The following is a 378121-nucleotide window of genomic DNA, read 5'->3' as shown; positions in this document are numbered from 1 at the left end:
GTCTCTCGCCAAACCATCGCCGGTCCTCCGGCGGACAAGAAAACTGTCACCCATGCTATCGGTCCATTCTGTTACCTATCTATCCGGTTCGGACACCGGACATTTCTCCCCGTATAGAGACGGGGAGAAAGGGCAGCTTCAACGCTGCCGTCAGTCCTTCTTCACTGCCGCGACACGCAGCGACAGATCACGCAACTGCTGCGGCGACGCTTCCGAAGGCGCGTTCATCAACAAATCGTAGGCCTGCTGGTTCATCGGGAACATGGTGATCTCGCGCAGGTTCTTGGCCCCGACCAGCAGCATGACCACGCGGTCGACACCGGCCGCCATGCCGCCATGCGGCGGCGCGCCATACTGGAAGGCGCGATAGAGGCCGCCGAAGCGCTCCTCGACCGTGGCGCGGTCCAGCCCGACCGTCTCGAACGCCTTGACCATGGTCTCGGGCAAATGGTTGCGGATACCGCCCGAAGCGATCTCGAAGCCGTTGCAGACCATGTCGTACTGGAAGGCCTTGATGCCGAGCAGGTCGTCGCCGTTGAGCGCGTCGATACCGCCTTGCGGCATCGAGAACGGGTTGTGGGCGAAGTCGATCTTCTTCTCCTCCTCGCTCCATTCGAAGAACGGGAAGTCGACGATCCAGCACAATTCGAAGCGCTCGCGGTCGACAAGGTTCAGTTCTTCGCCGGCACGCGTACGCGCGGCACCGGCGAAGGTGACGAACTTCTTCGGATCGCCGGCGACGAAGAAGGCGGCGTCGCCATCGGCAAGGCCGAGCTGCTGGCGGATCGCCTCGGTGCGCTCCTCGCCGATGTTCTTGGCCAGCGGACCGGCGCCTTCGAGCTTGTCGCCTTCCTTGCGCCAGAAGATGTAACCCAGTCCCGGCTGGCCCTCGCCCTGCGCCCACGAGTTCATGCGGTCGCAGAAGGCGCGGCTGCCGCCGGTCTTGGCCGGAATGCCCCACACTTCGGCCTTCGGATCGTTGGCCAGGATGTTGGCGAAGACCTTGAAGCCGGAATCGCGGAAATGGTCGGAGACGGCCTGCATCTCGATCGGGTTGCGCAGATCCGGCTTGTCGGAGCCATATTTGCGCATCGCGACATCGTAAGGAATGCGCTGGAATGTCTGCGTCACCGGCTTGCCGTTGGCGAAGGTCTCGAAGACGCCGCGCATCACCGGTTCCATGGTCGACAGCACGTCGTCCTGCTCGACGAAGCTCATTTCGAGGTCGAGCTGGTAGAATTCGCCGGGCAGACGGTCGGCGCGCGGGTCCTCGTCGCGGAAGCAGGGCGCGATCTGGAAATAGCGGTCGAAGCCCGAAACCATGATCAGCTGCTTGTACTGTTGCGGCGCCTGCGGCAGCGCGTAGAAGGTGCCGGGATGGATGCGCGACGGCACCAGGAAGTCGCGCGCGCCTTCCGGCGACGATGCCGTCAGGATCGGCGTCGAGAATTCGGTGAAGCCGACATCGGTCATGCGCTTGCGCATCTCGGCGATAATCTTGGTGCGCGACACGATGTTCCTGTGCAGCGTCTCGCGGCGCAGGTCGAGGAAGCGATACTTCAGGCGGATGTCTTCGGGATAGTCCGGCTCGCCGAACACCGGCAGCGGCAATTCCTTGGCTGCCGACAGCACCTCGATCTCGCGGGCAAAGATCTCGATCTCGCCGGTCGGCAGGTTGGCGTTGGTGGTGTCCGGCAAGCGCGCCTTGACCTCGCCGTCGACGCGGATCACCCATTCGCCACGCAGCGTCTCGGCGACCTTGAAGGCGGGCGAATCCGGATCGGCGACGATCTGGGTCAAGCCGTAATGGTCGCGCAGATCGATGAAGAGCAGGCCGCCATGGTCGCGCACGCGATGAACCCAGCCCGACAGGCGAACCGAAGAGCCGACATCGCTCTTTCTCAACTGGGCACAGGTGTGGCTGCGGTAACGATGCATTGTCATGGCAAAATTCCGGGGTGCTGGGTTGTGGCCCGAGCATCAAAGCCCGGTCCAAAATTTGCGCGAAAAGCGCATGGGAGGCCGGATTTGTCAAGGCAAGCCGGGCGATCGGGCGCCATCGCGGTAGACGGATCCGGCGAAGTTTTCCGCAGGTAGCTGCCAGGGGCCTCTAAAACTCTCGCAGGGTTGCTAATGAGTGGCTAGGCTGCCGCATGCCATATTGTCTTCTCGCGACACGCTGATTCCACTAACATTGATGCTGGCTGGCCGTGGCGGTATCGTCTTGGCGATTCATTCGAACAAATCGGCTTCATCAATGACTCACATCAACGTGGGCGTCGACTCTAACATCCTTCTCCACTTCGGGAACGTTGAAAACCTTAAGTGGAACGAGCTCTTTCCAGATTCTAGTTCAGTAACTGTGTTTATATGCGCCCAAGTTCAGAAGGAAATTGATAGTCACAAGGGAACCGTAACCGGATACATGCATAATCGGACGAGAGAGTATCAAAAAATACTTCGCTCGGCTGAAGCCAACGCCGATTATCGATATCGCTCCAATATCAACATAGGCGTTGAGTTTGTTTTTCTAGACCGCCCCCGTGATTCCGAATTAGACGACCAGGCTTTCGATCTGACGGAACCCGACTCGAGGATCGTCGCCCAGTTACTTCATGCTTCAGATTCCGGCGGCCTCGAAATGATAATGGTCGCGAATGACGCAAGGCCAATTAGGGTCGCCCGACAGCACGGAATGAAGGCCGTGAGGCCCGATGCTTGGGAACAGGTGCGAACCGAACTTGAGAGCCCAGCTACAATGCGGCTGCGGGCTGAGAATAAGGAACTACGAGAAAGGCTTTCGGCCCATCCGAACACCGTACTCGCGCGGCTGGAGGAACAGATCGAACATCGCATTTTCGCGGGCTTTGATAGCCATTTCGATCCAGATACTTTTTTTAAAAAGCTCAAGGCGAAGTTGCTGAAATGCCATGGCCTCCAGACGCCCGAGTCCGTGGCGAGGCAACATGATGTCGTTGCTGATCCTTGGGGTTTCGACATACCCAGACTCGGAAAAGTTTCTATGAAAGATATCAACAATTATGCTGAAGAAATCTCGGTTTTTACCGAAAACATAAGAGAGTTGGACGCGGCCGTTTTCTATCAATTGATCGAGAACTTGGCACTGATTGGCAGTTTCGCCATGGTGCTCGCCAACCAAGGGACAAAACCAGATGAATCCGTGTCCGTGGAACTGGCATTCGTCTCGGAAGGCAACTTCATTGATCCGGAAGCCCTCCATGACTCAATGAATCTTGGACTGGAGGTGCCATCACCCCCTGCTCCGCTTATGACAGACTTTTCTAGCTTCGCGGACCAACTTGCAACTCGCCACGGCCAAGATCATGAATTCGTCGACGTATCGAACGAGTCCGGCGGGAGGACCAAACGCTACTTATGCAAAAGATTCCAGCATGGGACAGAAAAAGAATTTTTTGATCTCTTTCTATCGGCTGATCCCAACACTCCTTCGGCCATCGAGATAACGGTTCGCGCGCATTACCTGCCGACACCGATTGTGCGGAGGGTTCATGTGTTACCAGTGCCGACTCATTTTTCCGAACCGGACGTCCTCAATCTTCTGCGAGAAGCGCATAGACTGATGCCACCCGAGCAGAGCGAACTCTTGCGCCGAGCGGTGGCGGAGTTTGAACGATAGGACGTGTTCGACCGCCAATTCGGTCGGTCATTGGCGCTAACATTGTCGACCTAGCCCGCATTCAAGCCAAATGGATCTCAGCGCCCTGGCGTTCGAAGTCGGCGAGGATCGCGGCCGGCGCGGTCTTTTCGACCACGAGGTGGCGGATCGCCTCTGGCCTGGCGACCCGGTAGGGTGCGGCTGTGGCTAGCTTGTCGTTGGTTACAGCGATGACGATGCCTGCGCTGTTCTTGGCCATGGCCCGCTTTACCTCGGCCTCAGCCGAATCGAAGGCCGTGACGCCGCGCGACGCATCGAGACCGCAGGATCCGAGAACAAACAAGTCCGCGCCAAGTTGCCCGACAGCTGCAAGCGTGTCGGCGCCGACGCAGGCGCCGAGATGGCGGTCGAACCGCCCGCCCAGCACAATCAGTTCGACCAAAGCGTGGTCTGACAGGACGGAGGCAATTTCGAGCGAATTGGTGGCGACGGTCAGATCTATGTCGCGCGGGATGGCCCCGGCGATCGCGGCATTGGTCGAGCCGCTGTCGATGAACAGGGTCTGTCCGCCCGAAAGCAATGCCACGGTCGCGCGGGCCAGCCGCGTCTTTTCTTCGACCGCATGGCCGGCGCGCAGGCCGACTGGTGTCGATGCGAAGGGTGCGGGCGCGACCGCACCGCCATAGACGCGGCGGCATTGCCCGGCCTTGGCGAGTTCCCTGAGGTCGCGGCGAACCGTGTCCTCCGAAACGCCGAAGCGGCCTGCCAGCTCGCCGGCCAGCACCCTTCCCTCGACGGCGAGGCGATCGCGAATGATTTGATGCCGCTGATCGGTCAGCATTGCATGATCCTGTTTTTTCATGCACGTTCTTGCACGATTTGCATGTTTGTGCAAGATGTAAGCATATCAATCAGTGACAACCGTCGACTCTCTTCCCCGAAAGCATCGTCATGACCTTTGGCCTCCGCCTCGCTCCGCAACACCGGGTCTACGCCGGCTTTGCGATCTATTCGTTCGCCATGGGCCAAATCTTCCCGCGGCTGCCCGACATCAAGCACGCCATGGGCATCGGGGACGGCACGCTCGGGCTAAGCCTGATCGGGACGCCAATCGGCACCTTGACCGCGCTGACGCTGACGGCGCCGATCCTGGAGCGCATCGGCTTCCGCCGCGCGCTGCTCGGGCTGGTGCCGCTCTTGTCGGTTGTCTTTGCCATTGCCGTGCATGCGCCTGGGCCGCTTGCGCTGTTCCTGATGCTGTTTCCGGTCGGCCTGATGATCGGCAGCGTCGAGATCATTCTCAATGTCGAGTCCGACAGAACCGAATTCCTGCTCAAGCGCCGGATCATGAACCGGGCGCATTCGTTCTGGAGCATCGGCTTTTTCGGCGCCGGCCTGTTCGGCGCCGCGCTTGCGCATCTCGGCATTTCGCCGCAACTGCACCTGGCGATTGTCGTACCGATGGTGGCGACAGGAATCGCGCTGTTTCTCGGCGGTTACGAACCGGCGCCGAGCCGCTTCGCCGGCAATGACGAGACGGCGCCAACGCTGGCGCGGCCGACGCTGCCGATCCTCGTCCTCGTCGCGGTGACACTGTCGGCGATGCTGATGGAAGGCGCCAGCATCGACTGGTCGGCAATCTACATGCGCACCGTGTTCGATGCGGGCCCTTTCGTCGCCGGCTTCACCGTGGCGCTGTTTGCATTCTCGCAAGCGAGCACGCGCTTCTTTGCCGACTCCTTTGTCGACCGCCACTCGCCGAGCGTCGTGGCGCGGGTGCTGCTGGCGACGATGGCGGTCGGCGTGCTGCTCGTCTTCTTCTCGCCTGCCCCGCTCGTATCGATGCTGGGCTTTGCGCTACTTGGCATCGGCAGCAGCGCGATCTTTCCGCTGGCGATCTCGGCGGCGGCCCAACGCACGGACCGCTCCGCGGCAATCAATGTCGCGGCGCTGTCGCAGATCTCCTTCGTCGCCTTCCTGCTCGGCCCGCCATTGCTCGGCTTCGTCTCCGACCATTGGGGCATTCGCTCGGCCTTCGGTATCGGCATCCCCTTCATCATCCTCAGCCTGCTGACTGCCGGCTCGCTTGGCCGAAGGGCGTCCCGGGGCAAGCCTGCGCCGGCGAGCGAAGCTTTGGCGAGGGCCGACGGAGCTTGAACGGCCGCACTTGAAGCCACACACCTGTTGGCGGCGGGACAAGCCACTGGCATTGGCCACACCGATGGTTCAGAACTGTGGAGCCACCTAAGCAACGGTTCCGTATGTCCTCCATCCGCCCGCTGATCCCGCTCCTCATCGCCGCCGGCATCCTGCTTGGCGGCAACGGGCTGCAGGGCACGCTGATCGCGTTGCGCGGCGCGCAGGAAGGGTTTTCGGCCTCCGACATCGGCCTGATGGGCACGTTCTATTTCGCCGGCTTCCTGCTTGGTTGCCTCGCAGTCACCCGCATCCTCAAGGCAGTCGGCCATGTCCGGACGTTTTCAGCGCTCGCCGCCATCGCCGCGGCCAGTACGCTGCTCCTGGTGCTGATCATCGATCCGGTGATGTGGTGCGCGGTGCGCTTTGCCGGCGGTTTCTGCTTTGCCGGCCTGTTCACCGTCATGGAAGCCTGGCTGAACTCCGGCGTCGAAAACAAGGATCGTGCGCGCGTGCTGGCCATCTACCGCATGGTCGATATCGGCTCGGTGACCGGCGCGCAGTTCCTGATCCCGATCTTCGGCCCCGGCGGCTTTGCCATCTTCGCCATCATGTCGATGATGATCACGCTGTCGCTGGTTCCGGTGTCGCTCGGCGACCGCTCCAACCCGACGCCGCCGGAAGACGTCAAGCTCGATCTCGCCCGCGTCTGGCGGATTTCGCCGCTCGGCTGCTTCGGCTGCATCTGCGTCGGCGTCACCAACAGCGCGTTCCGCACGCTGTCGCCGGTCTATGCCGAGCAGATCGGCATGTCGGTGGCCGATGTCGTCACCTTCGTCAGCGTCGGCATCTTCGGCGGCGCCCTCATCCAGTATCCGCTGGGCTACCTCTCCGACCGCTGGGATCGGCGCGCGGTGCTTTTGGCCACGACATGCGGCGCCATGTTCGCGGCGCTGGCGCTGGTCTTCGTCGCCGGCGCCGATCCGACCCTCAATTTGATCATCGTCTTCATCTTCGGCAGCTTCGCCATGCCGCTCTATTCGCTATCGGCGGCGCATTCCAACGACCGCGCCGACAAGGGCGAGTTCGTGCTGATCAACGCCGCCTTGATGCTGTTCTATTCCTTCGGCGCCATTGGTGGCCCCTTCGCGGCGTCCGCAGTGATGCAACATTTCGGACCGGGCGCCCTGTTTGTCTTCAGCGCAGTCGTCTACGCCACCCTCATCGCCGTCATTCTCTACCGCATGCAGGTGCGCGGCAGCGTGCCGGCGGGCAAGCGCAGCCGCTTCACGGCGCTGCTGCGCACATCAACCGTCTTCGCGCGGCTGGCGCGCAGAAATGGCGATTCCGACGGATCGGCCGATACTTGACCGAAGGGCGGCTTGACGAAAGCGCCCATGGCTGAAATTGAAAGAGAACCTTACCCGTTACTAAAAAGCGATTTGATGCACGTCATCACCACCCAAAATGAGCTCGAGTCCGTTCTCGCCGCTTTTGAAAAGTCGGATTTCGTCACCGTCGACACCGAATTCATCCGCGAAACGACATTCTGGCCGATTCTGTGCCTGATCCAGATGGCGGCGCCCGGCGTCACCGCGCTGATCGACCCGCTGGCGCCCGACATCAACCTCGCCCCGTTCTTCCGGCTGATGGCCAATGAGGCGGTGGTCAAGGTTTTCCATGCCGCGCGCCAGGACATTGAAATCATCGTCCATCTCGGCGATCTGGTGCCCCATCCGGTGTTCGACACCCAGGTCGCGGCCATGGTCTGCGGCTTCGGCGACAGCGTCTCCTACGATCAGCTGGTGCAGCGCATCACCGGCGCACGGCTCGACAAATCCTCGCGTTTCACCGACTGGCGCCACCGGCCGCTGTCGGACAAGCAACTCGACTATGCCTTGGCCGACGTCACCCATCTGATCGACGTCTACAAGCATCTCAGCGCCGAACTGGAGCGGGAAAACCGCGCCCATTGGCTAAACGAGGAAATGGAGGTGCTGACTTCGCGCGAGACCTACGATCCGCACCCCGAAGACGCTTGGAAGCGGCTGAAGATGCGGCTGCGCAAGCCGCAGGAGCTGGCGATCGTGCAGACGGTGGCGGCATGGCGCGAACGCGAGGCGCGCGAGCGTGACGTGCCGCGCGGCCGGGTGCTCAAGGACGACGCCATATACGAGGTCGCCCAGCAGGCGCCGCGCGATGCGGCAGCGTTGGGCAAGCTGCGCACGACGCCGAAAGGCTGGGAGCGTTCGTCGACGGCTACCGCATTGCTTGGCGCGGTCAACACGGCGCTCGCTTTGCCCCGCGAAGAGATGCCGAAGCTGCCCAAGAGCTTTCAGCCGCCCGAGGGCTCCAATGCCGCCTCCGAGCTGCTGAAGGTTCTGTTGCGGATCGTCGCCGAGAAGGAAGGCGTCGCCTCGAAAGTGCTGGCGTCCAGCGACGACATCGACCGCATCGCCGCCGAGGGCGAGGATGCCGACGTGCCGGCCCTGCAGGGCTGGCGACGCGCCGTGTTCGGCGAAGCCGCACTGAAGCTGGTGCGCGGCGAAATCGGCATCAAGTTCGACAAGCGCAAGATCGCGGTGTTCGATTTGTAGACCCCCACCCCGCTCCGCTGCGCGGAGCGACCCTCCCCACAAGGGGGAGGGTAAACAACTGCCCTACACCGCTCCGAGCAGGTGCAGCGCGAACCAGATCCATGCCAGCAAGAGAATGATCGCGCCGACGTAGAAGGCGCGGCTGCGAAACCGCAGATTGTTGCTGGTGAGGTGGACCCAGGCGTGGCCATAGCGGGAAATCACGAAAATCCACATCAAGGCCAGGGTCAGATAATTGACGCCATTGGTCGCGTGCAGCGCCAGGCACAGCACATAGAACAGCACCGGCAGTTCGAACTGGTTGATGAGATTGTTGGCAACCGTGACGCTCGACCCGGGCTCGGTCGTGCGCACCTTGTATTGACCGACCTTGGCCTCGCCCGATTTGACCGCGCCGTAGCGGCGCCGGCCCATCACGACATAGACGATATAGACGAGCAACACCTGCGCCAGCATCGGCCAGAAAATCGCGGTCTGGCTCATGGCGTTGCCCCTGCTCTGTCGTTCATGCCTGTGGACGCCGCTGGGCGGCAAGGATCAAAAACGCGATGACGATGACGGGGATCGCCAGCAGCGCGAATTTGGTGACGATCAGCGACGAGGCGAAAGACAGAGAATCCGGGTTGGCCGACAGCGCATCGGACAGAAGCCGCGCCACCGCAATGTTCTGGGCGTAGTCGGCGCATGTGTAGGGCAGCACGATGACCAGCGCGAACAGCGCCTGAAGCTGCACCGGCATGGCACGAAAATTCTTCAGCCGCCGCCCGGTTGCCAGGATCAGGCTGACCATGGTCAGCGACAGCAGCGCCGGGAAGAGAAGGTCGAAAGTCAAATAGTGCCAGACCAGGATGATCTCGCTGCCGCGTCGGCCGAGTGCCGTCAGCCAGGCCATGCCCTCGTCGGGCGTGAACCCGCCAAGGCGCACGTCGAGCGACGGCAGGCCACCGCTCAGCCGGCGGAAATAGAAGAATTCCAGCAGCGTCATGATGATGAAAACCGCCGCGGCGGCAAAGCACAGCGCGCCGGCATGGCGCGCCAGCCGCAGCACGATCGTCGCCTGATGGCGCCAGAGCATGTACCGCTCTGGCTGCCGGTCAGGCTCCGCCAGGATAGTTCGGGCTTTCGCGGGTAATCGTGACGTCATGGGCGTGGCTTTCACGAAGTCCGGCGTTGGATATGCGCACAAAGGTGGCGCGTTCGCGAAAATCGGCAAGGTCGCGGCCACCGACATAACCCATAGCGGCTTTTAGCCCGCCCGCAAGCTGGTGCAGCACGCCAGACACAGGTCCCTTGTAGGGCACCTGCCCTTCAATGCCTTCCGGAACCAGTTTCAGCGTGTCGCGCACTTCGGCCTGGAAGTAGCGATCGGCCGAGCCGCGCGCCATGGCGCCGACCGAGCCCATGCCGCGATAGGCCTTGAAGGAGCGGCCTTGGTGCAGATAGACCTCGCCCGGGCTTTCGTCGGTGCCGGCCAGCAGCGAACCGATCATGGCCGCACTGGCGCCGGCGGCAAGCGCCTTGGCCAGGTCACCCGAATATTTGATGCCGCCGTCGGCGATGACCGACACGCCTGATCTATGCGCCGTCTCGACCGCCGACATGATCGCCGAAAGCTGCGGCACGCCGACGCCGGCGACGATGCGCGTGGTGCAGATCGAGCCCGGGCCGATGCCGACCTTGACGGCATCGGCGCCGGCGTCGATCAGCGCCTGCGTGCCTTCGGCGGTGGCGACGTTGCCGGCCAGGATGCGCACGGAATTGGAAAGCTTCTTGGCCCGCGTCACCGCATCGAGCACGCGCTGCGAATGGCCATGCGCGGTGTCGATGACCAGGAGGTCGACACCGGCATCGATCAACCGCTCGGCGCGCTCGAAGCCGTCATCGCCGACGCTGGTGGCGGCCGCCGCCCGCAGGCGCCCCTGCGCATCCTTGGTGGCTTGCGGGTTGAGCTGCGACTTCTCGATGTCCTTGACGGTGATCAGGCCGACGCAATTGCCGGACTTGTCCACGACGACGAGCTTTTCGATGCGGTGCTGGTGCAGCAGCCGCTTGGCCTCGTCCTGGTCGACATTCTCCTTGACCGTGATCAGGTTCTCACGGGTCATCAATTCGTAGACTTTCTGCCCCGGATCGGAGGCGAAGCGCACGTCGCGGTTGGTCAGGATGCCGACCAGGCGGCCGATCTTCTGGCCGCCGCTGCCGCCATTCTCGACCACCGGAATGCCCGAGATGGAATAGGTGCGCATCAGCGCCAGCGCGTCGGCCAGGGTGGCGTCGGGGCCGATGGTGACCGGATTGATGACCATGCCCGATTCGAACTTCTTGACCTGACGCACCTGCTCGGCCTGTTCGGCCGGCGAGAAATTGCGGTGGATGACGCCGATGCCGCCGGCCTGCGCCATGGCGATGGCAAGCCTCGCCTCGGTGACGGTGTCCATGGCGGCCGACAGGATCGGCACGTTGAGGTCGATGTCGGTGGCGATGCGGGTGCGGATGTCGGTCTCACCGGGCATGACCTCGGAATGACCGGGCTGCAACAGCACGTCGTCAAAGGTCAGCGCCAGCGCGCCGGTGGACGTTTCGATGATTTTTGCCATGGCCAGTCCTCGGATACGAAAAGCGCCGGGAGAATACAAAAAAGCGCTGGACCGAAATGGACAGCGCCGACTCGTTTCTTCCCTTTCAGGATTGGCGCTGGCTGGTAACACGTCGCGGCGTGGTTGAAAAGCCGGTCGTGGCCTATTCGGCGGACTTGCCCAACAGGGCATCGAGCAAGACATGGCGCGGTGACGCGAAAGGATTGACGACCGTTACGCCGCCCCAGGTGAAGCCGTCCTGCAGATCTTCCGACAGCAGCAGCCGGCAACCGGTTTGCGAGGCAACAGACAGGATGGTCGCATCCCAGATGCCGAAATGGTGATCGGTCGCAAGATCAGCCGCGACCGTCATCACCTCCGGCGTCGTGCCGACAACCGGAAACGCGTCGCGCCAGCTCAACAGGGCGTCGCGCGCTTGTGCACGTGATCGTCCGGCCTTGTGTGTGAGAACGGTGAACAATTCGCCGAGCACTTGGACTGGAATGACGGCTGCCTCTTGCGCAATGTCGTGCAGCAGGCCGAAAACGATGTCGCGCTTCTCGGCTCCGTTGATCCCCTCGGCATAAACAAGGATGTTGGTATCGAGCGCGACCTTCACCGCTCGTCCTCGTAAAGCTCGTCGCGGCTCCAGCGCCCGGCTTCTACAACAGGCTGGCGTTCGAGGCGCGACAGCAGCGCTGTGCGCGAACGAGACGCCGCAGGGTCGGGCTGCCCTGCAGGCACGATCCGCGCCACGGGGCGCCCATGGCTGGTCACGACATAGCTCTGTCCTTCGCGGACACCGCGCAGGAGGAGCGAGAATTTGCGGTTGGCGTCGGCTGCGGAAACGGCTTCTTCCATGGCATTGTCCATATAGTAGTTATATTCACTACAGCATAGTGAACCCGGTCAATTTTCGCAAGTTCATTCAATGTGGCGAAACGCAGCGACGCCTCTTGTCCGCCCATGGTCGCACAAAAGTGACAGCAAATTAATGCGACATCGCGCCTGAGGCGTGATAACCGCCCGTTTGTATCGGCTTGCCCGCCTTTTCATTGTTTGGATTGGCCGGCAGGCACATTTAGACCAGTTCGGACGCGTTCGTTGAACCGCATCATTCCGCTCATTCTGGCGGTCGCCTTGTTCATGGAAAACATGGATTCGACCGTCATCGCGACATCGCTGCCGGCGATTGCCGTCGACATCCACACCAGCCCGATCGCGCTCAAGCTGGCGCTGACCGCCTATCTGGTGGCGCTGGCGATCTTCATTCCGATCAGCGGCTGGATGGCCGACCGGTTCGGCGCCAAGACCATTTTTCGCGCCGCGATCGGCGTCTTCATCGTCGGCTCGGTCTGCTGCGCCATCTCCAATTCACTGCCGGCCTTTGTCGTCTCGCGCTTCCTGCAAGGCATAGGCGGCGCCATGATGACGCCGGTCGGCAGGCTGGTCCTGGTGCGCGCGACGCCGAAGAGCGAGCTGGTCGCGGCCATGTCGTGGCTGACGGTGCCGGCGCTGGTCGGCCCGCTTGTGGGACCACCGATCGGCGGCTTCATCACCACCTATTTCACCTGGCATTGGATCTTTCTGATCAACGTGCCGATCGGCCTGGTCGGCATCTGGCTGGCGACGCGCTTCCTGCCGCGAACCGACTCGATGGAGACGCCGCCGCTCGATTTCGTCGGTTTCGTACTGAGCGGGCTGGCGGCCTCCGGCGTCATCTTCGGCCTGTCGGTGGTCAGCTTGCCCTATCTGCCGCCGGCGACCGGCCTCATCACCGTGGCGGTCGGGCTGATTTCCGGCGTGCTCTATCTCCTGCATGCGCGGCGCGCCAAGAACCCGCTGCTGGCGCTGGAACTGTTCCGCAACCCGGTGTTCCGCTCCTCGGTGCTCGGCGGCTCGCTGTTTCGCATCGGCATCGGGGCGGTGCCGTTCCTGTTGCCCCTCATGTTCCAGATCGGCTTCGGGCTGACGCCGTTCCAGTCGGGCATGATCACCTTCGTCTCGGCCATCGGCGCCATTGGCATGAAGTTCGTCACCGCGCTGATCTTCCGGCTCGCCGGCTTCCGCCGGGTGCTGATCTGGGGCTCGCTGATCGCCGCCGCATCGATCGCCATATACGGCCTGTTCACGCCGGAGACGCCTTACGCGCTGATGCTGGCGATATTGCTGGTCGGCGGCTTCATCCGCTCGATGTTCTTCACCGGCGTCAATGCGCTCTCCTACGCCGAAGTGTCGGCCGAGGACACCAGCAAGGCAACGCCGATCACGGCGGTGTTCCAGCAGTTGTCGATCGCGCTCGGCGTGGCGCTGGCCGGCGGCATCCTGGAAGTCTCGACCTCGATCCATGGCGGCCCGCTGATGCTCGGCGATTTCCACATTGCCTTCTTCATCGTGGCGGCAGTGTCAGCGGCGGCGTCGGTATCGTTCATGCGGCTGGCGCCGGATGCCGGCAACGCCGTGTCGGGTCATGGCCGGATGACGACGCCGAAGACACTGGAGCCGGTGAGCACGGCTGGGAAGTAAGGGGCGGCGCGACGAAAATCGTCGACGTCGGCGATCCTTCACACCCCCCTCTGGCCTGCCGGCCATCTCCCCCGCAAGGGGGGAGATCGGATATCACGCGGCTTTCGCCAATCTTGCAACTTTGAAGGAATGGCGAGGCGGTCGCAGCTGCCAATCTCCCCCCTTGCGGGCGAGATGTCCGGCAGGACAGAGGGACGGAACGCTACGAAGCGTCTTTCACGCCGTGCCGTCTCTGCCCTTAAAATCCTTCGCCAGCAGATACAACTCCACCGACTCATCGCGCGACGCCGGCGGCTTGACGTGATGCACTGAGCGGAAGTTCTTCTTGAGCATCGACAGCAGCTCGTTCTCGGCGCCGCCCTGAAACGTCTTGGCCAGAAAGTGCCCGCCCGGCTTCAGCACCGACAGCGCGAAATCGGCGGCCACTTCGCACAGATGCATGGTGCGGATGTGGTCGGTTCGCTTGTGGCCGGTGGTCGGCGCCGCCATGTCGGACAGCACGATATCGGGGTCGCCGCCCAGCGCTTCGGCGAGCTTTTGCGGCGCCTCGGGGTTAAGGAAGTCCATCAGCAGCACCGGCGCGCCCGGTACCGCATCCATTTCGAGATAGTCGATGCCGATGACATGTGGATTATCAGCCGTCGATTTCGTCCTCGCGGCCGCCACCTGGCACCAGCCGCCGGGGGCCGCACCGAGATCGATGACCTTCATGCCGGGTTTCAGCAGATGATGCTTGTCATCGATCTCGATCAGCTTGTAGGCCGCGCGCGAGCGATAGCCGTCGGCCTTGGAGCGCTGGACATAGGGATCATTGATGTGGCGCTGCAGCCAGCGGCGCGACGATTCCTTCAGGCCGCTCTTCTTCTTGATCCGCGTTTTGAGGACACGAATGCTGGCGGAGCCCGGCTTTTCCGGCTTCTTGGTCATGACTTTTTTTCTTGTTTGAGTTTTTGCACTCGCCGAGTTGCCGCCGTTTTTCGGCGGCTTCGCGTTTCGCGAAGGGCTTCCCCCACTCCGTCGCCGCTTCGCGGCGCCACCTCACCCCCCAACGGAGGGTGAGGAAAGGGGCGGGTCTGCATAAGTTCGCCCCCTGCCTCTACCCCGGCGTGCGGGGGTGTGTGTCGAGCGATGCTCGACGGAGTGGGGGTCGACCGTTCACCAAAGCAATGCGGATCATGCTCGGCCCCGCCCACTGTTGCGCCAGACGCCGTCATCGGCCATCAGCTCGCTCAAAATGCCTTCGCGTAAGCCCCGGTCGGCGACGCGCAGCCGCTCCGACGGCCACACCGCACGGATGGCTTCCAGGATAGCACAGCCGGCCAGCACAAGATCGGCACGGTCGGCGCCGATGCAAGGGTTGGCGCAGCGCTGCTGGAAGTCCCAGCCGACCAGTTTTTCGACCATGCGGTCGACGCTGTCGCGGTCCATCCACAGCCCATCGACGCGGCGGCGGTCGTAGCGTTCGAGATCGAGATGGACGCCGGCCAGCGTCGTCACCGTGCCGGATGTGCCCAGCAGATGGAATTTCGGACTGGCCAGCACATGGCTCAGCCGGTCGCGGCCGTCGAAGGCTTTCAGCCGCACCGCGACGTCGTCGACCATGGCGGCAAAGATCTCGCGCGTCACCGTGCGGCCGCCAAAGCGTTCGGCCAGAGAGACGACGCCGACCGGCAGCGAGGTCCACGACACGATGTGGTTGGCCAGCCGCGGCGAGCGCTGGCCGGTGAGGTCGATCAGCGCGATTTCGGACGAGCCACCGCCAATGTCGAACAGCACCACGCCTTGCGTGTCGCGCTCGATCAGCGAGCCGCAGCCGGATACAGCCAGACGCGCCTCGGTCTGGCGATCGATGATTTCCAGCTTCAACCCCGCCTCTCGTTCGACGCGCTGCAAAAATTCCACGCCATTGTCGGCGGTGCGGCAGGCCTCGGTGGCGATCAGCCGTGCCTTGCGGATCTTGCGGTTGCGCAATTTGTCGCCGCAGATCTTCAGCGCCTCGACGGCGCGGTCCATCGCCGCCTGGCTCAGGTGCCCATTCGCCGTCAGCCCCTCGCCCAGCCTGACGATGCGCGAGAAGGCGTCGATGACGCGGAACTGGCCATGGCGCTGCGGCACCGCGACCAAGAGCCGGCAATTGTTGGTGCCGAGATCGAGCGCGGCAAACACCGGCAGTTCCTGCATCGGCGGACGATGCATTGGCTGTTCCGGTCGGGATTGTGGCGCCGAGGGCAAAGGCACCGGCGCTGGAGCGGCCGGGCCGACGGAGGCCGGCGCACCAACCGCTGCGGCCGTTGCGAGAGGGCTGTCGTCGCGCGCAAAAACCTTGCGCCCACGCCGGCGCTTGCGCCGCTTTCTCGCCTTGCCTCGCTGATGCTGGGCTTCGCCGGCCTGTCCGTTACCGGACTGAGGCCCCGCCTGGCGGGGCCGCCCGGCGGATGGGCTTGGCCCGCCTGACGGCGGCGAAGCCCTGGACACGCCCACTTCCGGCGCGCCAGCGCCGGTGTCGTGGTCTTCCACTTCAGTTCCTTCCGGCGCCGCGCGAACCGTAAAACCGGACGCAGCAGGCGCTTCAATCTTTTAAGTTACCGCCAGAGTAGCAGCGCCGGACCGGATCACCAAGAGCAAGAGCTCAAATTTTGCCGGCTGCGTCCTGCCAGGTCCCCGCTGCTTTGCAGCGTCCCGGCGTTCGCTAGCCTTTCATCGTGCCACTGGCACGATGAATTCGCCGTTGGCGAACCGGCTGCTCACCCTTGCCGGTTGAATAGCCGGCTTCAATGAGGCATTTCTGAAATGAGGGGGAATATTGGTGAATCGCGGACGTTTTCACGCCCGCCCGGGCGATGGGCAGCAACACATGACGACAACTCCATGAATTGGGGGGCCACGAATTGGAAGCGCTATCTGTGGCCGGTCATCGGTGTCGCGGCGGTCATCGGGTCGCTGTTGTTGCTGTGGCACGAGTTGCGCGGCATCTCGATCGACGATGTCTGGGACGGCATATCCGCCATCCCGACGCGCGGCTGGATACTTGCGGCACTGAGCTCGGTGGTCGCCTATGCCTCGCTCGCCGGCTACGACCACATCGCGCTCTTGCATATCGGCAAAAAGGTCTCGTGGCTGTTCGTCACCTTCTGCTCCTTCACCACCTATGCGCTGTCGCACAACATTGGCGGCTCGGTGTTTTCGGGCGCCGTGATCCGCTACCGCGCCTACGGCACCAGGGGGCTCACCGGCCAGGACGTCGGCATTCTGGTGGCGATCTGCTGGATCACCTTCGTGCTCTCCAGCATTCTGGTTGGCGGACTGGTGCTGGTGTTCGAGCCTGCAATCATCGACCGCTTTTCCGGCGCCCCGCACCACGGGCTGGCGATCGCCGCCGGCATCGCTTTGCTGATCCTGGTCGGCGCCTACATCTTCGGCAGCTGGCTGCATCTGAAGCCCCTCAAGATCGCCGGCTTCCAGCTGCACTATCCGGCGCTGCCGATCGTGGCGCGGCAATTGCTGATCGGTCCGATCGAGCTTCTGGCGGCGGCGGCGATTATCTTCTTTGCCCTGCCCGTTGCCGGCAATCCCGGCTATTTCGTCATCCTCGGCGTGTTCCTGGTCTCGTTCTCGGTGGCGCAGATCTCGCATGCGCCGGGCGGGCTCGGCGTGTTCGAGGTCGTGTTCCTCGCCGGCCTGTCTGATATGGACCCGGTCGGCGTGCTGGCCGCACTTCTGGTGTTCCGGCTGTTCTACCTGATCATCCCGCTGCTGATCGCGCTTGGCGTGGTGCTGTTCTTCGAGCACTCGCAATACAGCCGGACGGACAGTTGAGGTCGCGCCGGGCGACAGCGCCCGCCTGGCGCAATTGGCTGATGAAACACCGAGATTGAAATGCAACGCAGGCTTGACTATTTTCCGGCGGCCGCTACAAGGCACGCGCGGCTGCTTCGGCGGCCCACCGGCGCGACAGCGCCTGCTGGGGAATAGGTTAACGGTAGACCCACGGACTCTGACTCCGTTAGTCCTGGTTCGAATCCAGGTTCCCCAGCCAAGGCACGTCATGCCCACTGACAGCCAGTACATCCTCGAACGCATCCGCCAGGGATGCGTGGAGTTGTCCGACGACGAGTTCGCCATCGACAGGCTGGCAAAATATGTCGGCAACGGCAGGATCCGCTGGCACGTCGAGTTCCGTGGGCACCGCATCGAGCTGACCACCGGCCAGATCAAGAAGCAGCCCACCTTCCGCAGGAAAATCCTCGAACAGGCTGGCGTGTTGCCGCCGCAGCGTGCCGGGGCCGACTACCGGCGATGGGCTCTCGATCTGAGGCGGAACGCCATCGAGCTTCCCTGGCGCGACAGGCCGGTCGACGCCGGTTTTGCCCTCGACAGGCTGACCAGCCACGGCGATGGGCGTTGGTCGGTCGAGTACCAGGGCAAGGCCATCAAGTTCACGACGACCAAACTGCGCCGTCAAGTCAGTTTCCGCAAACGCATGCTGGCCAAGGCCAAGGTGCTTCCGCCGGAATTGGCCCCGCCTGCCTATCGCAAGTGGATGGACTGGCTCATTCAAAACGCGACTGAGGCTGTGCCGCAGGCCGGCGAAGCCTCGATCACAGAGAAAAGCTGGCTTGACGACCTGCCGGAGCTGGCCGGCTGGGAAGATGAAGCGCCACCCGAGAATTGATTGGGTTCCAATGATCATGAAATCGAGCGATGCGTCTCCGGAACTGCGCGATTGGGCAGCTGTCGTTCTGGGGATACAGACCGGTATCGGAATGCTTACCAAAACTGCCCAGCGATAACCCTCCCGCCAGGCCTCATATTCCTCCGGCGGGAATTTGGTCGCCGCCCAAGTCAGCGGCCGGCGCCGCTCATCAAGAGATTGCCTGAGTAGGCGCCGGCCAGGCGGGCATTGGGGTACCCGCCGACGCTACATTAGCATTCACGCATAGATTTGGTATGGCGCGAACGCGGAAGGCCGGCTGCCTTCACAGCAGCATTACCGCAATTTTTCCCAAGACCAGGAACCCGCAACGGTGCAAGGGTTGGAACGCCCAGCGTTTCGGCGCGGCTTGCCTGGAGACAATCATCGCGACGTTTCTTACCGCTCTCGCATCCAAAGGTCCGCCAGCCGACCGGGCGAAAGACATGGACCTGTATGGATGGTTGATCGGCAGTTGGGACATGGAGACGCTCCACCACCGCAACGACGGCACAATTCAGAAATGGGATGGCGAGTGTCACTTTGGTTGGGTGCTCGAAGGCCGCGCCATTCAGGACATCTGGATCAGGCCCAGGCGCCCTGCCCCGTCCACCATGTATGGCACGACCTTGCGCGTCTTCGATCCCGGGATCGGTGGCTGGCACATTATCTGGAGCGATCCGCTCAACCAGGATTACTCGCGCCAGATCGGGCGGGCCGAAGGCAAGGACATCGTCCAGATGGGCGCCGACTCGCGCGGCCTGCAGGCGCGGTGGCGGTTCACCGAGATCACCGCCGACAGCTTTCACTGGATCGGCGAGGAGAGACGCGCGGAGAGCGACCCCTGGCGCGTGACCTATGAACATTTCGCCCGCCGGGCGGGTTTCTGAAGCACGCCTGCGCGTTCCGCCCTCGTGCCCTTGCGCAACGCTCGATCATTTTCCCAACCGGCGCGATAACCCTCGTCCCGGTCGACGCCCCCGGCGAGAGCACGAAGGCGGTGGTCCCGCCGCCTGCCCCGCCCGCGAAAGGCAACAGCGCGCATACCGGCGTTTGAGCGAAAGACGGAAGCTTACTCCGCCGCTTTCGTAGCCTGCGATGCCCCTGATCGAGAGGAAATCCTCGAGCCTGTATCCGGCGTATTCGGCCGTTGCCGGATTGCTTTGCGCCGCCCGACCGGCAGCCTGCGCCAGCCGGGATGGTTGATGCAGACATTGTGGTGCGCATGGCGGGCGAGGTACGACCATAGATTAGCGATAGCTCAATTAACACCAAACGAGTATCTCAAAACCCGCCGGTACAAGCGCGCCCAAGAACCTTCATATGTACTGAGCGCGAACAGAGGCTAGACAAGCGAAGATTCCAATAGCATTGTTGGCATTGGGACGGGGCTCGACCGGCAAGCGCAAACGATGCTTGTCGGTGGTTGGCAACTGCTAAACCGTACAGCCGTAATTGCCACGGCGCGAGACCAAGGAGTCCCAAGGATGCCGAACCCAAGCCAAACCAGCGATCAATGGTGGGTCAACGACCAGACGCCGGACAACCCGTACGGCAAAAGCGAAGATTACGGGGCCTTCCTCACCTACCTTGGAGCGCTGGACCGGTCGATAACGCCGGCGATCGCGGCGGGAACGCTGAGGATCAATGTCTCCGAGCTCAATGACCATCCCGAGTACAAGGCCGCGGCGATCGGCGCCTTGCAGATGTGGGCCAGTGTCACCCCGTTGAAGTTCGAAATCGTCGACAATGCACCCTACAACAGCGCAACGGACTGGATGCAGGTTGTCAGCCCCGAACTGGGCGAAGAGGACGATGGCAGCGCCTATTCCAACGACCGCTATGTCAGCATCGGCCAGCGTTTCCACGACACCGAGGTCAACAAGACGGATATTGGCGGCTATGTCTTCGATTCCTTCATCCATGAATTCGGTCATGAGTTCGGGCTGAACCACCCCGGGCTCTACAATTACAGCGGCCCCGGCGGCGTACAGATCAATTATCTGAACAATGCGACCTGGACCTACGACCGTCAGCAATACAGCGTCATGTCCTATTTCGACGGGATCGATGTCGGTGAAACCAGCCGCTGGTCGGCGTCAACGCCGATGATGGCCGACATCGAGGCGGTCATCCGCCGCTTTTTCTCCACCGTCGACGAGAACGGCGTGCGCACCTATCAGCATATCGATCTCAACACGGGCGACAACGTCTACGGCTTCGGCAGTGCCGTGGACGGCTACCGGCTGACCTCCTCGGGCATGCAGCACGATATCGGCTTTGTCATCCATGACACCGGCGGAACCGACACGATCGACTTCTCCGGCTCGACGGCCGGTACGATCCTCGATTTGCGCGCCGGACAGTTCTCCAGCGTCAACGGCCACAGCAACAATGTGTCGATCTTTGCCGGGCACAACGCCGATGGCACCGATTATTACATCGAGAACGGCATCGGCAGCAGCTATGACGACGTCCTGATCGGCAATGACGGAGCCAACGTGCTGGATGGCCGCGGCGGCGGCGACCGCATGGCCGGCAATGGCGGCGACGACACCTACTTCGTCGACTCCCTCGACGACATCGTGCGCGAGGAAGCGAATGGCGGGAATGACACGGTAGTTCTGCTGAACCGGAACTTGAATATCCGGAAAATCGCCAACGTCGAACACATCATCTACGCCGACGAGTCGACACTCCAGCCTGGAGACGGCGGCACCGAAACCGCACCGACCATCGGCGACAACACGATGACCAGCGTCATCTTCGGCGACAATGGCAACAATACGCTCGACGGCGGCGCCGGCGACGACACGATCTTCGGCCAGGGCGGCGATGATCTCATCATCGGCGGCCGCGACTCGCTCGCCAGCCGCGACATCAACAACACCATCGATGTCGCCGACCTTCCAGACCAGACCGAGAGCGACGACGGCAATGACACGCTCTATGGCGGCCGCGGCAACGATACGATCCTCGGCGGCCAGGGCAATGACATCCTCGACGGCGGCGACGGCGACGATACGCTGAGCGGCCAGGATGGCGTCGATATATTCAGGGGCGGCGCCGGCGTCGACACGGTAGACTTCAGCAAGGAGAGCCCCTTCCAACTGCTCGTCAATCTCGAGACGAACGTTGCCAATGGCGGCACCGCCACCGGCGACACCTTCTACAGCATCGAGAACCTGATCGGCTCCGATGACCGCATCGACCGTTTCATCGGTACGTCGGCGGCAAATCATTTCTGGGGCCGGGGCGGCGGCGACTATTTCAACGGCGGCGGCGGCAACGACATACTGGATGGCGGCAATGACGGCGACATCCTGTACGGTGAAGCCGGCAACGACACGATCATCGGCGGCGCCGGCCAGGACTATCTGGATGGCGGCGCCGGCATTGATACGGTCGTCTACGAAGGCAGTTCCGCCGGCGTGACGATCGACCTCGCCAATGGCACGGCCAATGGCGGCGACGGCGATGGCCCGGTGCAGATCGTCGGGCGCGGCACCGTTATCCGGCACGACATCCTGGTCGGATTCGAAAACGCCGTCGGGTCGTTCTTCGACGACCATCTCATCGGCAACGCCCAGGCCAACAAACTTTCCGGCGGCGCCGGCAACGACACGCTGACCGGCGGTGGCGGCGCCGATATATTGAATGGCGGCGCCGGCAGCGACACGGCGGACTACGCCGACGCGGCCAGCGGGCAAAACCTCAAACTGGGTGGCGGCAAATCCGGCGGCGACACCTATATCTCGATCGAAAATCTGGCTGGCTCGGGCTTCAACGATCACCTGACCGGCGATGGCGCGGCCAATGTGCTGACCGGCCAGGGCGGCGCCGACAAGATCGACGGCGGCGGCGGCGATGACACCCTGCTTGGCGATTTCGCTTATCAGGGCGATGCTCCGCCACGCCCGGGCATGGGCACCGGCTACGCCACGCTCGGACCGGACGCGACCAACAATTCGGTCTCGACCGCCTTCGACATCTCGAACAACTTCTCGCTGACCGCCGACCCCGACATCTTCGATTCGACGACCACCCTTCACACCACCGTCAATGCCACCGGAAACGGCTTGGGCGGATATTACAGCATCAACCTGGCGGCCGGCACGATCATCACTATCGACATCGATGGCATTGCCGACCCCAATGTCCATGACAGCATCGTCAGGGTGCTGGACAGCGATGGCAATATCGTCGCCCAGAACGACGATGGCGGCAACGACCCCGGCTCCAACAACGGCCGCGATTCGAGCACCAGCTTCATCGTTCAGGAAACCGGAACCTACTATATTGTGGAGGGCGAATGGTCGGACTCCGCTCCTGGCGATGGCTGGGTGGAATCCGTGCCGGAGGGCTCGACTTACAAGCTGAACGTATCGGTCGAATTCCCGCCGGCACCAGCTCAGCCGGGCGTTGCGGGCGCCGATACGCTCAATGGCGGCGGCGGCAGCGACCTTTTGGATGGCGGGCTGGCTGCCGATACGCTGACCGGCGGCGCCGGCGACGACTATTTCCGCTTCTCGACAGAACTCGGGAACGGCAATATCGACTGGATCAAGGACTTCAAGGTCGCCGACGATACGATCCTGCTGGACAACCTCATCTTTGCCAGCGTTGGCGGCGACGGCGCCCTCGCTTTGGGCTCATTCTACAAGAGCGCAGCCGGTGTTGCTCATGATGCCGACGACCGCATCATCTACGACACCGACAGTGGAATATTGTCTTACGACGCCGATGGTTCCGGACAGGGAGCAGCCGTTCAGTTTGCACACCTGAACACAAATCTGGATCTTTCGGCTGCAGACTTCATTGTCATCTAACGCGTTGCCGGGAGGGGTGCCGTCAGGCTCCCCTCCCGCATACCCCAGCGCAGTGAAAAGGGAGAGGACGCGATGACCGACCGCCGCACAGTGTTAATGGCCGCCGGAGTTGCGGCAGTCGCCGCGGCCACCGGGGCGGCGGCAGCGCAATCGCCAGATATTCGCGCAACCAATATTCGCGGCGCCGTCACCTTTGTGGGCGGCAAGGCTATCCCGGAAGGTCATCTCGAGATCTATCTTGAGGATCCCGCCATTCAGGACAGTGGGCGACGCCGCGCCGCCAAAACCAGCCTCAAGAGCGAGGGCGGCTCAAAGACGATAGAATTTTCCTTGCCCCTGCCCGCAAGCTCGACCGCTTCACCAACGCTGCAGGTCGTTGCGCGCCTGGAGCGTGCGGACGGCTGGCTGGTGGCGCGGGGCAGCGCGCAGTTCCAGGCCGGCCTGCCCGTCCATGTCACACTCAAGGCAGTTATCTATTGAAGGACGAGATGCCATATCCTGATTGCGAGCCTGCATGCAGCTGACGCCATCGACGCCGCTTACGCTGGTCGGAATCCTGGCGTCCTTTCGACGTGCGTTTTCGGGCATCGTCCTGATGAGCGGCGTCGTCAACGTGCTGACCCTGACCGGCTCGTTCTTCATGTTGCAAGTCTATGACCGCGTCGTTCCGGGTCGCAGCGTGCCGACGCTGGTCGGCCTGGCGGTGCTTGCGGGAACATTGTTCGTGTTTCAGGGAGTGCTGGAGCTGATCCGCTCTCGCCTCATGGTGCGGCTGGGACAGGGGCTGGACGCAAAGCTGAGCCCGTCGGTCTATTCGGCGCTGATGCGCCTGCCGCTGCGCGCCAAGCCTTCCGGCGACGGGCTGCAACCCCTACGGGATCTCGATCAGGTCCGCTCCTTTATCGGCAGTGCCGGACCGACCGCTTTGTTCGACCTGCCATGGATGCCGCTCTATATCGGCATCTGCTTCATTTTTCATTTCTGGATCGGCGTTACCGCGCTTGCCGGCGCCGTTGTCCTGTTTGCATTGACGCTTCTGGCCGAATTCCGGACCCGCGGCCCGACAAGGATCGCCGGGCAGCACGCGGCCGTCCGCAGCACGTTGGCCGAGGCGACAAGGCGCAATGCCGAAGCCATGCAGGCCATGGGTTTTGGCGGGCGTATCGCCGAGCGGTGGTCTGCCGTCAATGCCGAGTACCTGAACGCCCATGCGGCGGCCAGCGATGTCGCGGGAACGCTTGGCACGATTTCCAAGATCCTGCGGTTGATGCTGCAATCGGCAATGCTGGCGATCGGCGCTTATCTGGTCATCAAGCAAGAGGCGACCGGCGGCATCATGATCGCAAGCTCGATCATGATGGGCAGGGCGCTGGCTCCGATCGAACTGGCGATAGCGCATTGGAAGGGTTTCATTTCGGCGCGGCAAAGCTGGGCACGCCTGAAGCAGCTTCTGTCCGCGCTGCCGGAAGGCGCAACCGGCGTGACCCTGCCCGCGCCTGTCAGCGCGCTGGCGGTCGAGAATGTCAGTGTCGCGCCGCCGGGCGAACGCACGCCGGTGGTGTGGGATGCAAGTTTTTCACTGGCCAAGGGAGCAGGCCTGGGGGTCATCGGCCCGAGTGCTTCCGGCAAATCGTCGCTGGTGCGTACGCTTGCAGGTGTCTGGCTGCCGGCGCGCGGCGCCGTGCGGCTGGACGGAGCGACGCTTGACCAGTGGCCGGCCGACGAGTTGGGCAAACATATCGGCTACCTGCCGCAGGATGTGCAGTTGTTCGACGGCACGATTGCGCAGAACATCGCCCGCTTCGACCCGGATGCGTCGTCCGACATGGTGCTTGCGGCAGCCAAGGCCGCCGGCGTGCATGATCTCGTCGTGCATCTGGCCGACGGTTACGACACGAAGGTTGGCGAAGCCGGCGCCTCGCTGTCGGCGGGGCAACGGCAGCGTGTCGCCCTTGCCCGCTCTCTCTATGGCGATCCGTTCATGGTCATCCTGGACGAGCCGAATTCCAATCTCGACTCGGAGGGTGAAGTGGCCTTGTCCGCAGCGATCCAGGGCATCAGGGACCGCGGCGGCATCGTTATCGTCGTCGCGCACCGGTCCAGTGTGCTGGCCAATGTCGATACGGTGCTGGTGATGGCCAATGGCCATGTGCAGGCCTTCGGTCCGAAGGACGAGGTGCTGAACAAGGTCTTCCGATCGGCGGCACCGCTCAAGGTCGTTGCCGCCACGGAAAGAGGCGTTCCTGCATGAGCGAGGACAGAAGCGCTTTGCATCATCGGCAGGTCCGCCGCTATCTGGTGGCTGGCGTTGCTACCTGTCTGCTGCTTGTCGGAGGTGTTGGTGGCCTGGCGGCGGTGACCAAGATGTCGGGTGCGGTGATCGCAGCTGGCCGGCTGGTAGTCGATTCCAATGTAAAGAAGGTTCAGCATCCGACGGGCGGCGTGGTCGGCGAGATCAGGGTGCGTGAAGGCGACCGGGTCAAGGCGGGCGATATTCTGGTGCGGCTGGACGAGACGACAACGCGCGCCAATCTGGCGATCGTCTCAAAAGGTCTGGATGAGTTTTATGCACGGTTGGCGCGCCTGGAGGCGGAGCGTGACGGCAAGGACACGATCAGCTTTCCGGACGTTTTGACATCGCGGCGCGACGAAGCCGGTGTCGCCGCATCGATGGCCGGAGAACAATCGCTGTTCGATTTCCGGCACCAGGCGCGGTCTGGCCAGCGATCGCAATTGCGCGAACGGATCGCGCAGTTGAAGCAGGAGAGTGCCGGCCTGACCGAGCAGCTGCAGGCGAAACGCCGCGAGATCGAGCTGATCCAGATCGAGCTGGAAGGTGTGCGGTCGCTCTGGCATCGCAAGCTGATAGGAATCGACCGCATGACGTCGCTGGAACGGGACGCGGTGCGGCTCGAAGGCGAGCATGGCCAGTTGACCGCGGGAATTGCCCAGGTGAAAGGCAAGGCGTCCGAGATCGAACTGCAGATCATCCAGATCGACCAGGATCTTCGCAGCGAGGTCGCGACCGATTTACGCGATACCCAGGGAAAGATCTCCGAGTTCGTCGAACGCAAGGTAGCGGCCGAGGACCAGTTGAAGCGCATCGATCTGCGCAGCCCGCAGGATGGCGTGGTGCTGCAGTTGGCGGTGCATACGATCGGCGGGGTCATCACCCCCGGCGAACAGGTGATGCAGATCGTACCGGTGACGGACGACCTGACCGTTGAAGCGCATATCGCACCGCAGGATATCGACCAGGTGACGATGGGCCAGAATGCGATTTTGCGCCTGTCGGCGTTCAATCGGCAAACCACGCCGGAGCTGACCGGGACGCTGTCGCGGATCTCGGCGGATCTCACCATCGAAGAGCGTACCGGAGCAGCCTTCTATGTGGCGCGGGTGACGCTTCCGAAAACCGAGGTCGCCAAGCTGCGCGGGCTGGCGCTGGCGCCGGGCATGCCGGCCGAGGTGTTCTTCCCGACGGGCGACCGGACGATGCTTTCCTATCTGGTGAAGCCGCTGTCGGATCAGATCCAGAAAGCTTTCCGGGAGGAGTGAAGCCGCACCTTTGAGAGCTGAAGCCTCGGGACCGGCTGGTTGCCGGTCCCCAAGGGGTAGCCCCTACTCCGCTGCCTTATACCCCGCGATGCCCTTGATCTCGAGGAAATCCTCCAGCCCGTATTCGGCGTATTCGCGGCCGTTGCCGGATTGCTTGTAGCCGCCGAATGGCAGGCCGGCGTCCCATTGCGGATAGTTGATGTAGACATTGCCGGTGCGCATGCGGGCGGCGACTTCGCGGGCCTTCTCGATATCCTTGGCCTGGATGTAGGACGCCAGCCCATAGACAGTGTCGTTGGCGGTGCCGATCGCCTCTTCCACTGTGTCGTAAGGCATGATCGCCAGCACCGGCCCGAAGATTTCCTCGCGCGCGATGCGCATGTCTGATGTGACGTCGGCGAACACGGTGGGGCGGACATAGTAGCCGCGGTTGAGCTCGGCCGGACGCCCCGGTCCACCCGCGACCAGCGTGGCGCCTTCATCTATGCCGGCCTGGATCAGGTCCTGGATCTTGTCGAACTGGATCTGGCTGACCACCGGGCCGAGCTTGGTGCCGGCCGCATCGGCCGGGCCGACGGTCAATTTTTCGGCCGCCGTCTTGGCGTAGCCGGTCGCCTCGTCATGGCGGTCGCGCGGCACGAACATGCGGGTCGGCGCGTTGCAGGACTGGCCCGAGTTGCTGAAGCAGCCGGCGACGCCCTTGCTGACGGCCTTTTCGAGATCGACATCGGGAAACAGGATGTTGGCCGACTTGCCGCCGAGTTCCTGATGCACGCGCTTGACCGTGTCGGCGGCCGCCTTGGCGACCAGGATGCCGGCGCGGGTCGAACCGGTGAACGACATCATGTCGACATCGGGATGGCTGGACAGCGCCTGGCCGACGCCCGGGCCGTCGCCATTGACGAGGTTGAAGACGCCCTTGGGAACGCCGGCCTCGTCGATGATTTCGGCAAAGATGATGGCGTCGAGCGGCGCGATTTCCGAGGGCTTCAGCACCATGGTGCAGCCGGCGGCGAGCGCAGGACCGACCTTGCAGGTGATCTGGTTCAGCGGCCAGTTCCACGGCGTGATCAGGCCGACGACCCCGATCGGCTCCTTGACGATCAGCGACGAGACCTTGACGTGGCGGAATTCGAACGACTTCAGCACCTCGGCCATCTTCCGCAGATGTGCCAGGCCAATGCCGACCTGGCTGTCGAGTGCCATCTGGCGCGGCGCGCCCATCTCGCGCGATACGGCCAGCGCCAGATCGGCGGTGCGCTTCTTGTAGACCTCGATTATGCGGTTGAGGATATCGAGGCGCTCCTCGACCGAAGTGAAGCCGAATGTCTCGAAGGCGCGCTTGGCGGCCGCAACCGCCTTGTCGACATCGGCCTTTGAGCCGAGCGAAATCTGAGCGAAAGCATCTTCGTTTGACGGGTCGATGACGTCGAGTGTGCTGGGCACGACAGGATCGACCCACACGCCGTCGATATAGAACTGCAGATTGTGTGACATGGGCTTCTCCTCGGGGATTTCTGAATTGATGGGGGGCGATCGCCAGATCGTCGTATCGGTTCAGGGATAACGATGGGGCAAGAGCGATGTCAAACGCAAGGGCGGGCGATTAGCCGACGGCTACAGAAGCGTGTGCCCCGCCGCGACCAGAAGCCCCCTTGCCGCGGCTTCATCCTTGGCTTTGACGAGCAGATGGTCACCATCGAAGGTGGATACCAGAAAAATGCCGAGTTCGTTTTCCGACAATGGTCTTATCACCGACAGGACGATGCCTGTTTCGTCGAAGGCAAAGGGACCTTGGAGTTTCAGGGCGACCCAGTCCCTGTCATGCTTCACCCCGTCCGGCACCCGATCCTGCAGGCAGACGACCGAAAGCTCGTCCTCCGTCCTGGTGATGCTGACGAAGCCCGGCCCGTCCGCCCAGCCGGGAATGCTGTCTTTTGCTTCGAGGCGCGAAACCGCATACCGCCCCGTGAGCGGCTTCAACCGGACCCTGACTGCCATCCGATCCTCCCTGTTATCGGCCATCACCCAGTTTCTTGCTCATATAGACCGTCATGCCGTTCATGAACGGCTCCTCCCGGTTGATCGTATAGCCATGCCGTTTGTACAACAACACATTGGCCATGAAGGCGCCGTTGGTCAGCAGGCGCAGCTCGAAGCAGCTGGCCTCCAGCGCCTTCTGCTCCGCCCGTTCCAGCAACAGCCGGCCGATGCCCCTGCCCTGCGCCTGTGGCGCGACGCAGACATTCTCGATCCAGAGATGATCGTCGGCCAGGATGGTCTCGATCATGCCGACGATGCGGCCATTTTCGATGGCGAGATCGAACGGATGTTCGGCGACCGCCTTGTCATAATCGGCGCGCATCGGCAGCGGCTCGCGGCCGATCAGAGGCACCCATTTGGCATAGGCGGCACGCACAATGTCCCTGATGGCGGCAGCGTCCGCCGGTTGGGCCGGCCGAAACAGGATGGAAGAATTGGACATGGCAAAGGCTCCAGACATGAAAACCCCGCCGGCAGACGTCGCGGGCGGGGCTGGAACGAACGAACCGATTTAGTGTGCCGGTCTTTGTCGTCGCGCCTTGCCGCTCCGCACTGTGCAGAGGCGACGTCGCTGGGCGATGGCGAGCGAGAAAATGGACATGACGCCACGCTGGAGTGCAAGACGCAGAGCGTCAAGCTGCATAACCGAGCCAGTCATTATGTTTGCATGGCACAGGCAAGATTGAAGGCATTGCCGACCGTTCACAAAAATCGATCATTTCAACAAAAACAATTCGTTGGAAAGATCGATTCTGGAATGACATTCTCCTGAGGTACTTGCGTGGAGAATTGCATTGTCTTCCGCCGCCCAGCTAGCGAACGATATTCCGATCAGCATGATTTCCGCCGACCTGGCCGTGGGCCGGAAGCGGCTCGGTTCCGTGTGGAATGGCGTCATCCCCGGGATCGTGCTGGTGGCGATGATTACGGGGGTGGCCTTCTCGGCCCATAATGTCTCCGGCTTCGCGCTGTTCAGCCCGATGATCCTCGCCGTCGTCGCCGGCATGATCTATTCCAACGTGCTCGGCACGCCCGCCCACGCCAAGGCCGGCATTGCATTCTCGCAGAAGCGCCTGCTGCGCTTTGCCATCGTGCTGCTCGGCTTTCAGCTGACGCTCGGCCAGGTCGTCTCCATCGGCGCCGGCGGCGTCGGCATCGTGGCGCTGACCCTTGGAGCGACCTTCGTCTTCACCATTACGCTTGGCCGGCTGATCGGCGTCGACGCCAAGCTGGCGCAGCTGATTGCCGCCGGCACCTCGATCTGCGGCGCTTCGGCGATCGTTGCCACCAACATCGTCACCGATGCGCGCGACGAGGACGTCACTTATGCCGTCGCCTCGATCACGCTGTTCGGCACCGTCGCCATGCTCGGCTTTCCGCTGCTGGCGCCGGTGCTCGGCCTCGACCAGCACGCATTCGGCCTGTGGGCCGGCGCCTCGATCCACGAGGTGGCACAGGTCATCGGCGCCGGCTTCCAGAACGGCGCCCAGTCCGGCGAGATCGCCACCGTCGCCAAGCTGACCCGCGTCGCCCTGCTGGCGCCGATGGTCATCGCGCTCGGCCTGATGGCGCGCCGCAAGAGCAATGGCGATCGCCCAAGCGACCAATCCGGTGCGCGGCCGCCGATGCCGTGGTTCGTCGCCGCTTTCATCGCCGTCGTGGCGCTGAACAGCCTGGTTGCCGTGCCGGCCGAAGTGAAGTCGGCCATGGCGTTCGCCACCACCATCATGCTGACCATGGGGCTCGCCGCCATGGGTCTGCAGGCCAACATTTCGCAGCTGCGCTCGCGCGGCCTTCGCCCGCTGGCGCTCGCCTCCTGCGCCTTCCTGTTCATCGGCGGCTTCAGCCTGATGCTGGTGAAGTTCGCCTAGTCCTCGAACGAACTCGCCGCGACATAAATCGCGGCAAGCGCCTCGATGCCGGCCTGGTCGTCCTTGTCGAAGCGGCCGGGCGTCGGGCTGTCGAGGTCGATCAGGCCGAAGACGCCCTCATTGTCCCTCAGCAGCACGACGAGTTCCGAGCGCGAGTCGGCGTCGCAGGCGATGTGGCCGGCAAACTCGTGCACATCCTTGACCAGCATCGACATTTCGAGATCGATCGCGGTGCCGCACACGCCCTTGCCGACGGCGATGCGCACGCAGGCGGGTTTGCCCTGGAACGGTCCGAGCACCAGCTCCTCGTCGGAGGCCAGGAAATAGAAGCCGGCCCAGTTGAGATCGGGCACCATCTGGAAGATCAGCGCCGATGTGTTGGCGGCGTTGGCGACGGAGTCGCTCTCGCCTTCCAGCAGCGCCTTCAACTGGGTGGCGAGTTCGCGGTAGAAGGCTGGCTTGTCGGTGCTGTCGATGGTCTGGGCCGCAAACATGGCGTCGTCTCCATTGCCGGCGGGCCAAAAAGCCCGCTACATTTCCTGTCTGCCACCAATGACGCTCCCGGGAAATACACAATTGTGAATACCGACCGTGCCAGCCAAACACACGACCGGGCGCAACCCGCAGCGAGCGAAGGTCCCCTCACCTTCGCCGTGCTGGTCTTTCCCGGCTTTCCGATGATGGCGTTCAGTTCGGTGATCGAGCCGCTGCGCGCCGCCAATGTGCTGGCCAAACGCGATTGTTACCGCTGGGTGATCGTCGGCGCCGACCAGGGAACGGTCGAGGCGTCCAACGGGGTTGTCATACAACCGGGATTCTCAGCGTTCGGCGCGCCGAAGGTCGATCGCATCGTCGTCTGCTCGGGCGGCAATGCGGACCTCGTCGTCGCCGACGATGCGGTTGCCTGGATCCGCAGGAGCCTGCGCGCCGGCGCCCATATCGGCGCGGTGGCCGACGCCGCCTTCTTCCTCGCCAGGGCCGGCTTGCTCGACGGCCATGCTTGCACCTTGCACTGGACCAGCCAGGCGGCCTTCACGGAGGCCTTCCCGGATATCGAGCTTCGGCGCGATCTCTATGTCATCGACCGCAAACGCTTCACCTCGGCCGGTGGCGTCGGCAGCCTCGACATGATGCTGGAGATCATCACCAACGATTATGGCGGCGAGCTCGCGGCGGGCGTTGCCGAATGGTTCGTGCACAGCCCCTTGCGCTCGAGCGTCGACCGCAAGCTGATGCCGCTGCGTCTGCGCACCGGCGTCCAGAACGAACTGGTGCTGTCGGCCATCGCCATCATGGAGGATGCGGTCGAGGAGCGGCTTGGGATGACCGAGTTGGCGGCAAGGCTGGGCGTCTCCTCCGACAAGCTGGAGCGCAATTTCCGCGCCCAGCTCAGCATTTCGCCCAATGGATATTACCGGCGGCTCCGGCTGCGGCGCGCCGCCGACCTGTTGGCCCATTCGACGCTGATGGTGCGAGACGTGGCTCTGGCCTGCGGCTTCGCGTCCATGTCAAGTTTTGCCCGAGCGTTTCGCGAGGAGCATGGGCACGCGCCGAAGGCGATGCGGCGGCATTAGAGGGCGCTGCGCGCTAACGCGGTGAGATGCTGGCGGGACAGCGCCCCCCACTGTCCTGCCGGACATCTCCCCCACACGGGGGGAGATCAGATGTCGCCTCGGCTTTCGCCAATCACCAACGTTGCAGGGCGAGCGGGATGCGAAAGCTGCTAATCTCCCTCCTTGTGGGGGAGATGTCCGGCAGGACAGAGGGGGGCGCGAAGGATCGCAACATTGCCCTTTGTATCCATGCCCTTCTTGCGGCAGTTCGCACGACATCTGCGGATTCTCGCACAGACATTTTTCGGCGCATGGCTATGGTCTAGCCCTTCAGGAGGCGCACCCATGAGCATCGTCGTTTTCGACCCGGACAGCACCGAGGATGTGGATTTCAAGGACCGCATGCGCCACCCGGTCGCGGCCGACTCCGCCGGCGGCATGTGGCTGTCGGATACCGAGCCGTCCTTCATCGATGCCGACGCCTTGCGCAAAGGGCGGCTGGCGAAACTGCGCGGCTGGATGCGCGAGGCGGGCTATGGCGGCGTCGTTTTGTTCGACCCCTACAACCAGCGCTATGCCACCGGCTCGCGCAACATGTTCGGCTATTTCCTGCGCAACTCGACGCGGTATTTCTTCATCCCGACCGACGGGCCGATCGTGCTGTTCGAATACCCGCAGAGCTACCATGTCTCGATGGTGCTCGACACGATCGACGAGGCGCGGCCGTCCAAGCTGGTATGGTCTTCGGTGTCGGGCCGCGACGACGAAACCGCCGGCCCCTTCGCCGACGAGATCGCCGAGCTTTTGACGAAGCACGGCGGCGGCTCGATGAAGCTCGGGCTCGACCGCTGCAGCCATTTGCAGGCGCTGGCGCTGGAAAAGCGCGGCTGCGACGTCAGGGATTGTCAGGGCGAAATCCTGGCGGTGCGGGCGGTCAAGACGCCCGAGGAAGTCAAATGCCTGCAGGTGTCGATGGCGGGTGCGGAAGCCGCCGTCTACGCCGTGCGCGAGGCGATAAAACCCGGCGTCTCCGAAAATGAGCTGTTCGCCATCATGTATGGCGAGGTGATCCGCCAGGGCGGCGAGTTCATCGAGACGCGGCTCCTCACCTCGGGACAGCGCACCAATCCGTGGTTCAACGAGGCCAGCGGCCGCAAGATCCGGCCGGGCGAGCTTCTGGCGCTCGATACCGATACGATCGGCTGCTATGGCTATTATTCCGATTTTTCGCGCACCTTCCGCTGCGGGCCGGGCAAGCCGACCGGCTATCAGAAATCGCTCTACCGCATGGCGCACGACCAGGTTCAGCACAACATTTCGATCGTCAGGCCGGGCATGGCTTTTCGCGAGATCGCCGAAAAGGCGTGGAAAATCCCGGACCGTTTCGTCGACCAGCGCTATACCTCGGTGATGCACGGCGTCGGGATGCATGGCGAGACGCCATTCATTGCGCACGCCATGGACTATGAAACCTATGGCCGCGACGGCATTATCGTGCCCGGCATGGTGGTGAGCGTGGAAAGCTATATCGGCGAGAAGGGCGGACGCGAGGGCGTCAAGCTGGAAGACGAGATCCTGATCACCGACACCGGCACCGAGCTTCTGTCGCGCTTTCCCTACGAGGATGAGTTTCTGGAGAAGCAGGTTTGATGGTCGTTTCGCATCCCTTGGCAACCAGCGCGAACGCCAATCCCGTCGTCATCCTAGGGCGAAGCAAGGAGCGAAGCGACGCGGCGCAGACCCCTGGAGCTGCTCCGCAGCCCAAGGGATCCATGCCGGGACTCATCCGCGCCGCAACGGTGCAAGTTCTGCTCCGCCGCATTCCTTGGCCAATGTCACGGCATGGACTCCAGAGCGCCGCAACGGTGCAGATCCTGCACAGTTGCACTCCACGGTCGACGTCACGGAACGGATCCCAGGGTCTCCGCGACGCCGCTGCGCGGCTGCTTCGCCCTGGGAGGACGAAGTTCGGAGGACGCCGACCAATCTCCACCGCTTGCGCTGCCCTTGCGAGAAGAGCGGCGGCGTTGGTCGCGAACCAAGGCCTATCCGCATGAAAAGCCCCATCTCCATCAAACGCGGCACGGTCGCCGCGGCGTTCATCGACCTCCAGGAAGAGCATCGGCAGGATAAGCGCTATCTGGTCGAAGGTTTTGGCGAGGTGCTGGCCAACGTCCAGCGCCTGCAGGCGGCGGCGCGGCGCAACTTCGTGCCGCTGTATCACTGGGCCTATATCGTCGATACCGCCAAGGCGCGTCCGTTCCATCCGCTCGACGCCGACGGCAAGTCTGCCTTTTCCGACAAGACCGATCCGCTGACGGAGATTTGCCATGAGGTGGCGCCCGCGGCCGGCGAGACGATGCTGGTCAAGACGCAGGCCAGCGCCTTCGGCGCCGGGCCTGCCGCAACCGAACTCAAGGCGCGCGGCATCGAATGGCTGATCGTCGCCGGCGTCTGGACCGAGGCCTGCATCGACGCCACCGTGAAGGACGCGGTGGCATCCGGCTTTCGCGTGCTTCTGGTCAAGGATGCCTGCGGCAGCGGCAGTGCCGCCATGCACCAGACCGCCATCCTCAACCTTGCCAACCGGCTCTATGGCGGCGCCGTCACCAACACGATAGACGCGTGCCGGCTGATGGCGGGCGACACCATCGATGCATGGCAGGTCGAAGGCTCGGTACCGCTGCGCTTCACCTTTGAAAACGCCGAACGGCTCTACGGCGAGCTCTGAGAGATGGGCACGGTCCACAAGCTCAAGACCGCCAGGCGGGGGAAATACGCCACCCTGCTCGATCCGGCGCTGTGGGAGTATATCGACCTGGTCAATGACTGGTTCCCGCCAGAAATCGCCGAACTTCCGATCGCCGAGCAAAGGTCGGTCTATGATGCGATGTGCCGCGCCTTCCATCAGGGTTATCCCAAAGGGGTTTCGGCCAGCGGCGGCATCATCGCCGCCGATGCAGGGCACGCCATCCCGATCCGCTACTATCGGATGGCGGGCAAGCCCGTGCGCGCCGTCATCGTCTACTATCATGGCGGCGGCTTTGTGCTTGGCGGGCTCGACAGCCATGACGACATCTGCGCCGAGATCTGCGCCGGCACCGGTTTCGACGTTGTCTCGGCCGACTACCGGTTGGCGCCGGAACATCCCCACCCGGCCGCCTTCGACGACGCGCTGACCGTGTTCGAATGGGCGGCGGTGACAACGGACCTGCCGATCGTGCTCGTCGGCGAAAGCGCCGGCGGCACCCTTGCCGCCGCGGTCGCGCACGCGTCTCGCCGCCACCTGCGCCGGGCGGCCGGCCAGGTGCTGATCTATCCCGGCCTCGGCGGCGACGAGAGTGCCGGCTCCTATGTCGCACATGCCGACGCACCGCTGCTGACGCTGCGCGACATCGCGTTCTACCGCACCATTCGCTCTGCCCCGGCACAGTCGCCCGACGACCCGACTTTTTCGCCGCTGAGCGACAATGACTTCTCCGGCCTGCCGCCGACTGTCATCATCACCGCCCAATGCGATCCGCTGTCATCGGACGGCGAGACCTATCGCGACCGCATCGTTGCGGCAGGCGGCCGCGCCTGGTGGTATGAGGAGCCCCGCCTCGTGCACAGTTTTCTGCGCGCCCGCAAAAATGTTCCGCGCGCCGGCGAGGCGTTCGTGTGCACGCTTGCAGCCATCGCCGCCGTCGCCGTGCTCGGCAAGAACGACGAAGCGCTGATCTCCCCCCTGGTGGGGGAGATGGCCGGCAGGCCAGAGGGGGGCGCGAAGGATCGCGGCCCTTCAGTATCCTAAATCAACGCAACGATTATCTGCGATGATACTCCAGTCGGCAGACGGGATGGCGGGACAGCGCCCCCCTCTGTCCTGCCGGACATCTCCCCCACAAGAGGGGAGATTGGCCGTCTACCACTGCGGAGTGGCGCACAAGAATCGCGGAAAAGAGAACATTTCCCGGGGTCGGCCCGCTTTATCATTCACCTGCTCAGGCAACGGCGCCCGATGATCGCATCCGCCCCCAGCGGAGGCGGACCGTCGGGGCGCCCAACAAAAGAGGGAACGACGATGAAATTCATGCTGACCGACCGCAATTTGCACCCGCAGGCCAAACCCGTCGCCCAAGATTTCACAAAGGGCGGCGTCAACCGGCGCGAATATCTCGCCATCATGGCCGGCTTCGGCGTCAGCGCGGCCGGAGCACTGGCATTGGGAGGCCTCAGCGCGTCGCCCGCCCGGGCAGAGGAGCCGAAGCGCGGCGGCACCTTGCGCGTCGCCATGAACGTCAAGGGTTTCAAGGATCCGCGCACCTTCGACGGTGTCGAGATGTCCAATGTGGCGCGCCACTGCAACGAATATCTGGTGCGCTGGAACCGCGACTTCACCTTCGAGCCGTGGCTGCTCGAAAGCTGGGAAACCAGCAACGACGCCAGGACGCTGACGCTGCATGTGCGCAAGGGCATCGCCTGGTCGAATGGCGACGCCTTCAACGCCGATGACGTCATCCACAATCTCAACCGCTGGTGCGACGCTTCCGTCCCCGGCAATTCGGTCGCCGCGCGCATGGGCGCGCTGGTCAATGCCGACACCAAGAAGCCGGTCGATGGCGGCATCGAGAAGGTCGACGATTTCACCGTAAAGCTCAATCTGCCGAAACCCGACATTTCGCTGATCGCAGGGATGGCCGACTATCCCGCGCTGATCATGCACCGCTCCTATGAGGGCGGCGACGATCCGATGAAGGCGCTCGCAATCACCACCGGCCCTTGCGAACTGGTCAGCTGGAATGCCGAGACCAGTGCGGAGGTGAAGCGCAAGGACAAGCCCTGGTGGAAGGGCGACTTCTACCTCGACGGCATCAAATGGGTCGATTACGGCTCCGACCCCAACGCGATGCTGTCGGCGTTCGAATCCGGCGAGATCGACACCGACCATGAGACCGCCTCCGACGCCGTGTCGCAGACCGAGCAGATGGGCTTGTTGAATTCCGAGATCGCCACCGGCTCGACCATCGTTGCCCGCTTCAATGTCGGCAACGCGCCTTATGACGACGTCAAGGTGCGCCGCGCCGCCCAGCTTGCGGTCGACAATTCGGCCGTGCTGGCGCTCGGCCTCGGCGGCCGCGGCAAGCCTGCCGACAATCACCATGTCGGCCCGATGCACCCGGAATTTGCCGATATCGGCCCGGCCAAGCGCGACACGGAACAGGCCAAGAAATTGCTCGCCGAGGCCGGCAAGACGGACCACGAATTCGAGCTGATCTCGGTCGACGTCGAATGGCAAAAGAGCACCGGCGATGCGATCGCCGCGCAGATGCGTGAGGCCGGCCTGAAGATCAAGCGAACCGTGCTGCCCGCCGCGACCTTCTGGAACGACTGGAGCAAATACCCCTTCTCCACAACCGAATGGCTGGGCCGCCCGCTCGGCGTCCAGGTGTTGGCGCTCGCCTACAAATCGGGCGCCGCCTGGAACGAAAGCGCCTATGCCGACAAGGAATTCGACACGCTTCTCGACAAGGCGCTGGCAACGCCGGACGCCGCCCAGCGCAAGGAGATCATGGCCAGGATCGAGCAGAATCTGCGCGATGCCGGCATCATCATCCAGCCCTACTGGCGCTCGGTCTACCGCACCTATCGCAAGGGCGTGCAAGGCTGCGAACAGCACCAGTCGCTGGAGCAGCATTTTGAGAAGGTGTGGCTGGAGGGGTGATCGTTCGGGGACGCCGCATACCGGCTGGCACCTGAGCGGTATGTCGCTCAGGTAAATACCTGCAGCGCACTCCGAGCATTTACGACGGTGTCTGTCTTGACGCGGCGATCGTGGATCGGTCTGGTGTGTCGACGAGGCGCCGCTGTGGGCTCGCGTCATTCCGGAGAATACACATGCGCGCCCGTTGGGCTTTCATTCTTGCACCCATTATTCCGGCGATCCTGCCCGGCTACAATTGGCATGCGAACCACCCTGAGACGGGGCCGTTGTCGGGCTTCATCTTCGTAACCCTTGTTTTCTATGTTGTGGAGGCGGTGGTAGGAATTCCGGCCTTCTATGTCCTCACCCGACGGCGCTGGCAGTTTTTTTGGGTATACGTCGTCGTTGGCTTTCTGGCAGTTTTTGTTCCAGCGTTTGTCTTCGGCCTCATTAAGTGGAGTCCTCCATTGGGAATCGGCGGAGTTCTCTATGCATGCTCCTTCATAGGGATACTCGGTGGCGCTACAGGGCTGATCTTCTGGCTTTTGGTGCGCCCAGACAAGGACCCTGTCGAACAGATTGCTTCGCACTTTACCTAGGTCAGCACCCCAAGATTGAGTTCAAGGCCTGATACACTTTGGCCGCGATATTTTGCACGAGAACGCATGGACCACTTCGACCTTGGCACCTATCGCCGTCCAATCTCCACAGCCTCGGCCGAGACGCAGCGCTGGTTCGATATCGGGCTGAACTGGTGCTACGGCTTCAACCATGAGGAAGGCATAAAGTGCTTCGAAAAGGCGCTGGAGACCGATCCTGATTGCGCCTTCGTGTATTGGGGCATCGCCTATGCCGCCGAGCCTTTTTACAACCTCACCTGGAAGGAGCACGGCAAGGACGAGGCTAACCGCGCCGCGCGACGCTGCTTTGATCATGTCCAGCTTGCGCGGGCTGGTTCTGCGGGCGCAAGCCCCGTCGAGCAGCGGCTGATCGAGGCGCTGGCCGCACGCTTCCAGCAGCCGCATGGCGTGACGCCGGCGGAATTCGAACAATGGGACAATGCTTACGCTGCCGCCGCGATGCGGTAGGTCTATTGTGACTTTCCCGACGACCATGACGTGATGGCTCTCACCGTCGAGGCGCTGATGATGCGCACCGTGCGGCGGCTGTGGGATTTGAAAACCGGCAAGCCGGCGCCGAACTAGATGTGCTGGAGGCGCTGGAGGTCTGCGAGCGATCGATCCGGCTGTCGGACGAAGCCGGCACTGCGCCGCATCCGGCGATCCTGCACCTGCATATCCATCTGCTCGAGATGTCGACGCAGCCGGAACGCGGCATGCGCTCGGCGGACCGGCTCGGCACCATGTGCCCCGATGCCGGCCACATGAACCATATGCCGGGCCATATCCATGTGCTGTGCGGCGAGTACGAGAAGGGCAAAGCTGGCCAGCGAAAAGGCGGTGCGCGCCAACGACCTCTACCTCGCCTATGCCGGTGAGACGACCTACTATCTGCTCGGCTGCTGCCACGATTTGCATCTGATGATGTTCACCTGCATGTTCCTTGGCCAGTACCAGCCGGCACTGTGGGCGGCTGACAAGGTGCGCAGCCTGGTCACGCGCGACGTGGTCGCCATCCAGGACCGGCCAAAGCTGACGCAAACAGTGGAGGGCTATCATGCGATAAAATCGCATGTGCAGGTGCGCTTCGGCCGCTGGCAGGAGATCATCGATGAGCCGATGGTGGACGAGCCGGCACTTTATGTGCTGGCCGCCGCCATGCAGCACTACGCCAAGGGCGTCGCCCATGCGACGCTCAAGCAATTCGCGGCAGCCGAGCGTGAGCGCGAAAATTTCCGCAGGCATGTCGAGAGCATTGCGCCCGAGCGGCGCTTCCTCAGCAACCCGGCACGGGCCTCGCTAGCCGTCGGCGCCGCCTTGCTCGATGGCGAGTTGGCCTACCACCAGGGGCAGCATGACGACTCTTACGCCCATCTGCGCCAATCCGTCGAACTCGACGACAATCTGTCCTACACCGAGCCCTGGGCCTGGATGCACCGCCGCGCCATGCGCTGGCGGCACTGGTCCTCGACCAGGGCCACACTGACGAGGCCGAGCAGGTCTATCGCGACGACCTCGGCCTGAGCGGCAAGGTCCAGCGCTGCGCCCAGCACCCCGACAATGTCTGGTCGCTGCACGGGTTGGTGGAATGTCTGAAGCGGCGCGGCGAGAGCGTGGAACTGCCGGGGGTGCAGGAGAAGCTCGACGTAGCACTGGCCAAGGCTAATGTGGCGATCACGTCGTCATGCCTGTGCCGGACGAGACCGCAGGCGGACCGTAGCTGCTGTCGTTGAGAGGGCAGCCAACCGACCGAAATCGGCGACGTTCGCTCACGAGAAAATCTCAGCCAGATCGTCGATGCTGGTGCCTTCCTTGAGCTGTCGCAACTCCACATACATGACGACGATGGCGATCGATACCACCAAGCCTTGGGCTGTATCGACCAGGGCGTTGAGCAAAAAGCCCAGTGTCAGACCAAATGAGAAAAAGAAGGCGTTCGCCCAAATATCCACGGTGATTGAAGGCACGAGCACGACAAGCCAGATGCACAGCAACGGCCAGCGGCTGCCTTTGGTCAGGTCGCGGCTGCGTTGCATGCTGGCGAACACGCCACGCCCTTCACCGACAATTACCGGCGTCGTGACCGACCAGCGCGCCAGCAGCAACAGTCCGGGAACGATGATGAGTACCAGGCCCAGCCAGAAGGCGAATGTGATCAGGATCGAGGCGGCGCTTGCCGGTAGCAGAAGCGCACAGGCTGTTCTGATGCAATCGCGTGCCGACGGCCGTTCGCCGCGCAGATCCATCAGGGCCGCTCGCGTCAATGCCGCCTGCATGAAAGCCCCCAGCACAAAAAAGCCCAACATGAAGATTGCCGTGATCGTCAACCGTCGCATCGAGTATTCGGGCTCTACTGACCCAACGGATACCCAGAACCAGTAGGAAAATCCAAACTCCGGCAAGGCGTATACGAACAACGCCACTCCCAAGCACAGCACCGGATTGCGCCGGATAATCGCGAACGTATCGCGGAGAACCCTGCCGATGCGAAATTTGCCTGGCTGCTCCGGCGTCATCGACGTCACGATTGCCCTACCCCGGTCGATGTGCCGTTACGAAAAAATCTGCGCCAGTTCGTCGACGCTGGTGCCTTCCTTGACCTGGCGCAGTTCGACATAGGTGACGGCAATGGTCACCGACAGCATCGTCGAAAAGATCGTCGACACCAGAGTGCTGCCAATCGCTCCGACCAGGACACCGACACCGGTGACGCCGCCGGCGGTGGCGAGCGCCAGTCCGAAAAACAACGAGAACACCGCCTGGATGAGCATCGCCGCCACGCCAATGATCAGCAGCAGCCAGAATATCGACCAGCGGCTGCCCTTGGTCAGGGCACGGCTGCGCGATATCGAGCCGAACACGCCAAGCCGCTCCTGAACCGCAATGGGCACGGAAACCGATACGGAAATCAGCCACATGAAAGCGGGAATAAACGCCAGGGCAAGCCCGATCAGCCACCCGATAGGGGGAATGACCCAGGCGATGAAAACCATCACAAAAACAGCCACCACCAGAGTGACAATGATCAGAATGCCTATGCCCAGCGTGGGCAAGAAGCTGCGCAATGCTATCTGGATGCAGTCGCCGATGACCGGCCGCTTGCCGTTCAAATCCTCGATCGCCGCCCTGACGAGCGCCGCTTGCACCAGCAAGGCCAGCACGAAAATGGTCAAGGAAGCGATTATCGACAAGCCCGAGTAGTCTTCCATGGCTGACGTTTCGAAAGCGGCGGCGTTCCCGGCGCTGTCGACGTTCACCAATGTAGCGACCCGGGACAGGTTCCAGAGGTTGTACAGCAGTGCGGGCAGGGTTGAGAAAAGTCCGACGACCACAGCAAGGAAACCCAGATTGCGGCCGATGACCGCGAAGCTGTTGCTGAAAACCCTGCCGATGCGGAATTTTTCCGGTCGGTCCTGCGCCAGTGACGTCACGATGCCTCCTGCCCTGGCACCCGCCTTGACCTGACCGGGTCAAGGCGGTGCAAACCCGTCGGCTTACGAGAAGATCTCGGCCAGTTCGTCGACGCTGGTGCCTTCCTTGACCTGGCGCAGCTCGACATAGCTGACCGCGGCGGCGACCGACAGCAACATCGACATCACGCTCTGCACCAGTGCCGCCACGACAGTAGCGACAATGTCGTGAAACAGGTAGACAAACACGCCCACCGCGCCCTGGATGACCATGCCGATGATGATCAGGACAAGGAACAAGCCGAAGAGCGACCAGCGGCTGCCCTTGGTCAGGGCGCGGCTGCGCGACATCGAGCCGAACACGCCGAGCCGCTCCTGGATCTGAACCGGTATCGCAACCGACCAGCCCAGCCACAAGATGATGCCGGGCACCAGCAACGCAAGCGCGGCTAGGCCTGCGCCCAGGCCGACGAGCAGGCCGATCGCCAATGTCGGCAGAAAATATCGGATGGCTATCTGCAGGCAATCGCCCAAGGTCGGCCGCTTGCCGTTCAAATCCTCGATTGTGGCTCGCACGAGCGCCGACTGCAGCACCAGTACGAAAAGGGAGGCAATGAAACTGGCCGGGAGCGTCACCCAAATGTTGCTAAACACCAGGGCGGGGTCGGCCGCAGCGCCGGGATTGGCCGTCAGGAGCGCCTGCATGCGCGATTCGGTCCATAGCCGAAGAATAACTGCCGGCACCCCCGCAAACAGCACCGAAAGCCCCACGAAAAGTATGACGTTGCGGCCGATGACGGAGAAGCTGTTGTTGAAGACCCTGCCGATCTGAAATTTCTCAGGCCGTGCAAATGTTGCCGAAGTCATGATGCGCCCCCTGTTCCACCGCCGAATATTGTCCGGCAGCCGCAGTAGTAAATTTGCCAAGATTAACAACTGGCGTCTAGCCCACTTGCAAAAGTTACGCTGCATTGCCAGTGTCGGCTCGCGAACCGCAGGTTGCAGGGGGGCGAGAAGGTGACTGCTGCACAGCCGGACGCTGCGCAAGCCGAATGGCTGGCCAAACTGCACAAGCAGTTGCTGTCAGACGATTCGATCCAGTTCGACCTGCCGGTCTACAGACCACCCGAGACACCCGAGTGGCTGAGACCGCTGGGCGAGTTCCTGAAATCGCTCGGCCCGTACATGATCTACCTGTTCTGGGGCGCGGTGATCACAGGTGCCGCGATCATTCTGCTGCTGATTGTCCTTGAAGTGAAAGGCGTCGCCTGGCGCCTGCCCTGGTGGCGCAAAAAGAGCGTGACCGAGGCGGAAGCGATATGGCACCCCGACGTTGGCGCCGCGCAGATCCTGTTGTCGGAAGCCGATGCGCTCGCCGCCCGGGGCGAGTATGACGAGGCGGTGCATCTCCTGCTGCGGCGCAGCGTTGCCGACATTGCCGGCCGCCTGCCCGACTTTCTGCGCCCGTCGCTGACCGCGCGCGATATCGCGGGAGCGGCGTCGCTGCCAACGCGGGCGCGTGGCGCCTTCACCCAGATCGCGCGCATCGTCGAGGCCGCTCTGTTCGCGCGTCGGCCGGTCGGGCCCGAGGGCTGGCAGGAGGCGCGCAGCGCCTATGAGCGATTCGTCTTCAGGGATGCCTGGACGTGAGTGACGCGACAGCCGACATCGCCCAGCAGGAACCGTTCAGCCGCAGGACGCTGTTCTGCGGCATTTTCGCCAGCCTGCTCGCGGCCGCAGGCTTCTTCCTTTTGTCCACCTATGCGCCCGACTTTCGCCAGCCGAGCGTCGGTGGCGCAACGCCGCTGTCGAAGAGCGGCATCGGCTATGCCGGTCTGGCGGAATGGCTGGAGCTGACCGGCGAAGCGCCCGACATGGCGCGGTCCGACAGCGATCTCGAGACCGAAATGCTGCTGATCGTCACCATTTCACCCGACAGCGACCCGGATGCGCTTGCCAACATCATCAAGCTTCGCAAGGGCCTGGATACGCTGTTCGTTCTGCCCAAATGGGCGACCTTGCCGCTGGCCCTGCACGAAGGCTGGGAGATGAAGATCCAGCGGCTGCCGGACGTCGTGGTCAACGATTGGCTCGCCCGGATCGCCAAGGCCAAGCTCGGCGAAGGTGAGACCACGGTCAAGCAACTCGACGTCTCAGGGCAAATGGTCAGCGTTCCCGGCCAGTTGCAATGGGTGGCCGACGAACACCCGCTGATTGCCGCCGGCAACGGCAAGGCCGTGCTGACCGAGATCGAAGACGAGCGGTTCTACATTCTGACAGACCCCGATCTCATCAATAACGCTGGCTTGAAAGATCCCGACAAGGCGGCGGCGGCGCTCAAGCTGATCGAGCTCCTCCAGCCCGAAAAGGGTGCCGTCATGTTCGACCTGACGCTGCATGGCGTCGGGCGAAAATACGATCTCGCCAAGCTTCTGGTCGAGCCGCCCTTCCTGGCGCTGACGCTGACCATCCTGGCGGCGGCGGCACTTGCCTTCCTGCATGGCCTTGGCCGGTTCGGGCCGCCGCGGGCCGATCAGCGCGCCATCGCCTTCGGCAAGCGCGCGCTGGTCGATACCACGGCGATGCTGTTGCGCCGCGCTGGCCGGCTGGAGGAACTGGGCGACCGCTATGGAGCACTGGCACGCGTGCGCGCCGGCGCGCTGCTCGGCGCGCCGCACGGTTTGCAGGGCGAAGCGCTCGACCGCTGGCTAGATTCCCGCGACAAGGACGAAGCCGGCGGTTTCACGACCCGCCTGCAAGCTGCGAACGCGGCAAAGACCCTGACACAAATGCATGATGCAGCCGAAAAGCTGCACGACTGGACGGCAAGGAGGCTCGGTGAACGTCGATGATGTGAAGGCCCTGGCGACACAGATCAGGGAAGAGGTGGCCAAGGCCATCACCGGGCAACACGATACGGTCGATCTGATGCTGACGGCATTGTTCGCCGGCGGGCATATATTGCTCGAAGGACCGCCGGGCACGGCCAAGACGATGACGGCGCGCTGCTTTGCCCAGGCGCTGGGGGTCGCCTATGGCCGTATCCAGTTCACGCCCGACCTGATGCCCGGCGATATCGTCGGTTCCAACATCTACAATTTCCAGACCGGGCAATTCACGCTGACGCGCGGCCCGATCTTCTGCGACCTTTTGCTCGCCGACGAAATCAACCGCACGCCGCCCAAGACCCAGGCCGCCCTTTTGGAGGCGATGCAGGAACATGCCGTCACCTTCGACGGCACCACCCATGCGCTCGGCCAGAATTTCATGGTGGTGGCGACGCAGAACCCGATCGAGCATCAGGGCGTCTATCCCCTGCCCGAGGCCCAGCTCGACCGTTTCCTGTTCAAGCACCGGGTGAGCTACCCCGGCCCGCAAGAGGAAAAGGCGATCATCATCCATCATGGCGGCGGCACCGCCTCGCACGACATCAAACAGTACGGCATCACCGCCCAGGCCGACCGCAAGACGCTGGAAAAGGCGTTGGCGACCGTCGGCGAGGTCACGCTTGTCGACGACGTCGTGGACTATATCGCAAGGCTGGTGCGGGCCACGCGCGCCAGCCCCGATCTGGAAGTCGGCGCCAGCCCGCGTGCGGGCGCCATGCTGGCGAGAGCCGCACGCGCCCGGGCAGCGCTCGACGGGCGCGCCTATGTCATCCCCGACGACGTCAAGGCGCTTGCCGTGCCGGCACTGCGCCATCGCGTGATCCTGTCGCCGGCGGCGCAGATCGACGGCCGCCTGGTCGAGCAGATCGTCACCGACCTTGTCGACCAGACGGAAGCGCCACGTTGATCTATCCGAGCGGCCGGGCAGTCTGGGCAGGTGCGGCAGGTGCAATACCGGCCTTCCTGATCGCGCTCGCACTGCCGTCGCTGTGGTATCTCGGCCTGTTGTGGATCTGCGTGCTGCTTGCTTTCCTGGCCGTGGACGCCGCCGCCGGGCGCGGACGGGCTTCCCTGGATGCCAGCATCCATGCCCCGCCGCAAGTCAGCGTCGGCGGCCAGTTCACCGTCAATGTCACCGCCAGGCTCAGCGGACGGTCGCGCGCGGTGCAGGCGCGTCTCGGCCATGACGAGCGGCTGGAACCGCTGGGCGGCACCGGCGGCGCATGGACCGCCGAGGCCGGCAGCGCATCGCTCGATCTCAAATTTCAGGCGCTGCGGCGCGGCATCGCCAGGTTCGATCGCCTGTGGGTGCGCTGGCGCGGGCCGTTCGGGCTGGTCTGGAACCAGGTCGTGCTGCCGATGGACAGCAAGGTGGCGGTGCTGCCCGACGTCAGCAGCGCCCGCGACGAGGCGATCACGCTTTTGCAGCGACAGGCGCTGCCCGACGGCCATGCGCAGCGCCGAGCCGGCCAGGGCCGCGAATTCGAGGCGCTCAAGGATTACCAGCCCGGCATGGGCCGGCGCATGATCGACTGGAAGCGCAGCGCCCGCCACGGCAGGCTTCTGGCGCGCGAATTCCGCATCGAGGAGAACAACAACATCGTGCTGGCCATCGATAGCGGCCGCTTGATGTGCGAGCCCGTCGACGGCGTGCCGAAGGTCGACCGCGCCGTCACCGCAGCCTTGCTGTCGGCGTTCATTGCGCTGAAGGGCGGCGACATGGTCTCCCTGTTCGGCTTCGATGCGCGGCCGCGCGTCTCCAGCGGCGCCGTGCGCGGCTCCGCCAGCTTCGCCATGATCCAGAAGCGGGCGGCGGAGATCGACTATTCCACCGAAGAGACCAATTTCACCCTGGCGCTGACGACCCTTGCAGCAAAGCTCGACCGGCGTTCGCTGGTGATCATCTTCACCGACTTCGTCGATCCGATCAGCGCCGAACTGATGCTGCGCACCGTCGGCCGGCTCACCGAACGGCATCTGGTGCTGTTCATGATGATGAAGGATGTCGAACTGGAGACACTGGCCGACATGCCGCCGGACGCACCGGAGGATGTGGCGCGCTCGGTTGTCGCCGGCGGGCTGCTGCGCGAAAGGCAGGTCGTCATCGGCAGGCTCAGGCTGCTCGGCGCGCATGTCATCGAAGCCGACCATCAGAGGCTCGGGCCGGCACTGGTCGAGCGCTATCTCGAACTCAAGCGAGAGGATCTGTTGTGAACGCGCTGGTCGGCAAGGATGCGGTGCGGCAGTCGCTGGCGAGCTTCCGTTCGGAGCGCGAGGCCGACTGGAAGGCGTTCGAGGCGCTGCTTGCCCGGGTCGAGAAACGTGCGCCGCGCACGCTGTCGGAAGACGAGCTTTTGTCGCTGCCGCTGCTCTACCGCTCGGCGCTGTCCTCGCTTTCGGTGGCGCGGGCGACGTCGCTCGACAATGCGCTGGTCAGCTATCTCGAAGCGCTGTGCCTGCGCGGCTACTTCTACCTCTATGGCGCGCGTCGCGGCTTGCGGCAGCGCATCGGCGATTTCTTTCTGCATGACTGGCCGCATGCCATTCGCGATTTGTGGCGCGAGACCTTGCTGTCGGTCGTCCTGACCTTTGTCGGCGCCGGCGCCGGCTACTGGCTGGTGGCCAAAGACAAGGGCTGGTTCGACGCCATCATTCCGCCGAGCCTGGCCGGCGGGCGCAACCCGGATGCCTCAGTCGAAGTCCTGCGACAGGTGCTTTATGACGGCGCCGACAGCAATTTCCTGTCGGGCTTCGCCGCCTATCTGTTCACGCACAATGTCCAGGTGGCGATCCTTGCCTTCGCGCTCGGCTTTGCTTTCGCGGTGCCGAGCGTGCTCCTGATCCTGATGAATGGCTGCCTGCTTGGCGCGATGTTCCAGATCTACGTCGCCAAGGGGCTTGGGCTGGAGCTGGGCGGATGGCTGTCCATCCATGGCACCACCGAGATGTTCGCGATCGCCTTGGCGGGCGCCGCCGGCATGCGCATCGGCACACGCATCGCGTTCCCCGGCGAACTGACGCGGATGACGGCCGCTGCCGATGCCGGGCGCGTGGCCGCCACCACCATGGTCGGCGTGACGATCATGCTTTTGTTTGCCGGCCTGCTCGAAGGCATCGGTCGGCAGGTGATCACCAGCGACGTGACACGCTACGCCATTGGCGGCGGCATGCTGACGCTGTGGCTCTGTTATTTCTATTTGTTCAGGGTGGTGCGGCATGGCGACCGCTAGGCGTGCTACCGTCTCGACGATACGGCCGCTGATCACGCCGGAAGGGGTCGATCTCCGGATCAAGCTCGTCGATGCCGGCACTCGCGCCGCCGCCTTCCTGCTCGACTTTGTCATCATCATCGTCACGGCGATCGTGATCTCGATCGTTGCACTGTTCGGGCTGGCCGGCCTCAAAGGCGAAGGCGCGCAGCCGCTGTTCATCGTCTGGATCATCCTGATCTTCTTCCTGCGCAACGCCTACTTCATCGTCTTCGAAGCCGGCCGCCGCGCCGCCACACCCGGCAAACGGATGCTCGGCATCCGGGTGGCATCGCGCAGCGGCGCCGGCCTGTCAGTCGATCAGGTCATTGCCCGCAACCTGATGCGCGAGATCGAGATCTTCCTGCCGCTGTCGATCATCCTAGGCCGCAGCCAGATGGGGCTCGCCGACACGCTGTCGACGATCTTCGGGCTGGTGTGGACGCTGCTGTTTGCGCTCTTCCCGCTGTTCAACCGCGACCGCATGCGCATCGGCGACCTGCTGGCCGGAACCTGGGTGGTGGAGGCGCCCAAGCTGGCGCTGGTCGAAGACCTGTCGCAACGCCAGGATACCACCACCCGCGCCTTCCGCTTCACCCAGGCGCAGCTCGATGCCTATGGCATCGCCGAACTGCACAAGCTGGAAGAGGTGCTGCGCCGCGACGACTATTTCGCGCTGAAAGCCGTGGCCGAAACGATCGGGCGCAAGATCGGCATGACGATCGAGCCGGTCGATTCCAGGGCCTTCCTCACCGCCTATTATGGCGAGCTGCGGGCACAGCTTGAGCGCAAGCTTTTGCTGGGGACGCGTAAGGCGGATAAGTACCAGCGGTAGATCGGAGTTCGGGATGCCGGCTCAAGTTAGCGAAGCGGAAAAAGCCAGAATAGAACGCGCCATTCAGGCGGCAGTCTCCGGATCCTGGAAGGAATTTGCAGAACTCACCGACGAACCGTTTCCAAACGATGCATCGATGAGGGAGCAATTCGGAGATACTTCTTCCCGACTTCAGCAAGCCGACGGAAATTGGGAAATGACCTCAGGCCTAGGTATCGTGCCTGACGGCAGCGCGCGCCTGATCACAGTCTTGATCAAGGCGCCGCCCACCGTGGATATTGTCCTGACGCTGCACAGCACGAGCGATCGGGATGACAGCACGATCAGCATCTGGACGTTCTTTCAGCAGGTGAATTGGGGCGATTAGGCATCGCCTACCCCACCCACTTCTCATAGTCGGACACCAAAAGGTGCACCGGCGCGACATCCTCGTCGATGTTGGAGAAGCGGCCGATCGGCTCGCGGAAGACGTTGTCGGTGAGATCGTCATTGACGGTCGAGACCTCGCCGATCAGCACATCCTTGCCCTCGGCCCAGAAGGCGTGCCAGACGCCGGGCAGCAGCGTCACGCTCTGGCCCGGGTCGAGCTTCAGGAGCCCGCCTGCCGGCAGCCTGTGGATGGTGCCGTCGACCGGCACCGTCACTTCGGCCTTCGGATCGATGCCGCCGTCGCGATCGTGCATGAACAGTTCCAGCACGAGCTTACCGCCGCCGCGGTTGATGATGTCCTCGGCCTTGATGTTGTGGCGGTGCATCGGCGACAGCTGATCCTTGCGCGAGATCATGATCTTCTCGGCATAAAGCATGCCCATGCCCTTCTTCATGTCGGCATAGACGCCGTTGCGAACGGTGAACAGGAACAGGCCGAGTTCGTCGAATTTTTCCTGGCCGTAATCGGTGATGTCCCAACCGAGCCGCGAGGTGAAAATGGCGGCGGAGTCGGCCTTGCGCGCCTTCATCTCTTCCGGGCTCCAGTAGGCGAAGGGCGGCATGATGTAGCCGAACGAGCGGATGAAGGCGTCTGCATCGCGGATGATGTCGTTGACGGTGGAGCGTTTCATGATCGTGATCCCTTCGCGTCGCGTTCCCTGGAGTTGTCTGAAGCGCATAGCCGAACAGCGCTGCGGTGTCGACGCAAACTGCGTGCTGGCCCCATGACATCCGTGCGGATAGGGGCCATAAGTCAGCCAGATTTCCCAAGGTGATATTTCATGCAAGGCATAGACGACCTCGACACGCCGGCGATCCTCATCGACGCGGCCCGCGCCGAAGCCAACATCGCACGAGCGCAGGCGCATGCCGACCGCCACGGGCTGAAACTCAGGCCGCACATCAAGACGCACAAGCTGCCTTATTGGGCGAAGAAGCAGATGGCGGCCGGCGCGGTCGGCATCACCTGCCAGAAAATCGGCGAGGCGGAAGTGATGGCCGATGCCGGGCTCTCCGACATCTTTCTGCCCTACAACATCCTTGGCCGCGCCAAGCTGGAGCGCCTCAAGGCGCTGCATGGTCGTGTGACGCTGTCGGTGACGGCCGACAGCCGCGAAACGCTGGAGGGGCTCGCCGCTACTTTCATCGATGCCGGGCGGCCCCTGCCCGTGCTGGTCGAATGCGACACCGGCATGGGCCGCTGCGGTGTGCAGAGCGCCGCCGAGGCGTTGGCCTTGGCGAAAATGATCGACCAGGCCAAGGGGCTCACCTTCGGCGGACTGATGACCTACCCCGCGGCAGGCCGAGCCGCCGAGGCTGAATCGTGGCTGGCCGGCGCCAAACAAACGCTCGCGGCCTCGGGCCTCGCCTGTGAACGCATCTCCAGCGGCGGCACGCCTGACATGTGGCGCTCGGGCGAGGACAGCGTGGTGACCGAATACCGCCCCGGCACCTACATCTACCTCGACCGCTACCAGGTCGCCAAAGGCGTCGGCACGCTCGACGATTGTGCGCTGACGGTGCTCGCCACCGTGGTCAGCCATCCGACGCCGGCCCGCGCCATCCTGGACAGCGGCAGCAAGGCGCTGTCCAGCGACACGCTGGGGCTCGCCGATTTTGGCGAGCTGCTCGGCATGCCCGGCGCCCGCGTCACCAGCTTGAGCGAGGAACATGGCACGGTCACGCTTGGAAATGGTGCGAAGCTTCGCATTGGCGAGCGCGTGCGCTTGGTTCCGGATCATTGCTGCGTGGTGACCAACCTGTTCGACCAGGTGCATCTGATCGAGGGCGACAAGGTGCTGGAAACGCTGAAGGTGGAAGCGCGTGGACGGATGGGGTGAGGCTTTCGTTTTGGAGGCTCGCCCTATTTCGGCATTGACGAATTGTAATTTATAACTTACTAGTCCCCATGACAATCCTGAAGCAGACAGCCACCTTTCGGAGGTGGCACCAAAAGCTGAAAGACGGAAGAGCCAAGGCGGCAATTGCCGTTCGGCTGCAACGTTTGATTGTAGGAAATCCCGGCGACGTGGCCCCAGTGGGTGAAGGCATCAGTGAATTGCGCATTCACTATGGGCCCGGCTATCGCGTTTATTTCACAAGCGCGGTGAAACGGTCATCCTGCTCCTGTGCGGCGGGGATAAAAGTTCACAAGAAACCGACATACGGACAGCAAAGCGCCTGGCCGTAGAATGGAGTGACGACAATGGTTGAAAAAATCTATGATTTCGATCCCGCCGAAATGCTCGATTCCGATACGGCAATCGAGGCGTTTCTGGCAGAGGCAATGGAAACCGGAGACGCCAAATTCGTCGCGTCCGCCCTCGGTGTCGTTGCCCGCGCCAAGGGGATGAGCAACATTGCCAGAAAGACCGGCTTGGCTCGCGAGCATCTTTATACCTCGCTCAGCGAAAACGGTAATCCTACGCTGGAAACCACACTGGCGGTCATGAAAGCATTCGGCTTTCATTTGGCCCCAAAGCACGATGCAACTCAGGTCTAATCTACGCCAGCGCGCGTCGAGCGCGAGGTTGTTCGGGCCAACTGAAATCAGGACTGATAAACCGGACCCAGCGCCGCCTTCAGCGGATCCAGCGCGTCGCCATACAGCTTCCAGCGCTCGACCGAGGATGAATAGATCGGCTGGCGCACCTGCCAGCGGCTCGGCGTCCGCACGGTGCGCTCGGTTTCGTTGAAACGCAAGCAGGCATCGTCCCACTCGATGCCGAGGAATCCGATCAATCCGCGGGCGCGATTTTCGAAATCGGCGACCGTTTCTTCGTAGGGCATGTCGTGGATATCCAGCGGGATGATATTGGCCCAATGGCGCATCAGGCGCTCATACTGCCGGTAATACTGCCCAAGCTTGGTCAGATCGGCGTTGTAGCCGTGCGCCTCGGAAAAATTATGCATGAAACAGGACGCGCAATTGTCCATCGGGTCACGCCGGCAATGGATGATGCGGGCATTCGGCAAGATCAGGCTGATGAAGGCCAGCAGCTCGAAATTATGCGGCATCTTGTCGACGACAAGCCGCGCCGTGTTGTTGCGCTTTTTGAGAGCGTCGAGATATTTCGATCCAAGCTCCTTGGCCTTGGCCGCAGTGAGCGCCGCCATGGCCTCGGTGAAAATGGCTGGGTCGAGCTTGTCGAACCCAAGTTCGCCGGCAAGTGAACGAATGGTCGACAACTCGCCGGCGCCATGGATATCGCGATGGCTGGCGCATATCTGCTCGGTCAGCGTCGTTCCCGACCGTGGCATGCCGACGATGAAGACCGGGCGTCTGGATGGATTTCCCAAATTGGCTCGCGCCTCGAAGAAGCCGGCGTCGAAGGTGTTGATGAAGCTGTCGTAAAGCTGGGTGTGCCGGTCGATGTCGAAGTCATTGCCGGAAATCGCCTTGGCCCTCGCGAAATGGCGGATGGCCGGGCCATAATCGCGCTGATCATTGAGCATCTTGCCGGCGGCGTGGTGCAGCACTACCCGCTCGCGATCGGTGGTTGTCGGCAATTCCAGGCGTTTCAGCACCAAAGGCAACGTCGGATCGTCCTTGACCGCCCGGCGCGCAAGCGCCATTCCAGCCAGCGCCTCGACATGGCCCGGGTCGATGGCAAGGGCCTTGCTGAAGCATTCGACCGCCTCGGCCGGCCGGCCAATGTCGGTGAGCAAATCGCCCATACCGGCAAGTGCCATCACCGACTGGCCGTCGATAGCCAGCGCCTGGCGATAGAACCCTTCGGCAATGTCGCCCTCGAGCTGGCTGCGGTAGGAGCGGCCGAGATTGCACAGCGCTTCGATGAGCCCTCCGTCGAGCTCGATCGCCTTTCTCAGATGTCTGCGCGCCTTGTCGACGTTGCCGGTGACATTGTAGGCATTGCCGAGATTGTTGCGGAAGATGGCGTTGTCCGGTTCGAGCTTGACCGCCCTTTCCATATAGGCAATGGCGGCGTCATGATGCTCGGCCTCGATGGCGAGCGTGCCCATCAGGTTCAGCGCCATGGCATTTTTGGGCTGTGTGCGAAGCACCGTCTGGTAGCAGAACTCGGCCTCGCGAAAACGCTTGCGCCGTTGCAGGTCGATGCCGCGCTGCAATGTCTTTTCCGCCGGCTCACCGGCGGTCGGCAGCGAGGCTGGGATCATTGCCGGCAGGCCCAGGGGTTGCCGGCGTGGCAAGAGCGGCATCCGTCAAATCCCGGTCGCGGCCTGCGACGAACCAATCAGAACTTCAGGGTAACGCCAAGCTGGAGATTGTGGGAGTACAATTTGGCGTTCTCGTATGTGCCGCCGCCATCATTGTCGTCTAGATCCACGCTTGTCACGACCTTGAAGCGGTAACCGAAATCGAGGTCGACATTCTGCGTTACCGCGTAGGTAACACCGGCGCCCACCTGGCCGGCGAAACCCCAGCCGCCAGGCCCGTATCCATAGGCGTGGCCATCAAAATGAGTATCGGCGGTAACATAGGCCGCGCCGAGACCGCCGCCGACATAGAGTTTGGCATCACCAAAATGCGCAACATCGGCCCAGACGTTGGCGAGAAGATAGGTGGCCGACAGATTGCCGGAAGCTGGGCCGGAACCTTGGTCGGCAGGAGGGAAGCTGAAGCTGTACTCGCTTGCCTTGTAGCGCGCGTAGGACAGTTCGCCTTCCACGCGGAACGTGTCGTTGATCCGCCGACCGACAGCGCCGCCGATCACGAACCCACTGTCAAGATCCACGGAATACCGACCACTATCGTAGTCCGTCTTCACATTGTTGGCAAAGCTGGCGCCGCCGAAGAGCGTGACGTACCAGAGATCCTCCGCCCTCGGCACGTCGACAAGCGCGTCTGCGGCGTAGGCCGAACTCCAGCCAAGCGCCAATGCAAATGTCGAAACGCCAGCCAGCAGGCACAGTTTCATCGTCGAATCCCCTCGCAACAACTAGTGACTAATATCACTCTTGCTTGGCGGCCGAGCTGTCAAGAACGCAAACGAGATCAAGGAGCAAAGCGAGGTCGGGAACGATCTTTTGAGAATTCTTGTTGCCGCACCGCAACATAGCAGCACATGCTAATGTTTCTGGCGGCAGGCGCATGGCTGTCCCTTCCGTTTGAAATCGCGCTAGTCGGCCTGCCTTGCCGCCACCCTGCGCATGGAGATCACCCGCCGGCGGCGGATCTCGGTGCGCATCACCGTCAGGTGCAGCGCGAAGAACAGCACGGTGAAGCCGAGCGCCATCACCAGCAGCGGCCATAGCAGGCTGGGATCGATCGTCGGTCCGCCGAGCCGGAACACCGAGGCCGGCTGGTGCAGCGTGTTCCACCAGTCGACCGAGAATTTGATGATCGGGATGTTGATGAAGCCGACGAGCGTGATGATGGCGGCGGCCCAGGCGGCACGGCTGGCGTCGTCGAGCGCACGCGTCAGCGCGATGATGCCGAGATACATAAGAAAGAGGATGAAGACCGAGGTCAGACGCGCGTCCCAGACCCACCAGGTGCCCCACATCGGCTTGCCCCAGATGGAGCCGGTGACCAGCGCAAGCGCGGTGAAGGTGGCGCCGATCGGGGCTGCCGATTTCAGGGCGACATCGGCCAAGGGATGGCGCCAGACCAGCGTACCGAGCGCGGCGACCGCCATCACCGTGTAGCACATCATGGCGAGCCAGGCGAAAGGCACGTGGATATACATGATGCGCACCGTGATGCCTTGCTGGAAATCCTCAGGCGCGGCAAAGCTCATATAGAGACCGATGGCGAGCAGGATCGCGGCGATCGACGCCAGCCACGGCACCAGCCTGTCGGCCAGCCCGACAAAGCGCGTCGGGTTGGCGAGGTCGGTCCAGCCGGCGAGGCGTGAGGAGGTGTCGCTCATAAGGTCTAGATAGACCGGCGGCGCGTTCGGGGCAATCGAGCGGTTGTCGCAGTGCTTACCCTCCCCCTTGTGGGGAGGGTCGCTGCAAAGCAGCGGGGTGGGGTGGCGGGCACTACCCCACCCGGACCTTCGGTCCGACCTCCCCACAAGGGGGAGGTAAAAAAGCTTACGCAGCTTCGATATTCACCGTGCGGCTGAGACGGCGGACTTCCTCGTCGTTGAGCAGGCCGCCGGCGCGCAGCAGGCTGGCGAAACGGCCATTGCGCAGCGACAGTTCGGCGAAGCCGCCCATCTCGACCACCTTGCCCTTGTCCATGAACACGACCAGGTCGGCGTCGCGGACGGTGGTCAGGCGGTGGGCGATGATGAAGGTGGTGCGGTTGCGCCTCAGTTCGTCGATGGCTTCCTTGACGCGGTCCTCGGTCTCGACATCGAGCGCGCTCGTTGCCTCGTCGAGCACCAGGATCGGTGCGTCCTTGAGCACGGCGCGGGCAATGGCGATGCGCTGACGCTCGCCGCCTGAAAGCTGGCCGCCGCGCTCGCCAACGACGGTGTCATAGCCGGCGCTCTTGGCAAGGATGAAATCCTGCGCGGCAGCCGCATTGGCGGCGGCGTGAACCTCGTCATAAGTCGCCTCGGCACGACCGACGCGGATGTTGTCCTCGATCGAGCGGTTGAGCAGGCCGGCATCCTGGAAGACGGTGGCGATCGAATGACGCAGCGACTTGCGGGTCACCGTGCGGGTGTCGATGCCGTCGATCAGGATACGGCCATGAGACGGCGAGAAGACGCGCTGCAAGAGGTTGATCAGCGTCGTCTTGCCGGCGCCGGTCGGGCCGACGATGGCAACCGTCTGCCCGGCCTGGACTTCGAAGGAGACGTCGTCGACGCCCTGCCTCGAATTGGCAAACTCGAAGCCGACATTCTCGAAGCGGACGTGGCCGGTGACGTTGGTGAGGTCGCGCAAGCCGTCCGGCTCGGCGGAGTCGGCGGCCGAATCCTCGAGGTGATAGAAGTCCTCGAGCTTGGCGCGGGCTTCCGAAATCTGGTTGGCGAAAGCCGACATCTGGTCGAGGCGGGCAATCAGCAGCGTGGCAAAGCCGGTGAAGGCGATGACGTCGCCGATCTTGAGCTGGCCATGGGTGACCAGATAGGCGCCGATCAAAAGCACAACCATCATCGATATGGTCGACGACAGGCGGTGCAACGCATTGGCCATCGCCCACCAGTCGAGCACCGGGTTCTGCGCGTCGAGCAGGTTCTTGACATAGCGGCGCAGCGTATCGGCCTCGTGGCCGAGACGGTTGTAGCTCTGCAGCACGGCGACATTGCTGACCGAGTCGGTCACATGCGCGAAGACCTGATGGTAGTGACGCTCGACCGCGGCCTGGCCCGCCTTGGTGCGCTTCATCACAAGTCGGCCGATGCCGACATAGAGAACGCCCAGCGCCATTAGCACCAGCGACATGCGAAGATCCATGCTTATCGCGGTCGGAATCAGCAGAGCCAGCGCAACCGCCGTCGACAGATGCTGGCGCATGAATTCAAGCCACAGGCTGAACAGCGTCTCGACGGCGCGCAGCAGCGTGTGCAGCGCGTTGGAGGTGCCGCGCTGGTGGTGCCAGGCGAGCGGCATGGTGATCACGCGCTCGAACGACTGGCACAGCACCTCGCTGCGCCGCTTGTGGGCAAAACGGTCGGCGCCGCGCGCCACCAGCACGAAGGCGACGATGTTAAAGGCGCCGAGACCGGCCCACAGCGCCAGCGTCGATAACACCGAACCCTTATCGGAGATGGCGTCGATTACCCGGCCGAACATGATCGGCTCGAGGATGGCGATAATGGCGAGCGCGACATTCGCACCGCAGATAAACGCAACGCGCTTCCTGTCGGCTGCGAGATAACCCAGCGCTCTCCAGTAGATTTGCAGAAGTGACACTTCAGCTACTCCGCCCAAAACATTATTGTGCACCGCACCATTTCTTGACACGTACCGGTTAACGGGTCGCAAAACAATGCCCGTCTACCTCTTCCGTTCCCATTCTGCGAACAAAAGATGACGACGTTGCGAAATCTGCCGTGATCACCTAACGGTTTGAGATAAAAGGTGAAATGTCAGTCTTGCGGCAAAATCATGGCAGCATCTAGCGCTGCCACATTTTTAATCACTGCACGCTTGGCCCGCCGGTATCCGGGAAGGCACGCCGTACTGCGCCAGGAGCATGCCCAAGTAGAAAACGCGCGCCTCGAAAGGCGCGCGTCAACAATCTGAAGCCCTTGATTTTACGCGGGTATCTTGACGACCACCTCGGTCTTGTCGCCGGCCTTCGGCTGAAAACCGGAAGACTTTGTCTTGGTTCCATTGACTTCGAGCGAGATGGATTTGGCCTTTTTGTCGCGGATGACGCGAACCTTGATCTCCGACCCCAGCATCTTCAGCGTGGCAGAATAGCCGTCCCAATGGCTGGGCAGTTTCGGCCGGAACGTGATCTGCTTGCCCCGCCGCTCGATGCCCAGAATTCCTTCGACCGCAGCACGGTAGAGCCATCCCGCTGAGCCCGTATACCAGGTCCAGCCGCCGCGACCGCCCTTGCCCTCACCGGAATAGATGTCGGCGGCGACGACGTACGGCTCGACGCGGTAATGCTCGGCCGATGCATCGTCGAGCGCATGGTTGACCGGGTTCAGCATCGAGAAGCAGCGATAGGCATCGTCGGTGCGGCCCATTTCGGCGAGCGCGATCACGAACCAGGTCGCCGCATGGGTGTACTGGCCGCCGTTCTCGCGCACGCCCGGCGGATAACTCTTGATGTAACCAGGGTCCTTTCTCGTGTTCTGGAAGGCCGGGGTAAACAGTTTGACGATCTTGAGCTTGTCGTCGACCAGCAGGTTCGTCGCCTGCTGCATCGCCGTGGTCGAGCGCGCGGGGTCGCCCTCGCCGGAGAGCACGCTCCACGACTGCGCGATGGAGTCGATCTTGCACTCGTCCGAATTGTGCGAGCCAAGCGGCGTGCCGTCGTCGTAGCTGCCGCGGCGATACCACTGGCCGTCCCAGGCGGTGCTTTCCAGCGCCCGCTTCAGCACATCGGCGTGTTTTGTCCAGGCCTGCGCCCGCTTGGTGTCGCCCTGCCCCTTGGCCACGGTGGTAAAGTCGCCCAGCGTCTTCAAAAGGAACCAGCCGAGCCAGACACTCTCCCCCTTGCCGGCTTCGCCGACGCGGTTCATGCCGTCGTTCCAGTCGCCGCCGAGGATCAGCGGCAGCCCAGCCGGGCTGCTGCGCTTGACCGCAAGGTCGAGCGCGCGCGCGCAATGGTCGTAGAGCGAAGCGTTCGTCTTGGAGATTTCCGGCGTGAAGAAGGCGTCGTGCTCGCCTTCGCCCAGCACCTGCCCGTCGATGAAAGGCAGCTGCTCCTTCAGGATCCCTGTATCGCCGGTCACCTCGATGTAGCGATTGGTGGCATGCGCCAGCCAGACCACATCGTCGGAGATCATGGTGCGCACGCCGGCGTCGGTGCGCGGCAACCACCAATGCTGGACATCGCCTTCGGGGAACTGCCGGCGCGCCGCATTGAGGATCTGGTCGCGCGCCAGTTTCGGATCATGCGCAAGCAGGGCCAGCGTGTCCTGCAGCTGGTCGCGGAAGCCGAAGGCGCCGCTTGCCTGATAAAAGGCCGAGCGGGCGCGGATGCGGCAGGCCAGGCTCTGATAGGGCAGCCAGTGATTGACCATGGCGTCGAGCGCCTTGTCGGGCGTCTCGACCTGGATGGTGTCGAGGAAGCCGCGCCAGACGCGTTCATTGTCGGCCAGCCGCTGGTCGAAATCCTTGCCCGAATGGGTCTGCACCAACGCGCTCGCCTCGGCTGATGTGGCGGCGTCGCCAAGCAGCCAGACCAGCGTGACGTCGCCGCCGGCAGGGATATCGATTTCGCTGGCGACAGCTGCGCACGGATCGTCGCCGGCCTCGACGCGGCCCGACAGGCCGGCGCCGCTGACGACGGCGTGCGGGAAGGCGCTGGTGCCGTGCCTGCCGATGAACTCGCCGCGATCGGCTGTCACCGAATGCACCGGACCAGTGGCGGCCAGGAAGGCCACCCGGTCGCCGAAATCGAGACCGTAGGGGTTTTGCGCCAGAAGCGCGCCAGTCGCTGGATCCCTGGACGGGATGATGGTCGCAGCCGTGCTCGAGCGATGGCTGCCGAGGACCCATTCGGCATAGGCATAGACGCGCAGCCGCGCCGGCGCCGGGCCTGAGTTCTGGATGCGCAGCCGCGTGATCTTCACTGGATCGACGGGATCGACGACGTGCGTCAGATCCATCGACAGCGGGCCGCGTTTGGACCGGAAGGTCGAGAAGCCCTGGCCGTGCCATGTCTCATAGGTCATCGAGGGATCGCGGACCACGGCAGCCAGCGGCGAGAATGCCTTGCCGCTGGCCTGATCGTAGATGTAGATGCCCTCGCCCGGCCGGTTGGTGACCGGATCATTCGACCATGGCGTCAGCTGGTAATCGCGGCTGTTGCGGCTCCAGGTGAAGGCAGCGCCTTCGGCCGAGACATGGAATCCGAACGAGGCGTTCGAGACGACGTTGATCCAGGGCTGCGGCGTCGAGCGCCGCCCGGCAAGGCGGGTGACATAGTGGCGGCCGTCGCCCTCGAAACCGCCAAAGCCGTTCCATTGGCTGAGGCCGCTGCCGTCGGCGCTGCTGTCGGACGCGGCATGGTATGCAGGCGCCGCCGGCACCGGCAGAGACGGCTCGCGCAGTGACGCGGGGGGCGCCGGCTGCAGGGCATCGCGTGCTTGCAAGGCTGCCGCCTCGGCGCGTTCGATCTGGTCGAAGATGGTGCCGTTGCGGGTGTGCAGAACCACGCGGGCAACCGCCAGCAGCGTCTTGTAGGTCGCCTCGTCCATCAGGTCGCGGCGCACGGCGAAGATGTGCTGGCGCGGCCCGAGTTCCTTGCCGCGCAGGCGGCTGTTTTCGCACAGTGTTTCGACCGCGCGCTGCAGGTCCTGGACATAGGACGATGCCTGCTCGTTGACGACCACGAAGTCGATCATCATGCCGCGGGCGCGCATATACTCCTGGAAGCGCAGCGCCTGGGCGACAATTTCGAGGTCGGCCACGTCGCCGATGCGGACCAGGAAGATCGGGAAATCGCCCGAAATGCTGGTCGGCCACAGGCTGGACTGCTTGCCCAGCCCCGAAGCGATGGATTCGCCGGGCAGGCGCAGGAACGGATCGGGATAGATCAGGAAGCGCGCCAGCTTCTGCACGTTGGCGGCGTCGGTCAGGCTGAGACCAAGATGGCGGGTCTGCACCTGCGAACGCGTCCAGGCAAGCATCGCCTGGCGAGCAAAACTTTCGGGATGGTCGAGCCTGGCGATGGCCTCGTCCAGTTCGGCGCGGTTGGCGCCGACGGCGGTCCAGAAGGTCAGCGATATCTTCTTGTTGGCCGGCACCCGCACCTGGCGGCGCAGGGCCGCTACCGGATCGAGGGTGAAGCCGTGGTGACCGCCAAGCTTGGCGCCGGGATCGAAGGCCGCCGCTTCCGCGATGGTACGGCCACGGCCGATGAAGGCACGGCGGTCGGTTTCGGCCTCGGCATCGCGCGCCGACCCGGACGGATCGGTGACGAAATGCACCATGGTGACGTCAGGCTCGTTCTTCTCGCGCTTGCGCCTGGTGGCAAAGATGGCGCCGTTATTGGCAGCGATCTCGGTCTCGATAAACATTTTCGAGAACGCAGGATGGGCATTGTCGGAGGCTTCGTTGCCCAGCACCAGCTCGGCAAAGGAGGTCACCTCGATATGCCGGTCAGTGGCGCCGTCGTTGTAGAGCGTGACGCGCCGTCCCTCGCCATTGCCTTCCGAGATGACGATGCATTCGACCTCCGAACGCAGCGAGCCCACTGTTTTGACGAAGCTCGCCTTGTCGTCGGAAAACAGCGTTTGCACTCTCTCGCCGGTCGCCTGCTTCGGCTCTGCGGTGGCCGACCACCAGTCGCCGCTGCCGGCGTCGCGCAGGAAGATGTAGGAGCCGAGCCGGTCTTCGGTCGGGTCGGGCTGCCAACGGGTGACGGCGAGTTCGCCCCAGCGGCTGTAACCGGAACCGGTGGCCGAGACCATGACGGAGTAGCGGCCATTGGACATGACGCTGGTGGCGCGCAACGCCCTCAGCGGGTCGAGGATAATGCGCGAGTCCGGGCTCTCGACCTCGGTCTCGTCCTTCGAACGCTCGTCGGCTTCGGTCCTGACCGTGGCGGTCGGGATGTCGCGCGGCGCCCTCTCCTGCAGCAGGAGTTCGGCAGACTCGATCACCGGATCGCTATGGAAGCGGTCGCGCAGCCGGCCCTCGAAGATGGCGTCGGCAACGGCGGCGATCGACATGCCGGAGTGATGCGCCATGTAGTTCAGGACAACGGCATGGTCGGTGCCTTCCGGCACGCGCTGCGGCGTGAAGTCGACGGCGTCGTAAAAGCCATGCCGGCCGAGAGCGCCGATGGAGCGCAGCCTGGCCAGATTCTGGACGGATTCGCGCGGTGTGAACTGCGCCGCGAGGATCGTGGCGTAAGGCGCGATCACCGTGTTCTGGCCAAGGCCACGCTTGAGCCCAAGTCCGGGCACGCCGAAATTGGTATACTGGTAGGTCAGTTCGCGGTCGCGGGCATTGTAGGCCGCTTCCGAAATGCCCCAGGGCACGTTCTTCGAACGCGCGTACTGGATCTGACGCTTGATGATCAGCTTGCTGGTCTGGTTGAGGATCGAGCCCTGCGGTTCCTTCATCACCAGTGGCGGCATCAGATACTCGAACATCGAGCCCGACCAGGACATCAGCGCACCCTGGAAGCCGATCTCGACGATCGGCCTTCCAAGCCGGAACCAATGCTCCGTCGGCACGTCACCCTTGGCGATGGCGAACAGGCTGGTCAGCCGCGCCTCGGAGGCGAGCAGATCGTAGCAGCTCTCATCGAGCTGATGCTCCTCGACCCGGTAGCCGATCGACAGCAGTTTGCGCTCCTGACGCATCAGGAAAGAGAAATCCATCTCGAAGGCATAGCGGCGGCAGCGTTCGCGCAGCGCCAGCAGCTTGGCGCGCAAGGCTTCGACGGCGTTTTCGTCGCTGTGCGAGTCATGCACATGCGCCTCGCAGGTCGCTTCCAGCCGTGCCGCCCAGTCGGCGATAATGTCGCTGCGCTGCGATCCGGCCTCGGTGTGGATGGCGGTGGCGAGCTTGCGGATCTCGCCGGCAAGCACGGCCAGGTTAATGGTGCGGATCGAGGCCATCTCCGGCTGCGCCTTGATGGTCATGACGGCGCGCCGCATGCCATCGAGGCGATCGGCCAGACGCTGGCGCAACGGCCGCAGTTGCCGGCGGTCGTCAGGCAATTCCTCGAGGCTCTCGTCGAGGATACTCACCGTGTCGAGGACGCCTTCGAAATCGCCCTGCAGGTGAACGGACGGGGCTTCCGCCCATTCGGCGCAGGCAGCCGCCACCGCGACCAGATGTCCGGCGAGATTGCCGCTGTCGACGGCGGAGATGTAGAGCGGATAGAGCGGTTTGAGCGTCGTGGTGTCGTACCAGTTGAAGAGGTGGCCACGGTTGCGCGGCATGCTCTCGATGGTCGTCATGGTGGCGTCGATCCGGGTGATGGCGTCGGAGAGCGCAATCCAGCCGAAATCGCGTGCCGACACCACCGACAGCAGGTAGACGCCGATATTGGTCGGCGACGTCCGCGGCGCTACAACCGGCGCCGGGCTTTCCTGGAAATTGTCGGGCGGCAGATTGTGGTGCTCGGCCGTGACGAAGGTTTCGAAATAATGCCAGGTGCGGCGCGCCACGGTGCGCAGCGCGTGGATGTCGGCCTGCGATATGCGCAGGCGGTCCTCGGTCTCGGCCGAGCGGCTGATCCAGCAGGCAACCGCCGGCGAACCGATCCAGAACAGAGCGAAGAAGAAGGCGACGAAGGCACCGGTGGAATCGGCCAGCACGGGGATAGCGAGACCGACGACGCCGATGATCACGGCGCCATACATCATGCTGTAATAGGAGCCGATATCGTTGTCGCCGCCCTTGTGCGCCTGCGACGCGGTGCGCCATTCCAGCAGGTTCTGGCGGCTGACGAACAGGCGGTAGAGCGTGCGCACGATGGCGTCGCCCATCATCCAGGCATTGTGCGCCATCAACAGCACTTTCAGCGCCACAAGGGCCGTGCCGAAGACGGTGTCGTGCGCCAGTGCGGAGAAATGGCCGCGCGGCGTCTGGTCGCCGCTCTTGGGCAGGATGGCGTTGACGACATCGAAGGTCGGCGCCATGAACAGCGACAGGATCAGCAGCGCCTGCCACTGCGCGGCCTGCGTGAAGGGCAGCAGCGTCCAGCCGGCAATCGCCGCCATCACCCAGAAGATCGGGGTCAGCGAGCGGCGCAGATTGTCGACCATCTTCCAGCGCGACAGCGCCGGCACGCCGGAACGCGGCGAGACGATGAAGCGCAGCAGCTGCCAGTCGCCGCGCGCCCAGCGGTGGTGGCGCGAGGCGTCGACCGAGTAGCGGGTAGGATAGTCCTCGACCAGTTCGACATCGGTGACAAGTGCTGCGCGCGCCAACGCACCTTCGAGCAGATCGTGGCTGAGGACGGTGTTTTCCTCGATGCGGCCCTGCAGCGCCGCCTCGAAAGCGTCGACGTGATAAAGGCCCTTGCCGGTGAAAGAGCCGTCGCTGAAGACGTCCTGGTAGAGATCCGAGACGGCAAAGACGTAAGGATCGAGACCGCTGTTGGACGAAAAGACGCGCTGGAAGAAAGAAGCGTCGTCGCCGCTGGTGAGCGAGGCTGTGATGCGCGGCTGCAGAATGGTGTAGCCGGCGGTAACGACGCGCTTTGTCGCGTCGAAATGCGGGCGGTTGAGCGGATGGGCGAGCTTGCCGACCAGTGACGACACAGCGTCGCGCGTGGTGCGCGTGTCGGCGTCGAGCGTCATGACATAGACGACCTTTTCCGGCAGCGGCACGTCGAGCGGCAGGAAGGTGGTGTCGCTATCGCCGCGCAAGAGAAGGTTCAGCTCATGCAGCTTGCCGCGCTTGCGCTCCCAGCCCATCCAGGCGCCCTGCGCCTGGTTGTAGAGCCGGCGGCGATGCAGGATATAGAAACGCGGCGCGCCTTCCGAGGGATAACGGGCATTGAGCCTGGCGATCTCGTCGCGCGCATATTGCAGGATCTCGATGTCGGCGGCGTCGATCTCGGTCTTGGAATCCGGCCAGTCGGACAGCAGCGCGAAATGGATTTCTTCGGCCGTGTTGGCGAGGTGATGCACCTCGATGTTGCGGATGTTTTCCTCGACATCATCGCGCGAGCCGATCAGCGACGGCACCACGACCAAGGTGCGTGATGCCGCCGGAATGCCGTGCTTGTAGTCATAGCCGACGAGCCGCGTCGGCTTCAGGAACAGTGAAACAACGGTGTTGAAGAAGGCGAGCGCGCCTTCGCTGGCAGGCACCGCAAACAGCGCCAGCATCAGCGTGATGGATTCCACCGACAGGCCAAGATGGGCAAGCGCATTGCCGGAGACAACCAGCAGTAGCACCGTAAGCAGGAAGACCGGCACAACGATGCCGAGCCAGCCCGTGGCGGTGAAGGCTCGCTTGAAGGTCACATGGAAGGGCGGCCGGTAGCCGATCGCCTCTTCCAGATCCGGCCGGCGCGGGCCGACCAGGAAGAAGCCGACATCGGTATGCATGGCCGGATCGGCTGATGCATCCGGCACGCCGGAGGCATCGGTGACGCCGGGGACATGGCTGGCCAGCTCGATGGCCTTTTCGGCGACACGGAATTCGGACAGGTCGGAGCGGCGCGCCAGTTGCTCGATCGACGTGCGGTACTGGTCGCGCGAAAAGAAATCGAGCGCGGCGAAATCGGTGCGCTCGCGCAAGAGCGTGTCGATGCGGCTGACGCCCTCGAACCACACCGTCCAGTCGACGTCGTTGATGAGGCGCAGGCCGCGGATGATGTTGCCGGTGGTGACATTGCCGCTGGACAGCGTGCGATGCTCGGAAATGATGATTTCCTCGGCGTCGGAGCCGGTTTTCTCGAGCTCGACCTCCAGCCATTCCAGCGCCCTGCCGGCATTCTGCGAGCCGTCGCGCAGGCGGTAGAGCAACTGGGTGGCGAAGGTGGTGTCCTGCGCATGCGCGCCGTAGCCCGACAGGATCTTCCGGCGGTCTGCATTGTCGTCGGTCGCCAGCACGCGGTCGGCGACCTCGTTGGCGATATGGCGCATCTGCCTGGTGCGGTCGACGCGCACGGCGATGCGGCGCAGATTCTCGATTAAAACGAAGCGCAGCAGCGACGGCAGCGCCCACAATTCGCCGATCTTGAGCGGCTCGACCGACTGAAAACCCTCGACGATGGATTTGAACATGGTCGCCGAAACCGAACTGTCGGAATGGGCAACATAGCTCCAGGCCAAGGCCAGCGCGCGCGGCACCGCGGCGCGATCGGCAACTTCCAGGGTCGGCAACTGCCGGTAGAAACGGCGCGGCAGGTCGCGCTTCACCTGAAAAATGGTCTCCTCGACGAGATAATTGTTGTCGAGCAGCCATTGCGCGGCAGGCGTGATGGTTTCGCCCTTGGCCTGGGCGGCATTGGTCGAGCGGTAGACTTCGAGGATTTTCTTGGCGCTGTCGCGGATGCGGGCCTGGAAATCGAACGGCGTCAGGCCGAACAGGTCCTTGATGTCGCCCTTGGCGAGGCTTTCGCCCAGCGCGCGCAGCCGCTCTTCGGGCAGGAAATTGGAGCGTATCGGCTCTTCGGTGATGACCGGGAAGCCGGCGCTGGACTTTTCGATATGGGCAGGATTTGTCTGGATATTCATTGAAAATTCCGCATGGGGGACGCGATGCGGCGCCACCGCCACGGCAATGTCCCTAAAACCGATTCAAATGCAATTGGTTGCATGATTACACTGGCCGAAAGTTTTGCTTCGCACCACGCCAGAGGCGTTATCCCTTCGACATTTTAAGTGGGGCTTTCGACAACTCAAGGACGAGCACCCCTGCCCTCCCGTCCGCCTTGGAACGACGGAAGGATTCGGGCTTTTTCGTGATCCAGACAACAGCTTACGCCAGATTTCTCCGGCGTGCGATCATGTTTGGCAACAGGCGTTAATCGTTGTGCTGGCGGTGCGGCTAGCCCAGGCTGGCTATCCGGACGACGAACACGATCGTCGGCCGCACCGGTTCAAGCCGCAGTTTCGCGGCCTGCGGTCCGAGCAACAGCGTGTCGCGAGGTCCAAGGCGCGACGATGTCGCGCCGGTCACGCCGACCTCACCGTCGAACGGCAGGATCAGGGTCATAGCGCTGGTCGGCCGGATATCGGTCGGAACCGAAACTATCAGACGCTGGACCGAGTGCGTTGCCCGCCCGCGGCGGGTCATGACGTTGAGGTCGGTGATCGGACCGGAGATCAGCGCGGCCGTGGTCGGCACATCGGCCGGGAAGGACAGCGGGGCGGAAGCCGCCGTCACTTCGGCCGGCCGCCGGCCAGCAATGTCGAGGACGATGCCCTCGCCTTCCAGCACGGCCAGCGTGCGGTCGACGCCGGCAAAGCCCGAGAACGGCCCGCTATCCTCGACTCGCGCCATCGAAACGCGCCAGTCGAAATCGTCCAGGCCGGCGCCGTCCGGCGAGACGGCGATCTCGGTGGTCGTGCCGCCGCCATTCTTCCACGGCATGACGCGGTAGTCGGCGGCCCGTAGGATGCGCATCATTTAAGCCAATCAGCCTAAAATACCGGGCAGATTGAGCTGGTGCTCCTTCGCGCACTCGATGGCGATGTCGTAGCCGGCATCGGCGTGGCGCATGACGCCTGTCGCCGGATCGTTCCACAACACGCGCTGCAGGCGCCTTGCGGCGTCCGGCGTGCCGTCGGCGACGATGACCATGCCGGCATGCTGCGAGAAGCCCATGCCGACGCCACCGCCATGATGCAGCGACACCCAGGTTGCGCCCGACGCGGTGTTGAGCAACGCATTGAGCAGCGGCCAGTCGGAGACGGCGTCGGAGCCGTCCTTCATCGCTTCCGTCTCGCGGTTGGGCGAAGCCACCGAGCCGGAATCGAGGTGGTCGCGGCCGATGACGACGGGCGCCTTGAGTTCGCCCCTGGCCACCATCTCGTTGAAGGCGAGCCCCAGCCTGTGGCGGTCGCCGAGGCCGACCCAGCAGATGCGCGCCGGCAGGCCCTGAAAGGCGATGCGCTCACGTGCCATGTCCAGCCAGTTGTGCAGATGGGTGTTGCCGGGGGTGAGTTCGCGCACCTTGGCGTCCGTCTTGTAGATATCCTCGGGATCGCCCGAAAGAGCAGCCCAGCGGAACGGGCCGATGCCACGGCAGAACAGCGGCCTTATATAGGCCGGCACGAAACCCGGGAAAGCAAAGGCGTTCTCGAAGCCTTCGTCCTTGGCGACCTGGCGGATGTTGTTGCCATAGTCGAGCGTCGGCACGCCGGCATTCCAGAACGCGACCATCGCCTCGACATGCTCGCGCATTGAGGCGCGGGCGGCCTTCTGGACAGCCTTGGGATCGGAGACGCGCTTCTCGCGCCACTCAGCCATCGTCCAGCCCTTGGGCAGATAGCCGTTAATCGGGTCATGCGCCGAGGTCTGGTCGGTGACCATGTCGGGGCGGATGCCCCGCTTGAACATTTCCGGCACGATGTCGGCCGCATTGCCGAGCAGGCCGACCGACTTCGCCTCGCCGGCCTTGGTCCAGCGCTCGATCATTTCCATCGCTTCGTCGAGCGTCTCGGCCTTCTCGTCGACATAGCGGGTGCGCAGCCGGAAATCGATCGAGTCCGGATTGCATTCGATGGCGAGGCAGCAGGCGCCGGCCATGACGGCGGCAAGCGGCTGGGCGCCGCCCATGCCGCCGAGGCCGCCGGTCAGGATCCATTTGCCCGTAAGGTTGCCATTGTAGTGCTGGCGGCCGGCCTCGACGAAGGTCTCGTAGGTGCCCTGCACGATGCCTTGCGTGCCGATATAGATCCAGGAGCCGGCCGTCATCTGGCCGTACATCATCAGGCCTTTTTTATCGAGTTCGTTGAATTTGTCCCAGGTCGCCCAATGCGGCACGATGTTGGAGTTGGCGATCAGCACGCGCGGCGCATCGGTGTGCGTCCGGAAGACGCCGACCGGCTTGCCGGACTGGACCAGCAGCGTCTCGTCTTCATTGAGGGTCTTCAACGAGGCGACGATGCTGTCGAAATCGTTCCAGGTGCGCGCGGCCCGGCCGATGCCGCCATAGACGACGAGCTCATTGGGGTTTTCGGCGACATCGGGATCGAGGTTGTTCATCAGCATGCGCAGCGGCGCTTCGGTCGTCCAGTATTTGGCGTTGAGCTTGTCGCCGCGGGGCGCGCGCACTTCGCGGATGTTGTGGCGAGGATTGTTCATCATTGTCCCTTTGGAGTAAGGCGGCGTCTCAGCGCCCGGCCCAGTCAATGGCGGATTGGAGGATTTTCGTCAGTGTGGCGCGCATCGGCGCGGCGAACTCGGCATCATAAGGCACCGGCCAATTGTCCGGTTCGCCCTTGCCCTCGGGCTCGCGCAAATAGCCGCGATCGGCAAGTTCCATCTGCAGCGCATGGTAGCCGGCTTGCGGATTGCCGAAATAGCGGGTGATCCAGCCGCCCTTGAAACGACCGTTGATGACATTGCTTTCACCGCTTTCGGCCATGATCTGGCCGACCAGCGCCTGAAGCATTGGGTCCGCGGTCTGGCCGTCATTGGTGCCGAGATTGAACACCGGCAGCGTGCCATAGAACAGCCGCGGCAGCACCGAACGGATCGAGTGGCAATCGTAAATGACGACCTTCTCATGCAGGCCGCGCAGCCTGACGGCCTGGGCCGCCAGCATTTCATGGTAGGGCACGAAATACGCTATGCGGCGCTGGTCTATCTCCGACGGCGTCGGTTCCGCGCCGGGCAGATACAGCGGATCGCCGTCGAAGGTCTCGGTCGGGCATAGCGTCGTTGTCGTCTGCCCGGGATAGAGCGAGGCGCCGGAGGGATCGCGGTTGACGTCGATGACGGTGCGCGAGATCGACGTGTGCACGACAGTCGCGCCAAGGCCGGCGGCAAAATCGTAGAGATTGTCGATCCACCAGTCGCAATCGCGGCGGCCGAGCCAGGGCGAGACCAGCCGATTGTCGATGCCGGCGAGATCGATACCCGTGTGCGGGATGGACACCAACAGGGGTGCCGTGCCTTCCGTCACTGTCAGCCAGTCGGCCATGTCAGACTCCCGAAATCGAAGGCAGTGTCACCGCGCCGGCAGCCTTGATGGCAGCGCCGCTGCGCACCATGGCGATGGCCTTTTCCATATCGGGATGGAAATGTCGGTCGTTGTCGAGATGCGGCACTTCTGCGCGGACCAGTTTGCGCACGGCTTCAAGGGCCGCGCTCGACGCCAGCGGTGCATGGAAATCGCAGCCCTGCGCGGCGGCCAAGAGTTCGATGCCGATGACGGCTGTCGCATTCTCAACCATGCCGATCAGCCGGCGCGCGCCATGTGCGGCCATCGAGACGTGGTCTTCCTGGTTGGCCGAGGTCGGGATGGAATCGACGCTCGCGGGATAGGCCTTCTGCTTGTTTTCGGAAACGAGTGCCGCCGCCGTCACCTGCGGGATCATGAAGCCGGAGTTCAGGCCGGGCTTCGGCGTCAGGAAGGCCGGCATGCCGGACAGCGCGGGGTCTACCAGCATGGCGATGCGGCGCTCCGACAGCGAGCCGATCTCGCAGACGGCAAGCGCGATCATGTCGGCAGCGAAAGCCACCGGCTCTGCGTGGAAATTGCCGCCGGAGAGCGCTGTGTCGTCCTCGGCGAAAATCAGCGGATTGTCAGTGACGCCATTGGCCTCGGTGCCAAGCGTGTCGGCGGCCTGACGCAGCACACTGAGCGCGGCGCCCATCACCTGCGGCTGGCAGCGCAGGCAGTACGGATCCTGCACGCGCTCGTCGCCGACGCGGTGCGATTCACGAATGGCGCTGCCGGCCATCAGGTTGCGCAGCGCTGCCGCCGTCTCGATCTGGCCGGGATGTTTGCGCAGGAGATGGATGCGCGGATCGAAGGGCGCGTCCGAACCCTTGGCGGCGTCGGTCGACAGCGCGCCGGCGACCAGCGCCGACTGGTAAAGCACTTCGGCCTCGAAGAGAGCGGCCAACGCATAGGCGGTGGAGAACTGCGTGCCGTTGAGCAGCGCCAGACCTTCCTTGGCGCCCAGCGTCACCGGCTCCAGGCCGTGCGAGACGAAAGCGACCTTGGCCGGGAAGCGGCCATGCGGGGTAAAGCATTCGCCAACGCCGATCATCACTGCCGTCATGTGCGACAGCGGCGCGAGATCGCCGGAGGCGCCGACCGAGCCTTGCGCCGGCACCACGGGAATGACGTCGTTGGCCAGCATCGCTTCCAGCAATTCGATGGTTTGCGGCCGCACGCCCGACGCACCCTGCGCCAGGCTGGCGAGCTTCAGCGCCATCATCAACCGAACCACAGCGACCGGCATCGGCTCGCCGACGCCGGCGGCATGCGACAAAACGATGTTGCGTTGCAGGGTCTCTAGATCCTCGGCCGGAATGCGGACGCTGGCCAGTTTGCCGAAGCCGGTGTTGATGCCATAGACCGGCTCACCCTTGGCGACGATGCGGGCGACAGCCTCGGCGCTGGCCTTGATTTTTGGCCGGCAGGAGGCGTCGAGCTTCGGCATGGCGCCACGATAGATAGCGCGCCAGTCGGCCAGCGTCGCATTGCCGGGCTTCAGGTTAAGTTCGGTCATTGTCCTCTCCAGATGCGGGCATGGAGCGGGTTGAAGCCCATGCGGTAGACGAGTTCGGCCGGACGCTCGACGTCCCAGATCGCCAGGTCGGCGGATTTTCCTGCCTCCAGCGTGCCGGTCTGGCCGAGCAATCCCAGCGCGCGGGCAGCCTCGCGAGTGGTGCCGGCCAGGCATTCCTCGACGGTCAGGCCGAAAAGCGTCGCGGCCATGTTCATGGTCAGCAACAGCGAGGTCAGCGGCGACGTCCCGGGATTGTTGTCGGTGGCGACCGCCATCTTGACGCCGTGCTGGCGAAACAGGCCGATCGGCGGCTTCCTGGTTTCGCGGATGAAATAGTAGGCGCCGGGCAGGATGGTCGCCACGGTGCCGGCCTTGGCCATCGCTGCGGCGCCGGCCTCGTCGGTGTATTCGAGATGGTCGGCCGACAGCGCGCCATAGCGGGCGGCAAGTTCGGCGCCACGCAGGTTCGACAGCTGGTCGGCATGGAGCTTTACCGGCAGGCCAAGCGCCTTGGCCTTGTCGAAGACGCGGGCAATCTGTTCCGGCGAAAAGGCAATGCCCTCGCAAAAGCCGTCTACGGCGTCAGCCAGGCCCTCGGCGGCGATTGCGGGCAGGATCGTGTTGGCGACGAGATCGACAAAAGCGTCCTTGTCGCCTTTTGCTTCCGGCGGCAGCGCATGCGCGCCGAGGAAGGTGGTGCGGACCGTGACCGGGCGTTGCTTGTCCAGCTGCCGCGCGGCGCGAAGCGACTTCTGTTCATTTTCGAGATCGAGCCCGTAACCCGACTTTACCTCTACCGTGGTGACACCCTCGGCCATCAGCGCATCGAGGCGTGGCAGCGTCTGCGCAACCAGTGCGTCTTCGCTCGCGGCACGCAGGGATTTGACCGAGGAGACGATGCCGCCGCCGGCACGGGCGACTTCTTCATAGGTGGCGCCGGCCAGCCGCATCTCGAACTCGTTGGCACGGTTGCCGGCATGGATGAGATGGGTGTGGCAGTCGATCAGGCCGGGCGTGATCCAGCGGCCTTCGCAATCGGTAGTCTCGCCGCCCTGAGCCAATGCTGACGGCATGTCGGCTTCCGGACCGGCATAGACGATGACGCCGTCACGGGCGACGATCGCGCCCTTGTCGACAATGCCCAGTCCGGCGTCGCCTTCGGCCATGGTTGCCAAGCGCGCATTGCGCCAAAGGTGAAGGCCCCCTGCCCGGCTTTTGTTCTGTGCCGCCATCATCTTTTTCCGTTTGATTGGATGGCGATTATGTATATACATATTGAAAAGCACTGCAAGTGCAATTGTTCAGGGAATGCGGAGAAAAACGTGACGGCGATCTTTGCGGAACAGGCGCTGCTGCCCAATGGCTGGCACGACAAGGTGCGGATTTTGTTGAACGACGGTCGCATCACGGCAGTCGAAGCCGGCACGTCGATACAGGCTGACGACGAACGCCACGCCATTCTGGTGCCGGGCATGCCGAACCTGCACAGCCACGCCTTCCAGCGCGGCATGGCCGGGCTTGCCGAACTGCGCGGTCCCTCCGCCGACAGCTTCTGGAGCTGGCGCGAGGTGATGTACCGCTTCGCGCTGTCGATGACGCCGGACCAGGTCGAGGCGGTCGCCGCCCAGCTTTATGTCGAAATGCTGGAGGCCGGATTCTCGCGCGTCGGCGAATTTCATTATCTCCACCACGATCGCGACGGAAAACCCTATGCCAACCTTGCCGAGATGGCCGAACGTATTGCCGCGGCCGCCGGCGAAACCGGGATCGGCCTGACGCTGCTGCCGGTGTTTTATGCCCATTCCTCCTTCGGCGGCGCTGCGCCCAACGAAGGCCAGCGGCGATTCATCAACGATGTGAATCGGTTCGAACGCTTGCTTGAGAAAAGCCGCGAATCGGTTCGTGCGTTGAATCAGGCTGTCGTCGGCGTCGCCCCGCACAGCCTGCGCGCCGCGACGCCGGAGGAACTCAGCGCTGTTGCCGCCATTGCGCCGGACGGACCGATCCACATCCACGTCGCCGAGCAGGCGAAGGAGGTCGAGGATTGCCTGGCGTGGTCGGGTGCGCGACCGGTCGAATGGCTGCTCGCCAATGCCGGGATCGACAAGCGTTGGTGCCTGATCCACGCCACCCACATGACCGAGGCTGAGACAACCGGCATGGCCAGAAGCGGCGCCATTGCCGGGCTTTGCCCGATCACCGAGGCCAATCTCGGCGACGGCACCTTTTCAGCACCTCTGTTCATCGAACATGGCGGCCGCTTCGGCGTCGGCTCGGATTCCAACGTGCTGATCGGCCTGCCGGATGAATTGCGCCAGCTCGAATATTCGCAGCGCCTCGCACACCGCGCCCGCAATGTGCTGGCGGTGGCCGGCGGCTCGACCGGGCGGGCTCTGTTCGACGCCGCCCTCGATGGCGGCAGCACCGCACTCGGCGCCGGCCCGTCGCGGATCGCCGCCGGCGCCGCGGCTGATTTCGTCTCCCTCGACGAAAACCATCCTTCGCTGGCCGGAAAAAGTGGCGATGCGATCCTCGACGCCTGGATCTTTGCCAATGGCGGCAAGGTCGATTGCGTCTGGGTGCATGGGAAAAAGCAGGTCAGCGGCGGCCGGCATTCCAGGCGCGAGCCGATTGCAGAGCGCTTTCGCCAGGTGATGACGGCGCTTTCGGCATGAGCATGATTGAGACAGCGGCGTCGGAAGGCGGCGGCTCGCTGCACCAGCGCATCCTGTCCGACATCAGCGAGAAAATAATGTCCGGCGCCTGGGCGCCGGGTCACCGCATCCCGTTCGAGCACGAGTTGACGGCCGAATACAATTGCTCGCGCATGACGGTGAACAAGGCGCTGTCGCAACTGGCCAAGGCCGGGCTGATAGAGCGCCGCCGCCGTTCGGGCAGCTTTGTCCGCCAGCCGCAGTCGCAGGCCGCGGTGCTGGAAATTCACGACATCAGGATCGAGGTCGAAGCGCTTGGGCTGGCCTATCGCTATGAGCGCATGGCGCGGCAGAAAAGGCGCAGCAGCGCCGAGGATCGCGCCTTGCTGGAATTGGGAGCGGCTGGACAGGTGCTGGCGCTGGAATGCCGGCATTTTGCCGGCAAGCGGCCGTTCGCGCACGAACAGCGGCTGATCAATCTGGCCGCCGTCGCGGAAGCCGCCGAGGAGGAGTTTCTCGACATTGCCCCCGGTCCTTGGCTGATCGGCCGCGTGCCATGGAGCGAGGCCGAGCACCGTATCCGCGCGGTCGCGGCCGACAGGCATATTGCCGAAGCCCTCGACGTCGCAACCGGCGCGCCCTGCCTGGTGGTCGAGCGCCGAACCTGGAGCGCCGAGCACCCGGTGACGCAGGTGAGGTTCACCTACGCCGCGGAGAGCCACACGTTGGTGGCGAGGTTCAAGCCTTCGCAGGGGTAGCTCCTTTACCCTCCCCCTTGTGGGGAGGGTCGCTGCGAAGCAGCGGGGTGGGGGTCGGCGCCAGCCCCCCGCCCGGACCTTCGGTCCGACCTCCCCACAAGGGGGAGGTAGAAGGCTGCACTTTAAATCGCCGCCGTAACGATAATCTCGACAGTGTATTCCGGCCCTGCAAGCTTGGCCTCACCCGTGGCGCGGGCGGGCGTGTTGCCTTGCGGGACCCACTTGTCCCATTCCTTGTTCATCTCGGCGAAGGTGCCCATATCGGCCAGCCAGATGATCGCCTGCAGGATCTTGGTCTTGTCGGTGCCGGCCTTGGCCAGCAGTTCGTCGATAGATGCGAGGATCGACCTCGTCTGTTCGCCAACGCTGGCGCCGGGCGTTCCGACCTGGCCGGCGAGATAGACGGTGTTGCCGTGGATGACGATCTGGCTCATGCGCGGGCCAACATCGATGCGACGAATGCTCATGGGATGGTTCCTTCGTTTGTCGGTGCGCCTGTTTAGAGTCGCTGCCGCCTCCGGGCAAGGCCAACAGCGCGAAACCTCTTGAGCCTGGGTTGGATCTTGGGCCGCAAATGTCTATCTGCGCCGAGGGATTTCTTTCCGGCGCGGATTGCCGACCTCGTGTGAGAGTGGCAAGACTTTGCGCCAAACCAGATTGGAGGATGAGAGCCATGGAATATCGCGAAATCAGCGAGGACTATTCGGTCTCGGGCCAGATCCAGCCCGAAGATGCCGCCGCCATCAAGGAAGCCGGTTTCAAGAGCGTGATCTGCAACCGGCCGGATGACGAGCAGCCCGACCAGCCTTCGGCCGACAGCGTCAAGGCGGCGGTCGAAGCCGCGGGGCTGGCCTTCCGTTACATCCCGGTGATCAGCGGCCAGATCACAGCCGAGAATGTCGAAGATCAGGCCGAAGCGCTCGACGCGCTCGAAGGCCCGGTGTTTGCCTATTGCCGCTCCGGCGCGCGCTGCACCAATCTCTACGGGCTGATCCAGCAGTCCAAGGGGTGAGCATCCTGAGGCGCTGGCGATCCCTCACACCCCCCTCTGTCCTGCCGGACATCTCCCCCGCAAGGGGGGAGATCGGATGTCGCCTTCGCTCTTCGCCAATCGCCGACGTTGCAGGATGAGCGCTGGACAAAGCTGCTGATCTCCTCCTTGCGGGGGAGATGGCCGGCAGGCCAGAGAGGGGTGCTGTCCCGCCGACGTATCAACTGAAACTCTCTCAAACTAGATCGGCAGCGCGCCGGTCTCCTTCAGCGTCTCCAACACGATCGCCGTCTTCACATGCTGCACGGAGTCGTGCGGCAGGAGCACACCGTTGACGAATTCCGACAATGATTTCAGATCGGGCGTCACCACCTTCAAGATATAATCCATCTCACCGGTCAGCGCGTGCGCCTCCTGCACTTCCGGCAGCCGCGCCAGCAATTCGCCGAAGCGCCGCGCATTGTCGCGGTTGTGGGTGGCGAGCGTCACCGAGATGACGTTGACCAGCGAGAAGCCGAGCTTGTCGCGGTCGAGCACCGCCCGGTAGCCCTTGATATAGCCGTCCTCTTCCAACCGCTGGCGGCGGCGCGAGCATTGGGAGGCGGAGAGGTTCACCCGCTCCGACAGGTCGTTGTTGGTCAGCCGCGCATCGCCCTGCAGAAGTGCCATTATCTTGCGGTCGAACTGATCGATGCGCGTCTCATTCATGATCTTTGGCCCGTTTGTGCACAATTCACGCACGATCTGATCATTTCAAGCGTTTGAATGCAAGCACCGTGCAGCCGCTCCGCGTTATGATTGCACGTGGTCCGCTGCGGCCACCGCCAGTTTTGGAGCAATGCCATGGGTCCCTTTCCGCACGACGCCCCGCCCGCCAAGATCAGCAAGGAAAACCCCGCCGGCACCGACGGTTTCGAGTTCGTCGAGTTCGCCCATGCGGAGCCGCAGAAGCTCGCCGAGCTGTTCACCCGCATGGGCTATGTCGCGGTGGCCAAGCACCGCACGAAGGACATCACCGTCTGGCGCCAGGGCGACATCAACTATGTCGTCAATGCCGAGCCGGGTTCGCATGCGATGAAATTCGTCGACAAGCACGGCCCCTGCGCCGCCTCGATGGCCTGGCGCGTGGTCGATGCAAAGCATGCGTTCGAGCATGCGGTATCGAAAGGCGCCACGCCCTACGACGGCAACGACAAGGCGCTCGACGTGCCGGCCATTGTCGGCATTGGCGGCTCACTGCTCTATTTCATCGAAGCCTATGGCAAGAAGGGCTCGGCCTATGATGCCGAGTTCGAGTGGCTGGGCGAACGCGACCCGCGGCCCCAGGGCGTCGGCTTCTATTTCCTCGACCACCTCACCCACAATGTCTATCGCGGCCAGATGGACAAATGGTGGGACTTTTATCGCGAATTGTTCGGCTTCAAGCAGATCCATTTCTTCGACATCGACGGCAAGATCACCGGCCTCGTCAGCCGCGCCATCACCTCGCCCTGCGGCAAGATCCGTATCCCGCTGAACGAGTCCAAGGACGACACCAGCCAGATCGCCGAGTATCTGAAGAAGTACAATGGCGAAGGCATCCAGCATATCGCTGTCGGCACCGACGACATCTACGCCGCCACCGACAAGCTTGCCGACAACGGGCTGAAGTTCATGCCCGGTCCGCCGGAGACCTACTACGACATGTCGTACAACAGGGTGAACGGGCATGACGAGCCGATCGAGCGGATGAAGAAGCACGGCATCCTGATCGACGGCGAAGGCGTGGTCGACGGCGGCATGACCAAGATCCTGCTGCAGATATTCTCCAAAACCGTGATCGGCCCGATCTTCTTCGAATTCATCCAGAGGAAGGGCGACGAAGGTTTTGGCGAAGGCAATTTCCGCGCGCTGTTCGAGTCGATCGAGCAGGACCAGATCAAGCGCGGCGTGATCAAGGTCGATGGCAAGGCGGCGTGAAAACCGTAAGCTCGTTTGCGGCTCGATCGGCTTTGATCTAAGTTCCGATCACAAGAGGTCGAGCCGTGAACGTCTCCATAACCGAAGCAAAGGCCAAACTATCGGAACTCGTCGGCCGCGCGGAAGCCGGCGAGGAGATAGTCATCACTCGTCACGGCAAGATCGCGGCGCGGCTCGTGGCACCAGTTCGAGAAGACTTGTTGTCGCGCATAGGTGCCCTGAAGGGCAAGATTTGGATTTCTGACGATTTCGACAAACTCGGCCCTGAATGGAACGAGTACACCAGATAAAGGTCAGAGGCCCAGCCGCTCGACCTCTTCCTTCCTCACCTTCAAATCATAATCGAGCAAAAACTCGTCCAGCTGCGGCGGCGCGACCGAGCTGCCCGAGAGCATCGCGTGAACCTGGCCGCGATGGTGGATGTCGTGGAGGAAGACATGGGCGAGAATGTCGCCGATCTTTTCGGGGATCATGCCGTCCTCGCGCCGGTCCGTGATGACCTGACGGTCGAGATCCGCCTCCGACAGCTTCTCGCAAAAGGCGATTAGGCGTCGATCTGCTGCGACCTGGGCGGCAAACAGCGCCTGCGGCACATCGAACGGCACGTAGTCGTCATAAGCGGCCGCACCGACGCCGCCTTCTTCGAGAAAATCGAGATAGAGTTGATCGACCGCGAGGATGTGGTTGAGCGTCGCCTTGATCGACGGGAAGAAGCTTGTGCGCTCGGCTTCGAATTCGCCGGGCTTTAGCTGCAGCACGGCGCGACAGAGCCGGTCGTTCGACCAGAGATTGTTGCCGGCCATGCGGCTGAAATGCTCGAGCAGGGTCACGCGTTCATTCGTCTGATCAGGCCAATGCCTGCCGCCATCACCGCGAAGCCGGCGACAACGATCAGCAGCAGCCGGTTCATGCGCCGCCGCATCGCCTGCGTCTCCTCGTCCCGCGCCACATTGGTCTTGGTGATGGTGTGGAACATCATCGCCTTGCGCGGGTAGCCGCTGCGGTTGGTCAGATCAGGCGAGCGCGCCTCGATGCGGTAGCTCAGCCGGATCGCCTGGATGAAGACCACCAGAATGGCCAGCGCCCAGACGCCGGCCAGCAGGTAGAACGCCTCGCCCGTCATTGCATTGCCCCCTCTTATGCCTGGGACTTCTCGACCTTCTGCTCGATGGCGCCGAAGATCGAGTTTCCGCTTTTATTCTTCATCTCGATACGCACCGTATCGCCAAAGCGCAGGAACGGCGTCTTGGGCTCGCCAGACTCAATGGTCTCGATCATGCGCAGTTCAGCGATGCAGGAATAGCCGGCGCCGCCGGCCGCCACCGGTTTGCCCGGCCCGCCATCCAGCTTGTTGGAGACGGTGCCGGAACCGATGACGGTGCCGGCAACCAGCGGCCGTGTCTTTGCGGCATGGGCAATCAGCGCCGGGAAGTCGAAGGTCATGTCGACGCCGGCATTGGCACGGCCGAACGGCTTGCCGTTGACGTCGGCGAGCAGAGGCAGGTTGACCTTGCCGCCATCCCAGGCGTCGCCGAGTTCGTCCGGCGTCACCGCCACCGGCGAAAAAGCCGAGGACGGCTTCGACTGGAAGAAGCCAAACCCCTTGGCGAGTTCGGGTCCGGTGAGCGCGCGCAGCGTCACATCATTGACCAGCATGACCAGCCGGATCGCAGCGCGCGCCTGGTCGAGGCTGGCGCCCATCGGCACATCGTCGACGACGACGGCGACCTCCGCCTCCATGTCGATGCCGAAGGCTTCGTCCGCCGCGCGGATCGGCTCGCGCGGCGCGATAAAGGAATCCGAGCCACCCTGATAGATCAGCGGATCGGTCCAGAAGCTTGCCGGCATCTCGGCGCCGCGGGCTTTGCGCACCAGCTCGACATGGTTCACGTAGGCCGAACCATCGGCCCATTGATAGGCGCGTGGCAGCGGCGAATGGGCATCATGCTCATGGAAGCGTGCCGACGGCACCGCATTGTTCTCCAGCGATTCGGCGATGGTCGCCAGATGCGGCGAAATCCGTTGCCAGTCGTCGAGCGCGGCCTGCAGCGTGCGCGCCAGGAACGAGGCGTCGGTGAAGCGCGTCAGGTCGCGCGAGACGACGACGAGTTTTCCGTCGCGCGTCCCGTCCTTCAATGTGGCAAGCTTCATGCATCCTCCCAATGGTTATTCGTAATATTTGCCGGCGTAGATAATTCTCGCAGCGGCCTTCCAAGGATTTTCATCAGCCAGGAATGCCGGATCGCCACCCTGATTGTCTTCAGTCCAAGCGACAGCCCGCTCGAGAAAGGCGCTGATCGAGCCGTTTTCCCATCCATTCCAACCTGAAGAATAGGGTCCCGCCGGTTTCAATGCTTCTTTGCGGTCCGCATCCTCGCTATCTCGCCTCAGACCGTCGATGAACCCGATGAAAGACTGCAAATCCTGAACATCGTCGAGAAGCAATCGAAGGCTTTCCGAGGACCGCGCCTCTGATGCCCGCAGATCCTCCCAGTGTTGTTCATCCGTCACGTCTTTGCCTCCAGCCCCACAACAAAGCCGTCGCGGGCAATCGTCAAGTCACCTACCCACGATTTCCTGACAGCAACCTCCCAGTCGGCCCCGCCGATCTCGGGATCATCGGCCGGAATAAGGTGGTTGAGCACCAGCCTCTTCACCCCGGCATCGGTGGCGATGCGGCCGGCTTCCTCGGCAAATGAGTGGCTGGCGAGCAGATGCTCCTTCAGCCGCGCCCCGTTGCCGGTCCTGGCGACCAGCCGCTCGATGCCCTCGTCCAGCATGGCTTCATGGACGAGGATGTCGGCATTTTTGGCGAAGCCGGCGAGCGGCGGGAAGAAGGCGGTGTCGGATGAGAAGACGACGCTTTTACCGCCTTGCTCGAACCGCAGCGCGAAACAGTCGGTTACCGGTGGATGGTCGACGCGCAGTGCCGAGACCTTCGGGCCGCGTTGTGCGAAAACCTGGCCTTCGCCGAATTCAACGATCGAAACCAGTTCGCGGATGTCCGGCCTGCCTTCGTCGACGATTCGGATCTCGATGTCGAACTCCATCGCCTGGCAGAAGCGCCGCCAGTAATGCCCGGTGCCGGGCGGTCCGAACAACGTCACCGGACTGGCCAGACCGGCGGTCCAGGCGGTGTGGAGCAGCGCCCCCAGTTCCAGCACATGATCGGAATGCAGATGGGTGACGAAGATCAGGTCGAGCGCCTTCAGGCTGACGCCGGCATCGACCAGGCCACGCGTGACACCCAGCCCGCAATCGACGACGATGGTCCGCCCGCCAAGCTCCAGCAGCGACGAACTCGGCCACGGCCCGCCCGACCGCAACGCCGGGCCGCCTTTCGAGCCGAGAAGCACCAGCCGGTCGCTCATCGAGCTGATCTCAAGACCAGTCGCCCTCCGGCGTGCCGTTGAAGCGCTTCTTCAGGTCGGTCCAGCAGTCAATGTAATTGTCCTGCCTTGTTTCAAGCTCGGCGCCGTAGCGGGTCAGCATTTGCGGGAATCGGGTCTCGAACATGAAGGCCATCGTGTTGTCGAGCTTGACCGGTTTCAGCTCGGAGCGCGAGGCCTTTTCGAAGCCAGGTGCGTCGGGGCCGTGGGCCAGCATCAGATTGTGCAGGCTGATGCCGCCGGGCACGAAGCCTTCTTCCTTGGCGTCGTACTGGCCATGGATCAGGCCCATGAACTCGCTCATGATGTTGCGGTGGTACCAGGGCGGCCGGAACGTGTCTTCCGCCACCAGCCAGCGCGGCGGGAAGATGACGAAGTCGATATTGGCGGTGCCCTCCTCGCCGCTCGGCGCCGTCAGCACGGTGAAGATCGACGGATCGGGATGGTCGAACAGGATGGCGCCGACCGGCGAAAACGTCGCCAGATCATATTTGTAGGGCGCATAGTTGCCGTGCCAGGCGACGACGTCGAGCGGCGAATGGCCGATCTCGGTGACGTTGAAATTGCCGCACCATTTCACCGTCAGCCGGCACGGCGTCTCCTTCTCCTCGAACCAGGCGCTGGGCGTCTTGAAGTCGCGTGGGTTGGCCAGGCAGTTGGCGCCGATCGGGCCGCGGTCGGGCAGCGTCAGCTTGGCGCCGTAATTCTCGCAGACATAGCCGCGCACTTCCTTGTCGGCGAGCTCGACCTTGAACACCAGACCGCGCGGCAGCACGGCGATCTCGCCGGGCCGAAGCTCGATGACGCCCATCTCGGTGACAAAGCGCAAGGCGCCGACCTGGGGGACAATCAGCAACTCGCCGTCGGCGTTGAAGAAATGGTCGTCGACCATCGAGCGGTTGGCGACATAGACATGCGCCGCCATGCCGCTTTGGCCCAGCACGTCGCCGGCGGTGGTGATGGTGCGCATCCCTTGAATGAAATCGGTCGGCTCCTTCGGCATCGGCACCGGGTTCCAGCGATACTGCCCGAGCGCCAGTTCGTGGTCGCCGACATTGGGTGCTGTCTTCCACAAGGGATAGCTCGCTGCCTTGAAGCGGCCGGTGTGTTTTACGCTCGGCCGGATGCGGTAGAGCCAGGAACGCTCATTGGTGCCGCGCGGCGCGGTGAAGGGCGAGCCCGATAGCTGTTCGGCATAGAGCCCGTAAGCCGGCCGTTGCGGCGAGTTCCGCCCCTGCGGCAGCGAGCCGGGCAGCGTCTCGGTTTCGAAGTCGTTGCCGAAGCCCGGCATGTAGGAAAAGGTCATCCGATCCTCCCTGATCCCGGCCCCGCGAAGCGCTGCTTGCCGGCGATGTTGACCAAACTGGTTTCATTTGTAACCATCGAAAATGTAACTATCAACGGGCGAATGCCGCATCCATGGTGCAGATGGAAATCCTCGAACTCGAAAGCTTCCTGCCCTATCGGCTCTACCGGCTGGCCGACGCCGTCAGCCGCGAATTTTCAAAAATCTACCGCGACCGCCACGGCCTGACGCGGCCGGAATGGCGCACCCTGTCAGGGCTCGGACAGCGCGGCACCATGACGGCGACAGCGCTTGGCGAACAGTCGGCCATGCACAAGACCAAGGTGTCGCGCGCGGTGGCCGAGCTTGAGCGGCGGCGCTGGCTGATCCGCACGCCGGACGAGAACGATCGCCGCGTGGAGCATCTGACGCTGACCAAGGCCGGGCTGACCGCCTATCAAGAGATGGTGCCGCTGGCGAGGGCGTTTGAACGGGAGTTGCTGGAGAGGCTTGGTACGGAAGAGCGGGCGGCGATTGTGAATGGGGTGGCGGCGCTGGAGGCAAAACTCACCTTGGGTTGAGATCTTCCCATAAGTTCGACCGTCGCTGAAATCAGATCGCGAATGCGGCAGGCAACGCCCCTAGACCGTAATAGGCGCGTTCGGCTTCAATGAAGCCTCTGACACGGCTTCGAAATGCCGCCGGATCATCAATGTAGGCTAGAAGCGCCTGCGCTTGCGAAGCCGCGTGTCTTTGAGCGCTTTCAAACAGTCGCCTTGCCGTTTCAAAATCACCGGCCAAACCAGCCGCCACCCCGGCGTGGAAGGCCGCCCACTCGCCGTAGGCGCCCGGCTGCAATTCACTCACGAGGATTTTCGCTGTCGTTTGGACGGAAGGGAACATCGATCGGTGAACCTGATCGATTTCGACGACCTTCTTGGCCATTTGATCAACCGCGAGAAGAAACTGTGGCGGGCTCTCGAACGGAACGAACTGTCCAATGCGCTCAACGCGATCGAAGGTAATCGTTTCCGGAAGCGAACCCCAGAGCCAGTGGACTGCTACGTTAAGGTAAGTGCCCTTGGACCAGGAACTGGGCTGGAACTCGACTACACTTAGCCAGAAGCCGCGATCGGCGATCCAGATTCGGGACTGCCCTTTGCGTCGAAATCCGGCCGGCTTCAGTACGAGCTTTGCCTGCGAGGCAATGATACGACCGTGCTCATTGTCCGCCATCTTGCACCCACACGTGCCTCACCAATCCATCACCACCTTGCCCGAACTGCCGCTCCGCATCGCGTCAAACCCCGTCTGGAAATCGTCGATCCCAATGCGGTGCGTAATCAGACCCGACACATCCAGCGGCCCCTGCACCAGGGCGATCATCTTGTACCAGGTCTCGAACATTTCGCGGCCGTAGATGCCCTTCAAGTGCAGCATCTTGAAGATGACCTTGTTCCAGTCGATTTCGAAGCCGGTCGGCGCGATGCCCAGAATGGCGATCTTGCCGCCATTGTTCATGGTGTCGATCATGTCGCGAAAGGCGGGCGCGGCGCCCGACATTTCGAGGCCGACGTCAAAACCCTCGGTCATGCCCAGCGCCGGCATAACGTCGCGCAGTTTTTCCTTCGAGGCATCGACGACATGCTGGACGCCGAGCTTTTTGGCCAGCGCCAGCCGCACCGGGTTGATGTCGGTGATGACGACTTTTCGCGCCCCCACACATTGGGCAACGAGCGCGCCCATGATGCCGATCGGCCCGGCGCCGGTGACCAGAACGTCTTCACCGACCAGGTCGAAGGACAGAGCGGTGTGGACGGCATTGCCCAGGGGATCGAAGATCGCGGCGATCTCGTCGGGCACATCGTCGGGGATCGGCACGACATTGTGCTGCGGGATCGCCAGATATTCGCCGAAGGCGCCGGGGCGGTTGACGCCGACGCCGAGCGTGTTACGGCAGAGATGCCCCCTGCCGGCGCGGCAATTGCGGCAATGGCCGCAGACGATGTGACCTTCGCCGGAGACACGCTGGCCGACCTTGTATTCGGTGACCGCAGCGCCGAAATCGGCCACCGTGCCGACGAATTCATGGCCGGTCACCATCGGCACCGGCACGGTCTTCTGCGCCCACTGGTCCCAATTGTAGATGTGGACGTCGGTGCCGCAGATCGCCGTCTTCTTGACCTTGATCAGCACGTCGTTAGGGCCGATCTCCGGCACCGGCACCTCTTCCATCCAGATGCCCGGTTCAGCCTTGGCCTTCACCAGCGCCTTCATCATGTTCGACATGCTACAACTCCTTACCCTCCCCCTTGTGGGGAGGGTGGCCCGAAGGGCCGGGTGGGGGTCAAAAACTGGCGGAGGTCGTGACCCTGCAGACCCCCACCCCGCCTCCCGCCCGCTTGCTTCGCAAGCGGTCGAAAGTCGACCCTTACAAAGGGGGAGGGTAAAACTCTCAGCCAATCACGCCCAGTTCCTTGCCGACCGCCGCGAATGCTGCCACGGCGCGGTCGATGTCGGCGGTGGAATGCGCCGCCGACATCTGGGTGCGGATGCGCGCCTGGCCTTTCGGCACCACCGGGAACGAAAAGCCGATGACATAGATGCCGCGCTTCAGCATGCGCGCCGCCATTTCCTGCGCCAGGCTCGCATCGCCCAGCATCACCGGGATGATCGGGTGATCGGCGCCGGCCAACGTGAAGCCGAGTTTGCCCATCTCGGACCGGAAGCGCGCCGCATTGGCATAGAGGCGCTGGCGCAGGGCGTCGCCATTTCGGATCAGCTCGAACACCTTGATCGAGGCGCCGGCGATCGCCGGCATCAGCGTGTTGGAGAAGAGATAGGGCCGCGAGCGCTGGCGCAGCCAGTCGACCACCTGACCTTTGCCCGAGGTGTAGCCGCCCGAGGCGCCGCCCAGCGCCTTGCCGAGCGTGCCGGTGATGATGTCCACCCTGCCCTCGACGCCGCAATGTTCGGCCGAGCCGCGGCCGTTTTTGCCGACGAAGCCGACGGCATGGCTGTCGTCGACCATGACCATGGCGTCGTATTTTTCCGCGAGGTCGCAGACGCCTTTAAGATTGGCGATGATGCCATCCATGGAGAACACACCGTCGGTGGCGATCAGGCGGAAGCGGCAGTCTTTCGCCTCCTTCAGCCGGGCTTCGAGATCGGCCATGTCGTTGTTGGCGTAGCGGAAACGCTTGGCCTTCGACAGCCGCACACCGTCGATGATCGAGGCATGGTTCAGCGCATCGGAAATGATCGCATCCTCCTCGCCGAGCAGTGTCTCGAACAGGCCGCCATTGGCGTCGAAGCAGGAGCCGTAGAGGATGGTGTCGTCCATGCCGAGGAATGATGAAATCGTTGATTCAAGCTGCTTGTGCTCTTCCTGCGTGCCGCAGATGAAGCGCACCGAGGCCATGCCGTAACCGTAGCGGTCCAGCGCGCCTTTGGCTGCATCGCGCAATTCTGAGCTGTCGGCGAGGCCGAGATAGTTGTTGGCGCAGAAATTCAGCACCTTGTCGCCGCCGACTTCGATCTCAGCCGACTGGGTCGAGGTGATCACCCGCTCGGATTTGTAGAGCCCGGCGGATTTCAGCCCTTGCAGTTCGTTGTCGATATGGGAGAGGAATGCCGCGCTCATGGATCAGGTCCTGTTGAGATTGGCGCGACTGTCGCGCTACGCGCACTAAAAATCCATCGCAAAAGCGACCGTTTCGGTGGCACGGCGGGCTCAACCCTGGCGCGACCCGATCGCATGGCCCGCATGCTGGAGTAGCAGGCACGCGAATACGGCCATGCCGCGAAAGAACATGATAACCATCTCGGCAGCTTTCGTTTACTGCCGAAGCAACAGTTCCGCCGGCTTCCAGACCTGTTAACCCTTTCAAGCCAATGGTCTTCTCGCCACGAATCGGTGGCAGAATCAGTTCGACCGAGGGGTCACCTAGAATATGTCGCAGCAGCCGGCGCAAACCGTCTCGGGCAAACTCATCCTGTTGATCAAGAGCGGCTACTGGCTGGCGCTGCTGATCATCGCCGCCATGGTGATGGCCTCCTTCATCCTGCTGCAGCAGATGATGGCGGCGCAACAGCACAACCATACTCTGCTCGACATCGTCAGCACCCAGAAGGCGCTGTCGCAGCGCATCGTCTTTTTGACCAGCGCAACCGGCTCCGCCGCGCGTGACAAGCAGCCGGCCCTGGTTGCCGCGCTGAAACAGGCGACCGCCGAGTTCGAGGCGAACTACGACCTGCTCCTCAAACAGACGGGAGCCGACCCGCTGTCGCCGGCATTGTCCGACCCAAAGTCGATCGAGAGCGTCCTTTACGGCAAGCCGTTCCACCTCGACTATTTCTCGGTCGGGCTGGTCGCCAATGGCGAAAGGCTGATCTCGTCCTTCGAATCCCAGCTCTCCGGCAATGCCGCCTACAAGGGCGGCGGCGAGCGCGTCAATCTCGATGCTTCCGTCGCCAATGCGACGCTGTCGGGTTATGCCGCGCTCGGCCAACGCATCGCCGCATTCGCAGACGAGCGGTCGGAAAAGCTCCTCGATCTCCATCGCACCTTGTTCTACGCCACCATCGGCGTCATCGTGCTGGTGGCGCTTTTCATCTTCCGGCCGATGTCGAAGGCGATCCTGCGCAAGACCCATGAGCTTGTCGATGCCCGCAACTCGATGGCCTTCATCGCCGTACATGACGGGCTGACCGGCCTGCACAACCGCACCTTCCTGACCGATCACTTCGAAACGCTGATCAAGGGCGCGCATCGCCGGCGTGAGAGGCTGGCGGTGATCCAGCTCGACCTCGACCGGTTCAAGCAGATCAACGACACGCTCGGCCACGCCGCCGGCGACTATGTTCTGGTCGTCACCGCGCAGCGCATGCGCGATTCCTGCCGTGCGTCGGATCTGTGCGCTCGCCTTGGCGGCGACGAATTCGTGATGATCCTCAATGGCGCCGGCGGCCCCGAGGACATCAACATGCTGGCCCGGCGCATCCTGGAGGAGATCAACGAGCCGATTACCTTCCAGGGCACGACCATCCTTCCAGGGGCCAGCGCCGGCATTGCCGTCTATCCGATCGACGCCGACAATGCCGAGGATCTCCTCGTCCACGCCGACCTCGCGCTCTATTCCGCCAAGAAGCTCGGCGGCGGCAGCTTCTCGTTCTTCTCCGAGGAACTCAGGCGCGAGCTAGACTACCGCAAGCAGCTCGAGCACGACATCAAGGTCGCGATTTCGGAGAACGCCTTCCAGGTCTATTTCCAGCCGCAGGTGTCGCTGAGCAACGGCGCCATCAGCGGCATCGAGGCGCTGGTGCGCTGGAAGCATGCCGAGCGCGGCATGATTGCGCCGGGCGAGTTCATTCCGGTCGCCGAAAAATGCGGCTTCATGCCCGAGATCGGCCGCATCGTCTTTACCAAGGCAATCGAGCAAGCAGCCGAATGGGATCGCGCCGGCATTGCCTTCGGCCGGCTTGCCGTCAACGTGTCCGGCACCGAGCTGCGCGAACCCGACTTCGACCGCTTCCTGTTCGCGACGCTGGAAAAGGCGGGCCTTGCTCCGCAGAAACTGTCGCTGGAAATCGTCGAATCCGTCATTCTCGACGACGAGAAGACGGGCATCGCGGCGAAGCTGCGCCACATCCGCGCTGCCGGCGTCCATCTTGAGCTCGACGATTTCGGCACCGGCTACGCCTCGCTCAGCCATGTCAATCCCAACGAGATCGACCGGCTGAAGATCGACCGCCGCTTCGTCCAGAACATCAACGAGAATGGCGACAACACCAAGATCGTGCGCGCCATCACCGAGCTGGCGCGCGGTCTCGGCATTTCGATCGTCGCCGAGGGCGCGGAAACCGAAGCCGAGCTCGATTCGCTGATGGCGATCGGCTGCGATCAGGTGCAGGGCTATTCCATCGCCTTCCCGATGCCGCAGGACAAAGCGCGCGAATGGCTGCTGGCGCGCAGCCCGAAGAAAGCCAAGCTGAAGGTGCTTCAGGGCAATTTAGCCTAGACTATTGCCCACCGGTGCCGGTCATTTGGCCGGCGCGACATTCGCCCGCAATGCCGCCAGCACCTCGGCGAACTCCGCCAGCCTGTCGTCCGGCAATCCCGCGCGCAGCCGCTTGTCGAAGATGAGAGCCGCCGCCCGCAGCTTCAGGAACATCGTTTCGCCCGCCTGCGTCAGCTCGACCAGATGAACCCGGCGGTTGTCCGGATCGCGGCGGCGCGTCAGCAAGCCTTGCGCCTCCATGGCGTTGAGATGGTGGGTGAGCGTGGCGCCCTGGATGCCGATCATGCCGGCAAGTTCGCGCTGGTTGGCAAGCTCGCTCGACTTGACCGAAAGCAAGGTCAGCCACACCGGCAGCGTGCCGCCGGCCTCGACCAAAGCGGCGTCAAAGGCCTGCGCCACCAGCTTGGAGGTGCGCGCGAGATTCATGCCGATTGGCGGACGGTCAAAGGGAGTCATGCGCCGACAGTAGAACAAGGCGCCGGCCGATGGAACGCGGCATTATACATTGACATCGAACCATTTGATAGCTAACTATCATGCGTGTCGATCTACCGAGTTCGTATTATCCCGCATTCGACAGGAATCCGAGGACGGGCGGCGGGCAAGGAGGAAGCGGTCATGCAATATGTCTACATCGTCGTTATCGGCCTTCACGTCATGGCCGGTGTGTTCTGGGCCGGCACCACTATCACGCTTGCCCGCGACCCCGAGATCAGGGCGGAGCGCTTTATTGGACCGCAAATGGGCTCGGCCGGTATGGTGTTCGTGACCGGCGCCCTGCTCTGGTATTTCTTCCACGGCGCCTATTTCGGCTCGATGGAAATGGTGCTGGCGCTAGGCATCCTGGCCGCCTTCGCCGCTGCCGGCGTTCTCAGCGTCGTCGTCCGCAAGACCAGCCGGCAGCTTGCCGGCGCGGACGTCGCAACGGAAGCGGCGCTGCGCACCAAAATGGCCCGCGGCGAGCGCATCGCCGCCTGGCTGCTGGTGCTCACCGTGCTTTGCATGGCGACCGCCAGGATGATTTGAGCCCTGCCGCACGTCGCCTCCCGGTTGAAGACCATTCCGCATCGTGCGTCGCCTGGCTCTCGGCTGGTGGCGTCCGCGGCGCGCAGTTCGGACGGATGTGCAAGGTGGCTCTCCGCACAGAGGTTTGGCTGCGCGCCACCCATCACTTTGATCGATCGAGATGCGCCCGCCGGAAGGGTGAGATCGAGCTTTGGAACAAGCCGTAGGCCGGCTTGTAGGCTCAAACCCGCAAGCCGAACCTGATGCCATCATAGATGGCGGCGTGGATGTTGCGCGAGGCGACCGCATCGCCGATGCGCAACAGCACGAAGCCGCCTTCGGGGTTGCGTGAAGGAAAAATATCGCCGCCGCCGACCAGCCGCTCGTAATCGACCGCGCCACCATTCTTCGACAGCGGTTTCAGCTGGAGATAGAGATCGTCGAGCGGCGCCGTGCCGTGCTCGACCACCACCTGGTCGACCCGCCTTTCGCCACGCCAGCCATCGGCAAAGTCGGAGGCGAGTTCGGCGACCAGTTGGTTGCCCTCGCGCCGTACCGAGCGCAGCCTGGTGTTGATGGTGATGGTGACGCCCTTCTCCTGGAATACGCGCATATAGGGCACGTGGTTCATGCCGCCCATTTCGGGGGCGAAGAAGCGCTCCGGCGAAACCAGCTCCAGTTTTGACCCTGCATTGGCGATCAGCTCCGCCGCGCCCATGCCCTGGTGGCCACCATTGTCGTCGAAGAGCAGCACGTTCTCCGCCGGCTTGATGCTGCCGGCCATGATGTCCCAACTCGACGTGACGAGATTGTCGCCTGATGTCAGCGGCGGGTTCTGTGGCAGGCCGCCGGTGGCGATCACCACCACGTCGGGCGACAGCGCCAGCACTTCGTCCCGCTCGGCCCAGGTGTCGTAGCGGATCCCGACGCCGAGCCGGTCGAGTTCGGCCAGCCGCCAGTCGATGATGCCGATCAACTCCTTGCGGCGCGGGTTCTGCGTCGCCAGCCGAACCTGGCCGCCGGCCTGACCGGAGGCTTCAAGCACCGTGACATGATGGCCGCGTTCGGCCATCACGCGAGCTGCCTCGAGCCCGCCAGCGCCAGCGCCAACGACGACGACGTTCCGCCTGGGCCCTACGGTCTTCAGGATGATATGCGGAATCTCGGCCTCGCGGCCGGTCGCGGCATTGTGGACGCACAGCGCCTCGCCGCCTTCATAGATACGATCGAGGCAATAGGTGGCGCCGACGCAAGGCCGGATCTCGTGCTCGCGACCTTCCATGACCTTCTTGATGATGTGCGGGTCGGCGATATGGGCGCGGGTCATGCCGACCATATCGAGCTTGCCGGTCGCGATGGCGTGGCGCGCCGTGGCGACATCGGAAATCCGCGCCGCATGGAAGGTCGGGAATTTTGTTGCCGCCCTCACCTCGCCGGCGAAATCGAGATGCGGCGAAGAGCGCATGCCGGTCACCGGGATAACCTTGGTGAGCGCCGCGTCGCTTTCGATCGAGCCGCGGATGATGTTCAGGAAATCGACCTTGCCAGAATTGGCGAGCCGTCTCGCGATCTCGACGCCCTCGGCCTTCGACAGGCCTTTGTCAAAGTCCTCATCGGCGACCATGCGGATGCCGACGATGAACTTCTCACCGACGGCCGCTCGCACGGCATCCAGCACCATGTCGGTGAAGCGCAGCCGGTTGTCGAGCGAACCGCCGAACTCGTCGTCGCGATGGTTTGTGGCCGGCGACCAGAAGCCGTCCATCAGATGGCCGTAGGATTCGAACTCGATGCCGTCGAGGCCGGCCGCCTGGCAGCGCTGCGCAGCCGACGCATAGTCGGCGACGATGCGCTCGATGTCCCAGTCCTCGATGGTTTTGGGGAACGCGCGGTGCGCCGGCTCACGCACCGGCGAAGCCGACAGCACCGGCAGCCAGTCGGCCTTGTTCCAGCCGGTGCGGCGACCAAGATGGGTGATCTGGATCATCACCTTGCAGTCATGCTCGTGGCAGGCGTCCGCCAGTTCGGCCAGCCACGGCACGATGCGGTCGTCATAGACATGCAGATTGCCAAAGGCGGCCGGGCTGTCGCGCGAGACGATCGCCGAGCCCGCCGTCATGGTCAGCGCCATGCCGCCCTTGGCCTTTTCGGCGTGGTAGAGCCGGTAGCGCTGTTTCGGCATGCCGTCCTCGGAATAGGCCGGCTCGTGGCTGGTCGACATCACCCTGTTCTTCAGCGTCAGGTGTTTGAGCTGGTAAGGCTGGAGAAGCGGGTCGTTGCTGGTCATCATCTTCCTGCCATTCCAATTTGTGTCGGAGCAGCGCGTGCTGCTCCAGTTCTTGTCTTAAGCATCGAATTTATTCGAAAATCGCTGCACACTTTTCGGTCCGGTGCTAATGAGCGCGGAAAATCCCCAGGAAAACCGCGATGATCGATACCAAAACCCTCACCCAGCTCGGCGCCCACGTCGAGACGCCACAGAGCCCGGAGACCGCGGTCCTGGAGACCGTGCCGTTCCAGCGCGGCGACGGACCGCCGGCGATCGTGCGCTTCACCTGCCCGGAATTCACCTCGCTCTGCCCGGTAACCGGACAGCCGGATTTCGCTCATATCGTCATCGACTACGCACCCGATGCCACGCTCGTGGAATCGAAGTCGCTCAAACTGTTCATGACCTCGTTTCGCAACCATGGCGCTTTCCATGAAGACTGCACGGTGATGATCGGCCGCCGCATTGTGGCGGCAACGAAGCCGCTGTGGTTGCGCATAGGCGGCTATTGGTATCCGCGCGGCGGCATTCCGATCGATGTCTTCTGGCAGACCGGCGCTCCGCCCGAAGGCGCCTGGTTGCCCGACACCGGCGTTGCCCCCTATCGCGGAAGGGGCTGAAGCTATTTTGCGGAACTTTAGCGGGACAGCGCCCCCCTCTGTCCTGCCGGACATCTCCCGCACACGGGGGAGATTGGCCGCCACATAGGCTTTAGCTAATCTCAAATGATGCGGAGCGGGCGAGACGCTGGAACTGCTGATCTCCCCCCGTGTGGGGGAGATGTCCGGCAGGACAGAGGGGGGCGCGAAGGATCGCAGGCGCTGACCCTCAATCAACATTATTCGCACTGATACTGGCTGAGCGCCCATTCACCGGTCACCGAAAGCAGATCGGATATCTTCCAGTCGCCGTCGACTTTCCTGAATTTCCATTCAAGGCGATGCGGGTTGCCGGCGACGACGAAGGCGACAATGACCTTGGCCTGGTCGCCATTGATCGCTTCGAGTGTCTTCAGGCTCTTATCGATCTCGGTCTTGTCATAGTCGGCATTGTCGAGCGCCATGTTGGGGTCGAGACATTCTCCCTGCCCGGATGTGCGCAACGCGTCGCTCTTGTCGAGAACGGTTTTTGCCGGGTCGATGAAGTGGCTGCGCTGCGCGGGATCGATCTCCAGTCCCACCTGATCGTAAAATGGCCGCACCACCGCCGTCGGGGATCCCGGCAGAATGGGTGCGGCCGGTGGGGCGTCGGCCGGCGGCCACCCAACCGGCGGTGTCGCCGGTTCCACCGCTGTCCCGGGTGGATTTGCGGGCGGTGCTGCGCCGGCCGGTGCCGTCACGGCCGGCGCATTGGCTGGCGGCGGGCCCAACAGGCCTTGTGCTGCGGCTGCGCTCATACCCACCGACAGCACGCACATGGGCGACAGCGCCAAGGCAAGACGGCGGAGCACGGGATCACTCCGGCGCTTTGTCGGGCATGCATTCCAGCGCGCTTAGCGTCCAGTTGCTGGTCTTGGAGGTGATGTCGGCGACCTTCCATTTGCCGTCGATTTCCTTCAGCGACCACAGCATTTCGCGTTTGGAATCATCGCCTTCCGCAAAAAGGCTGAAGGTGGCGGTGACTTCGGCCGTATCGCCATTGACGGTCTCGGCCAGCTTCAATGTCTTGGCAATCGACTTCTGGTCGAAATCCTGGGCGTCGAGGCCGGGATCGAAGTCGAGGCAGGCGACTTCGTCGGGCTTGTTCTTCGTTGCCTGGTCGTTGAGATCGAACAGCTTGGTCACCGGCTCGGTGAAGCGGTCGCGGTACTTTGCATCTCCCTCGAATTTCACCTCGGGCACATAAAAGAACTTCACGGCGTTGGAAGCCGGCCCGGCCAGCACCGTCGCTGGCAAGGCAATCGAAAAGGCAGCGGCAAGCACTATCGGTTTCATGCGGGATCTCCGGACGTTTGGCGGCAAGGCGGCAATACCAGACATCCTGCATATCGGCTTTTTTGCGGCTCATGAAGCCCCGGCTTACACCATCTCAGCCATCCAGCCAGACGTTCTGCAGGTCCATCTCGAAGGTCTGGTGGACGCCGTAGTTTTTCACCTTCTTGTTCATGTGGCTGTAGAGCTTCTGCCAGAAGGGTTGAATGATGACGCCGGAATCCTGCAGGATCTGCTCGACATCCTTCATCACCTCACGCCGCTTCTCCACATCGATCAGCGACAGCGCCTGCTTCAGCTTGGCGTCGAAGTCCGGGTTGGAATAGGCCGATTCATTCCAGGCCTCGCCGGTGCGATAACCAAGCGCCAGGACCTGGACGCCAAGCGGGCGCATGTACCAGATGGTCATCGAATAGGGATATTTCGTCCAGTCGTTCCAGAAGGTCGAGCCCGGCAGCACCGTGCGCTTGACCTTGATGCCGGCGTCGCGCAGTTGGCCGGCAATCGCGTCGCCGGTGTTCTTCTGCCAATCGTCCTCGACGGTGATCAGCTCGTGCTCGAAATCGGCCTGCCCAGCGTCGGCCATCAGTTTCTTGGCGCCGGCCGCGTCGCGCGTCTTCTTGGGCAGCGCGAAATATTCAGGATGGATAGGGCTGACATGGTGGTTTTCACCGACCGTCCCTCGCCCGGCATAGCCGAGTTCCAGCACCGCATTGTTGTCGACCGCCATCTGCAGCGCGTTGCGCACCCGCTGGTCGTCATAGGGCTTGTGGGTAACGTTCGTGCGGGCAACCAGCGTGGTTGCCGTCGCAACCTCGGACTTCTCCAGCCCCATCTTATCCAGGATGTCGATGAAGTCGGCCGGAGTCTCGAAATTGAGGTCTATCTCGCCGGATTCGAAGGCGTTGATCGAAGCGTTGAAGTCGGTGCCGTAGTCGATGAACTCGACGCTGTCGAGCGGCGCTTCACCACCCCACCACTTGCCGTTTTCACGACGCTTGACCACCGCCTTCTGGCCGACATCGTAGGAGACCAGTTCGAACGGGCCCGTGCCGATCGGCTTCTTGACCGGGTCGGCGCCTTCGGCGTCGAAATTGCGGTGGACGACGAGCGCGGGATAATCGGTGAGGTTCGGAATCAGCGAAATGTCGGGCGCGCTGAGCGTCAGCTTGACCGTATTGTCGTCGACCTTGGCGATCGCGCCTTCCCTGGCCTTGCCCGACTTTTCGTCGATCAGCCCGCCGACGCGAGCGGCCATGGAGTTGCCGGCGACCTTCTTCTCGCACCAGCGGGTAACATTGAAGACCACGTCATCGGCGTTGAAGGCATCGCCATTGTTCCAGGTGATGCCCTTGCGCACATGCAACGTGTATTCAGTGGCGTCGTCATTGATGTCCCAGCTTTCGAGCAGCACTGGCTCGAAGGTGAATTCCCTGGTGTAGCGGACCAGCGGCTCCAGCCAGCAGCGCGAGATGTTGGCGAGTTCCACCCAGTCATAGGTGCGCGGATCTTTTTGGGCCTTGACCGACATCGATATGTGCAGCGTGCCGCCCTTCTTCGGCTCCTCGGCAAAAGCCTGTCCCGGCGCGGCAAGGCCGATCATGCCGTAGGCCAGCGCCGTCGATGCGCCGAACGCACTTGCCAATGCAAGAAACTCGCGCCGGTCCATACGGCCAGCACGCGTCTCTTGCGCCATCGCCTCGATGGCCGTTGGCACGCGATCGCCATTGCTTTTGAAAAGTGTCATGTCTTTCTCCCTTGCGGTTCCCATCGGGTCTTCGCCCGTTATCAACTCATTCGTCGTTCTCTTAGCTAACGCTGTCGGGCAGCCTCTCCTCGCGCTGCGCGATAAAGTCCCTGAGGCCCTCGGCAATGCCCTCATCGAGTTTCGGCTCTTCATAGTCGGCCAGCATGTTGCTGGCTTTCTCGCGGCCGCGCGTGTCGTGGTCCTTCGCCCCTCCAGCCTTCCATTGTTCGTAGGAGTTGAAATCCATGATGGTGGGCATGAAGAATGCCGACTCGTAGTGATCGAGCGTGTGCTGGGTGCCGAGGAAATGGCCCTGCGGCCCGACTTCGCGGATCGCCGCCATGGCCTCCTTGAAGTCGTCGAACGACAGGCCGCCGGCATATTTGTACCAGCCGACAAGCTGCTCGCAGTCGGTGGCGAATTTCGAATAGCCGCAGGTCAGCCCGGCCTCCAACCAGCCGGCGGAGTGCCAAATATAATTGGCGCCGGCGAGGATGGCGGCATGCATCAGCATGTTGGATTCATAGCCGGCCTGGGCGTCGTTGAGCTTGGAGCCGACATGGAAGCCGGAGGTTCGCCAGGGCAGTTTGTATTTCCGCGCCAACGCGCCCATCAGATACATCATCTGCGCAGCCTCCGGCGTGCCGCCCATCGGCGCGCCGGTCTTCATGTCGACCGTCACCATGAACTGGCCGTAGATCTGGGGCGAACCCGGGCGCAGCAGTTGGGTGAAAGCGACCCCGGCCAATGCTTCGGCATTGACCTGCGCCACCGCGCCGACGGCCGAGGCCGAAGTCGATGCGCCGCACAGCGCAAAGGGCGCCAGGATCAGCGGCTGATTGCTGCGGGCATAGACCTTCATCGCGTCCAGCATGGTGGCGTCCCACACCAGCGGCGAGTTGCAGTTGGTAATCGACACCAGCACCGGATTGTCGCGAACGAAATCTTCGCCAAAGACGATGCCCGCCATCGCCATCGTGTCTTCGGCGCGGTCTTTGGAAGTAACGATGCCCATGAACGGCTTGTCGGAATGCTTCAGCGCCGAATGGATGATGTGGAGATGCCGTTTCGGCACCGCGATCTCCATCGGCTCGCAGATGATCGAACTCGACGAATGCAGCGCCGGGGCCATGTAGGCGAGCTTGTGAAAATTGTTGAGGTCTTCAAGCGTGCCATAACGCCGGTTGTTGTCGAGGTCGCGCACGTAAGGCGCGCCATACATCGGCGCGAAGATGGAGTTCTTGCCGCCGACGCGCACGGTGCGCTCGGGATTGCGCGCATTGAGGGTGAATTCGGACGGAACCTTCGCGACCAGTTCCATCAGCAGGCCGCGGTCGATGCGGACGCGTGTCTCGGACACGTCGGCGCCCGCCGCCTTCCACATGGCGATCGCCTCGTCGTCGCGGAACTCGCAACCGACCTCTTCGAGGATGGCGAGTGACTCCTGTTGGATCAGTTCCACCGCCTCGTCCGGGACCATCTGGTAGGTGGGGATCTCGCGGACCAGCGTTGGGAACGAGGTGACGGGGGCGCTCCTCAGCGCCTTGCGTCCGAGGCGACCGCCGCCGCGGCGGTGGGTTTGCTCGGTCAGTTCAGTGGCCGGTGCGTTCATGGAGCCTCCTCATTCCGTCCAACCAAGTTAGCGAGAGGAAATATGGATGTGATGCTGGAAAATCCTGATCTCTTGTATAAGCTCAGCTTATGCGAAGCCTGCGCCACCTCCTGCCCTCGGCCGGCAGCCTGATCGTCTTCGAGGCGGCGGGCCGGCTGTCGAGCTTCACCGCTGCCGGGCGCGAGCTTGGCATGACGCAGGCCGCCGTCTCCTATGCGGTGCGCGGGTTGGAGGAACAGCTTGGCGCGCAGCTGTTCCAGCGCCGCCACCGCCAGGTCGTCCTGACAGAAGCGGGCGAACGCTTCCATGCCGACGTCTCACTCGGCCTGTCGCATATCCGCAAATCGGCGGAGGATCTGCGCCTGCAGGCGACCGGCGGTCATGTCACGCTGGCGGCGTCGACCGCCTTCGGCTCGTTCTGGATGATGCCGCGGCTGCAGCAGTTCCGCGACGAACTGCCGGGCATCGACTTGCGCATCCAGACCGCCGACCGCGATCTCGACATCATCGCCGAGGGCATCCCGCTCGCCGTGCGCGGCGGCGAGCCGCGCGACTGGGCCGACTATCATTCGCTGCCGCTGGCCGACGAGGAGATTTTTCCAGTCGTAGGCGCCAGCTATCTCGCGAAATTCGGCATGCCAAGGAGCGTCGCGGAGTTGGCGACGCATCGCCTGATCCACCTCGAGGAGCCCTACCGCGAGGCGGCTAGCTGGGACGAATGGTTCCAGTCGGCGGGCGGCAGCCTCGACAACACCGCGCGCGGCCTGCGCATCAACGATTACGGCCTCGTGATCCAGGGCGTCATGGAGGGCCAGGGCATCGCGCTCGGCTGGCGGCATCTGGCCGAACGGCTCCTGGCTTCGGGGCTGCTAGTGCCGGTGACCGACCATGTGCTGAGAACCGGCAAGGCGTTCTACGTGGTTTGGCCTAAGAACCGTGAGCTGAGCGAGAATGCGCGGAAAGTCAGGGACTGGCTGGCGGCGCAGGCTTGAAATCGGTTGCAGCGTAGTCACTATCGCGGAGTTCCTTCACACCCCCCTCTGTCCTGCCGGACATCTCCCCCGCAAGGGGGGAGATTGGCAGTTCATACGTCGCGTCACCCTTCAGGCATTGAAGATTGGCGAAAGCCGTCGTGACATCTGATCTCCCTCCTTGCGGGGGAGATGGCCGGCAGGCCAGAGGGGGGTGCTGTCCCGCTGGCGTCTCCAATGTCCGGCATTCATTGAAGCCTTCCGCACACCCTTCGAATCCGCCTATAATACCCCCATGCCCATTCGCCAGCTTTCCGAAACGATGATCAACCAGATCGCCGCCGGCGAAGTCATCGAGCGTCCGGCGAGCGTGGTGAAGGAACTGGTCGAAAACGCGCTCGACGCCGGCGCCTCCCGCGTCGAGGTCGTCACTGCCGGCGGCGGGCTGAACCTGATCCGCGTCACCGATGACGGCTCCGGTATCCCCGAACAGGAACTGGCGCTGGCCATTGCGCGCCACTGCACCTCGAAACTTGCCGACAACATTCGCGATATCCGCTCGCTCGGGTTCCGTGGCGAGGCATTGCCGTCGATTGGTTCGGTGTCGCGACTGTCGGTTCGCTCGCGCACGGCCGCAGGCGACGCTGCAGCCGAGATCGCCATCGAAGGCGGCCGCGTTTCGGCGGTCAAACCGGCGGCGGCCAACCGCGGCACCACGGTCGAGGTGCGCGACCTGTTCTTCGCCACGCCGGCCCGGCTCAAATTCATGAAGGGCGAGCGCGCCGAAAGCTCCGCCACCAGCGACGTGCTCAAGCGCATCGCTATCGCCTTCCCCGCCGTGCGCTTTACGCTCGCCGGCTCGGACCGCTCGACGCTGGAATTGCCGGCGACCGACGACACGGCGGAAGGCAGCCTGCGCCGCGTCGCGCAAGTCATGGGCGCCGAGTTTCCCGACAATTCCATCGCTATCGACGCCAGCCGGGACGGCGTGCACCTGACCGGCCACGTCTCGATCCCGTCCTTCACCCGCGCCAACGCGTTGCAGCAATATGCCTATGTCAACGGCCGGCCAGTGCGCGACAAGCTGATTGCCGGCGCCATTCGCGGCGCTTTCGCCGATGTGCTGCCGCGCGACCGGCACGCGGTGACCGTGCTGTTCCTGACGCTCGATCCGGCGACCGTCGACGTCAACGTCCACCCAGCCAAGGCCGATGTGCGCTTTCGCGACCCCGGCCTGGTGCGCGGGCTGATCGTCGGCGCCATTCGCGAGGCGCTGGCCAATGCCGGCATCCGCGCCGCCACCAGCGGGGCCGCCGGGATGGTGGCGGCGTTCCGGCCGGGAGCCGCCTCCTACGCCCATGCGGGTCCTGCCAACGGTCATCGCAGTTATGACGCGGCCTACCGGGCCTCGGGCTTTTCGGGCTTTGACCGCTCGCCACAGCGGCCGCTGGATATGGGATTTGACGGCGCCGGCTTCCGCGAAAACGACCAGGCTGCATTCGACGCCGGTCCGCTCGCCAGCGCCGATGCGCGTGCCGGCTTAGCCGAGCCGGCCGAGACGCTGCTCGGCACCGCGCTGGGCGCCGCCCGCGCGCAGGTGCACGAGAACTACATCGTCGCCCAGACCAGGGATTCGCTTGTCATCGTCGACCAGCACGCGGCGCATGAGCGGCTGGTCTACGAGGCGCTGAAGAATGCCCTGCACTCGCGCGCGGTGCCCTCGCAGATGCTGCTTCTGCCGGAGATCGTCGACCTGCCGGAGGAGGACGCCGAGCGGCTGGCCATGCATTCCGAAACGCTGGCCCGGTTCGGCCTCGCCATTGAGCGTTTCGGTCCCGGCGCGGTGGCGGTGCGCGAGACGCCGTCGATGCTCGGCGAAACCAATGTCCAGCAATTGGTGCGTGATCTTGCCGACGAGATCGCCGACAACGACACGATCGAGACGCTGAAGGAACGACTGGACAAGATCGCCGCGACTATGGCCTGCCACGGCTCGGTCCGCTCCGGCCGCCTGCTCAAGCCTGAGGAGATGAACGCGCTGCTGCGCCAGATGGAAGCAACGCCGGGCTCCGGCACCTGCAACCACGGCCGCCCGACCTATATCGAACTCAAGCTCGCCGACATAGAGCGGCTGTTTGGGCGGCGGTGAGCACAAGCCAGGTCAGGCCACACGCTCAATTCACCAACAGGCGATAATCCTTGAACCTATGAGAGAAAACGTAATCCCGTGAGTAACCGGCGCTACCGCCGCGAAAATTCACGGAGATTGTCTCGAAGCTTCTCCCAACCTGTTTTTGAACATTCATGTAGATGGGAGTCATCAGCATGCCGGCATCGCAATCGTCGTCATCGAAAGCGATCTCCTGAACGACCTTCTTTTTCTTCTTATCGATGACCCGCAGCTTATTCATGCAGACGAGAAAGCCCGCTTTCTCGTAGACCCCGGCAAATCTGTGGGTTGCTGTCTGCGCCCAGAAGGGAATCTCGACGGTGCCGTCAACCTTCGCCTCACCGGTATCGTCGAGGCTTGCGACCTTCTTCAGCGTGATCGGGAACTTGTCCGAGCCCTTGCTCCAAGTCTCTGTTGCGCCGCTTTCGCCAAGGTCGAGAGAAAACGGACATCCGGTGGTGCCAACGGGCGTTTTCGATCCCATGACCAGCACCCGGTCGTCCGCAATCTCGCAAAGGAAGACGCTGGTGCCACTGATCTTGCCGTACACCGCTATCGGGCTTTGCTTCGCGTCATGGAAATAGCTCCCCTCGACCGTAATCCCCCTGCCGAAACTGTCATATCTCTGCAGCGATAGGTGGACGGGGTTAGGTCCGATGGAGCCTTCGTAGTTTTCGACCTGATACCAGCCCGCGGCGGCTTTCCCGGTCAGCAGCAAAACGCAAAAAATTGCCGATATGAACAGTCTTCCCATTCCGTCCCCCAGTGAACGCAGCGTACCATAGCTGTCCTTCCTCTGGGTGTCTGCATTCTGATGGAAGCGGTTCTCGGTTTGAGTCCGAAAACAGCTCAAATCATTTGTTTTAACGCTTTAAATTCACCACGATCACGCCGCCCAGCGCCAGTGCGCCGCCGAGGATACCAAGTAGCGTCGGCACTTCGCCCAGCCAGAAGAAGCCGATCAGGGCTGACATGGGCGAGACCAGATAGAGGAAGTTCGAGGCGCGCGCTGCCGGAAGACGCGACAGTGCGGTTGCCCAGGCGGCATAGGCGATCAGGCTGGGCACGATGCCAAGAAAGATCACGGCGCCGATACCGGCCGTGTTGGCGACCGCGGCCTGCGCAAAGCCGCTCGGCAGAAAGGGTGCCAGGCAAAGCGCGCCAAGGATCATGTTCGAGGCCGAAATGGTCAGCGGGTGATGGCGGGCAAAGAGCGGCTTCTGGACGATCGTGTTGACGGCCGAGCACAGCGCGGAGCCAAGAACCAGCAGCGCGCCGGTGTCGAAACTCAAGCCATTGCCGTCAGCCACAGCGATGATACCGATGCCGGCGAAAGAAATCGCCGTGCCGAACCAGGCCCAGCTTGAGAAGCGCTCGCCGAGCAATGCCATTGCCATAATGGCGGTGAAGATCGGGCTGACATTGATGATGAAACCGGCGGCACCCGCCGAAACCGTCAATTCGCCGAAATTGAGCATGACAGTGTAGAGCGCGACGAAGATGGCGCCGCCAAACACCAGGCGCCACACTTCGTCGAGCCTCGGCAGCGCCGGGCGCTTGACGGCAAGAAAGATCGCCGCCGGCACCGCGGCAATGGCAAAGCGCAGCGCACCGAGTTCCAGCGGCCCGAAAGCGGCGAGGCCGGCACGGATCGCGGGAAAGGCCGAGGCCCAGCCAACCACCGTCAAGGCCACGGCGATGGCCGCCGTGGTGTCCATCCGCTGTGTCGGATTCGACGTGCTGGTCGTTGCGCTCATCTGCCTGTCCTCGGGTTCTCAGAGTGTTGAAAGGCAGAAAGCGCCTTTTCGGCGCCGTTGACAAACGATCAAATCGAGGATCACCTGTGACTATGGATCACAGCTCAGACACAATGGTGCCGCTCGAGACCCTGCGCGCCTTCGATGCGGCGGCGCGAACGGGGAGCTTTTCGGCCGCGGCCGAGAAGCTCAACATCACCCACGGCGCCGTCAGCCGGCAGATCGCCAAGCTGGAGGACTGGCTGGGCTTGAAAGTGTTCGACCGCGGCGCGCGCGGCGTCTCGCTGACCATCGAGGGCAACCGCCTGCATCTGCGCACGGCGGAAGCCTTTGCGCTGATCTCCAGCCATTCCGACCGCTGGGTCGAGCCGCGCGGCACCGCCGTGGTGCGGCTGACCTCGATACCCTCCGTCAGCGGGCTGTGGCTGATGCCACGCATGGCGGCGCTGGAGAACAATCCAACCAAGCTGCGCATCGTGCTCGACGTCGACATCCGCCAGGGCGACCTTGCCGATGAAGGCATCGACCTGTCGGTCCGCTGCGGCCGCGGGGGCATTCCGGGCCGCATCTCGGTGAAGCTGTTCGAGGAACATGTCTTTCCCGTCGCCGCGCCCGGCCTTGCCCGCGAGATCGGCCGCGGCGACCCGGCCCGGCTGCTGAGGTTTCCACTGATCAACGATTCCGACGCTTCGGGTTGGCGTGCCTGGTTTGCCGCGCAAGGGATGGACTACCGCCCGCGCCCGCAGGATCGCCGCTTCGAGGACTACAATCTGGTGCTCGACGCCGCAGCTTACGGGCTCGGCATCGCGCTGGCGCGGCCGCCGCTGACCGGACACCAGTTGGAGGCAGGCCGCATCGTCGCCGTCGACGAGCGCACGGCGCTGAACCCGGTGTCGTACTGGCTGGACCGGCCGCTGGGGCGGCCGCGTACGGCTGCCGCCGAACTTTCACGCCGTATCGCTGTCGAGGCGGGGCTGGCGATGGACAAGATGGAAGCTTTCCTCGAAGCCGAGCGATAGCGGCGATCGTTCGGTGCTCAGCCAAGCACCAGCAAGGCGAGCCCGACAATGGCGACGGCCAGAAACCCGGCTGCCAGCGCCATCAGGCCGACACGCATCTGCTGCCGGCCTTCGGGCTGGACCGTGTCATTCGACCCAGACATCGCCTGCCCCCGCTTCGCCGCCGCGTCGGTGGCGGAGGCGCGGCGCGGCGGCGAAACCCCCGGTGCGAGAAGCGCAAACCAGGGCAGTCCTGCCGGCTTTGCGGCAGCGCCATCATCGGCCCTGGCCGGCGGCACCGGCAGACCGCGCTGTGCATCGTCGTTGGCTGGCGTCGCCTTGCCTGTCGCAGCCGTTGTCGGCCCGAAATCGTCGGGCGCCGCGTCACCCGGTTCGGCAAGCGCCAGATAGGCCTGCAGGATCTCGGCTGAACCCGTCTGCTGCCCCTTTGCGACGGCTGCGGACAACAGCGCCTGCAGCGCCGGCGCCGCTGCCGGCTGCAAAGGCGCACCGGATGGCGTCGGCGGCTGCACCAGCGCCTTTATAAGTGCTGCTTTCGCCGGATCGGCCTTCGCCGACGGCACCGCTGCCAATATCATGGCCTCGCGCAGCAGCGCAGTCAGGCGGGCGGATGAAATGTCCATGCCGGTCCCATAAGAATGGTTTGGAGCCGACAATAGCGCCTCAGCATTGCGTCAAGCTTGACCTTGCCGGCAATTTATGGCGATGAAATCAGCATGAACTCTGGCACCACCCCATGATGAACCGCTTCGAAGGCCCTGGCGGCAAGGAAGCCCGGATCCGCTATCTCGACGGCGACTTCCAGGTCACCAGCCCCGGCGCATTCGTGCGCTGCGCTGTGACCGGTGAGAGCATTCCGCTGGACGAGCTCAAATATTGGAGCGTCGCCAGGCAGGAGCCCTATGTCAGCGCCGCCGCCTCGCTGCGCCGCGAGATCGAAACGCATCCGGACCTGCGCAGCCGGGGCTAGATCGGCACACCGGAAAGCAAGGCTCACCGTCGATCTGATTTTCCTGGAACGCCTGCAGGACTATGGCTTTGAGGATGCCGGCGCGTTTTCGACCGAAAAGTCGAATTTATGAACAAGCCGATCTCCGACAAGCACTTTGATGGAATACGGCCCGATCGGATCACCCTCGGCCATGCACCACCCATGCGAGATCCATCCGTCCTGCGGTTTGTAGAACATGGTGGTCTCGGAGACCCTTCGATCGCCCGATAGCTTGCTCAAGCTGTATTCGTTTCCGTCGATACCACCCCACTGCCTGGGCTCCGCGGGAAGCGCGAACACCTCGGTGACCGATACCAGTCTGTCGCCTTGCGCCAGACGTACGCGCCATTCAAAGCAGGCGCTATCGGGGATAAGCGGTACAATGTTTGAGGGCCGAACGTGGGTAGCACCGTCCGCTTCGGTGACCGAGACCAGAAATTCGCTGTCGGTCGCGGTGGGTGCCTGCGCCGAAGATGGGTTCGCCATCGCCACAAGAACAAAGCCCACAAAGAGTGCCCGCAACCTAACCATTCCACCCCCCGCGCTGAAGCCGGTCTGACTTATAATTGTGATAAGCGGCGAGAAATATCCTGTGTCAACGCGGGAGCGCCCTACCCTCGCAGCCGGCGCTGTCTCCAGGCATCCAGCGTCTCATCGATGATCCGCTCCGGCACATTGTCGAGTTCGAACGTGGCGTCTATCTCCAGCACGTCGAGTTGACCAAGGAATTCAGCCGAGGCTGCGCCATGGCGCAGCCGGGCTGCGTCCTTGGCGGTGGTCACGAGGCCCAGTCCCTCACGGCGCGCGGTTGCCGCCAGTTCGGCGAGTTCGTCGGGGGCATAAAAATGATGGTCCGGAAACGACCGGCTCAGCGCCACTTCCGCGCCCGTGCCGCGCAGCGTCTCGAAGAATTTTTCGGGATGGCCGATGCCGGCAAAGGCGAGGAACCGCCGGCCGGCGAACCGCTCCTTGCCGCCCGGTTCAGCATGCGCCTCGAAGATCGGCCGGCCGGCGCGCGCCGCCTGGCGCACGACCTGGTCGGCGGCGGTGCCCTCGCCCATCTTCAACAGCCCATCGGTGAACACCAGTTGGTCGACGACGTTGGCGCGCAGCGGCCCACCCGGAATGACGCGGCCATTGCCGATGCCGTAGCGGGCGTCGACGACGACCAGCGCATAATCAATATGGATGCGCGCGCTCTGAAAACCGTCATCCATGATCAGGAAATCGCAGCCATGGGCTTCCATGAGCAGCTTGGCGCCGGCGGCGCGGTTCGGGCTTACCGCAACCGGCGCGTGCTCGGCCAGAAGCAGCGGCTCGTCGCCGACATGCTTGGCGGCGTCGTGACTGGCATCGACGACATGCGGCTGCGCAAACGAGCCGCCATGGCCGCGCGACAGGAATCCGGGATTGAGCTGCATGCGCCTGGCCTGCTTGGCCAGCGCGATGGCGACCGGCGTCTTGCCGCTGCCGCCGACGGTGAAGTTGCCGACGCAAAGCACTGGCGCGTCGATCTTTTGACGTATCGCCCGATGCATATGGCGGCCGGCGACCATGCCATAGACCGCTGATAGCGGCGACAGCGCAAAGACCCGCCAGTCCGGCGCTTCCCACCAGAAAGGTGGTGCTTCCGACGCCACCTATCGCCCGTCGGCGCCCTTCAGGCGCGACTTGACGATCAATGGCTGGATATAAGGCTCGAGCGACTTCAGCGTGTGCGCCAGCGCACCGCGCATCTGGTCGACTGTGGCGGCACCGGCCGCCATCATCTCATGGCGCGCAACTTCATTGCTCAGCAGGAAATTGACGGCGCCGGCCAGCATGTCGCGGTCGCGCACCAGCTTGGCGCCGCCACTGTCGAGCAGGCGCTGATAGGCCTCGCGAAAATTCTGGACGTTGCGGCCGGCCAGCACAGCGGTGTCGAGCATGGCCGGCTCCAGCGGATTCTGGCCGCCTTCCGAGGTCAGCGAGCGGCCGACAAAGGCGATTTCCGTCAGCCGGAGATAAAGCCCCATCTCGCCGATCGTATCGCCAAGGAGGATATCGGTGTCGGCGGTGATCCGGTCCCCCTTGCTGCGCCGCGCCAGCTTCAGGCCCATGCCGGAAATCTGTGCTGCCAGCGCTTCGGCGCGGTCGGGATGGCGCGGGACGATGATTGTCAGCAGGCCATGGTGGCGCTTGTAGAGCGTGGCGTGGACTTCCGCCGCGACCACCTCCTCGCCGTCATGGGTCGAAATTGCCGCCCAGGTCGGGCGGCCGGCGATCTGGCGCTTCAGCGTCGCCAGCGCCCGTTCGTCGACGGGCGGCGGCAAGGTGTCGACCTTGAGGTTGCCGGACACGGTGACCGGCCGGGCGCCAAGCGCGCGAAACCGTTCGCCGTCGACATCCGACTGGGCAACGACATGTGCGAGGTTCTCGAACAGCGCCTCGGCGATGTTGGCGCGCTTCTTCCAGGATTTGAACGAACGGTCGGACAGCCGGCCGTTGACCAGCACCTGCGGCACGTGTCGGGCGCCGAGCTCGAGGATGGTCATCGGCCATATCTCGGATTCGGCGATGATCGCCAGGTCCGGCCGCCAGTGATCGAGAAAGCGGCTGACGGCCGGCTTCAGGTCGAGCGGAACATATTGGTGGATGATGCGGTCGCCCAGCCGTTCGTCGGCAACCTGCGCCGAAGTGACGGTGCCCGTCGTCAGCACGATGTTGACACCGTAGTCGAGGATGCTTTGCACCAGCGGCACGACCGCAAGGGTCTCGCCGACGCTTGCCGCATGGATCCAGATCACCGGCCCTTCAGGGCGCGGCCGCCCGGCAACGCCGTAGCGCTCACGGCTGCGGCTGCGGTCTTCCTTGCCCTGCGATGTGCGCCAGGCGACATAGGGACCCATCAGCGGATAGGCGGCGGCACCGGCAAGGCGGTACGCCGCCAGGAAGGCGCGCGCCCAGCCGACGCTCATGGCCTGCCGTCCACGAGCCGATAGGCCTCGGCGGTCGCGGCATTGAGCGCGGCCGTGACTTCCTGGCGCTTGCGCTCCATTTCGGCCTCGTCGGCATTGGCCGGCACGAAAACCGGCGTTCCGATGACGATCGAGGAGCGGCCGAACGGCAGGTTGATGGTGGTCTTGTCCCAGCTTCTTTCCAGCACCTTGCGGCGGCTGGTGGCGATGGCGGCAGGCATGATCGGCCGGCCGGAAAGGCGTGCCAGCAGAACGATACCAAGCCCCGCGTCGCGCGGCGTGCCGTGGGGAATGTCGGCGATCATGGCGACGTTCTTGCCGGCGACGAGTGACTTTTTCAGGGCGATGAGCGCCTTGGCGCCGCCCTTGTCGAGATGCTTCGTGCTTTCACGCCCGCCGGAGCCGCGCACCGCCTCGATGCCGAATTTTTCGATCATCAGCGCGTTGAGTTCGGCGTCGGCGCTGCGCGAGACCATGGCGACCAGCGGCCGTCCCTTGGGATAATAGGCTGGGGTCAGCAGATGCTGGCCATGCCAGAGCGCGATGATGCCGGGTTCGAATTCGGCGTAGTCGCCGCCTGAAAATTTAGCCGAGCCTTCGACCACGCGGTTGGTCAGGCGCACCAGGCGGACGAACTGGGCGAGCAGGCTGACGATGATGCTCTTGACGATTCGCGACTGCGCCAACGGCTCGCGGATCTTGCGCCAGAACGTCTTCGAACTGCCGCCGCGTCTTCTTCGGACCGCGGCGCCGGTGGGCTGCCCTTTCACCGCTTCATGCTCCATCACTGTCAACCGGCGGCCTTGCTTTCAGGGTCGAGCAGCCGGTGCAGATGGACGACGAAATAGCGCATATGGGCATTGTCCACGCTGGCTTGCGCCTTGGCCTTCCACGCGGTGTGCGCGGTTTGATAGTCCGGATAGACGCCAACGATGTCGAGCGCGTCGAGATCGCGGAACTCGGTGCCTCCCAGTTGCTTCAGCTCGCCGCCGAACACCAGGTGCAAAAGCTGTTTCTTTCCGTCTTCCGCGGCCATTTCGGTCCTTCACATATTGTGAGTTTGCGACAGGTCTAGCCCAAAGCTGCCGACTTTGGAACCTTCGATCACGCTTCCGTATCGGCAATGACGCCGGCAAGCACGGTCAGCAGCTGCCCGCTGCCGGCGACCAGCGCGCCGTGACGGATGATCTCCCCGGCATAAAGCGGCGCGCGGCCATGGCCGTCGAGCACGGCGCCGCCAGCCTCGCGCAAGATGAGATCGGCGGCGGCGATATCCCAGTCATGCGCGTTGGGCTTGACGAAGGTTGCGTCGAGCGTGCCGTTGGCGACCATCGCCAGCCGGTAGGCGAGAGAGGGAATGTGCGCCGCGCGCCGCACCCGGCTTTGCCATTGCGCCGGCATCAGGTCGATCAACTGCTTCAGCCCGCCGATCTCGACCGTCTTACCCAGGCCGCGCACGGCAATCGGCTTGCCGTTGCGGAAAGCTCCATGGCCAGGCAGCGCCCAATAGGTTTCGCCCTTGGCCGGACATTCGAGCACACCGGTGAGCGTGCGGCCATTCTCGACCACCGCGACGCTGACGCACCACGAGCGCAGACCTTCGAGGAAGCCGCGGGTGCCGTCTATGGGGTCGACGACAAAGGTGCGCCGCGCCAGAAGCCGTGCCGGATCGTCAGTCGTTTCCTCCGACAGCCAGCCATAGTCCGGCCGCGCCGCCAGCAGGGTCTCGCGAAGATAGGCGTCCGCCGCGTGGTCGGCTTCGCTGACCGGCGAGGTGCCGCCTTTCATCCACACTTGCGGGTTCTTGCCGAAATAGCGCATGGCGATCGCGCCCGCCTCGCGGGCGGCGTCGCGCAGCAGATCGAGGTCTTCCGAGGCCCCGGCCGATATGACCGGGTCACGCTCCGGCAAGGGTCATTCCTTCGATCAGCAGCGTCGGTGCGGCAGTGCCGAAATCGCGGTCAAGATCGCTCGCCGGAACCATATTGAGGAACATCGTCTTCAAATTGGAGGCGATGGTCACCTCGGCCACCGGATAGGCAAGCTCACCATTGTCGATCCAGAAGCCGGATGCGCCACGGCTGTATTCGCCGGTCACCATGTCGACGCCCTGGCCGAACACTTCAGTGACATAAAAGCCGGATTTCAGCGACCTGATCAGGTCTTCCGGCGTCCTGTCGCCCGGCTCGATGGCGAGATTGGTCGAAGACGGCGATACCGACGAGCCGCTGCGCGCGCCGCGTCCGTTGGTGGTCAGCCCCAATTCCCGCGCGGCGGACGTCGACAGGAACCAGTGCTTCAGCACGCCGTTCTCGACCATCAACAGCTTTTCGCCCTCGACGCCTTCGCCGTCGAACGGGCGCGAGGCCTGGCCGCGACGCCGTAGCGGCTCGTCGGTGACGGTGATGGCAGCCGACGCAACCTGCTTGCCCATCATCTCGCGCAAAAAACTCGTCTTGCGCGCCACCGAAGCGCCGTTGATGGCGCCGGCGAGATGACCGGCAATGCCGCGCGCGACGCGCGGATCGAACACCACGTTGACCGGACCGGTCGCCGCCTTGCGGGCGCCGAGGCGGCGCACGGCGCGCTCCCCGGCCTTGCGGCCGATCAATTCCGGTGCGTCCAGATCGGAAAAATGCTGGTTCGAAGAGTATTCGTAGTCGCGCTCCATGCCGGTGCCTTCGCCCGCAATCACGCTGGCCGAACGCGAAAAGCGCGACGCGACATAGTGGCCGACGAAGCCGTTCGACGTGGCAAGCACCAGCCCGCCGAGGCCTGCGCTGGCGCCGCTGCCGGCCGAATTGGTGACGCCCTTGACTGCAAGGGCCGCTTCCTCGGCGGCCAGGGCCGCTTCCTTCAACTGATCGGCCGAAACCTCGGTGGCGTCGAACAGATCGAGGTCGCGCACCTTGCCGACCAGCAAAGCCGGATCGGCGAGACCCTGATAGGGGTCCTCGGGCGAGACTTTGGCCATGGCCACGGCGCGCTCGGCCAATGCCTTGGGGTCCGATGCCGCCGTCGCCGAGACGCTCGCCACCCGGTTGCCGACGAAGACGCGCAGCGAGACATCGTCGCCCTCGGACGCCTCAGTGTTCTCGACCTTGCCCAGCCGCACCGACACGCCGATCGAGCGGCCGCGCACGGCAACCGCGTCGGCGGCGTCGGCGCCGGCCCGCTTGGCAGCCTCGACCAGTGCCGCGACGCGGTCGGTCAATTTCGCTGCCTCTGGTGTATCGGTCATGCGCATGGTCCTGGCTGAAGCCGCGCCGGGCGGTAGCGGCTGTTGCACCATCTATTGTCCCAATGCGGCTTGTGCAATGGCGCACGGGCAATTGTCCCGCTGCGGCATAGCGCCCAAGCGGCCCGCAAAGCCCATCCGCGGCGGCCGCCACAGACGCGCGGCTTGACCGGTTTGTGAGTTTAACCGAGGCCGATTTCCGTCAAGGAGTGGCGACCGGCGTCCAGATCACGTCATCGATCCTCGTCGCGCCCGTTGCCAGCATCACCAGCCGATCGAAGCCAAGCGCCGAGCCGCTGGCTTGCGGCATGATGGCGAGGGCGGCGAGAAAATCCTCATCCAGCGGATAGCGCTCGCCATAGACGCGCTCCTTCTCGTCCATCTCGGCGGCAAAGCGCCGGCGCTGCTCGGCCGGATCGGTCAGTTCGCCGAAAGCATTGGCGAGCTCGACGCCGCAGCAATAGAGCTCGAAGCGCTCGGCCACGCGCTGGTCCTCCGCGCTCGGCCGGGCCAAGGCGGCCTCGGAGATCGGATAGCCATAGAGGATTGTGGCCCGCCCCTGCCCCAGCATCGGTTCGACCTTTTCCACCATCACGCGGCTGAACAAATCGGCCCAGTTGTCATCGTCGGCCGTGCGCAGGCCGGCCTTGACCAGAGCATCATGGAGTGCGGCGCGGTCTGTGCCGCCATCGGCAGAAACGGTGGCAAGAAGATCGATGCCGGCGTAACGCGCAAAAGCTTCCGCCACGCTCACGCGTTCCGGTTCGGCGAACGGATCGGCCTCGCGGCCGCGAAAGCGGAAGGTTTTGGCGCCGGCCCGCTCGGCTGCCAGCTTCAGCAGTTCGGCGCAATCGGCCATCAGGCTGTCATAGGTTTCGCCGACCCGATACCATTCCAGCATGGTGAATTCGGGATGGTGCAAGGGGCCGCGCTCGCGGTTGCGCCAGACGGCGCCCAGGCTGAAGATGCGCCGCTCACCGGCGGCCAGCAGCTTCTTGCAGGCGAACTCCGGCGAGGTGTGGAGATAAAGCGGCCGGCGCGCGCCGTCGGCGCCGATCGCCTCGGTGGCGAAGGCTGAGAGATGCGCCTCGTTGCCGGGCGAAATCTGCAATGCCGCCGTCTCGACCTCGATGAAGTCGCGCTCGCCAAACCAGCCGCGCATGGCGGCAGCTATGGCGTTGCGGGCCATCAGCCGCGGCCGGCGGTCGGCGTGAACATCCGGCGTCCACCAGGGCGAAGCGCCAGTCATGGGTTTGCCGGGCAACGGAATTGCTGACAGGGCTGGCGGTTCGGGCCAAGATGCGCTACGGCGACGGCTCTCGCAGCCGATTTGCGCCGAACGATCGTTTCAGGCCAACGAAGTCTAGGATTGAAAACCGTGGTGAAGGTCATCGCCAGTTCGCTCCGTAAAGGCAATGTCGTCGACAAGGACGGCAAGCTTTACGTGATCCTCTTTGCCGAAAACATCCACCCTGGCAAGGGTACGCCGGTCACCCAGCTCGACATGCGCCGCATCTCCGACGGGGTGAAGGTTTCGGAGCGCTACCGCACCACCGAGCAGGTCGAGCGCGCCTATGTCGAGGAGCGCGAGCACACCTTCCTCTACGCCGACGCCGAGGGGTATCACTTCATGAACCCGGAAAGCTACGATCAGGTCGCGGTGCCGGAAAGCGTGGTCGGCGACATGGCGCCCTACCTGCTCGAAGGCATGGCGGTGCAGATTTCGCAGTTCAACGGCATCGCCATAGCCCTGGTGCTGCCGCAGCGCGCTACTTTCGAAGTGGTCGAGACGGAGCCGACGACCAAAGGCCAGACGGCGTCCTCGTCATACAAGCCGGCCGTGCTTTCCAACGGCGTGCGCACGCTGGTGCCGCCGCACATCGCGCCGGGCACCCGCGTGGTGGTGATGACGGCCGATGGCGCTTATGTGGAGCGGGCGAAGGACTGACGCGCGAGCGCCTCCGTCCTGGTTGATCCGTTGCATTGCCTTCTGCGGCCGCTGGCTCGATAGTCCTGCCGATGTGGCAGACCTTTGTGACCTACTGGCCTCTGATCCTTGTGATCATTCCGATGCTGATGGCCGCCATCGGCATCGTCCACGCAATCATGACCAAGGAAGACGTGCGCGCCGCCACCGGCTGGGTCGGCGTGATGATCTTGTCGCCGTTCCTTGGCGCGATCATCTATGCCATTGCCGGCATCAACCGCATCCGCCGCGCCACCATCAGCGCCATGCGGCCCGTCGCCGGTGAAGCCGAGACAGCCAAACACGACCACGACATTGCGCTCGAAGCACTCATTTCAGCCGAATTCGGCCAGCGCTTTGCCGGCCTGAAGACGCTAGGCGACAGGGTGGCGCGGCGCGCACTGACGTCGGCAAACGCGATCACGATCCTCAGGACCGGCGACGAAGCTTACGCAGCAATGTGCCGGGCGATAGACAGTGCACAGCGCAGCATTCTGCTCGAGACCTACATCTTCGACAATGACGAGATCGGACGACGTTTTGTCGGATCGCTGGCCGGAGCGGTCCGGCGCGGTGTGACGGTTCGCGTGCTGATCGATGCGGTGGGCGTGCGCTATTCCGTGCCCAGCATTCTTGGGACACTCCGGGAAGCCGGCGTCACCGTCGATCTGTTCAACGGCAACATCGTCATGGGCCTGAGACTTCCCTATGCGAATTTGAGGACGCACAGGAAAATCCTGATCGTCGACGGCGCGGTGGCATTCACCGGAGGCATGAACATCCGCAAGGGGTTCTCGGCTGAGTTCGCTGGCACTGCCAGCTCGGCGGATACGCATTTCCAGGTCACGGGGCCGGTCGTGGCCGACCTGTTCGCGGTTGCCGCCGAGGACTGGCGTTTTGCCGGCAACGAGGCCCTCAAGGACGAGGTTTGGCACGTAGAAAAGCCCTCGCCGCCTCCCGGTCAGCCGATCCTGGTGCGCGCGGTGGCGTCGGGGCCGGACGCCAGCATCGAAACCAACCACAAATTGCTGACGGGGGCATTTTCCGTCGCCCGCAAATCGATCCGCATCATGTCGCCCTATTTCCTGCCGGACCGGGAATTTGTCAGCGCGCTGGTCACGGCGGCCCGGCGCGGCGTCGAGATCGACATCGTCGTGCCCGCGGTCAACAATCTCTTTCTGGTCGGCCGCGCCATGACGGCGCAATACGACCAGGTGCTGAAGCACTATTGCCGCGTCTGGCGGCATGAGGGGTCGTTCGACCATTCGAAGCTGTTGTCGGTCGATGGCGTCTGGGCCTATGTCGGCTCCTCCAACCTCGACGCCCGCTCGCTGCGGCTGAATTTCGAAATCGACCTGGAGGTGCTGGATACCGGCTTTGCCGCCGAGATCGAGGGGCGCATCGGAGCGGCAATCGCTTCCGCCAAACCCGTCACACTCGCAACCCTAAGAGCGCGGCCATTTGTCATCCGGGTTTTTGACCGGTTGTTATGGCTGGGATCGCCCTATCTTTAGAATCAGGACAGATTGAACGCAGGCCTATGGATATAAACGGACGCAGCCTTCCTGAAACCGTGCTCCTGTCGATCCGCGGCAGGAAAGCGCGCAAGGCGAACGCGACGCCGCGCAAGCACATTGAAGGGGCCCAGATGGTGGTCGCCTCCTACAACGTCCACAAATGCATCGGCACCGACCGCAGGTTCGACCCCGAACGGACCGCTCGCGTCATCCGCGAGATCGGCCCCGACGTCATCGCGCTGCAGGAGGCCGACAACCGCTTCGGCGATCGCGCCGGGCTGCTCGACCTTGCCCGGATCGAACACGAAACAGGGCTTGTGCCGGTGCCGGTTTCCGGAAGCGGCAAGGGCCATGGCTGGCGCGGCAACGTGCTTTTGTTCAAGCGCGGCACCGTGCGCGACGTCCATCAGATCAAGCTTCCGGGACTGGAGCCCCGCGGCGCGCTGGTTGCCGAGATCGACCTCGACGAAACGCGCACTCTGCGCGTCATCGCCGCGCATCTCGGCCTGTTGCGCCGCTCGCGTTCGGAGCAGGCCCGCGTCGTGCTCGACATCATGAGCAACCAGGATGAAAGGCCGACCCTGCTGCTCGGCGACCTCAACGAATGGCGGCTGGGCAACCGCTCGGCGCTCAAGACGCTGCACGCCACCTTTGGTTTCACGCCGGCGGCGGTGCCGACTTTTCCCTCAGGCCTGCCGGTGCTGGCGCTCGACCGGATCATGGCCAACCGGCACGGCATGGTCTCGTCGGTGGAAGCCCATGACACGCCGCTGTCGCGGGTTGCGTCGGATCATTTGCCGCTGACGGCGTTCGTCAGCCTGTAACTCATCCGTCCCGCAGCCAGACCAGCATCTCACCAGGTTCGCGGTTGTCCCAGGCAAAGTACGGGACAGCGGTGATTTTCGTTTCGCTCACCGCCGGCGGATCGGTGCGATAGAGCCCGGTTTCCCAGTTTTCCTGCGCTTCCTTGCTGGCAAGTGCCGAAAGCGTGACGATGCCGCCGAGCAGGTTCGGCTCGGCATGCGCCTCGATTTTTGCCGTTCGCGGCAGAGCGATCCGATGCAACTGGCCGGCATTGTCGGTCTCCTCGACGCAATAGATCAGCGGACCGCGCGCAAGTGCGACGCGGCCGATGTCCTGACGCACCTCCGGATTGGCGAACAGACGGGCGATCGACATTTCGAGATCGAGTTCGACCCGGTCGCCCTGGCGCCACTCGCGCCGGATCGCGGCATAGCCGTCGCTGGTGATGTCATCCAGATCGACCGCGGCGCCGTTGACCTTGAGCGCCGCCTTGCCGCACCAGGAGGGGACGCGCAGGTGCAAGGTGAACTCGACCGGCGCTTCGGCTTCGATCCGGATCGAGACCGCGCCATCCCAGGGATAATTGCTGGTCTGAATCAGACTGACCGCCCGGTTCGATATGTCGAAGCGCGCGGTGCTGTCGCCGTAGAGATGAACGGCCAGCGCGTCGTCCGACAGGGAGTAGAAATAGCTGCCGATGGAGGCGACCATGCGGCCGATATTCGGCGGGCAACAGGGGCAGCGATGCCATTTCCAGCGATTGTGCCTGCCCCGGCTCTCCAACGGGTTCTCGTAGAAGAACAGCGAGCCGTCGAGCGACAGGCCGGAGATCGAGCCGTTGTAGAGCGCCCGCTCCATCATGTCGGCGTAGCGGGCGTTGGGGCCCATGCCGAGCATGCGGCTGGCCCAGAACACCAGGCCGACCGAGGCACAGGTCTCGGCATAGGCGGTTTCGTTGGGCAGGTCGTAGTCGCTGGTAAAGCCCTCATTGTGCGCCGACGGCCCGAGGCCGCCGGTGATATAGAGGTTTTTGGTGGTGAGATCGTTCCAGAGCCGGTCGAGCGCTACCCTGAGCGTATCGTCGCCATATTCGGTGGCGATGTCGGCCATGCCGGAATAGAGGTACATCGCCCTGACCGCATGGCCGACGACCTTGTCCTGCTCGCGCACCGGCTTGTGCGACTGGTTGTACTCATAAGTCTTGAAATGATAGGCCTTCGGGTCGGCGCCGCGCGCACGCGCCTCCTCGTCGAAATAATGCGGCTGTTGCCCGCGCTGGTCGATGAAATACCTGGCCAGGTCCATGTATTTCTGCTCGCCGGTCGCCCGCGCCAGCTTGACCAGCGCCAGCTCGATCTCCTCATGGCCGCAATAGCCCTTCTTCTTGCCCGGCTCCGGACCGAAGGTGTCGGCGATATGGTCGACATAGCGGCACATGATATCCAGCAGCTTGCGCTTGCCGGTGGCCTGGTAGTAGGCGACCGCGCCTTCGATCAGATGGCCGGCGCAATAGAGCTCGTGGCAATCGCGCAGATTGATCCAGCGCTTCCCGGGCTGGATGCGCTGGTACCAGCTGGAGAGATAACCGTCTTCCTGCTGCAGTCTGCCGTAGAGGTCGATGACGGCATCGATCTTCGTCTCGAGTGCCGCGTTCTTGCGCCGGTAGAGCGAATAGGCCGCGGTCTCGATGGTCTTGCCCCAATCGGAGTCCCAGAACATCTGCGTCGTCACCGTCGAGCCGGTGAAGCCGGGGCTGGCCGCCTCGTCGGGCGACGGCGAATGGAACGGAATGACGACGCCCGGCGAGGGCCGGTCCGGGTCGATCTGCTCCAGCATGCGCGCCTCGACGCAGCGCTCGTAGAGAATGTCGGCGGTGCGCGACGCCACGGCATCGACACGGTCGCCCCAGAAGCCGCGGACATCGACCTGCGGCACCGGCAGTGGGCGGAAGGCGAGTTTGCCGGGCTTGGCGGATGGTTGAACGGTCATCGTGTCACTCCGTTGGATATTGGTCATTTCACGGCGGGTCATTTCACCGCGCCGGCCATCAGGCCGCGGATGTAGAAGCGCTGCAGCAACAGGAAGAGCACCAGGCACGGCACCATCATCACGGTGACGCCCGCCTGCACCGCGCCCCAGTCGATGGCGCCGAAGCGGCCCGACTGAAGTGCGGTCATCATAATCGGCAGCGTGAATTTGGACTGGTCGGTCATCAGCACGAGTGCGGCCAGGAATTCGTTCCAGGCGCCGAGGAAGGCGAACAGCGCGATGGTGACGATGCCCGGCCAGACCAGCGGCAGCATCACCTTCAACAGCATGGTGACGTTGTTGGCGCCATCCATGCGCGCGGCCTCCTCGATCTCGCGCGGCACCGCGTCGAAGGCGTTGCGCATCATGAAGATCGAGAACGGCAATTGCAGCGTGGTGTAGACCAGGACCAGCCCGGTCAGCGTGTTGTGCAGGCCGACCTTGGTCAGCACCAGGAAGATCGGCGTCAGGATCGACTGGAACGGGATCATGATCGTCGACAGGATGACGATGAAGAGCACATCCTTCATCGGAAAGCGGAAGCGCGAAAAGCCGTAGCCGGCGAGCACGCTGACGACGACCGACAGGATCACCGTCATCGAGGCGACATAGAGGCTGTTTTGCGCCGGCAGCCAGAGGCCGTCGCCAAAGGTATCGAGCGTGCGGTAGTTCTCGACCGAGAAGCCTGTCGTCGGCCATGGCGGCAGCGGCGGCTGGCGCGCCTCCTGCGCCGGCTTGAAGGTCGACAGCACGGCCCAGACGATCGGCGCGATGAACAGCACTGAGGCGATCATGCCGGTCGAATGCTCGGCGATCCTGAGCCAGAGGCGGCTGCTGCGGCTTCTTGCCTGCGCCATCAGTCGATGCCCTCCGGCTTGCGCAGCAGCCACAGCTGAACCAGGCTGAGCGCCACCAGTATGGCGAGCAGGATCATCGACAGCGCCGCACCATAGCCGAGCTTGAACGAGACGAAGGACTGGTTGAAGATCCAGTAGACGGCGGTCAGCGTCTGGTTGCGGGGGCCGCCGCGCAGGATGATGTAGAACTGGTCGAAGGCGAGGATCGAACCGGCGATCGACAGGATCAGCGCCAGCGCCAGCGTGCGGCGCATCAGCGGCAGGGTGATGGCGCGAAAGCGCGCGAACGGCCCTGCCCCGTCGATCATCGCGGCTTCCTGCAGATCGGTCGGGATCGACTGCAGGCCGGTCATCAGGATGATCATGGTGAAGCCCGCCACCTTCCAGACGACCATGGCGATGATCGACCAGAAGGCCGGCTGGAACGTCGCCAGGAGGTTGAACTTTTTCGCCGTCAGGCCGAAATCGTAGGCGGCCGGGCTGAACAGGCCGGAATCGACATTGAGCAGCCACGACCACAGCAGGCTGGCCGAGGCGAAGCCGACGACCGCCGGCATGAAGAAGGATGTCCGGTAAAAGCCGGTCAGCCGCCTGGGCTTTTCGATGAACAGCGCCAGCGGAAAGGCGACGGCGAAGATCACGATGGTGACGATCACGGTGTAGTAGGCGGTGAAGCTCAGCGCGTTCCAGAAGCGATTGTCGCGCAGGATCGCCCGGTAATTGTCGAAGCCGATGTAAAAATGCTCGCCCATCAGCGGCCAGTTGTGCAGCGACATCCACGCCGTCATGCCGAGTGGGATGATGAAGAAGACGACGACCAGTGCCACTGCCGGCGCGACATAGAGCAGGCCGATCCACTGCCGGCGGCCGGCGCCGACGAGTTTTCTGGCGCGTGGCGGGGTGGTGGTGATGGCGGTCATTTACCCTCCCCCTTGTGGGGAGGGTAAGGAGCGCCGGCCGCCCGTCCAGGGAGACGGATCGGGCGGCCGGATCAGGACCTGCGACGGCAGGGGGGTCATGCGCCTCGCCGCCGGCCAGTCCTTATTTCTGCGCCTGGTCGATGATCGACTGCATGGTCTCTTGGGCATTGGCGATGGCGCCATCGACGTCGTCGCCGAAGACAACCTCGTTGATCATCTGCGTCCACGGACCGTTGGCCGAGTTGATCAGGTCGTTGAACACCACGGAATAGGGCGTGCGGCCCTTGGCCATGGCTTCGGCGGCGATCTGGTAGCGCGGATCGAGATCTTTCAGCGCCTCCTTGGCGATGTCGCCGCGCACCGGCAGGCTGCCGTATTTGGCCAGGATGGTCTGGCCTTCTAGCGAATAGGCGAAGTCGAGAAACTCCTTCACCACGGCGAGCTTCTTGGTGCCCTTGGTCACGACGAAATTGTCGCCGCCGGCAAACGAAGACCAGCCGCTGTCCTTGCCCGGCAGGAAGGTGACGCCATAGTCGATATCCGGATACTGCGTGTTGAGCGCGCCGATGGCGAAGGCGCCGGACGGCGAAATGCCGATATTGCCGGTGGCGAAGGCGGCAAAGAAGTTGGCGCCGGTGTCGGTCTGCGCGCCGGCCGGCACCAGATCCTTCTTGACCATCGAGCGGTAGAGGTCGATGGCGCCGCGCAGCTGCGGGCTGTCCAGCGTCGCCTTCGAGCCGTCCTCGGAGAGGATGTCGCCGCCCGATGCCCACACCAGCGGCGTGAAGGTGAAGATGTTGCAGCCGCCGCAATTGCCGGAGAAGTAGAAGCCCTTGATGTCGCCGCCGAGCGCGTTGACCTTTTCGGCATCGGCCTCGATCTCGGCCCAGTTGGCCGGCCCCTTGTCGGGATCGAGCCCCGCCTGCTTGAACAGTTTCTTGTTCCAGATCAGCACCGAGGCGTCGGCCGAGAACGGCAGCCCGTAAATGTGGTCCTTGTAGGTGCCGGTCTTGACATGCGCCGGCGACAGGCTGGCGAAATAAGGCAGCGATTTCGCCCAGTCGGTGATGTCCTCGAGCTGGCCGGCGGCGGCAAAGGACGGCGTGTAGATCAGGTCGAGCGACAGCGCGTCTGGCGCCGTGCCGCCGGCGGCGGCGGCACCATATTTCGGGATGATCTCGGCATTGGGAATGATGTCCAGCTTGACCTGGTTCTCATGGCCCTTGTTGAAGGCATCGACGATGCGCGGCATGAAGTTCGAGCCGTCGGCGCGAACCCAGATGTTGGCGGTGTCGGCGGCCATTGCAGGCAAGGCAATAAAAATGCTCGCGGCGAGCGCGAAACCGGTAATCATGGTCTTCATGGTTTTCCTCCTCATGGTTCTGTTCTCCTCCCTGTTGCGGCGCTCTCCCAGATCGCGCCCCGCGTTCTCCTAGCCGCCCAATGGACGGCCGCATGACTGACGCACCACCAGCCGGCACGGCAGTTTTCGAATGCCCGGCGCGGCGGGTTGGCCGCCGACGAGCGAAAGCAGTGTGAGGCCGGCCTCGCGGCCGAGCGCTGCCAGGTTCATGTCGACCGAGGTCAGCGGCGGGCGGGTCGCCTCGGCCACGATCTCCCAATTGTCGAAGCCGATGACGCCCACATCGCCGGGCACGCCTAAGCCGCGCTCGCGCAGCGCATCGATGACGCCGCGCGCGATCTGGTCGTTGCCGCAGAACACGGCGTCGGGTTTCTCTCCCTTCTTGTTGAAGAGCGTTGGGCCGTCGAACAGCTTTCCGACGGCTTCATGCCCCCAGGCTTCCGACCACGAGCCGAGCAAGGGCTCGGTGACCGGCAGGCCGTGCGCGGCCAGCACATCGCGAAAAGCCTGTGCCCGCTCATTCACCACGGCAAAACTTTCGGGACCGCTGATATGGGCGATGCGCCGCCGCCCGAGGCGGCAAAAATGCTCGACCGCCAGCCGCGCGCCGCCGGCATCGTCGGAGACGAAGGCGATGGCATCGGGATCGGGCTGGCTGAAGGCGTAGATGACGGGCACGCCGAGATTGGCGAGGTCGACCGGCAAATGGCGGTCGATGCGCTTGCCGCTGGCGATGATGCCGTCGATGCGCTTGTCCAGCATCGCCTCGACATGCAGCTGCGCCAGCCGCGGGTCGTCCTCGACATTGCACATGAACACCGACACGCCGGCATCGACCAGCGCATCGGAAATGCCGGACATGACCGGCAGGGAAAAGCGGCCATAGGTATCGTTGGTCAACAGGCCGACTGTAAAGGAGCGCCGCCGCAGCAGGCTCTGCGCCAGGCTGTTGGGGCGAAAGCCGAGCCGCTGCGCCGTCTCGCGAATGCGCTGCCGCGTCTCGGCGGTCATCCGCCCCTGCCCGTTCAGCGCCTTCGAAGCCGTGGCCACGCTGACACCAGCCATCGCCGCGACTTCACGCAGGGTGACGGGTTGTTTGGGTGGTGGTGGCGTGTCGGAGGCCATTTTGCGGGTGTCGGTCCTCGGTCTGGGAAAAGGTTTTCTCTTACTGGGCTGTAGCGTGTCGAGGTGGGTGGTCGATGTATGGTGTGGGCTTGGGAAAAGGTTTTCTCAACGGGAGACTAGGATGAGAATTTGGCGATGGCAAGGGGGTGGCGAGTTGGCGACGCGATCGACGCGGTTGTTCGTCATCACCGCTTTGCGCTAGGAGCGGTCATGGTGAGCAGACATTCTGATGGCGCCTTAGGGCCGAGTGCAGACGGTGCGCTTCTGGAACGATCCAGCCAGGAAGCTGCCATTCCCTAACGACCCGAATAGGCCGTCCACGCTCCGCCTTTGCTGCCCAAGACCGGTCGTTCGTCAGAAATACCGCAAGGTCAAGCACTTTGGCTTGAGCGGGCGAGCGGTCGGGCCTTTGCGGACAGCAAGATGCGCAGCGGATAGCGAACGGCCTGCCTGGTTAGCAGCGGCTACGGCCAGTTTATGTACCCTTGGGACAACTTCCTGAACTCAGCATTGTTTACGCAGCTTGCGGTGCCCTCAATATTAGCAATCAAGTAGTCAAGACATTCAATGAGGCGAGCATTAATCACGGTCTTTCGGACGATTTGCAGTGCCGCTTTTGCGTGCTTGCGACAAAGTTGGTTGCCGAGTTTCGCCGTGATCTCGTAGTGACCGAGCGAAGCCATGACGTACGGGGCAAATTTGTCTCCTGCTATGGCGAGGATTGCATCATAGTATCGTCGGCCACCCGGTGACACGCCTTCTAGATAGGCAACGCCGCGGCCGATCCGGCACATCAATATTACCTTGAACAATCGCATGCAAAGATTGTCAAAGATTGCCGCCTGGTCGGGCACGTACGAGTATAGCTGCGCCGCGACCGGGGCTTCGTGATGGAAATTATCCCATCCGTTATGCTTGTCGAGTAGCTCTGTTATTAGCTCATCGACGATTATGACGCGCTCGGATGGCGAACGAAATGCATTGCCGCCAACGACATCGAAGAATTGCTGGCCAAGGGCATGTTTGTCCTTGTAAAGATTGACGTTATAGCCTTCGAGTACGATCCCAAGTTTATATTTCGCCTCGTCCTGACAGGCCTTCCATATTCCGGGCGCTATCAGAGATATGTTTTTGCGGACAACCGGATCGGTGTCTGCCGAGACATAGATGCCGAACACAGTGCGAAGCAGGCTCCCACATAGGTGGCTGGGAAGTTCTGCAATACGCTTCTCAATTCCCTGGGCTGTGGCGTTGTCCAGCGCACCAGTCGTTGTCTTCAAGTTCTTGATAAACGCCTGAACCTGCAGGGCAGCTTCGGTAGGGTTGTCGTTTAGAACATCCTGAATGCAGTTCTGCAAATAACCCAGAAGTTCGTAGGCGTTAATACTGTAACTGTTCGGATGTGAAATGCCCGTGTCATTTCTCATTTCCAGTATGTGTTTGAGCTTCTTGTAGGTTGTATCGGATATGAGCTCCAACTTTCGACTCGTGTCTAAGAGCACGGAGTCCTTTAAGGAGGATAGATCCTCTTCAGTCGAGTAATATTCTCGCGCCTTGCTGCCGCCTACTGCTCCGTCAAAAAAGATGTCAAGGCCGTACATAACGGCCTTTTTGCGAAGATTGAGGACCACTTCATTCCAAACGGCATTCAGGGAATAGTCAAATAACCCGATGCCCGCCCCTATAACGAAGCGAGATAGATATCTGGCGTCCTTCTTGACCTCAGCCGGAAGTGCCGCCACGAGGCCTTGAATATTGTCACCAATGATAGCCCGTTGCGTCTGATCGGCGATAATGTTGTCGTACGGCAACCCCATCTCTTTGAGAAAATTTACAATGAGCTGTGCCTGTGGATCAATTAGCTCACTGGATTTCTTTATGACGATTTGGCTCATACCACGTCCCCTAGTAGATTAATTGCATTTTGGTCAGTTTGTCTCAGAGTTGGCGCGCGCCTAGGTCTCTTCAACCTTCTCCTCCGCTTCCCCATCCAGCTTCTTTTTCAATGCGAGGGGAATCCGTCGCATGAAGGACGGGCGGGATAAGATTATCGCATCGTTGATGCCGCGCAGCGCTAACAGGCCTCGACGCAACTCGGCATGTTCTTCTGTTCGTGCGAGATCGTCCCAAACCACGGCAATCAGGTGATCATATCCACTACCGTCTCCGAGGTATGTCGTAGCGTCCGCCGCTACTTCCTGGATGACTTTGGAGAATTGTCCTGACCCGACCCTCAGAAACTTAGCTTCCACTATCGTTCTGAGTGAGGGGATCGCCAAGTCGCCGCGTGGATGGTGCTGGCCCAAAGATTTTAGCCACTCCTCGTCATCAAGATCGGAAAAGATCGGAGCTAGTAGGGCCCAGAGCAGGTTCTGAACGTGGTACTCGTTTTCCACATCCCACCGCGCGACCTGCGACTTCGGCGTGCGTGGCTTGTCTTCCCATGTCCAGTGACGCAAAGATCGCTCTAGCCCGTGCAGAACCCGGGCAACATCAGTGACGCTTGCTTTGTCGAAACGAATAGCGGGTGCATCACGAGAAAGAAAATTGATTACGGCAACGCGCGTCGATGCTCTCGACATTCCATCTTCGTTGCCTCTCACGTCGAACGCGTGACGCCACCCTTCCTGTCTCTGATCAGCGGTCGCTTCGGCCAATCCTTTTGCTTGAAGAGCGACAAGCAGTTCTGGGAGCGGCCTGGAATTCGTTTGCAGTTTTAGCACAACGGACGCCGCGCTTATTAGAGATCCATTCCAGTCTATCGCCGCTGCATCCACCAGCGACCTCCTAACCAGGTCCGCAAGCCAGGCATGCGACTGGCCTGCGTCGCGTGTTGGCAATAACGAAACTCCAACTGCAACGCCTAAGAGGGCCAAGCCATCAGCTTCAAACGTTCGCGGGCGACCAACTACAAAATATCTTCGTTCCTGAAGCCACCTAAGTCCTTCAACAAAGGCGCCCGTGAATTTACGATCGAAGTGAGCAGCGTAGCCGAGCACTGCAACATGCGACGTACGCCTGTCAGGACCCGATGCCCTCGCGGCGGCCGTCGCCACAGCATCCAGAACGGAATCGCCAGTGAAGACATCATTTTGAATCCAGTACGAAAAGGCTCGCGCATGTTCGGGCTGATTTGGATCGTCGCTAGCTAGCTGCTGCAGTTCGACATGTATGTTTGGCTCATCAGTCATAAGAACCAACGCGTTCGTCCAACGGGACCCAACATGGTGTCCTCATCCCAACCTGGCGTGTCCTTTAGGCCTGCAAGCAGGCGCGCAATCAGCTCCGCGTAGTGGATAGTGATCGGCAGTGGAGCCGGTGTCAGCATTCTCCACGAGTGGTTCGCGAAATCGAACGCCTGACGCGCAATGTAGGTCATATCCCGGAAGGTAGAGTTCCTGTGCAGGCGCAAAAGCGTTGGTCTTGGTAGCCCGTGATGCGTCTGTTTCACTTCTCGACTGCCAGTGAAAGATAGGAGCCTTTCGTCTCTTCCAAGCGAGATGCAAAGGCCTCGTTCTGGGGCGTAAGCACCCTTCATCTCGTATCCAAATTTTACTCCGGGCATATGCTCGTCGAACAACGTGTATGGATGCGAGTCCACCACGTGCACGAATGCATACTTCACGTCGGAGAAGCCAAGGTTCTCCACGAGCTTGCCTACCGCGTCTGCCTCGTAGTCCTTAATCTGCTGGAAGACATGAAACACCAGTCTTACGGCGTCTGTGCTTCGCCAGTTGTCCTCAGTGCGAACACGCTCAATAGCACGCGTCAATGTCTCCGAAAGTGCGGCCTCGTACTCACCGTATGGCACCGCGCGTGTCCGATCGTCGAGTAGATACCGACCATCGTGCGTAAAAACGGTGGTGATGCCTACCACCCGTTGCTTTTCTCCCAAACGTGAGGATGAGACTGTCTGGGAGCCAATACCTATGACGAGTTCATGGCCAACCGTCGGGCCAGATTTTAGCAGCCACGGAATGCCGCCGATCTTGGCGTAACTCGCAAGACTGATATTGTTGAGAATATAGACAAGCTGCCGATCGGGCGTGCTCATGGTCTCCAACGTCAATTCTTGAATGGGAACACGCTGCTTCAGAAACGCAGCTTTGATTGCGAAATAGGGATTGTCTGGGCCAAGTAACTCCCTGAAGTCTTTGTCGATCTGTGCGATTGCCAGGCTCCATTCGAACCCTTGGTCATGCGCAAATTTTAAGGCAGCCCTGCAGGCATTGAGATAGTCGGGTACCGAGCTGCTTTTAGCGGTAAAGGTGTGGACCTTTGGCGCAGACAGGGCAAAGCGGCGAATGAACCCTTTCTCATACGGCTTTCGGTTCTCGCCAACAATTACGTGAGGCATTCCGTCTAGGAACTTCGCCAGAAATCCTTCGACCCGGCCCTCATCTGCTTCACGGCAAATGACCGCAATTCTCATCTCCTTAGGGGAGAAGGTGCGTTGGTCGTAGGGTCCATGCTTGTCGAGGCCGCGCTCGTTCCACGTGTCTGTTTTTACGCCACTAGGATCAAAGACGAGAGTTGGTTTTTTGATTGTTTCTTGCCGAAAAGGCCAACGTGCAGCACCCATACCGATCAGATCGCCAAGCTCAAGCTTGACATCTGGAACGAGCTCGATGCTCTGCGTTCGAAGGTAGTCGAAAGTCCGCTTGATGAGCTCAAAGCGGCCCGGTCCATTTAAGAACTTCGCGGCTTCAGCCTGACGGACATAAGGATTTGGCCAGCCTTCGCTGGATTCAGTTGCTGCACGCACCAATCAACGTTCTCTCTCCGCCGTTCCAGGTAAGCGTGAGCGATCGAGATTGAATCCGGGCCTTCACCGAAGTCGGCAAGAAGCAGTCTATCGCCTTCAATGGAAATGACTCTCCCGGCCAGTTTTAGATGTGAAGTTATTCTGGGATCATCGCTCGACACCATGCGACTGACGTAACGCCCCATCACCGATACTCCGGTCGCCATCAGCTTGTCGGTTGGGACATCTATGAAGTTTTGTGTGCGAACATCGCACAGCAACACAAGTGTAGGATCGCCATCTTGCCTCCAGATTTTTCTGGTCTCGAGGTCCAAGACAACGCGGCGTTGAAGCCAGTCAGGCAGCCCAACATTCTCAGGAAACAGATTGGCTGGCTTCTGGGATAGCAGGCGTAAAGGCCTCGATCGCAGAATGGGTCGACCTAACTCAGTGAATAATCTAGTCAGGGCTTCAACCGCGAGTGACGCAAGAAGCCAATGTGCCTCAGATAATTTTACCTCTACGACTGCATCGCTGAGTTGAGGTGCGTCGGCCAATAGCGGGACCGACATAATTTCTTGCCCGTCATCACCACCGCGCCGGATTAAATATCGGCCCGCATGTTCTTTGCGCAACTCGTCGAGAGATTCCTTGGTGTAGGGTAGTTTTGCGACGGCGACCGTTACGTCTGCTGCGCACAATATTGGAACACCATTCAGTCTTAGCGCTACCATCTACCCCCTCGAACTCTGCAACCACCAAGCCTCTGGCGAAAACCACCAAGCCTCTGGCGAAATCTTTCCGTCAGAAATAACCTACATGGAAACAAAAGTAGAATATTCGTAGACCGTGGAGCAAGGAATAACGGCTACTTACCCACGGGGTGCACAACATTTGCACTCTTTGCCGGTGAAGTGGAGGGCGCAGTCCACTCGGAGATGTCACCGGGGCGGTTGATGCCTTGAGGCGAGGTCCGCTTTGAGAAGCAGGCTCTCGGCCGTAGCGCCGATGAACGCCGATCTCTGAGCGCGCGCGCCCAGACACACTCCAGAAACAAAATTCAACAGTTCGGAAAAACCGGCGAAAAGATCGGGTGGCATAAGCTTCCCAGTCGGGATTCCGCGTTCTTCCTTTTTGGACCACCAACAAAATCGCAGCGGCGGCGCAGCGCCTGCTCCAGCGGCAGCATGAAGCCGGGCGATGCCCAGGTAGAACCTGCCATTCACCCAGCTCAGCTTCATGACCCAAACAGGGGTCAGATGCGATGGCGGAGCGCGTCGATGATCACCGCCATGGCAGGGGAGAGCTGTCGCCTGCTCGGATAATAGAGGTGATAGCCGGCAAAAGGCGGGCTCCAGTCGTCAAGCACGAGCCTGAGGCGTCCATCGGCGATGTGGTGGCTGACGAGGTTTTCCGGGACATAGGCGATCCCGAAACCGCTTGTCGCAGCCTCGATCATGGGAATGGACGAATTGAAGGTGAGTTGGCCTTCCACCCGCACACGAAGGTCGCGGCCATCCCTGGCGAATTCCCAGGCATACAATCCGCCGAACGTCGCCTGCCGCATATTGATGCAGTCATGATCGACCAGGTCCTGGGGCGCGGCCGGAACCGGGTGGCGGGAAAAGTAGTCCGGCGAAGCCACGGCCACGAGCCTCCAATCCGGCCCGATGCGCACTGCGATCATATCCCTGTCGATGCTCTCCCCAAGCCGCACGCCTGCGTCGAAGCGCTCCTCCACAATGTTCTTCATGCCGTTGTCGCTGTAGAGCTCCACGCGCACGTCGGGATTGTCGTTGAGCAAGGGCTGGAGCTTCGGCCAGACGGTCGTCTGGAGCGCATGGTCGGACAGGGTGATGCGAACCGTTCCGGAGGGCTTGTCGCGGAAGGCCACCAGGCTTGCGAGGTCGGATTCGATTTCCTCGAAGCGGGGAACGAGAGATTGGAAAAGTCGCTCGCCGGCCTCGGTCGGAGAGACGCTCCGCGTCGTACGCGTCAGCAGGCGGACGCCAAGGCGAGCTTCAAGCTCCTTGATTGTCGAACTCAGGGTCGACTGCGAGGTTCCGAGCTTTGCCGCCGCCCTGGTGAAACTGCGCTCGCGGGCGACCGCCACGAACCAGAGCAGATCCTTCATGCCATCGCGCTGCATAGGGCACCTCCCGTCGGACATTGATATCATGAGCCGATAAGTCCATGCGAATTACTTAGTCTAGTAGAATGGGTTCCGCTGCAATATCTTCTGGCATCACGACGGGGATTGGCGGCTGATCCGCCCGGTCGCCTTGCAAGGATGCCAGTCATGGAAACGACGTACGACACGAGGCTGGTCGAAGACCGCGCCGCATGGGGCGCGGTGTTGTCGATGGCGCTGTGTGTTTTCGTGCTCATCGCGTCGGAATTCATGCCGGTCAGCCTGCTGTCGCCGCTAGCGGCCGATCTCGGCATCACCGAGGGCCGGGCGGGACAGGCGATCTCGATTTCGGGCGCTTTCGCCGTCGTGACCAGCCTGCTGGTCGCCGGCCTCACGCGCCACATCGACCGCCGACTGGTCGTGACCGGCTTCACCTTCCTCCTCATCGTGTCCGGTCTGGCTGTCACCTTCGCCCCGAACTACGCGTTCCTCATGGTCGGCCGGGCGCTGCTCGGCATCGCGATCGGCGGGTTCTGGTCGATGTCGACCGCGATCGTCATGCGCCTCGTGCCGCAAGCCATGGTTCCGAAGGGCCTCGCCATGCTGAACGCCGGCAATGCCATTGCGGCCACCATCGCCGCGCCGCTGGGCAGTTTTCTTGGCGCCTATGTCGGCTGGCGCGGCGCTTTCTTCCTCGTCGTGCCGTTTGGCCTCCTGGCGCTGGCTTGGCAGTGGACAAGCCTGCCGGCGCTGCCGCCGCGCCGCAGGAATCGTGCCGGCAATCCGCTGGCGCTGCTCGGCCGTCTTCCCGTCGCCACCGGCATGGCGTCGATCATGATGCTGTTCATGGGCCAGTTCGCGCTCTTCACCTATCTGCGGCCCTTCCTCGAGAATGTCACCCGGCTCGACATCGCCGCCCTCTCGGCGGTCCTGCTGGCGATGGGGCTGGCGGGGGTGCTCGGCACATGGTGCGTCGGCCGGCTTTTGCGCACGCGTCTGTTCAGCATCCTCACCGTCATCCCGCTGGTCATGGCTGCGCTGGCCGCCGCGCTCATCGCCCTCGGTACACTCCCGGGTCCCACAGCGCTGCTGGTCGTTGCCTGGGGCTTCTTCGGCATGGCCGCGCCGGTCGGTTGGGGCACGTGGCTCAGCCGAACATTGCCGAACGACGCGGAGGCCGGCGGCGGGTTGCAGGTAGCCGTCATCCAGCTCGCCATCACCGGCGGCGCCGCCATCGGCGGCACGCTGTTCGATACGGTCGGCTGGTGGGGACCGTTCACTCTGGGCGCGGTGCTGCTCTGCGGATCGGCGCTCGCCGCCCTTGCCGCAGCGTATATGGCCCGGAGGTCTTTCCCATGACGATCGAACGTGCGCCGCTCAGCCGCCGGACATTGCTCGGCGCCGCGCTCGCGGCGGCGGCCCTGCCTCGCACAGCCGCCGGCCAGGAAGGCCAATCTCCCGTCAGCCAGGAGCCCACCGACATGAAGATCAGGATGGTTTTCAACGGCCGCACCATGACCGCCACGCTCTACGACAATCCGTCGGCGCACGACTTCTTCTCCATGCTGCCGCTCGACCTCGAAATCGAGGACTACGCCCATAACGAGAAGATCGCCTATCTGCCGCGCAAGCTGACCGAGGAGGGAAGCGGTCCGTTCGCCGACGAGCAGCCCTATGACCTGTGCTATTTCATGCCGTGGGGCAACCTGGCCATGTTCTACGCCGACTACCGCCATCCGGGGCTGATCAGGCTTGGCCGCTTCGACGAGGGCGAGCAGGCCCTGCACATTCGCGGCAAATTCCCGCTTCGCATCGAACGCATTTGAGGACGCAAAGGAGATCACCATGGACATTCTTCGCGCCGGCACCAGGCCTTCCGGCAAGGGACCGCCTGACTGGTTCACCGGAACGGTGCGGATCGATCCGCTCTTCAATCCCTTCGACGCCGAGCGGGTTCAAGGCGCACAGGTGACCTTCGAGCCCGGCGCCCGCACCGCCTGGCACACGCATCCGCTCGGCCAGACGCTGATCGTCGTCTCCGGCCTCGGTCGCGTGCAGCGCGAAGGTGGCCCGGTCGAGGAAATCCATCCGGGCGATGTCGTCTGGTTCGCTCCCGGCGAAAAGCACTGGCACGGCGCGTCGCCTCGGACCGCCATGACCCACATCGCCCTCCAGGAGGTCAAGGACGGCAAGGTCGTGGACTGGCTGGAACATGTCAGCGACGCCGACTACGGCGGCTGATCTTCTCCCCTCGGAAGGAACCAACATGCTTGCAACCGTTCTTCACAAACCGGGCGACATACGCTGCGAGGAAATCGCCGATCCGAAAATCATGCGGCCGACGGACGCCATCATCAAGCTGTCGGCAAGCTGCATCTGCGGCTCGGACCTGTGGCCCTATCGCGGGCTGCAGCCGGTCGCCGGGCTGATGCATATGGGCCACGAATATTGCGGCATCGTCGTCGAGGTCGGCGCAGAGGTGCGCACGGTCCGCCCCGGCCAGTTCGTCGTGGGGTCATTCTGCCTCTCCGACAATACCTGCCCGCATTGCCGCTTCGGCTTCCAGTCGTCTTGCGTGCAGCGCGAGTTCATGTCGGGCGCGCAGGCGCCTTACGCTCGCGTACCCCTGGCCGATGGCACACTGGTCGCCACCACCGAGGTCCCGCCGGCCGACCTCATCCCTGACCTGCTGGCTGTGTCCGATGTGCTCGGCACCGGCTGGTATGCGGCCGACGCAGCCGAGGTCCGCGAAGGATCGACGGTGGTGGTGGTCGGCGACGGTGCGGTCGGCCTGATGGGCGTGCTTGCGGCCAAGGAGATGGGCGCCGAGCGCATCATCGCCATGAGCCGGCACGCCAGCCGCCAAAAGCTCGCCCGCGAGTTCGGCGCCACCGACATCGTCGCCGAGCGCGGCGAGGAAGGCGTGGCCCGCATCAAGGAACTCACCAAGGGCGTCGGCGCGGACTCCGTGCTGGAATGCGTCGGCACGGGAGAATCCTTCGACCAGGCGCTGGCCTGCTCCCGCCCCGGCGGCACCATCGGCTATGTCGGCGTGCCGCATGGCGTGAACTTCGACGGCCAAAAACTATTCTTCGGCCAGAAACGCATGCTGGGCGGCCCGGCGCCGGTGCGCCGCTTCCTGCCCGACCTGATGGACCGTGTGCTGCAAGGTCGGATCAAGCCCGGCAAGGTCTTCGACCTCAAGCTGCCGTTGGCCGAGGTCGCTGAAGGCTATCGCGCCATGGACGAGCGTCGCGCCATCAAGGTCATGCTTTCGGTGTGAGCAAGATCGGGCGGACGGTCTGTGCGCTCCCACAACTCAGAAAAGGAACAACGACATATTACGATGAGATTGAAGATTGCCGCCCTTGCTCTTGCGCTTTCGGTCGCCACGCCGGCTTTCTCGCAAGAGTCCGCGATCATCGGCGCATGGCGGATGATTTCGCTCGAGGCCGGGGCAGAGGGAAACCTGAAGCCCGTGCCCTATTCCGGCCAGGTCATCTTCACCGAGGCCGGCACCCTCTCGGTGCAGGCGCAGAACCCAGACCCCAAGGCGCCGGACACGCCTTACACGGCGAATGGCTACGAAGCCTATTACGGGCCGGTCGCCATCAACGACCAGGACAAGACCTTCGTCATCACCATCGAGTCCTCCCTGGTCCGCAACCTTGTCGGGAAGAGCATGAAACGCAAATTCGAGGTCTCGGACAACGAACTGGTCCTCACGCCGGACAACCCGGCCGAAGGCTGGCGCGTAACCTACGAACGCTACTGATCTGAACAGTTGGGTTTCAACGTGCTACCGATGGCCAAAATGGCGGGGACTTCAGACCGAAATGGCGTGATGGCGGCACTGGCGCCGATCATGGCGGCTGTCTTCGCCGGCTTCCTGCTGATCGGCCTGGCGCTACCCGTCCTGCCGCTGCATCTTCACCAGCAGCTCGGCTTCGGCCCCTTCGCAGTGGGACTGGTGACGGGCAGCCAGTTCGTCGCCTCGATGCTGTCGCGCATCGGGGCTGGAAACTATGCCGATGGACGCGGCGGCAAGCGCGCCGTCGTCATCGGCCTCATTGCCGCTGCCCTTGCCGGGCTATTTTACCTCGGCTCGCTGGCATTGCTCGACCGGCCGGTAGCGTCCGCATCCGCGCTGTTCGCCGGACGGGCGGTACTGGGCGCGTCCGAGAGCTTCATCATCACCGGCGGCGTCGCCTGGGGCCTCTCCGTTGCGGGCGGACAGAACTCCGGAAAAGTCATAGCCTGGGTGGGCACGGCGATGTTTGCGGCGCTCGCGCTGGGAGCGCCGGCCGGATCTGCGCTTTATGCAGCGAGCGGTTTCACCGCGATCGCACTCGCGACGATCATCCTGCCGCTGGCGACGCTGCTTGCCATCCTGCCGATGCGCGGCACCAGCGCTGTCGCGAGTAGCGCGCCGCAGTCGTGGAGGAGCGTGGCGAAAGCGGTCTGGCTTCCTGGCGTCGGAGCTGCTTTCAGCAGCCTCGGCTATGGTGCTATTCTGGGCTTCGCCGCCCTGCTCTTCGCCGAGCGGGGCTGGCAGCCGGTATGGCTTCCCTTCACGGCCTATGCCGCGTCGCTGATCGTGGCAAGGCTGTGCTTCGGCCACCTGCCCGACAGGCTTGGGGGCGCACGCGTCGCTGTGATCTTCGTCGCGGTCGAGGCGGCAGGGCTGATGCTGATCTGGCTTGCGACCGGGCCTGTTGTCGCCGCGATTGGAGCTGGTCTGACTGGCCTCGGCTACTCGCTGGTCTATCCCGGCCTCGGCGCCGAGGCCGTAAGCCGTCTTCCGTCGCGCAGCCGCGGCCTGGCAATGGGACTCTATACCGTCTTCCTCGACGTGGCGCTCGGCTTCGGCAGTCCGGCGCTCGGCCTGGTCGCCGCGTCGACCGGGCTGCAATTCGTCTTCTTCGCCGTTGCGGCGGCAACGCTTCCGGCGTTGGGCATCGCTCTGCTGCTGGGTCGCCGTAACGCTCCATTGTAGACAGCTCGCCGGCGCCGTCTGCATGAGGTTCGCTCATAGTCTCTTTCCGGGTCGCCACGGAGGCTGAACCCCTCCCCGCAAGGGTCAACGAGGCCCCGGCAAATCCCCGCCCAGACACACTCCAGAAACAAAATTCAACAGTTCGGAAAAACCGGCGAAAAGATCGGGTGGCATAAGCTTCCCGGTCGGGATTCCGGGTTCTTCCTTTTTGGAAGCCCTCCATCAACAAAATCGCAGCGGCGGCGCAGTGCCTCCTCCAGCGGCGGCGGCATGAACAGCCGGGCAATGCCCGGCGAGGACGAGAAAGTATGGAAATGGACTACGATATCGCCGAACTGGACAGCGACGCGGCAACACCGATCGGCGGCCTGCCAGGCATCGATGCGCTGGCACGGATCGCTCGCGGCCCGGCAAGGAACGGCCAGGTCCTGACGGGCGCCGACTTTGCCGGGCAGCCGGGCGAGCGGCTCGATACGGTGTTCGAGCAGCTCGCCGTAACGTTTGCCGCACTGCCGGCGGTGATCTCCGACGGGCGCGTCTGGACCTATCAGGAGCTGAACAGCCGCGCCAACCGGTTCGCCCGCATGCTGATCAAGCACGGCGTGCGGCCGGGCCACCGGGTTGGGCTCATTCTCGACCGGTCGGCGGAGACCTATGTGGCGTTGCTGGCGGTGATGAAGGCGGGGGCTGCCTTCGTGCCGCTGGCCACCGCGTTTCCGCAGGAGCGGATGGCGCTGATCATCGAAGACGCCGCCGTCAGCATGATCGTCACCATCGCCGCCTATGCGTCGCGCGCCGGTCAACTGCCCGTTCCCCATGTGCTGATCGACAGCGCGGCCGCCGAAATCTCCGCACAGTCGCCCGCGCCGCTGAAGCAGCAGGCGACCGACGACATTTGCTACATCCTCTATACCTCGGGCACCACCGGCAAGCCCAAGGGCGTGGTCATCACGCACCAGAGTTTCGTCAATTTCATACACGTCGCGGCCGCCTCCTATGGCTACCGGCCGGGCGACCGGGTCTATCAGGGCATGACCATTGCCTTCGACTTTTCCTCCGAAGAGATCTGGGTGCCGTTCGTCGCCGGTGCGACGGTGGTGCCGGCACCTGGCCAGATGCCGCTGGTGGGCGAGGAACTGGCGGATTTCCTGCGCCTCCATGACATCACCTGCATGGCCTGCAGCCCGACATTGTTGTCGTCGATGGCATCGGACGTTCCCAGCCTGCGCACGCTTTTGGTGGGCGGCGAGGCCTGCCCGCACAATCTGGTGGTGCGCTGGTCGAAGCCGGGGCGCCAAATCCTCAACACCTACGGGCCGACCGAGGCGACCGTCACCGCAACGATGGGGGCGCTGACGCCGGACCGTCCCGTCACGATCGGCGCGCCGTTGCCGACTTACTCGATCGTCATTCTCGACGCTTCGCTGCCGCAACTTGCCGAGCCCGGTGAACTGGGCGAGATCGGCATTGCCGGCATCGGGCTCGCCGTCGGTTATCTGAACCGGCCGGACCTGACCGACCAGAAATTCATCGCCGATTTCGTCGGCCTGCCGAACAACCCGTCGCAGCGCATCTACCGCACCGGCGATCTTGGCCGGATCAACGATAGCGGCGAGATCGAGTATGCCGGGCGCATCGACACGCAGGTGAAGATTCGCGGATATCGCATCGAGCTCGGCGAGATCGAGGCGGTGCTGCTCGACCAGCCCGAGATCGCGCAGGCCGCCGTCACCACCTGGGAGATCGAGCCCGGCCGCGTCGAACTCGTTGCCTATTACGCGCTTAAAACCGGCGTAGCGGCGGTTTCCCGTGCGGATCTCGCCCAGACGATGAAGCGGCGGCTGCCGGACTATATGGTGCCCGCCTATCTGGAGGAGCTGCCCGCCATCCCGATGACCGTCTCCAACAAGGTAGACCTGCGCCAACTGCCGAAACCGACGAGCGTCCGGCTTTCGGCCGATCGCACGATGGTGCCGCCCGGCAATGAGGACGAGCGATTCCTGGCGGAAGCGCTGGCCACGGTGCTGAAATTCGACGCGGTGTCGGTCGAGGATCACTTCTTCGACGATCTCGGCGCCAACTCCTTGCTGATGGCGCATTTCTGCGCGCGCGTGCGCACCAGGAAGGAATGGGCGACGACGTCGATGCGCGACATCTATCTCTATCCCACAGTGGCGCGCCTGGCGCTGCATCTGGGGGTAGCGGAGGAGATGACGACGGCAACCAACGAGCCGGTCCTCACCCGCCGGGCCTCGAATTTCGCCTACTGGACCTGCGGCGCGGCGCAGCTTTCGTTCTACGGCCTCTACAGCTACGTGGCGCTCTGGGCGATCAATGACGGCCTCAACTGGATGTATGACGCGCTCGACGATCCGCTGCAGCTCTATATCCGGTGCGTGGCGCTCTCGGCCGCCGTGTTCTTCGGCATGTCGGGCTTTGCCGTCCTGGCGAAATGGGTGCTCATCGGCCGCTGGAAGGCCGAGGCGTTTCCGATCTGGGGCGTGCGCTACTTCCGCTTCTGGGTGGTCAAGACGTTGATCCGCACCGCACCCGTCGTGCTGTTCCGCGGCAGCCCGCTCTACAGCCTCTATCTGCAGCTGCTCGGCACCAAGCTGGGCAAAAACGCCGTCATCGAATCGAAGTCCGTGCCCGTCTGCACGGATCTTATTTCCATCGGCGCCAACACCATCCTGCGCAAGGAATCGATGATCCTCGGCTTCAGGGCCGAGGCCGGTTACATCCATACCGGACCGCTGACCATCGGCCGCGATGCCTTCGTCGGCGTCGGCTCCACGCTCGACATCGACACCAGGATCGGCGACGGCGCCCAGCTCGGCCATTCGTCCTCGCTGCATCGCGGCCAAAGCATCCCGGACGGCGAGCACTGGCATGGATCGCCGGCGGTGCCGACCACGGCGGACTATTGCAAGGTGCGCAATGTCAATCCTTACCAGGTCCGGCGCTTCCTCTATGAAGCGCTGCAGCTGATCGGCCTGTTTGGCCTCGTCACCCCGCTGCCGCTCCTGTTCCACAGCTACTGGGAATATGTCGGCGACGACTATCAGGAGACGATCGGCCTTGTCGCAATCGGCACCACGGTCACGCTTTTCGGCTATATCGCGGCGGCTTTCCTCGCAGCGACGCTGGTGCCGCGCCTGACGAGCCTGATCTTGAAGCCGGGCCGCACCTACACGCTTTACGGTTTCCGCTACTGGCTGCAGACCGTCGCCGAATTCGCCAGCAATTCCCGCGTGCTCGGGCTCCTGGCCGGCGACAGCTCGGCAATCGTGCACTACATGCGCGCCATCGGCTGGAACCTCAACAGAGTGGTGCAGACCGGCTCCAATTTCGGCTCCAACCAGCAGCACGAAAACCCGCTTCTGTGCGAGATCGGCACCGAGACCATGGTCTCGGACGGACTGTTCATGATCAACATGCACAAATCCGCCTCGGCCTTCAGGCTCGAGCCGACGCGCATCGGCGAACGCAACTATCTCGGCAACAACATCTACTATCCGCCGGACGGCCGCACCGGCGACAACGTGCTGCTCGGCACCAAGGTGATGATCCCCATCGATGGGCCGGTGCGCGAGAATGTCGGCCTTCTCGGTTCGCCTGCGTTTGAAATCCCGCGCATGGTGAACCGCGACAAGGAGCTTATCGCCGGCGTCGACGAGGCCGACCGGCGCCGGCGCATCCCGCACAAGAACCGCCACAACCTGGTGACCATTCTTCTGTTCCTGGCAACGCAATGGGTCATGCTGTTCGTCACGCTGGCGATCTGGGACCGGGCGCTGAACTACTATACGGAATGGGCGGAGGTCGCCCTGTTCGCCGCCGTGCTTTTGACCTCGGCGATCACCATTCCGTTCTACATTCTGGTCGAGCGGGCAAGCCTTGGCTTTGGCCGGCTGAAGCCGCAGATGACGACGATCTACGACGTCGCCTTCTGGCGCCACGAACGCCACTGGAAGCTGGCGGATTCGCCCATCGTGCGCCTGTTCGCCGGCACGCCGTTCCGGCCGATGATCCTGCGCCTGCTCGGCGTCAAGGTCGGCAGCCGGGTCTATGATGGCGGCAGCAATTTGACCGAGCGTTCGCTGGTCGAGATCGGCGACGACGTTACGCTCAACGAGGGCTGCGTGATCCAGGCCCATTCGCTGGAAGAAGGCGCGTTCAAGTCCGATTTCATCCGCATCTGCGATGGCTGCACGCTCGGGCCTTCCGCCTTTGTCCACTACGGCGTGGTGATGGGCAAAGGCTCGATGGTCGATGCGGACTCCTTCGTGATGAAGGGCGAAGAGCTGGAGCCCAACTCGATCTGGCGGGGCAACCCGGCCAAGCTGCATCGCTTCGTCACGCCGGTGCCGGAGGATGCGTCAAGGCAACGGCTTGATGAGCGCAGACATCCGCCTCGTTTCGGTGACCGGGGCCAACCGGGCCCTGGTCGCGGCTCTGGAAATGGCTGCGGATCAGATGGATTTCGTCGCCAGCAATGCGGAGTCGCTGGACGAAGCCGAAACCGACGGGGACGCTCGGCCGCGCGTCGTCATGGCAGGCGATCGCGTCGTCGGTTTCCTGATGTACGAGGCGCCGCAGGACGACGACGAGGCGCGGATCTACCGCTTCATGATCGATCGCGTCCATCAGGGCCAAGGCTACGGCAAGGCCGCTTTGCGCGAAGTGCTGGATGAAATCATGCGGCTCGGCCACATCAGCCACGTTTCGATCTGCTACGAACCTGGGAATGAAGCGGCACGCCGCCTCTATCGCGCTGCCGGTTTCGTCGAAGAGGGACTGGACGAGGACGGGGAAATGATCGCCGAACTCGCTCTGCCGGGCGGCCAGCCATGACACGGTCGCTCGATGCCGGCGCCAGCCTGTCGGCGCATCTGCTGGCGGCGATGGCCGCCATGGCACCGGCCGGCGTTCGGATCGGATGCCGCACGATCCGCGAAGGCGATGAGAACCATTTGCTGCCGCAGGAAGCACGCTCCATCCCGTCACGCCTGCCGCTGATGCGGCGGGCGAGTGGCGCGGCGCGGTGGATCGCGCACGAGCTGCTGGCGGATATGGGCTTGAACGACGTCGCTATCCTCCGCGGCTCCTCCGGCGCACCGGTATGGCCTCATGGAGTAACGGGGTCGCTGGCTCACGACGACGAGATGGCCGTGGCGGCCGTCGCGCCGCTCTCCCACGTCGCCTCGCTCGGCATCGATATCGAGCCCGCTTTGCCCCTGCCCGACGACATCTTCGCGCTGGTTGCAGTCCCCGCTGACCGGATCGACGCAACCGACCCGTATCTTGCCGGTCGCATCCTTTTTGCCGCCAAGGAAGCTGTCTACAAGGCCGCCTACCCGCTTGATGGCGAAGTGCTGGGCTATGAGGACATCACCGTCGATCTCGACGCAAGCGACGCTGTGACGAAGACGGGCCGCAGAGCGAGACTGGTTTACTGCGTTGCTCCGTGTGTGGTCGTTCTGGCGTTTGTCGATGGTGTCCGAAGCCCCCCTTTAAGCGCGAATGGACCAGCGCCCGACAACTGCTCAACAAAGCGCATTTTTTTCGCAGAGCGGTCGCAAGGAGCCTGTCTCGACCGTACAGTTCAGCAATGGCGTCGTGGCGCTGGAATATGCGGCTGGGAGGGTGTGAGACGCTGGTGGGTAATCTCCCCTTGAGGGGAGATGTCGCCGAAGGCGACAGAGGCGGTCGGTCCGTCCTGACGCAACCTCCTATCGACCGTAGGAGGTCGAGCTTCACGCGAGACGACCCCCTCTGGTCCGCCGGCCATCTCCCCCTCGAGGGGGGAGATCGGCAGCTCACCCTGCTTTCTTCCCCCGCTTGCCCTTGGCATGCGCCTCGACCACTCTTTCCACCTCGCGCTTCAGTTCGTCCTTGACCTCCTGCGTCTCGGCCAGCAGCGTGTCGATCTTCATGAAATCGAGCACGCGGTATTTTGACACTGGCGGGCGGATCAGTATGTCGGGGGGGCGCTGGTTCAGCTTGTGGGCGATGATCGACTGCATCATCAATTGCGTGGCGCCATACATCAGGTCGACCGTGGTCGGGTGCTTGCGCTCGGCCTCGCTCGGCGCGCCGACGACGTCGATGGCGATGATGATGTCGGCGGCGTTTTCGATGAGGTCGAACGGCACCGGATTGTAGATGCCGCCGTCGATCAGCACGCGGTCGTCGCGCGTCACCGGGCGGAACACCGCGGGAATGGCAGCCGAGGCGGCGAGCGCCGAATGCAGGTCGCCCTCGTCGAAGACGGCCAGCTTGTGACCGAAATAGTCCGTCGCCGTCACCTTCAGCGGGATTTTCAGCTCGGCGAAGGTTTCCGGGATGGCTTCCGGCAGGAACGCCTTCAAGATGCGCTCTATGTTGAACTGGCTCACGCGGATGCCGCCCTGCATCGCCTCGGCGATGGTGCCGGGACGCGAGCGCCACATGCGCGCCGCCACCTCGGCGCGGCGGCCGAGGATTGAGCGGGCATAGGTCTCGATGTCCTTGCCGCTCATGCCCGACGCCATGCCGGCGCCCATGATGGCGCCGATCGAGGAGCCGGCAATGGCCACCGGCTTGATTCCGAGTTCGTCGAGCGCCTCGACGATGTGGATGTGGGCGAGGCCGCGCGCGCCGCCGCCGCCAAAGGCGATGCCGAAGGTGGGGCCCGAGGTGGAGCTCGTCATTTGGCCTCCAGCTTCGGCCCGATGCTCATGATCGCGGGCGCCGGCGTCAGCAGCTTCTTCGCCGCCGCCTTGACCTGATCGAGCGTCACGCCGTTGATGAGGGCCGCGCGGCGCTGCACGTAGTCGATGCCGAGATTGTCGAGCTGCAATTCCACCAGGGTCGCGGCAATGGCGCTGGAAGAATCCAGATTGCTGATCGCATAGGAGCCGACCATGTATTTCTTGGTCGCGTCCAGCTCGGCCTCGGTCGGCCCCTCCTCGGCCATCTTCTTGACCACGTCCTTGACGATGGCGAGCGTCTCGGCGGCGCGGTCGGAACGCGTCGCCGTGGTGATGATCAGCGCGTTGGAATGCTGGTGATCGACCAGGTTGGAATCGACGGAATAGGCCAGGCCGCGCTTTTCCCGCACCTCGTCATAGAGGCGCGAGGTGAAGGTGCCGCCGCCGAGAATCTGGTTCATCAGCACCGCAGGGAAGAAATCCGGCGCATCGCGCTTCACACCGGGATAGGCAAACTGCAGCGAGGTCTGCGGCAGGTCGTAGTCGACCTCGAGCTGCTGGCCGAGCTTCAGCTCGGTATCGGCAACCGGTTGCAGCACCTGCTTTTCCGGCAGATCGCCGAAGACCTCATCGAGCTTCCGTTTCAGCGTCGCGGCATCTATGTCGCCGACCACCGCAACATGCAGGCCGCTGCGGGCGAAATTGGCCTTGTGGAAGGCAGCCAGATCCGCTGCCGTGATGGTGGCGATGCTGTCCTTGGTGCCCTGGTCGGGCCTGGAATACGGATGTTCGCCATAGATGGCGCGCAGCCATTTGGTTTGCGCGACGGTGTTGGGGTCACGCTCATTGGCGATGATGCCGGACAGGATCTGGGCGCGGATGCGGTCGATCGGCGCCTGGTCGAAGCGCGGGCTGGTGACCGCCAGCCTGAGCAGGTCGAAGGCCGCATCCTTCTGCTCGGCCAGCATCCGCATCGCGCCATAGGTGCCGTCGCGCGCCGCTTCGAAGCCCATCTCTGCGCCGGCATCGTCAAGCTTGATCTGGAAGGCCTCGCTGTCGAGGTCGCCGGCGCCCTCGTCGAACAGGCCGGTCATCAGATTGACCAAGCCTTCCCGCCCCGCCGGATCCTGCGTCGAGCCGCCATCGAAGACGAAGCGGATGGCGACGATCGGAATGGAGTGGTCCTCGACCAGCCAGGCGTTGACGCCTTTCGATGAGGTCACCGGCTGAATGTCCATCGCGTGCGCGGCAAGCGCCGGCAGGATGAGGAAGAAGATGCCGAGGAACAGTGTGGCGAAGACGTGGAGAACCGCGATGCGCCTATGAGTAATCGCATCAGGCCATTGATCGCCAAGGTCAGCTCCGCCCCTCATCGCGCTGCCGGGCACTTCTCCCCGTATAGTGACGGGGAGAAGGGGTCTCGCCGCGACGCTGGCGCTCTTCTTACGACGCTGATGGTTGGCGAAATCGGCGATGACAGCGCCCCTCTCCCCGTCACTATACGGAGAGAGGATGCCGGCAGGCAGGTGAGGGGCAGCGCCAACGCTCAATCTTGTCATCATCAATTCCCCGCCTGTTGCTGCGGCAAGAGATAGCCGGTCGTCGTACGGTCGAGCAGCAGATAGCGTGCGGCGACCGCCTTGATCTCATCGGCGGTGACCTTGCGAATGCGGTCCGGCCATTCCTCGATATCCCTGACGTTGCCGCCGGTGGCGAGCTCGGCGCCGTAGAGATTGGCCATCTCGTCCTGCTTGTCGCGGGCGAAGATCATGGCCCTGATATAGCGGGCCTTGGCCTTCTCCAGCTCGTCCGCGGTGACGCCGTCCTTGACGATGCGGGCGATCTCGGCCTCGACGGCCGCCTCGACGTCGCTCAGCTTGGCGTCGCCGCGCGGCGCGCCATAGACGGTGAAATTGGTGGCGTCGAGCATCGTACCCTGGAAGAAGGCGCCGGTCGCCGATGCGATGCCTTGCTTGACCACGAGCTGCTGGTAGAGCCGGCTGCGGCTGCCGCCGCCAAGGATCTCTCCCAGCAGGTCGAGCGCCTCGGCCTCGCCCGGTTTTGCCGTGTGGTAGGACGGAACCACCCATTGCGTCGAAAAGCTCGGCACCGAAACGCGCCCATCGGTGAGCGTCACCGTCCGCTTGGTGTTCTGCTCCGGCTCGACCGGGCGGATGCGCGGGGGCAGGTCGGGACCGCGCGCGACCTTGCCATAGGTTTTTTCGGCCAGCGCCTTCACGACCTCCGGCTCGACGTCGCCGGCCACGATCAGCACCGCATTGTTGGGCCGGTAGTATTTGTCATAGAAGGCAACCGCATCGGTGCGGTTCAACTGCTCCATCTCCTGCATCCAGCCGATCACCGGAATGCGGTAGGGCTGGTTCTGCCAGAGCGTCGCGTCGACCTCTTCGTCGAGCACCGCCTGCGGATTGCTGTCGATGCGCGCGCGGCGCTCTTCCAGGATCACGTCGCGCTCGGTCTTGATGACCTCGTCGGTCAAGATGAGGTTGCGCATGCGATCGGCCTCGAAGCTCATCATCTCACCAAGTGCCGGGGGCGCCACCGTCTCGTGGAAGGCAGTGTAGTCATAGGAGGTGAAGGCGTTGTTGGAGCCGCCGATGGCCGATATGGCGCGGTCGAACTCGCCCGCGGCGTGGTTGGTCGTGGCCTTGAACATCAGGTGTTCGAAGAAGTGCGCTATGCCGGACTTGCCTGGCGGCTCGTCGGCGCTGCCGATCTTGTACCACACCATATGGGTGACGATGGGGGCGCGATGATCGGGAACGACCACCACCTCCATTCCATTGTCGAGCAGGAAGTTGGCCACCTTGCCATCATCCGCGGCCAGGGCCGGGCCGGCCATGGTCAGCGCGGTGGCGAGCAAGGCTCTCCGCAGCCATTCAGTATGAAATGTCATTGATGGCTCCGGTTGTTATCGCGCGACGATAGGCAAGGTTAGCCGCGGAGGCAAAGTGAATTGTGCGTCATTTTGAAGGCGCCGGTCGCTCCACCCTTACGCAAGCTCGATGAACCGGACCACCGTCTCGCCGTAGTTTCGTTCATCAACCACCGAGAATTCCGGCCCAATCTCGAAGGGCGCCGAGGCGGCTTCCTCGACCACGCAGAGCGCGCCGGGCAGCAACCAGCCGCCATCCCTGGCCGAGCGCAGGGCGCGCTCGCCAAGGCCCTTGCCATAGGGCGGATCGGCGAAGACCAGGCCGAATGCCGCAAGCGTACCGGCCTCACCCAGGGCGGTCGCGTCGCGGCGGAAGATCTTGGTGCGGCCGGTAAGGCCAAAAGCTTCGACATTGGTGCGGATCAGGCCGCGTCCTTCGGCCGATTCTTCGATAAAGACGCCATAGGAAGCGCCGCGCGACAGCGCTTCGAGGCCGAGAGCGCCGGTGCCGGCGAAAAGGTCGAGCACACGCGCGCCCTCGAGCTTGTCGGCAAAGCGGTGCGCCAGCACGTTGAAGACGGCCTCGCGGGCGCGGTCGGTCGTCGGGCGGATGGCATGGTCGCGCGGCGTCGCCAGCGGACGCCCGCGAAATTGGCCGCCGACGATTCTCATTTATGCCCGGGTCTCATTTAAGGCCGGATCTCATTTAAGTCCCGGCATCATCTGGTCCTCGGGCCCTTGGGACCGTTGCGTGGCCGCTCGCCGCCCCGACCGCCATCCGGACGCTCGCCACCCGGCTTGCCGAACGGCTTGGCTCCGCCCGGCTTGCCATAGGCCGGCTTGCCATAGGACGGCTTGCCATAGGACGGCTTGAACGACGCCTTGCGCGCCTTGGCCTCGGCCGCCTTGGCGGCATCGGCTTCCGCCCTGCCCTTGCCGATCGGACGCGCGCCCGGCGCCATCCAGACATTAGCCTTGCGCTGGCCCGGCGGATCGATCGGCCGCTGCTCGCGCTCGGGCTTCTTGCCGCCGCGCGGTTTGTCACCAAAGGCGCCGCGCGGCTTGTCGCCGAAGCCTCCACGGGGCTTGTCGCCAAAATCGCCGCGCGGCTTTTCGCGAAACTCGCTGCGCGGCTTGTCCGAAAACTCGCTGCGCTCGGGTCTCGGGCCGCGTTCGCCAAAGCTCTTTTCCGGCCTCGCGCCCCTTTCGGGACTGGTCGACAGCTTGCCGAGCGCTTCGTCGCGGCTGCCTTCGCGGCGCTTGCGGTTCTTGATCAGACCGCCCTCGCCGATCGGCCGATGGTCACCCTCGCGGGTGACTTTCGGCCGTTCCGGCTCCGCGTCACGCTCTCGCCGCACCGGCTGGTTGGAAAACGGCTTGATGATCTCGGCGTCGAAATTGGCGCCGGATTCCTCGACCAGTCGCTCGCCGAGCTGGTCGCGCAAGACGCGGCCCTTGATCTCCAGCACATGGCCTTCGGCGAGATCGTCGAGCTGGAACGGTCCGTAGGAGATACGGATCAGCCGCGTCACGTCGAGGCCGAGCGATCCAAGGATGTTCTTCACTTCGCGGTTCTTGCCTTCGCGCAGGCCGATCGTCAGCCACGCGTTGGTGCCTTGTTCACGATCGAGCGTCGCTTCGATGGCGCCGTAGAAGACGCCGTCGACGGCAATGCCTTCACGCAGGCCTGCGAGCATGCTTTCCTCGACCTTGCCATGAACGCGCACGCGGTAACGGCGCAGCCAGCCAGTGGCAGGCAGTTCGAGCACGCGCGACAGACCGCCATCATTGGTGAGCAGCAGCAGGCCTTCGGTGTTGATGTCGAGGCGGCCGATGGTCATCAGCCGTGGCAATTCGGCCGGCAGCACGTCGAACACGGTCTTGCGGCCCTCGGGGTCGCGGTTGGTGGTAACGACGCCGGCAGGCTTGTGAAACAGGAACAGGCGGGTGCGCTCGATCGGCGGGATCTCCATGCCATCGAGATGGATGATGTCGCCCGGCATGACGTTGAAGGCCGGCGAGGTCAAAGCCCGGTTGTTGACCTTGACACGGCCCGCCGCGATCAGGTCTTCGGCGTCGCGGCGCGACGCCAGGCCGGCGCGGGCCAACCGCTTGGCGATACGCTCGCCGGCTTCTTCAGCCTCGGCCGGACGCGGGCGCGGCTTGAAGGCGCCGCCAGATGCTTGCGGCCGGTCACCACCGAAATCGCGCTTGGGGCGATCGCTGAAGTCACGCTCGGGACGATCTCCGGCGTCGCGCTGCGGGCGATCGCCAAAATCGCGCTTTGGACGGTCAAAACGCTTTTCGCCCTCGGCGGAAGCAAGCCGATCGCCGCGCGGTGCGTAGGGCTTGCGCGGCCCTTCACGCTTTTCGAAAGGCTTGCCTTCGGGACGCGGCCCCTTGCTGAACGGCCGATCGCCGCCCTTGAAATCGCGCTTTGGCCGCTCGCCATCGGCCGCAACCGGCCGATCGCCCCGCGGTGCATAAGGCTTGCGCGGCCCCTCGCGCTTTTCATACGGCTTGCGTTCACCCTCGGCCGCCATAGGGCGATCCCCACGCGGCGCATAGGGTTTGCGCGGCCCTTCGCGCTTTTCATAAGGCTTGCGCTCGCCTTCGGCTGCCATCGGCCGGTCACCGCGTGGTGCATATGGCTTGCGCGGTCCCTCGCGCTTTTCGAAAGGCTTGCCTTCGGGACGAGGACCCTTGCTGAATGGCCGGTCGCCACTTTTGAAATCGCGCTTGGGCCGCTCGCCCTCAGCCGCTGCCGGCCGGGCGCCGCGCGGTGAATAGGGTTTCTTGGCCCCGAAGGAGGGTTTGCCGCTTTTGCCGGCGGCGCCATCGCGGCGCGGCCCCGCGGCTCCAGGGCCGCTTTTGCCCGGGCCTTTGTGGCGCGGAGATTTCTTGTCGTTGTCGTCCATGTGGCCTTTGCCTTGTTGCGCTGCTACAGCGTGGCGCATCCTTTCGGGCGCGCAAAGGACGCTATAGCACTTTGATTTGGCGCATGATCATTTCCGAAAATCTGTTCCGATATTCGGGTTGACGCGCTCCATAACAGGATCACCGCCAAGTGGCGAGGAGATAATCGGAATGGAAACCGCGTGAAGCGGCCGGATTTCATGGCGCTGGCGCTGAAAGAGGCGCAAGCCGCCGCCTTGCGCGGAGAAGTTCCGGTTGGCGCCGTCATCGCCAGCGGCGACACGGTGGTGGCATCCGCCGGTAACCGCACCCGCGAACTTGCCGATCCGACGGCGCATGCCGAAATGCTCGCCATCCGCGCGGCCTGCCAAACGCTCTCCAGCGAGCGGCTGACCGGTCACGACCTCTATGTGACGCTGGAACCCTGCGCCATGTGCGCAGGCGCCATTTCCTTCGCCAGGCTGCGCCGGCTCTATTTCGGCGCGGCCGACGAGAAGGGCGGCGCGGTGGTCAACGGCGTGCGCTTCTTCGCTTCGCCGACCTGCCACCATAAGCCCGACATCTATCCGGGCATGGCCGAGGCCGACGCGGCGCTGCTGCTCAGGGAATTCTTTCGGGAAAGACGCGAAACGTAGAGCCTTCAGCTACCGAAGGCGACGGTTCCTACCAGGAGGGCAGCCAGTCGAAGAGCCCGCCGCTCTTGCCCTTGGCGGCCGCTTCCTTCTTGAGGCGGCGTTCCTTCTTGTATTCATCCTCGCCGAGTTCGCCCTGCGGCGCCGTGTCGGAGGCAGCCCGATAGGCCAGAGGCGGCTCGCTCAGGTATCTGCGAGTGTTGGGATCGCCCTGCTTTTGCTCTGCGGTGCGGCGCTGGATTTCGGCGGCGCGGCCCTTGTCTGAATCCTTCGGCGACCAGGCCGGGGGGTGGCTTGAGCCCGAATCCGCTAGCGCCTTCTTCACAGAAGCCGGATCGGTCTGCACGTCGTCGACGATCCCCGATTGATAGGACGGGTCGTCCTGGTGGGCAGTGGCGTCGGCACGCAGACGGGCGCGGCGCTGCTCGGGCGATTCGGGCCAATCGGTGCTCGCCGTCTCGATGCTTTCCTGAGGCGGCGGCAGCACTTCCTTCTGCCCCGGCGCCGGCTTTACCAGCTCCGGACGCGGCCTGTAGTCGATCTGTTCCTTGTGCTTGGGCGTGATCGCGAAGGCGCCGGAAAGGTCGCCCGCAAGCTGCTCGCCAGCCGTCTTGTCGGTGCCGTAGGTCGGCGAACCCATGCAGCCGGACAGAGCGAGGCCGGACGCGACAAGCGGCGCCAGCAGCGCAACGCGCACGGAAGTTCTGTCGATCATGCCAAAAAGTCCCACTCTAGACAGCCTCTCGATCGTCACCGGCCAAAGGCCCGGTCCCCATCGTCCACGCTCTTGCGACGGAATTCCGGCGACAATTTGTCTTCCGGAGTTTCGCGTGTTTATCTCAACCACTCGTTAAGGGCAACGCGCGGGCGCTTTTCACCCGCCCGCCGTGGCAATTGTGCACCGGCTTTGAGCACTCACAAACGTCCCAGAGCCTTGAGTTCATGCAGCACGGCGGCATCGCGGGCAGACACGTCGGGGAATTCCACGTCCTGCCCGACATCGGCGGTATAGCGCCACGAACGCGCGCATTTGACCAAGCCGCGGTCCTCGGCCTTTTCGACCACCACCGCGACACCTTTGACATCGTCGAGCGCAAAGGCGCCTTCCGGCGCCTTGCCGTGGGCGATGACGAGATCGCTGGTGATCGCCATTTCGGCCATGTCGACATCGGCGATCGCGGTTTCTAGCGAGGCATCGTCGAGGGTCACAACCGGCACGGCTTCCAGCGAGGCACCGATGACCTTCTGAGCGCGTGCGATCTCGAGCGCGCCGGTGACGACTCGGCGAACCTGCCGCACCTTGCGCCATTTCTCAGCCAGTGCCTCGTTCTTCCAGTCGGCCGGAATGTCGGGGAACTGGTCGAGATGCAGCGAGACAGCATCCGGATGACGGTCGAGCCAGGCTTCTTCCGTGGTGAAGGGCAGCATCGGCGCCAGCCATTTCACCAGGCAGTCGAAGAGGTGGCGCACCACTTGCACCGAGGCCATGCGCTTCACGCTGGCGGGTCCCTCGCAATAGAGCGCGTCCTTCCTGATGTCGAAATAGAAGGCCGACAGCTCGACCACCATGAAGTCGAGCAAAGTGCGGGTGATGCGTTTGAACTCGAACGCGTCGTAGCCCGAGCGCACGACCTCATCGAGCTCGGCCAGCCGATGCAGCATCAGCCGCTCCAGTTCCGGCATCTTGTCCAGCGGCACCTCCTCGCCATCGTCATGGGCGAGCGTGCCCAGCATCCAGCGGATGGTGTTGCGAAGCTTGCGGTAGGCGTCGATGTTGGTCTGCAGCACGTTCTTGCCGAGACGCTGGTCTTCCCAATAATCCGTCGTCACCACCCATAACCGCAGAATGTCGGCGCCGGACTGCTTGATGACGTCTTGCGGCACCACGGTGTTGCCGAGCGATTTCGACATCTTTCGCCCCTCCTCATCCATGGTGAAGCCATGGGTGACGACGGTGTCGTAAGGTGCCCTGCCCCTGGTGCCGCAGCTTTCGAGCAGCGAGGAGTGGAACCAGCCGCGATGCTGGTCGGAGCCTTCGAGATAGACGTCGGCCGGCCATTTCAGGTCCGGACGGTCTTCCAGCGTGAAGACATGCGTCGAGCCCGAATCGAACCAGACGTCAAGGATGTCCATCACCTGCTTCCATTTGGAGGCATCGTGATTGCCGAGGAAACGCTCCTTGGCGCCGGCAGCGAACCAGGCGTCGGCGCCTTCCTGTTCGAAAGCATCCATGATGCGCTGGTTGACGGCTTCGTCCTTCAGCACGTTGCCATCCTCATCGGCAAAGACGGCGATCGGCACGCCCCAGGCGCGCTGGCGTGACAAGACCCAATCCGGGCGTTCCTCGATCATGGCGCGGATACGGTTCTGGCCGGCCGCCGGCACGAAGCGTGTGTCGTCGATCGCCTTCAGCGCACGGCTGCGCAACGTCGTGCCGTCGCCGAGGTCCTTGTCCATATAGACGAACCATTGCGGCGTGTTGCGGAAGATGATCGGCTTCTTCGACCGCCAGGAATGCGGGTAGGAATGCTTCAGCCGGCCGCGCGCGAACAGCGCGTTGCGCTTGATCAGTTCGTCGATGACCGCCTGGTTGGCATTGCCCTTCTTGCCGTTATCGTCGATGACACGCGCGGCGCCACCTTCGCGATCCGGGCCAAAACCCGGCGCGTCCCTGGTGAAGAAGCCGGCATCATCTACAGTGAAGGGGATGGCAGGGTCGATGCCACGTGCGCGCAAATCCGATGCCGCATCCATCCAGGCATCAAAGTCCTCGCGGCCATGGCCGGGCGCGGTGTGGACGAAACCGGTACCGGCATCGTCGGTGACATGGTCCCCGGCAAGCATGGGTACGGCGAATTCGTAACCACCGCCGAGACCTTTGAAGGGATGTGAAAGTGTAAGGCTTCCAAGCTCTTCGACCGAAACGCTGCGAAGCCGATTCAAGGTGACCTTGGCCTTGGCCGAGGAGTCTTCGGCAAGCGCATCTGCAAAGATCAGCTTCTCACCGGGCTGTGGACCGAACGAATTTTCGGCTGCGGTAACTTCATAAAGGCCGTAGCCGATCCGTGACGAATAATTGACGGCACGGTTGCCGGGGATCGTCCACGGGGTTGTCGTCCAGATGACGACGTGGGCGTTGTCCAAAAGTGCAACGCTTTCCGGAACGCGCATGGACGGTGCAGCGTCTGATACAAAGTGCTCAACGCTCCAAAATCCTGACACAACTGGAAACTTCACCCAGATCGTGTCGGACTCATAGTCCTGGTATTCGATCTCGGCCTCGGCCAGTGCGGTGCGCTCGACGACGCTCCACATTACCGGCTTGGAGCCGCGATAGAGCTGGCCCGACATGGCGAACTTCAACAACTCCCCGGCGATGCGCGACTCCGAGTGGAAAGCCATTGTCGTATAGGGGTTCTTGAAATCGCCGACGACGCCGAGCCGCTGGAACTCGCCGCCCTGCACCGTGATCCAGTTCGCGGCGAAGTCGCGGCATTCCTTGCGAAACTCGTTGACCGGCACCTCGTCCTTGTTCTTGCCCTTGGCGCGGTACTGTTCCTCGATCTTCCATTCGATCGGCAGGCCATGGCAGTCCCAACCCGGCACATAATTGGCGTCATAGCCGCGCATCTGGAACGAACGGGTGATGACGTCCTTGAGGATCTTGTTCAGCGCATGGCCGATATGGATGTTGCCATTGGCGTAGGGCGGGCCGTCATGCAGCACGTATTTTTCGCGGCCGGCCGCGTCCTCGCGCAGCTTGCGGTAGAGATCCATGTCCTGCCAGCGCTTGACCAGCTGCGGTTCTTTTTCAGGCAAGCCGGCGCGCATCGGGAAATCCGTCTGCGGCAGGTAAAGCGTCTTGGAATAGTCGATCGTTTCAACAGTGTCGGTCATTGGTCTGCCATGTGCATTGCCCGGCGGGCGTAAAAGCTCGGGCGTGAACTATCATGATTGGAAAAGCGCGAGGGGGCGCGCAAAACTCCCGGCGGCTCCGGCGGCGCTCAGGCCGCCCGGAACACCGGGCCTGTAATTCGTATCGTCAGCGCGCGAAGGCGTGAAAAGCTCGTCATTGCCGGGCTTTTAGCCGAGAAAGCCGCAGGAATAAAGCGTCTCTTGTTCGATTCACTTACATCGCGAAGTCGAAGCGATAGGTGGTCGAGACGCCGACCGTGAACTGGTTACGGTCGCCGCGCTCCTTGACCAGGCTGGAATCGGCAGCCGGGCCCATCAGGCGCGCATATTCGCCGAACAGGCTGGCGGTCATCGGATCGGTCACCTTCCAGGTGATGGCGCCACCAAGGCCGGTCGATTTCAGGCCGCCGCCAGGATGGTGTTCGCTCAGGCCCGAGGCCGCAGCCTCCTTGGCGTTGACACCATAATAAGAGTCGAAATAGCCCGACGAGGCAAAGGACACGCGTGGTCCGCCCGAAATTCTGACAGTCGGCGTCACGTCGTAGAAAGCATCGGCGGCGATGTCGGCGACAAAGCCATCATGGGCACGAATGCCATGGCGCAGTTCGGCGCGGGCGCGCAGCCAGTCCGTCGGATAGATTTCGAAGAAGCCGCCGACCTCACCGCCCCAGCGCACCGGGTCGAGGCCCTTGAGCTCATCCTTGCTGTCGCGGGAAAACAGGAATTTTCCGGTCAGGCCGGCGCGGACGCCGCCATCGTCGACCAGCGCCAGCGAGATGTTGTCGTTGCGCGAGGTAAAGCGCGCGGCCGGGCCGGCCTTGCCCAGCGAGATGATCGGCGATGCGCTGAGCAGATAGCTGTTGGAGCCCTCGAATTTCGGCGCGACCATGCCGGTGGCGCCAAGCGTCAGGTACCAGTCGCCGGACATCCAGCCGAAGGCACCCTCGCCCGCATTGGCGGTGGACACAGTGAGCAGCGCCGAGGCGAGAAACAGCGGAATCGTCCAGACAATACGCATCACCACCCCATACGCGAAACAAAACGGAGAGAACACCCGGCAGCCAAAGCCATGGCGCCGGTTCGGTAAAATTTGACTTAAAATCTACAGCAGTGGCGGCAACTGCGACCCTGTTTTTTGCGCTGTGGCCCATTTGAACAGGGCGCCGCCGGGCCTGTGGCGAGTTGACAGAAATAGCGAGGTTGCCTAAATTCGCGTTAGTGCAGACTAACATGAACAGATGGACAGCGCTTGGCGACCCGACCAGGCGGACGATCTTCGAACTGCTGGTCGAACAACCCTGTTCGGTCGGGGAATTGGCTCGTGCGCTTCCTGTCACCCGGCCGGCGGTCTCGCAGCACCTGAAGGTGCTCAAGGACGCCGGCCTCGTGGCCAACACACGGCTAGGCAAGCAACGCATCTACCGGGTCGAACCGGAAGGCTTGGCCAGCCTGCGCGCCGAACTCGACCGGTTCTGGAGCAAGACCTTGGCGGCCTACAAAGTGGTCGTCGAACAGCCCTTGAAGGAGCAGGAATGAGCACACATCAACCGCCCGTGAGGCACTCCATCCTTGTCGAGGCTCCGATCGCACATGCCTTCAAGGTCTTCACCGAGGACTTCGGCAGTTTCAAACCCAAAGAGCATAACCTGCTTGCGGTGCCGATCGCGGAGACGATCTTCGAACCCCGCGTTGGCGGTCACGTCTACGACCGCGGTGTGGATGGCAGCGAGTGCCGCTGGGCACGGGTGCTGGCCTACGAGCCGCCGAACCGACTGCTTCTGAGTTGGGATATCAGCCCTCAATGGCAGATCGAGACCAATCCGGACAGGACCAGCGAGTGGGAAGTCCGGTTTACGGCGGAGACGAATAGCCGGACCCGCGTCGAGATCGAGCATCGCAATCTCGAACGTCATGGCGAAGGCTGGGAAGGCGTGCGCTTTGGGATTGACGGTGATCGAGGCTGGCCGCTGTATCTCAGGCGATTCCAAGATCTTTTTGCCAGCAAGGTGACCTGAAGGAGCACAATTATGGAACCCTATTGGCTAAGCATCCTCGGTGTACTGATCCTCTGTCTTTTGTCAGTCGCGCTGGCGGTTTACTCGGGTTCGTCCAAGGGATTTGCCGGAGCGCTTTCCGGTCCGGTGATCCCGGCCGACGACGCCAATCTCCTCTACAGGATCGACCGCGTGCATATGAACTCGGTCGAGGCGCTGGCGCCTTTTGTCGTCCCGGCGGTGCTGGCCATGATGGTTGGCGTTGGGTCGGCCACGTTGGCGACCATTGTCTGGGTTCATGTGGCGATACGCCTGCTTCACCTGGGGGTTTACCTACGCGGCGGCAATGCCGCCAAGGGTGGCAGTGTCAGAACGATCGTCTACGTCTCTGGAGCGATCGTCACGCTTGTCCTCGTCCTTGTGACTGGGTGGGCTGCCATAAATTGACACGTACGCGCGAACCTCAAGCCACCGACGCTTTGTTTGTTTGCTAGCCGTCGCCATCGGCTGGACGTCCGCTACAGCCGGGGCTAACCTCCCGGCAAGGTGCCAGGCGATTTCGAGGAGATGCAGCCATGACCCTGCACGGTGATACCCTGAAAGATGCGATCGGCCGGACACGGGACAAATGGGGGTGGTTCGTCGCGCTCGGCGTGCTGCTGCTCATCTTCGGCGGCATTGCCTTCGGCAATCTGTTCATCGCCACCGTCGCCTCGGTCTATGTCGTGGGCTGGCTGATGCTGATGGCCGGCATCATCGAGATCGTGCATGCCTTCGGCGTGAAGACCTGGAGTCGCTTCTTCTATTGGCTGCTCAGCGGCCTACTTTATGCCGTTGCCGGTTTCTTTGCCTTCGACAATCCGCTGCTGGCCTCGACGGTGCTGACCTTGCTGCTGGCGGTGGCGCTGGTCGCTTCAGGCGCGCTCAGGGCCTGGGTCGGCTATAGCCACCGACCGGAAAAGGGCTGGGGCTGGGTCGTCGCGGCGGGCCTGATCAGCGTGCTGGCGGGGCTGACCATCGCCATGGGCTGGCCGGTCAACAGCCTGTGGGTGCTCGGCCTGTTCCTGGCCATCGACCTGATCTTCCAGGGCTGGAGCTTCATCGCTCTCGGACTGGCGTTGAAGAAGTAGGGGCTTGAAGAGGTAAGCGGCCGGAAGGCTCAAAAAGCGATGGCGCCGTCCAGATCCGAAAGCGGCCTGACGCCGGCCAGCAGCGCGCGCGCCTCCGCCTCGTCGCGCTTCATTTGTGCCACCAGCCCATCGAGCCCATCGAACTTCACCTCGGGGCGCAAAAAGCCGAAGAACGATACGTCGCAGATCTCACCATAGAGATCGCCGGCAAAGTCGAAGACGAAGGTTTCGAGCAGCGGCGCGCCATTGTCGTCGACAGTCGGGCGACGCCCGAAGCTGGCGACACCATCATAGAGCGTGCCGTCGGCGCGGCGAAAGCGGACGGCATAAATCCCTTCCTTCAGAGTCGTTTCCGGCGAAAGCCTCATGTTGGCTGTCGGGAAGCCGAGCGTGCGGCCGAGCTGCTGGCCGCCGATCACTTCGCTTTCGACGGTGAAGCGGTAGCCGAGCAGGCCTGCGGCCTCGGCGACCTCTCCCTCGCAGAGCAGCTCGCGGATACGGCTCGACGACACGACCTCGGCGCCCTCGTCGCGAAAGGCGTCGACCAGGGTGACGCCGAAACCATGGCGCTCGCCTGCCGCCATCAGAAACGCAGGACCGCCCTGCCGGTCCTTGCCGAAGTGGAAATCGAAGCCGGTCACGGCATGGGTGATGCCGAGGTTCGTCTCCAGTACATCGGTCACGAAAGCCTCGGCCGACAGGCCGGCAAAGGCGCGCGTGAACGGCTGTTCGACGAGTGCGGCAAAGCCCAGATGCGACAACAGCCGCGCCTTCATCGGCGGCGGCGTCAACACGAACAGCGGCATATCCGGCCTGAACACCTTGCGCGGATGCGGCTCGAAGGTCAGCACCAGCGCCGGCACGCCGCGCCGCCCGGCTTCGGCAAGCGCGCGATCGAGCACCGCCTGGTGGCCGCGATGGACGCCGTCGAAATTGCCGATCGCCACCACGCCGCGGCGCAAATGCGGCGGCAGCGGCGCGGTTGCTGAAATGTGTTCGAAAGCTGCGCTCATGCAGCAACCCTACCGCAGTCTCGGAATGACGGCGACCGGCCGGTAGCCGTGCTTTTGCAGAAAGCCCGCGAGCCTGGCGGGGTCCGGCTGCATGGGATCGCCATAGTCGCGCGCGTGAATGCCGCCCGAGACGTAAAGCACATCGATGCCGTTGTCGGCCGCGCCCTTGACATCGGTCATCATGCCGTCGCCGATGGCCAGCACCTCGGAGCGCGCGACGTCGCGGTCGAGAAGCACGGCAACCTCCCGCAGCGCTACGTCATAGACCGGCGCATAGGGTTTTCCGGCGATCAGCGTGCGGCCGCCAAGCTGGGCATAGTCGCGCGCCAAGGCGCCGGCGCACCAGATCATGCGCTCGCCGCGTTCGACCACGATGTCGGGATTGGCGCAGATGAAAGGCAGGTTCCTGGCGCGCAGCCGGCGCAGCATATCGGCGTAGTCCTCAGGCGTTTCCACCTCGTCATCGAACAGCCCGGTGCAGACCACGCCGGAAGCCTCGAACTCCTCGACGAGCTCGACGTCGAGACCGTCATAGAGGGTGAAATCGCGGTCGGCGCCGATATGGAAGATTTTTCGTGGACCTTCGGCGATAAGGTCGCGGGTCACATCGCCTGAGGTGACGACGCGATCGTAGGCGGCGGCGGGAACGCCGATCGCATTCATCTGCGCCACCACATCGGCATTGCGGCGCGGCGAGTTGGTGATCAGGACGACCGGGACCTTCGCCGCACGCGCGGCGGCAAGCGCTTCGGCAGCCGCTGGAAAATGCCATTCGCCATTGTGGATCACGCCCCAGACATCGCACAGGATGGCCGAGTAGGCGCCCGACAAATCCGCGAGCGAGCCGATGATGTCAGGCGAATCCGCCATGCCGTTTTCCTGCTGTGACGATCATTGCGAGAGCTGCAGCCGACGGTCCGCCGCAACCGGCCCCGCATTAACCGAAGCGTTTCATCCTGTCACCAGCTTTTCGGCACTTGCGAGGCTGTTGCGCAACGGGCTGATCGAAGGTTGCAACAGGCAGGAACCACCCTTCTCCGAGCTTCGGTCGATCGAAACAATGTCGCACCGCTGATCACCAGGGCCGAGTGGTTAACGAGCCTTGAAAAGATGGCCCTATGTTGAACGCAGTTCAGCAACCTGAAATTTAACGATTTTGTGGGCATCTTCGGACCGATATTGGGGTCCTGGCAGGGGTGCTGAAGGCATGATCCGCAGATTTCTGAACGACAGACGCGGCAACTATGCCTTGATGACAGTGATCACCATGGTGCCCTTGATGGGCGCGCTGGCGCTTGCCATCGACTACACCGACCTCCTGCGTCAAAAGCAGAACATGCTGAACGCGCTGGATGCCGCTGGGATTGCCACGGCACAGCAGATCGTCACCGGGGCGACCGACACGGCAGTCAAGGCCTATGCGAAGGATTTCTTCGAAGCCAATCTCGGAAAGGTCAGCTCGGCCAATACGGCCCTGACGGTGACGCTGCCCAACAACAACGCAGGTGGCGGCACGCTGAAGCTGTGCGCCAGTTTGACGTTCCACCCCTATTTCCTGCCGGTGGCGGCCATGCTGATCGGAAGAACGTCCACCGATGCCAAAACCTCCGCGTGCTCCGAGATCCGCCTCAAGAACACGCTGGAAGTGTCTCTCGTGCTCGACAATTCCGGCTCCATGAGCATCAACGGCTCCGGCACCGGCCAGCCGCGAATAGATTTGCTCAAGAAGGCCGCTACCGAGCTTGTCAATACGATGGCGCTCCAGGCCGCACAAATGAGGCAGGTCACCAGGCCGGTGCAGTTCTCGCTGGTCCCGTTTTCCGCCTCGGTCAATGTTGGCCCAGCCAACAAGGACGCAACCTGGATGGATACGACCGGCATTTCGCCAATCCATCACGAGAACTTTGATTGGCAGTTCATGTACAAGAACGCGTCGTCTGGTTATGACTCGAATAAATACATTGAAAAGGTCGGCAGTGCTTACTGGAAGCGCGGCAGTGGCTGGGGCACCGGGCAATACGGCCAAAATACCACGGCGACGCGGTTCAGTCTCTTTGCAAACGACATGAAGGCCACGACCTGTACGAAAAAGAACTCGAACGGCAGTTGCAAGACCTCTGTGACCGCCCAATACGAAGCCTGGAAGGGCTGCGTGGAGGCGAGGCCGTATCCCTATAATGACGACGACACGTCGCCGACCACTGGCACGCCCGCCACCATGTTCGTGCCGATGTTCGCGCCGGACGAAGCTGGCAATTTCTGGACCGACACCACTCGCACCAGCACATCGACCTGGGGTTACGCCAACAATTGGTGGATCGATTATTCCGACACGCTGACTGTCACCAAACGCCAGGCGGATATGCGAAAGTATTTTCTGACAAAGCCCTGGGACGCATCGAGTACTGCGGCCGATGATGGGCCCAATTCGGCATGCACGACCGCCGCGATCACGCCGTTGCAGGACATAACCACCACCGAAGGCAAGAAAATCCTGACGGATGCCATCAATGCCATGGCCCCGACGGGCAACACCAACGTGCCGGAAGGGCTGGCCTGGGGCTGGCGGACGGTGTCGAGCAACGAGCCATTCACAGAAGGCCGGCCGAACACTGAAAGGGGCAACGACAAAGTCGTCATCGTGCTGACCGACGGGGCCAACACCTACAGCATCGGCCCCACAAACGACATGACCAGCAGCTATGCTAAGGACGGATCGACCTACGCCGCCTATGGTTATACCGGCCCGAAAACGGGGGAAACCGCGACCCGCCTTTTCGTCAACACGACCGTCCCCAAGACAACTTATACGGCGGCCAACTACACAACCGCGCTTGACCAGCAGATGCAAACGCTTTGCACCAATGCGAAGAATTCGAACATTCTCTTGATGACGGTCTCGCTTGACCTGGTTACCACCAAGCCGGCGGAAAAGACCGCCATAGACGCGCTCAAGAAATGCTCCTCGGATTCGCGCTTCCGCAAGGATCCGACCGACCCGAGCAAACCGGCGAAGCTGTATTGGAACGCGACCGGCGCCACCTTGTCGCAAAGTTTCAAGGAAATCGCCGACGAACTGTCGAACCTGCGCATCGTCAGCTGATCGGCGCGATCTTTCGAACACGGCGCTCCGCCTCGGCGGGGCGTTTTGTTGCGGCGTTGCTCACGTGTCCGTGCATTTGGTTAGCGCCTGGTGAAGCGCTATCCGCGCAATCGAGCAGTTTCCCAAACCCATCCTTCAACGTTTTGTGAAACTGTGGCGGCATTGAAGAATCCGCAGGCGGGGCCGCTTACATCACATGCGTGAACTCTGGCGCACATTCCGGCGTGACTTCTGGCGTGACCGCCGCGGCAATTACGCTTTGATGACCGTTGTGGCGATGGTGCCACTGATGGGCGGCGTGGCCATGGCCGTCGACTACACCGGCGTGGTCAGCGAGAAGCAGAGGGTGGTCAACGCGCTCGACGCCGCCAACTTCGCCACCGCGCGCCGGCTGGTGGAAGGCGCCACCGACGACCAGTTGCGGGCCTATGCGCTCGACTTCTTCAAGGCAAACCTCAACGACGTCGATCCCGCCGACACGACGCTCAGCGTTACGCTGCCCAGCAGCACGACCGGCGGCGGCATCGTCAAGCTGTGCGCCAGCCTGGTCTACAAGCCCTATTTCCTGCCGGCAGCGGCGATGCTGATCGGCAGGACGTCGGAAAACGTCACCTACTCCGTGTGTTCGCAAGTCCGGCTGAAGAACACGCTGGAAGTGGCCATGGTGCTCGACAATTCGGGGTCGATGTCGAACACGGGCACGGGTGCCGGACAAAAGCGCATCGACCTTCTCAAGCAAGCCGCCAAGCAGCTCGTCGACACGCTTGCCTTGCAGGCCGCGATGATCAAGCAGATCGACAAGCCGGTCCAGTTCAGCCTTGTGCCGTTCGCCGCCTCGGTCAATGTCGGCGCCAGCAACGACAACGCGTCGTGGATCGACGCCTACGGGCTGTCGCCCATCCACAATGAGAATTTCGCCTGGTCCACGCTTAACGCAGCCGACAAATATGCCCAGAAGATCGGCGGCATCTGGTACAAGAAAGGCACTGGCTGGGGTGAGCAGGAGGGGCAGATGCTGACCCGCTTCTCGCTCTACCGCGACATGAAGGTGGTCACCAGCCACGAGCGCATCGTCGGCAGCAAACGCGTGGTCTGCGACAAATATCGTGCCAATCATACATGCTCGGACAGCCACAACGAATACGACTACAACGACACATACGGACCGTTCGCCAGCTGGCAGGGCTGCGTCGAGGTCCGTCCCTACCCCTATAATGTCACCGACGCGCCGGCCTCCGGCGGACCGAACAACACCGGCACCGGCGTCGGCGATCCCGCCACCATGTTCGTGCCGATGTTCGCGCCAGACGAGCCGGGCAATCATTGGTACATAACGCAGGACCCCGACGAGGTGGCCCCCAAGACCTATGGCGCGGCCAACAGCTGGTGGAACGACGATCCGGCGAGCACCTCCGGCAAGACCAGGCAGTCCAACATGGCCAAGTATTTCCAGCCGCGGCCGATCAATGCTCCGGTGCTGTCGGCCGGTGCCGGTCCTAACTACAGCTGCACGACGACACCGATCACGCCGCTGACCGACGTCTCCAACACCGCCGGGCTGACCAAGATCAAGGCTGCGATCGACCTGATGGCGCCGAACGGCTTCACCAATGTGCCGGAGGGCATGGCCTGGGGCTGGCGCACCGTCTCCAGCACGGAGCCTTTCACAGGAGGACGTCCTGAGACGGAGCGCGGCAACGACAAGGTGGTCATCGTGCTCACCGACGGCGAGAACACCTACGCGGTGCCCAGCAGCGATCCCGCCGGCAACAAGTCGACCTATGCCGCCTATGGCTATACCGGCGTCGGCTACAACGGCACTGCGGTCACCCGCCTGTTCGGCGGCACGTCGAGCGCCATCGGCCAGCTCAACTATTCGTCGAGCAACTACACCGCCGCCCTCAACGAGCAGATGGCGACGCTGTGCAACAACGCCAAGGCGGCCAACATCATGGTGATGACGGTGGCGCTCGATATGTCGACGACCGACGCCGGCGACAAGAGCGCGATGGAGGCACTGAAGGTGTGCTCGTCGGACTCGCGCTTCCGCAAGGATCCGGCCGACCCGAGCAAGCCTGCAAAACTGTTCTGGAACGCGACCGGCGCCACGCTGTCCGACAATTTCAAGGAAATCGCCAACGAGCTCTCGAACCTGCGCGTGGTGAGCTGAGGGTTGAAGCTGCTGATCTTCCCCCACCTTGCGGGGGAAATTGGCGGCTTCGCCGCTTTCGCCAATTTTCGACGCTGGCGCAAAGGCTCCGGCCATCATGCTCTTGCGGTGAGGTCAAAACGCGTGGTGGGTATCGTCACCGCTTCCCGGAGATTGCCAGTGCCCGAAACCGCCAACCATCTCGCCTTCGCGCTGGTCTGCCTGGGCATGGTGCTGACGCCCGGGCCGAACATGATCTACCTGATCTCGCGCTCGCTGTCGCAAGGCCCGAAGGCCGGGCTGATCTCGCTCGGCGGCGTGGCGGCCGGCTTTCTGTTCTATGTCGTATCGGCAGCGCTGGGCATCACCGCGCTGCTGCTTGCCGTGCCGTTTGCCTATGACGCACTGCGCATTGCCGGCGCGCTCTATCTGCTATGGCTCGCCTGGCAAGCGGTGCGGCCCGGCGGGCGCTCACCATTCCAGGTGCGCGAACTGCCGAAGGACAGGCCGCGCAAGCTGTTCGCGATGGGCCTGATGACCAATCTCCTCAATCCCAAGGTGGCGGTGCTTTATCTGTCGCTGCTGCCGCAGTTCATCTCGCTGGGCAACGGCCATGTGCTGTCGCAGCTTCTGGTGCTCGGCGCCACGCAGATCTCGATCAGCCTGACCGCCAATGCCATCATCGCGGTAACGGCCGGTTCGATCGCCACCTTCCTTGCCGGACGGCCGCTATGGATGGTCATCCAGCGCTGGATGATGGGCACGGTGCTCGCCGCGCTGGCGCTTAAAATGGCGACCGACGCGCAACGCTGATCGGACGCAGCGCGCCGAGACTACATCGGCCGCCGACCTTCCCATTCGAATCGGCCGGCCGAACCTGCACGGAGGCCAGCGATTGAGATTTTCGCAGCCCTGCCCGGCAAAAGCCATGATCGCGGCTAAGTCAGGCAGGCATGACAATGATCTGCACCACCAATCATCCGCTCGCGCAAACCCGCTCTGGCGCAGCAAGTCCAAAACCAAACAGGCGCCTGCTGCTGATCGGCCTTGCAGCCATGGCCGGCCTCGCTGCTTGCAGTACGGTCTCGGTGCCGACCGGCGAAGGCGCCGGTGTGTCGTCCTCGGCCACCGCGACGCTGGCCGGCATCCGAGCTTCGGCCGGACTGCCGGCGCTGGTGCCGGACGCCCAGCTCGAGCAGGCCGCTCGGCAGCAGGCCGGCTATATGGCCTCACGCGAACGCATGAGCCACACGACGGGCTGGGGAAAGGATTTCGCGTCGCGGATGAAGGACAATGGGGTGCGGGGCGCCGCCGCCGAGAACATCGCCGAGGGCCGCTTCGACCAGCAGAAACTGTTCGACATCTGGATGCATTCGGCTGGCCACCGCCGCAACATGCTCGATCCGGATTTCAGCCGCTTCGGCCTCGCCTATGTACGCGACGGACGCGACAGCGCCATCCGCTACTGGAGCCTGGTGCTCGGAAAATAGCAGCCAGCGGTTACGGCGCGAGCCAGCCGTCAGCCTTTCGCGATCAGCTCGCCGATATCCCCAGCCGACAGGGGTTTGCTGAAATAATTGCCCTGCACCTCGTCACAATTGTTCTTGCGCAGGAAGGCGACCTGGTCTTCCGTTTCGACACCTTCGGCCAGCACCCGAAGGTTCAACTTCTGCCCCAGGGAAATCACGGCGCCAGTGACCGCTTGATCGTTCTCGTCGGTCGCGAGATCGTTGATGAAGGACTTGTCGATCTTCAGCCGCGCCACCGGAAACGTCTTGAGAGCGCTGAGACTGGAATAGCCTGTTCCGAAATCGTCGATCGATATCTGCACGCCGAGCTTTTGCAGTCCGTTCATCGTTGCGACCGCCAGCTCGAAATCCTGCATGATGAGGCTTTCCGTCACTTCGAGCTCGAGATACCTCGCCTCCAGGCCGCTTTCCTTCAATGCGTTGACGACGCGGTCGATCAGGTTCTTCTCCCGGAACTGCCGCGCCGACACGTTGACGCAGACGGTTACGGGCGACAGACCGGCGCGCTGCCAGGCTTTGTTCTGCCGGCAGGCTTCGTGCAGGATCCAGTCGCCGAGCGGCACGATCAGCCCGGTCTCCTCGGCGGTCGGGATGAACATCGCCGGCGAAACCAGGCCTCGCGTCGGGTGGTTCCAGCGCACCAGCGCTTCGACGGCGAAAACCTGCCCCGATCGCAGATCCACCTGTGGCTGATAATGCAGAGCGAATTCCGACCGGGCGAGCGCGTTTCGCAATTCCTCCTGAAGCAGGAATTTTTCATGTGCCGTTGAGTTGAACTCCGGGGCATAGAACTGGAAATTGTCGCGGCCGAATTCCTTGGCGCGATACATGGCGGCGTCGGCATTGGCCAACAGCGTATCCGGGCTGGTCCCGTCCTTCGGGTAATTTGCGATGCCGATGCTGGCCGTCGTTCTCAGCCGATGCTCTCCGACAAGAACCGGTTCCGCGATCGCATCCCTGATCGTCTGCAGGGTTTCCGAGACCACATCGACATTGGTGGTTTGGTCGAACAGGACGATGACAAATTCGTCGCCGCCAAGCCGCACGACGGTGTCGGTGGCCTTCACGCATCCAACCAAACGGCTGGCGACGGTCTTGAGGAGTTCGTCGCCGGCATTGTGGCCAAACGTATCGTTCACCAGTTTGAAATTGTCGAGATCGATGAACACTACCGTCATCCAGCGATTGTATCGCTGCGCGTAGAGGACCGCCTGGGAAAGCCGATCCTCCAGCAAAGCGCGATTGGGCAGGCCGGTCAGCGCATCATGGTTGGCCATGAAGTGGATCTGGTCTTCCGCCAGTTTGCGCTCGATCGCGATGCCGGCAATGTGTGTGGTGAACTCGATCAGGCGGGTCTCGGCATGGGTGGGTTCGCGCACGGTCATCGAATACATGGCAAAGGCGCCCAACACGACGCCCCGATGCGACAGGATCGGGGTTGACCAGCACGAACGATAGCCATGGGGTGCCGCCAGTTCGCGGTAATCGTCCCAAAGCGGATCCTGCAGAATATCGGTAACAATGACCGGTTCCCGCCGGTAGATGGCGGTTCCGCAGGATCCCACCTTGGGACCGATGGCCGCCCCATCGATGGCGCTCGTATAGGCTTTCGCCAGGCCCGGCGCCGCACCGTGACGCAAATGAATGCCGTCCTTGTCGAGCAGCAGGACGGAACCGAATATCCCCTTCAACTGAGCCTCGACGAAGCGCATGAGGCGGTCGAGCACGTCCTCCAGCGGCGCGCTCGTGGCAATCATTTCGAGGATCTGCGCCTGCCCGCTGCGAAGGACATCCGCCTGCTTGCGGGCGGTGATGTCGTGGGCAATGCCAACCAGGCCGAAGATTTCATTTTGGCGATTGCGCAACGGCACCTTCGTCGACGAAAGCCATTTGCCGTTCCCCGACGCATCGACGACAAACTCTTCCGCGTCGATCATTGGTTGTCCGCTCTTGAGCAGGCGCTGCTCGACCAGGCGAAATTTCCGCGCAACTTCCGGGGGGTGGAGATCAAAATCGGTCAAACCGATCATGTCGCTGGTCTTGTTGCGGCCGCTATCGGTCGCAAGGGCGCTGTTGACCACGACGAAACGGCTTTGCGTATCCTTGACCCAGAGGTAATCGGGCACCCAGTCGATCAGCGCCTGCAGCGAAATGCGCTCGTCGACGATCTGCCGATTGGCGAGGAGTTCAGTGATGTCCTCATGCGTGGCGATCCAACTGCCATCGGGCATGGGCTGGTTACGGATCTGGATTGTGCGACCATCGACAAGTTTGGCGGTCCAGAGCCGCGAAGCCTTGCCCGAATTGATCGAGCGAGCCGTTGCGAGATAGGTGTCGGCGGCCGTCGCCGCCGTGCCGGCGGCGACGCGGCGTTCGACGATTTCGCTCAGTGTCACGCCAGGCCGCAATTCCTCGGGCGCAATGCGGTAGATTTCCGCATAGCGCCGGTTGCTCAGGATCAGCCGTTCATCGGCATCGAAAAAGCAGATGCCTTGCGAAATATTCTCGATCGCAGTCTCGAAGCGCAGGGTCTGCCCTTCGAGACCCGCAATGGTCGTGCGAAGTTCTCCCTCGAGCGTATCGTAGGAAACGTCAGCCAGTCTTGCCAATGCGGCTACGCCCACCGGCCCGCGCGCCCCGACGGATCTTCTGGATGACTTCGTGACCAAACAGACCTCCTCCGGTTTGGCACCTGAAACAAGAAAGGGCCTCTGTCGTGCCAGACGAAAGTCGACTGACAATGTTACAGATGTGCTAATTCAAGATGAACTGTAACGGAATTGGAGGCGTCAGCAACCAGATACCAAAGGTGCAAATGTCATTTCAAATCAACTTCCAACGGCTCATTATCGATATTCTTTTGCACACGCGGGGTTTTGACGATCATCCGAGCAACAATCATCAGGGGCAACCAGCTTGCTGCCAGCGCTACCGGCGCCCGCCTCAATCCATATGCGCGGCAGGAGCGGCCGCGCCGGCCGGAGCGGTCTTCGGCTTGCGCAGCAGGAAGACAAACGGAATGGCAACCAGCGTCATCACCATCAGCAGTTTGAAGTCGTTGACGTAGGAGATCATCATCGCCTGGATGTTGACCATGCGGTCCACCTGCGAAAGTGCCGTCGGATCGCCGCCTGCTGCCGCCGGCGAGGCCGCCCACAAATTGGGGTTGAACGGGTTGATGAAAGCCGACAGTTCGGTGTGATTGACCTGCGTGTTGCGCACCATGAGAACCGTCACCACCGACACACCGATCGACGAACCGAGATTTCGAACCAGGCTGAACAGGGCCGTGGCGTCGGTGCGGAAGCGCACGTCGAGCGTGGCGAAGGCCACCGTGGACAGCGGCACGAACACCATGCCCATGCCCAGACCCTGGATGACGCCGGAGCTGAGGATCAGCCAATTGTCCATCTGCGGCGTGAAGGAGGACATGGTGTAGAGCGACTGCGCGGTGAGCAGAAAGCCGATGACGACGAGGATGCGGGCGTCGATTCTGCTCATGAGCCGTCCAACGACAAGCATCGAAATCATCGTGCCGACACCGCGCGGCCCCAGGACGACGCCGATGGTGACGGTCGGATAGCCGAAGATGGTCGACAGCATTGGCGGCAGCAGCGACATCGAGGCCAGGATCAGCACGCCCATGACGAAGATGAAAGCCAGACCGGTGACGAAATTGCGGTCGAGGAAGATCTTGGGGTCGATGAAAGGACGTTCCGCCGTCAGTGTATGGATGATGAAAACCCAGAAGCCGGTGATCGAAAGAGCAAGCTCGATCCAGATTTCGACCGAGGAAAACCAGTCGACCTCGCCGCCGCGGTCGAGCAGCAGCTGCAGCGCGCCGACGCCGAGCGAAATCATGGCGAAACCGAAGAAATCGAAGCTGCGTATCCGCCGGGCAATGATCGGCAAATAGGCTGCCATGCCGAGGAAGGCGATGATGCCGACCGGCAAATTGATGAAGAACACCCAGCGCCAGTTGAAATTCTCGGTCAGCCAACCGCCCAGCGTCGGACCCAGGATCGGCCCCAGCATGATGCCGGCGCCCCAGATGGCCATCGCCTGGCCGTGGCGTTCCCTGGGGTTGATGTCGAGCAGGAAGGTCTGCGACAGCGGCACGATGGCTGCGCCGAACACGCCCTGCATCAGCCGGAAGAACACAATGCTCTCCAGGCTCCAGGCAATGCCGCACAGCATCGAGAACACGGTGAAGCCGACAACCGCCGCCAGGAACAGTTCCTTGCGGCCGAAGCGGTCGGCCAGCCAGCCGGTCACCGGCGTCATGATCGCGGCGGCAACGATGTAGGAGGTCAACACCCAGTTGATGTTGTCGGGCGACGCGCCGAGGTCGCCGGTCATGGTCGGCAGCGCGACATTGGCGATCGTGGTGTCGAGCGCCTGCATGACCGTCGCCAGCATCAGCGCCACGGTGATCAGGCCGCGATGCGGCACTTCCTTGAAAGGTTCTGGTGTGGTCATGATGCGGAACTTCCGACAGGTAACAAAAACGTGTACATTAGGTTTCCGGGCGGCGAGGCCTTCTCTGGTGAAGAGACCCTCATCGCGGTGGGACGCGATCTATCGATGTGGGGGTTACATCGATCGAAGGTCTCGACACATCAGGCGCTTGCCGCCCGGAAATCCAAGGTCCGAAGGACGGGCGCCGAGATGGTCCAGGTTCTGGGCAGGCCGCGATGCGGCCCGGTCCAATCCACCCCTCGTTCAACCTGCCGTCGGACCGATCCTGTCATCTCAACTTCACCTCGCCTGCGGCGGGCGTTCTGCCGGGCCGTGATCCTGCTTTTCGAGATCACGGTCCATTCACAGTCTATTGTGCTTCGCCTGCGGTGGCGTGGCCGAAGATAGCGGGGAACCCGCGGGCCACGCCGGTATCCACCGTAACCGAGGCGCTCATGCCGGTGCGAAGCGCCATTTTGGCGTCGGCATCGGTCAGCTCCAGGCGCACCGGAATGCGCTGCGTGACCTTGACCCAGTTGCCGGTGGCGTTTTGAGCAGGCAGCAGCGAAAACTCCGCGCCGGTGCCGGCGCCGATCGCCTTGACGGTGGCCTCGAAAGTTCTGCCCGGATAGGTGTCGACGACGATCTCGGCCTTCTGGCCAGGCTTCATGTGGGTAAGCTGGGTTTCCTTGAAATTGGCATCGATCCAGGTGTCGCCGGTCTCGACCAACGCAAACAGCGGCGTGCCGGAACCGACATACTGGCCGATCTTGAACGAGGAGGCCTGGCTGATGACGCCGTCGGCCGGCGCCTTGACCGTGGTCTGCGCCAGATCGTAGGCGGCCTTGTCGCGCGCGGCGAGTGCGGCCATCACCGTCGGATGCTTGTCGGTCTCGATATCGGGATTGCCGGCGAGAGCCGCCTTGGCCCTGATGATGCCTTGCTCGGCAACGGCCAGTTGCTGCCTGGCCTTGTCGAGATCGTTCTTGGCCTCGTCCAGCGACGATTTGGCGTTGATGCCCTTCTGGGCAAGGTCGGCGGCGCGGTCATACTGCGACTGCGCGTAGTCGACCTGGCTGGCATCGGACTTTTCCTGCGCCAGCGCCTGGCTGTAGGCGGCGCGCAGCTGTTCGATTCCGACGCGTGCGACTGCGACCGCCGCGTCGGCCTGGGCTAACGCGATCCGGTAGGGCTCGGGGTCGATGGCAAACAGCACATCGCCCTGCTTGACCTGCTGATTGTCCGAGATGCCGACCTGAACGATGCGGCCGGCCGTGTCCGAGGCGATCGACACCTTCGCCTGCTGCAAATTGGCGTTCTCGGTTTCCTGATAGCGGCCGCCGGTCACCCAGACATAACCGCCACCAATGGCCAGCGCGGCCGGCAGGGCGACCATCAGCAGCAAGCGGCCGAGGCGGCGCTTCTTGACCGGAGCCGGAGCGGGTTGAACCGGGGGAGCCACCGCGACAGGTGCTGCGGCCGGCTGTGCAGGCGCTTCGGCGGCCGGCTTTGCCGGCGTCTCGATCTTGGTTACATTCTCGTCTAGCTTGGCTGCCGCGTTCATGCTGCTGCCCCTTCCGTACTCTTCAAGGACGACGTCTCGCCGTCCGCCAGGTTTTGCACGATGGTGTCCAGCGCCCGGATAAGGACGCGGCGGTCGTCCGGCGAAACGCCGACCAGCGATTCCTCATAAACTTCGCCAGCAAGGCTTTTGACCTCGGCATAGGCCGCGTTCGCCTTGGCTGTCGGGAAGATCATACGCACGCGCCGGTCAGTTGCGTCGGAGCGCCGCTCGATCCAGCCGCCCTCCTCCATCCGGTCGACGAGGCGTGAAACGCTGATCGGCTCGATTTCGAGAAGTTCGGCGAGGCGAGCCTGGGCGACGCCCGCCTCCTTCGCAACGCGAACCAGAAGCCGCCATTGTGCCGAGGAAAGGCCAAGTCCGCTGGCGCGCGCCTCGAAGCGCTTGCGCATAAGGCGCTGCACGTCGTGGATCAAAAAGCCCAATCTATCTATGCCGTCGGAAACCATGAGCGGTATATATTATAAGCGTGCTTACCATTCAAGGCGCCGCGTTGCACCAGAGCCGAAAAAGAGGGATGGCAGCCATGCAGATGCGGTCATGGCACAGTCAATGACGGTTGCGGATGACCTCCCGACCGTGACGTGAATTGCCGTCGAGAACGCCGCGAGGAGAAAGGTCGTCTTGCGCGTCCTCGCCACCGGCACACCTAGGCTTTCGGCGGCATTTTCGCCGGCGGCGAAGGCATCGAGCCGGCGGTGGTTCCACAGCGCATAGGCAAGGATGGTGCCCGCACCCAGCGCGCCCAGATATTGTCCCAGCGAGCCAGGCCGAGGCCGCCCAGCAACGGCTTTCCACGATGGTGACCTGCCACAGTCGACCAGCGCCCTTCGATTTTACGACAGGCGCAATTTCGATCAAACTGGCCTCGCAAAAAGCCGACAAAATGTGCCGCCAAATGCGAGGAGACTCATGAACCCGACCGAGAAAGCGCTGTGGTTTGTCGAGAGCCATTTGCCGGAAGCGATCTCGCTTGAGGATGTCGCGCAAAGCAGCGGCGTCTCGCGCTTTCATGTGACGCGCGCCTTTGGCGCCGCCACCGGCCGTTCGGTGATGGGCTATCTGCGCGCGCGCCGGCTGACCGAAGCGGCGCGCAAGCTGGCTTCCGGCGCGCCCGACATCCTCGCGGTCGCGCTCGATGCCGGCTACGCCTCGCACGAAGCCTTCACCCGCGCCTTCCGCGATCAGTTCGGCACGACGCCGGAACTGGTGCGCGCGCAGGGCAGCCTCAGCAATCTCGATCTCGTGGAGCCGATCCTGATGGACCAGTCCTTCCTCGCCTCACTGCCGCCGCCGCGCTTCGAGACCGGCCGTCCCTTCCTCATTGCCGGCCTCGGCGGGCGCTACAGCTGCGAGACCAGCGCGGCCATTCCGATGCAGTGGCAGCGCTTTGGGCCCTATATCGGCAACATTCCAGGCGAGACCGGCGACGTCGCCTATGGCGTCTGCGTCAATGGCGACGATGCCGGCAATTTCGACTATATCGCCGGCGTCGAAGTTTCGGATTTCTCGGACCTGCCGAAGGAGCTTTCCCGGGTGCGCGTGCCGACGCAGAAATACGCAGTCTTCACGCATGCGGAACACATCTCCACCATCCGCCGCACCGTCAACACGATCTGGAACAAATGGCTGCCGGCCTCGGGGCACGATATAGCCGACGGCCCCGAATTCGAGCGCTACGGCCCGGAGTTCGATCCGCGCAGCGGCAATGGCGGGCTGGAGATATGGGTCCCGGTGGCCTGAACGCCGCTACAGCTCCAGGTTCCAGTTCTGGCCGACCAGATCCTTGCCGAAGGCGTGATGGCGCTCTTCGTCCACCAGCCTGAAGCCGGCACTCTCGTAGATGTGGCGGGCGGCGGTCAGGATGTCGTTGGTCCATAGGGTCAGCGTCTTGTAGCCCTTGGCACGAGCAAAGCCGATGCACTCCTGAACCAGCCGCTTGCCGATGCCGAGGCCGCGCGCCGATGGTTCGACATAGAGCAGGCGCAGCTTCGCCACCGCGTCGGATTTGCGCACGACGAAGACCGAGCCGACCACCTCCCCTTGCCGTTCGGCAATCCAGCTGCGTTCCCATTCTGGATCGAAGGATTTTACGAAGGCGCCGAGGATTTCGGCGACCAGCGCCTCGTAGGTTTCGTCCCAGCCATATTCCTGTGCGTAGATCTGTCCTTGGCGGCGCACGACCCAGCCGATGTCACCGACCTGCAAGGGGCGCAGCACATACGGCACTTTGGGCTCGGCGTCCTCGCCCAGGAGCTGCTGCACCGTCAGCATAGCCTTGGCCAGCCGGTCCTGTTCGGCAGCGGGAAGCCGCGCCAGCAAGGCGGCGACCTGGTCGTGCGAAGCCCGGTTCAGCGGCGCGAAGGCCTGCCGCCCCGCCGGCGTTAGCGTGATCGACGATTGCCGCGCATCCGACGCCAGCGCCGCGCGCGAAATCAGCTGCAGGTGCTCGAACTTCTTCAGGAGCCGGCTGACATAACCGGCATCAAGGCCGAGATCGCGAATGAGATCGCTGGCGGTCAGGCCATCGCGATGCGCCAGTTCGTAGAGCACCCGCGCCTCGGTCAGCGAGAAGGCGCTTTTCAGCAGGCCTTCGTCGAGCAGACCTATCTGGCGGGTGTAGAAGCGGTTGAAAGCCCGCACCGCGTCGATGCGCTCCTTGCCGGGTTGATGATGGATCGTCATGGGAAGCCTCCTGCCCATCAACGATCGGTCATTTATTTGACTTAGTCAAGTATCGAGGAGATGCTCCCCCGGTCGTGTCTCAGGCGATGGCGCGGCGGCGCCGTGCGATCAGGACGAACAGGCCGAGCAGCACGACGCTGGCCGCAGCACTGGCGGCGGCAAATTCCGGCACCGGCCGAAAATCCTTGCCGTCGATCAGCAGCGATGCCGCGACCGGGCCGATCGCCAGGCCGAAAAGCTGGGCCGCCGGCACCAGAAGCACGGCCGTGCGCGTCTCGTCGGCGGTGATCGCCAGCCGGATCTGATAGGGCACGATGAACAGAAGGATGAAGCCCATGATCAAGGCCGCGACCCAGAAAACCGTCAGGCCGGGGCTGCCGGCGAGCACCACGGAACTGGCGACGGCGACCACGCCGATCGCCACGATGGCGAAGCGGTAGTCGATACGCGCCTCGAAGACGGTAGCCGTCATTGCGCCCAGCACCTGCAATGCGAGGCTGGCCGAGACGATCAGGCCGACGCTGCGGCCATCGATGCCGTATTGTGCGCCAAGCGGCTCGAGAAACGCCCAGACCGAGCCGAAGAACATAAAGTAGCAGAAGACGCACAGCAAAGCGGCAAGCGAAGGAACGGTCAGCACATTGCTGAACTGTTCCTCCTTGGGCAGGTCGGCATAGCTATCGGGGACGATGAAGGCGACCGCCACCGAAGCGATGCAGACGACGGCAAGGACGATGAAGCCGCCTGCCGATCCGGCGGCCGGGATGACGTAAAGCGCCAGCAGCAGGGCAAGGGCGCATTGCGCCAGGGTCTGAAGGGTGACGAAGAAGCCGCCGATGCGCTCGGCCCGGCGCGAACGGGCGATCAGTTCCGTGGCGACCGCCACCAGCCCACCCTCGGCGAGGCCCGCCACCGCGCGGGCGGCAATCAGCGAGGTCGAGGTCAGCGCATAGGCGGTCGCGCAGTTAGCCAGCGCCAGCAAGAGCAAAAGGCAGGCACTTTTCGAGCGCATATTGTGGGCGGACAGCATCATGGCGATGACCGCCGATCCGATGCCTATGGCGATCATCTCGACCGTGGCCACCAGCGCGAGTTCGTCACCGCTGACATGTCCTTCGGTGTAGAGCGCGCCGAGAAGCACCGGCTGCAGCCCGAGAATCAGCAGGCCGACCGAGCCGATCCACAATGCCGAGGCGAGCTGCGCCCCAGTCGGGTTGCCGACCAGCCAGTCGCCGTTCCCGGCATCGGCGTTACCAGCAGAAGTCACGGTCGCCTCCCAACGTCCTTGCCTGGCGGCAAAAAAACTGACAGTCTGTCAGCATTTAGAAACTGATACTCGATCATATTCGTTTGTCAATCAGTAGCGGGACTTGGCACCAACAAGGCTGGGGATGGTCTTGGCGATCGAATGGTCTGGGCGATCGAGAGGATGGCGGCATGAACGAAGCAGTGCAGATGACGACCGAACCGAGGCGCAGGCCCAAACAGGAGCGCAGCCGCGAGCGCATCGACGCCATCCTGTCGACGACCATGCGGCTGATCGGCGAGAAAGGCATCGACGCCGTCACCATGAAGGAAGTCGGCGCACAGGCCGGCGGGCCGATCGCCACCGTCTATCATTACTTCCCCAACAAGTCGGCGATCCTGGCGATGCTCTACGAGCGATTCTCCGAAGTGAGCCGCGCCCGGCTTGCCGCGATCGTTGCCGACGTCGGCGGGCTGAGCGACGTTATCGCTGCGGCCGACCGGCTGCTCGACGACTACTATGAGCGCGTCGCCGGCGACCCCGCCATTCAGGACCTGCAAAACGCCATCCAGGCTGACAAGGCGCTGAAGAATCTCGACATCGCCGAAACCCGGCACCAGGCGACGATGTTCTGCGACCATGTCGGCCCCTTTCTCGCGCCAGAGCGACGCAATGAGTTCGGCCGTATGGTTTTCCTGATCTTCCAGCTGGCCGGCGGCGTCGTGCGCATGGCGCTGACCCAGGACCAGGAGGAAAGCCGCCACACCATCGAGGACTACCGGTCGATCATCCATACGCAGTTGGGACTGTTTCTCTAGCGCCCGATTCGACCCCGTCCGGTCGGGTGGATGAGGTTTTCGAAGCCGTCGGCCAGGTTGGCGGCGCCGGCGGCGACGATCTTCGACAGGTTTCTGGCGCGACCCGGGGTCTTGTTGGCATCGAGCAGCACGGCCCTGCCCTCATGCACGACAAAGTCGAATTTGCCATAGTCGAAGCCCAGCTTCCGACGCAGGGCGCGCAATTCGTCGGGAACCGCAACCGGCTCCCGGCGGATGGTGTCGTCGCCCTTGACCAGGCGCTGTGGCGAGACATAGCGGGTGCAGCGCTCCCGATCGCCGCAGAATATCCAGAACCGCGCCGCAAACCCGTCGGGCTCGATTTCGGGAATGAATTTTTCCACGATCAGGTCGGCACGCCTGAAAATCTCCGGCGCCACATCGGCCAGCGAGGCATGCACCTGATAACGGTCGAAGGTCTGCGCGCCCGGGAAAGGCACTGCCTTGCCGGCGCGAACGGATTTTCGGTTGAGCTGCTCCTCGGGCGTCCCCCAATGATTGAGGTTGCTCTTGACGATGACCTGGCCGCTCCAGTTGGCACCCTCCTCGAGGATCGCACCGCTGATGCGGCGCTTGGAAATGTCGGTCGCACCAAGATTGAGACAAATCGGAAATCCGCGCGCGTAGTCGACATAGTCCGATGGCGTCACTGTCGCGTCGACATGCAGGACGGCAATATCGGCGTTATGACTTGCCGAGGGTCCACGCATGATCTGCACGGAGTGACCGCGCCGTTTCAGCTCCGCCAGGACGTCGAACAGCATGTAGGGGCTGTCCTGGCGCAGCAGGAGGCCCCGCCGGCTCTGGAAGCGGTCAAATTCATGCGTTATGACGGCAATGCGGGCCATGGCCTTTCCATGCATGAGGTAACTCGCAAGGCAACCAACAGCCTGGAAGGAAATATGTCCAGCCTTTCCCCAAACCGTTCCGCATGACTGAGCATTGGGACGCAATTCGCCGTCACTGGCGGCTTCTCGGGTCGCCGCTGTGTCCGCCCCCGGAAGCTGTCGCCGCCTATGAGCGCGAACTTAGCCTGCAATCGGTCGATGTGGTGCTGCTCGGGGTCACGCCGGAGCTTGCCGGCCTCGGAAGGACCATGCTCGCGATCGACGAGTCCACTGCCATGATATCGGGCATCTGGCCGGGCGATACCGCCTCACGCAAGGCGGTGATCGGCAACTGGCTGGAGTTGCCGCTGGGCGACGAAAGCGCCGGGGCGGTGATCGGCGACGGCTGCCTGTCGGCGCTGGACTCCTCGGTTGCACGGCAGGCGCTGCTTGCCGAGATCGCGCGTGTGCTGAAGTCCGGTGGGCGGGCTGCATTGCGCGCCTATGCAAGTCCTCAGGTACAGGATGATCTGCAGGAGGTCCGGGCGCTGACGCTTTCCGGTGGTGTCGCGACCTTCCACGAACTCAAATGGCGCATTGCCATGGCTTGTGCCGGCAGCGATCCCAACCGCGCCATTCCGGTGCGGGCGATCCTCGATGCCTTCGATGCGCTGTTTGCCGACCGGGAGGCCCTTGCCGCCACGACCGGATGGGAGATGCCGGTCATCGGCACCATCGATGTCTATGCGAATTCGCAGACTGTCTACAGTTTCGCCCCGGCGGCGACGCTGGTCGAAGAGGCGAGCCGGTTTTTTGACAGTGTCCGCCTCGCACCGACAGGGGCTTATGGGCTGGCGGAACGATGCCCGCTTCTGGTGCTTGAATCGCCGCGGCGGCGGTAGGGTCTGCCGTCGGATCGCGGCACGGCTCCAATTGGCACAATTGTGCTCACCGTTCGCCTTGACTCTCGAAAGCCACGCGCTTATTTCAGCGCGACGTTAGCACTCTCCCCAGGTGAGTGCTAACGCACATCCGGCACCGCCGGATCGAGGAACAGCTCTCACCGTTCTCATTCGAGGAAGAAAAAATGGCAAAGTCGAAGTTCCGCCCGCTTCATGACCGCGTGGTCGTACGCCGGGTCGAATCCGAATCCAAGACCGCCGGCGGGATCATCATCCCGGATACGGCAAAGGAAAAGCCGCAGGAAGGCGAGATCATCGCTGTCGGCTCCGGCGCTCGCGACGAAGCCGGCAAGCTGGTCCCGCTGGACGTCAAGGCTGGCGACCGCATCCTGTTCGGCAAGTGGTCGGGCACCGAAGTCAAGCTCAATGGCGAAGACCTTCTGATCATGAAGGAATCCGACATTATGGGCATCATCGGCTGATTATCGGCCTCACCGTCAACTAATTTCGGGCTTGATCGCAAGCCCCCTGCCAGGAGCTAAAAAATGGCTGCTAAAGACGTAAAATTCTCCCGCGACGCCCGCGAGCGCATGCTGCGCGGCGTCAACATCCTCGCCGACGCGGTGAAGGTCACGCTCGGCCCCAAGGGCCGCAACGTCGTCATCGACAAGTCGTTCGGCGCACCGCGCATCACCAAGGACGGCGTCACCGTCGCGAAGGAAATCGAGCTTGAAGACAAGTTCGAGAACATGGGCGCGCAGATGGTCCGCGAAGTTGCTTCGAAGACCAACGACATCGCCGGCGACGGCACCACGACCGCGACCGTCCTGGCGCAGTCGATCGTCCAGGAAGGCCACAAGGCGGTTGCCGCCGGCATGAACCCGATGGACCTGAAGCGCGGCATCGACCTGGCCGTGACCGAAGTCGTCGCGGCTCTCGGCAAGGCTGCCAAGAAGATCAAGACCTCCGAGGAAGTTGCCCAGGTCGGCACGATCTCGGCCAATGGCGACGAGTCGGTCGGCGCCATGATCGCCGAAGCGATGCAGAAGGTCGGCAATGAAGGCGTCATCACGGTTGAAGAAGCCAAGACCGCCGAGACCGAGCTGGAAGTCGTCGAAGGCATGCAGTTCGACCGCGGCTATCTCTCGCCGTACTTCGTCACCAACGCCGACAAGATGGTTGCCGAGCTCGAGGACGTCTACATCCTCCTGCACGAGAAGAAGCTCTCCAACCTCCAGGCCATGCTGCCGGTTCTCGAAGCCGTCGTGCAGACCTCCAAGCCGCTGCTCATCATCTCGGAAGACGTCGAAGGCGAGGCCCTGGCCACGCTGGTCGTCAACAAGCTGCGTGGCGGCCTGAAGATCGCCGCCGTCAAGGCGCCGGGCTTCGGTGATCGCCGCAAGGCCATGCTGGAAGACATCGCCATTCTCACCGGTGGCCAGGTCATCTCGGAAGACCTCGGCATCAAGCTCGAGAATGTCGGCCTCAACATGCTCGGCCGCGCCAAGAAGGTGTCGATCTCCAAGGAGAACACCACCATCGTCGACGGCGCAGGCAAGAAGGCCGAGATCCAGGGCCGCGTTGCCCAGATCAAGCAGCAGATCGAAGAGACCACGTCGGACTACGACAAGGAGAAGCTGCAGGAACGTCTGGCGAAGCTCGCCGGCGGCGTTGCGGTGATCCGTGTCGGCGGCGCGACGGAAGTCGAAGTCAAGGAAAAGAAGGACCGCGTCGATGACGCCCTCAACGCGACCCGCGCGGCCGTGGAAGAAGGCATCGTTGCAGGCGGCGGCGTCGCACTGCTGCGCGCTTCGGCCAACATCAAGGTCACCGGCGTCAATGCCGACCAGGCTGCCGGCATCAACATCGTTCGTCGTGCACTGCAGGCTCCGGCCCGTCAGATCGCTTCGAACGCAGGTGCTGAAGCTTCGATCGTTGCCGGCAAGATCCTCGACAACAAGGGCGCGACCTACGGCTACAACGCCCAGACCGGCGAGTATGGCGACATGATCGCCATGGGCATCGTCGACCCGGTCAAGGTCGTTCGCACCGCTCTCCAGGACGCGGCTTCGGTCGCCGGCCTGCTCGTCACCACCGAAGCCATGATCGCGGAGGCCCCCAAGAAGGAGTCTGCTGGCGGCGGCATGCCTGGCGGCATGGGCGGCGGCGGCATGGGCGGCATGGGCGGCATGGATTTCTAATCCAAGCTATCTGGCTTATGCATACGGAAAGGGCGCCGAGAGGCGCCCTTTTTGTTTTGGAAAGCGGATGGTTAGGCGGCGCTGTCCGCCTGCCGCGCAACCTTGCCTGCAAGCACCGCCTGCTCGACAAGCGCCGCGACCTCGTCGGCCACCACCAGCACCGGGCCACGATCGCGGGTGGCCCTCGCAATCACCATCAGCCCTTCCAGCGAGGATTCGACCAGCAGTGCCAGGGCATGCGCCCGGCGTTCGGGCACTCCTGCCCTGACAAAGGCCTGTCGCAGCAAGCCGATCCATTGCTCGAAAGCCGATCGGCAGAGTTCCGCCAGTTCCGGCACATCGGTGGGTGAATCCAGCACCACCGGCGCGATGGGGCAACCCAGCGAAAAATCATTGTCCTCCAGCATGCGCCCGACCGACTGGTAGATGTGATGGACGGCCACTGCAGGATCGCTCTCGGCTGCCAGTGCTTCGCCCAGCCTTTTCGTGACGTCGGCAACGCTGTTGCGCGTCACCTCGATGACCAGTTGGTCCTTGCCGCCTGGGAAATGAAAATAGAGCGAGCCGCGCGGCGCCCCGCTGGCGCCCAGAATGTCGTTGAGCGAGGTGCCGTGATAGCCGCGCTGCCTGAGCAACAGGCCTGTGGTCTCGAGTATGCGGGTGCGGGTGTCGTTGGCCATGTCAACCTCTGTCAGCAGTGACGCATTATAGGCCTTGCCAAGAATATGACAATCGGTCTATATAATATGTGGATCAGTCTATATACTATTAAGGAGAGTGACATGCGCAGCTACCGTCTCGAAGGGTTTGGTGGAACCGAATCCCTGGCGATGCGCGACGAGGCGCGGACGGAACCGAAACCGCATGAGATCGTGGTGCGAGTCCGCGCCGCCTCGCTCAATCGGCGCGACACGATGATCCTTGGCGGCACCTATCCCTTGCCGGCGCGGCAAGGCATCGTGCCGCTGAGCGACGGAGCCGGTGACGTCGTCGCAATCGGCGATGCCGTCACCCGTTTTGCCGTCGGCGACCGCGTCACCGGCAGCTACTTCGCCCGCTGGATCGATGGCCGCATCAATGCCGGTCTGATCGACCAGCTCGGCTGTACGCTTGACGGCATGCTGACTGAGTTTGCCGTGCTCGACGAACAATGGGCGGCGCGACTGCCCGATCATCTGAGCTGGCACGAAGCGGCGACGCTGACCTGCGCCGGCGTGACGGCCTGGAACGCGGTGACCGGGACCCGGATTCCGAAGCCTGGTCAATGGGTTCTCACCATCGGTTCGGGTGGCGTTTCGCTGTTTGCTCTGCAGTTCGCCAAGTTGCTCGGCTGCCGGGTTGTCGCCATCACATCGCGCGCGGAGAAGGCCGACAGGCTGCGGGCGCTGGGCGCCGACCTCGTTGTCTCCAGCACCGACATACCGGAATGGGGCGGCTGGGCGCGCGAGCAGACAGGCGGAGTCGACCTCGTCGTCGAAACCGGCGGCCCGGCCACCTTCGCGCAGTCGCTGATTGCCAGCACGCTTTATGGACACATCGTGCTGCTGACGCTGCAGGACGCCAGTGGCAGATCGATCGAGATGCCGGCAGCGCTTTATCAGCGCAGCCTCGCCACCATCAGCCGCCTGTTCGTCGGCAGCCGCAGCAATCTTGAGGCCATGCTGCGCGCCGTGTCGCAGCATCGCCTCAAGCCCGTTGTCGACAGGGTCTTCCCCTTTGCCGAAGCCCCCGAAGCGTACCGCCACTTCCAGCAGGGCGACGTGTTCGGGAAGGTTGTCATCGACTGCGCCTGACCCAATTGCCCGCTTTTCAACCCCGAATCAGGAGAACGACCATGACCATCCGTGAAGCTTCCGCAGAATGGCAAGGCACGCTGAAGGAAGGCGGCGGCCGTCTGCGGCTTGGCAGCGGCGTCTTCGAAGGCGCCTATTCCTTTCCGTCGCGGTTCGAGGACGGTCCGGGCACCAATCCCGAAGAGCTGATCGGGGCAGCACATGCCGGCTGCTTCTCGATGGCGCTGACCTTCATCCTCGGCCAGGAAGGCCACGTCGCCCGCACCATCCGCACCGTCGCCAAGGTGCATCTCGGCGCGACCGCCGCCGGGCCGACGATCACCCGCATCGAGCTCGAAACGGAAGCAGAGATTCCCGGCCTTCAGCCTGCCGAATTCCAGCGTATGGCGGAGACGGCGAAGACGACCTGCCTTGTCTCTCGCGCTTTGGCCGGCGTTACAACCATCACCCTCAAGGCCGAGCTGGCCGCCACCACTGCCACGGAACAATGAAAACCAGGAGGTATGAGATGAGCCAGGACAGCATCACGAGCATTCATCCGGGCGACCACTCTAGCCAGACGGCCGAGATCATGCGTCGCTTCAACGATGTGTTCCAGTTGCACGATCCGTCCGCGCTTGCCGAGTTGGTGGCGCAGGATTGCGTTATCGAAAACACCGTGCCGGCGCCGGACGGCGCCCGCCATGCCGGCAAAGAGGCATGCATTGACCTATGGTCGGCGATCGCCACCCAGCCCGGCACGCGCTTCGACCTCGAGGAAACCTTCGTCGCCGGTGAACGGGCGACGATCCGCTGGCGCTACTTCATGGCCGACGGCAACTCCCTCCGCGGCGTCAACCTGATGCGTGTCGCGGACGGGCTGATCGTCGAGGCGATGGGTTACGTCAAGGGATAGAAGCGTTGCCCGATACGGCACTCCCGTTCCCAGCCCGGAATCTCGCTCAAGTCGAGTTTCCGGGCCGGTTTTCTGGTCACTGGATGACGCGGTGCAGCTTCACCGTGGTGCTGGGACTGTTCTGGATGGTCTGGAAGATCACGCAATAGCGATCCGTGAGTTCGAGCAGTTGGTCGAGCTGACTTTGGGGAGCGTCGGTGTCGATGTCGAACCGCAAGCGGATTTCCTTGAAGCCGACTGGAACACCCGCAGTCACGCCGAGCGTGCCGCGAAGATCGACGTCACCTTCCGCGGAAACTTCGGCGGACCTGATCGGAATTTCGAGCACGGCCGCCGCCGCGCGCATCGAGACACCGGCGCATGCGATCAGCGCCTCCAGCAGCATGTCGCCGGAGCACAGTTCCTGGCCGCTGCCCCCGGCCATCGGATGAATGCCGGCAAGCGCCAGCCCGCGTCCGGTCTCGACCTTGCAGGTCACGGTGGACGCGTCGGCGACGCCCTTGGCTTTCAAGGTGAGGAACGCGGCCTTTGAATCCCTGCGATAGAGATCCTTGATCGGCTCCTGCGTGGCGCGAAATGTTGCGATTTCCATGAACAATCTCCTGTCTTGAATTGTCGTTGTCAAAAATGGCGAGCAGTGGCCGGGCCTTATTCCGGCACCGCGATGCCGGAGCCGCCGAGCTCAGCCGGAAAGTCCCTGAGCTTGGGCAGCCCGTCCTTCATCGGCAGCACGGTCTCAGCGTAGTTGACGTGAACCCCAGGCGTGAATTTCACGCCTGGTATGGTTGCCGCATAGACATCGACCAGGCCGAGCGGCGGATGAACGGTCATCAGATGACCACCGCATTTCGTGCAGAACTGGCGATCGCTCATTTCGGTCTTCTCGAACCCGGACAGGAACTCCGCGCCCCTGGTGACCTTGACGTTCTGAGGCTTCCACAGCGTGAAGGCGTTCACGGGAGACGCCGACCACGATCGACACGAACCGCAATGGCAATAGCCCATTGCCTCGGCGGCTCCGTGCACTTCGATTTCCACGGCGCCGCAAAAACACCCGCCCTTATGTACCGTCATGACTTTTGTCCCTGGTTGGTTTCGACAGCACTCAGCGCCCACTCTCGGCAGCGCTTGAGCACCGGTGCAGGTTTAGGAGTTCTGGCCGCGAACTGAATGATACGGCGTCCGCCTCGCTTGACAGCGCGTCCGGAACTCGAAAGGGATGGCTCACCGGCTAGCCGGGTGCGGGACGAAACGGAATGGCCGGGGATGCTCTGTCTGACCTGTTGAGGACGGTACGCCTTACCGGCGCGACGTTTTTTGACATTGAGGGCCACGAGCCGTGGGCCGTCTGTTCGCCGGCGCCATCGTCCATCCTGCCGAAGATCCTGCCCGGTGCGGACCATCTGATCTCCTACCATGTGGTAACGGCCGGTCGCTGCTTCGCGCGCATCATCGGCCAGGAAGCGATCGCGCTGGAAGCCGGCGAAGTCGTCGTCTTCACCAGGAGCGACCCGCACATTATGTCCAGCAATCCGGCGTTGCGCGCCGATCCGCCGACAGCCGACGTTCTCGACATCGCAACAGCCGGCCGGATGCCGTTTTACATCAACTGCGCCGGCGACGGCGCGGCCTCGGCCAGGCTGGTTTGCGGCTATCTCGCCTGTGATGCACAGCCTTTCAATCCACTGCTCGAGGCTTTGCCGCCGGTGATCAAGGCCGAAGATGCCAAAGGCGATGGCGGCTGGCTCAGCCAGTTCATCAACCTGGCTGTCACGGAGGTGGCGCAAAAGCGCGCAGGCAGTGAAACGGTGCTCACCAAACTGAGCGAACTGATGTTTGTCGACGTGTTGCGCCGTTACTTGGAATCGCTGCCGCCACAAACCACGGGATGGCTGGCTGGCCTGCGCGATCCGCACCTGGCGAGGGCGCTGGCGCTGATCCACGACCGGCCGGCGCATAACTGGACGGTGGAGGCGCTGGCGAAAGACTCCGCGCTGTCGCGCAGCGTGCTCGCGGAACGCTTCACCAGGCTGGTCGGCATGCCGCCAATGCATTATCTCGCCAAATGGCGCATGCAGATCGCCTCGGAGCTGCTCAGCGCCGGCTCCAGCAACATGGCCAGCATCGCCGCTGAAATCGGCTACGAATCCGAGGCAGCGTTCAGCCGCGCCTTCAAGAAGATGATCGGCCTTCCGCCCTCGGCCTGGCGTCTAGGCATCCGGACCGGACCCGGAACCGACGAAGAGTAGGCCGAGGCCTGGCAGCTCCTGTTCTATCGATCAGCCAGCGCCAGCTTGGCGCCGAGCATGACAAAGGCGCCGGCGAAGGTGCGGCGCATCCAGGTCAGCACCATCGGCCGCGACACGACATGGCTGCGGATCGAGGCGGCAAAGATGCCGTAAGCGACGAAGACGACGAAGGTCAGCAGCATGAAGACGCTCGAGAGTTCGAGCATCTTGGCAAATGCGTTCGGTTCGGTCGTGCTGACGAATTGCGGCAGGAAGGCAAAGAAGAAGATCGACAGCTTCGGGTTCAGGATGTTGATCAGGATACCGGAGGTGATGACCTTGGCTGCCGAGCGGGGTGCCGCGTTTTCATCGACGCTCAGGCCGCCCTTCTCGTTCAGCGTGTTCCAGGCCATGTAGAGGAGATAGGCGACGCCGAGATATTTCAGCGTCTCGAAGGCGACAGCACTTGTGTGCAGCAGCGCCGCCAGGCCGGTGATGGCGGCGGCCATATGCGGGATGATGCCAAGCGTGCAGCCGAATGCAGCAGTGATCGAGGCGCGCGCGCCTCGCGAAAGCCCGGCGCTCAGCGTGTAGAGAACGCCGGTGCCGGGCGAAGCCACGACGATCAGCGACGTCAACAGGAATTCGATGCTCATGGTTCCTCCAACGCCCTGCCCGTGGTGGAAGCTATCGGGGGATGTGGGATGAGGCAAGGTGGGCGTCGGCTAGATCGTTGGCATCCCGTGCGCCTTGCGCGCCATCAGGCAATCGTCGCCGCCAGGCATGCAGGCGTGGCAGACGTCCGGGCGGATCTCGTAGATGCCGCAGGCCGTGTGCTTGCCGATCTCGCCCGTAAGCGCCGAACAGCGCACGCCCTCGCAGCGCATCCCGGACAGGTCGGCGGACACGAACTTTTCCGGAATCCGGTCAAGTTGCGCATCGTCCTCGGTCGAGAAGCGCGGCCATTCGGCCGAGTAGGAGCAGCAGGCGCCGCAGCTCTGGCAATCGAAGATTGCGGCCGCGCCGGCGTCCTCGTCGCCAGACAAAAAGTCGGTGGCGCCAGCCAGGCCGGCAGGCGCTATGGACCGACGACCGGCATCTTGCGGCAAGGCGCTATTTCTTCTTCTTGCCCTTCGGCGCGTCCGCCGGCGACTTGAACAGGTCGGTCGCAGCCTCTGTGGCCTCGGCGGCCTTTGGCGCGGCAGCGGGCTTGGCCTGCTTTGCAGTGGCAGCAGCCGGCGCTGCCGGCTGATCCTTGGTGGAAAACTTTATGGCCATGTCAGTCCTCGTCGGAAAAGCGGGATGATGGTGCGCGCGGATTGCGCAAGCGGCCGATCAGCGCCGAGACCGCTGTGATGTTCATTTCCTCGGGCGACCAGTTCCTCGCCTCGGCAATGTGGTGCGCCGCCAGTTCGCGATGCGTGCTGCCGCTATAGGCGGCATCCTGGTAGGTCACGCGCTCCTGGGTCTTTTTGTCCTCGCGGACATATTCGACCAGATAGTTCGGGGCTTCGGCACGGCCGCGCACGCCGACGCGCACCTGGGCATCGCCATGCGCGCGCTTGCAGCGCTCGAGCTTTTCCAGCACACGGCGGACATATTCGACCGGCTTGTCCAGGCCCGGGACCATGGACGCTATGGTCGCATCGGCATCGATCGGCGTCGGCGGTACGCGCTTGGTGGCCATCAGCGTTTGCCTGCCCGCTTCGGCAGCGCCGCAAGGGCTGCGGCCGCTGCCATGTCGTCGGCTTCCTTTTCCTTGCGCAGTTCGCGCAAGCGCGCGGTCTTGGCTTCGCGCGCCTCGCTGACGGCATCACGCTCGGACAGGATGCGGTTGAGTGACATCGACTGGGTTTGCGTCTTGCTGAACAGCGAGCCGGCCTGTTCGGCGGTCTTCGATTGAGTGGTCAAAACTTTCTCCTGTCGGGAGCCTGGTGCCGATAGAGCGAGAGAGGCCTTCGATTACGACCAAAGCAATACGGCAGCGGGGCAGTATGGGCGGTTCAGATTGCTGGAGCGTCCCTTAGCACGTTCCGGCCGGCGTGCGGCGCACTTTTAGCGGCATGACGCACAAAATGAAAAAGGCCAGGCACCGCCTGACCTTCCATGAAAGCGCCGCGCATCCAGTTGGATGCGCAAGGCGCTCCTTTCAGCCTTTCATCGGTGCCAGTACATCCGTGGTCACCGGAAGGCCGAATTCCTTATCAGGCCGCCTTCAACTGGTCGGCGGACATCTTGCCCGACTTGTTGTCGCGGGTCATCTCGTAGCCGAGCTTCTGACCCTCGACGATGTCACGCATGCCGGCGCGCTCTACGGCCGAGATGTGGACGAAAACGTCGGCGGAGCCGTCGTCAGGCTGAATAAAACCAAAACCTTTGGTGGCGTTGAACCATTTCACTGTGCCGGTGGCCATGAAGAACCCTTTCCCTGGCAAATATTCGTTCACCATCGTGCGACTGCACAACAGCGTTTTGTCTCGATTTTTGATGGGGAAGTTCGTCAAAGGCGCGCATCATGCGCGGATAACAAAAGTCGGTCAAACAAATATCGACATGTTTCTTATAGACTTCTTTTAGCGCCGAGTCAATTTCTGGTTTGGCCGGAGCCCAAATTCAACCTGAGGGTGCCTGAGGCATAAGCCTCAACTGACGAGGTGGCGGAGCGCAAGGCGTTCCAAAAAATATTCCACGCCCCGGAACCAATCGCAAGCCGGCGCATTTCCGTGATGTCAGCAATTCAGAGAACAATCTCGGTAATGCTGGCAAAAGAACGCCTCCCGCACATTAAACGGTGCGAGAGGCGTTCTTGTATGTGCCGTTGTCTGACACAATTCCCAAGTGAAAACCGTTTCACATCCATAAACTTACGCTCGCCTACAGGATCGCGCTGATCAGCGGCAGGATCTCGTAGTGGAAACCGCGGCCGGAGCTCGACACCGGATCGCCGTCGGTGACCGCTCTTGCCTCGGCTTCGCTGCCGACACGCAGGATCAGCAGACCCCAAGGGCCGGCCGGGTCGGCGACCGGCCCGGCCAGGATCATGGCGCCCTCGGCAAGCTTGCCGCGCAGATAGTCGGCATGCCGGCCCATCAACTCCCTCTCCTCCTCCGTCAGGGTGAAGGCGAAGTCCGGCCGAGGCGGGATCAGCCGGCAGTGGAAGATTGTTGGCGCGGTAGTCTCACGCGGTCCATCATTGCTGGCCATCGGTCACTCACCGTGATGTCATTAGTGGTCCTATTCGTCCGGGCCGGGTTCCGGCCAAGTCTCCTTCGCTGCTTCCGCATACCAGTGCCGCATCGCCGGCGTTGCCAACACGGCGTCGACGTAGGCGCGCGTGTCGGGCGCGAGCTTGCCGCCATAGGTGTCGAAGCGGGTGACGACAGGTGCATACATGGCATCGGCCGCGGTGAAATGACCGAACAGGAAGGGGCCGCCTTTGCCGTATTGTTCCCGGCACTGGCGCCAGATCGTTTCGATGCGCGCGCGCTGCATTTCGCCTTCGGCGTCGAGCGGCTTGTGGCCCTTCGGCCGGCGCAAATTCATCGGCCAGCCATAGCGCACCTCGCGAAAGCCGGAATGCATCTCGGTCGCCACCGAGCGAGCCAAGGCGCGGGCGCCGATATCCTGCGGCCAAAGTTTTTTCTCCGGAAACAGGTCGGCCAGATATTCAAGGATGGCAAGGGTTTCCCAGACAATCCTGCCATTGTGATTCAACACTGGCACAAGGCCGGTGGGCGAGACTTTCGCCAGAGCGGCAAAGGTTTCGGGCGTGCGCAGGCGCACGAAACCTTCCTCGAACGGGATCTCCAGATGCTTCATCGCCACCCATGGCCTCAGCGACCAGGACGAAAAGCACTTGTTGGCGATGATGAGCGTAAATTCAGCCAAGGCGGTCTCCCCAAAATTTCGTCACACTAGTCACACGATACGACGCGGCAAAGCGTTTCGGCGACCATATAAGCGACCAGATGCGACGATGATCGCCGCCCAGGGAACCTAAGCCAAGCCGGCCCGTTTGCCTCCTGCGAATGAATCCCCGGAATCCCAGGAGATGTAAAGATGGTGAACAAGGATCAGGTTGCCGGCGTGGCCAAGCAGGTCAAGGGCTCGGTCAAGGAGGCCGGCGGCAAGGCGACCGGCAACAGGCAGACCCAGGCCGAAGGCACGGCCGACAAGACCGCCGGCAAGGTGCAGAAGGTCTATGGCGACGTGAAGGACAAGATCAAAAAGGCGCTCTGATTCGATCTTGGAGGCAATGAGGAAGGCGGCTCAAGGCCGCCTTTTTCTTGTCAGAGGCTGAGGCTTTTGCTGAAGGCGCTGGTGAACTTGACCTCGCCGTGGTCGCCGGCCGCCTCGCCCAGCACCACGTCCATGCTGTCCCCGGTTACCCTCACCAGCGCGAAGCCACCCAAATAGGCAGCCTTCGGCTTGAACAGGTCGAGGCCATCGCTTTTGTAGATCATCGGCACTTCGTGCTGATGGCCATGGAAGATGGCGATGACATTGTAGCCCTTCAGCGCCGCCAGCATCGCCTGGCGGTCGGCCTCGCTCCACCAATGCGGCGCGCCTGCGCCGTCATCGTCATAGGTGCGCTTGGCCGGGTCCCAGCGCTCGACCGAGAAAGTGTCCCAGCCATAGTGCTGGAACAGGATGACGGGACGGCCATCCGCCGCGTAGGTCGCCAGATCCTGCTTCAGCCACGGCAGGCTGCTCACCGCGCCGTGGCCGGTGTCGCCGGCAAACCGGTGGGTCTGGACGAGATGCAGGCCGCCCCAGTCCCAGGAATAGCAGTCGGTGTCGACATCGTATTCGGTGGCCGGCACCGGCGGCTTGAAGAACACGCCGGGGCGGTGGTTGACCTCGACATAGTCGCGCAGTTCACGCCGATACCAGTCGACATGGGGCGGCGAGCCGTTCTGGTCGAGATCGTGGTTGCCGAGCCCGACATAGACCGGCATGTGCACGCGGTCCGGGCCGACGCCTTGTTGATAGCGCTGGCTGAACTGCAACAGTTGCGTGCCTTCGCTGGGCTCGGTGATCTGGCCGCCGCCATCGTCGGTGATGTCGCCGCCGACAACGAGGCCGAGCGGCGCATCGATGCGGCTGCCGGCCGAACGCAGGCGGGTTGCAACGCCATCGATCTCGACTGGCCATTGCCGGCCGGCCAAGCCATTGAGGACAGCGACATTGCGCAACAGCGCGGCATCGGTCTTGCCTTCCTCCAGGCAGTTGGGGCTGAGGCCGCTCGACATGCGGCAGGCATGGACGTCGGCGATGAACAGAAAGGTGGCGTCGATGGGCTGGATGCGCTTGCCGGTCTGGCCAAGCGCGGCGCGCGGCAGCATGCCAGCCATGGTAAGGTTCGGCTGCCTGTGCGAGGAAATTGCGACGGGAGAGGACGAGCTTGCGATTCATGACCTGAAATTCAGCACAGCCGGCGCCCCACCGTCCAGTTGCCAGGAATGGCAGGTCGACACGGCACTGTGGCTCTGGCATTTCTTGGGTCATGCTGGCGCGCAGCAAATACAAGCAGAGGGGGAGGATTTCATGAGAGCCTTTTCGATAGGCGTGGTGCTGGCTGGGTTGCTGCCGGCGGCTGCGGTGCATGCCGCCGATTGTGTCGACGCAAAATCGGCCAAGGCCGGCTTCGTTCTGGAAATGCCCGGCGTCCGCAGCGAGTTTCGGCCGGTGGCCGGCGGCATGGTCTCCGTTGCCAACACCTACGAATCGCAATCGCCGCAGACACAGTTCCTGTTTGCCGGCCTGGTCGAAGTGTTTCGCGACAGCGATACCGGACGGGTGGCGACGATCCCGTTTTCCGATCTGCGAAAACTGTTTCCGCTGAAGACGGGAGCCAAGAGCACGATCGAATTCGTCGAGCTGTCGCCGAACAAGCAGCCGAAGAGCACCAAGACACTGAGCCTGGTCGTCAAGGGCAAGGAGACGTTCAACGTCGGCGGCTGCAAATACAACGTGCTGGCGGTCACGGAGACCTTCAAGAACGGCGCCGGCGAAACGCTGGACACATTTACCGCGCTTTATGCGCCCGATCTGCAGGCGTCCCTCGCCCGGCGCTACGACGAAGGGACCAGCGCGGAATCGGTGAACGGTTACGAGACGATCAAGCCGCTTTCCGACTAGAACAGCGCAGTTCCGGCCTCAAGCTTTTCCCGGCCGCAGCAGGATCCTGCGACGCCGCTTCGCTCTGCTCGGGAATGGCGGCGTTGAGCTGCCCTGAAGTTCGGCCAGACAATCGCGCAGCACGCTGGCATCCTGTGCCGCCTTGGCCATCGACATGGCGCCGGAATAGGCGGCGATGGCGAGTGCCGCAAAGCGCTCGGGGTCGGTGCCCTGCTCCCTCCCCGACTGCTGGTCGGCTCGCACCTTGTCGGCAACCGCCTGACGCCATCCGGCAAAGATGCCGGCCAAAGCGGCGCGGAAATGCGGGTCAGCGAGCGACAGTTCATGCGCCAGATTGTTGAGCGGACAGCCGCGCACGAAGCCTTGCTGCTCAAGCTCGGTCGCCACCGCCTCGAACACCGCGCGCACGCCTTCGCGCGCCGAGCCTGCCGCCCGTACAGGGTTGATCCAGGTTTCATCGAGGGCCGCTGCCACGCGCTCCTCGATCACCGCGAGAGCTAGCGCCTTCTTCGTCGGGAAATGATGATGCAGCGCGCCGCCGCTGACGCCTGCGGTCGTCATCAACTCGCCAAGAGCGGATGCATGATAGCCACGCGCCTGGAACGACGCTTCGGCGACATCGAGCACCTTGTTGCGCAGCCCTTCGGGATCGTTGGTGCGTTTTCGCGGCGGCCCTTTCGGAGCCCGAGCAATCTCTGCTGACATTTGCCAACGATAGCAGATTGACAAAACAGGACAACCGGTCTGTTTTATAAACCGGATGATCATCCTGTTTTTTGGAGACGACACAATGACCGTACCCCTGAATGCGCCTGCGGCGGCAAAACTGCTCGCTTCGCCTGTCGTCGAGTTGCGGCAGTACACGCTGAAGCCGGGCCGGCGCGAGACGCTGATCGACATCTTGGACAGTCGGTTCATCGAAGGCCAGGAACACGCCGGCATGACCATCATCGGACAGTTCCGTGACCTCGACCGCCCCGACATGTTCGTCTGGCTGCGCGGCTTCGATGGCATGGAAGCGCGGAAGCAGGCGCTCACCGCCTTCTATGACGGGCCGGTGTGGACGGCGCACCGCGACGCCGCCAATGCGACGATGATCGATTCCGACGATGTACTGCTCTTGAAGCCGGCATGGCCAGGCGCCGGCTTCGATCTGTCAGGCGCGCAGCGAGGCGCCATGCCGGCGGATGGAAAGTTGAGCGCAGACAACCGCTTGACCGGTGTTGTTGTCATCCAGATTCATCATCTGCGGTCTGGCGCCGAAGCCGATTTCGCCGGCAATTTCGAAACGGACGCCGTTCCGGTCCTTATCGGCGCCGGCGGACGGTTGCTTGGCGCCTTCATCACCGAGCACGCTGAAAACAGCTTTCCCCGCCTGCCGGTGCGCTTGAGCGAAAACGTCTTTATCGCGGTGACGGGTTTCGACAGTCCCGAGGCGCATGCCAGTTACGAAGCCGCAGTTGCCGCTTCGCCCCAATGGCAAGCGGCCGATGTGACGTGGCGGACCGAAACCTTGCGCCTGACGCCGACGTCGCAGTCGCTGCTGCGGTAACCGGATCGGCACACGGCCAACCGAAGTTCATACTGAGCGATAGGCCGGCGGCTTGACCGCCCTCGCCGATCGGCATTGCTTCGTGACGCGGGCAACAGCGAGAGCATTCGATGCGACTTGGCCTTCAATGAGACTTTCTGGCAAGCGAGCACTGGTGACCGGCGGCTCGGACGGCATCGGCCTGGCCATATCGGAAGCTTTCTTGCGCGAGGGCGCCGACGTGCTGATCATCGGCCGCGACACCAGCAAGCTCGAGACCGCCCGCGAGACACTTGCGGCGGCGGGCAACGTCGGCACCCAGTCGGCCGATCTCTCGACCTCGTCCGGCATCGATGCCGTGGTCGATCGCGCGAAAGCAACCGGCCCGCTCGACATCCTCGTCAACAATGCCGGCGTCGCTTATCTGGTGCCTTTCGAGACCGTCACCGAGCACCAATTCCAGCAATCCTTCGCGCTCAATGTGACGGCGGCGTTCTTCCTTACCCAGCGGCTGCTGCCGCATCTCGGCGCCAACGCCTCCGTCATCAATATCTCGTCCTACTTCGCCGACAAGATGATCCCGAAGCGGCCGTCGAGCCTGTATTCCTTGTCCAAGGGCGCGCTAAATTCGCTGACCAAGTCGCTGGCCTTCGAGCTTGGTCCGCGCGGCATCAGGGTCAATGCGATTGCGCCCGGCACGGTCGACACCGCCATGCGGCGCAAGTCGATCGACAACCTGCCGGCGGCAGCGCAAGCCGAGCTGAAAACCTATGTCGAGCGCAGCTACCCGCTCGGCCGCGTCGGCCAGACCAGCGATCTTGCCGGCATCGCCGTCTATCTGGCCAGCGACGAGGCGGCGTGGACCAGCGGCGGCATTTTCGCGATCGATGGCGGGTATACGGCGGGGTGACCGTTTGGACGGCCCTCGGCCTCGAACAAGCGGAGCACTTGACCAAACTTCCGATACCGCGTCTGTCTGCAGATTGAGCAATGCTTCAGACATTCGTGGTGCCATGCCGTCTATCGATCCACTGATCCTCTTCTACACAACGTTCTTCAGCAAACCCGTCGATATCGCGTCGATACAGTGCGAAATGCCCGGGCGGTGGACACTGGACAAACGACGGATTTCCGAGGCCGCGGCAGTCGTCTTCCATATTCCGAACTTTCGCGAAGTTGGCGATGCCTACAAATACCCTGGTCAATATTGGGTCGCCTGGTCGATGGAATGCGGCCAAAACTACAAGCGACTTGCCGACCCCAAAATCATGCGGCACTTCGATATCATCATGACGCATGAATCCCGGTCCGATGTCTGGGTACCCTACCTTCCGCGTGCGGTGTGGTGGAAAGATGCGCTGGCCAGACCAATCGTGCCGAAAACGGAAGAAGCGCCGGTCGCACTCTTCCAGTCGGCCGGCCTGAATTATAGCGGCCGTGTCGATTTGGCGAACGAACTGGCGCGCCACATCAAGATCGATTCTTATGGCCGATATCGCAACAACCGATCGGTCTCTGGCCCCGATCTGGGCTCGAAGACCAAGATCGAAACCATTGCGCGGCACAAATTCTGCCTGGCCATGGAGAACTCGATCGAGGCCGACTATGTCACCGAGAAAATCTATGACGCGTTCATGGCGGGCACGGTGCCGATCTACCTTGGCGCTCCCAATGTGGACGAGTTCGTTCCGGAGCACTCCTTTGTTGACGCCAGTGCCTTCGCCAGCGCCAGCGATCTTGCAGCCTATCTCCAGCACCTGATCGCAACGCCGCAAGACTACGAGGCTTATTTCGACTGGCGCTCAAAGCCATTGCCCGACAATCTCGTCAAACGGGTGCAATCATTGGAAACACCCGCGTTCTGCAGACTGATGAGGGTCGTGCGCCAGCGTCTGGAGGCGCGGACAAGCACGCCTTCCGGACGGCGAACACTTCCGTTCGGCTATAGATCCTATCTCAGGACAAAGCTGCGCCGTTGGAGGAAAAAGGTTCCGAGCTGACGGTCCGCGATCAGGCGCGCTTTCAGCAAAATACGGAGGACAAAGAGCGTCTCTTGCGACGTCGAGACGGCTTCGACCTTGCCGCCATGCATCTTGGAAAACTCCGAGGCTATGTGGAGGCGCTCCCAGGGTGGACTTGAAATTCTCGGCTTCGCGATCCGAAGCTCGATCCGGATGCGATGTTGGATTTTGGTCGGAAACTGAACAGAAGGACAAGTGCATAAGCTACCTCATCGCTGCTGTTGCCAGTGAGACGCCGGCACGGATGGTAGTTTGTGTGGCAGCGTCGCTCGTAGGTAGAGTAGGTAGACATGAATTGCGCATTGCTGATCCTGGGGGAAGTTTGCGTAGAGCAATCCGCCAGCTCGACATGATCTCATCGAGCTAAATCCGCAAGTTTCCGTCCACTTCATGGGATCAAGCCGCACTGAGGAGCAATTTCCTTCACAAGAAAGTGGAGGGTGCAGGATCCCGAAGGCCGGCGCTACCGCTTCAACCGATTTACTGCCTGCCGGCCGCAATCTCTGCTTGAAGGCCATTGTGCAACGCGATACGCCGTTGCCGAATTCGATCGTCGGAGAGACAAGTGACCGCTGCCAGGACCAGAACCGAAACCGACACGTTCGGCCCCATCGAGGTTGCCGCCGACCGTTACTGGGGCGCGCAGGCGCAGCGTTCCCTCGGCAATTTCAGGATAGGCTGGGAAAAGCAGCCGGCCTCGATCGTGCGTGCGCTCGGCATCGTCAAGCGAGCGGCGGCGGAAGCCAATATTGAGTTGAAGCGGCTCGATCCGGCAGTCGGCAAGGCGATCATCGAGGCGGCGCAAGAGGTGATCGACGGCAAGCTGAACGATCATTTCCCGCTGGTCGTGTGGCAGACCGGCTCGGGCACGCAGTCCAACATGAACGCCAACGAGGTGATCTCCAACCGGGCGATCGAACTTCTGGGCGGCGTCATGGGCTCGAAGAAGCCGGTGCACCCTAACGACCACGTCAATATGAGCCAGTCGTCGAACGACACCTACCCGACAGCCATGCACATCGCGTGCGCCGAGCGCATCGTGCACGATCTGCTGCCGGCGCTGAAGCATTTGCACGCTGCGCTCGAGGTCAAGACGAAGGCCTTCGCCCACATCATCAAGATCGGCCGCACCCATACGCAGGACGCGACACCCCTCACGCTGGGCCAGGAATTTTCCGGCTACGCCGCGCAGGTGGCCTCTTCGATCAAGCGCATCGAGATGACGCTGCCCGGCCTGCAGGAACTGGCGCAGGGCGGCACCGCCGTCGGCACCGGCCTCAACGCGCCGGTCGGCTTTGCGGAAAAGGTGGCGGCGCGCATCGCCGAAATCACCGGCATTGCCTTCGTCACCGCGCCGAACAAGTTCGAGGCGCTCGCCGCGCACGATTCCATGGTGTTCTCGCATGGCGCCATCAACGCGGCGGCCGCCGCCCTCTTCAAGATCGCCAACGACATCCGCTTCCTCGGCTCCGGCCCGCGCTCGGGCCTCGGCGAACTGTCGCTGCCGGAAAACGAGCCGGGTTCCTCGATCATGCCGGGCAAGGTCAACCCGACCCAATGCGAGGCTCTGACGCAGGTCTGCGTGCAGGTGTTCGGCAACAACGCCTCGCTGACCTTCGCCGGCAGCCAGGGCCATTTCGAGCTCAACGTCTACAACCCGCTGATGGCCTACAACTTCCTGCAGTCGGTGCAGCTGTTGGCCGACGCTTCGATCTCCTTCACCGACAATTGCGTCGTCGGCATCGAGGCGCGCGAAGACAACATCAAGGCCGCGCTCGACCGCTCGCTGATGCTGGTGACGGCGCTGGCGCCGACGATCGGGTACGACAATGCCGCCAAGATCGCCAAGACCGCGCACAAGAAGGGCACCACCTTGCGCGAGGAAGCACTGGCCACCGGGCTGGTCAGCGAGGCAGACTACGACCGGCTGGTGCGGCCGGAGGACATGACGCATCCGGGTTAAGCGATTCCAGGGGAAGTGCCTTCCTCGAAGCGCGCAGCCCTTCCTCTTTGGAATTGCGTCAACTAGAAATCCGAATTGTGTGGCGGGACAATTTGCTCCCGCCGCTGCTGGCCGCGACAAGAATTTCGCGTCGGTCGAACGATCCCGAAATGTACGTCCTGTGAACAATGTGTCGCCGGACTGGCGGCTTTGGTGAACAGTCGGCTTGGTCTATCTGACGGGACATCAACCCTTTTCGGAGAGCCACCATGTCCATCAACACTTCCGCTGCCGGCGCCGGCATCGCGTCCAACAGCTCCACCACCATCCTGCTCGGCCGCATCCTGCTCGCCGCCATCTTCCTGCTTTCCGGCTTCGGCAAGCTCACCGCCATTTCCGGCACCGCCGGCTATTTCGGCGCCATGGGCCTGCCGGTGCCGACCATAACGGCCATTGTCGTCGGCCTGATCGAATTGCTCGGCGGCCTTGCCGTGCTCGTTGGCTTTCAGACCCGCATCGCCGCCTGGGTGCTCGCGGTCTTCACCATCGCCTCGGCCTTTGTCGCCCATACCGGCTGGGCCGACCAGAACCAGATGATCCATTTCCTGAAGAACGTCGCCATCACCGGCGGTTTCCTGCTGCTGGCTTCCTCGGGCCCTGGCGCCTACTCGATCGACGCCAAGCGCGGCTGAGCTTTCCCTCCCAAGCCTGAAAAAAGCGGCGTGGAATTTTCCACGCCGCTTTTTCGTTGTCTGCCCAAGCGCGCGCCCGCCCCATCCCTGCTAGGATCGGTCTCGAAACAGCCTGCGGACAGACAACGGAGATGACCATGCCCCGCGATGCATTGCTTCTGATTTCCCGGCTGCTGCTCGCCGCCCTGCTCGTTCCCTCCGGCTACCACGCGCTCGCCGACATTGCCGGGACGACCGGCTATTTCGCCGGCCTCGGCATGCCATTGCCGACGCTTGCCGCCTGGGGCACCGGGCTGTTCGAGTTGATTGCCGGTCTCTTGATACTGGTCGGCTTTCAGACGCCGGTCGTTGCGATACTTCTTGCCGCTTTCTGCATCGTTGCAGGCTCCATCGGCCACTACGGCCAGGGCGGCGATGACCCGATGCTCACCTTCCTGCACCAGCAGATGCTGATGAAGGATATTGCCATCGCCGGTGGATTCCTGGCGCTAGCCATGGCCGGCGCCGGGGCCTGGTCGATCGACGGGCGCCGCGCCGCGGTCTGATATCGTCAAATATCGTCCCGGTTGAACCATCGACGCCCGTGCCAGGTCGACCCCCACTCCGTCTCGGCTTCGTCGAGCCACCTCTCCCCCGATCGACGGGGTAGAGGAAGGGCGCGAGCCTATTGCCGCCAACGCTTTCCAACGAGGCTCCCTTCCCTTTCCCTCCGGAGGGGGAGGTGGCGCTGCGAAGCAGCGACGGATTGAGGAAGCCGGTGCTCGAACGCGAGGCCGACGACGACATGGTTTTGCTGTCAGGCCGCGCCTACTTCACCGACACGCTCTGCCCACCCTCGACCGCCAGCACCAGACGGCGGTTGGTGATCCGCGCCAGTTGCGCCAACCGTCCGGCCGGGCGTTCGCCGTAAAGATCGGAAAGTGAGGCCGGCAGCACCAGCGCCAACGTGCCATTGCCGCGGTTTTCCCATTTCAGCCGCGGCATGACGCCGGGCATAGCCGCAGTCAGCAGATAGACGACGCGCAGCACCGCCGCCAGAATGCGGGCGCGCTCGAGATAGCGCGGCGTCGCCAGGCCGCGGATTTCCGGCGCCGCATCGTTGAACACGCCTTCGTGGCGGAACAGGCCGACCAGCGCCAGGAAGGCACGGCCGGGGTGATCGACGCCGATGAAGGACGCGTGGGCAATGATGTTGAGCGACTGCTTGCCGCGATATTCCGGGTGTGCGCGCCAGCCTATATCGGCCAGCAGACAGGCAGCGTGGCGATAGCGCGCCTCATCCTCCGTCTCGTCGATGCCGAAGGCGGCAAAGGTCTTGTCCGTCCATTCGACTAGCTCATGCGCATGGGTGACCGAGCGCGACCGCAGCCGCGCCAGTTCCTCCGAAGCGGAGACCAGCGGATCGGCCTTCTGCTCGGCAGGGTCGAGCAGCGAATAGAGAAACCCTTCGCGCACGCCCAATGCCGAGACGATGATCTTCGACGGCTGCATCGCCGCCATGATCTCCTGCAGCACGACCGCGCCATAGGGCAGCAGCGAACGGCGGTTCTTCGACACACCTTCGATGCCCTTGACCTTCTCGATCTCGCCTTTCGCCACCTGCTTCAGGAAATTGGCGGCGCTTTCGACACCGATCTCATAGTGGTGCATGACGCCAAGCGGGTAGTTGGTCATTTCCATGTGCAGCCGGGCAAGGTTTCGCCAGGTGCCGCCAACGGCGTAGAAGGGCCGTCCCAGCCCGCCCTTCAACAATTTGGCGCGCGCCAGTTCGTCGCGGGTGATCTTTGCCGCCTGGGCGAGCGAATTCCTGGCCATGTCCTGCAGCCGCAGGCCACCCAGCGGCAGTGTGATGCCGTCGCCGATCGCCTCGCCATTGATGTCGATAAGCTCCAGGCTGCCGCCGCCAAGATCGCCGGCAATGCCATTGGCGGGGTGGAAGCCCGAAATGACGCCAAGCGCCGAATAATGCGCCTCCTGCCGGCCAGTGAGCACGCGGATCTCGGTCTTGAGCACATCTTGGGCGCGGTGGATGAAATCGGGGCCGTTGATCGCTTCGCGGGCCGCGGCCGTTGCCAGCACAAACATGTGCTCCGCACCCGCCTGATCGGAGAGCGCGCGGAAACGGCGAAACTCCTCCATCGAGCGCGTCACCGCCTCGGGATCGAGCTTGCCGGTCGAAACGATGCCGCGGCCGAGGCCGGCCAGCATCTTTTCGTTGAACAGCAAGGTCGGCGAGCGCGCCAACCCTTCATAGACGACAAGGCGGATCGAGTTCGAGCCGATGTCGATGATGGACAGCGGCCGGCGATCCTGCAGCCGGCCTTGGGACGTTGAAATCATCAGCCGGTGTTCTTCTTGCGACGCTTGAACTGCGCGATGCGCTTGGGCGCATGCGACTTCAGCGCGTCACCCCGTCCCGACAGGCTCGGATTGGTCATGAAATATTCCTGCGCGTTGAACGGTTCCTCACCCTCCTCCAGCACGACGCGCCGGGAGGTTCCGTCAGCCAATACGTCGAAACTTTGCTGGTTGTCCATGATGTTGCCCAGCATGATCTGGCCAAGGATCTGTTCATGCACCGTTGGATTGGTGATCGGCACCATGGTCTCGACGCGGCGGTCGAGATTACGTGGCATCAAGTCGGCCGAGGCAATGTAGACGATCGCCTCGTCCGACGGCAGGCCATGGCCGTTGCCGAAGCAGTAGATGCGGCTGTGTTCGAGGAAGCGGCCGACGATCGACTTGACCCTGATGTTTTCCGACAGGCCGGGCACCTGCGGCCGCAGGCAGCAGATGCCGCGCACGACGAGATCGATCTCGACGCCGGCACGGCTGGCGTCATAGAGCGCGTCGATGATGTTGGGATCGACGAGCGCGTTCATCTTCATCCAGATGCGCGCCGGACGGCCAGCCAGCGCGTAGGCGACCTCGTCGGCAATGTGCTTGAGGATACGGCTGCGCAGCGTAAACGGCGAGATGGCGATCCGCATCTCATCGGTCGGCTCGGCATAGCCGGTGATGAAGTTGAACAGCTGGGCGACATCGCGCGCGATCGTCGGATCGGTGGTGAAGAAGGACAGGTCGGTGTAAATGCGCGCTGTCACCGGATGGTAGTTGCCGGTGCCGAGATGCACATAGTTACGCAGCTTGCCGTCCTCGCGCCGCACCACCAGCGACATTTTCGCATGGGTTTTGAGTTCGAGGAAGCCGAACACGACCTGGACGCCGGCGCGTTCGAGGTCGCGCGCCCAGCGGATGTTGGCTTCCTCGTCGAAGCGCGCCTTGAGCTCGACCAGGGCGGTTACCGACTTGCCGGCCTCGGCCGCGTCGACCAAGGCGCGCACGATCGGGCTGTCGTTGGAGGTGCGGTAGAGCGTCTGCTTGATCGCCACCACCTCCGGGTCGGCCATCGCCTGGCGCAGGAATTGGACCACCACGTCAAAGGATTCATAGGGGTGGTGGACGACGATGTCCTTCTCGCGAATGGCCGCGAAACAGTCGCCGCCATGCTCGCGGATGCGCTCGGGAAAGCGTGGATTGTAGGGGGTGAACTTCAGGTCGTCGCGCGGCACGGCGACGATCTCGGAAATCTGGCTGAGCGCCAGCGGGCCGGTCAGAACGCTGATGCGGCTCGAAGAGACGCCAAGCTCGCCGGCGACGAACTCGCGCAATTCGCCGGGCATCGACTTGTCGAATTCGATGCGGATGACCGAACCGCGGCGGCGGCGCTTCAGCGCCGTCTCGAACAGGCGCACGAGATCTTCCGACTCTTCCTCGACCTCGATATCGCTGTCCCGGATGATGCGGAAGGTGCCTGAACCCTTGACCTCATAGCCGGGGAACAGCTTGCCGATATAGAGGCCGACAGCCTCCTCCAGTGGAATGAAGCGAACGTGCTGCTTGCGGTCGGGCAGACGGATGAAGCGCTTCAGCGCCACCGGCAGGCGCAGAAGCGCGCTCATCTCCTCGCCATTCTTGCGATGGCGCAATTGCAGCGCCATCGAGAAGCCGAGATTGGGAATGAACGGAAACGGATGCGCCGGGTCGATCGACAGTGGAGTCAGGACCGGGAAGACCTGGTCCTGGAAATGGTCTTCCAGCCAGACTTTCTCATCCTTGGTTAGTGCATCGCGGGTGATGCTCTCTATGCCTTCCTTGTTGAGCAGCAGCATCAGCGCTGAAAGGCTGTTCTGCTGGTCCTCCTGCAGCCGCTCGACCTCGCGCAGCAATTGTTCCAGCTGCTGCTCCGGCGTGCGGCCGTCGGGGCTCTTGAGCGCAATGCCTTCGCGCACCTGGCCGGCAAGGCCGGCGACGCGGACCATGAAGAATTCATCGAGATTGGCGGCCGAAATCGACAGGAAACGGACGCGTTCGAGCAGCGGATGGTGCTCGTTCTGTGATTCCTCGAGCACACGCCGGTTGAACTGCAGCCAGGAGAACTCACGGTTGACGAACCGATCGGGGTTGCCGCCCTCGGGGCTCGCCACCTCGACATTGATGAATTCGCTCTGCACCGGCTTCAGTTCGTTCATGGTTCCTGCTCTTCCCCGCCAACCGTCCCTTGGAGCGCCGCTGGACGTGCCATGCCTCTAACACGCTTTTTTGACGCATGGCCCTTCGGCGAAAACCATTCCGATTTCAGGGACATGCACTTAACCGGCTCACCGTATCCTCTGACAGGCTTTTGCGACAGTTTCATTTCATCGATCTTGCAAACAGGCCTGTTATGTTCCAGATGCTTTTCGACGAGATCAAGGAGACGACGATGGCAGGCGGTTCCATTCCCCATTTCCAGAACGATGCGGGCCATCCGGCAATCGACATCGGCGTCAAGGAATTCATGTGCACCGGCGCCAACCCGCCCTTCGACCACCCGCATGTGTTCCTCGACATGGGCGACGACAATGAAAAGGTCTGCCCCTATTGCTCGACGCTCTACCGCTATTCGCCGAAGCTGAGGGCGACGGAAACGCTGCCGGCCGGTTGCCTTTATATCGACCAGGCCGCCTGATCCTTCCGCGACAAGCCCGATGGAAGACATCAGGTCCCGGCAGGTCATAATCGCCGGGGCCGGCATCGCCGGGCTGACCGCTGCCCTTGCCTTCGCCGGACGGGGTTATCCGGTAAAGCTGATCGAACAGGCACAGCACCTAGACGCGGCCGGCGCCGGCATCCAGCTTTCGCCCAACGCAACACGCATTCTTGGAAAACTCGGCGTGCTCGACCGGCTGCTGCCCGCAGCGTTGCGGCCGGAAGCGGTCGTGCTCAAGGACGCCGGGACGCTGCGCGAACTGGCGCGGGTACCGCTCGGGCAAGCCGCCGAAGCGCGCTGGCAGGCGCCTTATCTCGTCGCTCACCGCGCCGATCTGCAGGCAGCGCTGCTGGCGCAAATGGCCGAACGGCCGGAGATTGAGCTCATCACCGGCGCCCGCGTGACCGGCATCGTCAAAGACGCGCAATATGTCGCCGTGACCGCCGAAGTGGACGGCCGCGAGATCGAGGCACGCGGCAAACTGCTGGTCGGCGCCGACGGCGTCTGGTCGGCAGTCAGGGCGCAACTCGCAGGCGAGGACTTCGTCAAAAGCCGTTTTTCGGGCGAACTCGCCTGGCGAGTCACGATCGCGGCCGAGAGCGCCGCCGGCGAAGCCTTTGTCGCGATCGGCGCCGCCGACTGCGTCACCACGTTCCTGCATCCAGGCTTCCACATGGTCGCCTATCCCGTCAGCAAAGGCCGGGCCTTCAATCTCGCCGCCTTCACCAAGGGCGAGCGCATGGCGGAAGGTTGGTCAGGCCATGCCGATCCCGCGATCCTCACGGCTGCCCTGCGCGGCACCGCGCCGGGCCTGACGAAGCTTGTGGCACTGGCCGGCCCATGGACGGCCTTTCCGATCCACACCGTCGAACAGAAGCGGTGGACGAGCCCGCAGGGCATCGCGCTGATCGGCGACGCCGCGCACGCGATGACGCCGTTTGCCGCGCAGGGCGCGGCAATGGCGATCGAGGATGCCATCACGCTTGCCGACGCTATCGCCGATTTCCCTGGCGATCTGCCCAGAAGTTTTCGAATCTGGGAAAATCTTCGGCGGCCGCGTGTCGCCAAGGCCGCGCGTCGTGGGGCCGTAAACCGCCTCGCCTGGCATGCTGCCGGCCCGGTGGCGATCGCCCGCAATCTGTTCCTGGCCATGCGCTCGCCCGACAAGCTCGCCGCCGACCTCGATTGGCTCTATGGATGGCGAGCGGACACTCGGCAGTCTAGATCGTCGACGTAGCGATCCTTCCCACTCCCCTCTGTCCTGCCGGACATCTCCCACGCAAGGGGGGAGATTGGATGTCGCCGTCGCCTTCGCCAAAATCGCCGGCGTTGCAGCAGGAGCGCGGGCAAAACGGCTGATCTCCCTCTTGCGGGGGAGATGGCCGGCAGGCCAGAGGGGAGTGCTGTCCCGCTGACTTCAAAAGATCCAACACTGTCGCGGTGCGATGAAGGACTGCTAGTTATAAAACCGCATCGACAAGCCCAGCGAGGCCGGCAGCGGGTTCCACCAGCCGGTGCGCAGGCCGGCGGTGCGCAGGCCGGCGGCTGTCCAGGTGTTGCAGCCGACAAGCGCGTTGAAATGGCCGTTCGCCTCGAAGAAGCGGTCGAAGCTGGAATAGGCGGCGTTCTCGATGACGACCGGACCATGCGGCCCTTGCTGGAAACTCGCGTCGATATAGTCGAGCAGCGCTGCAAAACGTTCCTCATCGATGTCGAAACCGGTGACAGCAGGGTGCGGCTCGGCGATGGCCCCGGCGATATCGACATGCATGACCGAGGCGTCCAGTGTCAGCGCCTTGAGGACGGGCACTGCTTTCAGCTGCGACCAGCTCGGCGTCTCCAGATAGAAGGCCCGGCCGCCCCAGCCAAAGACGATGTAGCGCACTTCCGGGGCGTCGACAGGGATGCCGGCAGCGACCAGGAAATGGAAGCGCCGGCGCACCTCGTCATCGACGGGAATGGCGATGTCGGTGTGGATCGGATTCTCCAGCACCAGAATATGGCGCGTGCCCTCACCCGCCGCTGACGCCGGCCACAGCGGACGCGGCACCAGCGTGCCGAGCGTGGCAGCGAGCGCGACCACGATAATCAGCATGGCCACGAAACGCAGGGCTTTTCTCATGCGGCGGCGGCTTTGTGTTTCAATGGAGAAGATCAACCCCGACCCCAGATAGCAAAAGAGCCCGGCCGCATTACGGCAGGGCTCTTTTGCTTCGCATGAAAATGCTCAGTGCAGGATCTGCGACAGAAACAGCTTCGTGCGCTCGTGGCGCGGATGGTCGAAGAACTCGGCCGGCGTGTTCTGTTCGACGATCTGGCCCTGATCCATGAAGATCACCCGGTTGGCGACTTTGCGGGCAAAGCCCATTTCGTGAGTGACGCACAGCATGGTCATGCCTTCCTCGGCCAGGCCCACCATCGTCTCCAGCACTTCCTTGATCATTTCTGGATCGAGCGCCGAGGTCGGCTCATCGAACAGCATGATGCGCGGATTCATGCACAGGGAACGCGCGATCGCCACGCGCTGCTGCTGGCCGCCCGACAGCTGGCCCGGATATTTGTTGGCCTGTTCGGGGATCTTGACGCGCTTGAGGAAGTGCATCGCGATTTCCTCGGCCTGCTTCTTCGGCGTCTTGCGCACCCAGATCGGTGCCAATGTGCAGTTCTCCAGGATGGTCAGATGCGGGAACAGGTTGAAGTGCTGGAACACCATGCCGACCTCGCGGCGCACCTCGTCGATCTTCTTGAGATCGTTGGTGAGTTCCTTGCCGTCGACGATGATCTTGCCCTTCTGGTGCTCTTCCAGCCGGTTGATGCAGCGGATCATGGTCGATTTGCCCGAGCCCGAAGGACCGCAGATGACGATGCGCTCGCCGCGCATCACTTTGAGGTTGATGTCCTTCAGCACATGGAACTCGCCATACCATTTGTGCATGCCGATGATGTCGATTGCGACATCGGTGGTCGAGATGTGCATCTTCTTGGCATCGACCTTGATCTCTTCGGCGCTGACGGCGTTTTCTATGACCATGGCAGGTTCCCCTTTTTTGTTTTTAACGTTTGTGGCCGGTGTCGAGCCGGCGTTCCGTATACATCGAATAGCGCGACATGCCGAAGCAGAACAGCCAGAAGACGAAGGCAGCGAAAATCAGGCCGGACTTGGTGGTCTGCGGCGTCGCCCAGTTGGGATCGGAGAAGTTCTGCTTGACGACACCGAGTAGGTCGAACATCGAGATGATGATAACCAGGCTTGTGTCTTTCAACATGCCGATGAAGGTGTTGACGATGCCGGGTATGACTAGCTTCAGCGCTTGCGGCAGCACGATCAGGTTCATCTTCTGCCAGTAACCGAGACCAAGCGAATCCGCCCCCTCATACTGGCCCTTGGGGATCGCCTGCAGGCCGCCGCGCACCACCTCCGCCATGTAGGCGGCGGCAAACAACGAGAAGCCGATCAGCGCCCTGAGGAACTTGTCGAAGGAAACGCCGGGGGGCAGGAACAGCGGCAGCATGACGCTGGCAAAGAACAGAACGGTGATCAGCGGGATGCCGCGAACGAATTCGATGAAGATGACGCACAGCATCTTGACTATCGGCATCTTCGAGCGCCGACCAAGCGCCAGCACTATGCCGAACGGCAGCGACACTGCAATGCCGACAAAGGCCAGGCTGAGCGTCACCAGCAGGCCGCCCCATAGCTGCGTCTCGACATGCGGCAGGCCGAACATGCCGCCGACCAGCAGCACGAAAGCGACGATCGGCAGCACCAGGAAAAGCAGGATCGCGTTCAGCCCCTTGCGCGGCACGCGCGGGATCAGCAGCGGCACCAGCAGCGCCACGAACAGTATGGCGACCAGGATCGGCCGCCAGCGCTCCTCAATAGGATAGCGGCCGAGCATGAATTGGCCGAACTTGGCGTTGACGAACGCCCAGCAAGCGCCGGACCAGCCATCCGGCTGAACCCCGCCTTGCGCCGCCGTGGCGCATACCGAGCGATCGGACCCTACCCACTGGGCGCTGATGAAGGCCCAGTTGATGATTGGCGGCAGGATCATCACCACCAGTGCGATGCCCAGTACGGTCAGGATGGTGTCGCCCACCGAACCGATCAGGTTCTTGCGGACCCAGGCGATAGGCCCCCGCACGCCGGCCGGCGCCTGTTGCGCCAGTGCCATTTCGGTCCGCACCCAAGCGGTATCATGTTCCTGCATGGCCTTACCTCTCCACCAGCGCCATCCTGGCGTTGACCACATTCATGACCGCCGACGTCACCAGGCTGATGACGAGATAGACGACCATCATGATCAGCACGTTTTCGACCGCCTGCCCCGTCTGGTTGAGCACTGTGCCGGCGGTCGCCGTCAGGTCCGGGTAAGCAATAGCGATGGCCAGCGACGAGTTCTTGGTCAGGTTCAAATACTGGCTGGTCAGCGGCGGGATGACGATGCGCATGGCTTGCGGCACGACGACTAGCCGCAGGATCGATCCCGGCCGCAGCCCCAGAGCGCCAGCCGCTTCCGACTGGCCCTTCGAGACGCCGAGAATGCCGGCACGCACGATCTCGGCGATGAAGGAGGCTGTGTAGCAGGACAGCGCCAGATAGAGCGACAGGAATTCCGGCCCGATGTGGAAACCGCCGGCCAGGTTGAAGGTCGATTGCTTCGGAAAATCGAAGGTCAGGGGAAAGCCGCTCAGCGCATAGGCCAGAATCGGCAGGCCGACGATCAGCGCCAGGGACGTCCAGAATACGGGAAACTGCTGACCGGTCGCCATCTGCCGCTGGCGCGCCGTGCGGGCGACGAACCATGCCATGGCGATGCCGACAAGCAAGGCGACAAAGATCAGCCAGGAGCCATCACCCCAGATTGCACGAGGAAGATAGAAGCCGCGCTGGTTGAGAAACGAGCCGAATGGCAGGTTGATGCTTTCACGCACCACGGGCAAGACCGCCAGCACGCCCGAATACCAGAAGAAGATCACCAGCAGCGGCGGGATGTTGCGGAAAATCTCGACATAGACCGTGCAGATCTTGCGGATCAGCCAGTTGTGCGACAAACGGCCGATGCCGACGATGAAGCCGATGATGGTTGCGGTGATGATGCCGGCAACGGCGACGATGAGGGTGTTGATCAGCCCGACGACAATGGCTTTGCCATAGGTATCGTCCGAGTTGTAGGGGATGGCGCTGACTGAGATATCGAAGCCGGCACGGCTTTTCAGGTAGCCGAACCCGGAAGAAATGTGCAGGCGCTGCAGATTGTCGATGACGTTGTGGACAATCCACCAGACGCTCGCCACCAGCAAGACGACAACCACCGCCTGGAAGACAACTCCACGGACTTTTGGATCGTTGATGAAGGAACCGCGGCTCGGCTCCTCGCGTAGGACTTCCTGCGACGCCATTGCCCATCCCCTGCAAAGAGAAACCGGAAGGCAGACAATCTGCCTTCCGGATCGCATTTCGATCAGCGGATCGGTGGCGCGTATTGCAGGCCGCCCTTGGTCCACAGCGCATTGATGCCGCGCGCGATCTTCAGCGGGCTGCCGGTGCCGACATTGCGCTCGAACATCTCACCGTAATTGCCGACTGCCTTGACGATGTTGACGACCCAGTCATTGCTAACGCCGAGATCGGTGCCGATCTTGGTTTCGGGTTCCTGGCCGAGCACGCGCTTGATCTCCGGGTTGTCCGAGGTCTTCATCTCGTCGACATTGGCCTGGGTGATGCCCAGTTCCTCTGCCTGCAGCAGCGCGAAATAGGTCCACTTGACAATGTGGTACCACTGGTCGTCCCCCTGGCGCACGGCCGGGCCGAGCGGTTCCTTGGAGATGATCTCGGGCAACACGACATGGTCTGCCGGCGCGCTGAGCGTCAGGCGGATGCCGTAGAGACCCGACTGGTCGGTGGTGTAGACATCGCAACGGCCCGCGTCGTAGGCGGCGTTGACCTCTTCAAGCTTTTCGAAGACGACCGGGTTGTACTCCATCTTGTTCGCCTTGAAGTAGTCGGCGAGGTTGAGCTCGGTCGTGGTGCCGCTCTGCACGCAGACTGCCGCACCCGAAAGCTGCAGCGCCGAATTGACGCCCGGCAGCTTCTTGGCGTTGATCATGAAGCCCTGGCCGTCATAATAGGTGACGCCGACGAAGTTCAGGCCAAGTGCCGTATCGCGATTGATGGTCCAGGTGGTGTTGCGCGACAGGATGTCGACTTCGCCCGACTGCAGTGCGGTGAAGCGCTCCTTGGCGCTGAGCGGCGTGAACTTGACCTTGGTGCCGTCGCCGAAGACGGCGGCCGCGACCGCGCGGCAGAAATCCACATCGATGCCTTTCCATTCACCCTTGTCGTCAGGCGCAGCGAAGCCGGCAAGACCTGTGTTGGTACCGCACTGGATGAAGCCTTTCGCCTTGACGTCGTCGAGCGTGCTCGCCGACGCGGCCGAAGCCATCCATCCAAGCGCAGCGGCGCCGAGAATGCCAATTGCAATGTGTTTCATAACCCACAGACCCTTTTCTGTTTTCAGGTAAACCCTGATCCTCAGGCAAATCCTGATCTTTTCCCGCGTGAACCCGGCTCCCATCCGGCTCATTCCCGGAACCCCGCGTCGTAACCGACGCCCGGCCCCTCCCATTCACGAACTGCATCGAAGGCGATTATCTCTGTGAGGTCAAGGGAAATGACCGTTTCACGACAGCTTTGAAAACCAATTGCCGCAAATGCCTGAATTGCAGACAACATCATCAGGAAAGCAGCAAGCCCCGCAAATAAAACCGGCAAAGTCCGTCGACGCTAATCCACATCCACTCATGAAATCCGCGGCTCTGGATCGCCACGCATTCCAGACTATTCATGGGGGAATTGGCCTATGCAAAGGGCACCGTCTGGCGGGCGCCCGCTGTTGCACGGCCAATGCCGCCGCTCTATGGCTAGCGCTTTCACCACAAGGCGAAGAGCAATGGCGACTGACGGCAACGAAATGGGTATCAACACGCGGCTTGCCCATTCGGGCAACAATCCGCACGACTATTTCGGCTTCGTCAATCCGCCGATCGTGCATGCCTCGACCGTGCTCTATCCCAACGCGTCGGTGATGGCGGCGCGCAGCCAGAAATACACCTATGGCACACGCGGCACGCCGACCACCGATGCGTTGGCGCATGCGATCGACGCGCTGGAAGGCTCCGCCGGTACCATAATCGTGCCGTCGGGCCTGGCGGCGGTGACCGTCCCGTTGCTGGCGTTTCTCTCGGCAGGCGATCACATCCTGATTGTCGATTCCGTCTACCATCCGACCCGCAATTTCGCCGACACGATGCTGAAGCGGCTGGGTGTCGACGTCGAGTATTACGATCCGCATGCCGGCGCCGGCATCGCCAGCTTGATCAAGCCGAACACCAAAGTCGTGTTTACGGAATCACCGGCCTCCAACACCTTCGAGGTGCAGGACGTTCCGGCGATCGCCAAGGCGGCGCATGAAACGGGCGCCATCGTCATGATGGACAACACCTGGGCAACGCCGCTCTATTTCCGTCCGCTCGACCACGGCGTGGATATCTCGATCCATGCGGCGACGAAATATCCGGCCGGCCATTCGGATGTGCTGCTGGGCACAGTGTCTGCCAATGCCAACTGCTGGAAGCAGCTTTGCGAGACGTTCTACACGATGGGCTGCTGCGCCGGCCCCGACGACGTCTACCAAGTCCTGCGCGGCCTGCGCACGATGGGCGTTCGGCTGGATCACCATCAAAAGAGCGCGCTTGCCATTGCCGTCTGGCTTGAAGGCCAGCCCGGCGTGGCCCGCGTGCTGCACCCGGCGCTCCCCAGCCACCCCGACCACGCGGTGTGGAAGCGTGATTTTTCCGGCTCGAGCGGCATCTTTTCCATCGTGCTCAAAGGCGGCGGCCAGAGACAGCAGCACGCTTTCCTCGATGCGTTGAAAATCTTCGGTCTCGGCTATTCCTGGGGCGGCTATGAGAGCCTTGCCGTGCCGGTCTTCCTTGGCGACCGTACCGTTGCCAAGGGCCCCTATGACGGCCCGCTGATCCGGCTGCAGATCGGGCTCGAGGATGTCGAGGACCTCAAGGCCGATATCCTGCGCGGGCTGGAAGCGGCCGCTGCGGCATGACACCAGCAAACTTGCGAAGCTGATTCCGCTGGTCCGCCCAACCCGTTGAAAGAATTGGCGAGCGACTTTCGCAGGCGATCGACGTCGCAAAGCCGCTCATCGGTCAACCAAGCGCAATGTTATTTCCCCAATGCGCGCTTTTTCGGATCGGTTTGACTTTCAAAATCGTCGGTCCAACGCCATTGCAGGCGCTGCGCGCACAATTCCAGCCGGACTGAGCTTGCCATGGCCTTTCGTCTCTTTGTCCCCATTCTCGCCGGCGCGACGCTGCGCGAGCGCCTCATCGCCTGCATCGGGGCGATGATCGGCATTGCGCTGACCGGCGCGATCGGCGCGCTGGTGCTTGGCAATGGCCCGCATGTGCCGCTGCTGGTGGCGCCGATGGGGGCGTCGGCGGTGCTGCTGTTTGCGGTGCCTGCAAGCCCGCTGGCGCAGCCATGGTCGATCATCGGCGGCAATACAATATCGGCGCTGGTCGGCGTGATCGTGGCCCATTTCGTCCATCAGCCCGTTCTCGCCACGGGCATTGCCGTGGCGATGGCGATCGCCGCCATGTCGTTCTCGCGCTGCCTGCATCCGCCGGGCGGAGCCGCCGCACTGACCGCCGTGCTCGGCGGGCCGGCCGTGATCGGTGCGGGCTTCCTGTTTCCGTTCGTGCCGGTGGCGCTGAACTCCATGATGCTGGTCGCGCTCGGCTATGCTTTCCACAGGCTGTCGCGACGCAGCTACCCGCATGTGCCGGCCCCTGCCCCGAAAAGCACGCACGGAACCATCGATCCGCCGGCTCAGGAGCGCATCGGCTTCCGGGCCGAGGACATCGATGCCGCGCTGGCTGCGCTCGACGAGACCTTCGACATCGACCGCAACGATCTCGAACAGCTGCTGCGACAGGTCGAACTGCAAGCGACGATGCGCGCACACCGAACCATGTTGTGCGAGGACATCATGTCCCGCGACGTGATTTCGGTCGATGAACACGCGTCCGCCGATCGGGCGCGTCATCTGCTGCTCGACCACAATATCCGCACGCTGCCGGTTGTCGACAAGGACGCCAGGCTGGTCGGCACCGTTGGATTAAGGGAATTGGCGCGAGCCGACGAAGCCGTCGGAAGCGTTACCTCGACAGCGTCGACCGCCGCCGCCGGTACGCCCGCCATGGCCCTGCTACCGGTGCTCACCGACGGCCGCACCCATGCAGTCATCATCTTGGACGGGGACAGCCGCATCCTTGGCCTGATCACGCAGACCGACCTGCTTGCGGCCACGGCGCGAGCGCAGGCTGCTGACAAGCCGCTGGCGGAAGCAGTATTCTAGGCGCCGTCGGAGCCGGGCGAAAATGGCCGGGAACCTTTTGCCGGCGATGTCATCCAATGTCTTGATCGAGGTTTCGGACGGGGATTGGATCGAGGAACTGACCATGCCTGCTATGTCTGTACCAATGCCCACAGCTGCTTCAAGCGAGATGCTTCTCGTGCGCCGCGCGCTGGCACGCGAAGGCAACGCCTTCCGCATCATCATGAAGACCCATAATCAGCGGCTCTATCGCATCGCTCGCGGGGTGGTGCGCAACGATGCTGAAGCCGAGGACATCGTCCAGGAGGCCTATGTCAGAGCCTTTGCCCATCTCGATGCCTTTCGCGGGGAGTCCTCATTGGCCACCTGGCTGTCGCGCATCGTCATCAACGAGGCGCTCGGCCGTCTGCGCAAAAGGCGGCGGACGGTGGCGAAAAACCCGCAAGCCGAAATCATCCAGTTCCCCCTCAATCCCAGCGACGATCCGGAGCGGACGATGGCGCAGCGGCAGATCCTCGAGTTGGTCGAACGGGCGACCGACAGCCTGCCCGATGTCTACCGGACGGTGTTCGTGGCGCGGGTGATCGAGGGGCTCAGCATCGAGGAGACCGCCGAGCTACTTGGCGTGCGACCGGAAACCGTCAAGACAAGGCTACACCGCGCCCGCGCCCTGATGCGCAAGGCACTCGACGACCAGATCGGGCCGGTGCTGCTCGACGCATTCCCATTCGCCGGCCGGCGCTGCGACAGGCTGACCAGCGCCGTCATGCAGCGGCTCGGCCTGGAGAGCTGATCATCGGCTGATTGGCCGATTTCCCCGGGAACGTTTGCCGCCGCTGCGCATCCAATGACCGTCAACTGAAAAACATGGCCCGGAGCGATCCCGCGCCCGGGCGAAGGAGATGCCATGCTTACCCGACACACCGCCGCCCTCGCTGCCTTGCTGCTGCTTGGCGCTGCCCCGCTCGCACAAGCCGCCGACAAGCCGACGGACCCGCAGATCGCCCACATCGCCTACACGGCAGGCGTCATCGATGTGGAAGCCGCCAAGCAGGCGATCAAGAAATCGAAGACCAAGGAGGTCGTGGATTTCGCCAACGACATGGTGCGCGACCACGAAGCGGTCAACGCGCAGGCACTGGAACTGGTAAAGAAGCTGAAGGTGACGCCGGAAGACAACGCAACCAGCCAGGCGCTGACCAAGGCTGCGGCCGAGGAGCGGGCGAAGCTCGCCAAACTCGACGGCGCAGCCTTTGACAAAGCCTATGTCGACAACGAGATCGCCTACCACAAACAGGTCGACGGCGCGCTTGAAACCCTTTTGATCCCATCGGCCAGCAATGCCGAGTTGAAGAGCCTGCTGCAGACCGGCCTGAAGATTTTCCAGGGCCATGAACAGCACGCCGAGCATGTTGCAGGTATGCTGAAGTAAGGACCAGGCCATGTCGAAACGGCTGCTATGGATTGCACTGGCGCTGGTCTTCGGGACCTCACCCGTGCAGGCCGAAACCATCCAGGTCACCATCGACAAGCTTGTCTTTTCGCCGGCCACCGTCGAGGCGAAGGTCGGCGACACGATCAAGTGGGTGAACAAGGACGTGTTCGCACATACGGCTACCGTCAAGGGTGGCTGGGAAGTGATGATCCCGCCGAAGGCAACAGCGAGCCTGACCCTGCGGAAGGCGGAAGCGGTCGAATATTTCTGCCGCTTCCACCCCAACATGAAAGGTCATGTGGCCGTGACGGCGCCTTGATCCCGGTCCGCAAGCCCGTCCTGCTGCGTTGAGGCTCGCCTGGCTTCATCCGGCCGGGTGATGTGCGTCCACGAGCCGTGACAGCCCGGCTGGCGGCGTGCGATCCAGGCATCCAGCCCTTCGCGCAGATCAGCGGTCGGAGCCATGCGGGCGAACTGCTCGGCCTCGACAGCCAAGCCATCCGCGATGCTCTGGTTCAGGCCGCGCGCCACTGCTGTGAGGATCGAGGCAATTGCTGCAGGAGAATGCCTGGTCATGCGCCGGGCGAGATCAATTGCGGCGGGCATCAGCTCCTCATGCGGCACCACCTGATTGACGAGGCCGAGTTCGAGGGCGCGCGGCGGCGGGAACCAATCGCCGGTCAACAGCAGCTCGAGCGCCCGCTTGCGCCCTGCCAGCCTCGGAAGCCGCTGCGTGCCGCCGAAAGCAGGCGGCATTGCAAGGTTGATCTCAGGCTTGGCGAACAAGGCGCGGTCGCTGGCGATAGCGAGCGGCACGGCTTCGGTGATCTCGCAGCCGCCGCCGAAGGCGATGCCGTTGACGGCGGCGATGACGGGCTTGCGGAACGCCTCCAGCCTTGCGGTCAGGCGCTGTCCGCGCATGACGAAGTCGCGCAGGGCAACGTCGACGCCGATGTCCACGCTGCCTGAGAATTCATGGATGTCGCCGCCGGCGGAGAAGGCGCGCTCTCCTGCTCCAGTGAGGATGACGGCGCGGATGGCATCGTCGGTCTCGGCGGCATCGAGGAGCGCAAGCAGGCGATCAATCAGCGCATAGTTCAAGGCGTTGAGCTTCTCCGGCCGATTAAGTGTGAGGATGGCGATCCCGTTGCGGGCCCCGGTGAGCACAAGCTCGGTCATGTCTTTTCCTTCCCTGTGTTTGTCGACGGAGAGGATCAGGCTTTCGGTTGTATGTATATTCACTAGTCGGTATACTTGCGTATGAGCGAAGCACCAACCCCTACCCGCAAACGCATTGTCGATGCCGCAACGAAGCTGTTCTATGCCGAGGGGATCGGCCGCGTCAGCGTCGATGCAGTGGCGGAAAAAGCCGGGCTGACCAAGCGCACGCTCTACTATCATTTCAAGAGCAAGGACGATTTGATCGCGGCCTATCTCGACGGTCGCGACCAGCCGAACCTCAAGCAGATGGCCGGCTGGTTCGAGACGGCCGAAGGCGATGTCGAGCGCAAGGTCGAGGCGATTTTCACCAATCTGGCGCGCGTGGCGAAGCACCCGAAATGGAGAGGCTGCGGCTTTCTGCGCACGGCAGCCGAACTCGCTTCCATGCCCGGACACCCGGCCGTTAAAGCGGGGGCGCGGCATAAGCAGAATTTCGAGACCTGGCTGGCTGGCGAACTCACAGGCCACGGCGTCGACGAGCCGCAGACCCTGGCGCGCGAAATCGTGCTTTTAATGGACGGCGCGTTCTCGATCATGCTGATCCACCGCAACCCCGACTATGTCGAGGCCGCCGGACATGCCGCTGCAACGCTGGTTCGAGCAAGGTCAGGATCGGCGACTATCCGCTAGAGCGTTCACCGTTTAATGGAGACGGCGAAACACGCTATCTCTTTGACGCAATTCCGGACGGAGAACCACTTCACACTTTTCGTGGAGTTGCTCTAGAATCCAGCCGCCAGCCATGCCGTGCCGACGGCAAGGGTCAGCAGCGTCAGTGGCAGGCCGACCTTGAAGAAGGCTGAGAAGGACAGCTGCGTGCCGGCCGCCCGCGCCTGTTCGGCGACGATCAGGTTGGCGACCGAGCCAAGCAAGGTGAAGTTGCCGGCCAGCGTCGAGCTCATCGCCACCACCAGCCAGGCACGCCCGGGGTTCTCAAGGCCGGGTATGAATGGCCGCAGCGCCAGCACGGCCGGAACATTGCTCATGATGTTGGAGAGCACCGCGGTGAAGCCCGATAGACGCCAGACGTCGTCCAGCCCGAGGTTCTTGGCCGAGGCGATGATGTCGGGCGTCAGCAGCGTCTTTTCGGCGCCGGCGACAACGATGAACAGGCCGGCGAACATGAACAGCAGCGGACCGTCGATCTCGCGGTAGATGCGCGCCGGCTTGATGGCGCGGGTGAGCAACAGGATGGCGCCGCCGATGAGCGCTGCCTTGGCAACCGGAACGCCGGCGAAGAAGGCGATGGCCAGGCCGATGCAGACAACCACCGCCTTCAGCACCTGTCCCGGCAGCATGCGGCCGCGATAGACTTCCGGGTTGAGATCGGCGGTGCGGGCGAATTCGGCGCGGTAGACGATGCGCACGATGACGATGACCGCGACGAAGCCGAAGAGGGCAACCGGCGCCAGGGCGGCCGAAAAGGCTGGGTAGGAAATTCCCGACAGCGCGCCGATGACCATGTTCTGCGGGTTGCCGGTGATGGTAGCGACGCTGCCGCAGTTGGACGCGGTGGCGGTGGCGATCAGATAGGGAATGGGATTGCGATTGATAACACGGGTGACGTGGACGACGATCGGCGCCATGACCAGGCAGATGGCGTCGTTGACCAGGAACGCCGACAACACGCCGGTCAACAGCGTCACCATCACCAGCAGCACGAAAGGCGCGTGCGCATGCTCGATAGCGTAGGCGCCAAGCGCCCGGAAGGCGCCGGACACCTTCAGATGCGCCACCACGATCATCATCCCGAGCAGCAGCGTAATGGTGTCGAAATTGATGGCGCGATAGGCATCTTCCATACTGAGTGCGCCGATGGCGATCATCGCCGCACCCCCCAGCAAGGCGATCCCTGCCCGGTCGAGACGGAGGCCTGGAATACGCCCGATTGCGACGCCGGCATAAGTCAGGACAAGGATCAAAAGTGCCGCTGCGCCCATCAATGTCATTGGCAGACATCCTTGTCCAAACGAACCGACGCAGGAACGGACTGTTCCCGCTCAGGCATTTGCCGGGCAGCTTTAACGCCGCTCCAGCAAAGCGAAAGCCTATAACGATCCGAATGCGAAAATCGGTGGGCAAAATCGCGGGTCGACCGATGCCGGGAGCAACCGGAGCTTGATCTTGAGACGGCCGAAATTGGGAATGAGACACGCGCGGCGGACTGCCGGTGGCCTGAGATTGCCATCCGCGAAACTTCCCCCTCGGGAGGCTCGCGGCTTATGTAATTAAATTCTAATTTAGGCTTTCCGGGTATGGATAGCTTAGCCATATTTCGGCCTTGGGGTTTCAGATGGTCCAGGTTCTTGAGAGGGAATGCCGTGTCTCGGAAAACGAGGCTCTGCTGGCCCGCCCGATGGAATGTCCACAATGCCACGGAACCCGCAAGGTGTTTGTCTGTGCCCGGTGGGCGAGCTCGAACGGCCATTGCTGCCCCGGAGGAACACACCGGCTCAGTTGCCCCGGTCACAGCGTCGCGTGCATGGAGTGCGAAGAGAACCTTGAGCGTGTCTGAAGCGATCGCGACTATTTCCTGTTGGGAAAACGCAAAAAGCCCGCTCCGGCGAACCGGAGCGGGCTTTGCAACCATACGCCAAGAGTACCCTGCTGAGACCAGTACCCTGCCGAGAGCCGACCCGCTTTGCGTTTCCGCCACCGCAATAAATTGGTAGCGGCACTTCCAGAAAAAGCGATTGTTGGCTAACCGCCGTCGAATTACTCGCCCGACTGGCCGTCGCCAGTCACACTGCTGCCCAGAATTCCAAAGTCCTGAGACTTAGTTCCTTGTCCCGCAGTCAGGAATCCATCCGCATCCAGGCCGCGCCGCAGCAGTTCCCGCACTGCCGCGGACCGGCTTGGCATGCGCTTTTCGAAGCGCCAGTTTTCCAAGGCAGCCAATTCCTCGGCTGTCAGCATGATCTGCAGTCGCTCGGGTCGTTCCAGGTCGGCCATTCGCGCCTCCAACCGTCAAGACCAAAAAATATGGTGAGTTAGTATGTGCCTCAATTGCAGTATAGCTAGGGGTCCCCGTGCAGCGCGTCAAGAGAGGCTGATGGGTGACTCACATACAAGACCAACGATGAGGGAGATACGCCGATAGCACAACCAGTGTAGTCTTCTAACTATTTGATTTAGTTGAGAATATTTTATATTCTTCTTGCCATCTGAAGGTCGTTAGCGCATCTTGATCACGACGGGACAACCGGCTCCTGAAAGGAAGGTTTCCATGCGCTACGGATATTCGGCTCGGCTACGGGAGGATCTCAATTCACGGGTCCTGGGCGCGCTGCGCTCGCGCGGAATGGTCAATATTGCGGTGGTTGCCGAGGACATACGATTGCGTAACCTGGACGAGAACGTCGCCCTTGAAGACGTCGAGCGGCTTGTGATGCAGACGGCCCAACTCTACGGCGCGGTGATGGAGTTGGACGGACTGACCTCCGTCGAGGCGGGGAGATTGACTTCGCTTGCCGACGATAAGCACGAACTGCCTGGCATCGGCAATTCCGACACCACAGGCGGCCAACCCGCTCCCCTGCTGGGATTGTCCTAAGGCGCGACCCGCTCTTTCAATCGACAAAAATCCGCGAGAGAGATTTGGACCGAGCGCAGCGGCGCCTTGAGCGTCCAGACAACGCCTTGTTCCCCAAATTCCAGGGATTCCAATCCCCGCATGTTTGGATGACGTATTCCCCTACCCCAAATTCCCCACCTGCTCGATTTGCCCGTTCCGCGGTAGCTGAGATGCACGTGCGAGGTTTCGGTTCCCGTCGTCCCCTTGGGACGGCAATTGTTCTCCTGCGAAAAAGCGATCACCCGCCGGGCGGCGCCGGATCTCAGGGCTCGCGCAAATGTCGACAACGAAGCGCAACTCAGGCCGTTTTTGTCGGAACCCCGTCAACCCGAGGCGGTTCTCCCGTTAGCTCGCCTGACGCCAGCAACAAGTCGCCTGGAAACGGTGTCGCCGACGGTAAACGACAACCGTGCGGCAAACAGGCCCTGATCGGCGTTCAGCTTCAAAGGCCGCGGAACGCTGTTTCGCAGCCTTTACGTTGCGCCGGCGGCTTCGCATCGACAGGAACCAATCTATGGCCAGAGCGTTTGCCGCTGCGTACTCTTCTCAGACGTAGCCAGACGGAGTGAGGGACATGGCTTCATCGGTACTTATCGGCATTCTGATCACTTTCCTGGTGATCATCCTGGTGCTCTATCTCGTCCAGCGTCTGCCGCTCGATGGCCGCACGAGGCAGATCGCGCAGATCGTTGTCATCATTATCGGCATTATTTCGCTGTTGAAATACCTGGCAATATTTTAGGATATGGATCGCCATGACATCACAAGCAATCGCAGGGATCATCTTAACGGCGTTGTTTGTCGCGACAAGCACGGCCTACGCCCGACCCAACACGCGTTCGATGACCTGCGAGGAAACGCAGCGCCTGATCCAGAGCCATCACTCGGCGGTGTTGACGACCGGCCGGAATACTTACGATCGCTATGTCCGCCAATACGGCAACGAGTGCGACTGGCCGGAGGTGCCGGTCGCTGCCTCCGTTCCGACACGTGATGGCCAGTGCCGTGTCTATTGGTGCCGGGAACCGGTATTCGATTTCCCGAACTGACATGTCCAGCAGCCTTGCGGCGGTCGTCGCCATGGCGCTGCCGGGTCCAGACAATGCATTGCGCGAGGCGACATGGAACCGTTGCGCCGCGCGTGAATTGATTGTGCGCATGGCGCTGCAAGATGTAGCGGTGTGATGCCCAACCAGATGGAGGAGCGGTCATGCCCAATGATACAAGGCGGAGCGGCAGCTGCCTGTGCGGCGGCATCCAGTTTTCGGTGACGGGAGATCCCTTTCGGATTGGCCTTTGCCATTGCAAGGACTGCCGCAAGGCTAGCGGGTCGGCTTTTTCGGCGTTTGCAGTGTGGCCGCTCGAGGCGTTCGAAACGACGGGTATCGTCAATAGCTACGGCGACAGAAGTTTTTGTCCCACCTGCGGCGGCCGGGTCCCTTTGGTTCGTGAGAATGAGGTGGAAGTGACGATTGGCAGCCTCGATGAGGTGCCCACCGAAGGGCTGGAGCCCAGCTATGAACTCTGGGTCAATCGCCGTGAGCACTGGTTGCAACCCTTGCCTGCCGCCCGGCAATTCGAGCACGACCGGGTCGATGACGAGCCGACAAACCGGACAGCCGAACCGATTTCTGACGGTGTCGAGACGCCGTCTAGCTTGCCGCAACGCAAGTCGGCCTAGCGCGAGCGGCGCAGAAAGCCGGCAGGCAGGAAATTCATTCTCGAAACCGCCCGATGCCGACAGGACCGGGTCCGACAACATTTCACCCGGTAGAAGCCAAACGCAAAAAGCCCGCCTTGGCGTCAAGCCAAGGCGGGCGGTAGATCATCCGGCCTGCGCTGCCGTGGAACGATGGGTTGGCCAAAGCCCTGCGCTGAGACCCGGTGCCGTTTGTAACCGGCGATTGACTACGGAGCGGCCCCGGTCAGCTGGAATTCGTCTTGTGGTTGCAACGATGCTACGTTTTGTTTCGAAACGAGAGCCTAAGGCCACGCAATATCGTTACGTCAACTATGCTGTCCAAGTATCTCGTGGTGTGAACTGAAGGAATCTTCCTGTCTTGTACAAAAGAACGCTTTGTTTATTTTCTTTCCGTCACATAGTGTAGCGAATCTTGAAGCCGGATGGGGCGGCTTTCATGCAGCCAGCGCCTTCGCAGGATCGCGGTCCGCACGTGCAATATCCACTTCACGGCAATCTTCATGCAAGCATAGCCAGCGCAAAGTTCATACGCAGACGTTGGGGGAGCACCGATGGACCAGCCGAGCAAAATGGAGAACCTGCAGTTCGCGCAAGGGATACTGCGGGAGCTTAGGCAAAAAGCCGAAGCCGACGGCGAGAAGCTTCTGACTTATCTCATCGACATGGCCTACCTTGAAGCCAGCGACCGCATCCGTGCACATTGGGTCGGCAATCACGAGCCCGAAAGCCGCAGGGCCATGGGGTAACCGAAACGCGGCGACGGTTGCCCCCACGGGGCGTTTTTAACCAGACGCCTGGGGCCGGCGAGACCATTGGTCAGTTGGCGATACCGGCTGAGATGTCAGCCAGAGCCTCCCTCACCCGAGTTTCGCTGATGCCCCGCGTGTCCTTGACCCAGCTGGGCGTCGAAAGCGGTGGTTCGATAAAGCGAACATGGTTGTTTACGGGCCCATGCACATAGGGGCGATTCAGCCCGTAGATAAGCGCGCATGGGACGTTCAGGGCAGCGGCGGCGTGGGAAATCCCGCCATCAACCCCGAGGAACATGGTCGACGCAGCGATCTGGCACATCGCGTCAGCAATCGACGGGGTCGAGGTGAAGTCGATTGCCTCAGGAATGGCGGCGCGGATTTTTGCGGCACCGGCGTGCTCGCGCGGTCCGCCTACAATCCAGATTGCCCAGCCGCGATCATGATGGTCTCTGGCGATCGAAATGAAGCGCTCGACGGGCCATGAGCGGAAATTCTCAATGTCGGCAGTATAGAGCGCCAGGGCCGGTCGGCCGGCATCGATCTTCTTGTGCTGGCGCCAATCGTCCAACTCGGCCGGATCGACCACAAGCCGGGGCGCCGGCCACTCTGCGCCCGCAGCCGGCTTTTCGCCAAGCGAGGCAATCGAGCAGACCTCCTCGAAGAGCCGCGTCTTGCGGGGTCCGAAGGCCCATAGATGCGCCAACCAGCCGGCGGGGAAGCGATTGAGGAGGCCGAATTGCAACTCCTGCGGATAGCCGATGCGCTCCTCTATTCCGGCCATGAACGCCATCAGCGCCGCCTTGGTGCTGCTGGTCATCAGATAGGCCGTACGGTAATTTTCCTTGCGCAACTCGCCAACCAGGCGGCTGCGCTCGCCAAAACCGGGGCGCTGATGACGCTTGGCAAGCGCCCAGCCCTTCCTGACATGCGGCATCAGGCGCGCCAGCGGCGCTGCGACAGGCGAGGTGACGACATCTATGGGGCGATCAGGAAATCGCGCAGCGATGATCTGGATGGCAGAATGGCAACGGACGAAGTCGCCGACCGCGGGGAAGCCGACGAAGAGGATTGGATCGCCGGTCGTCAAGGAAGCGCTTCGCCGTCAAGGATGCGGGCATAGAGATCCAGATAGCCGCGCGCCGCTTTTTGGATGGGAAATCTCGTCGCGGCCGATTCGCGGCATTGCTGAGGCGTAAGGTCGGCGACGGCCTCGAAAGCGGCCGCAAATTCTTCATCGGTCTCAAAGAAGCGCCCGCTGTCGGCATCGACCGTCTCGGGCAATGCGCCTCGCGTCGTCGTCAGCACCGGAGTGCCGCACAACATGGCTTCGACCGGTGCGTTGCCGAACGGCTCCTCCCAGGCGATGGGGTTGAGGAAGGCTCGCGCTTCGCCGAGAAGGCGAAGCTTCGGCTCGCCGTCAACGATTCCGTGGAAACGGTATCGCCTGCCAAGGCTCTTGAAAAACAACCCTTCGCGGCGGGTCTGACTTCGGCCCAGCAGTTTCCAACGCGAGCCACCGGCGATATCGAGACCGAAATCGAATTTTTTGGCGAGATCGACGGCGCGGTTGAGGCCTTTGCTTGATCGTGCAATGCCGGCGAGAAATAGCAGGCGGTCGCCCTTTGCAGCCGACAAACGATAGGCGTCCACCGGAAAGCCATTGTAGACGAATGTCTCGCGCCCATGCTGGCGGGCATGATTGGCGCTGATAAAGCTCCAGTTCGCAACTGGCATGGGCTGGTCCGGCATAAAGCCGCGCTGCGTATTCAGCGTTGGAAATGGCACCTCGACGGGCCAACTATGGGTGTGGACGATTTGCGTGTCGCGCGGAATGGCTGCCCGGCATTCGGCATCGGTCGAAGCGTGCCGGACTTCGAAGAGCGGGTGGCTGGAGCCAGGGCCAGCGATCACCACGACTTCGTGTCCGAGACGAACCATCTCCGTGGCCAGCCATTCGACCTGACGCTGAATCCCACCGTAACCTCGGCAGGGTATTACGCCCTTCAAAACGAGCGTCACCCGCATTGACCTTGCCTCACAATGCTCTCAAAGACGGCCCAGTTGCGTCACGGGCTGGGCATTGTCAAGGTCGCGCCAGAAACGCAAAAAGCCGCGGCGGCCTCGATCGGGTTACGGAATCGTTAATCAGCGCTTGCTACTATACCGGATGACCAAGAATCTCGGCAATGCACCCAGGACCATCTCCAGGCAACAGCCAAAGACCTCCGCTCTTGGTGGGCTGACGCCCGCCCTGTTTCCCCTTGTGGTCGTCGCGCTCGGATACATGATCGGTCGGCAATTCTTCGGCTTCTAGGGCGACTCGTCTAGGCGCGCACGGTAAAGGCTCGCGCCACGCGGGGGACGCCGTCAATGTCCACCCAACCTCCAAAACCAACCGGCGGCACCGTACGCCGCTACCCACTGCCCCGCACGTAAGCAAATTTTGTGCAATCACGGGAACGTGATATTCACTGATCACCGGACAAGGGGGCGCTGATGAGGTGTCTGGTGATCAATCTTGATCGTTCTCGCGATCGGCTGGCGCATGTCGCGTCCGAGTTCGGCCGGATCGGAGTACCATTTGAGCGTGTCTCCGCCATCGATTGCCCCGATTGCTGCTCTGTCGCCAAAAGCCCGCTAAGCGCTGCTGAGGTTTGCTGTTTCCTGAGCCACCGCTCGTGTTGGGAGATCGTTGCGAACGGCGCGGATCAATATGGCGCGGTTTTCGAGGACGACGTCGTTTTCGGCGCGGGCGCCGGCTCGCTGCTTGCTTCCGATCGATGGGTGCCGCGCGATGCCGATGTGATCAAGCTGGAAACGCATTTTGCCAAAGTGAGGGTCGGACGCAAGGAAGTCGCTCTCGATGATGGGTTTTCGCTTGCCAGACTTTATGGCCTGCACGCGGGCGCCGCAGGCTATGTCATCTCCAGATCGGCAGCGCAAAGATTGCTGCGCAGGACCATGCATCTGAGAGGAGAGGTCGACTTCGTTCTTTTTCACCCAGGATTCATGACCTGCTCGGTCAACCGAATCTATCAGATCATGCCGGCGCTTTGCGCACAGCACCATTTTGTTTCGGGACGAGAGCGCCTTCCAAGCCTCGTGCGACGGCCCGGGAGGCGGCCAAAACCGTTTCTCGATCGAATTGTCGGAGAAGCGGTGCGAACCTTCGCCTATCTTCGAAACCAGAGCCTGACCGGAACAAAGAAGATCGAGGCCGTCGCGTTCTCAGGCTCTGAGGTCGACGGCAAACCCGTCCACGGCGCGTTCATCTATGGGCAGCCCGAGCACGGCCACTTCAACAAGGCGGCCGGCATACCGATCGCGCGGAAGAATAGTTCGACCGCCAGATAAGCAGACGATAGCGGCTGCGTTACGAAACAGCCTTTTCGCGGACCGGAAGCTTCCAGCCCGGCCTGACAAAGTGGCAGGTATAGCCGTTGGGGTATTTCTCGAGATAGTCCTGATGCTCTGGCTCCGCCTCCCAGAAATCGCCCACCGGCGCAAGCTCGGTGACGACCTTGCCCGGCCACAGTCCAGAGGCATCGACATCGGCGATGGTGTCTTCGGCGACGCGCTTCTGCTCGTCGCTGGTGTAGAAGATCGCCGAGCGATAGCTCATTCCGACATCGTTGCCCTGGCGGTTCCTGGTGGTCGGATCGTGGATCTGGAAAAAGGATTCGAGCAATGTGCGAAAGCTGATCCTGGCCGGATCGAAAACGATCTCGATGGCTTCGGCATGGCTGCCGTGGTTGCGATACGTGGCGTTGGGCACATCGCCACCGCTATAGCCGACGCGGGTAGAGATCACGCCGGGATAGCGCCGGATCAAATCCTGCATGCCCCAGAAACAGCCGCCGGCAAGGACTGCACGTTCGGTGGACGTCGCCATATCATACCTCCATTGGATTGCTCCTTAGGTAGGCATTGTCGCTGGCTTCTTCCAGCATCTCAAGTGCATCACTCGTTGCCGGCCGAGCCGAACCGCCGCACGATGACCTCGAAGACGATGTCGGAAATCCACATGGCCGAGACGCCGATCAAAAAGGCGGCGGCGAGCGTCGTGGTATCGTCGGCCGGATCGGGGATAGGCATGCCGGTTGCCCTGAACCAGGCGACGGCAGGCAGCGTCAGATACGCAGCCGCCAGCGCCCCGCAGATCGGCGAGGCAATCATCTCGCGCAGCTTGTAGCGATGGCGCGACAGTGCTCGCAGCACGCCGCCGGCTAGCCCGGCGGCGACGACCGGCCCCTTGATGCCGAGTATGTCGAAGAGGTCGTGCATCGGCTAAGGCCTCCATCCGCAGAGCTTTTGTCCCTTGCGGTTGTGCGCCAGGAGCGCTCTCGCCTCGGCGTCCGACAGGACGTCGACGGCTTCGGCCGACAGGCGCAGCGGGCTTGAAATCGCGCAGAAGCCGCCCGAAGCAGTCGTGCACCCGGCAAGCGCCACAAGCAGCGCAAGCATCAGTCCCTTGCCCATGATTTCAGCTCCTTTCGAACAGCGTCCGCCGGCAATGCGCCGACGTCGTTCTGCACCTGCTCAGCGACCGCGCGCGCCGCGGCCTCAGCGGCCGCCAGTTTGCCGCGCTCGGCCCTGGCGCCGGCCAGCCGCTGGTGAGCGCCCCAGCAAAGGGCGGCGATGACCGATGCCAGGAAGCCCAGCAGCGCTTTGTTGCCAAGCAGGACGGCGAGGAGCGCGCTCACAGCAGCCACCCGGCGACAAGCCCGGCGGCAAAGCCGATAGCATAGGGTTTCGCGGCTTCGAGATAGGCGATGAGCAGTTGTTGAAACCCTTCCATGTCAGTGCTCCCAGCCGGATTTGCGGGCCAGCCAGTGCCAGGTCTCGGTGACCCAGGCGATGGCGAGACCGGCGGCGATCTCCAGACCAGCTTGAATGTCGGGGTCGGAAGAAAATGCCGCCGCGTCGTCGGCGCCGAGCAGGCCACGCGCGACCAGAACACCGGCGCCGTAACGCAAGCCGATGCGGATGAAGACGGCGATCATGTCGAACTCCTTGCGAAAATCGATTTCAGGATTTGAAGCAGCGCACGCCAGAACGGCAGGCGTTCGACGGGGCTGACGCGCCCGCCGGTAGACACCGGCGGCATCGCACTGCCGGGCTTCGGCGAGAGCGCTGATGGCTGGGGCGGGGTGCCCGGCAAAGGTGCCGCGGGCTGTAGTGCCGACATCAACAGCGCCTGGGAACGGACCGACCGGATGCGATCGCTCCAACCCTTGCCGAAAACCGGCCAGGTCGGCAGCCGCCGCAGGAATGCCAGGCGGGCATCGCAAAGATCGTCGATGACTGCGCCCAGTGGCCTGGCGCCGACAGCTTTGAGCGTGGCCGGGCCGATCCTGCCGTCCTGTGCGGTGCCAACTGCCGCCTGCAGATATTTAGCCGCCCTGCCCGGCCCACTGTTCACGGCGAAGTCGAAGACGGCATAGTCGACACCGCCGGGAAGCTCGGCGCCCGCAGCGGCATCCCAATAGAAGCGGCGATAGACCGTGGCCACCTGAGCATCCGTGATATGGCGAAGGTCGTCCTTCGTCGCATCCGCCTTCACGTAGCGGCGGAAATTGGCCAGCGTCACGCCCTTCATGGTTGCGCCGCCGGGATCGGCCGGATTGTCGGACCAGCCGCCTTCCGATTTGAGGACGAGCGCAAGCGCCCGCGCGAAGTTGCGGTTCATTTTGTGCCTCTTTTGGGGTTGTGAGCTAGGGGCGAGGATTACCGCCGGATCGAGCCCGAGCCCTCGGACCAAGTTCACAGCATCAGGATCGTCGCTGTAGAGAGAGGGATCGTCCGGAGCGAACCAGCGGGCGAAATAGATCGGGTTGCCGGTGAGCATGCCATAGGCCTGCGGCATCTTGCCGCCGCCGATGATGCGGGCTTGCACTATGGATTTCAGCACAATGTGGCGGACTGCCGGGGCAGCACTCCAAGCCTAGCCATCCCATATTTGACGCGCATCTTCCGGGGCTTCAGGCACTTCGATGCCATTTTCAGGAAGCTCGAGGTCTTCACCATCAAAGCCGCCGAGATAGGCGCCATTGCCGTCAACGAGTATTTTGTCATGGTGTCGCCTCAAAATTGGAAAGGGCTTTTTAGATGTGGCTTCTGTACCGGTATCAGTCCCTGCAAATTGGACTGGTGGCACTTGTCGCTCTTGGCGCCTATGTTGCGGTGCCGGATGGCTGCTATCGACAGGCGGCTTCTTTTTGGCTGTTTTGCCTGTATCGGTAATGTAGACATCATTTCCCGGTATACGGGGTCGCCCTACGAGAAATACTGCGCTCAGCAGGATCTGCTGCAGGCCAGGAGAGAAGCCGCTAATAATTAGGCCCACGCTCGCACGACGAGCCTCCAGCTACTGTTGGTAATTGTGGTGCCTGCGCCGGTGCCTTTGGCGGTGATATCAACAGCGGTGGACGAAAACCGCACATTGATGTTGGTGGCGTCCGGGACCAGCGATAGACCTTTGTTGCCTGTACCGCCGCCCGGATTAGCCAGTACTTCGTCTCCAATGGAATACCCGGCATCTGCCGTAGTGCATTGCAGCACGGCAAAGTAGTTTTTTGGCTTGACGCCGAGTCCATGCGCTAGCGTCAGTGATCCGGCATTCGTGATGGTCTGCTGCGCGCTTTCATAAAACTTCTGAAGCAACGCCGTGGACGACTGGACATAGCGTGCATCCTGTTCGGCCTGCGACCATTGCAGCTTGATCCATCCTCCCCAGGCACCGCCAGCCTGCCTGCGCCGCCATAGCTTTTGGTCTGCCGCCGTAGTGTCGTTGACGAAATCATGCACCGTCTGCGTCCGGTAGCCAGTGCTTCCGTGCGCTTCCACAAACCCCAGGAACCAATTTACGCCGTCTGGCGCATTAGCCGCCGCCGAGGCCATATACCAGCCGTTGTCCAGGGCGTTGTTCCAATCGGTGATCGTCTGCGCGACGACACCGAGGTTGGGTCGGCTATCAAGTTTCAGATCAAACCCAGCCTTGACGAACCCCGTTGTAGCCAATTGCGTGGTATTCGTTCCAGGCGCTGCGGTCGGCCCCGTTGGCGTCCCGGTAAATGTCGGGCTGGCCTTCGGCGCCAGGCTGGACACCGCGATCCCACTATCCTTCCCCACCTTGCCCGTCGTGCCCGCGAAAGTGACAATATTGTCGGTTGCCGAAGACGCAGGCCCCAAAAAATCTCCTACTCCCGTCCCGTCGGCGCCTCTGTCGCCGGCCCGGTCGAACATCAGCCAGATGCCGTTGGCCGCCGTCGGCAAAGTGCCGGCGCCGCTGACATAGGCGAGCGTCAGCTTGCGATAGCCGCTACCATCCACCACCGCGCCACTGACGTTGTAGACATAGGAGATAGCGGTGGAGGCTTTCGAGCGCAGGGTCAACTGGCCCTTGATGGGGTTGGTGCTGTCGTCAAAGGCATCGAGGATGCCACTCACCGTGGAGCCGCCGGCATCGAGATTGTCGATATAGGCCGCGGTCACCAAGGCGGCGCTCGCATTGTTCAGCCGCAAGGTGCCATTGCCAGGATCGGCGTCGGCTATGATCGTGGAAAAGGTGTAGCCGAGAGCTGCCACCGAGGTTGATGCCGCCGCAGCGCTGGCCGTCGCATTGGAAGCGGAGGTCGCGGCATTGGTGGCTGAGGTGGAAGCCGCGGTTGCCGAGCCCGAGGCAGCGCTCGCTGAACCGGCTGCAGCCGTAGCCGAGTTGCCTGCGTTGGTGGCGCTGGTCGCCGCGCCCGATGCCGAGCCGGAAGCCGCCGTTGCCGAATTGCCTGCATTGGTGGCGCTGGTCGCGGCTGTTGTGGCGGAGCCGGCGGCGGCCGTGGCCGAACCTGCGGCGGCGCCGGCCGAGGTGCCGGCATTGGTGGCGCTGGTGGCGGCAGCGTTCTTCGAGGTGAGCGCCGCAGCGGCACTGGCGGCAGCAGCGCTGGCCGCGCCCACCGCATCGCCCAGCGTGTCCTCCGACAGGTAAAAGGCGATCGTGACCGCGTCGGTGCCGATCACCGGGTCGAACGTTTCGAAAACATAGACGAAGTCTGCCGAGACCGCCCCCTGCTGCACATGCACCGTCGTGCCCTTCTGCAAGGTGCGGGCCGTGCGGGCATCGGCGGCGCGGAACCATGCGCCTTCGCTGGCGGAATAAATGCCGTTGTCGCGGGCATCGGCCTGGTTCTTGACCAGCACGCGGTCGCCGACCTCGGCCGGCACGCCGTCGATGGTCTGCAGGCCGTAAAGGGTGATGTTGCTTGTCGTCGCCAGGCGCACGGGTTCACGCTCGCCGGTCAACAGGCGAACGGCGGCAGTTGCAGGTCGGGCCATAAGGCTTGCTCCATGAAAAAAGCCCCGCGAAAGCGAGGCTTGAAAGAAGTTCCAATTTGGTGCGCGACGATCAGCGCTGTGATGAAGGCCGAAGAGTTAGACGCGGCGCATCACCCCTCCTCTTGCGCAGGTAGCGCAGCCGCTTGCGCTGCGCAGGCGTCACATAGCCATCCCCGGCCTCCGCCAGAATACGCTCTTCTTCGGTCGGCACTTTCTCCGGTTCAGCCGGCAGCCCAAGCTCGATCCTCAGCGCCATTGCCTCGGCGTCGCCCTCTGCATGACTGTGCGACCGATGTCTTCGTATTTGGCCAGTAGCTCTGGCCATTCCGAAGGATCACATGTCTCCAGCCGCCACAACCAGGCTATGGTCGGGTGTTGCCGCCGCTTGTTCAGTTCGATGTCGTCGTCATAGGAAACGGTTCCACCGAGAAGTATCTTCCTGCCTATGTTCATTGCGGCGACCCAAGGCCGCCGTCCCATGCGATTTTCAAAGTGACCGCTGGCCAGCCCTTCAGATGTAAGTGGGCGCTAGCGCAGCGAATCTAATAGACATTGCTGTTCTTCTCAACGGGTCCGTCCATACTGAAGCCACTTTGTCCGCTGGACAAGTATAACTCGGCAGTTCCTCCAACGCCCACGATCAGGCTGTCCAGCTGAATTATGCGTCTCAATGCTTCGGAATTACGGTGACAGTGCACTCTTTTCAATTTGTCAAGTTTAGAGTTTTCGCTCTACCTGCACTGGTGCGGACCTCTAGAAATACGCTGTCACCGTAATCCATCATTCTCGAAATTTTCATCTACGAACATCTCGGCAAATTTCTGAGGCGAAAGCGTTACGTCGTTGTCGCGAGCGATTTCGAGGTTCCTCGCCCATAGACCCCGGATTTCCGCCGGTATTCCTCGGAAAAATGAACAGATGCGGCAATTGCGCCCTGCCACTGTCCATCGCCGCCATAGAGAGTGTGCAGTTTGAGAGCTATCGCCTTCAAGGACTTATCCACCTCTTCGGGCAGCTCACCAATTACCCACAAAACATAAAATTCCAATAGTTTAAGCAGCGGCTTTCCGTCATAGCGCGGGTTATGTTCCACTCTATCTCTCCTATGCGTCATTGATGGCGTATTCGATAAGCCTTGGACAAACCCCCGCTAGGCTAGGTTTTTCTTTTATTGAGGCAAGCCAACCCTCGATGACTTCTCGACAGATATGTATCTCAAGAAAATATTCCAAACCGGCTTCGACGGCCTCCGGTGGCGATCTTCCCGTGTCCAGCCCGGTAGCAACCATCGCATCGGAATCCTCGGTCCAAGGCTCCGACGCATAAATCGTGTCGTACTCGTCAAACTCCGACAGCCTTGCAACTATGTCTATCAGCCTGCCTACTTGCCCCAAAGAGAAACCCTCCGCCACGATTCGGATGCAAAACCTCCTGGAAGATGGTACCATTATTATTATGTTGGGATCTAGGGACGAGTTGCTTGCGCCGGCGGTTCGGTGGATTTGCAAATGATCGTCCGACGCTGGTCATGGCTCGTGCTCCTTGCACTCTATTCCCCGTTTCGTCCCGCCTTTTCCAGTGCCGCCTTACGCTGAACTTCGATAGTTCGATTCCAAAAGCGCACCACTTGAAAATGCTCTTGCCTGGTCAACCAGATCTTGTTCTCCATGCTAACTGGATCGCCGCCAACCGCTACCGGTTTGATCTCGAACAATTCCATGCCTTTGGAACGCGAATCTGTACCTTGGACGCTCATTTCAAGTCCTCCAACGCAGCAAATAGACCGGCGAGGTCACGCGCTATCGTCTCGGCGGATTGCCGTTCCATAAATATGAATGGGATGCGCACGATCGGCATTTCCACATCGTGGGTGTCGAAGCCATAGGCTTCCCCTCCTCCATTCGACGCAAACAAGAGGATGCCTGGTGCGTATTTCTCAACCTCATATTCTCGATTGAAGTCTACCAACTCTTCAGCCTTGAAAAAAATTATATAGCTGTCGCCGATGAAGCCTTCACCTCCATTATGCTCCCTAAGGAAATTGGCGTAATCCTTCGGCAACGTCACTCCCAGGCTTGCGGGCAGGCCATCGACAACTGCAGCTTGAGCCGGTGGGTCGAAACGTCCCTTAGTTAGTGCATATCCCACTGCTATTCTCCAATGTCTTTTAGTAATTTGTTCCACCAGGGCGTAACCTGCTGCTGATGAACTTCTCGGGGCAGAATGACCTTGTTGGACGGATCGGTCGGACTCCCGCCAAACTTCACTGGCTTAATTTCATGCACATCCACGGGCTGGCCGACAAGGCCTCGCTCTTGGCGGATAATGCGATTGGCCTGATCAGCCGCTTTTCTAGCAGCTTTTTGCTGTGTACCTTCTAGCCGTATGAATAATCCATCTGGCTTGGGCACAACCGCTATCGGATAATCTGCCCAATCTGACATTGAGAAACTGCCCGAGGGGAGATCGAGAGCGACGGCCGGGTGTCCGCTGCCACCTTCGACGAGTCCCGCGCCTTCCTTAGACAACTCACCGGGAAGCTCTTTGGCGATGAGACCTTCGGCGCGCCCCGACGCCATGGCACTCAACGGCTCAAGTGTGCGAGGTATCCCTTTCGCGGCAACAGCAGTTCGCCCAATGCCCGGCCCAGGTATCGCCCAGCTCAATGCGTCATTTCCCTGACGCATCATCACCTTCTCGGCATTGTTCGAAGGCTCGAAGTAGCCTTGGCTGAAATCGGGAGGATCGCTTGTTCCAAGGGAAGCCCCGTAGCCAATCCCCTTCATCAATTTGCCTGCGAATATCCCCGCATTCGCACCTGCCTTGCCAAGGCCTCTGGCCTCCGATCGAAATACCTCGATCGCCGAAAGGCCAGGCTTGCCGCCAGGAAGAATCCCGCCCAGGCCGGCCTCATCCAATTCCCGAACCAAAGCTGCTCGTGCGACAGGACCCTTCGTGCGCGCGAACAACTCGCTCGCCTTCGCGTAGTTGTCCATGAAGTACATGCTTCCGCTGTCGCGCTGCTCGGCAAGCTTGAGGAGAAAAGAGAACGGCACGGGTTGGAGATTTTCATCAGCGATGCCCAATGCATTTTGCTGGGCGACAGACAAGGCTAGTGTTTTGTCGTAAGTATCTTGGTCGAAAGCCTCTGAATCAGAGGGCCCAGTGCCAAATACGGCTTTCCAACCCTCCGAGATTTCTGAAGACAATCCATCGACATAGTCACCTGGATAGACTCGCCTCCTTTCCAGGACCAGATTTGCCGCGGCAGCGGTTGAATCGTGGCCCGCCTGATCCGCCGGTGAAGCGTTCGGCCCCGGCTCGGCACTGACAACGGCGGCATTGATCTCCTGGTTCGACATGGTCGCCATGTCGAAAATCTTCTTGCCGACATTGGTACGCCATTCGAGACCCTGCCGGCGCCTGTCGCCCTCATCGAGGCCATAGATGGTCCTGTAGGCGTCCTTGCCCGGCATTGGGCCGGAGTAGGCGCCCGTGCGTGCTATCTCGTCCGGCGCTTCCCTCTCGGCGCGACCGATCTCGACGCGCGTCTGGATGTCCTGACTGAATTTTGCGACCTTTGCCTTTAAGGCCAGCGCATCCTGTTCCTCCTGCGGAAGATCGTCCCTGAACGCCTGCGCGATGCGGTCATCCGGCGTCTGCGTGCCGACGCGGTCTTCTTTCCCGGGCGCCATCCTTGGGCCGTCCACAAAGGAGTTGCCCGCAGCCTGCGCGCTATCGCCAGCGGTCTCGCCGCCGGCGACCGGCACCGCACCCAACATTTCAGCAGCGCGCTTCGGGTCCGTGGCGATCATCGCCTGAACCAGCGCCTTGGCCGCGTTGGTGCGCCAGGCGGCTTCCGCCGCTTGCCTGGCAAGCGGGTTGCCGATCTTGGCGATCAGGTCGAGCCCGCTCTGCCGGATCGCCTCGAAGTTCGCGGTGTCGTTCGGGTCGCCTTTTGCTATGGCGATGGCATTGGTTGTCAGCGTCGTGTCGACGGTGGCCTTCTCGTAGTCGTCGCGTTTGGTCTTTTGCCGCAGCGCCATGCGGTATGCGCCAACGACGCGCTTGTTTTCCTTCTCACCTGCGAAAGCGGCTTGCTGGCTTTCGGGCATCGTCCGTTTCGCATCGTCGAACAGCGTATCGTACAGGCCTGGTTTCACCACCCGGCCGGCGCGCAGGTCGACCTCGCCATACATGGCTTCATGCATGCCTGCGCCATCCGCCGGCGCGTTCGCCGCCACTTCATCTTCGGCCTGCGCGATCCGCGCGTCGAAGCCGCGACGCGCCAGCTCGGCGTCGAACGCGTCCTGCTGGTCCTTCATCTGCTGGTAGCGTTCGGCAAGAGCGGAAAGGTGGTCGCCGAAACCTTGCATGGCGCCGCCGATCGGCGACCCCTGGGGATATTGCACGGCGTTGCCGGTATCGAGCCGGCGCTGGCCGACGGAAAGGGGGATGATGTGTACCATCTAGGTGTTCCCCGCCCACGGAGCCCTGAGGGCCGCACTGCCGAAGATCACGGAGCGGCCCGGCACAGCGGCGGCCGCAGCGCTTGACGCTGCCGCTTTCGTCGGGTCGTAGATTTTGGAGAGGCCGCCAACGAGCGCGCTGCCGGCGTTGAAGATTGACGCCGTCACCGCCTGCTTGCCCTGGAAGCGCGAGATGGCGGCTTGGCTGTTGAGATTGTTCTGGCGCAGCTTCGAGCCGTACAGCAGCGCGCCGAGATCCGCCTGGCCCTGCCTGGCATTCGCCGCCAGCACCTCGGTCGGCGAGCCGGCTATGCCGACGCCGGACGCGCCGGCCTGGGCGCGCGCCTGCGCCTGCAGCAGGTCCTGCTTGTGGCGCTCCTGGCCTTGCTCGAAGGCGGCGGCTTGAGCATCCGCCTGCGCCTGCTGCTCATAGGCCTTGGCCTGATAGTCGGCCATCTGCTTCGACTGCTGGCCCTCGGCCAGCGCGCCGCCGACGGAAAGAACGGTGCCGAGAAGGGCAAGTGTGCACATGGTCAGCCTCGTTCGCCCAGGGGTTTGATTGCAGGAATGGGTTTTCTCGCGGGAATGGGTTTGATTGCGGGAATGAACTTGCTTTTGACGCCGGCGACCGGCGCGCCAAGCTGCGGGCGCGGGTCGAGTGGACCGCCGGCAGCGAGCAGGGACAAAAGCAGCCGGTCGACCTGCAGCCCGGCGCGGCTGAGGCGAGCGGGTGCGGCTGCCCGTGCGCCGGCCATGGCGGCGCGGCGGGCAGCGGTGAGGTTTATCTTCAGCTCGGCGACGCTGGCGGCGTCGAACAGGCCATTGGCGGTGGCGATGGCACGGACGAGCGCATCGGCCTCGAACAGTTCCTGGCGCAGCAGCTCGACCAGCCGGGCAGCGTTGCGCCAGCGCTCGGTCAGGGTGGCGGCTTTGGCCGCAATCTCGTCGCCAAGAGCGGCAATGTCGGCGCGGGCTTCGCTCTCGGCGGCGTCGATGCGGCGCGTGTCGGCGACGCAGATGGTTTTTTCCAGCAAGGTGATGACGTCGTTGCAGGCATCGAGCGCGGCGCGCGCCGCGGCCAGGTCGCCGTCGCCAAAGACGGCCCGGTCCTCGGCCTGCTCCAGCGCGCGCCTGCGGACGACGGCGTCGTTAATGTCGGTGTCGAGCAAGGCGATGACGGCCGCGAAATCGGCAGCCGTCCGCGCCTTGCCGAGGGTCTCGGCATGGGGGGTCATTGGGGTGGGTTCCTTGGTGGGAATGGTGCGAGAATGGTGACGTCGGCGGGACAGCACCCCCCTCTGTCCTGCCGGACATCTCCCCCGCATGGGGGGAGATTGGCAGCTCGAGCAGGCTCGCCAGTCTTGCTACGTCAGCGATTAGCGAAGGCAAAGATGCCGTTGATCTCCCCCCTTGCGGGGGAGATGACCGGCAGGCCAGAGGGGGGTGGGCGGGAGCTCGGCGTTGACTATTGCCGCATCAAATTTTTCTACGGCTCGGCGTCGAATACCGGCGTAAACGCCCGGATCGTGCAGGGCGTCGGGTTGAGGTGGCGGATGCGGACCCTGCCCTGCCCTTCCCAGCTGTCGTCGACCGGTACATCGACATTGCCGGTGTAGAGTTTCGCATTGCCGTCGGGTGCGACGATGCTCGGCATGCGCACGCTCTCCCAGCGGCCGCGGAGGAAGGACTGCACCTGCAGCCCGGTGGTGTCGGTCTCGAGCAGCGACAGGATGACTTTCGCCACCTTCTTGCGGCGGCCGATGACGGAACCGTCCTGGCCGCCGACGTCGAGTTCCAGCGTGTTGGCCTCGGACTGGAAGGGCAGCCCGACCTGCCACTTCCCAGCTGTGGCGCCGGCGGGCAGCGCCACCTGGCCGGAGGCAACCGGCAGGCCGCGATAGACCTTGCCGCCGGCCAGCACGTCGACCAGTTGGCCGTTGAGATGGCCGAGCCCGGAGACGACGTTGACGGGTGCACCCGAATAGGTCAGTCCGCAATCGACCTGAAAGGCATCCTCCAGCATGCCGTATTCGAATGGCGTGGTCATGATTTCGATGTAGCGCCTGGTCACCCCGCCAATGGTGCGCTTGACGATCAGCCAGATGTCGTCGACGCCGTTCTGGCCAGGCGTCACCACGGCGCTTTCAACGACCGCCCAAGTGGGTTGACCGGGGGCGGATCCAGCGAAGCTGCCGCCGAAGCGATGGCGGTGCATGCCGCGCACCTCCTGGCTCGGCTGGTGGGTGTAGCCGCCAAGTTCGCCATTTTCGAGCGGAAACCACAGCATCGGGTCGGGGTCGGTCTGGAAGGCGAGTTCGACCACGCCTTGCTTGGGGATATGTTCCGAGATCTGGCCGATGTCATCGGAGGTGAATCTGGCTGTAGAACTCTGCGTCAGCTCGGCGATCGATTTGCGCGAGCGGGTGACATAGAGGAAGGACTGCCCGGCATCGACCGGGCGGATGCGGGCGCAGCCAAAGGTGCGCGAACGGCGGTTCTTGAACGAGGACGGGGTGAGTGCCTCGTCGATGCCGGAGCCGGACAGTGCCCTGATACCGCCCGACGTGCCGATCAGCAGCGCACCATCGGAATCGGCGATCCAGACGATGTCGTTGGCCTGGCCGCCGCCGGCCTGGACGAATTCCAGCGCGTCGTCATCTTCCTCGCCGAGCGCGAAATTATCGAAGTCGCCGGTCGCCGATGCATAGACCGAGAATTTTCGACTGAAGGCCAACCGCTCCTCATAGAGCGAGCCCGCCTCGACATATTTTCCGGGCACGAAGGTGCCAAGCCGCCAGCGACTGATCGGACTGAGATCCGGCAAGGCATGGCCATACAGACGAACGGTAACGACTGTCGCGCTCGTGCGCGCTGCAATCTTGGCCCAGCGCCACCGCCCATCCGAACCGAGCAGCCGGATGGCGCGGCCAATATCCGATGTCTGGAACCCGGTATCATCGTTGATGCCGATGACCGATGACGCCGTCAGATTGAACGGCGTCATCAGGTCGCCGTCCTCGTTCGGCGCCCATTCGGCGAGGTCGGTTCTGGTACTGTCAGAGCCGCCGCCACCGTCCATGTCCATGCGCAGATATTCAAAGGCGGCCTTGTTGAAGAATTCGAAGAACCGACGCTCGGAGTTACCCCAGCCTATCTGGCCAATCCGCGAGTCGATGGTTGTCCATGTCGATCCGTCGTTCGAGCCCTGGATTTCCCATTGCGTCGGCATGTTTTCTGCTTCCGACGCGCTGTTCATGGCTTGCACCCAGTAGGCGTTGCAAACCTTCTGCGCTCCGCTCGCCTGCCGATATTGGACCCAGCCATTGGTGCCGGCACCGATCTCCGCACCTGTTCTGCTGTCCTTGTCGAAAATCGCCCACGCCGACGCGGAACCGTTGCTGGCCAAAGCCGTTCCGGCCGGAGCCGTCAAGCCTGTCATCTTCGGCACGTACGAGCCGTAACTGGCCGGCGTCATCGTGGTGCCGGTCGTGTTGATTGGATCGTAAGGGCCGTCGAGGAACTCGTAACCTGCCAGCGTCCATGTCGTGTGGGCGGTGCGGGTCAGCACTTTGGGCGCATAGTTCTTGTGGGTGATCCACATCTGGTCGGCTGACTGGACATAGGCGAGGTCGAACAAATCGGCCTCCAGATAGGGCGAGGCCACCTCGACCGTGCCGACGCGGGCGCCATAGGCATAGACGCGGATATAGAGGTCGCCGAACTCCAGGCAGTAGGCCTGCTCGGAGGAGAAGATGAAGGGGATGGCGCGCGTCTTCCTGGCCGAATTCTTCACCTCGTTGACGAAATAGCTGCCGCCGCGGGCGCGGATACCGCCATGCGGCAACGTGACGAAGTTCTCACATTTGGACAGCGCCGCACGATAGAGATCGAGTGAGGCGCGCGCGTGCAGGCGCGGGCTGATTTCGCCACGGGTGAAAACGTCCTGGATAGGGTAGAGCGCGGTCATCGGGCAGACACCCTGAAGTCGCCGCGCTGCTGCGCCCAGGATGAGGTGTAGAGCCGGCCGCCGCGCTGGATGGCGTTGGCGGCAAAGGCCGCGTCCAGCGCCCGGTCATAGGCGGAGCGGGCGATGTCGATCATGCCCGCCTTGTGCGTCAAGGGATGCGCGATCTTGATGGCAAGGGCGGAGACCAGCACTTCGGTGAACAGCGCGTCCCAGTCGTTCGGGTCGGTAAGGTTGGCGATGTAACGGATGATCAATGGACCGGACCGGCCGCAATAGATCAGCCCGGCTTCCTGGCGCCAGGAGATCGGTACGCCGTCCGGCTCGCCATTTGCGGTCAGCGGCAGCGGCCGCAGGCAATCGGCGGGCAGTTCATAGGCGAAGTTCAAGGTGCAATTGCCGCTGCCGGTGTCGGCGCCGGCGACGCTGGCGGCAAGGATGGCGAACACCCAGACGTGCCTGGCGAGTTCGGCTTCCCGCGTCAGGTCGAAATGCAGGTTGAGCAGGCGCGCCGCCTTGACGTCCTGGTCGAGACTGTCGATCGGCGCCTCGTCGAGGACGGCGAGCGCCATATTGGCGATGTCGAGCGGGGTGATGGCCATGGATCAGCGCCTCGTGGATGGTGGTTGATTGGGCAGGGGCATATGGCGGAGCGCCAATCTCCCCCCTTGCGGGGGAGATGGCCGGCAGGCCAGAGGGGGGTGCTGTCCCGCCGACCTGACGTAATTTGGAGAAGCGGTTGTGGGTTGAAGGGGGTTGAAAGGGACCGGAAGTTGGCGATCCTTCACACCCCCCTCTGTCCTGCCGGACATCTCCCCCGCAAGGGGGGAGATCAGCAGTTTCGGCGACCCGCTGGCCGGACGAAAGGTACTACGCCTCGGTCGTCTTCAGCGCGATGAAGGTCATGTTCTTGACGCTGGACGCCGTGCGGTCCCAGTTCGCCGCCAGCGCGAGCTCGGCGTCGGTGGCGAACTCGCCGGCCGAAGACGCGTCGAGGAAGCGGGTGCCGGGCACGTGCGGGACGAAGTGCCTGCGGCCGACCATCTCGGTGACGCCGCCGCCATGGCCCTGGCGCGGCTTGCGGTCGAACTCCAGCGGGCCGCCTTCCGTGTTGACCGGAAGCTCGTTCCACAGGATCGCCTTGTCCTTGAACATGAAGGCGGTGTAGACGCCGGCCGCGACCGGAATGTCGTCATCGACCACGCAACGCAGCCCCATGTAGTAGGGGATGAGCGGCCCGCCCTGCTCTGACGACGGAACATAGTCGATGAGATCGGCGAGCTTCAGTGCCTTCATCTGCTTGGAGTGCATCCAGATCGTCTTGAACTTGTCCGCGCGGTCGCCCATCAGATAGGCGGCCTCGATGATGTCGGTGTCGACGATGGAGGCGCCGGTGAGGCGCACCAGGTCGCTGCCGTCGTTGGCGATGTTGTCGGCCACGACCCCTTTCAGGATGCCGAGCAGGGTCAGCTTGTTGGCGCGCTGCCAGTACTCGGTCTGGCGCTTGACGATCAGCTTCTGCGGATCGTCGCCGGCCAGGATCGAGGTCAGGTCCGGAACGCCCCAGGCCTGGGCGCGAACATTGCGGGCGGCGACCTCGCGGCGGGCGCCGATCTTCTTCATCTCGATGGAATCGGCCGGATCGTCATTGACGGGTTCCGACGGATCGTTGCCGAGATCCTTCCAGCCGGGCATGTCGACGGAACGGCCGCCCATCGAGAGCTTGGCGGTGATTGCCGGATCGTTGAACAGGATGCCGGCCTGGAAGATTTCCAGCGACTGGACATGCTCCTCGAACGAGTACTGGGCATAAACGGACGGAACGATCGCGTCCGCGATACGGGTATAGGCGTCTGCCATTTTTCACTTCCTTTGAGGTTGATGTGGCGGCGAGCTTTGGAGGACTAGAGCGGGTTGTTGGGCATCCAGAGGTTGGGGTTTTCACCGGCCTCGCGTGCCAGCCGCCGGGCGCGGGCGGGGTCGCTTTTGACAAGGGCTGAAATGGCTGAAATGTTGCGGTCGCCGGCGGCGTTGCGCTTGAACGGATTGCCGCCGCTCACGGCCGCGCCGCCGTCGATCGTGTCTTCCCTGAACATCGCCTCGCCGACGGCGTGGAACGCCTTGGCAATCTGCGGATCGGTCAATGCGCCGTCCGGGAGAAGGATGCCCTTGGCCTTATAGGCATCGACCAGTCCGAGCTTCTTCATCGCCCGGTTGGCGACCTCCAGCTTCTGGCGAAAGCCATCACTGCCGGTCGGTCCCCAGTCGCGCACGAGATCGTCATGCGTGGCCTCGACCGAGCGGGCAAGCGCGATGTCCTGGCGCGCGGCCTGTTCGGCCATGTAGCCGACGAAGCGGTCGTGATAGGCCTGCGCCACTTTGGGCGTGGCGCCGGCCTCGACTGCCCAGGCCTTGGACGCCTGGGCAAGCTCGTCCGAATAAGCGAAGTTTTCAGGCAGGCCGTCGGGCCGCCTGTACTCGACCTTGTCGGGCGATGTCAGCGGACGCATGGTCTCCGGCAGCCGGGCATGAAATTTCTGCCAGTCTTCCGGGGATGCGTCGGGTGCTGGAACGCGCAGGCTCTCACCCTGCTGCCGCTCCAGCTCCGCATAGGAATTGAAAACCCGATCGAGGTTTTCGGCCCTGGTCCAGCCCTTGGCTTCAGCGAGCTTGCGGTTGCCTTCGGAAAGACCGTCAAACCAACTTTTGGCGCGAGGCGCGGCGGACCCGTTATCCGCGCCTGCCGGTGGCCATACTGGGTTGCCCGCCGGCTGCGCACGCGCAGCCACGGACCCGGAATCTGCCAGATCTGTCATGAGTGGATTCCTTTGATTGTTGTTAGAAGGAGCCGGCGGCGAAACTGCCAATCTCCCCACCTGTGGGGGAGATGTCCGGCAGGACAGAGGGGGGCGCGAAGGAACGCCAGCGTTCGGGCACTTCGTCAGCCGAAGCCTCTCCGAATAACGCAAGTGTAAAATCGACAGGACAGGCCGGCGGGACAGCGCCCCCTCTGCCCTGCCGGGCATCTCCCCCACGAGGGGGGAGATTGGCTATATCACCGCCTACGCGTTATCGCCCCAGTTCTCCCAAAGCAGCGTGATCGTGCCCGTCACCGCCAGCGTCCCGTCGGCGTCGATATCCGTGCCGGTCGCAAACGCCAGGTTGAGATAGAGGTCGACCGGCGTCACCGTGCCGTCCAGCGTGGCGGCTGCCGCGACATCCGCGGTCGAGGCCGTCGACAGCGCGGCGCCCAGGCCATCCAGTGTGCGGGCCGTCGAAGCCAGCACATTGACCATGGCGCCGGCCAGCGTCGCACTCGATGCCGCCACAGAGCCCAGCGACCAGGTCAGCGCCGCATTGTCGTTGATGGTCGCCGCGCGGGTGGTCAGTACCGCAAATTGCAGTCTGGCCGTGCCGCCCTTGATGCGCACCTTGCCGTCGGCGAAATCGAGCAGTTTCTGGCTGGCATAGGCCAGCGCGTCGGCGACCGGCACCTGCATGCCGGCAAGGGTGAAGACGGTGCGGTACGAGCCGCCCTGCCCCGTGGTGACGGCCTTGAGGCCGAATTTGGGCGGGGCAGATCCGGCCTCGCGGGCGGCGGCGCGCGACAGCGTCCGGGGAAGACCTCGGGTCATTGGTATCTCCATTTCTATTCGGGAAATTGCTGGAAGGACGTTATTCAAAAAGCGCCGGATCAGCGCTGGCGTATCGATTCAAACCGGGGCGCTATCGCCCTGTTCGCGCAAGGCGTTTCCGCTTTGGCAACCATTGTCTTCAAGGCCCGAGAAACCACGTCTCATTTCGTGAGCGGGCGCGCCGCCGTTTGGCCGCAATGCGCCAGCAACTGGCAACCATTCGCTCCAATCCGCGTTTGGGGCTTCAAAGGAGTTCCAAGATGATCATCAGACAAGCCATTGCCGCCGTGCTCATGACTGCCGCTCTGGCAGGCTGCGCGACGCAGACCGAACAGCAGCAGAGGGCAACCAACGGCGCGCTTATCGGCGGCGGTGTCGGCGCGCTCGCCGGCCAGGCGCTGGGCGGCAACACCAAGAGCACCGTGATCGGCGCCGCCGGCGGCGCCCTGCTCGGTGCCGTCATCGGCCAGGCCACCACGCCGCAGCGCCGCGGCGAACAGCTGTGCCGCTACCAGGACCGCTACGGCCGGATCTACACGGCGCCTTGCGACGACCGGTATTACAATAACGATTATTGAGGAATGGCTCCACCTTCTCCCCGTTCACGGGGAGAAGGTGCCCGAAGGGCGGATGAGGGGCGGCGCCACCATCTGAAAAGCTGGCGTTGCCGAAGCTCAATCCGCGAAATTGCGGTCTTATGTAGCAAACGCACCAACATTCCGACTGCCGCTACCTGGTGGCTTCACATAAAATCCGGGAATGCCAAGAGCTGCCCCCATCGTTCGCTCGACCCGATACGAACACGCGATAAACACGCTTGTGGCGAATCGCGCGGAGGTCGCGCCATTGCGGCGGCAGCCCTGCCGCTTCCGGAAAGGCGAGCTTTACGGATAATCCTGAAGTGCGAGGCGGAAGGCAGCAAGGAGACGGCCCAGCGCATTGTTCAACTGAGGGGCTGGGAGCCGTCGCTAGTCGAGCGGATCAGGCAGTGCGTCAATACCGCGAAGGTGCGGCGAAAGCGGAAGGCCAAGGAGACAGAGCGCGTCGAGAGACGAGTTTAGACGTTAGCGCCCGCTTTGCGTGCCGCTAAGATTCGGGGGTTAACCTTGTGGCCACGCGCGGCGCGGATTTTAAGCGCAGAATCGCTATTCGCCTTTAGCTGCTGCCGCAGCGAGGCGATCTCTGAGTCGTTGAAATGGGCTGGCCCCATCGGAGCTTGGGTTTCTTTTTGGCCAGTCGGCCAGAAATGTTCCTTCACTCTCTGTAAGACACCGAATGTCATGGCCAATTTCCTCTATCCAGAGGGACGAAATGTCCACAGAATAAGTCGACTTAAGCACATCAACCGTATTCCCAGCAATGGGAAAACGACAGTGTAGGCCGTCATTGGTTGATAAAGCTGTAACTGCCGCGATGGTTCCACCCTTCGAAAGGATGTAGTTCCGCAGCGTCGCCAACGTGCCGCCAAGGGTACAATTGTCGTCGGCCAGGACATAGGTGCAATCTTGTCGCACCTCTCCCGCGAAGGCTGGTTGCCACAAAAACCGTGGGAACCGCTTCAATTTCGTGCGACCCGGACGCGCCGTTTCGATGATCTGGTCATCGATGGGGCAGTCCATTTCTTGGGCGAGATATGCGGCGTAGGCAAATGGAAGCGCATTTGTCGGGCGAAGGGCATTTCCTCCTTCGTCCATATCGTGAGGATCATATTCCGGGTGAGGAATCACTATCCGAGCGGGTTTCTTCTTGGCGAGAACAAGATCAATTATCTGCTCAACCACAGTCTGACGCACGCATTGGTCGACCAAATCAGCGGCGGCGCTTTCGTCAAACTGCTTCTTGGCGCGCTCGTATATCTCTGTCCCTCTAGCCGCCTCCTTTGCCGATTTTTTATAGGTTCCCTTCAACTCGCTCCATCGACAGTGCGAAAGAATGAGCTGTGGGTCATCTGCCTGCCAAGGTAGACGGGGATGCCGGCCAATTTTGCTATTCACGCGGGCACATTCAGCAGAATCTCAACAATCGCCTCTTCTGCAATACTATTCCGCTCTTTGCCAGTACCCAGCCCATACGCGGCTAACAGAATGATTGAGCGCACCACCAAGCAATGCGAAGGCATTGCCGCCATTCGACTGGCGACGGTGATCTTCCAGCCATGCGGCGTGATTGGTTGAGGTAGCGGTGCGAAACGAGCAATGGTCGAGGAAGGGATGAAAAAGAATGATCCCGGCCGGATCTAAAGGCCAGAAACGGCCAGCCGAGGGGATCGGCATGCCGTCTGCGACATGTGCATTTGTGGCCAGGTCCGGAGGCATATCCCGAAATATTGCCTGGAGCAGCTGCAATCACGGCAAACGCTAGCGGGACAGCGCCCCCCCTCTGTCCTGCCGGACATCTCCCCCACACGGGGGGAGATTGGCAGCTTTGCGGATGCCGCCTACCCTTCCGCCCGTGCCGCCTTCTCCAGCGCAGCCAGCTGCGTCTCGTCCAGCGTCAGAAACCCCATTATGTGCTGCACGACTTCTGCCCGCGCGTTGCTGAGCGCGCTGTGCAGTTCGAAGCCGTTGGGCGTCCTCGTCCTGGCCATCCACTCGCCATAGGACGGGCGGCGGTAGTAGCCGACGGTTGCCGCGAGGTCGGCCAGCACCATTTCGCCGTCCTCGCCGGAGAACACCCTGAGATAGGCCTTGGTCAGCGCGTCGCGCGCCTTGGCGGGGCCGCCGGCCTGACTGGCGCGGGCGAAGCGTTTGGCGCTCATGCGCCCTGCCCCGGCGCGGCCGGAACGGCCGTCGCCTTCCCGCCAGCGCCCGGCGCGGCCGGCACGGCCGTCGCTTGCCCGCCGGCGCCCGCCTGCAGCATCAATGCATCGAGTAACCCGCTGTCGCGCGCCTGCACCGCTGCCGGCACCGCGTCCTTGGCGACCTTGCCGGCGGAGGCGATCGCCGCCATGCCGGCCTGTGCCTGTTGGGCCTGTGCTCTTGCTCCACGCAGACCCTCCACCTCCTCCTTGCGCCGAAAGATGCGCTGCGGGCTGCGGCCGGCGCTCTGCACGATCTTCAGCGCCTCGTCGCCGTCGATATTGTCCATGATGCCGGGATCGAACTGCGCCATCTGCATGGCCGTCGTCACCACCTGGATGGTGTCGCGCGCTTCGGCCGAGCGCCTGAGCACATCGAGCGGGCCGGTGAAGGTCGGCCGCACCGACTTGCCGGCGAGGCTTTCCGGCGGCGCGAAGCGGCTGTCCTCGTCATAGAGGCCCTTGTCTTCCAAAATGCCGAGCTCGCGGTCGAGATTCGAGGCAAATCCGGCCTGGATGATCGAGCCCGAGGGGCCGAGCAGCGCGCCCTTCTCCTCTTGGCGGATCAAGGCTTCGGTCGCCGTCATCTGCGGGTTCTGCACCAGCGTCTGGAACAAATTGACGAACATCATGTCGCGGATTTCCTCCGCCCGGCTCGCCGCATAGTTGAAGGCATAGGTCGGGTTCTGTCCGGTCGCGATCGGCTGGATCATCGGCCTTCCATTGTCGTCGATGAGGCCGGGATAATTCTCGCCGGGGTTGAGCACCGGGACATAATCGAGCCTGGCTTTCGAGGCCGTGGCCGGATCGGTGATCTGCTGCAGGGCGCGCAGGCCCGAGCGGCGCACTGCGTTTTCCTCGCGCACCGTGGTCAGCGCCTCGATGGTCGGCGAAATGCCATAGGGGTCGCCCTCGTAGCGGCGCCAGTTGAAGGTCGACACCGGGAAGGAACGGAAACCGCTTTCCCTGACGATCTCCTCCTCGTCCTCGATGACGTGATAGGAGGCGAAAGCCGTGTCGAGATACTGGTAGCCGCCCGACAGCCGGTACATCTTGCGCTCGTCGCGCGGCTGGATGCACTGGATCAGCGAGATCTTCGTCTCGCATTTGGCGGGATCGTCGACCAGCATCTTGATCCGCGCCGGCAGCTTTTCGTAGCCGAGCAGCTGCGCCGCCTGCCTTGCCGTGCGCTCATAGCGGCGATGGAAAATGTCGACCTGGCCCCAGCGGTTGCGGGCGAGATAGCCCTCGACCACGGGGATCGAGGCATAGCGGATCAGCGTGCCGCCAAAGCCTTCCTCGGCATAGAGATAGGCCGGACCGTAGCGCACGACATTGCGCAGGCAAGCCTGCGTTGCCGGAACGAAATTGGAGTTGGCGGAATAGCGCAACGCAAACAGGAAATCGCGCAAGCCTTCCGCCCATTCCTTCTCCTCGTCGGTCTCCTCGTCGTTCATTTCTGCGGTGGTCAGCCCGTGCCATTTTTCCGACTGCGGGATGATCAGGCTTTCGAGCCCGGCGGCGAGGCGATTGGCGGCCGAGTTGATGGTGTTGGCATAGACGCGGGCACCGCGCCGCTCCTGCCGCTCGGCCTGCGAATCCGGTCCGCCGCTCCTGCGCCCGCTCCAGACATCGGGCGCATCGGGATCGCAAAATTCCGCCACCTGCTCCCACACCGCCTCGTACTGAGAGCGCTCGGTCTCGAGCTCGGATTGGCGGGACAGGATATCGCGGGCACGGGAATCGGTCATGAGGGGCTCGCTGGGTAGGATGTGAATGGACGGCGAAGCGGCGCTTCTCCCCACTTGAGGGGGGAGATGGCCGGCAGGCCAGAGGGGGTCGCCGCGCGTAGAGCGCTAGCGTCATCTGTCGGTGGCGGGAGGTCGCGTCCGGTCGCACCGACCCCCTCTGTCGCCTTCGGCGACATCTCCCCCTCGAGGGGGGAGATCGGCAGAGTCAGCCGACTACGCGCTGCGCTTGATGCCCTCGAGCACCGGCGCAGTTTTCCGGCCAAAGCGCTGGACGACGAAGCGGCCCGCCTTCTGGCCGGGGACCTCGATCAAAGTATAGGTGATCCAGGACAGCAACGTCACCGTCGGCAGCACAACGGCAACGACGATGGCGAAGCGCAGCGGCGCCGACAATTGGTGGCCGAACTCACTGATGACGAACGCCGCGACGGGCTGCAGCACCAGCAGATGGATCAGGTAGATGCTGAAGGAAAGCTCGCCCATCAGGTGGAAGAACCGGTTGCTGAGCGTCACGGCGATCGCTCGCGCCAGCGTTCCCGCCCTTCCAGGCAGCATGCGGTAGAGAACCAGCGCAAAGAAGCCCGCCACCAGCGCTTCACGCACCAGAACCTTGCCCAGCCCCTGGTCGCCGCCAAAGGGCAGCGCCGCCAGCAGCAGCGCCAGTGCCAAGTACAGGATAGATCGCGGCTGGCTCTGATGCACGACTCCGGCCAGCAGCATCCCGCACAGGAATATCTGTATCTTGAGCGGCAGAAAGGACGGCATCGGAAAATGGATCGACAACAGCCGCATCGCAAACACGATGACGCAGCCGGCCGCCGCGACCACAAGGGCGCTCCTCATCCAGTCCAGCCTGCGCACCAGCAGCATGACGGCCGGGAACACGGCATAGAACTGCATCTCCAGCCCCAGGCTCCAGTCAGGCAGCGGCGTGCGATAGGCGAGGTTCGGCACCAGCCCAAACAGGAACGTGAGATGAGCGACGATGTTTTTCAGGCTGCCGTCGAGGTAGCGTTCCGGCGCCTGGTGCGATCTGGAGAGGAAATCGTCGATGATGATCCTGCAATCGTAGAGATAGGGGCCAAGCGCCAGCGCCAGGCAAAGCATGACATAGAACAGCGGCGCGATCCTGAAATAGCGGCGCGTCCAGAATTTCAGCCAGGTTTCCGGTCTTTGCCAAGGCTCCTTTTCCTGGCGCAGCTGATAGTGGAACACCATCAGGAAGCCGGACAGCATGATGAACAGGTCGACGCCGAGATCCGGCTCGCCGACGATCGGAATTTGCCAGCCGGTCAAAAGCATGCAGTGCCCGACCAGCACCCAGATCGCCGCAAGCGCGCGAAGCCCGTCCAGGCATTCGATGCGCGACGACTTGATGATGCTGGTTTCGTAGCTAGCCATGTTGCACTGCAGCATGGCGCCTGAGGGGCGATTGTCAAGCCGCTGAGAGATGACGAATTGCTACACCCTCCCCCTTGTGGGGAGGGTCGGCGAGTTCGCTTTGCAAAGCAAAGCGAGGGAGACGGGGTGGGGGTGCAGCGCAGACCCCACCCCGTAGGCTGAACCGCACGTACCGTGCGGCTCAGCCTACGACCCTCCCCACAAGAGGGTAAGATGCGTCACCTCCGCTTCACCAGCCTGGCATGCCGTCGCCAGTACCACCACGCCAGCACGCGCTTGCTGAAACTGCGCTTCATCGCGGTCATGGTCATACCCCCAGCAGAACGCGGCGCTGGCCGGTGAGGTCGCCGGGCGCGAGGTCGGTTTTCACCGTCGCCGCCGTGCCCTGGCGCTGTTCGAGTTCAGCCCGCAAGGCTGCCTCGCGCGCCTGCACGTCCTTGTCTTCAATGGTCGGGGTCGGTGGCAGCGGCTTCAGCGCCGGCGGCTTTTGAAAGAGACACATGGTTCCAGCCTTCTCTTGTCCAGTCGTAAAGGAAAAAGTCTTCGCCGTTGCGGCCATATCCAGGCAACCGGCAGCGTTGGGTGGCGCCGAGCCGGCCGAGCCAGCGCAGAGCCAGTTCGTTGGCGGCGAGCGCCCGCGCCTCGACCCGCCAGGCGCCCCGCGCCGCAACCTTCGGCCCAAGCACCGCATGGAAGTGGCCGGTGATGCCAGGCACGCAGCGCTTCATGCGGCGCGTGCCCCAGCTCCAGGCGATCCACAGCCCGCCGCGCTGTTCGGCGGCGCCAAAGCCGGCCTCCGGATTGCCGTCGAGCTCGGCGACATAGGCAAAGCCCTGCAGCGCACTCAGCGCCAGCAGCGCCGGCGACCAATGGTCGAGCTGGCAGTCGATCTCGGCACGGTCCTCGGGACGCAGATTTGCGGCGATGTAGGAGAGATCGCGCAGCGTGGCGGCGATGATGCGGAGGGTCATGGATGGACCTTCGTCAGCCAGAAGCGAAGCCATCGTCAGTGAAGGAAGCGAGACGCCCCCCATCCTTCGTCATCCTATGGCGAAGCAAGGAGCGAAGCGACGCGGCGCAGACCCCTGGAGCTGCTCTGCAGCCAAGGGATTCATGCCGTGACCCGCGAGCGGTTAGCGGTGCAGCGGTGCAGAATTCTGAGGCGCCGCGTTCTCTCGCAATCGTCGCAGCATCCGCACCGGCTATCGCGCAAACAAAAACCCGCCTGATGGCGGGTCACTGGCGCAAATCAGCACCATGGATAGAAGTATACCATTGCTGCCCTCACCCGTCAACGGATTTAAGAATAAAATCCTACTGCCCGTCGACAGGAGGCATCGCCCTGGTGAATGCTCAGTCCTTGTTCGGTTTCGCCGCCATACGGCTGTCGATCTCGCTCAACTTGGCCAGGATGCCTTCCTGCGCGCGCACCATCTGCTGCTGAACGCGGATGAGTTTGAATGCGAGCCAGATGCTCACCCAGAGCTGCGCCACCAGATAAACCAGCAATGGCAGGTAGGAAATAATCTATGCGAGAATGCTGGTTTCCGCTTCCATGATGATGCCTCAGGTTGCTGATGCCGAACGCATCGTAAGGTCATTCCGCAAAAACCGATGATTGGCGAGCCCCGGTGAACAGTACAGAGGCTCTCGCCTCACTCGCCTCCCCCGCAGCCAGTTCCGATGCACGTCAAGCCGTATTCTTTCATCAGCCGGTGACCAAATCCCTGATCCGCTCCTCCCGCGCGTCACTCAGCCCTCCGTGGGACACTCTTCGATAGCGTAGCCGGCAGCGACGTCCGGGTTACCCTGATCGCGTGCCTTGCTTAGAACGCAGGAGAATGCCTTCCATTCTTTCTTTGAAAGGGTGATTGCCGACGCGGGCACGGCGTAGACAAGGCCAAGGGAAAGGCTCGCGAGCAGGACTGAACGTGCCTTCCACAAACTCCCAGATTGCTCCCTCACTCGCCGTCCCCGCAGCCGGTTCCGATGCATTTCAAACCGCTCTCCCTCATCAAGCGGCCAATAACCAGGTCCGGCGTCGGGCACTCATCTATGACAAAGTTTGCTGCCACCTCTGGATTACCCATAGTGCGCGCTTTTTTCAATCCTATCCCATATCCTTCCCAGCGATGTCAGCACTTGCTACAACCAAAATGGCGCTATAGCTTGCAACATACAATTTAAGAGAGCACCCTTGCGATCACTCATTCTCGCCCCAGTTGTCGCTCCAAGAGCCAACGTCATGAGAACATTTGGCTTCGCCTTCGGCCTCCTGGCGCTGTCGACGCCGATGGCCGTTGCCAAGGAGCCTATCAAATGGATCGAGTCGTTAAGCGGCGGAAGCAAGATCGAGATCCCCGAATTCTTTGAAGATGGCGATGGTTGGTTGCTTGGTGGGTTCGCCGAAAACTACGGCTCGGTGTTCCGTCCGGCATCGTATCCGGACGCAGAGCTTCGTCAGTACCGAGCCCTTGAAAAAAAGATGACTCCGTTTGAGTACCTTAAACAGGCAATCGTCGGTGATGACAGCATCGTAACGTATAAGATTGACAGGCCATCGCTCGCAGTGATTTCCGGGACCTCGCCCGATGGCGAATTCATTTTCTACGGCATGTGTCAGAAACACCGTACCGTCACCTGCTTCGATATGCATTGGAACAAGAAGGATCAGGCGCTGTTTCAGCCAATTGCCGAGCGCATTGCTCGGTCATTCCGCAAAAATCGGTGACCTGTACCGTCCTAGGAGGCAAATTGCGATCGCTCATTCTCGCCGCGATGGCGGTGTTTGCGTTGCCATTTGGCGCGGCTCAGTCGGACGACGTGGATAAGACGGACACTCTGTGGCAAAGCTGCCCAAAGGGCGTGCTCTTCAAGGAACTCGAGTCGGGGATTGTCGTGACCGTCATCCGACAAGGTTCCGGTAAAGCCGCCTTCACGGCGGATAAGAAGCTTTTGCAGCCGGCCACGGCGGCGGAGCTGGTGACGAAAGAGGGCGACCACGGATTTATCAGTGGTCCGATGCCTTCCTATATGTTTGCGGTAGGTCCGGATACAGTCAAGAACTTCAATTGGAGGCCCGCTGAAACTTACCCAGATGCATTCTATACCGTTCGGGACGATGAAGGCGTCGAACCACTACTAAATTTTGTTGATGTTGGCTGCGCGCCGTAGCTGAACGGATGATGATTGTTTTCACAAATAAAGGACACCGCCTAATAAAGAGGTGGCCCTTTCTGAGCGGCACCGATATCGATCTATTTTACGGCCAAGCTGAATAGTAGTCCTCTGGTAGATTGATACCAAATTTTCCCGGAAGGAACCGCAGCAAATCGGGAGGCGTACCATGCAAATGAAGACCACGCTTCATTTTTAATTTCAGTAACCACTTAAGACCAGATTCGTCTGCATAATCTGGATTACCTTAGCTAAGATTATCCTCAACCGATGACGGCTCGCCTGATGCACGCTGCATTAGGTATTCGTCAACTATCCTCGATGCTTTAGGAAAACGTGGGTCGCCGATGGGTACTTGATCGATGTCGGATCGATTATGCTTAGACCTGGAGGTCGGACCATTAACGTCTGAGAATTGATCCTTGCTGTTTACTACGCTTTCAATGCTGTAGCACCAATGCTGGGAAGCCAGCCGATTTAGAACCGCGTCGATAACTGCTTTAGCCTCGATTTCGTCGCTCTTAGGATAGTATTCCGTCGCAACTGTTTTCTTTAATCGAAGAATGTCTGCCGGAGATAGATCGATTGACTTCGCGAATTTTTCATTTGATGGACGCTCGGAACCGGCATCGTCAAACCCATCCGCATCCGGCTCGCCGTCAGACGCTGCCAGCGCATCTGATTGTGCCGCCTTGATATTATCCAGCTGCGTGGCCAGCGCTTTGCGCGATTTCTGATCAATTATTGCTTCAAGCGCCTTGCGCTCGGCTTCCTCCGGATCGGGGGTATCATTCCACGCTTTGATCAAACCTTCAGCGTCGGATAGGGGCAGCGGCTGAGGCTTCGCGATACCCAATTGACGCTGAGCGGCAAATGATAGCGCGACCGCGGCTTGCAAGTCCTCTGGTGTCGACAAGTTTTTGAAGGCTGTATCGACGGCCGGGATCACCTTGCGCACGTAAGCCGCCGGGTCGATCTGCCGCTGTTGTATGATGAAAGCTGCAGCGTCCGCGTTCAATTCATAGCGCTTCTGATCTTTTTCGAAGCGCGCCTGATCCATCCTATACAGTTCGGGATCTTCCTCCTGCGAGAAGCGGTTCGGGAGGGGTTTTGCGGCAAAGATTGACGCATCGATCTGACTTGTCGGCATGACTCGCATATCGGCAAGATATGGGCTGACATCCGCTCTCCAATTGAAAGCTCTGGATCGTTTGCCGCCCTCTTCGGCACCAAAGACAGAAGTAAACTCGGTATCGTCATGTCTTGTGCCGGAATAGGGTGTCATGTTGATTATGGCTGCCCGCGCGTTTTGAGAAGCGATGTCGAGATCGGCATGGGTGCCGATGAGACTTGCCGCATCCGCGGTGCGCGCCTTGCGAACAACATCGTCATAGGAACCAGGCGAAAGCTCGGCAAGCAACGTATCGATCGGAAGATCGTCCTGAAATGCCCGCCTTATCCGTTCATTCGACGTGAGTCGGCGAACGCGGTCACCTTTTTCGGTTGACTCGTCAGAACTATCCGTTCCGGCAACAGAGTCGGTGATGATATCATCCATCCCCTGCTCCGGCTGATTGCTTTCCTGAGTGGTAAACGCTGTCGGCACGAGCAGATTGAGGGCCCTTTTCGGGTTCTGAGTTATCAGAGCCTCAATCCGTGTCTTTGCCGTGCTATCCCGCCACGCGGCTTCGGCCTGCAACTTGCCCTGCGGGTCGAGGCCCATCTTGTCGCGAACATCGAGGCCGCGCCGGCGAGCGGCGTTAAAAGCCACAGTGTCGTTGGGATTGCTTTGAGCGATGGCGTCAAGCTCGGCGCGCTGGACCCCGGACCATTGGTTCTGTTCATAATCCTTGCGCCGCTGGAGCTGCCGCTGCGCCATGCGCACCGCGCCTGCCATGCGCATCGCCTCCTTCTGCTTGGCAAAGTTGGCGCGTTGGCTTTCGGGCATGCTCGGCAAGACCTCGCCGAACATCTTGTCGAACAGACCGGGCTTCACCGCTCGGCCGTCATACGGGTCCAGCTGGCCGTACATGGCCTCGTGCATGCCCGCGCCGTCGGCCGGCGCCTTCGCCGCCAGCTCGTCTTCGGCCAACGCGATCCGGCCGTTGAATTGGCGGCGTGCGATCTCGGCGTCGAAGGCCTCCTGTCGCTCTGTCATCTTCCGGTAGTGCTCGGCCAGTGCGGAAAGCTCGTCGCCAAAACCCTGCATGGCGCCGCCGATGGGCGACCCTTGCGGATACTGCACTGCGTTCCCCGTATCGAGCCGTCGCCGACCAACGGAGAGTGGGATGATGTGTACCATTGTTGGCTGCTCCCTGGCTTTGAACAAAGGCGCGCAGCGCTGGCGACCACAGCAGGGCCGGGCCACACGCGTTCGCCCGCCCGCCTCGCGGGCTTTGTCGGATCGAAGACTCTTGGAAAGATCGAGGGCGCTTGCCCCTCACCGAAACGCCCCCAGCGGATCACTCTGCCCGGTCGTCCGCCTCGCGCTCTTGAACTCCGCGGGATCAACCACCGCTTCCCGCAGCATCATCACGCCATAGCGCGTCGCGGCCATCAAATCGTCGCGCAGTTTCACCACCTTGCCGTCCTTGCGATGGTAAAGCCGAAATTCCTCGAACCAGGGCAGCAGCGACGAGAACACCTTGAAGCGGCCGGACTGCATGCGGTCGAGCATCTCCATCAGCCCGGCCTCGACCGAGACCGAGCCGTCGGCGAAGCGGGCGTGGCCCGACAGCATGTTCAGCCCATGCGCGGAATATTGTCTGGCAAGTGCGGTGCCCGCCCCTTCCAGCGTCTCGCGGCGGCCGTCGCGCGGCCAGGCCCAGGGCAGCCACTCGCCCCACGGCTTCAGGGCCAGTACCTGCATGGCCGGCGTCTGCTGCGAGGCCCGCGCCGCCTTGGAGATATAGACGACATCGGCCTCCGTATCCCAGGCCAGCTCGACCGCGGCCGACGGATGGTCCCAGCCGAAATCGAGCGCGCCTATCCGCGGCCAGTAGCGCGGCAGCCGGAACGGCTCGCAGGCAATCAGCTCCTCGGCAATCGGAAAGATGCGGCCGGAGCCCAGCACCGGAATGCCGCGCGCCCGCGCCTCGCGCTCATGCTCGGGATAGGCGGCAACGATCGCGGCGCGCTCGTCCGGCGAATAGTGTTCGGCGTCGTCTATGGTCATGAAGGTGACGTGACGGGTCATGCAAGCATGCTCCAATAGAGTGTGGCCATTGATACCAGCGCTCATCAATGCGAAGCTGACCCAAGACTTGGGGGAACACATGATTCGGATTGCAATCGTTGTCGGCATTGCCGCCAGTGCATCGGCATGCACCAGCCAGGCGAATGTTCCTTACGATACGAGTAAAAAAATCTGCAGAACCCGTACCGATCCGGGAACAGGGTTCAAACGCGAGGTCTGCGTCCCCGACACTCCCAATCAATCCTGTATGCTCTATATATACCAGTATACCGGTCGAGAGAAAATATTGTGCGGCCCATTAACGCGCAAATCGCCAACCGCCGAGGGTCGTGCCAGGCAGCTTGCGGGCACCAAATATCCCTGATTCGACTTATCAACTGGGTTTGATGCGGATCACCTTTGGCGCCTGCGCATCCATGAACATGTAGCACCTGCCAAGCAGCGCCTTTTTGCCGAGCTCATCGAACACATTCTGCCCCAGCGGCGTGATCAGCACCTCGCCCGTAGCCAGCCCATCCTGGTGGCGGGCCTCGATCTCTTGCCAATGCGCATTCGCAACGTCGGAAAGCACGACATTGAAGGCTGGATGATTGTAGCTGACCAGCACGTTGCCATCATCCATGTCGGACGGCTTCATGTCCGGGTGATAGTTGTAAATCATGGCAAGCGTCTGGATGGCGGCCATGGCTGCCGCCTCATCGGACAGGCCGGCTTCCGTCAGCACGCAGGTGCCGTTTTCAAGGATGGCAAAGTCACGGCCTCTGTCGAAGTAATAGCCGAACCGTTCCTCGATGCGATCGACGGGTTGTGAAAACGAGGGTCGCCATTTGGGCACCTGGGGCTTTGATACCTCAGCACCACCCTCCGGCGACACGACAAGCGACGACAAACCGCCTGTCAATACCTGCCGCCTGTTCATGGACTTGGTTCCTCGACAACCTGGCCACCAGTCTGGTCGCGGTTCGCGATTCCGCAACGCGCCGAAACGGGAAAGCTTCGCTCTCATCTTTTCCTTTATCGCTTTATGCGGTAGGTCTTGCCGTGCATCGGCGACATCGATGCGTCTGGGCTGGTGCATTCTGCGCGGCCTGTACTCTACGCGGGTGGGACAGCCACTCTTTGCCATGACAGATCTATTCGAGGCGATGCGCCTGTCCGCCGAGGACAGCGAGGTTGCTCATCTTTTTTTCAGCGAAGGCGGTAAGATCCTGCTGCCACTCGGCAAATCGACTAATGCCATGACAGGTCAGGAGATGCTGGAGCGGCTGCTGTCGTCCCCGCATGATGACGATGGCGCGCTTGCCAACGACCTTCTCGGCGAGCTCGGCAAGACGGTGCCGTTGGAAAGCCTTCGTCTCCTGCTGACATCTGCCAATGCTGAGACGCGAGCGGCGGGTGCGTTTATTGCCACCTTTCAAAACCAGAACATAAGTTCGATGGTGGGTGAGCTGGCCGCGCTGCTTGGGGACAGCAACCCGCGCACGCGCTTCGATGCCGTGGAGTCTATCTTGCGATGCAGTACGCGGAACGATGGTCAGCATCTCGCGCAGGCGTTGTTTGCCCTTGATGATTATCACGATGGTGTACGCATGGGAGCCGTCAAATTTGTGCGCTTTGCAAAAGACTGGCAGTTAAAGCTTGCGCGTCAGCACGCCGCGTTGCTCAGGCCGCAAACGCCGTTTTCGGCGATCGCCGATATCTCCGGGCAATGGCGAGGTGATGCATCAGGCATGATCCGTGCGATGCTCGACCATTCAGAGCCGGTAGTGCGCCGTTACGGCCTGGGGCTGGCCAGCCGGGCGAGGTTGGTCGTTGTTGACGCGTTCGTCGAATGGGCGCAGGCGTCCGCCGATCCTGAAATCAGCAAACTGGCAACCGATTGCATCGAGCACAACCAGATATCGCACCACGCCGTATGGCAATCATCATTGCCGGCAATCGCCTGAGGCACCGCTGATCTCGGGGTCAAGATAGCGACGTGACAGGACGTAGAGCCTGCCGAACTGATTCAAAGTAATGTCGCATGATGTTGTCCGAGCACGATATTTGCGCCGGGCGTGGCGGTTCTTACCTTCTCCCCTTGTGGGGTGAGAAGCGGTCCGCGTGGCGGACGAAAAGCCAATTGATTGGCTTTTCGAGCTTCGAACGCCCTGAGCCTGCGAAGGCCCGGGTGGTGGCCGATCCATCCCTGCCGGGTCCCCGCTGCTCCGCAGCGTCCCGGCGTTCGCCGGCCTTTCGTCGTGCCACTGGCACGACGAATTCGCTTCGCGAACCAGCTGCTCACCCCACAGGGGGAGAAGGAAGAGCCTCCTGCGCAGACAAAAACCGCAGCACTACGTCGCTCATGCCCAGCAGCGGCGTAAACGTCACGATGGTGATGCCGCCCGTCGCGTTGGTGCGGGTCAGGCCTTCGGAATAGATATCGAGCGGCGGCTCCTCGTCGAACCAGACGCCGTGCAGGGTTTCGCCCTGCCACTTTTCGCGGCCCTTCTCATAGCTCTTGAACGACAGCACCGATTCATCGGCCTGCACGTCGCCGCCGCCGCCCCAGCGCACCACGATGCTGTCGAGCGCGCCCGGCGCGCCGCGGCCCATCGTGGTCTGGCGGATGGCATCGGCGGGGATCATGCCGGTGCCCCATGCCGCCTGCTGCTGCGGCGGGCCGACCAGCACGCGCTGCGGGTTGTCTCGCGTGCCCTCGCCGGTCACGCCGGCAGCCCATAGCCTGACGGCGGTGTCGAAGGTCTTGCCCTGCCACCACGCGGGATAGCGGCCGGTGAGGTGCATGGCCCATTCGGCGCCGCCGGCCCTGGTCTTGCCCAGCTGGTTGCCGGCCATGAACAGCCGTTCGCGGTTCTGCGCGCCCGCGGCGTGAAACTGCGCCTGCCTGGCATAAGGCCGGTAGGCGGCAAGCTGGTTAGTCCTGCGCCTGCGGTCCAGCTCCTGCAGCAGCGCCAGATAGTGGCGGCGCGCCGAGCGGCTGGTCGCCAAACGGCCCGAGGACGGCTTCGAGGCCACGGATGCGGCGGCGGACCTCGTCATCGCTCAGGGCTTCCAGATTATCAGATGAAACATGCAAATCCTTGGCCAGATCCTTGGGCAGCACCGATTGCACGATCTTCAGATACTGGTCGGGCTTGTCGGCCCGGACCGCGGCAATCACGCCGGCGCCATGGGCGCGGAAATCGGCGCGCACCGCGTCGAGGAAATCATCGCCAAGCGTCTTCTTCGTCCGCTTCGGCTTGGCAGTGGCGGCGGCAGGCGCCTTGCCGTCAGGGCGCGCACGCGGCGCCGTCCGGTCAGCCATGATCCGAGATCCCGGCGGGCTCGGCGGCCGCTGCCTGTTTCGCCTGCTTTGCCGGCCTTGCCCGCTTGATCTTGCCGGACTTGATCTTGCCGGACTTGCGCCGTGCCGATTTTGGCCCTGACCGTTTTGGGGCGGCCTTGCGGGCGCCATCAGCGGCCGGCGCGTGGCGCTTTCCGGCAGGCACGGCTTTCAGGCTTGCCCTTGCAAGGCCGATCGCCCTTGCGTCGTGCGCGCCGCGCGGAAAACCGAAGCCGCCGACTGCATCGACAGGGCCACCGCGAACCATGCCGATCAGCACGCCCGGCACGACCGGCTCGATGCGGCCGATGCGCGCCTGCGGGGCAGCGCCCTCGAACACGCCAATGGCGCTGACGACCTCGCGGCCGTCATCGTCGGTGATGATGGTGGCATAGCGGTTGGACATGGGGGCCTCGCGGATAAGGCAGAATGAACCGAGGATAGCGTTCCTTCACGCCCCCCTCTGTCCTGCCGGACATCTCCCCCTCAAGGGGGGAGATTGGCAGCTCCAGGGTAGCGACCAATTTGCAGCGCTGACGATTGGCGAAAGCAAGGCGGCAGTCCCATCTCCCCCCTTGAGGGGGAGATGGCCGGCAGGCCAGAGGGGGGTGCTGTCCCGCCGACATCCGATATCCGCACGTTGTGGGCATCAGGAAAACAAAACCCGCCTCGTGGGCGGGTCGGTGGCGCAATCAGCACCATGGACAAATCATAGCAAAGCTGCCCTCACCCGTCAATACAAAAAAGGAAATAATTCCTACTCCCTCGTCCTTGGCGGCGGCGCGCATTGCGCGAGGGCCGCATCGATGGGATGCTGGGTCTCGTCGGAGAGAGCAATGAGCAATGTGACCAGTCACTATGGCAGCGGCGGCATCGTCGAGCGCATCCTGTCGGCTGTGCCGGACGCCAGGGCCGGCAGCCTCGCAGCCGAACAACTCTATCCGTTCGACCAGCTTCATGGCCGCGAGCTGATCGCCACGCAGGACCATGCCGCGCGTCTTGCGCCCTCCGCTTCTGATCGGGTTCTGGACATCGGCAGCGGCATTGGCGGCCCGGCCCGGTTCCTTGCCGAGACCTATGGGTGCAGCGTCGACGGCGTCGACCTGACGCCGGCGTTCGTCGAGGCATCCCGCCGATTGACCGAGTTCTGCGGCCTCAGTGACAAAGTCCGTTTTCATGAGGCCGATGCGACAAGGCTGCCTTTTGCGGACGACACATTCGACGCGGCGATCTGTTTCTATGTCGGCATGAATATCGCCGACAAGGCGGCGGTCATCGGGCAAGCGTGGCGCGTACTGAAGCCGAAGGCCAGGCTTGTCTGGACCGAGGCGGTGCTGGCGGACGGCGAGCCTCACTATCCCTTGCCTTGGGCGGTGTCGGCTGTGGCCAGCCATCTCGTCGACCGCGAAACCCTGAAGGCTCTGTTTGCTTCAGCCGGATTCCGGGTCGACGACGTCATCGACGAAACCGGCGATCACGTCGAGCTGGCGTTGAAACGGGCAAATTCCGGCATCGTGCCCTCGCCGGCCCAGCAGCAGGCCAATGAGATCGTGCTCGGCGCCGAGTTCGTGCATCGGCGAAAAAACTACATAAGCAGCCTGAGCGAGGGAAAACTCGCGTCACTGGCCGTTATTGTTTCCAAGCCGGCATGAAACAAAAACCCGCCTCGGCGGCGGGTTGCTGGCGCAAATCAGCACCATGAACAAATCGTAGCATAGCTGCCCTCACCGGTCAAGATATGTCAGGAAAGAATTCCTACATCGACATCGATCGGAGACTCGGCGATGCTAGCGCTACCACATCCGGCGTCAAGTCATATGCATATGTTCTAAAGTGCCATGCCGTCGGCGGATGTTGTCTGATAATTTGCCCTTTGGCATCAAGGGGGCAAAAGAAGCCATGTCTGAGGACAAAATCCGAAATATAAATCTGACCGCCGACATCGTCGCGGCATTCGTGCGCAACAATTCAGTGCCTCCGGATAGCCTGCCGGCGTTGATCGAGAGCGTCAATGCAGCGCTCGCGGCCGTGGACAATCCCGTTGCTCCGCCGCAACCTGCGCCTGAGCCTGCGGTCAACCGCAAGCGCTCGGTAACGCCGAATTTCATTTACTGCCTCGAGGATGGCAAGAAGTTCAGGTCGCTGCGGCGTCATCTCGGCTCCGCCCATGGCATGACGCCGGAAGCCTATCGCGCCAAATGGGACCTGCCCGGCGACTATCCGATGACGGCGCCCAGCTACGCCGCCAAGCGCTCGGAGCTGGCAAAGGAGTTCGGGCTCGGCATCAGGACACCCGAGGCGCCGGCCGCCAAGGCGCCGGCCAAGAGTAAGACCAAGGCGTAAAGGCACGCCCCCTCCGTGCCGTACGCCTGCTGGAGGACGATCGTGGTGGCCGGAGAGCCCAATGACGTTCGCGTGGAACGTGTCGACCGCCGCCAATGGGCGGTGCTGGTTGCCGAGAATGGCACGGTGACCCAGCATCTGTTCATGGCCCAGGAAGCGGCCGAGGAGTTTGCCGACGGCGAGCGGACAAGGCTCGGCCTTCCCGCCAGGCCGCCGGCGGCGGATCCGCTGGCCTGAACAGTCCTTCAACCGGCTGCAGCATATCGCCGGCACTTGCGGCGGATCACAAGACGCAGCCTTCTACAGGCATCGACCGACTGGTCATTAGCTGGCTCTTATGGAACTCCAACTCGGGGGAGAGCGGGATGGACAAACCAGCCATGGCATCCGTGTTCAGGATGCGGCAAGCGCCAGCCACTGTTTCGGGCGTTCGCAGCGTCGGCCAAGGCCAGGCCGATCCGGTCATCGGCAGAAGGCCGCTCGGCGAGGCGATCCGCTTCGTCATCGACGCCCACCCCCATTACGACATCAGCGGCGTTTCGATCGCCTATGGCGACGGCGCCGCCCCGCGCCTCGGCAGCCGGGAGGTCAAGGCGCTGTGGGCCGAATATGGCCGCCGCTGGATGGAAGAGTAGCGCAGGCCATCGGCCGACGCCTATCGCTTGCATCCCCGTCCGGATCGTAACAGCGGCTCATGCGTTGAGCGTGAGCCAAATGGGAGCAACAGCCATGAACGTCGCCAATCTGCAACTCGAAGGCCTGCTGATGGCCGTCGCCTCGATCAATCAGGTGCTGGTGCGCAAGGGCCTGCTCACGGTGGAGGATATCGACATTGCGCTGCGCAAGGCCGAGGCCATCGAAACCGGCGAGGAGCGGTCCGACGGCATGTCGGAGTCCAACCGCGACGCCGTCAACTTTCCGATCCGACTGCTGGAACTGGCCAATCAATGCCAGCCGGAGGCGGACATGCCGTCCTTCTCGAAACTGGCCCGCATGGTCGGCCAGATGAAGGAACCCTACAACGACCAGATGTGAGGCGGTCTGCCGACGCGGGGCTCACCCTCGGCCGAGCTTCGAGGCCAGCACGCTGCCCGGTCCATGGACGGCTGCGAACAGCAGGCCGGCGGCGAACGGGAAATGGGACATGAAGGCGCCGAACTCGGCCTGGTTGCCGGTCCAGTGCGACGGACCGTGGAAGGCAAAGCCGAGGAAGACCACGTAGACGGCGGCGACCAGGGCGGCCGGCGTGAAGAACGCTCCGGTCAGCAAGGCGATCACCAGCAGCGTTTCGAGGATCGCGGCGCACCAGGCCAGAAACAGCGGGAACGGGAAGCCGGCGGCGGCGATGTAGCCGGCGGTCATGTTCATATCCATGAACTTGAAGGCTGCTCCCATCGCGAACATGGCGGCCAGGGTCAGGCGGGCGATGAGAATGGCCGCGGTCTGCCACGGCGATTGAACGGCTTCCATGATGTGCTCCAAAGGTTTGCAACGGGTTTCGCCCCAAGGACGGGCGCCACGCCGCCGATCCTACACCAGCCCGCGAAATTCTTTCGCGGCAAAGCCGGACCTCGCAAAAGGAGGCGCTTGCAATCCTCTTGCCGCGCGTGGCCGCTCAGAGCTTCGCCATCAGCTCCCGCCCCAACCGTTTCGGCGGCTCGGCGCGCAGCACCACATTGGTCGTCACCGCGCCGTAGCGGCCGATGGCATCGACGATGCTTTCGAGGTCGGGCGGCGACGGCACGACCACCTTGACCAGAAAACAATCCTCGCCGGTCACCCGCAGCACCTCGACCACTTCCGGCATGGCCGCGAATTTCTTCAGGCAGGTCTGGATGTGCTCATGCGTGGTGCGCAGGCGGATCATGGCCATGGTGCCGAGACCGAGGGCGGTGGGATCGATCGCGGCCCGGTAGCCGGCGATGATGCCGCGCTCCTGCTGACGGCCTTCGTGAGAGAGAGACAGGCCGACCACGCAATCGCACCATAGACACCCGAAGCGTGCGCGCGGGCTTGCCCCGACTTGTCCCGCCAGCTATCTCTCGGAAGGGGCGTTTGTGAGGGAGACTGCGAATGGTGTCCGTCCGATATCTGGTCCGCGATGTCGATCTGTCCATCGCGTTTTATACGAGCCATCTGGGCTTCGCGCTGAAGCAGCAATTCGATCCGGCGATGGCCATCCTGACGCGCGGCGACCTCTCGCTCTGGCTCGCCGGTCCCTTGGCGTCGGCAGCCAGGCCGATGCCGGACGGCCGGACACCCGAGCCGGGCGGATGGAACCGCTTCGTGCTCGAAGTCGAGCAATTGCCGGCAGTCGTGACTAAGATGCGCGAGGCCGGCGTGCGGTTCCGCAACCAGATCGTCGAAAGTCCGGGCGGGCGACAGATTCTTTGTGAAGACCCGTCCGGCAACGTGATCGAGCTGTTCGAGCCCAGCTAGACTTCGGCCGTCGCCTCGGATTCGGCGCCGGGCTTTGCCTGGCCTTCCCACTGCCGCTCCGCCTCTGCTTTGCGCTTCGGACAATCCTCGTAGTCATGCTCTCGCGAACCGCAATAGGAGCAGCATTTTGCCGGCGTGTCGGTTCGAAGCATTGTGGCCATGCACAAGAATGCACGAAAATTCATCCGGTTGCAGCAGCGTCTGCGACGTCGCTGCTGGGATGCGTGACCGCCAGCCTGGCGACGCCGCTCAATAGCCGCCGCCGAGGATCGGCAGAATCTCGGCGGCAGACATTGCGCGCGGCGCGTATTCGTCCGGCCTATATCAAAGTTAAATGCGGATGGTGGGGGTGAGGTGGTAGGTGATCGCGATGGGGGGACTCTCAACGCGCTCGAGGTGTCCCATGGACGTTCGAAATCTGATTGCCAAATTGTCAGCCGCGGTATTGCACCGCCGCGCCGCGTCTTCGCCGATACTGTTCAGGCCGATCCGCAACTCGCTCGCCGACATCCCGTTGAAGCCGGCGCCGCGGCCGCCTTATCGTCCGCATCGGCCGATCTGGCCGGCAAGCAACATGTAGCTCGCCGGGCTGCAACCAGTTTGTGATTGCCTCGTTTATGGCGATCCCGTTTTCAAGGAGGCAAGTGATGAGATCGATCCGGGCGAGACGCGAATGGTTTGGATGGTGAGCGCATGAGCCGTTTTCTGCCCCTGACGATCAGATTCGTGGACGGCAGCGCGATGACGGTGTCGTCGATCGCCGACGCCAGGAGGGCGCTAGGCGGAACATGGAAGAACAAGCAGACGGCGGCCTACAAGGCGGCCGACAGGCTGGTGGACGACGCGTTGAACGGCATTTGCCGCCCGGACATCGCCTTTGCCGCTTTCCAGAATGCCGCCGCCCAACAGGGCTTGCTGAAGCCGGCCAAGCCAAGTGCCGCCCTTGCCATGCTCGACGAATTGGCGTCGCTGGATGGGCATCGTTGAAAGACCGGCTGACGGATTGCCGGCGACGTCATGGCGAACGCCGGATAGCCTATCTCGGCTCGCGGTTCATGCTGAGATAAGTCGGGTCGAACTCGGCGATTTCCACCAGTTGCTGCCAGTCCAGAATGGTCACCATGTAATTCGCCCAGCCGATCACACCGATCTTGCGCAGCGCGCCGATGACCCGGTTCATGTGGACGACCGAAAGCCCAAGCACATCGGCCAGTTCCGCCTGCGACAGGGGAAGCCGGAAACTCATGCCGTTGGTCTGCTTGACGACCTGGAGCCGCACGAACAGCTCGCACACAAGATGCGCCAGATGCGAAGTCTTGGACCGCCGGCCCATGGCCACGATCCATTCCCGATGGATGGCGCCATCGACGAGCGTGTCCAGCCAAAGCAAGCGGCTGAGATGAGGCGCCTGTTCGGTGATCGTCCTTAGCCGACTGTGGTCGGCGGCGATCACCCGGCATGGCGACAAAGCTATAATGCCATGGTCCATTGTCTTGAGCAGGAAGGCGTGCAAATCGACAAAATCGCCGGGCACCTGCAACGAGGTGAACTGGCGGCCGCCATCCTCCAGCACCTTGTAGCGCGCCGCCAGACCCTCGATGATGAGCGTGCTGTAGCCTGGCCTCGATCCCTCGGAAACGATGTCCTGACCGGTGGCAAAATCCATCTCGATGGTCATGGCGGCGGCCAGCAGCCCCTTTTCCTGCTCGGACAAAGCGTCATGCTGGCCAAGGTTGAGATAAAGCGGTTCTAGCATCGAGGATCCAGTCCGAGATTTCGTGGGCATTGGTGGCCTAGCCAAACGCCGGAGATCGGGTGCGGTTGCAATCGGCCGGCACGGCGACGGCTCCTGGCAGGAAATCTGCTCAGGACACAGTCGCATGGAACCATGGGTGCGGGTTGGGATTTAATCCATGTCGCTCAAAAATGGCCCCGATTTTGAGACAACGACATGCATAAAACACAGACCTGAAGCGCGTCGCCTGCGTCCTTCAACCGCGATGCGCCTTAGCGTTCTCACGCAGGGATCCTTGCACACATGGAACGGTTCTACTTCGACTTGTACAACGCCGAGACCCAGATTGATGAAGAGGGGCAGCTTTTTCCCAGCCGGGAGCGTGCGGGAGCCGAAGCGCTGCGCATATTGCACGATGTGGCGCGCGACGAGATACCGGAGGGCGACCACCGGCGGATCACCGTCAAGATGCTGAACGAGAACAGGGAGCAGATATTCGAAGCGTCGCTGACCATGGCGTCGCTGTGGAGTTGAACTCGTCGACCCTGTCGAGGACTGTATGGAACCTCTTGCCCTCCCCTCTGTTTCCTAAGGAGGGGCCAGCGGCAGAAGCTGCACGGCTGATTGACTGGAGGCATCTATGTCCTTGCAAAAGCTTCATCCCGAGCAGGTCGACGACACACGCAGGCTTGCCTATTCGACCTTTGCCCCGGCGCTGATCGGTTCGCTCACCAAGCGTCTGGCGCGGTGTCAGGGCGTCAAGGAACTGGGCGCCCTGGAAAAGTCGCTCATCCGTCTGATCGAAGACTCTGATGTCGATGGGCCGCAGGCCGAGGCGATGAAAGAGTTCGCCATCGAGCTGGTGGTGTCGACGATATCGGAAGCCCGCGCTCACCCCGACACCAAGAGCGATGTCGAAGCCGTTGGCGAGCGCCGCGCCGAAGGCCGCTCCGAGAACCCGCAGACGCTCGAGGAGCAGTTGCAATCAGGCCTCGAAGACAGTTTTCCGGCCAGCGATCCGCCCGCCGTCGTCTCGACCGCCATTTCCGGCGGCTCGAAGGACCTTGTCGGCACCGACGAGGTGTTGCGCCGCAAGAAGGAGGCGGCGCAGCGAAAGCAGGAAAAGGCCGACGCCGGTTAGCCGGACAAGTCGCCAGCTCGGGCGATGACAAGCCGTCAGCCGAAGCGCTTTTCCGGTGACTGTCCGCTGGATGGTGACTGTTCGCCGGCCCGCGCGACGATCGCCTCAAGCGGCTCCGGCCGGTGCAGCAGAAAACCCTGGCCATAGGCCACGCCCATGCCGCGCAGAATGTCGAGCGCTTCCTGCTGCTCGATCTTTTCGGCCACCACCGCGCAGCCGAGACTTTTGGCGATGCCCGCTATGGCCGAGACGATCTCGCGGTCGAAACGGCTTTCCGCGATATTCTCGATGAACGAGCCGTCGATCTTGATCTGATCGACCGGAAAGCGCCGCAAATATTCGAACGAGCTCATGCCGGCGCCGAAATCGTCGAGGCTGACACGGCATTGCCGCTCGCGCGCCTTGCGCACGAACTGCTCGGCGGCGTCGAAATTGGTTACGGCCGCGGTCTCGGTGATCTCGAAGCCGATGCCGGAATGCGGCGCCCCGGTCTCGGCGATGACGGCGTCGACGAAATCCCATAGCAGCGGATCGCTCAGCGTCTGCGCCGACAGGTTGAAGCCGAGCAAGATGGCGCCTGAGCGCATCGCCTCGCCATGCTGCGAAAGCGCTGTCCTGATGATCCAGCGGTCCAGCCGCGAGGCAATGCCGAAGCGCTCGGCGACCGGAATGAATTCGTTGGGCGGGATCAGCTTGCCATTGCGCCCGGCAAGCCGCGCCAGCACCTCGACATGGCGGCTCTCCCGCCAGGGCTGGCCGAGCAGATGGATTTTCTGGCCGAACAGTTTCAGCCGCCCTTCATCCATGGCGTCGACCGTGTCGGCGGCGACACGCGCAGCGTTGAGGCCGCCGGAGCCCGACGCCGCATCGGCCGAAAACACCGCGAAGCGATTGCGCCCGGCCGCCTTGGCGGCATAGCAGGCGTCGTCGGCGCAGGCCAACGCATCGGCAACCGTGGTGGTGGTGTCCTCGACGAAGGCGATGCCGATGCTGGCCGCGAGTTTTCGCGAGGTCGCCGGCAGTCCGAGGTCGGCGTCACGGACCGCCGCAAGAATCGCGCCGGCCAGCGCCTCGGCCTTGGCCGATTGGCAATTGGGCACCAGCAGCGCGAACTCGTCGCCACCGAGGCGCGCGGCACGCGCCGATGCCGGCAGGCAGCCCAGAATACCGGCGGCCACACCCTTCAGCGCCAGGTCGCCGGCGGCGTGGCCGGCGAAGTCGTTGAGCGCCTTGAAGTAGTCGAGATCGACGTAAAACACCGCCAGCGGCAAAGCCCGCTCGGTGGCGATGTGCACGGCCAGCAGCCGGTCGAAGGCGGCACGGTTCAAGAGGCCCGTCAGCGCATCGTGGTGAGCGGCGTAGGCGAGTTCCCGCTCGCGTTTCTTGTCCTCGGTGATATCGCGCACGGTGCCGAGAATCTGGCCCGCTGTCTCAGGCGCCGCGATGAAGCGCACCAGCGATTCGACATGGCGGATTTCGCCGTCGCGCCTGACGATGCGGTATTGCGCGGCGACGACGCCGTCGGTCGAAAGCGGCGCCAGATGGGCGCGCTCTGCGGCATCCTTGTCGTCGGGGTGCAGATAGGAATGCCAGAGGTCGGCGGCCACCTCGTCGGTGTCGGCGACCAGGCCGAATATCTCCCTGGTGCGGGCGTCCCAATAGCTCTTGTTGGCGTCGATATCGTGATGCCAGATGCCGGTGCCGCTGGCCGCCAGCGCCAGGCGAAAGCGCACATTGACCCGCTCCAGTTCGGCTTCCGCCTCTTTCTGCCGGCTGATGTCGGTCTGTACGCCCATCAGCCTGACCGGCCTGCCCGTCTCGTCACGCTCGACAATGCCGCCGCGGTCCAGCACCCAGATCCAGTGGCCGTCCTTGTGCTTGAGGCGTAGCTCGGTCTCGATCGAGGCGGTCAGGCCGGAAATGTGCCGCTCTCCGCTGGCCAGTGCCCGCTGGCGGTCGTCGGGATGCGTCAGCTTCAGCCAGAGGTCGTCGCTGTTGGCAAGCTCGCCATCCTCATAACCCAGCATGTGCGACCAGGTTGGCGAATAGAAACAGTCGCCGCTCAAAATATCCCAGTCCCATACGCCGAGATGAGCGCGTTCGAGCGCAAGCGCCCAGAATTCGCCGTTGCGTATTTTCTCTTCAGCCATGCCCTGGTTTCGCTCACTCCGTCGCCGCCACTATGCACGCAAGCAGAGAAGAAAGCGTTACCGGGTGCGCCGCGCCCACAGTGCGGACAAGGCCTGCAATCGTGCCGGACCATGCCGTAAGGCGTCATCATGCGATTGGGGCTCGTCATGCCATTGGCGCCCTGATTGGAACCGCCCTGCCCGGGCCTGGCTCGACGATCCTTATCGCGCGGCGGCGCGCATTGTCCTCGAGCAGGCCGCGCAGTTCCTCACGGCCGCGCGCGATGCGCGACATCAGCGTGCCGGCCGGCACGCCGAGCATCTCGGCGGCCTCGGCATAGGAGAAGCCCTCGATGGCGACCATGGTCAGCGCGGCACGGCGGTCGGGGCTGATCGCCTGCAGCGCGTCGATGATCTCGCGGGCCGCGACATTCTCCAGCTGGTCGGCGGGAGAGGCCTGCACCTCGCCGGCCTCCAGCGGCAGCATCGAGGCCTCGCCTCGCCGGTTCACCTTGCGCATCTGGTCGATGAACAGATGATGCATGATCGTGAACAGCCATTTTCGCGGGCTCTCTCCCGTCTGCCAGTTGTCCAGCCGCAGCAGCGCCCGCTCCAGGCAGTCCTGGACGAGATCGTCGGCGGAATCGCGGTCGCGCAGCAGCGAGCGCGCATAGCGGCGCAGGCGCGGGATTTCGTCGAGAATTGCTCTCTGCTTTTCGTCCATGACCTTTTGTCTTCGTTTCGGCATGCCGTTGCCGCAAAACCGCTGCGCCCCCGGGTGAGGACAGCTTTGGCTGATCTGAAAAATTCCTCTGTTCATGCCTGTCGTCGGCTCCAAAAACGCTGGGCACTTTTGGGCGACAGGCATGACGCGCTCAGCGCGGCGCGGCGTCGATGGTGACCCGGTGTGGGTAGAAGGCGCCGTGGTCGCGAATTTCAGTCATCTCGTCGAAAGGCTGCTCATAGGCCCACATCGCGTCGTTGCCGGTTTCACCCGCCGGCAGCACGTTCCAGTAGCTGGCGTCACCCTTGTAGGGGCACAGCGTCGACCGCTCCGTCTTCTTGAGCTTGCGGAAGTCGATGTCCTCGAACGGGATGTAGAAGGAGAAGGGATGGGGCGGCTCGGTCACCATTTTGGCTTTTGCCGAGGAAGCGATGATGGTGCCGTTTGCAAACACGACGACACGCCCGGTGAAGGGCTCGACGGTGATCACCTTGCCCGGATTGCGCCTGAAGCCGGGTGACGGGTTCGCATGCTGATCCATGACTGCTCTCCTTGTCCGCTGGTGGTTCGATGCCGGTCGACGGCGTCAGCTCTCACTGGTCACTGATGGGCCGGCGACAGCGGTCACACGCGACAGCTTCTGGCGCTTTTCGAGCTGTGGCTTTTCATAGGTCTTCTTCATCGTTCTTCCTTTTCTGACGTCTGGCAGCCGGTCCGCGCGGCTGCCGGTCGTGGATCATGGCTCCAAGGGACAACAGGCGCATCTCCCGTCCGGCCGATGCGCCGCCGAAGGAAATCCGGGCCAGCGTGGCAAGAACGATTCGCATGTGTTTCGCCGCGATCCGACGGCGGTGGATTTATCTCAGCCGGGACGGCCATGCTTGGGCCGGGCGGAACACGGTTTTGGCGAATGCGGCCCTGTCAGCACGACCGCAAGGCTTGGACAGGCGCGAACAGCTACCGGCGCGGCTATGGCGATGGCTGCTTGGCGCCGGTGCACGCCGCGAAATATCGATAATAAAGGACGACAGGTGAGACTCTACAAAATCAAGATGATTTGCCAGATATTTCGCCTTTTCGGCACGAGAAGCAAAATAAATTTTCGACAGACAAACTTTCACTTCGGAAAAATGTCCATTTCATCTCTGTTAACCAAATATTAACCAAAATTATCCGATACATACCGAAGTTATTCGCTGTCGCAATCCGAATCTAAGTTGTAATAATCATTGCACAGTTCGCTTATGACATTACTGTATCGTTGATGTCTTGCGAAGCATGCAACGGAGGAGCTGTAGGAGTGAAATCCGGGTCAAGACTGTGTTGCGAGGAACGGTCTGCCCGACGGAGGAAACACGCATGAGATTGCTGAAATATGCGCTGCTGGCGGGAGCGTCGCTGCTTCCCATCCTGCCCGCGATCGCCGCGACCGCGACGGGCAGCATGAATGTCCGCATCACGATTACCGACGAATGCAAGGTGCAGACGGCGAGCGATCTCGATTTCGGCTCGCACGGTGTCATTGATGCGAATGTCGACCAGACCAGCACCATCAACGTGCAATGCACGACCGGCAAGTCCTACAATGTTGGTCTGAGCGCCGGAGCGGGCGCGGGCGCAACGGTTGCTGTTCGCAAGATGACCGGGCCGGCGTCGGCGACGATCGACTACACCATCTACAGGGAAAGCACCCGGACGCAGCTTTGGGGCACCACGATCCCCACCGACACGGTCGGCGGAACCGGCAACGGCGCCATTCAGCCGCTGACGGTCTACGGGCGTGTTCCACCGCAGACGACACCGGCGGCGGGCCTCTACACCGACACCGTTGCGATCACCATAACGTACTGACAATCGATACCAACACGAGGACGATCATGCGATCCATGCTTTCACGCATCGGAGCCACGGCTGTTCTGTTGCTGTGCGCCGGTCTCTCACAAGCCGCTTCGCTCAGGGTGGCGCCGACAGGTCTCGAGCTGATCTCGCCCGACGCCTCGGCGGTTCTCAACCTCAGCAACGATGACCCCAAGCGGCCGATCAATGTGCAGATACGCGTCTTCGCCTGGAGCCAGGCTGGCGGGATCGAGACGCTGACGCCGACTACCGACGTCGTCGCCAGCCCGCCATCGACCAAACTCGGACCCAATGCCCAATACGTGGTTCGCGTCGTGCGCGTCAGCAAGGCGCCGGTGCGGGCCGAGGAAAGCTACCGCGTCATCGTCGACGAGTTACCCGACCCGTCGCGCAAGAAGGCCGGTACGGTCGCGCTCGCGCTGCGCTACTCCGTGCCGGTGTTTTTCCGCGACGCCGATGCGGCCGCGCCGGCAGTCGCCTGGAGTGTTTCGCGCAAGGGCGGCAGTCTTGTGCTGACAGCCAGCAATACCGGTGAAAGTCGTCTCCGCTTGTCCAACCTATCCCTGACCCAGAACGGCAAAAAGCTCGGCAACCGAAACGGGCTCGTCGGTTATGTCCTGGGCGGCGCGACCATGCAGTGGCCGATCGGCAGCGGCAAATCACTGTCCGCGGGCTCCGTGCTTTTGAAGGCACAGAGCGATCTTGGACCCTTCGATGCCAACGTTGCCGTCAAGGGCAAGTAGCGTCGCTGTCATCGTCGCGGTTGCGACTTTCACACCTTGCTTGGCGGTGCGTTCGCAGGAATTTCCGGCCGTGACGAACCTCGAACAGCCGGCTTCCGTTTTACCAGCGGGCCGCAGCCTCTATCTCGAGGTGTTCATCAACGACGTTTCGACCAAGCTGGTCGGCAATTTTATCGAGATGCCGGATGGTGGGCTGGCGGCGGCGCCCCAAGAGCTGAAGGAGGTCGGCCTGAAACCGCCGGAGGACATAGCCGACGCCGGCGGCCTGGTCAGGCTCGACCAGTTGGCCGACGTTTCGTTTCGGATCGATGAGGTAGCCCAGCGCCTCTACGTCACCGCCGCCAATGACAGCCGCGAGGCGCGCATGGTGGATCTCGGCTTGCGCTTGCAGGACCGGCCGGCGCCGCAATCGGGCTTGGGCGCGGTTCTCAACTATTCGCTGTTTGCCAGCTCCAACACATTGTTCGACAAGGACGTCGAGCTGTTCCAAGGCGTTTCCGGCGGCTTCGATGCGCGCGCGTTCAGCCCCTATGGAACGCTCAGCCAATCCTTCATCGCCGGCTATTCCGACGGCAGGCTGGGCGGCTTCACGCGGCTCAACACGACATGGAGCTATTCCGACCCCGACCGGCTGATGACCTACCGCGCCGGCGACTTCATCTCCGGTGGATTGTCGTGGACGCGTCCGATCTATCTCGGCGGCATCCAGGCGCAACGCAACTTCCACCTGCGATCGGACCTGGTGACGCTACCCCTGCCCTCCTTCGGCGGCACGGCGGCGGTGCCGTCGACGCTCGAGGTCTACACGCAGAACGTGCGCACCTATTCCGGCGACATCCAGCCCGGGCCGTTCCAGGTCACCAATCTGCCGGTGTTCACGGGCGCCGGACAGGCGCAGGTGGTGCTGCGCGACAGCCTCGGCCGCGAGACCACGGCCACCTTGCCGTTCTATGCCTCCAGCATGCTGCTGCGCCAGGGACTGCTCGACTTTTCCGTCGAGGCAGGGATGGCGCGGCGCAATTTCGGCATCTCCTCCGACGATTATGACGGCCGCGTCATGGGGGTCGCCAGCGCGCGTTACGGCGTGACCGACCGGCTGACATTGGAAGCCCATGCCGAGGGCGGCGCCGATCTGATCAATGGCGGCATAGGTGCTGCCTTCCCGCTCGGGGCATATGGCGCGGCTTCGCTGGCGGTCGCCGGCAGCCATCATGACCGGCGCACCGGCTCGCTGGTCGATGCCAGTGTCGAATTCGGCTATGACGGCTGGGCGATCAACGCCCACATGCAGCGGGCCTTTGGCGGCTATGAAGACATCGCCTCGGTGACGGCGGAGCCGGTTCTCGACCCCGACGACTTCACCCGTTTCAGCGCTGGCGTGCCGCGCTCGGTCGACCAGGTGACGCTCAGCGTGCCGATGCCGATCGATTTCTCCAGCCTCAACCTGTCCTATACGCATTTGAAGAGCGCCGAGGGCGAAAACAGCCAGATCGTCGGCCTGTCCTACAGCCAGGCGATCTTCAAGCGCAGCACGCTCTATGCCACCGCCTTCGCCGATCTCGACGACGACAGCAGCTATGGCGTGTTCGCCGGGATTTCGATCCCGTTCAACGACGAGATCTCGGCGTCGACAGGCGTCGAGCAAGGCCCTGAGGGCCTCAATGTCACTGCCGACCTCGCCAAATCGGAGCGGGCCGAGGACGGCAGCATCGGCTGGCGGCTGCGCACCTCCGAAGGCGAGGTTCCCAACCGTTCGGCAGCGGTGAGCTACCGCGCGTCGTTTGCGCGTTTTGAGGCCGGCGCCCAGCAATTCGACAAGGACTTTCGCGTGACCGGCCAGATGGACGGCGCCATTGCGGTCGCAGGCGGCGGGGTGTTCGCCACCAACCGCATCGACGATGCCTTTGCCGTCGTCGATGTCGGCACGCCTGATGTCGAGGTCTTGCATCAGAACCGGCCGGTAGGCAGGACGGACAGCAAAGGCCGCATCCTGGTCACCGGGCTCAACTCCTATGAGCTGAACACGGTCTCCATCGACCCGAAGAATCTACCAGTCGACGCGGATGTCCCGGCTACCAAGGAGACCGTCGTCCCAGCCGACCGCAACGGCGTCGTGCTGAAGTTCGGCGTGTCCGAGGCGGCGCAGGCCGCGCTGGTGACGCTGGTCGACTCGAGCGGAACGCCGCTCGAAGCCGGACTGTCGGGACGCGTCGATGGCGGCACCGAAGACTTCGTCGTCGGCTATGACGGGCAGGCCTACATCAAGGGCCTCGGCAAGCAGAATTCCGTGCAGGTCGAGCGCGCGGACGGCGGTTCATGCCGGGCAGAGTTTCCCTTCGAGGCGGTGCGCGGCCGGCAGGTGGTGATCGGGGACGTGGTGTGCCAATGAACATCCGACGCCAGGTGCTGCGCGCAACGTTCATCATTGTCCTTATGCTGCTGCCGTCGCTCGCCCGCGCGCAAAGCTGCAGTTACACCGTCACCAGTATGAATTTCGGCCTCATCGACACACTGTCAGGCACGGCGGCGACATCGACCGCGACCCTCAGCATGAATTGCAGCGGCAGTTTGCCGTTTCTGCTGCCCGTCCTGGTCTGTCCGCACTTCGCCTCCGGCACAGGCGGCGCTTCCTCGGCGGCCGCCAGGCAGATGGCGAACGGCGCCAACAGCCTCAACTACCAGCTCTATTCGGATCCTGGAATGAGCGTCGTCTGGGGCTCCTACAACTGGGCCTATGCCTCGCGCCCGCCGCCGCAGACGCTGAACCCCAATCTCTTCGGCAACTCATCGGGCACGGCGACCATCTATGGCCGCGTGCCCGGCGGCCAGTCGACCGTTCCGCCCGGCACCTATCTCTCGACGTTTTCGAGCACGCATGTCGAGATCCTCTCCCGGACGACCCTGTTGGGCAGCAGCTGCAGCGGCGGCTTGGGCAACCCCGACACCAGTCCGACCTTCACCATCAACGCCACGGTCGCGGCAAACTGCCTGGTCGCCACCCAGAACATCGATTTCGGCTCCAAGGGCGTGCTCACCGCCAATGCCGACGCCACCGGCCAGGTCTCGGTCACCTGCACGCCGTCGACCGCCTATACGGTGTCGCTGAATGGCGGCACGACAGGCGGCACGCCGACCAACCGAAAGATGTCAAAGGGGGCTGAGCGGGTGACCTACGGCCTCTACAAGGACGCCGCGCGCTCGCAGCCCTGGGGTGACGCCGGAACGCCGGGAAGCACGGTGGCCGGCACCGGAACCGGTACGGCCCAGGCGCTCACCGTCTATGGCCGCGTGCCGCCGCAGACGACGCCCTCGGCCGGCGTCTACACCGACACGGTGGTGGTGACCATCACCTATTGATCGCGGCCCGCCTCGCCGTTGGCCGGCGCCAGCCAGCGCGCGTAAATCTCGCCGACGATGCCGCGGCGAAAGACCAGCACGCAGATCATGAAGATCAGGCCGGTGGCGATGGTCACCGGGAAGCCGGAGGTGGCGAGCGTGTTTTCCAGCCCGACGACGAGGCCGGCGCCGACGACAGGACCGACCATGGTGCCGATGCCGCCGAGCAGCGTCATCAGGATCACCTCGCCCGACATCTGCCAGGTGACGTCGGTCAGCGTCGCGAACTGGAAGACGATCGCCTTGGTCGCGCCGGCAAGCCCGGCAAGGGCTGCCGACATGACGAAGGCGACGAGCTTGTAGCGGCCGACCGAATAGCCCAGCGAGATGGCGCGGTTCTCGTTCTCGCGGATCGAACGCAGGATCATGCCGAACGGCGAGTTGACGATGCGCCAGACGGCGAAGACGCCGATGAGGAAGACGGCAAGCACGACGAAATACATGTTGAGCGTGACGTTGAGATCGACGATGCCGAACAGATGCCCGCGCGGCACGCCCTGTATGCCGTCCTCGCCTTCGGTGAACGGCGCCTGGACGCAGAAGAAATAAAACATCTGCGCCAGCGCCAGCGTGATCATCGAGAAATAGATGCCTTGCCGGCGGATGGCGAGGAAGCCCATGACCAGGCCGAGCACGGCCGCTCCGGCGGTGCCGAGCAGGATGCCGGCCTCGGGCGGCCAGCCCCATGCCTTGACGGCGTAGGCGCAGAAATAGGCGGCGGCGCCGTAGAAGGTGGCGTGGCCGAACGACAACAGCCCGGTGTAGCCGAGCAGCAGGTTGAAGGCGCAGGCAAACAGCGCGAAGCACAGCATCTTCATCAGGAAGATCGGATAGACGAAGAAGGGCGCGGCTATCAGCGCCAGTATGGCCAATGCCAGCAATACCCGCTCCAGCCGCACGGAGGCGGCGGTGCGATGTTGGTGAAGGGTTGCCTCGCTCATCTCAGGCGTCCCTTCCGAACAGGCCGGCGGGGCGCAGGAGCAGCACGACCGCCATGATGACGAAGACGACGAGGTTCGACGCCTCGGGATAGAACACCTTGGTCAGGCCCTCGGCGAGGCCAAGCATATAGCCGGTGACGATGGCCCCGAGGATCGAACCCATGCCGCCGACCACGACGACGGCAAAGACGACGATGATGATATCGGAGCCCATCAGCGGACTGACCTGGTAGACGGGCGCGGCGAGAATACCGGCAAGGCCGGCGAGCGCCGCGCCGAGCCCATAGGTGAGCGTCAGCAGCAGCGGCACGTTGACGCCGAAGGCCTGCACCAGCTCGGGATTTTCGGTCGCGGCGCGCAGATAGGAGCCGAGCCTGGTCTTTTCGATCAGGAGCCAGGTGCCGATGCAGATAATGAGCGAGGCCACCACCACCCAGCCGCGATAGTTGGGCAGGAACATGAAGCCGAGATTGGTGCCGCCGGCAAGCTGCGCCGGAACGGCATAAGGGTTGCCCGACACGCCGTAGTAGAAACGGAACACGCCTTCGATGACCAGCGCCAGTCCGAAGGTGAACAGCAGCCCGTAGAGCGGATCCAGGCGGTAGAGCCGCGACAGCGCCACGCGCTCGACCGCCATGCCGAAGACGCCGACGATGAGCGGAACCAGGAGCAGCGCCGGCCAGTAGCCGATGCCGAGATGGACGAGCAGCAGGTAACCGATGAAGGCGCCGAGCATATAGAGTGCGCCATGGGCGAAATTGATGATCCGCAGCAGGCCGAAGATGACGGCCAGGCCGAGGCTCAGCATGGCGTAGAAGGAGCCGTTGATCAGCCCGACCAGCATCTGGCCGAGCAACGCCTGGACGGGGATGCCGAAGATCATGGTCATGGCGTCACCGAGGGTGTTGCAAGCGGGATGCGTCTGTGCGGCACGTACCCCCACCCGGACCTTCGGTCCGACCTCCCCACAAGGGAGAGGTAGGGCGGTGGCCCTCCACCCTCCCCCTTGTGGGGAGGGTCGCTGCGCAGCAGCGGGGTGGGGGTACTGCCGTGGGCTGTCGTCATCATACCCCCAGCACCTCGTGCAGCTGTTGCGTGTGAGCGGAAAGCTCGCTTACGGCAAAACCCTCCACCACCTTGCCATGCTCCATCAGGTAGAAGCGGTCGGCGATGCGGGCAGCGAAGCGGAAATTCTGCTCGACGAGCAGGATGGTCATGCCGCGCTTTTTCAAGGTCGCCAGCAGTTCGCCGATGCGCTGGACGATGACCGGCGCCAGGCCCTCGGTCGGCTCGTCGAGCAGCAGCATCTGCACGCCCGTCCGCAGGATGCGGGCGATGGCCAGCATCTGCTGTTCGCCGCCGGAGAGTTTGGTGCCGGGGCTGTTGCGGCGCTCCTTGAGGTTGGGAAAGAGATCGAAGATTTCCTCGACGCTCATGCCGCCCTTGGCCACCACCGGCGGCAGGATCAGGTTTTCGTCGACGGTGAGCGTGGCGAAGATGCCGCGTTCCTCCGGCACGAAGCCGATGCCGCGATGGGCAACACGATGCAGCGGCAGGCGCATCAGGTCGCTGCCGTCGAAGGCGACGCTGCCGCTGCGCTTGCGGACCAGCCCCATGATGGCGCGCAGCGTTGTGGTCTTGCCGACACCGTTGCGGCCGAGCAGCGTCACGGTCTCACCGCGAAAAACGTCGAGGTTGACGCCATGCAGCGCATGGCCCTCGCCATACCAGGCATGGAGATCGCGCACGGCAAGCAGCGGCTCACTCATGCTCGGTCCCCCTGCTCAGTCCCCATGTAGGCGACCCTGACGCGCTCATCGTTGCTCACCGTTGCGTAGTCGCCGGCGGCGAGCACCTGGCCGCGCTGCATGACGGTGATCCAGTCGCAAAGGTCGGCGACGACGGTGAGATTGTGCTCGACCATCAGCACGGCGCGGTCCGTTGCCAGCGAGCGGATGATGCCGGAAATGACGCCGACATCCTCGTGCCCCATGCCGGCCATCGGCTCGTCGAGCAGCAGCACTTTCGGGTCGAGCGCCAGCGTGGTGGCGATCTCGAGCACGCGCTTTCGGCCATAGGAGAGATCGCCGGCCGGACGATGCGCGACATCGTCGAGACCGACGACGGCAAGCAGTTCGCGCGCCCGTGGAGTCAGTTGGTCAAGCGCGGCCAGCGAGCGCCAGAACTGGAAGCCGAGCCCGCTCGGCCGCTGCAAGGCGACGCGGACATTGTCGAGCACGCTCAGATGCGGAAAGATCGCCGATATCTGGAACGAGCGGACGAGACCCATGCGCGCCACCCTGGCCGGCGCGGTGCGGGTGATGTCGTTGCCCAACAGTTCGATCCTGCCGCTGCTCGGCTGCAGGAACTTGGTCAAGAGGTTGAAGATCGTCGTCTTGCCGGCGCCGTTCGGCCCGATCAGTGCATGGATCTGGCCGTGATGGACGTCGAGGTCGACATTGTTGACGGCGACGAAACCGGCAAAATCGCGCCGCAGGCCGCGGGCGGAGAGCACCACCCGCGGCTTGATTTCGGCACCGTCCGGCTGGACGGCCACGGCTTGCGCCAGCGTCACTTGGTGACGAGCGGGCAGCCGCTGTCTTCAGCCTTGATGAAGGCCTTGTCGCCCGGAATGGTCGCAAGGTAGGTGTAGTAGTCCCAGTCCTTCTTCGACTCCTCGGGCTTTTTGACCTGATAGAGATACATGTCGTGCACCATCGAGCCGTCGGCCTGTACCTTGCCGTTGGCGTTGATGATGTCGTCGACGGGCATTTCATGGAGTTGCTTGGCGACCGCCTCGGTTTCGTCGGTGCCGGCCTTGTCGATGGCCTTGAGATATTGCAGCACCGCCGAATAGGTGCCGGCCTGGATCATGTTGGGCATGCGGTTGGTGCGCTTGAAGAAGCGCCCGGCGAAGTCGCGGCTCTTGTCGTCGCGGTCCCAGTAAAACCCTTCGGTGAGCACCACGCCCTGCGCCGCCTGCAGGCCGAGGCCGTGCACCTCGGCAAGCGTGAACAGAAGTGCTGCCAGCCGCTGGCCGCCGGCGACGATGCCGAACTCGGCCGCCTGCTTGATGGTATTGGAGGTGTCGAGGCCGGCATTGGCAAGGCCGATAACCTTGGCGCCGGAGGACTGCGCCTGCAGCAGGAAGGAGGAATAATCCGTCGATCCCAAGGGGTAACGCACCTCGCCCAGCACTTTGCCGCCGCTTGCCTCAACAACCTTTGAGGTCTGCTCCTTCAGCGAATAGCCGAAGGCATAGTCGACGGTGATGAAATACCAGCTGTCGCCGCCCTGCTGCACAAGCGCGCCGCCGGTGCCGACCGCCTGCGAGTGGGTATCGTAAGCCCAGTGGAAACCATAGGGCGAGCATTGCTTGCCGGTCAGGTCGGCCGATGCCGCTCCGGTAACGATGTCGATCTTCTTCTTTTCCTTGGACAACCCCTGGACGGCGAGCGCCACCGAGGATGTCGTCAGTTCCATGATCGCGTCGACCTGTTCGGTGTCGTACCACTGGCGCGCAATGTTGGAGGCAATGTCGGGCTTGTTCTGGTGATCGGCGTTGACGATCTCGATCGGCGCGCCCTGCACCTTGCCGCCAAAATCCTCGACCGCCATCTTGGCGGCCTCGACCGACCATTTGCCGCCGAAATCGGCATAGACGCCCGACTGGTCGTTGAGGATGCCGATCTTGACCTTGCCGTCGGAAATTTCGCCGGCCGCCGCCGGCATCGCAGTCGCCGCAAGCAGCACGGCTGAGACGAGATAGGATGCTTTCACAGGTGGTTCCTCCCTTGTGGCCGACGCTGGAAAACGCGGCGGCCTTGCAATGGTTCAACAACTCCGTCCGGTTCTCGCTGAAATCCGGGCCAGCGCCCGCCACTTCTCCTCTTGGCAACCCCTCCGCCCTGGGTGCGCCGGGAACCGTAGCATCACATTTCGCGAGGCGAGAATGCTATTTTCGTAGCATGGCGTGCTAGCGCGGCCGCTACCAGTCGGGCTCAATTGGAGAGTCTTCGGAAAAGCCGCTCGGGCCAGGCAGAGAGAGCGTTGCGGCCGCAGCGTCCAGCAGTGCCCCCGGAAGCCCTTTGAGATGCTCGCTGTCCAGCGGAAGCGCAAGATAGCCCGTGGCAATGCGTGCAGCCGCTTCCGCCTGTTCACGATCTCTCATTGCCTTGACCGCAGACCGATCAGGCCGCGTGGCCAGCCAAGCCTTGTGCAGAGCGAACATTCGAGGGTCGACCGTCGGTATGCTTACGGGATAGCCACGCTCATCGATCGCCACAGCCTCCACCTTCGGGGCGTTGATGAGCCATTGCAGCCCCTCCATGGGTGCGCTGTCGAGGTCGTCGGCAAGCTGTGTAATCGAGGTAGTGGCGTTGTCCTTGAGGACATGTCTTGCCCGCGGACGGATCAGGTCGACCAGATAGCCATCACGGTTCGCTGCCCTGAAGGCCCGGGGCTGGAGCGGCTTGAAGGACCTGTCCACTTTACGCAACACGCCTATCAGGCCGGACTGGCTTACCCTCTCGCCGGTCACGAAGCTGATGCGGCGTCGGGAATCGAAGAGCAGGTCGATGTCGCCGGTTGCCGTGAGACCGCTGGTGATCTGGACGCCCGCCAGAGCCTCGTAAGCGAACAGCGCATTCGTGCCGACGACCAGCAACTGCTTGCCCAGCGGGTCTGTTTCGGCGCACCGCCGCAATATCCGTGCGGCGATGGCCGGTACCCTGCCCAACCCCATTGCCACATTGACTTTCGCCAGGGCGTTCAGGCGATCGGCCAGACCTGCCAGCAGATCCTTGTTCTGCACCCTGCCCTCGGAAAACGCAGCGAACGCCTTCTCCGTCTGGCTGCTTTTCGGCCCGAGTGAATTCTCGACCTGCCGGACCTTCCGCAGCAGGTATTCAGCACCGCTGCGCTCAACCCAGCGCATGCTGCCTGCAAAGCGCCTTTGGCGCTGGTCATCAGCACGCTGCCAGGCCTCGTAGACCTGTTGCGTATCTATGAGTTGGCGCCGCTGCTCGCCGGTCAACTCTCTCAGCATCGTTTTCCACTCTTAAGCCAGGATCAAGTTAACATAGTGGAAAACTCTTAATTAACAATAAGTTGCTATGTTTTTTCCACTATCGCATCTATCACCCACACGCCGAGTGGAAAATACCGTAAAAACAATAGGTTATGTCCGAGAAAGGGAGGCCAGAACCTCACACGCGGGTTTTTAGCTGCGCGCGCCATGGCAGCCGCTTGCCGTCGCCTCACCGCTTCTGCGGATAGATCGGCTCGCCGCGCTTCAGCATCTCGACAAAAGCCTCGATCTTCTTCCTGCGCCCCGCCTCCGTCTTCATGTTGTGCGTTCGAAACGCCAGCGCGAACCGGTTCTGGGCGGAAAGCTTTGCCAGCATCTCCTTCGCCTTCGGCTCGGCGTCGATGGCGGCCTGCAGATCGTCAGGGATCTTCATGTCCTTGCCTGAGGCATAGGCGCGGTCCCAGCGGCCGTCGGCCTTGGCCGCCTCGACCTGTTTCAGCCCGTGTTCGGTCATGCGGCCCTCCTCGACCAGGCGGGCGACATTGTCGATGTTGATCTTGCTCCAGATGCTCTTCTTGCCGCGCGGCGTGTAGCGCTGCAGAAAGCTCTTGTCGTCGAGCGGCTTGCGTATGGCGTCGATCCAGCCGAAGCACAGCGCCACGTCGATGGCCTGCTTCGGCGTGATCGAGGCGAGGCCCGAGCCGACCTTGTGGACCTTGATCCAGACCTCGCTCTCGCCGGCATGATTTTCGCGCAGCCAGGCGTAAAAACTGTCGGGATCGGGGAATTCATGAACCTTGTCGGGATCGACCTTGAACGGCGCCATCATCACCTCGTTGTTGCCGGGCCGGCTGTATCGGCTGTCGATGCCAGTTTCCGTCAGCGGCGTCGATACCCCCTAGCCTATTGCGAGCCGGCTTGCGCCCAAGCCGGCGCTCATGGCAGTTTCCCGGCTGGTCGAGCCGGGCAAGGCAGACTGCAATTCGGGGGAAAATGCCATGCGATCGATGTTACTCGGCCTCATCCTTCTGCTGCCGGCCTCGGCGCTCGCCGAACCCATCGAAACCCAGAAGATCATCACCGCGCTGACCGGCGACTTCAATGGGGACGGCGCCGCCGATCTGGCGATGATCGTCGAGACCGAGCCCGAAGACGATACCATGGACATGCATTTCTTCCTGAGGGACAAAAAGTACAATTTTCTGAAACCCGCCGGCGTCGTGCATGAGCAGGTCTACGGCGAATGGAACGACTACGACCAGCCGCATTATGAGGGCTCCGGCATCGAACCGGAGTTGACCTTGCTGCCCAACGGCTCGATCAAGATCTATCTGCCGGGGCTGATCGGCCCCGGCGAGCGGACCGACATGACGCTGACCATCGCCTGGCGCAACGAGGCCTTCGTCGTCGCCGGCGTTGCCTATGACCATTACAAATACCAGTCCGTTGTCGTCTACAGCAGCTGCGACTACGACGTGCTGACCGGCAAGGGCAAAAGTATGCAGACGCAGGATGATGACAGCAAGGTGAACAGTATCGTGTCTGTCGAAGGCCAGGTCGTGCCCTTCGCGGAGTGGGACACGGGGACGCCTTTTAGGGTATGCGGGGATTGAGGGGGCAGCCAATCTCCCCCCTCGTGGGGGAGATGGCCGGCAGGGGGGCCGCTGTCCCGCCAACGCACCGGCCAGTGTCAGCCACGTTTATCCCGCGTTTCTTGTCAGAAAATATAGATTGAGAGGTCGCGATCCTTCGCGCCCCCCTCTGCCCTGCCGGGCATCTCCCCCACTTGGGGGGAGATTGGCTTCACTGCAGATGCGGTTTCTTCAAAAAGCTGTTTCGGTCGGCGGATTTCACTCGCAGCCAAGTCTCACGACCGTCACGCACGACCCTGAGAGGAATCTCCGAACCCGCCGGATTCTGCCATAGCTTGCGGTAGAAATCGGCGAGACCGTCGACCTCGCCATCGCGCACGTCGGAGATGATGTCGCCCTGGCGCAGGCCGGCCTTGGCGGCGGGGCCGCCTTCGGCGACGCTCATCACCACGACCGCACCGTTCGACTCGGCCGAGAAGGCGCCGAGCCATGGGCGCGGCGGCTTCGCCACCTGGCCGCGCGTCAGGAGATCGTCGAGGATCGGGGTCAGAAGGTTGATCGGCACGACCATGTTGATGTCGGCGACCTCGCCGTTGCGGCTCATCTGCAAAAGCAGCGAACCGATGCCGAGCAGGCTGCCATCCTGGCCGATGAGCGCCGCGCCGCCCCAGGACGGGTGCGCCGGGGCAATGAAGATCGCCTCGTCGAGCAGATATTCCCAATAGCCGGCGAATTCCTGCTTGGTGACGATGTGTGCCTTGACCGAGCGGCCGGTGCCGTCGGCAAACACCACGGGGTCGCCGATCTTCGCCTTCGAGGCGTCACCCAGCGCCACCGCCGGCAGGCCGAGCGGCGCCAGCGCCTGCACCAGGCCGAAGCCTGTCTCCTGGTCATAGGCCAGCGCATGCGCCGGCACGACGCGGCCGTCCTGGTCGGTCAGCCAGACCTCCTCGGCCTCGGTGATGAGATAGCCGATGGTGAGCACCAGCCCGTCGCCGCGGATGACGACGCCGCTGCCTTCCCGGCGCGTGCCCAGGGCATTGGCCGTGAAGGCATCGTCGGGAACCATGGCGCGCACGCCAACGACGGAGCGCAAGAGCGGGGAAACGGGATCGATCGGCATGCGGTCATCCTGGCAGATATGCGTGGGCAGTATCCTCTATAGGTATGCCGCGCTGCACAGGGCGCAAGGGCTTAGGCAACAAGGCAATCATTTCAGAGGCTGGCGCTGCCCCTCATCCGCCTGCCGGCACCTTCTCCCCGTATAGTGACGGGGAGAAGGGAGATGGCCGCAACATCGGCGCTCTTGGCAACGCTGGCAATTGGGGAAATCAGTAGGCGACAGCGTCCTTCTCCCCGTCACTATACGGGGAGAAGTGCCCGGCAGGGCGATGAGGGGCGGCGCCGACATCGATAATAGTTCAACACAAGTTGAACCTTTCTGAATTGCACCTATGTGTTCCCGTATCTAGGTTCCGCCGACTTTTCCGCCATCAGTCTCGCGCCGTCGCGCAAGTCGTTTCGCCCGCCAAACCAAGGAATTTCCCGCATGACCGAATACACCCCGCCGAAAGTCTGGAGCTGGAAGAAAGCCAATGGCGGTACGTTCGCCAGCATCAACCGGCCTATTGCCGGTCCGACGCATGACAAGGTGCTGCCGGTCGGCAAGCATCCGCTGCAGCTCTATTCGCTGGCGACGCCGAATGGGGTCAAAGTGACTGTCATGCTGGAGGAGCTTCTGGCGCTCGGCCACAAGGGCGCCGAATACGACGCCTGGCTGATCCGCATCAACGATGGCGACCAGTTCGGCTCGGGCTTTGTCGAGGTCAACCCCAACTCCAAGATCCCGGCGCTGCTCGACCGCAGCGGCAAGACGCCTGTCCGCGTCTTCGAGTCCGGCTCGATCCTGCTTTATCTCGCGGAAAAGTTCGGCGAGTTCCTGCCGACCGAACAGCCGGCGCGCGCGGAAACCTTGTCCTGGCTGTTCTGGCAGATGGGTTCGGCGCCCTATCTCGGCGGCGGCTTCGGCCATTTCTACGCCTATGCGCCCGAAAAAATCGAATACGCCATCGACCGCTTCGCCATGGAGACCAAGCGCCAGTTCGACGTGCTCGACCGGCGGCTGGCGGAGACCGAATACCTCGGCGGCGCCTTCTATTCGATCGCCGACATGGCGGTATGGCCCTGGTATGGCGGCCTGGCGCTCGGCCGCATGTACAATGATTCCGCCGAGTTCCTGTCGGTGCAGGACTACGAGCACGTACAACGCTGGGCCAGGGCGATCGACGCCCGCCCGACCGTGCAACGCGGCCGCATGGTCAACCGCGCCTTCGGCGACCCCGCCATGCAACTGCACGAGCGCCACGACGCCAGCGATTTCGAGACGAAGACGCAGGATAAATTGGTGGTGGCGGAGTGAGCTAATCTCCCCCCTTGAGGGGGAGATGGCCGGCAGGCCAGAGGGGGTCGGCTCGACTGGGCGCGACCTCCTGCGACTGATGAAGGTTAGCGCTCCACGCGCGGCGACCCCCTCTGTCGCCTTCGGCGACATCTCCCCCTCGAGGGGGGAGATTAGCCCATCAATTTCGCCAGCCTCGGCACGCCTTCACCCACGGCGCGTTCATCTGCCAGCGTAAAGCTCATCCGCATCGTGTTGCGGCCCGAACCGTCGGCGTAGAATGCGTTGCCCGGCACGAAGGCGACGCGGGCTTCCTTGACCGAGCGGGCGAGCAGTGCCGTGGCGTCCGCACCTTCGGGCAGCGTCAGCCAAACGAACATGCCGCCTTCCGGTCGGCTCCAGCTGACGCCATCCGGCATTTCCGCTTCGAGTGCCGCAAGCAAGCCGTCGCGGCGCTGGCGATAGGCGCCGATCAGCTTTTCCACCTGGCCGTCATACACGGCCTCGGAGACGCGGTGCATGACCAGCTGGTTGATCGACGGGCTGTGCAGGTCCGACGCCTGCTTCATCAGCACCAGCCGCTCGACGACGCGGCGCGGCGCGCAGACCCAGCCGACGCGCATGCCCGGCGACAGAATCTTTGAGAACGAGCCGCAATAGAGCGTGCGGGCATTGTCGATGCCGCCTGAGCGTTCGCAGTCGAGCGCCAGCATCGGCGGCTGGCCCTCGCCGTCATAGCGCAGCGCGCGATACGCGGCGTCCTCGATGACGGCAATGTCGAGCTCGCCGGCGAGGTCAAGCACCGCCTCGCGTTGCTGGCGGTTCAGCGTCTCGCCGGTCGGGTTGGCGAAATCCGGAACGAGATAAGCGAACTTCACCTTGCCGCCTGCAGCGGCAGCCGCCGCCTGGTAGGCGGCCGGCGTCATGTTGCCGCCATCCGGCGTCAGCCGGTCGTAGCGCGGCTCATAGGCGTTGAAGGCCTGCAGCGCGCCGAGATAGGTCGGCCATGTTACCAGTGCTGTGTCGCCCGGCGACAGGAACAGCTTGCCGAGATAATCCAGCGCCTGCTGCGAGCCGGAGGTGATGAAGATGTTGTGCTCGTCGCAGGCAATGCCGAGCTTGCCCATCTGGCCGGCCAGCCATTTTCTGAGCGGCAGATAGCCTTCGGAGACCTGATACTGAAGTGCTGCGCTCGCCTCCGCACCGCCCAGCACCGAGGCATAGGCATCGGCGATCGCCTGGGCCGGAAACAAGGCCGGATCGGGGATGCCGCCGGCAAAGGAGATGATGTCGGGCTGGTCGAGCAGTTTGAGCAGCTCGCGGATTTCTGACGCCTTCATGCGCGAGGCGCGCGACGCCAACAGGTCCATCAAACTCACGAGCCCACCTCCCGGGATACGGCATCTGGTCCAGCATGACCGTTCCGGCCCATGCGATTTAGGTCAATCTGACTGACCTATTATCAGGCTCCCTCACCCGCGGGAATAGCCAGACCCTCATTCCGCGTGGCCCAGACGAAAAAGCAAACACATTTCTGCCCTGGACAGGGAAAATTGTTGCGCGCCGAGGGGCGCGGATGCAACCTCATTCCGAGCGGACCGGCATAAAAAGAAAAGCGGTCTCAACAAGGGGGGTTAAAATGACGCTTGAGCTCATCGGGGCCGGATTCGGCCGCACCGGCACATGGTCGACCTTTGCCGCGCTGAACAGGCTGGGCCTTCCCAGCTATCACATGCAGGAAGTCATCCTCAACAAGGCCAACAAGGGCCATCTCGACTTCTGGCGCAAGGTGGCCAACAGCCCGCCCGGCAGCCAGCACGACTGGACCAGAGTCTTTGCCAATTACAAGGCGACGGTCGACAATCCGGGATGCTGCGTGTGGCGCGAATTGATGGCCGCCTATCCCGACGCCAAGGTGCTGCTCACCCTGCATCCGCGCGGCGCCGAGGCCTGGTACGACAGCACCATCGACACCATCCACTTCACCGAGACATTGTGGCAGTTCAAGGTGCTGGAATGGCTGACGCCGTTCGGCCGCAAATTCGGCGACATGTCGCACAGACTGATCTGGGGCCGCACGCTTGCCGGCGTGATGGACGACCGCGCCAAGGCGGTGGCGCGCTACAACGCCTATACCGAGGAGGTGATAGCGGCCGTGCCGCCGGAGAAGCTTCTGGTGTTCAAAGTCAGCGATGGCTGGGCGCCGCTCTGCGGCTTCCTCGGCGTGGCGCTGCCCAACGAGCCCTTCCCTAACCTCAACGACCGCGAAAGCGTGAAGAAGATCATCCGCGACATCATCAAGGGCAGCTACATCATGCTGGGGCTGTCGGTGGTGGCGGTGCTTGCGGCGGTCGCGGCGCTGTGGTGGTGGCTGGGGTAGCCGCCGGACCGTCAGGGTACCGCTACTTGCGCGTGATCCAGCCGAGGAGATCCGGCTCGACGTCTTCGTGGTCGGTCAGGTCGCGAACCAGGGAAGCGGCGAGCGCGCGCCACCGCTTTTCCGGGACATTGTCTTCCATCACCGATTTGATGAAGGCGGCGCGCAGGATGGCGCAATCGAAGGCGGATACATCGAAAAGCAGTTCTGCCATTTCGGTTTTCCCCGTTCACATCGGGCGGGCGAGCCTGTCGAAGCCTCAGGCGCCAGCGCCCCATATACATGGTCACGACAGCGGATTCATACTCTTGCCGAACCAAGGTTCAACACAATTCGATTGTACGGTTTTTACCAAGCGATTGCGGTTCGTTGCCCGCTTTTGCGCCGATGCTAGATTTGCCGGGCGGCCTCTCCCCAGATGGCCGCAAATGGCCGGCGCGGCTCTGGCAACATGCTTTCACCGGCATTCGCGTCGGCCATTTCCAGCCCGTGCCAGGCTCAGCCCAGCAGGCGTTCGTATTCGGCCTCGGCCTGGCCGTAGAAGCCGTCGGCGACGGCGATCAGGCCATCCCGGTCGCGAATGACGATCTCGCCGCGCCGCGACCGGATCAGGCCGCGCCCTTCCAGGATCTGCAGGCCGATGGTGACGCCCGGACGCCTGACGCCGAGCATGACGGACAGGAACTCATGCGTGATCTGGATCTGATGGCCGACCACCCTGTCGTCACACATCAGGAGCCATCGGGCCAGCCGATCCTCGAGCTTGGCGCGGGCATTGCTCAGCGCCGTGGATTTGGTCTGGCCGTGCAGATAATGGGCATAGCGCAGCAGGAAGGCGCGAAGCGTCGGGCTTTTCTGCAACGCTGCCTTGAACGGCTCGGAATCGATGCACACCGCCTCGCCCGGCATCTGCATGTAGCAATCATGGGGCGCCCAGTCGGCGCCCATCACCAAAGCGGAGCCCGACATGCCTTCGTGGCCGATGATGCCGACCTCGGTGTCGAGCCCCGGCCGGTTCCTCGCCACCACCGAGGCCAGGCCGCTTTCCAGGAAGCAGACCGAGGCGACCGGCTCGCCCGCCATTTCGAGCGGGGCTTTGAGATCGAGCACACGATGGTGCAAATGCGGCGCAAGCAGTGCGAAGTCGGCCGGGTTCATGCGGCGCAAGAGGCCGCTTTTCTCCTTGCTGACCGACTGGTCCATCGCTCTCTCCCGTCAAGGGCAAGAGCACATGTCATCTCCCAGCCGTCGGCGCCCTGCCCAAATGCAAACGGTCATTGGACGATAGCTGACTCGGATTCAGCCATTGTACTTCGTACAAAACCGACAAATCAGGGGCGACGCCCCATCAATCAATCCAGCAGCTTTTTCCTGGATCAGCGCTTCGGGCGGTCAGCCGCAACCATGCGCGCTTCGCGCACGATGGACGAGCGATCGTTGCCGATCAGCGATGCGATCTCTTGTATCTGCTGCTCGGAGCCCCCGGTTTCCCGCGCCAAGGCCGCGAGCGTCTCGGCGCTCAGACCGGACTGTCTCGGTTGCTCCGCCATGGCTCCAATGCCTCCTGTCGGGGCAGGAGTGCGATGGTCGCTCCCAAGCGTCAGCGCCCATTGATGTGGCCGACGATGCTGCACTGTACGCTTCCGAACAATCGATGGCGAGCGATATATTAGCGACGCTGGATGCGGCCCTAGAACGGCAGCCTTATCTCATCGATCGACCTCGACTCCGTCCAGCCAATGTCTTTCTGGATCTCCGTCGGCAGCGCATTCAGTGCGCGCACGGTCTTCCTGTGCTTGCTGGCGCGCGCCAGGGCAGCACGAATTCTGCTGAGACTTTCAAACATCGGTTACCTCCATGCAGCAGCAGAGCGCTGCCTCAGGCCCGCTCTTGCACGGCCTCTGTAACCGATCGATTGCGCGGCAACGGTGAAGCGCTTCACAAACCGATGCCCGCCAGAAACATTTGTATACAAATTAGTTGCGCTCCCGCGGTGGCGTGATCCGACCTATGGCAGGCGATCGCATATGGCGCTCCCTCGGATTCGGCGACCCACCTTCCCTTCGTCGGCGCAAGGCGATCACATATGAGTTCTTACGAAGAGGACCCCCACCCTAACCCTCCCCACAAGGGGGAGGGAACGCTGCCGCAAGCCACCCGCGTGGAACCTAGGCGATTTACGGGGATCAGCGCCTACCAAGTCTCCCTCCCCCTTGTGGGGAGGGATTAAGGGTGGGGGTGTTCGTAGAGCGCAAACCTGTCATATGCGATTGCCTCGCTCCGCGGAGGGAGAGGAAATGCCAATCACCGAGGTCGCGGCCTTGATGGGCTTGGGTTTCCTCTCCCCATGGACATGGGGGAGGTGGCCGCGGCGGACGGAGTGGGGCTGGCGCCGCCTTATGCGATTGCCCTGCCCTCCTCCGCGCCATCGCCGGCATCGGCGTCCGCCCGCTCGGCTATGGACGAATCCCATAATGCGCAATAAGGATGGGGTCTGCCGTGGCGCCTTCGCGCCGGGGCAGGCGACGTTCGATCAATGACGCTGCGCCGGGCGCCTTTGACGCCGCCCCGCAAACGTGTCGATACCGGGGGATCTGGTCATGACCGACAACAAGCCGACCGTAGACGTTACCAAGGACTGGCAGGCAACGCAGGGCCAGAAGTCCGGGGCCACGCGGCTGCGCCTGTTCGCCGTGCTGTCGTGGGTCATCGCCATTGGCGGCGAGATCGCCGGGATCGTACTGCTCTACAAGCACAAGTTCGACCAGGGCAACCTGCCGCTGCTGATCGGCATCCTGGTCGGGATCGCGATATTCGCCATCGCCGGCAGCCTGCTCTGGAAGGCGGCCAACCGGAAGGACCCGGCCCGCGAATCCGACACGTTCCGGTTCTTCGTCCAGAACCAGCTCGGCGCGATCATCACCCTGATTGCCTTCCTGCCGCTGGTTATCTTGATCCTCAACGACAAGAACATGGACCCGAAGAGCAAGAAGGTGGCCGGCGGCATCGGCGCCGTGCTGGCCGTGCTGGCGACGCTGATCGGGGTCAGCTACCAGCCGCCATCGGTCGAGCAGTACACGCAGGACATGAACACCTGCGCGGAACAGATCAAGGCGGGGCAGCCGACCACGGCCTGTTCGCCCGAAGTCGCCGCCCAGGCGCAGGCGATCGCCACCGACTCCACCACGGTGGCCGCGGCGACGAAGGACGCGGCGCACCCCAATGGCCAGGATATCGTCTACTGGATCGCGCCGGAAAACGGCGCCGCCAAGTCCGACACCGAGCATGTCTTCCACCTCTGCGCAGCGGTCAGCCCGCTGAAGGACAAGACCGTCAACAGCGGCTCGGTAACGCAAGCCTACGCCCAGAACGCCATCCGCATCACGAAGCAGATCGAGATGGAACAGAAGCAGTGCGGGTTTACGGCTGCGCCGTGAATGAGGCTGCGGGCTGGCGTGGCCGATTGGGTGCGCCAAACTGGTGGTCCACATCATAGTTGTCCGTCAGTGGCGTGCGGTCCCTCGTGGCGCGAAGGCTTACATGGCGGGACTAGACGCAACGTAAGCGGCTGGGGCACGCCAAATCCCTGGCAGGGGCACGACAAAAATTGAATGTCGCATTTGGGCCGCTTCCTGCCTGTCCGGTTTCGGGTGGTAGCATTCGGAAAGCGGACACACTCGTTGACTGGCGCGACAGCTAAATCCCGTTTGCCGGACACGGCGAGGATGCCGAGGGCCTCTCGGATATCGATGTGATGAAGCCTTTCGCGTTCGTGTCGACAGGATTCAATGGATCTCGGCCGGCGGTGACAACCAGGGCGCACAACATGGCCATCGTGCGGAACTCCCGTCGCCAGTTATGTCGCCGAGCCGATGCGCCCCACGCCCGCCCTCTAGACCGAGGACAGCCCCGAGACCAAGACACGGAAGGCCGTACCCAACCCGCGGAATGAGAGTCTGATCAACCGTCGTCTCTGAGCTCCACCCCCAGCCCTGTGCAGCTTCAGCCGATCCGACTGCATGGCAAACCTGCCAAGCAGGCGAGCCTTCTTGCCTTCAACCTTTGACAGGGAACATGAGAGACTAGTCGTTCAGCTTTCCGCCACGGTGTCCCATCGTCATCTTGGATGCGTACATCGTCGGTGAACGCTTGCCTGGAAGGTTCGCCTCGAGGACGATCTGCTCGACGAAGCCCTGGTTCATTTCGAATTCGACGCATTGGTTGAGCTTGTCCACGATCCAGACCGCGTAGCCCTCTTGCTGCTTCTCGTCATATCCGGAGTCATCGTCGGGAATCGTTGGTTCCGGAGCTGCTGGAATCAGCATGATCTTGGGTTTTGGCAAATCATACGTGTGCCCTTCATATGCGTAACCGAATATCACCCCGGAGGTGAATTCCGTCTTGGGCTCCGATGGCATGACGTCGATTGCGCCGATCATGACCATGTAGTTGGCTATTATCGAATTGACAAAAACGTATGAACTATTGGTTGCATTGATATCAAATATATTTTTCAGGAATGTCATTGTGTCATCGCTTGCAGGGGGATCAATTCCGATTCTAGCGCCAACAAGGGCAAATTGATTATTTATGATGGCAGTATTTATCTCTGCTATATCATTTGTTGTTTTCAATCGCGGCAACCCCGGTATTCCATACAAGCGTACTTGCGTGGCATTGAATGCACTGTGGGGATCGCGCGTAGTGTAGGTTGGCCTGTGATAATCGTCGCTCATTTTCCTCGCACCTTTTTTGTTACGGTCGTTCAGCTCACAAGATCTCCCGCCAGCTGAAATTCTCATCGAATTTTTCCGCGAGCATCGGCGCGACCCGATCGCTGACGTCCACCACCATCACCGCGGCCTTTTCGAACGACAGGTCATCCGCATCGAGGCGTGGCCACGCCTGCGCAAGTGCGAGAGCCACCTCGTCCCTTGCTCTGATCAACATGCTCTTGAACATGAAGGGCCGAGCGCGAAAGGCGCGGGACGTAAAATCCGAGATGCGCCGCATGTCGGACTGGTCGACATCCTTGATATCGATCCCCAGCAGCCGCTCGTCGGCCAACCCCTCGTGCACCAATGCCGCGTGGTAGACGTCGACGATCGTGTCGAACACAGCTCCCGTGAACGGCCGTGACCTGTCATGGATTTCCGCCGTCACCTCCGACATGCGGCGTGCGTTGCTGGCGAGGCGTATCTGCCGATCGCCAGTCAGCTCGGCAATCCGGTTCAATTCATTGAGAACAAGCAGGTTGCCATCGCAGTGCCGCAGCAGCCGGTCCATGCCGCTGTCGAAATTCAGGAAGGACAAGAGCGAGACCAGATCCGAGCTGGCCTCGTGGAACGGTCCGAAATCGCCTTGGGTCAGGCCGCCGGCTGGTGTCCCGAACAGCGAAAACAAGATGGCGTGGCCAACCTCATGTGCGATCACATCGAAGTTGAGTGCATAGGGATAGTCGCGACCGTCGATGCCGCGCTCTCGGCCGAGTTCCAGATAGCCATAGCCCGATTGCGCATTCTCCCAGTCGACGAAGGGGATGATTTCGAGCCGCTCGTACGTCTCGGCGAAGTACCAGACAATCGGTTTGCCGAGGTAGCTTTCCCAGATATCCAGCACGCGGCTGACCGAGGCGAAAGCGTGCGCAGAAAGGAACTGCCGCGAGGTCAGGGAAAGCTGATCGAAATGGCCGTCAAAGCCAGCCTCTGGAGGCGGAAAGATTTCGCCGACAAACGGTGGCAGATAAGGGTAGTCGTAAGGCTCCTTGTCGAGGAGCGAATCGCGAACGTAGATGCGGTGATCTTCCGGGCCGGAGCGGATCAGATCGGGTGGAGTAGAAATCCACACTGTTTCGGGTGTTCCGTAACCCAAAAGGTGAGGGACCTGCGGGTAGACCAGGAACCGCGTTCCCAGCAACGGATCTTGCGCAACGACACGATCGACCGCGTCCAATCGCTTAGCCCCCTCTGAGGCTACCACGCTATCACGGCGCTTACGTTACGTAAATCGTCGGCCGCCAAGAGGTCAGGGCCTATAGCGCCAGCCCCGCATCATCCATATCCTTGGAGAAAGCCGAGGTTAGCTGTAATTCCGGCATGGGGTCTGCTTTTTCAAATGCTTGCTCCCGCAAAAGTTCGAGTGCCCGCAGAGCATCTTGCTTTTTTTGCTGGACGAAAGCCGCGCCGAGCTCCCTGCACAGTTTCTCGACGTCGCCCTTGCCGTCGTGCGCATCCCGGACCATCCGTGCCAGGGTGCGCTCGCGAAAGTTGACGGCCTGTGCCGCACCCTCGAGCCTCGCCTGCTGTTCGGGTGAAATCACGCCGCGCCGGCAAGCAGCGCGAAGGGTCCGGCGCAGGTCAATCAGCGCATGCGTCAATTGAGCGAAATTCACTTCGGCCGGTCCATGCAATACCGCTACTGCGTCGTCGGGTGCAAAGGCGAAGCGGCGATACCATCGGTAGATAAGCCCGACGCCTTGCATATGGGGGAACAGCTCGGCTGCTCGAAGGGCCCCCATGCTGGCCGCGCCGACGACGTGAATGCCGCGGCTGAGGGCCCACAGGATTTCCTTGTGCCGAACCGCCGGCTCCGTCTGAAAACCGCCATCTATGAGAAGGATCGCACTCGGGTCGAAATGCTGCACGGCCGAAACGATCGAGCCTTGCACGGCCGGGGGAAGGCATACCGCATCGACGACCTTCAATGCGTCGGCATGGGACACGGTAGGGCCGGTGAAGACGAGTTTCGGGCGCATAATCCCTACCCCTGCAAGAGCGGCTGCAAGGCAGGGATGACAATCCTGACAACCGACAGGGCGTCGAGCGGTTTCGTTCCCACCCGGATTAGGTGAACCGCATCGAACCCTCTCTCTTCGAGAATTGCCAAGAGGACCGACAGCCCATCCGACGCCGTGTTGAACTTCTGCTCGGCGAGCGCGCGGAAATCCACGCTACGCGGGCCATCGCGGAGGAGCCGGCGATGCGCTGCGATCATCTGCCGATCGGGGTATTTCGGATAGGACCCGCGCGTCAGGTCATCGCGCGCGCCCGAGATCGCCGCCAGACGGGCCTGGGCCGCTTCGTAGATGGCGTGCGCCGCCGCGCCGGCAGGACTGAAACCGGCGGCCGAGCCATCAGCCGGGTGATCCAAAAGGACCGTTTCCGTCGGTTCGTCTTCCAGCAGATGGCACCACACCACCGGTATGCCCAACGGCGACAAAGCCTGCCAAAGGCCGACCAGCACGTTCTTGGCCGCCAAAGTTTCCAGGAGATCGCGGAGCGACGGATCATCGATCGTCTCGGGATCGATGCGTTGACGGTGGAAAAACCCGTGGGTCCGGTATGCCGTGGCGATCGCGTCGCGTTCGATGCATTCAAGCATGCCATGAACGATGGCATCCGGCTCCTCGAAGCCTGCGGCCAAACCGCTCGTCGATGCCGCGAAAATGCCGTCATGGGGCAGTGACGGCAACACATAGGCGGTGTGCACGAGCTCGAACGGGACCAGGTCGCGGCTGCAGGTAAGAAGATTGTCGGCGGCTACCCACGCCGTCTCCCTGCCGCGCCATCCGGGCGCGGTGCCCCCCTGGAGATGCCTTTCGAAACGATCGGGCGGGATGCCCAATTGATCGGCACAGCCGACGACTGTGTCGAAATTCGCCACCTGCTCTGCAAAGAAGCTCTCGGCCGATTCCAGCATGGCCGATATCGCGGCTTGTGCCAGGGTAGCGCCCTTGCCTTGCGCGACCGCGTTGGAGAGCGAGAAAGGTCTTGTCACCTGCACGACCGGGATGCCGAGCTGGTCGAGCCCTGTAATGTCGGCGATCCGCGTGATGCCCAGGCCTTCGCGCATCTTCATCAGCCTCGCCAGCGCCTCGTCGGGCGGCGGACCCAGGCGTTCATATCGCTCCAGCATCGCGGATGCTCTTGCAGGGCCGGCTAGTGCCGAACGGCCGATTCGGGATTGACGATCAGCGCGGCGCCCGGCTCGAGAGCGGATTTCGCACGTTCGACCCGATCGCGATAGCGCGACGACAGTTCAGGTGACAGGCCTGATGATTGAAGGGTCTCGTATGTACTGACGAGGAAAGGCACAGCGCTTTGCTCCGCGGCTATGGCGATGCTCTTTTCGAGGGCAGCGATTACGTCCGCCTCCGCATCGCCCTGAAGAAGAAGTAGCTCCGCCCTTCGCCGGTAGAGCTCTGCCAGCCAGAAGCGGCTGCCGCCGGCCTCGGCCTGCGCCACAGCCGAGCCCAGCAGCGCGAGCGCCTCATCGACCTCGGCAGTTCGTGTCAAAAGCTCTGCCAGCATGCCGCAATAGACCGGTTCGTCCTCAGGCGTCTGGAACTCGCCATGGAGGCCAAGGCCTTGCCGCATTTTTTCCCTGCCGCTCTCGACCTGGCCGGCGTTGCCGTCGCACCAGCCTTCGAAGATTTGCGCTGCGGCGGCGAGGGCGGGCATATAATGGCGCTCCGTCAAGTGGCGCAGATCCGCTATCACGCTTCGCAGCATCGAAAAATCGCGGCGATAGCAATGCAACATCGCCTCGTTGAGGTAGGCATGCGCGATGCTGCCGGCATGTCCGGTTTGCTGCGCCCAGCTCCTAGCTTCCGACATCGAATGGATCGCGCTTGCCGGCTTTCCGACGAACCACAGCGACAAGGCGCGGTGCGCGAGCCCGCAGACCCTCGCGTCATGCCCGCCGAACAACGCCGCATTGGCTTTGCCCTGGCCGTGCTCATAGAGCGACAGTCTGGCGTCGACGGCCGCGATGCAGCGGTCGTGGCGGCCAAGATTGAAGTCGATTGCCCACACGCAATGCCTGGCCTGGAGTTGCACTTCGGCATCCTCGACATCCCTGAGATCGCTGAGCACGACTTCCGCGCGCTCGCCGTCCATGACGGTATCCGTGAACCACCAGCCCCAGTAGATCGGGAACCACTTGGCCCGCTCGGCCACCGGCCGCCGCCGGGCTATCACCACGCCGTCCTCGTACAATTTGCGGGCGGGCCCCGAGTTCGGACCTTCGACAGCGGTCAGGATGGGACCGAGCACGATCATGGCCGATAGCCGCAGCGCGTCTCGCCTGTCGGCTGCCGCAACGTGCTCGCAGAGCGCCAATGCATGCTCGAGTATCTGCCTCGCTTCCGCCATTGCCGAGCGCGACGAGCTTTCCGTGCCTGCGATCACGAACTGAGCGATCGCGTCCTCCATAAGGCCTGCGCGCTCGGCGTGCTCGGCGACCTCGGCGGTGCTCAGCCACCCGGCCAGGTTTCGGTTGCGGCTCACCGCGGCAAACAGGTGGCGATGCAAGGCCTGCCGTTTCTTGCGCAGCGTTGCGTTGTAGATCGTCTCCTGGATAAGCGCATGGCGCACGCCATAGACCGGAACGCCAAAAGGCCGCACGCGGATCAGGAACCCGGCCTCGCTCAGCGAATCCAGCGCGTTTGCGATGATTTCGTCGTCGAGCTCCGGCAACAACGCGCGCAACAATTCCTGATTGAAACGATTGCCCGCGACGGCCGCGGCGCGCGCGACTTCGCGTGCCGGCCCTAGCGTTTCGAGCCTGGCCTCGATCACGCTTTCAAACACCGAGGCATGACTGCGCGTCGCGGTCTGCGCCAGCCGATCCGTTGCCGAGGCCGCGTTCTCGGCCATCCACTGGCAGATTTCTTCGATGAACAGCGGGACGCCTCCGGTCACGCGTTCCACCACGTCGAGCAATTCCGGGGAAGTTGAAGGCTTGCCTTGCGGCCACATGGCCGCGATCGCCAGCCGCGTTTGCTCGCGGTTGAGCGGCTTTAGCGAGATATGCCTTGGATTCGATGCTGCCAGCCAGCTCCCGGATTCAGGGCGCGTGGTCGCGATGACAAGCGCCCGGAAGTGACGGGCCGACTGTGCAAGCTCAGCCAACAATTGTCTAGACGTCAGGTCGATCCAATGGATGTCCTCGACCACCAGGACGATCGGTCCGCTGGCGCACAGGGCTTCGAGCGAGTGGCGAACCGCCCAATTGGCTTTCGCGCGCATCGCCTCGGCGTCGATTTCCTTAAGCATCGGATCGGCTCCCGCAGCGCCGAGCAGGAACGAGAAGACGTCTATGATTTCAGGATCGCGGACGTCATGATCGCGGAATACTTCTGCCACAGCGGCAGCGCTCAGCTGTCCTTCGTTGCCGGCGAAATCGCCGCGTACGTTCTGTAGCAGCGGATGCAGCGCCGAGCGCAAGCCGCCGGGCGTGCACTGGAAGAGCAGCAGTTTCGCGCGCTGGTGACGCGTGCGCCGGCGCACTTCGTGAAGAATGCGCGACTTGCCGATCCCGGCCTCGCCCTCGATCACCACCACGCCGCCGTTTCCTGCAACGGCGCTGTCCCATGCTTCGGCGATCGTGGCAAGTTCGGCCTCGCGATCGACGAGCGGACTGCTCAGCCGCCCGAAGGCGAAGAAGCGGTCGACCTCGCGCTTGTGACTCAGCGCGCGCCAGACCAGCTCCGGCTCGGCAAAACCCTTGATCGTATGGCTGCCCCTAAAGCTGAACACATGCGACCGTCGCGCCAGGTTGCGTGTCGCCTCCGAGACTAACACCGTATCCGGCTGCGCGATGGCCTGGAGCCGCGTGGCCATCGCGAAGGCAGGGCCGGTGACATTGTCACGACCGGTCTCGGCGTCACCCTTCTGGATCAGGGTCATCGATGTCGCGATTCCGACCCGGACATGCAAATCGGCGCGGCCTTGGTTCGAACCGACGCGCCTGCAGGCGTCGATGATTTCGAGCCCGGCCCGGATCGCCAGCGATGCCGCATCCTTGGCGTCTATTTCGGCAGGAAACAAAGCAACGCCGCCATCGCCGACCTCGACCTCTACGGCACCCGAGCACGACGCGACCGCCTGTCTCGCCGCCCGCTGGAAGGCTGATATCAGTTCCTCGAACTCTTCGATGTCCAGGATGCCAAGAAGGTCGGTCGATCCGACCAGGTCGTAGCAGAGCGCGGTCAGGATCCGGCGCTCATGCCGGGCTTCCGACGCATTGTTGCCGTTGCCGCCCAGAAAACCTGTTGCCACCGACGCCGCCGGCAACGCGACCGGACTCTTCTCCGACATGCTGGGATTTCCTCGCCGAGCACAGTGACGGCAATATTAGCAAAGTGCGATGCTGTTCACAAAACACTTGATCGGTGGGCAGGGCAGGAAAAAGCCGATGCTGGGATCATTATGGAGAGAAATGCTCACGGCGCAAACTCCCCATGGCGTTGACACCAACTGTGACCGCTTTTGGCGGGCGGCCGGGATGACTTCGATGACCGAGATGAGGCGCGAAGCGGCCGTTCCCATACGTTGCCGCAATGCAACAAGGCCCCTCGGGGCCTTGCGCATCACCTCAATAGACGCGCTCTGCCCGCCCCTCACTTCCCCATCAGCTGCTTGGCATTCTCGGCCGTGATCGCGGTGGTCTCCACCGTCACCGTCTTGTCCACCTCGGTCGCGCAATCGAGCAGGATCTTTTTCGACATCTCGATCGCTTCCTTGGCGCCCGTCGGGTAGGTGAAGGTTGCGACCCAGTCGCCCTTGGCCACCGCCTCGATGCCGCCAGCCGGGCCCGGCAGGCCGTCTGTGCCGATGATCTTGACGTCCTTGCCCGCCCCCTTGGCGGCGAGCAGCGCGCCGGCGGCCATCATGTCGTTGGAGGCGTAGAGCACCTTGATGTCGGGGTGCGCCTGCAGCATGGCGGCGAAGGCGACTTGCGCCTTGTCCGGCACCCAGTCGGCGGCCTGCTCGGCGACGATCTGGACCTTCGGGTTGCCTTTCACGCCTTCCTTGAAGCCGTTGAGGCGCTCCACCGCCGGCGTCGAGCTCGGCAGGCCTTGCAGCACCGCCGCCTCGCCGCCATCGGGCAGCAGCGTCTTGGCGGTGTACTTTCCGGCTTCCTCGGCGATCTTGAAATTGTCGCCGCCGATGAAGGCGGTGTAGTCCTTGCCGGGGTCGCCGACCGTCTTGCGGTCAAGCTCGATGACCGGGATGCCGGCATCCATGGCGCGCTTCACCGCCGGCGTCAGCGGTGCGGCCTCGAAGGGCGAGATCAAAAGGATATCGACCTTCTGGGTGATGAAATTGTCGACCTGCGAGGTCTGCGTGTTGACGTTGCCGGCGCCGTCGGCGATCTGCAGCGTGAAGCCGGGCACTTCCTTGGCCGCCGCCTCAAGCTCGTCATTGACGTGCTGGCGGTAGGGCTCGGCATTGTTGGCCTGCGAAAAGCCGATGACGAACTGGCCGTCCTTGGCGCAGGCTTTCACCAGCGGCTCGGCGGCGTAAGCGGAGCCTGCAATGCACAGGCCAGCGCCTGCCAGCAGGACGGCCTTGAGGGTCGATCCTCTTAGTGTCGTTTTCATAACTCACTCTCCTCCTCGTCTGGCCGGGGGGCCAGACCTTGGTTTGACGTTCACGTGTTGCCGTCTCCTCCTTGTTTGTTGGTGCATGTCGTCATCGCAAAACCTCTTGCGCGACATGCACTAACGACCCAACCCCTCGCGGCGGCGAACGAGGGATTGAAGCACTGCCGCCAGCACGATGATCGCGGCGGTCGCGAGCAGCTGCATGGCGGGCGTGATGTTGTTGAGCTGCAGGATGTTGGCGAGCGCGCCAAGCATGATGGTTCCGGCGACGGTGCCGACCATCGAGCCGGCGCCGCCGAACAGGCTGGTACCGCCGATGACCACGGCGGCGATGGCCGTCAGCTCATAGCCCATGCCGTCATTGGCGCTGCCGAAATTGAACTGGCCGGCATGGACGATGCCTGCGAGTGCAGCGGCAAAGCCGGTGATGGCATAGACCGATATCTTCACCATCGAGACCGGCACGCCGGATATGCGCGCGGCGCGCTCATTGCCGCCGACGGCAAAAACATAGCGGCCGAAGCGCGTGGTGTTGAGCACGATGGTGGCGATCGCGGCAAAGACGACGAACACAAGCGTTGCCACCGGCACGGTGTTGTTGAACAGCCGCTCGCCCAGCACGGCGAACACCGGCGGCGCCAAGCCCGGCCCTTCGCCGTAGGAAATGTTGATGTACTGGTTGCCGGAGACGACCAGCGCCAGCCCGCGCGCGGCCTGCAGGCCAGCCAGCGTGACGATGAACGGCTCCAGCCGGAAGCGCGTCGAGATGGTGCCCTGGATGGCGCCGAAGACGATGCCCAAAGCGAGCACGGCGAGGATGGTGGGGATCAGGCCGAAGCCGCCGGAGATCATCATCGATGCGGTGACGACGCTGGACAGGCCAAGCACCGCGCCGACGGAGAGGTCGATGCCGGCGGTGATGATGACGAAGGTCATGCCGATGGCGATGATGCCGGTCTCCGACACCGCGCGCACGATGTTGGCGATGTTGTCGGGGTTGAGGAACAGGATCTCGCCGTGGCGGCGCGGCGAGAAGATGATGCCGCCGATCGCCACCAGCACCAGGCCGATCAGGCTCTGGAAGCGCACGATCAGCGCCAGCGGGTCGCGATGCTTTTGCGCTGCTGCTGTGACTGGGCTTGCTGCCACGGAAATCTTCTCGTCAGACATCAGGCCTCCCTGCCGTTAGCCGCGGCAAGCACCGTGTGCTCGTCGACGCCGCCCAAAAATTCCGCCACATTGCGCCCCTGGCGCAGCACCACGATGCGGTCGCACAGACCGATCAGCTCCGGCATCTCGCTGGACGCCACCAGAATGCCCAGCCCTTGCGCGGCGAGTGCCCTGAGCCGCTGGTAGATCTCGCCCTTGGCGCCGACATCGACGCCGCGTGTCGGCTCGTCGAGAAGCAACAGGCGCGGGTTGCCGAGGATTTCCTTGGCCAGCACCACCTTCTGCTGGTTGCCGCCCGAGAGCGCGCCGACGGCGATATCGGGGTTCTTCGGCCGGATATCGAACTGACCGAAGGATTCCTTCACCGCCTCGGCCTGGCGGCGCGGCGAGACCAGCCAGTTCGGCGAGATTCGGGATATGACCGACATCACCAGATTGAGGCCGACGGCCATGCGCAGCATCAGGCCCGAGCCCCGGCGGTCGTCGGTGACGAAGGCGATGCCGGCGTGGCGGGCAGCGCTGATCGAATCCAGTTTCACCGGCTTGCCGCCGACAGCGACCTCGCCCTCCCAGCGGCCGGACAGGCCGGTGCCGTAGAGCGCGGACAACAGTTCGGTGCGCCCTGCCCCCATAATGCCGGCCAGGCCGACGATCTCGCCTTCATGGACATCGAGCGAAACGCCTTGCGGCGCCTGCCAGCCGGCGCTGTCGCGGGCGAGCTTGAAGCTGGCGTTCCTCAGGCTGAGCAGCGGCTTGCCCGCGGCCTTGGCGCGTTGCGGATAGAGTTCGTCCAGCGGACGTCCGACCAGCAGCCTGACCAGCTCGGCCTGCGGCGCGTGCGGCTCGGTGATGCCGGCGACACGGCCGTCGCGCATTACCGTCACCCGGTCGGCAATGCCGGGCACTTCCTCCAGCCGGTGCGAGATGTAGACGATGCCGACGCCGGTGGCGGCGAGCTTGCGCATGATATCGAACAGCCGCTCGACTTCGCCGACGGTGAGTGCGGCCGTCGGCTCGTCCATGATCAGCACGCGGGAGGCGTAAGACAGCGCCTTGACGATCGCCACCACCTGGCGCTGGCCGATCGACAGATCCGCCACCATGGCGGCCGGATCGATGGCGATCTCGATGGCTTCCAGCCGCTTCTTGGCCTCGCGGCGCATTGCCGGCACGTCGAGGAAGCCGCCCGGACGCATCAGTTCGCGGCCGAGGAACAGATTGGCGGCGACATCCAGCGACGGCACCAGGTCGAGCTCCTGGAAGATGGTGGCGATGCCGGCCGCTTGGGCCTCACGCGGGTTGTTGAAACGCACGGGTTTGCCGTCGATCTCGATCGTGCCTTCGTCCGGCGTGTAGACGCCCGACAACAGGTTCATCAGGGTCGACTTGCCGGCGCCGTTCTCGCCGAGCAGCGCGTGGATCTCGCCCGCCTTGAGGTCGAAGTCGACGCCGCGCAGCGCCTGCACGCCGCCGAAGCGTTTGACGGCGCCGGTCATCACCAGCAGCGGCGCGGTCATGTTAGCCTCGTGTGGGTCGGCCTCCCGCAGGAGGCGCGCGCCCGCAGCGTCGCCTGCAGCCGCACCGAACGCGGCGCGGAACCGGTCGCCGCGATGCGGGCGCTGAGCAGGGCCGCGGCCTGCCTGCCTATCTCGGTGCAGGGCTGCGCGACCAGCGTCAGGCGCGGTTCGAAACAATCGGCCCATTCGAAATCGTCGAAGCCGGCCAGCGACAGATCGCCCGGAATGGTGAGGCCTTTTTCGCGGATGGCGCGGACGGCTCCGATCGTCGTCATGTTGTTGCCGGTGACCAGTGCGGTTGGTGGCGACGGCAGCGACAGGATGGCGTGGGTGGATGCGGTCGCCGCCGCCGTGTCGACATTCTCGGCCGAGAGATAGCGCGGCACGCTTTCAAGTCCATTGGCGGCGAGCGAAGCCTGGAACGCCTCGATGCGCTCGCGCGTCGTCGTCAGGCCGGGCTGTCCGGCGATATAGCCGATGCGCTTGTGGCCGAAGGAGGCGACATGGTCGATCAGCGCGCGCATCGACGTTTCGTTCTCGACGCCGATCTGGTCGAAGCGCTGGTCGGCGAAACGGTCGATCAGAACGCATGGCATCTTCTTGTCGGCGAGGTAATCGATGGCGCGCTGCGGCGAGCCCGACGGGGCCAGGATGACGCCGTCGACGCGGCGCTGATGGAAAGCGCGCACCACCTGCAGTTCGCGGTCGGGATCTTCCTGGGTGTCCGACAGGAAGACCATCAGCCCGAGCCGCGCGCATTCGGCCTCGACCGCGCAGATGATGTCGGTGAAATAAGGGTTGGAGATCGCCGAGATCGCCAGGCCGACGCTGTTGGTGGTCGAGGCCTTCAGCGAGCGCGCCAGCTCGTTAGGCTGGTAGCCCATGGCGGCAATGGCGTCGTTGATCAGCCTCGCCTTTTCCAGCGAAACGAAGCGCGTGTTGTTGACGACATGCGAGACGGTCGACACCGACACACCGGCGCGCCGCGCCACTTCAGCCATTGTCGGCAAGACATATCAGCGCCTGCAAGCGCTCCTCCCTAGTATGCGTTTCCCATCCGCTCTGATGGCGGATTTCAAGGGAGCTTAGGGTGATCGAAACGTTTGCGCAATCGATTCGATCCAAATTTTTAGCGGGGCTTATCTCCCCCCTCGAGGGGGAGATGTCGCCGAAGGCGACAGAGGGGGTCGGTTCGACTAGGCTCGGCCTCCTGCGGCAGATGGAGGTTGGCGCTTCACGCGATGCGACCCCCTCTGGCCTGCCGGCCATCTCCCCCTCAAGGGGGGAGATTCGCAGTTTCACCGAACTCCGCCACCAGCCCCTCATACGCCTCAAAGGCCGGCAGCGCCTCGTAACTGTGCACCGCGGGCGTCGTCGCCCAGGGGAGTTTCTCGCTGGTCCATGTCTCGATGAACGGCGTGAACCAGCCAGGCTCGTCGAGCATGGTCGGACGCAGATTGACGAACCAGTCGAGCCCTTCGGGGCGCGTGAACATCCAGCTCATGCAATGTGGGCAGAAGTAATGACGCGAGGCGCCGTGCAGTCCGCCGATCACCGGCTCGCCTTGCATGATCTCGAACCCGTCCGAGGGAATGGCGGCGCTCAGCGAATAGGCGCTGGCCGACATGCGCTGGCAGCCGATGCAATGGCAAGCCATGGTCAAAAGCGGTTTTGCGGAAATCTTGAGCCGCACACGTCCGCAGCGGCATCCGCCTTCGGCCGGCAATTTCAGGGTTGGCACGGCGGTCTCCCACTCTTCGAAGCGCCGGCGCTTCAGTCGCCGGTCAGCGCCTTCGTCGTCACCAGCGTGACGCCGGCATCGGTGAAGTCCGCATTGTACCGGGCGATGATCTCGGTCGCGGTTTCGCCTTCAGTGTCCAGCGTCGAGTGCGCATCGGAAACGACAGTGACGCCGAAGCCTTCGGCCAGGGCGCCCTCAACGGTGCCGGCGATGCAGAAATCGGTTTGCGCTCCGGCAAGCACGACTTCGCCGACCCCTTGCCCGGCCACCCAGGCGCCAAGCTCGGCATTCGAGAATGCGTTGCGGACGGTCTTGGAGAATGTCGGCTCGTCCTTGGCCTGGCCGAGTTCCGGCCATACCGGCCAACCCGGCTCGCCCGGCGCCAGCGGATCGCCGGCCGGCCCGTCATGCCGCACGAACGCGATTTTTCGCCCGCTGCGCCGTGCCCAGTCGATCAATGAGCGGGTACGCTCGGCTATGCCCGGCGCATCATGGATCGGCGGCTCGACGCGCCCGTCGAACATGTTGGTCTGGAGATCGATGACGATGAGGGGAGCGAGGTTTGGCATGGCGAGAAGATAACGCGGGCGATGGGAGGGTCAAGACGGCGAAGCTGCTGATCTCCCCCTTGGGGAGATTACATGTACCTCACCCGATTCCACCCGCGACCACGTAAGCACCAGCCGTGCGTCCATCCTCCAGCCGTATGACGGCCGTAACGATCGAGCCGTAAGCGCCTCGCCACACACTGTGCATTCTTTCGTGCTCGCCGGCGGGCACCAGGATGCGACCGTGAAAGCTTGTGCCGCTGCGCCGCAGAGCGACCGGTTCGCCATTGACGTGAACCTTGACGCCAGCGGTCTCCGCATCGAGTTCAACCGTCACGGCGATCTCGGCCTGGTCTCCTCGCCGCGTCGTCTCGGCAACAAGCGTAAGCCTCGGCGCCGGCGCATCGCTGGCCCGCAATCCACCAGGCCGCCCCGCAAACACATCGTCCGGCAATTCCGGCGTGCGCGGCGGGCTGGTGCGGCGTTGGGTGGCGCGCTCGTAATCGCCGGCGAGCCGCAGCAACTCCGCATCATCATAGGCCTTGCCCGCAAAGGTCAGCCCGACCGGCATGCCGATATCGGCCATCGTTCCCATAGGCACGGTGACGGTCGGAATGCCGAGATGACGCCACACCAGATTGCCGTTGGCAACCCAGGTGCCGTTGCGCCAGGCGATTGCTGCAGAGGTCTCGTTGACGTCGGCATCGGCCGGGCCGACATCGGCGACCGCCGGCAGCACGACGGCGTCGAGCCGGTTCGCGTCCAGCCAGTCCTCGAAGTCGATGCGCCGCGTCGCCTCCAATCCCTTCAGACCTTCCGCCAGCGTTGGGATATCCAGCAATGGCATCACGCCCTGCTTGACGCTCGTGACGTAGTCGGCCAGATCGAAACCGTCGTCGCCATAGCGGTCCGGCAGCGCGCCCGGCGGCTGCGGGAAAATCGTTGGGCCGTCGACCGCAGCCAGGTCGGGGACCACCGGATCGGCATTTGCGCGCAGGAAATCGTCCCAGCCCCAGATGCAGAGATCCCAGATTTCGCGCTCTGCAAAGGCTTCCGGCACCAGCCCGCGTTCGACCATGGTTTTTGTGCCCGGACGGTCGCGCTCATAGTTCGAGACGACGGGGAAATCGACCTCGACCACCTCCGCGCCGAGCTTTTCCAGGTCACGCGCCGCCTGCCGCCAGAGGTCGAGCACCGGGGCGCGGGTCTCGATGGGTTTGGGCGCGCCGCCGTCGCGGCCGATATACATTTTCGGCACGCCGAGGCGTTTGCCTTTTAACGAGCCCTCCAAGGCGAGTGTAGTGTAGCTTGGCGGCCTGAGATCAGCGCTTTTCGCGATCGACACCCAGGGCTGCGCGCGCCAGAAATCGCCGCGCGTCTCGGTATCGTCGGCGACGATCACGTCGAGCAGCTCCAGCATGTCGGCAATGCCGCGCGTGTGCGGCACCACCACATCCATGGTCGGCACCAGCGGCCAGTTGCCCCTGACCGAAATGACGCCGCGCGACGGCGTGTAGGCGACAAGTGCATTGTTGGACGCCGGCGCGCGGCCGGAAGACCATGTTTCCTCGCCCAGCCCGAAGGCGGCGAAGCTGGCGGCGGTGGCCGTGCCCGAGCCGTTGGACGAGCCGGAAGCGAAGGCGGCGGTCAAATAGTCGGCATTGTAGGGGCTCTCGGCGCGGCCATAGACGCCACGCTGCATGCCGCCATTGGCCATAGGCGGCATGTTGGTCAGCCCGATCAGCACAGCACCACCGGCCCTCAGCCTGGCAATGGTGAAAGCGTCCTCGTTGGCGACGAGATGCTCGAAGGCGGGCGAGCCGGCGGCCACCGTCAGGCCCTTCACCTTATAGCTGTCCTTGGCGGTGTAGGGGATGCCGTCGAGCGGCCCGAGCGCAGCACCATTGCGGCGGCGCAGGTCGGACGCCGCCGCCTCCTCGAACATTGCCGGGTTAAGCACCGGCACGGCATTGAGCGCAATGCCATGGCGGTCGTAGTGCGCGATGCGCCTGAAATACGCGCCGGCCAGCTCGACGCTGGTGACGGTACCGTCTTCCAACGCGCGCCGCAGATCGGCAATCGAGGCTTCGACGATGTGGAGGGGCATGGGATTCTCGAGATGCAGCGGCAAATGAGTCTTCGCATCGTGCGATACGAGTGTCACGCCTCAAACGGAAGGCGTGACGGCGACGCTTATGCACTCGGCTCACAGCATCTTGCTGTCGAGCTGGCCGTTTTCCTTCATCAGGTCGAGATAGGTCTTGGCGCCGGAACTGCCGTGGCCTGCCGCCTTGAAGAACCATTTGGCGGCTTCCTTGTAGTTTGGTTTCCCATCGACGCCGCGGTAGTAGAGCGAGCCCAGACTGAACTCGGCATCGACGCTGCCGGCCTTTGCGGCTTCCAGCCACCAGGACTCGGCAGCCTTGTCGTCTCTGGCAATGCCCACGCCGTTGGCCGAGGCATACGCTAAGGCTAGCTGGGCATCGACATTTCCCTGCCGCGCCGCCTTGAGCCACCAGCCCGCCGCATCCGCACTGCTTTGCGCAACGCCAACACCCTCGGAATAGGCTGTGCCGAGCGCTTTCTGCGCGAATGCATTGCTCTGGTCGGCGGCTTTGCGCCAGAGCCTTGCCGCCTGAACGGGGTCCTTCGTTACTCCTAGACCATCCCAATACAGTCCACCGAGAGCGAACTGCGCAAGGTCATTGTCCTTGTCGGCAGCCTTGCTCAGCCACTCGAATGCCTGCCTTTCATCCTTCCCGACGCCCTGCCCGTCCCGATACACGACCCCGACATTATACTGCGCTACCACATGGCCTTGGACAGCAGCCTTCATCCACCATCGGAAGGCCAGATCATTGTCTTGCGCAACGCCGCGGCCCTGGCTGTAGAGGATACCAAGCATATATTGAGCGTCGGCGTTTCGCCCGTCGGACGCCTTTTGCGCCCAAGTCGCGGCCAACGCATCGTCCCGTCCCACGCCTTCGCCCAGCGAATACGCCCGGGCCAGATTGGCACCGGCTTCGGCATTCCCCGCTTCCGCGGCCTTGCGCCACCAATAGACCGCCTGCTCGGCGCTCTTCTCGACGCCTTGGCCCATCGAATAATATCCGCCCAGATTCGACTGGGCGAACACAAAGCCCTGATTGGCGGCTTTGCTCATCCACGCAAACGCCTGGCCGTCGTCCCTAGGGGTACCTTTTCCCTGGCCATAAGCGGCCGCCACCGCGTATTGCGCTTCTGTCAGACCGGTGGTTGCGGCCTTCATCCACCACCCGAACGCAAGGCGGTCATCCTGCTCAACGCCGTGGCCCCGCGAGTACAAAGTGCCCAGCAAAGCCTGGGCATTCGGCTCACCCAGATCGGCTGCCTTTTTCACCCACACTATGGCGGCCTGATCATCCTTCTTGACGCCTTGGTTAAGATAGTAGGCGCGTCCGAGACAGAAAGCGGCCTCCAGGCTTCCTTGGTCAGCCGCCTTGCGCCACCATGAGGCAGCCTGCTCGAAGCTTTGCGTAACACCCCGACCCTGCGCATACAGGACGCCGAGGGCGTACTGAGCGTTCGCATTGCCCTTGTCGGCTGACTGCCTGGAAAACTTCAACGCCAGTTGATCGTTTCTTTCGACCCCTTGGCCATTTAAATAGACTTGGCCGAGAGAATATTCAGCCTCCCCGCTCCCCTGATCGGCCGCCTTGCGCCACCAATAGAGCGCCTGCTCGTAACTTTGCGCGACCCCTTGGCCCTGCCAGTACAACACGCCGAGCTGGTACTGCCCATTCATGTTGTCTTTATCGGCGGCCTTTCGTGAGAAACTCTCGGCAAGCCGACTGTCCTTTTCAACGCCCCTGCCCATAAGGTAGGCCTGACCCAGTGCTGCTATGGCTTCCGCATTGCCGCCATCGGCGGATTTCTTCCACCAATACACCGCTTGGCTGTCGTTCTGAGCCACGCCCTCACCGCGCCAGTACAGCGCACCAAGCTGGCCTTTTGCGTCAACATTGCCAGCGTCCGCCATGATCTTCATTTGACGGAATACCTCGGCATAATCCTTTGCCTGGAGAGCCGCTGCACCCTTTTGTGCCGCTGACCACTGCACATAGTAATTTCGGCCAGGCCCGAGCAGCACAAAAGCCAGCAACACCAGAACGACGGTAAGGACCCCTCGGCGACGCGACGTGGGCGGGCTGTAGACAGGTGTATCCACTTTGGGCGCCCAGTCGTTGTTGCTCACCGTCCCCAATCCATTTGCAGCCACCAGTAATCCATAGCGCAAGCCAGGCTGTTCTGGAATATCCAAAGCATTTGATGTCGCTACTGCGGTGCGCCGGCGAACAGGATTTCGCCATCGCCGCCAGCCGCCGGCCAATCCCTGATGGTCCGATCGTCGCCGCCGGTGACCAGTGTGCCGTCGGTGGCGAAGGCAACGGCGTAGATCGGGCCGGTGCGGCTGTCGAACATGGCGATCTGGTCTCCAGTGCCGAGATCCCACAGCCGCGCCGTGCCGTCGAGCGAGCCGGAGGCCAGGCGCTTGCCGTCGGCCGACAGCGCCAGCGTATAGACGGTGCCTTCGTGGCCCTCGAAGCGGCGCAATTCCCTAAACGTGTCGAGGTCCCAGAGCTTGATCGTGTAGTCGCCGCTGCCGGTGACGACATGATGGCCGTCGGCGGTGAAGACGGCGCCGTAGGTGCCCTGCTCGTGGCCGTGCCAGCTTCGCAATTGCTTGCCGCTTTCGACGTCCCAGAATTTCAGCGTGCCGTCGATGGAGCCGCTCAGCGCGCGCGTGCCGTCGGGCGAGATTGCGACCGTGCTGATCGGCCAGTCATGTCCGGTCATCACATGCAGCACCGATTTGTTGACGAGATCCCAGACGATGACGTTGCCGGTGTCGTGGCCACTGACGGCGCGCTTGCCGTCCGGGCTGATCGCCAGCTTACGCACGCCGCCATTCGCGCCCGACGAGAAGACATGCAGCACCGCGCCGTCGGCAAGCTTTCGCAGCACGATCTCGCCATCGTCGCCGGCGGTCAGCGCGGTTGCGCCGTCGGGCATGAACAGCGCCGTGCGCGCCATGTCCTTGTGTTCACCAAGGTTGCGGATCAGCCGCTTGCCGGCGATGTCCCAGAGCTTGATCATATGGTCGGTGCTGGCGCTCATGACGTCGCGGCCATCGGCCGAGACGGCGAGCCAGACGACGGCGTCGCGGTGGCCGTCGGGCTCGGTCGGCAGCGCCGGCGGAGGCGGCGGCAACGGCGCGACGGTTTGCGGTGGCGTGGCCGGAGCCGGCGGTGGAGCAGTCTCCGGTGGCGGTGTCGCCGGAGCGAGTGCGACTTGTGGCGGCTGAGGGGGAGCAGCCGGAGGCGTAGGCTGCGCCGGCTCGGGCGGTTTGGCTGCCTGCACCGGCGGAGTTGGCTCGGGCGGCATGGTGACCTGCGGCGAACTCGGCGGGGCCGGTGGCGTCGCCAGGTCCGGCGGGACACCGTCGATGCCCTGGTCCTTCGGCTCGGCTTTGGGTTCGTTCGGGGCGGCCACCTCAGCGCCCGGGCCGGCGTCACGCGCCCAAGGGAAGTGGTCGGCCAGCAGCGCCAACACGGCGAGCACCGGCAACATGAGGAAGGCGCGCCGCCAGCCCGGGCGACCCTTGGATTCCATCTCGGCGTCGCGGCCAAAAAGCGGCGTTCCAGCAGGCTGGCTTCGCCGACCCGGCAGCAGTCCGGCCCAGAACAACAGGGCGCCAAGCAGGCAAAGCCCGCCGACGGTCAGGAACACCACCGGTCGCAGCGTGGCTGGGCCGTGCAGCATGTGGTCGATCCCGCTCCAGCTGAAATCTCTGTCGCCGAGCAGCAGATACGCCCGCACCAGACAAGCCAAAGCGGCCGCCAGCAGCGGAAGCGCAAACAGCCTTTCGGCCAACCTGTCCATCGGACTCCCCCTCCGGTGCCGCACCTTGCTCATCATGCGGCCGCCGCAGCGAAACAAATAGCGCAAAACTGCGCCCACGAAAGTGGGCGCGATCACGCAGCCAAATTCACTTCAATTCGACCCATACCGGCGCGTGGTCGCTGGCGCCGTCCTCACCTCTGACATCGCGGTCGATGCCGGCAGCAGTGAGGCGGCGCGCCAGTTTCTTCGACAGCAAGATGTGGTCGAGCCGCAGCCCGGCATCGCGCGGCCAGCGGTTGCGGCGGTAGTCCCAGAATGTGTAGAGCGTTTCCTTCGGATGCTGCTTGCGCAGCGCATCGGTCCAGCCCTGCTCGAGCAGACGCTGGAATGACGCCCGGCTTTCCGGCTGCACCAGCGCGTTGTCGTCATAGGAGCGGGTGGCGTAGATGTCGCGCGGCTCGGGCACGATGTTGTAGTCGCCGACCAGCGCCACCGGCAGGCCGGTGTCGAACAGTTCTGCGGCATGCGCCTCCAGCCGCGCGTGCCACGCCAGCTTGTACTGGAATTTCGGCCCCGGCTGCGGGTTACCGTTGGGCGCGTAGAGACAGGCGATGACGACGCCCGACACCGCCGCCTCGATGTAGCGGCTCTGCTTGTCGGCGGTATCGCCGGGCAGTTCGTCACGGGTCAGCACCGGCTCGGCTCCTCGCGCCAGTATGGCTACGCCGTTCCAGGTCGGCTCGCCCTTCCACACCGCGCCATAGCCGGCGTCGGCCAGTGCCGTGCGCGGAAACTGCAGGTCGCGCGCCTTCAGCTCCTGCAGGCAGACGACATCGGGCTTGGCTGCCGCCAGCCACGCCAGCAGGTTTTGCAGCCGGCTGTTGACGTTGTTGATATTGAAGGTGGCGATTTTCATTTGGCGATCAGGAAACGATCCGCCCTGTCCACGCCTTCACCGTCCCGGCCAGCGTCTTCAAATGATCGGCGGTCGAAAACCCCGACACGCTCTTGCGCGGCTTCAGGTCGTGGTCGCCATCCTCCAGCCAGATCACCTCGATGGCTTTGGAAAGGCCGTAGGTCGCGACCTCTTCTTTCGTGCCGAACTCGTCGCGGGTGCCCTGGAAGATCAGCGTCGGCGTCTTGAGGTCGGCGAGATGTTTTGTCCTGAGTTGCTCGGGCTTGGCCGGCGGATGAAAGGGATAGCCGAGGCAGATGAGGCCCGAAATCTCGCCCTTGGCGAACATCTCGTCGGCGACCATCGAGGCGACGCGCCCGCCCATCGACTTGCCGCCGATGATGAGCGGACCAGCGACGCCCCTCGCCCTCAGATCGGCGATGGCCTTGATGTATTCCGGGTCGACCGTCTCGGCGCGCGGTGGCGGCTTGCGCTGGCCATAGCGGCGGGCCGCCATATAGTGAAATTCGAAGCGCGCGACCTGGAAGCCGGCGGTGGCGAGCGCCTTGGCGGTGTCGGTCATCGAGGGGGAATCCATAGACGCGCCGGCGCCGTGGGCCAACACGATGGTGACCGGGGCTGTGTCAAAGCCGTCGAAGAGGAAGCTAGTGGGCATCAGGCTGCGGGACCCCGATATAGTGGTAGGTGGTTTTGGAACCGTGAACTTCCTTACGCCACTGCTCCGGATGCAGGGTAACATGGGTGAAAATGGCTGCAAAAAACCCCACGAGCACGATGAAGAATGGCCGGCCGAAGCAAACGCGCTGCTTGTTCGACATACGGTCCTCGGGGCGCTGGGGAAATGGCCAAGTTCTGCGGTTGTAATATGTGGCCCAATTGATTTTGCTGTCTTCGAAAAAATTCCAGCCATTGCTCCAGTAGAAGAGCAGCTCGCGGGCCTCCTGCACCGCCAAAACGATGAAGCACGCGGTTAATCCCATACTCGAAATCTGAACAAGATTATCCACGGCAGCCTCACCCCGCCGTCCGCGCCAGCTGCAGATCGACGAACTGTATCCCCTTTTGCGCAGTGCGCGCCCATTCGCTGTCAGCATCGAGTTCGAGATAGCGCACCCAGTGGCGGCGGGCTTCGGTCAGATTGCCGGCGTCGAACTCCAGCCGGGCAAGGTTGAACACCGGATCGGCGTAGCTCTTGTCGAGCGCGATGGCCTTGACCAGATGCCGGCGCGCCGAGGCGATCTTGCCTTCGTCGCTCATCAGCCCGGCGAGGTTGAACCAGGCCTCGACGAACGCCGGATCGAGCTTGATCGCTCTTGCATAGTCATGCGCCGCGTCGGCCACGCGACCGGCGCCACGCAAGCAATTGGCGCGGTTGAACGCGGCGATGGCGTCGCTCGGATCGATGCTGAGGCAGCGTTGGTAGAGCGCCGCGGCATCGTCGTGCCGGCCCTCCTCTTCCGCGCTTTCAGCCTCGGCGAACAATTCTTCCAGCGTGTCGTCGCCGGCTGCGCTTGCGCTGCCGAGATCGAACAGCAGCTGGCCGTCGAGTTCGCTCTGGCCATCCTCGAGATAGATCTGATCGGGCCGGCCACGCTGCGAGCCGACATTGAGCGATTTGGCGGTGAGCGAAGCGACCGGACCGGAGCGATGCACGGAGCGCGCGATCGCGCCCCAGGATGCACCGCCGGCGACCAGCCCGGCATATTTGCGGGCAAGGATCAGATCGCGGAACGAGTAGGGTTCACAATCGTGCTCGAAGGCGTCGAACAGGCTGAGCAGGTCGAGGTCGGCACCGGACAGTCTGGACTGGTCGACGAGAGACTGCCTGGACAGCGAAGACGCCTCCGGCGCCTTCATCAGACCAAGCAGGCGCAGGAAGCCATTTTCGCTAAGGAGTGTTCGGCCAGCGGAGCCCTCGGCTGCAACCCGGCGCTCGATCTCGGCATCGCCGCCCTTCGCCGTGCCGGCCTTGGCGATCAGCGTTCGGCCGAACACAACATGGCTGGTGCGCCTGGTGACGCCGCGCCGCAACTGGCCGTGCTGACGCTCCACCTCACGGGCCGCGAGCCGCAGCGGAAATGCCGCCAGCGCGCCGATGGCGCCGAAGACGGCGCCCGGGATTATACCGGTCGGCGCCGTCACCCCTTGCTCTTGCCGACGGCCTTGAGCAGATTGGCCTTCAACGGGTTTTCCTTGGCCGCACCCGCCTTACCCTTGGCGGCAGGTTTTTCAGCGTCGTCGGCCTTGCTCTTCGACTTGGCCGGCGGCTTGGCTGATTGCGACAGGCTCGCCTTCAACGCGTCCATGAGGTTGATGACATTGCCACGCTCGGGCGCCGCCGCAATGATCGGCTTATGGCCCTTCAGTTTCTCGCGGATCATCGTCATCAGCGCGATCTCGTAGCGGTCCTCATAATTCTTCGGATCGAAGGTGGTTTCCTTCTGCTTGATCAGCGCTTCGGCCAATTGCAGCATTTCGGGATCCGGCTTGCCAGCCGGGATGTTGCCGAAATATTCAGCCGTGCCGCGCACTTCGTTCGGGTTCCTCAACGTACACACGAACATGCCGTTCTCGCGCGCGCCGATCGTCACCACGCGCTCGCGGCTGGACAGGACAAGGCGGGCAATGGCCAGCTTGCCGGATTTGCGCATTGCCTCGCGCAGCACGGCGAAGGTTTCTTCCGCCATGGCGCCATCCGGCGCCATATAGTACGGCGCATCCTGATAAATGACGTCAACCTCGTCTTCGTCGACGAAGGCCTCGATGTTCATCGTGTGATTGGATTCGATGCGCACTGCTTCGAGGTCGGCCTCATCGATGATGATGTACTGCTTGTCCTCGTATTCGTAACCCTTGACCAAGTCCGCGCGCTCGACGAGGCCGAGTTCAGGGTCGACCGGCTTCATGTTGATGCGGTTGTGGGTCTTCTTGTGCAATTGGTTGAACGATATGCGCTCGCTGGTGGTCGTTGCCGGATAGAGCCGGACCGGACAACTGACGAGGCTGAGCTTGAGGTAACCCTTCCAACTTGCCCTGGGCGCCATGATACTCTCCTACGCGGCCATGCACTGACATTTCAGACTGAGCATGATCTTAACCGAAAACCGGTTCCCACGTTTCGGGATCATGCTTACTGCAGCGCTTCGTTCCGAGGACGATTGGCACTGCGCAAATCCTACACCGGCCCCAAACATACCGGCAAATTCCTGACGAAACCTTCCAGGTGAGCTGGAGGGCACCGACGGAGGATAATTCAAATTGTCCGCATGGTCGATGGACTTGGGGAAGTAAGTCATGCCGGAGGGACAGCACCCCCCTCTGTCCTGCCGGACATCTCCCCCGCAAGTGGGGAGATTGGCAGCTTCAACCTTATCGCTCCTCTTGCAAGGTTTGCGATTGGCGAAAGCAGAGGCGACATCCGATCTCCCCCCTTGCGGGGGAGATGTCCGGCAGGACAGAGGGGGGGTGTGCCGGATCGCCAACACCTCCCGATCTACTTCCCCGAAAACAACGGCAAATCTCTTGCGAAATCCTCCATGTCCGCCCACGGATCGCCCGACGTCGCCAACAGCCCCGGCAAGGACGAATAGTTCAGATCCTGCGGCGCATCGATCGTCTCAAGGTCTGCCCAACTCACCGGCGTCGACGCCGGCAGGTTGGTGCGGGCGCGCAGCGAATAAGGCGCCGCGGAGGTGTGGCCGCGCGCGTTGCGGTGATAGTCGATGAAGATGCGGCGCTTGCGGTTTTCCTTGCCCATTGTGGTGGTGAAAGTGTCGGGCGCGGTGGCCGCCAGGTGCGTGGAGATGGCGCTGGTCGCCTGGTGCAGCTTCTTCCAGTTCTGCTTTTGCGTCACCGGCACGGTTATGTGGATGCCGCTGCCGCCGGATGTCTTGGCGAACGGCACCAGGCCGAACCGCTCCAATTCGCCCTTGATGTGGACGGCGGCCTCGACCACCTCGCGCCAGGCGATGCCCTCACCCGGATCGAGATCGAAAACGATCTGGTCGGGCTTGTCGAGGCTCAAGCGATGCGTGCCCCAGGTGTGGAACTCAACGACGCCGAACTGCGCGAGTGCCAGATAGCCTTTTGCTCCCTCGACCGACAGACAGGATTTGGTTTCACCTTCGAAGTTGGTGGCGTCAAAAGTGACCACCGACGGCGGCATGCCGGTGAAGGCGTGGCGCTGGAAGAAACAGTCCTTCGGCAGGCCCGTCGGGCAGCGCACCAGCGACACCGGGCGGCCCATAATGTGCGGCAGCATGAAATCGCCGACCAGCGCGTAATAGACGGCGATGTCGAGTTTGGTCGGTCCGGTCTTGCCGAACAGCCGCCGCTCCGGATTGGTCACCCAGATGGTTGCGAGATCGGCTTCGGCGATCAGCCGCTTGCGCTTCGGCGACACCGGCGTCGACAGGCCGACATCGCGCAAGCCCCGAAACACACCGTGGCGCAGCGAATTGTCCGCCGTGCGGTTGGCGTAGTGGATGCGGGCCGACAGCATCGGCCGCACCCATTTCATCTCGCGCATGATCTCGCGCGGCACACCCTCGGGTGCTGTCGCGCCGTCGCGCAGCGGCTGCAGCCGGGCCAGCAAGTCGCCCGCCGTCGCGGCATCGAAGCCGGTGCCAACCTTGCCGCGATAGTGCAGTTCACCATCCGCGAATTCAGCCATGCCGATTGCCGCCAGTCCTTCGGCCGCGTCGGAAACGGTGTAGCCGGCGATGATGAAATCGCCGGTCTCAAGCGCCTTGACCTTGGTCCAGCTCTTCGTGCGGCCGCTCTGGTAGATGGCGTTGGCGCGCTTGGAGACGACGCCTTCCAGTCCAAGGATCGAGGCCTGATCGTAAAGCCCCTGTCCGTCGCCTTCGACATGGTCGCTCAGCTGGATGGCGGAGTTGGCGCCCTGCCCGGCTAGCAGTTCGGCGAGCAGGGCCTTGCGGTTTGCGAGCGGCGCCTTGCGGAGGTCCCAGCCGTCGAGATGCAGCAGGTCGAAGGCATAGAAATGGAGCTTGCTGCCCGCACCCGCCGACAGCGCATCCTGCAGCAGCGCGAAACGCGAGATGCCCTTCTCGTCCAGCACCATGATCTCGCCGTCGATGATCGCCTGGCTGAGCGGTAGCCGGGAAAAGGCTTGCGGCAGGTCGCCGTAACGCTTCGTCCAGTCGATGCCGCCGCGGGTGATCAACCTGACCTCGCCATCTCCGACATGCGCCATGGTACGATAGCCGTCGAATTTTATTTCGTGCAACCAGAGTTCACCTGTGTCTTCCACTGGCCCACCCGGCGGTTTCGGCACCTGCGTGGCGAGCTGCGGCTCGATGCGCGACGGCGGATCGCCCCTGACCGCACCGGGCAACGCACCGGGTTTCAGCGCGCCGGGTTTGGGGGGCAGGCGGGCCGGCTTTTTCGGCGGCGCCACCAGCTCCTCGATGCGCTTGCCGGACTTCACGCTTTCCGGCCGCGCTTCCAGGATGTCGAGGCCGGTATCGGCGGCGAGATCGCGCTCCTTGAACAGCAGCCAGTTTTTCTTCTCGCTGTCTTCGCCGGGCTTGGGCTTCAGACGGGTCAGCATCCAGCCGCCATTCAACTTGTCGCCGGCCAGCCGGAACTTGAAGGCGCCGGTGCGCAGGCTCTTGTCGACATCGTCCATCGGTGCCCAGGTGCCGGTGTCCCAGACGATCATCGGCCCGCCGCCATATTCGCCTTCAGGAATGACGCCCTCGAAGTCGATATATTCGAGCGGATGGTCCTCGGTCTCGACGGCAAGGCGCTTGTCGGCCGGGTTGAGCGAGGGCCCGCGCGGCACCGCCCAGCTTTTCAGCACGCCGCCGACCTGCAGGCGCAAATCGTAATGGTCGGCGGTGGCGTGATGCTTGTGGACGACGAAGCGGTTGCCGTCGCCTGAAATGAGCCCGCCCGCCGGTTCCGGCGTCTTCGTAAATTCGCGCTTGGCGCGGTAGGCCTTGAGTTTTGGCGGGGTTGGCATGGGTCAGGCGGGAGCGGCGGCGGCGGACGAACCTTCCCTGCGCCGCGTTCCTGCACAGTGCTGTCCCGCCAACATTTCAGATTTCCCAGCGTGGTGCGAAGAATGTGGAGATCACGCTCAATCGTCTGAGGCGGGCGTCAGGTCTAGCTCGGCCGGGGACAGCCCTTGTTGGAGCTGGCTCAGCCGGAACTCGTCGACCCAGTAGGCCTCGCCGTCGACCAGCACGCGGGCCGAGTAGACGCCGCCGGAAAAGCTTTGCGCGGTGACGTAGACCTTGTGGCGGTCGAGCGCCTTGCGCACCGCGGCGCGCTTGGAATTCTGGCTGGTGACGGAACTGGCCATGGCTCACTCATACACAAGACCGCAAGACATGGCGGCGGCATAAGGATGCTGGAGATCGGCCGCTCTGTCAATTTTGACCGCCTGCTTCTGGCAGCGCTACGATCCGACGGCAGCAAAAAACCGCTGCGCCTCGGCAGCGGACTTTGCAATGGCGACGACAATATTCGGTTAGTGGTCCGAAGGAATTATGAGCGCGGTGACGCGAGAGCTGCTGACGCCGGTTCAGCGTCGGCTTCTCGTAGATCTTCTTCATTGGTATCCCATGGCCCCCAATGGCCGCCGGCAAAGGCGCTTGCGGCTGGGTTTTGTCAAGGGAAGCGCTGTTCTTCCGCCGAACAGCTATGGAAACTGGAGGAGCGGCCGCTATAGTTTTCCTCAGCCCCAAGGAGAACGGCAATGACCCTCAGCACCCGCAAACTCGGCAGCCAGGGGCTGCAGGTCTCGGTGATCGGCCTCGGCTGCATGGGTATGAGCCAGTCCTACGGCCCTGCCGACGAGGCGGAATCGATCGCTACCCTGCACCGAGCCATCGAACTCGGCTGTACCTTCCTCGACACGGCGGAAGTCTACGGCGCCTATGCCAATGAAGAACTGCTCGGGCGGGCGCTGAAGGGCCGGCGCGATGAGGTGACCCTTGCCACCAAATTCGGCTTCCGCATCGAAAACGGCAGACAGGTCGGCACGGAGCGTGACAGCCGGCCCGACCATATCCGCGAGGCGCTGGAGGGCTCGCTGAAGCGGATCGGCACCGACCATGTCGACCTTTATTACCAGCATCGCGTCGATCCGGCGGTGCCGATGGAAGATGTCGCCGGCACGGTCGGCCGGCTGGTTGCCGAGGGCAAGGTGCGCTTCTTCGGCCTCTCGGAAGCGGGCGCGGCGAATATCGGCCGTGCTCATGCCGTGCACCCTGTGTCGGCCCTGCAGAGCGAGTATTCGCTTTGGGAGCGCAATCTGGAGCCGGAGATCATCCCGCTGCTCAAAAAGCTCGGCATCGGCCTGGTGCCGTTCGCGCCGCTCGGCCGCGGTTTCCTCGCCGGCGACGTCAAGCGCGCCGAGGATTATCCGGAAGGCGATTTCCGCCGCGGCGACCCCCGCTACCAGGGCGCCAACTACGACGCCAATGTCGCGGCTGCGGCTGCGGTGCAGGAGGTGGCCGCGGCCAAAGGGGCAAAGCCCGCACAGATCGCGCTGGCCTGGGTGCTCGGCAAGGGCGACGGTTTCGGCATTGACATCGTGCCGATCCCGGGGACAAAGCGGCGCAAGTATCTCGAAGAAAATGTTGCTGCGGCCGCGATCACGCTCGACGCGGCCGAGATAGCTGCGCTCGACGCAGCCCTTGCGCCGGGCAAGGTCTCAGGGCCGCGCTACAATGAGCGGGTGATGACGACGATCGATCGGTAGAGGCGTCTAAGCTGCCAATCTCCCCCCTCGTGGGGGAGATGCCTGGCAAGGCAGAGGGGGGCGCGAAGGATCGCCCGCATCAAGTATTCTGCGTAGAGGTTAGCTCAAAGATGTAAGTGAAATTGGCCAATGTCGGCGGGACAGCGCCCCCCTCTGTCCTGCCGGACATCTCCCCCGCAGGGGGGAGATTAGCAGTTTCAGCCCCTCGCCTCACCTTGCGTAATCGATTTTCCTTGGCTAGCATCCCTGGGTCGGCGCCGAGCGGAGGAGACGTTGCGGTGGACCGGCTGGAGCGCCGTCGCGTCCCTTCGGGCGCTCACAGGACACTCCATTTTTGAATCGACGCAGGAAAATCCCGAGCCGCTAACGGTTTCGGGCTCCTGCATCCATGTGGAGGATATCTGATGAACAGACGCGAATTCCTGTTGTCGACCGTGGCGACCGGCGCCATGGCGCTGGCCGCGCCCATGGCCTTTGCCGCCGACAAACTGACCATATTGGGCTCGGTGCCCAATCTCGGCTTTCCGTTCTTTGTGCACATGCTGAACGAGATCAAGGCCGAGGCGCAGGCGCAAGGCGTCAACCTGACCGAGAGCGACGGCCAGAACTCGGCGCCGAAGCAGACCGCCGACATCGAGGCCGCACTCGTGCAGAAGGTCAACGCCATCGTGATTTCGCCGCTTGACGTCAACGCGCTGGCGCCGGCGATCGAGGAAGCGGTCAAGGCCGGCGTTCCGGTGGTGACGATCGACCGCCGCGTCGACGGCGTCGAGGGCATTCTCGCCCATGTCGGCGCCGACAACGTCAAGGGTGGCGAAGCCGAGGCGCAGGCCATGGTGGCGGCGTTCCCGAACGGCGCCAAGCTGTTCCATTTGCAGGGCCAGCCGGGTGCCGGGCCCGCGATCGACCGCAACAAAGGCGTCCACAATGTGCTCGATCCGCTCAAGGACAAGTACCAGATCATCTTCGAGCAGACCGCTAATTTCGCCCGCGCCGAAGCGCTGTCGGTGACCGAGGCCGGGCTTGCCGCCAACGGCAAGCCGGACGCCATCATCTGCGCCAATGACGACATGGCGCTCGGCGCGCTCGAAGCCTGTGCCGCGCGCAACTTCACCGACGTCAAGATCTACGGCTTCGACGCGCTGCCGGAAGCGCTGGTCGCCGTGCGCGACGGCAAGCTCGCCGGCACTGTCGAACAGTTCCCCGGCGAACAGTCGCGCACGGCGGTGCAGATCGCGGTCGCCTTCGCCAGGGACAAGACCGAGCCGAAGGAGAAGCTGGTGCTGTTGACGCCGATCGTCATCGGCAAGGACAATCTCGACAAGGCGGAGAGGTTGAACGAGACGAAGTGAAAGTAGGGCCCATGACGGGTGGAGGTCGCGCTCTGTCGCGCCCCCCTCTGTCCTGCCGGACATCGCCCTCACTTGGGGGGAGATTGGCCGTCACGTCTGCTTTCGCCAATCGCCAACGTTATAGAAATAGTGCTGCCGGCAAAACTGCTGATCTCCCCCCGTGTGGGGGAGATGTCCGGCAGGACAGAGGGGGGCGCCGTCCCGCTGCCTATCGCAATCCGGGAGCAATGCTTGTCCGCCGTTGAACCCACCGCATCATCGCCCCCGCTCCTTTCCGTCGAAGGCGTGACCAAGCATTTTTCCGGCGTCACCGCGCTCATCGACGTTTCGCTCGAGGTGCGGCCCAGTGAGATCCTTGGCCTGCTCGGCGAGAACGGCGCCGGCAAGTCGACGCTGTTGAAAATCCTGTCCGGCGTGATGCCGCCGTCAAGCGGCCGCATCGTCTTCGACGGCGCCGACTACGCGCCGTCCAGTCCGCAGGATGCGAAGCGGCATGGCATCGTCACCATCTATCAGGAACTGAGCCTGATCCCGACGCTGACGGTTGCGGAAAACATTTTCATCGGCCGCGCGCCGCTCGGGCCGCTCGGGCTGGTCAGCTGGCGCAGGATGGAGGACGCCTCGCGCGCGATCATCGCCCGCGTCGGTCTCGACATCGATCCGGCGACGCCGGTGTCCTCGCTGTCGGTAGCCGAACAGCAGCTGGTCGAAATCGCCCGCGCTCTGTCGCTGGAAAGCCGCCTGATCATCATGGACGAGCCGACCTCGGCGCTGACCGAGACCGAGGTGCAGAAACTGATGTCGATCATGGACAGGCTGCGCAAGGACGGTGTCGCCATCATGTTCGTCACCCACCGGCTGGAAGAAGCGTCCGCCATTTGCGACCGCATGACCGTGCTGCGGGACGGCAGGCTGGCCGGTCATCTCGACCGCGACGGCCGGCCCATCCAGATTCCGAAGATCATCGAGAAGATGGTCGGCCGCGCCGCCTCCGAACTCTACGCGCGGCCGACGCAGCGCGACGTCGCCGGCGAGGTCCGGCTCTCGGTGCGAGGCTTGCGAACGGTGCGCGATCCGCTGGCGCCGCACGCCATCGTGCTCGAAGGCGTCGACCTCGATGTGAAGGCCGGCGAAATCCTCGGCGTTGCCGGTCTCGTCGGTTCCGGCCGCACCGAGCTTGCCCGCGCCATTTTCGGCGCCGACCGCATCGCGGCGGGTAACATCACGCTGGACGGCAAGCCGATCGCCCCGGCCTCCCCCGCCGACGCCATCAAACTCGGCATCGGGCTGGTGCCGGAAGACCGCAAGCACCAGGCGATTTTTGCAGCACTTGGCATTCTCAACAATTTCTCCATCGCCTCGCTCGGCCGCTACAGCAATGGCGCCGGCTTCATGGCCGAACGGCGCGAGCGCGAGGCGCTGGCCGGCTATCGCAAGGCACTGTCGATCCGCATGGCCTCGCCCGAGCAGGCGATCGAGGGGCTGTCCGGCGGCAACCAGCAAAAGGTGATCCTGGCCCGCTGGCTGGCGCGCGACCCGAAAGTACTGATCGTCGACGAGCCGACGCGCGGCGTCGATGTCGGCGCCAAGGCCGAAGTGCACCAGATCCTGGTGCAGCTTGCCGCACGCGGCATCGCCATCATGATGATCTCGTCGGAGCTGCCGGAGGTGCTGGCAGTGTCGGATCGCATCGTTACGATGCGGCGCGGCCGTATCACTGGCGAAATGCCGGGCATCGAAGCGACCGAGGAAAAACTGATGGAACTGATGGCGCTCGACCGCAAGCAGGACGCAACGCAATGACCAGCACCACCGAACAGACCCAGCGCAGCGGCATCAACATCGCGCGGCTTCTGATGAGTTTTGGGCCGCTGATGTTCCTGGCGGTGTTGATCGTCATCTTCACCGTGCTGAAGCCGAGCTTCATCGATCCAATCAACCTGTTCAACATTTTGAGGCAGATCTCGATCACCGGACTGATCGCGCTTGGCATGACTTTCGTCATCCTCACTGCCGGCATCGACCTGTCGGTCGGCTCGCTGCTCGCCTTCTGCGGCATGGTGGCCGCGGTGGTGGCCAAGGGCGGCACCGCCAACACGCTGTCGCTGTCGACCACGGGGACGCAAGGCTATGGCTGGTTCGCCGCCTTGCTTGCCGCCGTCATCGTCGGGGCGCTGGCCGGCGGCGTCCAGGGCTTTGCCATCACCCGGCTGAAAGTACCGCCCTTCGTCGTCACGCTGGGTGGGCTCACCGTGTTTCGCGGCCTGACGCTGACCATCTCCAATGGCGGACCGATCTCCGGTTTCGACGCCTCGATGCGCTGGTTCGGCACCGGGCTCATCGGACCGGTGCCGGTGCCGGCGATCATCTTCGCGGCGGCGGCCATCCTGTGCCACATCGTGCTGCGCTATACGCGCTACGGCCGCGCCGTCTATGCCGTCGGCGGCAATGCCGAGGCCGCACGCCTGTCGGGCCTGCGCGTCGACCGCATTCTGATCTCGGTCTATGTCATCGTCGGCTTCTTCGCCGGGCTGGCCGCCTTCGTTTTGTCAGCACGGCTCAACTCCTCCGAAGCCGTGGCCGGCATCGGCTACGAGCTTACGGTGATTTCGGCCGTGGTCATCGGCGGCACCTCGCTATTCGGCGGCATCGGCTCAGTCGGCGGCACGGTGGTGGGCGCAGCACTGATCGGCGTGCTGCAGAACGGGCTGCAGTTCAACAATGTCTCGTCCTACACACAAAGCATCGTCATCGGCCTGATCCTGATCCTCGCCGTGGCCTTCGATCGTTGGCTGAAGTCGCGGGTGAGGCGGTGAGGATTTAGGCCATGGTTCAGATCAGGGCGATGACCGAGAAAGATATAGCGGCGGTGTCGCGGCTGTTGGGGGAATCCTGGCGGCGCACCTATTCGGCAATAATGGGGCCAGAGACCACTGCGCGGCTCTCCGACGACAAGCATGCGCCCGAGCGGCTGGCCGAGGAACTTGCGGACGACAACAAGATGTCGTTCGTGGCCGAACGGCCGGACGGTTCGATCGCCGGCTACGCGATGGCGGCGATGGACGATCGTGGCGATGTCCTGCTCGACCGGCTGCACATCGACAAGACAGAGTTCGGCAGCGGGCTCGCCACCGACCTGCTGCACGCGGTGCTTGTCGCGCATGCCGGCATCCCCAGCATTGCGCTGGAAGTGATCGAGGGCAACGACCGGGCGATCGCCTTCTATCGCAAGCACGGTTTCGAAGTGGTCGAGCGCCACACGGCCGCGCACGGCGTTGGCGGCCACGCCTCGCTGATCATGCGCCGGCTGCTGTCGAGGGCGTAAGGGAATGGAATAGGCCGTAGGGAATAGGGGAATAAGGTGGCGCAGACCGATATCCTACGCCTACGGCCTACTGCGCCACCGCCTGGTGGCCGTCCTCGTCGTCCGGCATATCGAGGATTTCGATCAGCCGCGCCACCTTCGTTCCCGGCAAGGGGCGACCCTCGTTGACCAGGGCCTCGTCGGCACTGAGCCAGGCGAACGCCTCGCGCAGTTCTTCAAGGGTGGCGCCGGTCAGCGCGATGTCGGCTATGACCGCCTCGTCTACCGGCCCCAACACCGAAATGATGTCGTTGCGTGTCATGGTCACCTCCATGCTAAGTGCCGGCCGGTCGTCGAGATGACGCCGAGACCCGGCCATCCAGCCAACGGATTGCGAGTAAAAACCGCCGACAAAGCAGAATCTGGGTCTTCTTTTCGACTAAGCAAGGTGAACGCGCGCGCCTTTTGCCGTCAAGCAGCCGAGTGCGGATCGATGCTGTAGAGATGCACGGGATAGCCGGGACCGATGGCGTCGCGCACCCGGTCCGTCCAGGCGAGGACCGCCGGATAAGCCGCCAGCGCAAAGCCGCAATCTTCGGCACGGTGGCCGTAGGCATAGACAGCAATGTCGGCGATGGTGAGCATGTCGCCGACAAGGAACGGCGTGTCGTTCAGGCTGCGCTCCAGCGCTGCCAGCGTGCGGGCGCCGGCTTCGCGCTTGGCCGGAAGCGTCGCCTGGTTGCGCTCCAGCCTTCCGGCCAGCGTCCAGAAGCGCAGGGAGCCGATGACCGGCTCGACATGGTACTGTTCGAAGAACAGCCATTGCATAACTTTCGCGCTGACATAGCGATCCGCCGGCAGCAACGGCGTGCCTTCGGCGAGATAAATGAGGATCGCATTCGATTCGGCGATCGCACGGCCATCCTCGAGTTCGAGCACAGGAACGGCGCCGGCCGGGTTGAGCTTCAGGAAGGCGTCGGTGTGGCTCTCGCCCTCGAAAATCGACACCAGGCGGCTTTCATAGGGAATGTTGAGCAGGCCGAGCACGACCCTCGCCTTCCAAACGTTTTGCGACGGCAAATAATCATGAAGCGTGAGCATGGCTGTCCTTTCGCTGCGGTCGACGCCTGATTTGCACGGTGCCACGATCCCAGCCACCCGAATCCTGCAATGTGTACGCGCGGAAACAGATAAACTATACGCATGTAGAGTTTTATTGACTTCGCTGTATGTGCGATTTACCCGATAAACATTTGCGTCGGATAACTGCGCGGGCAAGCAATCAGTTTGCGTGTGAGAGGAATCGCAAGCATGAGCCTTTCGCGCCGCAGCGAGATCGCCGCCGAGGCCGTGGGGCCAACGATTGTCGCCGGCGAAATCCTGGTCGAGATCATGGCGACGGAACTGGGTTTCGGCTTCCTCGAGCCGCAATCGCTCGTCGGGCCATTCCCCAGCGGTGCGCCGGCGATCTTCATCGATCAGGTCGCCCGGCTGGGAGGCGGCGCCGGCATTATCGGCTGCGTCGGCCGCGACGATTTCGGCACGCTCAACCTGGACAGGCTGGAGCTCGACGGCGTCGACGTCTCAGCCGTCGATATCAGCGACCGCTTCCCGACGGGATGCGCCTTCGTGCGCTACCGGCCCGATGGTATCAGGGACTTCGTCTACAACATCGCCGAATCCGCCGCCGGGCAGATCCACCTGACCACTGCTGCGCGCCTGCTGGCGGACAGGGCCGGCCATCTGCATATCATGGGATCGACGCTGTCGGTGGCAGGGCTGAAGGAGATCGTCAGCTACGCAGTGCAGGCGGTTCGTGCCCGCGGCGGCTCGACCTCATTCGACCCGAATGTGCGCAAGGAGCTGATCGACGGCTCCGACGGCGCACTGTTTTCCGCCCTCATCGACGATGCCGACCTGCTGCTGCCGTCCGGCGACGAATTGCTGGCTGCGGCCGGCGTCGATGACGAGCACCGGGCGGTGGCGGCGCTGTTTGCCAGGGGCGTCGGCGAGATCGTGCTGAAGCGCGGTGCTGACGGCTCTTCCTGGTTCGGCGCCGACGGCGCCAGGATCGACTGCGCCGGTTTTCAGGTCGAGGAAGTCGACCCGACGGGCGCCGGCGATTGTTTCGGCGCCACTTACCTGACCTGCCGGCGCCAGGGGATGGAGCCCGGCAAGGCGCTGCTTTATGCCAATGCCGCCGGCGCCCGCAACGTCACCCGGCGCGGCCCGATGGAGGGCACCGCCGGCTTCGATGCGCTTGACCAATTCATCAAGGGAACAGCGAGACGGACATGAGTGCCAACCCGCTTGCAGGCCTCGCCAGCGCGCGCAAAAACGGCCCGCCCTACGGCATCACCTCGATCTGCTCGGCTCATCCGCTGGTGATCCAGACGGCGATCAGGCGCGCCGTTGCCGACAGGGAGAAAAACCTGCTGATTGAGGCAACCTGCAATCAGGTCAACCAGTTCGGCGGCTATACCGGAATGACCCCGGCGCTGTTCGTCGCCTTCGTGCTGGAGATCGCCTGTCGCGAGGGGCTGGAAGCCTCGCGCATCATCTTCGGCGGCGACCATCTGGGACCGAACCCGTGGCGCGCAGAGCCGGCGGCGCAGGCGATGGACAAGGCCGAGGCCATGGTCGGCGCCTATATCGCGGCCGGTTTCACCAAGATTCATCTCGACGCATCGATGGGCTGCGCCGGCGAGCCGGCGGCGCTCGACGACGAGACCATCGCCACCCGGGCGGCGCGACTGGCAAAGGCGGCCGAAACGGGCGCGCACGCCGCAGGCAGCACCTTGCCGGTCTACATCATCGGCACCGAAGTCCCCGCCCCCGGCGGCGTCGACCATGCGATCAGCGAGTTGAAGCCGACCGAGGCGGCGGCGGCGCGGCGCACGATCGAGGTTCACCGGGAGATCTTTGCCCGCGAAGGCCTGTCCGAGGCCTTCGGCCGCGTCATCGCCGTGGTGGTGCAGCCGGGCGTGGAATTCGGCAGCCAGAACGTCGTCGCCTACGCGCCTGAGAAATCCAAGGGCCTGACCGGCTTGCTCGATGAGCAGCCGTCGCTCGTCTACGAGGCGCATTCGACCGACTACCAGAGCCGTGCGGCTTTGACCGAGCTGGTCGCAAACGGCTTTCCCATCCTCAAGGTCGGCCCCGGCCTGACCTTCGCCTTGCGCGAGGCGCTTTACGGGCTCGACCTGATCGCCTCCGAAATGGCCAGGGACTATGGCGACCGGTCGCTCGCCCGCACCATGGAAAGCGCGATGCTGGCAGCACCCGGCCATTGGCACAGCCACTATCATGGGAATGAAGCAGAGCTCTATGTGCAGCGGCATTACAGCTACAGCGACCGCATCCGCTATTATTGGAGCAACCCCACCGCTGTCGCGGCCGTCGAGCGCCTGCGCAAGGCGCTGGACGGCGTCGCCATTCCCGAAACGCTGATGCGGCAATTCCTGCCGGCGCTGCCGGCCGGGCTTGGACCCGCGGGCAATCCCGAGGCTATCCTTCTCGAAGCTGTCGATCAGGTGCTGGCCGACTATGACGCGGCCTGCCGTGGGACCTGAGTGCATTGCGCCGGGTTGATCTTTGCCTCAGCCCAGTGTCTCTGACGTTTCCATGAAACCAGCCATGTTCTTTCTCCTGTTCGCGGCCTCCCTGCTGGCGTCGCCGGCACGCGCCGACTGGAAGCCGGTCGAAAAGGTCGAGACCTACGCCATCGCAGGGCGGACCGGCCCGGAACTCTATGCCGCAATCGGCGAAGCCGGCCCCTTGCTCGGCAAGGGTCGGGTCATTGCGCACACCAATTTCAAGCTGACCTGGACCAGAGACTACAGGCCGAAAGGCGACGCCTGCGTGCTCAAATCGGCGCGCCCGAAACTGATCATCACCTACACCTTGCCGAAGCCGGCCGAACCGTTGCCGGCTTCCGTCCAGAAGAACTGGACGGTGTTCATCGCCGGGCTCGCCGCCCACGAGAGAGTGCATGGCGCAGCCATCGCCGAGATGGTGCGCAAGATCGAGGCGGTGAGCGTCGGCCTGACCGTTACTGATGACCCCGCCTGCAGCAAGATCAGAACCGAGCTGACGAGGCAACTCGCCCAGATCTCGCTGGCACAGCGGCAGGCGAGCCGCGACTTCGACCGGGTCGAATTCGGCCCCGGCGGAAACCTGCAGAAGCTGGTGCTGGCTTTTGTGAATGGGGGGTAGTTTGCCGGTGTGCCGGTCATTGCGCCGAGTGTTCCGAATCACAAGAGCACCGGCCGCATGGCCGCTTTACAGGCAGGCTTGGTAGCGCTACCGTCTGCTTGTCGCGCGACCTGTTGGGGGAATGGGAGACGGTCGCGAGGCGGGAGAGGAGCGGTTTCCTTCGGGGCGTCGCAAGAAGCATTCGGGAGGAGATCGATGGCGTCTGTCGCGATCGGCGACGTTTACAAATCGTTCGGGACCGTCGAGGTCCTGCATGGCGTCAGTGTGGATATCGATGACGGCGAATTCGTCACGCTGGTCGGCCCGTCGGGTTGCGGAAAATCGACCCTTCTCAGGATGATCGCCGGCCTGGAAAAGATTTCTCGGGGCGAGATCGCCATCGGGGATCGGGTCGTCAACAACGTTGCGCCGAAAGAGCGCGACGTTGCCATGGTGTTCCAGAACTACGCGCTCTACCCGCATATGACGGTCGCCGAGAACATGGCGTTCTCGCTCATGCTCAAAGGTGTTTCGAAGGCCGATTGCGCTACCAGCATTCAGCGCGCCGCCGAAATCCTCGGGCTGGTGCCATTGCTGACGCGATATCCGCGCCAACTTTCCGGCGGCCAGCGCCAGCGCGTCGCCATGGGCCGGGCGATCGTGCGCGATCCACAGGTTTTCCTGTTCGACGAACCGCTCTCCAATCTCGACGCCAAGCTCAGGGTGCAGATGCGCGCCGAGATCAAGGAACTGCACCAGCGGCTCAAAACGACGACAGTCTATGTCACCCACGACCAGATCGAGGCCATGACCATGGCCGACAAGATCGTCGTCATGCATGACGGCATCGTCGAACAGATCGGACCGCCGCTGGAGCTCTACGACAGGCCCAACAATCTCTTCGTCGCCAGTTTCATCGGCTCGCCCGCCATGAACCTGATCAAGGGCGAGATCGTCACCGACGGGTCTCCGACCTTTCGCGGCGCGGGGGGAATTTCCGTGCCGCTGGGCGCCGCGCCGGCCGTTGGCAACGGCCATCCGGTGGTGCTGGGAATACGGCCCGAGCATTTGCGGCTACCGGCCGTCCAAGGCATTACAGTCACCGGCGCGGTCGTCGAGCCGACCGGGTCGGAAGTGCAGCTCATCGGCCGCACCGCCGGCGGCGACGAGATCGTCGCCAATTTCCGCGAACGCCATGCCTTCACACCGGGCGAAACCATACGGCTCTCTGCCGCGCCTGGCCTGATTCATCTCTTTGACGGCAAGACCGGAACACGATTTGAAACGCGTAGCGGATGGTAAGGACCGCATAGCAAGGAAGACAAACCGGAGGAGACGACCATGAAGTTCACGAGACGCGACGTAATCCGCACTACCGCAGGTGTTGCGGCGGGAGCCCTGGGAAGCCGCTTCGTCGGCTCGCCGGCTTTTGCCCAGGAGGGTTTGAAATACAAGCCCGAGGAAGGCGCAAAGCTGCGGCTGCTGCGCTGGTCGCCCTTCGTCAAGGGCGATGAGGATCAATGGTTGGCCAACACCAAGCGCTTCACCGAGGCGACAGGTGTCGAGGTTCGTGTCGACAAGGAAAGCTGGGAGGACATTCGCCCCAAGGCAGCGGTCGCCGCCAATGTCGGTTCCGGCCCGGACCTCATGTTCGTCTGGTTCGACGACCCGCATCAATATCCCGACAAGCTGCATGACGTGACCGAGCTCGGCGAGTATCTGGGCTCGAAATATGGCGGCTGGCACGACGGACCAAAGCAATATGCGACGCGGGACGGCAAGTTCGTCGGCCTGCCGCTGGCCACCATCGGCAATGCCATCGTCTATCGCGAAAGCTGGGTGAAGGAGGCCGGCTTCTCGGAATTTCCGAAGGACACGGCAGGCTTCCTCGAGCTCTGCAAGGCGTTGCAGGCAAAGGGACATCCGGCCGGCTTCACGCACGGCCATGGCGTCGGGGACGGCAACAACTACGCGCACTGGCTGCTGTGGAGCCATGGCGGCCAGATGGTCGACGAGAGCGGCAAGGTGGCGATCAACAGCCCCGAGACGCTAAAGGCGATCGGTTACGCGCAGGAACTCTACAAGACCTTCATTCCCGGGACCGAAAGCTGGCTCGACGTCAATAATAACCGCGCCTTCCTGGCCGGCGAACTCGGCGTTATCGCCAACGGCATTTCCGCCTACAACACGGCCAAGATCAACAAGGACAACGATCCGAAGCTGGCTGAGATCGCCAAGGACATCCGCACCACCAACCTGCCGATCGGTCCCGTCGGGAAATCGGTCGAACTGTTCCAGGTGACCACGGCCGTCATCTTCAACTACACGCCCTACCCCAATGCGGCCAAGGCCTATCTGCAGTTCATGTTCGAGGATCCGCAAATGACCGACTGGATCACCTCCTCGGCGGGCTATTGCTGCCAGACGCTGAAGGCCTTCGACAACAATCCGGTGTGGACGGCCGACCCGAACAACGCCGCCTACGCCAAGGCCTCGGCGACGCTGCGTCCCAACGGCTATGCCGGGCCGCTCGGCTATGCCTCGGCGGCGACCATGGCCGACTATGTCCTGGTCGACATGTTCGCCAAGGCGGTGACCGGCCAGGCGACGCCGCAGGAGGCGATGGAGGAGGCGGAGAAGCGCGCCAACCGTTACTACCGCGTTTAAGACACAGCTGAGCCGGGCAGCAGCCATTGCACTGCCCGGCCCGGTTCCCGAAATAGCTTGGCGGTCGCCGGACCGACCAAGGAGACCTCCTGAGGAAGCTGTCCATGGCCGTGCCGTCCGTTGCCGCCCAGCCGCGTCCGTCGATGCTTTCGCGGATCTCCGAAAGCCGCAACGCGCTGGGCTTCGGCTTCATGCTGCCGGCGGCGGCGCTGCTGCTGGTCTTCCTGACCTATCCGCTCGGGCTGGGCGTCTGGCTCGGCTTCACCGATGCCCGTATCGGCCGCCCCGGCATCTTCATTGGCACCGAGAACTATCAGTATCTGTGGAGTGACGCCGTCTTCTGGCTGTCCGTCTTCAACACCTTGCTCTACACGGTCAGCGCCTCGATCCTGAAGTTCGTGCTCGGCCTGTGGCTGGCGCTCATTCTCAATGAAAACCTGCCGTTCAAATCGTTCTTCCGCGCGATAGTCCTGCTGCCTTGGGTGGTGCCCACCGTACTGTCAGCCATCGCCTTCTGGTGGATCTACGATTCGCAGTTCTCCATCCTGTCCTGGGCGCTGCAGCAAATGGGCCTGATCGACCACCGCATCAATTTCCTCGGCGATCCGGAGAATGCGCGCGCTTCGGTTATCGCCGCCAACGTCTGGCGCGGCATTCCTTTCGTCGCCATCACGCTGCTCGCCGGCCTGCAGACCATTCCGCAGTCGCTCTACGAGGCGGCCACGCTCGACGGCGCCAGTCGCTGGCAGTTGTTTCGTTATGTGACTCTGCCGCTGCTGACGCCGATCATCGCCATCACCATGACCTTCTCGGTGCTGTTCACTTTCACCGATTTCCAGCTGATCTACGTGCTGACCCGGGGCGGACCGGTGAATGCCACGCATCTGATGGCGACATTGTCTTTCCAGCGCGGCATTTCCGGCGGCCAGCTTGGCGAGGGCGCGGCCATCGCGGTGGCCATGATCCCGTTCCTGCTGGCGGCGATCCTGTTCAGCTATTTCGGCCTGCAACGCCGCAAATGGCAACAAGGCGGCGGAGACTGACATGGTCAAGACGGCCGCGACAAGGAAGGCGAAACGTGGGGATATCGACGAAGGCGGCATGGGCTACCTGCAGAGCCTGCCGCGCCGCGTGGTGACGGTCTATCTGCCGCTGCTGGTGTTCGTCTTCGTGCTGTTGTTTCCGTTTTACTGGATGACGATCACGGCGGTTAAGCCCAATCTCGAGATGACCGACTATGCGCAGTTCAATCCGTTCTGGGTGGTGCATCCGACATTGGAGCACATCCGCTATCTCCTGTTCGAGACCTCCTATCCGGGCTGGCTGCTCAACACGATCATCGTCTCGACCGCCGCCACGTTCCTGTCGCTGCTGGCGTCGGTGTTCGCCGCCTATGCGATCGAGCGGTTGCGCTTCTCCGGGGCGCGGCAGGTCGGCCTCGGCATCTTCCTCGCCTATCTGGTGCCGCCCTCGATCCTGTTCATTCCGCTGTCGGTGATGGTGTTCAACCTCGGGCTCTACGACACGCCCTTCGCGCTCATCCTTACCTATCCGACCTTCCTGGTGCCGTTCTGCACGTGGCTGTTGATAGGTTACTTCCGCTCCATCCCGTTCGAACTGGAAGAATGCGCGCTGATAGACGGAGCGAGCCGGTGGCAGATCCTCACCAAGATCGTGCTGCCGCTGTCGGTGCCCGGCCTGATCTCCGCCGGCATATTCGCCTTCACCCTGTCATGGAACGAGTTCATCTATGCGCTGACATTCATCCAGTCCTCGGAAAACAAGACCGTGCCGGTGGGTGTGCTGACCGAGTTGGTGCGCTCCGACGTCTACGAATGGGGGGCGCTGATGGCGGGAGCGCTGATCGGCTCGCTGCCGGTGGTGGTGCTCTATTCGTTCTTCGTCGAGCACTATGTCTCGTCGATGACCGGCGCGGTGAAGGAGTGACGCGCCGGCTCACGCGAGGCGACCGGCGCGGTCAGATCGCGCCGATGATGCCGCCGTCGACGCGGATGTTCTGGCCGGTAATGTAGCCCGCACCTTCGGAAGCGAGGAAGGCGATGGTCGCGGCAATTTCCTCCGAGGTGCCGTAGCGCTGCATCGGCACGCTGTCGCGGCGCTCCTCGGTGGCCGGCAGGCTGTCGATCCAGCCGGGCAGCACATTGTTCATGCGCACATTGTCGGCGGCGTAGGTGTTGGCGAAGATCTTGGTGTAGGCGGCAAGACCGGCGCGGAACACGGCGGATGTCGGGAACATCGGGCTCGGCTCGACCACCCAGGCGGTCGAGATGTTGATGATGGCGCCGGCCTTCTGCTTGACCATCTGCGGCGCCACGATGCGCACCGGCCGGATGACGTTCATCAGATAGACGTCGAGACCGGTGTGCCACTGCTCGTCGGTGATTTCGAGGATCGGCGCGCGTGGCCCGTGGCCGCCGCTGTTGACCAGCACGTCGATGCGGCCGAAGCGCTCGAGCGTCAGATCGGCGAGCCGCTGCAGATCGTCATTCGACTGGTTGGAGCCGGTGACGCCGAGGCCGCCAAGCTCCTTGGCCAGAGCCTCGCCCTTACCGGAGGACGACAGGATCGCGACCTTGAACCCGTCCGCCGCCAGCCGCTTGGCCGCCGCCGCGCCCATACCGCTGCCACCGGCGACGACCACTGCCACTTTTTCTACACTCATTTTTCTCTCCTTGGGGTTTTGCGGCGTGTGTCTCGCGACTTCAAAGGATGATATAGCCGGTCTTGCCATCTGGTTCGAACCAGAAAGCCTGAAATCAAGCTGTAGAAAAACTCCTGCATGCCCGAAGCCTTCCTGAGCCTGCCGCCGTTGAATGCGCTGCGTGCCTTCGAAGCCGCCGCGCGTCATCTCAACTTCCGCATCGCCGCGCAGGAGCTGAACGTGACGCAAGGGGCGGTGGCGCAGCATATACGCGGGTTGGAGGCCGATCTCGGCGCAAAGCTGTTCGACCGGCTGCCGCGCGGCCTGGCGCTGACCGACGAAGGCCGCGCCTATGCGCCGAACATCCGCCGCGCCTTCGACCTGATCTCCGAGGCAACGCTGCTGTTGCGGCCCGAACCGGCGCGACTGACAATCAGCGTCACGCCGAGCTTTGCCACCAAATGGCTGATCCCCAAACTGCCGGAGTTCGTCGCGCACAACCCGCTGGTCGATTTGCGAATCCTGGCCAGCGAAAGCCTGTCGAGTTTTCAGGCCGATGGCGTCGACATTGCGGTCAGGCAAGGCCGCCTGCCCTTCGGCGCCGGCCTGATGGTGGATCTTTTGTTTCCACAGCAGATCATCGCCATCTGCAGCCCTGCCCTGCTGCCGACCGGCGCGAACGAGATCGCGCCGACCGACATCCAGCACCACGTCCTGCTGCACGACGCGCACAATCTATGGCCGGAATTCATGGAAAAGGCGCTCGGCCTGAGGATGGCCACCGAGGCCAAACGCATGCGCTTCAACCAGACAGGCCTCGCGATCGACGCCGCCATTGCCGGCCAGGGCATCGCGCTGGCCAGCCGGTTTCTCGTATCCGCCGACATTGCCGCCGGCCGGCTGGTGCAGCCGATCAACGCGGAGATGCGTGGGACGCACGATTTCTATGTCGTGATGCCGCGCAAGCAACGGCACCCAGAACCGACGCAAGCCGTGCGGCAATGGCTGCTGGATGAGGGCGATGCGGCGCGGCTGTGATGGATAGCCGATCTCCTGCAAGGCGGGAGATCCGCAGCTTGGCCGACGCCGCCCCTTCAGCCTCGCCGAGCAATGTCGGCCGCCACTGCCTTCGCCTCGCGTCCAATTTCCCTGAGCAGACCGGTGACCGGATTGTAGAAGCCGACGAGGTAGAGGCCGAGTTGCGAGGCGCGGGCGTTGACGCCACTGCGCTCCGGCTGCAATTCCACGGGCAGAAACTTTTCGTAGCCCGGGCGATAGCCGGTGGCGAGGATGACGGCGTCGAAATTTTCCTGACTGCCGTCGCTGAACGCAGCGCTGCGCTCGGTGAAGCCCGCTATGTCGGGCGCGATCTTGATGGCGCCTTTGGTGATGGCGTCGACCGTGCCGACGTCGATGACCGGGATGCGGCCGACTTCGTCGATCTGTTGCAGGATGCCCTGCTTCGGCCTGACGATGCCGTATTTCTCGAGCTTGCCCAGCGCGAAATCGAGGATGATCGGAAACATCCAGTCGTTCAGCGCCTGCGGCATTGGCCGGCTGGCGATGCCGACCATCTGGATCGGCACGCCAAACAGCTGGCGCGGCACGATGTGGACGCCCTTGCGCACCGAAATCGTCGGACGCGCGCCACTTTCCGCCAAGTCGAGCGCGATCTCGGCGCCGGTGTTGCCCATGCCGACGATCAGCACCGAGCGGCCGGCAAAAGGCGCCGCTTGCGTATAGTCGGCGCTGTGCAGCACCTCGCCCTTGAAAGCCTCGATGGCAGGGAGCCGGGGGATGATCGGCTCGGCATTGTTACCGCTGGCGATAACGACATGGCGCGCCTTGAGGTTGTCCGATCCTGTCTCGACCAGAAAACCGCCGTCCCCGAGGCGAATGGCTTTCACCGTCACACCGAAGCGCGGGCGCAGATCGAATTTTTCCGCGTAGTCGTCGAGATAGCGGACCACCATTTCGCGCGGCACGTAGCGCGGATAATTTTTGGGAAAGAGCAGGAACGGCAGCGACGAGAACGACTTGACCGTATGCAGATGCAGCCGCCGATAGTGCCGCCGCCAGGCGGGCGCGATCTCCTGCGATTTTTCGAGCAGGATGAAATCCACTCCTGCCCGCTTCAGGCAGGCACCGACCGCAAGGCCGGCGGGCCCGGCGCCGACAATAACGACAGTGGTGTCCAAGCGATTCTCCTCCCGCTAGCTCCTTAGGCTACGCGTAGAAGCGCAGGCGGGACAAGGCGCGCCTCACCTTCTCCCCTTGTTGGAGAAGGTGGATCGGCGCGCTAGCGCCGAGACGCCTTCGCATCGCGGCGCGCACGCTGCGCATCCTGGCCGGTCTCGGCTCACCCCCGGTGACGAATGTCTATCCCGGCAATCGCCCATGCTGTCGGACGGGCTGCCTGTCGCCGGCCGCACCGCGGTCGAAGAGCTCTACGTGCATGGCGGCATGGGCCCAATCGGCATGCATGCCGCCCCCGCCACCGCGCGCTGGCTGGAAGAGGCCGTGGTTCGGGCGATGGCAATCCGAAGCAGACATGGCTCCGGCCACAGCGATTTGCGGGATGGGAAGGGTGAGGCTGCGCGACGTCGTGTCGATCTAGCCCGCCATCGGCCCGAAGGGAGGGCTGGCCTTGCTCGCTAGCCGATATGCTCGGCGCGCAGCTTCTTCTTTATCTGCTCCATGCCCGCCTCGCCGCCCGCGGCCAGTTCATCGGCGATCCTTGCCAGCTCGTCATCGGCGTTGCGGTACTTGCTGCCCCAGGCGCCGAGCGTCGCCAGCACCGGCAACAGGTCGATGCCCGCCTCCGTCAGCTTGTAGATCGCCTTGAGCTTGTGCGTGGGGTCGTCGCTTCTGGTGACGATGCCCTCATCCTGCAAGGTCTGCAGCCGCTCGGCCAGCGTGCGTGACGAGATGCCTTCGCCTGATAGCAGGAACTCCCGGAAGTGCCTTTTTTCCGCGAAAATCATGTCGCGGATGATCAGCAGCGTCCAGCGGTCACCGAGCAATTCGAGCGATAGGCTGATGGGACAGCCGGATCTTTCCCTGGTCGACATTTAAATGCTTCCATTTTTAAATCACTTTACTATTGACATCATTTTTCGCTCATGTCAATGGTTCCGAAAGTAAAGCAATAACCAACGCCGCCTGACCTGGCGCTGGTGACACCAGAGCTCAATCAGGAGAACGACGATGAGAAAACTGATCCTGCAGATGCAGATATCGGTCGACGGTTTTGTCGGCGCGGCCGGCGATGAGCACTGGCAGCTCTGGGAATGGGGCGCCAACTGCCCGTGGGACGACGACTTGAAGCAGGATTTCAACGCGGTGTTCGCCGGCATCGACACCATTCTGCTCAGCCGCAAGATGGCCGAAGAAGGCTATCTAACCCATTGGGGCAATGCGGCAAAAAACTATCCGCGCGATCCCTTCTACGCCTTTGCGCAGCGCATCGTCGAGGCGCGCAAGGTGGTGCTGAGCGACAAGCTCGCGGCATCGCGGTGGGAGCGCACGACGCTTGCCAGCGGCGACCTGCCGCGCGAGGTCAAGGCGCTGAAAGCTGAAGGTGAAGGCGACATGGCGGTGTTCGGCGGCGCCGGCTTTGCCTCGGCGCTGATTGCAGCGGGACTGGTCGATGAGTTCCAGCTGTTCATCAATCCGGCCGCGCTGGGCGACGGCCAGCGGATTTTCGACCGTGGCGGCTTCCGGAAATTGCGCCTGCTCGGCTCTAAAGCCTATGCCTGCGGAATGGTGGTGAACCGCTACGCGCCGCCAATGTGAAGCAGTTCAGCGATTGAATCCGTGGACCGCTTCAACTCTTTGTTTTTACGAGAACTCCGGACGGATCACCGCAACCCGCTCCTCGTGAACCTGCGCTAGAAATTGATCTCGACCGAAGCGGCACTTCGCTTTGCCGGCCCGTGAAACACCGCCTCGATGTTGTTGCCGTCGGGGTCGAGCAGGAAGGCGGCGTAATAGCCGGGGTGGTAGGGCCGCTCACCCGGCGCGCCATTGTCGGCCCCGCCGGCATCGAGGCCGGCCCTGTAGAAGGCATCGACCATGGCGTTATCCCTGGCCTGGAAGGCCAGATGATGGCGCCCGGTCAGTTGTCCCCTCGCCGCCCGGCTGTCGAGGCTTGAGATGAACAGTTCGTCGGCCCAGAAATAGTCCTCGGCCTCGCCGCCGATCGGAATGCCGAGCACCTTGAAGACGGCTTCATAGAAGCGCCGGCTCGCCTTGAGGTCCCTGACCACCAGCTGGACGTGGTCGATGAGGCGGCCGCGATGCAGTTCCATGAGCGATATCTCCCGTCGCGAGACCACAAAGCTAGCGCCGCGGAGCGGCTCGTCAATTCGGCAGTCTATTTGTCGGCGCGCTTGGCAGCCTTACACCTGCTTTTGTCATATCCGGATGGACTTCCACGCAGACCGGATAAAAAATGCAACCGGATTGTCGGATTCGAAATCGCGCCAACGTCCTTCGGACGCAAGCGGCGCAACGGAGCTGGAGCGAGTGGCGCCGCATCGAAACCGATCTCGGGAGAAGAGCATGAACAGTTCCTACCGTTGGGTGATCGTCGCGTGCGGCGCGCTGATGACCTGTGTGGCGCTCGGCGCGATGTTTTCGCTGGCGATCTTTCTCGAGCCGATGGCGCTCGACACCAACTGGTCGCGAACCGGCATTTCCAGCGCCATGACGCTGAATTTCTTGGTGATGGGCGCAGGCGGTTTCGCCTGGGGCGCCATCTATGACCGTGTCGGCGCCCGCCCGGTGGTTTTTGCCGGCGCGGTGCTGCTCGGCCTGTCGCTGGTGGTGGCGAGCCGAGCCCAATCGCTGCTAGTCTTCCAGCTGAGCTATGGCGTCATCGTCGGGCTGGCGGCCAGCGCCTTCTTCGCGCCGATGATCGCGCTGACCACCGCCTGGTTCGAGACCCATCGCAGCCTGGCCGTGTCGCTGGTCTCGGCCGGCATGGGCGTGGCGCCGATGACCATTTCACCCTTCGCGCGCTGGCTGATCACCGCCTACGACTGGCGTACCGCCATGTTCGATATCGGCATCATGGCCTGGGTGCTGTTGCTGCCGGCCGTCTTCCTGGTGCGCCAGCCGTCGACGGCGGTCGCGGCAGCGGATGGCAGCGCGCCCGCGCCTGCCGCGGCCCCCGGCATGTCAGTCGGCCAGGCGCTGCGCTCGCCGCAATTCCTGGTGCTGGGTATGACCTTCTTCGCCTGCTGCGCAGCGCATTCGGGGCCGATCTTCCACATGGTGAGCTATGCCATGTCGTGCGGCGTGGCGCCGATGGCAGCCGTGTCGATCTACAGCGTCGAGGGCCTTGCCGGGCTTGGCGGGCGCGTGCTCTACGGCGTGCTCGGCGACAGGCTGGGCGCCAAGCCGGTGCTGATCGTGGGCCTCGCCATCCAGGCGGTGGTGATCGCCGCCTATCTCGCCGTCGGCAATCTCGAGCAGTTCTATCTCCTGGCGATCATCTTCGGCGCCACCTATGGCGGCGTCATGCCGCTCTATGCGGTTCTGGCGCGCGACTATTTCGGGCCGCGCATCATCGGCACGATACTTGGCGCCGCGACCCTGTTGTCCAGCCTCGGCATGTCGTTCGGCCCGCTCGCCGGCGGCATGATCTTCGACGCCTATGCCAGCTATTCCTGGCTGTTCATCGGCTCGGCGCTGATCGGACTCGGTGCTGCCGGCATCGCCATCGCGTTCCCGCCGCAGCCCGGCCGAGAGAGGCTGCAGGCGGCATGAGCGAAATTTCCCCTCGAGGGCAAATACTCATCACCCTGTCGCCGTTCCCGAGCGCAGCTCTTCCCTGACCTCGTCGTCGCGGCTGAGCCTGGCGTCCGAGATCAGCACCACCGAGCATTGGCAGCGCTGCAGCACGCCTGTGGTCGTCTCGCCAAAGAAGAGTTCCTCGCCAGGGCGCCGCGCCACGCCCATGACGATCAGCGCCGCCCCCCTGCCGGCCTGGCGGGCAATGGCATCGGCGGCGGCGGCCCGGCTGCGGATGGCCGTCTCGATCTCGACGCCATAGCGGTCGGCTAGTGCGACGGTATCCTTCAGCACCGCCTCCCTGCGGCGATGCGAGACAGTGTCGCGCGGTTCGTCGCGGCCGACGCGCGCGACATAAAGTATCTTGACCCGCGCACCCGTGACCGCTGCAATCGCCAGCGCCATTTCGGCACCCCGGCGGGCGATCGCGGTGCCGTTGACCGGAACCAGAATCTTCCCGCCTTCAGGTCCTAGCCTTGGCATCTGGCGGCCGGCGCCGGGCGCCTTCAGCACCAGGCATAGCGGGCCCTCGAAGGCGCCGGCGATCTCGTTGATGCGGCGGGCAAACCCACCTTTCGACGTGACCGCGCGGCCGAGCCCGATCAGCAGCAGCCCATAGCCTTTGCGCGCCTCCTTGGCAACCGTTTCGGCCGAAAGCTCGGCCTCGTGGCGCCGCGTGACAGGCGCCGCGCGGGCAAGCTCCTCGTCCGAACTCCTGGCGGCCTCGCGGCTGTCCTCGGCACCCTTTTCGATCGGCTCGAGCTTCGCATCCGTGCCGGGCTCGGCCTCCTCCCCCTCGCCTCGGGCATGCAGCACCGTCGTCGGCCTGCCGGCGCCCACGACTCCTGCGAGGTAAGCGGCAAAGCGGCCGACAACGCCCTCATCGGTCACCACCAGCAGTCGTTCCAGATTGGCGATGAAGCCGCGTTGGTCGATCTCCTCGCGCTCCAGACGCTTCTTCTCGTTCTCGCCCATCGGCAAGCGGCCGAGTGCCCAACGCAAGGTCGGCGGCATGGCGAGCGTGGTGATGACGGCCATGGTCACGATCATGGTGAAAAGATTGTGCGACAGAACGCCGATCGACAGGCCAATAGAGGCGACGATGACTTCGGTCGAGCCGCGCGCGTTCATGCCGCAACCGACGGCGATGCCTTCCTTGCGGCTCATGCCGGCAAGCTCGGCGCCGATGAAGGCGCCGGCGAATTTGCCGAAGCTGGCGATCAGCACGAAAGCGGCCGTGAGTAGCGCAAGCTCGTGGTCGACAAGCACGGTGAGATCCGCCGAAAGGCCGGCGACGCCGAAGAAAACCGGCATGAACAGCGCCATGATGACGCCGCGCAATTGCCCTTCGATATGACGCGACAGGATCGGCGATTCCCCAACCAGTATGCCGGCGACGAAGGCGCCGAGCACGGTGTGGACGCCGATCAGATCGGTGATCAGCGCCATTGCGCCCATGATGGCGAGAATGACGGTGACGACGGCGTATTCGCTGCGGAACGTATCGTTGGTCCAGCGGATGGCGTCGAAGACGATGCGGCGGCCAATCGTGAAGGAAAACCCCATGAAGGCGGCGACGCCGACAATGGTGAAGGCAAGGCTGCCGAGCTCGATGCGCCCCTTGGTGGCGATGCCGATGGTGATGGCGATGATCACCCAGCCGATCGTGTCCTCGATGATGGCCGACGAGACGATGATCTGACCGAGATCGCGGCGCATGAAGTTCATCTCGCGCACCACCATGGCGACGATCTTGACCGAGGAGATCGACAGCGCCGTGCCGAGGAAGAGACCGGCGACAATGCGCTCGGTTCCGTCGGCCAGCAGCGAGGCCGGCATGAACTGCGCGGCGGTGAAGCCGAGCGCGAAAGGCACGGCGACGCCCGCGGCGGAGATGGAAAAGCACGCACGGCCGACCCTGCGCACCAGCCGCAGATCCGTCTCCATCCCGGTGAGCAACAGAAGCATCAACACGCCGAGCTGGGCGATGGCGCTGATCATGCTCTTTTGGGTGGCGTCGCCTGAAAAGATCACGCGTTCTGCTTCCGGCAATAGCCAGCCGAGCAGCGATGGCCCGAGCAGGATGCCGCCGATGAGCTGACCCATCACCGCCGGCTGGCCGAGACGCTCCAGCAATTCGCCGATGCCGCGGCCGACGAGAAGCAGAAGGAGGATTTCGAGAACGAAAATGCCCTCGCTGGACATGCTGGTCTTTTCGGCTGCCAACGATGCGGCCGGCATGAATGCGAAAGCTGCCGCGGCAAGCGCGACCGGCCGGCGCCGGTTGACCACGAAGGACATCCACCCCCTCATCGTGCCCGGTATAACGTTTGCGGGCGAGATCGGTTGCACGCCACGCTCCCTTGGCGCGCCGCAGGTTCCTCATTACCTGAATCGCATAACGGGCCTATCTGACTGCGGATACACCGCCGAGACCCGGGCCGGCGACGGAACATTTTCAACCGATTGCGCGTTGCGCGGATGGGGATGACCGGCGTCGTTTCGGCCGGCCATGGCGTTGGGAGGCGCGTGGCAAGGGATGTCTCAGGTCAAGACCGTGAAAACCGACGAAGCGGCTGCAGCGCCGCGGGCCTCTGATGCGTTCGCGCTGAAGCTCACCTCATCGGAATTCGTGGCCACCATGTCGCATTTCCACCGCGCCGAAATCGCCCGCATGGCCGGCTGGCGCGACCGGCTGGACCGTACCAGCAACTGGGCGATTACTGTCGTCGCCGCCATGCTCTCAGTCTCACTCTCGACGCCCAGCGCCCATCACGGGGTGCTGCTCTTTGCCATGCTGCTGACCACGCTGCTGCTATGGATCGAGGCGCGGCGCTATCGTTTCTTCGACGTCTACCGGGCCAGGGTGCGCCAGTTCGAGCGCTATTATTTCGCGCAGATCTTCTCGCCGCAGCCCGACTACGCCTCCAACTGGCTGGCCATCGTCGGCGAAGGCCTGCGTTCGCCGCGCTTCCTGATCTCGCAACGCGCGGCGTTGGTGCGCCGGCTGCGCCGCAACTACATTTTCATGTACACGATCCTGATGCTGGCGTGGGTGCTGAAGATCACGACGCCCAGTCTGCAGCGCGAAGGGTCGCCGATAGGCTTGGGCGCGTCATTTCTCGACGCCGCGCGCGTGGCGCAGTTCGGCCCGGTTCCAGGCATCTATGTCGTGTGCATGGTCGGGCTGTTCTATGTCGGCCTACTCGCAGCCGCTTTCCTCATCTCAAGCGACGAGGGCGAGCTTTCGCATGGCACCGTGCATGTCTGAGAGCGGCCTCGAAAAGCGCAATCTGCCGCGGTGATCTTCAGCAGACATTGTCGACCATCAGAGCGGTCGCTTCCGACCGGCTTGCGGCTTCCTCAACCGGAAGCCGTGCGCGATGGCGCTTGTAGGCGGTGAGCGCGATGACCAGCACGCAGCATACGGCGTTCAGCCAGTTGATCGCCGCCAGAGCGGGATCGTTCAGATTGATGTGGGCGTAGAGTCCCGTCGTGGCGTTGGCGCCTGTCCACAACAGCCAGGTCGCGTAGGAAATCACCGACGCCCCGTGCCTGTCCCGGGCCACCCGCACGATCTGCGGCAGGTAGGACACCACGCGCAAGCCATTGAAAACAGTGAAGAGATAAAAAGACAGATCTGCAAGTGTCATCCGAAACCCCTGTCATGGCCGGACGTCCCATAGCGTTCCTTGCAGTGGCGGCATGTGAGCCCGTTCACATGCCGGCTTCGATTTTCCTGTTGCGGCCCGGCACCCGGATTCTTTCGCCATGTGGGCGTTCGCCGTGAGCCAGCCCGACGAGGTCGACATGAACCAGATCCTGTTTCGGCCGACGGCGCGGGAGTACTAAACAGATCTCGTGCTTGGGCAAAGTTCGGGTTGACCGCTGCCAAGAGCGCGGCGACTATCCCTGCAACGTGCAGGAGGACATGAGAATGGACGAACCCGATCGCTGGCGGCACATGGCGAGCGCGCCCAAGGACGGCAGCCGCATCCTGGTCACGGTCAGGCCATCGGAACAGGGGCCGGCCGAGGTCGATCTCGCTTACTGGTCGCGCGCCGACCAGTTCGGCACGGAGGGCTGGCGCTCTTCCGATTCGTCGCCAGGACGGGTGATCGAATACCCCGAACCGGAGTTGAAATGCTGGATGCCGCTGCCGACGGCCAATCTGAGCCGGGCTTCAATGCCAAGTCCGTGGCAAGGCGAAGACGTCCCGCTGCTCGACGGCTCCGGGATATGATCTCGGCGGGACGTTTCGCACCATAAGGCGAACGCCGCCGGCCGCGGCCTTATACGCTGCCGGCCGATCTGGGCCGGCGCACCGATCGCACCATGCCGCCGGGGCCGCTGCCGCAAAAGAAGCGGTCGCCGCCGTCGGATTCGAGCCCGGAAACGCCCACCCCTGCCGGCATGTCGAGCCGTTCCAGCACCTTTCCGCTTTGCGGATCGACGCGCCGGACATCGCTCTGGTCGCCTTCCCAGGTGCCGTGCCAGAGCTCGCCATCGACCCAGGTCACTCCGGTGACGAAGCGGTTTGAGTCGATGGTCCGCAGGATTTTCCCGGTCTCGGGATCGATCTGGTGGATCTTGCGCTCCCGGTTTTGCCCCACCCAGAGCGTGCCCTCGGCCCAGGTCATGCCGGAATCGCGGCCGCCGCCGGGCGCCGGGATGATGGAGAGCACCTTGCCGGTATCCGGGTCGATCTTCTGGATGCGGTCCCCGGCGAGCTGAAACAGATGTCGGCCGTCATAGGCGGTGCCGGCATGGGCGGCGACATCGATCGAGCGCAGCGTCTCACCGCTTGCCGGATCGAAGGCGGTCAGCCGCTCGCCCGTCGCAAACCAGACATTCTGTCCGTCGAAGCTCACGCCGTGCACGGTGTCGACATCAGGAAAGGGCCCGTATTCGCGCAGGATTTCCGCTGCTGAATGTTTCATGTCCTGGTCCTCGATCATGGTCACCTTTCCTAGCCGTTCGGCAGCGGCGACGGGAGTAACAAGGTGGTCGTGAAACCAGCGACCGGTGGCGTCATCCAGCGCCGCGCCCGGCCGTGGCCGAAGGACTGCACTTTGCCGGTCTCGGCCAACTGCTCGAGCGCCCGCTGTACGCTGCGCTGTCCGGCGCCCAGCGCCAGCGCCAACGCCGAGCTGGCCCAGGATTCACCATCAGCCAGGAAGGCCAGCACCGCGGCGTGCCGCTCCTCGATCGGCCGCGCCAGCACCGCCACGGAGCCTGCTTCGCGCGGCTTTAGCGCAAAGCCCTGGCTGGTCGCGCCTATGCCCGCCAGCGGCCGCAATTCGGCGCGCAGCCGGCCGATCTCGACCCGCAGCCTGGCGCGATGCGATTCATCGGCATGCCGGCCGCCAAAGGCGCGGGCAATCAGCGTCGCCCTCGGCACATCGGCCGGCCAGGCTTCGGCAAGCGCGCGCGCCAGCGCAAACAGCACCGGCCTCGTTGCCAGCGAGATCGTTGTTTCCTGCTTGTGCACGATATAGCGGAACGTATCGACGACCAGCGCGCGCGACGCCTGCAGCGCTTCGACCTCTTCGAGCAACAGCGGATGCTCCTCGCCGCCTGCGATCAGCCGCGCCGCCGGCGTCTCCAGCGCCAGGAAGGCGCTGTCGACCTCCGCCATAAGACCCGGAATGCCGGCCCGGCGGGCGGCATGGCGCGCCCACTCAAGGGCTGCGCGCGCGGCCTTCGTCTTCAGGCGCCGCATGGCGATGCCGGCAACCGCGAGTTCATGCGCGGCGCGTGAGGCCGGCGGAAGCGGCGACGGATCGAGCCCAGCCAGCACGTCTTCAGCCTCGTCGAGGCGGCCGATCAGCAGCAGGCGGCGCACTTTGAGATGCCCGGCATGCGCCGCGTTCAGCCGGTCGCCATGCTTTTCCAATGTCGACCGCGCCGCGTCGAGCGCCTTGGACGGCCAGCCGAGATCACGCGAAACAAGTGCGATCTCGGCTTCGGCGACAACGCACCTGGCGCGCGCCACCGCCTCCTTTGGACCGAAGGCACGGCCGGCCCTACGCAACAGTACTTTGGCGCGATCGAAATCGCCGAGCTGCGCCATGGCAATGCCGCGCAACGCCAGCGCCGGGGCATCCTCGCGCAAGGCGACGCGGTCGAGTGCCGCCAGCGGATTGCCCGCCGCCAGCGCCAGCCCTGCCGCGGTGATCAGCGAGTCCATGCAAATCCCGTCACATTTGTAACTCCCACCGCTCCCCTTATCGGCCCTAACTTAAGTCACCACCGCCAAGCAGCAAGCCGGGGACGGCGACCTAGCCATCTGGACTGGTTGAAGACGCCCAGGCCTGCGTTGACGGCAATATTCGCATTCGCTAGCCTGAGCATCTCAGACAGTCGTGTTAAGCTTCTCAATAAGGAAAAACCGACCATGCCTGCTTCCGAGGACTTCGAGCCCACCGTGCGGCCTCGCCACCCCTGCTGCGGTGGCCCGCCTGCAAATGCCGTCACATTTGTAACTCCGCCCTCGCCGCCTCGCGGCCCTAGCCTGCCTCACGATCAACAGGCAACGACAAGCCACAACGGCTCAACAACTGGCAAAGGAAACAAGCAATGACCAAGCACGTGGCAATGAAGACCCCACCGGTCGTTTCAAGGCAGGAATGGGAAGCCGAGCGCGAAAAGATGCTGGTGAAGGAAAAGGCAACGATGCGCGCCAGGGACGCGCTGTCGGCCGAGCGCCGGCGCATGCCATGGATGGAAGTAGACAAGCCCTATGTGTTTGAAGGTCCCAACGGCAAAGCGAGCCTGCTCGATTTGTTCGAGGGCCGGCGCCAGTTGATCGTCTACCGCGCCTTCTACGAACCCGGCGTCCACGGCTGGCCCGAACATGCCTGCCGCGGCTGTTCGCTCGGCGCCGACCAGGTCGGCCATCTCGCCCATCTCAACGCCCGCAACACCACGCTTGCCTATGCCTCCCGCGCGCCGCAGGCCGACATTGCCAGCTTGAAGCAGCGGATGGGTTGGGAGATGCCCTGGTACACAATCACCGACAGTTTCGACAAGGATTTCGGCGTCGACGAATGGCACGGCCACAACGTGTTCATCCAGGACGGCAAGAAAGTCTATCGCACCTACTTCATCAACAACCGCGGCGACGAGCAGATGGGCACGGTCTGGAGCTACCTCGACGCAACGCCGCTCGGCCGCCAGGAAATCTGGGAGGATTCGCCCGAAGGCTATCCGCAGACCGAGCTCTACAGCTGGTGGAACTGGCACGACAATTACGACGCCGCACCCGACAAGACGTGGGAGGAAGTGTCGGCGGCCGGCGAAGCCGCGTTCCGCAACAAGGACGGCAAGTAAGGACCTGGAGCGGCGCCCATCCAGCTTGGTTTCCTGTGCCTCACGGGACAGGAAACCCGGGCATTGATCATCAAGGGATTACGACCATGAGCGATATCGGCACAGGCACCGGCAGTGAGGTCCCTCAACGCTCCGATGCAGTTTCTCTCCGCACCGCCGACTGGCTGTGCCTCGCCGCGGCCCCTGTTTTCGCCGTGATGGCGCTGCTTACCTGCATTCACGCTGGCGACGGCGTCATGTCGTGCCTGGGGGCCGATGCCTCCCCGCTCACCGGCATGCCGCTGATGTATCTCTTGATGAGCGCCGTCCATCTGGCGCCTTGGCTGCGCGTGATTTCCGGCCGGCCGGTCCGGCGATAGGCTGGACCGCCGCCGCCATGCTAACGCTCTTTACGTCGGAGAGAGACTATGAAGCTGGTCAGGCTGAGAGCGCCGGGCGGGTTGGACAAGCTAGACCTGGTCGAGGAGGATCAGCCCCGGCCTGGGCCGGGAGAAATGCTGGTCAGGATTCGCGCCTGCGCGCTGAACATGCGCGACGATTTCGCCGTACAGGGCAAGGTGCCGCTCGCCGACGGCCGCGTGCCGCTGTCGGATGGCGCCGGCGAGGTGATCGCGATCGGTGACGGCGTCGACACGTTCAAGCCGGGCGACAGCGTCGTCAGTGTTTTCTACCCCTGGTGGCTGGCCAGCGACATGAGATCCGATACAAGCCGCGACATTCCCGGAGACAGTTTCGACGGCTTCGCCAGCGAGTATGTGTGCATGCCGGCGCAGGCCTTCACCACGGCGCCGGCGGGCTATACGCATCTCGAGGCGGCAACGCTGACCTGCACGGGCGTCACCGCCTGGCGCGGCCTGGTGACATGCGGCAAGGTAAAGCCCGGCGACACGGTGCTGATCCTTGGCACCGGCAGCGTGTCATTGTTTGCGCTGCAATTTGCCAAGGCCGCCGGCGCAAGGGTCATCGCCACGTCGTCCGATGAAGAGAAGCTGGAGAAGCTCAGACGACTCGGGGCCGACAGCGTCATCAACTACAAGGCGGTGCCGGAGTGGGGCGGCAGGGCCAGGGAACTGACGGACGGACGCGGCGTCGATCATGTGATCGAGGTCGGCGGACCGGCGACGCTGGCGCAGTCGATAGCGGCCTGCCGGACAGGCGGGCATATCGCACTCATCGGCGTCCTGACCGGCTTTGCAGCAGAAGTTTCAATCCCGGCGCTGTTTTCAAACCAGATCCGCATCAGCGGAATTTCCATCGGCAGCAAAGCCGACCAGCAGGACATGATCCGTGCGATAGAGGTCAACCGCCTGAAGCCTGTCATCGACAGCAGCTTTCCACTGCAGGATATCGCCGCCGCCTTCAGGCACTACGAAGCGCAAAGGCATTTCGGCAAGGTCTGCCTCGAGCTTTAGATCCTGCGATCGGCATTCCTACCCAGCGGCCGGCGCCAGCGTCCCGCTTGCCATCAGGCCCCAGAGCTGATCGGCGGTCAGCTGTTTGGCCGAGCCGTCGTAAGCCACCCTGCCGAGGCTGAGCACGACGATCCTGTCGGCCAGCGCCCTGACCGTCGACAGGTCGTGCGTGACCAGGATGACGCCGGTGCCGCTGGCGGCGATCGAACGGATCAGCTTGACGACCTGCGCGGTCTGCTTGACGCCGAGCGCGGCGGTGGGCTCGTCGAGGCAGATAAGCTTGACGTGATCGGCAAGCGCGCGGGCAATGGCGATGGACTGCCGCTGGCCGCCCGACAGCGAGCGCACCAGAACGTTTTCGTCGCGAAGCGTGACGCCCAGCGCGGCAAGCCGGGCACGACACTGCTCGGCGGCCTTTCGGTCGTCGCGAACCGGGAAGACACCGAGCCAACGCCGCGTTTCCTCACGCCCGAGGATCATATTGTGGGCGACGCTGAGGTTCGGGCAGAGCGCCAAATCCTGATAGACGGTCTCCAGGCCGGCGCCGCGTGCATCCTGCGGGCTCCTGAAGGAAATCGGCTGGCCCTCGAGGGTCATCGCGCCGGCATCGGGCCGGATGGCGCCCGAAATAATCTTCACCAGCGTCGACTTGCCGGCGCCATTGTCGCCGAGCAGACAGACGATCTCGCCTTTGCCGACCGTGAAGCTCGCCTCTTCCACGGCCGTCAGCGCGCCGTAGGATTTGCGGGCGCCGGCAATCGAGAATGCCGGACCTTGCGGGGCTTCTGCATTGCCCGCCGTCACGGCAGGGCCGGCCGAGGCGACGGCACCATTGTCCGCCACCGTGAAGTTGGTCGCGGCCGCCCGAGCGCGCCGGCCGCGAAAACCGATCGCAGCCTGATCGGCCACCAACGCCAGCAACAGCATGCTTCCCACCGAAATGGATTGCCACCATGATTGCAGGCCGACGAAGATCAGTCCTGCATTGAGGATGCCGATGGTGGCAACGCCGATGGCGATGCCGAGCGGCCGTCCGGAGCCGCCGGAAAACGCAACGCCGCCGAGGATCGCGGCGGTGAGCACGTCGAGCTCGAAGCGAACGCCGATGGTCGGCGTGATGCTGCCGAGACGACCGGCGATCAGAACCGAGACCAGGCCGATCAGCAAGCCATTGGCGGCGTAGAGGCCAACCACCGTGCGCCGCACCGGAATGCCGCAGAGTTCGGCTGCGCGCGGGTCGCCGCCTATGGCGTAGAGCCTCAAGCCGGTGACCGTGCTGGTCAAGACAAAGGCTCCGATCACAAAGACCAGCGCGGCGATGATCACGGTGTACTGGATGCCGAAGATCTTGCCCCGCCCCAATTCGAGCAGAGCCTCGGGAAAACCATAGACCGCGGTGCTGGAGACGACGAAGGCAAGGCCGCCATAGAGCGCCAGCATCGCCAGCGTGACGATCAACGGCGAGATGCTCAGCCTGCGCACCAGCAGACCGTTGAGCAGACCGAGCAAAAGGCCCAGACCCAGGCCGACGCAGATCGCCAGCAGCGCGCTCTGCGTCGCCACTGCAACCTTGGCAGTGATGATGCCGATCAAGGCGACCATGCTGCCGATGGAGAGGTCGACATAGCCGGCGATCAGCAGCGCGGAGGTGCCGAGCACGGCAATCAGGATCGAGGTCGAGTTGACGCCGATGACGACGAAATTGTCGAGGCTGAAGAACGATTTGTTCAACAGCGAGAAGGCGACGATCAAGCCGAGCGCGACCAGCGCCAGCCCGATGCGGCCAGACGCTTCGCCCGGCGCCTTGACGCCCGGCAGCAAGGATGAAAACCGGCCCGTTTGCAGCGGTGTCGTCCCCGTTCGAAGGCTGTCTGTGCTCATGCTTGCCTCTCACTGAAGCGGGCGGTTTCAGGTCAGGCTGAACCGCCCGTATCGCGCGGGAAAAACAGGCGCTACTTTGCCTCGGATGACCAGGGGAAATTCACATACTGGTCGCGCGTATCGTAGCAGATGTTGCCGTACATCCTGAGATAGATATCGCGGCGCTTCGGGTCCTTGTAGACCGCGGCCGGGTCGGCGACGTCGGCCTCGTACTGGGCCATGTAGTCGCTGGTCAGCGCCACCGGCAGGATATCCATCGCCTGCGGGATGCTCTTGCCCTCCAGCCAGTCGGCCGCGTGCTGGCCCATGGCATAAGCGAAGACCGGCGACGCCAGGCTGATGCTTGCCTTGTAGGGACCGCCGCCTTTCTTGATCGCGGCGACCGCTTCCGGCTCGCCGTCGATGCCGCCGAGGAACTGGTCCGGCCGCGCCTTGCCTGCCGCTTCCAGGGCAGCCAGCGCGCCGAGCACGACGGTGTCGGCGCCGAGCACGACATCGACGTCGGGATGGGCCTGGAGAATGGTGCTCATCGTGGCAAAGCCGCCTTCCTTGTTGACGGGATTGGGTGAGATGTCGGCGACGATGGTGACGCCGGGCATTGCCTTGAAGATGTCGCGCATGGCGGCAAAGCGCGGCGCCAGGAATTCCATGCTGTCATGCGACAGGATGACGACATTGGCCTTGCCGCCGAGCTTGTCCTTTATGTAGGCTGCGGCCGCTTCGGCCAGCACCTTGCCGGTCTCGTATTGCGGCGCATTGAGCAGCGACGTGGCTGGCGGCGGCACGATGGTGCCGACATAGGCGCCCGACCAGATAAGCTCCTGCAGGCTGCGGCTCATGGAGGCCGGGTCCACAGGCGCCGCCACCAGACCGCCGATCTTGGAGGCGAGAAACAATTGCACCTGCTCGACCCCCTTGGCGGCGTCATTGTTGGCAAGCGCGCGGCGATATTCCAGCCCGCGATCCTTGGCGGCGGCGGCCAGGCCGCGGTCGACGCCCTGCATGAATTCACGCTCGTTGTCCTGCGCGAAGGCCAGCACCTTGTTCAGGCCGGGCGGTGGGCTGCAGGCCGGCGCCTTCGGATCGAACGGCGCAAATACCGCCGGCTTGGTGAGCCCGGCCGGGCCGTCCTGCGCGCTTGCCAGAATGGTACCGCCCGCGAGCACACCGGCAACGCCGAGCAGCGTCGCCAGCATCATGTTCCTGTCAGATCGCATTTTACTTCCTCCCTGTCGTTGATTGTTGCCGCGCATCGCAAGCCTCGCGGTCGCTACTCTTCCCAGTCTCCCCAGATGCCCACCTTCCCGCTCTCAAGTCAAAAGTTTTTCCAGTGGAATTAATTAATCAGAGATAGTCGGGTGGCTCGCCCACGCGATCACGCCTTGCCGATCAGCGACTGGACGGCTTTGGCCAACTCCGTGCCGAGCACGCGATGCGCGTCGCTGTCGAGGTGAATGCCGTCTACCGCGCTCGACTCGACGACGTCGCCGGCGTTGAAGAACGCGGCGCCGGCGCGCCGGGCGGCATCACGGAACAGGCCGGCAAAGTGCATCGACTTTGCGGCGCCGCCCAGAAACATCTGGCCGAACCAGTCGACCTCCAGCATCGGCGGCGGCGCTACTATCAGGACCGCGGGCGCCACGCCCGCGGGGCCAGCTTCGCTGCGCAGGACAATTCTGGCCAAAATCTCAATGGAATCAGCGACGTCATTCGGCGTTACCGAGAACCTATGCTTGAGATCGTTGGTGCCGAGCATCAGGATGACGAGGTCGAGCGGCATATGCGTTTCCAGGCACACCGGGAGCGATTTGAGCCCGTTCTTGTGGAGACCTTCGATCGGATCGTCGTGCACGGTGGTGCGCCCGCCCTGCCCTTCTTCGATCACATCCCATCCGTTGCCGAGCTGGCGGCGCATGATGCCCGGCCAGCGGCGGTCGGGCGTGAAGCGGTGCCGTCCGACGCGGGCCAGGGTGGGAATGGCGCCATAGGTATTGGAATCGCCAAAGCACATGATGGTCCGGGTCTGCGTCACGGCATTGCTCCTCCAGGCTTGCATACTTTGAACGACAGCAGGCCGGCCGGCGTCAACTACATTTTTCCATCGGGTGGATTTAAGTGTTGCCTTGCCAGGCCCGCATTGCTACGTCAGCGCTTTGATCGGCTCGCCTTGCGGCCAACCTCCTTGCGCAGGGGAAAGCGTGACCGGCACCAGCTTCTTCAGTCTCGAAAAGATCGCCGAGGGCCGCAGCGGCGGAACCACGCAGGCCGAGAGCCGCATCTACAACGAACGCCTGATCGTCTCGCTCATCCGCCGGCACGGGCAGCTGGCCAAGACCGATTTGACGCGGCTGACCGGGCTGGCCGCGCAAACCATCACCACCATCGTCAACCGCGCCGCCGACAACAAGCTGCTGCTGCGCCTGGAGCCTTTGCGCGGACGGCTGGGGCAACCCTCGGTTCCCTATGCGTTGAACCCGAAAGCCGCGTACGCCTTCGGCCTCAAGGTCGACCATCGCAGCGCCGATGTCGCCCTGGTCAATTTCGTCGGCGACGTGATGGCGTTCGAACGCACACTGTTCGACTATCCGACGCCCGTCGAGGTGATGAAATTCGCCAAGGGCGCCATCGCGCGCATGTGCCGCAAGCACAGATCGATAGAGCAAGACCGCATCGCGGGTCTTGGCATCGCCTCGCCATTCCATCAGTGGAACCTGAGCGAAGAGGGCGCGGTGCCGGCGAGCAGGCTGGATGCCTGGAGGGAAATCGACATTCGCGCCGAACTGGACCGGGCGTTCGACTGGCCGGTGTTCCTCTACAACGACGCCACGGTGTCGGCCGCGGCCGAACTGATGTTTGGCGCCGGCGGATCGCGCGCCGACTTTCTCTATGCCTATGTCGGGCACTTCATCGGCGGCGGCCTGGTGCTCGATCATCACTTGTTCCCCGGCCGCAACAAGCTGGCCGGGGCGCTGGGCGACATGCCGGTGCCCGCGCCGGGGCGCAAGGGCGACCGGATGACCCCGCTGCTGCGCGTCGCTTCGCTGCATTCGCTGGCCGGCAAGCTCAACGACCAGGACAATGGGGACGAGGGCGCCGGCCGCATCTGGTCGTCGCCCGACAACTGGGGCGACCTTGGAGAGCCGCTCACCGCGTGGATCGATGAGGTTTCGGACGGGCTTGCCTATGCCGCCCGCAGTGCCGTTGCCTTGCTCGACATCGACAATGTGGTGATCGACGGCGCCATACCGAATGGCGTGCGCAAGGAGATCGCCAAGGCCATGCGCAGAAAGCTGGCACGGATCCTTGTCGATCGCCCCGAGCCGTTCTCCGTCATCGAGGGGACGTTTGGCCATCTCGGCCCCGTTATCGGCGGCGCCAGCATTCCGTTGCTGGTGAAATATTCGAACGACAAGGAATTGCTCTTCAAGGAATAGGCGCGCAGCCGCCGGCACCAGGCATTTCGAACTGTGAGACTTGTCACATACCTGCTCGTGAAGCGCGTGCTACTTGCACCCTGCGGTCGGTCGACGCCGAAAGAAATCGCCTGCCATGGTCTGGCGGTGACGGGCCTTTCACTTTATGCTGTGGCAGGTTGCATACTCTCAACGGACCTTGATGCCGCAAGCGGTGTTCTCGTCGGCGTCAGGCCGCGACCAGGAGTTTTGTCATGCTCCGACTTTGCGGATTCATCGCGGCCTTCATCCTTGCCGGCCTCACAAGCTTTGAGGCCTGCGCCGATCGAAGGGTCGCGCTCGTCATCGGCAATTCCGATTATCGCGACATCCCGGCGCTGAAGAACCCGGCCAAGGATGCCCAGGATGTATCGGCCACGTTCCGGCTGGCGGGCTTCGAGGTTTTCGTCGCCGAGAATCTCACCAAGCAGCAGTTCGAAGGCCAGTTCCGGGACTATCTGGCCGCCGCCGACGGCGCCGATCTCGCCGTCGTCTACTATTCCGGGCACGGCTTTCAGATCGGCGGCGAGAATTTCCTGATACCCGTCGACGCCTCGTTGAAGAAGGCGGCCGACATCGAGGTCCAGGCCATCAAGCTCAACGACGTGCTGGAGCAGCTGCGCTCGAAGTCGAAGATCCAGGTGATCATCCTCGATGCCTGCCGCAACAACCCCTTCCCGCGCAACAATTACTGGCTGCGCGACCAGCTTGTCACCGCCGGCAATACCGGGCTGGCGCAGGTGCGAAGCTCGCTCAACACGCTGATTGCCTTCGCCACCGAACCAGGCGCGGTCGCCTATGACGGCAGCGGCGACCTCAGCCCGTTTTCATCGGCCTTTTCGCGGCGCGCGCTGGCGCCGAACCAGGAGATCCGCACGGTCATGTCGGCGGTGCGCCGCGATGTCGTGCAGGCCACCAACGGCATGCAGGTGCCCTGGGAAAATTCCTCGCTGATCGATGACGTGGTGCTGGTGCGCCGCAACAACCGGCCTTCGCTGCCGCCAGTGCTGGAGAAGGTAGTGCTCTCGGGGGTCGGTCCTGTCGCTCTCGGCCTGCCGGAGCCGGTCGATGTCGATGGCGGCGCTATCAGCGTCAGCATCGAACGTCCGCCGGCAATGGGCCGTCTGGTGCTGGACGGCAAAGACGTCGCGGTGGGCGAACCGATCGCCGGCAAGGACCTGCCGCGCCTGCAGATGGATGTCCCCAAAGGCGCCGCCACGCAGGACGAGGTGGATATGCTGGCCTATGCCACGCATGACAATTGGGGCGGGGGGAGCCAGGGCATACTCGTGTTCCGCGTCAAGAGCGGCGAAGGTGCGGCGGGTCAGCAGATCATGGCTTCGCTCGAGGCCGAGCAGAAGCAGCAGGTGCTGGATCGCGGCATCCACATCACCGGCGCTGCCGAAGCGATCGAGAACCGCAAGCTTGATATTCCCGTCGGCGTCGGCCCCGTCGCGCTCAATCTGGATTTCCCCACCGACGATCCGGCGGTCAGCCTGAAGGTCTCGGGGTATCCGGCAACGGGAACGCTGTCATTGCCTGATCGAACCTTGTCGCCGCAATCCAGCCTTCTGGCCGGTGAAGTCGACCATCTCCGTTACGAGCCGCAGATCGGCGCCGGCGCGCCGGTCGAGGTCGGCTTCGAAATCCGGGCCGACAGCAGCTCGGCCAAGCCGGCGACGATGAAGCTGTCGCCGACGGTCGATGCCTGCGATACCGCCGCCGGCGAGCCTCTCGACCTGCAAGGCGTGGTGCCCGGCCTGCTGCCGAACGAGATCGGCGCCGGTGCGGTGGCAGCCTGCGAGGCGGCCGTGAAAACCTATCCAGACGTCGCCCGCTTCCACTACGAGCTCGGCCGCGCCCTGCTTGCGGCAGGCCAGGTTAGAGAGGCCAGGACAGCCATCGAGGACGCCGCCAAGAAAGGCCATGTGCGCGCCGTCTTCGAACTCGGCTATCTCAACGCAACCGGAACCGGGACGGCCATCGACCGCACCCAGGCCAACGCTCTCTACAAGGCTGCCGCCGACAAGGGCGATCCTTACGGTATGACCTCGTGGGGACGCGCGCTGTTCAATGGCTATGGCGTCAACCGCGATACGGCCAAGGGCCTCGACCTGCTGCTCAAGGCGGCGGCCATGGGGCACACCTATGCCATGAACGATCTTGCCGCCATCTTCACCGAGGGCCGCAATGGCGTGCCTGCCGATCCGGCCCGCGCCGTCGCCTTCCTGCAAGCGGGGGTGCAGCGCCAAGACATGTATTCGATGAACCTGCTCGGCCGCAATTACCTCGCCGGCCAGGGCATCGACAAGGATCCGAAGACGGCGCAGGCCCTGTTCCAGCAGGCCACCGATCTTGGCCAGCCCTACGCGCCCGGCAGCCTCGCCCGCATGTACAGGGATGGCGCCGGTGTGCGCCAGGACCCGGCGGAAGCGCAAAGGCTGTTCGAACTGGCGACCACGCGCGGCGATCCGTCGAGCGCCTATGATCGCGCGGCGCTCGAAATGGCGAAAGGCGACAAGGCCGATCAGGCTGTCGCGGTGCGCTTCCTGGCATTCGCCGTCGCGCTCGATCTGCGCAAGGAGTTGCCGGACGCCAAAAAGGGCCTGGCGCAGTTCGGCACCAAGCCGAAAACGGCAGCTTTGGACGCGCTGCGTCAGGAGCTCAAGTCGAAGATCCCCCCGTCCGGTTCGCTGGACATGCAACTGGTCAATGCGGCCCGGGGGGTCTGGGAAGAAGCCAATCCGCGTCGGGATTTGTTCTGAACAATAAGGAGGCCATGGTGGGCAAGGCATTCAAGCAGACATTCGGGCAGGCATTCATCGGGATAATTCTATCCGGCGTTCTGGCCGGGCTCATGGGCTGCACCTCCGTGTCGCCGATGTTTGAGCCGGCACCGCCGGTGAAACATCGCAAGGTGGTTCGCGTAGCACCTCAGCCAAAGGTGGTCAGATACAAGAAGGCGGCCACCGGCAAAGTGATCAAGCCGGCCGAGGAGATCCCGCAAAAGCCGCCCGTGATTCCTTCTCTCGGCGGTAGCGGCGGAGGCAACGGCGGAAGCAGCGGAGGCGGCGGTTGGGGATGAGGATGGCGCCGAGCGAAAAACTGGTTTCCTGAAATGGGGTGACTACCCGTCACTTCGCTTGCCAGCTCCGAACCTCAACCCGTCCATCAGCAGCTTGACCAGCCGGCGCGAGCGGTCGCGCCAGTCCTTGGTGTCGGGGGCCGAGTAGATTCCGCCGAGTGCATGCAGCACATCGGAGGCGTCGACGTCGCTGCGGATCGAGCCTTCCGCCACTGCCGCCTCGACCAGTTGCCGCAAGGCCAGCGACACCCGGCCCGACATGTCGGAGAACACGGCGGAATTGGTGTTGAACAGGATGCGCAGGCTGGCCGCCAGGCCGCGCTTGGTGGCGATGTAGTCGACGAAGCGCTGCATCCACTGTTCCAGCGCCACATCGGCCGAATGGTGCCTGGCGAGATCATCGGCCGCCGCGCAGAGCGCCTCGACTTCACGCCGATAGACCACCTCGACCAGATGCTCGCGGGTTGGAAAATGCCGGTACAGCGTGCCGATGCCGACGCCCGCCTGGCGCGCGATCTCCTCCAGCGAGGCATCGACGCCGTGCTCGGCAAAGGCCGCTGCCGCAACCTCGACCAGCCGGTCGCGGTTGCGTTGCGCATCGGCGCGCAGCGGCCTTGGCGCTGCGGCTTCGCGCCTCTCGCCGGCAATTGCTTGCGACTGCTCGGTCAATTTTTTCTCCACTGTCGAAATATGGGGGCTTGAACCCAAAGGGGTAAGCCCCCAACTGAATAAACGGAGGCGCCTCCGTTTTAGTGGAGCAGCCTCATCATATAATCAGGGGAGCCGGTATGTCACGTGTTGAGATTGTGAAGACTGAAGCATCCCCTGCCCGCTGGAAAGTCAGGGCGGCCGAGCTGTCAATCTCCCCCTCGTGGGGGAGATGTCCGGCAGGACAGAGGGGGGCCCTGTCCCGCCAGCCTATCGAGGCCTGACCAACACCCGCTTGGAAAAGGTCTATTTCGATGGATGTAAATCGGGAACGTCGCATTCCTTCGCGCCTCCCTCTGCCCTGCTGGGCATCTCCCCCACAAGGGGCGAGATTAGGCGCACCGTCGCCTCTTCCCTTTTCCTCTCCCACTCGGACGCCATTTCAATCCCCTGGCGTCAAGCAACTGGAGCCAGACGCCCATGACCAGCCAGACCATCCACCTCACCATCAACGGGCACGACCATGAACTGCAGGTCGAGCCGCGCGTCACGCTGCTTGACGCCTTGCGTGATCGCCTCGACCTGACCGGCACCAAGAAGGGTTGCGACCAGGGCCAGTGCGGCGCCTGCACGGTGCATGTCGAGGGACAGCGCGTGCTGGCCTGCCTGACGCTTGCAGCACAAGCCGAAGGCCGCGAGATCACCACCATCGAAGGATTGGCCGGCGACGACGGCACGCTTAACGCGGTTCAGGCTGCTTTCCTCGACCAGGATGCTTTCCAGTGCGGTTACTGCACGCCCGGACAGATCATGTCGGCGGTGGCCTGCATCCGCGAGGGCCATGCCGGCTCGGATGACGAAATCCGCGAATACATGGCAGGCAATCTCTGCCGCTGCGGCGCCTATCCGCACATCGTTGCCGCCGTGCGCCAGGCGGCACTGGAGGTCGCGTCATGAGGGATTTTTCGTACATTCGCGCCGATACACTCGATGCCGCACGCCAAGCTGCCGCCCTGCCCGGCGCCATGCTGCTTGCCGGCGGCACGACGCTGGTCGATCTCGCCAAATGCGGCGTTGCCGAACCCGACAGCCTGGTCGACGTCACCCATCTCAAAGGGCTCGACGCCATCAAGGTCGACGCTGACAGTGCCATGATCGGCGCGCTGGCCAAGATGAGCCACGTCGCCGACCATGCCGAGATCAAGAGCCGCTTCCCCGCGGTCTCGGAAGCGCTGTGGCAGGCGGCCTCCGCGCAACTCCGCAACATGGCGACCATCGGCGGCAATCTCATGCAGCGCACGCGCTGCCCCTATTTCCGCGATCCCGCGAATTTTCCCGCTTGCAACAAGCGCTCGCCCGGCACCGGCTGCTCGGCAATCGGTGGCGTCACCCGCGGCCATGCCGTGCTCGGCACCAGCGACGCCTGCATCGCCATGTATCCCGGTGACCTCGCCACCGCGCTGGTCGCCTTCGATGCCGTGGTTCATCTTGGCGAACGCCAGGTTGCCGTCGACGACTTCTTTCTCCTGCCCGGCGCCACGCCCGACAGGGAACATGCCATCCAACCGGGCGAGATGATCACCGCCATCAGCATCCCGGCTTCAGCCGCCGCCCGGCGTTCGACCTATCTCAAGGTTCGCGACCGGCAGTCCTATGAGTTCGCCGCTGCAAGTGCCGCGGTCGGCATCGACTTCGAAGCCGATGGCCGCACCATTCGCGACCTGCGCGTCGCGCTGGGCGGCGTCGCGACAAAGCCATGGCGTTCGCATGCCGTGGAAGCGGCACTGAAGGGCAAGGTGCTCAGCGAAGACAGGGTGCGGGCGGCCAGCTTGCTCGCCATGGAAGGGGCCATCGACCACGGCGCCAACCACTACAAGATCGAACTGGCGCCGCGCGTCGTTGCCCGCGCCATCCTCAAGACGGGAGCCATGGCATGACCATTCACGACCCGAGGACACGGCACGGCGACGCTTCGGACGGCACTGCCGATCAGGTTGGCGGGCGGCTGTCGCGCGTCGACGGCCCGGCCAAGATTACCGGTGCGGCAAAATACGCCGTCGAGCAGCAGCTCGATGGGCTAACCTACGGCGTCCTGGTCGAAAGCACGATCGCGTCAGGCAAGGTGCGCTCGATCGACACGTCAGCCGCGGAGGCGGCACCTGGTGTGCTCAAGGTGCTGACGCCGGACACCATCATGCCGCTGAAGACTGCATCGGACTGGTTCGGCACGCCGCCGCCGGACAAACCCTACTGCCCGCTGGCGCGCGACATCACCTTTTCGGGCCAGCATGTCGCCGCGGTCATCGCGGAGACTTTCGAGCAGGCCGTCGCGGCAGCGGCGATGGTCAAGGTCAGCTATGACCAGACGCCGGCCATCGTCGACCTCAGCGACGCCAAGGCCGGCGACGGCATTCCGATCGCCGCCATGACCAAGGAATGGGGCGATGCGCAGGCCGCTTTCGCCGCTGCCCCGGTGCGCGTCTGCGGCGCCTATAACACGCCGCGCGAATACCAGGCGCCGATGGAGCCGCATGGCCTCATCGCGCGCTGGGAGGGCGATCGGCTGACCGTGTGGGAACCGAGCCAGTGGCTCGACGGCATGGCCCGCACCTATGCCGAATGGTTCGGCGTGCCGTTCGAAAATGTACGGCTGGTCTCGCCTTATATCGGTGGCGGCTTCGGCTCCAAGGCATTGGCGCTCGGCCATGGCGCGGTGGCGGCTGCCGCAGCAAAAATGCTGGGACGTCCGGTGCGGGTCGTGATGACGCGGCCGCAGACTTTTACCGGCTATGGCGGCCGCGCCGCGACCCGCCAGACGGTGACGATCGGCGCCGACCGTGACGGAAAGATCCAGTCGATCGTGCATCGCGGCGTCAATGAAACGTCGATCGACGGCATGTGGGTCGAGCCTTTGGGCGTGGTCACCTCGATCATGTATGCGACGCCCAACTTCTCCTCGAAGCAGAATGTCGTGCGGGTGAATTCGGTGGTGCCCGGCGCCATGCGCGCGCCGGGCGAAAACCCTAGCGCCTTCGGCATCGAAAGCGCCATTGACGAGCTCGCCTACGAGGTCGGCATCGATCCGCTGGAGATCCGGCTGAGGAATTACGCCGAGCAGGATCCGCACGCAAAAAAGGCTTGGTCGACGCGGCAGTTGCGCGAGGCTTTCGCGGCTGGCGCCGAACGCTTCGGCTGGGCCCAGCGCACGTCCAAACCGCGTTCGATGCGCGACGGCAACCAGCTGATCGGCTGGGGCGTCGCCGCCGGCACCTATCCGGTGCGGCGCGCTTATGGCGAGGCCATCGTGCGTATCCTTGCCAACGGCTCGGTCGAGGTCGAAAGCTCCTCGATCGACATGGGCCAAGGCACCTACACGATCCTGGCGCAGACGGCGGCCGAAACGGTCGGCGTGGCGGCCGACCATGTCGTCGTGAAGCTCGGCGATTCCCGGTATCCCCGCGCCGGCGTGGCCGGCGGGTCGCGGCTGGCCGGCGTGATGACGGGCGCGGTCTACAAGGCGGCGACATCGGCGCTCGATCAGCTTGTCGGACTGGCGATCAGCGATCCGCGCTCGCCCTTCCACGCGCTGCAGGCCAACACGCTGGTCGTCGCCAATGGCCGCATCAGGTCGCCGCGCGGCGATGGTCCCGATGTCTCGATCGCCGACCTGCTGGCCAGCGTCGGCCGCGACCGCATCGAGGCCACCGGCGACACCATGCCGGCGAACTCGACCGCCGAGGATCGCTACAAGAACTACACCACCATCGCGGCGGCACTGCCGCACACCGAGGGCGACTATTCGCGCCACTCCTGGTGCGCGCATTTCATCGAGGTGCGCGTCGACGAGGATTTCGGCACCGTGCGCGTGTCGCGCGTGGTGTCGGCGCTGGATTCGGGCCGGCTCTACAACCCCAAGCTGGCCGAAAGCCAGTGGAAGGGCGGCATCATCATGGGCATCGGCCAGGCGCTGCTGGAAGAAGGCATTGTCGACCGCAGGCATGGCCGCATCGTCAACAACAATCTCGGCGACTATCTGGTGCCGACCAATGCCGACATCCCCGATATCGAGGTCATCTCGGTCGGCATTCCCGACCTGCACTCTTCGGTGCTCGGCGGCAAGGGTGTCGGCGAACTGGCCATCGTCGGCGTAGCGCCAGCGATCGCCAATGCGGTGTTCCATGCGACGGGAAAAAGAGTGCGGGATTTGCCGATCACGCTGGAGAAGTTGATCTAGGAAGCGGCGTGCGTAATCTCCCCCCTTGAGGGGGAGATGTCGCCGAAGGCGACAGAGGGGGTCGCCTCTCGTAGAGCGCCAACCTCCTTCCGCCGCAGTAGGTCGAGCCCGGTCGGACCGACCCCCTCTGCCCTGCCGGGCATCTCCCCCTCAAGGGGGGAGATTGGCAGCTCGCGCGCCTCGGTTACCAGTCGAGCTTGAACGCAAGTTTGCCGAAATGCTGCCCGCCTGCCGCCATGTGCGCGTAGGCTTCGGCCGCCTGCTCCTGGCTGAACACCTTGTCGACGACCGGGTCGATGCGGGCGGCGGCGATGGCGCGGACGGCGGCGCGAAGGTCAGATACCGACCCGGTGTTGTTGCCGATCACCTTCAGTGCCTTGATGATGATCGGCAGCAGGTCGACCGTGGCCTCGGCGCCGGTGACGAAACCGATGGTGAACAGCGTGCCGCCAGGCGCGGTGGCGTTGACGGCGCGGGCGAAGGTGGCGGTGCCGGCGGTCTCGACGACGAGGTCGGCGCCGAGGCCGCCGGTCAGTTCCAGCACCTTGCCGTCCCAGTCGGGCGTCGCGCGGTAGTTGATGAGATGATCGGCGCCGAGTGCCTTCGCCCGCTCCAGCTTCTCGTCCGACGAAGAAGTGATGATGACGGTTGCGCCGGCGGCTTTCGCCAGCTGAAGGGTGAAGATGGAGACGCCGCCGGTGCCGAGCAGCACGACGACCGAGCCCGGCCCGACATCGGCGGCGCGGACGGCGTTCCAGGCGGTGGTCGCGGCGATCGGCAGGGTCGACGCCGCCTCGAAAGAGAGACGAGCCGGTACCGGCACGAGCGAGTTGGCCGGCAGCGCGACATATTCGGCGAGCGACCCCGGCAGCGAAATTCCGCGCATCTGCGTCATCTCGTTAGGCCGGGGCGGACCGCCGATCCAGCGCGGCTTGGCATGGGCAACGACGCGATCGCCGACGGCGAAATCCGTAACGCCCTCCCCCAGCGCGACGATCTCGCCGGCGCCGTCGGCGACGGGAATGAGCGGAAAGCCGGGCACGCGATAATTGCCGCTGGCCACCGCCACATCGACGAAATTCAGGCTCGCGGCGCGCTGGCGGATCAGCACTTCGCCGCGCTGCGGTTCAGGCGTGGCAATGGTGGTGGCGCGAAAGGCGTCCAGCTTGGCGGCGGTCAGTTCGATGGCTTTCATGGCTCACGCATTCCTGTTTAAGGGGTCAATCGTCAGGATTGAGTGAAGCTATCTGCTGCGCTACAAGCAGATAATCCGGAATTTTTACATTTGAATTCTGTGCTTTATGCAGCAATCACACGACCCCGCCAGCCTTGCCGAAATGGCCGCCTTTGCGGCCATCACGGAAGCGCGCTCCTTCACCAAGGCAGCGTTGCGCGTCGGGCGCGACTCGACGGTTCTGTCACGCCGCCTGCAATCGCTGGAGGAGCGGCTCGGCGTGCGGCTGCTGCACCGGACCACCCGAAGCGTGTCGTTGACGGAGGCCGGAGCGGAGTTCCTGGTGCGTGTCCGCGCCATCCTGGCCTCGGTAGACGAAGCTGAGGCTGCTGCTTCCGCGCATGCCAGCGGGGCTCCGCGGGGCTTGCTGCGGCTGGCGCTGCCGGGAACCTTTGGCCGTATGTGGATCGGGCCGCTGCTGCCGCAATTTCTAGCGACGTTCCCGGATGTCAGCATCGAGGCCGAGTTCTCCAACCGGTTCGTCGATCTCGTTGCAGAGAACTTCGATGTCGCCGTCCGTCTCGGCGCGCTGGAGGACTCGCGCCTGGTGGCGCGCAAGATCGCGACACGGCGGCGGTTGCTGTGCGCTGCTCCCTCCTACCTCGCCCGCCGGGGCACGCCGGAAGCGCCGGAAGCGCTCACAGAACACGCCTGCCTCGGCTTCTCCGGCTTCCAGACCTTTCCAACCTGGGAGATGACCGACAGTTCGGGACGCCGCGTCAACGTCGACGTCTCGGGGCCGATGGTGTGCGACGATGCCGAGGTGCTGGTCGAAGCCGCGGTGCAAGGCCTCGGCCTGATGATGAGCACCGACTGGCTTGTCGGACGCGAACTCGCCGACGGACGGCTGGTGCCGGTGCTGGCGGACTGGACGCTGGCCGACGAAGGCGCGGTCTATGTCGTCATGCCCTCGGCCAAGGGACAAGCCGCCAAGACACGCGCCTTCGCCGAGTGGATCGGCAAGCGCTTCGCGCCGGAGCCGCCCTGGACGTCGAGGCCGGTCTCAAAGGCTTGATCAATGGGGCGCGCCGGGGGCTAAGACGGCATATGCCGCTGTCACCAGGCCTTTTGTCCTGTATGATCTCGTTGAATGTAGCTTGGGAGGGGATCATGCAAAGTGCATTGGCGAAGTTCATGATGGCAGGTTCCGTTCTGGCCGCGCTGCAAGCCGCGCAGCCGGCTTTTGCCGCGTCCTGCAACTGGAGCGCCAAGATGGAAGAAGACGAAGGCGGCAGCGTGCTGACGGCTTCGGTGTGCGGCGGACCGAAGGCCGATGCGCATCTGATGCTCGTCTGTTTCGACAAGCCGGTGCTGAGCTACGATCTGGGTGCGGCCGGCCAGCAGCTGGAACCCGGCATCAGCGCTTCCTTCACCTTCAAGGGCGGTGACAAAAGCGTGACCAAAAAGCTCGACCTCGAGGCCATGTACAATTACTTCACGGCTGAGCTGAGCAAAGACGATCCACTGCTCGGCTTGTTGCGCGGCAAGGGCGACGTCACGGTTACGGCCGACAAATATGGCGAGAACAGCTTTCCGCTGACGGGCTCGAGCGCTGCGATCGGTAAGGTGCTGGCGCAGTGCGGCAAAGGTTCGGCCGGCGAAGCGGACTGAAGCTCCCTACTTTCGACCACGCAGCTTGGTCCCGCGCCTCCGTCAGGGGCAAAGCCAAGCAGGTTCTCGCCGCGCCCGGTTTGCCGTTTCGCTCATCGACGGGGGCACGGGTTTTGGAGGCGGCAATATGCGGCCTGAGTTTTCAACGCGAGCTGCGCTCTCCCTCCGGTGTCGCCACCACCAAGGCGGCGGCGGCATTGGCCGTGGCAATCGCCGCTTCTATCGGATGGCCACGCGCAAGGCCTGCCGCGAAGGCGCCGACGAATTCGTCGCCGGCGCCATGGGTGCTGACGACTTTTACCGGAATGGCGCCCAGCGCGAAGGCCGCGCCCGTCCGGTCGCAATAGGCGACCCCCTCACCGCCGGCGGTGACAATCGCCGAGGGGTAGGCATCGATAAGCCGCCGTGCGGCTTCGGTTGCGCCGGCGAGCGTATCGACCGGAACGCCGGCCAAAAATTCCGCTTCGATGGCGTTGACGATGACGATGTCTGTCAGCGCGGTCAATTCGGCCGACAGTGTTCGCGCCGGTGCGGCGTTGAGCACGACGCGGCCGCCGGATGCCTTCACCGCGCGCGCGGCAGCGATGTTGGCGGCATCGGGCACTTCGTTCTGCAGCAACAGCACTGCCGTCTGTACCACCACCTCGCCCGCAGCCGCGATGTCATCACCGCCCAGGATGAGATTGCTGCCGGAGACGATCACCGCACCATAGTCGCCATCGCTGTCGAAGATCGCCACGCTCATGCCGGAGCCTGCGCCGGCCGCCACGCGCACGAAGCGGCGATCGACGCCGGTGCGATCGAGATTGGCCAGCAGCGCCGTGCCGAAATCGTCGTCGCCGACGGCGCCGATCATCGCCGCACGCACGCCGGCGCGTGCCGCCGAGACCGCCTGGTTGCCGCCCTTGCCGCCGCATTTCGGCTGCCAGGCACGGCCGGTCACCGTCTCCCCCTTGCGCGGACGGTCGGGCGCGTCGACCATGATGTCGTAATGCAGGCTGCCGAAGACGGTGACCAGCGGAACCGTCATGTGCCCCGGTCTTTTCGCTTCGAGGTGACCGCCGACATGGTGCGGCCGAGATTGCGCTCCGCCGCCTGGTAGTCGCGCTGCGCCACCGCCACGAACAGCGCGTCGAGAATGTTGAGCTGCGCGATGCGCGCCGCCGCGTTCTCGCCCATCAGCGGCGACCCCTGTGCCGTCGAGCACAGCACGATGTCGGCAATCTGCGCCAGCGGCGAGTTGTCGTAGTTGGTGATGGCCAGCGTGCGGGCGCCGCTCTTGCGGGCTAGATGGATGGCGTCGATGACGGCCGACGTATTGCCGGAATGCGAAAAGCCGACGGCGATGTCGTCGGCGCCGAGCAGCGAGGCCGACATCAGCATCATATGCGAGTCGTCATAGACAGACGCGCGGATGCCGATGCGCAGGAATTTGTGCGAGACGTCACGGGCGATCTGGGCGGACCCGCCAACGCCGTAAAAGTCGCGGTTCCTGGCGCGGTAGAGCAGATCGGCGGCACGGTCGAAATCGTCCATGTCGAGGATCGCGAGCGTCTCCTCCAGCGCCTGGATCGAGGTGCGGAACACTTTCTGCACGATCTCGGCCGAGCTGTCGTCGACCGACAGTTCCTGGTGCATCTCGGCGGTCGGGAGGCGGCTGTATTCATAGACGGCGGTGCGGAAGTCGCGGTAGCCGGAGAAGCCGAGTTTCTTGGCGATCTTGACCACCATCGCCTCCGACACGCCGGCCTCCTCGGCGATCTGCTTGAGCGGAATGGTCTCGTCGAAACCGCGCCGGCCGAAGACGGTTTCCACCACCTTGGCCTCAAGCGGGGTGAGATGCGGCATCATCATGCGGATGCGCGGCCCCACGGCTTTCAGATCGAGATTGCTCAACGTCATCCACGTCCCCTCGTCACGACCCGAGCATGGCTTCCTGGACGATAGCCTGCGACGTCACGGCGTCCTGGCTGTCCATGGCGGCGGACAGGCGGTTATCCTTCTCCAGCCGGTCGACAACGCGCAGCAGGCGCTTGACGGTGGCGATGTTGACTTCGCATTCGCGCACCGGATCGAGCCCGCTCATGTCGGGGAAGGTGTCGAAGTAGATGGCGCCGGCGTAGCCGTCGCGGCGGATCTGGCGCAGCAGTTCGATGGTCTGCAGCGTGTGCACCGCGCCGACCATCAGGCCGTCGTCGCGCTTGGCATAGCCATCGTTGAGATGGACGCCGAGCAGCTTGCTGTGGCGAGCGATCAGCGCCGCGGCGAAGGCCGGCTGTTCGTCGGCATAGAGCACATGGGCGAAATCGAGCGTGACGCCGAGAGTGGGTAGGCCGACCTCGCGGATCGCCAGCAAGGTGGTCGCCGCATCCGGCATCAGCGAGTAGGAGCGCGGTTCGTTAGGCTTGTACTCCAGGCTGATCTGGCAGCCGGGATCATGCGCGGCAACTTCACGAATCCCCTCGATTTCGTGCTGCCAGAGCGTCGCATAGTCAGTTTGAAATGCATAGTCGAAGCCATCCTGGCCCAGCCACAGCGTCATCAGACTGGCGCCGGCCGCGCGCACCGCATCGATACCGGCCTTGGTCAAGTCGATGGCTTCGCGGCGCACCGCCGGGTCCGGATTGGTGAAGGCGCCGAGCTTGAAGGCCGGATTGGAGTAGTAACGCATGGCAAAGCCATTGATGGAAAGCCCGAAATCACCGAGCTTTCGGGCGATTTCAGCCGGCTTTTCACTGACATGGTCGGGGAAATTAAGATCAAGGTCGGTCAGCCCGTCGACCTTGGCCGCGCGGGCTGCCATCTGCAGCATGGACGGCTTGCCGGTAAGATCAGGCCATTCGGCTTGCGGCCGCGAGGCGAAGGAATTCAGGCGGGTGGCGAAGCGACTGTTTGTCATGATGGACCTTTCAGTGATTTACTTCATATAAATACGAATATTTGTAAAGTTCTCATTTGCGAGGCGGTTTGTAGCGCGCAACATCCTGCTTGGCCGAGATCTTCGGCTGCGCCTCTGCATCCATGCCGGGAGTTTCGAATCCCGCAACGGTGCGGATGCTGGTGCAAGCCCTTGCGCCCTGCCTGCCGATTGACCAATCTCGCCGACACTGTCATGAGCCGCGGTTGGGGGATCGCACATGCCAACGCTTTATCAACTGAAACCGGCCTTTCAGGCCAGGCTGCGGCCGCTGGCCGACCGGCTGGCCGATGCCGGCGTCACCGCCAACCAGATCACGCTTCTCGCCGCGGCGCTCTCCATCGCCACCGGCCTGGTGGTCGCGGCCTTTGCCTACCATCCCCTGGTTTTCCTGTTGATGCCGGTGGTGCTGTTCGTGCGCATGGCGCTCAACGCCATTGACGGGATGCTGGCCAGGGAACATGGGCAAGCATCAAAACTCGGCATGTTTCTCAACGAACTCTGCGACGTCGTCTCGGACCTGGCGCTGATCCTGGCCTTTGCCACCTTGTTCCCGGCCTGGGGTGTCGTCGCCTTCGCTATTACCGCCATGCTTGTCGAGTTCGCCGGCGTGCTTGGCGTTGCCGCAGGCAGCGGGCGCAACTATGCCGGGCCGTTCGGCAAGAGCGACCGAGCCCTGGTGCTCGGCGTCATCGGCTTTCTCCTCGCTTGCGGCCTGTGGGTGGCGGGGATCGCGCCATTTGTGTTTCCGATCATGGCTACACTGTCGGGGATAACCGCCATCAACCGGATACGCAGCGGCCTTAGAGCGGGCGGCACCTGATGCCAAAGCGTCAGGCACCCGACCGCCAGAGGGAAACCATGATCCACCAGACCATCGCCGCCCTAGCACCGGCAAGCCTCGAGCGCATCGCGCAGGAGCGCACGTTCAAGAGCCATGACGGCACCGAGATCTTCTACCGCTACTGGCCGGCCGCCGGGTCGGCGCCAAAGGGTGCGATCCTGCTGTTCCATCGCGGCCACGAGCATGGCGGCCGCATGGCGCATCTGGTCGACGAGCTCGCCATGCCCGACCATGCCTTCTACGCCTGGGACGCCCGCGGCAATGGCCGATCGGCCGGCGAGCGCGGCTATGCGCCGTCCTTTGCCGCCCTGGTGCGTGATATCGACTGCCTGGTGCGCGAGATCGGCCGGGATGGTTTTGGCCAGCGCGACATCGCGCTGATCGCGCAGTCCTTCGGCGCCGTGCTGGCTGCTGCCTGGGTGCATGACTATGCGCCCGACATCCGCGCGCTGGTGGTGGCTTCACCGGCCTTTTCGGTCAAGCTCTACGTGCCCTTCGCCAAGGAGGGCATTGCGCTGTGGCAGAAGCTCAAGGGCCGCTTCTTCGTCAATTCCTACGTCAAGGCGAAGTTCCTGACGCATGATGCCGAGCGCATCGCTTCCTTCGACGCCGATCCGCTGATCACGCGACCGATCGCCTCCAACATCCTGGTCGAGCTTTACGACCACGCTGCCCGCATCGTCTCGGACGCGCGCGCCATCACCGTGCCGACGCAGCTCTTGATCTCCGGCAGCGATTGGGTGGTGCGGCATGGACCTCAGCACGAGTTCTTCGTCAATCTCGGCAGCAGCGCCAAGGAGCGGCATGTGCTGCCCGGCTTCTTCCACGACACGCTGGGCGAGCGCGATCGCAAGCAGGCGCTGGACCTGATCCGGCCATTCCTCGAAAAGCAATTTGCAACGCCGGAGAAAACCATCGACTTGCTTCAGGCCGACCGCGCCGGCTACACCCGCGACGAGGCAGAGAGGCTCGCCTCGCCGCTGACGCTGCTGTCGCCCAACGGTATTTTCTGGGCGATGAGTCGCGCCTCGATCCGCATGGGCGCCTGGCTGTCTTCGGGCATGAAGATCGGCATGGCCACCGGCTTCGATTCCGGCTCGACGCTCGACTATGTCTACGAGAACGATGCGCGCGGCACCGGCTTCATCGGCCGCATGATCGACCGCACCTTCCTCGACGCCATCGGCTGGCGCGGCATCCGCCAGCGCAAGCTGCATCTGGAAGAGCTGATCGGCAACGCCGCCGCCAGCCTGAAGGCAGCTGGCCGTCCCGTCCACATGCTCGACATCGCCGCCGGCCACGGCCGCTATGTACTCGATGCCGTCGCCAAATGCACTGAACCACCAGCAAGCGTGCGGCTGCAGGATTATTCCGAGCTCAATGTCGGACTGGGTTCGAAGCTGATAGCCGAGCGGCAGCTGCCGACCAGCGTCACCTTCCATCAGGCCGACGCCTTCGATGCCGACATGCTGGCCGGGCAAAAGCCGGCGCCGGACCTCGCCATCGTCTCCGGGCTTTACGAATTGTTCGCCGACAACACGATGATTTCCCGCTCGCTCGGCGGGCTGGCGAGCGCCATGCAACCCGGCAGCCTGCTCGTCTACACCAACCAGCCATGGCATCCGCAGCTGGAGATGATCGCGCGCAGCCTGACCTCGCATCGCGGCGGACAGGCCTGGGTGATGCGGCGGCGCACGCAAGGCGAGATGGACCAGTTGGTGACGGCTGCCGGTTTCGCAAAGATCGACCAGCGCATCGACCAATGGGGCATCTTCACCGTCTCGGTCGCACGGCGCGTCTGAGACCATGGCCCTGCCTGTCACTGACCCTGCCCCGGCGCGGGAACCCTATTTGGGCATCGTGCTGAGGGCAGCCCTTTGGCTGGTCCTGCTGGCGCCGTTCTTCTACGCGAGCTATGGCTTTGCCAACTGGCTGGCATCGCGGCGCGACCATGTCGGCAGCATCGTGTTTGCCTGGGAACACGCCATCCCGTTCGTCGCCTGGACGATCGTGCCCTACTGGTCTATCAATCTGTTCTACGGCCTGTCGCTGCTGCTCAACACGACCAGGCGCGGCGTCGACCGGCTCGCCGGCCGCTATCTCTCGGCGCAGATCATTGCCGTCGCCTGCTTCATCGCGTTCCCGCTGACGGCGACCTTCGTGCGGCCGGAAACCACCGGCCTGCCGGGTTTCCTGTTTGCGGTGCTCGGTGGTTTCGACAAGCCGTTCAACCAGGCGCCATCCCTGCACATCGCGCTGCTGGTGATCATTTGGGACCATTGGCGTCACGTTCTGGCACGTCACCGTCTCGGCGGCATTCTCCGCCCCGTCTGGCACGTCTGGTGTTTTCTCATCGGCGCCTCGGTACTGACGACCTGGCAGCATCATTTCATCGACATTCCGACCGGCGCCCTGCTCGGCCTGTTTGCGCTGTGGCTGTTTCCGTCCAAGGGCGAGCTGCCATTCTGGGGTTTTCGGTTGACCGCCGACCCAAGGGCGCGGCGGCTGGCGGGTTATTACGGGCTGGGGGCGGCCCTTGCTCTGGCCGGCGCTGCCGAGGGCGCGTTGGTCTCCGCCGATTTTATCATCCTGTTGTGGCCGGCATTGGCGCTGGCCATCGTCGCCTTCGCCTATGCTGGGGCCGGGGCCAAAGTGTTCCAGAAGGCAGCCGATGGCAGCGTCTCACTGGCCAACCGTATCCTGCTCCTGCCCTATCGGCTTGGCGCCCGGATCAATGTGTGGGTATGGACCCGCCAACTGGCGCCGCAAGCGGAGATCACCGACGGTGTTTTCCTCGGCCGGTTTCCGAGTGCCGACGATGCCAACCGCTTCGGCACAGTGATCGACCTTGCCGGCGAGATGGAACGGCCGCGCCGCGTGACCTGCCGCTGGATCAGCTACGCGATGCTCGACCTCGTGGCGCCGCCTCACGACAGGCTGGAGCGAGCGGTGGCGGCGATCGAGCTGGCGCGCCGGCGCGGCACCGTCCTGGTCTGCTGCGCGCTCGGCTTCCAGCGCAGTGCAGCCGTCGTCGCCGACTGGCTGGTTGTGACCGGACGCTCGCACACTGCCGCGCAGGCGCGCAGGAAACTCGCCGCATTGGGCCGGCCCGTGCATCTTCAGATCGGGCTGGAAGAACCGGGGCTGGAAGAACCGACATGAGTTGGCCGGCATGAGTGGCGAGAATTTTCCCGAGAACGCCGAAATATTCGCCGCCGGACTGATGGTGCGGGCGGTGTGGCCGATCCTGCTCGTGGTGGCGGCTGTGATGGCAGCGCCGGTCATCGGCCTGGTGGCCGGGCCGCAGACGACAGCGCTGTCGGCGGCGGCCTGGCTGGTCGCGGCGGCGAGCGCCGTGGCCACGCTGGCACTTTCGGCCTTGCTTTTGTTCGATGCCCTGCTGTTCCGGCTGATGGCCAGCCACGCCAGCGAGGCCGCCGGCGGTGCCGCGGTCGACGATGTGCTGACGCGCATGCGCCTGAAATCCACCACTGCCGGCGGCCGCTCGCTCGACCATCGCATGGCAGGCACGCGCCGCCTGCTGACAAGGCAGCGCATGGCGCTCGCCATGTTTGCTGCGGCATCCCTTTTCGCAGCATTTGTTTGAGCCATGACAAAACTTCACCTGCGCGCCAACACCTTCACCTTGCTGCAGACGGTGACGTCGGTCGGCCTGTCGGCGGCGGCCTGGGTGGTAACCGGCGTCAGACCAATCTGGAACGGCAGCCAGCCGTCGGAGCGGCAGCGCATCTACTTCGCCAACCATGCCAGCCATGGTGATTTCATCCTGCTGTCGGCCTGTCTGAGTGAGAAGGTGCGCGCCCGGACCCATGCGATCGCGGCGGCCGAATATTGGGGCAAGTCGCGGCTGCGCCGCTTCATCGCGCAGGACATGCTGTCGTCCGTGCTCATCCACCGGCAGTGGACCGACGAAACGCAACACCCGATCTCGATCATGCTGTCGGTGCTCGACGACGGCCACTCGCTGATCCTGTTTCCCGAAGGCACTCGCAACACGACGGAGGCGGATCTGCTGCCGTTCCGCTCCGGCCTCTACAATCTGTCGATGGCGCGGCCCGATGTCGAACTCATCCCGTGCTGGATCGAGAACATGTCGCGCGTGCTGCCCAAGGGCCAGTTCCTGCCGGTGCCGCTTCTGTGCCGCGTCGTCTTCGGTCCGCCGGTGGCGATCGCGCCCGGCGAAGAACGCCGCACCTTCCTCGAGCGCGCGCGCCAGACGCTGCTGTCGCTCAACCCGCGTCCCGATCGGGACCACTAGCATGACCAGGCAAAGAGACTTCGTATGACACTGCCGCCAATGCATGAAACCGTCATCCTGCTGGCCGGCCTGATCTGCGTGCTGACCATGGCGAGCATCGTTGCCGGTATCCTCTCATGGCGGGCGCCGAAGCCGCTGCCCTCGACGCTCGTCAACTTGAACCAGCGCATCAACGCCTGGTGGGTGATGGTGCTGGCGATCACCGTCGCCTTCTTCTTCGGCCGCACCGGCATGACCATCCTGTTTGCGCTGATCTCGTTTGCCGCGCTGCGCGAGTTCGTGACGCTGACGCACAGCCGGCGCAGCGACCACTGGGTGCTGCTCGGCATGTTCGGCATCATCATTCCCTTCCAGTACTGGCTGGTGTGGACCGCCTGGTACGGGCTCTTCACCATTTTCATCCCCGTCTACTGCTTCCTCTTGATGCCGGCGGTCACCGCGCTCAACGGCGACACCGAGCGCTTCCTCGAGCGCGTGTCCGCGCAGCAATGGGCGGTCATGATCTCGGTCTACTGCGTCAGCCATGTGCCGGCGCTGCTGACCCTCAACGTGCCCGGTTTCGAGGGCCGCAACCTCCTGCTCATCGCCTTCCTGATCATCACCGTGCAAGGCAGCGACGTGCTGCAATACATTTTCGGCAAGCTGTTCGGCAGGCATCTTCTGTCGCCCTCCGTCTCGCCCTCGAAGACCTGGGAAGGGCTGGTCGGCGGGCTGGTGGCATCGAGCCTTCTCGGCGCGCTGCTGTCGTTCCTGACGCCGTTCTCGCCGCTGGCGGCGGCAGGCGTCGCCTTCATCGCCTGCCTGATGGGGTTCCTCGGCGGGCTGGTGGCGTCGGCGATCAAGCGCGACCAAGGCGTCAAGGACTGGGGTCACCTGATCGAGGGCCACGGCGGCATGATGGACCGCGCCGACAGCCTGGTCTTCGCCGCACCGGTGTTCTTCCACATCGTCCGCTATTTCTGGACGTGAGCTAAGCCGTTCAATCGCGGATGGCGCGGCCTGCCTGCTGCAGCAATTCGAAGGCGGCGAAGCGCTTGTCGTGCCAGGGCACGAGGTCGCCACCGGCCGGGCGATAGATGTCGCCGATGCGCGACATGCCGGTCATCGCCGCGATCACATCGGGAAATTTTTGCGCCGCCACCGCAGCCAATATGGCTGAGCCGAGCAGCACCGGTTCGAGCGAGGTCGAACCGGCGACGGTCAGGCCTGTGGTGTCGGCCAAAAGCTGACGTACCAGCTCGCTTTGCGCCGCACCGCCGCTGACGACGATAGTGTCGATGGCAATGCCTTTTTTGGCCATCGCCGCCAGGATCTGGCGAACGCCGTAGCCGATGCCCAGCAGGCCGGCGACATAGAGCGCGACCAGACTGTCGAGGGACGTGTCCATGCCAAGCCCGGCGATCAGGGCCTTGGACTCGGGATCGGCGAAGGGCGAGCGGTTGCCGAGGAATTCCGGCACGACATGCAGTCCATCGGCTAGGTGCGCTACTGCGGACAGGTCGGCGGACTGTTTCGCCGCCTGCTGACCAAGCCAAGCGGTCAGGCCGAGACCTTCCGCCTTGGCTTTTGCGGATGCCTCAGCCGTGGCCGGATGGAAAGCGACGAGGTGGTCGATTGCAGCACCCGCCGCCGATTGCCCGCCTTCATTGAGCCAAAGCCCCGGCACCATCGAGGAAAAATACGGACCCCAGACGCCGGGCACGAAGGCCGGCTCGCTGGTGCTGGCCATGGTGCAGGCCGAAGTGCCGAACACATAGGCCATGCGCGACTGCAAGGTGCCGACCGAGCCCTGCCCGCCAACCGTGCCGACGCCGCCGGCATGGGCATCGATCAGGCCGGCCGCAACCGGCGTTCCCGGCAGCAGGCCGAGATCGGCCGCGGCGGCCTCAGTGAGGCCTTGGGCAAGTGCCGTGCCACCCTCGACGATTTCGGTGCCGATGCGGGCAAAGCCTTCATCGGCGAGCGCGCCGAGGCCGATGGCACGGAAATAGGCATCGTCCCAGCGCCGCTCATGACCGAGATAGGTCCATTTGCAGGTCAGCGTGCAGATCGAGCGCGCCAGGCTGCCGGTTGAGCGCCAGGTCAGATAGTCCGTCAGGTCGAAGAAATGCTCGGCCGCATCGAAGGTGGCGGGCAGGTTCTCGCGCAGCCACAGCAGCTTCGGCGTTTCCATTTCCGGCGAAATGGTGCCGCCGACATAGTCGAGCACGGCGTGCTTGCCGGCATTGATGCGCTGCGCCTGGTCGAGCGCGCGGTGATCCATCCAGACGATGATGTTGCGCTGGCTGTCGCCGGAACTGCCGGCCGGCAACGGCGCGCCATCCTGGCCGACCACGACCAGCGAACAGGTGGCGTCGAAGCCAATGCCGGCAATGTCGCGCCCGGCAAGCCCCGACTCCGTCACCGCCTCGCGCACGCTGGCGCAAACCGCGCGCCAGATGTCCTCGCTCGACTGTTCGGCGATTTCGCCGGGCTCGATGAACAGAGCGATGTCGCGCTTCGCCGAGGCAAGCATGGTGCCCTTGCTGTCGAACACCCCCGCCCTGGCACTGCCAGTGCCGACGTCGATGCCGAGGAAGTGGGACATGGGAAACCTCAGAAGTTAGGCAGTAGGCAGTAGGCGAGATGGTCGGCAGTGAATGGTCAGTTGCAAGAGCCTCTCCCCATTCCCTGCTGCCTAACGCCTAAGGCCTAACGCCTACTGCCTCACAAATCATTGCTCTGCGGCAGGATCACCAGATCCCTGATGGTGACGTTCCTTGGCCGCGTCAGCATGAACAGCACGGCTTCGGCGACCTCGACCGGCTGAATCAGGCCGCCCTTGGCCAGTTCATCCTCGAGCTTGTCCTTCGGCCAATCGCTGATCAGCGCTGTCACCACCGGCCCCGGCTGCACCGCGCCGACGCGCAGGCCGTGCGGGGCGACCTGGCGGCGCACCGTATGGACGAAGGCCTGCACGGCGTGTTTCGACGCTGTGTAGATCGGCTCCCAGACCACGGGCACCAGTCCGGCGATCGAAGACGTGACGATGATGTCGCCGGTCTTGCGTTCGACCATATGCGGCAGCACGGCGTGGATGGAACGAAAGACCGCATTGATGTTGAGGTTCAGCATGCGGTCCCAGGCATCCGGGTCGCCTTCGAGCACCGGGCCGCCGACATAGGCGCCGGCATTGGCGTGGAAGATATCGAGCTGGCCTGCCTTGTCCAGGATTTGCGGCATCATCGTCGCGACGCTGGCCGGCTTCATCAGATCGATCACCAGCGGGATCGCGTTGGGACCGAGTTCGGTGCAGACGCTTTTCAGCGCGTCTTCGGCGCGATCGACGAGCACAACGCGAACGCCGGCGGCAATCAGCGCTCTCGCGCATTCCAGGCCTATGCCCGACGCGGCGCCGGTGATCGCCGCGACTTTTCCACTCAAATCCTGAGCCATTCTTCTATCCTCGTATTCTCTGTTGGTTCAGGCTCGGCCGTGGGAAACCCGCGAGCGGCGTGCCAGGGAGTCGACGATGACCGCAATTGCCAGAACGGCGCCGGTGATCATGTAGCGAAGCGACGATGACAGATCGAGCAAGGTCAGCCCGCTGGCGATCGACTGGATGACGATGATGCCGAGCAGCGCGGAATAGGCGCTGCCACGGCCGCCAAACAGGCTGGTGCCGCCTATGACCGCCGCCGCAATGGCGTTGAGGTTGACGTCGCCGGTGCCGGCCTGCTGGCTGGCGGAGGCCAGCCGCGCCGCCGACAGGACGCCGCCGAGGGCGGCAAACATCGAGCACATGACGAAGGCGCTGAGGTAGATCGAGCGCACCTTGATGCCGGCCCGGCGCGCCGCTTCGCGGTTGCCGCCGACGGCGGTCATCGAGCGGCCCCATTGGGTGCGGGTCAGCGCATAGTTCATCGCCACCACCAGGCCGACGAACAGGCCGAACATCCACGGTATGCCGCGCGCCTGGTTGAGATAACCGACGATCAGTTCTAGCAGGATGGTCAGGGCGGCGACGCGCACGATGAGGCCGCCGACAGACGGCGCCGACAAATTGACGGCCCGGCGGCGGCTGACGGTGCGCAGGCCGGTGATCAGCATGACGATGCCGGGCAATGCCGCCAGTGCATAGGACAGCCAGTCCGGCATGACCAGCAACTGGCCGAAATTCACCAGGTTCGAGCCATAGGGCAGATTGATCGAGCCGGTGGAGCCCAGAATATACAGCTGCAGGCCCAGCACGGCGAGCAAGCCGGCCAGCGTCGAGACGAAACTCGGCATGCCGAGCCGGTTGAACAGCAAGGCATAGAGCGCGCCGATGAAACCGCCGACGGCAATCGCGGCGAGGATGGCGAGCGCCACCGGCCAGCCCTGGTTGACCCACAGCGTGCCCACCATGGCCGAGGCAAAGCCGCTGATCGAGCCGACCGACAGGTCGATCTCGCCGACCATCAGCACGAAGACTATGCCGAGCGCGATGACGCCGACGGTCGAGCAGTCGAACAACAGATTAACGAGGTTGCTTGACGAAACGAACACCGGGTTGAGCGCGGTGAACACGCTCCAGATGATGACCAGGCCGACGATGACCGGCAACGAGCCGAGGTCGCCGGAGCGGACGCGGTCGAAGAAGGCGCTGATGGCGCCACCGACGCCGGCCTGGTGCTTGACGCGGACGTCGCTGCGGTCGAGCGCCGTCGACGAAGAGGTGTCCTGCTTGGGCTCCGCGCTCATGGCCGCTGCTCCTGGTTGTGCGCTTGTTCGGCGGCCTTGCGCCGTTCGGCGCGGCGCGACACTGCATTGTTGGCGGCGCCGGTGATGGCGCTGACCAGTTCCTGGTTCGAGGCGTCGGGTTCGAAGACGCCGTTGTTGCGGCCGAGCCTGAGCACGACGATGCGGTCGGCGACGGCGCGCACGTCCTCCATATTGTGACTGATCATCAGCACGCCGAGCCCACGCTCGCGCACCCGGTCGATGAGGTTCAGCACTTCCGCCGTCTGGGCGACGCCAAGAGCGGCGGTCGGCTCGTCGAGCAGGATGACCTTGGGGTCGAGCAGCAGCGAGCGGGCGATCGCCACGGTCTGGCGCTGGCCGCCGGACAGCGAGGCGACCGCCTCGCGGACGCTTGGAATACGCGCCGACAATTCGTTGAGCAGCGTCCAGGCGCGAATTTCCATCGCCACCTCGTCCAGCCGCAGCGGGTTGATCTCCTTGCCTAGAAAGATGTTGGCGACGACGTCGAGGTTTTCGCACAGTGCGAGATCCTGGAAGACGGTGGCGATGCCGAGCGTCAGCGCGGCGCTCGGGTCGGGCATCGTCACTTGCCTGCCGCGGAAATTGATGGTGCCCGAGCTCGGCTGGTGGACGCCGGCCAGAATCTTGACCAGCGTCGACTTGCCGGCGCCATTGTCGCCGACCAGCGCCACCACCTCGCCGGCATGGACATCGAGATCGATATCGGTGAGCGCCGAAACGGCGCCGAAATTCTTCGAGATGCCGCGCAGGCTGAGCACCAGCTCGCCTGCCGAAACCGGTCCGTCAGAGATGTCAGACATGGTGGCAAACCTTTCCGGATGGGCGGTCAAGAGTGACTGCGAACTTCCGGCCGCCGCAAGGGCGGCCGGAAAGCAGGATCAGGATTCTAGGTCATCCTTTTATGCATGTCGTTATCCCAAAACCGCTGCGCACTTTTGGGGCGACCTGCATTGTCACTTTGTGATGCCGAGCTTCTTGCAGCCTTCGGCATAGCGGTCGACGCAAAGCTCTTCGGCGGTGTTGATCTTCTTGTCGATGATCTCGGCCTTGAGGTTTTCCTGCATCACCACCGCCGGCGTGAACAGCTGCGACGGGGTGTCGTAGAGGGTCATTTCGGCCTTCGGCGTCTCGCCCGACAGAAGCTGGACGGCGACGTTGGCTGCAGCCGCCGCAACGATCTCGCTCGGCTTGGAGATGGTGTTGTACTGGTCGCCGGCGATGATCAGCTGCAGGGCGGCGATGGTCGCATCGTTGCCGGTCACCGGCGGCACCGGATCGACACCGGCGGCCTTGAAGGCGGCGATGGCGCCACCACCGGTGCCGTCATTGGCCGCAACGACGCCGACGATCTGCGTGGAGAAGCGGGTGATCTGGCCGCTTGCCCATTGCTGCGCCTTCGGCGGCGCCCATTCCGGCGTGTCGTATTCGGCAAGGATCTTGTAGCCGCTGTTGTCGAGGCTGGAATGGATGCCCTTCTTGATCAGCCCGGCGGCCGCGTCGGTCGGCGATCCGTTGATCTGCAGCAGGCCGCCGCTGGCGGGGTCGACCTTCAGCGCCTTGAGGTGTTCGACGAGCGAGTCGGCAATGGCCTTGCCGATGCCTTCATTGTTGAACGAGACGTAGAAGTCGGCAGGTGCGGTCGGGATCGGGCGATCATACGCGATGACCTTGACGCCTTGGCTCTGCGCCAGCTTGACCAGCGAGGCGGCGGCGGTCGAGTCGACAGGGTCGAGCACGATCGCCTTGGCGCCTTGCGAGATCACCGAGTTGAACTGCTGCTGCTGGCGCGAGGCGTCGGCATCGGCGTTCTGGTAGATCACCTTGCAGCCGGGGCAGAGTTTTTTCATCTCGGCGACGAAGCCGGGATAGTCGTGCTGCTCGTAGCGCGTCGAGGCCTGGTCGGGCATCAAGAAGGCGACCGTGGCGTCGGTAACCGGGGCGGCAAAGGCAGCGGTGCCGCCAAGAAGAGAAAGAGTGAGCGCGATGGCTCCCGTCGATTTCCAGGCAAATCTGGTCATTTCGATAGCTCCGTTTCAAGGAATGGTTTCATGAAGCCTTGGACACCACATGGCGCCGGGCCTTGACTGCAGTCGGCTGTTGCGAGGAACAACGGAGCACTTGATCCGTGCTGCGCATCCTCTTGATATCTCTGGATTTCGGGACAAGCGATCTCCAGCACGGGGCGCCTCCAACGCACCCCGCGTTCTTACCTCAGTAAATGTCTAGGCTCCTCCCGGTCCTCCCTGTTAGGCGGCAATCTCCGCGCTGACGTTTTCCGCCAGCAGGGCCCTGAAGCGCGAAGGCGACATGCCTTTCTGGGTCAGGAACTGGCGGTTGAAATTCGAGATGTTGTTGTAGCCGGCGGCGTAGCAGATCTCGGTGATCGGCATGTCGGCCTCGCTCATCAGCAACTGGCAGGCAAGGTTGATGCGCAACCGGTTGACATACTGCACCAGCGCCATGCCGGTATGGCGGCGGAAGCTGCGCGAAAACGCGCTCGGGCTGCGGCCGGCGATCGCCGCCAGATCGCTTTCGCTGAACGGCTCGGTCAGGTTGGCGTTGATATAGGCAAGCGCCTTGTTGACGCCGGCCGACATGAAGCCTGAGGGATCCGGCAGATAGCTGGCGCTGGTGAGCGTCCGCACATCGGCGGCGCGGCTCAGAATATCGATCAGTTCCATGAACAAAGCGATGCGGCGAACGCCTTGCGCTTCGACCAGTTCGGCCAGCACAGGTGCGGCGAGCTTGGCGGTAGCGGTGGAGAACAGCGCGCCGCGGCGGCTGAGCTCGAGAATGTTTTCACAACCGGCAAGTTCCGGCAACGCGGCGGTGGCGTCGGCAATGAACTCTTGCGAGAACTGCACGACGCGGCCGCGCAGCGGCACGCTGGCGCCTGCCGGCACGTCGCTGACCCAGTTGTGCGGCAGGTTCGGGCCGGTGAGCACGAGGTTGCCGGGCTCGAACTCGCCGATGAAGTCACCGACGAAATAATGGCCCGTGGTGGCGACGACGTGATGGATTTCGTATTCGGGGTGGAAGTGCCAGCGCACCGTGTGGAAGGGGTAGCCGTGGGCCCAGGCCTTGAACGACTCGCCGCGTCTGATCTGGACGACTTCCAAGTCCGGATTCATGTCAGTTCCTCCCGGCGCCGGTCCGGTCATGCGACCAGTTGCAGTGCCATCTCCCGCAGGCCGCGTTTGCCGCTCTCTGCAGTGATCGAAGCTTAGGCGGCAATTCATGCAGCCGCCACCACGGTGTGTCCACCTCACTGATACTTTTTTGACGTTTTTGTGGTCAAGGCGATACGTTTGCGAGTACGCGGGAGAGATCAGGCCCCGCTTGCGAGACGGTGACGACGCAAACGATGTCGCCGGCGGCGAGAGCTGGTCGCTCGATTTCGGCTCCGTCACAGTGACAATATGCAAAGGGAGCGGATCGGCATGACAAGGACGTTCACCTACTCCGGCAGCCCTGCGCATATTGTCTTCGGCAATGGCGCGTCGTCCGAGGTGGGCACCTGGATCGAAAAACTCGGCTGCAAGCGCGCGCTGGTGCTGTCGACGCCGCATCGGGCTGCCGACGGCGAGGCGCTTGCCAAGTCCCTCGGCGCGCTGGCGGCCGGCATCTTTTCGGGCGCCGCCATGCACACGCCGGTCGAGGTAACCCAAACGGCAATGGCCAAGGCAACCGAGGTCAAGGCTGACTGCGTTGTCGCGCTTGGCGGCGGCTCGACCACCGGTCTCGGCAAGGCGATCGCCTGGCGCACCGACCTGCCGCAGATCGTCATCCCGACCACCTATGCCGGCTCGGAGGTGACGCCGATCCTCGGTCAGACCGAGAACGGCGAAAAAACCACAATGCGTGACGCAAGGATCCTGCCGGAAGTGGTGATCTACGATCCAGAGCTGACCGTCGGCCTGCCGATAGCGATGAGCGTCGCGTCAGGACTCAACGCCATGGCGCACGCGGCCGAAGCGCTTTACGCGCAGGATCGCAATCCGATTTCCACCCTGATGGCGAAAGAAGGATTGCACGCCATGACGGCGGCGCTGCCGGTGTTGACCAAGGAGCCTGGAAACATCGATGCACGCGGCGATGCGCTTTACGGCGCCTGGCTGTGCGGTACGGTGCTCGGCGCCGTCGGCATGGCGCTGCATCACAAGATCTGTCATACGCTCGGCGGCTCTTTCGACATGCCGCATGCCGAGACGCATGCGGTGATGTTGCCGCACACGATCGGCTTCAACGCCGTCGCGGTGCCCGACTTGTTGAAGCCGGTCGCCGACTTGTTTGGCGGCAGCGCGGGCGGCGGTCTCCACGATTTCGCCAAGGCGGTCGGCGCGCCCCTTACATTGAAAGAACTCGGCCTCATGCAGGCCGATCTCGACCGCGCCGCTGAGATCGCGACCAGGAACCCATACTGGAATCCGCGGCCTTTCGACCGCGCCGCAATCCGCGCCCTGTTGCAGGACGCGTGGGAGGGAAGGCGTCCGCAAAACTGACGGCAACAAGCAAGGAACTTACCCGCCGCGAATTCATCAGGATACCGCCACGACGGTGTGCTCGCGGCGGCCTCGCGGTGCCGGCGATCGCCTGCCCTTTCGCATATAGCCGACACGCATGAGTGGCTCCGCCTGATCGGCGCAGGCCGCTCACGGTTTGTGCGCGTGAAAAACTGCGCGGCTCGAAAAGCCCATTGACATCAGCCGTATTTTCGACGCAAACGTTATATTGTTACTGTTATACAGTTACACAGCCCGCCTCTCCGGCGACATACATTTCAGACTGCAAGGAGACCACGGATGCGTCGCATTCCCTTTCTCGCCGCGCTGCTCGTCGCGGTGCCGCTTTTGACCGGCACGGCTGCCCGCGCCGAAGACAAGCTGACCATCGTGGCGGCCGAGAATTTCTATGGCGACCTTGCCCGCCAGATCGGCGGCAGCAACGTCACCGTCACCAGCATCCTGGCCAATCCCGATGACGATCCGCATCTGTTCGAGACCAGCCCGTCGACGGCGCGCACCATCGCCGACGCCAAGATCGTCATCTATAACGGCGCCGACTACGATCCGTGGATGGACAAGCTGCTGTCGGCCTCGACAGCCAAGGATCGCACGACCATCGTCGCCGCCGACCTGATCGGCAAGAAGTCGGGCGACAACCCGCATCTGTGGTACGACCCGGCGACGCTGCCGGCCATCGCCAAGGCGCTGAGCGCCGACCTTGCCAAGCGCGATCCGGCCAATGCCGTGTATTATGAGACGAACCTGAAGGCATTCCAGACCTCGCTCGAGGCCATTGACAAGGAAATCACCGACGTCAAGAACACCTATGCCGGCACCGAGGTGACGGCTACCGAGCCGGTCTTCGGCTACATGGCGGAAGCGCTCGGTCTCAAGATGCTGAACTACGATTTCCAGGTGGCCTTGATGAACGATGCGGAGCCGAGCGCCACGCAGGTGGCGGCGTTCGAAAACAGCCTGAAGGACGGCTCGGCCAAGATCCTGTTCTACAATTCGCAGGTGACCGACGAGGCAACGACAAGGCTGCTCGACATCGCCAAGCAGAACAAGGTCACGGTCATCGGCGTCACCGAGACGGAACCGGCGGGCCAGACGATCCAGACCTGGTTCGGCGGCCAGATCGACGCGGTCCAGAAGGCGCTCGCCGCCCGCACACAATGAATGTGACTGCGAATGAATGTGACTAAATGAACGCAATCGAATTCGACAAGGTCACGCTGACCTATGGGGGACGCCGGGTTTTATCCGACGTCTCCTTTTCTCTACCGCAAGGCGCCTTTGTCGGCCTGCTCGGCGCCAATGGCGCCGGCAAGACGACGATGCTGCGCGCCATTCTCGGCCTGATCAAACCGGCCGGCGGCGCCATTTCGGTGCTTGGCAAATCGCCGACGCGCGGCAACGCCGACATCGGCTATATGCCGCAGGCGCGGCGCGCGCTTGGCGATGTCGGCGTCAGCGGCCTCGACTTCGTGCTGAGTGCCGCCGGCGGGCATCGCTGGGGCTGGCCCGTCGCATCGGCTGCCGAGAAGGAGGCGGCGTGGAAGGCTCTTGAAGAGGTGGGCGCCGGCGACCTTGCGCGGCGGCCGCTGGGCGAGCTTTCCGGAGGCGAGCGCCAGCGCATCCTGATCGCGCAATCCTTGATCGGCAATCCGCAACTGCTGCTGCTCGACGAGCCGCTGATCAGCCTCGATGCAGGCCATCAGCGCGCGATCATCGACCTGGTGCATCAGATCGGCGAGCGGCTCGGCATTGCCGTGCTGTTCTGCTCGCACGAGATCAACCCGCTGCTGCGCGCCGTCGACCGCGTGCTCTATCTCGGCAACCGCAAGGCGGCGATCGGTTCCGTCGACGAGGTCATCAGCGGTCCGGTGCTGTCGAAACTCTATGGCACGCATATCAATGTGGTGCGGGTTGCCGGCCGCATCTTCGTCATGGCCGACGATGTCGAACTGGAGAGCGGGGCGCATGTCCACGATCTTTGACTATGAATTCATGCGCAACGCCTTCTATGCCTGCACCATCGTCGGCATCGTTTCGGGCGCGGTCGGCTATTTCCTCGTGCTCCGGGGCCAGACCTTCGCCGGTCATGCGCTCTCCCATGTCGGCTTTCCCGGCGCCACCGGCGCCGGCCTGATCGGGCTGTCGCCGTTTCTCGGCCTCACCGTGTTTACCGTCGCCGCCGGCATCGGCATCGGCCTGCTCGGCGAACGCGCGCATCGCGACGTCGCCATCGGCATCGTTTTGACGCTGTCGCTCGGCTTGGGCTTGCTGTTTCTGCATTTCTACACCGCCTTCGCCTCGCAGGCGACCAACGTGCTGTTCGGCAATGTGCTGGGCATCAGCCTGCGCACCGTTATCGTGCTTGCGGTGCTGGCGGTGGCGATCCTTGTCGCGCTTTTGCTGATCGCGCGGCCGCTGCTGTTCGCCAGCCTGCAGCCGGAACTCGCCGAAGCGCGCGGCGTGCCGCTCACTCTTGTCTCGACCCTGTTCATGGTGCTGGTCGCCGTCGCCACGTCCGAGGCGGTGCAGATCGTCGGCGTGCTGCTCGTCTTCGCGCTGATGGTGGCGCCTGCAGCCACCGCGCTCAGGCTTACTAGCGGCGTCGGAGCCGGCGTGCTGACGTCCATCGCGCTTGCCGTGATCATCGCCTGGATCAGCCTGACGCTCGCCTTCCTGACCGACTGGCCGACGAGCTTCTGGATCACGGCGCTGGGCGCGGCGGCCTATGTCGTCAGCGGCATGGTCCGGCGCCCGTCGGTCCGAGAGACTCAGAGCGCCGACGCCGGCCCCTGAGGCTTGCCCTCCGGCGGGTCGATCGGGCCGGCTGGAGTGCAAAACTGACGTGAGGGAAATACACCCAAAAAAAGTCAGGTCTACAATCCGGCTCCTGAAACGTTTCAGCCGCGAAAGACAAATTCATCCAATCGCCTAGATCGCGACCTCTGTCGCGCCAAAGGTCCCCTCCGGAGCGGCCGGAACACCCGGAAAACCGCCATTTCAAGCGCATTTTGCAGCGGCGAATGGCTTGCGCGAGGCCGGCTGGAAAGCTGGCCGGGAGGCGCAAAAGGGACCTCCCGCGGCCATTGCGGGCGGCGTTGACAGACCGCGGTGCTGCATGCGTATAGCAAGCCATGGGTCACGCCATGGCCGTGGCGGTTGAGACGGGGCTGGGGGGTTTCGTAACAACAGCATTGACGGCCCGGCGCCGGACGGGCGGCATGCACTCTCGAAGTGCGCCGCTCGCTCTTGGCTGACGCGCCGGCGACCCGGCAGCAGTCCTGGCCTGCGTTCTCTCGACCAGGCTCCGCAGAACGCCATCGTCTCAGCTTTTCGATCCGCATCGGTTCGAAGCGAACGAGGTGACGCCCTCTTAACCGATATTCGCTTCGCTACGTCCCCCTCCCCCTGCTGGGCGAGGGGGACGCTGGCGATGAACCGCGCCGGCCGACGTGTATCGGCACCGATCAGGAACTGCCGACGACGCGATCAAGCAAGCCTGACGACGAGCCGATCAGGCGACCCTGGCGACGTCGATCAAGCAAGCTTGACGACGAAGTGCTTGGTTACCGGCTCGAGGATATGCCAGGTGCCCTTGAAATCGGCTTCGACCACGAACGCATCGCCCGGACCGACCTCGACAGGCGTGCCGCCATCGGGCGTGATGATGATGCGGCCGGCGATCATGTGCACGAACTCATAGTCGGTGTAGGTGGCGTGATAAGTGCCGGGCGAGGCCCGCCAGGTGCCCGACAGCACCTTGCCGTCGGCGGTGGTGTGCTGCACGGCGGTCTGCATGGTCGGCCGGCCCGCGACAACGATCCAGCCCGGTAAGTCGCCGCCCTCGGCATGCTCGACAGCGCCGAATTTGAAAATGGTGGTGTTGGTCATGGGAGGCTCCGTTTGAATTGCATGGCTGCCGGTTGGATAGCCGATGCGTGTGACGGGAGCAACGCAAGGGCCGACCCCGGATGTCGGAGATTTGGCGAACGGCGCGCGCTAATCTCCCCCCTCGAGGGCATAGGCGCTAAGATAGGTATTGCCTTGCGGAATCGGGTGTGATTCTACGCTGCGATGACACACGAATCGCTTGTTGATGACGGCTGGGCCG

General features: G+C 63.2%; 358 protein-coding genes, 1 tRNA gene and 7 pseudogenes. 157 read left to right on the top strand and 209 right to left on the bottom strand.

Annotated features, from left to right (window positions below; translation table 11 throughout):
* Positions 1 to 150 precede the first annotated feature (150 nt).
* Entirely contained in the window at positions 151 to 1944 is a 1794-nt protein-coding gene (gene aspS, locus NKJ58_RS13315) for an aspartate--tRNA ligase (protein WP_352519225.1), read from the bottom strand.
* Between the two features lie 193 nt (positions 1945 to 2137).
* On the opposite strand from aspS, the gene NKJ58_RS13310 reads away from it, so the two are divergent.
* On the top strand, positions 2138 to 3658 hold the full coding sequence (locus NKJ58_RS13310) for a PIN domain-containing protein (protein WP_352519226.1): 1521 nt from the start codon (positions 2138 to 2140) through the stop codon (positions 3656 to 3658).
* Between the two features lie 61 nt (positions 3659 to 3719).
* Here NKJ58_RS13310 and NKJ58_RS13305 read toward each other — a convergent pair whose 3' ends face one another.
* Positions 3720 to 4478: a DeoR/GlpR family DNA-binding transcription regulator gene (locus NKJ58_RS13305; RefSeq protein WP_352853266.1), complete on the bottom strand. Its 759-nt coding sequence runs from the start codon at positions 4476 to 4478 to the stop codon at positions 3720 to 3722.
* A 110-nt stretch (positions 4479 to 4588) separates the two neighbouring features.
* Here NKJ58_RS13305 and NKJ58_RS13300 point away from each other — a divergent pair, with 110 nt between their 5' ends.
* The 3 genes from NKJ58_RS13300 (at position 4589) to rnd (ending at position 8370) form a co-directional block, all read left to right on the top strand.
* Positions 4589 to 5794, top strand: a complete 1206-nt coding sequence (locus tag NKJ58_RS13300; protein WP_352853264.1) for an MFS transporter — start codon at positions 4589 to 4591, stop codon at positions 5792 to 5794.
* Between the two features lie 104 nt (positions 5795 to 5898).
* Positions 5899 to 7143, top strand: a complete 1245-nt coding sequence (locus NKJ58_RS13295) for an MFS transporter (RefSeq protein WP_023689528.1) — start codon at positions 5899 to 5901, stop codon at positions 7141 to 7143.
* Between the two features lie 75 nt (positions 7144 to 7218).
* Positions 7219 to 8370, top strand: a complete 1152-nt coding sequence (gene rnd / locus NKJ58_RS13290) for a ribonuclease D (protein WP_023682426.1) — start codon at positions 7219 to 7221, stop codon at positions 8368 to 8370.
* Positions 8371 to 8433: 63 nt separating this feature from the next.
* Here rnd and NKJ58_RS13285 read toward each other — a convergent pair whose 3' ends face one another.
* From NKJ58_RS13285 to NKJ58_RS13265, 5 genes are all read right to left on the bottom strand, one after another.
* Entirely contained in the window at positions 8434 to 8853 is a 420-nt protein-coding gene (locus NKJ58_RS13285; RefSeq protein ID WP_023673032.1) for an MAPEG family protein, read from the bottom strand.
* Between the two features lie 22 nt (positions 8854 to 8875).
* Positions 8876 to 9445, bottom strand: coding sequence for a hypothetical protein (locus NKJ58_RS13280; protein WP_023749016.1), 570 nt, complete (start codon positions 9443 to 9445; stop codon positions 8876 to 8878).
* Positions 9446 to 9464: 19 nt separating this feature from the next.
* On the bottom strand, positions 9465 to 10967 hold the full coding sequence (guaB, locus tag NKJ58_RS13275) for an IMP dehydrogenase (protein ID WP_352519228.1): 1503 nt from the start codon (positions 10965 to 10967) through the stop codon (positions 9465 to 9467).
* Positions 10968 to 11109: 142 nt separating this feature from the next.
* A complete protein-coding gene (locus NKJ58_RS13270; RefSeq protein ID WP_352519229.1) occupies positions 11110 to 11565 on the bottom strand; it encodes a PIN domain-containing protein in 456 nt (151 codons plus the stop codon).
* Positions 11562 to 11807, bottom strand: coding sequence for a type II toxin-antitoxin system Phd/YefM family antitoxin (locus NKJ58_RS13265; RefSeq protein ID WP_023673036.1), 246 nt, complete (start codon positions 11805 to 11807; stop codon positions 11562 to 11564). Before NKJ58_RS13265 ends, NKJ58_RS13270 begins: the two co-directional genes overlap by 4 nt.
* 243 nt (positions 11808 to 12050) lie before the next feature.
* Between NKJ58_RS13265 and NKJ58_RS13260 the strand changes: the two genes are divergently transcribed.
* The gene (locus NKJ58_RS13260; protein ID WP_023682431.1) at positions 12051 to 13472 is read left to right on the top strand and encodes an MFS transporter; all 1422 of its coding nucleotides are present in this window, start codon (positions 12051 to 12053) and stop codon (positions 13470 to 13472) included.
* A gap of 216 nt (positions 13473 to 13688) precedes the next feature.
* On the opposite strand, the gene NKJ58_RS13255 is transcribed toward NKJ58_RS13260, so the two are convergent.
* Both NKJ58_RS13255 and NKJ58_RS13250 read right to left on the bottom strand, forming a co-directional pair.
* Positions 13689 to 14399, bottom strand: coding sequence for an RlmE family RNA methyltransferase (locus NKJ58_RS13255; protein WP_023682432.1), 711 nt, complete (start codon positions 14397 to 14399; stop codon positions 13689 to 13691).
* 246 nt (positions 14400 to 14645) lie between these two features.
* On the bottom strand, positions 14646 to 15989 hold the full coding sequence (locus NKJ58_RS13250; RefSeq protein WP_352853261.1) for a Ppx/GppA phosphatase family protein: 1344 nt from the start codon (positions 15987 to 15989) through the stop codon (positions 14646 to 14648).
* A gap of 351 nt (positions 15990 to 16340) precedes the next feature.
* Here NKJ58_RS13250 and NKJ58_RS13245 point away from each other — a divergent pair, with 351 nt between their 5' ends.
* The 8 genes from NKJ58_RS13245 to NKJ58_RS13210 all read left to right on the top strand — a co-directional run bounded on the left by NKJ58_RS13245 (position 16341) and on the right by NKJ58_RS13210 (position 26549).
* Positions 16341 to 17288: a lysylphosphatidylglycerol synthase domain-containing protein gene (locus tag NKJ58_RS13245; protein ID WP_352761510.1), complete on the top strand. Its 948-nt coding sequence runs from the start codon at positions 16341 to 16343 to the stop codon at positions 17286 to 17288.
* Between the two features lie 146 nt (positions 17289 to 17434).
* Positions 17435 to 17508 (top strand) — tRNA-Gln (locus tag NKJ58_RS13240).
* A 9-nt stretch (positions 17509 to 17517) separates the two neighbouring features.
* A complete protein-coding gene (locus NKJ58_RS13235) occupies positions 17518 to 18144 on the top strand; it encodes a hypothetical protein (RefSeq protein WP_027049613.1) in 627 nt (208 codons plus the stop codon).
* A 464-nt stretch (positions 18145 to 18608) separates the two neighbouring features.
* Positions 18609 to 19052, top strand: a complete 444-nt coding sequence (locus NKJ58_RS13230; protein ID WP_352853259.1) for a hypothetical protein — start codon at positions 18609 to 18611, stop codon at positions 19050 to 19052.
* Positions 19053 to 19649: 597 nt separating this feature from the next.
* Complete coding sequence (locus NKJ58_RS13225; protein WP_352513318.1) at positions 19650 to 22991, top strand: M10 family metallopeptidase C-terminal domain-containing protein; 3342 nt, start codon at positions 19650 to 19652, stop codon at positions 22989 to 22991.
* Positions 22992 to 23063: 72 nt separating this feature from the next.
* Positions 23064 to 23471, top strand: coding sequence for a hypothetical protein (locus NKJ58_RS13220; RefSeq protein ID WP_352513320.1), 408 nt, complete (start codon positions 23064 to 23066; stop codon positions 23469 to 23471).
* 34 nt (positions 23472 to 23505) lie between these two features.
* Positions 23506 to 25242 carry a type I secretion system permease/ATPase gene (locus tag NKJ58_RS13215; protein WP_023705801.1) on the top strand — a complete coding sequence of 579 codons (1737 nt, stop codon included), beginning with the start codon at positions 23506 to 23508 and terminating at the stop codon, positions 25240 to 25242.
* The gene (locus NKJ58_RS13210) at positions 25239 to 26549 is read left to right on the top strand and encodes an HlyD family type I secretion periplasmic adaptor subunit (protein WP_023689671.1); all 1311 of its coding nucleotides are present in this window, start codon (positions 25239 to 25241) and stop codon (positions 26547 to 26549) included. The genes NKJ58_RS13215 and NKJ58_RS13210 overlap by 4 nt, the downstream gene beginning before the upstream one ends.
* Positions 26550 to 26612: 63 nt before the next feature.
* Here the strand turns inward: NKJ58_RS13210 and NKJ58_RS13205 are convergent, their stop codons facing one another.
* The 3 genes from NKJ58_RS13205 to NKJ58_RS13195 all read right to left on the bottom strand — a co-directional run bounded on the left by NKJ58_RS13205 (position 26613) and on the right by NKJ58_RS13195 (position 29034).
* Positions 26613 to 28046, bottom strand: a complete 1434-nt coding sequence (locus tag NKJ58_RS13205) for an aldehyde dehydrogenase family protein (protein WP_352853256.1) — start codon at positions 28044 to 28046, stop codon at positions 26613 to 26615.
* Positions 28047 to 28166: 120 nt separating this feature from the next.
* Positions 28167 to 28550, bottom strand: coding sequence for an ACT domain-containing protein (locus NKJ58_RS13200; protein ID WP_352519305.1), 384 nt, complete (start codon positions 28548 to 28550; stop codon positions 28167 to 28169).
* A gap of 13 nt (positions 28551 to 28563) precedes the next feature.
* The gene (locus NKJ58_RS13195; protein WP_352519306.1) at positions 28564 to 29034 is read right to left on the bottom strand and encodes a GNAT family N-acetyltransferase; all 471 of its coding nucleotides are present in this window, start codon (positions 29032 to 29034) and stop codon (positions 28564 to 28566) included.
* Between the two features lie 394 nt (positions 29035 to 29428).
* On the opposite strand from NKJ58_RS13195, the gene NKJ58_RS13190 reads away from it, so the two are divergent.
* Positions 29429 to 30463: a YeiH family protein gene (locus NKJ58_RS13190; protein ID WP_352853254.1), complete on the top strand. Its 1035-nt coding sequence runs from the start codon at positions 29429 to 29431 to the stop codon at positions 30461 to 30463.
* On the opposite strand, the gene msrC is transcribed toward NKJ58_RS13190, so the two are convergent.
* Positions 30460 to 30957, bottom strand: a complete 498-nt coding sequence (gene msrC, locus NKJ58_RS13185) for a free L-methionine (R)-S-oxide reductase MsrC (RefSeq protein ID WP_352853252.1) — start codon at positions 30955 to 30957, stop codon at positions 30460 to 30462. The genes NKJ58_RS13190 and msrC overlap by 4 nt on opposite strands.
* A gap of 183 nt (positions 30958 to 31140) precedes the next feature.
* Between msrC and NKJ58_RS13180 the strand changes: the two genes are divergently transcribed.
* From NKJ58_RS13180 to NKJ58_RS13150, 7 genes and pseudogenes are all read left to right on the top strand, one after another.
* Complete coding sequence (locus tag NKJ58_RS13180; protein WP_352853274.1) at positions 31141 to 32037, top strand: GlxA family transcriptional regulator; 897 nt, start codon at positions 31141 to 31143, stop codon at positions 32035 to 32037.
* Positions 32038 to 32361: 324 nt separating this feature from the next.
* Positions 32362 to 33666 carry a M24 family metallopeptidase gene (locus NKJ58_RS13175; RefSeq protein ID WP_352853250.1) on the top strand — a complete coding sequence of 435 codons (1305 nt, stop codon included), beginning with the start codon at positions 32362 to 32364 and terminating at the stop codon, positions 33664 to 33666.
* Positions 33667 to 34069: 403 nt separating this feature from the next.
* A complete protein-coding gene (locus tag NKJ58_RS13170) occupies positions 34070 to 34747 on the top strand; it encodes an isochorismatase family protein (protein ID WP_352853248.1) in 678 nt (225 codons plus the stop codon).
* Positions 34748 to 34750: 3 nt separating this feature from the next.
* A complete protein-coding gene (locus NKJ58_RS13165) occupies positions 34751 to 35809 on the top strand; it encodes an alpha/beta hydrolase (RefSeq protein WP_352853246.1) in 1059 nt (352 codons plus the stop codon).
* A 270-nt stretch (positions 35810 to 36079) separates the two neighbouring features.
* The gene (locus tag NKJ58_RS13160) at positions 36080 to 37720 is read left to right on the top strand and encodes an ABC transporter substrate-binding protein (protein ID WP_352560285.1); all 1641 of its coding nucleotides are present in this window, start codon (positions 36080 to 36082) and stop codon (positions 37718 to 37720) included.
* A gap of 173 nt (positions 37721 to 37893) precedes the next feature.
* Positions 37894 to 38298 (top strand): hypothetical protein, encoded by a 405-nt coding sequence (locus tag NKJ58_RS13155; protein WP_023698040.1) that lies wholly within the window; start codon positions 37894 to 37896, stop codon positions 38296 to 38298.
* Between the two features lie 66 nt (positions 38299 to 38364).
* Positions 38365 to 40052, top strand: a pseudogene (locus tag NKJ58_RS13150) (hypothetical protein).
* 36 nt (positions 40053 to 40088) lie between these two features.
* On the opposite strand, the gene NKJ58_RS13145 reads toward NKJ58_RS13150, so the two are convergent.
* The 3 genes from NKJ58_RS13145 to NKJ58_RS13135 form a co-directional block, all read right to left on the bottom strand.
* Positions 40089 to 40844: a hypothetical protein gene (locus tag NKJ58_RS13145; RefSeq protein WP_023715256.1), complete on the bottom strand. Its 756-nt coding sequence runs from the start codon at positions 40842 to 40844 to the stop codon at positions 40089 to 40091.
* Positions 40845 to 40871: 27 nt separating this feature from the next.
* Entirely contained in the window at positions 40872 to 41750 is an 879-nt protein-coding gene (locus tag NKJ58_RS13140) for a hypothetical protein (RefSeq protein ID WP_352519311.1), read from the bottom strand.
* Between the two features lie 63 nt (positions 41751 to 41813).
* The gene (locus NKJ58_RS13135) at positions 41814 to 42701 is read right to left on the bottom strand and encodes a hypothetical protein (RefSeq protein WP_352560283.1); all 888 of its coding nucleotides are present in this window, start codon (positions 42699 to 42701) and stop codon (positions 41814 to 41816) included.
* 45 nt (positions 42702 to 42746) lie between these two features.
* Here NKJ58_RS13135 and NKJ58_RS13130 point away from each other — a divergent pair, with 45 nt between their 5' ends.
* The 7 genes from NKJ58_RS13130 to NKJ58_RS13100 are packed head-to-tail and all read left to right on the top strand — an operon-like array spanning position 42747 to position 49067.
* Positions 42747 to 43379, top strand: a complete 633-nt coding sequence (locus NKJ58_RS13130; RefSeq protein WP_352519312.1) for a DUF4129 domain-containing protein — start codon at positions 42747 to 42749, stop codon at positions 43377 to 43379.
* Entirely contained in the window at positions 43376 to 44581 is a 1206-nt protein-coding gene (locus NKJ58_RS13125) for a DUF4350 domain-containing protein (protein WP_352519313.1), read from the top strand. Before NKJ58_RS13130 ends, NKJ58_RS13125 begins: the two co-directional genes overlap by 4 nt.
* Positions 44568 to 45524 carry an AAA family ATPase gene (locus tag NKJ58_RS13120; RefSeq protein WP_352519314.1) on the top strand — a complete coding sequence of 319 codons (957 nt, stop codon included), beginning with the start codon at positions 44568 to 44570 and terminating at the stop codon, positions 45522 to 45524. The genes NKJ58_RS13125 and NKJ58_RS13120 overlap by 14 nt, the downstream gene beginning before the upstream one ends.
* Complete coding sequence (locus tag NKJ58_RS13115) at positions 45521 to 46831, top strand: DUF58 domain-containing protein (RefSeq protein WP_352519315.1); 1311 nt, start codon at positions 45521 to 45523, stop codon at positions 46829 to 46831. Before NKJ58_RS13120 ends, NKJ58_RS13115 begins: the two co-directional genes overlap by 4 nt.
* Complete coding sequence (locus tag NKJ58_RS13110) at positions 46828 to 47847, top strand: stage II sporulation protein M (RefSeq protein WP_352519316.1); 1020 nt, start codon at positions 46828 to 46830, stop codon at positions 47845 to 47847. The genes NKJ58_RS13115 and NKJ58_RS13110 overlap by 4 nt, the downstream gene beginning before the upstream one ends.
* Positions 47834 to 48700 (top strand): RDD family protein, encoded by an 867-nt coding sequence (locus NKJ58_RS13105; protein ID WP_027049627.1) that lies wholly within the window; start codon positions 47834 to 47836, stop codon positions 48698 to 48700. Before NKJ58_RS13110 ends, NKJ58_RS13105 begins: the two co-directional genes overlap by 14 nt.
* 13 nt (positions 48701 to 48713) lie before the next feature.
* Positions 48714 to 49067, top strand: coding sequence for a hypothetical protein (locus NKJ58_RS13100; RefSeq protein WP_023753711.1), 354 nt, complete (start codon positions 48714 to 48716; stop codon positions 49065 to 49067).
* A gap of 7 nt (positions 49068 to 49074) precedes the next feature.
* Here NKJ58_RS13100 and NKJ58_RS13095 read toward each other — a convergent pair whose 3' ends face one another.
* Positions 49075 to 49761 carry a D-lyxose/D-mannose family sugar isomerase gene (locus NKJ58_RS13095; RefSeq protein WP_023694398.1) on the bottom strand — a complete coding sequence of 229 codons (687 nt, stop codon included), beginning with the start codon at positions 49759 to 49761 and terminating at the stop codon, positions 49075 to 49077.
* Between the two features lie 150 nt (positions 49762 to 49911).
* Here NKJ58_RS13095 and NKJ58_RS13090 point away from each other — a divergent pair, with 150 nt between their 5' ends.
* The 3 genes and pseudogenes from NKJ58_RS13090 (at position 49912) to NKJ58_RS13080 (ending at position 51632) form a co-directional block, all read left to right on the top strand.
* Positions 49912 to 50970, top strand: coding sequence for a D-TA family PLP-dependent enzyme (locus NKJ58_RS13090; RefSeq protein ID WP_352853243.1), 1059 nt, complete (start codon positions 49912 to 49914; stop codon positions 50968 to 50970).
* 68 nt (positions 50971 to 51038) lie between these two features.
* Positions 51039 to 51343, top strand: a pseudogene (locus tag NKJ58_RS13085) (type II toxin-antitoxin system RelE/ParE family toxin).
* Positions 51336 to 51632: an addiction module antidote protein gene (locus NKJ58_RS13080; RefSeq protein WP_023672893.1), complete on the top strand. Its 297-nt coding sequence runs from the start codon at positions 51336 to 51338 to the stop codon at positions 51630 to 51632. Before NKJ58_RS13085 ends, NKJ58_RS13080 begins: the two are co-directional and overlap by 8 nt.
* 47 nt (positions 51633 to 51679) lie before the next feature.
* Here the strand turns inward: NKJ58_RS13080 and NKJ58_RS13075 are convergent, their stop codons facing one another.
* The 10 genes from NKJ58_RS13075 to hutI form a co-directional block, all read right to left on the bottom strand.
* Positions 51680 to 53311 (bottom strand): tetratricopeptide repeat-containing sulfotransferase family protein, encoded by a 1632-nt coding sequence (locus NKJ58_RS13075; protein ID WP_352853241.1) that lies wholly within the window; start codon positions 53309 to 53311, stop codon positions 51680 to 51682.
* Between the two features lie 35 nt (positions 53312 to 53346).
* Entirely contained in the window at positions 53347 to 54030 is a 684-nt protein-coding gene (locus NKJ58_RS13070) for an outer membrane protein (protein WP_352853240.1), read from the bottom strand.
* A 201-nt stretch (positions 54031 to 54231) separates the two neighbouring features.
* The gene (locus NKJ58_RS13065) at positions 54232 to 54984 is read right to left on the bottom strand and encodes a heme ABC transporter permease (RefSeq protein WP_023672896.1); all 753 of its coding nucleotides are present in this window, start codon (positions 54982 to 54984) and stop codon (positions 54232 to 54234) included.
* Between the two features lie 166 nt (positions 54985 to 55150).
* Complete coding sequence (locus tag NKJ58_RS13060) at positions 55151 to 56923, bottom strand: glucan ABC transporter ATP-binding protein/ permease (protein ID WP_352853238.1); 1773 nt, start codon at positions 56921 to 56923, stop codon at positions 55151 to 55153.
* 344 nt (positions 56924 to 57267) lie between these two features.
* A complete protein-coding gene (locus tag NKJ58_RS13055) occupies positions 57268 to 65847 on the bottom strand; it encodes a glycoside hydrolase family 94 protein (RefSeq protein WP_352853236.1) in 8580 nt (2859 codons plus the stop codon).
* Between the two features lie 313 nt (positions 65848 to 66160).
* Complete coding sequence (locus tag NKJ58_RS13050) at positions 66161 to 66739, bottom strand: HutD/Ves family protein (RefSeq protein WP_352519332.1); 579 nt, start codon at positions 66737 to 66739, stop codon at positions 66161 to 66163.
* Positions 66740 to 66751: 12 nt separating this feature from the next.
* Positions 66752 to 68422: a urocanate hydratase gene (hutU, locus tag NKJ58_RS13045; protein ID WP_502902295.1), complete on the bottom strand. Its 1671-nt coding sequence runs from the start codon at positions 68420 to 68422 to the stop codon at positions 66752 to 66754.
* Positions 68423 to 68450: 28 nt separating this feature from the next.
* Positions 68451 to 69263 (bottom strand): N-formylglutamate deformylase, encoded by an 813-nt coding sequence (hutG, locus tag NKJ58_RS13040; RefSeq protein ID WP_023743653.1) that lies wholly within the window; start codon positions 69261 to 69263, stop codon positions 68451 to 68453.
* Between the two features lies 1 nt (position 69264).
* Positions 69265 to 70803: a histidine ammonia-lyase gene (gene hutH, locus NKJ58_RS13035; protein WP_352519320.1), complete on the bottom strand. Its 1539-nt coding sequence runs from the start codon at positions 70801 to 70803 to the stop codon at positions 69265 to 69267.
* On the bottom strand, positions 70800 to 72035 hold the full coding sequence (gene hutI / locus NKJ58_RS13030) for an imidazolonepropionase (RefSeq protein ID WP_031209675.1): 1236 nt from the start codon (positions 72033 to 72035) through the stop codon (positions 70800 to 70802). Before hutI ends, hutH begins: the two co-directional genes overlap by 4 nt.
* A 90-nt stretch (positions 72036 to 72125) precedes the next feature.
* Between hutI and NKJ58_RS13025 the strand changes: the two genes are divergently transcribed.
* Both NKJ58_RS13025 and hutC read left to right on the top strand, forming a co-directional pair.
* The gene (locus NKJ58_RS13025; RefSeq protein ID WP_352853233.1) at positions 72126 to 73478 is read left to right on the top strand and encodes a formimidoylglutamate deiminase; all 1353 of its coding nucleotides are present in this window, start codon (positions 72126 to 72128) and stop codon (positions 73476 to 73478) included.
* Positions 73475 to 74215 carry a histidine utilization transcriptional repressor HutC gene (gene hutC, locus NKJ58_RS13020; protein WP_352519322.1) on the top strand — a complete coding sequence of 247 codons (741 nt, stop codon included), beginning with the start codon at positions 73475 to 73477 and terminating at the stop codon, positions 74213 to 74215. The genes NKJ58_RS13025 and hutC overlap by 4 nt, the downstream gene beginning before the upstream one ends.
* Before the next feature lie 122 nt (positions 74216 to 74337).
* Here the strand turns inward: hutC and NKJ58_RS13015 are convergent, their stop codons facing one another.
* A complete protein-coding gene (locus NKJ58_RS13015; RefSeq protein ID WP_023672906.1) occupies positions 74338 to 74682 on the bottom strand; it encodes a RidA family protein in 345 nt (114 codons plus the stop codon).
* Between the two features lie 206 nt (positions 74683 to 74888).
* Between NKJ58_RS13015 and NKJ58_RS13010 the strand changes: the two genes are divergently transcribed.
* Positions 74889 to 75227, top strand: a complete 339-nt coding sequence (locus NKJ58_RS13010; protein WP_023672907.1) for a protein tyrosine phosphatase family protein — start codon at positions 74889 to 74891, stop codon at positions 75225 to 75227.
* A 219-nt stretch (positions 75228 to 75446) separates the two neighbouring features.
* Here NKJ58_RS13010 and NKJ58_RS13005 read toward each other — a convergent pair whose 3' ends face one another.
* Positions 75447 to 75914, bottom strand: coding sequence for an Lrp/AsnC family transcriptional regulator (locus tag NKJ58_RS13005; RefSeq protein WP_023689628.1), 468 nt, complete (start codon positions 75912 to 75914; stop codon positions 75447 to 75449).
* Between the two features lie 135 nt (positions 75915 to 76049).
* Between NKJ58_RS13005 and hppD the strand changes: the two genes are divergently transcribed.
* Together hppD and NKJ58_RS12995 are read left to right on the top strand one after the other, a co-directional pair.
* Positions 76050 to 77165 (top strand): 4-hydroxyphenylpyruvate dioxygenase, encoded by a 1116-nt coding sequence (gene hppD / locus NKJ58_RS13000; RefSeq protein ID WP_023694412.1) that lies wholly within the window; start codon positions 76050 to 76052, stop codon positions 77163 to 77165.
* A 65-nt stretch (positions 77166 to 77230) separates the two neighbouring features.
* Positions 77231 to 77455 (top strand): type II toxin-antitoxin system Phd/YefM family antitoxin, encoded by a 225-nt coding sequence (locus tag NKJ58_RS12995; RefSeq protein WP_023702307.1) that lies wholly within the window; start codon positions 77231 to 77233, stop codon positions 77453 to 77455.
* A gap of 3 nt (positions 77456 to 77458) precedes the next feature.
* Here NKJ58_RS12995 and NKJ58_RS12990 read toward each other — a convergent pair whose 3' ends face one another.
* The 6 genes from NKJ58_RS12990 to hmgA are packed head-to-tail and all read right to left on the bottom strand — an operon-like array spanning position 77459 to position 81860.
* The gene (locus NKJ58_RS12990) at positions 77459 to 77995 is read right to left on the bottom strand and encodes a DinB family protein (protein WP_352519323.1); all 537 of its coding nucleotides are present in this window, start codon (positions 77993 to 77995) and stop codon (positions 77459 to 77461) included.
* A complete protein-coding gene (locus tag NKJ58_RS12985) occupies positions 77992 to 78288 on the bottom strand; it encodes a hypothetical protein (protein WP_352519324.1) in 297 nt (98 codons plus the stop codon). The genes NKJ58_RS12990 and NKJ58_RS12985 overlap by 4 nt, the downstream gene beginning before the upstream one ends.
* Positions 78289 to 78302: 14 nt before the next feature.
* Positions 78303 to 79316, bottom strand: a complete 1014-nt coding sequence (locus NKJ58_RS12980; protein WP_352519325.1) for a fumarylacetoacetate hydrolase family protein — start codon at positions 79314 to 79316, stop codon at positions 78303 to 78305.
* A gap of 15 nt (positions 79317 to 79331) precedes the next feature.
* Complete coding sequence (locus NKJ58_RS12975) at positions 79332 to 79676, bottom strand: DUF7660 family protein (protein ID WP_023713593.1); 345 nt, start codon at positions 79674 to 79676, stop codon at positions 79332 to 79334.
* A complete protein-coding gene (locus NKJ58_RS12970) occupies positions 79673 to 80536 on the bottom strand; it encodes an MBL fold metallo-hydrolase (protein WP_352519326.1) in 864 nt (287 codons plus the stop codon). Before NKJ58_RS12970 ends, NKJ58_RS12975 begins: the two co-directional genes overlap by 4 nt.
* Positions 80537 to 80546: 10 nt before the next feature.
* Entirely contained in the window at positions 80547 to 81860 is a 1314-nt protein-coding gene (gene hmgA / locus NKJ58_RS12965; RefSeq protein ID WP_023689622.1) for a homogentisate 1,2-dioxygenase, read from the bottom strand.
* Between the two features lie 122 nt (positions 81861 to 81982).
* Between hmgA and NKJ58_RS12960 the strand changes: the two genes are divergently transcribed.
* Positions 81983 to 82420, top strand: a complete 438-nt coding sequence (locus NKJ58_RS12960; protein ID WP_352519333.1) for a MarR family winged helix-turn-helix transcriptional regulator — start codon at positions 81983 to 81985, stop codon at positions 82418 to 82420.
* A gap of 31 nt (positions 82421 to 82451) precedes the next feature.
* Here NKJ58_RS12960 and NKJ58_RS12955 read toward each other — a convergent pair whose 3' ends face one another.
* From NKJ58_RS12955 to NKJ58_RS12945, 3 genes are all read right to left on the bottom strand, one after another.
* A complete protein-coding gene (locus NKJ58_RS12955) occupies positions 82452 to 83075 on the bottom strand; it encodes a DUF4304 domain-containing protein (RefSeq protein WP_352519327.1) in 624 nt (207 codons plus the stop codon).
* A gap of 18 nt (positions 83076 to 83093) precedes the next feature.
* Positions 83094 to 84128, bottom strand: a complete 1035-nt coding sequence (tdh, locus tag NKJ58_RS12950; protein ID WP_023672918.1) for an L-threonine 3-dehydrogenase — start codon at positions 84126 to 84128, stop codon at positions 83094 to 83096.
* A gap of 166 nt (positions 84129 to 84294) precedes the next feature.
* On the bottom strand, positions 84295 to 85482 hold the full coding sequence (locus tag NKJ58_RS12945; RefSeq protein WP_352519328.1) for a glycine C-acetyltransferase: 1188 nt from the start codon (positions 85480 to 85482) through the stop codon (positions 84295 to 84297).
* A gap of 310 nt (positions 85483 to 85792) precedes the next feature.
* Between NKJ58_RS12945 and NKJ58_RS12940 the strand changes: the two genes are divergently transcribed.
* Positions 85793 to 87859, top strand: a complete 2067-nt coding sequence (locus tag NKJ58_RS12940; RefSeq protein WP_023682927.1) for a putative bifunctional diguanylate cyclase/phosphodiesterase — start codon at positions 85793 to 85795, stop codon at positions 87857 to 87859.
* 21 nt (positions 87860 to 87880) lie between these two features.
* On the opposite strand, the gene NKJ58_RS12935 is transcribed toward NKJ58_RS12940, so the two are convergent.
* A complete protein-coding gene (locus NKJ58_RS12935; protein WP_023672921.1) occupies positions 87881 to 88285 on the bottom strand; it encodes a MarR family winged helix-turn-helix transcriptional regulator in 405 nt (134 codons plus the stop codon).
* Between the two features lie 192 nt (positions 88286 to 88477).
* On the opposite strand from NKJ58_RS12935, the gene NKJ58_RS12930 reads away from it, so the two are divergent.
* Positions 88478 to 88885, top strand: coding sequence for a hypothetical protein (locus tag NKJ58_RS12930; protein WP_023682929.1), 408 nt, complete (start codon positions 88478 to 88480; stop codon positions 88883 to 88885).
* A 220-nt stretch (positions 88886 to 89105) separates the two neighbouring features.
* Here the strand turns inward: NKJ58_RS12930 and NKJ58_RS12925 are convergent, their stop codons facing one another.
* Positions 89106 to 91151, bottom strand: coding sequence for an oxidoreductase (locus tag NKJ58_RS12925; RefSeq protein ID WP_023682930.1), 2046 nt, complete (start codon positions 91149 to 91151; stop codon positions 89106 to 89108).
* Between the two features lie 140 nt (positions 91152 to 91291).
* On the opposite strand from NKJ58_RS12925, the gene queF reads away from it, so the two are divergent.
* Complete coding sequence (gene queF, locus NKJ58_RS12920; RefSeq protein ID WP_023682931.1) at positions 91292 to 91753, top strand: preQ(1) synthase; 462 nt, start codon at positions 91292 to 91294, stop codon at positions 91751 to 91753.
* 218 nt (positions 91754 to 91971) lie between these two features.
* Here the strand turns inward: queF and NKJ58_RS12915 are convergent, their stop codons facing one another.
* The 4 genes from NKJ58_RS12915 to NKJ58_RS12900 all read right to left on the bottom strand — a co-directional run bounded on the left by NKJ58_RS12915 (position 91972) and on the right by NKJ58_RS12900 (position 96423).
* A complete protein-coding gene (locus NKJ58_RS12915) occupies positions 91972 to 92583 on the bottom strand; it encodes a hypothetical protein (RefSeq protein ID WP_023682932.1) in 612 nt (203 codons plus the stop codon).
* A 4-nt stretch (positions 92584 to 92587) separates the two neighbouring features.
* Positions 92588 to 93067, bottom strand: a complete 480-nt coding sequence (locus NKJ58_RS12910) for a DUF3828 domain-containing protein (protein WP_023682933.1) — start codon at positions 93065 to 93067, stop codon at positions 92588 to 92590.
* Between the two features lie 94 nt (positions 93068 to 93161).
* On the bottom strand, positions 93162 to 94811 hold the full coding sequence (locus NKJ58_RS12905) for an ABC transporter substrate-binding protein (RefSeq protein ID WP_023682934.1): 1650 nt from the start codon (positions 94809 to 94811) through the stop codon (positions 93162 to 93164).
* 61 nt (positions 94812 to 94872) lie between these two features.
* The gene (locus NKJ58_RS12900; RefSeq protein WP_352853232.1) at positions 94873 to 96423 is read right to left on the bottom strand and encodes a trimethylamine methyltransferase family protein; all 1551 of its coding nucleotides are present in this window, start codon (positions 96421 to 96423) and stop codon (positions 94873 to 94875) included.
* Positions 96424 to 96512: 89 nt separating this feature from the next.
* Between NKJ58_RS12900 and NKJ58_RS12895 the strand changes: the two genes are divergently transcribed.
* The gene (locus tag NKJ58_RS12895; RefSeq protein WP_023682936.1) at positions 96513 to 97415 is read left to right on the top strand and encodes a LysR substrate-binding domain-containing protein; all 903 of its coding nucleotides are present in this window, start codon (positions 96513 to 96515) and stop codon (positions 97413 to 97415) included.
* 274 nt (positions 97416 to 97689) lie between these two features.
* Positions 97690 to 99543 carry a DNA mismatch repair endonuclease MutL gene (gene mutL / locus NKJ58_RS12890; RefSeq protein ID WP_023739251.1) on the top strand — a complete coding sequence of 618 codons (1854 nt, stop codon included), beginning with the start codon at positions 97690 to 97692 and terminating at the stop codon, positions 99541 to 99543.
* A 25-nt stretch (positions 99544 to 99568) separates the two neighbouring features.
* Here mutL and NKJ58_RS12885 read toward each other — a convergent pair whose 3' ends face one another.
* Both NKJ58_RS12885 and NKJ58_RS12880 read right to left on the bottom strand, forming a co-directional pair.
* Positions 99569 to 100318, bottom strand: a complete 750-nt coding sequence (locus tag NKJ58_RS12885) for a hypothetical protein (protein ID WP_156932408.1) — start codon at positions 100316 to 100318, stop codon at positions 99569 to 99571.
* A 109-nt stretch (positions 100319 to 100427) separates the two neighbouring features.
* Complete coding sequence (locus tag NKJ58_RS12880) at positions 100428 to 101321, bottom strand: DMT family transporter (RefSeq protein WP_023671583.1); 894 nt, start codon at positions 101319 to 101321, stop codon at positions 100428 to 100430.
* Between the two features lie 92 nt (positions 101322 to 101413).
* On the opposite strand from NKJ58_RS12880, the gene NKJ58_RS12875 reads away from it, so the two are divergent.
* On the top strand, positions 101414 to 102340 hold the full coding sequence (locus NKJ58_RS12875; protein ID WP_023705759.1) for a LysR family transcriptional regulator: 927 nt from the start codon (positions 101414 to 101416) through the stop codon (positions 102338 to 102340).
* A gap of 17 nt (positions 102341 to 102357) precedes the next feature.
* On the opposite strand, the gene NKJ58_RS12870 is transcribed toward NKJ58_RS12875, so the two are convergent.
* Positions 102358 to 102963 (bottom strand): hypothetical protein, encoded by a 606-nt coding sequence (locus NKJ58_RS12870; protein WP_023671581.1) that lies wholly within the window; start codon positions 102961 to 102963, stop codon positions 102358 to 102360.
* Positions 102964 to 103076: 113 nt separating this feature from the next.
* On the opposite strand from NKJ58_RS12870, the gene NKJ58_RS12865 reads away from it, so the two are divergent.
* Positions 103077 to 103310: a DUF2093 domain-containing protein gene (locus NKJ58_RS12865; RefSeq protein WP_023671580.1), complete on the top strand. Its 234-nt coding sequence runs from the start codon at positions 103077 to 103079 to the stop codon at positions 103308 to 103310.
* A gap of 60 nt (positions 103311 to 103370) precedes the next feature.
* Here the strand turns inward: NKJ58_RS12865 and NKJ58_RS12860 are convergent, their stop codons facing one another.
* From NKJ58_RS12860 to epmA, 8 genes are all read right to left on the bottom strand, one after another.
* On the bottom strand, positions 103371 to 103853 hold the full coding sequence (locus NKJ58_RS12860; protein WP_155922435.1) for a PM0630 family protein: 483 nt from the start codon (positions 103851 to 103853) through the stop codon (positions 103371 to 103373).
* An 89-nt stretch (positions 103854 to 103942) separates the two neighbouring features.
* Positions 103943 to 104971 (bottom strand): tetraacyldisaccharide 4'-kinase, encoded by a 1029-nt coding sequence (gene lpxK / locus NKJ58_RS12855; protein ID WP_023671578.1) that lies wholly within the window; start codon positions 104969 to 104971, stop codon positions 103943 to 103945.
* Entirely contained in the window at positions 104972 to 106288 is a 1317-nt protein-coding gene (waaA, locus tag NKJ58_RS12850) for a lipid IV(A) 3-deoxy-D-manno-octulosonic acid transferase (RefSeq protein WP_023671577.1), read from the bottom strand.
* On the bottom strand, positions 106285 to 107073 hold the full coding sequence (locus tag NKJ58_RS12845) for a lysophospholipid acyltransferase family protein (protein WP_023671576.1): 789 nt from the start codon (positions 107071 to 107073) through the stop codon (positions 106285 to 106287). The genes waaA and NKJ58_RS12845 overlap by 4 nt, the downstream gene beginning before the upstream one ends.
* A 5-nt stretch (positions 107074 to 107078) precedes the next feature.
* The gene (locus tag NKJ58_RS12840) at positions 107079 to 107324 is read right to left on the bottom strand and encodes a DUF4170 domain-containing protein (RefSeq protein WP_023671575.1); all 246 of its coding nucleotides are present in this window, start codon (positions 107322 to 107324) and stop codon (positions 107079 to 107081) included.
* 68 nt (positions 107325 to 107392) lie between these two features.
* Positions 107393 to 108199: a 3'(2'),5'-bisphosphate nucleotidase CysQ gene (locus NKJ58_RS12835; RefSeq protein WP_023671574.1), complete on the bottom strand. Its 807-nt coding sequence runs from the start codon at positions 108197 to 108199 to the stop codon at positions 107393 to 107395.
* A complete protein-coding gene (locus NKJ58_RS12830) occupies positions 108186 to 109529 on the bottom strand; it encodes a TldD/PmbA family protein (protein ID WP_023816274.1) in 1344 nt (447 codons plus the stop codon). The genes NKJ58_RS12835 and NKJ58_RS12830 overlap by 14 nt, the downstream gene beginning before the upstream one ends.
* Before the next feature lie 199 nt (positions 109530 to 109728).
* A complete protein-coding gene (gene epmA / locus NKJ58_RS12825; RefSeq protein WP_023700603.1) occupies positions 109729 to 110775 on the bottom strand; it encodes an EF-P lysine aminoacylase EpmA in 1047 nt (348 codons plus the stop codon).
* Between the two features lie 129 nt (positions 110776 to 110904).
* On the opposite strand from epmA, the gene efp reads away from it, so the two are divergent.
* From efp to NKJ58_RS12810, 3 genes are all read left to right on the top strand, one after another.
* Positions 110905 to 111474 (top strand): elongation factor P, encoded by a 570-nt coding sequence (gene efp / locus NKJ58_RS12820; RefSeq protein WP_023682947.1) that lies wholly within the window; start codon positions 110905 to 110907, stop codon positions 111472 to 111474.
* Positions 111475 to 111545: 71 nt separating this feature from the next.
* Positions 111546 to 113006, top strand: a complete 1461-nt coding sequence (locus NKJ58_RS12815; RefSeq protein ID WP_023805031.1) for a phospholipase D-like domain-containing protein — start codon at positions 111546 to 111548, stop codon at positions 113004 to 113006.
* 26 nt (positions 113007 to 113032) lie between these two features.
* On the top strand, positions 113033 to 113833 hold the full coding sequence (locus NKJ58_RS12810; protein WP_023671569.1) for an endonuclease/exonuclease/phosphatase family protein: 801 nt from the start codon (positions 113033 to 113035) through the stop codon (positions 113831 to 113833).
* A 1-nt stretch (position 113834) separates the two neighbouring features.
* Here NKJ58_RS12810 and NKJ58_RS12805 read toward each other — a convergent pair whose 3' ends face one another.
* The 9 genes from NKJ58_RS12805 to NKJ58_RS12765 all read right to left on the bottom strand — a co-directional run bounded on the left by NKJ58_RS12805 (position 113835) and on the right by NKJ58_RS12765 (position 126999).
* Entirely contained in the window at positions 113835 to 115802 is a 1968-nt protein-coding gene (locus tag NKJ58_RS12805; RefSeq protein ID WP_352519329.1) for a glycoside hydrolase family 127 protein, read from the bottom strand.
* A 38-nt stretch (positions 115803 to 115840) separates the two neighbouring features.
* Positions 115841 to 116698: a carbohydrate ABC transporter permease gene (locus NKJ58_RS12800; protein WP_023682951.1), complete on the bottom strand. Its 858-nt coding sequence runs from the start codon at positions 116696 to 116698 to the stop codon at positions 115841 to 115843.
* Positions 116698 to 117618: a carbohydrate ABC transporter permease gene (locus NKJ58_RS12795; protein WP_023705752.1), complete on the bottom strand. Its 921-nt coding sequence runs from the start codon at positions 117616 to 117618 to the stop codon at positions 116698 to 116700. The genes NKJ58_RS12800 and NKJ58_RS12795 overlap by 1 nt, the downstream gene beginning before the upstream one ends.
* A gap of 121 nt (positions 117619 to 117739) precedes the next feature.
* Positions 117740 to 118981, bottom strand: a complete 1242-nt coding sequence (locus NKJ58_RS12790) for an ABC transporter substrate-binding protein (protein WP_352519200.1) — start codon at positions 118979 to 118981, stop codon at positions 117740 to 117742.
* Between the two features lie 69 nt (positions 118982 to 119050).
* Positions 119051 to 120106 carry a LacI family DNA-binding transcriptional regulator gene (locus tag NKJ58_RS12785; RefSeq protein ID WP_352853229.1) on the bottom strand — a complete coding sequence of 352 codons (1056 nt, stop codon included), beginning with the start codon at positions 120104 to 120106 and terminating at the stop codon, positions 119051 to 119053.
* A 464-nt stretch (positions 120107 to 120570) separates the two neighbouring features.
* Positions 120571 to 122001, bottom strand: a complete 1431-nt coding sequence (locus NKJ58_RS12780) for a hypothetical protein (protein WP_023819967.1) — start codon at positions 121999 to 122001, stop codon at positions 120571 to 120573.
* A gap of 60 nt (positions 122002 to 122061) precedes the next feature.
* Positions 122062 to 123297, bottom strand: a complete 1236-nt coding sequence (locus NKJ58_RS12775; protein ID WP_352853227.1) for a PD-(D/E)XK nuclease domain-containing protein — start codon at positions 123295 to 123297, stop codon at positions 122062 to 122064.
* Positions 123294 to 124871 carry an argonaute/piwi family protein gene (locus NKJ58_RS12770; RefSeq protein ID WP_352853272.1) on the bottom strand — a complete coding sequence of 526 codons (1578 nt, stop codon included), beginning with the start codon at positions 124869 to 124871 and terminating at the stop codon, positions 123294 to 123296. Before NKJ58_RS12770 ends, NKJ58_RS12775 begins: the two co-directional genes overlap by 4 nt.
* Positions 124872 to 126105: 1234 nt before the next feature.
* The gene (locus NKJ58_RS12765; RefSeq protein ID WP_352853225.1) at positions 126106 to 126999 is read right to left on the bottom strand and encodes a LysR family transcriptional regulator; all 894 of its coding nucleotides are present in this window, start codon (positions 126997 to 126999) and stop codon (positions 126106 to 126108) included.
* 150 nt (positions 127000 to 127149) lie between these two features.
* Here NKJ58_RS12765 and NKJ58_RS12760 point away from each other — a divergent pair, with 150 nt between their 5' ends.
* The 9 genes and pseudogenes from NKJ58_RS12760 (at position 127150) to NKJ58_RS12720 (ending at position 137655) form a co-directional block, all read left to right on the top strand.
* The gene (locus tag NKJ58_RS12760; RefSeq protein WP_352853223.1) at positions 127150 to 128340 is read left to right on the top strand and encodes an MFS transporter; all 1191 of its coding nucleotides are present in this window, start codon (positions 127150 to 127152) and stop codon (positions 128338 to 128340) included.
* On the top strand, positions 128337 to 128807 hold the full coding sequence (locus tag NKJ58_RS12755) for a cyclophilin-like fold protein (protein ID WP_352853221.1): 471 nt from the start codon (positions 128337 to 128339) through the stop codon (positions 128805 to 128807). The genes NKJ58_RS12760 and NKJ58_RS12755 overlap by 4 nt, the downstream gene beginning before the upstream one ends.
* A gap of 19 nt (positions 128808 to 128826) precedes the next feature.
* Positions 128827 to 129222 (top strand): (R)-mandelonitrile lyase, encoded by a 396-nt coding sequence (locus NKJ58_RS12750; RefSeq protein ID WP_023682960.1) that lies wholly within the window; start codon positions 128827 to 128829, stop codon positions 129220 to 129222.
* A gap of 25 nt (positions 129223 to 129247) precedes the next feature.
* A complete protein-coding gene (locus NKJ58_RS12745) occupies positions 129248 to 130264 on the top strand; it encodes a zinc-dependent alcohol dehydrogenase family protein (RefSeq protein WP_352853219.1) in 1017 nt (338 codons plus the stop codon).
* 63 nt (positions 130265 to 130327) lie between these two features.
* The gene (locus NKJ58_RS12740; protein WP_031204691.1) at positions 130328 to 130756 is read left to right on the top strand and encodes a lipocalin-like domain-containing protein; all 429 of its coding nucleotides are present in this window, start codon (positions 130328 to 130330) and stop codon (positions 130754 to 130756) included.
* Between the two features lie 39 nt (positions 130757 to 130795).
* Positions 130796 to 131977: an arabinose transporter gene (locus NKJ58_RS12735; protein ID WP_352560278.1), complete on the top strand. Its 1182-nt coding sequence runs from the start codon at positions 130796 to 130798 to the stop codon at positions 131975 to 131977.
* Positions 131978 to 132285: 308 nt separating this feature from the next.
* A pseudogene (locus NKJ58_RS12730) lies at positions 132286 to 136362 on the top strand (Pls/PosA family non-ribosomal peptide synthetase); the annotation flags it as partial.
* Positions 136352 to 136831, top strand: a complete 480-nt coding sequence (locus NKJ58_RS12725; protein ID WP_352853217.1) for a GNAT family N-acetyltransferase — start codon at positions 136352 to 136354, stop codon at positions 136829 to 136831. The pseudogene NKJ58_RS12730 and the gene NKJ58_RS12725, both read left to right, overlap by 11 nt.
* A complete protein-coding gene (locus NKJ58_RS12720; protein WP_023742976.1) occupies positions 136828 to 137655 on the top strand; it encodes a 4'-phosphopantetheinyl transferase family protein in 828 nt (275 codons plus the stop codon). Before NKJ58_RS12725 ends, NKJ58_RS12720 begins: the two co-directional genes overlap by 4 nt.
* A gap of 141 nt (positions 137656 to 137796) precedes the next feature.
* On the opposite strand, the gene NKJ58_RS12715 is transcribed toward NKJ58_RS12720, so the two are convergent.
* From NKJ58_RS12715 to NKJ58_RS12695, 5 genes are all read right to left on the bottom strand, one after another.
* Entirely contained in the window at positions 137797 to 138669 is an 873-nt protein-coding gene (locus NKJ58_RS12715; RefSeq protein WP_023742977.1) for a patatin-like phospholipase family protein, read from the bottom strand.
* Complete coding sequence (locus NKJ58_RS12710) at positions 138666 to 140042, bottom strand: M16 family metallopeptidase (protein WP_352519208.1); 1377 nt, start codon at positions 140040 to 140042, stop codon at positions 138666 to 138668. The genes NKJ58_RS12715 and NKJ58_RS12710 overlap by 4 nt, the downstream gene beginning before the upstream one ends.
* A 188-nt stretch (positions 140043 to 140230) precedes the next feature.
* Positions 140231 to 141586, bottom strand: coding sequence for a M16 family metallopeptidase (locus tag NKJ58_RS12705; RefSeq protein WP_031195979.1), 1356 nt, complete (start codon positions 141584 to 141586; stop codon positions 140231 to 140233).
* 96 nt (positions 141587 to 141682) lie between these two features.
* On the bottom strand, positions 141683 to 142237 hold the full coding sequence (gene rsmD / locus NKJ58_RS12700; protein ID WP_023832844.1) for a 16S rRNA (guanine(966)-N(2))-methyltransferase RsmD: 555 nt from the start codon (positions 142235 to 142237) through the stop codon (positions 141683 to 141685).
* Between the two features lie 47 nt (positions 142238 to 142284).
* A complete protein-coding gene (locus NKJ58_RS12695) occupies positions 142285 to 144483 on the bottom strand; it encodes a pseudouridine synthase (protein ID WP_352853215.1) in 2199 nt (732 codons plus the stop codon).
* A gap of 180 nt (positions 144484 to 144663) precedes the next feature.
* Here NKJ58_RS12695 and NKJ58_RS12690 point away from each other — a divergent pair, with 180 nt between their 5' ends.
* Positions 144664 to 145116, top strand: a complete 453-nt coding sequence (locus tag NKJ58_RS12690; RefSeq protein WP_023682972.1) for a nucleoside deaminase — start codon at positions 144664 to 144666, stop codon at positions 145114 to 145116.
* Between the two features lie 28 nt (positions 145117 to 145144).
* Here the strand turns inward: NKJ58_RS12690 and NKJ58_RS12685 are convergent, their stop codons facing one another.
* The 3 genes from NKJ58_RS12685 to NKJ58_RS12675 all read right to left on the bottom strand — a co-directional run bounded on the left by NKJ58_RS12685 (position 145145) and on the right by NKJ58_RS12675 (position 150046).
* Positions 145145 to 145828 carry a hypothetical protein gene (locus NKJ58_RS12685; RefSeq protein ID WP_023682973.1) on the bottom strand — a complete coding sequence of 228 codons (684 nt, stop codon included), beginning with the start codon at positions 145826 to 145828 and terminating at the stop codon, positions 145145 to 145147.
* Between the two features lie 200 nt (positions 145829 to 146028).
* Positions 146029 to 149010 (bottom strand): isoleucine--tRNA ligase, encoded by a 2982-nt coding sequence (gene ileS, locus NKJ58_RS12680; protein WP_352853214.1) that lies wholly within the window; start codon positions 149008 to 149010, stop codon positions 146029 to 146031.
* Positions 149011 to 149242: 232 nt separating this feature from the next.
* Positions 149243 to 150046: a MipA/OmpV family protein gene (locus NKJ58_RS12675; RefSeq protein ID WP_023730461.1), complete on the bottom strand. Its 804-nt coding sequence runs from the start codon at positions 150044 to 150046 to the stop codon at positions 149243 to 149245.
* 212 nt (positions 150047 to 150258) lie between these two features.
* Here NKJ58_RS12675 and NKJ58_RS12670 point away from each other — a divergent pair, with 212 nt between their 5' ends.
* The 4 genes from NKJ58_RS12670 (at position 150259) to NKJ58_RS12655 (ending at position 152152) form a co-directional block, all read left to right on the top strand.
* Entirely contained in the window at positions 150259 to 150564 is a 306-nt protein-coding gene (locus NKJ58_RS12670; RefSeq protein ID WP_023689559.1) for an ArsR/SmtB family transcription factor, read from the top strand.
* Positions 150561 to 151043 (top strand): SRPBCC family protein, encoded by a 483-nt coding sequence (locus tag NKJ58_RS12665; RefSeq protein ID WP_023730459.1) that lies wholly within the window; start codon positions 150561 to 150563, stop codon positions 151041 to 151043. The genes NKJ58_RS12670 and NKJ58_RS12665 overlap by 4 nt, the downstream gene beginning before the upstream one ends.
* Positions 151044 to 151055: 12 nt before the next feature.
* Positions 151056 to 151469: an MAPEG family protein gene (locus tag NKJ58_RS12660; RefSeq protein ID WP_023671536.1), complete on the top strand. Its 414-nt coding sequence runs from the start codon at positions 151056 to 151058 to the stop codon at positions 151467 to 151469.
* Between the two features lie 128 nt (positions 151470 to 151597).
* Positions 151598 to 152152 (top strand): HdeD family acid-resistance protein, encoded by a 555-nt coding sequence (locus NKJ58_RS12655; protein ID WP_023671535.1) that lies wholly within the window; start codon positions 151598 to 151600, stop codon positions 152150 to 152152.
* A 29-nt stretch (positions 152153 to 152181) separates the two neighbouring features.
* Here NKJ58_RS12655 and NKJ58_RS12650 read toward each other — a convergent pair whose 3' ends face one another.
* Positions 152182 to 153165, bottom strand: coding sequence for a bifunctional riboflavin kinase/FAD synthetase (locus NKJ58_RS12650; RefSeq protein ID WP_352853212.1), 984 nt, complete (start codon positions 153163 to 153165; stop codon positions 152182 to 152184).
* A gap of 9 nt (positions 153166 to 153174) precedes the next feature.
* Complete coding sequence (locus NKJ58_RS12645; RefSeq protein WP_352520945.1) at positions 153175 to 154035, bottom strand: TIGR01459 family HAD-type hydrolase; 861 nt, start codon at positions 154033 to 154035, stop codon at positions 153175 to 153177.
* A 337-nt stretch (positions 154036 to 154372) separates the two neighbouring features.
* Between NKJ58_RS12645 and NKJ58_RS12640 the strand changes: the two genes are divergently transcribed.
* The 4 genes from NKJ58_RS12640 to NKJ58_RS12625 all read left to right on the top strand — a co-directional run bounded on the left by NKJ58_RS12640 (position 154373) and on the right by NKJ58_RS12625 (position 159907).
* Positions 154373 to 156268 carry a TadE/TadG family type IV pilus assembly protein gene (locus NKJ58_RS12640; RefSeq protein WP_023682977.1) on the top strand — a complete coding sequence of 632 codons (1896 nt, stop codon included), beginning with the start codon at positions 154373 to 154375 and terminating at the stop codon, positions 156266 to 156268.
* Between the two features lie 196 nt (positions 156269 to 156464).
* On the top strand, positions 156465 to 158438 hold the full coding sequence (locus NKJ58_RS12635) for a TadE/TadG family type IV pilus assembly protein (RefSeq protein WP_023724810.1): 1974 nt from the start codon (positions 156465 to 156467) through the stop codon (positions 158436 to 158438).
* Positions 158439 to 158597: 159 nt separating this feature from the next.
* A complete protein-coding gene (locus NKJ58_RS12630) occupies positions 158598 to 159230 on the top strand; it encodes a LysE family translocator (RefSeq protein ID WP_023671530.1) in 633 nt (210 codons plus the stop codon).
* 146 nt (positions 159231 to 159376) lie between these two features.
* Positions 159377 to 159907 (top strand): CAP domain-containing protein, encoded by a 531-nt coding sequence (locus NKJ58_RS12625; protein WP_023671529.1) that lies wholly within the window; start codon positions 159377 to 159379, stop codon positions 159905 to 159907.
* Between the two features lie 29 nt (positions 159908 to 159936).
* Here NKJ58_RS12625 and NKJ58_RS12620 read toward each other — a convergent pair whose 3' ends face one another.
* The 5 genes and pseudogenes from NKJ58_RS12620 to NKJ58_RS12600 all read right to left on the bottom strand — a co-directional run.
* A complete protein-coding gene (locus NKJ58_RS12620; protein ID WP_245263080.1) occupies positions 159937 to 162555 on the bottom strand; it encodes an EAL domain-containing protein in 2619 nt (872 codons plus the stop codon).
* Positions 162556 to 162889: 334 nt separating this feature from the next.
* Complete coding sequence (locus NKJ58_RS12615; protein WP_352853210.1) at positions 162890 to 164425, bottom strand: DHA2 family efflux MFS transporter permease subunit; 1536 nt, start codon at positions 164423 to 164425, stop codon at positions 162890 to 162892.
* A 349-nt stretch (positions 164426 to 164774) separates the two neighbouring features.
* Positions 164775 to 165968 (bottom strand): HlyD family secretion protein, encoded by a 1194-nt coding sequence (locus NKJ58_RS12610; protein WP_352853208.1) that lies wholly within the window; start codon positions 165966 to 165968, stop codon positions 164775 to 164777.
* Positions 165965 to 166435, bottom strand: coding sequence for a MarR family winged helix-turn-helix transcriptional regulator (locus NKJ58_RS12605; RefSeq protein ID WP_023705728.1), 471 nt, complete (start codon positions 166433 to 166435; stop codon positions 165965 to 165967). The genes NKJ58_RS12610 and NKJ58_RS12605 overlap by 4 nt, the downstream gene beginning before the upstream one ends.
* Positions 166436 to 166561: 126 nt before the next feature.
* Positions 166562 to 166770: pseudogene (locus NKJ58_RS12600) on the bottom strand (iron chelate uptake ABC transporter family permease subunit); the annotation flags it as partial.
* 128 nt (positions 166771 to 166898) lie between these two features.
* Here NKJ58_RS12600 and NKJ58_RS12595 point away from each other — a divergent pair.
* Complete coding sequence (locus NKJ58_RS12595; protein WP_352853207.1) at positions 166899 to 167729, top strand: AraC family transcriptional regulator; 831 nt, start codon at positions 166899 to 166901, stop codon at positions 167727 to 167729.
* A gap of 6 nt (positions 167730 to 167735) precedes the next feature.
* Here NKJ58_RS12595 and NKJ58_RS12590 read toward each other — a convergent pair whose 3' ends face one another.
* Together NKJ58_RS12590 and NKJ58_RS12585 are read right to left on the bottom strand one after the other, a co-directional pair.
* Complete coding sequence (locus NKJ58_RS12590) at positions 167736 to 168671, bottom strand: bifunctional helix-turn-helix transcriptional regulator/GNAT family N-acetyltransferase (RefSeq protein ID WP_352853205.1); 936 nt, start codon at positions 168669 to 168671, stop codon at positions 167736 to 167738.
* A gap of 79 nt (positions 168672 to 168750) precedes the next feature.
* The gene (locus NKJ58_RS12585) at positions 168751 to 169938 is read right to left on the bottom strand and encodes an MFS transporter (RefSeq protein ID WP_352853203.1); all 1188 of its coding nucleotides are present in this window, start codon (positions 169936 to 169938) and stop codon (positions 168751 to 168753) included.
* 170 nt (positions 169939 to 170108) lie between these two features.
* Here NKJ58_RS12585 and NKJ58_RS12580 point away from each other — a divergent pair, with 170 nt between their 5' ends.
* Positions 170109 to 170735, top strand: coding sequence for a TetR/AcrR family transcriptional regulator (locus NKJ58_RS12580; RefSeq protein ID WP_023712752.1), 627 nt, complete (start codon positions 170109 to 170111; stop codon positions 170733 to 170735).
* Here NKJ58_RS12580 and NKJ58_RS12575 read toward each other — a convergent pair.
* Positions 170732 to 171601, bottom strand: coding sequence for a hypothetical protein (locus NKJ58_RS12575; RefSeq protein ID WP_352853201.1), 870 nt, complete (start codon positions 171599 to 171601; stop codon positions 170732 to 170734). The two genes, NKJ58_RS12580 and NKJ58_RS12575, sit on opposite strands and share 4 nt — an antisense overlap.
* Before the next feature lie 83 nt (positions 171602 to 171684).
* Here NKJ58_RS12575 and NKJ58_RS12570 point away from each other — a divergent pair, with 83 nt between their 5' ends.
* From NKJ58_RS12570 to groL, 3 genes are all read left to right on the top strand, one after another.
* Complete coding sequence (locus NKJ58_RS12570; protein ID WP_352853199.1) at positions 171685 to 172482, top strand: class I SAM-dependent methyltransferase; 798 nt, start codon at positions 171685 to 171687, stop codon at positions 172480 to 172482.
* Between the two features lie 185 nt (positions 172483 to 172667).
* Entirely contained in the window at positions 172668 to 172964 is a 297-nt protein-coding gene (gene groES, locus NKJ58_RS12565) for a co-chaperone GroES (protein WP_006203049.1), read from the top strand.
* Between the two features lie 63 nt (positions 172965 to 173027).
* On the top strand, positions 173028 to 174683 hold the full coding sequence (gene groL, locus NKJ58_RS12560) for a chaperonin GroEL (protein WP_023709705.1): 1656 nt from the start codon (positions 173028 to 173030) through the stop codon (positions 174681 to 174683).
* A 71-nt stretch (positions 174684 to 174754) separates the two neighbouring features.
* Here the strand turns inward: groL and NKJ58_RS12555 are convergent, their stop codons facing one another.
* Positions 174755 to 175363, bottom strand: coding sequence for a TetR/AcrR family transcriptional regulator (locus NKJ58_RS12555; RefSeq protein ID WP_023697706.1), 609 nt, complete (start codon positions 175361 to 175363; stop codon positions 174755 to 174757).
* A 102-nt stretch (positions 175364 to 175465) separates the two neighbouring features.
* Here NKJ58_RS12555 and NKJ58_RS12550 point away from each other — a divergent pair, with 102 nt between their 5' ends.
* Genes NKJ58_RS12550 through NKJ58_RS12540 form a run of 3 tightly spaced genes read left to right on the top strand, consistent with a single transcriptional unit; the run spans position 175466 to position 177371 of the window.
* Entirely contained in the window at positions 175466 to 176476 is a 1011-nt protein-coding gene (locus tag NKJ58_RS12550) for a zinc-dependent alcohol dehydrogenase family protein (protein WP_023697707.1), read from the top strand.
* A gap of 41 nt (positions 176477 to 176517) precedes the next feature.
* Complete coding sequence (locus NKJ58_RS12545; RefSeq protein ID WP_023697708.1) at positions 176518 to 176967, top strand: OsmC family peroxiredoxin; 450 nt, start codon at positions 176518 to 176520, stop codon at positions 176965 to 176967.
* Positions 176968 to 176984: 17 nt separating this feature from the next.
* Positions 176985 to 177371, top strand: coding sequence for a nuclear transport factor 2 family protein (locus NKJ58_RS12540; protein ID WP_352543697.1), 387 nt, complete (start codon positions 176985 to 176987; stop codon positions 177369 to 177371).
* Positions 177372 to 177447: 76 nt separating this feature from the next.
* Here NKJ58_RS12540 and NKJ58_RS12535 read toward each other — a convergent pair whose 3' ends face one another.
* Positions 177448 to 177963 (bottom strand): OsmC family protein, encoded by a 516-nt coding sequence (locus NKJ58_RS12535; RefSeq protein WP_352853197.1) that lies wholly within the window; start codon positions 177961 to 177963, stop codon positions 177448 to 177450.
* Positions 177964 to 178019: 56 nt separating this feature from the next.
* Positions 178020 to 178445, bottom strand: a complete 426-nt coding sequence (locus NKJ58_RS12530) for a GFA family protein (protein ID WP_023734267.1) — start codon at positions 178443 to 178445, stop codon at positions 178020 to 178022.
* Positions 178446 to 178627: 182 nt separating this feature from the next.
* Here NKJ58_RS12530 and NKJ58_RS12525 point away from each other — a divergent pair, with 182 nt between their 5' ends.
* Positions 178628 to 179620 carry an AraC family transcriptional regulator gene (locus NKJ58_RS12525; RefSeq protein ID WP_352853196.1) on the top strand — a complete coding sequence of 331 codons (993 nt, stop codon included), beginning with the start codon at positions 178628 to 178630 and terminating at the stop codon, positions 179618 to 179620.
* Positions 179621 to 179643: 23 nt separating this feature from the next.
* Here NKJ58_RS12525 and NKJ58_RS12520 read toward each other — a convergent pair whose 3' ends face one another.
* The 8 genes from NKJ58_RS12520 to NKJ58_RS12485 all read right to left on the bottom strand — a co-directional run bounded on the left by NKJ58_RS12520 (position 179644) and on the right by NKJ58_RS12485 (position 183487).
* Positions 179644 to 180255 carry a LysE family translocator gene (locus NKJ58_RS12520; protein WP_023671507.1) on the bottom strand — a complete coding sequence of 204 codons (612 nt, stop codon included), beginning with the start codon at positions 180253 to 180255 and terminating at the stop codon, positions 179644 to 179646.
* A 69-nt stretch (positions 180256 to 180324) separates the two neighbouring features.
* Positions 180325 to 180708, bottom strand: a complete 384-nt coding sequence (locus NKJ58_RS12515) for a YkgJ family cysteine cluster protein (RefSeq protein WP_023709379.1) — start codon at positions 180706 to 180708, stop codon at positions 180325 to 180327.
* A 4-nt stretch (positions 180709 to 180712) separates the two neighbouring features.
* On the bottom strand, positions 180713 to 180877 hold the full coding sequence (locus NKJ58_RS12510) for a hypothetical protein (protein WP_023705711.1): 165 nt from the start codon (positions 180875 to 180877) through the stop codon (positions 180713 to 180715).
* 1 nt (position 180878) lies between these two features.
* The gene (locus NKJ58_RS12505; RefSeq protein ID WP_023671504.1) at positions 180879 to 181286 is read right to left on the bottom strand and encodes a hypothetical protein; all 408 of its coding nucleotides are present in this window, start codon (positions 181284 to 181286) and stop codon (positions 180879 to 180881) included.
* A complete protein-coding gene (locus NKJ58_RS12500) occupies positions 181286 to 181510 on the bottom strand; it encodes a hypothetical protein (RefSeq protein ID WP_023712741.1) in 225 nt (74 codons plus the stop codon). Before NKJ58_RS12500 ends, NKJ58_RS12505 begins: the two co-directional genes overlap by 1 nt.
* Before the next feature lie 293 nt (positions 181511 to 181803).
* Positions 181804 to 182013 (bottom strand): cold-shock protein, encoded by a 210-nt coding sequence (locus NKJ58_RS12495; RefSeq protein ID WP_023671502.1) that lies wholly within the window; start codon positions 182011 to 182013, stop codon positions 181804 to 181806.
* A 460-nt stretch (positions 182014 to 182473) separates the two neighbouring features.
* Complete coding sequence (locus NKJ58_RS12490; protein ID WP_352519825.1) at positions 182474 to 182803, bottom strand: YciI family protein; 330 nt, start codon at positions 182801 to 182803, stop codon at positions 182474 to 182476.
* A 30-nt stretch (positions 182804 to 182833) separates the two neighbouring features.
* A complete protein-coding gene (locus tag NKJ58_RS12485; RefSeq protein ID WP_023684314.1) occupies positions 182834 to 183487 on the bottom strand; it encodes a glutathione S-transferase family protein in 654 nt (217 codons plus the stop codon).
* A 171-nt stretch (positions 183488 to 183658) separates the two neighbouring features.
* Here NKJ58_RS12485 and NKJ58_RS12480 point away from each other — a divergent pair, with 171 nt between their 5' ends.
* The gene (locus NKJ58_RS12480; protein ID WP_023671498.1) at positions 183659 to 183838 is read left to right on the top strand and encodes a CsbD family protein; all 180 of its coding nucleotides are present in this window, start codon (positions 183659 to 183661) and stop codon (positions 183836 to 183838) included.
* 50 nt (positions 183839 to 183888) lie between these two features.
* On the opposite strand, the pseudogene NKJ58_RS12475 reads toward NKJ58_RS12480, so the two are convergent.
* Positions 183889 to 185014 (bottom strand): annotated as a pseudogene (locus NKJ58_RS12475) (metallophosphoesterase).
* Positions 185015 to 185146: 132 nt separating this feature from the next.
* On the opposite strand from NKJ58_RS12475, the gene NKJ58_RS12470 reads away from it, so the two are divergent.
* The gene (locus NKJ58_RS12470; protein WP_023750509.1) at positions 185147 to 185740 is read left to right on the top strand and encodes a hypothetical protein; all 594 of its coding nucleotides are present in this window, start codon (positions 185147 to 185149) and stop codon (positions 185738 to 185740) included.
* An 18-nt stretch (positions 185741 to 185758) separates the two neighbouring features.
* Here the strand turns inward: NKJ58_RS12470 and NKJ58_RS12465 are convergent, their stop codons facing one another.
* Positions 185759 to 186445 carry a TetR/AcrR family transcriptional regulator gene (locus NKJ58_RS12465; protein WP_352519821.1) on the bottom strand — a complete coding sequence of 229 codons (687 nt, stop codon included), beginning with the start codon at positions 186443 to 186445 and terminating at the stop codon, positions 185759 to 185761.
* Between the two features lie 85 nt (positions 186446 to 186530).
* On the opposite strand from NKJ58_RS12465, the gene NKJ58_RS12460 reads away from it, so the two are divergent.
* The 6 genes from NKJ58_RS12460 (at position 186531) to NKJ58_RS12435 (ending at position 192471) form a co-directional block, all read left to right on the top strand.
* Positions 186531 to 187292 carry an NIPSNAP family protein gene (locus NKJ58_RS12460; RefSeq protein ID WP_352853195.1) on the top strand — a complete coding sequence of 254 codons (762 nt, stop codon included), beginning with the start codon at positions 186531 to 186533 and terminating at the stop codon, positions 187290 to 187292.
* A gap of 127 nt (positions 187293 to 187419) precedes the next feature.
* Complete coding sequence (locus NKJ58_RS12455; protein WP_352519819.1) at positions 187420 to 188181, top strand: SDR family NAD(P)-dependent oxidoreductase; 762 nt, start codon at positions 187420 to 187422, stop codon at positions 188179 to 188181.
* Between the two features lie 4 nt (positions 188182 to 188185).
* Entirely contained in the window at positions 188186 to 189271 is a 1086-nt protein-coding gene (locus tag NKJ58_RS12450) for a glycosyltransferase family 10 domain-containing protein (RefSeq protein ID WP_352519818.1), read from the top strand.
* 586 nt (positions 189272 to 189857) lie between these two features.
* Positions 189858 to 191255, top strand: coding sequence for a class II fumarate hydratase (fumC, locus tag NKJ58_RS12445; RefSeq protein ID WP_352519817.1), 1398 nt, complete (start codon positions 189858 to 189860; stop codon positions 191253 to 191255).
* Between the two features lie 248 nt (positions 191256 to 191503).
* Positions 191504 to 191926, top strand: coding sequence for a DoxX family protein (locus tag NKJ58_RS12440; RefSeq protein WP_023671490.1), 423 nt, complete (start codon positions 191504 to 191506; stop codon positions 191924 to 191926).
* A 137-nt stretch (positions 191927 to 192063) separates the two neighbouring features.
* Positions 192064 to 192471: a DoxX family protein gene (locus NKJ58_RS12435; RefSeq protein ID WP_023712732.1), complete on the top strand. Its 408-nt coding sequence runs from the start codon at positions 192064 to 192066 to the stop codon at positions 192469 to 192471.
* Positions 192472 to 192733: 262 nt separating this feature from the next.
* Here NKJ58_RS12435 and ppx read toward each other — a convergent pair whose 3' ends face one another.
* The gene (ppx, locus tag NKJ58_RS12430; protein ID WP_023697723.1) at positions 192734 to 194266 is read right to left on the bottom strand and encodes an exopolyphosphatase; all 1533 of its coding nucleotides are present in this window, start codon (positions 194264 to 194266) and stop codon (positions 192734 to 192736) included.
* Positions 194266 to 196458, bottom strand: coding sequence for an RNA degradosome polyphosphate kinase (locus NKJ58_RS12425; RefSeq protein WP_023700662.1), 2193 nt, complete (start codon positions 196456 to 196458; stop codon positions 194266 to 194268). Before NKJ58_RS12425 ends, ppx begins: the two co-directional genes overlap by 1 nt.
* Before the next feature lie 233 nt (positions 196459 to 196691).
* Between NKJ58_RS12425 and NKJ58_RS12420 the strand changes: the two genes are divergently transcribed.
* Positions 196692 to 196937, top strand: a complete 246-nt coding sequence (locus tag NKJ58_RS12420) for a zinc-finger domain-containing protein (protein WP_023730441.1) — start codon at positions 196692 to 196694, stop codon at positions 196935 to 196937.
* 19 nt (positions 196938 to 196956) lie between these two features.
* A complete protein-coding gene (locus NKJ58_RS12415) occupies positions 196957 to 198195 on the top strand; it encodes an FAD-dependent monooxygenase (protein ID WP_023730440.1) in 1239 nt (412 codons plus the stop codon).
* Positions 198196 to 198414: 219 nt separating this feature from the next.
* Here the strand turns inward: NKJ58_RS12415 and NKJ58_RS12410 are convergent, their stop codons facing one another.
* The 6 genes from NKJ58_RS12410 to NKJ58_RS12385 form a co-directional block, all read right to left on the bottom strand.
* The gene (locus NKJ58_RS12410; RefSeq protein ID WP_023727880.1) at positions 198415 to 199080 is read right to left on the bottom strand and encodes a TIGR02117 family protein; all 666 of its coding nucleotides are present in this window, start codon (positions 199078 to 199080) and stop codon (positions 198415 to 198417) included.
* A 105-nt stretch (positions 199081 to 199185) separates the two neighbouring features.
* Positions 199186 to 199989 (bottom strand): amino acid ABC transporter ATP-binding protein, encoded by an 804-nt coding sequence (locus tag NKJ58_RS12405; protein WP_023671483.1) that lies wholly within the window; start codon positions 199987 to 199989, stop codon positions 199186 to 199188.
* Between the two features lie 22 nt (positions 199990 to 200011).
* Positions 200012 to 201169 carry an amino acid ABC transporter permease gene (locus NKJ58_RS12400; protein ID WP_023684325.1) on the bottom strand — a complete coding sequence of 386 codons (1158 nt, stop codon included), beginning with the start codon at positions 201167 to 201169 and terminating at the stop codon, positions 200012 to 200014.
* Between the two features lie 4 nt (positions 201170 to 201173).
* The gene (locus tag NKJ58_RS12395; protein ID WP_023684326.1) at positions 201174 to 202361 is read right to left on the bottom strand and encodes an amino acid ABC transporter permease; all 1188 of its coding nucleotides are present in this window, start codon (positions 202359 to 202361) and stop codon (positions 201174 to 201176) included.
* 62 nt (positions 202362 to 202423) lie between these two features.
* Complete coding sequence (locus tag NKJ58_RS12390) at positions 202424 to 203452, bottom strand: amino acid ABC transporter substrate-binding protein (protein ID WP_023684327.1); 1029 nt, start codon at positions 203450 to 203452, stop codon at positions 202424 to 202426.
* Positions 203453 to 203541: 89 nt separating this feature from the next.
* Positions 203542 to 203733 carry a hypothetical protein gene (locus tag NKJ58_RS12385; RefSeq protein WP_023753133.1) on the bottom strand — a complete coding sequence of 64 codons (192 nt, stop codon included), beginning with the start codon at positions 203731 to 203733 and terminating at the stop codon, positions 203542 to 203544.
* A gap of 178 nt (positions 203734 to 203911) precedes the next feature.
* Between NKJ58_RS12385 and NKJ58_RS12380 the strand changes: the two genes are divergently transcribed.
* The 5 genes from NKJ58_RS12380 (at position 203912) to NKJ58_RS12360 (ending at position 208128) form a co-directional block, all read left to right on the top strand.
* Positions 203912 to 205081, top strand: a complete 1170-nt coding sequence (locus NKJ58_RS12380) for a cystathionine beta-lyase (RefSeq protein WP_023753134.1) — start codon at positions 203912 to 203914, stop codon at positions 205079 to 205081.
* A gap of 225 nt (positions 205082 to 205306) precedes the next feature.
* A complete protein-coding gene (locus NKJ58_RS12375; RefSeq protein WP_023715181.1) occupies positions 205307 to 206395 on the top strand; it encodes an HPP family protein in 1089 nt (362 codons plus the stop codon).
* 103 nt (positions 206396 to 206498) lie between these two features.
* Entirely contained in the window at positions 206499 to 207167 is a 669-nt protein-coding gene (locus NKJ58_RS12370) for an RNA polymerase sigma factor (RefSeq protein WP_023715180.1), read from the top strand.
* A 114-nt stretch (positions 207168 to 207281) separates the two neighbouring features.
* Entirely contained in the window at positions 207282 to 207806 is a 525-nt protein-coding gene (locus NKJ58_RS12365) for a DUF4142 domain-containing protein (RefSeq protein WP_023697729.1), read from the top strand.
* 10 nt (positions 207807 to 207816) lie between these two features.
* A complete protein-coding gene (locus NKJ58_RS12360) occupies positions 207817 to 208128 on the top strand; it encodes a cupredoxin domain-containing protein (RefSeq protein WP_023671475.1) in 312 nt (103 codons plus the stop codon).
* Here NKJ58_RS12360 and NKJ58_RS12355 read toward each other — a convergent pair.
* Entirely contained in the window at positions 208104 to 208988 is an 885-nt protein-coding gene (locus NKJ58_RS12355) for a crotonase/enoyl-CoA hydratase family protein (protein ID WP_023684334.1), read from the bottom strand. The genes NKJ58_RS12360 and NKJ58_RS12355 overlap by 25 nt on opposite strands.
* 81 nt (positions 208989 to 209069) lie before the next feature.
* Here NKJ58_RS12355 and NKJ58_RS12350 point away from each other — a divergent pair, with 81 nt between their 5' ends.
* On the top strand, positions 209070 to 209660 hold the full coding sequence (locus NKJ58_RS12350; protein ID WP_023684335.1) for a TetR/AcrR family transcriptional regulator: 591 nt from the start codon (positions 209070 to 209072) through the stop codon (positions 209658 to 209660).
* A gap of 92 nt (positions 209661 to 209752) precedes the next feature.
* On the opposite strand, the gene NKJ58_RS12345 is transcribed toward NKJ58_RS12350, so the two are convergent.
* Positions 209753 to 210979 (bottom strand): anion transporter, encoded by a 1227-nt coding sequence (locus tag NKJ58_RS12345; RefSeq protein WP_023715177.1) that lies wholly within the window; start codon positions 210977 to 210979, stop codon positions 209753 to 209755.
* Positions 210980 to 211745: 766 nt separating this feature from the next.
* Positions 211746 to 211982, bottom strand: coding sequence for a hypothetical protein (locus NKJ58_RS12340; RefSeq protein ID WP_023684337.1), 237 nt, complete (start codon positions 211980 to 211982; stop codon positions 211746 to 211748).
* A 274-nt stretch (positions 211983 to 212256) separates the two neighbouring features.
* On the opposite strand from NKJ58_RS12340, the gene NKJ58_RS12335 reads away from it, so the two are divergent.
* The 6 genes from NKJ58_RS12335 to NKJ58_RS12310 all read left to right on the top strand — a co-directional run bounded on the left by NKJ58_RS12335 (position 212257) and on the right by NKJ58_RS12310 (position 215052).
* Entirely contained in the window at positions 212257 to 212583 is a 327-nt protein-coding gene (locus NKJ58_RS12335; RefSeq protein ID WP_023715176.1) for a hypothetical protein, read from the top strand.
* Positions 212584 to 213178: 595 nt separating this feature from the next.
* Entirely contained in the window at positions 213179 to 213346 is a 168-nt protein-coding gene (locus NKJ58_RS12330; RefSeq protein ID WP_023684339.1) for a Thivi_2564 family membrane protein, read from the top strand.
* Positions 213347 to 213359: 13 nt separating this feature from the next.
* Complete coding sequence (locus NKJ58_RS12325) at positions 213360 to 213653, top strand: hypothetical protein (RefSeq protein ID WP_023684340.1); 294 nt, start codon at positions 213360 to 213362, stop codon at positions 213651 to 213653.
* 1 nt (position 213654) lies between these two features.
* Positions 213655 to 213789, top strand: coding sequence for a hypothetical protein (locus tag NKJ58_RS12320; RefSeq protein WP_023684341.1), 135 nt, complete (start codon positions 213655 to 213657; stop codon positions 213787 to 213789).
* Between the two features lie 25 nt (positions 213790 to 213814).
* Entirely contained in the window at positions 213815 to 214285 is a 471-nt protein-coding gene (locus NKJ58_RS12315) for a GFA family protein (protein ID WP_023715175.1), read from the top strand.
* A gap of 572 nt (positions 214286 to 214857) precedes the next feature.
* The gene (locus NKJ58_RS12310) at positions 214858 to 215052 is read left to right on the top strand and encodes a hypothetical protein (RefSeq protein ID WP_023684343.1); all 195 of its coding nucleotides are present in this window, start codon (positions 214858 to 214860) and stop codon (positions 215050 to 215052) included.
* A gap of 70 nt (positions 215053 to 215122) precedes the next feature.
* Here NKJ58_RS12310 and waaF read toward each other — a convergent pair whose 3' ends face one another.
* Positions 215123 to 216145, bottom strand: a complete 1023-nt coding sequence (gene waaF, locus NKJ58_RS12305; protein ID WP_023684344.1) for a lipopolysaccharide heptosyltransferase II — start codon at positions 216143 to 216145, stop codon at positions 215123 to 215125.
* Positions 216142 to 217083 carry a glycosyltransferase gene (locus NKJ58_RS12300; RefSeq protein WP_023808296.1) on the bottom strand — a complete coding sequence of 314 codons (942 nt, stop codon included), beginning with the start codon at positions 217081 to 217083 and terminating at the stop codon, positions 216142 to 216144. Before NKJ58_RS12300 ends, waaF begins: the two co-directional genes overlap by 4 nt.
* A 483-nt stretch (positions 217084 to 217566) precedes the next feature.
* Here NKJ58_RS12300 and NKJ58_RS12295 point away from each other — a divergent pair, with 483 nt between their 5' ends.
* On the top strand, positions 217567 to 218412 hold the full coding sequence (locus NKJ58_RS12295; RefSeq protein WP_050586903.1) for a glycosyltransferase family 25 protein: 846 nt from the start codon (positions 217567 to 217569) through the stop codon (positions 218410 to 218412).
* Positions 218413 to 218431: 19 nt separating this feature from the next.
* On the opposite strand, the gene msrA is transcribed toward NKJ58_RS12295, so the two are convergent.
* The 21 genes from msrA to NKJ58_RS12190 all read right to left on the bottom strand — a co-directional run bounded on the left by msrA (position 218432) and on the right by NKJ58_RS12190 (position 235457).
* Complete coding sequence (gene msrA / locus NKJ58_RS12290; protein WP_023671461.1) at positions 218432 to 218950, bottom strand: peptide-methionine (S)-S-oxide reductase MsrA; 519 nt, start codon at positions 218948 to 218950, stop codon at positions 218432 to 218434.
* 68 nt (positions 218951 to 219018) lie between these two features.
* Complete coding sequence (locus NKJ58_RS12285; RefSeq protein ID WP_023753139.1) at positions 219019 to 219342, bottom strand: hypothetical protein; 324 nt, start codon at positions 219340 to 219342, stop codon at positions 219019 to 219021.
* 3 nt (positions 219343 to 219345) lie between these two features.
* Entirely contained in the window at positions 219346 to 219537 is a 192-nt protein-coding gene (locus NKJ58_RS12280) for a hypothetical protein (RefSeq protein ID WP_023671459.1), read from the bottom strand.
* Positions 219522 to 219761: a hypothetical protein gene (locus NKJ58_RS12275; protein WP_023684348.1), complete on the bottom strand. Its 240-nt coding sequence runs from the start codon at positions 219759 to 219761 to the stop codon at positions 219522 to 219524. The genes NKJ58_RS12280 and NKJ58_RS12275 overlap by 16 nt, the downstream gene beginning before the upstream one ends.
* A gap of 96 nt (positions 219762 to 219857) precedes the next feature.
* Complete coding sequence (locus NKJ58_RS12270; protein ID WP_023684349.1) at positions 219858 to 220061, bottom strand: Pam3-gp28 family putative phage holin; 204 nt, start codon at positions 220059 to 220061, stop codon at positions 219858 to 219860.
* Complete coding sequence (locus NKJ58_RS12265; RefSeq protein WP_023684350.1) at positions 220058 to 220954, bottom strand: glycosyl hydrolase 108 family protein; 897 nt, start codon at positions 220952 to 220954, stop codon at positions 220058 to 220060. The genes NKJ58_RS12270 and NKJ58_RS12265 overlap by 4 nt, the downstream gene beginning before the upstream one ends.
* 48 nt (positions 220955 to 221002) lie before the next feature.
* Entirely contained in the window at positions 221003 to 221404 is a 402-nt protein-coding gene (locus tag NKJ58_RS12260; RefSeq protein WP_156939281.1) for a hypothetical protein, read from the bottom strand.
* Positions 221395 to 223356: a pyocin knob domain-containing protein gene (locus tag NKJ58_RS12255; protein ID WP_156931622.1), complete on the bottom strand. Its 1962-nt coding sequence runs from the start codon at positions 223354 to 223356 to the stop codon at positions 221395 to 221397. Before NKJ58_RS12255 ends, NKJ58_RS12260 begins: the two co-directional genes overlap by 10 nt.
* 103 nt (positions 223357 to 223459) lie before the next feature.
* Positions 223460 to 223645: a hypothetical protein gene (locus tag NKJ58_RS12250; protein ID WP_023820445.1), complete on the bottom strand. Its 186-nt coding sequence runs from the start codon at positions 223643 to 223645 to the stop codon at positions 223460 to 223462.
* Between the two features lie 579 nt (positions 223646 to 224224).
* A complete protein-coding gene (locus NKJ58_RS12245) occupies positions 224225 to 224482 on the bottom strand; it encodes a hypothetical protein (protein ID WP_155924307.1) in 258 nt (85 codons plus the stop codon).
* Between the two features lie 10 nt (positions 224483 to 224492).
* Positions 224493 to 224897 carry a hypothetical protein gene (locus tag NKJ58_RS12240; protein ID WP_352853192.1) on the bottom strand — a complete coding sequence of 135 codons (405 nt, stop codon included), beginning with the start codon at positions 224895 to 224897 and terminating at the stop codon, positions 224493 to 224495.
* A gap of 41 nt (positions 224898 to 224938) precedes the next feature.
* On the bottom strand, positions 224939 to 225145 hold the full coding sequence (locus tag NKJ58_RS12235; RefSeq protein ID WP_023734799.1) for a hypothetical protein: 207 nt from the start codon (positions 225143 to 225145) through the stop codon (positions 224939 to 224941).
* Positions 225142 to 225537 carry an SMI1/KNR4 family protein gene (locus NKJ58_RS12230; protein ID WP_023735867.1) on the bottom strand — a complete coding sequence of 132 codons (396 nt, stop codon included), beginning with the start codon at positions 225535 to 225537 and terminating at the stop codon, positions 225142 to 225144. Before NKJ58_RS12230 ends, NKJ58_RS12235 begins: the two co-directional genes overlap by 4 nt.
* A 2-nt stretch (positions 225538 to 225539) precedes the next feature.
* On the bottom strand, positions 225540 to 227858 hold the full coding sequence (locus NKJ58_RS12225; RefSeq protein ID WP_023753145.1) for a hypothetical protein: 2319 nt from the start codon (positions 227856 to 227858) through the stop codon (positions 225540 to 225542).
* Positions 227859 to 228389: a hypothetical protein gene (locus NKJ58_RS12220; RefSeq protein ID WP_023747773.1), complete on the bottom strand. Its 531-nt coding sequence runs from the start codon at positions 228387 to 228389 to the stop codon at positions 227859 to 227861.
* A gap of 2 nt (positions 228390 to 228391) precedes the next feature.
* Positions 228392 to 229093: a hypothetical protein gene (locus NKJ58_RS12215; protein ID WP_023739173.1), complete on the bottom strand. Its 702-nt coding sequence runs from the start codon at positions 229091 to 229093 to the stop codon at positions 228392 to 228394.
* A gap of 251 nt (positions 229094 to 229344) precedes the next feature.
* Positions 229345 to 231825 (bottom strand): phage tail protein, encoded by a 2481-nt coding sequence (locus NKJ58_RS12210; RefSeq protein WP_023753148.1) that lies wholly within the window; start codon positions 231823 to 231825, stop codon positions 229345 to 229347.
* A complete protein-coding gene (locus NKJ58_RS12205; protein WP_023753149.1) occupies positions 231822 to 232424 on the bottom strand; it encodes a phage connector family protein in 603 nt (200 codons plus the stop codon). Before NKJ58_RS12205 ends, NKJ58_RS12210 begins: the two co-directional genes overlap by 4 nt.
* 268 nt (positions 232425 to 232692) lie before the next feature.
* Positions 232693 to 233682 carry a Coat protein gene (locus NKJ58_RS12200; RefSeq protein WP_352853191.1) on the bottom strand — a complete coding sequence of 330 codons (990 nt, stop codon included), beginning with the start codon at positions 233680 to 233682 and terminating at the stop codon, positions 232693 to 232695.
* Positions 233683 to 233726: 44 nt separating this feature from the next.
* A complete protein-coding gene (locus NKJ58_RS12195) occupies positions 233727 to 234638 on the bottom strand; it encodes a hypothetical protein (RefSeq protein WP_352853190.1) in 912 nt (303 codons plus the stop codon).
* Between the two features lie 246 nt (positions 234639 to 234884).
* On the bottom strand, positions 234885 to 235457 hold the full coding sequence (locus NKJ58_RS12190; RefSeq protein WP_023743949.1) for a hypothetical protein: 573 nt from the start codon (positions 235455 to 235457) through the stop codon (positions 234885 to 234887).
* Between the two features lie 260 nt (positions 235458 to 235717).
* On the opposite strand from NKJ58_RS12190, the gene NKJ58_RS12185 reads away from it, so the two are divergent.
* On the top strand, positions 235718 to 236035 hold the full coding sequence (locus tag NKJ58_RS12185) for a YMGG-like glycine zipper-containing protein (protein WP_023739167.1): 318 nt from the start codon (positions 235718 to 235720) through the stop codon (positions 236033 to 236035).
* Positions 236036 to 236602: 567 nt separating this feature from the next.
* On the opposite strand, the gene NKJ58_RS12180 is transcribed toward NKJ58_RS12185, so the two are convergent.
* The 8 genes and pseudogenes from NKJ58_RS12180 to NKJ58_RS12145 all read right to left on the bottom strand — a co-directional run bounded on the left by NKJ58_RS12180 (position 236603) and on the right by NKJ58_RS12145 (position 242900).
* Positions 236603 to 237364, bottom strand: coding sequence for a phosphoribosyltransferase (locus NKJ58_RS12180; protein ID WP_023739166.1), 762 nt, complete (start codon positions 237362 to 237364; stop codon positions 236603 to 236605).
* 132 nt (positions 237365 to 237496) lie between these two features.
* Positions 237497 to 237625 (bottom strand): annotated as a pseudogene (locus NKJ58_RS12175) (IS1595 family transposase); the annotation flags it as partial.
* Between the two features lie 269 nt (positions 237626 to 237894).
* Positions 237895 to 238215 carry a Bbp19 family protein gene (locus tag NKJ58_RS12170; RefSeq protein ID WP_031194382.1) on the bottom strand — a complete coding sequence of 107 codons (321 nt, stop codon included), beginning with the start codon at positions 238213 to 238215 and terminating at the stop codon, positions 237895 to 237897.
* Positions 238212 to 240005, bottom strand: coding sequence for a portal protein (locus NKJ58_RS12165; protein ID WP_352853189.1), 1794 nt, complete (start codon positions 240003 to 240005; stop codon positions 238212 to 238214). Before NKJ58_RS12165 ends, NKJ58_RS12170 begins: the two co-directional genes overlap by 4 nt.
* A gap of 213 nt (positions 240006 to 240218) precedes the next feature.
* On the bottom strand, positions 240219 to 241406 hold the full coding sequence (locus NKJ58_RS12160) for an acyltransferase family protein (protein ID WP_023819033.1): 1188 nt from the start codon (positions 241404 to 241406) through the stop codon (positions 240219 to 240221).
* A 307-nt stretch (positions 241407 to 241713) separates the two neighbouring features.
* Positions 241714 to 241908 (bottom strand): hypothetical protein, encoded by a 195-nt coding sequence (locus NKJ58_RS12155; protein WP_155924219.1) that lies wholly within the window; start codon positions 241906 to 241908, stop codon positions 241714 to 241716.
* On the bottom strand, positions 241850 to 242377 hold the full coding sequence (locus NKJ58_RS12150; protein WP_023819034.1) for a hypothetical protein: 528 nt from the start codon (positions 242375 to 242377) through the stop codon (positions 241850 to 241852). The genes NKJ58_RS12155 and NKJ58_RS12150 overlap by 59 nt, the downstream gene beginning before the upstream one ends.
* Positions 242378 to 242759: 382 nt before the next feature.
* A complete protein-coding gene (locus NKJ58_RS12145; RefSeq protein ID WP_352560261.1) occupies positions 242760 to 242900 on the bottom strand; it encodes a hypothetical protein in 141 nt (46 codons plus the stop codon).
* Between the two features lie 751 nt (positions 242901 to 243651).
* On the opposite strand from NKJ58_RS12145, the gene NKJ58_RS12140 reads away from it, so the two are divergent.
* Positions 243652 to 244137 (top strand): hypothetical protein, encoded by a 486-nt coding sequence (locus NKJ58_RS12140; RefSeq protein ID WP_352560260.1) that lies wholly within the window; start codon positions 243652 to 243654, stop codon positions 244135 to 244137.
* A gap of 23 nt (positions 244138 to 244160) precedes the next feature.
* A complete protein-coding gene (locus NKJ58_RS12135; protein ID WP_023735403.1) occupies positions 244161 to 244580 on the top strand; it encodes a hypothetical protein in 420 nt (139 codons plus the stop codon).
* A gap of 250 nt (positions 244581 to 244830) precedes the next feature.
* On the opposite strand, the gene NKJ58_RS12130 is transcribed toward NKJ58_RS12135, so the two are convergent.
* From NKJ58_RS12130 to NKJ58_RS12120, 3 genes are all read right to left on the bottom strand, one after another.
* Positions 244831 to 246885, bottom strand: coding sequence for a hypothetical protein (locus tag NKJ58_RS12130; RefSeq protein ID WP_352560258.1), 2055 nt, complete (start codon positions 246883 to 246885; stop codon positions 244831 to 244833).
* A 138-nt stretch (positions 246886 to 247023) separates the two neighbouring features.
* Complete coding sequence (locus NKJ58_RS12125; protein WP_352520991.1) at positions 247024 to 247779, bottom strand: phage terminase large subunit family protein; 756 nt, start codon at positions 247777 to 247779, stop codon at positions 247024 to 247026.
* A 373-nt stretch (positions 247780 to 248152) separates the two neighbouring features.
* Complete coding sequence (locus tag NKJ58_RS12120; protein WP_352519808.1) at positions 248153 to 248857, bottom strand: hypothetical protein; 705 nt, start codon at positions 248855 to 248857, stop codon at positions 248153 to 248155.
* Between NKJ58_RS12120 and NKJ58_RS12115 the strand changes: the two genes are divergently transcribed.
* Positions 248838 to 249725, top strand: a complete 888-nt coding sequence (locus NKJ58_RS12115; RefSeq protein WP_023712570.1) for a HEAT repeat domain-containing protein — start codon at positions 248838 to 248840, stop codon at positions 249723 to 249725. The two genes, NKJ58_RS12120 and NKJ58_RS12115, sit on opposite strands and share 20 nt — an antisense overlap.
* Positions 249726 to 250059: 334 nt before the next feature.
* Here the strand turns inward: NKJ58_RS12115 and NKJ58_RS12110 are convergent, their stop codons facing one another.
* The 3 genes from NKJ58_RS12110 to NKJ58_RS12100 are packed head-to-tail and all read right to left on the bottom strand — an operon-like array spanning position 250060 to position 251510.
* A complete protein-coding gene (locus NKJ58_RS12110) occupies positions 250060 to 250797 on the bottom strand; it encodes a terminase large subunit domain-containing protein (RefSeq protein ID WP_502902297.1) in 738 nt (245 codons plus the stop codon).
* Entirely contained in the window at positions 250697 to 251086 is a 390-nt protein-coding gene (locus NKJ58_RS12105; protein ID WP_352519807.1) for a hypothetical protein, read from the bottom strand. The genes NKJ58_RS12110 and NKJ58_RS12105 overlap by 101 nt, the downstream gene beginning before the upstream one ends.
* Positions 251079 to 251510, bottom strand: coding sequence for a hypothetical protein (locus NKJ58_RS12100; RefSeq protein WP_352519806.1), 432 nt, complete (start codon positions 251508 to 251510; stop codon positions 251079 to 251081). The genes NKJ58_RS12105 and NKJ58_RS12100 overlap by 8 nt, the downstream gene beginning before the upstream one ends.
* A 202-nt stretch (positions 251511 to 251712) precedes the next feature.
* Between NKJ58_RS12100 and NKJ58_RS12095 the strand changes: the two genes are divergently transcribed.
* The 5 genes from NKJ58_RS12095 (at position 251713) to NKJ58_RS12075 (ending at position 254482) form a co-directional block, all read left to right on the top strand.
* Positions 251713 to 252756, top strand: coding sequence for a class I SAM-dependent methyltransferase (locus NKJ58_RS12095; protein WP_352853187.1), 1044 nt, complete (start codon positions 251713 to 251715; stop codon positions 252754 to 252756).
* Between the two features lie 247 nt (positions 252757 to 253003).
* On the top strand, positions 253004 to 253447 hold the full coding sequence (locus NKJ58_RS12090) for a Ros/MucR family transcriptional regulator (RefSeq protein ID WP_023671447.1): 444 nt from the start codon (positions 253004 to 253006) through the stop codon (positions 253445 to 253447).
* Between the two features lie 42 nt (positions 253448 to 253489).
* The gene (locus NKJ58_RS12085; protein WP_023689866.1) at positions 253490 to 253684 is read left to right on the top strand and encodes a hypothetical protein; all 195 of its coding nucleotides are present in this window, start codon (positions 253490 to 253492) and stop codon (positions 253682 to 253684) included.
* A 128-nt stretch (positions 253685 to 253812) separates the two neighbouring features.
* Positions 253813 to 254082: a hypothetical protein gene (locus NKJ58_RS12080; protein ID WP_352853185.1), complete on the top strand. Its 270-nt coding sequence runs from the start codon at positions 253813 to 253815 to the stop codon at positions 254080 to 254082.
* Positions 254083 to 254176: 94 nt separating this feature from the next.
* The gene (locus NKJ58_RS12075) at positions 254177 to 254482 is read left to right on the top strand and encodes a hypothetical protein (protein ID WP_023671444.1); all 306 of its coding nucleotides are present in this window, start codon (positions 254177 to 254179) and stop codon (positions 254480 to 254482) included.
* Between the two features lie 21 nt (positions 254483 to 254503).
* Here the strand turns inward: NKJ58_RS12075 and NKJ58_RS12070 are convergent, their stop codons facing one another.
* Together NKJ58_RS12070 and NKJ58_RS12065 are read right to left on the bottom strand one after the other, a co-directional pair.
* On the bottom strand, positions 254504 to 254917 hold the full coding sequence (locus tag NKJ58_RS12070) for a DoxX family protein (protein WP_023685949.1): 414 nt from the start codon (positions 254915 to 254917) through the stop codon (positions 254504 to 254506).
* A gap of 145 nt (positions 254918 to 255062) precedes the next feature.
* Positions 255063 to 255392 (bottom strand): annotated as a pseudogene (locus NKJ58_RS12065) (Lrp/AsnC family transcriptional regulator); the annotation flags it as partial.
* Between the two features lie 128 nt (positions 255393 to 255520).
* On the opposite strand from NKJ58_RS12065, the gene NKJ58_RS12060 reads away from it, so the two are divergent.
* A complete protein-coding gene (locus NKJ58_RS12060; RefSeq protein ID WP_352853184.1) occupies positions 255521 to 255886 on the top strand; it encodes a VOC family protein in 366 nt (121 codons plus the stop codon).
* Here NKJ58_RS12060 and NKJ58_RS12055 read toward each other — a convergent pair.
* Complete coding sequence (locus NKJ58_RS12055) at positions 255883 to 256047, bottom strand: hypothetical protein (protein ID WP_023685945.1); 165 nt, start codon at positions 256045 to 256047, stop codon at positions 255883 to 255885. The genes NKJ58_RS12060 and NKJ58_RS12055 overlap by 4 nt on opposite strands.
* A gap of 242 nt (positions 256048 to 256289) precedes the next feature.
* Between NKJ58_RS12055 and NKJ58_RS12050 the strand changes: the two genes are divergently transcribed.
* On the top strand, positions 256290 to 256466 hold the full coding sequence (locus tag NKJ58_RS12050; protein WP_023671438.1) for a hypothetical protein: 177 nt from the start codon (positions 256290 to 256292) through the stop codon (positions 256464 to 256466).
* A gap of 113 nt (positions 256467 to 256579) precedes the next feature.
* Complete coding sequence (locus NKJ58_RS12045) at positions 256580 to 256873, top strand: DUF982 domain-containing protein (RefSeq protein WP_023685943.1); 294 nt, start codon at positions 256580 to 256582, stop codon at positions 256871 to 256873.
* A 49-nt stretch (positions 256874 to 256922) separates the two neighbouring features.
* Here the strand turns inward: NKJ58_RS12045 and NKJ58_RS12040 are convergent, their stop codons facing one another.
* On the bottom strand, positions 256923 to 257642 hold the full coding sequence (locus NKJ58_RS12040; protein WP_023671436.1) for a Crp/Fnr family transcriptional regulator: 720 nt from the start codon (positions 257640 to 257642) through the stop codon (positions 256923 to 256925).
* A 282-nt stretch (positions 257643 to 257924) separates the two neighbouring features.
* On the opposite strand from NKJ58_RS12040, the gene NKJ58_RS12035 reads away from it, so the two are divergent.
* Together NKJ58_RS12035 and NKJ58_RS12030 are read left to right on the top strand one after the other, a co-directional pair.
* Complete coding sequence (locus tag NKJ58_RS12035) at positions 257925 to 258155, top strand: DUF6894 family protein (protein ID WP_023671435.1); 231 nt, start codon at positions 257925 to 257927, stop codon at positions 258153 to 258155.
* 106 nt (positions 258156 to 258261) lie between these two features.
* On the top strand, positions 258262 to 258762 hold the full coding sequence (locus NKJ58_RS12030) for a hypothetical protein (protein WP_023685942.1): 501 nt from the start codon (positions 258262 to 258264) through the stop codon (positions 258760 to 258762).
* A gap of 35 nt (positions 258763 to 258797) precedes the next feature.
* On the opposite strand, the gene NKJ58_RS12025 is transcribed toward NKJ58_RS12030, so the two are convergent.
* The 3 genes from NKJ58_RS12025 to NKJ58_RS12015 all read right to left on the bottom strand — a co-directional run bounded on the left by NKJ58_RS12025 (position 258798) and on the right by NKJ58_RS12015 (position 262156).
* Entirely contained in the window at positions 258798 to 260912 is a 2115-nt protein-coding gene (locus tag NKJ58_RS12025; protein ID WP_352853183.1) for an EAL domain-containing protein, read from the bottom strand.
* Between the two features lie 145 nt (positions 260913 to 261057).
* Positions 261058 to 261615: an RNA polymerase sigma factor gene (locus NKJ58_RS12020; RefSeq protein ID WP_023693751.1), complete on the bottom strand. Its 558-nt coding sequence runs from the start codon at positions 261613 to 261615 to the stop codon at positions 261058 to 261060.
* Positions 261616 to 261766: 151 nt separating this feature from the next.
* Positions 261767 to 262156 carry a DUF427 domain-containing protein gene (locus NKJ58_RS12015; RefSeq protein ID WP_023693752.1) on the bottom strand — a complete coding sequence of 130 codons (390 nt, stop codon included), beginning with the start codon at positions 262154 to 262156 and terminating at the stop codon, positions 261767 to 261769.
* 818 nt (positions 262157 to 262974) lie between these two features.
* Between NKJ58_RS12015 and NKJ58_RS12010 the strand changes: the two genes are divergently transcribed.
* From NKJ58_RS12010 to NKJ58_RS11995, 4 genes are read left to right on the top strand one after another with little or no spacing between them, the layout of a single operon-like run.
* On the top strand, positions 262975 to 263466 hold the full coding sequence (locus NKJ58_RS12010; RefSeq protein WP_023685937.1) for a Csu type fimbrial protein: 492 nt from the start codon (positions 262975 to 262977) through the stop codon (positions 263464 to 263466).
* A gap of 26 nt (positions 263467 to 263492) precedes the next feature.
* The gene (locus NKJ58_RS12005) at positions 263493 to 264215 is read left to right on the top strand and encodes a fimbrial biogenesis chaperone (RefSeq protein WP_023715167.1); all 723 of its coding nucleotides are present in this window, start codon (positions 263493 to 263495) and stop codon (positions 264213 to 264215) included.
* Positions 264187 to 266604 carry a fimbria/pilus outer membrane usher protein gene (locus NKJ58_RS12000; protein ID WP_352499172.1) on the top strand — a complete coding sequence of 806 codons (2418 nt, stop codon included), beginning with the start codon at positions 264187 to 264189 and terminating at the stop codon, positions 266602 to 266604. The genes NKJ58_RS12005 and NKJ58_RS12000 overlap by 29 nt, the downstream gene beginning before the upstream one ends.
* A 14-nt stretch (positions 266605 to 266618) precedes the next feature.
* A complete protein-coding gene (locus NKJ58_RS11995; protein ID WP_023715166.1) occupies positions 266619 to 267572 on the top strand; it encodes a Csu type fimbrial protein in 954 nt (317 codons plus the stop codon).
* Here NKJ58_RS11995 and NKJ58_RS11990 read toward each other — a convergent pair.
* From NKJ58_RS11990 to NKJ58_RS11960, 7 genes are all read right to left on the bottom strand, one after another.
* The gene (locus tag NKJ58_RS11990) at positions 267566 to 268552 is read right to left on the bottom strand and encodes a branched-chain amino acid ABC transporter permease (protein WP_023715165.1); all 987 of its coding nucleotides are present in this window, start codon (positions 268550 to 268552) and stop codon (positions 267566 to 267568) included. The genes NKJ58_RS11995 and NKJ58_RS11990 overlap by 7 nt on opposite strands.
* A 1-nt stretch (position 268553) precedes the next feature.
* Positions 268554 to 269441: a branched-chain amino acid ABC transporter permease gene (locus NKJ58_RS11985; RefSeq protein WP_023671423.1), complete on the bottom strand. Its 888-nt coding sequence runs from the start codon at positions 269439 to 269441 to the stop codon at positions 268554 to 268556.
* A gap of 175 nt (positions 269442 to 269616) precedes the next feature.
* Complete coding sequence (locus NKJ58_RS11980; protein ID WP_352497253.1) at positions 269617 to 270321, bottom strand: ABC transporter ATP-binding protein; 705 nt, start codon at positions 270319 to 270321, stop codon at positions 269617 to 269619.
* Positions 270318 to 271109, bottom strand: a complete 792-nt coding sequence (locus NKJ58_RS11975) for an ABC transporter ATP-binding protein (protein ID WP_352460554.1) — start codon at positions 271107 to 271109, stop codon at positions 270318 to 270320. Before NKJ58_RS11975 ends, NKJ58_RS11980 begins: the two co-directional genes overlap by 4 nt.
* 14 nt (positions 271110 to 271123) lie before the next feature.
* Complete coding sequence (locus NKJ58_RS11970) at positions 271124 to 272332, bottom strand: ABC transporter substrate-binding protein (RefSeq protein ID WP_023824475.1); 1209 nt, start codon at positions 272330 to 272332, stop codon at positions 271124 to 271126.
* A gap of 208 nt (positions 272333 to 272540) precedes the next feature.
* Positions 272541 to 273599, bottom strand: coding sequence for a GSU2403 family nucleotidyltransferase fold protein (locus NKJ58_RS11965; RefSeq protein WP_352497252.1), 1059 nt, complete (start codon positions 273597 to 273599; stop codon positions 272541 to 272543).
* A gap of 211 nt (positions 273600 to 273810) precedes the next feature.
* A complete protein-coding gene (locus NKJ58_RS11960) occupies positions 273811 to 274407 on the bottom strand; it encodes a YdeI/OmpD-associated family protein (RefSeq protein WP_023743926.1) in 597 nt (198 codons plus the stop codon).
* 172 nt (positions 274408 to 274579) lie between these two features.
* On the opposite strand from NKJ58_RS11960, the gene NKJ58_RS11955 reads away from it, so the two are divergent.
* Positions 274580 to 275194, top strand: coding sequence for a hypothetical protein (locus NKJ58_RS11955; protein WP_023715162.1), 615 nt, complete (start codon positions 274580 to 274582; stop codon positions 275192 to 275194).
* Positions 275195 to 275384: 190 nt separating this feature from the next.
* Here the strand turns inward: NKJ58_RS11955 and NKJ58_RS11950 are convergent, their stop codons facing one another.
* Entirely contained in the window at positions 275385 to 276296 is a 912-nt protein-coding gene (locus NKJ58_RS11950) for a S1C family serine protease (protein WP_023671416.1), read from the bottom strand.
* Between the two features lie 426 nt (positions 276297 to 276722).
* On the opposite strand from NKJ58_RS11950, the gene yghU reads away from it, so the two are divergent.
* Complete coding sequence (yghU, locus tag NKJ58_RS11945; protein ID WP_023689843.1) at positions 276723 to 277592, top strand: glutathione-dependent disulfide-bond oxidoreductase; 870 nt, start codon at positions 276723 to 276725, stop codon at positions 277590 to 277592.
* Between the two features lie 152 nt (positions 277593 to 277744).
* Here the strand turns inward: yghU and NKJ58_RS11940 are convergent, their stop codons facing one another.
* The gene (locus NKJ58_RS11940) at positions 277745 to 278941 is read right to left on the bottom strand and encodes an aminotransferase-like domain-containing protein (protein WP_352853269.1); all 1197 of its coding nucleotides are present in this window, start codon (positions 278939 to 278941) and stop codon (positions 277745 to 277747) included.
* A 269-nt stretch (positions 278942 to 279210) separates the two neighbouring features.
* Between NKJ58_RS11940 and NKJ58_RS11935 the strand changes: the two genes are divergently transcribed.
* The gene (locus NKJ58_RS11935) at positions 279211 to 279951 is read left to right on the top strand and encodes a sulfotransferase family protein (protein ID WP_023834493.1); all 741 of its coding nucleotides are present in this window, start codon (positions 279211 to 279213) and stop codon (positions 279949 to 279951) included.
* Between the two features lie 22 nt (positions 279952 to 279973).
* Here the strand turns inward: NKJ58_RS11935 and NKJ58_RS11930 are convergent, their stop codons facing one another.
* From NKJ58_RS11930 to NKJ58_RS11915, 4 genes are all read right to left on the bottom strand, one after another.
* On the bottom strand, positions 279974 to 280162 hold the full coding sequence (locus NKJ58_RS11930) for a hypothetical protein (RefSeq protein ID WP_023671412.1): 189 nt from the start codon (positions 280160 to 280162) through the stop codon (positions 279974 to 279976).
* A gap of 284 nt (positions 280163 to 280446) precedes the next feature.
* A complete protein-coding gene (locus NKJ58_RS11925; protein WP_023685922.1) occupies positions 280447 to 281151 on the bottom strand; it encodes a Crp/Fnr family transcriptional regulator in 705 nt (234 codons plus the stop codon).
* A gap of 173 nt (positions 281152 to 281324) precedes the next feature.
* The gene (locus tag NKJ58_RS11920) at positions 281325 to 281498 is read right to left on the bottom strand and encodes a hypothetical protein (protein ID WP_352853181.1); all 174 of its coding nucleotides are present in this window, start codon (positions 281496 to 281498) and stop codon (positions 281325 to 281327) included.
* A 140-nt stretch (positions 281499 to 281638) separates the two neighbouring features.
* Positions 281639 to 281794 (bottom strand): DUF1127 domain-containing protein, encoded by a 156-nt coding sequence (locus NKJ58_RS11915; RefSeq protein WP_023671409.1) that lies wholly within the window; start codon positions 281792 to 281794, stop codon positions 281639 to 281641.
* A gap of 754 nt (positions 281795 to 282548) precedes the next feature.
* Here NKJ58_RS11915 and NKJ58_RS11910 point away from each other — a divergent pair.
* On the top strand, positions 282549 to 283385 hold the full coding sequence (locus NKJ58_RS11910) for an SLC5/6 family protein (RefSeq protein WP_352519797.1): 837 nt from the start codon (positions 282549 to 282551) through the stop codon (positions 283383 to 283385).
* A gap of 645 nt (positions 283386 to 284030) precedes the next feature.
* On the opposite strand, the gene NKJ58_RS11905 is transcribed toward NKJ58_RS11910, so the two are convergent.
* The 21 genes from NKJ58_RS11905 to NKJ58_RS11805 all read right to left on the bottom strand — a co-directional run bounded on the left by NKJ58_RS11905 (position 284031) and on the right by NKJ58_RS11805 (position 310439).
* On the bottom strand, positions 284031 to 284684 hold the full coding sequence (locus NKJ58_RS11905; protein WP_352519796.1) for a hypothetical protein: 654 nt from the start codon (positions 284682 to 284684) through the stop codon (positions 284031 to 284033).
* 34 nt (positions 284685 to 284718) lie between these two features.
* Positions 284719 to 285900 carry a gluzincin family metallopeptidase gene (locus NKJ58_RS11900; RefSeq protein ID WP_352519795.1) on the bottom strand — a complete coding sequence of 394 codons (1182 nt, stop codon included), beginning with the start codon at positions 285898 to 285900 and terminating at the stop codon, positions 284719 to 284721.
* 79 nt (positions 285901 to 285979) lie between these two features.
* Positions 285980 to 286702: a TfuA-like protein gene (locus tag NKJ58_RS11895; RefSeq protein WP_352519794.1), complete on the bottom strand. Its 723-nt coding sequence runs from the start codon at positions 286700 to 286702 to the stop codon at positions 285980 to 285982.
* Positions 286703 to 286707: 5 nt separating this feature from the next.
* On the bottom strand, positions 286708 to 287862 hold the full coding sequence (locus NKJ58_RS11890; RefSeq protein ID WP_352519793.1) for a YcaO-like family protein: 1155 nt from the start codon (positions 287860 to 287862) through the stop codon (positions 286708 to 286710).
* Between the two features lie 23 nt (positions 287863 to 287885).
* Positions 287886 to 291047, bottom strand: a complete 3162-nt coding sequence (locus NKJ58_RS11885) for an AAA family ATPase (RefSeq protein ID WP_352853177.1) — start codon at positions 291045 to 291047, stop codon at positions 287886 to 287888.
* Between the two features lie 302 nt (positions 291048 to 291349).
* On the bottom strand, positions 291350 to 292333 hold the full coding sequence (locus NKJ58_RS11880; protein ID WP_023689831.1) for a substrate-binding domain-containing protein: 984 nt from the start codon (positions 292331 to 292333) through the stop codon (positions 291350 to 291352).
* Positions 292334 to 292453: 120 nt separating this feature from the next.
* A complete protein-coding gene (locus tag NKJ58_RS11875; RefSeq protein ID WP_031199588.1) occupies positions 292454 to 293506 on the bottom strand; it encodes an ABC transporter permease in 1053 nt (350 codons plus the stop codon).
* Entirely contained in the window at positions 293506 to 295023 is a 1518-nt protein-coding gene (locus NKJ58_RS11870; protein ID WP_023743919.1) for a sugar ABC transporter ATP-binding protein, read from the bottom strand. The genes NKJ58_RS11875 and NKJ58_RS11870 overlap by 1 nt, the downstream gene beginning before the upstream one ends.
* Complete coding sequence (locus tag NKJ58_RS11865; protein WP_352515053.1) at positions 295020 to 296033, bottom strand: LacI family DNA-binding transcriptional regulator; 1014 nt, start codon at positions 296031 to 296033, stop codon at positions 295020 to 295022. Before NKJ58_RS11865 ends, NKJ58_RS11870 begins: the two co-directional genes overlap by 4 nt.
* Before the next feature lie 266 nt (positions 296034 to 296299).
* Positions 296300 to 296764, bottom strand: coding sequence for a GFA family protein (locus NKJ58_RS11860; RefSeq protein WP_352497247.1), 465 nt, complete (start codon positions 296762 to 296764; stop codon positions 296300 to 296302).
* Positions 296765 to 296796: 32 nt separating this feature from the next.
* Positions 296797 to 297333 (bottom strand): cysteine hydrolase family protein, encoded by a 537-nt coding sequence (locus NKJ58_RS11855; RefSeq protein ID WP_352853174.1) that lies wholly within the window; start codon positions 297331 to 297333, stop codon positions 296797 to 296799.
* Positions 297334 to 297412: 79 nt separating this feature from the next.
* Positions 297413 to 299419 carry an amidase gene (locus NKJ58_RS11850; RefSeq protein WP_352853172.1) on the bottom strand — a complete coding sequence of 669 codons (2007 nt, stop codon included), beginning with the start codon at positions 299417 to 299419 and terminating at the stop codon, positions 297413 to 297415.
* A 99-nt stretch (positions 299420 to 299518) separates the two neighbouring features.
* A complete protein-coding gene (locus NKJ58_RS11845; protein ID WP_352853170.1) occupies positions 299519 to 301546 on the bottom strand; it encodes an SEL1-like repeat protein in 2028 nt (675 codons plus the stop codon).
* Between the two features lie 80 nt (positions 301547 to 301626).
* Positions 301627 to 303234 carry a WD40 repeat domain-containing protein gene (locus tag NKJ58_RS11840; protein WP_352853168.1) on the bottom strand — a complete coding sequence of 536 codons (1608 nt, stop codon included), beginning with the start codon at positions 303232 to 303234 and terminating at the stop codon, positions 301627 to 301629.
* Positions 303235 to 303340: 106 nt separating this feature from the next.
* Positions 303341 to 304111 carry an exodeoxyribonuclease III gene (locus NKJ58_RS11835; protein ID WP_352853166.1) on the bottom strand — a complete coding sequence of 257 codons (771 nt, stop codon included), beginning with the start codon at positions 304109 to 304111 and terminating at the stop codon, positions 303341 to 303343.
* 7 nt (positions 304112 to 304118) lie between these two features.
* On the bottom strand, positions 304119 to 304766 hold the full coding sequence (locus NKJ58_RS11830; protein ID WP_023699157.1) for an alpha/beta hydrolase family protein: 648 nt from the start codon (positions 304764 to 304766) through the stop codon (positions 304119 to 304121).
* Entirely contained in the window at positions 304756 to 305118 is a 363-nt protein-coding gene (locus NKJ58_RS11825) for a hypothetical protein (protein ID WP_155923794.1), read from the bottom strand. Before NKJ58_RS11825 ends, NKJ58_RS11830 begins: the two co-directional genes overlap by 11 nt.
* A 7-nt stretch (positions 305119 to 305125) precedes the next feature.
* Entirely contained in the window at positions 305126 to 306253 is a 1128-nt protein-coding gene (locus tag NKJ58_RS11820) for a tetratricopeptide repeat protein (protein WP_352853164.1), read from the bottom strand.
* Positions 306250 to 307155 (bottom strand): non-homologous end joining protein Ku, encoded by a 906-nt coding sequence (ku, locus tag NKJ58_RS11815; RefSeq protein WP_023685883.1) that lies wholly within the window; start codon positions 307153 to 307155, stop codon positions 306250 to 306252. The genes NKJ58_RS11820 and ku overlap by 4 nt, the downstream gene beginning before the upstream one ends.
* A gap of 449 nt (positions 307156 to 307604) precedes the next feature.
* Entirely contained in the window at positions 307605 to 310097 is a 2493-nt protein-coding gene (ligD, locus tag NKJ58_RS11810) for a DNA ligase D (protein WP_352853162.1), read from the bottom strand.
* 117 nt (positions 310098 to 310214) lie between these two features.
* The gene (locus NKJ58_RS11805) at positions 310215 to 310439 is read right to left on the bottom strand and encodes a hypothetical protein (RefSeq protein WP_023673483.1); all 225 of its coding nucleotides are present in this window, start codon (positions 310437 to 310439) and stop codon (positions 310215 to 310217) included.
* A gap of 396 nt (positions 310440 to 310835) precedes the next feature.
* On the opposite strand from NKJ58_RS11805, the gene NKJ58_RS11800 reads away from it, so the two are divergent.
* From NKJ58_RS11800 to NKJ58_RS11780, 5 genes are all read left to right on the top strand, one after another.
* A complete protein-coding gene (locus NKJ58_RS11800; RefSeq protein WP_023685885.1) occupies positions 310836 to 311843 on the top strand; it encodes an aldo/keto reductase in 1008 nt (335 codons plus the stop codon).
* 404 nt (positions 311844 to 312247) lie between these two features.
* Positions 312248 to 313195: a substrate-binding domain-containing protein gene (locus NKJ58_RS11795; protein ID WP_023730393.1), complete on the top strand. Its 948-nt coding sequence runs from the start codon at positions 312248 to 312250 to the stop codon at positions 313193 to 313195.
* A 171-nt stretch (positions 313196 to 313366) separates the two neighbouring features.
* A complete protein-coding gene (locus tag NKJ58_RS11790) occupies positions 313367 to 314998 on the top strand; it encodes a sugar ABC transporter ATP-binding protein (protein WP_488494635.1) in 1632 nt (543 codons plus the stop codon).
* Complete coding sequence (locus tag NKJ58_RS11785) at positions 314995 to 316011, top strand: ABC transporter permease (protein ID WP_023685887.1); 1017 nt, start codon at positions 314995 to 314997, stop codon at positions 316009 to 316011. Before NKJ58_RS11790 ends, NKJ58_RS11785 begins: the two co-directional genes overlap by 4 nt.
* 11 nt (positions 316012 to 316022) lie before the next feature.
* Positions 316023 to 316520 carry a GNAT family N-acetyltransferase gene (locus tag NKJ58_RS11780; RefSeq protein ID WP_023685888.1) on the top strand — a complete coding sequence of 166 codons (498 nt, stop codon included), beginning with the start codon at positions 316023 to 316025 and terminating at the stop codon, positions 316518 to 316520.
* Between the two features lie 67 nt (positions 316521 to 316587).
* Here the strand turns inward: NKJ58_RS11780 and NKJ58_RS11775 are convergent, their stop codons facing one another.
* Together NKJ58_RS11775 and NKJ58_RS11770 are read right to left on the bottom strand one after the other, a co-directional pair.
* On the bottom strand, positions 316588 to 316821 hold the full coding sequence (locus tag NKJ58_RS11775) for a hypothetical protein (protein WP_081726147.1): 234 nt from the start codon (positions 316819 to 316821) through the stop codon (positions 316588 to 316590).
* A 149-nt stretch (positions 316822 to 316970) separates the two neighbouring features.
* Positions 316971 to 317600 carry a glutathione S-transferase family protein gene (locus NKJ58_RS11770; protein WP_352853159.1) on the bottom strand — a complete coding sequence of 210 codons (630 nt, stop codon included), beginning with the start codon at positions 317598 to 317600 and terminating at the stop codon, positions 316971 to 316973.
* A 210-nt stretch (positions 317601 to 317810) separates the two neighbouring features.
* Between NKJ58_RS11770 and NKJ58_RS11765 the strand changes: the two genes are divergently transcribed.
* The 7 genes from NKJ58_RS11765 to NKJ58_RS11735 all read left to right on the top strand — a co-directional run bounded on the left by NKJ58_RS11765 (position 317811) and on the right by NKJ58_RS11735 (position 325307).
* A complete protein-coding gene (locus NKJ58_RS11765) occupies positions 317811 to 318797 on the top strand; it encodes a tagatose kinase (protein ID WP_352853157.1) in 987 nt (328 codons plus the stop codon).
* Positions 318794 to 320071 (top strand): D-tagatose-bisphosphate aldolase, class II, non-catalytic subunit, encoded by a 1278-nt coding sequence (locus NKJ58_RS11760; RefSeq protein WP_352853155.1) that lies wholly within the window; start codon positions 318794 to 318796, stop codon positions 320069 to 320071. The genes NKJ58_RS11765 and NKJ58_RS11760 overlap by 4 nt, the downstream gene beginning before the upstream one ends.
* A 52-nt stretch (positions 320072 to 320123) precedes the next feature.
* Positions 320124 to 320714, top strand: a complete 591-nt coding sequence (locus NKJ58_RS11755) for a DUF922 domain-containing Zn-dependent protease (RefSeq protein WP_023705115.1) — start codon at positions 320124 to 320126, stop codon at positions 320712 to 320714.
* 195 nt (positions 320715 to 320909) lie between these two features.
* A complete protein-coding gene (locus NKJ58_RS11750; protein ID WP_352853153.1) occupies positions 320910 to 321995 on the top strand; it encodes an ABC transporter ATP-binding protein in 1086 nt (361 codons plus the stop codon).
* A gap of 39 nt (positions 321996 to 322034) precedes the next feature.
* On the top strand, positions 322035 to 323360 hold the full coding sequence (locus NKJ58_RS11745) for an ABC transporter substrate-binding protein (protein WP_352853151.1): 1326 nt from the start codon (positions 322035 to 322037) through the stop codon (positions 323358 to 323360).
* Between the two features lie 143 nt (positions 323361 to 323503).
* Positions 323504 to 324403, top strand: a complete 900-nt coding sequence (locus NKJ58_RS11740) for a carbohydrate ABC transporter permease (protein WP_444849008.1) — start codon at positions 323504 to 323506, stop codon at positions 324401 to 324403.
* A gap of 1 nt (position 324404) precedes the next feature.
* Entirely contained in the window at positions 324405 to 325307 is a 903-nt protein-coding gene (locus tag NKJ58_RS11735; RefSeq protein ID WP_352853150.1) for a carbohydrate ABC transporter permease, read from the top strand.
* A 31-nt stretch (positions 325308 to 325338) separates the two neighbouring features.
* On the opposite strand, the gene NKJ58_RS11730 is transcribed toward NKJ58_RS11735, so the two are convergent.
* Positions 325339 to 326043 carry an SDR family oxidoreductase gene (locus tag NKJ58_RS11730; protein ID WP_023819075.1) on the bottom strand — a complete coding sequence of 235 codons (705 nt, stop codon included), beginning with the start codon at positions 326041 to 326043 and terminating at the stop codon, positions 325339 to 325341.
* 117 nt (positions 326044 to 326160) lie between these two features.
* Here NKJ58_RS11730 and gcvA point away from each other — a divergent pair, with 117 nt between their 5' ends.
* Positions 326161 to 327060, top strand: a complete 900-nt coding sequence (gcvA, locus tag NKJ58_RS11725; protein WP_023705119.1) for a transcriptional regulator GcvA — start codon at positions 326161 to 326163, stop codon at positions 327058 to 327060.
* A gap of 56 nt (positions 327061 to 327116) precedes the next feature.
* Here gcvA and NKJ58_RS11720 read toward each other — a convergent pair whose 3' ends face one another.
* Together NKJ58_RS11720 and NKJ58_RS11715 are read right to left on the bottom strand one after the other, a co-directional pair.
* Positions 327117 to 328220, bottom strand: a complete 1104-nt coding sequence (locus NKJ58_RS11720; RefSeq protein ID WP_352853149.1) for a flavin-containing monooxygenase — start codon at positions 328218 to 328220, stop codon at positions 327117 to 327119.
* A 456-nt stretch (positions 328221 to 328676) separates the two neighbouring features.
* A complete protein-coding gene (locus NKJ58_RS11715) occupies positions 328677 to 329093 on the bottom strand; it encodes a winged helix-turn-helix transcriptional regulator (RefSeq protein ID WP_023712523.1) in 417 nt (138 codons plus the stop codon).
* A gap of 136 nt (positions 329094 to 329229) precedes the next feature.
* On the opposite strand from NKJ58_RS11715, the gene NKJ58_RS11710 reads away from it, so the two are divergent.
* On the top strand, positions 329230 to 329817 hold the full coding sequence (locus NKJ58_RS11710; RefSeq protein ID WP_023814849.1) for a dihydrofolate reductase family protein: 588 nt from the start codon (positions 329230 to 329232) through the stop codon (positions 329815 to 329817).
* A 95-nt stretch (positions 329818 to 329912) separates the two neighbouring features.
* Here NKJ58_RS11710 and NKJ58_RS11705 read toward each other — a convergent pair whose 3' ends face one another.
* The gene (locus NKJ58_RS11705) at positions 329913 to 330341 is read right to left on the bottom strand and encodes a VOC family protein (RefSeq protein ID WP_156931523.1); all 429 of its coding nucleotides are present in this window, start codon (positions 330339 to 330341) and stop codon (positions 329913 to 329915) included.
* A gap of 244 nt (positions 330342 to 330585) precedes the next feature.
* On the opposite strand from NKJ58_RS11705, the gene NKJ58_RS11700 reads away from it, so the two are divergent.
* A complete protein-coding gene (locus NKJ58_RS11700; RefSeq protein WP_023740063.1) occupies positions 330586 to 331794 on the top strand; it encodes an MFS transporter in 1209 nt (402 codons plus the stop codon).
* 30 nt (positions 331795 to 331824) lie between these two features.
* On the opposite strand, the gene NKJ58_RS11695 is transcribed toward NKJ58_RS11700, so the two are convergent.
* A complete protein-coding gene (locus tag NKJ58_RS11695) occupies positions 331825 to 334119 on the bottom strand; it encodes a cation:proton antiporter domain-containing protein (protein ID WP_352853147.1) in 2295 nt (764 codons plus the stop codon).
* 238 nt (positions 334120 to 334357) lie between these two features.
* Between NKJ58_RS11695 and NKJ58_RS11690 the strand changes: the two genes are divergently transcribed.
* Entirely contained in the window at positions 334358 to 335089 is a 732-nt protein-coding gene (locus NKJ58_RS11690; RefSeq protein WP_352519870.1) for a DUF2270 domain-containing protein, read from the top strand.
* A gap of 37 nt (positions 335090 to 335126) precedes the next feature.
* Here the strand turns inward: NKJ58_RS11690 and NKJ58_RS11685 are convergent, their stop codons facing one another.
* A complete protein-coding gene (locus NKJ58_RS11685) occupies positions 335127 to 335471 on the bottom strand; it encodes a hypothetical protein (protein WP_023699394.1) in 345 nt (114 codons plus the stop codon).
* Between the two features lie 284 nt (positions 335472 to 335755).
* Between NKJ58_RS11685 and NKJ58_RS11675 the strand changes: the two genes are divergently transcribed.
* Positions 335756 to 336061 (top strand): hypothetical protein, encoded by a 306-nt coding sequence (locus NKJ58_RS11675; protein ID WP_023689804.1) that lies wholly within the window; start codon positions 335756 to 335758, stop codon positions 336059 to 336061.
* A gap of 49 nt (positions 336062 to 336110) precedes the next feature.
* Here NKJ58_RS11675 and NKJ58_RS11670 read toward each other — a convergent pair whose 3' ends face one another.
* Positions 336111 to 336758, bottom strand: coding sequence for a Vgb family protein (locus NKJ58_RS11670; protein ID WP_023814852.1), 648 nt, complete (start codon positions 336756 to 336758; stop codon positions 336111 to 336113).
* 29 nt (positions 336759 to 336787) lie between these two features.
* Entirely contained in the window at positions 336788 to 338008 is a 1221-nt protein-coding gene (locus NKJ58_RS11665) for a hypothetical protein (RefSeq protein WP_023685490.1), read from the bottom strand.
* 389 nt (positions 338009 to 338397) lie between these two features.
* Between NKJ58_RS11665 and NKJ58_RS11660 the strand changes: the two genes are divergently transcribed.
* The 3 genes from NKJ58_RS11660 to NKJ58_RS11650 all read left to right on the top strand — a co-directional run bounded on the left by NKJ58_RS11660 (position 338398) and on the right by NKJ58_RS11650 (position 340562).
* A complete protein-coding gene (locus tag NKJ58_RS11660; protein WP_023685489.1) occupies positions 338398 to 339150 on the top strand; it encodes a DUF899 domain-containing protein in 753 nt (250 codons plus the stop codon).
* A gap of 86 nt (positions 339151 to 339236) precedes the next feature.
* Positions 339237 to 339509 (top strand): hypothetical protein, encoded by a 273-nt coding sequence (locus tag NKJ58_RS11655; protein ID WP_023685488.1) that lies wholly within the window; start codon positions 339237 to 339239, stop codon positions 339507 to 339509.
* Between the two features lie 48 nt (positions 339510 to 339557).
* A complete protein-coding gene (locus NKJ58_RS11650; protein WP_023693809.1) occupies positions 339558 to 340562 on the top strand; it encodes a zinc-dependent alcohol dehydrogenase family protein in 1005 nt (334 codons plus the stop codon).
* Positions 340563 to 340580: 18 nt separating this feature from the next.
* On the opposite strand, the gene NKJ58_RS11645 is transcribed toward NKJ58_RS11650, so the two are convergent.
* From NKJ58_RS11645 to NKJ58_RS11635, 3 genes are all read right to left on the bottom strand, one after another.
* Entirely contained in the window at positions 340581 to 342443 is a 1863-nt protein-coding gene (locus NKJ58_RS11645) for an ATP-binding cassette domain-containing protein (RefSeq protein ID WP_352519867.1), read from the bottom strand.
* A gap of 71 nt (positions 342444 to 342514) precedes the next feature.
* Positions 342515 to 343660: a sugar ABC transporter substrate-binding protein gene (locus NKJ58_RS11640; RefSeq protein ID WP_032923983.1), complete on the bottom strand. Its 1146-nt coding sequence runs from the start codon at positions 343658 to 343660 to the stop codon at positions 342515 to 342517.
* A gap of 158 nt (positions 343661 to 343818) precedes the next feature.
* Complete coding sequence (locus NKJ58_RS11635; RefSeq protein ID WP_352519866.1) at positions 343819 to 344475, bottom strand: SGNH/GDSL hydrolase family protein; 657 nt, start codon at positions 344473 to 344475, stop codon at positions 343819 to 343821.
* 166 nt (positions 344476 to 344641) lie between these two features.
* Between NKJ58_RS11635 and NKJ58_RS11630 the strand changes: the two genes are divergently transcribed.
* From NKJ58_RS11630 to NKJ58_RS11620, 3 genes are all read left to right on the top strand, one after another.
* The gene (locus tag NKJ58_RS11630; RefSeq protein ID WP_352510873.1) at positions 344642 to 345877 is read left to right on the top strand and encodes an ROK family protein; all 1236 of its coding nucleotides are present in this window, start codon (positions 344642 to 344644) and stop codon (positions 345875 to 345877) included.
* A 233-nt stretch (positions 345878 to 346110) separates the two neighbouring features.
* Entirely contained in the window at positions 346111 to 348660 is a 2550-nt protein-coding gene (locus NKJ58_RS11625) for a caspase family protein (RefSeq protein ID WP_352853145.1), read from the top strand.
* Positions 348661 to 348674: 14 nt separating this feature from the next.
* Positions 348675 to 348980 (top strand): hypothetical protein, encoded by a 306-nt coding sequence (locus NKJ58_RS11620; protein WP_023740074.1) that lies wholly within the window; start codon positions 348675 to 348677, stop codon positions 348978 to 348980.
* Positions 348981 to 349022: 42 nt separating this feature from the next.
* On the opposite strand, the gene NKJ58_RS11615 is transcribed toward NKJ58_RS11620, so the two are convergent.
* Positions 349023 to 349661, bottom strand: coding sequence for a TetR/AcrR family transcriptional regulator (locus tag NKJ58_RS11615; protein ID WP_502902291.1), 639 nt, complete (start codon positions 349659 to 349661; stop codon positions 349023 to 349025).
* Between the two features lie 447 nt (positions 349662 to 350108).
* On the opposite strand from NKJ58_RS11615, the gene NKJ58_RS11610 reads away from it, so the two are divergent.
* The 3 genes from NKJ58_RS11610 to NKJ58_RS11600 are packed head-to-tail and all read left to right on the top strand — an operon-like array spanning position 350109 to position 353862.
* On the top strand, positions 350109 to 350585 hold the full coding sequence (locus NKJ58_RS11610) for a (2Fe-2S)-binding protein (RefSeq protein WP_023742406.1): 477 nt from the start codon (positions 350109 to 350111) through the stop codon (positions 350583 to 350585).
* Positions 350582 to 351565: an FAD binding domain-containing protein gene (locus NKJ58_RS11605; protein WP_352853142.1), complete on the top strand. Its 984-nt coding sequence runs from the start codon at positions 350582 to 350584 to the stop codon at positions 351563 to 351565. The genes NKJ58_RS11610 and NKJ58_RS11605 overlap by 4 nt, the downstream gene beginning before the upstream one ends.
* A complete protein-coding gene (locus NKJ58_RS11600) occupies positions 351562 to 353862 on the top strand; it encodes a xanthine dehydrogenase family protein molybdopterin-binding subunit (RefSeq protein WP_352853141.1) in 2301 nt (766 codons plus the stop codon). The genes NKJ58_RS11605 and NKJ58_RS11600 overlap by 4 nt, the downstream gene beginning before the upstream one ends.
* Before the next feature lie 184 nt (positions 353863 to 354046).
* Here the strand turns inward: NKJ58_RS11600 and NKJ58_RS11595 are convergent, their stop codons facing one another.
* Positions 354047 to 355057, bottom strand: coding sequence for a zinc-dependent alcohol dehydrogenase family protein (locus tag NKJ58_RS11595; protein WP_352497225.1), 1011 nt, complete (start codon positions 355055 to 355057; stop codon positions 354047 to 354049).
* Between the two features lie 106 nt (positions 355058 to 355163).
* Here NKJ58_RS11595 and NKJ58_RS11590 point away from each other — a divergent pair, with 106 nt between their 5' ends.
* Both NKJ58_RS11590 and NKJ58_RS11585 read left to right on the top strand, forming a co-directional pair.
* Positions 355164 to 356111 carry a LysR family transcriptional regulator gene (locus tag NKJ58_RS11590; protein ID WP_352853139.1) on the top strand — a complete coding sequence of 316 codons (948 nt, stop codon included), beginning with the start codon at positions 355164 to 355166 and terminating at the stop codon, positions 356109 to 356111.
* Between the two features lie 95 nt (positions 356112 to 356206).
* Positions 356207 to 356707, top strand: coding sequence for a hypothetical protein (locus tag NKJ58_RS11585; RefSeq protein ID WP_352759537.1), 501 nt, complete (start codon positions 356207 to 356209; stop codon positions 356705 to 356707).
* Positions 356708 to 356849: 142 nt separating this feature from the next.
* Here the strand turns inward: NKJ58_RS11585 and NKJ58_RS11580 are convergent, their stop codons facing one another.
* Genes NKJ58_RS11580 through NKJ58_RS11570 form a run of 3 tightly spaced genes read right to left on the bottom strand, consistent with a single transcriptional unit; the run spans position 356850 to position 359606 of the window.
* Positions 356850 to 357737 (bottom strand): ribokinase, encoded by an 888-nt coding sequence (locus tag NKJ58_RS11580; protein WP_023672511.1) that lies wholly within the window; start codon positions 357735 to 357737, stop codon positions 356850 to 356852.
* On the bottom strand, positions 357734 to 358609 hold the full coding sequence (locus NKJ58_RS11575; protein WP_023672510.1) for a MurR/RpiR family transcriptional regulator: 876 nt from the start codon (positions 358607 to 358609) through the stop codon (positions 357734 to 357736). Before NKJ58_RS11575 ends, NKJ58_RS11580 begins: the two co-directional genes overlap by 4 nt.
* Before the next feature lie 13 nt (positions 358610 to 358622).
* Positions 358623 to 359606: a TIM barrel protein gene (locus NKJ58_RS11570; protein WP_352853138.1), complete on the bottom strand. Its 984-nt coding sequence runs from the start codon at positions 359604 to 359606 to the stop codon at positions 358623 to 358625.
* A gap of 238 nt (positions 359607 to 359844) precedes the next feature.
* Between NKJ58_RS11570 and NKJ58_RS11565 the strand changes: the two genes are divergently transcribed.
* Genes NKJ58_RS11565 through NKJ58_RS11540 form a run of 6 tightly spaced genes read left to right on the top strand, consistent with a single transcriptional unit; the run spans position 359845 to position 365716 of the window.
* A complete protein-coding gene (locus tag NKJ58_RS11565; protein ID WP_023703071.1) occupies positions 359845 to 360447 on the top strand; it encodes a CDP-alcohol phosphatidyltransferase family protein in 603 nt (200 codons plus the stop codon).
* A 41-nt stretch (positions 360448 to 360488) separates the two neighbouring features.
* Positions 360489 to 362270, top strand: a complete 1782-nt coding sequence (locus tag NKJ58_RS11560; protein ID WP_031205197.1) for a bifunctional alpha/beta hydrolase/class I SAM-dependent methyltransferase — start codon at positions 360489 to 360491, stop codon at positions 362268 to 362270.
* A 4-nt stretch (positions 362271 to 362274) separates the two neighbouring features.
* Entirely contained in the window at positions 362275 to 363630 is a 1356-nt protein-coding gene (locus NKJ58_RS11555) for a phosphatase PAP2/dual specificity phosphatase family protein (RefSeq protein ID WP_352519858.1), read from the top strand.
* A 10-nt stretch (positions 363631 to 363640) separates the two neighbouring features.
* Positions 363641 to 364075 carry a hypothetical protein gene (locus NKJ58_RS11550; RefSeq protein ID WP_352519857.1) on the top strand — a complete coding sequence of 145 codons (435 nt, stop codon included), beginning with the start codon at positions 363641 to 363643 and terminating at the stop codon, positions 364073 to 364075.
* A 3-nt stretch (positions 364076 to 364078) separates the two neighbouring features.
* Positions 364079 to 364747, top strand: a complete 669-nt coding sequence (locus NKJ58_RS11545; protein WP_023672504.1) for a lysophospholipid acyltransferase family protein — start codon at positions 364079 to 364081, stop codon at positions 364745 to 364747.
* 39 nt (positions 364748 to 364786) lie between these two features.
* A complete protein-coding gene (locus NKJ58_RS11540; protein ID WP_027048767.1) occupies positions 364787 to 365716 on the top strand; it encodes a phosphatidate cytidylyltransferase in 930 nt (309 codons plus the stop codon).
* A gap of 10 nt (positions 365717 to 365726) precedes the next feature.
* On the opposite strand, the gene NKJ58_RS11535 is transcribed toward NKJ58_RS11540, so the two are convergent.
* From NKJ58_RS11535 to NKJ58_RS11510, 6 genes are all read right to left on the bottom strand, one after another.
* The gene (locus NKJ58_RS11535) at positions 365727 to 367334 is read right to left on the bottom strand and encodes an FGGY-family carbohydrate kinase (protein WP_352519856.1); all 1608 of its coding nucleotides are present in this window, start codon (positions 367332 to 367334) and stop codon (positions 365727 to 365729) included.
* 119 nt (positions 367335 to 367453) lie between these two features.
* Entirely contained in the window at positions 367454 to 368182 is a 729-nt protein-coding gene (locus NKJ58_RS11530; protein WP_023688988.1) for an SDR family oxidoreductase, read from the bottom strand.
* A 27-nt stretch (positions 368183 to 368209) separates the two neighbouring features.
* Positions 368210 to 369469: a sugar ABC transporter permease gene (locus NKJ58_RS11525; RefSeq protein WP_023688989.1), complete on the bottom strand. Its 1260-nt coding sequence runs from the start codon at positions 369467 to 369469 to the stop codon at positions 368210 to 368212.
* Complete coding sequence (locus NKJ58_RS11520; protein WP_023688990.1) at positions 369466 to 370290, bottom strand: ATP-binding cassette domain-containing protein; 825 nt, start codon at positions 370288 to 370290, stop codon at positions 369466 to 369468. The genes NKJ58_RS11525 and NKJ58_RS11520 overlap by 4 nt, the downstream gene beginning before the upstream one ends.
* A gap of 153 nt (positions 370291 to 370443) precedes the next feature.
* Positions 370444 to 371508: an ABC transporter substrate-binding protein gene (locus NKJ58_RS11515; protein WP_352853137.1), complete on the bottom strand. Its 1065-nt coding sequence runs from the start codon at positions 371506 to 371508 to the stop codon at positions 370444 to 370446.
* A 228-nt stretch (positions 371509 to 371736) separates the two neighbouring features.
* Positions 371737 to 372621 (bottom strand): AraC family transcriptional regulator, encoded by an 885-nt coding sequence (locus NKJ58_RS11510; protein ID WP_023702911.1) that lies wholly within the window; start codon positions 372619 to 372621, stop codon positions 371737 to 371739.
* A 309-nt stretch (positions 372622 to 372930) separates the two neighbouring features.
* Between NKJ58_RS11510 and NKJ58_RS11505 the strand changes: the two genes are divergently transcribed.
* The 4 genes from NKJ58_RS11505 to NKJ58_RS11490 all read left to right on the top strand — a co-directional run bounded on the left by NKJ58_RS11505 (position 372931) and on the right by NKJ58_RS11490 (position 376806).
* Complete coding sequence (locus NKJ58_RS11505; RefSeq protein WP_352519854.1) at positions 372931 to 373992, top strand: maleylacetate reductase; 1062 nt, start codon at positions 372931 to 372933, stop codon at positions 373990 to 373992.
* A 300-nt stretch (positions 373993 to 374292) separates the two neighbouring features.
* Positions 374293 to 375174 carry a metal ABC transporter solute-binding protein, Zn/Mn family gene (locus NKJ58_RS11500; RefSeq protein ID WP_023712495.1) on the top strand — a complete coding sequence of 294 codons (882 nt, stop codon included), beginning with the start codon at positions 374293 to 374295 and terminating at the stop codon, positions 375172 to 375174.
* A 26-nt stretch (positions 375175 to 375200) separates the two neighbouring features.
* Entirely contained in the window at positions 375201 to 375995 is a 795-nt protein-coding gene (locus NKJ58_RS11495) for a metal ABC transporter ATP-binding protein (RefSeq protein WP_023685455.1), read from the top strand.
* Positions 375979 to 376806 (top strand): metal ABC transporter permease, encoded by an 828-nt coding sequence (locus tag NKJ58_RS11490; protein ID WP_023685454.1) that lies wholly within the window; start codon positions 375979 to 375981, stop codon positions 376804 to 376806. The genes NKJ58_RS11495 and NKJ58_RS11490 overlap by 17 nt, the downstream gene beginning before the upstream one ends.
* Before the next feature lie 741 nt (positions 376807 to 377547).
* On the opposite strand, the gene NKJ58_RS11485 is transcribed toward NKJ58_RS11490, so the two are convergent.
* Positions 377548 to 377901, bottom strand: a complete 354-nt coding sequence (locus NKJ58_RS11485; RefSeq protein ID WP_023685453.1) for a cupin domain-containing protein — start codon at positions 377899 to 377901, stop codon at positions 377548 to 377550.
* Between the last annotated feature and the right edge of the window lie 220 nt (positions 377902 to 378121).

The sequence above is a fragment of the Mesorhizobium sp. M0139 genome, from assembly GCF_040322455.1.
Classification (GTDB): domain Bacteria; phylum Pseudomonadota; class Alphaproteobacteria; order Rhizobiales; family Rhizobiaceae; genus Mesorhizobium.
This window is presented reverse-complemented; position numbering and strand designations above follow the sequence as displayed.

Coding starts and splice junctions, on each gene's coding strand:
- aspS (WP_352519225.1), bottom strand. CDS start 1,944: ATGACAATGCATCGTTACCGCAGCCACACCTGTGCCCAGTTGAGAAAG.
- NKJ58_RS13305 (WP_352853266.1), bottom strand. CDS start 4,478: ATGCTGACCGATCAGCGGCATCAAATCATTCGCGATCGCCTCGCCGTC.
- NKJ58_RS13300 (WP_352853264.1), top strand. CDS start 4,589: ATGACCTTTGGCCTCCGCCTCGCTCCGCAACACCGGGTCTACGCCGGC.
- NKJ58_RS13295 (WP_023689528.1), top strand. CDS start 5,899: ATGTCCTCCATCCGCCCGCTGATCCCGCTCCTCATCGCCGCCGGCATC.
- rnd (WP_023682426.1), top strand. CDS start 7,219: ATGCACGTCATCACCACCCAAAATGAGCTCGAGTCCGTTCTCGCCGCT.
- NKJ58_RS13285 (WP_023673032.1), bottom strand. CDS start 8,853: ATGAGCCAGACCGCGATTTTCTGGCCGATGCTGGCGCAGGTGTTGCTC.
- NKJ58_RS13280 (WP_023749016.1), bottom strand. CDS start 9,445: ATGCTCTGGCGCCATCAGGCGACGATCGTGCTGCGGCTGGCGCGCCAT.
- guaB (WP_352519228.1), bottom strand. CDS start 10,967: ATGGCAAAAATCATCGAAACGTCCACCGGCGCGCTGGCGCTGACCTTT.
- NKJ58_RS13265 (WP_023673036.1), bottom strand. CDS start 11,807: ATGGAAGAAGCCGTTTCCGCAGCCGACGCCAACCGCAAATTCTCGCTC.
- NKJ58_RS13255 (WP_023682432.1), bottom strand. CDS start 14,399: ATGACCAAGAAGCCGGAAAAGCCGGGCTCCGCCAGCATTCGTGTCCTC.
- NKJ58_RS13245 (WP_352761510.1), top strand. CDS start 16,341: ATGAATTGGGGGGCCACGAATTGGAAGCGCTATCTGTGGCCGGTCATC.
- NKJ58_RS13235 (WP_027049613.1), top strand. CDS start 17,518: ATGCCCACTGACAGCCAGTACATCCTCGAACGCATCCGCCAGGGATGC.
- NKJ58_RS13230 (WP_352853259.1), top strand. CDS start 18,609: ATGGACCTGTATGGATGGTTGATCGGCAGTTGGGACATGGAGACGCTC.
- NKJ58_RS13225 (WP_352513318.1), top strand. CDS start 19,650: ATGCCGAACCCAAGCCAAACCAGCGATCAATGGTGGGTCAACGACCAG.
- NKJ58_RS13220 (WP_352513320.1), top strand. CDS start 23,064: ATGACCGACCGCCGCACAGTGTTAATGGCCGCCGGAGTTGCGGCAGTC.
- NKJ58_RS13215 (WP_023705801.1), top strand. CDS start 23,506: ATGCAGCTGACGCCATCGACGCCGCTTACGCTGGTCGGAATCCTGGCG.
- NKJ58_RS13210 (WP_023689671.1), top strand. CDS start 25,239: ATGAGCGAGGACAGAAGCGCTTTGCATCATCGGCAGGTCCGCCGCTAT.
- NKJ58_RS13205 (WP_352853256.1), bottom strand. CDS start 28,046: ATGTCACACAATCTGCAGTTCTATATCGACGGCGTGTGGGTCGATCCT.
- NKJ58_RS13200 (WP_352519305.1), bottom strand. CDS start 28,550: ATGGCAGTCAGGGTCCGGTTGAAGCCGCTCACGGGGCGGTATGCGGTT.
- NKJ58_RS13195 (WP_352519306.1), bottom strand. CDS start 29,034: ATGTCCAATTCTTCCATCCTGTTTCGGCCGGCCCAACCGGCGGACGCT.
- NKJ58_RS13190 (WP_352853254.1), top strand. CDS start 29,429: ATGATTTCCGCCGACCTGGCCGTGGGCCGGAAGCGGCTCGGTTCCGTG.
- msrC (WP_352853252.1), bottom strand. CDS start 30,957: ATGTTTGCGGCCCAGACCATCGACAGCACCGACAAGCCAGCCTTCTAC.
- NKJ58_RS13180 (WP_352853274.1), top strand. CDS start 31,141: ATGATGGCGTTCAGTTCGGTGATCGAGCCGCTGCGCGCCGCCAATGTG.
- NKJ58_RS13175 (WP_352853250.1), top strand. CDS start 32,362: ATGAGCATCGTCGTTTTCGACCCGGACAGCACCGAGGATGTGGATTTC.
- NKJ58_RS13170 (WP_352853248.1), top strand. CDS start 34,070: ATGAAAAGCCCCATCTCCATCAAACGCGGCACGGTCGCCGCGGCGTTC.
- NKJ58_RS13165 (WP_352853246.1), top strand. CDS start 34,751: ATGGGCACGGTCCACAAGCTCAAGACCGCCAGGCGGGGGAAATACGCC.
- NKJ58_RS13160 (WP_352560285.1), top strand. CDS start 36,080: ATGAAATTCATGCTGACCGACCGCAATTTGCACCCGCAGGCCAAACCC.
- NKJ58_RS13155 (WP_023698040.1), top strand. CDS start 37,894: ATGCGCGCCCGTTGGGCTTTCATTCTTGCACCCATTATTCCGGCGATC.
- NKJ58_RS13135 (WP_352560283.1), bottom strand. CDS start 42,701: ATGCAGCGTAACTTTTGCAAGTGGGCTAGACGCCAGTTGTTAATCTTG.
- NKJ58_RS13105 (WP_027049627.1), top strand. CDS start 47,834: ATGGCGACCGCTAGGCGTGCTACCGTCTCGACGATACGGCCGCTGATC.
- NKJ58_RS13100 (WP_023753711.1), top strand. CDS start 48,714: ATGCCGGCTCAAGTTAGCGAAGCGGAAAAAGCCAGAATAGAACGCGCC.
- NKJ58_RS13095 (WP_023694398.1), bottom strand. CDS start 49,761: ATGAAACGCTCCACCGTCAACGACATCATCCGCGATGCAGACGCCTTC.
- NKJ58_RS13090 (WP_352853243.1), top strand. CDS start 49,912: ATGCAAGGCATAGACGACCTCGACACGCCGGCGATCCTCATCGACGCG.
- NKJ58_RS13080 (WP_023672893.1), top strand. CDS start 51,336: ATGGTTGAAAAAATCTATGATTTCGATCCCGCCGAAATGCTCGATTCC.
- NKJ58_RS13075 (WP_352853241.1), bottom strand. CDS start 53,311: ATGCCGCTCTTGCCACGCCGGCAACCCCTGGGCCTGCCGGCAATGATC.
- NKJ58_RS13070 (WP_352853240.1), bottom strand. CDS start 54,030: ATGAAACTGTGCCTGCTGGCTGGCGTTTCGACATTTGCATTGGCGCTT.
- NKJ58_RS13065 (WP_023672896.1), bottom strand. CDS start 54,984: ATGAGCGACACCTCCTCACGCCTCGCCGGCTGGACCGACCTCGCCAAC.
- NKJ58_RS13055 (WP_352853236.1), bottom strand. CDS start 65,847: ATGAATATCCAGACAAATCCTGCCCATATCGAAAAGTCCAGCGCCGGC.
- NKJ58_RS13050 (WP_352519332.1), bottom strand. CDS start 66,739: ATGCGCATCCTACGGGCCGCCGACTACCGCGTCATGCCGTGGAAGAAT.
- hutU (WP_502902295.1), bottom strand. CDS start 68,422: ATGAACAATCCTCGCCACAACATCCGCGAAGTGCGCGCGCCCCGCGGC.
- hutG (WP_023743653.1), bottom strand. CDS start 69,263: ATGGCCGACTGGCTGACAGTGACGGAAGGCACGGCACCCCTGTTGGTG.
- hutH (WP_352519320.1), bottom strand. CDS start 70,803: ATGACCGAACTTAACCTGAAGCCCGGCAATGCGACGCTGGCCGACTGG.
- hutI (WP_031209675.1), bottom strand. CDS start 72,035: ATGGCGGCACAGAACAAAAGCCGGGCAGGGGGCCTTCACCTTTGGCGC.
- hutC (WP_352519322.1), top strand. CDS start 73,475: ATGAGCATGATTGAGACAGCGGCGTCGGAAGGCGGCGGCTCGCTGCAC.
- NKJ58_RS13015 (WP_023672906.1), bottom strand. CDS start 74,682: ATGAGCATTCGTCGCATCGATGTTGGCCCGCGCATGAGCCAGATCGTC.
- NKJ58_RS13010 (WP_023672907.1), top strand. CDS start 74,889: ATGGAATATCGCGAAATCAGCGAGGACTATTCGGTCTCGGGCCAGATC.
- NKJ58_RS13005 (WP_023689628.1), bottom strand. CDS start 75,914: ATGAATGAGACGCGCATCGATCAGTTCGACCGCAAGATAATGGCACTT.
- hppD (WP_023694412.1), top strand. CDS start 76,050: ATGGGTCCCTTTCCGCACGACGCCCCGCCCGCCAAGATCAGCAAGGAA.
- NKJ58_RS12985 (WP_352519324.1), bottom strand. CDS start 78,288: ATGACGGGCGAGGCGTTCTACCTGCTGGCCGGCGTCTGGGCGCTGGCC.
- NKJ58_RS12980 (WP_352519325.1), bottom strand. CDS start 79,316: ATGAAGCTTGCCACATTGAAGGACGGGACGCGCGACGGAAAACTCGTC.
- NKJ58_RS12970 (WP_352519326.1), bottom strand. CDS start 80,536: ATGAGCGACCGGCTGGTGCTTCTCGGCTCGAAAGGCGGCCCGGCGTTG.
- hmgA (WP_023689622.1), bottom strand. CDS start 81,860: ATGACCTTTTCCTACATGCCGGGCTTCGGCAACGACTTCGAAACCGAG.
- NKJ58_RS12960 (WP_352519333.1), top strand. CDS start 81,983: ATGGAAATCCTCGAACTCGAAAGCTTCCTGCCCTATCGGCTCTACCGG.
- NKJ58_RS12955 (WP_352519327.1), bottom strand. CDS start 83,075: ATGGCGGACAATGAGCACGGTCGTATCATTGCCTCGCAGGCAAAGCTC.
- tdh (WP_023672918.1), bottom strand. CDS start 84,128: ATGTCGAACATGATGAAGGCGCTGGTGAAGGCCAAGGCTGAACCGGGC.
- NKJ58_RS12945 (WP_352519328.1), bottom strand. CDS start 85,482: ATGAGCGCGGCATTCCTCTCCCATATCGACAACGAACTGCAAGGGCTG.
- NKJ58_RS12940 (WP_023682927.1), top strand. CDS start 85,793: ATGTCGCAGCAGCCGGCGCAAACCGTCTCGGGCAAACTCATCCTGTTG.
- NKJ58_RS12935 (WP_023672921.1), bottom strand. CDS start 88,285: ATGAATCTCGCGCGCACCTCCAAGCTGGTGGCGCAGGCCTTTGACGCC.
- NKJ58_RS12930 (WP_023682929.1), top strand. CDS start 88,478: ATGCAATATGTCTACATCGTCGTTATCGGCCTTCACGTCATGGCCGGT.
- NKJ58_RS12925 (WP_023682930.1), bottom strand. CDS start 91,151: ATGACCAGCAACGACCCGCTTCTCCAGCCTTACCAGCTCAAACACCTG.
- queF (WP_023682931.1), top strand. CDS start 91,292: ATGATCGATACCAAAACCCTCACCCAGCTCGGCGCCCACGTCGAGACG.
- NKJ58_RS12910 (WP_023682933.1), bottom strand. CDS start 93,067: ATGAAACCGATAGTGCTTGCCGCTGCCTTTTCGATTGCCTTGCCAGCG.
- NKJ58_RS12905 (WP_023682934.1), bottom strand. CDS start 94,811: ATGACACTTTTCAAAAGCAATGGCGATCGCGTGCCAACGGCCATCGAG.
- NKJ58_RS12900 (WP_352853232.1), bottom strand. CDS start 96,423: ATGAACGCACCGGCCACTGAACTGACCGAGCAAACCCACCGCCGCGGC.
- NKJ58_RS12895 (WP_023682936.1), top strand. CDS start 96,513: ATGCGAAGCCTGCGCCACCTCCTGCCCTCGGCCGGCAGCCTGATCGTC.
- mutL (WP_023739251.1), top strand. CDS start 97,690: ATGCCCATTCGCCAGCTTTCCGAAACGATGATCAACCAGATCGCCGCC.
- NKJ58_RS12885 (WP_156932408.1), bottom strand. CDS start 100,318: ATGGGAAGACTGTTCATATCGGCAATTTTTTGCGTTTTGCTGCTGACC.
- NKJ58_RS12880 (WP_023671583.1), bottom strand. CDS start 101,321: ATGAGCGCAACGACCAGCACGTCGAATCCGACACAGCGGATGGACACC.
- NKJ58_RS12875 (WP_023705759.1), top strand. CDS start 101,414: ATGGATCACAGCTCAGACACAATGGTGCCGCTCGAGACCCTGCGCGCC.
- NKJ58_RS12870 (WP_023671581.1), bottom strand. CDS start 102,963: ATGGACATTTCATCCGCCCGCCTGACTGCGCTGCTGCGCGAGGCCATG.
- NKJ58_RS12865 (WP_023671580.1), top strand. CDS start 103,077: ATGATGAACCGCTTCGAAGGCCCTGGCGGCAAGGAAGCCCGGATCCGC.
- waaA (WP_023671577.1), bottom strand. CDS start 106,288: ATGAGCGTCGGCTGGGCGCGCGCCTTCCTGGCGGCGTACCGCCTTGCC.
- NKJ58_RS12845 (WP_023671576.1), bottom strand. CDS start 107,073: ATGGAGCATGAAGCGGTGAAAGGGCAGCCCACCGGCGCCGCGGTCCGA.
- NKJ58_RS12840 (WP_023671575.1), bottom strand. CDS start 107,324: ATGGCCGCGGAAGACGGAAAGAAACAGCTTTTGCACCTGGTGTTCGGC.
- NKJ58_RS12830 (WP_023816274.1), bottom strand. CDS start 109,529: ATGACCGATACACCAGAGGCAGCGAAATTGACCGACCGCGTCGCGGCA.
- epmA (WP_023700603.1), bottom strand. CDS start 110,775: ATGACTGGCGCTTCGCCCTGGTGGACGCCGGATGTTCACGCCGACCGC.
- NKJ58_RS12815 (WP_023805031.1), top strand. CDS start 111,546: ATGTGGCAGACCTTTGTGACCTACTGGCCTCTGATCCTTGTGATCATT.
- NKJ58_RS12810 (WP_023671569.1), top strand. CDS start 113,033: ATGGATATAAACGGACGCAGCCTTCCTGAAACCGTGCTCCTGTCGATC.
- NKJ58_RS12805 (WP_352519329.1), bottom strand. CDS start 115,802: ATGACCGTTCAACCATCCGCCAAGCCCGGCAAACTCGCCTTCCGCCCA.
- NKJ58_RS12800 (WP_023682951.1), bottom strand. CDS start 116,698: ATGGCGCAGGCAAGAAGCCGCAGCAGCCGCCTCTGGCTCAGGATCGCC.
- NKJ58_RS12795 (WP_023705752.1), bottom strand. CDS start 117,618: ATGACCGCCATCACCACCACCCCGCCACGCGCCAGAAAACTCGTCGGC.
- NKJ58_RS12790 (WP_352519200.1), bottom strand. CDS start 118,981: ATGAAGACCATGATTACCGGTTTCGCGCTCGCCGCGAGCATTTTTATT.
- NKJ58_RS12785 (WP_352853229.1), bottom strand. CDS start 120,106: ATGGCCTCCGACACGCCACCACCACCCAAACAACCCGTCACCCTGCGT.
- NKJ58_RS12780 (WP_023819967.1), bottom strand. CDS start 122,001: ATGAGCCAAATCGTCATAAAGAAATCCAGTGAGCTAATTGATCCACAG.
- NKJ58_RS12775 (WP_352853227.1), bottom strand. CDS start 123,297: ATGACTGATGAGCCAAACATACATGTCGAACTGCAGCAGCTAGCTAGC.
- NKJ58_RS12765 (WP_352853225.1), bottom strand. CDS start 126,999: ATGCAGCGCGATGGCATGAAGGATCTGCTCTGGTTCGTGGCGGTCGCC.
- NKJ58_RS12760 (WP_352853223.1), top strand. CDS start 127,150: ATGGAAACGACGTACGACACGAGGCTGGTCGAAGACCGCGCCGCATGG.
- NKJ58_RS12755 (WP_352853221.1), top strand. CDS start 128,337: ATGACGATCGAACGTGCGCCGCTCAGCCGCCGGACATTGCTCGGCGCC.
- NKJ58_RS12750 (WP_023682960.1), top strand. CDS start 128,827: ATGGACATTCTTCGCGCCGGCACCAGGCCTTCCGGCAAGGGACCGCCT.
- NKJ58_RS12745 (WP_352853219.1), top strand. CDS start 129,248: ATGCTTGCAACCGTTCTTCACAAACCGGGCGACATACGCTGCGAGGAA.
- NKJ58_RS12740 (WP_031204691.1), top strand. CDS start 130,328: ATGAGATTGAAGATTGCCGCCCTTGCTCTTGCGCTTTCGGTCGCCACG.
- NKJ58_RS12735 (WP_352560278.1), top strand. CDS start 130,796: ATGGCGGGGACTTCAGACCGAAATGGCGTGATGGCGGCACTGGCGCCG.
- NKJ58_RS12725 (WP_352853217.1), top strand. CDS start 136,352: ATGCGTCAAGGCAACGGCTTGATGAGCGCAGACATCCGCCTCGTTTCG.
- NKJ58_RS12720 (WP_023742976.1), top strand. CDS start 136,828: ATGACACGGTCGCTCGATGCCGGCGCCAGCCTGTCGGCGCATCTGCTG.
- NKJ58_RS12715 (WP_023742977.1), bottom strand. CDS start 138,669: ATGACGAGCTCCACCTCGGGCCCCACCTTCGGCATCGCCTTTGGCGGC.
- NKJ58_RS12710 (WP_352519208.1), bottom strand. CDS start 140,042: ATGAGGGGCGGAGCTGACCTTGGCGATCAATGGCCTGATGCGATTACT.
- NKJ58_RS12705 (WP_031195979.1), bottom strand. CDS start 141,586: ATGACATTTCATACTGAATGGCTGCGGAGAGCCTTGCTCGCCACCGCG.
- rsmD (WP_023832844.1), bottom strand. CDS start 142,237: ATGAGAATCGTCGGCGGCCAATTTCGCGGGCGTCCGCTGGCGACGCCG.
- NKJ58_RS12695 (WP_352853215.1), bottom strand. CDS start 144,483: ATGGACGACAACGACAAGAAATCTCCGCGCCACAAAGGCCCGGGCAAA.
- NKJ58_RS12685 (WP_023682973.1), bottom strand. CDS start 145,828: ATGATCGACAGAACTTCCGTGCGCGTTGCGCTGCTGGCGCCGCTTGTC.
- ileS (WP_352853214.1), bottom strand. CDS start 149,010: ATGACCGACACTGTTGAAACGATCGACTATTCCAAGACGCTTTACCTG.
- NKJ58_RS12675 (WP_023730461.1), bottom strand. CDS start 150,046: ATGCGTATTGTCTGGACGATTCCGCTGTTTCTCGCCTCGGCGCTGCTC.
- NKJ58_RS12670 (WP_023689559.1), top strand. CDS start 150,259: ATGAACAGATGGACAGCGCTTGGCGACCCGACCAGGCGGACGATCTTC.
- NKJ58_RS12665 (WP_023730459.1), top strand. CDS start 150,561: ATGAGCACACATCAACCGCCCGTGAGGCACTCCATCCTTGTCGAGGCT.
- NKJ58_RS12660 (WP_023671536.1), top strand. CDS start 151,056: ATGGAACCCTATTGGCTAAGCATCCTCGGTGTACTGATCCTCTGTCTT.
- NKJ58_RS12655 (WP_023671535.1), top strand. CDS start 151,598: ATGACCCTGCACGGTGATACCCTGAAAGATGCGATCGGCCGGACACGG.
- NKJ58_RS12650 (WP_352853212.1), bottom strand. CDS start 153,165: ATGAGCGCAGCTTTCGAACACATTTCAGCAACCGCGCCGCTGCCGCCG.
- NKJ58_RS12645 (WP_352520945.1), bottom strand. CDS start 154,035: ATGGCGGATTCGCCTGACATCATCGGCTCGCTCGCGGATTTGTCGGGC.
- NKJ58_RS12640 (WP_023682977.1), top strand. CDS start 154,373: ATGATCCGCAGATTTCTGAACGACAGACGCGGCAACTATGCCTTGATG.
- NKJ58_RS12635 (WP_023724810.1), top strand. CDS start 156,465: ATGCGTGAACTCTGGCGCACATTCCGGCGTGACTTCTGGCGTGACCGC.
- NKJ58_RS12625 (WP_023671529.1), top strand. CDS start 159,377: ATGATCTGCACCACCAATCATCCGCTCGCGCAAACCCGCTCTGGCGCA.
- NKJ58_RS12615 (WP_352853210.1), bottom strand. CDS start 164,425: ATGACCACACCAGAACCTTTCAAGGAAGTGCCGCATCGCGGCCTGATC.
- NKJ58_RS12610 (WP_352853208.1), bottom strand. CDS start 165,968: ATGAACGCGGCAGCCAAGCTAGACGAGAATGTAACCAAGATCGAGACG.
- NKJ58_RS12605 (WP_023705728.1), bottom strand. CDS start 166,435: ATGGTTTCCGACGGCATAGATAGATTGGGCTTTTTGATCCACGACGTG.
- NKJ58_RS12595 (WP_352853207.1), top strand. CDS start 166,899: ATGAACCCGACCGAGAAAGCGCTGTGGTTTGTCGAGAGCCATTTGCCG.
- NKJ58_RS12590 (WP_352853205.1), bottom strand. CDS start 168,671: ATGACGATCCATCATCAACCCGGCAAGGAGCGCATCGACGCGGTGCGG.
- NKJ58_RS12580 (WP_023712752.1), top strand. CDS start 170,109: ATGAACGAAGCAGTGCAGATGACGACCGAACCGAGGCGCAGGCCCAAA.
- NKJ58_RS12575 (WP_352853201.1), bottom strand. CDS start 171,601: ATGGCCCGCATTGCCGTCATAACGCATGAATTTGACCGCTTCCAGAGC.
- NKJ58_RS12570 (WP_352853199.1), top strand. CDS start 171,685: ATGACTGAGCATTGGGACGCAATTCGCCGTCACTGGCGGCTTCTCGGG.
- groES (WP_006203049.1), top strand. CDS start 172,668: ATGGCAAAGTCGAAGTTCCGCCCGCTTCATGACCGCGTGGTCGTACGC.
- groL (WP_023709705.1), top strand. CDS start 173,028: ATGGCTGCTAAAGACGTAAAATTCTCCCGCGACGCCCGCGAGCGCATG.
- NKJ58_RS12555 (WP_023697706.1), bottom strand. CDS start 175,363: ATGGCCAACGACACCCGCACCCGCATACTCGAGACCACAGGCCTGTTG.
- NKJ58_RS12550 (WP_023697707.1), top strand. CDS start 175,466: ATGCGCAGCTACCGTCTCGAAGGGTTTGGTGGAACCGAATCCCTGGCG.
- NKJ58_RS12545 (WP_023697708.1), top strand. CDS start 176,518: ATGACCATCCGTGAAGCTTCCGCAGAATGGCAAGGCACGCTGAAGGAA.
- NKJ58_RS12540 (WP_352543697.1), top strand. CDS start 176,985: ATGAGCCAGGACAGCATCACGAGCATTCATCCGGGCGACCACTCTAGC.
- NKJ58_RS12535 (WP_352853197.1), bottom strand. CDS start 177,963: ATGGAAATCGCAACATTTCGCGCCACGCAGGAGCCGATCAAGGATCTC.
- NKJ58_RS12530 (WP_023734267.1), bottom strand. CDS start 178,445: ATGACGGTACATAAGGGCGGGTGTTTTTGCGGCGCCGTGGAAATCGAA.
- NKJ58_RS12525 (WP_352853196.1), top strand. CDS start 178,628: ATGGCCGGGGATGCTCTGTCTGACCTGTTGAGGACGGTACGCCTTACC.
- NKJ58_RS12520 (WP_023671507.1), bottom strand. CDS start 180,255: ATGAGCATCGAATTCCTGTTGACGTCGCTGATCGTCGTGGCTTCGCCC.
- NKJ58_RS12510 (WP_023705711.1), bottom strand. CDS start 180,877: ATGGCCATAAAGTTTTCCACCAAGGATCAGCCGGCAGCGCCGGCTGCT.
- NKJ58_RS12505 (WP_023671504.1), bottom strand. CDS start 181,286: ATGGCCACCAAGCGCGTACCGCCGACGCCGATCGATGCCGATGCGACC.
- NKJ58_RS12495 (WP_023671502.1), bottom strand. CDS start 182,013: ATGGCCACCGGCACAGTGAAATGGTTCAACGCCACCAAAGGTTTTGGT.
- NKJ58_RS12490 (WP_352519825.1), bottom strand. CDS start 182,803: ATGGCCAGCAATGATGGACCGCGTGAGACTACCGCGCCAACAATCTTC.
- NKJ58_RS12480 (WP_023671498.1), top strand. CDS start 183,659: ATGGTGAACAAGGATCAGGTTGCCGGCGTGGCCAAGCAGGTCAAGGGC.
- NKJ58_RS12470 (WP_023750509.1), top strand. CDS start 185,147: ATGAGAGCCTTTTCGATAGGCGTGGTGCTGGCTGGGTTGCTGCCGGCG.
- NKJ58_RS12465 (WP_352519821.1), bottom strand. CDS start 186,445: ATGTCAGCAGAGATTGCTCGGGCTCCGAAAGGGCCGCCGCGAAAACGC.
- NKJ58_RS12460 (WP_352853195.1), top strand. CDS start 186,531: ATGACCGTACCCCTGAATGCGCCTGCGGCGGCAAAACTGCTCGCTTCG.
- NKJ58_RS12455 (WP_352519819.1), top strand. CDS start 187,420: ATGAGACTTTCTGGCAAGCGAGCACTGGTGACCGGCGGCTCGGACGGC.
- NKJ58_RS12440 (WP_023671490.1), top strand. CDS start 191,504: ATGTCCATCAACACTTCCGCTGCCGGCGCCGGCATCGCGTCCAACAGC.
- NKJ58_RS12435 (WP_023712732.1), top strand. CDS start 192,064: ATGCCCCGCGATGCATTGCTTCTGATTTCCCGGCTGCTGCTCGCCGCC.
- ppx (WP_023697723.1), bottom strand. CDS start 194,266: ATGATTTCAACGTCCCAAGGCCGGCTGCAGGATCGCCGGCCGCTGTCC.
- NKJ58_RS12425 (WP_023700662.1), bottom strand. CDS start 196,458: ATGAACGAACTGAAGCCGGTGCAGAGCGAATTCATCAATGTCGAGGTG.
- NKJ58_RS12420 (WP_023730441.1), top strand. CDS start 196,692: ATGGCAGGCGGTTCCATTCCCCATTTCCAGAACGATGCGGGCCATCCG.
- NKJ58_RS12415 (WP_023730440.1), top strand. CDS start 196,957: ATGGAAGACATCAGGTCCCGGCAGGTCATAATCGCCGGGGCCGGCATC.
- NKJ58_RS12410 (WP_023727880.1), bottom strand. CDS start 199,080: ATGAGAAAAGCCCTGCGTTTCGTGGCCATGCTGATTATCGTGGTCGCG.
- NKJ58_RS12405 (WP_023671483.1), bottom strand. CDS start 199,989: ATGGTCATAGAAAACGCCGTCAGCGCCGAAGAGATCAAGGTCGATGCC.
- NKJ58_RS12400 (WP_023684325.1), bottom strand. CDS start 201,169: ATGCAGGAACATGATACCGCTTGGGTGCGGACCGAAATGGCACTGGCG.
- NKJ58_RS12395 (WP_023684326.1), bottom strand. CDS start 202,361: ATGGCGTCGCAGGAAGTCCTACGCGAGGAGCCGAGCCGCGGTTCCTTC.
- NKJ58_RS12390 (WP_023684327.1), bottom strand. CDS start 203,452: ATGAAACACATTGCAATTGGCATTCTCGGCGCCGCTGCGCTTGGATGG.
- NKJ58_RS12380 (WP_023753134.1), top strand. CDS start 203,912: ATGGCGACTGACGGCAACGAAATGGGTATCAACACGCGGCTTGCCCAT.
- NKJ58_RS12375 (WP_023715181.1), top strand. CDS start 205,307: ATGGCCTTTCGTCTCTTTGTCCCCATTCTCGCCGGCGCGACGCTGCGC.
- NKJ58_RS12370 (WP_023715180.1), top strand. CDS start 206,499: ATGCCTGCTATGTCTGTACCAATGCCCACAGCTGCTTCAAGCGAGATG.
- NKJ58_RS12365 (WP_023697729.1), top strand. CDS start 207,282: ATGCTTACCCGACACACCGCCGCCCTCGCTGCCTTGCTGCTGCTTGGC.
- NKJ58_RS12360 (WP_023671475.1), top strand. CDS start 207,817: ATGTCGAAACGGCTGCTATGGATTGCACTGGCGCTGGTCTTCGGGACC.
- NKJ58_RS12355 (WP_023684334.1), bottom strand. CDS start 208,988: ATGACCGAGCTTGTGCTCACCGGGGCCCGCAACGGGATCGCCATCCTC.
- NKJ58_RS12350 (WP_023684335.1), top strand. CDS start 209,070: ATGAGCGAAGCACCAACCCCTACCCGCAAACGCATTGTCGATGCCGCA.
- NKJ58_RS12345 (WP_023715177.1), bottom strand. CDS start 210,979: ATGACATTGATGGGCGCAGCGGCACTTTTGATCCTTGTCCTGACTTAT.
- NKJ58_RS12340 (WP_023684337.1), bottom strand. CDS start 211,982: ATGGCCGACCTGGAACGACCCGAGCGACTGCAGATCATGCTGACAGCC.
- NKJ58_RS12335 (WP_023715176.1), top strand. CDS start 212,257: ATGCGCTACGGATATTCGGCTCGGCTACGGGAGGATCTCAATTCACGG.
- NKJ58_RS12330 (WP_023684339.1), top strand. CDS start 213,179: ATGGCTTCATCGGTACTTATCGGCATTCTGATCACTTTCCTGGTGATC.
- NKJ58_RS12325 (WP_023684340.1), top strand. CDS start 213,360: ATGACATCACAAGCAATCGCAGGGATCATCTTAACGGCGTTGTTTGTC.
- NKJ58_RS12320 (WP_023684341.1), top strand. CDS start 213,655: ATGTCCAGCAGCCTTGCGGCGGTCGTCGCCATGGCGCTGCCGGGTCCA.
- NKJ58_RS12315 (WP_023715175.1), top strand. CDS start 213,815: ATGCCCAATGATACAAGGCGGAGCGGCAGCTGCCTGTGCGGCGGCATC.
- NKJ58_RS12310 (WP_023684343.1), top strand. CDS start 214,858: ATGGACCAGCCGAGCAAAATGGAGAACCTGCAGTTCGCGCAAGGGATA.
- NKJ58_RS12300 (WP_023808296.1), bottom strand. CDS start 217,083: ATGCGGGTGACGCTCGTTTTGAAGGGCGTAATACCCTGCCGAGGTTAC.
- msrA (WP_023671461.1), bottom strand. CDS start 218,950: ATGGCGACGTCCACCGAACGTGCAGTCCTTGCCGGCGGCTGTTTCTGG.
- NKJ58_RS12285 (WP_023753139.1), bottom strand. CDS start 219,342: ATGCACGACCTCTTCGACATACTCGGCATCAAGGGGCCGGTCGTCGCC.
- NKJ58_RS12280 (WP_023671459.1), bottom strand. CDS start 219,537: ATGGGCAAGGGACTGATGCTTGCGCTGCTTGTGGCGCTTGCCGGGTGC.
- NKJ58_RS12270 (WP_023684349.1), bottom strand. CDS start 220,061: ATGATCGCCGTCTTCATCCGCATCGGCTTGCGTTACGGCGCCGGTGTT.
- NKJ58_RS12250 (WP_023820445.1), bottom strand. CDS start 223,645: ATGGCGCTGAGGATCGAGCTTGGGCTGCCGGCTGAACCGGAGAAAGTG.
- NKJ58_RS12235 (WP_023734799.1), bottom strand. CDS start 225,145: ATGAGCGTCCAAGGTACAGATTCGCGTTCCAAAGGCATGGAATTGTTC.
- NKJ58_RS12225 (WP_023753145.1), bottom strand. CDS start 227,858: ATGGTACACATCATCCCCCTTTCCGTCGGCCAGCGCCGGCTCGATACC.
- NKJ58_RS12220 (WP_023747773.1), bottom strand. CDS start 228,389: ATGTGCACACTTGCCCTTCTCGGCACCGTTCTTTCCGTCGGCGGCGCG.
- NKJ58_RS12215 (WP_023739173.1), bottom strand. CDS start 229,093: ATGACCCCCCATGCCGAGACCCTCGGCAAGGCGCGGACGGCTGCCGAT.
- NKJ58_RS12210 (WP_023753148.1), bottom strand. CDS start 231,825: ATGACCGCGCTCTACCCTATCCAGGACGTTTTCACCCGTGGCGAAATC.
- NKJ58_RS12205 (WP_023753149.1), bottom strand. CDS start 232,424: ATGGCCATCACCCCGCTCGACATCGCCAATATGGCGCTCGCCGTCCTC.
- NKJ58_RS12200 (WP_352853191.1), bottom strand. CDS start 233,682: ATGGCAGACGCCTATACCCGTATCGCGGACGCGATCGTTCCGTCCGTT.
- NKJ58_RS12195 (WP_352853190.1), bottom strand. CDS start 234,638: ATGACAGATCTGGCAGATTCCGGGTCCGTGGCTGCGCGTGCGCAGCCG.
- NKJ58_RS12190 (WP_023743949.1), bottom strand. CDS start 235,457: ATGACCCGAGGTCTTCCCCGGACGCTGTCGCGCGCCGCCGCCCGCGAG.
- NKJ58_RS12185 (WP_023739167.1), top strand. CDS start 235,718: ATGATCATCAGACAAGCCATTGCCGCCGTGCTCATGACTGCCGCTCTG.
- NKJ58_RS12170 (WP_031194382.1), bottom strand. CDS start 238,215: ATGAGCGCCAAACGCTTCGCCCGCGCCAGTCAGGCCGGCGGCCCCGCC.
- NKJ58_RS12165 (WP_352853189.1), bottom strand. CDS start 240,005: ATGACCGATTCCCGTGCCCGCGATATCCTGTCCCGCCAATCCGAGCTC.
- NKJ58_RS12160 (WP_023819033.1), bottom strand. CDS start 241,406: ATGGCTAGCTACGAAACCAGCATCATCAAGTCGTCGCGCATCGAATGC.
- NKJ58_RS12155 (WP_155924219.1), bottom strand. CDS start 241,908: ATGTGTCTCTTTCAAAAGCCGCCGGCGCTGAAGCCGCTGCCACCGACC.
- NKJ58_RS12150 (WP_023819034.1), bottom strand. CDS start 242,377: ATGACCCTCCGCATCATCGCCGCCACGCTGCGCGATCTCTCCTACATC.
- NKJ58_RS12140 (WP_352560260.1), top strand. CDS start 243,652: ATGAGAACATTTGGCTTCGCCTTCGGCCTCCTGGCGCTGTCGACGCCG.
- NKJ58_RS12130 (WP_352560258.1), bottom strand. CDS start 246,885: ATGGTACACATCATCCCACTCTCCGTTGGTCGGCGACGGCTCGATACG.
- NKJ58_RS12125 (WP_352520991.1), bottom strand. CDS start 247,779: ATGACCCGTCACGTCACCTTCATGACCATAGACGACGCCGAACACTAT.
- NKJ58_RS12115 (WP_023712570.1), top strand. CDS start 248,838: ATGCGTCTGGGCTGGTGCATTCTGCGCGGCCTGTACTCTACGCGGGTG.
- NKJ58_RS12120 (WP_352519808.1), bottom strand. CDS start 248,857: ATGCACCAGCCCAGACGCATCGATGTCGCCGATGCACGGCAAGACCTA.
- NKJ58_RS12105 (WP_352519807.1), bottom strand. CDS start 251,086: ATGGCTGACCGGACGGCGCCGCGTGCGCGCCCTGACGGCAAGGCGCCT.
- NKJ58_RS12100 (WP_352519806.1), bottom strand. CDS start 251,510: ATGTCCAACCGCTATGCCACCATCATCACCGACGATGACGGCCGCGAG.
- NKJ58_RS12090 (WP_023671447.1), top strand. CDS start 253,004: ATGTCTGAGGACAAAATCCGAAATATAAATCTGACCGCCGACATCGTC.
- NKJ58_RS12080 (WP_352853185.1), top strand. CDS start 253,813: ATGGACAAACCAGCCATGGCATCCGTGTTCAGGATGCGGCAAGCGCCA.
- NKJ58_RS12075 (WP_023671444.1), top strand. CDS start 254,177: ATGAACGTCGCCAATCTGCAACTCGAAGGCCTGCTGATGGCCGTCGCC.
- NKJ58_RS12070 (WP_023685949.1), bottom strand. CDS start 254,917: ATGGAAGCCGTTCAATCGCCGTGGCAGACCGCGGCCATTCTCATCGCC.
- NKJ58_RS12060 (WP_352853184.1), top strand. CDS start 255,521: ATGGTGTCCGTCCGATATCTGGTCCGCGATGTCGATCTGTCCATCGCG.
- NKJ58_RS12055 (WP_023685945.1), bottom strand. CDS start 256,047: ATGGCCACAATGCTTCGAACCGACACGCCGGCAAAATGCTGCTCCTAT.
- NKJ58_RS12050 (WP_023671438.1), top strand. CDS start 256,290: ATGGACGTTCGAAATCTGATTGCCAAATTGTCAGCCGCGGTATTGCAC.
- NKJ58_RS12045 (WP_023685943.1), top strand. CDS start 256,580: ATGAGCCGTTTTCTGCCCCTGACGATCAGATTCGTGGACGGCAGCGCG.
- NKJ58_RS12040 (WP_023671436.1), bottom strand. CDS start 257,642: ATGCTAGAACCGCTTTATCTCAACCTTGGCCAGCATGACGCTTTGTCC.
- NKJ58_RS12035 (WP_023671435.1), top strand. CDS start 257,925: ATGGAACGGTTCTACTTCGACTTGTACAACGCCGAGACCCAGATTGAT.
- NKJ58_RS12030 (WP_023685942.1), top strand. CDS start 258,262: ATGTCCTTGCAAAAGCTTCATCCCGAGCAGGTCGACGACACACGCAGG.
- NKJ58_RS12025 (WP_352853183.1), bottom strand. CDS start 260,912: ATGGCTGAAGAGAAAATACGCAACGGCGAATTCTGGGCGCTTGCGCTC.
- NKJ58_RS12020 (WP_023693751.1), bottom strand. CDS start 261,615: ATGGACGAAAAGCAGAGAGCAATTCTCGACGAAATCCCGCGCCTGCGC.
- NKJ58_RS12015 (WP_023693752.1), bottom strand. CDS start 262,156: ATGGATCAGCATGCGAACCCGTCACCCGGCTTCAGGCGCAATCCGGGC.
- NKJ58_RS12010 (WP_023685937.1), top strand. CDS start 262,975: ATGAGATTGCTGAAATATGCGCTGCTGGCGGGAGCGTCGCTGCTTCCC.
- NKJ58_RS12005 (WP_023715167.1), top strand. CDS start 263,493: ATGCGATCCATGCTTTCACGCATCGGAGCCACGGCTGTTCTGTTGCTG.
- NKJ58_RS12000 (WP_352499172.1), top strand. CDS start 264,187: ATGCCAACGTTGCCGTCAAGGGCAAGTAGCGTCGCTGTCATCGTCGCG.
- NKJ58_RS11990 (WP_023715165.1), bottom strand. CDS start 268,552: ATGAGCGAGGCAACCCTTCACCAACATCGCACCGCCGCCTCCGTGCGG.
- NKJ58_RS11985 (WP_023671423.1), bottom strand. CDS start 269,441: ATGACCATGATCTTCGGCATCCCCGTCCAGGCGTTGCTCGGCCAGATG.
- NKJ58_RS11980 (WP_352497253.1), bottom strand. CDS start 270,321: ATGAGTGAGCCGCTGCTTGCCGTGCGCGATCTCCATGCCTGGTATGGC.
- NKJ58_RS11965 (WP_352497252.1), bottom strand. CDS start 273,599: ATGCTGAGAGAGTTGACCGGCGAGCAGCGGCGCCAACTCATAGATACG.
- NKJ58_RS11960 (WP_023743926.1), bottom strand. CDS start 274,407: ATGGCGCCGTTCAAGGTCGATCCCGACAAGGTTCATGAATTCCCCGAT.
- NKJ58_RS11955 (WP_023715162.1), top strand. CDS start 274,580: ATGCGATCGATGTTACTCGGCCTCATCCTTCTGCTGCCGGCCTCGGCG.
- NKJ58_RS11950 (WP_023671416.1), bottom strand. CDS start 276,296: ATGCCGATCGATCCCGTTTCCCCGCTCTTGCGCTCCGTCGTTGGCGTG.
- yghU (WP_023689843.1), top strand. CDS start 276,723: ATGACCGAATACACCCCGCCGAAAGTCTGGAGCTGGAAGAAAGCCAAT.
- NKJ58_RS11940 (WP_352853269.1), bottom strand. CDS start 278,941: ATGGACCTGTTGGCGTCGCGCGCCTCGCGCATGAAGGCGTCAGAAATC.
- NKJ58_RS11935 (WP_023834493.1), top strand. CDS start 279,211: ATGACGCTTGAGCTCATCGGGGCCGGATTCGGCCGCACCGGCACATGG.
- NKJ58_RS11930 (WP_023671412.1), bottom strand. CDS start 280,162: ATGGCAGAACTGCTTTTCGATGTATCCGCCTTCGATTGCGCCATCCTG.
- NKJ58_RS11925 (WP_023685922.1), bottom strand. CDS start 281,151: ATGGACCAGTCGGTCAGCAAGGAGAAAAGCGGCCTCTTGCGCCGCATG.
- NKJ58_RS11920 (WP_352853181.1), bottom strand. CDS start 281,498: ATGGCGGAGCAACCGAGACAGTCCGGTCTGAGCGCCGAGACGCTCGCG.
- NKJ58_RS11915 (WP_023671409.1), bottom strand. CDS start 281,794: ATGTTTGAAAGTCTCAGCAGAATTCGTGCTGCCCTGGCGCGCGCCAGC.
- NKJ58_RS11910 (WP_352519797.1), top strand. CDS start 282,549: ATGACCGACAACAAGCCGACCGTAGACGTTACCAAGGACTGGCAGGCA.
- NKJ58_RS11905 (WP_352519796.1), bottom strand. CDS start 284,684: ATGAGCGACGATTATCACAGGCCAACCTACACTACGCGCGATCCCCAC.
- NKJ58_RS11895 (WP_352519794.1), bottom strand. CDS start 286,702: ATGCGCCCGAAACTCGTCTTCACCGGCCCTACCGTGTCCCATGCCGAC.
- NKJ58_RS11890 (WP_352519793.1), bottom strand. CDS start 287,862: ATGCTGGAGCGATATGAACGCCTGGGTCCGCCGCCCGACGAGGCGCTG.
- NKJ58_RS11885 (WP_352853177.1), bottom strand. CDS start 291,047: ATGTCGGAGAAGAGTCCGGTCGCGTTGCCGGCGGCGTCGGTGGCAACA.
- NKJ58_RS11880 (WP_023689831.1), bottom strand. CDS start 292,333: ATGAAAACGACACTAAGAGGATCGACCCTCAAGGCCGTCCTGCTGGCA.
- NKJ58_RS11875 (WP_031199588.1), bottom strand. CDS start 293,506: ATGTCTGACGAGAAGATTTCCGTGGCAGCAAGCCCAGTCACAGCAGCA.
- NKJ58_RS11870 (WP_023743919.1), bottom strand. CDS start 295,023: ATGACCGCGCCGCTGCTGGTGATGACCGGCGCCGTCAAACGCTTCGGC.
- NKJ58_RS11855 (WP_352853174.1), bottom strand. CDS start 297,333: ATGCCAAACCTCGCTCCCCTCATCGTCATCGATCTCCAGACCAACATG.
- NKJ58_RS11850 (WP_352853172.1), bottom strand. CDS start 299,419: ATGCCCCTCCACATCGTCGAAGCCTCGATTGCCGATCTGCGGCGCGCG.
- NKJ58_RS11840 (WP_352853168.1), bottom strand. CDS start 303,234: ATGGACAGGTTGGCCGAAAGGCTGTTTGCGCTTCCGCTGCTGGCGGCC.
- NKJ58_RS11835 (WP_352853166.1), bottom strand. CDS start 304,111: ATGAAAATCGCCACCTTCAATATCAACAACGTCAACAGCCGGCTGCAA.
- NKJ58_RS11830 (WP_023699157.1), bottom strand. CDS start 304,766: ATGCCCACTAGCTTCCTCTTCGACGGCTTTGACACAGCCCCGGTCACC.
- ku (WP_023685883.1), bottom strand. CDS start 307,155: ATGGCGCCCAGGGCAAGTTGGAAGGGTTACCTCAAGCTCAGCCTCGTC.
- ligD (WP_352853162.1), bottom strand. CDS start 310,097: ATGCCAACCCCGCCAAAACTCAAGGCCTACCGCGCCAAGCGCGAATTT.
- NKJ58_RS11805 (WP_023673483.1), bottom strand. CDS start 310,439: ATGGCCAGTTCCGTCACCAGCCAGAATTCCAAGCGCGCCGCGGTGCGC.
- NKJ58_RS11800 (WP_023685885.1), top strand. CDS start 310,836: ATGACCCTCAGCACCCGCAAACTCGGCAGCCAGGGGCTGCAGGTCTCG.
- NKJ58_RS11795 (WP_023730393.1), top strand. CDS start 312,248: ATGAACAGACGCGAATTCCTGTTGTCGACCGTGGCGACCGGCGCCATG.
- NKJ58_RS11790 (WP_488494635.1), top strand. CDS start 313,367: ATGTCCGGCAGGACAGAGGGGGGCGCCGTCCCGCTGCCTATCGCAATC.
- NKJ58_RS11785 (WP_023685887.1), top strand. CDS start 314,995: ATGACCAGCACCACCGAACAGACCCAGCGCAGCGGCATCAACATCGCG.
- NKJ58_RS11780 (WP_023685888.1), top strand. CDS start 316,023: ATGGTTCAGATCAGGGCGATGACCGAGAAAGATATAGCGGCGGTGTCG.
- NKJ58_RS11775 (WP_081726147.1), bottom strand. CDS start 316,821: ATGACACGCAACGACATCATTTCGGTGTTGGGGCCGGTAGACGAGGCG.
- NKJ58_RS11770 (WP_352853159.1), bottom strand. CDS start 317,600: ATGCTCACGCTTCATGATTATTTGCCGTCGCAAAACGTTTGGAAGGCG.
- NKJ58_RS11765 (WP_352853157.1), top strand. CDS start 317,811: ATGAGCCTTTCGCGCCGCAGCGAGATCGCCGCCGAGGCCGTGGGGCCA.
- NKJ58_RS11760 (WP_352853155.1), top strand. CDS start 318,794: ATGAGTGCCAACCCGCTTGCAGGCCTCGCCAGCGCGCGCAAAAACGGC.
- NKJ58_RS11755 (WP_023705115.1), top strand. CDS start 320,124: ATGAAACCAGCCATGTTCTTTCTCCTGTTCGCGGCCTCCCTGCTGGCG.
- NKJ58_RS11750 (WP_352853153.1), top strand. CDS start 320,910: ATGGCGTCTGTCGCGATCGGCGACGTTTACAAATCGTTCGGGACCGTC.
- NKJ58_RS11745 (WP_352853151.1), top strand. CDS start 322,035: ATGAAGTTCACGAGACGCGACGTAATCCGCACTACCGCAGGTGTTGCG.
- NKJ58_RS11740 (WP_444849008.1), top strand. CDS start 323,504: ATGCTTTCGCGGATCTCCGAAAGCCGCAACGCGCTGGGCTTCGGCTTC.
- NKJ58_RS11735 (WP_352853150.1), top strand. CDS start 324,405: ATGGTCAAGACGGCCGCGACAAGGAAGGCGAAACGTGGGGATATCGAC.
- NKJ58_RS11730 (WP_023819075.1), bottom strand. CDS start 326,043: ATGAGTGTAGAAAAAGTGGCAGTGGTCGTCGCCGGTGGCAGCGGTATG.
- gcvA (WP_023705119.1), top strand. CDS start 326,161: ATGCCCGAAGCCTTCCTGAGCCTGCCGCCGTTGAATGCGCTGCGTGCC.
- NKJ58_RS11715 (WP_023712523.1), bottom strand. CDS start 329,093: ATGTCGACCAGGGAAAGATCCGGCTGTCCCATCAGCCTATCGCTCGAA.
- NKJ58_RS11710 (WP_023814849.1), top strand. CDS start 329,230: ATGAGAAAACTGATCCTGCAGATGCAGATATCGGTCGACGGTTTTGTC.
- NKJ58_RS11700 (WP_023740063.1), top strand. CDS start 330,586: ATGAACAGTTCCTACCGTTGGGTGATCGTCGCGTGCGGCGCGCTGATG.
- NKJ58_RS11695 (WP_352853147.1), bottom strand. CDS start 334,119: ATGTCCTTCGTGGTCAACCGGCGCCGGCCGGTCGCGCTTGCCGCGGCA.
- NKJ58_RS11690 (WP_352519870.1), top strand. CDS start 334,358: ATGTCTCAGGTCAAGACCGTGAAAACCGACGAAGCGGCTGCAGCGCCG.
- NKJ58_RS11685 (WP_023699394.1), bottom strand. CDS start 335,471: ATGACACTTGCAGATCTGTCTTTTTATCTCTTCACTGTTTTCAATGGC.
- NKJ58_RS11675 (WP_023689804.1), top strand. CDS start 335,756: ATGGACGAACCCGATCGCTGGCGGCACATGGCGAGCGCGCCCAAGGAC.
- NKJ58_RS11670 (WP_023814852.1), bottom strand. CDS start 336,758: ATGAAACATTCAGCAGCGGAAATCCTGCGCGAATACGGGCCCTTTCCT.
- NKJ58_RS11665 (WP_023685490.1), bottom strand. CDS start 338,008: ATGGACTCGCTGATCACCGCGGCAGGGCTGGCGCTGGCGGCGGGCAAT.
- NKJ58_RS11660 (WP_023685489.1), top strand. CDS start 338,398: ATGACCAAGCACGTGGCAATGAAGACCCCACCGGTCGTTTCAAGGCAG.
- NKJ58_RS11655 (WP_023685488.1), top strand. CDS start 339,237: ATGAGCGATATCGGCACAGGCACCGGCAGTGAGGTCCCTCAACGCTCC.
- NKJ58_RS11650 (WP_023693809.1), top strand. CDS start 339,558: ATGAAGCTGGTCAGGCTGAGAGCGCCGGGCGGGTTGGACAAGCTAGAC.
- NKJ58_RS11645 (WP_352519867.1), bottom strand. CDS start 342,443: ATGAGCACAGACAGCCTTCGAACGGGGACGACACCGCTGCAAACGGGC.
- NKJ58_RS11640 (WP_032923983.1), bottom strand. CDS start 343,660: ATGCGATCTGACAGGAACATGATGCTGGCGACGCTGCTCGGCGTTGCC.
- NKJ58_RS11625 (WP_352853145.1), top strand. CDS start 346,111: ATGCTCCGACTTTGCGGATTCATCGCGGCCTTCATCCTTGCCGGCCTC.
- NKJ58_RS11620 (WP_023740074.1), top strand. CDS start 348,675: ATGGTGGGCAAGGCATTCAAGCAGACATTCGGGCAGGCATTCATCGGG.
- NKJ58_RS11610 (WP_023742406.1), top strand. CDS start 350,109: ATGACCAGCCAGACCATCCACCTCACCATCAACGGGCACGACCATGAA.
- NKJ58_RS11605 (WP_352853142.1), top strand. CDS start 350,582: ATGAGGGATTTTTCGTACATTCGCGCCGATACACTCGATGCCGCACGC.
- NKJ58_RS11600 (WP_352853141.1), top strand. CDS start 351,562: ATGACCATTCACGACCCGAGGACACGGCACGGCGACGCTTCGGACGGC.
- NKJ58_RS11595 (WP_352497225.1), bottom strand. CDS start 355,057: ATGAAAGCCATCGAACTGACCGCCGCCAAGCTGGACGCCTTTCGCGCC.
- NKJ58_RS11590 (WP_352853139.1), top strand. CDS start 355,164: ATGCAGCAATCACACGACCCCGCCAGCCTTGCCGAAATGGCCGCCTTT.
- NKJ58_RS11585 (WP_352759537.1), top strand. CDS start 356,207: ATGCAAAGTGCATTGGCGAAGTTCATGATGGCAGGTTCCGTTCTGGCC.
- NKJ58_RS11580 (WP_023672511.1), bottom strand. CDS start 357,737: ATGACGGTTCCGCTGGTCACCGTCTTCGGCAGCCTGCATTACGACATC.
- NKJ58_RS11575 (WP_023672510.1), bottom strand. CDS start 358,609: ATGACGTTGAGCAATCTCGATCTGAAAGCCGTGGGGCCGCGCATCCGC.
- NKJ58_RS11570 (WP_352853138.1), bottom strand. CDS start 359,606: ATGACAAACAGTCGCTTCGCCACCCGCCTGAATTCCTTCGCCTCGCGG.
- NKJ58_RS11565 (WP_023703071.1), top strand. CDS start 359,845: ATGCCAACGCTTTATCAACTGAAACCGGCCTTTCAGGCCAGGCTGCGG.
- NKJ58_RS11555 (WP_352519858.1), top strand. CDS start 362,275: ATGGCCCTGCCTGTCACTGACCCTGCCCCGGCGCGGGAACCCTATTTG.
- NKJ58_RS11550 (WP_352519857.1), top strand. CDS start 363,641: ATGAGTGGCGAGAATTTTCCCGAGAACGCCGAAATATTCGCCGCCGGA.
- NKJ58_RS11545 (WP_023672504.1), top strand. CDS start 364,079: ATGACAAAACTTCACCTGCGCGCCAACACCTTCACCTTGCTGCAGACG.
- NKJ58_RS11540 (WP_027048767.1), top strand. CDS start 364,787: ATGCATGAAACCGTCATCCTGCTGGCCGGCCTGATCTGCGTGCTGACC.
- NKJ58_RS11535 (WP_352519856.1), bottom strand. CDS start 367,334: ATGTCCCACTTCCTCGGCATCGACGTCGGCACTGGCAGTGCCAGGGCG.
- NKJ58_RS11530 (WP_023688988.1), bottom strand. CDS start 368,182: ATGGCTCAGGATTTGAGTGGAAAAGTCGCGGCGATCACCGGCGCCGCG.
- NKJ58_RS11525 (WP_023688989.1), bottom strand. CDS start 369,469: ATGAGCGCGGAGCCCAAGCAGGACACCTCTTCGTCGACGGCGCTCGAC.
- NKJ58_RS11520 (WP_023688990.1), bottom strand. CDS start 370,290: ATGTCTGACATCTCTGACGGACCGGTTTCGGCAGGCGAGCTGGTGCTC.
- NKJ58_RS11515 (WP_352853137.1), bottom strand. CDS start 371,508: ATGACCAGATTTGCCTGGAAATCGACGGGAGCCATCGCGCTCACTCTT.
- NKJ58_RS11510 (WP_023702911.1), bottom strand. CDS start 372,621: ATGAATCCGGACTTGGAAGTCGTCCAGATCAGACGCGGCGAGTCGTTC.
- NKJ58_RS11505 (WP_352519854.1), top strand. CDS start 372,931: ATGACAAGGACGTTCACCTACTCCGGCAGCCCTGCGCATATTGTCTTC.
- NKJ58_RS11500 (WP_023712495.1), top strand. CDS start 374,293: ATGCGTCGCATTCCCTTTCTCGCCGCGCTGCTCGTCGCGGTGCCGCTT.
- NKJ58_RS11495 (WP_023685455.1), top strand. CDS start 375,201: ATGAACGCAATCGAATTCGACAAGGTCACGCTGACCTATGGGGGACGC.
- NKJ58_RS11490 (WP_023685454.1), top strand. CDS start 375,979: ATGTCCACGATCTTTGACTATGAATTCATGCGCAACGCCTTCTATGCC.
- NKJ58_RS11485 (WP_023685453.1), bottom strand. CDS start 377,901: ATGACCAACACCACCATTTTCAAATTCGGCGCTGTCGAGCATGCCGAG.